This is a genomic window from Clostridium fermenticellae (genome assembly GCF_003600355.1).
Classification (GTDB): domain Bacteria; phylum Bacillota; class Clostridia; order Clostridiales; family Clostridiaceae; genus Clostridium_AV; species Clostridium_AV fermenticellae.
Genome location: NZ_CP032416.1, coordinates 1267975 through 1729347 on the forward strand (window position 1 = coordinate 1267975; position 461373 = coordinate 1729347).

382 protein-coding genes, 3 rRNA genes, 2 pseudogenes, 3 CRISPR repeat arrays, 8 riboswitches and 7 other annotated features (1 of these 405 only partly in view) are annotated in these 461373 nt (G+C 30.4%); of the genes and pseudogenes, 190 read left to right on the forward strand and 197 right to left on the reverse strand.

What is annotated here, in order from left to right; translation table 11 throughout:
- The first annotated feature begins 27 nt into the window (after window positions 1-27).
- Window positions 28-2190 (forward strand): YhgE/Pip domain-containing protein, encoded by a 2163-nt coding sequence (locus tag D4Z93_RS06130; protein WP_119971343.1) that lies wholly within the window; start codon window positions 28-30, stop codon window positions 2188-2190.
- 81 nt (window positions 2191-2271) lie between these two features.
- Here D4Z93_RS06130 and D4Z93_RS06135 read toward each other — a convergent pair whose 3' ends face one another.
- Window positions 2272-3258: a 3D domain-containing protein gene (locus D4Z93_RS06135; RefSeq protein ID WP_119971346.1), complete on the reverse strand. Its 987-nt coding sequence runs from the start codon at window positions 3256-3258 to the stop codon at window positions 2272-2274.
- A 327-nt stretch (window positions 3259-3585) separates the two neighbouring features.
- Between D4Z93_RS06135 and D4Z93_RS06140 the strand changes: the two genes are divergently transcribed.
- A complete protein-coding gene (locus D4Z93_RS06140) occupies window positions 3586-4356 on the forward strand; it encodes a histidinol phosphate phosphatase (RefSeq protein WP_119971348.1) in 771 nt (256 codons plus the stop codon).
- Window positions 4357-4627: 271 nt separating this feature from the next.
- Here D4Z93_RS06140 and D4Z93_RS06145 read toward each other — a convergent pair whose 3' ends face one another.
- Window positions 4628-5941: a replication-associated recombination protein A gene (locus D4Z93_RS06145; protein WP_119971351.1), complete on the reverse strand. Its 1314-nt coding sequence runs from the start codon at window positions 5939-5941 to the stop codon at window positions 4628-4630.
- A 145-nt stretch (window positions 5942-6086) separates the two neighbouring features.
- Here D4Z93_RS06145 and D4Z93_RS06150 point away from each other — a divergent pair, with 145 nt between their 5' ends.
- From D4Z93_RS06150 to D4Z93_RS06260, 23 genes are all read left to right on the forward strand, one after another.
- Window positions 6087-6536, forward strand: a complete 450-nt coding sequence (locus D4Z93_RS06150) for an RrF2 family transcriptional regulator (protein WP_119971354.1) — start codon at window positions 6087-6089, stop codon at window positions 6534-6536.
- On the forward strand, window positions 6537-7748 hold the full coding sequence (nifS, locus tag D4Z93_RS06155) for a cysteine desulfurase NifS (RefSeq protein WP_119971356.1): 1212 nt from the start codon (window positions 6537-6539) through the stop codon (window positions 7746-7748).
- A gap of 5 nt (window positions 7749-7753) precedes the next feature.
- Window positions 7754-8182: a Fe-S cluster assembly scaffold protein NifU gene (nifU, locus tag D4Z93_RS06160; RefSeq protein WP_119974255.1), complete on the forward strand. Its 429-nt coding sequence runs from the start codon at window positions 7754-7756 to the stop codon at window positions 8180-8182.
- Window positions 8183-8279: 97 nt separating this feature from the next.
- Entirely contained in the window at window positions 8280-8789 is a 510-nt protein-coding gene (locus tag D4Z93_RS06165) for a PRC-barrel domain-containing protein (protein ID WP_119971358.1), read from the forward strand.
- On the forward strand, window positions 8773-9801 hold the full coding sequence (locus D4Z93_RS06170) for an AI-2E family transporter (protein WP_119971361.1): 1029 nt from the start codon (window positions 8773-8775) through the stop codon (window positions 9799-9801). The genes D4Z93_RS06165 and D4Z93_RS06170 overlap by 17 nt, the downstream gene beginning before the upstream one ends.
- Before the next feature lie 84 nt (window positions 9802-9885).
- Window positions 9886-10057: a binding site (T-box leader), on the forward strand.
- 46 nt (window positions 10058-10103) lie between these two features.
- On the forward strand, window positions 10104-12749 hold the full coding sequence (alaS, locus tag D4Z93_RS06175) for an alanine--tRNA ligase (RefSeq protein WP_119971363.1): 2646 nt from the start codon (window positions 10104-10106) through the stop codon (window positions 12747-12749).
- A 61-nt stretch (window positions 12750-12810) separates the two neighbouring features.
- Window positions 12811-13062, forward strand: coding sequence for an IreB family regulatory phosphoprotein (locus D4Z93_RS06180; protein WP_119971365.1), 252 nt, complete (start codon window positions 12811-12813; stop codon window positions 13060-13062).
- A gap of 73 nt (window positions 13063-13135) precedes the next feature.
- Window positions 13136-13561, forward strand: coding sequence for a Holliday junction resolvase RuvX (gene ruvX / locus D4Z93_RS06185; RefSeq protein WP_119971368.1), 426 nt, complete (start codon window positions 13136-13138; stop codon window positions 13559-13561).
- A gap of 26 nt (window positions 13562-13587) precedes the next feature.
- A complete protein-coding gene (locus D4Z93_RS06190; RefSeq protein WP_119971370.1) occupies window positions 13588-13842 on the forward strand; it encodes a DUF1292 domain-containing protein in 255 nt (84 codons plus the stop codon).
- Window positions 13843-13963: 121 nt separating this feature from the next.
- A complete protein-coding gene (locus D4Z93_RS06195; protein ID WP_119971373.1) occupies window positions 13964-14425 on the forward strand; it encodes a Fur family transcriptional regulator in 462 nt (153 codons plus the stop codon).
- Window positions 14426-14448: 23 nt separating this feature from the next.
- Window positions 14449-16116 carry a ribonuclease J gene (locus D4Z93_RS06200; protein WP_119971375.1) on the forward strand — a complete coding sequence of 556 codons (1668 nt, stop codon included), beginning with the start codon at window positions 14449-14451 and terminating at the stop codon, window positions 16114-16116.
- A gap of 29 nt (window positions 16117-16145) precedes the next feature.
- Entirely contained in the window at window positions 16146-16493 is a 348-nt protein-coding gene (locus D4Z93_RS06205) for a YlbF family regulator (protein ID WP_119971378.1), read from the forward strand.
- Window positions 16494-16669: 176 nt separating this feature from the next.
- Window positions 16670-18493 (forward strand): translational GTPase TypA, encoded by a 1824-nt coding sequence (typA, locus tag D4Z93_RS06210; protein WP_119971379.1) that lies wholly within the window; start codon window positions 16670-16672, stop codon window positions 18491-18493.
- A gap of 87 nt (window positions 18494-18580) precedes the next feature.
- Complete coding sequence (locus D4Z93_RS06215) at window positions 18581-19228, forward strand: O-methyltransferase (protein WP_119971382.1); 648 nt, start codon at window positions 18581-18583, stop codon at window positions 19226-19228.
- 1 nt (window position 19229) lies between these two features.
- Complete coding sequence (locus tag D4Z93_RS06220; protein WP_119971385.1) at window positions 19230-20447, forward strand: peptidase U32 family protein; 1218 nt, start codon at window positions 19230-19232, stop codon at window positions 20445-20447.
- A gap of 58 nt (window positions 20448-20505) precedes the next feature.
- Window positions 20506-22167, forward strand: coding sequence for a penicillin-binding transpeptidase domain-containing protein (locus tag D4Z93_RS06225; protein ID WP_119971387.1), 1662 nt, complete (start codon window positions 20506-20508; stop codon window positions 22165-22167).
- Window positions 22168-22237: 70 nt separating this feature from the next.
- Complete coding sequence (gene sigK, locus D4Z93_RS06230) at window positions 22238-22939, forward strand: RNA polymerase sporulation sigma factor SigK (RefSeq protein ID WP_119971389.1); 702 nt, start codon at window positions 22238-22240, stop codon at window positions 22937-22939.
- A gap of 261 nt (window positions 22940-23200) precedes the next feature.
- Window positions 23201-24259 (forward strand): type IV pilus twitching motility protein PilT, encoded by a 1059-nt coding sequence (locus tag D4Z93_RS06235; RefSeq protein ID WP_119971392.1) that lies wholly within the window; start codon window positions 23201-23203, stop codon window positions 24257-24259.
- Between the two features lie 190 nt (window positions 24260-24449).
- Window positions 24450-25679: a glycosyltransferase family 2 protein gene (locus D4Z93_RS06240; RefSeq protein WP_423243045.1), complete on the forward strand. Its 1230-nt coding sequence runs from the start codon at window positions 24450-24452 to the stop codon at window positions 25677-25679.
- 193 nt (window positions 25680-25872) lie between these two features.
- The gene (gene ftsA / locus D4Z93_RS06245) at window positions 25873-27144 is read left to right on the forward strand and encodes a cell division protein FtsA (RefSeq protein WP_119971396.1); all 1272 of its coding nucleotides are present in this window, start codon (window positions 25873-25875) and stop codon (window positions 27142-27144) included.
- Window positions 27145-27160: 16 nt separating this feature from the next.
- Window positions 27161-28273, forward strand: a complete 1113-nt coding sequence (ftsZ, locus tag D4Z93_RS06250) for a cell division protein FtsZ (RefSeq protein ID WP_119971397.1) — start codon at window positions 27161-27163, stop codon at window positions 28271-28273.
- A 137-nt stretch (window positions 28274-28410) separates the two neighbouring features.
- Window positions 28411-29697 carry a glycoside hydrolase family 18 protein gene (locus D4Z93_RS06255; RefSeq protein WP_119971400.1) on the forward strand — a complete coding sequence of 429 codons (1287 nt, stop codon included), beginning with the start codon at window positions 28411-28413 and terminating at the stop codon, window positions 29695-29697.
- A gap of 151 nt (window positions 29698-29848) precedes the next feature.
- Window positions 29849-30349 (forward strand): putative ABC transporter permease, encoded by a 501-nt coding sequence (locus tag D4Z93_RS06260; RefSeq protein ID WP_119971402.1) that lies wholly within the window; start codon window positions 29849-29851, stop codon window positions 30347-30349.
- Window positions 30350-30441: 92 nt separating this feature from the next.
- Here D4Z93_RS06260 and D4Z93_RS06265 read toward each other — a convergent pair whose 3' ends face one another.
- Window positions 30442-30888 carry a hypothetical protein gene (locus D4Z93_RS06265; protein ID WP_243105987.1) on the reverse strand — a complete coding sequence of 149 codons (447 nt, stop codon included), beginning with the start codon at window positions 30886-30888 and terminating at the stop codon, window positions 30442-30444.
- Window positions 30889-31073: 185 nt separating this feature from the next.
- Between D4Z93_RS06265 and nifS (D4Z93_RS06270) the strand changes: the two genes are divergently transcribed.
- Together nifS (D4Z93_RS06270) and mnmA are read left to right on the forward strand one after the other, a co-directional pair.
- Window positions 31074-32222, forward strand: a complete 1149-nt coding sequence (nifS, locus tag D4Z93_RS06270) for a cysteine desulfurase NifS (protein WP_119971405.1) — start codon at window positions 31074-31076, stop codon at window positions 32220-32222.
- Window positions 32223-32253: 31 nt separating this feature from the next.
- The gene (gene mnmA, locus D4Z93_RS06275; protein WP_119971408.1) at window positions 32254-33330 is read left to right on the forward strand and encodes a tRNA 2-thiouridine(34) synthase MnmA; all 1077 of its coding nucleotides are present in this window, start codon (window positions 32254-32256) and stop codon (window positions 33328-33330) included.
- Between the two features lie 77 nt (window positions 33331-33407).
- Here the strand turns inward: mnmA and D4Z93_RS06280 are convergent, their stop codons facing one another.
- From D4Z93_RS06280 to D4Z93_RS06290, 3 genes are all read right to left on the reverse strand, one after another.
- Window positions 33408-34556 carry a double-cubane-cluster-containing anaerobic reductase gene (locus tag D4Z93_RS06280; protein ID WP_119971411.1) on the reverse strand — a complete coding sequence of 383 codons (1149 nt, stop codon included), beginning with the start codon at window positions 34554-34556 and terminating at the stop codon, window positions 33408-33410.
- A gap of 280 nt (window positions 34557-34836) precedes the next feature.
- Complete coding sequence (locus D4Z93_RS06285; protein ID WP_119971413.1) at window positions 34837-35712, reverse strand: cation diffusion facilitator family transporter; 876 nt, start codon at window positions 35710-35712, stop codon at window positions 34837-34839.
- Between the two features lie 290 nt (window positions 35713-36002).
- Complete coding sequence (locus tag D4Z93_RS06290; protein ID WP_119971416.1) at window positions 36003-37178, reverse strand: class I SAM-dependent methyltransferase; 1176 nt, start codon at window positions 37176-37178, stop codon at window positions 36003-36005.
- A 298-nt stretch (window positions 37179-37476) separates the two neighbouring features.
- Window positions 37477-37684, forward strand: a binding site (T-box leader).
- A 47-nt stretch (window positions 37685-37731) separates the two neighbouring features.
- Window positions 37732-37939 (forward strand) — a binding site (T-box leader).
- 52 nt (window positions 37940-37991) lie between these two features.
- Between D4Z93_RS06290 and D4Z93_RS13205 the strand changes: the two genes are divergently transcribed.
- The 7 genes and pseudogenes from D4Z93_RS13205 (at window position 37992) to ilvN (ending at window position 44498) form a co-directional block, all read left to right on the forward strand.
- Window positions 37992-38144 carry a hypothetical protein gene (locus tag D4Z93_RS13205; RefSeq protein ID WP_162920262.1) on the forward strand — a complete coding sequence of 51 codons (153 nt, stop codon included), beginning with the start codon at window positions 37992-37994 and terminating at the stop codon, window positions 38142-38144.
- Between the two features lie 47 nt (window positions 38145-38191).
- A pseudogene (locus D4Z93_RS06295) lies at window positions 38192-39328 on the forward strand (2-isopropylmalate synthase); the annotation flags it as partial.
- A gap of 190 nt (window positions 39329-39518) precedes the next feature.
- Window positions 39519-40784, forward strand: coding sequence for a 3-isopropylmalate dehydratase large subunit (gene leuC, locus D4Z93_RS06300; RefSeq protein ID WP_119971422.1), 1266 nt, complete (start codon window positions 39519-39521; stop codon window positions 40782-40784).
- A complete protein-coding gene (gene leuD / locus D4Z93_RS06305) occupies window positions 40784-41275 on the forward strand; it encodes a 3-isopropylmalate dehydratase small subunit (protein WP_119971425.1) in 492 nt (163 codons plus the stop codon). Before leuC ends, leuD begins: the two co-directional genes overlap by 1 nt.
- Window positions 41276-41309: 34 nt before the next feature.
- Window positions 41310-42374, forward strand: coding sequence for a 3-isopropylmalate dehydrogenase (leuB, locus tag D4Z93_RS06310; RefSeq protein ID WP_119971428.1), 1065 nt, complete (start codon window positions 41310-41312; stop codon window positions 42372-42374).
- Between the two features lie 25 nt (window positions 42375-42399).
- Complete coding sequence (gene ilvB / locus D4Z93_RS06315) at window positions 42400-44010, forward strand: biosynthetic-type acetolactate synthase large subunit (protein WP_119971431.1); 1611 nt, start codon at window positions 42400-42402, stop codon at window positions 44008-44010.
- A gap of 14 nt (window positions 44011-44024) precedes the next feature.
- Window positions 44025-44498 carry an acetolactate synthase small subunit gene (gene ilvN / locus D4Z93_RS06320; protein WP_119971434.1) on the forward strand — a complete coding sequence of 158 codons (474 nt, stop codon included), beginning with the start codon at window positions 44025-44027 and terminating at the stop codon, window positions 44496-44498.
- Between the two features lie 26 nt (window positions 44499-44524).
- Here the strand turns inward: ilvN and D4Z93_RS06325 are convergent, their stop codons facing one another.
- Window positions 44525-45826 (reverse strand): aminotransferase class V-fold PLP-dependent enzyme, encoded by a 1302-nt coding sequence (locus D4Z93_RS06325; RefSeq protein WP_119971437.1) that lies wholly within the window; start codon window positions 45824-45826, stop codon window positions 44525-44527.
- Between the two features lie 121 nt (window positions 45827-45947).
- On the opposite strand from D4Z93_RS06325, the gene D4Z93_RS06330 reads away from it, so the two are divergent.
- Window positions 45948-46844, forward strand: a complete 897-nt coding sequence (locus tag D4Z93_RS06330) for a fumarylacetoacetate hydrolase family protein (RefSeq protein ID WP_119971439.1) — start codon at window positions 45948-45950, stop codon at window positions 46842-46844.
- Window positions 46845-47286: 442 nt separating this feature from the next.
- On the opposite strand, the gene D4Z93_RS06335 is transcribed toward D4Z93_RS06330, so the two are convergent.
- A complete protein-coding gene (locus D4Z93_RS06335) occupies window positions 47287-47931 on the reverse strand; it encodes an undecaprenyl diphosphate synthase family protein (protein WP_119971441.1) in 645 nt (214 codons plus the stop codon).
- A gap of 195 nt (window positions 47932-48126) precedes the next feature.
- Window positions 48127-48240, forward strand: a riboswitch (SAM riboswitch).
- 96 nt (window positions 48241-48336) lie between these two features.
- On the opposite strand from D4Z93_RS06335, the gene D4Z93_RS06340 reads away from it, so the two are divergent.
- From D4Z93_RS06340 to D4Z93_RS13210, 10 genes are all read left to right on the forward strand, one after another.
- Window positions 48337-49308, forward strand: coding sequence for a methionine ABC transporter ATP-binding protein (locus tag D4Z93_RS06340; protein ID WP_119971443.1), 972 nt, complete (start codon window positions 48337-48339; stop codon window positions 49306-49308).
- Window positions 49295-49942 carry a methionine ABC transporter permease gene (locus tag D4Z93_RS06345; RefSeq protein WP_119971444.1) on the forward strand — a complete coding sequence of 216 codons (648 nt, stop codon included), beginning with the start codon at window positions 49295-49297 and terminating at the stop codon, window positions 49940-49942. The genes D4Z93_RS06340 and D4Z93_RS06345 overlap by 14 nt, the downstream gene beginning before the upstream one ends.
- A 22-nt stretch (window positions 49943-49964) precedes the next feature.
- Entirely contained in the window at window positions 49965-50786 is an 822-nt protein-coding gene (locus D4Z93_RS06350) for a MetQ/NlpA family ABC transporter substrate-binding protein (protein ID WP_119971447.1), read from the forward strand.
- Between the two features lie 74 nt (window positions 50787-50860).
- The gene (locus D4Z93_RS06355) at window positions 50861-51676 is read left to right on the forward strand and encodes a MetQ/NlpA family ABC transporter substrate-binding protein (protein ID WP_119971450.1); all 816 of its coding nucleotides are present in this window, start codon (window positions 50861-50863) and stop codon (window positions 51674-51676) included.
- A 28-nt stretch (window positions 51677-51704) separates the two neighbouring features.
- Window positions 51705-52520 (forward strand): MetQ/NlpA family ABC transporter substrate-binding protein, encoded by an 816-nt coding sequence (locus tag D4Z93_RS06360; RefSeq protein WP_119971452.1) that lies wholly within the window; start codon window positions 51705-51707, stop codon window positions 52518-52520.
- Between the two features lie 133 nt (window positions 52521-52653).
- A complete protein-coding gene (locus D4Z93_RS06365) occupies window positions 52654-54051 on the forward strand; it encodes an aspartate ammonia-lyase (protein ID WP_119971454.1) in 1398 nt (465 codons plus the stop codon).
- A gap of 11 nt (window positions 54052-54062) precedes the next feature.
- Complete coding sequence (hydF, locus tag D4Z93_RS06370; RefSeq protein WP_119971457.1) at window positions 54063-55292, forward strand: [FeFe] hydrogenase H-cluster maturation GTPase HydF; 1230 nt, start codon at window positions 54063-54065, stop codon at window positions 55290-55292.
- A gap of 33 nt (window positions 55293-55325) precedes the next feature.
- Window positions 55326-57734, forward strand: coding sequence for a VIT and vWA domain-containing protein (locus tag D4Z93_RS06375; RefSeq protein WP_119971460.1), 2409 nt, complete (start codon window positions 55326-55328; stop codon window positions 57732-57734).
- A 201-nt stretch (window positions 57735-57935) separates the two neighbouring features.
- Window positions 57936-58352 (forward strand): bacteriohemerythrin, encoded by a 417-nt coding sequence (locus D4Z93_RS06380; protein ID WP_119971462.1) that lies wholly within the window; start codon window positions 57936-57938, stop codon window positions 58350-58352.
- Window positions 58353-58364: 12 nt separating this feature from the next.
- A complete protein-coding gene (locus D4Z93_RS13210; RefSeq protein ID WP_162920264.1) occupies window positions 58365-58520 on the forward strand; it encodes a hypothetical protein in 156 nt (51 codons plus the stop codon).
- On the opposite strand, the gene D4Z93_RS06385 is transcribed toward D4Z93_RS13210, so the two are convergent.
- From D4Z93_RS06385 to D4Z93_RS06420, 8 genes are all read right to left on the reverse strand, one after another.
- On the reverse strand, window positions 58512-59006 hold the full coding sequence (locus D4Z93_RS06385) for a hypothetical protein (protein WP_119971465.1): 495 nt from the start codon (window positions 59004-59006) through the stop codon (window positions 58512-58514). The genes D4Z93_RS13210 and D4Z93_RS06385 overlap by 9 nt on opposite strands.
- Window positions 59007-59303: 297 nt before the next feature.
- The gene (locus D4Z93_RS06390; protein ID WP_119971467.1) at window positions 59304-61241 is read right to left on the reverse strand and encodes a glycoside hydrolase family 13 protein; all 1938 of its coding nucleotides are present in this window, start codon (window positions 61239-61241) and stop codon (window positions 59304-59306) included.
- Window positions 61242-63692 carry a glycogen/starch/alpha-glucan phosphorylase gene (locus D4Z93_RS06395; protein ID WP_119971470.1) on the reverse strand — a complete coding sequence of 817 codons (2451 nt, stop codon included), beginning with the start codon at window positions 63690-63692 and terminating at the stop codon, window positions 61242-61244.
- 19 nt (window positions 63693-63711) lie between these two features.
- On the reverse strand, window positions 63712-65145 hold the full coding sequence (glgA, locus tag D4Z93_RS06400) for a glycogen synthase GlgA (RefSeq protein ID WP_119971472.1): 1434 nt from the start codon (window positions 65143-65145) through the stop codon (window positions 63712-63714).
- A gap of 40 nt (window positions 65146-65185) precedes the next feature.
- On the reverse strand, window positions 65186-66331 hold the full coding sequence (locus D4Z93_RS06405; RefSeq protein WP_119971475.1) for a glucose-1-phosphate adenylyltransferase: 1146 nt from the start codon (window positions 66329-66331) through the stop codon (window positions 65186-65188).
- A complete protein-coding gene (gene glgB, locus D4Z93_RS06410) occupies window positions 66255-68300 on the reverse strand; it encodes a 1,4-alpha-glucan branching protein GlgB (RefSeq protein WP_119971478.1) in 2046 nt (681 codons plus the stop codon). The genes D4Z93_RS06405 and glgB overlap by 77 nt, the downstream gene beginning before the upstream one ends.
- Window positions 68301-68711: 411 nt before the next feature.
- On the reverse strand, window positions 68712-69107 hold the full coding sequence (locus D4Z93_RS06415; RefSeq protein ID WP_119971480.1) for a pyridoxamine 5'-phosphate oxidase family protein: 396 nt from the start codon (window positions 69105-69107) through the stop codon (window positions 68712-68714).
- Window positions 69108-69343: 236 nt separating this feature from the next.
- A complete protein-coding gene (locus tag D4Z93_RS06420) occupies window positions 69344-70837 on the reverse strand; it encodes an ISLre2 family transposase (RefSeq protein WP_119970197.1) in 1494 nt (497 codons plus the stop codon).
- 382 nt (window positions 70838-71219) lie between these two features.
- Here D4Z93_RS06420 and D4Z93_RS06425 point away from each other — a divergent pair, with 382 nt between their 5' ends.
- Together D4Z93_RS06425 and D4Z93_RS06430 are read left to right on the forward strand one after the other, a co-directional pair.
- Window positions 71220-72419 carry a hypothetical protein gene (locus D4Z93_RS06425; protein WP_119971482.1) on the forward strand — a complete coding sequence of 400 codons (1200 nt, stop codon included), beginning with the start codon at window positions 71220-71222 and terminating at the stop codon, window positions 72417-72419.
- A gap of 40 nt (window positions 72420-72459) precedes the next feature.
- Window positions 72460-73632 carry a M20 metallopeptidase family protein gene (locus D4Z93_RS06430; RefSeq protein ID WP_119971485.1) on the forward strand — a complete coding sequence of 391 codons (1173 nt, stop codon included), beginning with the start codon at window positions 72460-72462 and terminating at the stop codon, window positions 73630-73632.
- A 188-nt stretch (window positions 73633-73820) separates the two neighbouring features.
- Here the strand turns inward: D4Z93_RS06430 and D4Z93_RS06435 are convergent, their stop codons facing one another.
- Complete coding sequence (locus D4Z93_RS06435) at window positions 73821-75245, reverse strand: sigma-54 interaction domain-containing protein (RefSeq protein WP_162920265.1); 1425 nt, start codon at window positions 75243-75245, stop codon at window positions 73821-73823.
- Window positions 75246-75437: 192 nt separating this feature from the next.
- A riboswitch (TPP riboswitch) is annotated at window positions 75438-75549 on the forward strand.
- Window positions 75550-75835: 286 nt separating this feature from the next.
- Here D4Z93_RS06435 and thiW point away from each other — a divergent pair.
- The 32 genes from thiW (at window position 75836) to D4Z93_RS06590 (ending at window position 111965) form a co-directional block, all read left to right on the forward strand.
- Entirely contained in the window at window positions 75836-76405 is a 570-nt protein-coding gene (thiW, locus tag D4Z93_RS06440; protein ID WP_119971491.1) for an energy coupling factor transporter S component ThiW, read from the forward strand.
- Between the two features lie 265 nt (window positions 76406-76670).
- The gene (locus D4Z93_RS06445) at window positions 76671-78590 is read left to right on the forward strand and encodes an OPT family oligopeptide transporter (RefSeq protein ID WP_119971494.1); all 1920 of its coding nucleotides are present in this window, start codon (window positions 76671-76673) and stop codon (window positions 78588-78590) included.
- Window positions 78580-78930 (forward strand): PqqD family protein, encoded by a 351-nt coding sequence (locus D4Z93_RS06450; protein WP_119971497.1) that lies wholly within the window; start codon window positions 78580-78582, stop codon window positions 78928-78930. Before D4Z93_RS06445 ends, D4Z93_RS06450 begins: the two co-directional genes overlap by 11 nt.
- Before the next feature lie 131 nt (window positions 78931-79061).
- Window positions 79062-80198: a metallophosphoesterase family protein gene (locus tag D4Z93_RS06455; protein ID WP_119971500.1), complete on the forward strand. Its 1137-nt coding sequence runs from the start codon at window positions 79062-79064 to the stop codon at window positions 80196-80198.
- Window positions 80188-83121, forward strand: coding sequence for an ATP-binding protein (locus D4Z93_RS06460; RefSeq protein ID WP_119971502.1), 2934 nt, complete (start codon window positions 80188-80190; stop codon window positions 83119-83121). Before D4Z93_RS06455 ends, D4Z93_RS06460 begins: the two co-directional genes overlap by 11 nt.
- 467 nt (window positions 83122-83588) lie before the next feature.
- On the forward strand, window positions 83589-84524 hold the full coding sequence (locus D4Z93_RS06465) for a helix-turn-helix transcriptional regulator (protein WP_119971505.1): 936 nt from the start codon (window positions 83589-83591) through the stop codon (window positions 84522-84524).
- A gap of 120 nt (window positions 84525-84644) precedes the next feature.
- Entirely contained in the window at window positions 84645-85376 is a 732-nt protein-coding gene (gene cas6 / locus D4Z93_RS06470; RefSeq protein ID WP_119971508.1) for a CRISPR-associated endoribonuclease Cas6, read from the forward strand.
- Between the two features lie 15 nt (window positions 85377-85391).
- Window positions 85392-87053 (forward strand): type I-B CRISPR-associated protein Cas8b1/Cst1, encoded by a 1662-nt coding sequence (cas8a1, locus tag D4Z93_RS06475; RefSeq protein ID WP_119971511.1) that lies wholly within the window; start codon window positions 85392-85394, stop codon window positions 87051-87053.
- Between the two features lies 1 nt (window position 87054).
- A complete protein-coding gene (gene cas7i / locus D4Z93_RS06480) occupies window positions 87055-87930 on the forward strand; it encodes a type I-B CRISPR-associated protein Cas7/Cst2/DevR (protein ID WP_119971514.1) in 876 nt (291 codons plus the stop codon).
- A gap of 8 nt (window positions 87931-87938) precedes the next feature.
- On the forward strand, window positions 87939-88682 hold the full coding sequence (gene cas5, locus D4Z93_RS06485) for a CRISPR-associated protein Cas5 (protein ID WP_119971517.1): 744 nt from the start codon (window positions 87939-87941) through the stop codon (window positions 88680-88682).
- Between the two features lie 120 nt (window positions 88683-88802).
- Complete coding sequence (gene cas3, locus D4Z93_RS06490) at window positions 88803-91070, forward strand: CRISPR-associated helicase Cas3' (protein ID WP_119971520.1); 2268 nt, start codon at window positions 88803-88805, stop codon at window positions 91068-91070.
- A gap of 10 nt (window positions 91071-91080) precedes the next feature.
- Entirely contained in the window at window positions 91081-91596 is a 516-nt protein-coding gene (gene cas4 / locus D4Z93_RS06495) for a CRISPR-associated protein Cas4 (protein ID WP_119971522.1), read from the forward strand.
- Window positions 91597-91601: 5 nt separating this feature from the next.
- On the forward strand, window positions 91602-92585 hold the full coding sequence (gene cas1b, locus D4Z93_RS06500; RefSeq protein WP_119974259.1) for a type I-B CRISPR-associated endonuclease Cas1b: 984 nt from the start codon (window positions 91602-91604) through the stop codon (window positions 92583-92585).
- Between the two features lies 1 nt (window position 92586).
- Window positions 92587-92850, forward strand: coding sequence for a CRISPR-associated endonuclease Cas2 (gene cas2 / locus D4Z93_RS06505; RefSeq protein ID WP_119971525.1), 264 nt, complete (start codon window positions 92587-92589; stop codon window positions 92848-92850).
- Between the two features lie 184 nt (window positions 92851-93034).
- Window positions 93035-95084: direct repeats of the CRISPR family, unit length 29 nt; unit sequence GTTTTATAAGAACTATGTGGTATGTAAAT.
- 578 nt (window positions 95085-95662) lie between these two features.
- On the forward strand, window positions 95663-96958 hold the full coding sequence (locus D4Z93_RS06510) for an L-cysteine desulfidase family protein (protein ID WP_119971527.1): 1296 nt from the start codon (window positions 95663-95665) through the stop codon (window positions 96956-96958).
- A 160-nt stretch (window positions 96959-97118) separates the two neighbouring features.
- Entirely contained in the window at window positions 97119-97748 is a 630-nt protein-coding gene (locus D4Z93_RS06515) for a transcriptional regulator Cap37 (RefSeq protein ID WP_119971530.1), read from the forward strand.
- 17 nt (window positions 97749-97765) lie between these two features.
- On the forward strand, window positions 97766-98488 hold the full coding sequence (locus tag D4Z93_RS06520; RefSeq protein WP_119971533.1) for a polymer-forming cytoskeletal protein: 723 nt from the start codon (window positions 97766-97768) through the stop codon (window positions 98486-98488).
- 383 nt (window positions 98489-98871) lie between these two features.
- Window positions 98872-99213 (forward strand): cupin domain-containing protein, encoded by a 342-nt coding sequence (locus D4Z93_RS06525; RefSeq protein ID WP_119971536.1) that lies wholly within the window; start codon window positions 98872-98874, stop codon window positions 99211-99213.
- Between the two features lie 39 nt (window positions 99214-99252).
- Window positions 99253-100041: an SDR family NAD(P)-dependent oxidoreductase gene (locus tag D4Z93_RS06530; protein WP_119971539.1), complete on the forward strand. Its 789-nt coding sequence runs from the start codon at window positions 99253-99255 to the stop codon at window positions 100039-100041.
- A 69-nt stretch (window positions 100042-100110) separates the two neighbouring features.
- Window positions 100111-101049, forward strand: a complete 939-nt coding sequence (locus D4Z93_RS06535) for a cyclase family protein (protein WP_119971542.1) — start codon at window positions 100111-100113, stop codon at window positions 101047-101049.
- A gap of 243 nt (window positions 101050-101292) precedes the next feature.
- Window positions 101293-102492, forward strand: a complete 1200-nt coding sequence (locus D4Z93_RS06540; RefSeq protein WP_119971545.1) for an MFS transporter — start codon at window positions 101293-101295, stop codon at window positions 102490-102492.
- A gap of 321 nt (window positions 102493-102813) precedes the next feature.
- Window positions 102814-103467, forward strand: a complete 654-nt coding sequence (locus D4Z93_RS06545; RefSeq protein WP_119971548.1) for a CoA transferase subunit A — start codon at window positions 102814-102816, stop codon at window positions 103465-103467.
- Entirely contained in the window at window positions 103467-104129 is a 663-nt protein-coding gene (locus tag D4Z93_RS06550) for a 3-oxoacid CoA-transferase subunit B (RefSeq protein ID WP_119971550.1), read from the forward strand. Before D4Z93_RS06545 ends, D4Z93_RS06550 begins: the two co-directional genes overlap by 1 nt.
- A gap of 34 nt (window positions 104130-104163) precedes the next feature.
- Window positions 104164-105339 (forward strand): acetyl-CoA C-acetyltransferase, encoded by a 1176-nt coding sequence (locus D4Z93_RS06555; RefSeq protein WP_119971553.1) that lies wholly within the window; start codon window positions 104164-104166, stop codon window positions 105337-105339.
- 30 nt (window positions 105340-105369) lie between these two features.
- Complete coding sequence (locus tag D4Z93_RS06560) at window positions 105370-106215, forward strand: beta-keto acid cleavage family enzyme (RefSeq protein WP_199798416.1); 846 nt, start codon at window positions 105370-105372, stop codon at window positions 106213-106215.
- Window positions 106216-106443: 228 nt separating this feature from the next.
- A complete protein-coding gene (locus tag D4Z93_RS06565) occupies window positions 106444-107973 on the forward strand; it encodes a sigma-54 interaction domain-containing protein (RefSeq protein ID WP_119971556.1) in 1530 nt (509 codons plus the stop codon).
- 26 nt (window positions 107974-107999) lie between these two features.
- Entirely contained in the window at window positions 108000-108188 is a 189-nt protein-coding gene (locus D4Z93_RS06570) for an excinuclease ATPase subunit (protein WP_119971559.1), read from the forward strand.
- Window positions 108189-108504: 316 nt separating this feature from the next.
- The gene (locus D4Z93_RS06575) at window positions 108505-109440 is read left to right on the forward strand and encodes a 3-hydroxyacyl-CoA dehydrogenase family protein (RefSeq protein ID WP_119971562.1); all 936 of its coding nucleotides are present in this window, start codon (window positions 108505-108507) and stop codon (window positions 109438-109440) included.
- 111 nt (window positions 109441-109551) lie between these two features.
- On the forward strand, window positions 109552-110073 hold the full coding sequence (locus D4Z93_RS13470; protein WP_243105988.1) for a hypothetical protein: 522 nt from the start codon (window positions 109552-109554) through the stop codon (window positions 110071-110073).
- A 6-nt stretch (window positions 110074-110079) separates the two neighbouring features.
- Complete coding sequence (locus D4Z93_RS13475) at window positions 110080-110373, forward strand: methyl-accepting chemotaxis protein (RefSeq protein ID WP_243105989.1); 294 nt, start codon at window positions 110080-110082, stop codon at window positions 110371-110373.
- Between the two features lie 56 nt (window positions 110374-110429).
- Window positions 110430-111194 carry a sulfite exporter TauE/SafE family protein gene (locus D4Z93_RS06585; RefSeq protein WP_119971564.1) on the forward strand — a complete coding sequence of 255 codons (765 nt, stop codon included), beginning with the start codon at window positions 110430-110432 and terminating at the stop codon, window positions 111192-111194.
- Window positions 111195-111308: 114 nt separating this feature from the next.
- Window positions 111309-111965 carry a hypothetical protein gene (locus tag D4Z93_RS06590; protein WP_119971567.1) on the forward strand — a complete coding sequence of 219 codons (657 nt, stop codon included), beginning with the start codon at window positions 111309-111311 and terminating at the stop codon, window positions 111963-111965.
- A gap of 51 nt (window positions 111966-112016) precedes the next feature.
- Here D4Z93_RS06590 and D4Z93_RS06595 read toward each other — a convergent pair whose 3' ends face one another.
- Together D4Z93_RS06595 and D4Z93_RS06600 are read right to left on the reverse strand one after the other, a co-directional pair.
- Window positions 112017-113114, reverse strand: a complete 1098-nt coding sequence (locus D4Z93_RS06595) for a hypothetical protein (RefSeq protein ID WP_119971583.1) — start codon at window positions 113112-113114, stop codon at window positions 112017-112019.
- Between the two features lie 132 nt (window positions 113115-113246).
- Complete coding sequence (locus tag D4Z93_RS06600) at window positions 113247-113879, reverse strand: ankyrin repeat domain-containing protein (protein ID WP_119971585.1); 633 nt, start codon at window positions 113877-113879, stop codon at window positions 113247-113249.
- Window positions 113880-114100: 221 nt separating this feature from the next.
- Between D4Z93_RS06600 and D4Z93_RS06605 the strand changes: the two genes are divergently transcribed.
- The 16 genes and pseudogenes from D4Z93_RS06605 (at window position 114101) to msrA (ending at window position 131061) form a co-directional block, all read left to right on the forward strand.
- Entirely contained in the window at window positions 114101-114796 is a 696-nt protein-coding gene (locus D4Z93_RS06605) for a GntR family transcriptional regulator (RefSeq protein WP_119971587.1), read from the forward strand.
- Window positions 114797-115160: 364 nt separating this feature from the next.
- Window positions 115161-115934 (forward strand): acyl-CoA dehydratase activase, encoded by a 774-nt coding sequence (locus tag D4Z93_RS06610; RefSeq protein WP_119971590.1) that lies wholly within the window; start codon window positions 115161-115163, stop codon window positions 115932-115934.
- A gap of 17 nt (window positions 115935-115951) precedes the next feature.
- Window positions 115952-117187, forward strand: coding sequence for a 2-hydroxyacyl-CoA dehydratase subunit D (locus tag D4Z93_RS06615; protein WP_119971593.1), 1236 nt, complete (start codon window positions 115952-115954; stop codon window positions 117185-117187).
- A gap of 1 nt (window position 117188) precedes the next feature.
- Window positions 117189-118313, forward strand: coding sequence for a 2-hydroxyacyl-CoA dehydratase subunit D (locus D4Z93_RS06620; RefSeq protein WP_119971595.1), 1125 nt, complete (start codon window positions 117189-117191; stop codon window positions 118311-118313).
- A 72-nt stretch (window positions 118314-118385) separates the two neighbouring features.
- Window positions 118386-119954 (forward strand): class I adenylate-forming enzyme family protein, encoded by a 1569-nt coding sequence (locus tag D4Z93_RS06625; protein WP_119971598.1) that lies wholly within the window; start codon window positions 118386-118388, stop codon window positions 119952-119954.
- Between the two features lie 11 nt (window positions 119955-119965).
- The gene (locus tag D4Z93_RS06630) at window positions 119966-121105 is read left to right on the forward strand and encodes an acyl-CoA dehydrogenase family protein (protein ID WP_119971601.1); all 1140 of its coding nucleotides are present in this window, start codon (window positions 119966-119968) and stop codon (window positions 121103-121105) included.
- Between the two features lie 18 nt (window positions 121106-121123).
- Window positions 121124-121909 (forward strand): electron transfer flavoprotein subunit beta, encoded by a 786-nt coding sequence (gene etfB / locus D4Z93_RS06635; RefSeq protein ID WP_119971604.1) that lies wholly within the window; start codon window positions 121124-121126, stop codon window positions 121907-121909.
- 15 nt (window positions 121910-121924) lie between these two features.
- Window positions 121925-123106, forward strand: coding sequence for an electron transfer flavoprotein subunit alpha (locus tag D4Z93_RS06640; protein WP_119971606.1), 1182 nt, complete (start codon window positions 121925-121927; stop codon window positions 123104-123106).
- Window positions 123107-123142: 36 nt separating this feature from the next.
- The gene (locus tag D4Z93_RS06645) at window positions 123143-124375 is read left to right on the forward strand and encodes a CaiB/BaiF CoA transferase family protein (protein WP_119971610.1); all 1233 of its coding nucleotides are present in this window, start codon (window positions 123143-123145) and stop codon (window positions 124373-124375) included.
- A gap of 110 nt (window positions 124376-124485) precedes the next feature.
- The gene (locus tag D4Z93_RS06650) at window positions 124486-125778 is read left to right on the forward strand and encodes a nickel pincer cofactor-dependent isomerase, group 22 (RefSeq protein ID WP_119971612.1); all 1293 of its coding nucleotides are present in this window, start codon (window positions 124486-124488) and stop codon (window positions 125776-125778) included.
- Between the two features lie 19 nt (window positions 125779-125797).
- Window positions 125798-126772, forward strand: coding sequence for a 2-keto-3-deoxygluconate permease (locus tag D4Z93_RS06655; RefSeq protein WP_119971614.1), 975 nt, complete (start codon window positions 125798-125800; stop codon window positions 126770-126772).
- 243 nt (window positions 126773-127015) lie between these two features.
- A pseudogene (larC, locus tag D4Z93_RS06660) lies at window positions 127016-127762 on the forward strand (nickel pincer cofactor biosynthesis protein LarC); the annotation flags it as partial.
- A 47-nt stretch (window positions 127763-127809) separates the two neighbouring features.
- On the forward strand, window positions 127810-128613 hold the full coding sequence (gene larE, locus D4Z93_RS06665; protein WP_119971620.1) for an ATP-dependent sacrificial sulfur transferase LarE: 804 nt from the start codon (window positions 127810-127812) through the stop codon (window positions 128611-128613).
- Between the two features lie 6 nt (window positions 128614-128619).
- On the forward strand, window positions 128620-129366 hold the full coding sequence (gene larB / locus D4Z93_RS06670) for a nickel pincer cofactor biosynthesis protein LarB (RefSeq protein ID WP_119971622.1): 747 nt from the start codon (window positions 128620-128622) through the stop codon (window positions 129364-129366).
- A gap of 184 nt (window positions 129367-129550) precedes the next feature.
- Window positions 129551-130267, forward strand: coding sequence for a GntR family transcriptional regulator (locus D4Z93_RS06675; RefSeq protein WP_119971623.1), 717 nt, complete (start codon window positions 129551-129553; stop codon window positions 130265-130267).
- 305 nt (window positions 130268-130572) lie between these two features.
- On the forward strand, window positions 130573-131061 hold the full coding sequence (gene msrA / locus D4Z93_RS06680) for a peptide-methionine (S)-S-oxide reductase MsrA (RefSeq protein ID WP_119971626.1): 489 nt from the start codon (window positions 130573-130575) through the stop codon (window positions 131059-131061).
- Between the two features lie 71 nt (window positions 131062-131132).
- On the opposite strand, the gene ggt is transcribed toward msrA, so the two are convergent.
- Together ggt and D4Z93_RS06690 are read right to left on the reverse strand one after the other, a co-directional pair.
- Window positions 131133-132740 carry a gamma-glutamyltransferase gene (gene ggt, locus D4Z93_RS06685; RefSeq protein ID WP_119971628.1) on the reverse strand — a complete coding sequence of 536 codons (1608 nt, stop codon included), beginning with the start codon at window positions 132738-132740 and terminating at the stop codon, window positions 131133-131135.
- A 306-nt stretch (window positions 132741-133046) separates the two neighbouring features.
- Window positions 133047-139182: a CRISPR direct-repeat array (repeat unit 30 nt; unit sequence GTTGAACCTTAACATAAGATGTATTTAAAT).
- An 83-nt stretch (window positions 139183-139265) separates the two neighbouring features.
- Window positions 139266-140413 (reverse strand): IS3 family transposase gene (locus D4Z93_RS06690; protein WP_243105948.1). Its coding sequence is split into 2 segments (ribosomal slippage): window positions 139266-140167 and window positions 140167-140413, totalling 1149 coding nucleotides; the frame shifts between segments, so codons are not numbered across the junction.
- Window positions 140414-140634: 221 nt separating this feature from the next.
- Between D4Z93_RS06690 and tnpA the strand changes: the two genes are divergently transcribed.
- The 4 genes from tnpA (at window position 140635) to D4Z93_RS06705 (ending at window position 142161) form a co-directional block, all read left to right on the forward strand.
- Entirely contained in the window at window positions 140635-140799 is a 165-nt protein-coding gene (tnpA, locus tag D4Z93_RS13480; protein WP_162920266.1) for an IS66 family insertion sequence element accessory protein TnpA, read from the forward strand.
- 277 nt (window positions 140800-141076) lie between these two features.
- Complete coding sequence (locus D4Z93_RS06695; protein ID WP_423243046.1) at window positions 141077-141235, forward strand: transposase domain-containing protein; 159 nt, start codon at window positions 141077-141079, stop codon at window positions 141233-141235.
- A 243-nt stretch (window positions 141236-141478) separates the two neighbouring features.
- Window positions 141479-141679, forward strand: a complete 201-nt coding sequence (locus tag D4Z93_RS06700) for a helix-turn-helix transcriptional regulator (RefSeq protein WP_119971630.1) — start codon at window positions 141479-141481, stop codon at window positions 141677-141679.
- Entirely contained in the window at window positions 141676-142161 is a 486-nt protein-coding gene (locus D4Z93_RS06705) for a DUF6773 family protein (protein WP_119971631.1), read from the forward strand. Before D4Z93_RS06700 ends, D4Z93_RS06705 begins: the two co-directional genes overlap by 4 nt.
- Before the next feature lie 224 nt (window positions 142162-142385).
- Here the strand turns inward: D4Z93_RS06705 and dapB are convergent, their stop codons facing one another.
- Window positions 142386-143183: a 4-hydroxy-tetrahydrodipicolinate reductase gene (gene dapB / locus D4Z93_RS06710; protein ID WP_119971634.1), complete on the reverse strand. Its 798-nt coding sequence runs from the start codon at window positions 143181-143183 to the stop codon at window positions 142386-142388.
- A 540-nt stretch (window positions 143184-143723) separates the two neighbouring features.
- On the opposite strand from dapB, the gene D4Z93_RS06715 reads away from it, so the two are divergent.
- From D4Z93_RS06715 to D4Z93_RS06765, 11 genes are all read left to right on the forward strand, one after another.
- On the forward strand, window positions 143724-144539 hold the full coding sequence (locus D4Z93_RS06715) for an MBL fold metallo-hydrolase (protein WP_119971636.1): 816 nt from the start codon (window positions 143724-143726) through the stop codon (window positions 144537-144539).
- Window positions 144540-144708: 169 nt separating this feature from the next.
- Window positions 144709-145203: a hypothetical protein gene (locus D4Z93_RS06720; RefSeq protein ID WP_243105896.1), complete on the forward strand. Its 495-nt coding sequence runs from the start codon at window positions 144709-144711 to the stop codon at window positions 145201-145203.
- A gap of 525 nt (window positions 145204-145728) precedes the next feature.
- A CRISPR array of direct repeats spans window positions 145729-148388; the repeat unit is 30 nt; unit sequence GTTGAACCATAACATGAGATGTATTTAAAT.
- 339 nt (window positions 148389-148727) lie between these two features.
- The gene (locus tag D4Z93_RS06725; protein WP_119971638.1) at window positions 148728-149438 is read left to right on the forward strand and encodes a hypothetical protein; all 711 of its coding nucleotides are present in this window, start codon (window positions 148728-148730) and stop codon (window positions 149436-149438) included.
- 18 nt (window positions 149439-149456) lie between these two features.
- Window positions 149457-151187: a hypothetical protein gene (locus D4Z93_RS06730; RefSeq protein ID WP_119971641.1), complete on the forward strand. Its 1731-nt coding sequence runs from the start codon at window positions 149457-149459 to the stop codon at window positions 151185-151187.
- Window positions 151188-152117: a type I CRISPR-associated protein Cas7 gene (locus D4Z93_RS06735; protein ID WP_119971644.1), complete on the forward strand. Its 930-nt coding sequence runs from the start codon at window positions 151188-151190 to the stop codon at window positions 152115-152117.
- Window positions 152118-152120: 3 nt separating this feature from the next.
- Entirely contained in the window at window positions 152121-152864 is a 744-nt protein-coding gene (gene cas5b / locus D4Z93_RS06740) for a type I-B CRISPR-associated protein Cas5b (protein ID WP_119971647.1), read from the forward strand.
- 9 nt (window positions 152865-152873) lie between these two features.
- The gene (cas3, locus tag D4Z93_RS06745; protein ID WP_119971650.1) at window positions 152874-155402 is read left to right on the forward strand and encodes a CRISPR-associated helicase Cas3'; all 2529 of its coding nucleotides are present in this window, start codon (window positions 152874-152876) and stop codon (window positions 155400-155402) included.
- A 14-nt stretch (window positions 155403-155416) separates the two neighbouring features.
- Window positions 155417-155911, forward strand: coding sequence for a CRISPR-associated protein Cas4 (locus D4Z93_RS06750; protein ID WP_119971652.1), 495 nt, complete (start codon window positions 155417-155419; stop codon window positions 155909-155911).
- Between the two features lie 23 nt (window positions 155912-155934).
- On the forward strand, window positions 155935-156939 hold the full coding sequence (cas1b, locus tag D4Z93_RS06755; protein ID WP_119971655.1) for a type I-B CRISPR-associated endonuclease Cas1b: 1005 nt from the start codon (window positions 155935-155937) through the stop codon (window positions 156937-156939).
- 15 nt (window positions 156940-156954) lie between these two features.
- Window positions 156955-157239: a CRISPR-associated endonuclease Cas2 gene (cas2, locus tag D4Z93_RS06760; RefSeq protein ID WP_119971657.1), complete on the forward strand. Its 285-nt coding sequence runs from the start codon at window positions 156955-156957 to the stop codon at window positions 157237-157239.
- Between the two features lie 107 nt (window positions 157240-157346).
- Window positions 157347-157769 (forward strand): GNAT family N-acetyltransferase, encoded by a 423-nt coding sequence (locus D4Z93_RS06765; protein WP_119971659.1) that lies wholly within the window; start codon window positions 157347-157349, stop codon window positions 157767-157769.
- Between the two features lie 549 nt (window positions 157770-158318).
- Here the strand turns inward: D4Z93_RS06765 and D4Z93_RS06770 are convergent.
- On the reverse strand, window positions 158319-158609 hold the full coding sequence (locus D4Z93_RS06770; protein WP_119971662.1) for a hypothetical protein: 291 nt from the start codon (window positions 158607-158609) through the stop codon (window positions 158319-158321).
- 180 nt (window positions 158610-158789) lie between these two features.
- Here D4Z93_RS06770 and D4Z93_RS06775 point away from each other — a divergent pair, with 180 nt between their 5' ends.
- From D4Z93_RS06775 to D4Z93_RS06785, 3 genes are all read left to right on the forward strand, one after another.
- The gene (locus D4Z93_RS06775; RefSeq protein WP_119971664.1) at window positions 158790-159170 is read left to right on the forward strand and encodes a winged helix-turn-helix transcriptional regulator; all 381 of its coding nucleotides are present in this window, start codon (window positions 158790-158792) and stop codon (window positions 159168-159170) included.
- Window positions 159171-159341: 171 nt separating this feature from the next.
- Window positions 159342-159740, forward strand: a complete 399-nt coding sequence (locus D4Z93_RS06780; RefSeq protein WP_243106001.1) for a flavodoxin family protein — start codon at window positions 159342-159344, stop codon at window positions 159738-159740.
- A 331-nt stretch (window positions 159741-160071) separates the two neighbouring features.
- Window positions 160072-160305 (forward strand): hypothetical protein, encoded by a 234-nt coding sequence (locus D4Z93_RS06785; RefSeq protein ID WP_119971667.1) that lies wholly within the window; start codon window positions 160072-160074, stop codon window positions 160303-160305.
- A 64-nt stretch (window positions 160306-160369) separates the two neighbouring features.
- On the opposite strand, the gene D4Z93_RS06790 is transcribed toward D4Z93_RS06785, so the two are convergent.
- A complete protein-coding gene (locus D4Z93_RS06790) occupies window positions 160370-160903 on the reverse strand; it encodes a nitroreductase family protein (protein ID WP_119971669.1) in 534 nt (177 codons plus the stop codon).
- Window positions 160904-161063: 160 nt separating this feature from the next.
- Between D4Z93_RS06790 and D4Z93_RS06795 the strand changes: the two genes are divergently transcribed.
- The 13 genes from D4Z93_RS06795 (at window position 161064) to D4Z93_RS06855 (ending at window position 173416) form a co-directional block, all read left to right on the forward strand.
- A complete protein-coding gene (locus tag D4Z93_RS06795) occupies window positions 161064-161294 on the forward strand; it encodes a DUF3892 domain-containing protein (protein ID WP_119971672.1) in 231 nt (76 codons plus the stop codon).
- 228 nt (window positions 161295-161522) lie between these two features.
- Window positions 161523-162458 carry a type III-B CRISPR module RAMP protein Cmr1 gene (cmr1, locus tag D4Z93_RS06800; RefSeq protein ID WP_119971675.1) on the forward strand — a complete coding sequence of 312 codons (936 nt, stop codon included), beginning with the start codon at window positions 161523-161525 and terminating at the stop codon, window positions 162456-162458.
- Entirely contained in the window at window positions 162455-164395 is a 1941-nt protein-coding gene (gene cas10, locus D4Z93_RS06805; protein WP_119971677.1) for a type III-B CRISPR-associated protein Cas10/Cmr2, read from the forward strand. The genes cmr1 and cas10 overlap by 4 nt, the downstream gene beginning before the upstream one ends.
- 10 nt (window positions 164396-164405) lie before the next feature.
- Window positions 164406-165551, forward strand: a complete 1146-nt coding sequence (locus tag D4Z93_RS06810; RefSeq protein WP_119971680.1) for a type III-B CRISPR module-associated Cmr3 family protein — start codon at window positions 164406-164408, stop codon at window positions 165549-165551.
- A complete protein-coding gene (locus tag D4Z93_RS06815) occupies window positions 165551-166933 on the forward strand; it encodes a DNA-binding protein (RefSeq protein WP_119971683.1) in 1383 nt (460 codons plus the stop codon). The genes D4Z93_RS06810 and D4Z93_RS06815 overlap by 1 nt, the downstream gene beginning before the upstream one ends.
- 15 nt (window positions 166934-166948) lie before the next feature.
- Entirely contained in the window at window positions 166949-167803 is an 855-nt protein-coding gene (gene cmr4, locus D4Z93_RS06820; RefSeq protein WP_119971686.1) for a type III-B CRISPR module RAMP protein Cmr4, read from the forward strand.
- Between the two features lie 14 nt (window positions 167804-167817).
- Window positions 167818-168231 carry a type III-B CRISPR module-associated protein Cmr5 gene (cmr5, locus tag D4Z93_RS06825; RefSeq protein ID WP_119971689.1) on the forward strand — a complete coding sequence of 138 codons (414 nt, stop codon included), beginning with the start codon at window positions 167818-167820 and terminating at the stop codon, window positions 168229-168231.
- A gap of 17 nt (window positions 168232-168248) precedes the next feature.
- Window positions 168249-169157, forward strand: a complete 909-nt coding sequence (gene cmr6 / locus D4Z93_RS06830) for a type III-B CRISPR module RAMP protein Cmr6 (protein WP_162920267.1) — start codon at window positions 168249-168251, stop codon at window positions 169155-169157.
- Window positions 169158-169228: 71 nt separating this feature from the next.
- Window positions 169229-169936, forward strand: a complete 708-nt coding sequence (locus tag D4Z93_RS06835; protein ID WP_119971695.1) for a DNA alkylation repair protein — start codon at window positions 169229-169231, stop codon at window positions 169934-169936.
- Between the two features lie 35 nt (window positions 169937-169971).
- Window positions 169972-170778, forward strand: a complete 807-nt coding sequence (locus D4Z93_RS06840) for an MBL fold metallo-hydrolase (RefSeq protein ID WP_119971697.1) — start codon at window positions 169972-169974, stop codon at window positions 170776-170778.
- A gap of 93 nt (window positions 170779-170871) precedes the next feature.
- Window positions 170872-171687: a YihY/virulence factor BrkB family protein gene (locus D4Z93_RS06845; protein ID WP_119971700.1), complete on the forward strand. Its 816-nt coding sequence runs from the start codon at window positions 170872-170874 to the stop codon at window positions 171685-171687.
- A 24-nt stretch (window positions 171688-171711) separates the two neighbouring features.
- Complete coding sequence (gene surE, locus D4Z93_RS06850) at window positions 171712-172458, forward strand: 5'/3'-nucleotidase SurE (protein WP_119971701.1); 747 nt, start codon at window positions 171712-171714, stop codon at window positions 172456-172458.
- Between the two features lie 127 nt (window positions 172459-172585).
- The gene (locus D4Z93_RS06855) at window positions 172586-173416 is read left to right on the forward strand and encodes an HAD family hydrolase (RefSeq protein ID WP_199798381.1); all 831 of its coding nucleotides are present in this window, start codon (window positions 172586-172588) and stop codon (window positions 173414-173416) included.
- A gap of 81 nt (window positions 173417-173497) precedes the next feature.
- Here D4Z93_RS06855 and D4Z93_RS06860 read toward each other — a convergent pair whose 3' ends face one another.
- Window positions 173498-174043: a flavodoxin family protein gene (locus D4Z93_RS06860; RefSeq protein ID WP_119971707.1), complete on the reverse strand. Its 546-nt coding sequence runs from the start codon at window positions 174041-174043 to the stop codon at window positions 173498-173500.
- Between the two features lie 159 nt (window positions 174044-174202).
- Here D4Z93_RS06860 and D4Z93_RS06865 point away from each other — a divergent pair, with 159 nt between their 5' ends.
- Together D4Z93_RS06865 and D4Z93_RS06870 are read left to right on the forward strand one after the other, a co-directional pair.
- Window positions 174203-175696 carry a hypothetical protein gene (locus D4Z93_RS06865; protein WP_119971709.1) on the forward strand — a complete coding sequence of 498 codons (1494 nt, stop codon included), beginning with the start codon at window positions 174203-174205 and terminating at the stop codon, window positions 175694-175696.
- Between the two features lie 17 nt (window positions 175697-175713).
- Window positions 175714-176922: a hypothetical protein gene (locus D4Z93_RS06870; protein WP_119971712.1), complete on the forward strand. Its 1209-nt coding sequence runs from the start codon at window positions 175714-175716 to the stop codon at window positions 176920-176922.
- Window positions 176923-176974: 52 nt separating this feature from the next.
- Here the strand turns inward: D4Z93_RS06870 and D4Z93_RS06875 are convergent, their stop codons facing one another.
- Window positions 176975-178420 (reverse strand): DEAD/DEAH box helicase, encoded by a 1446-nt coding sequence (locus D4Z93_RS06875; RefSeq protein WP_119971714.1) that lies wholly within the window; start codon window positions 178418-178420, stop codon window positions 176975-176977.
- 150 nt (window positions 178421-178570) lie between these two features.
- Between D4Z93_RS06875 and D4Z93_RS06880 the strand changes: the two genes are divergently transcribed.
- Entirely contained in the window at window positions 178571-180052 is a 1482-nt protein-coding gene (locus D4Z93_RS06880) for an MFS transporter (RefSeq protein WP_119971717.1), read from the forward strand.
- A 462-nt stretch (window positions 180053-180514) separates the two neighbouring features.
- Here the strand turns inward: D4Z93_RS06880 and mltG are convergent, their stop codons facing one another.
- A complete protein-coding gene (mltG, locus tag D4Z93_RS06885; protein ID WP_119971719.1) occupies window positions 180515-181519 on the reverse strand; it encodes an endolytic transglycosylase MltG in 1005 nt (334 codons plus the stop codon).
- Between the two features lie 187 nt (window positions 181520-181706).
- Between mltG and D4Z93_RS06890 the strand changes: the two genes are divergently transcribed.
- The 7 genes from D4Z93_RS06890 (at window position 181707) to D4Z93_RS06920 (ending at window position 191198) form a co-directional block, all read left to right on the forward strand.
- Window positions 181707-182669 (forward strand): NAD(P)H-dependent glycerol-3-phosphate dehydrogenase, encoded by a 963-nt coding sequence (locus D4Z93_RS06890; RefSeq protein WP_119971721.1) that lies wholly within the window; start codon window positions 181707-181709, stop codon window positions 182667-182669.
- Between the two features lie 309 nt (window positions 182670-182978).
- Window positions 182979-184472 (forward strand): ISLre2 family transposase, encoded by a 1494-nt coding sequence (locus D4Z93_RS06895; protein ID WP_119970197.1) that lies wholly within the window; start codon window positions 182979-182981, stop codon window positions 184470-184472.
- A 231-nt stretch (window positions 184473-184703) separates the two neighbouring features.
- A complete protein-coding gene (locus D4Z93_RS06900) occupies window positions 184704-185006 on the forward strand; it encodes a hypothetical protein (RefSeq protein WP_119971724.1) in 303 nt (100 codons plus the stop codon).
- Between the two features lie 210 nt (window positions 185007-185216).
- Window positions 185217-187238 (forward strand): cell division FtsA domain-containing protein, encoded by a 2022-nt coding sequence (locus tag D4Z93_RS06905; protein ID WP_119971727.1) that lies wholly within the window; start codon window positions 185217-185219, stop codon window positions 187236-187238.
- A 4-nt stretch (window positions 187239-187242) separates the two neighbouring features.
- Entirely contained in the window at window positions 187243-188409 is a 1167-nt protein-coding gene (locus tag D4Z93_RS06910; protein WP_119971729.1) for a M20 metallopeptidase family protein, read from the forward strand.
- 188 nt (window positions 188410-188597) lie between these two features.
- Window positions 188598-189557 carry an RluA family pseudouridine synthase gene (locus tag D4Z93_RS06915; protein ID WP_119971731.1) on the forward strand — a complete coding sequence of 320 codons (960 nt, stop codon included), beginning with the start codon at window positions 188598-188600 and terminating at the stop codon, window positions 189555-189557.
- A gap of 33 nt (window positions 189558-189590) precedes the next feature.
- Window positions 189591-191198: a putative polysaccharide biosynthesis protein gene (locus D4Z93_RS06920; RefSeq protein WP_119971734.1), complete on the forward strand. Its 1608-nt coding sequence runs from the start codon at window positions 189591-189593 to the stop codon at window positions 191196-191198.
- An 11-nt stretch (window positions 191199-191209) separates the two neighbouring features.
- Here D4Z93_RS06920 and spoVB read toward each other — a convergent pair whose 3' ends face one another.
- Window positions 191210-192718: a stage V sporulation protein B gene (gene spoVB / locus D4Z93_RS06925; protein WP_119971737.1), complete on the reverse strand. Its 1509-nt coding sequence runs from the start codon at window positions 192716-192718 to the stop codon at window positions 191210-191212.
- Window positions 192719-192869: 151 nt separating this feature from the next.
- On the opposite strand from spoVB, the gene D4Z93_RS06930 reads away from it, so the two are divergent.
- The 5 genes from D4Z93_RS06930 to galU all read left to right on the forward strand — a co-directional run bounded on the left by D4Z93_RS06930 (window position 192870) and on the right by galU (window position 197291).
- Window positions 192870-193430 carry a ferritin family protein gene (locus D4Z93_RS06930; protein WP_119971740.1) on the forward strand — a complete coding sequence of 187 codons (561 nt, stop codon included), beginning with the start codon at window positions 192870-192872 and terminating at the stop codon, window positions 193428-193430.
- A 73-nt stretch (window positions 193431-193503) separates the two neighbouring features.
- Window positions 193504-194811: a PQQ-dependent sugar dehydrogenase family protein gene (locus D4Z93_RS06935; protein ID WP_119971742.1), complete on the forward strand. Its 1308-nt coding sequence runs from the start codon at window positions 193504-193506 to the stop codon at window positions 194809-194811.
- 32 nt (window positions 194812-194843) lie between these two features.
- Window positions 194844-195545, forward strand: coding sequence for a zinc dependent phospholipase C family protein (locus D4Z93_RS06940; RefSeq protein WP_119971745.1), 702 nt, complete (start codon window positions 194844-194846; stop codon window positions 195543-195545).
- Window positions 195546-195639: 94 nt separating this feature from the next.
- Window positions 195640-196203, forward strand: a complete 564-nt coding sequence (locus tag D4Z93_RS06945; protein ID WP_199798382.1) for a class I SAM-dependent methyltransferase — start codon at window positions 195640-195642, stop codon at window positions 196201-196203.
- A gap of 212 nt (window positions 196204-196415) precedes the next feature.
- Entirely contained in the window at window positions 196416-197291 is an 876-nt protein-coding gene (galU, locus tag D4Z93_RS06950; protein ID WP_119971747.1) for a UTP--glucose-1-phosphate uridylyltransferase GalU, read from the forward strand.
- 32 nt (window positions 197292-197323) lie between these two features.
- On the opposite strand, the gene ytaF is transcribed toward galU, so the two are convergent.
- A complete protein-coding gene (ytaF, locus tag D4Z93_RS06955) occupies window positions 197324-197938 on the reverse strand; it encodes a sporulation membrane protein YtaF (RefSeq protein WP_119971750.1) in 615 nt (204 codons plus the stop codon).
- A 160-nt stretch (window positions 197939-198098) separates the two neighbouring features.
- On the opposite strand from ytaF, the gene D4Z93_RS06960 reads away from it, so the two are divergent.
- The 3 genes from D4Z93_RS06960 to helD all read left to right on the forward strand — a co-directional run bounded on the left by D4Z93_RS06960 (window position 198099) and on the right by helD (window position 202811).
- On the forward strand, window positions 198099-199838 hold the full coding sequence (locus tag D4Z93_RS06960) for a B12-binding domain-containing radical SAM protein (protein ID WP_119971752.1): 1740 nt from the start codon (window positions 198099-198101) through the stop codon (window positions 199836-199838).
- A gap of 56 nt (window positions 199839-199894) precedes the next feature.
- The gene (gene def, locus D4Z93_RS06965) at window positions 199895-200359 is read left to right on the forward strand and encodes a peptide deformylase (protein ID WP_119971755.1); all 465 of its coding nucleotides are present in this window, start codon (window positions 199895-199897) and stop codon (window positions 200357-200359) included.
- A gap of 157 nt (window positions 200360-200516) precedes the next feature.
- The gene (gene helD / locus D4Z93_RS06970; RefSeq protein ID WP_119971757.1) at window positions 200517-202811 is read left to right on the forward strand and encodes an RNA polymerase recycling motor HelD; all 2295 of its coding nucleotides are present in this window, start codon (window positions 200517-200519) and stop codon (window positions 202809-202811) included.
- Between the two features lie 40 nt (window positions 202812-202851).
- Here helD and rocF read toward each other — a convergent pair whose 3' ends face one another.
- Both rocF and D4Z93_RS06980 read right to left on the reverse strand, forming a co-directional pair.
- Window positions 202852-203748: an arginase gene (rocF, locus tag D4Z93_RS06975; RefSeq protein WP_119971760.1), complete on the reverse strand. Its 897-nt coding sequence runs from the start codon at window positions 203746-203748 to the stop codon at window positions 202852-202854.
- 207 nt (window positions 203749-203955) lie between these two features.
- Window positions 203956-204114, reverse strand: coding sequence for an aspartyl-phosphate phosphatase Spo0E family protein (locus tag D4Z93_RS06980; RefSeq protein ID WP_119971763.1), 159 nt, complete (start codon window positions 204112-204114; stop codon window positions 203956-203958).
- A 425-nt stretch (window positions 204115-204539) separates the two neighbouring features.
- Here D4Z93_RS06980 and hprK point away from each other — a divergent pair, with 425 nt between their 5' ends.
- The 4 genes from hprK to D4Z93_RS07000 are packed head-to-tail and all read left to right on the forward strand — an operon-like array spanning window position 204540 to window position 208420.
- Window positions 204540-205469 (forward strand): HPr(Ser) kinase/phosphatase, encoded by a 930-nt coding sequence (hprK, locus tag D4Z93_RS06985; protein ID WP_119971765.1) that lies wholly within the window; start codon window positions 204540-204542, stop codon window positions 205467-205469.
- Window positions 205459-206010, forward strand: coding sequence for a 5-formyltetrahydrofolate cyclo-ligase (locus D4Z93_RS06990; protein WP_243105898.1), 552 nt, complete (start codon window positions 205459-205461; stop codon window positions 206008-206010). The genes hprK and D4Z93_RS06990 overlap by 11 nt, the downstream gene beginning before the upstream one ends.
- 45 nt (window positions 206011-206055) lie before the next feature.
- Window positions 206056-206994, forward strand: coding sequence for a magnesium transporter CorA family protein (locus tag D4Z93_RS06995; RefSeq protein ID WP_119971770.1), 939 nt, complete (start codon window positions 206056-206058; stop codon window positions 206992-206994).
- Window positions 206995-207019: 25 nt separating this feature from the next.
- On the forward strand, window positions 207020-208420 hold the full coding sequence (locus D4Z93_RS07000; RefSeq protein ID WP_119971772.1) for an aminopeptidase: 1401 nt from the start codon (window positions 207020-207022) through the stop codon (window positions 208418-208420).
- A 41-nt stretch (window positions 208421-208461) separates the two neighbouring features.
- Here the strand turns inward: D4Z93_RS07000 and D4Z93_RS07005 are convergent, their stop codons facing one another.
- From D4Z93_RS07005 to D4Z93_RS07020, 4 genes are read right to left on the reverse strand one after another with little or no spacing between them, the layout of a single operon-like run.
- Entirely contained in the window at window positions 208462-209304 is an 843-nt protein-coding gene (locus D4Z93_RS07005; RefSeq protein ID WP_119971775.1) for a PHP domain-containing protein, read from the reverse strand.
- A 38-nt stretch (window positions 209305-209342) separates the two neighbouring features.
- A complete protein-coding gene (locus tag D4Z93_RS07010) occupies window positions 209343-210398 on the reverse strand; it encodes a flavodoxin family protein (protein ID WP_119971777.1) in 1056 nt (351 codons plus the stop codon).
- Window positions 210395-211654 (reverse strand): lactate/malate family dehydrogenase, encoded by a 1260-nt coding sequence (locus D4Z93_RS07015; RefSeq protein ID WP_243105900.1) that lies wholly within the window; start codon window positions 211652-211654, stop codon window positions 210395-210397. The genes D4Z93_RS07010 and D4Z93_RS07015 overlap by 4 nt, the downstream gene beginning before the upstream one ends.
- 23 nt (window positions 211655-211677) lie before the next feature.
- Window positions 211678-216540 (reverse strand): nucleotidyl transferase family protein, encoded by a 4863-nt coding sequence (locus tag D4Z93_RS07020; RefSeq protein WP_119971783.1) that lies wholly within the window; start codon window positions 216538-216540, stop codon window positions 211678-211680.
- A 182-nt stretch (window positions 216541-216722) separates the two neighbouring features.
- Here D4Z93_RS07020 and D4Z93_RS07025 point away from each other — a divergent pair, with 182 nt between their 5' ends.
- A complete protein-coding gene (locus D4Z93_RS07025) occupies window positions 216723-217136 on the forward strand; it encodes an acyl-CoA thioesterase (protein WP_119971786.1) in 414 nt (137 codons plus the stop codon).
- Window positions 217137-217184: 48 nt separating this feature from the next.
- On the opposite strand, the gene D4Z93_RS07030 is transcribed toward D4Z93_RS07025, so the two are convergent.
- The 6 genes from D4Z93_RS07030 to D4Z93_RS07050 form a co-directional block, all read right to left on the reverse strand.
- A complete protein-coding gene (locus tag D4Z93_RS07030) occupies window positions 217185-218015 on the reverse strand; it encodes a methyl-accepting chemotaxis protein (RefSeq protein WP_119971789.1) in 831 nt (276 codons plus the stop codon).
- 246 nt (window positions 218016-218261) lie between these two features.
- The gene (locus D4Z93_RS13485; RefSeq protein WP_243105902.1) at window positions 218262-218690 is read right to left on the reverse strand and encodes a hypothetical protein; all 429 of its coding nucleotides are present in this window, start codon (window positions 218688-218690) and stop codon (window positions 218262-218264) included.
- A 41-nt stretch (window positions 218691-218731) separates the two neighbouring features.
- A complete protein-coding gene (locus tag D4Z93_RS07035; protein ID WP_243105904.1) occupies window positions 218732-219754 on the reverse strand; it encodes a UPF0236 family transposase-like protein in 1023 nt (340 codons plus the stop codon).
- 150 nt (window positions 219755-219904) lie between these two features.
- Entirely contained in the window at window positions 219905-220864 is a 960-nt protein-coding gene (locus D4Z93_RS07040) for an acyl-CoA dehydratase activase (RefSeq protein ID WP_119971792.1), read from the reverse strand.
- Entirely contained in the window at window positions 220845-221945 is a 1101-nt protein-coding gene (locus D4Z93_RS07045) for a 2-hydroxyglutaryl-CoA dehydratase (protein WP_119971794.1), read from the reverse strand. The genes D4Z93_RS07040 and D4Z93_RS07045 overlap by 20 nt, the downstream gene beginning before the upstream one ends.
- Window positions 221942-222838 (reverse strand): acyl-CoA dehydratase activase-related protein, encoded by an 897-nt coding sequence (locus D4Z93_RS07050; RefSeq protein WP_119971797.1) that lies wholly within the window; start codon window positions 222836-222838, stop codon window positions 221942-221944. The genes D4Z93_RS07045 and D4Z93_RS07050 overlap by 4 nt, the downstream gene beginning before the upstream one ends.
- 529 nt (window positions 222839-223367) lie before the next feature.
- Here D4Z93_RS07050 and D4Z93_RS07055 point away from each other — a divergent pair.
- Entirely contained in the window at window positions 223368-224348 is a 981-nt protein-coding gene (locus tag D4Z93_RS07055; RefSeq protein WP_119971800.1) for a tyrosine recombinase XerC, read from the forward strand.
- Between the two features lie 38 nt (window positions 224349-224386).
- On the opposite strand, the gene D4Z93_RS07060 is transcribed toward D4Z93_RS07055, so the two are convergent.
- Complete coding sequence (locus D4Z93_RS07060; RefSeq protein WP_119971802.1) at window positions 224387-224866, reverse strand: hypothetical protein; 480 nt, start codon at window positions 224864-224866, stop codon at window positions 224387-224389.
- 276 nt (window positions 224867-225142) lie between these two features.
- Here D4Z93_RS07060 and lexA point away from each other — a divergent pair, with 276 nt between their 5' ends.
- On the forward strand, window positions 225143-225754 hold the full coding sequence (gene lexA / locus D4Z93_RS07065; RefSeq protein WP_119971803.1) for a transcriptional repressor LexA: 612 nt from the start codon (window positions 225143-225145) through the stop codon (window positions 225752-225754).
- 4 nt (window positions 225755-225758) lie between these two features.
- Here lexA and D4Z93_RS07070 read toward each other — a convergent pair whose 3' ends face one another.
- From D4Z93_RS07070 to miaB, 6 genes are all read right to left on the reverse strand, one after another.
- Window positions 225759-227042 carry a methionine gamma-lyase family protein gene (locus tag D4Z93_RS07070; RefSeq protein WP_119971805.1) on the reverse strand — a complete coding sequence of 428 codons (1284 nt, stop codon included), beginning with the start codon at window positions 227040-227042 and terminating at the stop codon, window positions 225759-225761.
- Between the two features lie 122 nt (window positions 227043-227164).
- Window positions 227165-227401: an RNA chaperone Hfq gene (hfq, locus tag D4Z93_RS07075; protein ID WP_119971807.1), complete on the reverse strand. Its 237-nt coding sequence runs from the start codon at window positions 227399-227401 to the stop codon at window positions 227165-227167.
- Between the two features lie 64 nt (window positions 227402-227465).
- Window positions 227466-228404, reverse strand: a complete 939-nt coding sequence (gene miaA, locus D4Z93_RS07080; RefSeq protein WP_119971810.1) for a tRNA (adenosine(37)-N6)-dimethylallyltransferase MiaA — start codon at window positions 228402-228404, stop codon at window positions 227466-227468.
- Between the two features lie 15 nt (window positions 228405-228419).
- Window positions 228420-230264 carry a DNA mismatch repair endonuclease MutL gene (gene mutL, locus D4Z93_RS07085; protein WP_119971812.1) on the reverse strand — a complete coding sequence of 615 codons (1845 nt, stop codon included), beginning with the start codon at window positions 230262-230264 and terminating at the stop codon, window positions 228420-228422.
- A 27-nt stretch (window positions 230265-230291) separates the two neighbouring features.
- Entirely contained in the window at window positions 230292-232961 is a 2670-nt protein-coding gene (gene mutS, locus D4Z93_RS07090; protein WP_119971814.1) for a DNA mismatch repair protein MutS, read from the reverse strand.
- Window positions 232962-233000: 39 nt separating this feature from the next.
- The gene (gene miaB, locus D4Z93_RS07095; protein WP_119971817.1) at window positions 233001-234335 is read right to left on the reverse strand and encodes a tRNA (N6-isopentenyl adenosine(37)-C2)-methylthiotransferase MiaB; all 1335 of its coding nucleotides are present in this window, start codon (window positions 234333-234335) and stop codon (window positions 233001-233003) included.
- A gap of 234 nt (window positions 234336-234569) precedes the next feature.
- Between miaB and D4Z93_RS07100 the strand changes: the two genes are divergently transcribed.
- On the forward strand, window positions 234570-235754 hold the full coding sequence (locus D4Z93_RS07100; protein WP_119971819.1) for an aminotransferase-like domain-containing protein: 1185 nt from the start codon (window positions 234570-234572) through the stop codon (window positions 235752-235754).
- 68 nt (window positions 235755-235822) lie between these two features.
- Window positions 235823-235978, forward strand: a complete 156-nt coding sequence (locus tag D4Z93_RS13220; protein WP_162920268.1) for a hypothetical protein — start codon at window positions 235823-235825, stop codon at window positions 235976-235978.
- A gap of 47 nt (window positions 235979-236025) precedes the next feature.
- Here D4Z93_RS13220 and D4Z93_RS07105 read toward each other — a convergent pair whose 3' ends face one another.
- From D4Z93_RS07105 to D4Z93_RS07155, 11 genes are all read right to left on the reverse strand, one after another.
- Window positions 236026-236904 (reverse strand): GNAT family N-acetyltransferase, encoded by an 879-nt coding sequence (locus D4Z93_RS07105; protein WP_119971821.1) that lies wholly within the window; start codon window positions 236902-236904, stop codon window positions 236026-236028.
- Window positions 236905-236983: 79 nt separating this feature from the next.
- Complete coding sequence (locus tag D4Z93_RS07110) at window positions 236984-238030, reverse strand: CotS family spore coat protein (protein WP_119971824.1); 1047 nt, start codon at window positions 238028-238030, stop codon at window positions 236984-236986.
- Window positions 238031-238126: 96 nt separating this feature from the next.
- Window positions 238127-238507, reverse strand: a complete 381-nt coding sequence (gene speD, locus D4Z93_RS07115; protein ID WP_119971827.1) for an adenosylmethionine decarboxylase — start codon at window positions 238505-238507, stop codon at window positions 238127-238129.
- A gap of 214 nt (window positions 238508-238721) precedes the next feature.
- Entirely contained in the window at window positions 238722-240638 is a 1917-nt protein-coding gene (locus D4Z93_RS07120) for a bifunctional 4-hydroxy-3-methylbut-2-enyl diphosphate reductase/30S ribosomal protein S1 (protein ID WP_119971830.1), read from the reverse strand.
- A gap of 13 nt (window positions 240639-240651) precedes the next feature.
- Window positions 240652-241314 (reverse strand): (d)CMP kinase, encoded by a 663-nt coding sequence (gene cmk / locus D4Z93_RS07125; RefSeq protein ID WP_119971833.1) that lies wholly within the window; start codon window positions 241312-241314, stop codon window positions 240652-240654.
- A 101-nt stretch (window positions 241315-241415) separates the two neighbouring features.
- Entirely contained in the window at window positions 241416-242639 is a 1224-nt protein-coding gene (locus D4Z93_RS07130; protein WP_119971835.1) for a BaiN/RdsA family NAD(P)/FAD-dependent oxidoreductase, read from the reverse strand.
- A 197-nt stretch (window positions 242640-242836) separates the two neighbouring features.
- Window positions 242837-244195: an NADP-specific glutamate dehydrogenase gene (gene gdhA, locus D4Z93_RS07135; protein WP_119971838.1), complete on the reverse strand. Its 1359-nt coding sequence runs from the start codon at window positions 244193-244195 to the stop codon at window positions 242837-242839.
- Window positions 244196-244372: 177 nt separating this feature from the next.
- Window positions 244373-245248, reverse strand: a complete 876-nt coding sequence (locus tag D4Z93_RS07140) for a MurR/RpiR family transcriptional regulator (RefSeq protein WP_119971841.1) — start codon at window positions 245246-245248, stop codon at window positions 244373-244375.
- Window positions 245249-245347: 99 nt separating this feature from the next.
- Window positions 245348-245512: a YpmA family protein gene (locus D4Z93_RS07145; RefSeq protein WP_119971843.1), complete on the reverse strand. Its 165-nt coding sequence runs from the start codon at window positions 245510-245512 to the stop codon at window positions 245348-245350.
- Between the two features lie 51 nt (window positions 245513-245563).
- The gene (locus tag D4Z93_RS07150; protein WP_119971846.1) at window positions 245564-246277 is read right to left on the reverse strand and encodes a pseudouridine synthase; all 714 of its coding nucleotides are present in this window, start codon (window positions 246275-246277) and stop codon (window positions 245564-245566) included.
- 65 nt (window positions 246278-246342) lie between these two features.
- Complete coding sequence (locus D4Z93_RS07155) at window positions 246343-247743, reverse strand: glycosyltransferase family 2 protein (RefSeq protein ID WP_119971849.1); 1401 nt, start codon at window positions 247741-247743, stop codon at window positions 246343-246345.
- A 274-nt stretch (window positions 247744-248017) separates the two neighbouring features.
- On the opposite strand from D4Z93_RS07155, the gene yedF reads away from it, so the two are divergent.
- Window positions 248018-248596, forward strand: a complete 579-nt coding sequence (yedF, locus tag D4Z93_RS07160) for a sulfurtransferase-like selenium metabolism protein YedF (protein WP_119971852.1) — start codon at window positions 248018-248020, stop codon at window positions 248594-248596.
- Between the two features lie 48 nt (window positions 248597-248644).
- On the opposite strand, the gene D4Z93_RS07165 is transcribed toward yedF, so the two are convergent.
- Entirely contained in the window at window positions 248645-249472 is an 828-nt protein-coding gene (locus D4Z93_RS07165; protein WP_119971854.1) for a carbon-nitrogen hydrolase family protein, read from the reverse strand.
- Between the two features lie 150 nt (window positions 249473-249622).
- Between D4Z93_RS07165 and D4Z93_RS07170 the strand changes: the two genes are divergently transcribed.
- Window positions 249623-250387 carry a tRNA threonylcarbamoyladenosine dehydratase gene (locus tag D4Z93_RS07170; RefSeq protein WP_119971856.1) on the forward strand — a complete coding sequence of 255 codons (765 nt, stop codon included), beginning with the start codon at window positions 249623-249625 and terminating at the stop codon, window positions 250385-250387.
- A gap of 30 nt (window positions 250388-250417) precedes the next feature.
- Here the strand turns inward: D4Z93_RS07170 and D4Z93_RS07175 are convergent, their stop codons facing one another.
- The 8 genes from D4Z93_RS07175 to D4Z93_RS07210 form a co-directional block, all read right to left on the reverse strand.
- Complete coding sequence (locus tag D4Z93_RS07175; RefSeq protein ID WP_119971859.1) at window positions 250418-251599, reverse strand: alanyl-tRNA editing protein; 1182 nt, start codon at window positions 251597-251599, stop codon at window positions 250418-250420.
- 71 nt (window positions 251600-251670) lie between these two features.
- Window positions 251671-252546 (reverse strand): potassium channel family protein, encoded by an 876-nt coding sequence (locus D4Z93_RS07180; protein ID WP_162920269.1) that lies wholly within the window; start codon window positions 252544-252546, stop codon window positions 251671-251673.
- Window positions 252547-252714: 168 nt separating this feature from the next.
- Complete coding sequence (locus tag D4Z93_RS07185; protein ID WP_162920270.1) at window positions 252715-253860, reverse strand: iron-containing alcohol dehydrogenase; 1146 nt, start codon at window positions 253858-253860, stop codon at window positions 252715-252717.
- A gap of 440 nt (window positions 253861-254300) precedes the next feature.
- Window positions 254301-255959, reverse strand: a complete 1659-nt coding sequence (gene ilvD, locus D4Z93_RS07190; RefSeq protein WP_119971867.1) for a dihydroxy-acid dehydratase — start codon at window positions 255957-255959, stop codon at window positions 254301-254303.
- A 357-nt stretch (window positions 255960-256316) separates the two neighbouring features.
- Window positions 256317-257987: a biosynthetic-type acetolactate synthase large subunit gene (ilvB, locus tag D4Z93_RS07195; RefSeq protein WP_119971869.1), complete on the reverse strand. Its 1671-nt coding sequence runs from the start codon at window positions 257985-257987 to the stop codon at window positions 256317-256319.
- A 31-nt stretch (window positions 257988-258018) separates the two neighbouring features.
- The gene (gene ilvC, locus D4Z93_RS07200; RefSeq protein WP_119971872.1) at window positions 258019-259032 is read right to left on the reverse strand and encodes a ketol-acid reductoisomerase; all 1014 of its coding nucleotides are present in this window, start codon (window positions 259030-259032) and stop codon (window positions 258019-258021) included.
- Window positions 259033-259112: 80 nt separating this feature from the next.
- Window positions 259113-260315 (reverse strand): aminotransferase-like domain-containing protein, encoded by a 1203-nt coding sequence (locus D4Z93_RS07205; RefSeq protein WP_119971874.1) that lies wholly within the window; start codon window positions 260313-260315, stop codon window positions 259113-259115.
- Between the two features lie 89 nt (window positions 260316-260404).
- Window positions 260405-260603 (reverse strand) — a binding site (T-box leader).
- 338 nt (window positions 260604-260941) lie between these two features.
- On the reverse strand, window positions 260942-261889 hold the full coding sequence (locus tag D4Z93_RS07210) for an AEC family transporter (RefSeq protein ID WP_119971877.1): 948 nt from the start codon (window positions 261887-261889) through the stop codon (window positions 260942-260944).
- A gap of 317 nt (window positions 261890-262206) precedes the next feature.
- On the opposite strand from D4Z93_RS07210, the gene D4Z93_RS07215 reads away from it, so the two are divergent.
- Window positions 262207-262887, forward strand: coding sequence for a TerC family protein (locus D4Z93_RS07215; protein ID WP_119971878.1), 681 nt, complete (start codon window positions 262207-262209; stop codon window positions 262885-262887).
- Window positions 262888-262959: 72 nt separating this feature from the next.
- Here D4Z93_RS07215 and D4Z93_RS07220 read toward each other — a convergent pair whose 3' ends face one another.
- From D4Z93_RS07220 to D4Z93_RS07230, 3 genes are all read right to left on the reverse strand, one after another.
- Window positions 262960-264234 (reverse strand): L-cysteine desulfidase family protein, encoded by a 1275-nt coding sequence (locus D4Z93_RS07220; protein WP_119971881.1) that lies wholly within the window; start codon window positions 264232-264234, stop codon window positions 262960-262962.
- Window positions 264235-264420: 186 nt separating this feature from the next.
- Entirely contained in the window at window positions 264421-266172 is a 1752-nt protein-coding gene (locus tag D4Z93_RS07225) for a sigma-54 interaction domain-containing protein (RefSeq protein WP_119971882.1), read from the reverse strand.
- 157 nt (window positions 266173-266329) lie between these two features.
- Window positions 266330-267148, reverse strand: a complete 819-nt coding sequence (locus tag D4Z93_RS07230; RefSeq protein WP_119971885.1) for a transporter substrate-binding domain-containing protein — start codon at window positions 267146-267148, stop codon at window positions 266330-266332.
- Window positions 267149-267409: 261 nt separating this feature from the next.
- Here D4Z93_RS07230 and D4Z93_RS07235 point away from each other — a divergent pair, with 261 nt between their 5' ends.
- Window positions 267410-268261 carry a DegV family protein gene (locus tag D4Z93_RS07235; protein ID WP_119971886.1) on the forward strand — a complete coding sequence of 284 codons (852 nt, stop codon included), beginning with the start codon at window positions 267410-267412 and terminating at the stop codon, window positions 268259-268261.
- 16 nt (window positions 268262-268277) lie between these two features.
- Complete coding sequence (locus D4Z93_RS07240; RefSeq protein ID WP_119971889.1) at window positions 268278-269294, forward strand: AI-2E family transporter; 1017 nt, start codon at window positions 268278-268280, stop codon at window positions 269292-269294.
- A 119-nt stretch (window positions 269295-269413) separates the two neighbouring features.
- On the opposite strand, the gene D4Z93_RS07245 is transcribed toward D4Z93_RS07240, so the two are convergent.
- From D4Z93_RS07245 to D4Z93_RS07290, 10 genes are all read right to left on the reverse strand, one after another.
- Complete coding sequence (locus D4Z93_RS07245; RefSeq protein ID WP_119971891.1) at window positions 269414-269704, reverse strand: hypothetical protein; 291 nt, start codon at window positions 269702-269704, stop codon at window positions 269414-269416.
- A gap of 99 nt (window positions 269705-269803) precedes the next feature.
- On the reverse strand, window positions 269804-271564 hold the full coding sequence (locus D4Z93_RS07250; RefSeq protein ID WP_243105905.1) for a penicillin-binding transpeptidase domain-containing protein: 1761 nt from the start codon (window positions 271562-271564) through the stop codon (window positions 269804-269806).
- Between the two features lie 96 nt (window positions 271565-271660).
- Window positions 271661-275005, reverse strand: coding sequence for a cell wall-binding repeat-containing protein (locus tag D4Z93_RS07255; RefSeq protein WP_119971894.1), 3345 nt, complete (start codon window positions 275003-275005; stop codon window positions 271661-271663).
- Window positions 275006-275413: 408 nt separating this feature from the next.
- Entirely contained in the window at window positions 275414-277909 is a 2496-nt protein-coding gene (locus tag D4Z93_RS07260) for an MBL fold metallo-hydrolase (RefSeq protein ID WP_119971897.1), read from the reverse strand.
- 93 nt (window positions 277910-278002) lie between these two features.
- Window positions 278003-278887 (reverse strand): alpha/beta hydrolase, encoded by an 885-nt coding sequence (locus D4Z93_RS07265; protein ID WP_162920271.1) that lies wholly within the window; start codon window positions 278885-278887, stop codon window positions 278003-278005.
- 44 nt (window positions 278888-278931) lie between these two features.
- A complete protein-coding gene (locus tag D4Z93_RS07270) occupies window positions 278932-280386 on the reverse strand; it encodes an MFS transporter (protein WP_119971902.1) in 1455 nt (484 codons plus the stop codon).
- Between the two features lie 25 nt (window positions 280387-280411).
- The gene (locus D4Z93_RS07275) at window positions 280412-281602 is read right to left on the reverse strand and encodes a DUF4317 family protein (protein WP_119971905.1); all 1191 of its coding nucleotides are present in this window, start codon (window positions 281600-281602) and stop codon (window positions 280412-280414) included.
- Window positions 281603-281745: 143 nt separating this feature from the next.
- Window positions 281746-282537 (reverse strand): folate family ECF transporter S component, encoded by a 792-nt coding sequence (locus D4Z93_RS07280; RefSeq protein ID WP_119971908.1) that lies wholly within the window; start codon window positions 282535-282537, stop codon window positions 281746-281748.
- Window positions 282538-282667: 130 nt separating this feature from the next.
- A riboswitch (THF riboswitch) is annotated at window positions 282668-282774 on the reverse strand.
- 104 nt (window positions 282775-282878) lie between these two features.
- Window positions 282879-283676: a YibE/F family protein gene (locus D4Z93_RS07285; RefSeq protein WP_119971911.1), complete on the reverse strand. Its 798-nt coding sequence runs from the start codon at window positions 283674-283676 to the stop codon at window positions 282879-282881.
- A gap of 4 nt (window positions 283677-283680) precedes the next feature.
- Window positions 283681-284814: a YibE/F family protein gene (locus D4Z93_RS07290; RefSeq protein WP_119971914.1), complete on the reverse strand. Its 1134-nt coding sequence runs from the start codon at window positions 284812-284814 to the stop codon at window positions 283681-283683.
- A 199-nt stretch (window positions 284815-285013) separates the two neighbouring features.
- On the opposite strand from D4Z93_RS07290, the gene D4Z93_RS07295 reads away from it, so the two are divergent.
- Window positions 285014-285529: a gamma carbonic anhydrase family protein gene (locus tag D4Z93_RS07295; protein WP_119971916.1), complete on the forward strand. Its 516-nt coding sequence runs from the start codon at window positions 285014-285016 to the stop codon at window positions 285527-285529.
- Window positions 285530-285717: 188 nt separating this feature from the next.
- Entirely contained in the window at window positions 285718-286620 is a 903-nt protein-coding gene (gene pdaA, locus D4Z93_RS07300; RefSeq protein ID WP_162920272.1) for a delta-lactam-biosynthetic de-N-acetylase, read from the forward strand.
- 275 nt (window positions 286621-286895) lie between these two features.
- On the opposite strand, the gene D4Z93_RS07305 is transcribed toward pdaA, so the two are convergent.
- The 3 genes from D4Z93_RS07305 to D4Z93_RS07315 all read right to left on the reverse strand — a co-directional run bounded on the left by D4Z93_RS07305 (window position 286896) and on the right by D4Z93_RS07315 (window position 291011).
- Window positions 286896-288470 (reverse strand): DEAD/DEAH box helicase, encoded by a 1575-nt coding sequence (locus tag D4Z93_RS07305; protein ID WP_119971919.1) that lies wholly within the window; start codon window positions 288468-288470, stop codon window positions 286896-286898.
- 174 nt (window positions 288471-288644) lie between these two features.
- Entirely contained in the window at window positions 288645-289496 is an 852-nt protein-coding gene (locus tag D4Z93_RS07310) for a YitT family protein (protein ID WP_162920273.1), read from the reverse strand.
- Between the two features lie 270 nt (window positions 289497-289766).
- Window positions 289767-291011 (reverse strand): dicarboxylate/amino acid:cation symporter, encoded by a 1245-nt coding sequence (locus D4Z93_RS07315; RefSeq protein WP_119971925.1) that lies wholly within the window; start codon window positions 291009-291011, stop codon window positions 289767-289769.
- 144 nt (window positions 291012-291155) lie between these two features.
- Here D4Z93_RS07315 and D4Z93_RS07320 point away from each other — a divergent pair, with 144 nt between their 5' ends.
- Window positions 291156-292007, forward strand: coding sequence for an AraC family transcriptional regulator (locus tag D4Z93_RS07320; protein WP_119971927.1), 852 nt, complete (start codon window positions 291156-291158; stop codon window positions 292005-292007).
- A gap of 198 nt (window positions 292008-292205) precedes the next feature.
- On the opposite strand, the gene D4Z93_RS07325 is transcribed toward D4Z93_RS07320, so the two are convergent.
- The 9 genes from D4Z93_RS07325 to D4Z93_RS07365 form a co-directional block, all read right to left on the reverse strand.
- Window positions 292206-293378, reverse strand: coding sequence for an amidohydrolase (locus tag D4Z93_RS07325; protein WP_119971930.1), 1173 nt, complete (start codon window positions 293376-293378; stop codon window positions 292206-292208).
- Between the two features lie 186 nt (window positions 293379-293564).
- Window positions 293565-293675, reverse strand: a riboswitch (SAM riboswitch).
- 515 nt (window positions 293676-294190) lie between these two features.
- The gene (locus tag D4Z93_RS07330; RefSeq protein ID WP_119971932.1) at window positions 294191-294514 is read right to left on the reverse strand and encodes a hypothetical protein; all 324 of its coding nucleotides are present in this window, start codon (window positions 294512-294514) and stop codon (window positions 294191-294193) included.
- 420 nt (window positions 294515-294934) lie between these two features.
- A complete protein-coding gene (locus D4Z93_RS07335) occupies window positions 294935-295663 on the reverse strand; it encodes an ABC transporter ATP-binding protein (protein ID WP_243105906.1) in 729 nt (242 codons plus the stop codon).
- Between the two features lie 20 nt (window positions 295664-295683).
- A complete protein-coding gene (locus tag D4Z93_RS07340) occupies window positions 295684-296700 on the reverse strand; it encodes an ABC transporter substrate-binding protein (RefSeq protein ID WP_119971935.1) in 1017 nt (338 codons plus the stop codon).
- A 49-nt stretch (window positions 296701-296749) separates the two neighbouring features.
- On the reverse strand, window positions 296750-297535 hold the full coding sequence (locus D4Z93_RS07345; protein WP_119974270.1) for an ABC transporter permease: 786 nt from the start codon (window positions 297533-297535) through the stop codon (window positions 296750-296752).
- Between the two features lie 88 nt (window positions 297536-297623).
- A riboswitch (TPP riboswitch) is annotated at window positions 297624-297732 on the reverse strand.
- Between the two features lie 79 nt (window positions 297733-297811).
- Window positions 297812-298027: a heavy-metal-associated domain-containing protein gene (locus D4Z93_RS07350; RefSeq protein WP_119971937.1), complete on the reverse strand. Its 216-nt coding sequence runs from the start codon at window positions 298025-298027 to the stop codon at window positions 297812-297814.
- Between the two features lie 26 nt (window positions 298028-298053).
- Entirely contained in the window at window positions 298054-300504 is a 2451-nt protein-coding gene (locus D4Z93_RS07355; RefSeq protein ID WP_119971940.1) for a heavy metal translocating P-type ATPase, read from the reverse strand.
- A 15-nt stretch (window positions 300505-300519) separates the two neighbouring features.
- Window positions 300520-300786, reverse strand: a complete 267-nt coding sequence (locus tag D4Z93_RS07360; RefSeq protein ID WP_119974272.1) for a metal-sensing transcriptional repressor — start codon at window positions 300784-300786, stop codon at window positions 300520-300522.
- A gap of 169 nt (window positions 300787-300955) precedes the next feature.
- Entirely contained in the window at window positions 300956-302413 is a 1458-nt protein-coding gene (locus D4Z93_RS07365) for an amino acid permease (RefSeq protein ID WP_119971942.1), read from the reverse strand.
- A 133-nt stretch (window positions 302414-302546) separates the two neighbouring features.
- Window positions 302547-302720: riboswitch (Lysine riboswitch) on the reverse strand.
- A 222-nt stretch (window positions 302721-302942) separates the two neighbouring features.
- Between D4Z93_RS07365 and D4Z93_RS07370 the strand changes: the two genes are divergently transcribed.
- Window positions 302943-303470, forward strand: a complete 528-nt coding sequence (locus D4Z93_RS07370; protein WP_119971945.1) for a GNAT family N-acetyltransferase — start codon at window positions 302943-302945, stop codon at window positions 303468-303470.
- Window positions 303471-303519: 49 nt separating this feature from the next.
- On the opposite strand, the gene carB is transcribed toward D4Z93_RS07370, so the two are convergent.
- From carB to D4Z93_RS07420, 10 genes are all read right to left on the reverse strand, one after another.
- Window positions 303520-306726 carry a carbamoyl-phosphate synthase large subunit gene (gene carB / locus D4Z93_RS07375; protein ID WP_119971948.1) on the reverse strand — a complete coding sequence of 1069 codons (3207 nt, stop codon included), beginning with the start codon at window positions 306724-306726 and terminating at the stop codon, window positions 303520-303522.
- Between the two features lie 35 nt (window positions 306727-306761).
- Window positions 306762-307817, reverse strand: coding sequence for a carbamoyl phosphate synthase small subunit (locus tag D4Z93_RS07380; RefSeq protein WP_119971951.1), 1056 nt, complete (start codon window positions 307815-307817; stop codon window positions 306762-306764).
- A 217-nt stretch (window positions 307818-308034) separates the two neighbouring features.
- Window positions 308035-308979, reverse strand: coding sequence for a sulfite exporter TauE/SafE family protein (locus D4Z93_RS07385; RefSeq protein ID WP_119971954.1), 945 nt, complete (start codon window positions 308977-308979; stop codon window positions 308035-308037).
- A 39-nt stretch (window positions 308980-309018) separates the two neighbouring features.
- Window positions 309019-310026 (reverse strand): proline racemase, encoded by a 1008-nt coding sequence (locus D4Z93_RS07390; protein ID WP_119969862.1) that lies wholly within the window; start codon window positions 310024-310026, stop codon window positions 309019-309021.
- Window positions 310027-310089: 63 nt separating this feature from the next.
- The gene (locus tag D4Z93_RS07395; protein ID WP_119971957.1) at window positions 310090-311337 is read right to left on the reverse strand and encodes a glycine/sarcosine/betaine reductase component B subunit; all 1248 of its coding nucleotides are present in this window, start codon (window positions 311335-311337) and stop codon (window positions 310090-310092) included.
- A gap of 106 nt (window positions 311338-311443) precedes the next feature.
- On the reverse strand, window positions 311444-312169 hold the full coding sequence (gene prdB / locus D4Z93_RS07400) for a D-proline reductase (dithiol) protein PrdB (RefSeq protein WP_119971961.1): 726 nt from the start codon (window positions 312167-312169) through the stop codon (window positions 311444-311446).
- A gap of 12 nt (window positions 312170-312181) precedes the next feature.
- Entirely contained in the window at window positions 312182-312628 is a 447-nt protein-coding gene (locus D4Z93_RS07405; RefSeq protein WP_119971964.1) for a CBO2463/CBO2479 domain-containing protein, read from the reverse strand.
- Complete coding sequence (gene prdA / locus D4Z93_RS07410) at window positions 312628-314409, reverse strand: D-proline reductase (dithiol) proprotein PrdA (RefSeq protein ID WP_119971966.1); 1782 nt, start codon at window positions 314407-314409, stop codon at window positions 312628-312630. The genes D4Z93_RS07405 and prdA overlap by 1 nt, the downstream gene beginning before the upstream one ends.
- Before the next feature lie 118 nt (window positions 314410-314527).
- Window positions 314528-315823 carry a proline reductase-associated electron transfer protein PrdC gene (gene prdC / locus D4Z93_RS07415; protein ID WP_119971969.1) on the reverse strand — a complete coding sequence of 432 codons (1296 nt, stop codon included), beginning with the start codon at window positions 315821-315823 and terminating at the stop codon, window positions 314528-314530.
- Between the two features lie 478 nt (window positions 315824-316301).
- Window positions 316302-317723: a sigma 54-interacting transcriptional regulator gene (locus tag D4Z93_RS07420; protein ID WP_119971971.1), complete on the reverse strand. Its 1422-nt coding sequence runs from the start codon at window positions 317721-317723 to the stop codon at window positions 316302-316304.
- Window positions 317724-317945: 222 nt separating this feature from the next.
- On the opposite strand from D4Z93_RS07420, the gene D4Z93_RS07425 reads away from it, so the two are divergent.
- The 4 genes from D4Z93_RS07425 (at window position 317946) to D4Z93_RS07440 (ending at window position 325784) form a co-directional block, all read left to right on the forward strand.
- Window positions 317946-320108: a YhgE/Pip domain-containing protein gene (locus tag D4Z93_RS07425; protein ID WP_119971974.1), complete on the forward strand. Its 2163-nt coding sequence runs from the start codon at window positions 317946-317948 to the stop codon at window positions 320106-320108.
- A gap of 28 nt (window positions 320109-320136) precedes the next feature.
- Window positions 320137-322299, forward strand: a complete 2163-nt coding sequence (locus tag D4Z93_RS07430) for a YhgE/Pip domain-containing protein (protein WP_119971976.1) — start codon at window positions 320137-320139, stop codon at window positions 322297-322299.
- Window positions 322300-322935: 636 nt separating this feature from the next.
- On the forward strand, window positions 322936-323211 hold the full coding sequence (locus D4Z93_RS07435; RefSeq protein WP_119971979.1) for an ArsR/SmtB family transcription factor: 276 nt from the start codon (window positions 322936-322938) through the stop codon (window positions 323209-323211).
- Window positions 323212-323303: 92 nt separating this feature from the next.
- Window positions 323304-325784, forward strand: coding sequence for a CoA-disulfide reductase (locus D4Z93_RS07440; RefSeq protein WP_119971982.1), 2481 nt, complete (start codon window positions 323304-323306; stop codon window positions 325782-325784).
- A 152-nt stretch (window positions 325785-325936) separates the two neighbouring features.
- Here D4Z93_RS07440 and D4Z93_RS07445 read toward each other — a convergent pair whose 3' ends face one another.
- The 4 genes from D4Z93_RS07445 to gap all read right to left on the reverse strand — a co-directional run bounded on the left by D4Z93_RS07445 (window position 325937) and on the right by gap (window position 329990).
- On the reverse strand, window positions 325937-326674 hold the full coding sequence (locus tag D4Z93_RS07445; protein ID WP_119971984.1) for an alpha/beta fold hydrolase: 738 nt from the start codon (window positions 326672-326674) through the stop codon (window positions 325937-325939).
- A gap of 23 nt (window positions 326675-326697) precedes the next feature.
- A complete protein-coding gene (locus tag D4Z93_RS07450) occupies window positions 326698-326970 on the reverse strand; it encodes a hypothetical protein (protein WP_119971986.1) in 273 nt (90 codons plus the stop codon).
- A gap of 25 nt (window positions 326971-326995) precedes the next feature.
- Window positions 326996-328669, reverse strand: a complete 1674-nt coding sequence (locus D4Z93_RS07455) for a glutamine--tRNA ligase/YqeY domain fusion protein (protein ID WP_119971989.1) — start codon at window positions 328667-328669, stop codon at window positions 326996-326998.
- 265 nt (window positions 328670-328934) lie between these two features.
- On the reverse strand, window positions 328935-329990 hold the full coding sequence (gap, locus tag D4Z93_RS07460; RefSeq protein ID WP_119971992.1) for a type I glyceraldehyde-3-phosphate dehydrogenase: 1056 nt from the start codon (window positions 329988-329990) through the stop codon (window positions 328935-328937).
- Between the two features lie 378 nt (window positions 329991-330368).
- On the opposite strand from gap, the gene gltX reads away from it, so the two are divergent.
- The gene (gene gltX, locus D4Z93_RS07465; protein WP_119971995.1) at window positions 330369-331829 is read left to right on the forward strand and encodes a glutamate--tRNA ligase; all 1461 of its coding nucleotides are present in this window, start codon (window positions 330369-330371) and stop codon (window positions 331827-331829) included.
- A 32-nt stretch (window positions 331830-331861) separates the two neighbouring features.
- On the opposite strand, the gene D4Z93_RS07470 is transcribed toward gltX, so the two are convergent.
- The 8 genes from D4Z93_RS07470 to D4Z93_RS07505 form a co-directional block, all read right to left on the reverse strand.
- Complete coding sequence (locus D4Z93_RS07470) at window positions 331862-333277, reverse strand: FAD-binding oxidoreductase (protein WP_119971997.1); 1416 nt, start codon at window positions 333275-333277, stop codon at window positions 331862-331864.
- 44 nt (window positions 333278-333321) lie between these two features.
- Complete coding sequence (locus tag D4Z93_RS07475) at window positions 333322-334521, reverse strand: electron transfer flavoprotein subunit alpha (protein WP_119972000.1); 1200 nt, start codon at window positions 334519-334521, stop codon at window positions 333322-333324.
- A 13-nt stretch (window positions 334522-334534) separates the two neighbouring features.
- Entirely contained in the window at window positions 334535-335323 is a 789-nt protein-coding gene (locus D4Z93_RS07480) for an electron transfer flavoprotein subunit beta/FixA family protein (protein WP_119972002.1), read from the reverse strand.
- Window positions 335324-335384: 61 nt separating this feature from the next.
- Complete coding sequence (gene larA, locus D4Z93_RS07485; RefSeq protein WP_119972005.1) at window positions 335385-336659, reverse strand: nickel-dependent lactate racemase; 1275 nt, start codon at window positions 336657-336659, stop codon at window positions 335385-335387.
- A 34-nt stretch (window positions 336660-336693) separates the two neighbouring features.
- Window positions 336694-338220 (reverse strand): L-lactate permease, encoded by a 1527-nt coding sequence (locus tag D4Z93_RS07490; RefSeq protein ID WP_119972008.1) that lies wholly within the window; start codon window positions 338218-338220, stop codon window positions 336694-336696.
- Between the two features lie 385 nt (window positions 338221-338605).
- Complete coding sequence (locus D4Z93_RS07495; protein WP_119972011.1) at window positions 338606-339301, reverse strand: FadR/GntR family transcriptional regulator; 696 nt, start codon at window positions 339299-339301, stop codon at window positions 338606-338608.
- Between the two features lie 53 nt (window positions 339302-339354).
- Entirely contained in the window at window positions 339355-340017 is a 663-nt protein-coding gene (locus tag D4Z93_RS07500; RefSeq protein WP_119972014.1) for a ribonuclease H-like domain-containing protein, read from the reverse strand.
- Between the two features lie 88 nt (window positions 340018-340105).
- On the reverse strand, window positions 340106-340828 hold the full coding sequence (locus D4Z93_RS07505; protein ID WP_119972017.1) for an HAD-IB family hydrolase: 723 nt from the start codon (window positions 340826-340828) through the stop codon (window positions 340106-340108).
- A gap of 215 nt (window positions 340829-341043) precedes the next feature.
- On the opposite strand from D4Z93_RS07505, the gene D4Z93_RS07510 reads away from it, so the two are divergent.
- Genes D4Z93_RS07510 through D4Z93_RS07520 form a run of 3 tightly spaced genes read left to right on the forward strand, consistent with a single transcriptional unit; the run spans window position 341044 to window position 343214 of the window.
- Window positions 341044-341271 (forward strand): FeoA family protein, encoded by a 228-nt coding sequence (locus tag D4Z93_RS07510; RefSeq protein ID WP_119972020.1) that lies wholly within the window; start codon window positions 341044-341046, stop codon window positions 341269-341271.
- 29 nt (window positions 341272-341300) lie between these two features.
- The gene (feoB, locus tag D4Z93_RS07515) at window positions 341301-343058 is read left to right on the forward strand and encodes a ferrous iron transport protein B (RefSeq protein WP_119972023.1); all 1758 of its coding nucleotides are present in this window, start codon (window positions 341301-341303) and stop codon (window positions 343056-343058) included.
- 15 nt (window positions 343059-343073) lie between these two features.
- Window positions 343074-343214: a FeoB-associated Cys-rich membrane protein gene (locus tag D4Z93_RS07520; RefSeq protein WP_119972025.1), complete on the forward strand. Its 141-nt coding sequence runs from the start codon at window positions 343074-343076 to the stop codon at window positions 343212-343214.
- Window positions 343215-343273: 59 nt separating this feature from the next.
- On the opposite strand, the gene D4Z93_RS07525 is transcribed toward D4Z93_RS07520, so the two are convergent.
- The 3 genes from D4Z93_RS07525 to D4Z93_RS07535 all read right to left on the reverse strand — a co-directional run bounded on the left by D4Z93_RS07525 (window position 343274) and on the right by D4Z93_RS07535 (window position 347811).
- Complete coding sequence (locus tag D4Z93_RS07525) at window positions 343274-343651, reverse strand: CBS domain-containing protein (protein WP_119972028.1); 378 nt, start codon at window positions 343649-343651, stop codon at window positions 343274-343276.
- 120 nt (window positions 343652-343771) lie between these two features.
- Window positions 343772-345463, reverse strand: a complete 1692-nt coding sequence (argS, locus tag D4Z93_RS07530) for an arginine--tRNA ligase (protein ID WP_119972031.1) — start codon at window positions 345461-345463, stop codon at window positions 343772-343774.
- Window positions 345464-345536: 73 nt separating this feature from the next.
- Window positions 345537-345750, reverse strand: a binding site (T-box leader).
- A 60-nt stretch (window positions 345751-345810) separates the two neighbouring features.
- Entirely contained in the window at window positions 345811-347811 is a 2001-nt protein-coding gene (locus D4Z93_RS07535; RefSeq protein WP_119972034.1) for a thioredoxin domain-containing protein, read from the reverse strand.
- Between the two features lie 162 nt (window positions 347812-347973).
- Between D4Z93_RS07535 and D4Z93_RS07540 the strand changes: the two genes are divergently transcribed.
- Window positions 347974-348636 (forward strand): DUF4397 domain-containing protein, encoded by a 663-nt coding sequence (locus tag D4Z93_RS07540; protein ID WP_119972035.1) that lies wholly within the window; start codon window positions 347974-347976, stop codon window positions 348634-348636.
- 125 nt (window positions 348637-348761) lie between these two features.
- On the opposite strand, the gene D4Z93_RS07545 is transcribed toward D4Z93_RS07540, so the two are convergent.
- From D4Z93_RS07545 to alr, 10 genes are all read right to left on the reverse strand, one after another.
- The gene (locus D4Z93_RS07545) at window positions 348762-349403 is read right to left on the reverse strand and encodes a GntR family transcriptional regulator (RefSeq protein WP_119972038.1); all 642 of its coding nucleotides are present in this window, start codon (window positions 349401-349403) and stop codon (window positions 348762-348764) included.
- Window positions 349404-349549: 146 nt separating this feature from the next.
- Window positions 349550-351646: an acetate--CoA ligase family protein gene (locus D4Z93_RS07550; protein ID WP_119972040.1), complete on the reverse strand. Its 2097-nt coding sequence runs from the start codon at window positions 351644-351646 to the stop codon at window positions 349550-349552.
- Window positions 351647-351667: 21 nt separating this feature from the next.
- Window positions 351668-352204 carry a 2-oxoacid:acceptor oxidoreductase family protein gene (locus D4Z93_RS07555; protein ID WP_119972042.1) on the reverse strand — a complete coding sequence of 179 codons (537 nt, stop codon included), beginning with the start codon at window positions 352202-352204 and terminating at the stop codon, window positions 351668-351670.
- A gap of 1 nt (window position 352205) precedes the next feature.
- On the reverse strand, window positions 352206-352946 hold the full coding sequence (locus D4Z93_RS07560) for a thiamine pyrophosphate-dependent enzyme (RefSeq protein ID WP_119972044.1): 741 nt from the start codon (window positions 352944-352946) through the stop codon (window positions 352206-352208).
- 2 nt (window positions 352947-352948) lie between these two features.
- Window positions 352949-354004, reverse strand: a complete 1056-nt coding sequence (gene vorB, locus D4Z93_RS07565; RefSeq protein ID WP_119972047.1) for a 3-methyl-2-oxobutanoate dehydrogenase subunit VorB — start codon at window positions 354002-354004, stop codon at window positions 352949-352951.
- Between the two features lie 33 nt (window positions 354005-354037).
- Entirely contained in the window at window positions 354038-354235 is a 198-nt protein-coding gene (locus D4Z93_RS13325) for a 4Fe-4S binding protein (protein ID WP_119972049.1), read from the reverse strand.
- Window positions 354236-354628: 393 nt separating this feature from the next.
- Complete coding sequence (locus D4Z93_RS07575; RefSeq protein WP_162920274.1) at window positions 354629-355978, reverse strand: APC family permease; 1350 nt, start codon at window positions 355976-355978, stop codon at window positions 354629-354631.
- A gap of 151 nt (window positions 355979-356129) precedes the next feature.
- The gene (locus tag D4Z93_RS07580) at window positions 356130-357386 is read right to left on the reverse strand and encodes an MFS transporter (protein ID WP_162920275.1); all 1257 of its coding nucleotides are present in this window, start codon (window positions 357384-357386) and stop codon (window positions 356130-356132) included.
- Between the two features lie 27 nt (window positions 357387-357413).
- A complete protein-coding gene (hisC, locus tag D4Z93_RS07585; RefSeq protein ID WP_119972056.1) occupies window positions 357414-358523 on the reverse strand; it encodes a histidinol-phosphate transaminase in 1110 nt (369 codons plus the stop codon).
- Window positions 358524-358798: 275 nt separating this feature from the next.
- Window positions 358799-359959 carry an alanine racemase gene (gene alr, locus D4Z93_RS07590; protein ID WP_119972059.1) on the reverse strand — a complete coding sequence of 387 codons (1161 nt, stop codon included), beginning with the start codon at window positions 359957-359959 and terminating at the stop codon, window positions 358799-358801.
- Window positions 359960-360196: 237 nt separating this feature from the next.
- Window positions 360197-360396 (forward strand) — a binding site (T-box leader).
- Between the two features lie 50 nt (window positions 360397-360446).
- Window positions 360447-360651, forward strand: a binding site (T-box leader).
- Window positions 360652-360761: 110 nt separating this feature from the next.
- Here alr and D4Z93_RS07595 point away from each other — a divergent pair.
- Window positions 360762-362105, forward strand: a complete 1344-nt coding sequence (locus D4Z93_RS07595) for an MFS transporter (protein WP_119972062.1) — start codon at window positions 360762-360764, stop codon at window positions 362103-362105.
- Between the two features lie 193 nt (window positions 362106-362298).
- On the opposite strand, the gene D4Z93_RS07600 is transcribed toward D4Z93_RS07595, so the two are convergent.
- From D4Z93_RS07600 to ade, 3 genes are all read right to left on the reverse strand, one after another.
- Window positions 362299-364011 carry a methyl-accepting chemotaxis protein gene (locus D4Z93_RS07600; protein WP_119972064.1) on the reverse strand — a complete coding sequence of 571 codons (1713 nt, stop codon included), beginning with the start codon at window positions 364009-364011 and terminating at the stop codon, window positions 362299-362301.
- Window positions 364012-364214: 203 nt separating this feature from the next.
- On the reverse strand, window positions 364215-366056 hold the full coding sequence (locus tag D4Z93_RS07605) for a serine hydrolase (protein WP_119972067.1): 1842 nt from the start codon (window positions 366054-366056) through the stop codon (window positions 364215-364217).
- A 194-nt stretch (window positions 366057-366250) separates the two neighbouring features.
- Complete coding sequence (gene ade / locus D4Z93_RS07610) at window positions 366251-367951, reverse strand: adenine deaminase (protein ID WP_119972070.1); 1701 nt, start codon at window positions 367949-367951, stop codon at window positions 366251-366253.
- 245 nt (window positions 367952-368196) lie between these two features.
- Here ade and D4Z93_RS07615 point away from each other — a divergent pair, with 245 nt between their 5' ends.
- On the forward strand, window positions 368197-368727 hold the full coding sequence (locus tag D4Z93_RS07615) for an aminotransferase class I/II-fold pyridoxal phosphate-dependent enzyme (RefSeq protein WP_162920276.1): 531 nt from the start codon (window positions 368197-368199) through the stop codon (window positions 368725-368727).
- 223 nt (window positions 368728-368950) lie between these two features.
- Here D4Z93_RS07615 and D4Z93_RS07620 read toward each other — a convergent pair whose 3' ends face one another.
- Together D4Z93_RS07620 and D4Z93_RS07625 are read right to left on the reverse strand one after the other, a co-directional pair.
- A complete protein-coding gene (locus D4Z93_RS07620) occupies window positions 368951-369610 on the reverse strand; it encodes a hypothetical protein (RefSeq protein ID WP_119972077.1) in 660 nt (219 codons plus the stop codon).
- Window positions 369611-369706: 96 nt separating this feature from the next.
- A complete protein-coding gene (locus tag D4Z93_RS07625) occupies window positions 369707-370282 on the reverse strand; it encodes a DL-endopeptidase inhibitor IseA family protein (RefSeq protein ID WP_119972079.1) in 576 nt (191 codons plus the stop codon).
- Window positions 370283-370443: 161 nt separating this feature from the next.
- Between D4Z93_RS07625 and D4Z93_RS07630 the strand changes: the two genes are divergently transcribed.
- Complete coding sequence (locus D4Z93_RS07630; protein ID WP_119972082.1) at window positions 370444-371070, forward strand: 3'-5' exonuclease; 627 nt, start codon at window positions 370444-370446, stop codon at window positions 371068-371070.
- 167 nt (window positions 371071-371237) lie between these two features.
- On the opposite strand, the gene D4Z93_RS07635 is transcribed toward D4Z93_RS07630, so the two are convergent.
- A complete protein-coding gene (locus D4Z93_RS07635) occupies window positions 371238-371864 on the reverse strand; it encodes an epoxyqueuosine reductase QueH (protein WP_119972084.1) in 627 nt (208 codons plus the stop codon).
- Window positions 371865-372328: 464 nt separating this feature from the next.
- Here D4Z93_RS07635 and D4Z93_RS07640 point away from each other — a divergent pair, with 464 nt between their 5' ends.
- Both D4Z93_RS07640 and D4Z93_RS07645 read left to right on the forward strand, forming a co-directional pair.
- Window positions 372329-373960 (forward strand): NAD-dependent malic enzyme, encoded by a 1632-nt coding sequence (locus D4Z93_RS07640; protein ID WP_119972087.1) that lies wholly within the window; start codon window positions 372329-372331, stop codon window positions 373958-373960.
- Window positions 373961-374126: 166 nt separating this feature from the next.
- Complete coding sequence (locus D4Z93_RS07645) at window positions 374127-376040, forward strand: ABC-F family ATP-binding cassette domain-containing protein (protein WP_119972090.1); 1914 nt, start codon at window positions 374127-374129, stop codon at window positions 376038-376040.
- Between the two features lie 36 nt (window positions 376041-376076).
- Here D4Z93_RS07645 and D4Z93_RS07650 read toward each other — a convergent pair whose 3' ends face one another.
- The 21 genes from D4Z93_RS07650 to D4Z93_RS07750 form a co-directional block, all read right to left on the reverse strand.
- Entirely contained in the window at window positions 376077-377294 is a 1218-nt protein-coding gene (locus tag D4Z93_RS07650; protein ID WP_119972093.1) for a multidrug efflux MFS transporter, read from the reverse strand.
- 188 nt (window positions 377295-377482) lie between these two features.
- Complete coding sequence (locus tag D4Z93_RS07655; protein WP_119972095.1) at window positions 377483-380725, reverse strand: DEAD/DEAH box helicase; 3243 nt, start codon at window positions 380723-380725, stop codon at window positions 377483-377485.
- A gap of 148 nt (window positions 380726-380873) precedes the next feature.
- The gene (gene eutM, locus D4Z93_RS07660; protein WP_119972097.1) at window positions 380874-381170 is read right to left on the reverse strand and encodes an ethanolamine utilization microcompartment protein EutM; all 297 of its coding nucleotides are present in this window, start codon (window positions 381168-381170) and stop codon (window positions 380874-380876) included.
- Window positions 381171-381228: 58 nt separating this feature from the next.
- Window positions 381229-381891: a phosphate propanoyltransferase gene (locus tag D4Z93_RS07665; protein WP_119972101.1), complete on the reverse strand. Its 663-nt coding sequence runs from the start codon at window positions 381889-381891 to the stop codon at window positions 381229-381231.
- A complete protein-coding gene (locus D4Z93_RS07670) occupies window positions 381891-383510 on the reverse strand; it encodes an acetaldehyde dehydrogenase (acetylating) (protein WP_119972104.1) in 1620 nt (539 codons plus the stop codon). Before D4Z93_RS07670 ends, D4Z93_RS07665 begins: the two co-directional genes overlap by 1 nt.
- Window positions 383511-383544: 34 nt before the next feature.
- On the reverse strand, window positions 383545-384249 hold the full coding sequence (locus tag D4Z93_RS07675) for a BMC domain-containing protein (protein WP_119972107.1): 705 nt from the start codon (window positions 384247-384249) through the stop codon (window positions 383545-383547).
- Window positions 384250-384268: 19 nt separating this feature from the next.
- The gene (locus D4Z93_RS07680) at window positions 384269-384931 is read right to left on the reverse strand and encodes a cupin domain-containing protein (RefSeq protein ID WP_119972110.1); all 663 of its coding nucleotides are present in this window, start codon (window positions 384929-384931) and stop codon (window positions 384269-384271) included.
- Window positions 384932-384973: 42 nt separating this feature from the next.
- On the reverse strand, window positions 384974-385237 hold the full coding sequence (locus D4Z93_RS07685; RefSeq protein WP_119972111.1) for a EutN/CcmL family microcompartment protein: 264 nt from the start codon (window positions 385235-385237) through the stop codon (window positions 384974-384976).
- Between the two features lie 2 nt (window positions 385238-385239).
- Complete coding sequence (locus D4Z93_RS07690; protein WP_119972114.1) at window positions 385240-385536, reverse strand: BMC domain-containing protein; 297 nt, start codon at window positions 385534-385536, stop codon at window positions 385240-385242.
- Window positions 385537-385551: 15 nt separating this feature from the next.
- Window positions 385552-386397 (reverse strand): ethanolamine utilization protein EutJ, encoded by an 846-nt coding sequence (gene eutJ, locus D4Z93_RS07695; protein WP_119972117.1) that lies wholly within the window; start codon window positions 386395-386397, stop codon window positions 385552-385554.
- A complete protein-coding gene (locus tag D4Z93_RS07700; RefSeq protein WP_119972119.1) occupies window positions 386379-387077 on the reverse strand; it encodes a cobalamin adenosyltransferase in 699 nt (232 codons plus the stop codon). Before D4Z93_RS07700 ends, eutJ begins: the two co-directional genes overlap by 19 nt.
- Window positions 387078-387239: 162 nt before the next feature.
- Window positions 387240-388193, reverse strand: coding sequence for a choline TMA-lyase-activating enzyme (cutD, locus tag D4Z93_RS07705; RefSeq protein WP_119972122.1), 954 nt, complete (start codon window positions 388191-388193; stop codon window positions 387240-387242).
- A gap of 51 nt (window positions 388194-388244) precedes the next feature.
- Window positions 388245-390803 carry a choline trimethylamine-lyase gene (gene cutC, locus D4Z93_RS07710; RefSeq protein WP_119972125.1) on the reverse strand — a complete coding sequence of 853 codons (2559 nt, stop codon included), beginning with the start codon at window positions 390801-390803 and terminating at the stop codon, window positions 388245-388247.
- Between the two features lie 48 nt (window positions 390804-390851).
- Window positions 390852-392333, reverse strand: coding sequence for an aldehyde dehydrogenase family protein (locus tag D4Z93_RS07715; protein ID WP_119972128.1), 1482 nt, complete (start codon window positions 392331-392333; stop codon window positions 390852-390854).
- Between the two features lie 33 nt (window positions 392334-392366).
- Window positions 392367-392681, reverse strand: a complete 315-nt coding sequence (locus D4Z93_RS07720; protein ID WP_119972130.1) for a BMC domain-containing protein — start codon at window positions 392679-392681, stop codon at window positions 392367-392369.
- 18 nt (window positions 392682-392699) lie between these two features.
- Window positions 392700-392996 (reverse strand): BMC domain-containing protein, encoded by a 297-nt coding sequence (locus D4Z93_RS07725; protein ID WP_119972132.1) that lies wholly within the window; start codon window positions 392994-392996, stop codon window positions 392700-392702.
- A 66-nt stretch (window positions 392997-393062) separates the two neighbouring features.
- On the reverse strand, window positions 393063-393329 hold the full coding sequence (locus tag D4Z93_RS07730; protein ID WP_119972135.1) for a hypothetical protein: 267 nt from the start codon (window positions 393327-393329) through the stop codon (window positions 393063-393065).
- Window positions 393330-394436: a hypothetical protein gene (locus D4Z93_RS07735; protein WP_119972138.1), complete on the reverse strand. Its 1107-nt coding sequence runs from the start codon at window positions 394434-394436 to the stop codon at window positions 393330-393332.
- Between the two features lie 16 nt (window positions 394437-394452).
- Window positions 394453-395547, reverse strand: coding sequence for a hypothetical protein (locus D4Z93_RS07740; RefSeq protein WP_119972140.1), 1095 nt, complete (start codon window positions 395545-395547; stop codon window positions 394453-394455).
- A gap of 461 nt (window positions 395548-396008) precedes the next feature.
- Window positions 396009-396836 (reverse strand): MerR family transcriptional regulator, encoded by an 828-nt coding sequence (locus tag D4Z93_RS07745; RefSeq protein ID WP_119972142.1) that lies wholly within the window; start codon window positions 396834-396836, stop codon window positions 396009-396011.
- Between the two features lie 121 nt (window positions 396837-396957).
- The gene (locus tag D4Z93_RS07750) at window positions 396958-398100 is read right to left on the reverse strand and encodes a 1-propanol dehydrogenase PduQ (protein ID WP_119972145.1); all 1143 of its coding nucleotides are present in this window, start codon (window positions 398098-398100) and stop codon (window positions 396958-396960) included.
- A gap of 391 nt (window positions 398101-398491) precedes the next feature.
- Here D4Z93_RS07750 and D4Z93_RS07755 point away from each other — a divergent pair, with 391 nt between their 5' ends.
- The gene (locus D4Z93_RS07755; protein WP_119972147.1) at window positions 398492-400015 is read left to right on the forward strand and encodes a collagen-like domain-containing protein; all 1524 of its coding nucleotides are present in this window, start codon (window positions 398492-398494) and stop codon (window positions 400013-400015) included.
- An 85-nt stretch (window positions 400016-400100) separates the two neighbouring features.
- On the opposite strand, the gene pepF is transcribed toward D4Z93_RS07755, so the two are convergent.
- Entirely contained in the window at window positions 400101-401897 is a 1797-nt protein-coding gene (gene pepF / locus D4Z93_RS07760; protein WP_119972150.1) for an oligoendopeptidase F, read from the reverse strand.
- 102 nt (window positions 401898-401999) lie between these two features.
- Window positions 402000-403619, reverse strand: a complete 1620-nt coding sequence (gene abc-f / locus D4Z93_RS07765; RefSeq protein ID WP_119972152.1) for a ribosomal protection-like ABC-F family protein — start codon at window positions 403617-403619, stop codon at window positions 402000-402002.
- A gap of 315 nt (window positions 403620-403934) precedes the next feature.
- Between abc-f and D4Z93_RS07770 the strand changes: the two genes are divergently transcribed.
- The gene (locus tag D4Z93_RS07770) at window positions 403935-404585 is read left to right on the forward strand and encodes an HAD family hydrolase (protein ID WP_119972154.1); all 651 of its coding nucleotides are present in this window, start codon (window positions 403935-403937) and stop codon (window positions 404583-404585) included.
- A 55-nt stretch (window positions 404586-404640) separates the two neighbouring features.
- Here D4Z93_RS07770 and rrf read toward each other — a convergent pair.
- The 12 genes from rrf to D4Z93_RS07830 all read right to left on the reverse strand — a co-directional run bounded on the left by rrf (window position 404641) and on the right by D4Z93_RS07830 (window position 421230).
- Window positions 404641-404757, reverse strand: a 5S ribosomal RNA gene (gene rrf / locus D4Z93_RS07775).
- Between the two features lie 323 nt (window positions 404758-405080).
- Window positions 405081-407981, reverse strand: a 23S ribosomal RNA gene (locus D4Z93_RS07780).
- A 449-nt stretch (window positions 407982-408430) separates the two neighbouring features.
- Window positions 408431-409943, reverse strand: a 16S ribosomal RNA gene (locus tag D4Z93_RS07785).
- The 16S, 23S and 5S rRNA genes sit together here, the layout of an rRNA operon.
- A 457-nt stretch (window positions 409944-410400) precedes the next feature.
- Window positions 410401-411594 carry a nickel pincer cofactor biosynthesis protein LarC gene (gene larC / locus D4Z93_RS07790; protein WP_119972157.1) on the reverse strand — a complete coding sequence of 398 codons (1194 nt, stop codon included), beginning with the start codon at window positions 411592-411594 and terminating at the stop codon, window positions 410401-410403.
- A gap of 197 nt (window positions 411595-411791) precedes the next feature.
- Window positions 411792-412052 carry a DUF1858 domain-containing protein gene (locus tag D4Z93_RS07795; RefSeq protein WP_119972159.1) on the reverse strand — a complete coding sequence of 87 codons (261 nt, stop codon included), beginning with the start codon at window positions 412050-412052 and terminating at the stop codon, window positions 411792-411794.
- Window positions 412053-412396: 344 nt separating this feature from the next.
- Entirely contained in the window at window positions 412397-413377 is a 981-nt protein-coding gene (locus D4Z93_RS07800) for a glycosyltransferase family 2 protein (RefSeq protein WP_119972161.1), read from the reverse strand.
- Window positions 413378-413447: 70 nt separating this feature from the next.
- On the reverse strand, window positions 413448-415538 hold the full coding sequence (locus tag D4Z93_RS07805) for a cellulose biosynthesis cyclic di-GMP-binding regulatory protein BcsB (RefSeq protein ID WP_119972164.1): 2091 nt from the start codon (window positions 415536-415538) through the stop codon (window positions 413448-413450).
- 11 nt (window positions 415539-415549) lie between these two features.
- On the reverse strand, window positions 415550-416800 hold the full coding sequence (locus D4Z93_RS07810) for a glycosyltransferase family 2 protein (protein ID WP_119972166.1): 1251 nt from the start codon (window positions 416798-416800) through the stop codon (window positions 415550-415552).
- Window positions 416801-416814: 14 nt separating this feature from the next.
- Window positions 416815-418137, reverse strand: a complete 1323-nt coding sequence (locus tag D4Z93_RS07815) for a DUF2334 domain-containing protein (protein ID WP_119972169.1) — start codon at window positions 418135-418137, stop codon at window positions 416815-416817.
- Window positions 418127-418978 carry a diguanylate cyclase domain-containing protein gene (locus D4Z93_RS07820; protein ID WP_119972171.1) on the reverse strand — a complete coding sequence of 284 codons (852 nt, stop codon included), beginning with the start codon at window positions 418976-418978 and terminating at the stop codon, window positions 418127-418129. Before D4Z93_RS07820 ends, D4Z93_RS07815 begins: the two co-directional genes overlap by 11 nt.
- Window positions 418968-420449 (reverse strand): glycan biosynthesis hexose transferase WsfD, encoded by a 1482-nt coding sequence (gene wsfD / locus D4Z93_RS07825; RefSeq protein WP_119972173.1) that lies wholly within the window; start codon window positions 420447-420449, stop codon window positions 418968-418970. The genes D4Z93_RS07820 and wsfD overlap by 11 nt, the downstream gene beginning before the upstream one ends.
- A gap of 49 nt (window positions 420450-420498) precedes the next feature.
- Window positions 420499-421230, reverse strand: coding sequence for a class I SAM-dependent methyltransferase (locus D4Z93_RS07830; protein ID WP_119972176.1), 732 nt, complete (start codon window positions 421228-421230; stop codon window positions 420499-420501).
- A gap of 117 nt (window positions 421231-421347) precedes the next feature.
- Here D4Z93_RS07830 and D4Z93_RS07835 point away from each other — a divergent pair, with 117 nt between their 5' ends.
- Window positions 421348-421944: a thioredoxin domain-containing protein gene (locus tag D4Z93_RS07835; protein ID WP_119972178.1), complete on the forward strand. Its 597-nt coding sequence runs from the start codon at window positions 421348-421350 to the stop codon at window positions 421942-421944.
- 33 nt (window positions 421945-421977) lie between these two features.
- Window positions 421978-422061, reverse strand: a riboswitch (cyclic di-GMP riboswitch).
- A gap of 157 nt (window positions 422062-422218) precedes the next feature.
- Here the strand turns inward: D4Z93_RS07835 and D4Z93_RS07840 are convergent.
- The 4 genes from D4Z93_RS07840 to D4Z93_RS07850 all read right to left on the reverse strand — a co-directional run bounded on the left by D4Z93_RS07840 (window position 422219) and on the right by D4Z93_RS07850 (window position 425841).
- On the reverse strand, window positions 422219-424405 hold the full coding sequence (locus D4Z93_RS07840) for an ATP-dependent helicase (RefSeq protein ID WP_119972181.1): 2187 nt from the start codon (window positions 424403-424405) through the stop codon (window positions 422219-422221).
- 154 nt (window positions 424406-424559) lie between these two features.
- A complete protein-coding gene (locus tag D4Z93_RS07845; protein WP_119974274.1) occupies window positions 424560-425129 on the reverse strand; it encodes a flavodoxin family protein in 570 nt (189 codons plus the stop codon).
- Between the two features lie 123 nt (window positions 425130-425252).
- Window positions 425253-425375: a hypothetical protein gene (locus D4Z93_RS13610; RefSeq protein WP_279220917.1), complete on the reverse strand. Its 123-nt coding sequence runs from the start codon at window positions 425373-425375 to the stop codon at window positions 425253-425255.
- Complete coding sequence (locus D4Z93_RS07850; protein WP_119972184.1) at window positions 425356-425841, reverse strand: MarR family transcriptional regulator; 486 nt, start codon at window positions 425839-425841, stop codon at window positions 425356-425358. The genes D4Z93_RS13610 and D4Z93_RS07850 overlap by 20 nt, the downstream gene beginning before the upstream one ends.
- Before the next feature lie 219 nt (window positions 425842-426060).
- On the opposite strand from D4Z93_RS07850, the gene D4Z93_RS07855 reads away from it, so the two are divergent.
- On the forward strand, window positions 426061-427542 hold the full coding sequence (locus tag D4Z93_RS07855) for a nicotinate phosphoribosyltransferase (protein WP_119972186.1): 1482 nt from the start codon (window positions 426061-426063) through the stop codon (window positions 427540-427542).
- Window positions 427543-428172: 630 nt separating this feature from the next.
- Here D4Z93_RS07855 and D4Z93_RS07860 read toward each other — a convergent pair.
- Complete coding sequence (locus tag D4Z93_RS07860; protein WP_119972188.1) at window positions 428173-428781, reverse strand: NUDIX hydrolase; 609 nt, start codon at window positions 428779-428781, stop codon at window positions 428173-428175.
- 218 nt (window positions 428782-428999) lie between these two features.
- Between D4Z93_RS07860 and D4Z93_RS07865 the strand changes: the two genes are divergently transcribed.
- Together D4Z93_RS07865 and D4Z93_RS07870 are read left to right on the forward strand one after the other, a co-directional pair.
- Window positions 429000-430265: a D-alanyl-D-alanine carboxypeptidase family protein gene (locus D4Z93_RS07865; protein ID WP_243105909.1), complete on the forward strand. Its 1266-nt coding sequence runs from the start codon at window positions 429000-429002 to the stop codon at window positions 430263-430265.
- A 119-nt stretch (window positions 430266-430384) separates the two neighbouring features.
- The gene (locus D4Z93_RS07870) at window positions 430385-430843 is read left to right on the forward strand and encodes a YbaK/EbsC family protein (RefSeq protein WP_119972194.1); all 459 of its coding nucleotides are present in this window, start codon (window positions 430385-430387) and stop codon (window positions 430841-430843) included.
- Between the two features lie 54 nt (window positions 430844-430897).
- Here D4Z93_RS07870 and D4Z93_RS13225 read toward each other — a convergent pair whose 3' ends face one another.
- The 11 genes from D4Z93_RS13225 to aroF form a co-directional block, all read right to left on the reverse strand.
- The gene (locus D4Z93_RS13225) at window positions 430898-431056 is read right to left on the reverse strand and encodes a hypothetical protein (protein ID WP_162920221.1); all 159 of its coding nucleotides are present in this window, start codon (window positions 431054-431056) and stop codon (window positions 430898-430900) included.
- 167 nt (window positions 431057-431223) lie between these two features.
- On the reverse strand, window positions 431224-431958 hold the full coding sequence (locus D4Z93_RS07875; RefSeq protein ID WP_119972196.1) for an MBL fold metallo-hydrolase: 735 nt from the start codon (window positions 431956-431958) through the stop codon (window positions 431224-431226).
- A gap of 50 nt (window positions 431959-432008) precedes the next feature.
- On the reverse strand, window positions 432009-432377 hold the full coding sequence (locus D4Z93_RS07880) for a VOC family protein (protein WP_119972199.1): 369 nt from the start codon (window positions 432375-432377) through the stop codon (window positions 432009-432011).
- Between the two features lie 32 nt (window positions 432378-432409).
- Window positions 432410-432916 (reverse strand): shikimate kinase, encoded by a 507-nt coding sequence (locus D4Z93_RS07885; RefSeq protein WP_119972200.1) that lies wholly within the window; start codon window positions 432914-432916, stop codon window positions 432410-432412.
- Window position 432917: 1 nt separating this feature from the next.
- Window positions 432918-433736, reverse strand: a complete 819-nt coding sequence (gene aroE, locus D4Z93_RS07890; RefSeq protein WP_119972203.1) for a shikimate dehydrogenase — start codon at window positions 433734-433736, stop codon at window positions 432918-432920.
- A gap of 30 nt (window positions 433737-433766) precedes the next feature.
- The gene (locus tag D4Z93_RS07895; RefSeq protein ID WP_119972206.1) at window positions 433767-434894 is read right to left on the reverse strand and encodes a bifunctional chorismate mutase/prephenate dehydratase; all 1128 of its coding nucleotides are present in this window, start codon (window positions 434892-434894) and stop codon (window positions 433767-433769) included.
- 53 nt (window positions 434895-434947) lie between these two features.
- Window positions 434948-436027 (reverse strand): chorismate synthase, encoded by a 1080-nt coding sequence (gene aroC / locus D4Z93_RS07900; protein WP_119972207.1) that lies wholly within the window; start codon window positions 436025-436027, stop codon window positions 434948-434950.
- Window positions 436005-437288: a 3-phosphoshikimate 1-carboxyvinyltransferase gene (gene aroA / locus D4Z93_RS07905; protein WP_119972210.1), complete on the reverse strand. Its 1284-nt coding sequence runs from the start codon at window positions 437286-437288 to the stop codon at window positions 436005-436007. The genes aroC and aroA overlap by 23 nt, the downstream gene beginning before the upstream one ends.
- A gap of 24 nt (window positions 437289-437312) precedes the next feature.
- Window positions 437313-438380, reverse strand: a complete 1068-nt coding sequence (gene aroB, locus D4Z93_RS07910) for a 3-dehydroquinate synthase (RefSeq protein ID WP_119972213.1) — start codon at window positions 438378-438380, stop codon at window positions 437313-437315.
- Between the two features lie 26 nt (window positions 438381-438406).
- A complete protein-coding gene (locus tag D4Z93_RS07915) occupies window positions 438407-439264 on the reverse strand; it encodes a prephenate dehydrogenase (protein ID WP_119972216.1) in 858 nt (285 codons plus the stop codon).
- Window positions 439265-439293: 29 nt separating this feature from the next.
- The gene (gene aroF / locus D4Z93_RS07920) at window positions 439294-440325 is read right to left on the reverse strand and encodes a 3-deoxy-7-phosphoheptulonate synthase (protein ID WP_119972218.1); all 1032 of its coding nucleotides are present in this window, start codon (window positions 440323-440325) and stop codon (window positions 439294-439296) included.
- 566 nt (window positions 440326-440891) lie between these two features.
- Between aroF and D4Z93_RS07925 the strand changes: the two genes are divergently transcribed.
- The 3 genes from D4Z93_RS07925 to D4Z93_RS07935 are packed head-to-tail and all read left to right on the forward strand — an operon-like array spanning window position 440892 to window position 444439.
- Window positions 440892-442091, forward strand: coding sequence for a MerR family transcriptional regulator (locus D4Z93_RS07925; RefSeq protein ID WP_119972221.1), 1200 nt, complete (start codon window positions 440892-440894; stop codon window positions 442089-442091).
- A 28-nt stretch (window positions 442092-442119) separates the two neighbouring features.
- A complete protein-coding gene (locus D4Z93_RS07930; protein WP_119972223.1) occupies window positions 442120-443298 on the forward strand; it encodes a DegT/DnrJ/EryC1/StrS family aminotransferase in 1179 nt (392 codons plus the stop codon).
- A 19-nt stretch (window positions 443299-443317) separates the two neighbouring features.
- Complete coding sequence (locus tag D4Z93_RS07935; protein ID WP_119972225.1) at window positions 443318-444439, forward strand: DegT/DnrJ/EryC1/StrS family aminotransferase; 1122 nt, start codon at window positions 443318-443320, stop codon at window positions 444437-444439.
- Between the two features lie 38 nt (window positions 444440-444477).
- Here D4Z93_RS07935 and D4Z93_RS07940 read toward each other — a convergent pair whose 3' ends face one another.
- From D4Z93_RS07940 to D4Z93_RS07970, 7 genes are all read right to left on the reverse strand, one after another.
- Complete coding sequence (locus D4Z93_RS07940; RefSeq protein WP_119972228.1) at window positions 444478-445173, reverse strand: metallophosphoesterase family protein; 696 nt, start codon at window positions 445171-445173, stop codon at window positions 444478-444480.
- 44 nt (window positions 445174-445217) lie between these two features.
- Window positions 445218-446519 (reverse strand): M48 family metallopeptidase, encoded by a 1302-nt coding sequence (locus tag D4Z93_RS07945; RefSeq protein WP_119972231.1) that lies wholly within the window; start codon window positions 446517-446519, stop codon window positions 445218-445220.
- A 77-nt stretch (window positions 446520-446596) separates the two neighbouring features.
- A complete protein-coding gene (locus tag D4Z93_RS07950) occupies window positions 446597-447814 on the reverse strand; it encodes a sensor histidine kinase (RefSeq protein ID WP_119972234.1) in 1218 nt (405 codons plus the stop codon).
- A 4-nt stretch (window positions 447815-447818) separates the two neighbouring features.
- Window positions 447819-448496 carry a response regulator transcription factor gene (locus tag D4Z93_RS07955; protein ID WP_119972237.1) on the reverse strand — a complete coding sequence of 226 codons (678 nt, stop codon included), beginning with the start codon at window positions 448494-448496 and terminating at the stop codon, window positions 447819-447821.
- Window positions 448497-448687: 191 nt separating this feature from the next.
- The gene (locus tag D4Z93_RS07960; protein WP_119972239.1) at window positions 448688-449164 is read right to left on the reverse strand and encodes an Lrp/AsnC family transcriptional regulator; all 477 of its coding nucleotides are present in this window, start codon (window positions 449162-449164) and stop codon (window positions 448688-448690) included.
- 178 nt (window positions 449165-449342) lie between these two features.
- Window positions 449343-450629, reverse strand: coding sequence for a kynureninase (kynU, locus tag D4Z93_RS07965; protein ID WP_119972242.1), 1287 nt, complete (start codon window positions 450627-450629; stop codon window positions 449343-449345).
- 11 nt (window positions 450630-450640) lie between these two features.
- Window positions 450641-451840, reverse strand: a complete 1200-nt coding sequence (locus tag D4Z93_RS07970; protein WP_119972244.1) for an MFS transporter — start codon at window positions 451838-451840, stop codon at window positions 450641-450643.
- A gap of 274 nt (window positions 451841-452114) precedes the next feature.
- On the opposite strand from D4Z93_RS07970, the gene D4Z93_RS07975 reads away from it, so the two are divergent.
- From D4Z93_RS07975 to D4Z93_RS07985, 3 genes are read left to right on the forward strand one after another with little or no spacing between them, the layout of a single operon-like run.
- Window positions 452115-453065 carry a glycosyltransferase family 2 protein gene (locus tag D4Z93_RS07975; RefSeq protein WP_119972247.1) on the forward strand — a complete coding sequence of 317 codons (951 nt, stop codon included), beginning with the start codon at window positions 452115-452117 and terminating at the stop codon, window positions 453063-453065.
- A 2-nt stretch (window positions 453066-453067) separates the two neighbouring features.
- Window positions 453068-453487: a GtrA family protein gene (locus D4Z93_RS07980; protein WP_119972249.1), complete on the forward strand. Its 420-nt coding sequence runs from the start codon at window positions 453068-453070 to the stop codon at window positions 453485-453487.
- Between the two features lie 11 nt (window positions 453488-453498).
- Window positions 453499-455706, forward strand: coding sequence for a glycosyltransferase family 39 protein (locus D4Z93_RS07985; protein WP_119972251.1), 2208 nt, complete (start codon window positions 453499-453501; stop codon window positions 455704-455706).
- Window positions 455707-455722: 16 nt separating this feature from the next.
- Here D4Z93_RS07985 and D4Z93_RS07990 read toward each other — a convergent pair whose 3' ends face one another.
- Window positions 455723-456508 carry an alpha/beta hydrolase gene (locus tag D4Z93_RS07990; protein WP_119972253.1) on the reverse strand — a complete coding sequence of 262 codons (786 nt, stop codon included), beginning with the start codon at window positions 456506-456508 and terminating at the stop codon, window positions 455723-455725.
- Between the two features lie 157 nt (window positions 456509-456665).
- Window positions 456666-456793: riboswitch (cyclic di-AMP (ydaO/yuaA leader) on the forward strand.
- A 4-nt stretch (window positions 456794-456797) separates the two neighbouring features.
- Between D4Z93_RS07990 and D4Z93_RS07995 the strand changes: the two genes are divergently transcribed.
- The gene (locus tag D4Z93_RS07995; RefSeq protein WP_119972256.1) at window positions 456798-457592 is read left to right on the forward strand and encodes a cell wall hydrolase; all 795 of its coding nucleotides are present in this window, start codon (window positions 456798-456800) and stop codon (window positions 457590-457592) included.
- 182 nt (window positions 457593-457774) lie between these two features.
- Here D4Z93_RS07995 and D4Z93_RS08000 read toward each other — a convergent pair whose 3' ends face one another.
- The 3 genes from D4Z93_RS08000 to D4Z93_RS08010 all read right to left on the reverse strand — a co-directional run bounded on the left by D4Z93_RS08000 (window position 457775) and on the right by D4Z93_RS08010 (window position 459496).
- The gene (locus D4Z93_RS08000) at window positions 457775-458479 is read right to left on the reverse strand and encodes an MgtC/SapB family protein (protein WP_119972259.1); all 705 of its coding nucleotides are present in this window, start codon (window positions 458477-458479) and stop codon (window positions 457775-457777) included.
- Window positions 458480-458726: 247 nt separating this feature from the next.
- The gene (locus D4Z93_RS08005) at window positions 458727-458924 is read right to left on the reverse strand and encodes an alpha/beta-type small acid-soluble spore protein (RefSeq protein ID WP_119972261.1); all 198 of its coding nucleotides are present in this window, start codon (window positions 458922-458924) and stop codon (window positions 458727-458729) included.
- Window positions 458925-459028: 104 nt separating this feature from the next.
- The gene (locus D4Z93_RS08010; protein WP_119972264.1) at window positions 459029-459496 is read right to left on the reverse strand and encodes a hypothetical protein; all 468 of its coding nucleotides are present in this window, start codon (window positions 459494-459496) and stop codon (window positions 459029-459031) included.
- 253 nt (window positions 459497-459749) lie between these two features.
- Between D4Z93_RS08010 and lgt the strand changes: the two genes are divergently transcribed.
- Window positions 459750-460532: a prolipoprotein diacylglyceryl transferase gene (gene lgt, locus D4Z93_RS08015; RefSeq protein WP_119972266.1), complete on the forward strand. Its 783-nt coding sequence runs from the start codon at window positions 459750-459752 to the stop codon at window positions 460530-460532.
- A 245-nt stretch (window positions 460533-460777) separates the two neighbouring features.
- Here lgt and D4Z93_RS08020 read toward each other — a convergent pair whose 3' ends face one another.
- Window positions 460778-461373: the 3' portion of a DUF1002 domain-containing protein gene (locus D4Z93_RS08020; protein ID WP_119972268.1), read on the reverse strand. Its footprint extends 271 nt past the window's final position; only the last 596 of its 867 coding nucleotides appear in the window; the start codon falls outside the window, past its right edge; it ends in the stop codon at window positions 460778-460780.

Below are 461373 nucleotides of genomic sequence, written 5' to 3' on the forward strand. Positions count from 1 at the left end.
AAATAAAAACAAGGGGTTAAGTAATCTATGAAAAATATTTTTAGAATTTTTAAACGAGATCTTAAAAATATATTTACAAATTATGTGGCAATAATTATAATCACAGCCTTAATAATATTGCCGTCTCTTTATGCATGGTTTAATATTGCAGCATCATGGGATCCTTATTCAAATACTAAAAATCTTTCAGTTGCAATAGTAAATTTGGATCAGGGTTCTGAGTTTAAAAATATTAAGATAAATGTTGGAAAGGATGTTATTGCAAAATTAAAAAATGATCAAAATATAGGATGGAGGTTTGTAAGTAGTGAAGATGCAAAAAAAGGGGTTAAAACAGGAAAGTATTATGCCAGCATAACAATTACAAAAGATTTTTCTAAAAATCTTTTATCCATAATCAATGGCAATGTTATAAAGAAATCAGAACTAATATACTCAGTGAATGAAAAAATAAATGCTATAGCACCAAAAATAACTAAAAATGGGGCAACGGCACTTGAGGATGAAATTACGCGAAATTTTATTCAAACATGTAGTGATACTGTGTTTTCGTATTTAAATCAATTTGGAGTAGAACTTGAGCATATAAAACCTCAGCTTCAAAATATAGCTGATATAATAATGGATATGGATAAAGGTATGCCTAAGGTTGGTAATTATATAGACACTGCTTATACAAGTTCAATTCTATTTAAACAATTTTTAGGAGATGTTCAGAAAAATGTTTCAGTAGTGTCTGATGGATTAAATAAGACTGTAGATATTGCTGAAAAAAGTAACAATTTTATGAAAAAATCGAAATCTTCATTAGAAATGATACCTTCATGGATAAAGTCAGATTTGAATAGTATGAAAGATTCCATTAATAATGCTTTAGATATTTTAAAGGACATAAAACCTCTCATTGACAATAATCAGAGTGAAATGAGAAAGAAGTTAGTTATAATTGTGGATACTTGCGATTCTATGATTAAAAAGATTGATAATAATATTGAACTTCTTAACTCTATAAATAATTATGCGGATAGTGAAATTATTTCAAATTTTATAGGTAGATTATCTGATTTAAAAAATAAATTTATAGATGAAGAAAGTAAGTTAAATAAAATTATAGGCTATATAGATGATGGAAAAGAAGTATCTGACGAAGAAATAAATTCTATATTAAATGAAGCTAATGAAATTTCAAATTTAGCTACATTTATAAATAACGATTTTAGTGAAGATACATTTTATAGAATAGAAAGTATATTAGAGGATATATCTGGTCTTTCATCAGATGGAATAGAAATACTTCAAAATGCACAGAAAAATATACCTACCATAAATAGTTTAATTATAAATGCTGAAAATGGTACCAATATGGGATCTAATATATTAAAAGATATAAAAGATAGATTTCCTGAAGCTGCAAAACATGTACATTCGGATGCCGAAAAAATAAAGAATCTTACAGAAGATAGAAGATTAAATGAAGTAATAAATATAATGGAGAGAAATGCAAAAATGGAAAGTGATTTCTTAGCAAATCCTGTGGAAATGAAGCAGGAGAGAATTTATCCAATACCTAATTATGGATCTGCTATGGCTCCATTCTATACAGTTCTTGCAATTTGGGTCGGAGCCTTTATACTGTTATCTATACTTTCTGTTGGTGTTAATGATTTTTCTAATGGTATCAAGGTTACTCCCTTAGAAAGTTTTTTTGGACGGTATCTTACATTTGCAAGTATTACTATCATGCAGGCATTAGTAGTTACACTTGGAAATTTGTTTATATTAAAAACATATGTATTGCATCCATTTTGGTATGTGATATATGGAATATTTGTAAGTATAGTTTTTATTATGATTGTATACACCCTGGTTTCAGTATTTGGAAATATAGGAAAGGCGATTACAATGATAGCGCTTGTATTACAGGTTTCAGCTTCTGGAGGAACTTTCCCTGTAGAATTAATGTCTTCATTTTTTAGATATATAAATCCTCTGCTTCCTTTCACTTATGCAATAGGAGGCATGAGAGAACTTATTGGAGGAATATTAGAGAGTACATTAATTCGTGATGTCACCATATTATGTATATATTTTTTATTGGCTCTATTTATGGGAATTTTTTTTAAGGAAAAGATAAATAAATTAAATAAAAAATTCGTAAAAATGTTTAAGCAGAGTGGGCTGGTGGAATGAATAGTCTAATATAAAATACTATTCTAAATTAAAATTTACCAAGTATTTTAAATACTTGGTAAATTTTAATAACCTGTTTAATTATTTAAGTATATAAACTTTAACAGATCTTACGCCCCAATTTTGAGCTTCTCCTTCTGAGTTGAAAAATAAATCTATTCTATTTCCTTTTATAGCTCCGCCTGTATCTTCAGCTATTGCATAGCCATAACCTTCAACATAAACCCTCGATCCAATGGGAATAACTCTAGGATCTACTGCTATGGTACTATAACCACCGGGATCTCTCCTGGTTGATGTTCCAGAGGCAGTTATGCCGTCACCTGAGTATGCAGTTGCACATATATTAACAACCCCCGAATATGAAACTGAACCAGACATACCACGTGATAATGTACCACTGACATTAGATGCAGAAGCTGATTCATTAGATGTAGATGAAGATGAAGATTGACTTGCTAATAATTGTTCTTCTTTTTCTGTTACATTACTTAAAAGTTCCTTTTGCTCTTTTATATCACTATTTAGTTTTGATAATTTAATATCATTTGTTGATTTTAGAGCTTGCAATCTTGAATTTTCAGAGTCTAAGGCATTTTTTTGATTAAGTATGGCTTGTCTCTCTACCTTTAGCTTATTGATAACGTTTTTATCAAATCCTATTACTCTAGAGACAGTATCAAGTCTTGATAGGAAATCACTCAGATTTTGAGATGATAAAATAACATCAAGGTAACTCCCAGAACCATTTATATACATAGCTCTTATCCTCTTGCCAAATAAATTTTCCTGAGATTCAGAATTCTTCTTAGCAGTTTCTAATTTTACCTGTGTATCTTTAATGTTTTTTGCAATTTTATTCATATCCTGTTTATTTTTATCAACATTTTTCATTACATTATCAATTTGATTGTTTAAATCCTGAATTTTCGCTTGTACTTCTTTTTTGCTATTTTGAGTTTGCTTTAACTCATCAGATGTATTCGTATTTGGTGAAGCAAAAACGTTACTATTTATGATCACTGATAAAATCAACGCCATAAAAATAGATAGCATTTTTTTATTCAATAGCGTTCCCCTCCTATAAGATTAATTAAAAATCGGCTACTTCCTTGCCAATGCTTTTTATTATACCATTAAAATATACCAAAACTCAAGTTACAGGAGAAAAATATTATAAATTATTCCAAAAATGTATAATATTTAAATGCAATAAATATGAATAGATTACAGTTAATGCTATAAGGATACTTAAGACATGTATATGAACAATACATTGTATATCAATATTTTTCTTTATTTTTTAAATATAAAAGTGTAAAATCTATTTTATATTAATTAGAGTATTTTTTATTTAAAATTATTTTGTTAACATTTTGTGAAGGAGTGTTTTTTTTGTTCGATACACATATTCATACCAAATTTTCAACTGACTCAGATATGAAAATAGAAAAGGCATTAAATGATGCGAAAAGAAAGGGACTTTCGCTTATAATTACAGATCACATGGATTTAAAATTTCCTAAAAAGGGTTTATTTTGTTTCGATGAAAAAAAGTATTTTGAGGAATATTCAAAATATAAGGGGAATAATTTGTTAATTGGTATAGAAATAGGGATGAAAGAAGATTGTGAGACGGAAAGCAGAAAGTTGATAAATGACAATTGTTTTGATTATGTTATTGGTTCTATACATTTAATTGATGATCAAGATCTTTACTATGGGGAATACTATTCAGGAAAGACTAAAAAACAGGCTTATGATAAGTATTTTAAAACTATGTTTGACTGTGTAAGAATGTATGACTTTATAGATAGTATGGGACATATAGATTATATATCGAGATATGCCAAATTTGACGATAAGGAAATATATTATAATGAACATGCAAATTTAATAGATTCTATATTTAATGTAATTATAGAAAGGGATCAATGTATAGAATTAAATACAAGAAGATTGAGTGATAAAACTGCTGTGAAGGGTATGATCCCGATATATAAAAGGTTCAGGGAACTTGGAGGAAGGTATATAACTATTGGATCAGATGCACACAATGTAGATGCAATAGGAATGAATTTCAAAGTTGGATTAGAGATTGCAGATATGTGTAATCTTAAAATAGTTTACTTTAAGAACAGAAAGAGAGAGTATGAAAAATACTAACTTTAAGGCTATAGGGTTTGTAACTGAAAAGTTAATCCATCCTTCGGGAGATACTGACAAAATCCAGTACTATAAATACTTTTAGTAATTCTAAAGCCCGGTATTTTGAAAATCTAATAAATATTGATAAACTCGCTGTGCTCAAACAGTATCAATATTTATATATTTTCTAAAATGCCGGGCTAAGAATTACAATAAAAGTATTTAATGTATCTATATTTTGTCAGTATCTCCCGAAGGTTAAATTAACTTTCAAATTACAAACCCTATATTATTTTTTACCCCAGAGTTTAATTAGTCTGTTTTTAATTCTGTCCTCGAAGCCATTGAATGTTGGTTTGTAATATACTGTATCCTTATGGGAATCAGGCAAATACTGCTGTTTTACAAATCCACCGTAAGAATGAGGATACATATAACCAATACCATTTCCAAGTTTAGATGCACCTTTATAATTGGCGTCTCTTAGATAGGGGGGTACACCAGAATCTCCACGTTCTTTAACATCAGTTAATGCAGAATCAATTGCAATACAGGAAGCATTTGATTTTGGTGCTGATGCTACATATATGGCTGCCTCAGATAATGCATATCTGCACTCAGGCATACCTATCATGTGTACGGCATTCATGGCATTTGTAGCAACAACCAAAGCCATCGGATCAGCGTTACCGACATCTTCTGAGGCTTGAATGACAATTCTCCTCGCTATGAACATTGGATCTTCACCGGAATCCAGCATTTTAGCTAGATAAAAAATTGCTGCATCTGGAGAACTTCCTCTGAGAGATTTTATAAAGGCACTTATAGTATCGTAATGTGAGGTTCCACTTTTATCATATAGAGATATTTTCTTTTGGATACATTCTTTTGCATCATTAACAGTTATAAATATTTTATCATCTTTTCTTGATGATGTCTTAACAGCCATATCCAAAGCATTTAAAGCTTTTCTTATGTCACCATTACTGTGTACTGCAAAATAATCAAGTACCTCGGGTTCCATTTCTATTTTTAGATAGCTAAATCCTTTCGGGCTTTTAATAGTGTTTTTAAGTGCTTTTTTTACATTATCATAAGAAATTGGTTTAAACCCAAAAATCATTGAACGTGAAAGAAGAGCATTGTTAATTTCAAAATAGGGATTTTCTGTAGTAGCACCTATTAATATGATAATACCTTTTTCAACTGCATTTAGTACACTATCTTGCTGCGCTTTATTAAATCTATGTATCTCATCAATAAACAGTATTGTTCTCTTTGAGTAGAATTTTAAGTTGTCTTCTGCTTCTTTAATAATTTTTTTTACATCGGCTGTACCTGAATTTACAGCGCTTAATTCATAAAAAATTGCCTTAGTTGTATTTGCTATAATTCGCGCAAGAGTAGTTTTCCCAACGCCAGGTGGTCCATAAAAAATTGCTGAAGAAATATTATCTGTAATTATTGCTCTATATAGCATTTTGTCTCTACCCAAGATATGTTCCTGACCGATAAATTCTTCTAAAGTCTCGGGTCTCATCCTTTCAGGTAATGGTTTTAACTCTTTATTATTTTTTTCATTAGCAATATCAAATAAGTCCATAATATCACCGCCCTTAGAACATATTTTATATCATTATACACTATACTGCAAAAATTAGTATTTTATTGTTGACAATTTTACTATGATTTGATATTATAAAAACATAAAGTATAGTAAAGTACTCAACATTAAAGGAAGTGGTTAAGTGAAGCTATCAACTAAAGGTAGATACGGTGTGAAAGCTGTGGTTGATCTGGCAATTCATTATGGTGAACCGCCATTATCCATAAAGAGTATATCCGAAAGTCAAAATATATCTGAATATTATCTCGAACAATTATTTTCTTCCTTGAGAAAGGCTGGACTCATAAAGAGTATTAGAGGAGCTCAGGGAGGATACATATTAAGTAGAGATCCAAAAGATATAACAGTAGCTGAAGTTATGACAATTCTGGAAGGACCAGTTGAAATATCAGATTGTATAGATGCAAGCAAGGAAAATGTATGCAGCAATGTTGATTATTGTGCTACAAGGCTTTTATGGACTAGGATAAAGCAAAGTATTGACAATGTGATGGAATCGACCACACTTCAAGATATGGTAGATGATTATAAACAAATGAATTTAAACAAAGTGAAGGGAGATAATTTATAAATGGATAAAAAAATTTATATGGATTATTCAGCAACTACTTATACTAAGCCGGAGGTATTGGAAGAGATGCTTCCTTACTTTACCGAGTATTTTGGGAACCCATCTTCTTTGTATTCTATATCAGATGAGCCTAAGAAGGCTATAGATAAAGCTAGAGGAAGAGTTGCAAAAGCTTTGAATGCTGAAAAAAGTGAGATATTTTTTACAGCAGGAGGTTCAGAGAGTGATAACTGGATACTAAAGGGAATAGCATTTGCAAATAAAAATAAAGGAAATCATATTATAACAACTAAAATAGAACATCATGCTATATTAAATGCATGTAAATTTCTCGAAAGAAATGGATTTGAAGTAACATATCTTCCAGTAGATGAATATGGTTTTATAAATTTAAATGATCTGAAAAATGCTATTACAGATAAAACTATATTGGTTTCGATAATGTTTGCTAATAATGAGGTAGGAACTATTCAACCTATCGAAGAAATAGGCAAGATATGCAAAGAACATAAGATATATTTTCACACAGATGCAGTTCAGGCTGTTACACATGTAAACATAGATGTCAAAGCGATGAACATAGATGCACTTTCGATGTCAGGACATAAATTTTATGGACCTAAGGGAATAGGAGCTATGTACTTAAGAAAAGGTGTAAAAATAGAGAATCTTATTCATGGTGGAGAGCAGGAAAAAGGTAAGAGAGCTTCGACTGAAAATGTTCCTGGAATAGTTGGAATAGGGAAAGCAATAGAGTTAGCTACGAATGAAATGGAAAAAGAATCAGCAAGGCTTTCGAAACTTAGAAATAATCTGCTCGAAAATATACCGCAAATGATACCTTATACTAGAATAAATGGACCAATAGGAAAGGACTTAGATAAAAGGTTACCTGGAAATGCTAATTTTAGTTTTATAGGTATAGAAGGTGAAACACTTTTACTTGATTTGAATGATTATGGTATAGAGATTTCAACAGGAAGTGCTTGTGCATCAGCTTCACTGGATCCATCACATGTACTTCTATCTTTAGGATTGCCTCATGAGATAGCACATGGATCAATGAGACTAAGTCTTGGAGCAGGAACTACAGAAGAGGACGTAGACTATGCACTTAAAGTAATTCCTAAGGTTGTTAAGAGAAGAAGAGATATGTCACCACTTTGGGAAGAATTTTTGTCAAATGAGAAAAATAAGAAAGAAGGTAAATAATTATGATGTATAGTGAAAAAGTTATGGATCATTTTAGAAATCCTAGAAATGTAGGAGAAATTCCTGACGCGAATGGTATAGGAGAGGTTGGAAACCCACAATGTGGAGATATAATGAAAATGTATATAAAGGTTGAGGATAATGTCATAAAGGATGTTAAATTTAAGACATTTGGCTGCGGTTCTGCAATAGCTTCTTCAAGTATGGCTACTGAACTTATAAAGGGAAAGACATTAGAGGATGCATGGAGTCTTACAAATAAAGCGGTAGCTGAAGCATTAGACGGACTTCCACCAGTAAAAATACATTGTTCAGTTTTGGCGGAAGAGGCAATTCATAAAGCAATAAATAACTACAGAGAGTCAGTAGGACTAGAACCTTGGGATTTAAAAACACATTCAGAGACTATTCATGAACATGTTCACGGAAATTAATAACTTGTTTCTAATATAACCTCTTTTTAAAGAGGTTATATTTTTTTTGTATTTGGGAAAAATACCATAGAGAATTTGTATTTAGGAGATGTGCATTATGTATAGATCTAAGGATTTTATGCTTATGGAGGTAATAGATTTAACTGGTAAAAAGCTTGGACTTATAAATGATATTATTGTAGATTTTGATAGCAGAAAAGTACTTGGGTTTAGTGTATCATCTAATAATTGGTTCGGAAAAAATATTAGTATCTTGTTTGAGGATATTGTAAGTTTTAATTCTGTGATGATAGTTGCAAAAGCTACAAATGGTGATTTCTTAAATTTTAAGGATGTAAAAGGAATAGATGTTCGTGATAGAGAAGAGAATATAATTGGCATAGTAGAAGATATAATGTTTGAAGAAAAGAAATTTAATATACTTACATTGGTGGTATCGACAGGTATTATTAATAATTTTATATACGGGAAAAAAATAGTACTTGTAAAAGATATAATACTTGGGGATAAGAATATTTTTTTGAATAAGAGAAGTGAGAATGTAAGTTTATTGAGTTTGCCACATCGATTATTTAAGGAAGATGATTTAGATGAAGGTAGATTATAAAAGCAAAAAAATAAGATATATTTTATCTGCACTTATAGGTTTGTTAATAATATATCTTCTAATAAAAAGTATTATAATAAGAGAAGTAGTATACCTGGTTTTTATTTCTTTTATCATATCATATGCATTAAAACCTGTACAAAAATATCTAGAGGGATTTGGTCTAAAGAGCAATTATAGTGCACTTATTATCATATGTGTATTGACATTTATATTTATTTTAGGTATAGGTATTTTAATACCATCTATAATTAGAGAAGGTTCAAATATAAGTGATGCTGTGAGCGGGATTCAGAATTTTATTGATAATTTATACTATAAAATAAAAATAATAAGTAATAATCCAACTATATATAGAATAATGAATGATTTGTCACTTAAAGTAAATCATCAGATTACATTAGCAGGATCAAGATTGTTTGATGTAATACTTAATATGGGGGGAAATTTAATGGCATTTGCTATTATTCCGATAATATCATACTATTTTTTATCAGATGCCAATAATATAAATAACACGGCTTTAAATTTTTTCCCGGCAAAAAGCAGAAATATAATAAAAAAAATTAGCTTAGATATAGATAAAGTACTTGGAAAATATATATTAAGTCAATTGTTTTTGTGTGCAATTATCGGAGCATTTACGTTTATTATACTTATGTTTTTTAAGGTGGATTTTCCTGTAATATTGTCTATGTATAATGCATTTATGAATATAATTCCGTATTTTGGACCGATATTTGGAGCATTCCCGGTTATTTTTGTTGCATTAATAAGGTCACCGCAAAGTGCACTGTGGGTTACAGTCTGGCTTTATATACTACAACAGGTAGAAGGAAATATACTATCACCTAAGGTTACAGGAGATAGTGTAAGTATGCATCCTCTGATGGTAATAATTTTATTGATTTTAGGCGGGAAAATAGCAGGATTCATGGGAATGATACTTGCAATTCCAATTGGAGTAATAATTAAAGGAATTTATGATAATATAAATTATTACATATTTTAATGGTTTGATTTTATAGTTAACTCTATATTGACATATTGTAAAGTTTTGCTTATAATCATATAATAATCAAGTAAAAATGTAATATTATTGATGATGATCAGGAGAAGTAAATATATTTCTGCACTTAGAGAAAAAGTGGTTGGTGAAAACTTTTTGAGAATAATATTGAAGCAGCCCGGGAGTTATGTTATAAATGAGTTCACAATTAATATTTGTGTAATTAGGGTGGTACCGCGGAGTAGCTTTCGTCCCTTGGGGATGGGAGTTTTTTTTATGAAATTAATACATTAGGAGTGATGAAAATGGAAAATTTGGGACTAAATGATATAAGAGAGAAGTATTTAAGCTTTTTTGAAGAAAAAGAACATTTAAGAATGCATAGTTTTTCTCTTGTACCTAAGAATGATAAGAGTCTACTTTTAATTAATGCTGGTATGGCTCCACTGAAACCATATTTTACTGGACTTAAAACTCCACCTAAAAAGAGAGTTGCTACATGCCAAAAATGTGTAAGAACTGGGGATATAGAAAATGTAGGAAAAACATCTAGACACGGAACTTTCTTTGAGATGCTCGGAAACTTTTCTTTTGGTGATTATTTTAAAAGAGAAGCAATTTCATGGGCCTGGGAGTTTATAACTAAAATTTTAAAATTGCCAGAAGATAGATTGTATGTGACTATATATCTTGATGATGATGAAGCATTTGAAATTTGGAGCAAAGAGATTGGTGTGGATGAATCAAGAATATTTAGACTTGGAAAAGAGGATAATTTTTGGGAACATGGTGTAGGGCCGTGTGGACCCTGTTCTGAGATACACTATGATAAAAATATTGAAAGAGGAATAATAAAGACGGTAGATGAATTCATAAAAGCTGGGGATGATGATAGAGTAATTGAGTTTTGGAATCTTGTATTTACTCAATTTGATAAAGATGAGGAAGGAAATTATAACAGACTTGCAAATCCAAATATAGATACAGGAATGGGACTTGAAAGGATGGCAACTATAATGCAGAACAAGGAAAGCATATTTGAGGTCGATACAATTAGAAATATTTTAGATGAAGTATGTAAGATTGCTAATGTTAAATATGATGAAAATTCGAAAGAGGACGTATCTATTAGAGTTATAACTGATCATATAAGAAGCTTGACTTTTATGATTTCAGATGGCATATTACCCTCAAATGAGGGGAGAGGGTATGTTCTTAGAAGGCTTTTAAGAAGAGCTGCCAAACATGGAAAATCACTAGGAATAAATAATGCCTTTTTGTATAAACTAGCAGATGTAGTTATAGATAATTCGTGTGGAAATTATCCTGAGTTATCAGAGAAAAGGGATTATATAAAGAGAGTTATAAGCCTTGAAGAACAGAGATTTGATGAAACTATAGACAGTGGAATGCAGATTTTAGATGAATTTATGAATGATATGCTTGAAAAAAGGCAAACAGTTTTATCTGGTAAAAAAGCATTCAAATTATATGACACATATGGATTCCCTATCGAATTAACGGAAGAGATACTCGAAGAAAATGGAATGTCAGTTGACTTGAAAGAATTTGATGAGGAAATGGATATACAGAGAAAAAGAGCTAGAGCAGCAAGAGAAGAGACAAATTATATGGGAACAGAAGATACTATATTAAATAAAATACCACTTGATATAGAAACTGAGTTTGAAGGGTATAATAATATAGAGTATACTTCAAAAGTTATACTTTTAGTTAGGGATGAACAGTTCGTTGATTCACTAAATGAAGCAGATGATGGAATAATTGTAGTTCAACATACCCCTTTTTATGCAGAAATGGGTGGTCAAGTAGGTGATACTGGATATATATATAATGACTCCTTTAAGGGAAGAGTAGTAGACTGCAAAAATAATATTTCAGGTAAAATACTACATTTTATAAAAGTTGAAAAAGGCAGTGTAAAGTTAAATGATAATGTAAATTTGGCTGTTGATGAAGAACGTAGAAATAAAATAAGAAGAAATCACACTGCTACACATATTTTGGATTCGGCTCTGAAAAGAGTTTTAGGTGATCATGTACATCAGTCAGGTTCATATCTTGATGATGAAAGGTTGAGATTTGATTTTAATCATTTTAAGGCTTTGAACAGTGATGAATTAAAGAGTGTTGAGAGACTTGTAAATAAGACTATAATGAGTGGATTAGAAGTAAATACCCGTATTATGAATCTTGAGGAAGCAAAAAAAATTGGTGCAATAGCTTTATTTGATGATAAATACAAAGATGAAGTTAGAGTAGTTTCGGTTGGAGATTTTAGTATGGAGTTATGTGGTGGAACACATGCAGTTAATTCATCTGAAATAGGATTATTTAAAATAGTATCTGAAACTGGAATTGCAGCTGGTATAAGGAGAATAGAAGCTATTACAGGATTTAGAGCATTAGATTTTGTTGAAGGCAAGAGTGATTTATTAAAACAGGCAGCAGAAAGATTAAAGTGTTCTGATAAAGAAATAATTCATAAGATTGACCTTCAAATGCGAGAAATAAAAGAAAAGGATAAACAAATTGAGAAATTAAATGCAAAACTAGCAGGTGGTGCAGAAGACGAGATAATTAAGAATGTCAAGGAAATAAATGGTATAAAATTATTTACCGGAGTAGTGAAGGATGTTGAAGGTGATGCGCTTAGAACTTTAGCAGATAAAGTTAGAAGTAAAGGTGGAGATTGTGTAGTATTGTTATGCAGTATAGCAAACAATAAGCTTCAGTTTGTAGCTATGGCATCTAAAAATACTCTAGCTAAAGGAGTACACTGTGGAAAACTTATAAAAGAGGTTGCAGCTATTGCAGGAGGAAGTGGTGGAGGAAGACCAGATATGGCTCAGGCTGGTGGAAAACTTCCTGAAAAGGCATATGAGGCAGTAGAAAAAAGTGCTATGGTTATGGAAACATTAGTCAAATAGTATACATTTTTAAAAATATGTTCTATAATATACTTATTAGAATATTAGCGAGGTGATATAAATGGGCAATGATAATACTATTCAGTTTGATATATCCAAAAACAAAAGGGATTTAACTAAGGAGATATTGACTGAAGTTTACGATTCGCTAATTAAAAAGGGATATAACCCTGTTAACCAATTAGTAGGATATTTAATCTCTGGTGACCCCACTTATATAACAAATTATAATGGAGCAAGAGCACTAGTAAGAAAGCTTGAAAGAGATGAAATTATGGAGGAAGTTCTAAAAGCTTATTTGGGGATAAAATAAAAGTGCCCTTAAAGGGGCATTTTTGTTTTAGGTTAAATAGTTATTTATTATGTATGCAAATTAGGAGATTTTTATGAGAATACTGGGATTAGATATAGGTGACAGGACTATAGGAGTGGCTGTAAGTGATCCTCTTGGCTTTACTGCACAGGGTATTACTACTATAAGAAGAAAAAGTGAAGAGAAAGATATAGAAAAATTAAAGCAAATTTGTTTAGAATACGAGGTAGATACTATTGTTTCTGGATTACCCAAAAATATGAATGGAACTTTGGGACCTCAGAGTGAGAAAGTATTAAAATTTTGTGATATTATAAAAGATAATATAGATTTACCTATAAAGATGTGGGATGAAAGATTAACCACCGTGGCAGCTCATAGAGCAATGTTAGAGGCTGATTTGTCTAGAAATAAAAGAAAAAAAATAGTAGATAAAATGGCTGCTACTTACATATTGCAAGGTTATTTGGATGGTATGGCTAATAAGAAAGATTCATAGTACAGCTATTATAGAGAGGTGAAAATATGGAAAATGATGCAATGACAATAATGGTAAATGATGAAGATGGAAATGAAGTTGAATTTAGAGTTATAACAAAATTGGATATTGAAGATAATGAATATGTCATTGTTGTACCTGAAGATGAAAAGGATTATGATGAAGCTGTGGTACTTAGGATAGACAAAGATAGTGAAGGAAATGATGTATTAGTGACAGTTGATGATGATGAATTTAATATGGTACAGGAAGCTTATTACACGTTATTTGATGACGAATAATCTTATAAGTTAATAGAAAGGTAATATCTTTAAATCTTATATTTATATAATTTAAGTTGCAATTTATTATTCATATGATACATATGAAGTTAAAATATTATGGAAACGGGGTAGAAGTATAATGTCAAAACTTTCACCTGGAGAAGTAGAGAGACTTAAAAATAGTTTAAAAGAAAAAGGATATAAGCTGACACCGCAAAGAAGAGCTATAGTTGATATAATAATAAGAAATGAAGGAAGTCATCTTACTACGGAGGAGTTATATGATCTAGTAAAAAAGGATTGTCCAGAGATAGGTCTTGCTACGGTTTATAGGACAATTCAATTATTAGAAGATCTTGGAGTAATATGTAAATTAGATTTGGATGATGGATGCGGAAGATATGAATTAGTACATCAGGAAGAAAATCATCAGCATCATCACCTTATTTGTAAAAATTGTGGAAAAGTACTTGAAGTACAAGCGGATTTATTAGAGGGTTTGGAAAATGAAATTGAATCTAAGTATGATTTTAAGATAACTAACCACAGTTTGAAGTTTTATGGAATATGTAGCGAATGTAAAAACATTAAAAATAAATAATTAAAAAAGGAGGAAAGATTTTTTTGCGCAAGGAAAAGGAAAAAATAAAAATTATTCCATTAGGCGGATTGAATGAAATCGGGAAAAATCTTACGGTCATAGAATATAAGAATGATATAATCGTAATAGATTGTGGATTGAAGTTTCCAGATGAAGAAATGTTAGGTATTGATGTAGTAATACCAGATACAGGATATTTACAAAAAAACTTGGATAAAGTGAAAGGGATATTTCTAACGCACGGTCATGAAGATCATATTGGTGCGTTGCCTTATGTATTAAAAGAGGTAAATGTACCTGTATATGGGACTAAATTGACATTGGGGATCGTGGAAACAAAATTAAAAGAACACAATATGTTGGATTCTGTTGACTTAAGATGTGTTAAACCGAAGGATATAATTAAACTTGAAAATTCGTCTGTGGAGTTTATAAGAACAAGTCATAGTATTGCAGATGCGGTTGCAATTGCAATACATACCCCACTTGGAGTGATTTTGCACACCGGTGATTTTAAGATAGACTATGAACCTATCGATGGACACGTTGCTGATCTCGCCCGTTTTGCTGAATTGGGTAAGAAAGGTGTATTAGTCATGCTGGCCGATAGTACTAATGTTGAAAGACCAGGATATACAATGTCGGAAAGTACAGTAGGTAATACTTTTCAGAAAATTTTCTCAGAGGCAAAGGGAAGAATAATAGTTGCAACCTTCGCTTCTCATATACACAGAATACAGCAGGTGATTACGGCTGCAATGAAATATGATAGAAAGGTTGCAATATCTGGAAGAAGTATGGAAAATATTATGGAAGTAGCGATGGAGCTTGGCTATATAAAGGCGGCAAAGGATATATTTATAAATATTGACAGCATAAATAAATATCCGGAAAATAAGGTAACTATTATAACGACGGGCAGCCAGGGTGAGCCTATGTCAGCACTTTCAAGGATGGCGGCTTCTGAGCATAAAAAAGTTAATATAATTCCAGGAGATATGGTGGTAATATCCGCATCACCTATACCAGGAAATGAAAAATTAATTTCAAGGGTTATCAATCAATTGTTTAAAAAAGGTGCTGATGTTATATATGAAGCATTGGCTGATGTACATGTTTCAGGTCACGCCTGTCAAGAGGAATTGAAGCTTATGCATACACTTGTAAAACCTAAGTTTTTTATTCCTGTTCATGGAGAGTATAGACATTTAAAACAACATGGTGAGTTGGCAGTAAAACTTGGTATGAATAAAAATAATATAGTTATAGCAGACAATGGGGATATTATCGAAGTATCGCGTGACAGCATACGAAAAAATGGAGTTGTTATGTCTGGACAGATATTTGTAGATGGTTTAGGCGTAGGCGATGTTGGTAACATTGTACTCAGGGATAGAAAACATCTTTCACAGGATGGTATATTAACGGTAGTTGTAACAATAGAAAAACAGACTGGAAATGTTATAGCTGGTCCTGATATTATATCCAGAGGATTTGTATACGTCAGAGAGTCTGAAGATCTAATGGAAGAGGCTAGAGAAATAGTAAGAGGTGCTCTTAAAAAATGTGAAGAAAAGCATATAACTGAATGGGCAAGTATAAAGTCGAATATAAAAGAAGTTTTAAGAATGTTCTTATATGAAAGGACGAAGAGAAAACCTATGATATTACCTATAATTATGGAAATATAATACTTAATCTTTTTACCAGGAGTGTTTTTATGAATATATATGATAAGGCGAATGAACTCGCAGCAGAACTTAACAAATGCAGTGAAGTTGTAAAATTAAGAAAAGCATCTGAGAAAATTAAAGACAATAAAGAAGATAAAGATGTTTTAATTGAATTTAGAAAATTACAAGTGGAAGCCTATTCTCAGCAGATGAAAAATGGTGATGTATCTGATGCAACAAAAGAGAAAATTAAAGGCATAGGTTCGTTGATATCGTCGAATCCATCTGTTAATGAATATCTTCAAGCAGAGCAAGAGTTTAGTATTATGTGGAATGAACTAATAAAAATTTTGAATGATGTTATAGGTATTGATTTTTCTTTTGGAGAAAAATGATACTAATAAGTTGACTTTTTAAATTTATGATACTAAAATAGATATGGTAATGAGTGAAGATTGGATACCTGAGAGTATCCAATTTTTTTGAGCGTTTGAAATAAGTGTATTTGTAATTGTTATGAATGTAATTCAAATATATATTGGATTTTAATAAAAAAGGTGGAGGAACTATAATGAATTTATTTACAAGAAATGATATAAGGAACGTTGCAATTATTGCACATGTCGATCATGGTAAAACTACTTTGGTTGATGCACTTTTAAAACAGAGTAATGTTTTCAGAGAGAATGAGAAGGTTCAGGAGAGAGTGATGGATTCAAATGATCTCGAAAAAGAAAGAGGAATTACAATATTATCTAAAAATACGGCTATTGTACATGATGGAATTAAAATAAATATAGTAGATACTCCGGGTCATGCTGATTTTGGTGGAGAAGTTGAACGTGTACTTAAAATGGTTGATAGTGTGCTTCTAGTAGTAGATGCATATGAAGGACCAATGCCTCAAACTAAATTCGTTTTAAAAAAGGCTCTGGAGCTTAATTTGAACCCTATAGTTGTTATAAATAAAATAGATAGGCCAGATGCAAGGCCGGCAGAAGTTTTGGATGAAGTATTTGATTTATTTATAGAATTAGGAGCAAATGATGAACAATTGGATTTCCCATTGGTTTATTGTTCTGCAAAAGCTGGATTTGCCAAGAAAGAATTAGAGGATGATTCTAAAACCATGGAACCTTTGTTTGATGCTATAATAAAAAATGTTCCAGCACCAGAAGGTCATCTGAACATGCCGCTTCAATTGTTGATTACGACTGTTGATTATAATGAATATGTTGGAAAAATAGGAATAGGTAAAATTGAAAGAGGATCTATAGATAAAAATGAGCAAGTTGTTTTAATAAGAAAAGATGGAAAAGTAGAAAATGTAAAAGTATCAAATTTATATGTATACAGCGGATTAAAGAAACAAGAAGTTAATGAAGCTAAATTAGGAGATATAGTGGCAGTTTCAGGTATACCTGATATAAACATAGGGGAAACAATAGCTGATCCCAGTGATCCGGAAGCTCTTCCATTTGTAGATATAGATGAACCAACACTCAGCATGAACTTTATGGTTAATAATTCGCCTTTTGCAGGACGTGATGGAGAATATGTAACGTCGAGACATTTAAGAGATAGACTTATGAAAGAATTGGAGACGAATGTATCACTTAGAGTTGAAGAAACAGATTCACCAGATTGTTTGAAAGTAAGTGGAAGAGGAGAACTTCACCTTTCAATATTGATAGAGACTATGAGAAGAGAAGGATTTGAATTTCAGGTTTCCAAGGCTACAGTAATATTTAAAGAGAAGAATGGGAAAAAACTTGAACCAATTGAATACTTGACAATAGATGTACCTGAAGAATTTATGGGAATTGTCATGGAAAAACTTGGGCCTAGAAAGGCTGAAATGGTGAATATGACATCTGCTGTAAATGGTTATACTAGGTTAGAATTTAAAATACCTGCAAGAGGTTTAATTGGTTTCAGAAATGAATTTATGACTGATACAAAAGGTAATGGAATAATGAACCATGTATTATCAGGATATGAGGAATATAAAGGGGAAATTCCAGAAAGAACTAGAGGTTCACTTGTAGCATTTGAAGATGGAGTAACAATCACGTATGGATTATTTAATGCTCAAGAAAGAGGAATTTTGTTTTTGGAACCTGGTGTTGATGTTTATGAAGGAATGGTAGTTGGAGAATGTTCAAGGGCTGATGATATAGAGGTTAACGTATGTAAAAAGAAGCATTTGACAAACACAAGGTCGTCAGGAGCAGATGAAGCTTTAAAATTAATACCAGTTAAACACATGAGTTTAGAGCAATCGCTTGAATTTGTGGCTGCAGATGAACTAGTTGAAATTACACCTAAAAGAATAACAATAAGAAAGAAGATATTAGATACTGATCTTAGAAAAAAGGCATCAAGAAGAAAATAATATTGTTACTTAGTGGCTATAAATACAGATATTTATATCTGTATTTTACCATTTATTTATATAAAGAAAAGATATCTGGAGGTAGGAATGAGTGGTATTACTTATGATTATATGGAGAAATATATACAGTCACTTATAGAAGATAATATTGGTGTATTAAAGGAATTAGAAATGTATGCCAGTGAAAATTCTGTACCTATAATCCATAGAGAAGTAGCTAAATTTTTAGAACTTATGATACATATAAAAAAACCTTCTAGAATACTTGAACTTGGAACTGCTATAGGATATTCCTCCATATTAATGAGTTTAGCTTCTAATAATAAAGCTAAAATTGATACTATTGAAAGAAACTTAGATATGCTCAAAACGGCTAGAGATAATATAAAAAATTATGGTTTTATGAATAGTATAGATATTATTGAAGGGGACTGCATGGAAGTTCTTAAAGATTTAGATAATGAGTATGATTTAATATTTATAGATGCTGGGAAAGGCCATTATAACCACTTTCTTCCTGAATGTTTAAGACTCTTAAAGCAAGATGGTATAATAATAGCTGATAATGCTTTATTTAGAGGGATGGTTGCTAGTGATAAATTAGTTGCTAGAAGAAAAATAACTATTGTCAAGAGGATGAGAGAATATCTAAGGCTTGTATCGGATAATAAAAAATTTATAACATCTGTTATACCTATGGGAGATGGTATTGCAGTAACTACAAGGAGGAATTAATTTGAAAAAACCCGAATTGTTAGCGCCAGCTGGAAATTTAGAAAAACTTAAAACTGCTGTAGACTTTGGTGCAGATGCAGTTTATCTTGGTGGAAGTAAGTTGAATTTAAGAGCATTTGCAGATAATTTTACAGACGATGAGCTTTATGAAGGTGTAAAATATGCGCATGATAGGTCCAGGAAAGTGTTTGTTACCGTAAATGTATTCCCGAGAAATTCAGATTTTAAAGGGCTAGAAGAATATCTTAAAACTCTTTATGAGCTAAGTGTGGATGCAATTCTGGTTTCTGATCCAGGTATACTTGTTACAGCAAAACAAGTGGTTCCTAATTTGACAATACATTTAAGTACTCAGGCAAATAGTGTAAACTGGAAAGCAGCACAATTTTGGCATGAACAAGGTGCTAAGAGGATAGTTTTAGCTCGAGAACTTTCGATGAAAGAAATTGAGGAAACAAGGACTAATGTTTCTAAGGATTGTGAGTTAGAAGTTTTTGTTCATGGGTCAATGTGTATATCTTATTCTGGTAGGTGTCTGCTTTCAAATTACATGACAGGAAGAGATTCAAATAGAGGACAGTGTGCCCAACCTTGTAGATATAAATATTATTTAATGGAAGAGAAAAGAAAAAATGAATATTTTCCGGTGTTTGAGGATGAAAAAGGTACATATATAATGAATTCAAAGGATTTATGTATGATTGAACATATACCAGAATTAGTGAATTCAGGAGTCAATTCGCTGAAAATTGAAGGAAGAATGAAAAGTTCCTACTATGTTGCAGCTGTTGTAAAATCATATAGACAGGCGTTAGATGCATATTTTGAAAATCCTGAAGGTTATAAATTTCAACAAAAATGGCTCGATAATTTAATGAAAGTAAGTCATAGGGCATATCACACAGGTTTTTATTTTGGACAGCCAAATCAAGTTTATGAAACGTCATCATATATAAGAGATTATGATATAGTTGGTAAAGTTAAGAATTATGATGGAAATTCACATATTGCTACTATAGAACAGAGAAATAAAATATTTGAGGGAGATAAAGTTGAAATTTTAAGGCCTGAGGGAGATAATTTTGAGATTTGTGTCAAAGATATAAGGAATGATGTTGGAGAAAGAATCGATTCTACACCGAATGCTCAGATGATTTATACAATAGTATCAGAAGTTAAATTAAAAAAAGATGATTTAATTATAAAAAGTAAAAGATAAATATGAATAAAATACCTTATTTTGGGCAAAATTTTAGTTTGAAGTGAGGTGTTTTTTTTTGATAATTAAATTAAGTAAAATTACCATAAAAAAGAGAACTCTGTTTATATTTGTAGTATTAATTTTGATAATTATTGCATTGTATATCAATATAGTGAGACTGCAATGTTTTAATTCAAATAGATTATCAGTTATGGCTGAATCCCAATATTCATATAAAGAGGATTTAACTGATACAAACTTTTTATTATTCGATTGTAATGGAAAGCAGCTTATAAACTATAATAAGAAGTATTATGCTGTTATTTCACCAGACATATTTGGCAAGGATAATATAGATACAAAACAGAATGAGATATTGACCCTTATGTACATACTTAGAAATTATAATAGTAAATACGATCTATCTAAGGAGGAAATTTTAAATAGTAGCCAAAAAATTTATTATCCAATTGATGAAAATACTTATAACAAACTTAAAAATATAAAGGATATAAAGGGATTTTATACTTATATCTACTCAGAATCGGAGAAAGGTGATACATGGAAGCTCGAAAATCTTTTGATGAATAATAAAAAACCTGACGGGAGTACTATGAAATCGCCTAAATCCCTTGAGGGACAAATTTTTAAAAAAACACAAAATAATAAAAAACCTCAGCTTGTGATAAATAGGGATGTAAATGGTAAAATAATAAGTCAAAAAACAGAACTTCCTGAAAATAATACAAATGTTAGGTTAACAGTTGATAAAGAAATGGAAGATAAAATAAAAGATATATTAAATAACGATAATAATAAAAAGTATAGTCAAATAGGTGTTGTTTTAATGGAGGCTGATACTGGAAAGATAAAGGCAATGGTTCAGAAGGATGATAGTAAGCCTAATATAAATCTTGGGGCATCTACAAATCACGGATTTTTTCCTGGCTCTATTTTCAAAGTAATAGTTGAAGAAGCTGGCCTGGATAGAAAGAGTATACAGGCAGATGAAAAATTTAGTTGCAGAGGTTTTTATGAAATGGAAGATGACAAAATGCATGGAAGTTTGACACCAAAAGAAGCATTAGCTGTATCATGTAATGATGTATTTGCACAAATAGGTGCGAAGGTTGGGTTTAATAATTTTTATGATAATGCAACTTCTCAGGGATTATTTCAAAAGATTTTAGGTCTTGATTGTGAAGAGGCAGGAAATTGTGAGGTTAAGGATCCTAAAGTCAGTGATGGAACTCTCGGACTTATGTCTATAGGACAAAATATAAGAATAACGCCAGTAGAGGCTATAAGTATAGCTAATACAGTTGCAAACAATGGCGTGTATGTTAAACCAACAATAGTCGATAGCTATGTTAATGATGATAATGAGAAAATTCAAGGAATAGATATCAATGAACGTCAAGTTATAGACAGGTCGACGGCACAGATAATGAAAGATCAAATGCTTAATGTAGTTAAAAATGGAACAGCAAAACAAGCTTACATGCCAGAATGTGTGATTGGAGGAAAAACAGGAAGTACACAGAGGATGGAAACTGTAAAGAATAGTAATGTAGTAAAAGAACATTCTGATGGATGGTTTGTAGGTTTTTTTAATATTAAAGGTAAGGTTTATTCTATGGTAGTGTTTGTAAAGGATATTGATAAAGATAATGATAGTGGTGGAACCACTGCTGTGCCAATTTTCAAAAGTATAGTACAAAAACTAAATAATAATTAAAAAAAATGTATGCACTTTTTTTAAAATATAATCATAATATATTAATAAGCACTAGTGGGAGGACTATCTTTTGTTTCTAGCAAATTGCCTATTAGGTATAATTGGTAATATGTTTTTTTTAACTGCATATGTAACGAATAATACTTCGTTTCCACAACCATTAAGTGATAAAGAGGAACAGTACTATTTAAAGAAACTTAAAGATGGAGATATTTTAGCTAAGAGTATATTAGTTGAAAGAAACTTAAGATTAGTAGCACATATTGTAAAAAAGTATTCTTATCCTACCAAGGATCTTGATGATTTGATATCTATAGGAACAGTGGGACTTATCAAGGCTATTGATTCTTTTGATGCTTCAAAAGGAACGCGTCTTGCTACTTATGCGGCTAAATGCATAGAAAATGAAATACTCATGCTTATAAGAAATAATAAAAAAACTAAGAATGAAGTATATTTGCAGGATCCTATAGGGGTAGATAAAGAGGGCAATGAAATATCACTTATGGATATACTAAGTAGTGATGAGAATTCAATAATAGAAATAGTTGAAAGCAAAATACAGGTGAAAAAATTATACTCAAAAATCAATACATGTCTTTCAGAGAGGGAAAAAAATGTTGTTCAAATGAGATATGGTTTATTAGAAGGAAAGCCTAGGACACAGAGAGAGATAGCGAAAATTCTTGGAATATCCAGATCCTATGTATCCAGGATTGAAAAGAGGGCATTGAAGAAGTTATATAAAGAGCTGAATTATGGAAAGGAATAGTTAAAAGCTGAAAACTAATAATTCAAAGTTAAAAATTGGTTATTAATTTTCAGCTTTTATTCTATGTGATAATAAATGTTTTTTAAATGTAATTTATAAAATTTTATGGTAAAAGAGGAATTATATAAAATTTGTAGAATATTATCTGTATATGTAGACTATAGTTAAATTAATGCCAATATATGTTTTTATATAATACATTATGGAATTATTTAAGAAATTTATTTTATTAGAGTGAATATTGCTGAAAGGAGAATTAATTTGATACCATTAAAGGAATTATTGGATACTACAGTTAATAAAAAGGCTTCTGATTTGCATTTGACAGTAGGAGTGTCTCCTGTCATAAGGGTAGATGGCCAATTGCTTAGTATATCTAATGAGAAGCTAAAGCCAACTGATACGGAAAAATATGCAAAAGAAATATTGGAAAAAAATATGTATGATGAGTATCTAAGGGTAGGGGAAATAGATACATCTTTTTCCGTATCAGGTCTCGGGAGATTTAGAGTTAATATATTTAAACAAAGAGGTAGTGCTGCATTAGCTATTCGTGTTGTTGGATTAAGAATACCAACCTTAAATGAATTAAAGTTTTCAAACGCTGTTAAGGACTTGACGCTTAATAAAAGAGGACTGATTCTAGTTACAGGATCTACTGGATCAGGAAAGAGCACTACGATAGCTGCAATGATAAATGAGATTAACATGACAAGAGCGGCTCATATTGTAACTTTAGAAGATCCAATTGAATATTTGTATAAGCATAATAAGTCTATAATAAATCAAAGGGAGATAGGAAGAGATACAAGGAGCTATGCAAATGCGCTTAGAGCTGTTTTAAGAGAGGATCCAGATGTTATATTTATAGGGGAGATGAGGGATCCAGAAACTATATCAATAGCGTTAACTGCCGCTGAAACGGGACATTTAGTTTTTTCAACATTACATACTATGGGTGCAACTAAGACCATTGATAGGATTATTGATATATTTCCGCCGTACCATCAGCAGCAGATCAAGATTCAATTGGCTGGTGTTATAAAGGGGATAGTTTCTCAGCAGCTTATACCAAAGATAGATGGAAATGGAAGAATTGCAGCATTTGAACTTATGATAGCTACTAATGCTATTCAAAATATGATAAGAGAAGGAAAAACTTATCAGATAGAATCATCTATGCAAACAGGCTCTAAATATGGAATGGTAACTATGGATATGGCATTATCAAATCTATATAGAAGTGATATGATATCATATGAATCTGCTTTAAATTATGCTGTTGATAGAGAAATGTTATCAAAAATAATTTCACTATAGTAGATATAAGAGCATATTTTATATTTTGAACTAAAAATATTCATTAACCCTATGGGCTAATGAATATTTTTTGCAATTATGTGAAATCTATAGTAATTACTTTTTTTTTATGCTAAAATAGTTTTGAATTAGGAGGGATTCAGGAGTGAGTATTTTTCAAGAAATAATTCATGATGCGTCTCGCATTCTAATGTATGTAGTTTGCATCATAACTATATATTATTTGTTTATATCATTTTTTGGAATATGGAGGAAAAAGGAAAAAAAGGGAATAAAGCCTGAAAAAAGATTTGCACTTATTGTAGCTGCACATAATGAAGAAGCTGTTATATGTGACATTATAGAGAGCTTAAAAAATCTCGATTATCCTAAGAAATTGTATGATATTTTTGTTATTGCTGATAATTGTAGTGATAAAACATTTATTAGAGCAAAAGAAAAAGGAGCAATTGTATATAAAAGAACGGATAAGAAAAAAGTTGGTAAAGGATATGCCTTAGAGTGGATGTTTGCAAAGATATTTAAATTACATAAAAAATATGATGCTGTTGCGATATTTGATGCGGACAATTTGGCACATAGAAATTTCCTTAGGGAAATGAATAACAAACTTTGTGAAGGCTATAAAGTTGTACAAGGTTATCTTGATAGCAAAAACCCTAATGATACTTGGATTACAGGAAGTTACTCAATAGCTTTCTGGTCTTGTGATAGAATGTTTCAGCTTGCAAGAAGCAATATTGGTTTATCTAGTCAATTAGGTGGAACAGGTTTTTGTATAGATATTAATATATTAAAAGAACTAGGTTGGGGTGCCAATTGTTTAACCGAGGATTTAGAATTTACGTGTAAACTTGTTTTAAATGGTTATAAAGTTGGATGGGCACATGATGCTATAATTTATGATGAAAAACCTCTTACACTTATGCAATCCTGGAGACAGAGAAAGAGATGGATGCAAGGATTTGCTGATGTTGCAAGTAGATACTTTTTTAAGCTTTTGAAGAGGTCTATAGTGAAATTAAATTTTACATCTTTTGATTGTGCATTATATAGTATTCAGCCGATAGTTACTATACTTATAGGCATTTCTGCTATTGTCGGCATAATTAGTTATTGTATTAAGATGTTTCATATAATGACAGGTCTTAATGGTGCTGCTTATTCTATTAATTTTAATTTTATTACTGTACTTGCGATTGCATATTCGGTATTACAGTATGTATACACACCATTTGTATTAGCATTGGAAAAAAAATTTAGTATAAAAGTATTTTTATATTATATAATATATCCAATATACACAATAACTTGGTTTCCAATATCAATTCAAGGAATTTTACAAAAAAATAACAAAGAATGGAATCATACAGTTCATACGAGAAGTGTCGATATAAACGATTTAGAAAAAGCGAATTAGCATTCAAGGAAGGAGTTTTCACCTCTTCCTTGTTTTTACATAGAAATATGTCACAATTGCGTACTTTAATCATATTTGAGATTTTATTAAAATGTGATAAAATATAAAAGGAGAATTAATTTTTTTGTTGAATATAAAATATATAAGTTGAATATATAATTTGATGATTTGCATTTGAGGGGGAAGGTGCTTGATGAGTGAATATATAATCGGAATGGATATTGGATCCTCAAAGATATGCGCTGCTGCCGGTAAAGTAGACAAGCATGGTGTTATGCAGATAATGGGGATAACATCATCAGTATGTAGAGGAGTACAGAGGGGAATTGTTGTTGATATAGATGCTACATCTGAAGCTATAGGAAAATGCATAAATTCATTAGAAGGGATGATAGATGCAAAGATTTCAGGAGTTTATATTTCGCTGCCTGGTATAATAAGTGAATTGAAATTAAATAAAGGGGTAGTGGCTATATCATCTGAGGATAAAGAAATAAAGGAAAACGATGTTAGAAGAGTATTGAAAGCAGCGAAAGTAATTACAATTCCATCCGATAAAGAAATAATAGGAGTAATACCACAGCAATATATTATAGACGGATATGATAAGATAAAAGATCCAGTTGGAATGAGTGGACTGAGACTTGAGGCAGATGTCCAGCTTATACTGGCTCAAAGTGCAGTTGTAAATAATATTTTTAAGAGTATTAATAAATCCGGATTAAAGGTTCTGGGTATAGTATTCGAACCTATAGCTATGTCTGAGGTTATATTGAAAAGAGAGGAAATTGAAAGAGGAGTTGCAGTTGTAGATGTTGGAGCTGATTGTATAAATATATATATTTTTTCTGGAGGAAAATTAGTACATATTGATAGTATACCTTTAGGAGGCAATACCATTACTAATGATATTGCGATATGTCTCAAACTTCCATTTTCTGAAGCTGAGAACATTAAGAAAAAATATGGAAATGTGGGAGAAAAACATAGCAATGGCGATTCAAATGTAGAGATTATATCTGAGTATAATTCAAAGATAAAAGTTGAATTTTCTATATTAAAACAGATAATAGAAGCTAGAATAGAAGAGATACTTTGCATGATAGGTGAAAAAGTAAGTTCGAGTGGACATTATGATAAGTTATCAGGTATAGTTATTGTAGGAGGAGGCTTGGCCTTAATAAAGGATATTGAAGAATTTAGTCAACGAATATTGCAAAAACCTGTTAGGGTAGGAATCCCTAACTATATAGGAGCTTCTAACCCATTGTATGCATCTGTTGTAGGAATAGTTAAAGATGTTGCAGACCTGGTCAAAAATAAAAAAGATGTATTTGGCAATGAAGATAGTACAGAAAAAAAATATGATGAATGGACTAAAGAAAAAAGTAAGAAATCAGATAAATATGAAAATAATACGGGATTTTTATTAAAAATAAAAGAATTTTTCACAGATTTTTTCTAATGAGGAGGTTAGTATTGTGCTAGATTTTGATGTTGATGTTCAACAATTTGCTCAGATAAAGGTAATAGGCTGCGGAGGCGGAGGAAACAACGCTTTAAATAGGATGATTAAAGAAGGACTTAAAAATGTTGAGTTTATAGCTATAAATACGGATAAACAGGCTTTGATGCTTTCGCAGGCATCTCAGAAAATTCAAATAGGTGATAAACTTACTAAAGGATTAGGAGCAGGAGCTAATCCTGAAATTGGACAAAAAGCTGCTGAGGAGAGTAAGGATGAGATATCTCAAGCTATAAAAGGTGCTGATATGGTATTCATAACTGCAGGGATGGGAGGCGGAACAGGAACTGGAGCAGCTCCTGTAATCGCAGAAATAGCGAAATCCGCTGGAATACTTACTGTTGGAGTTGTAACGAAACCCTTTCCTTTTGAAGGGAGAAAAAGAATGCTCCATGCAGAGATGGGAATAAAGAACTTAAAAGAAAGAGTAGATACCTTAGTTACAATACCAAATGAGAGACTGCTGAATATTGTAGACAAGAAGACAACATTAATGGAGTCATTTAAATTTGCAGATGATGTGCTAAGACAGGGTGTTCAAGGAATATCTGATTTGATAACTATACCAGGACTTGTCAATTTGGATTTTGCCGATGTAAGAACTATTATGATAGATAAAGGACTTGCACATATGGGAGTTGGAAAGGGTACAGGAGATAATAGAGCACAGGAAGCTGCTAAGCAGGCTATATCAAGTCCATTACTTGAAACATCAATAGTTGGAGCAACTGGTGTACTATTAAATGTAACAGGAGGACCGGATTTGGGGTTGCTTGAAATAAATGAGGCTGCTGAAATCGTTCAGGATGCAGCAGATCCAGATGCTAATATTATATTTGGAGCTGTAATTGATGAGAATATAAAAGATGAAATAAGAATAACTGTAATTGCTACAGGATTTGAATGTGACAAATCAAGTAAGATGGATTTTGGCAAGTCCGATTTGGATAAAAAACATCAACCGAGTTTTACATCTAATAAGGATGAGTCAGAGGCTTCTATAGATTATAAAGGCATAGATGAAAATAATCTGGAGGTGCCAGCATTTTTAAGAAGGCAAAAAAGGTAATTGTATTGTAATTAAAAAGCATCATATAATTTATATGGTGTTTTTTAATTTGTATTTAGCTGCAATTTAATTTATTCATAAATGTTTCACATATGAATATAATTTTAATAGTAATACTTTAAGGAAGGTAATTTTTATTGAAAATATATGTGGTTAAATCAGGTGATTCCGTATGGTCTATAGCTAGAAGATATGGAGTAACACCACAGAGTATAATAAGTGCAAATGAGCTTTCTAATTCAGATACTTTGGTTGTTGGACAAAGCTTGGTTATACCGACCAAGGAAGGAGTGTATGTTGTCAAACCATCAGATAGCTTGTGGTCAATTTCAAACAAATTTGGAGTTTCTGTTCAGAGTATAATTGAATTGAATGATTTAATGAGTCCATTTAGGATTTTTCCAGGTCAGAATTTAAGAATTCCGGAATATAGTAAAAACTATGGCACAATTGAGGCTAACGCATTTATACAACCTTCAACTCCAGATAGAGAAAGGGAAATATTAAGAGAACCTATAAAGAATTTAACATATCTAACTCCATTTAGTCATCATATTACAGAAAGTGGTGGGCTTACACCATTAAATGATTCAACCATAATTGAAGAAGCCAAAGCTAATGGTGTAGCACCAATGCTTTCCGTTACGAATATTTCTGGTAGTAATTTTGATACCCAGCTTGTAAGCAGAATACTAAATAATGAAAACCTGCAGGAAACTCTAATAAATAATATTATCGATTTAATAAGGAAAAAATCTTATTTTGGAGTAATAGTAGATTTTGAGAGGATACCTCCAGCAGATAGGCAGAAGTATAATGATTTTTTGAGGAGACTTGCCCAAAAACTTCATCCTCTTGGATATATTATAGCTACAGCTTTGGCTCCCAAGACGTATGATGTTTTAGAAGGTGCATGGCATGGTGCACATGACTATAAAGCACATGGGGAAATAGTTGATTTTGTAATAATAATGACATACGAGTGGGGATGGTCAGGCGGACCACCTATGGCTGTAGCCCCAATTGATGAAGTAAGAAAAGTAATAAATTATGCTGTTTCTGTAATACCTCCATATAAAATTATGATTGGTATTCCACTATATGGATATGACTGGACACTTCCATATACGCCAGGAGGAGAGTTTGCAGAGAGTATAGGAAATCAAGAAGCGATAGATAGAGCACGACAATACAAGCAGTCTATAAAATATGATCAAAAATCTCAATCACCATATTATAATTATTTTGATGCTGGTGGAAGGGAACATGTAGTATGGTTTGAAGATGCGCGTAGTGTCAGAGAAAAGTATAGGCTTGTTAGCCAGTATGGATTGCGGGGAATAAGTTATTGGGTATTAGCACAACCATTTCCTCAAAACTGGCAGATATTAAGTAACATGTTCAATATAAGAAAGGTTACTTAAGCAAATATTTAAATTAGAATATACGTGGTATACTTATATTTCAGGCTGTTGATAAACTTATTTTGTCAGCAGTCTTTTGAGTTTTTTGTAAAACAGCATTAGTGATACATTTTTCAAAATAGGGAAATAATATTTTGGAGAGGTGTTTTACTTGAAACATAAAAAGAATAAAATAATTCACTTTTTGATATTTGGAAGTATCTATTTAAATGTAGAGGTTATAGTAAGGGCTATTTGCTGCTCACTAAATGGTATAAATGGCATATCGAGGTGGAGTTTATGTGGATGGACTTCACTGTGGATGTTTCCGATCGGTGGAATGTGTGCACTGGTAATAGGATCATTGAATGATAGGGAGGTATACTATAAACTTAAAATGTGGCAGCAGGTAATTATAGGAGGTTCACTTATCACTGCAGTGGAGCTTTTAAGTGGCACATTTTTAAATATGTATCTAGGATTAAGTATATGGAATTATTCTTATGAAAAATGTAATTTTTTTGGACAAATATGCCTGAAAAATTGTTTCTATTGGTACCTACTGAGCGTAGTAATAATATGGTTTGATGATGAACTTTCGTATTATATATATGGGGAAGAAAAACCTGAAAGTTTGATTAATTATTTCAAAAAGCTATTTACAAATAAATGATTTAGTAAGTTTTAGATACTAAAATTGCTATATCTGTTAGAGGATAAATGTACAGCTTGTTGAGAATATAACTCAACAGGCTGTATTGGTATTTATGAACAGGAAAAGGCTTCTATATTTCTTAAATCAAGTCCAAAGGATGTCCATCTACGTCCTCTTGGTGTCCATCTAAATCCTGATATAGATCTAGGACCAATAGAAGTTATATATGCCCAGTATGAATTCCCGTTTGTTTGCCATATATATGCAAATCTGTTTCTACATGGTCTTATGGCTTTTGAATCAATTGGTTTTGGTCTTGGCCTTGGTCCGGGACCGCCATGGCCGCCAGGACCACTAGGACCGCCGGACCATCCTTTATGTGCGTTTTTCTTGTTTGGTGTGAATGATGGAGGTGGTCCGGGTGGGTTAACCCTTGGCATATTCAAAGTTTGATATACGAAAGGACACATAGAAAAAGGACATTCTGATTCAAAGTTTTCATCTTCAGAGTTTGTATAATCATCTGTTCTCATGTAATCTAAATCACTATAATACATATTTCCTCCTAAACAATCTGCTACAATAATAAGTTATGTTTATAAAATTTTTTTGTTACTTAATTTTTGTAATTTTTATGATATACTAAAGTGTGTAGAATTTTAAAATATAATTTTTAACTATTAATAAAGGTGGTGTTTAAAATCTGCTTTGACAATTGTGTCTTTAGCGGAATATATTTAAAATGAATAGAGAAATTTATATGGATTACGCGGCAACTACTTATATGAAGCCGGAAGTTATTAAAGATATGAAAACTTATATGGATGAATACTTTGGAAATGCATCATCTATTTATCATATATCACGGAAGACAAGAATGGCTATAGATATATCAAGAAAGAGGGTGGCTGATGCCATAAATTCAAATATTGATGAAATATATTTTACATCTGGAGGTTCAGAGTCTGATAATTGGGCACTTAAAGGCATAGCTTTTGCAAATAAAGATAAGGGAAAACATATAATAACTACAGCTATAGAGCATCATGCAGTTATAAATACATGCAAGTATCTGGAAAAACTCGGATTCGAGATCACATATCTTCCTGTAAATAAATATGGAATGGTCGATCTTCATAATTTAAAAAAAGCAGTAAGAAAAGATACTATATTGGTATCGGTTATGTTTGCAAATAATGAAATAGGAACTATAGAGCCTGTTAAGAAAATCGGAGATTTTTGCAGACATAATAAAATAATATTTCATACAGATGCAGTTCAAGCAGTTGGGAATATTCCAATTGACGTTAAAACTATGAATATAGATTTACTTTCAATGTCATCACATAAATTTTATGGACCTAAAGGTGTAGGTGCGCTGTACATAAGAAAAGGAATTCGAATAGATAGTTTAATTCATGGTGGTTCACAAGAAAGAGGCAGAAGAGCCGGAACTTATAATACACCTGGTATTGTGGGTATTGGAAAGGCTATTTCTATTGCAGTTAAAAATTTGGAAGTTCAAAAGGAGAGACTCACAAAGCTCAGGGATATGTTTATTAAAGAACTTCTTGAGATACAGGATACAAGTTTAAATGGTTCACCGGGAAAAGAGAGGCTTCCTGGAAATATAAATGTAACCTTTAAGGGAATAGAAGCTGAAACATTGCTTATAATGCTTGATTCCAGAGGAATCTATGTATCATCTGGAAGTGCATGTTCGGCAGGAGCACTCGAGCCATCACACGTACTTATTGCAATAGGATTAACAGAAAGTATGGCAAAAAGCTCTATAAGATTTACAATAGGATCAGGAACTACTTATGAGGAGATAGCTTATGTTCTAGAGGTAGTTAAAGAATGTGTGAATAAATTGAGAAATAACAAATAATATATTAATTTATGACTATAAGGTGGTAATTATGAATAAAAAGGTTGTTGTCGGAATGAGTGGAGGAGTAGACAGTTCTGTAACTGCCTACTTGCTTAAGGAACAAGGATATGATGTTATAGGAGTAACTATGCAGGTATGGCAGGAGGATGAGGAATATGAAGCAAATGAAGGAGGATGCTGTTCATTAAGTTCAGTAGAAGATGCGAGGAGAGTTGCTTATAAACTTAATATTCCATTTTATGTTATTAACTTTAAAGAAATTTTTAAAAAAGATGTTATAGATTACTTTATAGATGAATATATGAATGGAAGAACTCCTAATCCATGTATAGCTTGTAATAAATATATAAAGTTTGATGCATTATTAAAGAAGGCCATGGATTTGGGAGCTGATTATGTTGCAACAGGTCACTATGCGATAATAGAAAATAAGAATGGAAGGTACGTAATAAGAAGATCAAAAGATGATAAGAAGGATCAGACCTATGTGCTTTATAATTTAACTCAATTTCAATTATCCCATACACTTATGCCATGTGGTATATACAAAAAAGATCATATAAGAGAAATCGCAAAGGAAATAGGACTTTCTGTTCATAACAAGAAGGATAGTGAAGAGATATGTTTTATACCAGATAATAATCATGGCAGATATATAGAAAAGCAGGTTCCAGATAAAATAAAACCGGGAAATTTTGTTGATAAAAAAGGGAATGTGCTTGGAACTCATAAAGGTATAATATATTATACGATAGGACAGAGGAAAGGGCTTGGAATTTCATTTGGGAAACCAATGTATGTTGCGGATATAAATCCACTTACAAATGAAATTGTTCTTGGAGATGAGGAAGATATATTTAAAACAGAGCTAATCGCAAAGAATGTGAATTTCATACCATTCGAAAGTCTTCAGGGAACGATGGAAGTAGAAGCTAAAGTAAGATATTCAGCTAAAGCTTCCAGCGCATGGATAACTCAGCTTTCTGATGGAAGAGTCAAGGTAAAATTTGAACATAAACAGAGGGCTATAACTAAAGGGCAGTCTGTAGTGTTCTATTCTAAAGATCTGCTTGTTGGTGGTGGAATAATAGAGGAAGTTTTGTAAAATGTAAATATAAAGATAGAAATCTGATTTACATTCACTGAATCGGATTTCTATTCTTATATTGATTGAATTGAATGTTAAAGCATCTCTATAAATGCTGAAATTCTGGTTTTTATTTGTCCTACATCAGTTTGGGAATAATCTGTTTCTATGGCCATATAAGGTAAATTCTTCTCGTTATTTACAAATTGTTTTATTCCATAAGATTCGACACTATATGGATGACATGACTGAAGTATTACATCAACAACCCCATCTATTTTATAATCATCTATTAGTTCTGAGAGCAAATTTATCCTATTAGTATTTGGTGTCATACAGGCACATCCGATGTTTAGATATTTATCTGCAATTGCATCTATTGGGTCTTGCTTTTCGTCAACCAGTTTGGAAATTTCTTTAACACCTGTACAATCTTCATAACAAACTACTACACCGTCGTTATCTTCAATTGAATGTACAATTTTTTCTGTGGCTTCGCCCATTGGACATCCGGTTATAAGTATTCTTTTGGCATCTGTTGATACTTCTCTTTTACCATTATTATAATCTTCTTTGATTTTTACAACCATATCATGCAGATCTTTTATTAAAGATTCCTTGTCCCATTTAAAAGATGAACCATTTATAACTCTTAATAGATCTATACCATTTATTGGCGGAGGAGTCATTTTACCTAATTCATAAAACTCTTTTAGAGCAAGCCTTTCTTTATTACGTAGTTTAATGGAATCTTCAAGCATTTCTTGAGTAATAGTAACATTAAATTCCTTTTCAAGTCTTTCTTTTAAATTTATTAATTCATCTCTCCACAATTTGTAACTATCTTTATCATTAGCTTTTTGTGGTAGATGCATGATATGTAGATTTTTAAACTTTCCAAGGTATTCATACATCTTTTTTTTCCCATCACATGTAGTTTCTCCAATAATTAAATCTGAAAAATAAAAGTATGGGCATTTATCGGTAAGAGCAAATCCATAACTTGATTTTATGAGAGGACACAAATTTCTAGGCAGATGTTTTTCAGCATCCGGTATTGTTTCATCACTTTTAGAACAAAGAGATACAGATATGGCACCAGAAGCATTTATAATTTCCCATGGTGTAAAAGTACAAAAAGTACCTACAATTTTTTTGCCACTGTCTTTAAGGTCTTTTATGGTAATAAATCCCTGCTTTCTTGAATCACTAAAATCATTAAATATTTTGGGTAAATCATTCATTTATCTATTGATACCTCCAATTAAATGTTTAAGTTAGAAAATCTATAGGTTTTGTAATTTCAAACTTAACCTATACTTCAGCTGACATTTTCAAAATTCGTCACCTAAAAAATTTCTAGTAAGTCTAAGTTCGTATTTATAAAAATCTAAGCAGATTTTATAAACTCCATATAAGTTTTATATGTTAATTTTAACATATAATGCAGCATTTATAGTTAAATATTTAAATAAAATCTTTTTTGTTTTATTTAATACTAAATTTAAAGCAGCTTCCAGAGACTTATATTTCTGGAAGTTGTTTTTTTTGTGTTTCTGGTTCGGCGTGTATAACGATATATGATTTAGGAAATACATTATTTATTTCTTTTTCAATAATATCACAGATATCGTGTGCTTGTATTAAAGATGAGTTTCTATCTACATTTAAATGAATGTCTATTTGTTTCTCATTTCCGCATTGTCTTGTTCTTAAATTATGATATCCTTTTATTTCTTTGTGTGAATTTATTATGATTAGAAGCTTGTTTATATCTTCATCTGATAATTTGCTATCAACTAAATCCTTCATTGATTTTTTAGTTAAGTCTATTGATGTTTTTATTATTAAAAATCCAACTATAACAGCAGTTATAGGATCTATAATTTTAATTCCGGTTATTTTTACAAGTAAAAGTCCTAAAAATACGCCGAAAGCTGTTATTACATCTGTGAATAAATGTGCACCATCTGCTTCAAGGGCTATGGAATTTGTTTTTTGTGCAATCTTTTTTAGAGTCAATGAAATAAAAAGATTTACCAGAGCTGCAATTCCCATAACTAAAAGTCCAGGGCCGACAGCTTCTATATTTGAGCCACATATGATTTTTTTTACTGATTCGAATATTATAAGAGCCGCAGCTAAAAATATTAACATTGCCTCAACAAATCCGGATAAGTTTTCATACTTGCCGTGACCGAAAGGATGCTCGTAATCTTCAGCCTTAGATGCTTTCTTTATAGAGAAATATGCTATAAAACTGGCTATAAGATCTATAGAAGAATGAATTGCTTCGGATATAACACTTACAGATCCGATCAATAGACCAGCTGAAAATTTAAATATTATGAGCAGCGAATTAGAAAATATAGATAAAACTGCTGCATTGTTCTTTCCCATTTTTACATTAACCTCCATGTTATTTATATATAAAAATTCAATCTAAATATATAATCTATTAAATATTATATGTTCAATTGATAAATATGTTACATTAATTATAAACTTTAATATAATATAAATCAACAGATTATCAATAATATCTCAACAGAATTATATTATCAATTGATAATGAAAAACAATTTCCTATGCAAATGATTCGCAAAAAATAACTTGCTGGACACATATACTATATATGTGTCCAGCAAGTTTATTATATTTTCATATAAAAATTTATAAACAATTAAGTGTTATTTATATAAATAATTTCTTGTCATTGGTAATTCGTTATTTAAATCTTTTGTTATTATAAATTGATGTATATCTACTACTCCATAATGGAAAGATGCCGCACAAGAATTAAGATATAATCTCCACATTCTAATGAATTTATCATCAAAGTTTTGTTTTACCTCGTCAAGATGAGTCTCAAAGTTTGAAGCCCAGTGCTCTAGGGTTTTACAATAATGAAGCCTTAAGCTTTCAGCATCTACGAGATGGAAATCGAGTTCTGGGAATGATGATACTATTTCTCTTACAGAAGGAATGTATCCTCCCGGGAATATATATCTTGTTATCCACTTATTGCATTCACTCTCGAAAAGTCCTGTAATGCAGTGAAGCAGGAATACGCCATGATCTTTTAATATTTTTTCTACAGTATCCATATACATTGGTATATTTGCATGACCAACATGCTCAAGCATTCCTACACTTACAATTCTATCAAATTTTCTGTTTAGCTTAGGAAGTTCTCTATAATCTAGATATTCAACTTCAACTAAATCTTCCAGATGATTTTCTTTGATTTTTTCCTGAACGCTTGAATATTGCTCCTTACTTAAGGTTATTCCAAGTGCATGAACATTGTATAATTTTGCGGCTTTTAATATCAAATTTCCCCAGCCACATCCTATATCAAGTAGGGTTTGCCCCGCCTTTAAGTTCAGTTTCTTTAATATGTATTCTACTTTGTTTTCCTGAGCTTGATCCAGGCTATCATCTTCATTTTTAAAATATCCACAAGAGTAATTTAAATTTTTATCAAGCCACAAACTATAAAAATCATTTCCGATATCATAGTGATGCGATATATCTTTTTTTTGATCTTTTATTGATGTACCAACTGATTTGAATAGTTTATTGAGCAACTTGTGGTTGTGGAGGAAACTTTTTTTGTTTCTGTAGATAGATTCAATAATTTCCTGTACGCTTCCTTCGAAATCAATATCTCCATTCATATAAGCTTCACCAAAGGCTAGACTTGCATCTTCCAAAATTGATTTTTTACTTATTGGTTTATTAAATGTTATTTTAAATTTAGGTTCACCATCTCCGAATTTTTTTGTCGTGCCATCCCAAAAAGTAACAGTAAAAGAGTCTGCTGAAATATTCTTCAGTAACTCTTCGAGAAATAGTTTATCCATTTGCGTCATCTCCTTATACAATTTATGATCCGTATTAAAAATATACTGTTTAAGTAAAAACTTACCTAGCACAATATAATTTTACACTTTTTAGTTTGAATACACAATATATTAAAATGAAAAAATACAAATATAAAACTAAATTAATTGGAAAAGATAGTATTGATAAAAAAATTTTTTAAAATTTAAAAATTATTATTGACATTTATATTGATCGAGTGATAGAATATAAAACAATAAGTTGATAAACTAAAAAATATATATGAAGTTGAGTTTTATATTAGACTCTTCCTAATTATTAAAAGCTGTGATAGGATTAAGTAAATGTGTTAAATACTTTAAAGAGAGTGGGTGTTTAGGTGTAAACCCATAAGTATACATGTTGAAACTCACCCTGAAGCTGCAGGCTGAATTGTTTATAGTAAGCCAAGCCGGTTTTATATAACCGTTATTAAAATTGAGATATAAAATTGGGTGGTACCGCGAGCAGATTTTTCGCCCCAGAGCGAAGAAGATCTGTTTTTTTTATACCATTGATTACAAAATTTAATATATAAAAGCTGTGATAGGACTAAGTAAATGTGTTAAATACTTTAAAGAGAGTGGGTGTTTAGGTGTAAGCCCATAAGTGTACATATTGAAACTCACCCTGAAGTTGCAGGCTGAATTGTTTATAGTAAGCCGGGCCGGTTTTATATAACCGTTATTAAAATTGAGATATAAAATTGGGTGGTACCGCGAGCAGACTTTTCGCCCCAGAGCGAAGAAGGTCTGTTTTTTTATACCATAAAATACTTAATAGGAGGGATAAAAATGGAACAAATAAATTCTAAAAATTCAGAAGAAAATATAAAAAATGAAAATTCAAAAATATCTGGAAATAAAGCTTATTATACTTATATAAATGAAATGAAGCAAAGTAGAGAAAATGATGAGGATTATTGCACTTCGTTTATGACGTTTTAATTGAAGATTTTTGAGTAAATAAAATTGATTTAAGGAGAGGATAATATATGACTAAAAAAATATATATTTTTGATACAACATTAAGAGATGGAGAACAAACACCTAGAGTGAGTCTAAGTATAGATGAAAAACTAAAGATTGCAAAGCAACTTAAAAATCTTGGAGTAGACATAATTGAGGCAGGTTTCCCGGCCGCATCCAATGGCGATTTTGAATGTGTTAAAGCTATTTCAAAAAATATAGAAGGACCCGTAATAGTTGGCCTTGCAAGGGCACTTAAAAAGGATATATATGCGGCATGGGAAGCTTTAAAATATTCTAGAAACCCCAGAATACATACATTTATCGCAACTTCGGATATTCATATGAAATATAAACTCAAAATGAGTAGACATCAGGTATTAAATAGTGTATATGATATGGTGAAATATGCTAAAGAGTTATGCCCGAGTGTTGAATTTTCGCCAGAGGATGCAACGAGAACAGATAGAGAGTTTTTATACCATGTTCTTGAAAAAGCAATAGAAGCAGGTGCAGATGTATTAAATATACCTGATACAGTTGGATATACAATACCAGATGAATATGGAAATCTTATAAAGGGAATAAAGGAAAATGTAAAAAATATAAATAAAGTAATTATAAGTGTTCATTGTCATAATGATCTTGGACTTGCAGTTGCGAATTCACTTGCAGCTATAAAAAACGGTGCAGAACAAATTGAATGTGCAGTTAATGGACTTGGAGAAAGAGCTGGAAATGCTGCAATGGAAGAGATAGTTATGGCAATAAGAACTAGATCAGATAGTTTTAAATGTACGACATCAATAAATACGACTCAAATTGTAAATACAAGCAAGCTTGTAAGTAAACTTACTGGTGTGGCAGTTCAAAATAATAAAGCAATTGTCGGAATTAATGCATTTGCGCATGAGGCTGGAATTCATCAGCATGGAGTTCTTGAATGCAGTAGGACTTATGAAATTATGACTCCAGAATCTGTTGGATTAACTAAAAGCTCAATGGTACTTGGAAAACATTCAGGTAGGCATGCATTTTGTCAGCATTTAAAGGATATGGGATATGATTTAAATACTGAAAAGCTTAATGAGGCATTTGTGAAATTTAAAAATGCAGCAGACAGAAAAAAGAATATATCTGATGAGGATATTGAGAAATTGATTTGTGAGATATAACTCCGGGATGTAGTTGAGACAGGTACCAGTACACTTATAAATAAAATGCATTATTATGAATGTACTGTTTGGAATAATAAAATAATTGGTATTTTACATTTATTAATAGGTTTATTAATACTATTAAAAACAGTATTAATAAAAAGGTAATATATATTTAAATAGGAGGTAATTAAGTATGGGAATGACTATGACACAAAAAATTTTGGCTTTTCACGCATCAACTGATATGGTAAGAGTTGGACAGCTTATTAAATGCAAGGTGGATTTGGTACTTGGAAATGATATAACAACTCCAATGGCAATAAATGAATTTAATAAAATAGGTGTTGATAAAGTATTTGATAAAAGTAAAATCGCAATTGTACCAGATCATTTTACACCTAACAAAGATATAAAATCAGCAGAGCAGTGTAAATGCAGCAGAAATTTTGCGCATGAAATGGAGATAGAAAATTATTTTGAAGTTGGCAGGATGGGAATAGAGCATGCATTAATTCCGGAAAAGGGGCTTGCAGTTTGTGGTGATATTATAATTGGTGCAGATTCACATACATGCACATATGGAGCATTGGGGGCTTTTTCAACTGGAATTGGAAGTACAGATATGGGCGCGGCAATGGCAACAGGAAAGGTTTGGTTTAAGATTCCTTCAGCAATAAAATTTGTACTTAAAGGAAAATTATCGCCTTGGGTAAGTGGAAAAGATATTATCCTGCATATAATTGGCAAAATAGGTGTCGATAGAGCACTTTATAAGTCAATGGAATTTACTGGTGATGGAATAAGAAATTTATCAATGGATGATAGATTTACTATGGCAAATATGGCAATTGAAGCTGGTGCAAAGAACGGTATATTTGAAATTGATGAAAAGACTGTAAGATATGTAAAGGAACATTCAAATAGGAATTATGTAATTATGAAGGCCGATGAAGATGCCGTATATGATGAGATTATAGAGATAGATCTATCTAAAATACGTCCAACAGTTGCATTTCCACATCTTCCTGAGAATACAAAAACTATTGATGAAGTAGGAGATATAAATATAGATCAGGTGGTTATAGGATCATGTACTAATGGAAGAATCGATGATCTTAGAGCAGCTGCAAAGGTGTTAAAGGGTCATAAGATAAATGAAAATATTAGAACCATAATAATTCCTGCAACACAGAAAATATATATGGAAGCTATGAAAGAGGGATTAATAGAAATATTTATAGAGTCTGGAGCTGTGGTAAGTACCCCAACTTGTGGGCCATGCCTAGGAGGACATATGGGTATCCTTGCAAAGGGTGAAAGGGCAGTATCAACTACAAATAGAAATTTTGTAGGTAGGATGGGACATAAGGAAAGCGAGGTATATTTAGCAAGTCCGGCTGTTGCAGCAGCATCTGCAATAACAGGGAAAATATCATCTCCAGAGGAGGTAATGAGATAATGATAAGTGGAAAAGTTATTAAATATGGAGAAAACGTTGATACTGATGTAATAATACCTGCAAGGTATTTAAATACAAGTGATTCTAGAGAACTGGCAAAGCATTGTATGGAAGATATTGATCAAAGTTTTAGTGATAGATCAAAGACACATAAGATAATAGCAGCTGGTAAAAATTTCGGATGTGGTTCGTCAAGAGAGCATGCACCTGTTGCAATAAAAGCATCTGGAATAGAGTGTGTTATAGCAGAGAGTTTTGCAAGAATATTTTATAGAAATTCAATAAATATAGGATTACCCATAATGGAATGTGCCGAAGCGGTTTCTGATATCGAGGACGGGGATGAAATTTCAATTGATTTAATTAGTGGAGAAATTACAAATATAAGTAAAAATAGAAAATATAAGGCTGAACCATTTCCTGAATTTATGCAGGAAATAATAAAAAGCGGCGGCCTTATAAAATATATAGAAAGTCAAATTAGAAAATAAATAGATTTATATTACATTCAGGAGGTAAAGTTTAATGAAAATAGCAGTTTTGCCAGGTGATGGTGTTGGAACGGAAGTGATTTCTCAGGCAATAAAAGTTTTACATGCAGTTTCATCAAAATATGATATAGATTTTGAATTTAATGAAGGAAAGATGGGAGGAAGTGCAATAGACGAATTTGGAGATCCCTTTCCGGAAGAGACAATTAAAATTTGTAAGGAGAGTGATGCAATACTCTTAGGGGCTGTTGGAGGACCTAAATGGGACAATGTTTCGCCAGAAATGAGACCAGAAAAAGGTCTTTTGAAACTTAGGAAAACTATGGGGGCATTTGCAAACTTAAGACCGGCTGTATTATTTAAAGAACTCAGTTCAGCATCCAATTTAAAGAATAAGATTTTAAAGGATGGAATTGACATAATGATAGTAAGAGAACTTACGGGAGGAGCTTATTTTGGGAAAAAAGGTACATTAGAAATTGAGAATGGAGAAAAGGCATATGATGTGACAGAATATTCTACTTTCGAAATAGAGAGGATAGCTAAAGTTGCATTTGAAATAGCAGGTGAAAGATATAGCAGAGTAACTCTTGTTGATAAATCAAATGTACTTCAAACATCAAAACTCTGGAGAAAAACTGTAACTAATATTTCAAAGGAATATAAGAATATAGATTTGAACTATATGTATGTAGATAATGCAGCTATGCAGCTTATAAGAAATCCTGGACAATTTGATGTAATACTTACCGAAAATATGTTTGGAGACATACTTAGTGATGAGGCATCTATGATAACAGGTTCTCTTGGTATGCTGCCTTCAGCTAGCATTGGTTCTGGAAATATTGGTATATATGAACCTGTGCATGGTTCAGCTCCAGATATAGCTGGAAAGGATAGAGTAAATCCAATTGCAGCAATTATGAGTGCAGCTCTTATGCTCAAATATAATTTCAAAATGTCTGAAGCTGCAAAAGATATTGAAAATGCTGTTTTAAAAGTAATTGAAAAGGGATATCGTACTTTAGATATAATGGAGGAAGGCAAAAGTCCTGTTGGGACAGATAAAATGGGAGATTTGATATTAACTGAAATATAGAAAATAAATTTTTAGGAGGTTATTTATGAGAACTGCAGAAGCTATTATAGAATGTTTAAAAAATGAAAATGTGACTACAATATTTGGGTATCCTGGAGCTACTGTAGTTCCTTTGTATGAAGCTTTGAGAAAATCAGATTTAAGGCACATCCTGGTAAGACATGAACAAGCTGCTGGACATATTGCAAGTGGATTTGCAAGAATTTCAAGAGGTATTGGAGTTTGTATTACAACATCAGGACCTGGTGCCACAAATATAATTACATCAATAGCAACTGCGTATATGGATTCAATACCTTTGATAATAATTACAGGACAGGTAAGTTCAAATCTAATAGGCAGAGATGTTTTTCAGGAAGCTGATATTACTGGAGCTACGGAGTCATTTACAAAGCATAATTATCTAGTTAAAGAAGGAAAGGATATACCGCGTATTATAAAAGAAGCTTTTTATATAGCACGAACAGGTAGACCTGGACCTGTATTGATTGATATACCAATTGATGTTCAGCGTGAAGAAATTAAGTTTTCGTATCCGTCTGCCATTGATATAAGGGGATATAAGCCAAACATAAATGGCCATAAATGGCAAATTAAAAAGGCGATTAAGAAGATTGAAGAGAGTAAAAAGCCTTTGATCTGTGTTGGAGGTGGAATTGTTGCAGCTAATGCAAGGCTTGAACTAAAAAGATTTGTAGAAAAGTCAAAAATACCAGTTGTTCATACATTAATGGGAAAAGATGATATGGATGTAGGTGAACCATATTATGTTGGATTAATTGGTTCACATGGTTTTTCATATGCTAATAAGGCAATATCAAATTCTGATTTGATAATACTTGTAGGTACAAGGATTGCAGACAGATCTACAGTGAAAGATACGCATGTTGATAAAAATGCCCGGATTATTCATATAGATATTGATCCTGCAGAGATAGGAAAAAATTTAAAGATAGATATTCCAGTCGTTGGAGATTGTAAAAATATATTATCAAAAATGGCAGATAAAATTCAACCGGGAGATTATATTAAGTGGGTAGAGGAAATTAAAAAATGGAAAGATTCAGAAGAGAAAATATATGAATATAACGATTCAGTAAATCCTAAAAAAATAATTAAATTGACTTCTGATGAAATGAGAGATACTGCGATAATTACAACAGATGTTGGACAAAATCAAATATGGTGTGCCCGCAATTTTAAAATTTTTGGAAAGAGAAGATTTATAACGTCAGGAGGGCTTGGAACTATGGGATATTCGCTTCCATCAGCTATAGGGGCCAAAATGGCGAATCCAGATGAGGATGTAATAGCTGTGATGGGAGATGGAGGATTTCAAATGAGTTTATTTGAACTTGCTACCATAAAAGAAAACAATTTAAATATAAAGATAATTGTATTTAATAATTCTGGACTTGGAATGGTAAGAGAAATTCAAAAATTTGAATATGAAGGTGAGTTTGGAGTTGAATTTAAGTGCAATCCTGATTTTGTTAAAATAGCGGAAGCGTATAATATACGAGGAAAAAAGGTATATTCAAATAAAGAATTTATTGAAACATTTAAGGAGATACAAAAATCAGATAGTGCATTTTTAATAGAGTGCATTGTTGACTCTAATGAGAGTACACTGTAAAGGAGTGCATTTTTATGAATAAATATGTTTTGTCACTACTTGTTGAAAATCATTCAGGAACTTTAAGCAAAATAGCAAGTTTATTTAGTAGAAGAGGTTATAATATTCACAGTTTAAATGTTGGAATCACTGAAGATCCTACTATATCATATATGACTATAGTAACATTTAGTGATGAATATACTATAGAACAGATGAATAAGCAGTTGAATAAACTTATTGATGTAATAAAAATTACAGAATTAAATGCTGATAAATGTGTTTATAGAGAACTCTTACTAATTAAAGTTCATACAAATATTCAAAATCAATCAGCACTTATAGAACTGGTTAATATATTTAAAGGAAAGATTATTGGAATGAATAATAGTAGTATGACAATAGAGGTAACAGGAGATGAAGATAAAATATCAACTTTTATAGGACTTATGAAGCCTTATGGTATTAAAGAAATTGTAAGGACGGGACTTACAGCTATTGAAAGATAGAAAACAGGGCTCGTATGAACCCTGTTTTATCTTGTCCTGATTATATATTCAAGAGTATTTGCAAGTGTATCTATTTCAGAGTAGGTGTTATAAAGTGCAAAACTCAATCTTACAAAACCCGGACGTCTACAGTCTGGATATTTTGTGTAGTAATTTATTTTTGATTTTGGTATTTTTAGAAGTCTTTGAACATATGGCTGTGCACAGAAGCAGCCGCTTCTTACAGCAATCTGTGATATAGATGATAATAGTTTTGCAGTGGTTTCATGAAAAATCCCCTTTATATTAAAAGGGATTATTGCAACTTTGTCACAATCTGGACTGGTATCGCATCCTATTTCAAGATTTGGTATATAGGAAAGTCTATTTAAAGCATATCTATATATATCCATTTCATACTTATCTATATTATCCATTCCAAGACTAGTAAGTGTTTTTATAGCTGCAAGCATTGCAACTACCCCCATCACATTAGGTGTCCCGGCTTCATTTTTATCTGGAGGGTCTGCCCATACTACAGAATCATCAGTTACTAGCTTTATTGTTCCTCCGCCTTTGTATTCTGGTTCTGAATCAATGAATGTTTCTTTTGGCCCTATGAGTACTCCAGTGCCAAATGGAGCATACATTTTATGGGCAGAAAAAGCTAGATAATCGATATGGTCAGAGTTTGAATTAGAATTCATATATACAGGACAATGTGGTATAAGTTGGGCACCATCTACAAATATTTTCGCATTATAGAAATGGCACATTTCTGCTATCTTGTGTATTGGATTTTTGTATCCAGTTACATTTGAAGCACCAGTTACACACACTAATTTATCTGTGTTTATATATTTTTGCAATTTGTATTCTAAATCATCTAATTTTAACTTTCCTAAATTATCAACCTCTATATAATCAGTTTTAAATTTGTTTCTCCATGGTAGATCATTTGAATGATGTTCCATTCTTGTTGATATAACTACTAAATCCTTATTTTTATTGTATAGAAGATAAGATAGCTTATTTATGGCTTCAGTAGTATTTTTAACATATATGACAGTATTTTGATTATAATCACAATGGACAAAATTGCATACGGCTTTTCGCGAATCTTCATAGATTTTCGAGGAAAATTCGGATTTGAATCCGGTTCCCCTATGAATAGAAGAATAGTATTTTGAAAAGTTTATTATTTCTTGCATTACAGAAGAAAAAGGAGGGGTAGTGGCTGCATTATCAAAATTTATGGATTTTACAAACCTGCCATCTTTGGTCATAATACGAGAATTTACACCAGTTACTAAATTTCTATAGTTATTTTCTGATCCATTATAATACATACATATCACTCCTTATGATTATAATATGTTTGCTTGAGAATAAGTGTAATAAATTTTATAATATTAATAATTAACAAGTTAGTGTATATAAAATTTTATGTATAGGAGAGGATTGTAGAATATGAAATTTGTAAATTATCTTTATCAGGGAAAAGAAAAACTTGGTGTAGTTTTAGAAAATAAAATTATATCATTGGATGATGTGTTTGAATTTATAAAGGAAACCTGTCCATTGAATATGCTTGAATTTATAGAAGGTTGTACAGATGAAAGGATTAAGAAGATTGAAGAAATAATTTCTAATAAAAATTTTAAAGGACTTAATTTGACAGAAGTTAAAATTGCTCCTCCAATACCATATCCTAAAAGGAATATCATGTGCCTTGGTAAAAATTATGAGGAACATGCAAAGGAAATAAGAATGACAAAGATAACAGATACTTTTATTCCAGATGCTCCAATTTACTTTACTAAAATTGCATCACCTGCAATAGGATATGATGATGAAATCAAGTTTTCTTATGATGTAACAAATCAAGTTGACTATGAGGCGGAACTAGCAATTATAATTGGAAAAGATGGAAGTAACATAAAAAGAGAAGAAGTAGAAGATTATATTTTTGGATATACAATATTAAATGATGTGTCGGCTAGGGATCTTCAGGGAACCCATAAACAGTGGTTTAAAGGAAAGAGCCTTGATACATTTTGTCCCATGGGACCATATATTGTGTATAAGGATGAAATTAAATTCCCGGTAGAATTAAATATAAAATGTACTATTAATGGACAAGTGAGACAAAATTCAAATACTAAAAATATGATATTTGATATACCATATATAGTAAGTGATTTATCAAAAGGAGTTACTTTAAAAGCAGGAGATATAATATCTACAGGTACACCAAGCGGAGTTGGAATGGGTTTTGAACCAGTAAAATTGCTCAAAGATGGAGATATAATAGATTGCTATATTGAAAAAATAGGTAATCTAGTTAATAAGGTAAAAGTTATATAAAGTTTTTAGTATTAAATGATAAATCTCCTTATGAAGTTTATGTATTAAGATTGTTTGTATTATAGGGTTTGTAATTCCAAGCTTAAATTATACTCCAGCTGACATTCCCAAAATTCGTCACCTAAAAAATTTTTAGTAAGTCTAAGCTTGCGTTCATAAAAGTTTAAGTAGATTTTATAAACTCGCTTTGCTCAAATATATAAAATCCACTAAGACTTTTAAGAACGCCTCGCTAATACTTACTACAAAATTTTTTAATGTGTCTAAATTTTAGAAATCCCGGCCTGCGCATAAGTTAAGATTGGAATTACAAACCCTATAACAAAGTATTTGGTGGAAATCCAATAGCAGTTTGTGTGATGGACAAATGGATTGATGATAAAATTATGTTAAAGGCTACTATGATTTATTCTTTAAATTACTAATTTCTAACTGTAAAAATCTAGCCGCCTAGAGTTATATCTTGATTATCATACCATTTTAATGCTTCGTATATGTGATCTGGTTTGAAGTCTGGCCACATATCATCAATTACATAAAAATCTGAATATACAGATTGTACTGGAAGGAAACCACTAAGCCTTCTTCTGCCTCCCCACCTTATTATTAAATCTACCCTGCTTATGTCATCGGATTTTAAATATTTAGTTAAATTTTTAGTGTTATCTTTTATATGTAATTTAATATTTGATAAGTCCCATTCCCAATCGTAGTTGACTAGAAAGTTTATTTTCATGGAACCTTTCCCAAATTTTTTTCTGTTTATGTATGGCAGAAGTTGTTCTGGAAACATAGGAGATTTGGTGTTACCAATTACAAGTAATGAGGCATCTTCTTTTGAAAGCATATTTACAGCTTCTATACAAGCTTTAGTGAATGATTTGGTTTGAACAGCAGGTCTTTTAGTGTTGTCAACTGTAAATCCGTAATAAGTAAGTTCTTTTACACCTAATTCTTTAAATATTTTAAATAATTGCATACCTGGTTCAAGTCCCCTTGAATAGCCTTCTTCTTTTTTTAATCCATTACTGATTGCCCATCTCCTGTTACCATCAGGTATGATGCCTATATGATTTGGAATTCTCACATATTTCACCTCCTTACACTTTTAATGTAATTATTGTCATAATAACAAATGTTTATACGCAATATATGTAACTCATGGATAATGCATACATCTCAAGTGGTTAATTTGAGCAAATTTTTTGTAAAAAAACTGTTGACAATATTCTAATGTGTAACTATAATAGTATTCATAACAAAACAAGTTAATATTGAAATTCACTTATCAAGAGCGGTGGAGGGACTGGCCCTATGAAACCCGGCAACCAGTATTATATTTTATAGTATAATGGTGCCAACTCCTGCGGCTACATTTGTAGCTGAGAGATGAGAAATATTAGGTTTATTTAAGCTGGAGATATTTCTTCAGCTTTTAATTTTGCATTTTTATATAAGGTATTTTTAAATAATTAATCTAGGGGGCATTTTAATGATAGAAATAAATGGTGTAAATAAAAGTTTCGGGAAAAATCAAGTTCTGAAAGATATAAGTTTGCATGTAAATAAAGGAGAAATATTTGGAATAATAGGACAAAGTGGTGCTGGTAAATCTACACTTTTGAGGTGCTTGAATGGACTTGAAAACTATGATAATGGAAGTGTAATGATAAATGATAAAGAAATAAAAGATATGGGATCAAAAGAAATAAGAGAGTTTAGAAAAAAGCTTGGAATGATATTTCAAAATTTCAACTTGCTAAATAGAAAGACAGTATATGAGAATGTAGCACTTCCAATGGAGGTATGGGGATATAACAAAAAAGAAATAGATAGAAAGGTTTTTAAGTTATTAGAAATTGTTGGACTTGAGGATAAGGCAAAAAGTAAGCCTAGAAATTTAAGTGGAGGACAAAAACAGAGAGTTGCAATAGCAAGGGCATTATCCCTAGATCCTGAAGTTTTATTGTGTGATGAAGCAACATCAGCATTAGATCCCAAAATCACAAAGTCGATACTTCAGCTTTTAAAACAGATAAATGATAAATTAAACATAACAATAGTAATAGTAACTCATCAAATGGAAGTAATTAAAGAAATTTGCCAGAGGGTTGCAATTATGGAAAATGGGCAAATAAAAGATGTGGGAAATGTAGAAGAATTATTCTTAAAGCCAAATAGCAATTTAAAGAACTTATTAGGTGAAGATAAAATTCTCCCTGAAACAGGAGTTAATATAAGAATATTCTTTCCTAAAGAGATCAGTAAGAGAAGTATAATAACATCTATGGCAAGAGAACTTGATATAGATATTTCAATAGTCTGGGGAAAACTTGAAAAATTCAGAAATGATGTACTTGGAAGTCTCGTAATAAATTTTGAAGAAGAATATAAAGATAAGATATGTGAATTCTTATCATCAAAAAATATAAAATGGGAGGTAGAACAAAATGGATTTAATTAATCAAGTATTATTACCGGCCTTTGGCGAAACATTATATATGGTATTTGTATCTACAATAATAGCAGTATTAATTGCATTTATTCCATCTATTGTACTTATAATAACTGATGAAAGAGGATTAAGGCCTAATAAAGCAGTAAATAAGATTTTAGGAGTTATAGTTAATATTTTAAGATCATTTCCATTTATTATATTAATGGTTGCTATATTGCCTTTCACAAAAGTTATTGTAGGTACAACTATTGGAACAACTGCCGCTATAGTACCAATGACAATAGCAGCAGCACCTTTTGCAACTAGAGTAATAGAGTCATCACTTAAGGAAGTAGATCCAGGAGTGATAGAAGCTGCAAAATCATTTGGGGCAAGTGATCTTCAAATTGTATTTAAGGTTATGATCAAGGAGTCTCTTCCATCAATTGTACTTGGCATAACGCTCACTATAATAAGTGTTATAGGTTGTTCAGCTATGGCTGGTGCTATAGGTGGAGGCGGCCTTGGAGATGTGGCCATAAAATATGGATATTATAGATTCCAAACGGATGTAATGATGTATACAGTAGTAATACTTATAGTATTAGTAGAAATTCTTCAGGGAATAGGAAATTTGTTGTATAGATACTTAATAAAATAGACATTTAAGGGGGAAGATAAAAATGAAAAAATTTCAAAAGATTGGTGCACTTGTGTTAACAGCATCATTATTAATTAGTGTTGTTGGCTGCAGCTCAAGCAGCAGTTCAAAGTCAACTGCATCTGATGACAAAAAAACAATAATTGTCGGTGATACACCAGTACCAGCAACAGAGGTTCTAAAAAAGATAGAACCAATATTAGCAAAGAAAGGATATAAACTGCAGATAAAGGAATTCACAGATTATGTAACTCCAAATACTGCACTTGCAAATAAGGAGATCGATGCAAATTTGTATCAGCACATACCTTATCTTGAAAATTTCAACAAACAAAAACATACTGATTTAACTTATACTGCAAAAGTTTTTATAGCACCTATGGCAGTTTACTCAAAAAAAGTAAAAAAGCTTGATGAATTAAGAAATGGTGCGGTAATCGCAGTACCAAATGATCCAACTAATGAAGCAAGGGCTCTTAAATTATTACAAAAAGCCGGGTTAATAAAACTTAAGGGTAATGATACTGTTACTAAAATAGATATAACTGAGAATAAGAAGAATATACAGATAAAGGAATTAGATGCTCCGCAGCTTCCAAGAGCGCTTAATGATGTAGATGCATCTGTTATAAATACAAATTATGCTCTTCAGGCAAATTTAAATCCTACTAAAAATTCTATATATACTGAAGATAAAACTTCATCTTATGTAAATATTCTTGCAGTTAGAAAAGAAGACAAAGATAAGCCTTATATAAAAGCATTGTCAGAGGCTTTAAATTCTCCTGAACTTAAAAAATTCATACAGGAAAAATACAAGGGAACATTGATTCCGACTTTCTAAAGAAGAAAATTCGTATTAAATCAGGGGCAAGTGAATTTAGTATGAATTATAAATAATAAAGGGGGCAAATATAAATGAAAAAAATATCAACAATTATTTTGACGTTTGTATTATTATTCAGTCTGGCTGGATGTGAAAATACAAGTTCAAATAATTCGGGTTCAAAAGATCAAAATAAGAAGACAATTGTAGTTGGTGGAACACCAGTACCTTCCGTAGAAGTTTTAAATCAGTTAAAACCTATTTTAAAGAAAAAAGGATACGATTTACAGGTAAAAGAATTTACGGATTATGTAACTCCAAATACTGCCTTAACAAGTAAGAGTATAGATGCAAACCTATATCAGCATATCCCTTATTTGGAACAGTATAATAAGGAGAAACACACGGATCTTACTTATACTGCTAAAGTATATATATTACCTATGGCTGTTTATTCAAAAAAGGTTAAAAATATGAATGAATTGAAAAATGGTGCAGTAATTGCAATTCCAAATGATCCAACAAATGAAACAAGAGCGCTTAAACTTCTTGAAAAGGGTGGTCTCATAAAGTTAAAGAATGGGGATGCTTTAACTAAACTTGATATAACAGAAAACAAGAAGAATATACAGGTAAAGGAATTAGATGCACCACAACTTCCGAGGGCATTGGATGATGCAGATGCAGCTGTTATAAATACGAATTATGCGCTTCAGGCAAAATTGAATCCAGTTAAAGATTCAATACTTATTGAGGATAAAAATTCACCATATATAAATGTACTGGTAGTTAGAAAAGAAGATAAGGATAAACCATATATAAAGGCTTTAAATGAGGCATTGAATTCACCAGAAATTAAAAAATTTATTGAAGAAAAATATAAGGGTACAGTTATTACTGCTTTTTAAACAAATGTTATTTTAAGGGGGAAATAATATGAAAAAAATATTATCTATTATTCTATCAGTCTTAGTATTGTCAGTAGTTTTTACTGGCTGTGGAAATACTTCTACCAAGGATAACCCGGCAAGTAAGGAAAAGAAAGTTATAAAAATTGGAGCAAGCCCGGTACCTCATGCAGAGATATTAAAAAAGGTTAAGCCTATACTTGCCAAAGAAGGTTATGACCTTCAGATAAAAGAATTTACAGACTATGTAACACCAAATACAGCACTTGATTCAGGAGAAATAGATGCTAATTTCTTTCAGCACATACCATACCTGGAAAAATTTAATCAAGAAAAACACACTGATCTTGTGTATACTGTGAAGGTACATTTGGAGCCAATGGGAATTTATTCTAAAAAGGTTAAGGATATAAAAGATTTAAAGGATGGTGCAGTAATTGCGGTACCGAATGATCCAACTAATGAAGCAAGGGCATTAAAGGTACTTCAGAAATCTGGACTCATAAAAGTAAAGGATGGAGAACTTATTTCCAAAACAGATATAACTGAGAATAAGAAAAATATACAAATAAAAGAATTAGATGCACCACAGCTTCCAAGGGTATTAGGTGATGTAGATGCTGCTGTAATAAATTCAAATTTTGCAATAGAAGCAAATCTTAATCCAACTAAAGACGCAATAGCAATAGAAGCAAAAGATTCACCATATGCTAATGTTATAGTAGTAAGGGCTAAAGATAAGAATAAGGATTTTGTTAAGGCACTGGATAAGGCAATAACATCTCCAGAAATCAAAAAATTCATAGAAGAAAAATACAAAGGAAGTATAATTCCTTCATTTTAGAATATGATTTAAAAATAAGAGGATTATTGGTATTCAAATATACCTGTAGTCCTCTATTTTAATTTGTATTTTTTTATTATAAAATAATAATAAGGCAAGTTTTCACTAAACTGCATGCGGGGGAGGTAAAAATGTGGGATTTAGAGTAGAGGAAGATTTACTTGGTAAAAAGAATATAGAGGATTCAGTTTATTTTGGGATAAATACTCAAAGGGCTCTCGAAAATTTTGATTTAGGAAGCAAAAGTGTAAATCTGGATTTAATTAAAGACATTGCACTTATAAAAAAAGCAGCTGCTATAGTAAATAGTAATTTAAAAGAGCTTGCAGAGGATAAAGCTCATGCAATAATAATTGCCAGTGAGGAAGTAATTGATGGAAAACTTGATGATCAATTTAAAATAAGTGCATTTCAAGGTGGTGCTGGTACATCTACAAATATGAATGTAAATGAAGTTATAACAAATAGGGCTATAGAGATACTAGGAGGGAAAAGAGGAGAATATAATATTATACATCCTTTAAATAATGTAAATATGTCTCAGTCAACCAATGATGTATATCCTACAGCTCTTAGGATTACTGCGATAAGAAAGATAAGAAAATTGAGTTCATGTATTGCTGAACTTCAGGAAGAATTACAGAAAAAAGAAAATGAATTTTCTGATGTGATAAAACTTGGAAGGACTCAGTTGATGGATGCGCTGCCTATAATGGTAGGGCAGGAATTTGGCGCATATGCTAAAGCAATTGCAAGGGATAGGTGGAGGATTTATAAAGTAGAAGAAAGACTTAGAGAAGTAAATATTGGTGGAACTGCAATAGGTACTGGATTAAATGCTACAAACAAATTCATATATATGATAACAGATGTACTTCAAGATTTGACTGGTTTTGGAATAGCGAGATCAGATTATCCTATAGATGTAACCCAGAATTGTGATGTGTTTGTTGAAGTCTCTGGACTTTTAAAGTCTCTTTCTGTAAATTTAATTAAAATATCAAATGATTTAAGGCTTTTAAATTCTGGACCGAGAGGAGGAATTAGTGAAATTGTCTTACCAGAAGTTCAAGCAGGATCCACTATAATGCCTGGTAAGGTTAATCCTGTTATAGCGGAAATGATTGCTCAAGTTGGTATGAGAGTTATAGCAAATGATACTGCAATTACAATGGCAAGCGCATCTGGACAGCTTGAATTGAATGCATTTACTCCATTGATTGCAGAGAGCTTGCTTGATTCACTCGAACTTCTATGCAGGGCAATTAATGTATTTAATGAAAAATGTATTAAAGATATAAAGGTAAATGCTGCAAATTGCCGTAAAAATCTTGAGAGATCTACCTCTCTTATAACAGCGCTTGTAAAATATATAGGATATGATACTGCAAGCAAAATTGTACAAAAATCGATAAAAGAAGATAAAACTATAAAAGAGATTTTAATTGAGGAAAATACATTAAGCAGAGAAAAAATAGAGGAAATAATGAATCCTTTTGTACTAACAAAGCCTGGTATACCAGGAAAATAGGAGGTAATATGATGAGCTTAAATGAATCACCACGTTCTGTAAGAGTACATATAGCACTTTTCGGACGAAGAAATGCGGGAAAATCAAGTATTATTAATGCCATAACAGATCAAGATACGGCTATAGTATCAGATGTTCAAGGTACAACTACAGACCCTGTTTATAAATCAATGGAAATACTTCCGATAGGTCCATGTGTAATAATAGATACTGCAGGTCTTGATGATGAAGGAGAACTTGGAAAACTTAGGCGTGAAAAGACTATTGAAGTTCTAAATAAAACTGATATAGCACTTGTTGTAGTGGATTCAACTATTGGAATTACAGATTATGATAAATATATAATTAAACAGATAAATGATAAAAAGCTTCCATTTATACTGGTATTTAATAAGGCCGATATATCAAAAGTTAGAGCAGGATATGTAGACAGTATAAAAAATGAATTTAATGTACCTGCTGTGGGTGTATCAGCGCTTACTAAAGAAGGAATAAAAGAACTGAAAAATCAAATAATAAATATAATGCCTGAAGATGAAGATAAATTCAGAATAATTGGAGATTTAGTAAAGCCTGGAGATTTTGTTATACTTGTTACACCAATAGACAAAGCGGCACCAAAGGGAAGACTTATACTCCCGCAGCAGCAAACAATAAGAGATGTTTTGGAAAGTGATGCTTCTGCAATTGTTACGAAGGAATATGAACTCAGGGAGACTCTTCAGAATTTATCTAAAAAACCTAGAATGGTTGTTACCGATTCACAGGTTTTTTTGAAAGTTGCGGCAGATACTCCAAAGGATATCTTGATGACATCATTTTCTATATTATTTGCGAGATATAAAGGCGATTTGGTAGAACTTATAAAAGGAGCTAAAGCAATAAAGAAATTAAAAGACAATGATAAGGTACTTGTTGCTGAAGGCTGTACCCATCATAGACAATCAGATGATATAGGAAAGGTTAAGATACCTAGGTGGATAAGGCAGATAACTGGAAAGAAAATTGATTTTGAGTTTTCATCCGGTAATTCATTTACAAATGAAATAAAAAAATATTCATTAATAGTTCATTGTGGAGGATGTATGTTAAATAGAACTTCTATGTTGTATAGAATTAACATGGCTAAAGAATTTGGAGTACCTATAGTAAACTATGGAATATTAATTGCATATGTACAGGGGATACTCGACAGGGCACTTAAACCATTTCCCTTAGCTAAAATGGTATGGGATGAATAAATTTTTATAAATAATAAATGAGGAGGATTAATAATGGCCTTTGGTATGAGTAAAAGTAAAAATTCTCATAATTTAATATTAAAGCGGGTGAGTATAAACGGAAATGTTTGTGGACAATTTGCAGAGATATCTATAAATCAAACTTATGAAAACTATGGTAAGAAGGATACGAAGGGAGTTTATGTATTTCCAATACCAAAAACAGCTATTATCTCTGGATTTGAGGTTGAGATAAGTGGAAGAACACTTAAAGCTGTTGTAGAGGAAAAAGATAAGGCGTGCAAAATATATGAAAGTGCTTTAGAAAGAAGGGAAAAAACCCTAATTTTAGAGGAATTCAAACCACATTTTTTCAAAGTGAATATAGGTAATATAATTGCTGGTGAATCAGTAGTTATAAAACTTTCATATATAGATGAACTTGAATATAAAGATAGCACATTTAAATTATCAATACCTTTGATATTTGAAAGTCAGAGGCTTGAACATGGTTTTAAACTTGAAATGTTGAAAGGAAGCACCATAAATAAAATAATTGGAAGGAAGAAAAAAACTGATTTTGAATTCAAGGCCAATATAATAGTTGAATCTATGTGTATGCTGGAATTTAGATCTCCATCACACAATATAAAAATAGAAAGAGATGGAGAAAATATCTCAAAGGTGAATTTAGGGGGTATATATCAATCAATGGATAAGGATTTTATTCTTTATATGAAAGAAAAAAGTCCTAAGGAAGCGGATGGTATGATATGTGAGTACAAGAAGGATGGAGTAGATAAAGGAATAATTTATCTAAGAATAATACCTAAGCTTGATTCATTTGAAAGTTATAAACCAGAAAATTATGTTTTCTTGATAGACATATCAGATACTATGAAAGGAAACAAATTAGAACAGGCTAAAAATGCACTCCAGCTGTGTATAAGAAATTTAACTAGTCGTGATAAATTTGATATTATAGCCATGGGAAATGAGCTTAGCCATTTTAGTCAAAATGGTATGGTTGAATTTAATGCAAATACTTTAAGAGAAGCTTCTTATTGGATTGATGCTCTCCAAGATGAGGAAGATGCAGATATATTTGGTGGTATAAAATATAGTATCGAAAATGAAGGTGGACGTAACACAATACTTATATTTACTGATGATCAGGTAGAAGAAGAAAATGATATATTAAATTATGTAATGGAAAATATAGGAGACAACAGAATATTTACTTTTGGAATAGACTCGGTTGCAAATAACTATTTCTTAAATAAGCTTGCGCATGAGAGTTTTGGAAAGGCTGAATTTATAAATAATAAAAGAAGAATAGAGAATGTAGTATTAAAGCAGTTCAAGAGGATAAAGAATCCTGAGGTTGATGATATGACTATAGATTGGGGTGATTTAAAGGTAAAATCAACCTATCCTAGGACTATAGATTATATGTATGATAGAGAACCATTTTGTATTTTCGCAAATGTGGATGGAGAGGTTTCTGGCAAGATATCAATAAGGGGAAATGTAGAAGGAAAATCTTATTTAAAGGAAATTGATCTGGATAATTTTAATATGGAGGAAAGTGCTAATTTATTAAAAAAGGTATGGGCTAGAAAAAGAATAAAATCAATAGAATTTAATATGGAAGCTGAACGTGGTCATATAAAAGATGCAATGAGGAGAAAGATAATAGAGTTATCTAAGGAAAATAATATAGTAAGTCATGAAACTACATTTATATTTATGGAGTTAAGAGAAGAACCCGTTCTTGGAATAGAACTTAAAAATATAATTCCAACAAGAATTGATGAGAGTAATCTTGCAAATGAAATAGAAGAAATTTATGAATCAGAAGATATTAAACCAATGCATAGATTTAAAAAAGATGCAAGAAAACATACTTCAGACGACAATTTGTATCTAAAAAATTTATATCCAATTAAAAGATTGCTGAGAATAATTGCAAGAAATCAGTTTGCAGATGGTTCTTTTGTCGATTACGAAGATAATGATTTGGAAAATAAGATGGAAACTACTGCAATAGTTCTGCTTGCATTTTCGATGACTGATGAAAATATAGATATATATTCTAATCAATTAAACAAATCAATAGAGTTTATAAGTGACAATTATGATAAATTAGATGATCAGATTTCCAGCAGATTAATCAAAGTACTGATATTGTCACTGAAAAAAAGTTTGGAAGAAGAAAATATAAAGAATAGAAATATAAGTAATATAGAAAAATTGCTGCTTGAATTGTATAAGTTGAAGGATGAAAGAAAAGATCATAGTTATGAGTTAAAAGATTTTGATAAATTATCGTTTAAGAGAAATATAGTCTCATTGTTTAGAACTGATAATAATATGATTAATGAAAGTATAAATATATCAAATGAGAAAAATTCTATCTTTGATTTAGCCAAACTTGCTATTCTTATGATATTGGAAAATTAATTTATATTATAATTTTATGTTGATTAAAAGATGTCGGCTCAAATATATTGAAAATATGAAAGCATAGATAAAAGCATAGTATGGGAAATAAAAGTAAAGTTTTATACCATATTATGCTTTAAACTTTGGTCATTATGGTATAAAATTAATATAGAATTAGTACAAATTAAATTACAGATGTAAAAGGAGCTGAAGGGTATAATGTTTGAGTGGAAAGAGAACTATAGTTGTGATGTAAAACAGATAGATGATGAACATAAAAGGTTATTTGAAATAGGCAGGAATATTTATGAACTTGCAATGGATGAAAATCATATTGATTACTATGATAAAATACTTGATTTATTGGACGAGCTTAAGGATTATACAGTTTATCATTTTGGTGATGAAGAAAGAATTATGGAGTTGTATGATTATCCTGGATTAGAAGAACAAAAGCATATTCATGCCAAATTTATTGATAAGCTTGAAAATATAGATCTTAAATCAATAGATATCAATCAACAGAAAGCTATTTTAGATTTACTTGATTTTGTTTCAAGTTGGATATCAAGTCATATATTAGGTACGGATTTAAAAATTGGTGAGTATTTCAAAAAACTCAAACTAAATAAATAGCGGCATTAAAAAATGGATAGTGCAGTATTAAAGCTCGAACCGAGACAATATACAACTGCACTATTTTTACAGATAACTAAAATGTTCATTTCGTACTTGAAATCTATAATAAAGGAAAATTTGAGATTTGCAAATGCAGAAAATAAATTTAAAGAAGGTTTATCGTGAATGTGACAACATTTCTTCTACTATATCTAAATATCTTTGCGAAACCTCTGGAAATACTGTAAAAATTGTATCTATTATAAAATCGATATTGTTATCATCTATCTTTTTCCCTGTTGTATCAATATCATCTTTTATATATACTTCATCTTCTTTAAGTGAGTTATATATTTGGTCCACTATAGGTGATTTCATAACTTTTTCATCTTCAATACAATTATTTGAAAAATATAATACATCATCTAGAACGATAAATTGACCATATACGTATTCCTTTTGTGTTTTAGAATTATCTTCTTCAGAACAATCATACTTTGTATGTTCAACATGTTTAAGATCAAGTACATAACTAATCTGTTTTCTTGTTAAGACACTGGGAACCTCCAGCTCCAACAGTCTTTTTTTAGTATGTTCAGAAAAGTTTTCACCAAATTCTGAAATGAACTGTTTCATTGATATTGTTTTCTTCATTCTGTAATTTCTTCTCATAAAAGAGTCCTCCTATAATAAATAATAATGCAAAAATAATTATATAATTCAAAATATTTGAATTATATAATACAAAATAGAAATTATTTTAGATAGAAAACCACCTTATAAAGGTGGTATTGTGTCATTTAAATAAATTAATATATTTTACTGTAAACCAATTAATATAATTATATCATAATATATATAAAATATCAATTTATCATAATTTATGGCTGATGTCAATAATACTCAAGGCAGAAATTATAAACAGGGAATGAATTAAGGCCCCTAATTTAAATTAGAAACCTTAATAGATTAAATTCCTATATATAATTTTATATCAAGTGGTTTTATGCTTATATTTAAGGTATCAGAAATTAAACTTATTTCATCATTTTTATTGAATATATTAGTTAATCTATTTAAACTGGCTTCCTTTATATAATCCGATGTATTTATTGTGAAATTATATGTGTCATAAGGACTTTTGTTTACAAGTATGAGGCAAATAGAACTTTCAGTTGGTATATTAAATTCATCCTTGCCATGTAAAATATATCTGAAATATCCATATATGTTATAACCAAAATTTATTTGTTTAAATGCCCCTGTTTTAAGTGATGCTATATTATTTCTTATATGAATCAATTTTTTATACCAATTTAATATAATCTTATTTTCTCTTTTCCACGGGTATGTTGCTCTATTAGAAGGATCGTTTCCTCCTTCGGAGCCAGCTTCGTCCCCATAGTATAGTAGAGGAATACCCGGGAATGTGAATTGAATTAGAGTTATTATTTTTAAAAGCCTAAAGGGTATATCAATTGATTTATCATTAAATTTATCAGCATAATTTTTAAGTGCGATTGAATTTATAACGGAGTATATTCTTTCAACATCATGGCTGCCTATAATATTTACCATAGAGTAAAAATTATGAATCGGATAATTTTCGTATAGACTCATAAACCTATTTCTTAGAGTCAATGAATCTATATTGTTTCTTAAGAAATCGAGTATATTGTTTCTCATTAAATAATTTGTAACAGAATCAAGTTCGTAACCTGAGAAATATTCTCTTCTTTTATTGTAGCTTACTTTATTTGAAGCATCCTCCCAAACTTCACCTAGTACAATTGAATCTTTATCAAATGAATTTGAGGCAGCTTTAAGTTTTTTTATAAACTCATCAGGGAGTTCATCCGCAACATCAAGTCTCCATCCTTTTATACCTAACTTCATCCAGTGTTTTATAACGCTGTCATCGTCTTCTATTATATAATTTAAATAAGTTTTATTTAATTCATCTACGTTTGGTAAATCTGAAACTCCCCACCAGCAGTCGTATTCATCAGGATAATTTTTAAAGTTGTACCATGGATAGTATTTAGAAGACTTGGATTGGCATGCACCTATAGAATTATAACTGTTGAATTTATTAAAGTATATACTATCTGAACCCGTGTGACTGAATACGCCATCTAGAATTATATTAATATTTTTTAGAGACGCCTTATGTATGAGTTCTTTAAGTATAGCTTCATTGCCAAACATACTGTCTATTTTTTTATAGTTTGCTGTGTCATATTTGTGATTGCTTCTGGATTCAAATATTGGATTCAAGTAAATTGTACTTATGCCGAGGTCTTTTAGATAATCAAGTTTTTTAATTATTCCCTTTAAATTGCCTCCAAAAAAGTCCCATCTTTCTATATTGTTATTTTTAGAATTTCTTATGTACATTGGTTTGTCATACCAACTTCCGTATATGAAGCTGTTTTCCTTTGGATTTGATATGGAATTATTATCATTACCGTTAAAGAATCTATCCACAAATATCTGATAGATTATTGTATTTTTAAACCAATAAGGTGTTGAGTAATTTTCCTTAAATACAGTAATTTGATAGGGGGATGGGAAACGTGAGTAAATTTTCCCAATACCGCCGGTCATTTCTGAATTATTTCCATAGAAAATGATTTTATTATCTATGGATATTTGAAAGTAATAGAAAAGTAAATCAGGATTTGATGAAGTTTTAAGTATATACTTAAATATAGATACACAATCGGTTCTTGATTCAAGTTCCATGGAATAGTAGTTTTTATTATGATCATTAAAGACAACTAATTTTACTGTTTTTATTTTATCATAAGGTAATTTAATCCTAATTAATACATTTTTGTTGCATTCAACTGCGCCAAATGGAAATCTAAAAAATGAGTCCCATGAATTATGAAATATCGAATTCATTCAGTTTTCCTCCAACAATTTATTATTAAAGTCAATTTTATTTATATGCCATATTTCATTGGCATATTTAGTTATGGTATTATCACTTGAAAATACACCAGAATTGGCTATATTTAATATACTCATCTTATTCCATTTATTTTTATCTCTATAAAGATTATTTATTCTATTTTGAGCTTCTACATAAGGTGCAAAATCTTTTAGTACGAAATATTCATCATTATTGAAAAGAAGATTATCATATATTGAGTTAAATTCATAGTTAGATACGCCTAAAAATCCATTTGTAAGCTGTGTTAGAATCTTATTAACTCTTTGATCTGAATTGAATATATCTCTTGAGTGATAGTTTTTATTTTTATAGAGATCAATTACTTCATTTGCTGTAAGACCAAATATGATAATATTGTCGTTTCCAACTGCATCCTTTATTTCAATATTTGCACCATCCAGTGTAGCAATAGTAATTGCTCCATTCATCATAAATTTCATGTTACCAGTTCCAGAGGCTTCCTTTGAAGCTGTTGAAATTTGTTCGCTTATGTCTGCAGCAGGTATAAGCTTTTGAGCTAGGGATACATCATAATTTTCAAGAAATACTACCTTTATTTTGTCTTTTATACTTCTGTCATTATTTATTTTATCTGCAGCGCTGTTTATTAATTTTATAATCTGCTTTGCTAAAAAGTAACCAGGAGAAGCTTTTGCACCAAAGATAAACGTTCTGGGGATAATATCTAAATTTGGATTTTCGATAAGCCTATTATATAGGTCTAGAATATTCAGTATATTTAATACCTGTCTTTTATATGCATGAAGTCTTTTAGCCTGAACATCAAATATTGAATCAGGATCAACATCTATATTGTATTTTTGTTTGATAAAGTTTGATAGATTTATTTTGTTTTGATATTTTACATGTTGAAATTTGTCTTGTATAGATTTATCATTAGAAAAACCTTCAAGATTCTTTAATTCCAGGGGATGCTTAATCCATTTTTCTCCGATCAATTCATTTATTAAATCAGTAAGTTTTGGGTTTGATTGAATGAGCCATCTCCGGTGGGTTATACCATTGGTTTTATTATTAAATTTATCCGGGTAAAATTCAAAGAAATCTTTTAATTCTTGCTTTTTTAGTATCCTTGTGTGGAGTTTTGCAACACCATTTACAGAATGACTGCCCACAATGGATAGGTAAGCCATATTTATATTATTGTTAGATATTATTGACATTTTATTTACCTTATTAAGGTCTCCATTAAATTTATCAAATACTTTGGCGCAAAAACGTCTGTTTATTTCTTCTATTATCATGTATATTCTAGGAAGTAATTTTTTAAACATATCTACAGGCCATTTTTCAAGTGCCTCAGTTAAAATAGTATGGTTTGTATAAGCAGTAATATTTGTAGTTATTCGCCAGGCTTCATCCCATGACATCGATTTTTCATCGATTAATATTCTCATAAGTTCTGCGATTGCAACAGAAGGGTGAGTATCATTTATGTGTATGGCAATATATTTATCAAGACTATCTAGAGAAAGCTTCATTTTTTCATAACGTCTTATAATACTTTGAAGACCTGCACTTACAAAAAAGTATTCTTGTTTTAATCTCAAAAGTTTTCCTTTTTCCGTTGAATCGTCAGGGTATAGAACCTGAGTTATTGATTCGACAGAATATTTATATTCTACAGCTTTCAAATAATCACCATTGCTAAATGAGGAAAAATCAAAGTCTTTATCAATTGTTTCGGCACTCCAAAGTCTTAAATTATTTACAATATTATTTTTATACCCTACTACGGGTATGTCATATGGTACTGCAAGTATTGGTTCGTAATTTTGATGTATTGCTTTAAGCTTCCCATTTTCATTTATAAGCTGTACATCTCCTCCAAATTTTACTATAACTGATTTTTCACTCTTTCTTGTTTCCCATACATATCCATTTTTGAGCCAGTTATCAGGTACTTCTACTTGATATCCATTTTTTATTTTTTGCTCAAAAAGTCCGTATTTATATCGTATTCCACACCCATGTCCGGGAATTCCAATTGATGCCATAGAGTCAAGGAAACAGGCAGCCAATCTTCCAAGTCCGCCGTTACCAAGACCGGCATCTGATTCTGCTTGTAAAACTTCATCAAGATTTATTCCAAGTTCTGATAGGGCATCTTTACATATATCTCTTATACCAAGGTTTATCAGATTGCTTTCAAGTAGTCTTCCTATTAAAAATTCCATAGAGAAGTAATAAACTTGCTTTTGTTTGCTTTTTAGATAATATTTATTAGTATTTTTAACGCATTTTGAAATATAATCTTTAATAACACTACTCAGAGCTTCAAAATATTGATATTTATTTAATTCATTTATATCCTCTGCAAACATACTCGTTAATTTTTGTTTAAAGTTTTTTTTAATATATTCTTTATTTAATGACATGCTTAATCACCTCTAAATATTATGTTAAACTTTCATATAGTTTAATATACGTTTTGGCAGAATTATTCCAGCTATTGTCTGAGAGCATTGCATTTTTTGAAATATTACTCCACATATTTTTATCATGATATATTTTCACAGCATATTTTATTGTATTTAGCATTTCATGAGCATCATAATTAAAAAATGAAAAACCATTACCTTCTCCAGTATATTCATTGAAAGGTATTACGGTATCCTTAAGTCCTCCTGTTTCCCTTACTATAGGTGGGGTACCATATCTTAGTGCAATGAGTTGTCCAATACCACATGGTTCGAATAAAGATGGCATTAGAAACATATCAGAGCCAGAATATATTTTGGATGCTAGTTTTGTATCAAATTTTATATTAACAGAGAGTTTTGACGGATATATATGAGAAAAATATTGCAGCGAATCCTGATAATTTTCATCTCCTGAACCAAGTATTACAAGTTGAATATCCATAGAAAGAAGTTCTTCTATAATAGATATAACTAAGTCAAGTCCTTTTTGTTTAACCAGTCTTGTGACCATAGAAATAACAGGTATATTTTTATTTTCCGGAAGGTTTAGTGATCTTTGAAGTTCAATCTTATTTCTTACTTTTTGAGTTATAGTTGATGAGTTATATTTATAAGATATATTTAAGTCACGTGCTGGATTAAAGATTTCATAGTCAATTCCATTTACGACTCCATAAAGTTTATAATTCTTGCTGTTTAATAGTCCATCTAAAGTTTCACCGTAGAATGGGGTTTTTATTTCCTCAGCATATGATTTACTTACGGTGGTGATTATATCCGAAAAATTAATTCCAGCTTTCATAAATGAGATTGAATCATAATATTTTATCTTATCTTCACTAAAATATTCGTCACCGAGGCTTAAAAGCTCGCCTAGTATTTCTTTGGGAAAAATTCCTTGATATTTTAAGTTATGAATTGAAAAAACAGTTTTTACATTAGTATATTCATTGCTTTTTTTGTAATGTTCATTTAATAGCACAGGTATTATACCGGTATGCCAGTCATTACAATGTATTATGTCTGGGAAAAAATCTCCCATATATCTTATCGATTCTAGGACAGCTCTTGAAAAAAAAGAAAATCTTTCGCCATCATCAAAAAATCCATAAGGTTTGTCTTTCTCAAAATAATATTCGTTATCTACAAAGTAAAAAGGAACATCATCAAAATTGTATTTTTCTAATCCACAATATTTTTGTCTCCAACCAACTGGAACAGTGAAACTTTTTATGTGTTCCATCTTTGATTTGAAGTTTGAGGATATTTGTGAATACTTAGGAAGTATGACTCTGGCGTCAACACCTAATTTTCTTAAATATTTAGGGAGAGAATAGGCAACATCACCTAAACCTCCAGTTTTCGCAAAAGGATGAGCTTCTGACACTGCAAATAAAACTTTTTTCATCTTCCTTCCCCCCAATAATATAGTATTATTTATCACTTTGTTATATAGCTATAGAATTTAAACCTATTTCTCTGTCTTCACCAATTAGAACAATTTGATCTGAATTACTTATTATGTTATTATGCTTAATTACACAGTTGTTGCCTATAATTGCTTTGTCTATTATCACATCATTCTCTATTGTTACATTTGGTAAAATAACTGAATTGGTTACTCTTGAATTTTTATCAACGTGTACTCCTGGAAATAGAATTGAATTTATAACATCACCTAATATTACGCATCCGTCTGATATCATTGAATTTTCTAACTTCACACCATTACCTATGTATTGAGGTGGAAGAGTAGGGGTATTAGAATAAATTTTCCAGTCGTCCTCGTATAAATTAAGCTTATTATCTTGTCTCAATAAATCCATGTTTGCTTCCCAATAACTTTGAATTGTACCAACATCTTTCCAGTATCCTTTAAAGGGGTATGCAAATAGTTTTTTACCATTTCTAATTAAGGATGGTATTATATCTTTCCCAAAATCATTGCCAGAGTATGGATTGCTTTCATCATGTTTCAAAAATTCTTTTATTATTTTCCAGTTAAAGATGTATATTCCCATGGAAGCCATATTGCTTTTTGGATTGTGTGGTTTTTCTTCAAATTGAGTTATACGACCGTTTTTATCTGTATTCATAATTCCGAAACGATATGCTTCTTTAAGAGGAATTTCTATAACTGCTATAGTTGCATCCGCATTTTTCTCTTTATGATATTTAAGCATAGAAGAATAATTCATTTTATATATATGATCTCCGGAAAGTACAATTATATAATCTGGTTCATAGTAATCTACAAAATTTATATTCTGATATATTGCATCAGCTGTGCCACTATACCAGTTCATACCTGTCTCGCTTACATGAGGTGGAAGTATAGTAATTCCTCCGTTCATTTTATCAAGATCCCATGAACTGCCTATGCCTATGTGATTATTTAAAGTCAATGGCTGATATTGTGTCAATATGCCTACAGTATCAATACCTGAATGTGTACAATTGCTTAATGTAAAATCAATAATTCTATACTTTCCACCAAAAGGTACTGCTGGTTTTGCATTAAACTTTGTGAGTTCTTTTAACCTTGTACCTTGACCGCCTGCGAGTACCATTGCAATGATCTCTTTTTTTATCATTAGAGATACCTCCTTTTAATGATTTTTCTGTTTTAGAATGTATTTCATGTAGTTTGAAGTTACTTTCATTTGAGCTAATTATAGGTTTAATAAAAATAGTTGATAGAGCTGGAAGGTTTATTTTTATACAAAAAGGTTTACTGTTCCACTTTTCCATACCTGGAAATAATATTTCACGGTTTAAATTATCAGATCCGCCATAAATAGCAGCGTCACTATTTAGAAGTTCTTTATATTTAACTAACCTTGGTACCCCGATTTTAAAATCATCATATGATTTAAAACCGAAATTGCAAATTATAATAATAAAATTATATTTACTAATTCCTTGCCTTATAAAAGAAATTATACATTGCTTGTTGTTTGAAACGTCTATCCAATTGAAACCATTGAAATTAAAATCCTGTTCCCATAGTGCACTTTCATTTCTATATAAGTAATTTAAAGCCTTAACGTATTTTTTTGCCTTTTCATGCATTGGATATAGTAGTAAATTCCAATCAAGTTCTGAATCAAATTTCCATTCATCAAACTGTGCAAATTCATTCCCCATAAAATTTAGTTTTTTACCCGGATGAGTCATCATATATCCGAGGAATGCTCTAAATCCAGAAAATTTCTCTTCATATTTTCCAGGCATTTTATTTAAAAGTGATCTTTTACCATAAACAACTTCATCATGCGATATTGGAAGTATGAAATTCTCGGAAAAGGCATACATTATTGAAAAAGTTATCAGATTATGATTATATATTTTTTCATTCTCGTTTAGACTCATGTATCGTAAAATATCATTCATCCAACCCATATTCCATTTATAATTAAAGCCAAGACCGCCATCATAATCTGGACGTGTAACCATAGGCCATGCTGTAGATTCCTCAGCTATAACTAGAGAATTTGGAAAATGCGTAAATATGGCTCTATTAAGTTTTCTTAAAAATTCAACTGCATCTAGATTTTCAATCCCACCATGTTTATTTTTTAAGTTTGGATTGTCCTGTTTTCCGTAATTCAGGTAGAGCATATTTGCTACTGCATCGACTCTTATACCATCTATATGATATATTTCAAACCAGAAGAGTGCGTTTGATATTAAAAAATTCTTTACCTCTGTTTTTCCTAAATCAAAATTAGAGGTGCCCCATCCACAATTTTCTCTTAAATCACTGTTTTGATATTCATAAAGATAAGAACCATCAAACTTGTACAGTCCATGTGAATCTTTGCAAAAGTGACCCGGAACCCAGTCCATTATAATACCTATGTTATTTTGGTGAAATTTATCCACAAAATATTTAAAATCAGAAGGTCTCCCAAATCGGCTTGTTAGTGAATAGTAGCCGGTAGTTTGGTATCCCCAGGAGCCATCGAAGGGATGTTCAGTAATTGGCATAAGCTCTATATGTGTGTAGCCCATATCTAATATATATGGAACTAGCAAGTCGGCCATCTCCTTATAGGAATAGAACTTTTTTTGATTATTTAATCTCCACGAACTTAAATTTATTTCATATATATTAATTGGAGAAGAAAATGAGTTTATTTTAGATTTTTTTTCAAACCATACTTGATCATTCCATTTATAATCATTTTTGATACTGTAGACTATAGAAGCTGTATTGGGTCTAACTTCTGAATAAAAGGCATAAGGGTCTGATTTGAAAATAGATTTTCCATCAGATGTTAAAATAGCGTATTTGTATAAATAACCTTCATGAATACCTTCAATAAAGAGATTCCAAAATCCAGTTTTTGGCTGCTTCTTCATTATATGAATTTTATAATTCCAGTTATTAAAGTCACCAACAACGCTTACACTTAATGCATTGGGAGCCCAAACTCTAAATAATGTTCCAGAAGTTTTATTGAATTTTATAAATCTACTTCCTAAAAATTTATATGTTCTAAAGTTGTCATCATTTGTATATGAATATGCTTCATAGTAGTTTATATCAAGATTCAACATAGTTAAGTTTCTCCTTACATAGAATTGAGTAAATTTAATATGATATTATATGATCGTATATTGGAAAAATTACTTTCAATTCAGTTTTAATTATAATTACAAAAAATGTAAAACACATATTTTATATTAACACTCGGATAAATAAAATTAAATCAACTTAAAACATCAATAAGTAAAAAAATGTATAATTTCCCTTGATTTACTTTTAGATATTGTATTTCTCGTAAAATATCTAATTAAATCTCATTTAAAATATAATTAGATAATTCAGAAAATTATGAGTATAATAATTATATCAAAAAAATGTACAATAATAAAGTAATTAGCGAAAATAATATATATAGATGAAAATTGTAGAGTGAAAAAGCTTTCTATGGTCATTATTTGATCAAAGAAAGCTTTTTTAATTATTTAGAATTTAACGCTTCGAGAGTTACCCTGCATATCATAGAATGTTGCACTTACACAATCTATGTAAAATATCTCAAAGATACCATCATCTACTTTATATATATTGTTTAATGTGGGCATAGTATTTAAGGCTGCTTGTTGAGATTCTTTAGAAGTATAAGAAACTGCTTTCCCAGTTAATCTAAGCCATTTTCCTTCTGGTGAAGCTGCGCTTATTTGAATGTTTGGATTGATTTTCATTTGTTTGTATACATCTTTTGTATTAGCAGTACAAAAACATAATTTGTTATTGTAATTCATTGCAAATCCAAATGGACGCACTGCAGGTGTCTCACCATTGATTGTTGCAAGATAAAATACTTTGTTTTCATTTAAAAATTTTAAAACTTCATCCATAAATAGTTCTCCTCCACATATAAAATATTTTAAAATTGTTACCAATTATATTTTAACACAAATAAGTGGATATATGTCTGATACTTATTAAACAGTTTGTGTCAAGTTAAAGTGGGCAATTTTATTTTTTAAAATTTCCATTGTAAATTCAGTTGATATTTTTCTTCCCGTATGGCCCCGTCCACAGCCCGGAAGGGCGCACTTATCCTGTTAACTTTTTATCCCGAGTTTTTAAATTATCTATAAACCAGTTCACTGAGATTTCTTTCCTGAAAAAAGCTCTGTATCGCTTTTCTGCCATTGGTTACGGCGCAGCCTGTAAATGGTATCCCTGCTTTATGTATATGGTAATACCTGCTCTTCTTAGGTTTCTTGTTAACATCAGCTGCCGTTAATGTTATAACCTCTTTTATTTTCTCCAGTTTATCATCTGAAATAGAACCTGAACATATCTCATCGATTGTTTGGTATATTCTTTTACCAGCTTTTTCTGCCAGTATTTTTGCCAGATTATTTGCACCCTTTATAGACCAGCTCATTTTTCTCCCTTTCATCCTCTGGGCCAGTATGTCACAAATATTATGCTCCATTGTGCCTAAATTCCTATATTCCAGTCCTTCAGGTGCCTCCGGCATCTTTATCTCTTCTCTTAAGTGATATGGCACTAATCCTGCCTTATTTTCAAAGAGATATGTATACAGTTTTTCTAATTTCTTAAACTTTTTTTCGTTATTAGTATACTTAACCATAAGACCTGTTAAGTATTCAAAACTCTTATCTATTTTTCCGTCATGCAGCATTTTCATGAGTTTATATGCTTCCTTTTTATCCTCCATATTTCTCAGTACTGCCTGACTTTTATGGAATGGATCTAACTGAAAATATACGCCTTCTCCACCCATGCTCTGTTTTATCCATGGGGCACCATCCCCATTCAAAATTCTTACTTCTATTTCATCTGTGTTATATACTTCTGCAATGGCGGCATCACTAAGTTCCTTGAATTTTTTACTTGTTCCAAAGCTGGCGCATGCTGTTTTATTATGAACTACATAGCCGTCTTTTCTGCCACCTCTCTTTTTCCAGCCCTCATAAGTTACTCCCAGCTTAAGTTCTTTCTTTTTAGACTTCCTTCCTTTAGGTTTATCTTTCCCCTGAATGCTTAACCAGATGCCGTCCATCTCCTGAAATAAGGCCTTAACTTCCCTTGAGCCCTTTAATTTTCCCATTTTATTCAGCAGTATCTTCCTCTCTTCCTTTTCTTCTATTTTAGAACCTAATTTTTGTACTACATTCCATACTGCCGTATGGCTGATTTCCTGGTTTGCCAGTTCTTTAATATTATTTGAAGTGTTCCTATAAGACACATTGGTTACATTGTCTACTATTTTTTCTACTAAAGTGCTTGAAATATGGCCTATTGTATCCATTTTTAAGTATTCATCCAGTAAGAATTTATATGCCTTTTTCCCTTGATCAGTTTTGTATTCATATATACGTCTGTCAAATTCTACATCTCCCATAATAGTTTTTATACACGTATGCCTTAATCCTTTATTTCTATATATTTCGGCATCTCTTTCATCCATTAACCTCCGGTCCAGGTGCGAAAGCACCTCTCTTAGAATTTCACATGCTGTATCACACGCATATTTATATATTTTTTTCTCTAAACTATTGAAAGTTATTTCATTATCATTTAAACTTAAAGTATCGTTTAAATTGTACATAATCTCACCCATTTCTATATAGTCTTATCAACTTATATTATAATGGATTTTTATGTACATGGGAGATACTTTTTGTATCTCCTTTATTATTTTAACCAGTAATTATTACTACCTTTGCCTACTAAAATTATACTCTAAGTATTAAACAAAGATCTATAAATATATTTATAGTAACATATTGTTACAAAGTAAAATTTTAAAACTGTAACAAAATCATACGTTTTTTGTCAGTAAACTTTATAATAAATTTTACATAAACGGGTGTATTTAAAAGTTCACCCGTTTATTTTATTTGCAATATTACGTAATTATAGTATTGGTATAATATTTGCTCTTATTTACTATTTAAAAGTTTCAAGTTTATAAAAGGGGGTATTTATCTATGGCATTTAATGCTATTCAGTGTTTTCTCATAGTAATGGGATTTTTGCTGATAGGGGAGATTGTTTCTATCAAAACAAAAGCTTATGTACCGTCAGTTTTTGTTTCAGCAGTGTTATTCTTATTAGGTTTTTGGACTTTTGTGCCTAAAGATGTTGTTTCCCAAGCATCTTTCGGGACAAATTTTGTTCAGGTTTGTATGAGCTTAATTCTTGTTCATCTTGGAACATTAATGAGTCTCAAAAAACTTATAGAACAATGGAAAGCAGTAGTTGTTGCAGTACTTGGTATATGTGGTACAGTTTTTATGACCATGACCATAGGAAGAATATTTTTTGATTGGCATACGGTGGTAGCAGCAACTCCGCCATTAACCGGAGGAATTGTAGCAGCTTTATTAATGTCAGAAGGTTTAAAAGCTAAAGGAATCACTACATTAGCAATTCTTCCGATTGCAATGTTTATAACTCACAGTTTCTTTGGATACCCACTCACTTCTTGGTGTTTAAAAAGAGAAGGCAGAAGGGTTTTAGATAACTTTAGAAAGAATGGACCAAACCAGAAGGAAATAGAGAATAGTAAGGTTTTAAAAACTGAGAATGTAGAAAATATAAAGAAAAAATTGATTCCACCTTTACCAGAAGAATATCATTCTCCAGTGATAATATTATTTAAAGTTATGATTGTAGCTATTTTAGCAAGTTTTGTATCAAATCTAACAGGAGGTGCTATTAATCAGTACATTATATGCTTGATTTTTGGTGTTATATTTTGTGAAATTGGATTTCTTGAAGAAACTGCTCTTGTTAAAGCCGGAGCATTCAATTGGCTTATTTCCGGTCTTTTGGCATATGTATTTTCAGGACTTTCTGGTGTGGGACCAGGCCAATTAGTACAAATATTAATTCCTATTATTGTTTTAATAATCTTAGGCATTTTTGGCATGTTTGCAGTATCTATGATAATTGGAAGATTCTTAGGTTTTACAAAAGAAATGGGTTTTGCATGTGCACTTACTTCTCTTTTTGGATTTCCTGCGGATTATATTATAACTAATGAGGTTTGTAAGTCTGTAAGTAATACTGAAGAAGAAAGGCTTTATGTAGTTGATATTCTTCTTCCGAGAATGCTGGTAGGAGGTTTTGCAACTGTATCAATAGCATCTGTAATAATATCAAGCATATTCTTGAAATTACTATAGAGTTATAGTTTTTTATATAATTTTGGTTAGGAGTGTTAAAATGAATGTTAATATTTTAGAAAAGGCTAAAGAAATACAGGATTATGTAGTTGGACTTAGAAGAGATTTTCACAGACATCCAGAGCCATCTTTTAAAGAATATAGGACTTCACGAAAAGTGAAAGAAGAACTTTCAAAAATGGGTATTAAAGTAGAGAGTATAGGGGAAACCGGTGTAATAGGAATATTGGAAGGCAGTGCAAAAGGGAAAGTTATAGCACTGAGAGCAGATATGGATGCCCTTTCTATAACAGAAAAAACAGGATTGTCTTTTTCTTCTGAAAATCCAGGATTTATGCATGCCTGCGGACATGATTGTCATACTGCAATGCTTTTAGGAGCGGCAAAGATTTTGTCGGAAATGAAAGATAATTTAGAGGGAATAGTTAAATTTATTTTTCAACCAGCTGAAGAGGTTGCTTCTGGTGCTAAAAAAATTATAGAAGAAGGAGCTTTAAGAAACCCGGATGTGGATTTCATTTTTGGTATGCACATATGGGCGGATACTCCTATAGGCAAGGTAATACTTCAAGAAGGTCCTTTAATGGCCTCAGGTGATATATGGAATCTTGAAATTAAGGGAAAATCAAGTCATGGTTCAGCACCTTGGCAGGGAATAGATTCAATTGTGTGTGCCGCTTCAGTAATTAATGGCATGCAAACTGTAGTCAGCAGGGTAAATGATGTAAGATCTCCAATAGTGATAAATATAGGTACAATAAAAGGAGGAGATAGGTTTAATGTAACTCCGGGTTCTGCAAAAATGGAAGGAATGAATAGAGCCTTCAGCTCTTATTGTAGAAAAAATATGCCAATATGGATTGAAAAAGTAATAAAAAATATATGTGCTGCCTATGGATGTGACTATGAGTTTAATTATAATTTCATTTGTGGTGTAACTATTAATGATGAGAAGGCTGCTAAATTTACCAAAAAATCTGTTGCAAAGATAGTCGGAGAAGATGGTTTTATAGCAACTGAAAAGATAATGGGTTCTGAAGACTTTTCGGAATACCTGGAATCTGTGCCCGGTGCTTTGATGCTTCTAGGAGGAAGAAATGAATCAAAAGATTGTTGTTATTCACATCATTCAAATTATTTTAAAGTAGATGAAGACGCTTTACCAATAGGGGTAGCAGCATATGTTCAGGTTAGTATTGACTATCTTTCCTAATCAATAATAAGAAGATTCAATAAATCAATTATCCTTCAGGATATAGGGTTTACAAGTCGAAGTTAAGCTTTCATTTATAAACCCTATACCAAATTTCAGTATTATAAATATTTTCATTTTGTGAGCATGTCTCTGCATATTAGTTTTAGTCACAATTTAATTAATTATTTATAATTAAATTGTGAAATCTATTTCAAATTTATTTCCTTTAACTTTCTATATAAAGTCATTCTAGGTATGCCTAAGATTTCTGCAGTTTTAGATTTGTTAAAGTTATTTTCTATTAGAGTATTTATTATAAGTTCCTTTTCTGTTTTAAAGACGCTGCTTTTTAATGGGCTGAAGGTTTTGGTTTTAATAAGTTGTTTTATATTAGCATCCATTGATTCCTTGCTGCTATTCAATATGTTTTCAGGTATGCTGTCAACTTTAATTGAATGTTCTTTAGAAATAACCAGCATTCTCTCTACAATATTTCTTAGTTCTCTTACATTTCCAGGCCATTTATATAAACATAATGTTTTTAAAACATCTTCAGTAAATTCACCACATATGCCATATTTTTTATAAAAGTTATTTATAAAGTTATCAATTAAAAGGGATATGTCAGAAGGTCTTTCTCTAAGAGGAGGTATTTCTAAGTTTAAGACATTAAGTCTATAAAATAAATCTTTTCTAAAGGTACCAGAATTAACTTTTTCTTGAAGGTCGCAGTTTGTAGCTGCTATAACTCTTATATCTAAATTTATGATTTTATTACCTCCAACTCGTTCTATTTCTTTTTCCTGCAGAACTCTAAGCAGTTTTACTTGCATCTTGAGTGGTAAATCTCCTATTTCATCTAAAAAAATCGTACCTGTATTGGCTAATTCAAATTTTCCCATTCTACCATTCTTTGTAGCTCCAGTAAAAGAACCTTCCTCATGTCCAAAGAGCTCAGACTCTATTAAACTTTCTGGTATTGCTGCACAATTTATACTTATGAAAGGATTTTTTCTCCTTTTACTGTAATTATGAATAGAATGAGCAAAAAGCTCTTTTCCAACCCCGCTTTCGCCAGTTATTAGAACAGTCAAGTCTGTTTCAGCAAAAGACTTAGCTTGCTCTTTACAATTATTTAGGCAATTGGAATTTGATAGTATATCATCAAAGGTATATTTAGCTTTATATACTTCGGAGATAGCAGATTGATTATTTTTATAAGATTTTAAGTTTTTTATTAGATTGTTTTCTGTTACTAATCTATAAATATAATTTAAATCTCCTATAATAGTTATACTAATTCCGCCAATCAATTTATTGTTAAAATGAAGGGGAAGTCTATGTACTATTATATCTCTGCCTTGAAATTTGTGCTTTCTATTAATTTCGGCTTTTCCGGTTTTTAAAATAACAGGAAATCTAGCATTGGGATCTACTTCTCCTACAAATTTACCTTTTTCATTCTCAAGTTTAAGGTTAAAATAGTCTTTAAAAGAATTATTAAAAGTTACAATTTTACACTCCGAATTAACGAGACATATTGGTATTGGTATCTGGTTGAAAATTATATCATTTATTTTTATAAAAAGTCTGTCTATTTTTTTAGAGGTTATTTTTTTAAATGTTTCCAATAGTATCACCTTATTTCTAAATTTATAAATTCAACTGAAGCTAAAAATCACTCGATAGAATTATATTAAGAAATTGTTAATAATATACTTGAAAAATTAATTATTTCTAAAGTAATTAAAGAAAAAATTGTAATTATTTTAAAATTATAATAGTAATGTAATATTGCATATAAAAATAGTGTATGATATAATTATTAAAAAAAGGGGAGCTTGTATATATATACAGGCTGAGAGGAAGTTATAGCTTCGACCCATAACTTGATTCGGGTAATCCTGACGTAAGGAAATATTTGTTTATGAATTTTTTAATTAATGAATGTAAATAGAGTATATCTTCCTTAATGTTAGGATCGGGTATACTCTTTTTGTGTAATATAAGCAGCGGGGGAGCGCCCGGTACTTTTTAATTAATGTAACAACTAAATAGCTAGGGAACTTGTGTTTCAAGGTGAGAGGAAGCTTTTGAGCTTCGACCGACCAATATAATTATATGGTAAAATGCTATCTAGTTGTCTTAAATTTATACCTAAATAATAGTATTTTCTGTATGATAACATTGGCAAACTATACTATTATGGAGGCCTATTTTTATGAAAAAAAAGTCAAAATTACTAAGAAAACTTATGTTAGCTATGATGATAGCAATGGGAGTTGTTATTTCTCCAATTCTACGTATTGAAGGAATGTGTCCTATGTCATCTGTCATCAATATTACGTGTGCAGTTATTTTGGGACCTTGGTATGCATTACTTTGTGCTGTATTAATTGGAATTATAAGAATGCTTATTATGGGAATACCACCTTTAGCTCTTACAGGTGCTGTATTTGGAGCTTTTTTATCAGGAGTTTTATATAGGATATCTAGAAATAATTTGTTATTTGCGGCACTAGGAGAAACTATAGGCACCGGCATTATAGGAGCAGTTGTTTCATCGCCGATAATGACATATTTTTGGGGAAGGAAAGAACTTTCACTTATGTTTTATGTTCCGCTATTTTTTACTGCAACAATAATTGGGGGAGTAATTGCGCTTGTGTTTTTAGGTGCTTTAAATAAAAATGGTATGCTTATAAAGATTCAACAAAGATTAGGAATGGAAATTTGTGAAAAGGTACCAATTATAAAAAAAGATGTATCTGTAAATAAGACAGAATTTTAAATTAAAAAGACACATGATTTCTTAAGTGAAACCATATGTCTTTTTTGAGCGTTTGTGGATATAATTAACCTCTTTATGTATTTGATATATTATAAATATTGTTTAAATTGAAGTACGTGGAAGAAAATAAAAAACAACATATAATATTTTAAGTATTATGAATCTTATAATTAATAAATCTTATTTATTAGAAGAATTTCGAACTGTATTTTGCTGGAAATTATGTTATAATTATAAAGATAATGTATAAAAGGAGGCAAGAATTATGAATAAAAAATTGTCTAAAGGCGCATATGGCAATGTATCCGGAATAGATTATGTTCCGTATATTTCTGATGGATCTAAATCTGGCGGAAATGCCGCTGTATTAACTATTGGAATTATTTTATCAGTATTATTTGCAGCATCAACGGCATACTCAGGTATGAAATCAGGACTTACAGTTGCAGCTGGCATACCAGGTTCTATAATAGGTTCTGTATTTATAGCTATGTTTGCCAAACAAAAAGGAATTCTTGGTAAAAATTTGGTACAAGGCATGTCAAGTGGTGGAGAATCTATTGCTAGTGGTATGATATTTGTTTTACCAGCAATACTTTTGATAGGAGCGCATTTTTCTTTTTTAGAGGGATTTGTTATTGGAATAGGAGGAGTTTTGTTTGGAGTAGGAGCAGCTTCTCTTGTGTATAATTATTTAATTATTCAAGAACATGGAAATCTTATGTATCCTGAATCGATGGCTATATCTGAAACACTTGTTGCTTCAGAAGGGGTTAAAGAATCTGTGAAGTTTATGGGAATTGGATTTTCTATAGGAGGTGTTATAACTCTTGTAACTAGTTCATTTTTTAATGTAGCTAATAATGTTATAAGTTATGTAAATGAAGCTTTCTATAAGTGGAAATTTGAAGTTGAAGCTAATCCTTTACTCTTAGGCATAGGATTTATAGTGGGTATAGATGTAGCGCTAACTATGTTTGCCGGATCAATATTATCTAATTTTGCTATTACACCTTTGATAGGGTATTTTATTTCTCTTGGAGAAGGTGGCGCGACTGTATGGAATAATCCTCAGGTAAATATAAATGCAATGCAGGTTGCTGATATAGCAGGAAGTTATGTAAAATATGTAGGAGCGGGCATGATGTTATCTGGAGGATTTATAGGTGCTATAAAACTTATACCTACAATAATATCATCTGTAAAAGAAACTCTTAATGCAAATACGTCAGATAGTAAAGGCAGTTCATCTGCTGAAAATATAATATTAATTGGTGGTATAGTAATAGGATTTATAGGTGGTTTTTTAATATCTGGCGGAAATATATTAATGGCAATAATTGTATCCATATTATCATTAATATTATCTTTATTATTTGTTATAGTATCTGGAAGATTAACAGGAACTATAGGGACTTCAAATCTTCCTGTATCCGGCATGACTATTGCTTCTATAGTTATAGTAACATTATTATTTGTTATAATGGGATGGAAGAGTCCGGCAAATAATAGATCATTGCTTTTATTTGGTACATTTATTGTTACTGCTATATCTGCTGCTGGTGGTTATTGTCAGTCACAAAAAGTTACATTTGTAATTGGCGGTGACAAGAATGAAATGCAAAAGTATTTTGCAATAGCCGGAATAATTGGTGCAGCAGTAGTTACTGGTGTTATATTGCTTCTTTCAAGTCAACTTTCAATGACTGGTGATAATGTACCATTTGCATTACCTCAAGCTAACCTGATGTCTACACTTACGGCTGGTATAATGTCAGGTAAGTTACCTTGGGTCATGATAATTGTAGGTATTGTTATTGGAATAGCATTATTTTTACTAAAAATGCCTGTAATGACAGTAGCTATAGGATTTTATTTACCAATAGCTACAACTTCAATAATATTAATAGGTGCACTTATTCGTTTGTTTGTGGATAAGGTATCTAAAGACGATAAGCAAAGAGAAGCAAGGGTTTCTAATGGCATAAGTTTATCGTCCGGGCTTGTTGCCGGAGGTTCTATTATAGGTCTTATTGGTATAATACTTCAGGTAACCGGGGTTATAAAAGTAGGAACACCAACTGGATTTGCTGCTAGTAATGGCATGGGATATATATTATTGATAGTTCTTGTGATAGCATCTATAATACCTATAATGAGAAGTAAGGCAAAAAATGCTGAGTAATAATGAAGATGTTCTAAATGTAATATTTAAAGTAGCAGATAATTTGGAGTATGAAGTAGATGAGAATAATATTGTTACTGTACTTGAAAAACAAGAACATAAGATACAACAGCTGATGAGAAAACTAAATTTTGAAATTCCTAAGTATAAGAAAATTACTTTGGATGAGTATTCAAGTTATGTTTTTTTAAAGATTGACGGTGAGAAAACAGTAAAAGATATTGGAGAGAGTCTTGAAAAAAGATATGGAGATAAGGTAAATCCGCTTTATGAAAGGTTACTGTTATTTTTGAATCATATAGATGTGAATTGCCATTATATAAAGAAAACAAATGTTTAAAAATAAAGATGGTGCTGTAAATAGCATCATCTTTATTTTTTATGGAGATTCATGTGTTTTTAATTAAAGAATTGCTGTAATATATAATTATATATATTGATAAGAATTGGTATTAGTACGAGGTGACAAATATGAAGACAATTAAAATAGTTCATTGTGCAGATATTCACTTAGGATCAGAACTATCAATACTTGGGAACAAGGCTGCTGTAAGAAAAGCTGAAATTAAAGGTACATTTTTTAATATTTTAAAGTTGTGCAGGGATGAAAATGTTGAATTGCTGCTTATAGCAGGGGATTTGTTTGATGATGTTCATGTTAATAAAAATTTACTTTGTGAGATAAGAGACGGATTTGATGCAATAAAAGATACAACAGTTGTAATTGCACCTGGAAATCATGACCCCGCTTCAAGTGATTCACCATATGTAATTAAAAACTTCTGGCCTAAAAATGTTATCATATTTAAAAATTCTCTTGAAAAGGTAGAAATTAAAGATTCTAGTGTGTGCGTGTGGGGAACGGCTTTTTTAAGTACACAGAGTAAGTCGTCCATGATCAAAAACTTTAAAAATGTTGATGATGGCTTGATTAATATATGTGTAGTCCATGGAGAACTTGTAGCTCAAAATCAAAGGAGCAGGTATAATCCAATTACAGAAAAACAGATTTCAGATAGTAAAATGGACTATATTGCCCTGGGACATATTCATAAAAAAACGGATGTACTTAAGGCTGGCAGTACATTTTATGCTTATTCAGGATGCCCTGAGGGAAGGGGTTTTGATGAACTTGATGAAAAAGGTATCTATATAGGTACTATATCAAAAGACATTTGCAAGTTGGATTATAGAAGGGTTTGCGGGCGTATGAATATTGAACTTAGAGTGGACATTTCAAATGCACAAAATGCTAGAACGGCGGCGGATATTATAATAGACAAAATGAAATTAAGGTTTGGGGAAAAATATGCGGAAAATCTTTATAAGATTGATTTATATGGCATGCTCTCAAATAATGTAAATATTGATATAAATGATATAAGATTATTTTTATGTGATGTCTTTTTTATTAAACTTAAGGATAGCACAAGGATGAATATAGATTTTGACAATCTTTCAGATGAAATAACTCTTAAGAATGTGTTTGTAAGAAAGATGTTAGAACGAATAGATAATGCAGAACCTAAAGAAAAAGAAAAACTCTATATGGCACTTAAAATAGGATTAAGAGCATTCTCATGTGAGGTGAAGTATAATGAAGATTAACAAACTTAAGATAGGTAGTTTTGGTAAATTTAAAGATTATAGTTTGGATTTAAAAAGCGGTTTTCAATTAGTCTATGGTGAGAATGAATCCGGAAAATCAACCATTATGGCATTTATTAAAATGATGTTTTACAGTAAACTTGAAAGGGGAAGAGATATAAATAAAAATCTCAGAAAAAAATATAGGCCGTGGGATGGCTCCAATATGAATGGTGTCATCGAATTTTATGATGGTAAAACGCATTATAGCTTTCAGAAGGACATGGGTTTAACTCCTAAATCGGATAAAATTAAATTGATTAATATGGATAATGGTGAAGAGGTGCTCCTAGGGAAAGATGAGGAAGTGGGAAAAAGGTTTTTTGGACTTAATTTATCTGGATTTGAGCGCAGTTCATATATAAGTAATATTGGAAGTTTCTCTGCAGATGGAAATGGTGATGATGTAGCAGAAAAATTGATGTCAAATTTGGTTTCATCAGGAGATGAAGATGTATCGGAAAAACTTGTTTTTAAACGTATAAATGGTGCAGTAGAAGATATGAAATCAAAAAGTGGTAAAAAAGGAATACTTGTTGATACCGAAAATGAATTAAATGTTTTATATAATAAACTGTCTGAAGTTAAAGCACTTGAGGATGAGCAGAGCGATAATTTGAGAGAATATGATGCACTAAAAAAAGAGCTTCATAAGCAGGAAAATATAGATAATATGATTAAAGTCAAGGAAATTAAAGACAGACTTAACAAAATAGATTCTCTTATAGAAAAAATATTAGATTATAGTAATCTGGAAAAAGATATTTGTAAAGGGAAGATTAAGTTTAATGAATTAAAGCAATTCTTAAGGGAATGTAGCATGCTCATGGATGAAAGTGAAAAGCTTAAGGGGAGTTTTGAAAAGCTCAAATCATCAATTGATGGTGGAAAAAGCTTAATGCCATTTAGTAAAAAAGAATATGAATGTATAAATGAACTCGTATTAAAAAAGAATAGATTAGAGAATTTACTGGACAGGATTAACAAATTTTTATTTCCAAATTTTAAATCATATAAGATGTCAGAAGATAATTATAGTAAGCTTAAAAATTCTCTAAATAAACATACAGAACTCATAGAACAATTTAAAAAATATCATATGGATTACAAGAAATATGAAGAGGATAGGGAAAGTAAAATACGTCAAAAGGATACCATTGTACACGAATTTGAAAGAAATAAAATAGAATGGAATTCTAGAAGGCAGGTATTAGATGAGAAAATTAAGTTTTTAAATGAGAAGGAATCAGTGTATGAGGTGCAAAAAGACAGAACTAAAGGAGAAAGTAAAAGCCATAATAAATTCTTTATTTTAAGCATAAGTATTGCTGCTATTTTTGTAATAATGGCTTTAGTTATAAACCATATTTCATTAATAGGAGTGGCTGTTGTTATTTTAATAGCTTCGTATCTGTTTGAAAATCATAATTCAGGCAGTGTTAAATACAAATATGAAGATCAGAACTCAGATATAAAAAATAATGACGAACTTAAAAATATTAAAACTGAATATAAAAGGAATGAAGAGTACATTTCTGATAAAACAAAAGAATATAAAAGTAGAATAGAAATTATATCAGACAGTATTGTAAAAATTGAAGAAAATCTAAAATTAACTAAAGGGAAAAATGATTATTATTTAAACCTGCTGGGAAAATTTTTAGATATAAAAAATAATCATGATATAGCTTTAAATAATTTATATATCAAAAAGGAGGCTTTGATTAAAGAATTAAACTATGTAAATAATGAATACTCTGAAGAATTAGGTTTAAATAAAAAAAATGAAATATCAAATGCAAGTGTTAAAAATTTTGATAAAGAATATGTGATTTCCTATGAAAATATGATAAAGGACTTATTAAGCTCACTAGAGGACGATATTCTTAAAAAAATGCAGGAAAAGTCAGTTTCATCTATAGAGGAATATAATGAAAAGTATCTTTATTATATGTCCAATATAAAAAGCAAAGAAGCAGTAAATAAGATTGAGGATGAATATTTAAAAAAGCATCAGCAATTTTTAGATAAAGTAAATAAATACCAGGATGTAAAGGATTATGAAGCAGCAAAGGTTTTGATAAAAGGACTTATAGAGAAAGTCAGTATCATTGAAAATAGGAAGAAAGAGGTATCTGATATAGCAGAAGGTATGGGATATAGCTTGCCTTCATATGATAGCTTAAATGCGGAAAAGATGAAACTTGAGGATTATATAGTTAGCTATAAGGGTGAATATGAAAAAGAGAGAAGCTATTCTATGGAAGAATTAAAAGAAAAGCAAAAATATTTTTTAGACAGGCATATTGGAGATCGTCTTCTTGAAATCCAGAAGAGAGTAAGGACACCTGATAAAAACTCGATTAATATTGAGAGAGAGATAGAAGAAAAGAAAAATGAGCTAGAAAGAAAAAATGACTACTACAATTCACTCAAGGCTGCATTAGAAGTTGTAAGTGAAGCATCAGACGAAATGAGAAGCAGCTTCAGTCCAGAACTTAATCGTAAAACGTCAGAAATATTTAAAAGTCTCAGTAATGGTAAATACGATAATATCCTTGTTTCAAAAGATTATGATATGTCAATTAAATCAGGTATTCACTATAGAGAGTGGAAATATTTAAGTAATGGAACTGTTGACCAGTCCTATTTTGCACTCAGACTGGCAATTACGGAACTAATATCATCTAAAAATACTTCACTGCCATTATTTTTAGATGATGTTTTGATGCAGTATGATGACCAAAGGCTTAAGGCAGCTTTAAAATTCTTATCTTCTTATTCAGTTAAAAGAGGAAGTGATTTTCAGCTTATTTTGTTTACCTGCCACAAAAATATAATAGAAACTGCAGGGGATTATACTCAGAATATAGTTAAAATCTGATATAGGGTTTATAAATGAAAAATCAATCCCTCCTCCGGGAAATGCTGCTAAAATCCGGTACTATAAATGCTTTTAGTAATTCTAAAGCCCGGTATTTCGAAAATCTAATAAAGATTGATAAACTCGCTGTGCTCAAACATATCAATCTTTATATATTTTCTAAAATACCGGGCCAAGAATTACGATAAAAGCATTTAATGTACCTATATTTTGTCAGCATCTCCCTTAGGTATAAATTAACTTTAAAATTACAAACCCTGTATAACATAAAGTTTTGTGAAAGTGATGATTAAATGAAACCGGCAATCGTGTTATTTGATTTTTTAGATAAAATTCGATACTCAAAAGTTATAAAGACAATATTGACATTTAAGGAGACTATTAAAAAAATTGATAGAAAAGACTATCTTCAACCATTGGCTATCTAGATGGAGAAGATAAAAATATAATCTGGAGAGTTTGATAATATGAGTAAATTTTCTAATTTATTGGACATGATAATACTCTTAAAGAGCAGAGGTAAAATGAAATGCAAGGATATAGCTGAAGAATTGGAGGTCGATGAAAGACAAATCAGAAAATATAAGCAGGATTTAGAGTTGGCCGGAGTAAATATAGCTTCTGTAACAGGTGTTGATGGAGGATACAGCATAGAAGGATATGATTATTTATTGAATTTAAATATCAGTGATGAAGATTTAGCAATACTTAATTTAGTAAATCTTCAATTGAAAAGCATGAATTTTCTGTATTGTAAAGAGTTTAATAATTTAATGGATAAAATGAATGTGATTAGCAAATCTAATAGTAAAAATTGTGCCCGGTATTTTCAAAAATCTGCAAGAGAAAATGTTGATGTTAAAGATAAAAAGAAAGTTTTAGATATAAACTATTCAGTAATAACTAAAAGAAAAGTAGAAATAAAGTATTTTTCACTAAGCTCTGGATTAAGTATCAGAATAGTTCATCCCTATGTTATTATGAGTTATAAAAATTCTCTTTATATGATAGCATTTTGTGAAAAGAGAAAAGAAGTAAGAGATTTTAAAATATCTAGAATTAAAGAATATAGAATATTAGATTCTAAATTTCAGATGGATAAAAACTTTTCATTAAAAAAATATATGAAAGACAGCATTGGAATTTATAGAGATAGTAAATTAAATGTAAAGCTGCATATTTATAAGCCAATGTCATATATAATAAGTGAGAAAACATGGGTTGAAAATCAGAAAATCACCTGGAACGATGATGAATCTATAATATTTAAGGCATCTATGTCTGGAAAAACAGAAATAGTTAGTTGGATATTAAGTATGGGAGGCAATGTGAAAGTTATAGAACCTGAAGAGCTTAAAATAGCAATAAAAGAAGAAATTGATAAAATCCAAAAATATTATTAATAGTGATACTGATTACAATTATTTAGTGTAATCAGTATTTTTGCTATTATGGCATAATTAGTTCCTAAAGGCTTGTTATAATAAATTTATAAGACAATTTGGGGAAAGAAGGTGAAAAATGTGAGATTTAAATGTACTTTTAAAACAGAAAAAATACCACTATGTTATCATATGATGCTTGTAAGTATGATAAAAGAAGCACTTAAGGCAGAAGATGAGGAATATTTAAATAAACTATATTATTTTCAAAATAAGAAGAATAAAAAATCAAAGAACTTTACTTTTTCTGTTTACCTGAAGGATTACAAAATAGATAAAGAAGAAATAAAGATCAATGGTTTTGTGCAAATTAATATATCTTCACCTGACATTGAATTCATGTTGAAGCTTTATAATGGTATTTTAAAGAAGAAATCATTTCAATATAAGAAAATATACCAAATAGATAAACTTAAGATAACTATTCAGCAGGAAAAAAACATTTTAAAAGAAGAATTATGCTTTAAAACATTATCACCTATTTACATGAAAGACATAAATGGAAATTCAATTTCTCCTACGAGTAATGAATATTCTAAAGAATTTAATTATATTCAAAACAAAATTCTCGAAAATTATAGAGGTTATGGTTTAAAAGAAAATGTACAATTTGCACCTGTATTAATGGAAGAAAAAGTTGTTAAGGAAGAAATAAAAGATTTTAAAAAGGTTTCTGGTAAAGACATATATTATGTTGAAGCTTATTCTGGAATATTTAAACTATGTGGTGATGTTCAAGATTTGAAGGATATATATATGTTAGGTGTGGGATATCGCAGGAATCAAGGTTTTGGAATGATAGAGGTGGTGTAATGGAGGTGAAATTTTATGACAACTATAAAACTGAAGATGTCAGATTGGTTATATAATGCTGGATTGGTTGGATTGATAAAAATATTGAACCAAGAAGAAATATCCTACAATCCTAAAGGAAAGTATTTTGAATTTGAAGCTGATGCTTTGGTAAACTTCGAAGAAAAATATTTTAAATACTTTTCTCGAAAATATAAAAGATTTACTTCTTGGTATAAAATAGTTAGCTTTGAAGATTATATAATTAATTTTGATAAAAATAAAGTTAGTGACAAGAATTTAGAAACAATCAATAATTATATTGAAAATATAAAAAAAAAGTTAACAAGTAACAGTTATAAGAGTGCATACCTTTTACTTAAAAACCCGGAAATAGATTTACTTGAAAAGGAAAAGAAACTAAAGAAGATAAAGAAAACTAAAAAGCAGAACATAAAAGATGTAGTAGAAGAAATTTGTAATCAATTAAATAATCTAAAACTTATAATAAATTATTTAAAAAGAGATGATGTAAAAAGAATAATTATAGCTAAAAATATAATTTATAATATTATACAACAGTTTTGGTCAGATGTTAGTTTCTTAAATAGAAATAACAGTAAAAATGATATGTTTCAAGAGTATAAGACATATTTCATTGATGGAGTCTTAAATTATGCTGAAGCAGAGAAGAAAAAGTACAAATATGATTGTTTTACTTGTGACAATAAAATATCTAAATTATCTAAACCGAAAGCATATGATTTAACATGGTTAAGTAAGATTGGTGTAGATATGTCAAGAAAATCATCACATTTTTGGAATTTTAATGGTGACTCATATATATGTCCAGTATGTAATTTAGTTTATTCATGTGTTCCGGCAGGCTTTACTATTTTAAAAGGTAAAGGTTTATTTATAAATCAAAATTCAAGTATAGAAGATTTATTTAGTGCGAATACATTATCATTGGAAGGCATTGATAAATTTCAGAAGTTAGAGGAACAAGGATATTTTAATATAGTAAAAAATATAGAACAAGGTAGTGTTGAAAATTTTAATAAGGAAATTGAAAATATACAAGTTGTTAAATATGATTTTCAAAATGTTAGGAGGCCTTATTCTTTTAATTTGTTATCAAAGTCAAAGCTTGTACTTATATATAAAAATAGAAAAAGATTAAGTAAATTAATAAATGTATATATAAAAATATCAAAGGACTATTATATAAATTTATATTCGGAAGTATTAGAAAGACTTTATAATAATAAAAATCAATTTAGTTTTATAAATTATTTACTTTCCTTAAATTTAGAAGGTAAATTCAATGGAATTGGTTTTATTTATTTGATCTTAAAAATTAATCATGATTTTTTACAAGGAGGTATGAGGAAGAAGATGACAAAGTATAAAAATAAAGGTGAGTATATAGATACTTTTGAAAGATATGGTTTGGAGTTGCGTTCTGGATATTCAGGTAGCAGTAAAAATAAAATTTCTGGAATAACCTATAGGCTTTTAAATTCATTGAAAATTAAAAATACATCTAAATTTATGGAGACTTTAATAAATGCATATCTGTATTTAAATAGTCCAATACCAACAGATTTTATAGGTATGTTGAAGGATGAAAATAAGTTTCAGGAAATTGGGTATGCATTTTTAATAGGACTTCAAGGATATGAGGAGGAAAAATAATATGAATAAAAAAGGATTAACTGCAAGTTTTATATTTGAGGCTGAAAGTGCTAATTACGGTGAAGGTGTTGGAAATGTAGCTGCATTAAAGAAGATATCAAGAGGTACAGGCGAAAGCTATACTTATATATCAAGACAAGCACTTAGATATAATATTGTACAACAAATGGGTGAAGATAATACTCCTTTAGACTTGGATGGATCTGTAATTCAATTTGCGATTGATGCTACAATAAAAGAGTATCCTGAGATTGATTTATTTGGATATATGAAAACTAAAAAGCCAGGTAGGACAAGGGCTGCGGTAGTAAGATTATCAAATGCTATTTCACTTGAAAGTTTTAATTCTGATATGGATTTTTTGACAAATAAATCATTACTTGATAGATATACACAGCAAGGAGAAGAAATAAAGGGAGGAAATATAGCTCAAAGTGAAATCCATAAATCATATTATGCTTATACTATAGCTATTGATTTAGATTTGATTGGGGCAGATGGAGAAATTGAAATAGAAAACAGCGAAAAGGCTAAAAGAATAAATAAATTATTGGAAACTATTAAGTTTTTATACAGAGATATAAAAGGAAGAAGGGAAAATTTATCGCCTGTTTTTGCTATTGGAGGCGTATACGATTTGAAAAATCCTTTCTTTGAAAATAAATTAAGAGTATATAAAAACAATGTAATGATAAATAGTATAGAAAGTGTTTATAATTTGGATAAAAGCATTAAACCAAATACAAAGGTTGGCTTAATAAACGGAATATTTAATAACGAGAAACAAATAAGTGAGAAGCTTTCAACAGTTGATATGGGAGAATTTTTTAGTCAATTAGAAGATGAAGTTAATTCATATTATCTAGAAAGTAAGTAGGTGATTTTATGAATGAAAAAAAAGCTATAAGGTTAGAGCTGTATCAAAACTTAGTTAATTATAAGAAACCTACTAGTTTTCAACTTAAAGAGACATATCCTCTTCCTCCATATTCAACAGTAATAGGTATGATTCATAACTTGTGCAGTTTTGATGAATATGTTCCTATGAAGGTTAGTATACAGGGTAAATATCATTCAAAAATAAATGATTTGTATACAAGATATGAATTTGCTGGAGCTGCATTTGAAGAAGGCAGACATAATATAAAAATTATGAATTCGGAAGATGAAAAGTATTATGGAGCAATAAGGGGAGTTTCCACAGCAGAACTTCTTGTTGGTGTAAAGCTATTAATACACATAGTTCCAGAAAATCAGAAGCTTATTCGGTTTATATATGATTCCTTAAAAAATCCTAAGGAATATATGTCTTTAGGGAGGAGGGAAGATCTAGCTGTAATTGAAAGTATAAATGTAGTTAATATTAAGAAAACGCTAATGGATAACTCTAAAAAGTTGGATTATGATGCATATATACCTGTAAGTTTATTTGATAAGTACAGTTTTAAAGCTAAAGGAACAATTTACAACTTAAATAAAAAATATGATAAAGCAAATATAAAAAAAGATGTTCAAATAAGAAAGTGGGAAAAAATTAAAGTTATTCATGGAGTTGCTAATATGAATGAAGTATATAGTGAAGTAGAAACCATTTTGGATGATTACGGGAACTTTGTATTTCTAGCTTAAGTATTATGCGGGTAAATTGTTTTAACTAAAATTCATACATGTTTCATAATATGTTATTAAATATCAATTTAAAGTATGTATGGATATATTTATTAAACTTTTGTTAGAGGGTGCTCGATTATGATTAATTATTATATAGCAAAAACGAAACCGAAAGAAACTATAATGGAACATACTGATAATTTAATAAAACAGTTTCAAAAATTAAAAAAACTTTATCCAAATATAAATTATGTTGACTGGGATATGCTTAAGATTGCGTGTTTATATCATGATTTAGGAAAGATGAATACCAAATTTCAATTAAAATTAATGAGTAAACTTGAAATGAAAAATGATTTAAAAGATGATTTTCCGGATATAGAAGAAATACCACATGGATATTTGAGTCCAGCGTTTTTACCTTATAAGGAACTTAAGGAAAAATACAATATAGATCAAATTAGAATATTGTATCAAAGTATATATTATCATCATAACAGGAAATCTTTAAATAATTCGGAGGAACTTCAAAAAATAATACAATATGATCTGAGTAAATATGTAAAGGACTTTAAGTATGGTAAGATTAGGAAATTAAGAAAATTATATAAGAACTATGTAAGATTTGTAATTGGAAATGCTAGAATACCAAATGATGATAAGGATGAAATAGTTTATCAATACATAATGACTAAAGGATTGTTAAATAAGATAGATTTTGCTGCAAGTGCCAGTATAAATATAGAAGAGAAAAATACAAATTTGTATGAAAAAACCTTGGCATATTTGAAAAAAGATAATCATGAACCTAATGAACTTCAAGAATACTTAATTGATAATCAAGATAAAAGCAATATAATAGTAGCATCAACAGGAATAGGAAAAACAGAAGCTGCTCTATTTTGGATTGGAAATAATAAGGGATTTTTTACACTTCCATTAAAAGTTTCAATAAATGCTATATATGATAGGGTTGTTGGAAAAATAAGATTTTTAAAGAAAAAAACAGGTCTTCTTCATTCCGATACATCATCAGAATATATTAAGAGAGATAAAGAAAATAAGTTTGATATAGAATACTATGATAAAACTAGACAATTATCGCTTCCACTAACTGTGTGTACATTAGATCAATTGATAGATTTTGTATTTATGTATGAAGGTTATGAATTAAAATTAGCAACCTTGGCATATTCAAAACTCATAATAGATGAAATACAAATGTATAATCCAGAATTAGTTGCTTATCTTATAATTGCATTGCATAAAATAATACAATTAGGTGGAAAATTTACTATAGTTACTGCGACTTTTCCACCTGTATTTGAATATTTTATGGAAAAATTAAAAATAGATTTTAATAAACCGCAACCATTCTACAAAAAAGTTAATGGAAAAGTTCAGTTAAGGCACAAAATTGAAATTTTGGAAGAAGATATAAATACAGAGTTAATTAAAAATAACTGCATGGATAAAAAGGTTTTAATAATAGTAAATACTGTTTATAAGGCTCAAGAAATATATGATAAGCTTAAGATTCAGTTAAAAGGAAAACTACAATATGATAAGATAAATTTGCTTCATAGTAAATTTATAAAAAAAGATAGGACTATAAAAGAAGATCAAATTTTTGAAATGGGAAAGTTAGAAAATAAGGATACTGGAATATGGATAGCAACTCAAGTTGTAGAAGCAAGTTTGGATATAGATTTTGATGTGCTTTATACTGAATTATCGGATATTTGTGGACTTTTGCAGAGAATGGGGAGAGTTTATAGAAATAGAGAACTTAAAGATGGACATATTAATGTTTACATTTATATTGGAAATAAAAAAAGAACATCTGGAATAAATACTAGTAATAAATCAGTTATAGATTCTGATATATTTGATTTATCTAAGAAAGCAATAAAAAATTATAATATGCAGGAATTAGATGAAGAGAAAAAAATGAAACTTGTGGAAGAAGTATACTCTGTTAAAAATTTAAAAGATAAGAAATACTTTGATAAAATCTTAGAAACAATAAAAACAATTCAGTATATAAAACCATATGAAGTTCATAAAAGTGATATTTCTTTAAGAGAAATTGAAACAAGAGTAGTTATTCCAGAAAGTATATTTATAAAAAATAAAAGTTTTATAAATGATAATATAGAAGTAATGAATAATTCCAAAGAATACAGTGAAAAATTAATTGCTAAAAATAATATTAAAAATATAACTTTAAGTATACAAGGGTATGAATATCAGTGGGCTATTAAAAATCTTTTTGTAAATACTGAAAAAGTAAAACTTGATGACTATAATGAAATACCTGTAATTAGATTCAATTATACTTATGAAAAAGGGCTTGAAAAACCTAAGAATGTAAAATCATTTGATGATGAAGATCAAATTATATAGGGTGATGAAAATGAAATTTAACTTAGAAAATTTTAAAGTTCAGGGAATAAAATTTAACTATTATTTTGTTTGCAAAAGAAAGCTGTGGCTTTTTAATAAAGGAATAACTATGGAAGATACCAGCGACAGAGTCATGGAAGGAAAAACAGTTCATGAGGATTCTTATTCAAGGTTAAAGACAAGAGAAGTTTTAATTGATGACATGTTGAGATTGGATATAATGGATAAGGAGTTTGTACGTGAAATAAAGATAACAAGTAAAATGGAAGGTGTTGATAAGATGCAGCTTCTTTACTATTTGTATTATTTAAAACAGCTTGGGGTTGAGAAAAAAGGTGTTTTAAATTATGTAAAAGAAAGAAGAAATGAAATTGTTGAATTAGATAAAAAATCAGAACTGGAGATAGAAAAAACCTTAGTAGATATAGATAAGATTTTAAATAAGGACAAGCCTCCGAGAATCATAAAACTTTCATATTGTAAAAAATGTGCCTATTATCAATTTTGTTTTGTAAAGGAGGCTTAATGGTTATGGGTAAGGATTATTATATATTTACTGATGGACAGATAAAAAGAAGAGAAAATACAATCCATTTTAGTAATGGCGGAGATTTATCTAGAGATATTCCAATAGAAGCAGTTGAAAGATTGCATCTTTTTGGTGAAATAACATTAAACACTAAGTTTTTTAACTTTATAAGCAAGTATGGTGTTATAGTAAATTTTTATAATTATTATGGATTTTATTCTGGAAGTTATTATCCAAGAAAAAAGAATGTATCAGGATATTTATTGGTGAATCAAGCCGATTTTTATAATAAAAAAGAAAAGAGAATGTATATAGCTAAATGTTTCATTGATAGCGCTGCTCATCATATACTTAGAAATCTGAGAAAACATAAGATAGATACAGAAGAGGTTATAAAAAAGATTGAAAAAGAAAGAATAAACATGATATCTTCTAAAAATATAAACGAGTTAATGGGAGCAGAGGGAAGAATGAGAAATGCTTATTATTCTGCTTACAATTATATTTTGAAAAATGGATTTACCTTTGAAAAAAGAGAAAAGAGGCCACCATCAGATCCTGTAAATTCATTAATTTCTTTTGGAAATAGTATGATGTATACAACTGTTTTAGGAGAAATATATAAAACTCAGTTAGATCCTACTATAAGTTTTCTTCATGAACCTTCCACAAAAAGATTTTCTTTATGTCTTGATATATCTGAAATTTTCAAACCATTAGTAGTAGATCCTTTGATATTTTCACTTATTAATAATAGAATGATAACAATGAATGATTTTGATATTCAAGAGGATGTATGTTTTTTAAATGATAAAGGTAGAAAAAGATTTATAAAGGAATATGAAAATAAACTTTCAACTACCATAAGGCATAGAAGTTTAAATAGAAATGTATCTTACAGAAATTTTATAAAACTTGAATGTTATAAACTTATAAAATATTTTATTGGTGATGAAGTTTACAAACCGTTGAAAGCATGGTGGTAGTATGTTTGTTATATTAACTTATGATGTTGGTGAAAAAAGAGTAAACAGGGTAAGAAAAATTGTAAAAAAGTATTTAACATGGACACAAAATTCGGTTTTTGAAGGAGATATAACAGAATCCAAGCTTCATAAATGCTTATCTGAAATAAATAGAAACACAGTAAGGTCAGAAGATTCAGTTTATATTTATAGAGTGCAAAATTCTAACAATATAAAGAAAGATATAATAGGAGTAGAAAAAAATTATGATGAATTGTTTCTTTAAATTTTGCATTAAACCCCATTTTTTATAAAGTACAGTAAAAGCATTGATATTGAAGGAATGAACTGCCTTTGCTATAATGTTAACATGCACTACTGGAGGTTTACTGCAAATGTATTGAATTTGAGAGTTTCATAAAGTCCTGTAAGCAAGAAAAATAAGGCTTTAGGGTTTTTTGAATTTTGGGGTTTTATAAGAACTATGTGGTATGTAAATTTAAATAAACCATCAGCATTTATAACACATGGCATATGTTTTATAAGAACTATGTGGTATGTAAATTTAATGTAGACCAATTTGGTAAGGATTTGACTCAAAGTTTTATAAGAACTATGTGGTATGTAAATCGTAATTCTATAGAAGTTGATTATATAGATTTACCCTGTTTTATAAGAACTATGTGGTATGTAAATAAAGGTGTGCAAGATGCACAAGGAAACTGGAGTACAGTTTTATAAGAACTATGTGGTATGTAAATTCCGGAAGGAGATTCAATTTTAATAATTTGGATAAGGTTTTATAAGAACTATGTGGTATGTAAATCTTCTAAGATAGGGAAGTGTCCTATCTGTGGAGAAGGTTTTATAAGAACTATGTGGTATGTAAATCCAAGAGTTTCAGTAAGAGTAATAAGTCCTTGCCTTGTTTTATAAGAACTATGTGGTATGTAAATGTGTGGTGGCTGATGATTTAACACCTGCACAGATAAGTTTTATAAGAACTATGTGGTATGTAAATATTGAAAACTCTACTTCAAGCATTAGGATCCAAAACGGGTTTTATAAGAACTATGTGGTATGTAAATGCACAAATGTTTTGATACAAAAAGCTTCAGAGGGATGTTTTATAAGAACTATGTGGTATGTAAATGATCTTAAAGGCTCTCTGGAATTCAGACACGCCACAGTTTTATAAGAACTATGTGGTATGTAAATAAGGAAAGTTTTAATGCTATAATAGAAACTGCACTGTTTTATAAGAACTATGTGGTATGTAAATCCATGTACGTATTTAACAAGTGCCGGAACGAGACACTGTTTTATAAGAACTATGTGGTATGTAAATGCTATAAGGAACGATATATCGGCTGAAAACATTCAAGTTTTATAAGAACTATGTGGTATGTAAATTTTACATTCCTTATCTATTACTTTTAAACTTCCCAGTTTTATAAGAACTATGTGGTATGTAAATACAGATACACCTATTTGGTTAGCAAGCTATGGGAGACGTTTTATAAGAACTATGTGGTATGTAAATGTAGTGTACATTCTGTTTCATTAACAACAACTTCATGTTTTATAAGAACTATGTGGTATGTAAATGAAGAATTGTAGTTGGTATAACAGCTGAAGTATCTCGTTTTATAAGAACTATGTGGTATGTAAATCCTTTTAAGCAACTAAATCATATAAATTATGTTGCTTGTTTTATAAGAACTATGTGGTATGTAAATGTGTAAAAAGCTGATAGGCGAAAGACAGCTTGTCTGGTTTTATAAGAACTATGTGGTATGTAAATTTTTACGGATATCTCTCTATTTTTACAGATATCTGGTTTTATAAGAACTATGTGGTATGTAAATTATGATGCTTTTCATCTAATAACATTATTAGAAGTGGTTTTATAAGAACTATGTGGTATGTAAATCTTTCGCCCGCCAATAGTAAATGATGAAAACTAATAGTTTTATAAGAACTATGTGGTATGTAAATTTTTCTTTTTTGCTAAAAAGCAAATAAAAATATTAATGTTTTATAAGAACTATGTGGTATGTAAATACTCTATTTACATGTTCTCTAATTTGGTTAATCATGGTTTTATAAGAACTATGTGGTATGTAAATTTAAAGGAACTTTGGTTCAAAGGACTGACACGCTACGTTTTATAAGAACTATGTGGTATGTAAATTGCATCTGCAGCGTCTTTATAAGGGTCATCTATAATGTTTTATAAGAACTATGTGGTATGTAAATTTGATGGCCTTGCTGATTATTCTAGGGAAGATGGTTGTTTTATAAGAACTATGTGGTATGTAAATTCAGCAACATCTATAGGAAGAATTAAATCAGCATCATGTTTTATAAGAACTATGTGGTATGTAAATTTATATTATTAATTCGCTTAAGTAGCCCATATTTTAGTTTTATAAGAACTATGTGGTATGTAAATCAGTGCTATACAGTTGCAACAAAAGAAGAACAGGCAGTTTTATAAGAACTATGTGGTATGTAAATGTGGTAATATAATATTATAAAAAGTATTTAAAGGACATTTTATAAGAACTATGCGGGATGCAATGGTTATTATTGTGATATAACTGAAGAATATTTTAATCTCTTGTGTGGAATTCTCCCATACTTTATAGGTGGGAGATGTACAGCACTTGCCGATAAGCAACAAATGTTATAATCTATAATCGATTACATATACTGAATTTATTAATGTTTAAAGAGTGCGAGTAGTAGATTAATAAAAAAGAGTTCCCGAAGATAAGAAACCAGTTATAGAAAAGGTAAATAATATATTACCTAAAGTAATAGTCATGTATTCAATAAAACAAGAAATGAATCATTCATAGAATAGAATATTACCGTTGATAAATAAGAGATAAACTTCAAGTAGATGGTATTGACAATCGAAGAGGTATTAAATTCTATAGTATTAACATATGAAAATTATCTTAAAGATATTGCATTTACTAAATACTTATATATATAAACGTTTATAAAATCATATATTAATGAAGAATATGTAAATGCAAAACCGTAAATATCTTATAAATAGTTGAAATTTTTAAAAGGGGGAATTATTTATGCATGAATTAACGCAATTAATTAAAGATGACATGAAGCCTGCATTAGGGGTAACAGAACCAGGAGCAATTGCTTTTGCAGTAGCGAAAGCGAGAAGCTATACAAAAGGAAATTTAGTAAAAATAAATGTAGCAATGAACAGTGGTATGTATAAGAATGCATTTACATGCGGTATACCAAACAGCAGCGAGGTTGGCAATGTCTTTGCTGCGGCACTTGGGTATGTGGCAGGAGATGCTGAGAAAGGCCTTGAAGCATTGGAAAATGTAACAAGGGAAGATAATATAGAAGCTAGCAAACTGGTAAAGGCTGGTGCTGTTTCAGTAGAGCTTAAGGGAATTACAAGTAAAATATTTATAGAGGCTGCAGTTGTTACTGAAAGTGATACAGCAGTTGTCACTATTAACGATTCTCACACTAATATCACAAAGATTACTGTAAATGGAAAAATAGAAATGGAACAAAGATGTGAAAAAGAAGACGACGGTGATGAGCTGTCAAAAGGAACATTTGATATACATAAATACACTCTTCAGCAATTATATGATTATATTGCAACTGTTGATATTAAAGAAATAAGTTTTATAAAAGAAGCTTATAAAGTTAATCTGGAATTATTTGGTGAAGGGTTAAAGAATCCTAGAACAACATTTGCGAGGCATCTTTTAAAAAACAATGAAGGAAAGGAAATCTCCAAAGATGAACAGTCTACTGCATCTTTACTGTGTAATGCGGCAATTGAAGCCCGTGTAATTGGTTTGGATAAGCCAGCAATGAGCATTACAGGTTCAGGTGCCCATGGAATTATAGCTACCATGCCTTTGTATGCAGCTTATAAAGTAAATGATTATACTGAAGAACAGCTGCTTCGCGCTACCGCATTAAGCTATTTAGTCTGCATGTATATTAAAGAGTATTCTGGAAAACTTTCAGCCTTCTGTGGCTGTGCAATAGCAGCCGGTACTGGAATGGCCTGCGCGCTGGTATACTTACGAGGGGGGACGGTAGATATGATGATACATGTGATTAATAATATGGCAAGTAGTATTACTGGTATGATATGTGATGGTGGAAATCAGGGTTGTACCATGAAAGGAATTGTTGCTGTAGATGCTGCCTATAAAGCTGTGGATTTTGCAATGAACGGTATATATATTGATGATGTACATGGCATTAATGGTAAAACCCCTGAAGAAACCATGAAGAATATGGGCTGTATTGCATCTCCAGGAATGATTGGTACCGAAAAAACTATTGTAGAGATTTTTGAAAACAAAAGAAAGATTAATTCATAAGAATTTAATTATAAGCTTCACCCTTGTTATATCAAGGATGGAGCATTTTTTATGAAGTTTTGTTTGATATGCATTTAAACTTTCCATAATCAGCTATTGCAAACGTAACAATGTTATGTTACACTATTTTTATGAAGCAATTAAAGAGAGGATTGAACATATGAAGGAAGAAGATCTAATTTCCAAGAAAGAATTACTTAAAATAATGGATATATCTTATGGTCAATTATATAGATGGAAGCGAAAAAAACTTATACCTGAAGAATGGTTTATAAAAAAATCAAGTTTTACAGGTCAGGAAACATTTTTCCCGAGGGATGAAATATTAGATAGAGTAAAAAAAATTAAAAGCTTCAAGGAAGATGCATCATTGGATGAGCTTGCAGTTATATTTTCTCCAAATTTATCAACAGTATTTTTGGAAGAGAAAGATGTGCTCAAACAAAACATTGTTTCTAAGAATGCCATAAATCTATATAAGGATACTCATAAGGAAAGCAAGGGATTTTACTTTAATGAGTTATTATTCATGAATATTGTGGACAGATTTATTAAGTCTGGTAAGGCAAGCTTAGAAGAGGGAAAGCTTATCATGAATACCTTAGAAAAAAACTACAAAAATTTTGATGGCAGGTATTGTGATGTAGTTCTCATAAGAAAATTTGGAGTAGCATTTTGTCTTTTGATGCTGGTACCGAATGAAATATATATTGAAAGTGAGGCTGTACTTGTACTAAAAGTAGATTCCAGAGAATGTGTAGAGGAATTGAAATCTAAAATGAATTTATAATGGAGGAAATTTTTAAGATGGAAGAAAAATTAGTGGATATGAAAATTTCAGGTTCAGGTAATATTAATGGTGGAAGATATAATGAAGTGAAAATCAGTGGAGCTGCTAAAGTTGAAGGTGATATAGAGTGTCACAGTTATAAGTGCTCGGGTTCTTCTTTTACTAATGGAAGTGTCAAAGCTCATATGGTTGGAATCAGCGGAAGTACTAAGCTATCAGGAAATATTAATGCTGATGAAATAACAGTAAGCGGTTCATTGCATATATTGGGTGATGCTGATACGAAAAAAATGAAAATAAGTGGGGGATCTGATATTGGTGGTAGTTTGCATGCAGAAGAAGTACAAATATCAGGTACAGTTTTCATGAATGGAGACTGTGAGGCAGAAAACTTTAATGTGAGAGGAGAATTTAAAATAGGAGGATTATTAAATGCAGGAAATATTGATGTAGAGATGTGTGGAAGCTGTAGGGTAAAAGATATAGGGGGAGAAAACATAAAAGTAAAATTGGGGAGAAGACGCCTTTTTACTAAAATGCTGAATTTTTTTGCAAATGGTGGAAGACTTGAAGCAGGTACAATAGAAGGTGATGATATATTTTTAGAAAATACTACAGCAAAGATAGTAAGAGGAAATAATGTTGTAATAGGGGATAATTGCGATATTGAAGTTATAGAATATAGAAATAAAGTAAATATTGACAGCACGTCTAAGACAATATGCAAGAAAATAGATTAAGTTAAAAATAATGTGTATTATAAGAATATAATTAGTTTTTTTTATATTAATACAAATACACATTGTGTAATACAATATTGAATTAAGTCAGAAAAAGCATAAGTATAATGCTTTTTCTGACTTTTTTAATAAAGAGTAATTTAAATTTGTATTAAAACTTTTTTATATCATATCAAACGTTTTCATTGATTAGGTTTTAACAATAAATTTTTCATTGATTGTTAAAAAAATTTTTTACGGTAAAATCAATGCTTTGCGGGATATTAAAAAAATGTAAATAAAATTTTATGAGTCTTTTAAAACTTTGGCATGTCATTTGCTTAATATATCTGTGTAAAAAACAAAATTAGATATGAATAGTAAACCTGAGGAGGTAAGTTAAAATGAAAAAAGTCCAATTAAAAGATGTATCACCATATCTTGCTCCATTACACTTTGATATGAGATCAATGAAATTGCATGGAACAGAAGAAACAGGCGCAAAACAATTCTGGATGGGAATGTCATATTTCTTACCAGGTGGTGGAGCTGAGTATGCTTATGAAGATTCACCTACTGAAAAAATATACTTTATATTAGATGGAGAAATCACAGTAAAATCAAAAACTGAAACATTTGTACTTAAAAAGAATGACTCTATTTTTATAGGACCAAATGAAGGAAGAGAAATGATTAATGAAACAAATACTGTAGCTACAGTATTAGTGATTATAAGCTATAAATAATAGTATTTATATAGATTAAATATTTAAGGAGATGACAAAATGGTTGAAAAGCAATTTGTAAATAATTTATTCGACGTTAAAGGAAAAGTTGCTCTTATAACTGGTGCTACAGGTGCTTTTGGAAAAGCAGTTGCTTTTGGATATGGACATGCAGGAATGAAAGTTTTTATCACAGGACGTGGAGATACAAAATGCAAAGCACTTTGTGATGAATTGAAGTTAGCAGGAATAGAGTGTGGATATTCAATAGGAGATCCTGCAGTAGAAGAAGATGTTCAGAAAGTTGTTAAAGATGCAGTTGCTAAATTTGGAGAAATAAATGTATTAGTAACAGCAGCAGGATATAATAATCCTCAACCAATAGTAGAGCAGAAATTAACTGAATGGAAGAAAATTATGGATTCAGATGTTCAGGGAACATGGTTGTTCTGTAAATATGTTGGACAACAAATGATTGATCAGGGAAAAGGCGGAAAGGTTATAATGGTATCTTCTGCTCGTTCTAAGATGGGTATGGCTAACTATACAGGATATTGTACAGCAAAAGCTGGTATTGATCTTATGGCTCAATCACTTGCATGTGAATGGACTGCAAGATATGGTATAAATGTTAATACAGTTAATCCAACAGTATTCCGTTCAGATTTAACTGAGTGGATGTTTGATACTGGAAGTGCTGTTTACAAAAATTTCTTAAAACGTCTTCCAATTGGACGTCTTGGAGAACCTGAAGATTTCATAGGACCATGCATATTTCTTGCATCAAGTGCAAGTGACTTTATGACAGGTGCAAATATTGCTACAGAAGGTGGATATTGGGCTAATTAGTTCAATTTTAGCAAGCAAATTAAAACATAGAACAATAAATAAATGTAATATATTAGGAGGAATATAAAAATGGGAAAGAAAGTTTATATAGATTTAACACATCCGTTCAGTGCAGAGATACCACGTTGGCCTTATTTTGCAAAACCAGTAGTTGATTCTATGCATACAATGGCAAAAGGTGGAGTTCTTACACAAAGAATTGATTGTGTACAACATACTGGTACACATTGTGATGCCCCACGTCATGTTATGGAAATTGAATTTGATGGAAAACGTGCTCGTTATACTCACGAAATGCCAGTTGATGCATACATGGGAGATGCAGTTTGCTTAGAAATTAAAGTTGAGCGTTGGGGATTAATCACAGCAAAACATCTTGAAGACGCTTGTAAACGTGCAAATATCAAACCAGAAGAATTAGAGGGAATGGTTGTTTGCTTAAATACAGGAATGCATCGTAAATTTGATGATTCAAAAGAATACTATCATTATTCATGTGGAACAGGTGTTGAAGCAGGAAAATGGTTTGTAAAGCACAAAGTTAAATGTGTTGCTATGGATTTACAGGCTCTTGACCATCCACTTCATACTGCTATGGGTAATAATGGAGCTACTCGTATGAACCTACTTGGTGCATCAGGAAAACCAATTACAGAAGAATACAAAGAGCAGTTTGGTGAAGAAGCATATGCTGAATTTGATAAAGAAGAATATATAAGAATTCATGGAAAAGAAGCATATGACGCTAAATTTGGTGATCTTGAAGCAATTGGATGCTGGGGAACATGGGAGCCTTGCCATAAGGAATTATTAGGACATGGTATTGTTGGAGTTGAAAATCTTGGTGGAGATTTAGACAAGGTATCCGGAAAACGATTCAGATTCTTATGCTTACCAATAAGATGGTATATGGGTGATGGATCTATGGTTCGCTGCGTTGCAGAAATAGATGAGGATGATGTAAATAAAGGCGTATCAGATAGAACTTACACATATGGAGGCCTTTAATCTTAAACTAATGGTTAAATAAATAATTTGACGTAAAACAAGCTAGACTTGTCTATAATAAATTCAATACAATAGATTTATTGTAGGCAAGTCTAATTATATATTATAGATTATAACCTTATTATATATTAGATTTTCAGTAATTACTAGTTTAAAGAATATTTAGAAAATAAATTCAAAATTTTTATTGACAATTAAACGAAGTATATTGTCAATTGTTAATAAAATGTCAAGGAGGTTACTATGAGTAACATAAAATTATCAAAATTTAATATTTTTACAATTTTATTAATACCATTTGTTTGGATATATGAACTTTCAGTAGTTGCTCCAATTTTGGGTAAGGTAGGGGAAGCATTTCCTACTGCATCTACTTTTGAATTACAGTTAGTTGTTGTTATGCCATTTATTGCATCTATTCCTTTTAGTATAATTTCAGGAAAGTTGGCTAGAAAATATGATAAGAAAAATTTAATTGTACTAGGCTTGCTCATTTATGGAATTGCTGGTGTAACTCCATTTTTCTGTCGTACATTGCATCAAGTATTGATATTCAGGTTGATTACAGGTATTGGAGTCGGAATGGTATTACCTTTACCAAATTCTATAATTGCAGAATTATTTACAGGAACCCAAAGGGAAAGAATGCTTGGAGCAACGACTAGTGTAGCGAATGTAGCTAATGTAATTGATAGTATAGCAGTAGGATTTATTTTAACACTTGGATGGAGATATCCATTTTTATGTTTCCTTGTTTGTATTCTTATAATGTTTGTTGCGATGGCTGGATTACCAAAATGTCCTCCAGTTGTTCAAGATATTAATGCTTCAAGTGAACAGTTTTCTGGCACGGGAGTTCCAAAAATTGTTTACGCTTTACTTGCATTTATGGCTGTTAACTGGATGTTCTTTGCATTTAATATTAATAACACTGCTTTATTTATGACGTCTGAGCATATAGGATTACCTTGGATGATTGGTATAGCAATTTCTCTGCCGGGAGGAATCAGCATTATATCAGGAATAGTTTTTCCAAACTTTTACCATAAAACGAGAAATTTTTTGGTTCCTATAGCTGTAGCAATTTTTGCAGCAGGATATATAGTAATGTTCTTTACTCATAATTTTACAACTCAATGTGTTGCAAATTGCTTAATTGGATTTGGCTCTGGATTGCTTCCACCTTATATTTTAAATTTGACATCTCAAAAAGTTGAATTAGCAAAAAGAGACGCTGCATATGGTATTGTAACTGCTGGTATTCATGTTGGATTTTTATCCTCACCATTTGTTCAGCTTTTAATATCAGCTACAACAGGAATTGAAGCTTTTAGAAGCTTATATGGAATTTGTGCTATTGGGTTAGCTATTTGCACAGTTATAGCCTTCTTTGTAGTAGCAAGAATTAAGAAAGAACTAGTAATAGAAACAGTACAAGAATAATAATATATATTTCATGAAAACATTTTAATAATACCAAAATGCATCAAAACAATACATTCTTGTATTAAATCAAATAATAATAAACAGGCAATTTAAAAATTGTTATTTATATAACTAATACAAATATGAATTGTAGCGTAAATAATGTTCTAATTGATATTATATTGTCAATAAATTTTTTAAAAATTAATATAAATAAAGGCTAGTATTTTCAGTAATTAGGTGAATTTAAAAAAATAATATTACTTTATGTATTACCTTGGCATGTAAATTGCTTTATATAATTTATAAAATATACATTAATAATGAAGGTGATAAATAATGAATAAGATCAAAAGTATTGACGAAGTAATGGAATATATAAAAGATGGAATGACCATTATGATAGGAGGATTTATGGGAGCGGGTACTCCTGAACTTATTATTGATGCAATGGTTGAAAACGGTATAAAGGATTTGACAATAATAGCAAATGATACAGGTTTTCCAAATCAGGGGATTGGAAAACTTATAGCAAATAAGCGCGCTAAAAAAGTAATTGCATCTCACATTGGTTTAAATTCTGAAACTGGCAGACAAATGCAGGCTAATGAGTTAGAAGTAGAACTAATACCTCAGGGAACATTAGCAGAGCAGATAAGATGCGGCGGTTCCGGAATAGGTGGATTTTTAATAGAAACTGGAGTAGGTACTATTGTGGAAAAAGGAAAGAGAAAGATAAAAATTGAAGATAAGGAATATCTTTTAGAATTACCGTTAAGGGGAGATGTAGCTATATTAGGTGGATCTATAGTAGATAAAAAAGGTAATATTTTTTATAATGGGTCAACAAGAAATTTTAACCCGTTAATAGCAACTGCTGCGGATACAGTTATAGTAGGAGCAGAAAAACTTGTAGAAGTTGGAGAAATTGATCAAAATAACGTGATGACGCCGGGTATATTTGTAGATTATATAGTTGGAGGTGAAAATTAATGGATAGTAAAATGGCTAAACAATTTATTGCAAAGAGGATTGCAAAGGAATTAAAAGATGGCGATGTAGTAAACCTTGGAATAGGACTTCCTACGATGGTTGCTAATTATATACCGGAAGATACGGATATAACATTGCAGTCAGAGAATGGTTTTGTAGGATTAGGATCAACGCCTCAAAAAGGACAGGAAAATAAAGATATAGTAAATGCTGGAGGACAGCCTGTTACTATTAAAGAAGGAGGAGCTTTCTTTGATAGTGCAGTATCCTTTGGAATCATTAGAGGTGGACATGTCGATGCTACTGTTTTAGGGGCATTAGAAGTTGATCAAAAAGGAAACTTAGCGAATTTTATGGTTCCTGGTAAAATGGTTCCAGGTATGGGAGGAGCCATGGATTTAGTTAGTGGAGCAAAGAAAGTAATTATTGCAATGACACATACAACGGCTAAAGGAGAACCAAAAATATTAAAGCAGTGTAGATTGCCTCTTACGGCAGTAGGAAAGGTAAGTCTTATTGTTACAGAAATAGGAGTTATGGAAGTTACAAAAGATGGACTTATATTAAAAGAGATTGCTGATGGAGTAGGTATAGAAGATATATTGGCTGCTACCGAAGCTGATTTAATAATTGATGAAAATTTGAAAACAATGGAAGCATAAAAATTATTTAACATAAATTATAGGAGGTTTATTGATGAAGGAAGTAGTTATAGCAAGTGCTGTTAGAACAGCAATAGGAAAATTTGGAGGAACATTAAAAGATGTTTCAGCAGTTGATATGGGAGCAGCAGTTATAAAAGAAGCATTAAAGAGGGCAAATGTAAATTCTGAGAATGTAGATGAAGTTATAATGGGAAATGTACTGCAGGCAGGACTTGGACAAAATCCAGCAAGACAGGCACTTATAAAAGCAGGAATTCCAGAAGAAGTACCGGGATTCACAATAAATAAGGTTTGTGGATCAGGACTCAGGGCAGTCAGCCTGGCAGCACAGTTAATAAAAACCGGAGACGAAGATATTATAGTTGCTGGTGGAATGGAAAATATGTCGAGAGCCCCTTATATATTGAATAAGATAAGATGGGGCGAGAGAATGGGAGAAGGAAAATTAGTTGATGAAATGATACAGGACGGATTATGGGATGCATTCAACCAGTATCATATGGGAATAACAGCAGAAAATATAGCAGAGCAGTGGGGAATTACAAGAGAAATGCAGGATGAGTTTTCATTATCTTCACAACAAAAGGCAGAAGCTGCAATAAAGGGTGGAAAGTTTAAGGATGAAATAGTTCCAATTACAATAAAGAATAGAAAAGGTGAAAAGGTATTCGATACAGATGAATTTCCTAGATTTGGTTCCACAATTGAGGGATTGGCAAAATTGAAACCATCATTTAAGAAAGATGGGACAGTTACCGCAGGAAATGCATCAGGTATAAATGATGCAGCGTCAGCTTTAGTAATAATGAGTGAAGAGAAGGCAAAGGAACTTGGTATAAAACCTATGGCAACCATACTTTCATATGGAACAAGAGGACTGGATCCAAAAATAATGGGATATGGACCATTTTATGCAACAAAAAAAGCTCTGGAAAAAGCTAATTTAACTATTGATGATATGGATTTGATAGAAGCAAACGAGGCATTTGCAGCTCAAAGTTTGGCAGTTGCCAGGGATTTGAAATTTGATATGAGCAAGGTTAATGTAAATGGAGGGGCGGTAGCACTTGGACATCCTATTGGAGCATCAGGAGCTAGAATACTCACTACATTACTTTATGAAATGAAGAAAAGAAACTCTAAGAAAGGTTTAGCAACACTTTGCATAGGTGGTGGTATGGGTACCGCTATTATTATAGAGATGTAATTATTAAAAAACAAGAAAAGGGGTATAAAAATGTCAGTGAAAAAAACAATTATTACAGTTGCACCAACTGGTGCATGGCCGAAAAAAAAGGATAATCCTAATGTTCCTATGACTCCACAGGAGATTGCAGATGACGTTTATGAATGTTATAAACTTGGAGCAGCAATTTGTCATCTTCATATGAGAGATGACGAAGGTAATGGAACAATGGATAAAACTAAATTTGAGGAAACTGTTGATTTGATAAAGAAAAAATGCAATATAGTTATTAATTGTACAACTTCTGGTGATTTAAATGCAACAGATGAAACAAGGCAGGCTCATTTAAGAAGTATTAGACCTGAAATTGCTTCTTATGATTGCGGTTCAATGAACTGGATGCATAATAGTCTATTTATAAATCATCCAAAATTCTTAGAAGAATTAGGAATGACAATGCAGGAGCTTGATGTAAAACCAGAAATTGAAATATTTGATGCAGGTATGATTTATAATTCTTTATATTATGTAAAAAAGAATGTATTAAAAACACCTTGCCATTATCAATTGGTTTTAGGAGCAGCTGGCGGATCTACTGCTACAGTTGAGAATTTGGTATATTTAAAAGGATTGTTACCAGAAGGCAGTACATGGGGAGCACTTGGAATTGGTAAACAGCATGTTCCAATAATGTTAGCTACAGTTGCACTAGGCGGTCACTTAAGAGTTGGTATGGAAGACAATGTAATGTGGAGCGCTGGAGTACTTGCAAAATCAAATGCGCAATTAGTAAAGCGTGCTGCAGATATTATTAAAATATCGGGAAATGAGATAGCAACTCCAGCTGATACAAGAGAAATACTAGGACTTAAAAGAGTATGTGATTTTTCAAAGTAAAATTTATTTTATAGTATATTTTCAATAATATATAGATTTAGAAAGCATTTCTTTGATTGTTTTAAAAAACGTGAACCCAAAGAAATGCTTTTTATATAAAATTTCTTAAGGTATCAAATTTTGCATAAAATTTAAACAGATAATTCGACAATAAACTTTTGATTTAACTAAAGTAAAACTATAATAATATTAGTGAAATATTATAAATTAAGGGTTAGGAGTAATACAATGAATAAATATTTGTTTAAAATTGACAAAATCTTAAAATCTAATTTAAGTGATTTGAAAGATTTAGAAAATATAGAGGTAGATGCAACAACTTTTGAAATTTTGAATTTTTATAAGAGTAAGATAGGAGAAAATTGTAATAAAATGAACTTGCGTGTATTTGATGCATTTGATGTAGGGAATGCTATTTCTGATGGAATGTGTCTGGTAGATGATAAAGGTATTGTAATAGCAATAAACAAAGGATACACTGAAATAACCGAAATAAAAGAGGAAGAAATAGTTGGAAGAAATATACGTGAACTGCTGGATAAAGAATATTTTAGTGAGGCTGTATCTTTTAAAGTTTTAAAGCAGAAGAAAAAAATTAGTGCATTGTCAACAATAAATAAAAATAATAAAAAAGTGTTAATAACAGGGAATCCCTTTTTAAGTGAAAATGGAGAAATAATTCAAATATTAACTGTTATGCGGGATTTGACGGAGATAATAAAGCTTAAGAATGATCTTGAAAAAGTTGAAAAAACCAGTAAAAAGTATCTGAATGAATTAGAATATTTTAGAAATAAGTATTGGGAAAAGGAAAATTTGGTTGGAGAAGACGATAAAATGAAAGATATAAAGGAGCTTATAGGCCATGTTGCAAAAACTGACGCTACAGTTCTAATAACGGGCGAGACTGGAAGTGGAAAGGAAGTTGTTGCGAAGGAAATCCACGATAAAAGTGATAGGAAAGGTATGCCATATATAAAGGTAAATTGTGCGGCTATACCAGATACTTTAATAGAATCAGAATTATTTGGATATGAAAAGGGTGCATTTACAGGGGCTCAAAATAAAGAAAAATTAGGAATGTTTGAAATTGCCAATGGTGGAACCATACTACTAGATGAAATTGGAGAAATGCCTTTAAATCTGCAATCGAAATTTTTAAGAGTTCTTCAAGAAAAAGAAATAATGAGACTCGGAGGAACTAAAAGCATTAAGATAGATGTAAGGGTAATTGCTTCTACAAATCAGAATTTAAAGGCATCAATAGAAAAAGGTAAATTTAGAGAAGACCTATTTTATAGATTGAATGTTGTACCTATAAAAATACCTCCACTTAGAGAAAGGCAAAAAGACATATCTATTCTATCACATTTGTTTTTAGGAAAATTTAATATAAAATATGGTAAAAGTAAAAGCTTTGAAGATACTGCTGTTAGGACTTTGCAAAACTATAACTGGCCGGGCAATGTTAGAGAACTTCAAAATGTTATAGAAAGATTATTAGTCATGGATGATCAAAGTTATATAACTTGTAGTAGTGTGCAGAATGTACTGGGAATTAATAATGATAGTGAGGTAAAAATTGGGGCAGATAATTTAAATTTGAAATCAGCAATAAATTTGTTAGAAAAAGAGATGATAGGAAAAGCTTTAAAAAAGTATGGAAGTACATATAAAGCTGCAAAAGTTTTGGGTGTTACGCAGCCTACAGTTTTTAGAAAAGCAAAAGCACTTGGTATAAAACTTAATAATAAATAATGTGCTAAATAGGAGGAATGTATATAATGAGTTATGGTGCATATTTTATGTATTATAAATGTCCTAAATGCGGCAAAAAATTCAAATATTCTTTAGATGCGGATAAACAAGATGTATTTGGACAGTGTGATATTTGCCATGTTTCTGGAGTTTTAATTGGTGAAGGTTGTAATGAACCAGAAAATAAAATTGAGTATGAAGATATCTCTGATTAATTATACTTTTATAACTATATAAAAGGAGAAGTAATGCAAAAACTTATTAAGATGATATATTTTTGTATTAGTAAAAATGCTATAAATTCAACAGTTTTAAATTATCAGAAATAAATAATTCGGATTTGTATTAGTATATACCATTTTATCAATTAATTTTTATTAATATAATTTAAGGAATATTGAAAAAATTAAGTAAAAAGTGTATATATCACGTATAAAGGGATTTTATAATCATATCTGAAAGAAATTATTGAAAATATGGCATATAAATTGCTGCATAATAAGTTTATAAGATGTTAGGAGGTATTATTTTATGAAAAATTCGATTAAAAATGTTACGGTATTTGGCCCTGGAATGATGGGAAGTGGAATTTCTCAAGTATTTGCAAGTTGCAAAGATTTAAATGTAACTATTTTCATAAGAGAAAAATTTGAATATGAATGTATGGACAAAATAAAAGGCAATCTTAAAGTAATGAAGGACAAGGGTATTGTGACAGAAGAAGAAATTGAAGAGCTTTTGGGAAGAATTACTTTAACTGAAGATATGAAAGAAGCTACCAAGAATGCGGATTTTGTTATTGAATGTATTCCAGAGGATATGGAGTTAAAACAAAATTTGTTTAAAAATCTTGAAGATTTTTGTAGAAAAGATACTATATTTGCAACCAATACATCTGTAATGAGTATTACAGAGATCGCTGAAAAAGCTAAATTGAAATCCAGAATAGTTGGAACTCATTTTTGGAATCCACCATATTTGATTCCTCTAGTTGAGGTTGTTAAGTCAAATTATACTTCTGATGAAGTTATGGATAAAACTATAGAATTGCTTACAAAAGCAAATAAGCACCCAATAAGAGTTAATAAAGACGTGCCTGGTTTTGTTGCTAACAGATTACAACATGCTCTATGGAGGGAAGCAATATCAATAGTTGAAAATGGAATTGCTGATGCTAAAACGGTTGATGAGGCAGTTAAATATAGTTTTGGATTAAGATTACCTCATTTAGGACCTATAGAAAATGCAGATATGGTTGGAACAGATTTAACTTTATCGATACACAATTATATATTAAAGTATCTTGACAGATCCACTGATTCATCACCTCTTTTGAAGAAAATGGTTGAAGCAGGAGAATTGGGATTTAAGAGCGGCAAGGGATTTCAGGAATGGACTCCGGAACAAGTTAAAGAATCAAATGAAAGTTTAAGAGAGTATTTACTGAAAGTATTATATAATAAATAAAAAGATTTCCTAAATATTTGAAGTTGTTTATTTTAGAACCTACTATATTTAATTTATTAAGCATAGTAGGTTCTAAAATAAACATAAAAAATACATAAGGAGGGAAAAAATTTGGAGGAGAATATTCTTGAGGCATCTCTAAAGATTATGCCTGTTCTTAAAGATATACTTGATGAAGATATAGGGGTAGCAGTAGCAAACAATACTAATATCTTATATTATCGTCCGGGAGATACAATAGATTTGAAACATAAAGTAGGTGATAAATTATTAGTAGAAGAACCATTATATAAAACAATCAAGAATGGCAAGGGATATTCTACGATAGTATCTAAAGAGATACATGGTATTCCTTTTAAGTCTATAACTTATCCTATAAAAAATTCTCGGGGAGTTATTATAGGGGTTATTGGCATATCTAAAAGTTTAAAAAGCTATTTTGAGATTGAAGAAGCATCTCAGAGTTTGTCAGTTTCATTACAGCAAACAAGTGCAAGTGTAGATGAAATTTGTAATGGTTCTCAAAAATTATTTGTTATGGTAGAAAACATAGTAAAATTTGCCCAAAAGGCAGAAGAAAATATTAAGGAAAGCTATGAAATTCTTAATTTGATACGAAATGTAGCACATTAATCTAATTTGCTGGGACTTAATGCATCTATTGAATCATCAAGAGCTGGTGAATTTGGTAAGGGATTTTCGGTAGTTGCGAGTGAAATGAGAAAGTTAGCCAAATTAACTGGTGGGTCATCTGAAAGGGTGTCAAAAACCCTAATGGTTATGAATGATTCTGTTGAAAATATTAGAAAAATTACAGAACAACTGTATTCAATTTCTCAGGAACAATTAGCTGAAACTGAAGAAATTACTGCGGTATTAGAAAAAATAACTTCAGATTCAGGAAAATTATTAGATTTATCAAAAATAGTATAGATACAGTTGTTAATAAGATATAAATGAAAACTTCGGAATGAAGAGAGGGAAGCTAAATGCAAATAGTTCATTTATTCAATGTATTTAATTTATCTTTGTACCAGTGGTTATGGATTGTGTTAGCAGCATTTTTTATTGGATTTTCAAAAACTGGTATAAGTTCGTTTATGATGCCGTCTATACCTATTATAGCAAGTATATTCGGGGGAAAAGAATCTACAGGAATTATGCTCCCTATGCTTATATTAGGTGATATTTTTGCATTATATTATTATAATAGACATGCAGAGTGGAATAATATAAGGAAACCTTTACCTTGGACAATAGTTGGTTTAATATTAGGCGTTGTAGTCGGCAATTATGTTAATGATAGTCAGTTTAAGATATTTATAGCGATTTCTGTTTTAATATGTTTATTTATTTTAATTTATACCGAAAGAAAAGGGGAAGATTTTAAAATACCTCAAAGTTATATTCTTTATGCATTAACAGGTATGCTTTGTGGTTTTACATCTATGATTGGTAATGCATCGGGCCCAATTTTTAGTGTCTATTTATTAGCTAAGGGTTTTAAGAAAAATGGTTTTATGGGTACAACTGCATGGTTTTTCTTTATTATGAATGCATCTAAGGTTCCACTGCAAATCATATTCTGGCATAATATCCACCTAAAAACAATTTTTTTTGCAGTAAGTATGATACCTGCTATAGCAGTAGGAGCGCTGCTTGGGGTTTTATTCATCAAAAAAATTAATGAAAAGTTATTCCATAAGATTATTTTAGTTGTAACGGCGATAGGAGCAATAAAGCTATTAATATAAAATAAACTTTTGGTTATTGAACTATTTTATCATATCAATTACAATAATAAAGTATATAATAAATGTATCTTTATACAATCTCAGATAAATGCTTTTAATAAACGAGGTGATTATATGATTAAAAGGTCAATATCTAATTTAAATTTATTTAAATTGTCGGATGAAGGGTCTAATAAGATATATTTTGGTGGGAATCAAGAATGGTATCATACGGAATGGCAAAGACGTTCAGGATGTGGACCTACTGCGGCATCTAATATTATATTCTATTTAAATTGTATCTCACATCGTATAGACTTAGGGAAAAATTTAAATGTTAAGAAAAACTGGATTATGTTTATGGAAAGTGTGTGGAAATATGTTACACCGACTGATAGAGGAATACCATCTGCTGAGATGTTTTGTGATAAGGTATTAAAATATGCCAAATCTAATAATGTGGATGTAAAATGTTATGTTTGTGATGTACCACAGGATAAGGATAAGCGCCCCCAAATATTAGAGATAATAAAATTTTTAGAAAATGCATTATCAAATGATTCACCTGTTGCATTTTTAAATCTCTGTAATGGAAAAGAAAACTGCCTTGATAGCTGGCATTGGGTTACCATAATTTCGTTAGAGTGTTCAGATATTAAGGATCGTATATTTGTAGATATACTAGATGGCGGGAGCATAAAGAAAATAGATCTTCTGCTTTGGTATAATACTACAAAGCAGGGTGGAGGATTTGTTTATTTTATGAATAATAATGTCTTAGATAGACACTAATTTTTATAGTATGGTATAAAAAAGATATACTCCAGTATTTGGAGTATATTTTTAATTACCAGTATTTTGTGATGAACTATCTGAAGATGATGAATTCTGTCCGGAATTTCCACCATTTGTTCCATTTGAAGATGAGTTTGAATTTCCAGTTGATTCATCTGATGATTTATTGGAATTCGAATTTTGATTTGTACTGCCAGAAGACGAATTTGAATTCTGATCAGAACTTGTGGAAGATGTTTTCGAATTCGAATTATCAGTTGATTTATTATTGTTTGAATCAGTTGATTTAGAATCTGAATTATTACTATTTGAAGTAGAAGATGTATTCGAACTTGTACCATTTGTAGTCCTATTTTGTGTTGCATTTGTAGTCCGAGCGTTTTTATTTTCTGATTTAGTTGATTTATTGTTACTATTATTGGATGTCTTGTCTGAATTACTATTTTTAGAAACATGAGTATTTTGGTCATTTGAGTTTCCGCTGAAATAGGATTTGACAAAAATACCGGCACCTATAAGAACAATAACTGATATCATAGCTATGACTGCTTTTTTTGGATTAAATGTATTTTTAGAATGTGCCTTATTTTTAATATTTCTTGCAATTCCAGTTTTAGGGTCACTATTTGGAACTGACTTAGATTGCTTCATTGAAGCAGGAGCTGTATTATTTGTATTTTTACCAAATAGTGATGATACTTCAGTTGAATTCCCAGAATTTACTTCTCTAAATTTTTCAGGTGATCTTAATGTAACAATTGGTTTATCACAAAGTTCATATTCATTTTCTACATATATTCTAGCTGAGAATTCGTCATCTTTACTAAAAAAAGGTATATCAATATTTATATTATTGTCTTGTATTGATGGGGTAAATTTTAAACCGCCCGTCATTCTTGTTTTTGTAATCTTTAATCTGCTTTCAGCACTTTGTATGTTTAAGGTTAACTTATGAACTGTTTTACTAGACAAATTTCTAACAGTAACAATATAGTAAAAAAACTTTTTGCCATTCTTTTTTACTGGAACGCCATTTCCGATTGAGCATAATATTCTAGGCGCTAAATTTTTACAATATTCTAGTAACAGTCCAGATATAACTGATATTATTATAGTTATAAATGCTGTTTTAATAATATTCATCATATTAATTTTCGCTTCCTTATCTTTTAAGATTACTTAATAGATTATAAATTAGATGAATACTTATGTCAAACCATTATTATATTTTATATAAAAGTTAACAAATTAAAAATATTTTTCTATACTTTTTTCAATTTACGAATACACTGCTCCATATTTAACTAAAATGTTTTCAATTTTTTTGTTCCTGCAGAGGTCTAAAGGAGTAAAATTCGCATTATTTATTGAATTTATATCAAAATTGAATTTCAAAAGAAGTTTCAGAAATTCTTCAAAAGTCTCATCTAAACAATCAATATAGTCATCATGTAGAAGAGTATTTCCATATTTATCTTTTGCATTTACATCTGCTCCAAACTTTACAAGAAGGTTTAACAATTCACAAGAATAATTAAAACTGCAATAAAATATAGGAGTTTTACCAGATATATTAACTGCATTAACATCGGCACCTTTTTTTAGAAGCAGTTCTACTAAATTAATATAAGGATTTGCCCTTGCGCAAAGCCTGTGAAGTGGCGTTTCTGAAAATTTACTCTTGTGACTATTTATATTTACGTTATCACTTTCTATTAAAAGCTTAATTGTATCTACATAATTGTTTTCACAGTTATTAATAGCATAATGAAGTATGCTTTGAATTTCGAAGTCTGAGTCAATGTCTTTATCAGAATTTAAATATTCTCGAATATTAGGTAAATTGCCCTGCTCAATGGATCTATAAATTGATTTATAATCTGAACTAAATATTTTATTGAATATATCCAAATTATTAACCTCCCTTAATTAATGTAATTAATAATATTTTAGCATATTAAAAATAAAAAGATATATGTATATGTTTAGTATATGTATCTTTTATTTTTGATATGTTGTATTTGAATTACCTAAAAATGAGCTAATAGATTTATTTGACATGTATACAGCCATGCGATATAATACATCAACTATATTATATTTATTAAAAATGCTGTAAAAAGGAGAAGACTATGGATTATATTTTAAGCAATGATAAGCCAATTAGTGACAATGAAGTGTATATGGATATAAGAAATAGAATATTAAGACTGGAATTGGAACCCGGACAGAAAATAAGTGAAAATCAAATGAGTAGTGAGTATTCTATTTCTAGATTTGTAATTAGGAATGCTTTTAAAAAGTTAAACCAGTTAGGGTTAATAACTGTTTATCCTCAAAGAGGAACCTATGTAAGTTTAATAGACCTAGCTTATATAGAGGATTTACTGGTACTCCGAACTGCAGTGGAAAAAGAAGTATTATGTGAAATGTTTACAAGAATTGAAAAAAATTTACGTATGGAATTGGTAAATAAACTTGAGGAAAATTTACAAGAACAGCAGGCTTTCAAAGACATGAAATCGTATGAAAAGAGATTAAGGGAGTTGGACTATGAATTTCATAAAATTATGGTCGACAGTGTGAAAAGGTATGGATTGGTGAAAATTTTAAATGATCCAATGATCCATATTGCTAGATGGCGTAATTTTGATGTCGCATTTGTACGTAAGATGCCAAAATTAATAGGCGAGCATAGAAAAATTATAGATGCAATTAGAGAAGATAATTTGAATGACGCGCAACAAGCTATAGGGAAGCATCTGGAAACTAACAAAAAAATGATTGATATGGCTAAGAGAAAATATCCTCAGTATTTTCCAAAGTAGCTAATGTTAAAAATAAGACTATTTGATTGGTGTAAATTATACATTTCTTAATATATTATTCTTGTTTTCTAAATTCAGAAAATCAGTTTTCATACACAGACACTAGTGAAATACGTATTTTTAGCTGTATTTTATTAGTGTGTATTTCTCCCCTTCAGGTATTAGTTTAAAGCCAAATATTTGTAACTCTTAAAAGATCTTATAAAAAATTGTGAAAAAAAAGTCAAAAATACGTTTACAAAGGTATTTTATTGTGCTATTATATATTTGTCAACTTGTTAACAAGAGAACTAGATAGCAATTAGATAAAATAGTCAAATCTGATTTATAGCAGTTATATTTAAAAGGAAGGAGATTCTTGTTTATGTATACATTAGGTATTGATATAGGTTCAACAACATCAAAGTGCATAATCCTAAAAGATGGAAAAAATATAATTGCTTCTTCAATTGTTGTTGCTGGTACAGGAACAAGTGGGCCTAAAAAAGTAAAAGAAGAGGTATTAAAAAATGCAGATTTAACTGAAGAGGATATAAAATACACAGTGGTAACAGGCTATGGAAGATCTACATATGGTGACGCTGATATTGAACTTAGTGAATTAAGTTGTCATGCATTGGGAGTTCAGCATGTTTTTCCTGATGTCAGGACTATCATTGACATTGGTGGACAAGATGCAAAAGTATTGAGCCTTAATGAAAAAGGTAGAATGGTTAATTTTTTGATGAATGATAAATGTGCTGCAGGAACAGGTAGATTTTTAGATGTTATGGCTGGAATACTGCAGTTGGATATAAATGATTTGGAGGTTAAAGCGGCTGAGGCAAAAAATACGATAAAGATTTCTAGCACATGTACTGTATTTGCAGAATCAGAAGTAATATCTCAGCTTGCATCTGGAGTTGAAATACCCGATTTAGTTGCTGGAATTTGCAGTTCTGTTGCCAGCAGAGTTGCTTCTCTAGCTAAACGTATTGGAATAAAGGAAAAGGTTTGTATGAGTGGTGGTGTAGCTCGTAATGGTGGAGTTAGAAATGCATTGTCAAAGGAATTAGGAGTAGAAATTTTTTATTCCCCTTCTGCTCAATTAATGGGTGCACTTGGTGCAGCAATAGCTGCTTACAATAAAGTGAATTAGAAAAGGAGGATTTTAAAATGGGTGAAGAAGTTAAAAAGAAAAAAAGAGTAATAGATCCTAATTCAGCTGCTTATAAGCTGAATCAGATCGTTGTAAAACATTACAAAGAAGTTCAAGAGGCAAAGGACAGAGGAGAAAAGATTGGATGGTGTGCTAGTAATTTTCCTCAGGAAATTTTCCAAACATTAGGTGTAAAAGTATGTTACCCAGAGAATCAGGCAGCAGCAATTGCAGCCAGAGGTGCTGGTGAAAGATTATGTTCCGAAGCGGAATCTGAGGGATATTCTAATGATATATGTGCTTACGCAAGAATAAGTTTGGCATATATGAAATTAAAGGATGCACCAGAACAGAATATGCCACAGCCAGATTTTTTATTATGCTGTAATAATATCTGCAATTGTATGATTAAATGGTATGAAAATATTTCCAGGGAATTAAATATACCTTTAATTTTAATAGATATTCCATTTAACCCGGATTATAAGGTATCAGATGCTCAAGTTGCTTATGTAAAAGGTCAATTTTTGGATGCTATTAAGCAGTTAGAAAAAATTACAGGTAAGAAATGGAACAATGAAAAATTCAAAGAAGTTATGAAAATTTCAAACCGTACCTCTAGAGCATGGCTTGAAGCTACTAGCTATACAAAATATAAACCTTCACCATTAAATGGATTTGACTTACTAAATCATATGGCAGTAGCTGTATGTGCCAGAGGAACTATAGAGGCAGCAGAGGCATTTGAAACTTTATTAGAAGAATACAAAAAGGCAGTAAAAGACGGTACCAGTACATTCCGCGCAGAGGAAAAACACAGAATTATGTTTGAGGGAATTGCTTGTTGGCCTCACCTGCGTGTTACATCTAAGGGATTAAAGTCAAGAGGAATGAACATGGTAGCAACAATATATGCCGATGCATTTGGACTTATATATGATGATCTAGATGGTCTTGTAAGAGCATATTGTGGAGTTCCTAATGCTATGTGCCTTGAACTTGCTCGTGATAAAAGAATTGCTATAGCTAAAAAAACTGATGCTAAAGGATTATTAGTTCATACTAATAGATCTTGTAAGCTTTGGAGTGGATTTATGTATGAAATGAGCCGTCAAATAGGAGAGGAATGTGATATTCCTGTTACAACTTTTGATGGAGATCAAGCAGATCCTCGTAATTTTTCAGAAGCTCAGTACGAAACACGTGTACAAGGACTAGCTGAAATTATGGAAGCAAATAAGGGAGGTAAATAAAATGGCTGCATTAGATGAATTATTAAAAAAATTTCACGAGATTGCTTCAAATCCAAAGAAGCAGTTTAAATCATATCTTAAAGATGGTAAAAAGGTAGTTATTTGTGCTCCTGTTTATACACCTGAGGAAATTGTTCATTCTATGGGATTTGTACCTATGGGGGCATGGGGAGCAGATATTGAAATTAAAGAAGCAAAAAAATATTTTCCGGCATTTATATGCAGTATATTGCAATCTGTTCTAGAGCTCGGAATTAAAGGTGAGTATGATGGAGTGTCTGCTATTATAGTTCCTTCACTTTGTGACTCACTAAAATGCCTTGGGCAAAATTGGAAATATGCTGTAAAGGATATTCCATTTATACCTATGACATATCCACAAAATAGAGCAAATGAAGTTGGCAAACAATTTACGAAAGCTGGTTATGAGAGAGTTGTTAAGGATCTGGAAGCGGCAACTGGAGAGACTTTTTCCGAGGAAAAGCTTAAAAAATCAATTGAAATATACAATGCGCATAATGCCGCAATGAGGTGCATAAGTGATCTGCTAATAGATTACCCACAAATAACAGCTTCTGTGAGAAGTGACATATTTAAAAGTTCATATTTTATGACAAAAGAAGAACATACTGAATTGTTAAATGAATTAATAGAAGTGTTAAAGAAAAGTGATAATGTGGAAAACAAAAAGATAAAGATTGTTACTTCAGGAATACTCGCTGATAGTAAAAATTTATTAAAGATTTTGGATGATAATAATATGCAAATAGTTGCAGATGATGTAGCAGCAGAATCACGTCAGTATAGAGTTGATACTAAATCAATGCCGTCATCACTGGATGCATTAAGTGAAAAATTTTCTGAAATGGGCAACTGTTCTGTATTATACGATGTAGATAAAAAACGTGCTGATTACATTGTGCAACTAGTGAAACGTACAGGAGCTAAAGGGGTTCTCATATTTATGACTAAATTCTGTGATCCAGAAGAATTTGATTATGTGTTTGTAAAGAGGGCACTTGATGCAGCAGAAATTCCAAGTGCTTTGATAGAAGTTGATAGGCAGATGGTTAACTATGAACAAGCTAAGACAATAATTGAAACTTTTAAAGATATGCTTTCTTAATATTTAGATTATGATTAAAGCCATAGATAGATATTATGTATCTGTCCAAATTAGAGAAGGAAGAGTTGATGTATGGAATTAAAAAATGTGACAATAGGAAAAATTTTATCGGATAAAATTGAGAAAATGCCTGATAAGAATGCAATCGAATATGAAAATGTATTTTATACATGGAGGGAACTTTATGATATTTCTGATAGACTTGCAATTGAGTTCCTAAAATATGGAATTGGATATAAGAGTCATGTTGCTATATGGAGCACTAATTCTCCTGATTGGATAGTTACTTATCTATCATTGGCAAGGATAGGAGCTATTTCTGTATTAATTAATCCGAATTATAAGGAAAATGAGTTAATTCAAATTTTGGAATATTCAGATGTAGAATATGTATGTTATGGCAAACTTGCAGTTTGTAACGATATTGTCAGCTGCCTTAAAAATAAAAAGATAGGAAAGATAAAAAGGTACATACCTATAAATATGGCAACTGATTTAAAAGATGATGGCACATTTTCTATATCTCTAGAAGATATGGAAAAACTAAAAAAGGCTGAATTGAAAGTTACACCTCAAAGTATAGCAAGTATGATATTTACATCAGGAACAACATCTTTGCCAAAGGGAGTAATGCTCACCCACTATCAGCTTGTAAATATATCTATTGAAGCAACTGAAGAGATGAGGTGGACAGAGGAAGACAGAATGTGCATAGCACTTCCATTGTTCCATTGTTTTGGATTGAGTGTTGGCCTTCTTGCAAGTCTTTATAAGGGTTTTTGCATCTATTTATTATCTAAATTTAGAACTACATGTGTTTTGAAATGTATAGATGAATATAAAATAACTTTACTAAATGGTGTACCCACGATGTTTTTAGCTCTACTAAATAATTCCGGGAGAAAAAATTATGACTTGATTTCTTTGAAGTCAGGTATAATTGCTGGCTGTACAGTTTTTAAAGAAGATTACTTAAAAATACAGAAAGAATTAAAACTTGAAAAACTTCAGCAATCTTACGGTCAGACCGAGGCGTCTCCAAGTATAACTTTTAACAATTATGATGATCCAATTGCTATAAAGTCTGTTTCAGTTGGAAAAGTAATTTCTAATGTAGATCTCAAAATTGTAAGCACAGAGGATGGGCATGAGTTGAAAGCCTATGAAGATGGAGAAATTATTGTAAAGGGATTTAATGTTATGAAAGGCTATTATAGGCTTCCAGAGCAAAATAGCAAAAAGATTACTAAGGATGGCTGGCTTTATACAGATGATATTGGACATGTTGATGATGATGGAAATCTGTATATAACTGGCAGAAAACAGGAGATTATAATCCGCTCTGGTGAAAATATATCACCAAAGGAAATTGAAGATGTTATTATCAGATATTTTGACGTTGACCAGGTAAAAGTGTTTGGAATACAGGCACCTTTTGTGCAGGAAGAAATAGTTGCGTGCATTATTGCTAACTGTGGTAAGACAATACATATTGATAATTTGAAGGAATACTTAAAAAAATATTTGGCTGATTATAAGGTCCCAAAGTATATTTATATCTTCAATAAGTTTCCACTAAATGCTAATGGAAAAATAGATGTGAAAAAGCTAAAAAAAGAAGTTCAATTAAGAATAGGTTAGGAGGAAGATTTATGATTTTAACAGAACAACATGAGTTAATTAGAAAATTGGCTAGAGATTTTGCAGAAAAAGAATTAACGTCAGAAATTTTGGATGAAGTTGAAGCAACGGGAGAATTTCCAGAAGAAATACTGCAAAAAATGGCAAAAGCTGGTTTCTTCGGAATTAAGGTCCCAAAGGAATTAGGAGGTGCAGGAGCAGATACCCGTGCATATGTAGTTGTTATGGAAGAGATAGCAAGAGTTAGTGGAGTTGCCAGTATATATGTTTCTACTCCGAATTCACTTTCGGGGGGACCGCTCTTGTTATCCGGGAATGACGAGCAAAAAGAAAAGTATTTAAGACCAGTTGTGACAGGAAAAAAGAAACTTTCATTTGCACTTACAGAACCAGGAGCAGGTTCTGATGCAGGTGGACTTACTACAACCGCAGTAAAAGATGGTGATTACTATATATTAAATGGACGTAAGACATTTATTACAATGGCACCGCTTGCGGATTATGCAGTAATCTATGCAAAGACAGATATGGCGAAGGGAACAAGAGGAATATCTGCATTTATAGTTGATATGAAACAGAAAGGTGTATCTTGTGGTAAATCAGAGGCAAAGATGGGCATTATAGGATGCGCTACAAGTGATATCATTTTGGAAAATGTTAGGATACACAAGGGCAACCTTTTAGGAGAAGAAAATGAAGGCTTTATAAATGCTATGAAGACTCTTGATGTAGGACGTATCGGTGTAGCATCACAGGCTATAGGAATAGCTCAGGCAGCTCTGGATGAATCAATAAAATATGCTAAGGAAAGAAAACAGTTTGGAAGAAGAATAGGGGATTTTCAGGCAATAGGTTTTATGATTGCTGATATGGCAACAAAGTTAAAAGCTGCTAAAGAATTGGTTTATGATGCTGCTTATTTAAAAGATACAAGAAAGGATGCATCAATGGCAGCATCGATGGCAAAATATTATGCAGCAGAGGTCTGTAATGAGATTTGTGCAAAAGCTGTTCAAATTCATGGAGGATATGGATTTATAAAAGATTACAAAGTAGAACGTTTATATAGAGATTGCAGAGTATTCACTATTTATGAGGGAACTTCACAGGTACAACAGCTTGTAATTGCTAGAAAGTTGTTAAAAAAATAGGAAGGAGAGTTTCAAGTTATGAAAATTTTAGTATGTGTAAAACAAGTACCAGATACAAATGAAGTAAAAATCGATCCAGTAAAAGGTACATTAATAAGGGACGGAGTTCCTAGTATTTTAAATCCCGATGATGCAAATGCATTAGAAGCTGCACTTGCTATAAAGGATGAAAACCCTGGCACAACAGTGGCTGTTTTAACTATGGGGCCACCACAGGCAACAGTTGTTTTGCGTGAATGCATGGCTATGGGGGCTGATGAAGGTTATCTTTTAAGTGACCGTGCATTTGGTGGAGCTGATACTTGTGCAACATCTACAACTATAGCAGCCGGTATAAAGAAAGTTGGAAAAGTCGATATTATATTTGCTGGAAGACAGGCTATTGATGGAGATACTGCCCAAGTTGGACCTCAGGTAGCACAGAGACTTGGACTTCCGGTAGTTACTTATGTACAGGATGTAAAATTTGATAAAGACAAAATAGTAGTTCAAAGGCAGATGGAAGATGGATATGAAGTTATAGAAGTTGAAACTCCTTGTCTTTTAACTGCTGTAAAAGAATTAAATGAACCAAGGTATATGAGTATTTATGGCATAGTTGATGCCTATAAAAAAGATATAACTGTATGGAATCATGAAGATGTAGATTTAGATCCTAAAGATTGTGGATTAAATGCATCACCAACACAGGTATTCCGTTCATTTACACCACCACCAAAAGGAAAAGGTGAAATACTTAAAGGATCTGTTAATGAAATGGCAGCTACTCTTATTTCTAGATTTGAAGAGAAACATTTATTATAGAAAGGGCGGGTTAAAATGGCTGTAAGAGTTATAAAGGAAAAATGCAAAGGTTGTACTAAATGTGTGAAGAACTGTCCTTTTAGTGCAATTACTATTGAAAATAAAATTGCTGAAATTGGCAGTTCATGTACCGGATGTGGAGTTTGTGTAAAGAATTGTCCATTTGGAGCAATTGAAAAAGTAGAAGAAAAGAAGGCAGCAGTTGATTTAAGTTCATATAAAGGTGTATGGGTATTTGCTGAGCAGAGAGGCGGGAAAATAATGCCCGTAGTAATTGAATTGCTTGGAGAAGGTAAAAAGTTGGCAAAGGAAGTTGGAAGCGAGCTTTGTGCAGTTCTATGCGGAAAAAATGTAAGTGGACTAGCTGATGAGTTATTTGCATATGGTGCAGATAAAGTTTACATAGCAGATAATGAGGAGCTAGAAAACTATCGTACAGATGCATATTCAAAAGTAATATTTGAAGCAATTACAAAATATAGACCTGAAATTGTATTATTAGGAGCAACCCACATAGGGCGTGATTTAGGCCCGTGTCTGGCTGTAAAATGCAGTACTGGACTAACAGCTGACTGCACAAAACTTGAGATAGATCCAGATGACAAAAAGATAAAACAGACAAGACCGGCGTTTGGCGGAAATCTCATGGCTACCATAGTTTGTCCAAATAATCGTCCTCAAATGTCAACAGTAAGGCCTGGTGTTATGGATAAAGCAAGCTATGAAAAAGGACGCAGAGGCAAACTTGTAAAATTAGATGTAGAGTTCAGGAAAGGTGATATTAGAACAAAAGTTATTGATATAGTAAAAAAATCAGGAGATATAGTCTCACTTACGGATGCAGATATAATAGTTGCAGGAGGTATGGGACTAGGAAACCAGGAAGGATTTAAACTTCTAAATAGACTTGCAGATAAATTAGGAGGAACAATAGCAGCATCAAGGGCATGTGTGGATGCAGGCTGGATAGATCACTCATATCAGGTAGGACAGACAGGAACAACGGTAAAACCTAAAATATATTTTGCATGTGGTATTTCTGGGGCAATACAGCATTTAGCAGGAATGCAGAATTCAGATTATATAGTTGCAATAAATAAAAATGAAAATGCTCCTATTTTTGAAGTAGCTGATTATGGTATTGTGGGAGATTTGTATCAGGTAATTCCTGCAATATTAGAAGAGTTAGAGGTGTAATCTTTAAATTTTAGTAAAATCGAGGAGGAATAAGTTATGAGTAATAAACCATTAGAAGGTATAAAGGTTATTGAATTAGCAAACTTTATAGCTGCTGCAACTGCGGGACGTTTTCTTGCAGATTTGGGTGCAGATGTTATAAAGATAGAAAGTCCAAAAGGAGATCCACTTCGTTATACAGCACCAAGTGAAGGAAGACCTCTAGATATGCATGAAAATACTACATGGGATCTTGAGAATGCCAATAAGCGTTGTATTTCTTTAAATATGAAGACTCCAGAAGGGAAGAAAGCTTTCTTTAAGCTTTTGGATACTGCAGATATACTCATTACAAACTGGAGAGTTCAAGCTTTAGAGCGTGCTGGTTTAACTTATGAATGTTTAAAAGAAAAATATCCAAAGTTAGTTTATGCAATGTGTACAGGTTATGGAGAATATGGTCCTGACAAAGATTTACCAGGATTTGATTTTACCGCATTCTTTGCAAGAGGAGGTTACCTTGAGACATTGCGTCAAAAAGGTTCTGTCCCTATGAATGTTGTACCTGGACTAGGAGATCATAATGTAGGTATGAATCTTGTGGCTGGTATATTGGCAGCATTGTATCAGGCAAAGACAAAGGGAATTGGAGAAAAAGTTACTACAAGTTTATTCCAGACAGCTGTTTTTAATATGGGAATGATGGTTCAAGCTGCACAATACAAAGACATAGGTACACCATACCCAATAAATGTTCGCAATGGTAATAATCCACTTTTAGCTGCATGGGAAACAAGGGACGGAAGATTTATACAGACATGTACACCTGATTATAACACTTATTATAAGAAACTCATGTCTGCAATTGGAAGAGAAGATTTGGTTGATTCTGATAAATATTTTCCAATTCAGAACGTACAGAAAACTGGTGTAGGGTATGAGGTATATGACATAGTAATGTCAGCTATAAAGACTATGACTGTTGATGAATGTAGTGAAAGATTGACAAAGGCAGATATTCCTTTTGCTCTTGCACAATCTTTAGAAGAAATGTTAGTGGATAAACAAGCATGGGCTAATGAATGTTTCTATAGTATGAAATATGACAATGGAAATACAAGGACACTTGTTAGACCACCTGTAAATTTTGCTGAAATGGGAGAACCAGAGTATGTACGTGGACCGATGATAGGTGAACAAGGCAGAGAGGTTTTAAAAGAAATTGGCTACACAGATGAACAAATAGAGAAATTAATTACAGAAAAAGGGCTTTATATAGAAGAAGACTAGATTCTGATTCTTAAATATTGAAATTCATGTCGGTATGTATTAGTAGATCTTTTTCAAGGTGTGTACCGGCATGAAATATATTATTGTGGGATTGTCGGAGGTGAACATTTATGAAATTTATTGATTTCCCGGAAATGAGTGTCAAAGTAGAAGGAATGGATAATATAAAAATACCTAAGATGATAAAAATAAGACAGATTTATGATCCATTCAAGATTAAAGACTTAAAATCATGGATAGAAAGAGAAATGGAAACTAATCTTTCAGATAAAGACAGCTTTAAGGGAAAAAGAATTTGTATTACAGCTGGAAGTAGAGGCATACCTGACTTAGATATAATTATAGGGACTATAATAAGTAAATTAAAAGAATGGGGTTCAAAACCATTTATAATTCCTGCAATGGGAAGCCATGCTGGTGGAACTGCAGAAGGTCAAAAAGATTTCATAGCATCTTACAATATTACAGAAGAGTCAATGGGCGTTCCTATATTATCCTCAATGGAGGTTGTAAAAATTGGCGAATTAGAAGATAAAACTCCTGTATATTGTGATAAGAATGCATATGAGTCAGATGGAATCGTTGTTTTAAATAAAGTGAAACCACACACTGATTTTAGAGGTAAGCATGAGAGCGGAATGGCAAAAATGATGGCTATTGGTCTAGCAAAACATAAAGGGGCATCAATGTTTCATATGAAGGGATTTTCATCTTTCCCAGAAAGGATTCCTCAGGTATGTGATGTATTTTTAAAAAATGCACCTGTTGCATTTGGAGTAGGAATTGTTCAGAATGCTTATGATGAAATAAGTAACCTAGAAGTTATGGAAAAGGAAAAAATTCTTGAAAGAGATGCCGCTTTACTTGAAATAGCAAAGGAAAAAATTGCAAAATTTAAAATACCATCTATTGACGTTCTTATTATAGATGAAATTGGTAAAAATATTAGTGGCAATGGATTTGATCCAAATGTCGTAGGAAGAAGTAATTCTCCTGGATTTGAAGATGTCTTAGATTTAAAGAAACTCTTTATAAGAGGACTTACAGATGCAACTCATCATAACGCATGTGGATTGAATCATGCAGATGTTACAACAAGAAGATGTGTTTGTGATGTGGATTATGAATCAACCTGGGTCAACGTGTCAACTGCGACGATGTTAAATGGTGGCCGTATTCCAGTGTATACAAATAATGATAGAGATGCTCTATTACTAGCAATTAGAACTTGTACTGGCATAGATTTTGATAAAGTTAAAGTAGTGCGCATTAAAAACTCATCAACAATGGATATAATAGAAGTTTCTGAAAGTTATTATGATGAACTAAAAAATAGGGATGATGTTGAAATTTTAAGTGAAGCAAAGGATATAGAATTCGATAAAGAAGGTTTTATTATTTAAAATATAAGGGGGAATAGAGATGAAAATTTTAAAAACTGTTCAAAAGGTTCCAGGCGGATTGATGATTGTTCCACTCTTTCTTGCAGCAATAATAAATACATGTTTTCCTCAAGCATTAAAAATTGGTGGAATAGCTACAGCAACATTTAATACAGGAGCTTTGGCATTTATAGGTTGTAACTTATTATGTGTAGGTGCCCAGATCAATCCTAAAGGTGTTGCGGAATCATTAAAGCGTGGGGCAGCGCTCACAATTGCAAAATTCCTTGCAGGTTTCATTCCTGCTATAATTGTAGCAAAAATATTTGGAAACGCTGGTATATTAGGAATTACACCCCTTTTACTTTTGGCAGCTGTTACAAGTGATAACTGTGGTATATATCTTGGACTTATGCCTGAAATAGGAGATGAATATGACTTAGGAGCTCAATCATTGTTGGGTCTTACAGCTGGTCCTCTTTTTACACTTCTTGGGCTAGGAGCCGCAGGAGGTGGATTTAATCCAATTGCTATAATTGCATCAGTAGCAACAATGGTTGTAGGTTTTATACTTGGAAATCTTGATGAAGAAATAAGAGACTTTTTAAAACCAGGAATCACGTTTACACTTCCATTCATTGGTTTTGCTGTTGGAAGTGCATTAAATATTGTAAATATAATTAAAGGTGGTCCTACAGGTCTTTTATTAGGAGTATTAGTTCTTGTATTGTCATTTATATTCTTGGTACCTGTTGACAAATTTATACTTCATCGTCCAGGGTATGCAGCCGTTGCAAACTGCTCATCAGCTAGTAGTTCTGTAGCAGTTCCCGCGATTGTAGCTCAGGCAATACCGAGTTTATCAAGTCAAGTTGGTGCTGCAACTACAGCCTTAGCAGCTTCAGCAGTAATAACTGCAATTGTGTGTCCTATAATGACATCTATGGCAGTTAAGAAGTGGGGAACTGGAAAAGTGACCGGTGCAGATGATTCCAGCAAAGCACAGAATGCATAGCCTATAACTTAACTGTGTTAAGATCCTTTGTGATATACAAATTTTTAAATTGAATTTACTTAAATACAGATAATATAATGAGGAAATTGCGTAATACTAATTTGTTTTTACGCAATTTCCACATTTTATTTTAGGGCATTTTACTTCATTGTAAATGATATGTTTTGTGGTAATATTATAATATATTAGTACTTTTTTAATTGTTTACAATGTTTGGTTATATAAATATGGAGGTGTAAAATAGTGAGGATATTATATTATGATTGTTTTTGTGGAATAAGTGGAGATATGAATTTGGCGGCACTTGTAGATTTAGGTGTTCCAAAGGAATATTTGATTAAGGAGCTTTCAAAGTTAAATTTAAATTCTGAGTATGATATATCAATTACTTCCTCTTCTAAACTCGGAATAACAGGTACACGGGTTGATGTCGTATTAAAAAATAATGATGACAGCAATGCACATACACATGAGCATAGCCATCACCACAGAAATTTAGAGGACATAGAAAATATTATAAATTCGAGTGATTTAGATGATGATATAAAGCAAAATAGTGTTAAAATCTTTAAAAAGGTGGCAGAGGCAGAAGCTAAGGTTCACGGAAAAGGTTTAAATGAAGTTCATTTTCATGAAGTTGGAGCAATCGATTCAATTATAGATATCGTTGGAGCAGCAATATGCTTAAATTATCTAGATGCTGATAAAATAATGGCATCTAAAGTGCAGGTCGGTGGAGGATTTGTAGAATGTGCTCATGGAGTAATGCCAGTACCAGCACCTGCTACAGCAGAGATATTAAAAGATATTCCTATAAAAACGGGTATAGTTCAATTTGAAACAACAACTCCTACTGGAGCAGCAATACTTTCGGCAAATGTCGATAACTTTGGAAGCAATATTGATTTTACAATTAAAAATACGGGATATGGTATAGGACATAGGAATTTAGAAATTCCTAATGTATTAAGGGTGTACATTGGTGAAGATTAAAATGTTGTAATATTATTAAATTATATTTAAGGATGGTTTATAAAATGGTAAATGATGAAAAATATAATGAACTTATAAAATATCTTAAAAGTTTAGGAAGAGTTGTATTAGCCTTTTCGGGTGGAGTTGATAGTACATTTTTACTTAAGGCATCAAAAGAAGCACTTGGAAATAACATAAAAGCAGTTACAATACTATCACCTTATATCCCAAAATGGGAGATAAAAGAGGCGCAGGAATTAGTTAAGAAACTTGAGGTTGAACATCAAATAATAGAAGCACCGATTATTGATTCTATTAGATTTAATCCTGAAAATAGGTGCTATCTCTGTAAAAATGCTGTATTTAATATGATATTATCTGCAGCTAAAAAGCAGGGGTATGATTATGTAATTGATGGGACCAATTATGATGATATAAAAGATTATAGGCCCGGACTTAAAGCTCTAAAAGAACTTGATATAAAGAGTCCCCTTCTTAAGTGTAAATTGACCAAAGAGGAGATAAGAAGTTATTCTAAAGAATTAGGATTGAGTACATGGAACAAGCCTCCATATGCATGCCTTTTGACTAGAATACCATATGGAAGTGAATTAAAAGAAGAGTACTTTGAAAAAATTGAAAATGCAGAAAAATATATGATGAGTATAGGATTTAGAGCAATCAGAGTCAGATGTCATGGAGATTTGGCTCGAATTGAAGTAAATAAAAGTGACAGGAATAAGTTATTTGATGAAGAACTTTTAGATATAATATCACAAAAAATAAAAGGTTTTGGCTTTAAATATGTTACATTGGATTTAGAAGGATATCGAATGGGGAGTTTTAATGAGGCTATTGGGAGGTAGATTCTTATGAATAAGAGTGATATCAAAACTTTATTAGAAGGAGTTAAAGATAATAAGATTGATATAGAAGAAGCGGTTAAAAAATTAGAGGACTTGCCTTTCAAAGATTTAGGTTTTGCACTCATAGATAATCATAGGGAAATTAGAGTAGGATACCCGGAAGTTATATACTGTGCAGGAAAAACTGTGGAGCAGGTTAGAGATATTGTCAAATTTATGCTTACAAAGGATAATAATATATTAGGAACTAGGGCCGATAATGAAATGTATAATGCAGTAAAGGAAATTTGTCCTTATGCAGAATATAATAAGCTTGGAAAGACTATAACAATTAGAAAGAACAGTCAAATTACTACTAAAAGTTATATAGCCATAGTTTCAGCGGGCACTTCAGATTTACCTGTTGTAGAAGAAGCTTATGAAACTGCAAAAATACTAGGGAATAGAGTTGAAAAAGTAATTGATGTCGGGGTTGCTGGAATACATAGATTATTTGCAAAACTTGATATTATTAGGGGAGCAAAAGTTGTTATTGTTATTGCCGGAATGGAAGGTGCTCTGGCAAGTGTTATAGGAGGTCTCGTTGATAAACCGGTTATAGCAGTTCCGACAAGTATTGGCTATGGAGCAAGTTTTGGAGGACTCTCAGCTTTGTTATCTATGCTAAATAGTTGTGCCAGTGGTGTTAGCATCGTAAATATAGATAATGGTTTTGGTGCAGCATACAGTGCTAGCATGATAAATAAATTATAGTGGTAATCTTTAAATTTAAGAGGCAAAAAGAATTTAATAAATTATTTTTTTGAATTTTGTATAAATTATGGTATACTCTAATATATAATTGGTATCTGATTGTAGAAATAATGGACTGTTTTAAAGAGTATTATTTTTACAGTGAATTATAAAATTATATATTGTAATAAGTAAGGTGAGCTATATGGATTATATATCAAATAATTCTCAGCCGGCTACTGTGGAGCAAGTATACCATGATATACGACATAGAATATTAAAATTGGAACTGGAGCCAGGACAAAAGATTAGTGAAAACCAGATGTGTAAGGAATATAATACTTCACGTTTTGTTATTAGAAATGTGTATAATCGCCTGAGCCAATTGGGATTAATTACTATATATCCACAGAGAGGGACTTATGTTAGTTTAATTGATATAAATTATATCGATGATCTTATGTTTTTAAGGTCGGCTGTTGAAAAAGAAGTATTAAATGAAATATTTACGAATATAAAGGAAAGTAATCGTCTGGCATTAGTTGAAAAATTAGAAAAGAATCTTGAGTTGCAAGAGTACTGGAAGGGTCAGAAATCATACAATAAGGATTTTATGAGATTGGATTCTGAATTTCATAAACTTATAATTGATAGTGTAAATCGTTATAGATTGGTAAGAATTTTATCAGATCCAATGCTTCACATTGCCAGATGGCGTAATTTTGATGTTTCTATTATAACTCATAGGTTGCCTGAGTTAATAGAAGAACATAGAGAAATTGTAAATGCTATTAAAGATAGTGATTTAGACAGAGCCAAGCAGGGCATATCAAATCATTTAAGTAGTATATCTACCCTTGCAGATTTAGCAAAGGAAGAATATCCTCAATATTTTACTGATAATGAGCCTGGATTTATTTAAAATGGATCTAGGTGCTTTTGCTTTTTATAGGGTTTATAACTTAAGCTTGGAATTACAAACCATATATATGGTTTGTAAATGAGAAGTTAATCCATCCCCCAGGAGATGTTACCAAAATCCGGTACAATAAAAGCATTTAATGTACCTATATTTTTTCAGTATATCCCAAAGGTTAAATTAACTTTAAAATTATAAATCATATATAAATATGTTGTAGGAATCAGATAAATGGTGTGGTATATTATAGGATTAATATGGGAAATTTTTTTAAAGCAGATATTTCAAAGATGTGGAGGAATGTTAAAATGAAGAAAATAATATTTGCAGGCGGATGTTTTTGGGGAGTTGAAGCATATTTTAGTGAGATGGATGGAGTTGTAAAGACAAAGGTTGGATATGCAAATGGAAATACAGATAACCCTACGTATGAAGAGGTATGTAAGAATACAACAGGGTATGCCGAGTCTTGTTATATTGAATACAATGAAGATATAATTAAACTTGAGGGACTTTTAAAAGCATATTGGAGGGTAGTGGATCCAACGATAAAGAATAGACAGGGGCATGATATAGGAACTCAGTATCGCACTGGAGTGTACTATATAGATAAATGTGATTTGGATATTATATTGAAATCTAAGGAAGAGGAACAAAAGAAATATAAAGAAACTATTGTTACAGAGATTTTGCCATTAAAAAATTTCTATAGTGCAGAACAGTATCATCAAAAGTATTTAGAGAAAAATCCCAATGGATATTGTCATATCCCAAAGGAACTGTTAAAGAAACGTTAGTGTAATTAGATAAAAATTGCCGTAAGGTAGTACATTCCATACGGCAATTTCAGTTAATAATAAGCAAATATTTACCAGGCATATATAGTGCCGTCAGTTCTCCAGTCGGTACCACCCGATAAGACTCCGTTTTCATCTTTCCAAATTATCTGTCCTCTTCCAAAATCGCCTTCGTCGATGGAGTAATTTAAATTATGTCCTTTATAATGTAAACATTCTGCTATATGCTTTGGAAATGCATGTTCTATATTAACACTTTTTCCTTTGGTCCACATCCATCTTGGAGCATCCAATGCTGCTTGTGGATTTAAATTGAAATCCAAGCAGTTCATTAATACCTGCACGTGTGCTTGAGGCTGCATAAATGCCCCCATTATTCCAAAAGGACCTATTGCTTTTTTATTTTTCATTAAAAATCCTGGAATTATTGTATGATATGGTTTTTTTTCAGGTTCAAGTGCATTTATATGCTCTGGATCAAAAGAAAAATTTTTTCCCCTATTATGCAGAGCTATACCTGTACCTGGAACAACTAGTCCAGAACCAAATCCCTGATAAAGACTCTGAATGTATGATACCATATTGCCATAATTGTCAGCTGTTGCCAGGTAAACAGTTCCTCCCTTTTGAGTTTCATTTATTTTTGGCATAAAGGCAGTCCTATCTATTCTTTTTCTTTTTTCCTCTGCGTATGCATCAGATAGGAGATCTTCTATTTTAACCGTCATTTTATTTATATCGGTTACATATCTTAAAGTGTCTTCAAAGGCAAGTTTTACGGCTTCTATTTGTTTGTGGTAAGTATCTGCGGAATCCCTTTCATTAAAGTTAAAACCCTTTAATATGTTTAAAGCTATAAGTGCTGTGATTCCCTGTCCGTTGGGTGGAATTTCAAATACATCGTAACCTCTATAATTAATACTTATAGGTTCTACCCATTCGGCATGGTATTTTTCCATATCTTCTTTTCTTATATAACCACCAGTTTTTCTTGAAAAATAATCTATTTTTTCTGCAAGTATTCCTCTATAGAATGCTTCGCTTTTTGTTTCAGCTATAATTTTTAAGGTCTTTGCATGATCTTTTAGATAAAACATCTCTCCTGCATGTGGAGATCTGCCATTGGGGGAGAATGTTTCAAACCAATATTTAAATTTATCATCTTTAAAATTTTTCTTATATAGATCAAATGATATTTTCCAAAACTTTGCTACGGTTGGTGTTATAGGGAAACCTTCTTCTGCATATTTTATTGCTGGTTCTAATAATGTCTCAAACGGGAGTGTGCCAAATTTTTTTGAAAGTTCGGCCCAGGCTGCAGGTATACCGGGGATGTTTACTGGCTCCCATCCAAAACCTGGGATTTCACTATATCCTAAATTTCTTAAAATGGGTATTGATATTCCCTTAGGAGATTGTCCACTTGCATTTAATCCATGTAATTTGTTATTAAACCATACTATTGCAAAAGCATCTCCACCAATTCCATTTGATGTCGGTTCACATACGGTTAGACAAGCAGCAGTAGCTATGGCTGCATCCACTGCATTACCTCCTTTTTTTAGAATTTCAAAGCCAGCTTCAGCTGCAAATGGCTGTGATGTGGCCACCATTCCTCTTTTTCCATAGGAAGGAGTTCTAATAGACTTAAAAGGGTTGTATAATGCATTAAATTTCATAATATACCTCCTCTAATCGAGATAAATATTTGGAATGAGTTAAGATTTAATTACTATTTTTAATTAGTATAACATAATATATTATAATTAGTTAACTATATACATATTTGGGTATTCCTTAACATTTAATTTTCCAACCGACTTTAAATGTTAAGGGATCATAAGCTGTTTGAATTCAATGTCTAACGTCACTTTTCTTATCATGGCAGTCTAAAATAAAAAATGGTTGGAAAAGTTTCAGATAAAGTCTTTATTATCAATACCTTTAGAGTTATAATAAAAATAATGAATGGCTATTTTGCACAGGTTGAACCTTAACATAAGATGTATTTAAATTTATACAACTAATTACATCTGAAATCCTTATTCCTCGTTGAACCTTAACATAAGATGTATTTAAATAAACAATTTGCATATTCTGGTATTATATCATCAAGTGTTGAACCTTAACATAAGATGTATTTAAATGGAACATGTCTATCTCTTAATTGGTTCTGTTGTAGGTTGAACCTTAACATAAGATGTATTTAAATCATATATAAATATGACAAACCAAATATCCTTCAGGTTGAACCTTAACATAAGATGTATTTAAATGTAACTTTATTCATTTTTAATTCTAATCCATTGTAGTTGAACCTTAACATAAGATGTATTTAAATTAGGTTGTTACCCTTGCATTAAATTGAACAATATCAGTTGAACCTTAACATAAGATGTATTTAAATTATATAAAGTTCTGTCCATATGTATTTCAAAAAGGTTGAACCTTAACATAAGATGTATTTAAATTTATCCAACTCTTGTAATTCTAAATCTATATTCTTGTTGAACCTTAACATAAGATGTATTTAAATTTATTTTGATATAATATAATTTCATAATTATTACTTGTTGAACCTTAACATAAGATGTATTTAAATATATCTATATTTATCATCTCATTTATTTATTTTTATGTTGAACCTTAACATAAGATGTATTTAAATGAATATTTCCCATCTATTCTGAAGGTTGTGATTTGTTGAACCTTAACATAAGATGTATTTAAATATATACTTGAATTAGATTTACGTAATGAAAATAAGTAGTTGAACCTTAACATAAGATGTATTTAAATTTCTAAACGTGATATAGATAAATTTTGGGAGTTATTGTTGAACCTTAACATAAGATGTATTTAAATAAATATGCGAATCCACCTTTATCAACTATTTTTTTAGTTGAACCTTAACATAAGATGTATTTAAATTTTATACTTCCACATTCAGGACATATCCATTCCCTAGTTGAACCTTAACATAAGATGTATTTAAATCGAGATTAAACTAAATACTTACTGGCTCTCAGAGAAGTTGAACCTTAACATAAGATGTATTTAAATGAAACAGGACAGGTACCGGGGGTATCAACAAATTGGTTGAACCTTAACATAAGATGTATTTAAATAGCTAGAGAAGGGCAAAAGGAAGTTATTCAGACAGCGTTGAACCTTAACATAAGATGTATTTAAATCATGATTTATATTCATATTCCTTGGCATATTTATCAGTTGAACCTTAACATAAGATGTATTTAAATCTAAATGTACAATTATTATTATTCTATAAAAAAATAAGTTGAACCTTAACATAAGATGTATTTAAATTGGTAATTATAAAGGTGGATTAGCAGAGCATAGCTGTTGAACCTTAACATAAGATGTATTTAAATGTATTTTAACCACACTTATTTTAAAATAGAAATTAGTTGAACCTTAACATAAGATGTATTTAAATTCATATAAATAAATGTTGTCTTTATCCTTTATGCATGTTGAACCTTAACATAAGATGTATTTAAATTGGAAGAGCAATTGGAACTGCTAAAAGAAATTTTTCGTTGAACCTTAACATAAGATGTATTTAAATTAAATTCATTTTTCGTAACTTATTTTCTCGTTTTATGTTGAACCTTAACATAAGATGTATTTAAATATAGATTGCTTAATATTATAACTACTAGTGATAAACGTTGAACCTTAACATAAGATGTATTTAAATACCATAGGAAAGGAAATGTTCATAAAATTAAAATTTAGTTGAACCTTAACATAAGATGTATTTAAATGTAGACAGTAAGGAATTTAAGACAGGTCTAAAGGAAGTTGAACCTTAACATAAGATGTATTTAAATATTCCGCAACATATGTTAATTGCAGTGTTTAAAGGTGTTGAACCTTAACATAAGATGTATTTAAATATAATTTTTATTTCTCCATTATATCCACACTTTTGAGTTGAACCTTAACATAAGATGTATTTAAATTATTAGCACCTTTTAAAATTAATAGTATAAAACTTGGGTTGAACCTTAACATAAGATGTATTTAAATTAAATATACTTAATCGTTTCCTGCTAACTTCATTCGTTGAACCTTAACATAAGATGTATTTAAATTGTATCTCTCTCTTTTTTTATTAAATATAAATACATGTTGAACCTTAACATAAGATGTATTTAAATGAAGTCTCCGATTCAAAAGTCGGAGAGGGTACGACGTTGAACCTTAACATAAGATGTATTTAAATGTAACATATCTCTTAGTTCCGTCTTTGGCATCATAAGTTGAACCTTAACATAAGATGTATTTAAATACATTACTTATAATTAAACTAATAATTCCTAAAGCGTTGAACCTTAACATAAGATGTATTTAAATGCAATAAAATTAATTATATATGTAATCACTTATTTGTTGAACCTTAACATAAGATGTATTTAAATCATTGTTTAACGTCGCCCCAACATACATTAGTTAAAGTTGAACCTTAACATAAGATGTATTTAAATAATTATTACAGCAGTTGCAAGTTCGCAATATGGAGGTTGAACCTTAACATAAGATGTATTTAAATTCATTAATTATTTTCTTTCTGACTAATTCTCGTTTCGTTGAACCTTAACATAAGATGTATTTAAATTTGTTATCTATTAAAGCATATCCCTTAATTTTTCCTGTTGAACCTTAACATAAGATGTATTTAAATGGAACAAATCTTTTAGCTGTACATTTAGCTGCTAAGTTGAACCTTAACATAAGATGTATTTAAATTCATTAATGTTATATGTAATGTGTACAAGATTTTTTCGTTGAACCTTAACATAAGATGTATTTAAATATCATAACACCATTTATAACTGTTCCATTCTGTAGCGTTGAACCTTAACATAAGATGTATTTAAATTCTTTATGATTTATTTGATAATTATTTTTAATTTTAGTTGAACCTTAACATAAGATGTATTTAAATGTTTTTTGACAATCTGAATAACTAGAAGTGTAATAAGTTGAACCTTAACATAAGATGTATTTAAATATGTCTATATCTACCCATGTATTAGTATTTGGTAAGTTGAACCTTAACATAAGATGTATTTAAATGGAGCAAATTGTTTATGTTTATTTTGTTTAGGGGTTGTTGAACCTTAACATAAGATGTATTTAAATGACTTTCCTTACTATGGTGATGATAACTTAGATAAAGTTGAACCTTAACATAAGATGTATTTAAATCATTTCATTTTAGATCTCTTATATAGTGCATCTGGTTGAACCTTAACATAAGATGTATTTAAATAGGTAGTAGAAGCAATATTTAAAGGAATTTTAGCGGGTTGAACCTTAACATAAGATGTATTTAAATAATAATTTGCATAAAACAAAAGGTACTCCGGCAGGTTGAACCTTAACATAAGATGTATTTAAATTGCAAGGTTTTAACAGATATGCCGCTTAATTGGGCGTTGAACCTTAACATAAGATGTATTTAAATATACATAAGTAAAGATAAAATGAACTTTGGAGTACAGTTGAACCTTAACATAAGATGTATTTAAATGAAATAATACACAAAAGATTACAAATAAGTCCAATAACGTTGAACCTTAACATAAGATGTATTTAAATCTAAAAAAGATTCAAAAACATTAACAGAAAGAATTTGTTGAACCTTAACATAAGATGTATTTAAATTTAAAGGCTTTAACCTTGTTTGTTAAATTCTTTATCGTTGAACCTTAACATAAGATGTATTTAAATAGATGCAAAAGCTGATAATATTGAAGATATAATAGCGTTGAACCTTAACATAAGATGTATTTAAATTAATGGAGCAGCTATGGTAATTGCAAGAAGAAGTTGTTGAACCTTAACATAAGATGTATTTAAATCCTGTCAAGCCTACTGTTACTTTGTCTGTCCTATACGTTGAACCTTAACATAAGATGTATTTAAATATCGTTAGTCCTAAATACTCCCGGGCTTGGTTATATGTTGAACCTTAACATAAGATGTATTTAAATCATACTTAGAAACGCCATCATCTTTGTAATTGAAGTGTTGAACCTTAACATAAGATGTATTTAAATAACTCTTTATCTGTTAAGTTAATGTTTGCATTTTTGTTGAACCTTAACATAAGATGTATTTAAATTCCTTAATACTATTATCTAAAATACTTTCTTCATATGTTGAACCTTAACATAAGATGTATTTAAATGATGTGGATGAATTTGAACCAAATACAATATATAGGTTGAACCTTAACATAAGATGTATTTAAATGGAATGAAGAAGTGCTTAAGAACAACTTAAGCACGTTGAACCTTAACATAAGATGTATTTAAATGGTTCTTTAGCCCTATATTCAGCCTCCCTTTTAGCGTTGAACCTTAACATAAGATGTATTTAAATGTAGTATACATAGAAAGTGAGCGATACCAATGGATGTTGAACCTTAACATAAGATGTATTTAAATAAGTGTAGAGATAGAATTAAGATTGGATATTCTGCGTTGAACCTTAACATAAGATGTATTTAAATAGCGAAAATAATATTTATCGATTATGAGGCAGAACGTTGAACCTTAACATAAGATGTATTTAAATGGATTTGAATCATTGTACTTTTCTTTTAAATATCTTGTTGAACCTTAACATAAGATGTATTTAAATGTAATCCACAATACAAAATTATCTTTATTACTATTTTGTTGAACCTTAACATAAGATGTATTTAAATCTCCTTAATTACATGTCTGGATACTACAAGTATAAGTTGAACCTTAACATAAGATGTATTTAAATTGAATAGACCATTTGAAGAATATGAAAAGAAAGATAGTTGAACCTTAACATAAGATGTATTTAAATGTTGTTGTTGAATTTGTACTTTCTGACATTCTATCTGTTGAACCTTAACATAAGATGTATTTAAATAATTTGCCACAAGAACTCCTACAGCCTGCAGACCAGTTGAACCTTAACATAAGATGTATTTAAATTGCATGTATTGCAACTGTCTGTATTTTTGATATGTAGTTGAACCTTAACATAAGATGTATTTAAATTCCTCTTATTTATTTTATATTTCTTTTTATAACTTCGGTTGAACCTTAACATAAGATGTATTTAAATTAAAAAGAGTAATTAATTTCGTTAAATTTTAGCGAAGTTGAACCTTAACATAAGATGTATTTAAATCCGTCTTGGATCTGGCTGGTTATTTTCAGTATGTTGTTGAACCTTAACATAAGATGTATTTAAATAATTTGAGGATGGTAAGTTTTATGTACCTGAGTTTGTTGAACCTTAACATAAGATGTATTTAAATTCGGATACCTCTGTGACACTCTCTAAATTGTCCATTGTTGAACCTTAACATAAGATGTATTTAAATCTAACAAGAATACTAATATATCCATTAACGTTAGTTGTTGAACCTTAACATAAGATGTATTTAAATATATATTTACTAAGTCCAACATTATTTCTATACTTAGTTGAACCTTAACATAAGATGTATTTAAATGCATTGTTATATAGAAAAGTTTTAGATACACCACTTAGTTGAACCTTAACATAAGATGTATTTAAATGAAAATTCCATAAAACATTATGGAAGATATGAAGAGTTGAACCTTAACATAAGATGTATTTAAATACATATCAAAATTGTAAGTAAACTTTTGCCTTTGAAGTTGAACCTTAACATAAGATGTATTTAAATGTATTTGCTTGTTGATTCTGTTCAGTTTCTTCAACGTTGAACCTTAACATAAGATGTATTTAAATTGAAAGAATGACTAATTATTATATTCTAAGTTTAAAAGTTGAACCTTAACATAAGATGTATTTAAATAGTCGACTTGATGGGAGATTTGGTTAAATCTTTAAGTTGAACCTTAACATAAGATGTATTTAAATCAAATATATGACTATATGTACAAGAAAGGCATGGGAGTTGAACCTTAACATAAGATGTATTTAAATCCGTTTATACCCTTTATAACATAATCTCCAATACGTTGAACCTTAACATAAGATGTATTTAAATTATGAATTTTCCTTGATGTTTGGATAGTCATTTATGTTGAACCTTAACATAAGATGTATTTAAATTATTGACACATTAATATTTTCTTACCATGTATATTTGTTGAACTGGATCTAAGTCAATAAAGTAGACACAAAATATCGAATATTTAAGCAGATTTTTTGCAATTATCCTCACATTGTTGAGGGGTAATATATCCTATAGAGCCATGGATTCTAATCCTGTTATACCATGATTCTATGTATTGAAATACAGCTAATTTTGCAGAATTATAATCGCAGTATTTAACAAGATTTACCTCTTCTTTCTTTAATGAAGCATGGAATGACTCAATGCAGGCATTGTCATAAGGGCAACCCTTGGCACTGAAAGAGTGAGTTATTAAATGAGTATCTAGAAGATAATTTTCAAATTCACAGCTTGTATATTGAGTTCCAAGATCACTGTGGAGAACCAGTGGTTCAACCGGTTTCTGTAGATTAAGAGCATTGTCAACTGCATTTACAGCAAGTTTAGAATCCATAGATTTTGAGAAACTATAACCGATTATTTTTCTGCTGTAGAGATCCATGACGGATGCAAGATAACACCAGCCGTCTTTTATAGTGTGTATATATGTTATATCGGTACACCATTTTTGATTTATTCTACTGGTATTAAAATCTCTTTTAAGGATATTTTCCTTTTCTTCAACCTTATATTTTGAAGGAAAAGGTCTAAATCTTTTACAGACAATAGACTTTATACCTAACTTTTTCATAAGCCTCTGGGTTCTTTTAAGACTTATATTTATATTGATCCGTTTTAATTTATAGTTTATTTTTATTGCCCCATAGCGTTTTTTACTATCGTTATAAATCTTCATAATACAAGCTTGAATCTGTTTATTCTCAATGCTTCGCATACTCTGCTTTCTTATTAAACTTTTATAGAAAGAACTTCTTGGAATATTGAAGATATTGCACATTAATTTAATACTATAGTTATCTTTATTGTATTTAATAAAATTGTATACTGTATCTAATTTTTCTTTGCAAATATGGCCATAGCTTTTTTTAATATCTCATTCTCCTCTTCTAACTTTGCCATTTTCTTGATTAAGTTTTGATACTCAGCTGTTGTAATAGTTTTATTTTTATCTATCTGTATTGGTGCTGCCTTTTTAATCCATAATTTTATTGTTGATTTAGATGCGCCATATTCGCTGTTTAATTCACTCAGGGTTTTACCCGAATTATAAAGTTCAACTATTGTATTTTTGAAATCCTCTGTATATCTCTTAGATCTATTTGACACTGTGTAGACACTCCTTTTCTTTTATTTTATATTGTTCGAATTTTTGTGTCTACATTTTTATACTAGCACCAAACCTTAACATAAGATGTATTTAAATATATTTGGGCTTTCTAAGTTAATGGATAGAAATCACTTAAGAAACATGAGATAATCTTCTAAACTAAGTTTATTTTCAAATTTTTCAAATTAAGTTGAAAAACTTTAATAATAGGAGATTTCAAATGAATATACAAAAAATAACTCAAGATTACAGAATGAATAAATGGATTAAAATTATACGTGAATGCAAAAGCAGTGGAGAAACAGTATCCTCATGGTGCAGAAATAATGAAATTAATATAAACACTTATTATTGGTCAAGAAAAATCCGAGCTGCTGCATGTTAGGCCATTCTTATGGAAAATTCAAATGGATAAATTGTACCTTTAGATTTGACAGTTATATCATCTACAGCTTCTTCAAATACAGCTTATGTTTCTTTAGAAACATCTCAAGCTGATATTAGGATCTACAGTATTAGAGATTCATAATGGTGCTTTGGAAAGCTTAATTGAAAATGAAAGGTACTTAAAAAATGATAGGTGATATTTCTAAAGCAGAAAAAATTGGCTATTTAACGGAAGCCCAAGAGGAGCAGAAGTTAGCACAGTAGTTTATAGTATAATTGAAACTGCCAGAGCTAATAATCTTGAACCATATACTTACCCTGAGTTTTTATTTAAAAACCTTCTAAGAGTTCAATTTGAAGCACATCCTGAATTTTTGGAAGAATATCTGCCATGGGATTCATGGGTTCAAACTTCGTATAAAAATAACAGATAAGAAATACGGTCATTTTCATAAATGACCGTTTATTTTTGTTTATATACACCAGTTGATTTATCGCTTACGTTGTAAATTACAAAGTTTGCTTTTCAATTTACAAAATGGCGTCTTATATTACTATTGAGTAAGAAATCAGAATACTTGTATAAAGTTTGTAATTATATATTGCTAAATGTAATATATAATTGACATTAAGAAATATATAACATACAATAGTGGTGTTAAGGAAGGAGAATTTTTGTGAAAAATAAGAAACTAAAAATTGCTAGGATTGAGTGTGACATGAACCAAGAGGATTTGGCTAATATTGTTGGTGTTACACGGCAAACAATAGGCTTGATAGAATCAGGCAACTATAATCCGACATTGAAACTTTGCATTGCAATATGCAAAGCTTTAAACAAAAATCTAAATGATTTATTTTGGGAGGAAACAGAATGAAAAGCAAAAAAATCAAAGATGAACGTGTCTTACAATTAAACAACAAAATTCAAAGTGAAGCATACTCTATAGTGATATTCATTGCATTTGTTTCTATGTTTACTAAATCGTTTGTATTGGATATGTCTTTTGCAAAGTATGCAATTGAATTTAGTATTGTAGTTATATCTCTAGCCTATGTTGTAATTAGAAGTATGTTTCTAGGACATAACTTAGTGAACACGTCAAAAGTTAGTAAAAGATTAACGATATTTACTATTTTTATTTCAAGCCTTATCATAACCACAATTAATGGAATTAGAAACTATGTACTATATGGAAATAAGTATATAGGAATATTTGACAGGTATTTTATTGCAGTAATAGTTATTACCTTTATTTCAGCTTTCATCTTTAGCTTCATATTATTTTCACTTCTATACTGGTTTAATGAGAGAGGTCAGCGAATAATTGAAAAGAAACTTAAAGAAGATGATGATTGATTTATTAATTAATCATATTTTTGTATTATAGAATGTGCTGGAGGAACTATGCAAAAAATGACAAATAAATATTTCTATTATCAAAGATCCAGATGCTAAAGATATAGAACCGATAGCACATAGGCAATAAATGTAATTATCGGCTCTATTTTTATATAAGCCTTATTGCTTGGATAAAAATAACATGCAAGGAGTTCAATAAATTAAAGATAGGCAAAAAATCACTATAAACCTAGTACCTCTTTAATTGTATAAAGCCCTGGTGCTTTCCCTTCCAAAAACAATGCAGCTTTACACGCTCCATTTGCAAAGCACTCCCAGTTATGTGCATGATGAGTAATCTCAAGTCTTTCTCCCATGAGACCAAACATAACTGTATGGCTGCTAGATATGTCTCCGGCCCTTAAAGAATGATAGCCTATAGTTCCTTCTTTTCTCGCACCTTCTCCATTTCTTCCAAATACGGCTATATCATCTAGATTTTTTCCTAAGGATTTTGCTATAATTTCTCCCATTTCTTTAGAAGTTCCACTAGGTGCATCTTTTTTATATCTATCGTGCATTTCTATTATCTCTATATCAGACATATTTCCTATAGTCTCTGCTGAAATTTTTAAAAGTTTATATATAAGATTTACTACCATAGATGTATTGGCCGCACAAATCACAGGAATATTTTTTGAAATTTCTATAATTCTATTATGCTGTTTTTCAGAAAATCCAGTAGTACCACAAACCACTGCTTTTTTGTACTTCAATGCTTTTTCCATTATATCCATAGAAGATTCTGGTGTAGTATAATCGATAATTACATCAGTTTTATTTATAATACTTTGTAAATCGTCCACTACAATTGCTCCTGTCTCAACTCCTATGCCTGAAGCCAATCCTACATCTTTTCCTATATAATCTCTTCCATTTGGTGCCAAAGCTCCCACGATATTTAATTCATTCATTTCATTTGCTATTTTTACAATAAGCTTACCCATCTTACCTTTTGGCCCTGATATGATTACATTCATAAACTTACCTGATTAAGACATATAAAAACAATTCATTAGTGTATTATAACTGTTTTTATCATATGTCTAAAATCAGTTTTCACCCACCTTTCCCTAAATAATTAATAATTTTTCAAAAAGTCTAGTTATATTTTAAAATTGCATACCTATAGAATTAAGTCTTTATTCAATTAAATCTGATTTTGTAAATAAGATTATACAATTTTATAGAGTAATTAGCATTGTAAAACTAATTTAACATATAATTTAATATAATTCTACATCATATTTTACTAGGGCTATAAATAATCAAATTCCATTTTCCATATCTAAAAAATTGAAAGTTCAGATATGTCAATAAGAGATACTATTCGTTTACTATGAAGTGAAAAATTATTCATGAGTACAGGATATTGTGTAAAATGATATAATTTATTTATTAGTAATTTTTATAGAAGGTGAAGTCATGAAGATATTTTTACGTATGCATTCAAGAAATCGCTTATCCTCTGTGCAACTATAAACTATAAAATTATTACCGTACAGAGGAGTGTATATTAAATGAATAGATTAAATAGACCGGTTATTACAAAAGGAACAATCAGAGAAATGGAGGATATGTCATTTTTCATACATGCTAAGATTTTTGACGATTTACTAATTATTGCACAAAAACAGACAAACTGTTTTGTATTAAAAACAAGTTATGGGTTGATAGTAATAGATGCTATTTGGCCGGCAAAAGAAGCTTTTGAAGCAATAATAGATTCTATTAAAGATGTTGGTTGGAATCCTGATACAATAAAGAAACTAGTTTTGACACATGGACATGTTGATCATACTGGATGTGGAAAATGGTTTGTTGAAAGATATCATGTTGATACATATCTTTCTAAGGTGGATGACATTTTTTGGAGAGAACATCCAACAAAACCCGATAGACCGGAAACATGGAAGGATTATGAAATTAATGTTTATATTCAGGATGGCGATACAATAAAATTAGGTGATAAAACAATATATGTTTATGGTACTCCTGGTCATACTCCAGGAGGGTTAAGTTACATGTTTCCTGTAAAAGAAAAGGGGAAAATGCATATGGCAGCATTATGGGGAGGAACGACACCACCATGGACAAAGAACGAAGTTAAACAATATCTCAATTCGCTGGATTATTTTATAAGTGAAGCAATATCTAAAAAAGTAGATGTCGCTTTAAGCAATCATACAGCTATAGATAATGGTATAGAACGTATTATGTATTCAAAAAAAAGATTAGATTATTTGCCGAATATTTATATTATAGGACAGGATGGATTTCAAAATTATTGTCAGGTATTTCGTACATTGAGTTACGAGATGCTGGAAAAATTATAAACATAATATGAAGTCGGCTTTGAATATCTGATTTCGGTTGATTTAAATATGCAGCAGAATAATAAAATTAATTTTCTCTAAAAATTAATATTATTTTTAAAAATGTAGAGACTAAGAATACAGAAGATAAAAATATATTTAAATTTATTTAGAGGAGATGTATATTATTATGAAGAAGATGTCAGCAATCATACTAACTATGTTTATGATGTTGAGTTTGAGCGCCTGCGGTGGCCAAAAACAGGCAAATGATGTGAAAAATAAAGTAGAAAATGCTCCAAATCAAACTAAGAATGATGTAATCAAACTCCCGAAAGATCTTAAAGAAGCAGATATGGGAACAGGTACTTTTTATATAAAAACTTCTTCCGGGACATCTGAAAAAGGAGAAGTTCCAGAAATATATACTAAAAAAGATACGCAAGTTATGCATATCAATGTAAATACTAAAAATTTTAATGGAGAACATATGAGTTATATATTTGTAGATGGAATTTTTAATACGAAGAAACAGCTTTCAGATAGTAGTTTGACTATTGATTTAAAGGGCAATAATATTAAGGCCGGAAAACATAGAGTGGATATTGTGCAGTTTAATAACAATAAAACAAGTGATAAGGTAATTACGCATAAATTAGCATATTATCAGGTTAAATCTGAATAATTTTAGATGAAAAAGCTATTGCCCCAGAAATGGGGCTTTCTTTATTTACAAAATTGTAATTTGTGAATAAAGAATAGAATTATATAAATTTGAGTAATTTTACCTAAGAAATCTATAACATTATAAATTAAAAATAAATATCTAAAAAGATTAATAATATAGGAGTATTGTATGCTAGGCTAGTAAAAACATGTTTAAATAATATACTTAGAATTTTTAGAGCAGGATAAGATTTAAATAGTATAGGTTAGATACTATATTGACGGATCAGGATTGTGTTTTTGCTGAGATATAGATTTTATTATTTTATTAAGATATTTTAAATTATATGAATTAAAGAGTTTAAAATTTTCCAACCATTATTGTGATCAAAAACGCCTTGATCTATGTAGATTCAGTGATTTAAATCACTTTTATTATGAATAAGTTTGAAAATCAAAATTGGTTGGAAAAATTTCAGATAAAGTCTTTATTATCAATAGATTTAGAGATATAATAAAAATAAAGAACGGCTATTTTACTCAGGTTGAACCATAACATGAGATGTATTTAAAATTTTATACCTCCTAAAGTACTCTCATTGCAGCATTGGTTGAACCATAACATGAGATGTATTTAAAATTTTTTAAATTTTCTATGTCAATTTCAATGTTTTTTGTTGAACCATAACATGAGATGTATTTAAAATGGAATCGTATTTTAGGTAGCTTTTTTTCTTTTATGTTGAACCATAACATGAGATGTATTTAAAATCTAGAACCTCATCTATCATATCCCTTAATTTTAGTGTTGAACCATAACATGAGATGTATTTAAAATCTAATTTATATTTGTTTTGTTCTTCTAATTGTAGAGTTGAACCATAACATGAGATGTATTTAAAAGATACAAAAAAATGTTTTGCTATTGCAGGACTAGCAGTTGAACCATAACATGAGATGTATTTAAAAGCTTTAATCTGTTAAGGAGTTTCGTTGCGTCTGAGGTTGAACCATAACATGAGATGTATTTAAAATTAATAAATTGTCCATCTACTAATACATCTATATAAGTTGAACCATAACATGAGATGTATTTAAAACACCCTGTGTATAAATTAACCGCAAGAGGAGAATATGTTGAACCATAACATGAGATGTATTTAAAATTCATAAATTTTTAATTGATTCCAGGTATTCGCTTTGTTGAACCATAACATGAGATGTATTTAAAATTCCTAAGTTACTAAAAGTTTTAAGCGCAAGCTTGTTGAACCATAACATGAGATGTATTTAAAAGTTTAAAAATTCTTCTGCTGTAGGATTGTCTGGGGGGTTGAACCATAACATGAGATGTATTTAAAATGAGTGGATAAATTTTTATGAGGATGACAACGGGCGGTTGAACCATAACATGAGATGTATTTAAAATTTAGTGTTTGGAGTAAGATGATAGAAATGTGTGTAGTTGAACCATAACATGAGATGTATTTAAAAAATTATACATCATCTTTTTATAATGATGAAGATACGTTGAACCATAACATGAGATGTATTTAAAAGAATTAAGAAATACTTCTATATGTATATGTGGACCTAAGTTGAACCATAACATGAGATGTATTTAAAAGAAGACGTTGACCAATATTATACCCTAGCCAATGAAGTTGAACCATAACATGAGATGTATTTAAAAACATAAAGATAATTTTGGAGGTGAAGTTGTTGGATTGTTGAACCATAACATGAGATGTATTTAAAAGATGGTGAATATGTCGACTGTACTGAAGGTGTTGTACGTTGAACCATAACATGAGATGTATTTAAAAGGACTGATACGCTACTTGCAATTAAAGAAATCTGTTGAACCATAACATGAGATGTATTTAAATATATAAGCTTTTATTCTGGTAAACAACGGATTACCAGTTGAACCATAACATGAGATGTATTTAAATTGGCGTCCCAAACTGTCTTAAGTGTATCCTTCAATAGTTGAACCATAACATGAGATGTATTTAAATCCAATCCATTTTTTTAATTGAGTTGGGCTATTAGGAGTTGAACCATAACATGAGATGTATTTAAATATAATAGCAATGGCGAAGACGTACAAAATAAGACCAGTTGAACCATAACATGAGATGTATTTAAATGAAGTACATAAGGCTGAACTTGATAATTTAACACATGTTGAACCATAACATGAGATGTATTTAAATCAAGAATGTTGTTTAGACAGGGAGAGCAAGGAAGGTTGAACCATAACATGAGATGTATTTAAATATGATTACTAAATCTGCATTGTCTAGGCAGTTGAGTGTTGAACCATAACATGAGATGTATTTAAATCTATTTTTTTAATGGCTCATTTATATGTGTTAATTTGTTGAACCATAACATGAGATGTATTTAAATAGTATTTCCGTGATAGAAAATAGATTAGATACAGACGTTGAACCATAACATGAGATGTATTTAAATAATGCCTTTTTAGTACGATTACTTATTGCCTGCCCGGGTTGAACCATAACATGAGATGTATTTAAATTTATTAATACAACCTTCTATTTCTGAACCACTTCCAGGTTGAACCATAACATGAGATGTATTTAAATTTGCATTTCTTAAGCGTTTAGGTTGCTTTGTCTGTTGTTGAACCATAACATGAGATGTATTTAAATAATTCAATACCAACGGCTGTTAAGTCTGTAGTTACGTTGAACCATAACATGAGATGTATTTAAATAATAATAGGAGACTTATTATTAATTGTATTTTTAAGTTGAACCATAACATGAGATGTATTTAAATCCTTCATTTTGTGAAGAAAGAGACTTAACAGAAATGTTGAACCATAACATGAGATGTATTTAAATAATATAAGGGGAGGAATTATTTATGACTAAAAATTGTTGAACCATAACATGAGATGTATTTAAATACTATTTTGCCAGTATCAAAAGCCTGTAAAAAACCGTTGAACCATAACATGAGATGTATTTAAATCATGAATAATGGTAAGATAAATATATAAATAAGTAAGGTTGAACCATAACATGAGATGTATTTAAATAAATGTACTGATGAATAAAGTCCGCACAGAAATAAGGTTGAACCATAACATGAGATGTATTTAAATCCGCAACAACTCTATAAAAGAGTTCTTACATTGTCGTTGAACTATAACATGAGATGTATTTAAATGGAATTGGTTTATGAGTTATTGGCATAACTGCAGCTGTTGAACCATAACAAGTGTTGTATAAAATAAATGTATTTTTACATTATGATTATTATCAACATAATTTGTATTAAGTTTAATTTAGTATTTTTAAGTCACATTTTTATACAGGTTTAAATTATAAATATTAAAATAACAATGGATAATTTTATATAATAATTTTATTTACACACAAATTTAAATTTTTAGTTATAAAAAACTTCTGTTATTATGCAGGAGTTTTTTTAAATAGGCAGAATAATAATATATATGGAAAATCATTTCTTTATATATATAATAATACAAATGAATGGAGAATATTGATGGATATTGTTGAAATAAATGTAAAAGTATTTACACTTCAAAATATTACTACTAGAGAAGCACTTGAAGACTTAAGCAGGCTTATAGATAAGTCTTTTTACAAGAATGAAGCTCTGGAGAATTTTCATGAAAAAAATACTATGAAAAATTATTGCTTTAATAGTTTATACCCTTTGGATGTAAAAACTAAGATATATAAAAAAGGTGAAATTTATAATTTTCAACTAAGGTGCATAGGGGATGAATTAAGGGAACATTTTTTAAAGTTTTTGTGTAATGAATATACTTTAAAGCTCAAGGTACTTGTCTGCAAGAGTAAAATTGTGCCTAAAAGACCAATAGAGAGGGTATACAGTATAACACCTGTAATAGTAAAAATGCCGGGAAGTGACAAAATTGTATATTGGAGAAATGGATATACCGAAGAACAATTCTTTGAGTATATAAGAACAACCAGCATAAAAAAATATGAAGTTCTTACAGGAAAAATTGTAGATAAGAATTTAAAACTATTTAACTACTCTAAAATAGACAACAAAAAGCCAATAGCTGCTGATTTCAAAGACAAGAAACTCCTTGGTGACAAAGTGACATTAACTATAGAAACAAATGATGATGCTCAAAATATTGCATATATGCTGCTTGGAACAGGTACGGCTGATATGTGTCCAAGGGGTTATGGTTTCATGAATTATCAGTATATAAAATAAGAGTGGAGGTGAATATGTTTGATAAATGAAATTTGCATGGCATTTAATAATGAATATGAAGAAAAGGGTGATGCTTTAATTATAGATAACTATACTCTGTCACCTGGAAGTTATGTAGAGTTTACCCTAGATGATAATGGCGAAGTTATTGATATATTTGATGTAGATAAAAATTCTGACAAGTCACAGGATACTTATAAAAAATTTGCAGAAAAAGACTGCTTGAGTGGACTTATTTCCATGAATAAACCAATAGATCCAGCTAAAGTAATACATAGTAATAATATGTTTTCTTTTTATGTTAAAAAAGAAAACTTGGATTTATTAAGTGGAAAATTGAATGAAAAAATAATAGAAGGATATTATGATGTTTTAAAAAATCCTGAAAAAAAGTATAAAGGCAAAAAAAATTTAAAGTTGTACACTAAATTTGTAGAAGAAAGCAGCGAGCCAGATGGAGAATTTATAGATAAAGTACAAAGTTGGATAAAGGAAAATATATGGAAAATAGCAGGACGTTTAAAGAAATTAGACAAAACATATCTTAAATTATTTTACCAAACAAATATTCACAATTATGAAACAGAGAGTCAAAGATATATGATCCCTAATATATACAATAGCCCGGATTATAATGTTAAAATTGGGAAGAATGTATTTGGACTCTCGGACTTTAATATGGGACTCAATTCAAAAAAGCCATATCTTGAAAACAAGACTAGAAAGAGTAAACTGCCACTACTTGTGGATTCTAAAACTATTTCAAATGAAAAAAGGGTATTTGACTATCTTATGAACTGTTCAGCAGAAACTAAAAATTGTATATATGTAGATAAAAATATGTATCCTTTAAAAGCGAAAGAGAGTATGGAGGCCGATTTTAGTGGACATATTTTAAGAGTAAAAAAGGGAAAAGAAGTTGAAATTTTAGATTATGACTCTGTGAATATATATAAATACAAGCTGAAAAAAAATATAGAGATAAAACCAATACTAAATGAGGGTATAGGTGAAAAATTTGAATTACTTGTAGGAAATATGCTTTACCTTAAAGAAGTAAAAAGGAATGTAAATGAGGTGTTTTTTAATAAATTTCTTGAAACTAATTTTTTTACAGAACCTGGAGATATAAGCTTGAATGATTCTAAAGTGAAAGAATGTCTTTTGAAATACAGACATGGCTTTTATACTTGGTTTTTTAAGGGAGAGGATTCTCTTGTGAAAACCTTTTGGGATAGTATGACGCTGTATCTTTTGCGTAATTCTATAGCTCAGGGAAATGTGAATAAAGCAGTGAATCAGTTTAATTTAAGGTACGCACTTATTGGTTATTTTAATGAAGGAGGAAAAAAGAATATGAATTCGATTGTTCACGATGCCAGAAGAAATGTAGACGAAAAGATAAATATAAAAGAAGATAATGGGGATAAGGTCAAAATAGGAAATGATGCAGAATACTATTTTTGTATAGGACAGCTTCTTAAATATTTTTATAGCCTGAATAAATCAGCAAATAAAAGCTGTTCTTTCATAAATGCTTTTCTAAATTCAGAAAATGATAGATTTATTAAAGAAAGACTCAGAAGATTATTTGTAAAATACAACTACACGATAAAGCCGCATCTTAAATTTAACAATTTATATTGTATGATTTTAGCTTATGTGCCAGAAAATGAAGTAGATCAAGACAGTATAATTGCGGGATTTTTAAGTCCCAGTCTAATATATAAAAAAGGAGAGGAAAACTAAATGAATAGAGTATATGGTGTTATCGGAATAAAATCAATTATGGCAAATTGGAATGCTGATTTTGGAGGATATCCAAAGACAATAAGTAATGGAAATATATTCGGTAGTGATAAGGCACTTAAATACAGTATAAAAAAATATTGGGATGATAATGGGGAAAAAATACTTTATATAAAGTCTTTTAAAACTGAAAAAGGAAAAATAAGACCAAGATCTCTTGAGGAAAGATACAATCAAGTTTTTGATACCACACTTACTAAGAAAGATGAAAGTACAGCTGTCCTTAAAAATTTATTTTCTGCAATTGACGTAAAGTCATTTGGAGCTACCTTTGCAGAAGAGGGAAATAATATATCAATTACAGGAGCAGTACAGATAGGTCAGGGATTCAATGTTTATGAAAAGTCAAGTATAGAGGAACAGCAAATCCTTTCACCATTTAGAAGCGATAAGAAAGCTAAAGAGGGAAAGGAAGCAGAGGAGGCAAATCAGAGCACACTTGGAACAAAAATCGTAAGCGATGAAGCACATTATCTCTATCCTTTTTATGTAAATCCAACCTCTTATAGAGATTACGTGGATATGCAAGTTACAGAAGGTTATACAGATGAAGATTTTAATAGATTTAAAGATGGAGCACTTATAGGTGCAACAGCATTAAATACAAATGCAAAGTCAGGGTGTGAAAATGAATTTGCACTTTTTATAGAGACAGATGAAAATACTTATTTTCCAAATTTAACTCAGTTCATGGAATTTGAAAAAGGCAAAAACAAGGATATTTTGAAATTGAATTTAAATAAAATACTGGAGCAAATAAAGGATGATGTTAAAAGCATAGAAATTTATTATAATGACTATAAATTGGAATTGCAAAATAAACCTGAAGGAGCTAAGTTTTTCGATATATTCACAAGAAAAGAGGTTTAGAGGATGGAAGTTTTAAGGTTTAAGCTTTCTGGCAGAACTGCGTTTTTTAAAAAGCCTGATGTAAATACGTATTATTACTTTACATATGGGAATATACACAAGATTGCCATACTTGGGATAATGGGAAGTGTTCTTGGACTCAAAGGGTATAATTTTCAGAGTAGTGACTTTGAAAAAAATATATATCCAGAATTTTATGACAGACTGAAATCTTCTAAGGTTTCGGTAATAACTCTTAACAAGCATGGATATATAACAAAGAAAATTCAAGCCTTTAATAATTCTGTAGGATATGCAAGCAGAGAGACTGGAGGAAATCTTATAGTAAAACAACAGTGGCTTGAGGAACCGGAATGGATTGTCTATGTAAAAATAGACAGTGGTACAGCTGAGTTTTCAGATATGCTTATGAAAAATAAAGCTAAGTTTATACCATACCTTGGTACAAATGATCATTTTGCAGATATAGCAGATGTATGCAAGCTTGAGGTATCAAAAATAGATGATTTTGAGAAAATCGACAGTATGTTTAAAACTCAATATTTTAAGGTAGATAAATATTTAGATGAAAATGCAGAAGATACTGCATGGAAATATACAGAATACCTTCCAGTAGAACTGGATGAAAAACTTAATCAATACAAATTTGCTGATTTTACGGAGACAAATATGTATGTGGATCCTTTAGATGAAGATGAATTTATATATAGAGATGAGAAACTTGGAAAGAATATCTACTTTTTTTAGGAGGCTGCCATGTATTTTGATAGTGTTAACTTGTTTAAAACAGAAGATTTCATAAATAATCTTAATAATATGTATGCCCACAGAGACAGAAATGATGAAAGCAGAAGAGAAAAGCTTAACTGTCATATAGAGTTGACATATAGGTATTTTGAATTCATATGCAGACAAAAAAACCTAAGTGATGTGTTTTTTAGGCTTGAAAAAAATATATTGAAACATAAAAGTGAAGAAGTCATAAATCTATGGAAAGAAATGCTTGCCAATACTGTGTATATGCATGATATGGGAAAAATTAATCCTGGTTTTCAATGGATTAATATGCTAAATGAATTGTATAAAGATACAGAGGCAGAGAAAGAACATTCACTTCTCGGGGCATATATATATGTAAGTTATTTTTCAAAAAAGATAGATAAGATTCATAAAAGACATGACAGGTTTTATCTGAAATATTTTATGTATTTAAACTCCTATATAATATCAAGACACCATGGAATTCTTATTGATATTAAAAATTACGAAGAATTGTTAAGCGATTTTCCTGAGAAGTACAGCAAAGAAAAGTATTATCCTGATCTCAATATGGATACTTCGGGAAAGGTATATATTTTTAATTCATTTAGCAATTCCCGTAAAAATGTAAAAGACTGTTTGAATGAAGATGATAGATTAGGTTTTTACATATATATTTACAGTAAACTTATATTTTCAATTTTAACAGCATCAGATTATTATGCCACATCAGAGTTTATGAATGGCGAAAAAGTAGATGATTTAGGACTTGTAAACGAGAATTTAAAGAGGAAGTTCAGTGAAGATATAGATAAATATTCTATTATGCAAAGTGTACGGGAATATGAAAAAAATCCTGTACACGATGAGATGTATACAAATATAAATCAATTGAGATCTGAAATAACACTTGAGGCTGAAAAAAATTATCTAAAAGATAAAAGCAAGAATATATATTATCTTGAAGCACCGACTGGAGCAGGAAAAACTGTAACTTCAATTAATCTTGCAAGGCTTATGCTTAATTCAGATGAGAAAATAAATAAGCTATTTTACGTATTCCCTTTTAACACCTTAGTTGAACAGACAGAAGCTGAATTTATGAAGATATTTAAAGATGACGAGAATATAATTAAAAATATATCTGTTATAAATTCATTAACGCCTATAAAGACTATTGACGAAGAAGATTATGAAAAGTCTCTTTTAAACAGAATATTTGTAAACTATCCTTTTGTTATAACTACACATGTTGGCTTATTTAACTTTTTATTTGGAACCAGCAGGGAAGAATGTTTTCCTCTTGTAAATATGTGTAATTCAGTAATAATACTTGATGAAATACAAAGCTATAAAAATGATATATGGAAAGAGATAATAAATTTTTTAGATGTATATTCTGAAATTTTGAATATAAGGGTTATAATAATGTCAGCTACACTTCCAAGGTTCAACAAACTGATAGATTATGAAAGTGAAAATTTTGCCTATCTTATACAGAATAGAAAACATTATTTTGAGAATCCTTACTTTATGAATAGAGTAAAATTTGAAATGCTTAATTTGAAGGGCGAAATTAAAGAGCAATTTAAAAGTTTGATGGAGGATATTGAGCTGGAAGGTAAAGACAATAACAAAATACTTATTGAGTTCATATTTAGAAAGAGAGCGGATGAATTTTATGATTATATGAATGAGAATTTTCACAATGAATATGGACATAAAATTGTCATTATGACCTCTGATGATAACAAAGTTGACAGAAAGAAAATTGTGGGTATGGCAAAGGATGAGAATACAAAACTTATACTTATAGCGACTCAAATAATAGAGGCCGGAATTGACATTGATATGGATATTGGCTATAAAAATATATCCATAATGGATGCAGAAGAACAGTTTATGGGCAGGATAAACAGGTCATACTTAAGAAATGGAAAGGTGAAATTTTTCAAGATTGATGACTGCGCCGATATATACAAAGGTGATGTAAGAAAAGAAAAGGAATTTACGCTTCTTGAGGATGATATTAAAGATATTCTTATGAGAAAAGATTTTGAGGAATACTATAAAAGAGTGATAGATAAAATAAATGTAAAGAAAAGGGAGTTTAATGATAGAGGATATGCTCATTTTATTTCACAATTAAATTCTTTGGATTTTAAGGAACTGGAAAAACGTATGAAACTTATAGATGACGATCAAAAAGAATATACGGTTTTTATTTCTCGGGACATAGAAATTAGAAAAGATGAATTTATATCTGGATGTGATGTATGGACAAGTTATAAAAAGGTTTTAATGGACAATTCTATTGGCTATGCTGAGAAGAGGGTGAAATTGTCTGAAATTAATCTTCTCTTAAATTATTTTATATACAGGGTAAAGAAGATACCGGATCAGTACAATGAACTGCTTGGAGATATATATTATATTTCAGACGGAGAAAAGTATATAAAAAATGGCAGGTTTAATCAGGACATATTTACGGGAAAAAAGGTTGATGCGGCAAATATAATTTTGTAATTATGGAGGAAAGTATGAAAATAAATGGTACACTTATAAATTACTATTTTCACTGCAAAAGACAGTTTTGGCTGCATGGCAATAGAATTAATATGGAGTATACAAATGAAGATGTAAAAATAGGAAAGGCAATCCATGAATTAAAGGCAGAAGGCAAGGATAATGCAGAAATAGCTATAGATAATGTGAAGATAGACAAGCTTACTAAGGATTATTTAGTTGAGATAAAAAAGTCAGATGCAGATGTGGAGGCTTCAAAGTGGCAGGTTTTATTTTATTTAAGTGTATTAAAAAGTAAAGGCATAATTAGAGAAGGCAAGCTTGAATTTCAGGAAAAAAATAAACAGGATAAAAAGATAATATATGTAAGTCTCACAGAAGAAAGTGAAAATAGATTAAAAGATTTAGAAGTTGAAATGGAAAAGCTGCTTGAAGAGGAGATACCTCCTAAAATCGGAAAAGTCAAGGGCTGCAGGAAATGTGCTTATTATGAGTATTGTTATATATAAAATATATTTTAGGTGGTGAAAAAATGGCAGGCGGTACTAAGTATCTTATGAGTATGGGAGAACTTAAGAGAAAAGATAATTCAATAGTGTTTAAGAATGATAAGGGGAATTCCTATTTACCTGTAGAGTCGATACAGGAACTGTACTGTATGAATGAAATCTCTATAAATACAAAATTTCTTGATTTTGCAGCTAAAGCAGGCATAGTTATCCACTTTTTTAATTACTATGGATATTACAGCGGAACTTTTTATCCCAAAGAGAATCTTGTAAGCGGCAGGGTAACTATAAAGCAGGTTGGGGCTTTTTTAAATAATAGAAATTATATAGCAAAGGCATTTGTAAGCGGAATAGGAGAAAATATATATCAGCTTTTATATCATTATTACAGACATGATAAAAAAGAAGTAGAACCTGCTCTTGAGTGGATAAGAGAAAAGCTACCTGAATATATGGAAGACGGCAATATGGAAATAAAGCAGATACTCAGAGTAGAAGGCGAAATATGGCAGAGATTTTATGAGTGTTTCAAGTACATATTGCCAGAAGATTTTGTACTCAACAAAAGAGTTAAAAGGCCTCCAGATAATCCAATAAATGCTCTTATATCCTTTGGAAATTCAATACTATATTCGAAGACGGTAGCACAAATTTACAATACCCATTTAAATCAAACTATAAGTTATCTCCACGAACCGTCTGAGGGTAGGTTTTCTTTAAGTCTTGATCTGTCTGAGGTATTTAAACCAGCAATAGTTTATAGGACGATATTTGATCTGGTCAATACAAAGCAGATTCAAGTAAGCAAGCATTTTGATAAGAAATATAATTATTGTCTTTTAAATGATGAAGGCAGGAAAATATTTGTACAGGCAATTGAGCAGAGATTTGAAAGTGTTTTCGACCATAAAAAGCTTAAGAGGAAGGTGAGTTATAAGACAGCAATAAGACTTGACGGATACAAACTTATAAAATATTTAGTAGAAGGAGAAGAATTTAAACCTTTTAGTTTAAAGGATATGATGTAAGGTGGGATCATTTCTATGAAGAGAAACTTTAATTTCAATTACGCATTTTTATTTTATGATGTAAATGAAAAAAGGGTGAATAAAGTATTTAAAGTTTGCAAAAAGTATTTTCATCATCACCAAAATTCTGTTTTTAGAGGATCAATAACTCCTTCAAAGATGATAAAATTGAAAAGCGAACTGAATAAGATTGTAGAGAGTGGTGATTTTGTAACAATAATAAAACTTATGAATGATAGCTGTTTTGAAGAAGAAACGCTTGGAACAAATGATAAAAATACTGAGAATTTGATACTTTGATTTTTTAATTTTGCGTGGTAAATGCAAAAATTTAACTTGCACATTACGCAGCGTAATCATTTATATTTATAATTGAAATTATTATTGTTTCAAGGAGGAGAGAAAACATGAACCTTAACATTCAATATAATTGTTTAAATGTAGATTGGAATGATGTCTCTGAAATATTAAAAAAGGTTGGAATGGCATATTTTGAGGCGAAAATGCATGAAAAAGCTTTTAAAAATAGTCATACTGTCATATTTGTCTTTGATGATAACAAATTAATTGGATTCGGACGTGCAATTTCAGATGGAAGCTATCAGGCTGCAATTTATGATGTTGCAGTATTACCTGAATATCAGGGAAAGGGTGTTGGCAGAACAATTGTTGATGCCATTTTAAAGTGTATTCCTCAGTGCAGTTTTATATTGTATGCTTCACCTGGTAAGGAAGCTTTTTATGAAAAACGTGGGTTTAGTAAAATGAAAACTGGAATGGCATGTTTTCATAATTCAGAGGCAATGCGAACGAAAGGGTTTATTAAATAAATTGTGCATGAAGTCAAAGTTGATTTTCCAATCACCGTTAAAAGTTAAAGTGCCTAAGCTGTTTAAATTCAATAGCTTATAGCACCTTTTTACTGTGATTGTCTAAAATAAAAAATGGTTGGAAAAATTTCAGATAAAGCCTTTATTATCAATAGGGTTAGAGATATAATGGAAATAAAGAATGGCTATTTTACTCTGGTTGAAGTTGAACCTTAACATGAGATGTACAAATTATTTAATTTCGTTGAAGGACATGAAAATGCGTTGAAGTTGAACCTTAACATGAGATGTACTACTGGATAACCGCCAACCATATTTTTATTTATTTTGTTGAAGTTGAACCTTAACATGAGATGTATTTAAATCAAAAATGATGAAAATAAAAGATACTTTTTTAATTGGTTGAACCTTAACATGAGATGTATTTAATGTGGACAGATGCTTTTAACAGATGGTTTGCTACCGGTTGAACTTTAAAAACAGGCACTATTTATAATGCCTGTTAAATCGTACAACTGGTTAAGTTTATTTTTTTTGCATAATTGAAGATTACACTACACTGTATATTTTCACATCAGGAGCATCATCCCATAATGCTTTGAGTCCTACAAAAACATCATTTTTGAATAGTTCGCTATTTAGATATAATTTTGCGTGTTCTACACTATCGAAGCCATGGAGTACCTGAACATCTTCATCGCGGATTAAAAGGTTTTTAGTAAGTGCACCAGATATGCTATTCAAAAATGGAGTGCGGTAATCTGAATAAACCTTTGCTGCAGAGGCTCTTTTTGTACTGCCGATTTTCATTGTGATTTCAAGATAAGCTTTTACTTTCATATTAAAGTTCCTCCTTAAATATTGTTATATTTGTTTATTACACAATTAAAGTATATTAAAAAAACTATGTGGGTGAAAGATATAAGCAAATTTATGAGTAACTAATAAATTTTATAGTAACTTGTAAATTTATATCAATAGATTATAATTTATGTATCAAAAATATTGGAGGAATGGCAAGTGTATAAACAAAAATTAGAAAGAGAAATCAGATGTCCTCTAGAGTATGGATTGGATATATTTGGACGCAAGTGGAATTCACGTATCATATGTGTACTAGCTGAAAAGCATATATTGCGGTATAGTGAAATTCGTAAGGAAATGATAAATATAACAGATGCAGTATTAGCAACAACTTTGAAAAACTTAATTTCAGATAACATAATAAAACGGGAGCAATATAATGAAATTCCACCTAAAGTAGAGTATTCACTAACAGACAAAGGTAAATCTGTTGTACCTGTTTTGCAAAGTATTTGTAAGTGGTCTGGAGCTTATCATAAAAATGAAAATGAACATACAATGGCTCAATGCCAGAAATGTGATTATAATAATGAATAAGGCAAATTTCAAAGATAAATTAACAGGTATCTAAGCCATCATTTTAAGCAGTGTGATTGTTATTAGCAAAAGTGTATAATTAGAAGAAAATGATATAAACTTGCCGATACATATTAACGGCAGGTTTGTGTTAGATGGGTTCTTCTTTATATTTATGGACTTAATAACTCCATTCACCAAGGGAATGTAAAATTATTAGAAAAAGTAGCAAAAGGAGCTAAATCTAAAGGTGCTGAAGTTATTGAATTTAATTTAAATAATTCTGGAGTTCGTGGCTGCCAAGCTACTTCTATTGCCGTACCCATGACGGTTTGTACTATTAATGATTATCTTCAGCCAATGTATAAGGCTATTAATGAAGCCGATGCTATTGTATTTGGTTCTCCAATTTACTATTATCAAATTACAGGTAAAGCAAGAGTTTGGTTGGATCGTACATTTTCAATGCTTGGAGATAACTTTACACCAAGACATCCAGGTAAAAAGTTAATAACCATATTTGTTCAAGGAAGCCCAGATCCTAAAATAGGTGCAGAGAGCGTTAAATTTGCTAATGATATTTTAGAATAATATGGTTGGAAGTTGGAGGATAGTATTCATTACTGCGGAACTAGTAATAATACTGATTTAGAAATGTTTGATGAGTTATCTTTAAGAGCATTTAAGGATGGGGAAAATTTAGCCAGATAAATTTCTAACATATATTTGAACGCCGCATTTATTTAAATCTGAATAATGTGGCATTTTTGAAGTATATTTTCGGAGAAAGTCGAGCAATAATGTTATACATTTATTCTTTATATTTGTTCTTTTTTACTTGAATTATATATTTTAGTAAGATTATAATTATGATGACTAAAGAAATAAATTTGTAAAATTCTAAGCTTTTAAGGAGAGAAATATGAAGGTAATATTTGAATTTAAGAATATAAATGGTGAGTTAAATACAGAAAATAATATAGAAAAAGAGTTAACTTATGAGGAAATTGTTGTAATACTAAATTCAAAAGAAATAAACTATCCAGTAAATAACTCGTTTTTATTTACACCAAAACATTGTACTGTTGAAAATTCTACATATGATATGTTTACTGAGCCCTATAAATTAAAAATAACACTTAGGGAAAAGCTGTAGCGCCATCGAAAATAATCCAAGGAAAGAACCTAAAAAGGTTCTACTTTGGTAATAATTTATATTGCTACTTTAAGTATTTATTTGAGTAACTGTTTAAATATACTTTACTATAATTTAAGCTTTCTTCTGTTAAAGGATCTTTTTCTTCATCTGGGCAGCCTATAGAGATTACTGCCAGAATGTTTATGTTTTCAGGAACATTAAATATTTCTCTAATGTATTCTTCTGAGGATGTACTTTCATTATAATTTCTATTCCTTACTTGAAGCCAACAAGACCCTAGGCCTATTTCTTGAGATAACAGGTGGATATTACTTGCTGCAATTGAGGCATTTTCTATCCATACGTCGCTTAAAGAAGGATTACCCATAACGATAATTCCAAGATCAGCATTTTTTAAAAATGAAGCACCTGGTTTGAAATTAGAAAGTTTACTTAATAAGTCTTTATCTTTAACGATAATAAACTCGCAGGATTTAGAGTTTTTTGATGTTGGTGAGAGCAATGCAGCTTGTATTAAGCTCAATATTTTTTCATCAGAAACTTTTTCATTTGTGTATTTTCTTATACTTCTTCTCTTTTTTAACAGTTCAAGCATCTTTATATCCTCCTTTAATAAATCATTTCTTATTATAGTAACATAAAATCAATTGAAAAATGTATTTATTATAGAAATTTTTACATGGGAATAATTCACGAATATTATATAACACTGTTACAAATAATATTGAAAAGAAAATATATGTGAGGTGTTAGTTATGAGTGATAAATCAAAAGTTCTGAAAGTAAAGAAAAATTCTCAGGGTGATATAACTAATGTAATGCTTGAAAATGGTAATATATATTCAATGGATGAAGCAATAACGATGGCAAAAGACGGTTTAATAGAAGGTGTAAATGTCGAAAAAGCTAAAAGTGGCAGAGAGTATTTAAGAAGCAATCCTAATGGTAGTGAAGATGATAATTTAGATAATAAATCAGTTTTTTAAATAATATTTGAGAAAGCATAATGAAATAAATTTAGGTAGACTAATGAAAAAATAAAAATATCCTTAAGGTTATGAAATATAAACTTTAAGGGTATTTTTATTGAAATTTAAAAATTAAAAAATTTAAAATAGAATTTTATAAAAATTTCGGAAGGAATTTGGATATATTTGTAGAATTATATATTTAATGTGAAATGGTAAAATATTTAGAAATTAAGAGGTGACTTCATGTGTCTTAATAGAAAGTGTCTTAATAGAAAGTATTTTCTAAAAAGTATTACTGATCTTTGTTCAAGTGGAAGCGATAAAAAAAATATAGAATTTAGACTGACAGAAGTTAAAGCATCTATGAGATTTTGGTGGAGAGCACTTAATTATTATGATGATGCTCAAAAGTTATGGAAGGATGAAAGAAAAATTTTTGGTGATGGAGATAGTATTAAATCCCCAATTGTCTTTAGATTATTAAATGAAGATAAAGAATCTAATGGATGCTATGGTAAACATATTGTTGGATGGGATTATAAAAATAATATAGGTAGGTCGATTAAATGTATTTCACCAGGTAAAGAAATAAGTTTTGAAATGTCACTTTATAAACGCAAAATTCCAGAAAAAGATTTTACTGACAAAAGTATATCCTTCTATGATAGTCTTTTAAAACTGTCCTTTATACTCGGCGGAATTGGGAAAAGGAGTAGGAGAGGCTGTGGAGCTTTTTATATAAGCGATAAATATGATTGTGATCATAAGATAACATCAATAAATATTTATAATAATATAATAAGATTTATGAAAAATATAGGGATTGATAATTATTACAATTTTTCAAATAATGGATCGTTAATTATTTCAAGAAAAAAAGTTGATTGTAATTTAGAATATCCTTATATAGAGCAAGTAATGATATCTAGTAGAGTTATATCAGAAAATGATTTTTATGTAAATAAAATAAAAAGGGCTATAGACGAATGTAAAAAAGATAAAATTAATTATAAAGTATCAGATGGTAGACTTGCCTGCCCAGTTTATGTAACGTGTTACGGTGATGATAGAGATAGGATTATTCCTATAATTGTTAAGTTACATAATACCTCTAAAATATCAGGTCAAAATTATGATGATAGTAAGTACTATAATAAGTTTAAGGAGATGATACTTTGAGCAAAAGAATAATATTGTTTTCTATTGGCTCAGTTCAAGATTTTATAATTAATTCAAAAAAATTAAAGGATTTATTTAATAGCAGTAAAATATTTTCAAGTTTAATAGAGGAAGGAATTGAGTTTTTGCTTGATAAAAAGGGAAAAATTTTATTGCCTAAAATAAAGGAATATGATAATAAAACCCAAGAATCAATAAATTCAAATAATTTACCAAATTATTTTATTGCAAAATATGAATCTGAAGGATCTTTAGCTAAAGATATTGAAAAGCATATAAGAGATTTTTATATAGACAAGCTTATGAGAGAGAAGAGTATAAGAGGAATTAATGAATTTAGAGAACAAATATGTATTCAATTAAATTCTTCTCTTAATATATATTGGGTGGAGAAAGAATTAAATGAAGACTTTAGTTTGAATAACTCAAAACAATATAAAGCTGTATATGAGGGATTATATAAATATTTAGAAGCAGTAAAAAATGTAAGAAAATTTAATAATATATCTGAAGAAGGGATGAAGTGCTCTATTTGTGGTGTGAGGAATGCGATAGCAACAAATAAAGATGAGATAATCAAAAAACCTAATATACAGCGTATATATAGATATGAACTAAATGAAAAAAGTTTTAGTGAAAAAAGTCTATGCAAATTAGTAAATGAATTACGAAATAAAAGAATAAAAGTTTGCTGTGAAGATATTAGAAGAATAAAACAAAAGGTGGAATTGGATTGTTTAAACTATGAGGGATTAAAAGAAAATGAAATGTTGTGTGGAGTTTGTTTATTAAAGAGAGTAAGTAAATTTAGTGATAAAAAAGGTATTAAATCAATTGCATATATTTGTCTTAGCAGTTATATAAAAAAGAATTTAGAAAAGGATATAGGATATTATAATTATTATAATTTTATAGATAAAATAATCCAAGAGAATAAAAATCATTTTGATATTTATGAAAGTATGTATAAAGAAAATTGGGATGATCTTCTTAAAATTTTTGAAGAAGAAAAGAAAGAAAAATTAAAAATACAGCTTGAAGAAAAATTTAATAATTTATATGATAAAAATCTACCTAAATATTATTGTTTATATAGAATGGATATTGATAATTTAGGTAAGTGGATGAGTGGTAAATATTATAAATTTGAAGAAGAATTATATGACTATCAAAAAAGCTTATCAGAAAAAATAGATAACTTTTTTAATAAAATCAGTGAATATTTCAATGAATATTCAAAAGGTAATTTGATATACTCTGGAGGAGATGATCTTTTAGCATTAATACCGGTTGATACAATATATAACTTTCAGAATTATGTATATAAATGTTTTAAAGAAAAAATAAATGATAAATATAAGGATATTACATATTCACAAGGAATATTCATAGTACATTACAAGGCTCCTCTGGGAGAAGTTATTAGAATTTCCAAAGAAGAAATAGAAAATACTAAAAATAGATTTAAGGAAAAGATAAATGATCTTGATATAGAAAAAGCTAGTACTGTTATATCTATAATGACAGAGGGATATGATAATCAGAATGTATATTTTAAAAATACTATTGGAAGAGAAAAAACTTTTGAAGTATTATACGTGGATTTGTTTAAATATTTTGACAAGGATAACTCTAGTTACTTTTATGAAGAGTTAGAAAAAGAATTTTTAAATCTTGATTATAACATTGATAAATCGTATAAGAGAGATTTACTTCTAAATATATTTGAGATAGAACAAAAAAGATTAATGAAAAGAAGTATTATGGTTAAAAATTTTACTGATGATCAAAGCAAAGAGATAGATAAAAAGGTGGAAAGTATAAATAGTAAATTAATTAACTTTCTAAAAATTAATGGAAGAAAGAAAAATGCTGTTGATCTTGAAAATTATTTTAATTTGTTTCATATAATTAGAAAATTAAAATTAGATATGTAGGTGAATTAATATGAGCTCAAAGAAAATTATGAAAATAAAACCTTGTGATAATTTGTTTTTAGGAACTGGTAAGCAATTTATTAAAGAGGAAAGTACATGGTTAAGCACAAGACTTATTCCATATCCCTCTGTTTTTCAAGGAGCAATTGCCTCACTTATGCTAGCAAAAAATCGAAATAAAAGGAAAAAGTATATTGATGAAGATGATTATTTATCAGATCCACGAAATTATTTAAAAATAGGTAGAATATATTTATATAATGATAAGGATAGAGAAGTTTATATGTCAGCTCCACTAGATTTATTTTTAGATGAATATGGGAAATGTCATTTTTTAAATATAAAAAGAATTGATACTAATATAATATGTTCGGTTGAAGGCGTATCACATTTATTTTTTAATGAAATAAGTGGGGATAGTGAAAGAGTAGATGGAATGTTTATAAAATATAGAAATTTTTATAATTCATATTGTTATACTCAAGAGAGCATAGTCGTTATTAAACCATCAGATATTGTATCTGATTCTTATAAGGTTGGTATTCAACTGAATGAAAATCACACAACTAAGGAAGGTCATTTGTATAGAATTGATCTTACGGAATTTAAGGAAGATGATGAAGAAAGCTGGAGCTATTTAGTTGAATATGCTATGGATGATAGCTGGTGGGATGGAGAAACAAATCAACTTGAAAAGGGATATTTGAAATTAGGTGGAGAAAATAAAGCTTGTAAATTTTGGTGCTATGATATAGAAAAACTACTAAGAGATTATAGCAATATTTATAATAAAATTAATGAAAATGAATATGTGAAAATACTTCTTACAACTCCATGTGAATTTAAAAGTGGCAATTGGAAACCAGAATTTAAAAATATAGAAGTAGTAGCAGCAGCTATTGGGAAAGGTTATGATATTGGTGGATTCGATATGAAGTTAAAAATCCCAAAACCAATGAATAAAGCTGTACCAGAAGGATCGATATATATATTAAGAGGATCAGATTTAAAAGGTAAGTGTTTAGGTGAAATAAGGAAAATTATTGAAGAGGAAAATATATTGAAAGAAGAAACAAAAATCAGGTTAAATGGATTTAGTTGGTTTGAAGTAATTTCAATATCTGAATTACAGATGCAGGAGGTTGGTGAAGGTTAATGAAAAAAAAATTTGATTCAATAGTCATTTGCTCAACATTAAATCAGATGGTAAATTATATTGTTATACAAGAACATGGAATTAAGAATATTTATAATATAACAATAAAAGAAGAAAATGACAAGTTTGATTATAAGAGATGGGATGAGAATTTAGAAAATATTTTAAAATTGTCAGGGGTTGGAAGTATTTTAGATAACTCTATTTCTTATGGAAGAAATGAAATATCCGATCATAAAAGCATTATACAAAAATTAGAAGAAAAATTTGATAGCATTGATGATAAATATTCTAAAGAGTCAATTTTATGGAACATAACAGGTGGACAAAGATATTTTGTAATGGCAATAACTGAATATGTGTACAATAATAGACCGCAAGATGTAATAGTATATTATGAAGGCGATTGTGAAAAAATGTACTATTATTCAAAAAAACAAAAATTTCAAGAGAAAAACATATTTATAAATAACAGACCTTATCCTATGACAATTTCTATAGCTTTGAAAATTATGGGATTTGAAATTTCAGGAAGATCATTAATGGAACCTTCAAAGTATTATAAATTTTTGATAGAAGAAGATGTTGATAAAAATATAAATGGTGAATATAACTGGTATGCAAAATTTTACAAAGATTATATTGATAATAATAATGAAAAATTGAGACAGCTTCTTATAAATTCAAATAGATTTCAAAACGATGAAATTGATGTTCAAGTTAAAGATAATAAAAAAACTATTCAGACTAAGAAAATTAATAGAACTGTTTTAGATAAAATTATAGAAGATATAGAGAAACATTTAAAATCAGATGAAATAATAGACAGTGAAGATTGTTTTAATGATTTTAATGTATTGAAAAATAGCATAGAGAACCACGATAAAGGAAAAGTATTTGGATATATTCTTGAGAGAATGACTCTTTATAAAGTAATACAAATACTAAAAGAAGATAAAAACCTGATGTCTAAAATAGCTGATATTGACATAAGTGTGAAAATAAAAGGTGATAGAACAGACTTAGATAAAAAAATTATTGATGAATTTGATATATTGATTTTAACTAAAAAAGGGAAAATTATAATGATGGAATGTAAATCTGGAGGAATGACTGGAGATAATGCTAAGAGTCATAATTATTCTACTTATGCAGTAGCTGGAATTTATGGTACACCTATATTAATATGTCCTATAAATAATAGAGGAGACGTTAAAAAGTTCCAATCAGAAGTGGAACATTTATCTGATAAAGAGAAAAAAAATAACGAAGATGTGTATCAATATATAAGAAGTTCGGGATATGCAGCAGAGAAAGCAAATTTAGATATATGGACAGTATATGAAATTGAAGAAAAACTAAAAAATTTACTTAATGGTTAAGAAAGGATGAATAAAATGTTTAATAATGTAACTCCAATAGCAATAAGAGCAATAACACCTATACATGCGGGAATAGGAAGAAATTTAGGGCTTATAGATATGCCTATTCAAAAGGAAAAGCATACAGGGATACCTAAAATAGAAGGCTCAACAATAAAAGGATGTATGAAGGAGCAGCACAGAATCAAGAATGGAAAAAATACGTACAAGCTTTTTGGTGGAGAAGATGATGATAAAAATGCTGGAATAATTGGTTTTACAGATGCTAGATTGTTGTTTTATCCAATACCAACTTTAAAGGGGATATTTGCCTATGTTACTTGCCCTTATTTATTAAATAGATATTTTGAAGATATAAGTTTAATTCCCGAAGAATGTGATAAAAATGTCGAAGATGAAAATAGTAAATATGAAAAGATAACAGATGGTAAATGTGTGATACTAAAAGAAATAAACGATCAAGAAGACAAAAAAGAAAATAAGAAAATAATATTAGATGAATATTCTTTTGAAATTGAAAAAAATAAAGAAATTAGTAATAAATTTGATTTAAAAAAATTTGATTTAAAAAATGACAAATATATAGTTGTCATATCAGATAATGATTTTGTTGAGATAATTACTTTGTGTAAGGAAATTATTACAAGAAATAGAATAGATGAAAGTACTGGAACAGTGACGGAGAGAGCTTTGTTTGTAGAAGAATATTTACCTTCAGAAGCAATTTTGTATACATTAATGTTACAAAATAGCATAGTAGATAAGGAAAATTTGTATGATAATTATAAAAATAATCTACCCAAAATAACTCAGATAGGTGGAAATACTACGATAGGCAAAGGAATAGTAAAAATGAAAATTATAGAATAAAGGTGGTGAAGGAATTGACTTGTGAATTTAAAGATTTAGGAAGGAAAAAAGCAGAATTTGCATTTATTAAAATAGAAGAAATTTATAAAGAAAATAATAAAAAATTTAAAAGTTATATTAAGCAAATACCAATGTATATATATAATAATGGACTTATTGCTACATTATCTTTTATATTAAAAAAATCTAATAAAAATAAAGAAAGTGAAGAAGGAAAAAGTTATTGTAAAATATGTGAAATTTTGAATGGATATTTGAATGATGAGAAATTTAATGAATATTGTATAAAACCAAGATCAAATGATTTAAAAGAAATAATTAAATATCTTGCTAGTAATGAATGTGGAAGTGGAGAATATAGAAGAATTACATTAAATGTATTATCAATTCTGGAATGGCTCATTAGATTTTCAGAAGGAATACTTTAAGGATAAGGATGAAAAGAATGAATAAAAAGTTTAAAAGAGATAATAAAAAAATAGACAAAAATAATAATAACAAATTATTAAGCAAATTAAGTTTTGATGATTTTAAGAATTTAAATTTAGGGAAGGATAACTTAACATATTTTTTGAAAAAATTCGTTATAGAAGATGAAAAATCTAGAATATTTATAGGAAAATTAAAAAATGATACAAAAATAAGATCAAATAAAGTAGAAGAATTATTTATGATAAAACAAAAAACAGAATATATTGAGAATTATAAAGAATCTATTAAAAATTATTGTGAAGAGTTAAGTTTAGAATTTTTTGATAAAATAGAGAAAAAAACTTCTTATAAACTTGTTGTTGGATTAGGTAACCCAAGTGTAACAGAAACAGCAATTACTTTACATCATACATATGGAATACCATATATACCAGGGCAAGCTTTAAAAGGGTCAGCAAGAAGTTATTTTTTAGAATTATATTATAATATTAAAACAAAAAAATTTATTGATGAAGAAAATTATAATTTAGATAAATTAGAAATTACTTATAGAAATATGTATAAATACATATTTGGGGATGATATTCATGGAGAAGATAATGAAAAAGGATCAGTAATTTTTTTTGATGATTTTCCATTAAATGAAGTGATTATAGAGAAGGATGTTACGACACCACATTATGGGAAATACTATAAGAATGTTGGAAGTCCTGTAGATGAGTTTTATCCTAATCCAATATCATTTTATACAATAAAAAATACCTATTTTAATTTTATGATTGCAATAAATAAAAATAAAATGAATTTAGATTATAATAAATATGATTATTTAAAAAACTTTGTTTTGAATTTGATTGAATCAATGCTTGAGGAACATGGATTGGGATCAAAAACTTCAGTTGGATATGGAAGATTTGTTTAATAATTATAAATAGATAGTATATTATTTAAGGCTCTAAAACATTCTAAAATCACAAAACAAGGAGGATCAAATTGAAAGATAACACAACAAACAAAGTAAAAAAAAGAATTTTTGAATTAGCGGATGAAAAATATAAAGAATTTCACACCAAACTTTCGCCGACTAATTCTAGTATAATTGGAGTTAGGATTCCAGACTTAAGAAAGCTTGCAAAAGAAATAGCAAAGGGAAATTGGAAGGAATATTTAGAGGCGACAGGAGATGAATATTACGAAGAAGTAATGCTTCAGGGGATGGTTATAGGATATATAAAAATTGATGTTAAAGAGAGGCTTAAACTTATTGAAAAGTTCATTCCAAAGATTGATGGTTGGGGGATTTGTGACAGTTTCTGCACCGGACTCAAATTTATAAAGTCAAATAGAGAATTGGTATGGGATTTTGTGCAGCCATATTTAAAATCAAGTCATGAATTCTATATTCGATTTGGTGTTGTGGTATTACTTGATTTTTATGTAGATGAAGATTATATAGATCGTGTACTTGAAGTATTGGACAAAGTAAAGCATGACGGCTATTATGTAAAAATGGCAGTTGCTTGGGCAATTTCAATTTGTTATATAAGATTTCCAGACAAAACTATGGTGTATTTAAGAAATAACTCTTTAGATGATTTTACATATAACAAGTCACTGCAAAAAATAACAGAATCCTTTAGAGTTGACAAAAGTGCAAAATTGATTATTAGAAGTATGAAGCGAAAAAATCCAGTATCTTGATCAAAAATTATTGAAAAAGTGGGGCAACAGTAAAAATGAAACTTAAGGTTTTGGTGGATAACAATACGTATATAGATCAGTACTATTATGGAGAACCTGGTGTATCATATTATATTGAAGATGAAGGAACTAGAATTTTATTTGATGTGGGTTACTCTGATATTTTCTTGAAAAACTCATCTGCTTTGGGAGTAGATCTAAGTAACATAAATAAAATAATTATTTCACATGGACATAATGATCATACGGGAGGACTCAAATATTACTTTAGTCATGACTATAAAAATAATGTTTCTATAATTGCTCATTTAGATGCATTCAAAGAAAAAATAGAAGGAGATTTGAAGATTTCTTCTCCTATATTAGAACAGGAATTAAAGAAAAGATGCAATTTGATTCTTTCAAAAACTCCTAAAGAAGTGAGTGAAAATATAATATTCTTAGGAGAAATACCAAGGACAAATGATTTTGAAAATAAAATTCCTATTGGAAGGCATGCTGTCTGTGGAACTTTTGTTGATGACTATGTAATGGATGATACAGCTCTTGCATACAAAACCCAAAGAGGAATTTATATTATTACGGGATGTTCTCACAGCGGTATATGTAATATAGTTGAGTATGCAAAAAAAGTTTGTTCCGATAATAGAGTGCTTGGAATAATAGGAGGTTTTCATCTATTCGAAATAAATGAGAGCGTTAAAAGAACTATTGATTACTTGAGACAGAATAATATAAAGGAATTGTATCCATGTCACTGCACTTCATTTGAAGTTAAAGCCGAAATACATAAAGTTTTGCCAGTAAAGGAAGTTGGAGTTGGCTTGGAAATAAATTGGTAGTCCAAAAGTTATATATGTTTTTTATTTTTTACAATTCTAGTACACTAATTAGAATAATATAAATAGTATAGTGAATATGAAGGTGAAAATATTATGCGAAAGAATTCATTATACTATTTAAAATGTATAGTTATAAGATTTATAAAAGATGATGTACTCGCATTGTCCTCACAGCTTGCATTTAGTCTTGTTTTTGCATTTTTCCCATTTTTGATATTTATACTAGGGCTTATGGGATATATGCCAATTCAAAGTGATAGTATACTTAAGGCATTGAACTTTGTATTCCCTTCAGATATACTAAAACTTATAAATAATACAGTGATATATATAGTTGATAATAAAAATAGGAGAGTATTATTTCCAAGCCTGATATTTACAATATGGACTACTTGTAGTGGATTTCAAGCTGTTATAAGAGGACTGAATATGGCATATGGACTTAGAGAAAAAAGAAGTAAATTTAAGCTTTATATTATATCAATTTTATGTACATTAGGATTTATAATGATTATACTCATAACCAGTATGCTGCTTATCTGCGGGCAGATAATTGGCAGGTATTTAACGTATACATTTCAGCTTCCAGGTGAGTTTAATATAATATGGAATATAATAAGATATGTAGTTATGATTATATCTATAAGTTTTATATTTGCAATATTATATAAATATATGCCCAGTATTAAACTTAATTGGAATGAGGTTATAGCTGGAGCTTTTACAGCAACGGTTAGTCTCATAATTGTATCTATTTGTTTTGCATTTTATGTAAATAACTTTTCTAATTATTCATTTATATATGGAAGTATAGGTGCGGTTATAGCACTTCTTACCTGGCTATTTATTCTTTCAAATATTATAATAATAGGAGGAGAGGTAAATGCTATAGTATATAGGAAAAGATAAATTATTGCTGAAGGAGAATAAATTATGAAAATATTGTTGACCAATGACGATGGAATTAATGCTAGTGGTATATACGCTTTAGCTAAAGAACTTGAGAAAAGCTATGAATTAGTTATTGTTGCACCTGATAATGAGAAAAGTGCGAGCAGTCATTCTATAACTATAAAAAAAGCTTTATTTGTAAAAGAAGTACACCTTGATGGATTAAAATCTAAAGCGTATAGTCTTAGTGGAACACCGGCGGATTGTGTTAAATTTGCAATAGATAGATTTTCGAATGAGAAAATAGATATTGTTTTATCTGGAATAAATAATGGAACTAATATTGGATCAGATATACTTTATTCAGGAACAGTTTCTGCTGCTATAGAAGCAGCTAGTAATAATGTGCCATCAATGGCAGTATCTTTGGAATTCAGGCATGGTGTAGAAAGTGATTATGCTGCTGCAGCAAAATATGCTGTGAGTATTTTAGATAAAGTTAAAGACAAGTTTTTAAAAGGTAACATAGTATTAAATTTAAATATACCTATTAAAATAAATGGTCTAAAAGTGTGCAGAATTGGTGGCAGAAGCTTTTCAGGACATTTCATTGAGAAAAATTATAAGGATGGGGAAAATGGATTTATATTAAAGGGAGAGGCTGTCGAACTTAATGATAATGATACAGATGTATATTTCATAAAAAATGGGTATGCTACATTAACTCCATTACACTATGACTTCACAAATTTTAAATTATTTGAAAAACTTAATAATGTTATCTATTAATAATTAAATTATTGCCTTTCAAATCGTATTTCAGATTTATTGAACATCATTTTGTTGTTATTATACGTAAATTAAGAGTATAATAAAATTTGTTGCTTAAAATATGAAAAATTTTGGAGGGGTTATTTTGAATTTGTATATTTCGGATCTGGATGGGACTTTATTAAATTCTGATCAGGTAATAAGTAAAAATTCAATAAATATAATAAATAGACTTATAAAGTTGGGGCTTAAATTTACTATTGCGACGGCTAGATCGTATGAAGCGTGTCAAAGCATACTTGAACCTTTAAATTTAAATATACCCATTATTTTAAATAATGGAGCCTTTATATATGATACTATTTATAACAAAAACGTTGTTGAGAATTATATAGATGATAATATGGTTAAGTTTATTTTGAACTATTATAGTTCAAAAAATATTTTTCCTATAGTGTCTGCTGCAAATTCTATTGGACAAAAAAAGGTATTTTATAGGGGAATATTTAATTATGGACAAAATGTATATATAAATTCGAGGAAAGAGCGTGGAGATAAAAGATTGGAAAAGATAGATGATTTCTCGATTTTAAAAGGATATAATATTATAAATATATTTGCTATAGAGGCAAAGGGAATTTTAGATGATACTTATAAACTATTTACAAAGAAGATAAGAGGTAGTTTTCACTATACCGAGGAGATATATGCGAGAGGCTTTTTTTGGTTGGAGTCTATGAACATTAATTCAAGCAAGAATTCTGCAGCTAAATTTTTGAAGGATAGTTTGAAAGCGGACAAACTTATTTGCTTTGGAGATAATCTAAATGACCTGCCACTTTTTAAATTGGCAGATGAAAAATATGCAGTAGAAAATGCATATCAGCCATTAAAAGATCTTTCAACTGGAGTAATAGAATCTAATAACAAAGATGGAGTTGCTAAATTTATTGAGAACAATTTTAAATCTGCTTAATTTTAATAGGCAGCTGCCTAATTTTAGGTAGCTGCTAATATATCTGTATAGTTAGTTTAGATGTTGCCTTATAGAGCTCTGTTAATCCAATTTGTTTACAAGGTAGGCCACATTTTCAGAAAATCTTTTTACTGTTCTCATTCCTTCTTCATCATTTAAAGCTTCACCAGGTTTCTCACCAAAGACTACATTCCAGTATGTAGAGCCCGGTATAATCATATCATTGTAAAGATAAAACATTAGCATTTCCTGTATTGATGATGTTTGACCGGCACGTCTTGCAACAGCAATTGGGCCTCCCACTTTTCTTGATAAGAAGTTTCCATCCTTCATAGCTGCCATTGCTATTCTTTGAAGTGCTGTCATAGTTTCAGCCCTTGCAGTACCCCAATAAACAGGGGTTCCGACAATAAGACCTTTAGCATCTTTTATCTTATTAATTATTTTATCAAAATCATCGTTATATCCACCATTAACATTCATAGAATCTTTCAAATTCATTCCAGCCAGTGATATAGTTTCAGCTTCGACACCATTAGTTTCTATGACTTTTGCACATTCTTTCAGGACTTTAATTGTATTACCGTTTAAATTTGGACTTCCGCTTAATAATATTACCTTTTTCATATAATATATCTCCTTTCAAAATTTAATATATCAGCATTATAATGATAATACTAAAAGCTGATAATATCAATATTTAATAAGGAATTATGTTGTTGAGTAATTTGTAGAATTATGGTATAATTATACAGATAATGATGTAATATTCAGGAGGAAATCTAAATGGATTTTGATGAATTAAATATTGAATATCAAAAACTTAAGGCTGGATTTAAGCTGTTTGAAAATATTATAGAATATGAAGATGATATAGATTTAAATGTAGATTTAATTAAAATTGAAAATATAATAAATGAAGTGCTGCCTGATATATTATTTGAAAATACACCTTCGAATTTTTATGATTCATATTTTGAATTTAAATATGAGTTTAACAAATTTAAGGATTTTATAATGTATAATAAAATTAGGGACAAAAAGGTTGTCGCAGTTGGAGGAAATCAGAGTAGTAAAAAATCAAGTTTTTTAAACCCTATTTTGGATAACCATAAATTTTTGTTAAAATCAAATCCTGAAAACTTAACATCTACATATATTATAAATGATGAAGATACTAAAATATGCGGATTAAATGCACATCATTCCAGAATAAGTATAAACTTAGAAAATCTAAAAAATTTCAGCAAGTTATGTAAGGAAGATGAGCAAACTATATTAAATTATCTGGGATCGCAATATATTTTTAGAAGTGTATTTTTTTCTACTCCAATGCAAATTTATAAAAATATAGCTTTTTTAGATGCACAATATAATAGTTCGGATTTTAATGATAGTTGTAGTAAATTTGTAGTTGCCCAGTTAAATTCAAGTAATTATATAATATGGTTTATGCAATCGAGTTTAGTTGAAACTATGAACAAAGATATAAATATAATTAAAAATCTCAGAAGGGAAATACCGAAGCTTATTATATTAAATAATGATGATAATTGTACAAGAGAAGAAATAGGCAAAGTCATAGATAAAATTAAATATAAACTTAACGAGAGTTCAATTGAATATTTGAATGTCCTTTCTTATTCTAATAAAATGCCAGATGAATTTGATAATGTTAAAATAAGGGAATATATTCAAAAATGGAATGATGGATTATATAATTCTAAATTTAATTATAATTTTAAGTTTCTGTTTTCAAAATGTTTTAATTATTACAAGTCTTTAATTAAAAATGAAAGTAGGAGACTCAGTGATTTAAATAAAATATTTAGCCTAGAAAAAAATACGAATTTAAAAGAGAGCATATTTTTATTGTCTAAAGAGGCTGAAAATAATATAAATCATTTTAAAGAAATCGCTGGAGAATTAAAAAATATTGAAAATGAGTTTTTAAATAGAATAAAGAATGCAGCTGATAATTTTGATATAATCATGCCTGATGTTAATGAAACTAAAGATGTTAATATAGATCCTTTGAGTATAGTAAAAGAGTATATGAAAAATCATATTCCTAAGAGTGATCCTAATATTAATATTGCTATTTCAGATACTTTAAAAGGATTGAATCCTATTATGAATGAAGTACCCGGAGGATTTATGTATAAAACTTACATATCTAATATGATAAGGAATATTTTAACGCTTAAAAAGGATGAAGTAAAATTTAATGAAACGAATAATAATATCACTAGTTTTGTTAAATACATAAATAAACTTTGATATGAGGAGAAAAAGTTATGACTGGTATAGATAATAATTCATTTAATAAAATAAGACAATATTTTAAAAATCACAAAGCAGCTGCATATCCTATAAAAGGACATCCTCTTGAAGAAAGTGAAAACTATATAAAAAGTGTATATATGGAAATGTTGTGTGTGATTTTACAATATGGTGGATTACCTAAAGGAGAACAAATACTTTTTGTAAGAAGGCTTTTAGAAGGCATTGGTTTTGGGGATAGATTTGACGAATGTATGAGGAAAGCATTGTGTGCAGATGAAGCCTTTGCTTGTGAATTTGTAAAGCAATTTAAGCATAATGATTTAAAGTATAATTTTATAGTTGATTCTTTAATTACAATTGCATCAGTAGGAACTCCTGAAAAATATTCAGTGGAATTTGTTTCAGAGATATGTGAAGCACTTTTACTTAATAAAAAAGAAGTACAATTTCTGGTTAATGTTGCACTTAGCATACTTGAACAAAATAGTGAAATATATAGCTGTATTTTAGATAAAAATCTTGCTCAGGATATGATTGGATATTTTATGTGTTATTTTAAGCAATTTTTTGTTGGAAAGCTTGTTGATACAAATGCAGAGTTGTATTATTTTGCAAAAGAAATGGCTGAACTGAAACTTCCAGATGAAAATATTGAAAACTGTGCTGAATTTAAACAGGACAATATTGTTTTTGAAAACTATATAATTGATTTAAGCAAAATAAGTTTCAAGTTTGTACGATGTGACTATGTTGAATTTATAAATTGTAGTTTTAGTGGAATTGGACCAATTGTATTTGAGAACTGTAAACATGTCAATATTATAAGATGCAGCTTTAATGATTTTACAAAAGGAGTATTTGATATCAAATCATGTTATAGTGTCAATATTTTAAAATCAAACTTCAAGAATTGCGGTAAGGTAGGTTCTTCTGATATATATGGTGGCATAATCTACTCTGACAATTTAAATGAAATTACTATAAAAATGTCTAAGTTTAATGGATGTTTTGTTAAATCAGGTAATGGATATGATAGAATATATGGAATAATATTTTGTGGATCGGATTCGACAAAACATATTGTAATAGAAAATAATGATTTTGGATATTTTGATGTTAAAAATATTACAGATTCAGATAGGCTATTTTATGGAGTGAATAAAGAACATTTCGAAATTAAAGATAATACTATGTTTGATAATAATATGAGGTTAGTGTAGATTTTTATATATTAAGACAGTGAGGATAAATTGCACTGTCTTAATGATTGTTTTATTTTTGAGCTATTTCGGCTCTTATTTTTTTACCTTTTATAGTCTTTAATTTGAGCTTTTCAATTACGAGATTTCCTTTATTAGAGAGTATATCAACATAAGAGAAATTATCCTTTATATCTATTATACCAATATCATCTGGATCAACTCCGTCTATACTTGAAATAGTTCCTGCAATATCCCCAGGTCTAATTTTCTTCTTTTTACCAGCGCTTATGTATATTTTTGTGATGTCTTTATCTACTTTTTTTGATTTACTTGTTTTAAGTTTTATAGGATTTTCAAGTTCATTATCAAATATTTGTTTCCCATTTTGTACTTCATCATTAGATGGAATTTCTGATTTTTGTATATTTAAATTAAAGTTTTCTACTATTTCATCTAAAAATCTATACTGATTATGTGTTACAAAAGTTATGGCAATTCCACTTTTACCTATACGGGCAGTTCTGCCAATTCTGTGAATATAATTTTCCTTTTCCATTGGTATATCATAGTTTATTACATGTGTTATGTTTTCAATGTCAATTCCTCTTGCAGCTATATCAGTGCATATGAGGAAAGTAAATTCTCCTCTTTTAAATCTGTTTAAAATGTCAATTCTTTCAGGTTGGAGCATTCCGCCGTGAAAAGAAGCACATAAAAATCCTGAATCTTTCATTTTTAAAAGTAAATCATCTACATTTTTTTTAGTTGAACAAAATATCATTGAGCTTATTGGCCTTTGAGTATATATTAATTTTTTTAGTAAATTGAATTTCTTATCATTTTCTACTTCATAATAAATTTGTTTTATCCTTTCTAATGTGGGATTTTTAGATTCAATTTCTATGTTTATTGGATTTAACATGTATTCATTACATAAACCAAGTATTTCATCCGGCATAGTTGCAGAAAAAAGAAGAGTTATTTTATTTTTAGGAAGTTTATTAAGTATAGATTTTACCTGGTCTATAAAGCCCATATTTAGCATTTCATCAGCTTCATCTATTATAAGGTACATAATATTATTTAGATTTAGAGTCCCTCTTTTTATATGGTCTAGGGTTCTGCCAGGTGTTCCAGCAACAATATGAACTCTTTGTTTAAGTTTGTTTTTCTGAATATTCACTGGCTCTTTTCCAAATATCGATACACACCTTAGTCTTTTAAATCTTCCTATATTTGAAAAATCATCCTTTACTTGAATCGACAATTCTCTTGTTGGAACAAGTACAAGGACTTGAACACTGTTTTCTTCGAGTTCTATCTTTTCACAGATAGGAATTGCGTATGCTGCAGTTTTACCACTTCCCGTCTGTGATTTTACAATTATATCTTTATTTTTTAAAATGAGTGGAATGACTTTTGATTGAACTTCAGATGGTGTTTTATAATTCAATCTTTTAATTGATTTTAATATATTATCGCCTAATCCAAAGTCTTTAAAATTTAACTTATCCATAATATTACCTCGATACTCTTTAGTTTAACAATATTTATCATACTATTATATTTTGATAAAGTACAGTAAACAATATTCAAATGTAATGCAGTATAGTTGACTAATCAACTATACTATGCTATTTTCTATTAGTGAAAGGATGGGAAAAGATTGAATAAAACTGAAAGTAAGATTCAAATTGAAATATACAAGAACAGATGGTTAATTTTATTTACGGTACTTTCTGCAACTTTTATGTCAACATTGGATAGCAGCATAGTAAATGTTGCATTACCTGATATGTCGGTTAAATTAAATGTAGATATGGCAGGTATAGAATGGGTTGTTACAAGTTTTTTAATAACTGTTGCGGCAAGTATTTTGATTTTTGGAAGACTAGGTGACATGATAGGAAAGACAAGAGTATTCAAATATGGATTAGTAGTTTTTACAATGGGATCACTATTTTGTGGACTTACAAATTCATTACCCTTACTTATAACGGCAAGAATAATTCAAGCAATAGGTGCTTCAGCTACAATGGCCACTAATCAAGGTATAATAACTCAGGTTTTTCCTGTAAATGAAAGAGGAAGAGCTCTTGGAGTTTTAGGTACATTTGTTGCACTTGGATCAATGGCTGGTCCTCCAATCGGTGGAATTATAGTTTCTGCTGTAAGCTGGAGATATATTTTTTTAATAAATGTACCTATAGGAATAATTGTATTTATACTAACAATAAAGATATTTCCAAAACCGCATATGGTTTATGGAGAAAAGCTTGATACAAAGGGAGCCTCACTATTTGTAATATCTACTGTACTTTTATTTGGAGCATTAGGGCAAGGTCAAACTATAGGATATAATAATCCTATAATACTTTCTGCTTTTGCTATTTCATTTGTAACTTTTGTATTATTTATTATGATCGAATACAAAATTGACATTCCACTGCTTCAATTAAGTATATTTAAAAATAGTTTATTTTCAGTTAGTATATTATGTGCGTTCATTTCATTCATTACAATTAGTGCATCTAATATAATACTTCCGTTTTATTTTCAAGATACTTTAAAATTTTCACCTGCAGCAACCGGTTTTTTCATGATGGTATCTCCAATTGTTTTATCTGTTGTAGCACCTTTTAGCGGTTATATGTCGGATAAAATTGGTTCAGAAATACTTACACTTATTGGACTTACATTTACAAGTTTAGGGCTATTTTTAATATCCAGTTTGACAGAAAAATCCTCTGTAATAATGTTGATAATATATATAGTAATAATGACTTTGGGAAATGGAATGTTTCAGTCACCAAATAATTCACTGGTTATGTCTACTGTAGCAAAGGATAAGCTTGGTATAGCCGGGAGTGTAAATGCACTTATTAGAAATTTAGGATTTGTTTTAGGAACTTCACTTTCAACTGTATTATTGTATAACAGGATGAGTTATAAAATTGGGTATAGAGTAACTGATTATATAAAAGGTAATGATGCAATATTCATGTATGGTATGCGATGGGTATATATAAGTGCAGCAACTCTCTGCTTAATTGGGGTGGTAATAACAGCACTCAGATTTTACAATAGTAAAAAAAACAAAAAATATAATAAAGCTCAAGCAAATAATAAAAAGGATAATGTAATTTAAATATCAAATTTGTTTAAAGTATACAGTTATTATTAAAGTTAATTTATGATTGAAATATAATTTCAAAATGGAAACATAAATTAACTTTAAAATAATAAATAAAATTGATATTAAAAATTTAAATACGGAATATTAAAGGTTGGATAAACAATATGATTTAAAAATGAGTTATGCGCATAATGAAATGCACTGCAGCAGATTGCTGCAAAATCAGAAAATTAAACCTATTTAGAGTTCCTTTTTATTTTTTTATGTGCTTGGGTATTTTTTTCAAGAATATCAAGGGATTCAGATAAACATTCTTCTATAACATCCGGAGTTATTAACACAGTTTTCTTATTCAAATTTTCACCTTCTTTCATTTATCTTAATATTATAAGCCTAGTAACTTAATATGTCAAGATGCAATTAGCTGCGAATATGAAGTGATTACATATTCGCAGCTAATTGCAATACAAATATTTATTTTACATACTTTTTTACATTTTTCATGTGATCTCTGTAAGTACTAGAAAATACATGTTCATTAGTACTTGTATTTAAAACATAATAAAGATAATTTGTCTTATCAGGATGTACTGCAGCTATTATTGATTTTTTACCAGGATTGCATATTGGTGATGGCGGCAATCCTTTATTTATATAAGTATTATATGGTGATTTAATTGTTAAATCTTTATTATAAAGTTTATCCTTATGCCCTATTACATAGAGAATTGAAGCATCTATTTGAAGAGGCATATTTTTATTTAATCTATTATATATTACGCTGGCTATTTTAGGCCTGTCTACATCTTTACGTGCTTCTTTTTCAACCAAAGATGCAATAGTTGTCAAATTTCTTATATTATAATTATTATTTAAAATATAAGTTTTGTATGGAGAAATCTCGTCATCGAATTGCTCAAGCATTGTATTAATTATTTCATCTGAATTTACGGTTTCTCTATCAAAGTAATAGGTATCCGGAAATAAAAAGCCCTCTATTTTGTGATCTCCATCAGGAATATTATTTAAAAACCAATATTTATTGGATTTGAAGTTTTTTACCTTACTTAAAAAATCTGATTTACTAACTAATTTGTTTCTTTCTAGAGTTTCACCAATTTGTTCACTGGTATAACCTTCCGGTATAGTTATTTTAATCATGTTTCCATTTTTATAGTTTCTAGACAATATATCTGTAAGCGTTGAAAATGATACTTGTCTAGGTATTGAAAAATTTCCTGATTGGATTATTTTGTTTCTATAAAATATTTTTTTTGTAAGCATAAAGTAATCCTTATTTTTTATTACAGTGCTATTATATAGAATAGTAGCTACTTGTTCAGTAGATGAATTTTTAGGTATTTGTATAGTCACTATAGAGGTATTTTGGGTAGTACACAAGGATTTATTTATACAAAATAATCCGAATATGAATAATATTGAAATTAGTGTTTTTGTTAGTGTATGTTTTCTTTTCATTATTGATCTCCTCATAATTATATCATCACAATTTATTTTAACACTTATTTGTAGAATATAAAAAAATAATATGTTATAAATTTAAAAACTTTGAAAGATATCTATAACGTGATAGAATATTTAAGTAATTATACATATAAATAATATATCATGGAAAAAATAATAAAAATTGAATTAGGAGGAAAATATGAATATATCGGTATTAGGCTGTGGACGATGGGGAAGTTTTTTGGCATATTATTGTAATAGTGTAGGTCATAACGTAACACTATGGGGGAGAAAAAATTCACGTAATTTTAATGCTTTGAAGTTACATAGGAAAAATGAATATCTAATACTACCTGATGAGATTTTATTAAGTAATTCTCTTGAAGACTCATTTGGAACTGCTGATGTTATAATAATATCTATAAGTTCTCAAGAACTTCGCGGATTTGCTAAAAAGTTAAATTTAATTGATAATAAGGAAGATAAGATATTTGTACTATGTATGAAAGGATTAGAGGCCTCTAGTGGAAGTAGACTTACTCGAGTTTTTAAAGAAGAAATGGGAAATAACATTAATGTTGCTGTTTGGGTAGGACCAGGACATGTTCAGGATTTTGTGTCAGGAATACCAAATTGCATGGTAATTGATTCTGAAAATATAGATATAACGAAGAGACTTGTTAATATTTTAAGCAGTGATCTTATAAGGTTTTATTATGGTCAGGATTTAATAGGCAATGAGATTGGAGCTGCATCTAAAAATGTAATAGGCATAGCAGCAGGAATGCTTGATGGATTAGGATATACAAGTTTAAAAGGTGCACTTATGGCAAGGGGTACTAGAGAAATATCAAGATTAGTAGGAGCGATGGGAGGAAATAGTATTACCATATATGGTTTAAGCCATTTGGGAGATTATGAAGCAACACTTTTTTCAGAGCATAGTCATAACAGAAAGTTTGGAGAAGAATTTGTAAAAAATAAAAAGTTTAATAAATTGGCAGAAGGTGTATCCACAATAAAAGCATTGATTGAGTTATCAAAACAATATGATATAGAATTACCAATATGCAATGCATTATATAGAGTTATATTTGAAAATGCAGATGTTTCAGGGACTCTCATTAATTTATTTTTAAGACCTCTAAAATTCGAATTTTAAATAATTTTATTTTAAAAATACTCAAAGTTTTAAATTGTATTATGATTTTGAGTATTTTTATTTTATCGTTTATAATTTATACATAAAAAATATTATGTAAATTAAAAAAATGTAAACTAAAAAAATATATTAATAAAATAAATTAGACTATACAAATAAATAATAAAGCCCTTAGAGTATAATTTTAGTAGGCAAAGGTAGTAATAATTACTGGTTAAAATAATAAAGGAGATACAAAAAGTATCTCCCATGTACATAAAAATCCATTATAATATAAGTTGATAAGACTATATAGAAATGGGTGAGATTATGTACAATTTAAACGATACTTTAAGTTTAAATGATAATGAAATAACTTTCAATAGTTTAGAGAAAAAAATATATAAATATGCGTGTGATACAGCATGTGAAATTCTAAGAGAGGTGCTTTCGCACCTGGACCGGAGGTTAATGGATGAAAGAGATGCCGAAATATATAGAAATAAAGGATTAAGGCATACGTGTATAAAAACTATTATGGGAGATGTAGAATTTGACAGACGTATATATGAATACAAAACTGATCAAGGGAAAAAGGCATATAAATTCTTACTGGATGAATACTTAAAAATGGATACAATAGGCCATATTTCAAGCACTTTAGTAGAAAAAATAGTAGACAATGTAACCAATGTGTCTTATAGGAACACTTCAAATAATATTAAAGAACTGGCAAACCAGGAAATCAGCCATACGGCAGTATGGAATGTAGTACAAAAATTAGGTTCTAAAATAGAAGAAAAGGAAGAGAGGAAGATACTGCTGAATAAAATGGGAAAATTAAAGGGCTCAAGGGAAGTTAAGGCCTTATTTCAGGAGATGGACGGCATCTGGTTAAGCATTCAGGGGAAAGATAAACCTAAAGGAAGGAAGTCTAAAAAGAAAGAACTTAAGCTGGGAGTAACTTATGAGGGCTGGAAAAAGAGAGGTGGCAGAAAAGACGGCTATGTAGTTCATAATAAAACAGCATGCGCCAGCTTTGGAACAAGTAAAAAATTCAAGGAACTTAGTGATGCCGCCATTGCAGAAGTATATAACACAGATGAAATAGAAGTAAGAATTTTGAATGGGGATGGTGCCCCATGGATAAAACAGAGCATGGGTGGAGAAGGCGTATATTTTCAGTTAGATCCATTCCATAAAAGTCAGGCAGTACTGAGAAATATGGAGGATAAAAAGGAAGCATATAAACTCATGAAAATGCTGCATGACGGAAAAATAGATAAGAGTTTTGAATACTTAACAGGTCTTATGGTTAAGTATACTAATAACGAAAAAAAGTTTAAGAAATTAGAAAAACTGTATACATATCTCTTTGAAAATAAGGCAGGATTAGTGCCATATCACTTAAGAGAAGAGATAAAGATGCCGGAGGCACCTGAAGGACTGGAATATAGGAATTTAGGCACAATGGAGCATAATATTTGTGACATACTGGCCCAGAGGATGAAAGGGAGAAAAATGAGCTGGTCTATAAAGGGTGCAAATAATCTGGCAAAAATACTGGCAGAAAAAGCTGGTAAAAGAATATACCAAACAATCGATGAGATATGTTCAGGTTCTATTTCAGATGATAAACTGGAGAAAATAAAAGAGGTTATAACATTAACGGCAGCTGATGTTAACAAGAAACCTAAGAAGAGCAGGTATTACCATATACATAAAGCAGGGATACCATTTACAGGCTGCGCCGTAACCAATGGCAGAAAAGCGATACAGAGCTTTTTTCAGGAAAGAAATCTCAGTGAACTGGTTTATAGATAATTTAAAAACTCGGGATAAAAGTTAACAGGATAAGTGCGCCCTTCCGGGCTGTGGACGGGGCCATACGGGAAGAAAAATATCAACTGAATTTACAATGGAAATTTTAAAAAATAAAATTGCCCACTTTAACTTGACACAAACAATAAAGCCATTGAAATTGACTTATATATAATAAATATGATATGTTATATATAGTTTTAATAGCCAGTATATAATATGGAGGTTATAGTAATGATAGCTTTTAAGAAAATATGGGATGATATATGTGAAATAACTTCAAATAATTCTATTAATGAAAATGAAAATGTAAAGATTATCGAAAATTTTAATAGTGGATTTGTAATACAAGATAATGCTGATGTACATTTTCTAACTAAGGATGATTTTGTTGATTTCTGGTGTAATATTTCATGTGTTGATAGTGCATCAAAGGATGATCTTTTAAGCAATAGTAAATCAAAATATATATATGAAATAATGAAGAACTTACCATATATCTGTGAACATGATGGAATAATAAAAATAGCGGAATAGCTTTCATATAATTAATATAATATATCCTGCCGTACTAGGAATTTTAATTTTAAAATCTCCAGTATGGTTTTTTATTTTTAAAATATATATTATTGTTATATTATATAATTAATGTATAAGTAAAATGTGCATTAGTTTACAAATATTCTACAATTATTTATAATGTCTATTAGAAGAATAATTATATTACTAGAAGAAGAGGTAAATATTATGGATAATACTAAAATTAATCCGCAAGATACGATATTTGCATTAGATATAGGGACACGATCAGTTATAGGAACTGTCGGCATTGTAAAGGATAAAAAGTTTTTTGTTATAGAAGAACATTGTGTAGAACATGAAGAAAGAGCCATGATTGATGGACAAATACATGACATTACATTAGTTGCTAATACGGTTAATATTATAAAAAGCAATCTTGAGAAAAAGTTAAATATAAAATTGAAAAATGTTGCTATTGCGGCAGCAGGCAGATTTTTGAAAACTATGTTATCAAAGGCCAGGATGGAAATTGACGACGATAAAGAGATTGATAAAGATACTATAAGAACTCTTGAATTAACTGCAGTCAAAACTGCTGAACAGAAGATTAATGAAGAAACAAGTGGAAAACTTTATTGTGTTGGATATAGTGTTAAGAACTATTATTTAAATGGATATTTGATAAGCAATTTGTTGTCACATAAAGCTACTAATATTGAGATTGAGGTTATAGCCACATTTTTACCAAAATCAGTGGTTGACAGTTTGTATTCAGTTATGGCAAAGGTTGGGCTTCAAGTTGTAAGTCTTACTTTAGAACCTATAGCAGCTATAGAGGTAGCTATTCCAAAGAAATTAAGATTATTGAATTTAGCATTGATAGACGTTGGAGCAGGTACTTCTGATATAGCAATAAGCAGCAATGATACGATATCTTCATATGGAATGGTTCCTTTAGCAGGTGATGAAGTTACAGAAGTAATAGCTCAAAATTATCTTGTGGATTTTAATACTGCTGAAAATATAAAGCGTGCATCTACTACGGGTGGAAAATATAAATACAAGGATGTCCTTGATATTGAAAATGAAATTTCTTCAGAAGAGGTTATTAAAGTCATATCTCCTGTCGTAAAAAAAATAGCAGATGAGGTTGGAAATAAAATTATAGAATTAAATGGTGGAAAATCGCCTAATGCTGTATTTATGGTGGGTGGAGGAGCATATACTCCAAAACTTAAGGATTTTTTAGCTGAAAAACTTAATTTGCAGGATCAAAGGATAGGTATAAAATCGAGAGAAGATATAAAAGATTGTGTATGCACAGATAATTCACTTGGAAGTATAGGAGTTACAGTTTTAGGTATAGCTTTAACATCTATACGAAAGTTTGGAAATGACTTTATAGATGTATTTTTAAATGATTCAGTAATAAGTCTTTTCAATTCTCATAAACATACTGTTATAGATGTTATTATACAGGCTGGTATAAATCCAAAAGTTTTTATGGGCAAAAATGGTAAAAATCTAAAATTTATATTAAACGGTATAAATAGAGTCGCATTTGGTTCGCTTTCAACTCCTTCGGAAATAAAAATAAATGATGCCAAAGCTAATATAGATGACATGGTAAAGGAAGGAGACAGGATAATTATAAATTATGCGGTGAATGGAAATGATGCGAGACCCAATGTTAAGGATTATATACAAAAAGTATATTCGGTGAGCTTTTTTATAAATGATATCATGGATAATTTAGAGCCAGTGGCTATAATTAATGGTAAGAGAGTGGATATAAATACTTTTATAAAAGAGAACGATATTGTAGAGATATTGTTTCCGGAAACACTTCGTGATTACAAGAAATATTTTCTTAAAGATGACAGTGATGATACTGATTATGAATACTATCTAGAAGGCCAAAAAGTATCTTTTGACCATGTGATTAACGAAGGTGAAAAAATATATAGAATAAAAAAAGAAGATGGTATTAATAGCAAAGATAATAGTAAGGATGAAAAAAAATCTTCTGATGGTGTTGAGTTAAATATAGTTGCAAATGGAAAAAATATCACACTAAAAGGTAAGGAACAATATGTATTTGTGGATATATTCAATTATATTGAGTTTAATCTGGCAGTTCCAAAAGGAAAGTTATTTTTAAGATTAAACGGAGAAAATGCAGGTTATTATGATAAACTTTCAGAGGGTGATGTAATAGAGATTGGATGGGATAAAAGGAGTGACTAAGAGAATGAATTTTTTAGAGATGGCGCAAGATATCAAGCAAGAGCTTATAAGTATAAGAAGGGATATTCATATGTATCCTGAACTTGGATATGAGGAATTCAGAACTTCTAAAAAGATAAAAGAATTTTTAGACAGGGAAGGCATAAAATACATTGAAACTGCAAAAACTGGTATATGTGGAATAATAAATGGAAATGGAAATAAGACAATAGGAATACGTGCCGATATGGATGCACTCCCACTTAAGGATAATAAGACATGTGAGTATAGTTCTAAAATTAATGGAAAAATGCATGCATGTGGACATGATGCGCATACTACTATACTTTTAGGTGTGGCTAAAATATTAAATAGCATAAAGAGTGAATTAAACGGAAATATAAAACTGTTTTTTGAACCTGCTGAGGAAACTACCGGTGGGGCAAAAGTGATGATAGAAGAGGGTGTACTACAAAATCCAAATGTCGATAAAGTAATTGGACTCCATGTGGAACCAGATATAGAAGTTGGAAAAATAGGAATTAAAATGGGAGTAGTAAATGCGTCATCTAATCCATTTACAATAAAGATAAAAGGTAAGGGAGCCCATGGTGCACATCCTGACACAGGAATAGATCCTGTTTTAATAGCAAGTTCAGTTGTAGTTGTACTACAGAATATTGTAAGTCGAGAAATTCCACCTACAGATCCCGCAGTAATAACAATTGGAACAATACATGGAGGTACAGCACAGAATATAATTCCGGAAGAGGTCACAATAAGTGGTATAATTAGAACACTTAGAAGGGAACATAGATCTTATGTAAAGAGGCGATTGGTGGAAGTTACAGAAGGTATAGTTAACTCTATGAGAGGTAAGTGTGAGATAGATATAGAAGAAAGTTATCCTTGCCTTTACAATGATGATGAAACAACTAAGATGGTGGTAAAATGTGCATCTTCATTAATTAAGGAGGAAAATATTAAGATGCTTTCAAATCCGAGTATGGGTGTTGAAAGCTTTGCGTATTTTTCTATGGAAAGGCCATCTGCATTTTATTATCTCGGGTGTGGAAATAAAGCAAAAGGGATATTAAATCCGGCACATGGTAGTCTTTTTGATATTGATGAAGAGTGTCTTCCTATAGGAGTTGCAATACAATGTAAAACTGCATTTGAACTTTTAAAATGATCTTTAGCTTAATATAAATACATTAAAAAGGCGGACAATTATTGTCGGCTTTTTTGTAATTAAGCCAAGGTTTAAAATATTATATGTTGATTTTATAAATACTGTTATTATATAATTAGATGTTGTCTAAATAAAATTGAGGATATAAAAGGACATATGAGATTAATTGTAGAATTAGGAGTGATGATGTGAAAGTTGAAATAGGAATTAATGAAGCAGAACAAAGAATAGATAAATTTTTAAGAAAATGGCTTAAAGATATGCCCTTGAGTGGTATATACAGAAGTATAAGAAAAGGCGACATAAGAGTAAACGGAAAAAAAGTAAAAGAGAAATATTTTCTCTGTGAGGGAGATATAGTAGAAACAAAGCATATATTGACAGAAAATAGAAAACGAATATTCACTAGAATAGATAATGATTTTTTGAAAATAACATATGAAGATAAAAATATGATTATAGTTGAGAAGTGGCCTGGAGTTTTGGTTCATTCAGACAAAAAAAAAGGAGAAAATACGTTAACTGATTATGTATTATCATACTTATACGATAAAGGGGACTATAATCCGGAACAGGAGATAACGTTCACCCCTGCACCTTGTAATAGGCTCGATAGAAATACATCTGGTGTAGTTATATATGGTAAGAATTTTGAATCTATTAAATTGCTTAATGAGATGATAAGAGAAAGAAGAATAAAGAAATACTATGAGGCACTTGTAAAGGGAAGGTTAAGAGATGGAATATACAGAGCATATATAATGAAAAATGAGGATCAGAATATATCGAAAATATTTGATACTCCACGAAAAGGTGCTAAAGAAATAGCAATGCAGGTGAAAACTCTTAGTACATGTGGAACATATTCTCTTTTAGAATTGGAGCTTATTACTGGAAGGAGCCATCAATTGAGAGCACATTTGAGTTATCTTAAGAATCCTATAGTTGGAGATATCAAATATGGAATAAGTAAATTGAATAGTTTTTTTTATAATAAATACGGACTGGATTATCAATTTTTATATGCATATAAATTGACATTTAAAGATTGTCCCGAGAAATTATCGTATTTAGAAAATAAAACTTTAGCTGAAAGTTTGCCACCTATGCTTAAGAAGATTAAAAATGATATATTCGAGAAATTCTAAAACATATACTATGAGAATGAGGAGTTTTTAAAGATGAAGGAACAATCAACTACTAAAGGCTTTGCTATACTTTCTGCTGCAGGCATGTTAGTAAAGATTCTGTCATTACTCTATATACCACTATTTAGACATATAATTGGTGATGAAGGATATGGTATATCTGGTGTTTCGCTTCAAGTATATGTTTTTGTATTTGTACTTACAAATGCTGGAATACCTGTAGCTATATCTAAATTGGTATCTGAACTTATTGCCGTTAAAAATTATAAAGATGCAGTTAAAGGATTTAAAATAGCAAGATTTGCTCTTTTAATATTAGGGTTAGTTATGTTTATATTGTTAATTGCATTTTCACACCCGATAGCTCGTTTAATACATTATGATAAAGCATATTTATCAATATTAACTTTAGCACCGGCAATTTTATTTACTTCGATAGCATCAGCTTACAGAGGATATTTTCAAGGAAGAGGGAATATGACACCTACGGCTATATCGCAGGTCATAGAACAGACTGCAAACATAGTCTTTTCAATTATATTTGCAGTTTACTTAATAAAATTTGGAGTTGAAGCAGGTGTCGCTGGTGGTTCTATAGGTACGTCGTGTGGAGCGCTTGCATCAGCAACATTTTTAATATTTTATTATCAAAAGCACAGAAAATTTCGTATTCCTAGAGAAGAAATTGAAATGTGTAAAAGAAGACTCACCACAAAACAGTTATTGAAGCGAATAGTGAAATATGGAGTTCCGATAACAATGTGCGTTGGAATGACTAATGCAGGAAACTTGGTTGATGTGTACAATACTAAAGTAAGATTAATGGCTGGTGGTATTTCTGATACGAAAGCTACAATATGGTATGGTTATTTAACCAAATATCAGCAGTTAATGAATGTTCCGATAACAATAATTTCATCACTTTCTATGGCTATTTTGCCGGCAATTTCAGCTGCAGTAGCTTTAAAGGATAAATATAATGTAAAGCAAAAGATAAATTATTCGTTTAGATTATGCTTTTCAATTGCTATACCATGTGCTGTTGGACTTGCTGTTTTAAGTGATCCGATTTTTAAAATGTTAAAGTTTGCCGGTGGATCATATATTATGAAATATGGTTCAGTAGTTCTTGTTTTAATGTCCATTATGCAGATACAGACAACAATACTTCAGAGTATAGGCAAGTTATTTATTGCAACTGCATATTCGGTCCTTGGTATATGTTTTAAGATAGCTGTAAATTATTTTTTAATAGCTATTCCACGTATAAACATACTTGGTGCTATAGTTGGAAGTACAGTTGGTTTTTTAGTTCCTATAATATTAAATCATAGGGTTATAAGAAAAACATTAAATATAAAATTAAGTCTTTTTGTACATGCAATAAAACCTGTCATAGCTTCAGCAGCTATGGGGGTAGTAGTTTTCATAGTTCACTACGGATTCAATTTTGTATTTAATGTTCTACATAAGGGATATTTTGCAGATACACTTGCAACTGTTATATCTATCGGTATTGGTGGTATTACATATTTGTTTTTATTAATAGTAATTGGTGGTATAAAAAGAGAAGACTTAGATTCTATGCCACGCAAACTTATGACACTCATTCCAAATTTTATATTAAGAATGGTGAAGTAATTAAATTTAAGTCAGGAAAATCTTCTTTTCCTGACCACTGAAATTAAGAAAATTAGTGTACATAAGAATCCTGTAAATAAAATTGTTATACCTTCTAGTGTTGCTGATCTGTAAGACACAAAATTTTTTATTGTATATAAAATCAAGTATAATAAGATTGAAGCCAGTATATATATCGAAAATTCATATTTTGAGAAATCTATAAAGTAAATTTTCCTGATTTCATATAGATTCATAATTAGACCTGTACCTGAGGTTAATATTAATGATATCCCGTATGAATAAACATTTATTTGTTTTATTGGTGTAAGCAAATATAATATAATTAATTCTTCAAATGAGACTATGAGAGAATTTTTTAGTATGATATTTTGTTTTCCAAGTCCGTTTAATATTGCATAACTTGCAGAACTAACGTATGCTAGTGGTGCTGCTAATGTACAAAAATGTATATAACTCCCTAAGTCATTTCTACTATAAAGCATACTGCCTAGTATATTTGGTATAATTGAGCATATTACCAGTGTTGTCATTCCTAAAATGAATGCAATTTTTATAACTTGAGCAATTCTGTTTTCAACCTGCCAATAATCCTTTTTACTTAATTTCTCAGATAGATCTGGTATTAATATTGTAGATATTGAATTAACTATTATCATAGGAAAAAATATTATATTCATTGCCATTCCGTTGAACTTTCCGATCATAGATAATGCTGTATTATATTCAATTCCAGAACTTATAAGTCTTCTTGGTACGATTAAAGTTGAAGTTGTAGAGAGTACCATTGTTATAAAATCGGTTATACATAAAGGAAATGAAATAATTAGTACATCGAATAATAACTGTAGCTTGTCTTCAGATGCTGTATAACTAAAACCAAGTTTAGCTTTTTTCCTTTTGTAGAATATATAAAGTAATATAAAACTTATAAGTTCACCTAGTGTTAAAGTCATATATGCACCAGTTACAGTACTTTTAACTGTCTTTAAATTAAATACGGTTATTATGCTTACAAATATAATTATTCTGATAAATTTCTCACTCACATCTATAAGCGCAGGTACCTTAATATCTGATACTCCATAAAAATATCCTTTAAATATTGATGAAAGTGATATAAATATCATAGCAGGGCATATTATTTGTAATGCCTGTATTGTCCTTGTATCTTTAATTATATATGTACTTATAAAATTCGCATATGAAAATACAAATACTGCCACTACAATTGCTAATATACAGTCGAATATCAGAGAAACATCAATAGTTCTATTTAAATTCCTAAAATCATTTTTGCTGTAGTAGATAGCAGATCTTCTTGATATTGCCGGAATTATTCCACCACATATTAAGCATATGAATAAATCGTAAATTGGCATTATAAGACCATAAAGGCCTATACCCTCTGCTCCCATATTTCTGGAAAGAATTATTGAAAAAACGAAACCAAAAATTCCTGTAATTAAATTTGAAAAAATCATAATTAGAGAATTTTTTAAAAATCTATCTCTTTTCATATAATAAAAAACTCCTCTTGATATTTTATGGACTATATATAAAATTATGAGAAGTAATTACATTATATTCTAATAATGATAATTTTAAAATTAAGGGCTTTTTATGATATAATATTCCTGATTAAATTTAACAGTAGGGGGAAAAGTCTGTATGACTGAATTATTTTGTACAATTTGTGGAATGAAAATAAATTCTACAAATTTTGATTTCAATAAAGAAGCATTTGAAGATAAAAATTCTATTAATAATATAAAGTTTTGTCCTTTCTGTGGTTCACCGCTTGAGTATATAAAAAATGAAGATGAGAGTTATAAATACAGAAATATTAAACTTAAAGATGATGCTCTTAAAATTATCGATCATGCGATGAAGCTAGAGGTTTTTAATGGCGATTTCTATAAAAAGGCAGCATTTTTAGCGAAAAATGAGAACATAAAGGATATGTTTAAATCACTTTCCAATATAGAATATATGCATGCAAGAATACACAACAGAATTGGTGGGTTTAAGAAATTACCGGTGCTTAGAGATATGGATTATTCAAAATATAATACTGATAATATACTTCTTGATATGGCTTGTAAAAGGGAAAAACATGCAGTTGAATATTATGAAAAATATATTGATTATATTGATTCCTATGATATCAAGACGATATTTAAGGTATTATCTGAAGTAGAAAAAGGACATATAGAACTTACAAGTAGATAATAGTTATTAATCATATAAAGCAAGATTTCAAAATATATATATTTTAAGGATATTATATAGGAGAGATTATAATATGAAAAAAATTTTTGAAATCTTGCTAGTGATAATATGTATTACTTGTTCTGCAATTTTGATAACTAAATATATTAGGGATTCAACTTATAATAAGGTAATTATTAAGGATAAGAACATTTCTTGTGATGTTAAATATAGGGGTCTTAAGGAAGCAACAGATTTTGTAGCTGATAGTTCTGGTAATTATTACATAGCTTATAAGGATAAAATACAGGTTATAAATAAAAATGGAGAGAGTTACTATCTTATTAAAAATGATAAACTTAACATATCCAGTCTGGATTTTAGCGATAATATATTGTATTTTTCATCGAATACTAAGATATATTCTTATAATTTAAGTAATAAAAAAATGTTTGAGATAGTTAAAGATTTACCTAATTATGGTGATTACAAGAATAGCATTGTAAAGGTTGGAGGAGATTATTTATATATAACAATAGGTGCTGTTACAAACTCAGGTGTTGTGGGAAATGATAATAAATATATAAAAAATAATCCTTTTATGCATGATATATCACCTGAGGATATAACCTTAAAAGGTATTAATTTCGGAAAAGATAAAACAGGAGCTTTCCAAAGTTATAAAACAAGGAGTACAAATGGTCAGCTTGTAGCAGGGCATTCCCCGGGAAATTCTTCCATATTGATTTACAACATAAAAACAGGTAATAGTGAGACATTTGCATGGGGAATAAGGAATATAACAGGAATGGATTTTAATAGTCAAGGAAAACTTTTAGCAATAGTTGGTGGAATAGAAGATAGGGGAATAAGACCTGTTAAAGGTGATAGTGATTACATATACGAAATTAAAAAGGGAAATTGGTATGGATGGCCTGATTATAGCGGTGGTGATCCAATTACTTCACCAAGGTTTAGGTTAAATAATAATTTTAATTTACAATTTGTACTTGATAATCATCCTACTACTAACCCACCGGCACCGTTGTATCAATACAATAGAGTAAGTTCAATAAAATCATTGGCTATAGATAAAAAAGGTATTATAGGAAATAAGGATTGTATATATTTTTATGATAAGTCGAACAATAATATATATGCATTTAATGGAATTGGAACAGGAAAAGAAGAAGCTAATCTTCCTAAGAATTCATTTATAACTGATATGAAGATCTATAATAATTCGCTTTTAGTGCTTGATTCAAATCATGGATATTTATATAGTATAAGTAAAAGCAGGGGTGCAAATGCTAATTTTAATATAGATAAGAAAATGTACTTATATCTGGTTATGGTTTGTATTTCTGGGATAATTATAGTGTTAACTATACAAAAGAAATGATTATATTTTTGTTTCGAAAGGGATAGGTATATATGAAAAACAAATTGGAACATACATACGGAACAGCTTTGAGGGGATTGATGTTCGCAGTTAATCCACTTAAGAAAAAGTTTTTAAAAACTTACTGTACAGTTCATAAATTTATAATAATTCAAGCTATAGATATATTAAAAAATGATGGATATAATGAAGAACATGAATTTTACTTTGAGCATGTAAAAAGTTTAAATGATGGGGTAACCTGGGCAGATCAGGACTTTAAAAGTTCTAATCATTTTTACAGTGCTAGTAAGGGTAGAGGTCTTTATGGATTTTCAGATGCTCTGACTGAATGCAAAAAGTATTATAATAAATCTTTAGAGTATGTGAAATTAGATAATATTATTAAAGCATTATTTTATTTCGGAGCCGCGTGTCATCTTATACAGGATTCAACTGTTCCACAGCATGTTAATAATAGGTTGTTAGATAGTCATAGACCTTTTGAACTCTGGATAATAAGTAGGTTATTAACTGATTATTCTTTTGTTGCAAAAGAGGGAGCAGTTATATATGATACTGTGGATGATTATATAAAGAATAATGCAATTATGGCAAACAGCACATATGTAAAATATATAAATATAGAAGATAAAAATGAACGATATGGTAAGATATCATCTACTATATTGAAAGAAGCTGAAAGGACAACAGCTGGTTTTATGATTAAATATTACAATGAAATTAAAAAGTGAAAGTATATAAAATCTTCCATAAAATGGAGGATTTTTTTTATATGTGAAGAAATAATATAGTATATAAGTATTTTATGCGATGGGGGGATAAAGCTTGAATAAACAAATAATTGTTAATATGAAAGATATAGTTTTCCAGGGAAATGTACTCGACATTGGTTTTAAAAATAATGGTGTGATATATAACATATATAAAGAAAGCAATAATAATATAAATATTGAATATCTTAGAGGAAAAGAAGATAAAAATAAGATTGTGGAAAATTTTTATGACACATGCATATTATTTTTTTCATTTAATAACTTTTGGACTAGTATAAGAAAGAGGAAGTTTTTATTAGATATAAGCAAATATTTAAAAAATGATGGAATAATATATATATGGGATATTGATAAGGGATTTACAAAGGTAATTGATTGCACTTTAAAAATAATAATGCCTAAAATGGAAACACGTAGAATAAAAATAAAAGACCTAAATCCCTTTAAAAACAATTCAAAAAAAAGTAATATTAAAATTATAGAAAAATATTTTGATATTATAGACATAAAAGAATATAACAAAGTATATTGTTTAAAGGCAAAAAAATATATACAGCAACATGTTAATAACAGTGCTAAAAACAATTCAAAACAAGGTAACACTAATACGGCTTAAGATTATTTTAATAGTATAACTTATTAGAAGACAAGTATTTAAATACTTGTCTTTTTTTGTATTTGTAATATTTTATTCATAAATTTGCCATATAAATGTCATTATAATTATGTAATATTCCTATATAAATAACTTTTAAATTTTAGAAAATTATATTAACAAAATAAATATTATGTTAATTAAAAAAATGTAAACAAAAAGGAGTTAAAAATATGAAAATTAAAAAAGCAATAATTCCAGCTGCTGGACTGGGAACAAGGTTTTTACCAGTAACAAAAGCTCAACCAAAAGAAATGTTACCAATAGTAGATACTCCTATAATTCAATATATAGTTGAAGAAGCAATAGCATCCGGAATAGAAGAAATATTAATTATAACAGGTAAAAATAAAAAAGCAATTGAGGATCATTTTGATAGATGTGTTGAACTTGAACAAGAGTTGAAAATTCATAATAAAAACAATCAACTCAAGTTGGTTAATGATATTTCTAATATGGCTAATATATACTACATAAGACAAAAGCAGCCTCTCGGTTTAGGACATGCAATAACCTGTGCAAAAACATTTGTAGGCAATGAGCCTTTTGCTGTTATGCTTGGTGACGATATAGTTGATAGTAAAGTCCCCTGTTTAAAACAACTCATGGATTGTTACGATGAATATAAAACCTCAATAATAGGTGTTCAGAAAGTTCCACAAAATGATATTTCTAAATATGGCATAATAAACGGAAAATATATCGAAGACAGGGTATATAAGATAAATGATATGATAGAAAAACCTTCTATAAAAGAAGCACCTTCAAATATAGCCATACTTGGTAGATATATAATTACTCCACAAATCTTTTCTATACTTGATAATACTCCTCCTGGAAAAGGCGGAGAAATACAGCTCACAGATGCACTAAAAACATTGATGTCTAAGCAGGCCATGTATGCTTATAATTTTGAAGGGAAAAGATATGATGTTGGAAGTAAATTTGGCTTTTTACAAGCAAATATAGAATACGCCTTAAAAAAAGAAGATTTAAAAGATGAACTAATGTCATACATGACAAGCATTGTAACCTGCGAAGTTATATAAAAATGGTTGACACTTTTTATGTCAACCATTTTTCATATAACTTGTTTGACTCCTATTATAATCAATAATAAACCTGCAAGAACAGTAGCCTTTTTATTTAAATTCCACCTATTTAAAAAACTGGTTAGATAATTGCCCGCCCAAAGTGATAGAAAACTTATAATTGCTGAGAAAAAACCCACAAGTGGTGAACTTAGGCCAATCATACCAGCACTCATTCCTCCACCTATATTATTAACTGACAGTGCAATTCCTAAAAAAGTTGCTTCCTTAAAATCAATATCTTTTGAATTGTCTTTGTCAGCTTTTTCCGGATTTCTCAGTATGTTACGTATTATATTATCATTTTTTATATTGATTGAATTGATTTCAACTTTTTTAGTGTTAAAATAAGGTTCGACTATAATCCACAAGCCTATAAATACTAGCATCAGCATACTTATTATTTGAGATACAGTTGTACTAAAAAAATCTGTAATTATACTTCCCGAGAATGCTGCTAAGGAAGAAATAAAAAAAGTAATTATGGAAATCCATATATTCTTGAAAATGGATATTTTTATTCCTCTTATACTATAAGCTATTCTAACACTTATATTATCAATATTATTGGCCAAAGCAATAAAAAATGTATAAATAAAATGCATTGGATAACTTAACTCCTTATATATTTTTATGCACTATTAATATATTAAATGAACTTCGAAAATGCTATTATATTGATTGTCTTATATACTTTTATTAATATATACTATTAAAGAAAAGGAAAGTGAAATAAAAATAATATAATTGAAAGGAAATGATGTTATGAAAGTAATTTTAACGGCTGTAAATTCCAAATTTATTCATAGTAATTTAGCTGTTAGATATTTAAAAGCTTATACAAAAAATTTAAACTATGATTGTAGAATAATGGAGTTTACAATAAATGATAGAATAGAGAGAATAGTTGAAGAAATTATAAATAAAAATCCAGATATGGTAGCATTCTCGTGTTATATATGGAATATAGATTATATTAAACACATAGCCAGTTTAATTAAATTGATAAACAATGATATAACGGTAATCTATGGAGGACCTGAAGTATCTTATGATAGTAAAACCTTCCTTTATGAGAATCCAGGTGAATTTGTACTATTTGGTGAGGGGGAGGAAACTTATAGTGAACTTATAAATTGGATATTAATTTATGGAAGGTTAAATAATTCAACTCACGAGGCAATATATGAACTTAAGAATATTAAAGGGCTATGCTTTAAAGTCAACGGTAAAGTAATATGTAATGCCAAGAGACCTTTAATGGATATGAATGATATAGTATTTCCTTATGATAGAGATGATGATTTGAGTAATAAAATAGTTTATTATGAAGCATCGAGAGGATGCCCATTTAATTGTAAATATTGTCTTTCGTCAACTATACATGGAGTCAGATTTTTAAATATAAATAGAGTTAAAAAAGAACTTAAGTTTTTAATTGATAAGGATGTAAAACTTATAAAATTTGTAGACAGGACATTTAATTGCAATCCGAAATTTACAATGGAAATATGGAATTATCTAATTAATATTAAAACAGATGCAACTTTTCATTTTGAGATATCTGCTGATATATTAACTGAAGAAGAGATAGAAATTGTATCAAAGGCTCCTCGTGGAAGATTTCAATTTGAGGTCGGAGTCCAAACTACAAATGATATTATATTGCATAATATCAATAGACATGTTAATTTTTATGATATAAAGCAAAAAGTAGATGAACTCGAACGTATAGGTAATGTAAAGCAGCATTTAGATCTTATAGCAGGGCTTCCTGGTGAAGATATTGCTTCATTTAAAAAATCATTTAATGATATATACTTAATTAGACCTGAGGAAATACAACTTGGTTTCTTAAAATTATTAAAAGGTTCCTCTATGAGAGATGAGACTCTAAAATGGGGAATGGTATATTCTCCGTATCCACCATATGAGATATTAAAAACTAAAAATATGAGTTACAGTGATATAACAATTTTAAAAAGAGTGGAGAAGGTATTAGATAAATATTATAACTCTAGAAAGTTCGATAATATATTAAATTATTTTTTGCCAAAATTTAATTCTCCTTTTGATTTTTACTACTTTCTTGGAAAATTTTTTTACGAAAAAGGATACCTGAGTAGGAGTATATCTTCGGTTCAATATTATAAGGTCTTTCTGGAATTATTAAATGAACTCACTTGTAATAAAGACGATAAACTTAATTTAAAAGAAATAATAAAATTTGATTATCTTAAGTATAATAAGAAAAAATGGCTTCCTGAATTCTTAATAAGAGATAGAAATAAAAAAGAAGAAGTTCAAGTAAAAAATTGTGTAGTTGAAAGTAATATTAAGCTTCAAGAAAACTACCACATTGAAAAGTTTTTTATAGATATAAAAGATTTAATATTAAAGAATGAAATAAATAAAAAAGTATGTTATATAATATTTGATGAAAAAAGTAATATAGAATTATACATAAGTGAATTATTTGATTCAGTTGATGTTATAAATAGTTAAATGTATAATTATACTATGCAGTTATATTTTGAGAAAGGAGAAATTTATAAAATAAAATGTCAGTAAAGAAGATATTACAATTTGGAGATAAAAGGTTAAAAAGGGTAAGTAGAAATGTAGAAACTGTTGATAAAGATACTTTACAATTAATCGATGATTTGAAAGATACACTTCATGATTCGACAGGGATAGGGTTAGCAGCTCCTCAAATCGGCATTTTAAAGAAAATTGTGTTTATAGATATAAATGATAATTATAAACCACTTTTGCTTATAAACCCAAAAATAATAAAAAAAATAGGTAAAGAAGATAGCATCGAGGGTTGTTTAAGCTATCCAGGTTATGAGGGAGTAGTTGTAAGACCTAAGAGAGTTATAGTAAATTATAAAAATCAACAGATGAAAGATTTACAGATAGAAACAGATGGATTGCTTGCCAAAGCATTATGTCATGAAATAGATCATTTGAATGGCATTCTTTATACCGATAGGGCTAAGAAAGTATATAGAATTGAAGAGTAAATTTAAGTTAAATATCTTATAATAGCTGCCATAAATGAAAAAGGGCGGCTATTTTTATATAGATATAATGTAATGTAAATATTTCATAAAAATAACTTGACATCATTTAAGCTTAATTATAGAATTTAAACTTGTATAGATTGGAGGGATGATCTTTATGGCGATAGATTCGAGTGAAATAAGATTAGAAATAAATAATTTAGAAGAAACTGAAATATGGATAGATAATGCATTATTAAAAATAACAGAGGATGATACAAAATTAAAAAATAAAATTGAAGATTTAAGAAAGCAAGCTAAGGGAAAGTACAATGAAGAACTCGAGACAAAAGAGAAATTGTACAATATAACTCATAAAAATTTAAAGAAATATACTGAATCGAAGCCTCAACCTTATTTTGGAAGAATAGATTTTAGAGAATATAAGAGAAATGTAGAAACATTTTATATAGGAAAATTTGGACTTGGAGATATCACAACTGGAGAAGAGAAGGTAATCGATTGGAGATCTCCAATCGCAGATCTGTATTATAGTGGTGCAATAGGAGAGTCATACTATAAAGCACCTGTTGGTGTCATAAATGGAGAACTGAATTTAAAGAGAAAATTTTTAATACAAAATGGACGATTAAAAAATGCTTTTGATGATACTGTAAATGAAGTTATCTTAAAATCTTCTGATGATAAAGAAAATATATTAACAGATAAATTTTTGCAGATAAATTTAGAAAAGAATGTAAGTAGTAAATTAAAAGATGTGGTAGCAACTATTCAGAGAGAACAAAATGACATAATAAGATCTGAGAAAAATATTGCCCTTATAGTACAAGGATCAGCAGGATCGGGTAAAACAACAGTAGCACTTCATAGGCTGGCGTACCTATTATATAAATATAAAGATAAACTTTCGAGTAAAGAAATATTAGTTGTAGGACCAAATAAATTATTTTTAGATTATATATCTGAAGTATTGCCCGATCTCGGAATAAATAATATAAAACAAACAACATTTGATGATATATCTCATAAAATGTTGGAACTAAAAGGAAAAATAATCACAAAAGATAAAAAATTATCTCATATTTTAGAGGATGCACCTGATAAAGATTTAAAATTTATATTAGATAGCAGCAAATTAAAAGGAAGTATTTTTTATAAAGATATTATAGATGAATATGTAAAATTTATCGAAATTAAAGATTCAGAAATTGAAGATATAAAAGTTGAAGAATATGTATTATTTGATAAAGATGAAATAAAAAGACTTTACAATAGGGATTTATCTAATTTATCTATAAATAACAGGAAAGATGAAATAAAAAGATATCTAAGACTTAAAATAAATAATAAAATAAAATCTATACTAGATAAGATAGATTTTTATTATGAATATATGATTGCAAGAGTAAAAAAGTCGATGAATGATTCTATTGAGAGAAGAGAAAAACTTATTAAATTATATGATGAAAGAGATACTAAAAAATCACAGATTAATAATGATTCAAAACTAAACTTTGAAAATTATTTTAACGAATGGAAACAAATTAAAACAGATAAAATGTATTTGGATTTATTTAATGAAAATAATACTTTTAATAATATTATAACTAAGCATATTGACTATAATTTAGCTTGTTATATTAAAAAAATCTTAAATTATAATTATGAAAATGGATTAATAGACAGTGATGATTTAGCAGCTATGTTATACTTGAAATTCAAAATAGAGGGAATTCCTAAAAATTATAAATATAAACATATAGTGATTGATGAGGCGCAGGATTATAGTTTATTTCAAATATATGTATTAAATTATATGGTATCAAATAGCTCGATTACTATGGTTGGAGATATAGGACAGGGCATTTATTATTATAAAGGAATAAATAATTGGAGAAATTTAATAGAGCAAGTTTTTAAGATTCGAAGCAGTTATATTGAACTTACTCAAAGCTATCGTTCAACAGTTGAAATAATGAAATTTTCAAATAAAGTACTTAAAAAACAAGATGTTAATTTGACACCTGCTAAATCTGTATTGAGACACGGAGATAATGTAACAATTAAAAGCTATAAAACTAATAGAGAATTCTGTGAGAATGTTAATTTAATACTTGAGAAGGTACATAAAATTAATAGAAGAAGTGTAGCTATTATAGGCAAAACTTATTCTGAATGTAGAAAAATAAGAGAATATCTAAAAAAGTATACTTCTACTGAATGGAAACTTATAAAGGAAACAGATAAAAATTTTAAATTTGACAGAGTAATCATTCCATCTTATATGACAAAAGGATTGGAATTTGATTGCACAATAATATACAATTGTAATGAAAAGAATTATGATAATTCTGAACTGGACAAAAAAATACTTTATGTTGTGCTTACAAGGGCACTGCATTTAGAATATATATTTTTTCAAGGTAATATGTCTAAAATTCTTATGGATTAATAAAGAAACAAACCATACAATATTTGTACGGTTTGTTTCTTTAATCAAGATATCTAAATGTCCAATCAAGTAAGTTCATACAAACATCCAGTGTCTTGTTGTTCTTATCTAATTTTGGGTTAAATTCAACAAAATCCATTGAATGTACTAGATTAGTCTGCATTAAATTTTTCAAAATGTATTTTGCATCATCTAAGAATAATCCATTCTCTACAGGAGTACCGGTTCCCGGGACTAATGATGGATCTAAACAATCTATATCGAAACTTAAGTGTATAGAATCTGAATTATTCGATTGAATTTTTTTTATAACTTCATTTATTATTTTACCTATTCCAATATTATTGACATCCTCTGTAGAGTATACATTTATATGATGTTCTTTTATAATTATTTTTTCACCTTCATCTAAATCTCTTGCACCTATTATAAATACATTTCTAGGGTCTACTTTTTTACCTTTATAATATAAATTTGTAAGTGCATCAAATCCTAAACCCATTGCAGAGGCAAGTGGCATACCATGTATATTTCCTGTTGGACTGGTCTTATCAGTATTTATATCACCATGAGCGTCTACCCAAACAACTGCAAGATTATTAAAGTATTTACTTGCGCCTGATATACTTCCAAGTCCTAGAGAATGATCTCCACCTATTACTAAAGGAAAACTTTTCGCAGTAAGTGAACTGTATACCATATGAGCTAAGTTTCTATTTATATCTGTTATAGGTTTTAAATATTTTAGATTGTAATTACTTTTATATTTTTCACTTTCAGGTATACTATCTACATAAACATCGCCAATGTCATATACATTATGATTTTTGGCTAGTATATTTAATATATTATTTTCGCGAATTTTTTTGGGACCAAATTGTACACCTTGTGTATCACATCCGAAAAATATTGGTACCCCTATTAGACTAATATCCATTTTAATTACCTCCATATTGCATAAACATTTATCTGTACGATATTTGATTATATACTAATTATGAAAAATAAAAAGTAGTTTTTAAAAAGACGTTTTATTTGAAAAATTCGCAAATATTATAAATATTCATTTTAATGATTAATAAACAATTTGTTTTGTATATTAGTATTGGTTAAAAAACGTTTGATTATAAATTTTATTTAAAAATTAGTTAATTAATTTTTGATATTCTAAAATAAGATTGTCTAATTTTTGACTATAGTTAACAACTATTTCATTTGTAAGTTCGTTATCATCTAGCAAATTATAAAGAACCTCCCTCATATTATTGATTTTTTTGTCTATTATATTCAACTCCAATTTCATACTTATTACCCCATTTGTAGTTATTTTTTAACAGCACTATTATAGTTTAGCAGAATATTTTATTGCTTGCATATTTTTTTTCCCCCATATAAATACATCTTATTACAGAAACAAGCATAACTTCTGTAGATAAATTGTTACTAATTATGTGGAAAAAATGTGACAAATTGCAAATATATATTTTAATGTATTGTTATAAAATGGCTTGTAAAAAAATTGAAATGATAAATTATGTCTAAAAGTTTTTTGTAATTTATTAAAATATATAATTAGATTTATGTTTTATATTAAACAAAAACTTATTCTTGCTATATAAAAAGAATCATTCACAATTAATATAAATTTTAGTATAATGATAGACAGAAATAAAATTGAATTAAGCACATTGAATCCAAACTAGTCAATTAAATTTAGGAGGCAGAAAAATGGCCGTAAAAGTTAAAGAATTAATACATGACTTGGATTTAGAAGTTTTAAATGAGGGTAAAAAGAATAATGAATTGACTGTAAGTGATATAAATAGACCAGGGCTCCAATTTGCTGGATTCTATAATTATTATGCTAATGAGAGAATACAGGTTGTTGGAAAAGCTGAATGGAGTTTCCTAAATGCAATGCAACCAAATCTAAGACGCAAAAGGCTAAGAAAGTATTTCGAATTTTATAATCCAGCAACAATTGTAACACGTGGATTAGAACCACATGAAGATTTTATGGAGAGTGCAAAAGGAAATGATAGATGGATACTTAGGACTAATAGTATTTCTACAAGATTTATTAGTAAAGTTATGAGATATCTTGATTCAAAACTGGCACCAGAGACAAGAGTTCATGGTGTTCTTGTTGATGTATATGGTATTGGAATACTTATAATGGGTGAAAGTGGTATAGGCAAAAGTGAAACAGCTCTTGAACTTATAAAAAGAGGACATAGACTTGTAGCTGATGATGCAGTTGATATAAAAGAAATAGATGGTAAGCTATATGGAACTTCGCCATATATTACATCTGGAATGATTGAAGTTAGAGGAATGGGCATAATTGACATTCCTGCACTTTATGGTTTGAGTTCAATACTAAAGAGCAAGGTAATAGATCTTGTTATATATATAGAGCAGTGGAAAAAGGATGAAAATTATGACAGGCTTGGTATAGATAAAGAATATGTTGACATATTAAGTGTACCTGTTAGAAAAATTGTTCTTCCAATAAGACCCGGTAGAAATCTAGCAGTTATAATTGAAGCCGCTGCTGCAAATTATAGATATAGTTTTATATCAAATACAAATCCAGTTGAAATAATAAGTAAAAGAATAAATGAAGAAGCAAGGAAGAAGGAACATCTTGAAAAGTAAAAAAGAATATAGAAAAATGGTAAATTCCCTAAAAAAATCTCTGACTTATGAGCATAAAAGGAAGTTGGATAATATCATTTTTGATAATGTCATAGATAGTAAAGAATATAAAAATTCGAATATTATTTTTATATTTGTAAGCTATGATAAAGAAGTTGATACTCACAGAATAATGAAACGAGCATTTGATGATGGAAAGGTAGTCTGTGTACCCAAAGTGATCTCGATGAAAGATGGAATGGTGGCAATAAAGGTAAATAAGTTTGAAGATCTAACTCCTGGTGCGTATGGTATATTAGAGCCAGAATATATACCTGAAAATATAGTTGATGCATCAATGATTGATGTCGTTTTTTTACCAGGTGTTGCTTTTGGAAAAAATTTTGGAAGGCTAGGCTATGGCGGGGGATTTTATGATAGATTTTTAAAGTATATAAATAATAATTGCCCCAAAGTTGGATTAGCATATGACTTTCAAATATTTGATAAGATTCCGATGAAAGAGTATGATAAATATGTTGATAGAATAATTACAAATTAATTGCAGATACTAATGGTGGATTCATTTTCACTGGTGGTGTATTCTATGAAAATATTTGATATGGTAGATGGTTTTAAGGAAGTTAAGCATGAATTTGAACTAGGAAAGAGTCATTATTGGATACATATAAATGTTAAAGAAATAGATCAATTTAAAAAACTTATTTTGGTAGATGAAGAAAGTGTGCTTGAGTGTAAGAATTTTAATCAATCTTCTAAAATAAGTTTTTTTGATAATTATACATTTATGGTTTTAAATATACTTGATTATGATAAGGAGATTATAAATTCAAAAGAACTTAATATATTTTTAGCAAAAGATTATATAGTTACGGTATACAAAGATAATATAGAAATTTTAAATACATTAATTAGTGACATAATGAATTCGAAAAATTGCTTTGCATTAAAGAAAACTCCTAAAGTATGTATATTACTTTATTATATATTAGATAGAATAATAGTTAATAATTATGATATAATAGCGTCTTTAGAAACTAAAGCAGATGAAATTGAGATAAGCATATTAAAAAATTTAAAACGTGAACAGATAGAGGGTGTAATAAATTTAAGAAGACAGGTTTATAAAATAAGGAAATATTTAAGCCCTTTAAGATATATAGGCGATAGCTTAGTTGGAAATGAAAATTTGATTATAGATAGTGAAAATAGAATTTTATTTATAAATTTGAATAAAAAGGTAGAAAAACTTATGTTGACCTTGGAAAGTCTTGTACAAGATTTAGCAATAGTAAGAGAGGCATTTGAATCTGAAATTGCAAATAGAACTAATGAATTAATGAAAGCATTTACGATAATTGCCACCATATTTTTACCTCTTAATTTAATTACCAGTATGCATGGGATGAATTTAAAAGGGATGCCATTTGAAAAATTAGATAATGGGTATTATTATATAATTATGGCTATGATTGCTATATCCTTGACTCTTATCTATATATTTAAAAAAAAGAAATGGATATAAAATAACTTAAAAGGAGTGATTAATTTTGGATAAGAACTTAACTAAAAATCATGAGTATGCCTGGGATAAGTATTCAGAAGATGATATAAAAAAAGTTTTTGAACTTTCAGAAAGATACAAAAACTTCATATCAAAATGCAAAACCGAAAGGGAATGTGTATCTGGATTCATATCAAAGGCAGAAGCAAATGGCTATAAGAATTTAGAAAATATAATAAAGAAGAATGGTAGTTTAAAAGCTGGAGACAAAGTATATTTAAACAACAAGGATAAGACATTAGCTATGTTTGTAATAGGTAAAGAGTCTATTGAGAATGGTATGTCAATATTGGGAGCTCATATAGATTCACCAAGACTTGATTTAAAACAAAATCCTTTATATGAGGATACAGATCTAGCAATGTTTGAAACTCACTATTATGGTGGAATAAAAAAGTATCAATGGGTTACTTTACCTCTTGCAATTCACGGGGTTGTAGTAAAGAAGGATGGTACTAAACTTAATATTTCTATTGGAGAAGATGAAAGTGATCCTGTTTTCGGAGTTTCTGATCTTTTAATACATCTTGCGCAAACACAGATGGAGAAAAAGGCTACTAAGGTTATTGAGGGAGAAGACTTAAATATTTTGATTGGAAGTATACCAGTTAAAGATAAGGAAGTAAAGCAAAAAGTAAAGCAGAATATATTGGAACTTATGAATAAAAAGTATGATATTGTAGAGGAAGATTTTGTATCATCTGAATTTGAGGTAGTACCTGCTGGAAAGGCAAGAGACTATGGATTAGATAAAAGTATGGTAATGGCATATGGACATGATGATAAAATTTGTGCATATACTTCATTTGAGGCTATAATGAAGATTAACAATCCAGAAAAAACCTGTGTAGCTCTATTTGTTGATAAAGAGGAAATAGGAAGCGTAGGAGCTACTGGTATGCAGTCAAAGTTCTTTGAATATTCTGTTGCTGAGGTTATAAATTTATTGGAAGATTACAATGAGCTAAAATTGAAAAGAGCTCTTGCAAATTCAAAAATGCTTTCATCTGATGTAAGTGCTGCATTTGACCCAAATTATCCTTCAGTTATGGATAAAAATAATTGTGCATATTTTGGAAAAGGGATAGTTTTCAATAAATATACTGGTTCTAAGGGAAAATCTGGATCTAATGATGCAAACCCAGAATATATTGCAGAGATAAGAAAAATAATGGAAAAACATAATGTTTCATGGCAGGCTTCAGAACTTGGCAAGGTTGATCAAGGCGGCGGAGGAACTATTGCTTATATATTAGCCGAGTACAATATGCAGGTTATAGATTGTGGAGTTGCTCTTTTAAATATGCATGCTCCATGGGAAATTGCAAGCAAAGCTGATATATATGAGGCATTTAGAGGATACTATGCATTTTTGTCAGAGGCTTAATTTTATAAGTAAGTCGGACTAAATTATAAAACTAGACAGTATTATATTTTGCTGTCTAGTTTTTCTAAAAATATATCAATATCATCTTGCGACAAGAAAACTTTTCCTATTTTTTGTGCATGTTTTGAGTCTTGTTTTACTATACCATGAAAATCTGAACCGGCAGTAATTATTTTTTTATATTTTAAAGCCGCTTGTTTAAATCTCTTGGTATCTTTGATACTGTTAACCGGGTAAATTGCTTCTATACCATCAAAGGGCATTTGATATAATTCTTCTAAATTTAGATTTTCTATAAGTATAGGATGTGCTAAAACTATAACTGCATGATTTAATTTTAAGTAATTTATGCCATCAATTAATTCTAACTTTTCATTTGGAACATATGCAGGGCTGTTTTCACCTATCAAATACTTGAAAATGTAATTCCAATTATAATTATAACCTTGCTTTATGATGGCGGAAGCAATATGAGGTCTTGCAACAACGCCTTTTGTTTCTTCTAAAATCTTGTCAAAATCAAGATTTATTTTAAAAATATTTCTAAGGTTCTCGACGATCTTTTTTGCCCTATATATTCTAAAATCACTCATTTCTTTTAAGTATTTTCTAAATTCTACGCCTATTTGGTCAATATTTTTGAAGTATCCGAGTATATGGACTTTTTGATTTTTATACAAGGTTGATAGTTCTATTCCTGGAACAACTTTAATCTTATAAGAATCTCCAAATTTCAATGCCTCATTTAAACCATCTATTGTGTCATGATCAGTTACAGAAAGTATATCAATATTCTCTAATTTTGCCATTTTTATTATTTCTCTTGGTGTAAATTTACCATCCGAGGAATTAGTGTGTATATGGAAATCTCCTTTTTTGTACAAATAAAATCACCCGCTTATACTAATTTATTTAATATATATTATAAACTCTTTATTATATTTTTAGCAAAACTTTCTGATTTTATTTCGATACCAGGAATTTTAAATATTGTTTTAGGATCATTTGCTGTTTCAGTCATAATAGCATATGGAGGTAGTTTAAAGCCTTTGTTTATATTTAATGAACCTATAAGCTGTTTAGCTACAGAGTCACTGCCTGAATTTCCAGAAACAACTATTCCAAATATAGATTTATTATAAAAACTTATTTTATGATATAAAACAGTAAGTCTGTTTATTACAGCAGATAGATTTGCGCCTATTGAATCATTATAATTTGGACACAACCATACTATAATATCTGAACATTGTATCGAAGGAAGTACATTTTCAGTTATAAATCCTCCATAAAAACAACTATTTTGTTTTCCATAATGTAAGCAAAGTTTATAGTGGCATCCCTTACAGTCAAGTATATTTTCATTTTCAATTTGTATTTCATGTATGTCTATATTTTTCATGTGCTTTGAGGTTAAATGCCATAGATCTAATGTATTTGATATCTTATGAGGTGATGAATACAAAACTGTTAATTTCTTATTGCCGCCTGATGATATAGTATTTTCATATTTTAATAAGCGTTCTCCTAATTTTTGACTTAACTTAATTGATATGTCTTTAAGAGAAAGATCAGAGTATGTTTTTTGCCAGGTTAAAAAATTTTTAAAATTTACAGTAATCTCTACTAATGGCTGACCTATAAACGTACATCCTAAATTATTTGCTATGAAGATAATATCTTGAGCAGATCGTTTGCTTCCAAGTTCCGAGTTAGTGTGCAGAAGTAGGGCACCGACAGAATTTTCAAAAGCATTTTTGGATTTATTTCTAAGCTCCTCTAAGAAGTTAAACATAGGTACGTCAATACATATACTGTTTAATTCAACACAAAATAATATTTTCTTGCGTTGAAAGCTTACATAACTTTGAGTACCATTTATATATTTTACAGAAGAAAATGCTTTTACAAATGCATTTATCATATTTTTTAATTGGATTGATGATTTACTGGGACATATGACATATAATTCCCTCACGTTTTTCCCTCCTTGAAATCAATTTTTAAATCTATAAGGTCATCATATGTTTGCTTAATTCTATTTAATAACTTTTCGGGCATATTGTCGTAATATTCAATTTCAGTTCCATATCTTCTAAGTTTGTTGCGACAACCCATAAATGCATCTCCTATAAATATTGAACTATAATGCCAATCGCCTTTTATAGTATCTATAATTGAAAATGTTCCGGATGATAGTGCAGGTGCTATATATGGTTTAAAACCTATAGATCTTATTTCTAAATTGGCATTTTCTGCTTTTAATGTTAGATATTTTGATGCATTATGATTGTAATTTTCAATATCATTTGCAATTACAAGTCCTTTGCCGTGAGGTCCAAAAGCCCTTCCATAAAAGGCATAATTATTTGAAATCTTTTCTTTATTAGAATAGTAGTTTGCACGTGCATTCATAACACCAAGCCCATATCCTCTTATCTGATCTGGCTTTAATCCTGCATCTAGGGCTACCTTGCACAATAGATCAACAGGATCAGACATTACTGCAAATATACCTGAAAAATCGGCCAACTTTGCCTTTCGGGCATAATCATATATTATTTTTGAATTGCCATTAAACTGCATTGTTCTTACATCTGATATTTTGTTTTTAACGCTAGGTACACCTAGTGAAACACAAAATATAAACATATCACAATCAAATATCTGATTTTCATCGTCAAGTGGCTCAACAGGAACCAAATTATTGTTATTTATATCAAATATCTGGTTACATTCATACTCCCATCTCTTTATTTTGTTTTTATCTTTATCATATATCATTATTCTATCAATATATGAATTTCCAAGTAGTCTTAATCCAGTAACTAGTGTTCCACCAACATCTCCAAGTCCAACAACTGTTATATTCCACTTTCTAAATGATTTATGTCCGTACACACCTATCGGATTTTTTAATAACTTATCCCAATTTTTATAAGCCGTGTTTAAAGATATTACTTTTCTTTGTTTTATACTCTCTAAAAGCTTAATAGGAATGTGAATTGGGTTTGAAGACAAATTTGTTATTAAACTTAAACCTTCTTCATTCAGAAATAAGTTATTTGGGGAAGTCACATAAAAACTTCCTTTTGACCTTAAAGGATTTATATTATTTAATGAAAATATATTTTCACTGCATAAATTAAAAGTATCATAAGAAATTCTTTTAAAAGGGTAGGGGATATGTGATACAAAAACTTTACCATCCGACATATAATAGTTTAAATTCATATATATCAACCTTTCTCTTGTATTTATTCAAATGCGTGTTTCATTCTAATAAGAAGCTCAAGATCATTTTCCAAATAGGTAGATGCAGCTAAATTTAAGTTATACTTCATATTTTGTCCGTGATCCGGACATCTTGGTACAGTAAAAACTTGACCTAGACACGAAAGTGTTAAGTTCTTCTCGTGTATTAAGTGATATTCATTTTCTATTACCTTTAAAATTTGAATACTATTTTCCAGGCATACTTTAGAAAAATTATAAAGCAGGTATTTGGGAATATTTTTTATAAAAGCAGGATACGTATATGGAAGAATCATGTTTATTGATGGAAGTAAATTCCTATCAGGATAACTTCCTCTCCATATTGAATCTCCACCTATAAATGGGTAGAATGCATTCTCATTAAACCATAATTTTAACCTTGGTATAAAATATACACCATCCACTTCTCTTTTTTGCATATCCATCAGATCTTTTCCTCTTCCTGATAGAACACCCACTATGATTTTTTCAATATTTATATTTTCATTTTTGAAGATTGGGTCTAATGCTTTCATTCTATATCCTTTATGAAGTAGATCATCGACCAATATTACTGGTCTATTAAACGATTTTATCATTCTGACTTGAGCTTTTAGATCTAAATAATGTGGGAATTCTCCTATAATAAATTTATCTATACCTGGAAAAAACAACTTTTCTGTATGTAGTGCCTTTGTAACTGTGTTTGGTATTATATATCGTCTTAACATATCACCATATGGTACACACATAGACTTCCCTAACTGAGTTGGTATCAATCTTTCGGTTGGAACATTATTTCCCTTACAGATTTTATCTATCATAGCTTGATATACAAAATCGACATTAAATGAAATTAGTAATTCACCAGGATATAGTTTATTTATAGCTTCCATCAGCTTTCTTCTTGATTGATGTATTACTTGTTTGATTTTTGCATTATGTCTAAAAGGCTCTTTTATTACATCTTGTATATCCAAATTTATTATACAGGGGTTACTTATATTTACAGCGTATACTGGATCATTATCTTCTGCATATTTTATTTTCGTGAAACCATAAAGTTCAAGTAATTCATAAATACTATCAGAATGCAATTTGGGGGAGATAGAATCCTTGTATATTGCGTATTCATAATCATTAGAGACACATATTGATATTGTTTCTGTCAAAAGTATTTGTTCAAGTTCCTTATTATTTTTATGATTATACTTCATATAAATACCATCTAATAATATTATCCTTCCAGTACTATTTTTACGTATATATTTTGAAACCATATAATTATTAAATTCATCATATAGTGTTGTTGAATTTATTACGTGAAAAACTGAAAAGCCCAATGTCTTATCTGTAATTATATCTTTAAGCAGTAAAATTCTTGAAGGTGATTTTTTAAATATATTTATGATTTTGTTAATTGAATCATTATTATTGTTCTGTAAGAAATCTTGTATAAAATCTAAAACAGTTTTATCTAAATCTTTAATAAGCTGTGTTTTTAACGATATTGGTTTTATTAAAGCTTTATCTTGAGATTCTCTTTGATAAAATCCACTATTATAGATATATTCCTCAGCCATAGGATCTACTAAAGTGGATATATCTCTATTGGAATCAATCAATTTTCTAATTTGTGTAGAACTTATTTCTGAATATTTTGATGAAAGTGTTAAAATTATTACGTTTCCATCAATTTTGTTTATTTCTGAGTTTAATTTCTTATTTTTGCCTCTCTCAAATATTATATGAGAAAATGTATATATAGAATTTTCAACTTTAGTTTTTTTATAACCCGATGCATTTAATAAAACATCACTTCCTACACATATATAAATAACTGAGTTAGGAAAGTTTTCTTTTAAGATTTTTAAATCGTCTGGATTAGCAATATTAGTAGGATAAATATCAGGGTATAAATATATACTAAGTTCGTCTGAAATAGACATGTTTATGATATTTTTTCTCAAAAGACTTGGCAATGTCTTTTTTGACCATGAAAATTCATCGATTGCTAAATAAACCTCAAAACCAAGGTCACGTATATGCTTTGCAATTTCTTTATGACTTAATGAGAATGGATCAAATGTTCCAGGAAAAAATGCCACTTTATTTGGTATTTCAATATTTATATCACCATATGCAAAAGAAAAATCTGATATAAACCTATAAATATGATTTAAACTTGCAGATTTTATTAAAAGCAACGGTTCCTTATTTTCATTTTCAGTAATTAATGTTATTATTTTTTTTGCTATTATATTGAATATTAAAATTTTCTCCTTTAAATTCATGGAATTTGTGTCAAAAATATCTTTTCCTATAACACTAAATGATGATTGTTTGACTTGAGAATTATAACTTCCAAGCCCATTTAGAAGAATACCTAGCATACTAATAAGCCTTTTTTTGTAGGAATTTTCATTTTCCCTAAATCTTTTTCTATATATATTGTAATTCGATATGGTAATTCCTATAGTTTTTATTATTAATGATTTTAAATTTGGATTTGAGGTTTTTACCTTTAATACACAGTCATCTATGATTTCATTTAACTCTTTAGGTTGAAGCCATAAAAGTGATGCGCCGGCATATTCTGGTATATATTCAGTAAACCTATTTCCTTCTAGTTCCAAAGCTCTTATAAGTTCTACCGCAACTTCATTTCTTTCTGCTAATGAAATATATGGCATTATTTCTAATATAGCATTTCCTGCCCTATTTCTTACACTCTCTATTGCGCTGACCTTTAGCAAATTGCAAAAATGTATGGCGGTGTGAAGCCCCATAGATTGAATATTATTGAGTGCATGATACAGAAGTAAATCTATCTGATTTCTTTTTTTAACCCAATCTGTAGCAGTTTTTAAATTATTTAAAAATATATCCGTAATTATATTTCTATTTAATTCACAGTAATTTGCGAATGTATTCATTTCATTCATTAATTTCAAACTATTATCTATTTTATATAATAATAAATTTTCTGCGGGTATTTTACTTTTTGTATTTACGCTCGAAAAGTATTCTTTAATTTTGAAAATAAATGCATGGTTAGGTGAAAGTTTATCTATAAAAATAAGTATTGTTTCTAAAGTTGCAAGTCTTACAATAGAATTTCTTTTCTGGAGCTTCGAAAAAATATAAGAAAAAATAGTATCATCATCTTCTTTAATATAGTCTAAAGGTATATATTTTGCAGTTTCAATTAAAAATATATCATATTCGATGCCTCTGTAATTTTGCTCTCTATAAAATTCTGTTAATATATTTATATAATTGCTTATAGAACTTTTTTTACTTAAACTAAATAAAGATTTTACCATTATGCTTATACTGTATCCAATATTAAATTTATGCACAGGTATAAATTTATATCCTGGATTAAGCATAAGTTCTAAGTATTCTTTTAACAAATCGGTACTTGCTACAGCAGATTTGCTTAATTTAACGTTTAAAGGTATTTCTTTTCTATAATCTTCATCAAAGGTTGCAATGATTTTTCCCATTAATTCAGCACAATGCCTTCTTATATCATCTTCTGGATGAATTAAATTTTCGTATAAGAATTTTAATGTTTGGAGTTTTTGTTTTTGAGTTAAATAGGTGGAGTATTCTTGAAATATTCTTATGTATTCCCTAAATACTTTCCAATCTGTCTCACTTCTTGCAAGCTCTAATATAGAACCTAATGAATATTCATCACGAAGTTGATACATTAGATTTATATTATGATTTATAGCCAGGTATTTTAAATTCTGTACTATTTGATTGCCTTGAAGTAATGTATAATCATGACATCTTTTTTTAATAATAATAGTATCACCTGGATTTTTAACATCTACACCTAAATCTAATAGAAAATCTTCAAAATCCTTTAATTTTGCATAAACCTTTTTATACCTGTTTTTCTTAGCTATATCTACATTTTCCAATTTACCTAATATAATATAGAAAGAGTCTTCTAATGAATATAGTTTCATATGAGATTTGCCATTCATAAATTCATTTTTGACTCTAAAATCAGAATATATAAGTATTAGTGATTCAAGCGATAAGTTTTCAAGCTCTAAATCCCAGGTAGAGTGATTTATAGCTATATTTCTTATATAATTTATATTGGCTCTTTTAAACCATTGATCAGTATAATAATAGTGCAAATGAGGAACTCTCTTTAACTCTGAGTTTCTGCATCCATATTTTCCTAAATCATGTCCGGCAGCAGCTCCGGATACTCTCCCAAGATCTACAGGAATTTCTATTGATTTAAGCTGTCTTGCTATATAAAGTGATAAACTATGTACTCCACACACATGATCAAGGGTTGTAAATCCTGTAAGTTCTTCATTTAACTTCATCATTTCGTACACGTAATTATCAGAAAATATCTTTATAAATTTTTTATATTCCTCAGGATGTTCAAGCGAATTTTGTTCTTCTTGTGTTAGGAAAACAATAGGGTAGGTACTTTTCCAACTATTATCATTTGAATATTTTTGTGCATCACATATCAACCTAAAAATTCTTAGATATAATTCACATATGTTATTCAATTTGGATGATAATTCTATAGTTACTGCATCCGGAAAGTTTTTATTTAGTGTATACTCATATATATATTTAAGCCAATTCTGTGATAGACAGTCTCCAGTCATTGCTTTGATTATGTTATTACATAGATTTATTGTAGAAACAGCTGAAAAGTCAAGTGATTCACACATTTTTCTTAAATCATCTGTAAATTTTTCACTTCTTATAGTTTTATCTATAACATGTTTATCTATATTATGTTTTTGCAGCCATTTGATGCTCGTAATCTTTCTTATTAGTTTGTTATATACTTCATCATAATATGTTCTATGCATATAAATCCTCCATAATCGAATTAATCTACAAATAAAATAGCAATAATTTAGAATATTATAACATATTATTCTAAATAAATTTCATACGATTTTAAATTATGTGCTGTAAGTAGTAAAATATACTTACAGATTTTTAAAAATAAATTAATTTACAGAAATAGAGTAGGGGAGTGATTTTAAAATTGTATATTGATAAAACAAATTTAGTAGTACGATACGCTGAAACTGATAAAATGGGAATAGTTCATCATTCAAATTATTATATCTGGTTTGAAATGGCGCGAAGTGAATTTATTAAAAAAATAGGTATTAGTTACTCAAAATTTGAAGAAAATAATATAATGATGCCACTTGTAGAAACACATTGTAAATATTATGAGGGTGCAAAATATGATGATAATATAAGAATTGAAACAAATATAGATCAATTAACACCGGTAAAAGTTATATTTACATATAATGTATTCAGAGAAAAGAATAATAAGCTTCTTGCTAAAGGTAAGACTGTTCAGACTTTTATAAATGAAGATTTTAAGATAATAAATTTGAAAAAAACTCATAATGACTTATGGAACAAGTTACAGGTGCTTATATAGAATCTAAGATAAAAGCGAGTTTAGATTTTATAACTAAACTCGCTTTTGTTATTCCGATAATTTTTCTAGTTTAACGACCATAGAATTTAAATTCTGTATTGATGAATCCATATCTTTTAGTTGTTTAAGCTGATTTTCAAATGTATTAGTTGAACTAGATATGCTGGTAGCTATAGTATTTATAGAATTATTTATTTTAACCAGAATATTATTAATTTCATTAATTGATTTACTACTTGAACTTGATAATTTTCTAATTTCGTTAGCTACCACTGAAAACCCTTTTCCGTGTTCACCAGCTCTGGATGCTTCTATTGCTGCATTGAGCCCTAAAAGATTTGTCTGGGAAGCTACTCCTTTAACAAAATTAATTACTTCATCTGAGTTCTTTGCATTTTCTTGTGCTCCATTGACTTCTGTCATTATTTTGCTATTTCCATTCACTGTTTGTTGTATTGCAGTGGTTAGTGTGTTTGAAACCTTGGAGATACCGTTAACTGAATCAAGTAATGTTTGAGTCAGTGTTTCTATTTCATCTATTCTCTCTAAAGATTTTACTAAAACTATACTTCCAATTATTTTTTCATGCTCATCCTTGACAGGAATTCCAATTGCCTTAATTCTAACTCCAAATATTTCTTCTGGAACTACTAAAGAAACAACTTTTCTTGCTTTAATACATTCATATGCAGCTCCGCCTGGCCTTAATTCATCACCGGCTGCAGCATTCATATTTATATTTTTGCTGTTTACAACCTTTATAAAGTGATCTGTAGTTGACATCGTAAAAGCAATTTCATCTTCAAAAAAGTTTTGCATATAAGGCATAAGTTCGTTAAAAGCATTTTGAAGGCTGTTTTCTATTATTTCATCATTCATGTTAATATCCCCCTACATTTATAGTGTTGAAAAATGTAATAATATACTATATATATATTATAATAGCACAAAAAGAGAAATATTTAAAACTTATAGTTAATTTAGTTTGTGTCAAGTTAAAGTGGGCAATTTTATTTTTTAAAATTTCCATTGTAAATTCAGTTGATATTTTTCTTCCCGTATGGCCCCGTCCACAGCCCGGAAGGGCGCACTTATCCTGTTAACTTTTTATCCCGAGTTTTTAAATTATCTATAAACCAGTTCACTGAGATTTCTTTCCTGAAAAAAGCTCTGTATCGCTTTTCTGCCATTGGTTACGGCGCAGCCTGTAAATGGTATCCCTGCTTTATGTATATGGTAATACCTGCTCTTCTTAGGTTTCTTGTTAACATCAGCTGCCGTTAATGTTATAACCTCTTTTATTTTCTCCAGTTTATCATCTGAAATAGAACCTGAACATATCTCATCGATTGTTTGGTATATTCTTTTACCAGCTTTTTCTGCCAGTATTTTTGCCAGATTATTTGCACCCTTTATAGACCAGCTCATTTTTCTCCCTTTCATCCTCTGGGCCAGTATGTCACAAATATTATGCTCCATTGTGCCTAAATTCCTATATTCCAGTCCTTCAGGTGCCTCCGGCATCTTTATCTCTTCTCTTAAGTGATATGGCACTAATCCTGCCTTATTTTCAAAGAGATATGTATACAGTTTTTCTAATTTCTTAAACTTTTTTCGTTATTAGTATACTTAACCATAAGACCTGTTAAGTATTCAAAACTCTTATCTATTTTTCCGTCATGCAGCATTTTCATGAGTTTATATGCTTCCTTTTTATCCTCCATATTTCTCAGTACTGCCTGACTTTTATGGAATGGATCTAACTGAAAATATACGCCTTCTCCACCCATGCTCTGTTTTATCCATGGGGCACCATCCCCATTCAAAATTCTTACTTCTATTTCATCTGTGTTATATACTTCTGCAATGGCGGCATCACTAAGTTCCTTGAATTTTTTACTTGTTCCAAAGCTGGCGCATGCTGTTTTATTATGAACTACATAGCCGTCTTTTCTGCCACCTCTCTTTTTCCAGCCCTCATAAGTTACTCCCAGCTTAAGTTCTTTCTTTTTAGACTTCCTTCCTTTAGGTTTATCTTTCCCCTGAATGCTTAACCAGATGCCGTCCATCTCCTGAAATAAGGCCTTAACTTCCCTTGAGCCCTTTAATTTTCCCATTTTATTCAGCAGTATCTTCCTCTCTTCCTTTTCTTCTATTTTAGAACCTAATTTTTGTACTACATTCCATACTGCCGTATGGCTGATTTCCTGGTTTGCCAGTTCTTTAATATTATTTGAAGTGTTCCTATAAGACACATTGGTTACATTGTCTACTATTTTTTCTACTAAAGTGCTTGAAATATGGCCTATTGTATCCATTTTTAAGTATTCATCCAGTAAGAATTTATATGCCTTTTTCCCTTGATCAGTTTTGTATTCATATATACGTCTGTCAAATTCTACATCTCCCATAATAGTTTTTATACACGTATGCCTTAATCCTTTATTTCTATATATTTCGGCATCTCTTTCATCCATTAACCTCCGGTCCAGGTGCGAAAGCACCTCTCTTAGAATTTCACATGCTGTATCACACGCATATTTATATATTTTTTTCTCTAAACTATTGAAAGTTATTTCATTATCATTTAAACTTAAAGTATCGTTTAAATTGTACATAATCTCACCCATTTCTATATAGTCTTATCAACTTATATTATAATGGATTTTTATGTACATGGGAGATACTTTTTGTATCTCCTTTATTATTTTAACCAGTAATTATTACTACCTTTGCCTACTAAAATTATACTCTAAGGTTAATTTATCCTATATAACTTTTTTATTAGCCCATTTACCACATCTGTCTCCTAAAAAACCGATAATATTTTCTCTTGATAAAATTTTTACCACTTCACACCTATTAGAGCATCCACCACATTCAAAGTTTTTAGAATTTATATTCGTATCTGCAATATCAAATCCTTTGAAATTAGTCTTTTTCTGTGTTCTATCTATATATTCTTTGGATAATATTGCTGCACCTAAGGCACCCATAACTTTGAAATGTTTCGGAACTATAATTTCCTGCTTAAGTGCTTCCTCAAAAGATGCTTTCATACCCACATTAGCTGCAACTCCGCCTTGAAAAAATATTTTTGATTTCATGACTTTTCCCCGAGCAAGATTATTTAAATAATTCCTAACAAGTGCATCACAGAGACCTTTTATTATATCATTTTCACTATATCCAAGTTGCTGTTTATGTATCATATCAGATTCTGCAAAAACAGCACATCTTCCGGCTATTCTGACTGTTTCTTTTGATTTTAATGCGTATTCCCCAAATTCATCTATAGGTATGCATAATCTCTCTGCCTGCCTATCTAAAAAAGATCCTGTTCCAGCAGCGCATACAGTATTCATTGCAAAATCAACAACTACTCCGTTATTAAGCAAAATTATTTTAGAATCCTGTCCTCCAATTTCAATTATTGTCCTAACATCTTTATCAATATCTAAGGCAGCTATAGCATGTGAAGTTATTTCATTCTTTGTTATATCTGCTCCTATTACAAATGAAGCTATTTGTCTTCCACTACCTGTCGTACCAACAGACTTTATTTGACTGTTTTTATATTTATTCTTTAATATTTTAAAACCTTGCTGTATTGCATTTATAGGTCTTCCTTTTGTTTTTAAATATAGTGAATCAATTATATTCATATTTTCATCTGTGATTACTATATCAGTACTAACAGAACCAACATCAACTCCCATGTGATACATTTTTTTCTCTTCTCCTTTCAAGTAAATCTAAAAAAGCTTCTATTCTAGTCATATAACCAGCTTCTCCAGTCATTTCATCAACTATTAATGTCATCACTGGAAAATCATTATCTTTAGATACCGATGGTAATATAGATTTCGACACAATTTCTGGCATACAACCCATTGGAAATATTTGAATGGCACCATCAAATCCATTTTTTTTAGCAATAACGGCTTCTCCTATACATTCTTTTGCATAACCACCTATTGGTAGTGGAATATATTTTTTAGATGATTTTTTTATATCAATAGAATTAAGATTAAAAATACTAAGCAGTGTATTTTTAATCCACCAACTCGGACTGAGTCTTCTATAAGAACAAACTTCATATTCCATAAGTTTATCCTCTATATAGAGGTTAGCAAATGGTTCTATTATGGTGTATATTTCTCCTATAATTGCTATTTTAAGAGGGGTCTTAGTATTATCTATAGGGGCTTTTCGTATTATACCGTCATAGTGCTCAAGCAATGCGAGCATACTATTTGGTGTATTACATTTATAAGCCTTGTTTATGCAGTCATGAAATATTTTTGAATACCAGCCTTTTTTTATTTCATATCCTGCACGCATATGAACATTTTTTTCTATTCTATCTAAGAGATTTATTATTTTGTTAGCCGTATACAGAGTCTTTAATTTTTCTTTAGTTGAAACTTTACTCATATCTGATATTTTGTATATTCTGTTTAATAATTCTTTTATTCCTATAGCAGATGGAGTGTCAAGTACAACTATATCTAAATCATACCCAAGTTTTTTTAATATATTCTTTTGTAACTCACAGTATTCACCAAATCTGCACGGCCCACAGCTACCTATAATAAGAATTGTGTCCGCACCTTGTTCTATACTTTGAATATAATTTCCAATCATAATTTTAAATGGAAGACATATTTCTTCTGGAGAATACTTAGTTCCTATTTCAATAGCAGTTTTATTATTAATAGGGGGAATTATATAATCAATACCTAGGCCATCAAAGATGGCTTTTACAGCTAGATATGTATATCCAAAGTGTGGAAAAGTAATTTTCATACATATTTTCTCCTTTCTATCATATCTGCAAAAGCTTCCAATCTAGTATTAAATCCAGCTTCACCTGTATGCTCATCTATTTTTAATACCATAATAGGGAAATTATCTAATTTGTTTTTAATCAATTCTACTACAATTGAGTCAATACCACATGCAAAAGAAGATACATATATTATTCCATCAACTTTATTATTTTGTGCCTCAAATGTGGAAAAACCATATGAGTTTTTGGCAAAAGTCCAAAATGGTTTTTTCAAAAGATCTTTAATTTGAGCATTTATTATATTTCTATCTAAAATTTCTTCAGTTATTACTCCTATACCAAGGTGCTTTAATTTATCAACTATTCTCATATTAGCAAAATTATCATATAGATTATACGGATGGCCGACCAAAGCAATTTTTAATTTGCAGTTACTATTGTTTATGCCAAAGACACGCTTTTTTTGTTCTAATAAAGCATTTTTATAAGCTATTTTTATTTTTAGATAATTCTTAGTAAATAATAATCCAGTATGTAAAATCCATTTTTCCATTTCTTTTTTTGAACTTGCATAAATAGGATATGTTATAGCTTTTGGCATATTAGGTATATCATTTAAAACCATTTCTGGAAGTCCACAAAATTCAGGACATATTGATTCTCCTTTTTTTAGTGACATAATACGAGGTATTATTATAATGTCACATTTGTCTCTTAAAAAGGCTGCATGCCCGTGAAAAATTTTAATAGGTAAGCAAGCTTCCCCAACGCAAAAATTTGATCCTAAGTCTAATATTTGCTTATTGGTATCAGGTGACGTTACAATTTCTACATTTAATTTTTTAAAAAAAGTATTTAAAAACGGTGAATACCTACAATATAATAATCCTTTTGGAATTCCAACTATCATTTTCAAAATCTCCTAATCATTATTCTTTTGTATATTTTTAACCAATCGGTGGATTTTATTCATATATATAGTAAATAAATGTATACTATATATTTAATGGACATATTTAAATGAGTGGGGTATAATTTTGATAGATAATTACATTTATTATTTGCAAGTTTAATGCAAGAGGCAGAATATGTAAATTTTTATTTTTACAATGATAAATCTAATTATTCCAAAAAAATATTTTTAAAAAAATGTATATGTAGATTTCTATTACGTTTATCACTATACTTTTTTAAAATAACAGCACAATCCATTTTTTAAAATGATATTTATTCTTTAATTTTATAACTATTTTAGATAGGGCTTACAAATTTAAGCTTAACTTAGCTTTACAAGAAATTTTTTATGTGACGGATTTTAGAAATCCCGGTTGGAGGATAAGTTAAGTTTTAATTCATAAACTGTATTAAGATCTTAATAATCCAACTTCGCTAAATGTATATTTAGCGAAGTTGGATTTCAGACAATGGAGGATGATACTATGAAATATATGCTGAATAGCATCTATGATCCCAATTTACCAGAGTGCCTAAATGACTTTTTAAATTACCTGGGCACTATTAAAGGTAAATCACAAAATACTACTATTGCATATAAATTTGACTTAATTATGTTTTTTAGATTTATTAAATTGTATAAAGGTATGGTTCCAAATAATTGTGAATTTGAAGATATAATAATAAATGATATAGATAATAACTTTTTAAAAAAGATTAAGCTAAATGATCTATTTGCATTCATTTCATTTGCTGAAAATTATAGAAAAAACGGAAGTTATGCAAGAGCAAGAAAAGTTGCCTCTATCAAATCATTTTTTAAATACTTACACGGTAAAGCTAAAATTATAGATGAGAATCCTGCTTTAGAACTCGAATCACCCAAAATCGAAAAGAGAAATCCTATTTACCTTACATTAGATGAAAGTAAAAAACTTTTAAACTCAATTGATGGGAAATTCAAAGAAAGAGATTACTGTATAATTACTATATTTTTAAACTGCGGATTAAGATTATCTGAATTATGTGGAATAAATATATCAAAAATTAAAGGAGACATATTAACGGTAATCGGCAAAGGAAATAAGGAAAGAACAGTCTATCTGAATAATGCCTGTTTAAAAGCTATCTCTTCATATTTGAATGTCAGAAATAAATTTTCGGACAAAATAGTTGATTACGATGCCCTATTTATAAGCAAAAATTACAAGCGAATAAATAAACGCTCTATAGAATTGATGCTCAAAAAATATCTAAAAAAATCAAATTTAGATGTAAATAAATATACTCCGCATAAGCTTCGACATACAGCTGCAACTCTTATGTATAAATATGGAAATGTAGACATACGTAGTTTACAAGAGATACTTGGGCATGAAAATGTTTCAACAACTCAAATATATACACATGTTGATGATGAGGAATTAAGAGAAGCTGTAAAATCCAATCCTTTAAGTAAAGAATAGCAGCTGTGTTAAAACAACAAGCTGCTATTCTTTTTATATTAATTTTTATATCTATTGTTTTTAAGTCGTATAAGTCCAGGAAATTCTTCCACTGCAACTTCATCTAATTTTTTTACATCATTAAGTAAATCATTTAATCCTTCTATGTCATCTATATATTCTATATCTGGTTTCCAATTGTCTATGTTACTATCTTTTTGATTTTCATCTTTTTTAATGTTTTCTGTCCCCGAATCTGCCTCATCATTTTGACATTTACATTGATCATTACATTTTTCTGACATTAAGTCCTCTTTTTCATTTACTTCAGAATCTTTTAAAATCAACTCCTCTTCAGTTTTGTCCTTGTTTAAGACAACTTTGTCAATTTTAATACTTTTCATATCATATCCCTCCTCTTCCAGACACCGCCCACAATTGTCACATTTTTTATTATGATCTATATCACATATATCACATTCTCCACAATTATTACATAGCTTATTATAATCAAAAATACAATTTTTACTTTTATCCATTGTTACACGATCTCCTTTACTTTTAATTAATTTTTATGATTTAACCTACTCTTATTATATATAATAATTAGCAAATTTAACAGTAGTTTTGCAAAATTTATTTAATATTTACATTTAATATTCATTTTTCATATTTTTCAATATAATGTAATAAAAATAATGCTTATATTTTATCATATTATAAAATTTAGCATAATTATAACAGAACATAAGTTTGATCTTTACCATATTATATGCTATAATTCAACATATAGTTAATAAGAAAGGGTGTTCTTTATGTCAAGGGCTAAAAGTAATAAACAAATTGAAATATACGAGTTTATTAAAAATCATATACAAGAAAAGGGTTATCCACCATCTGTAAGAGAAATTGGTGCTGCGGTTGGATTGAGTTCTACATCTACGGTACATGGTCACTTAGAGCGTTTGGAGAAAAGAGGTCTTATAAAGAGAGATGCAACAAAACCTAGAACTATAGAAGTTATCGAGAATTCTATGAGCAGAAAGGAAATGATAAATATTCCCATAATAGGAACTATTACCGCAGGTGCACCTATTCTAGCCGTTGAAAATATCGAGGATACTTTTCCAATTCCGGCGGAATACGTCAAAAACAACAATCAATTATTCATATTAAAGGTATCTGGTGAAAGTATGATAGATGCTGGAATATTTGATGGTGATTTTTGTATAATGGAAAAAAATAATTCTGCTGAAGATGGTGATATTGTTGCTGCTTTAATGGAAAATGAAGCAACTTTAAAAAGATTCTTTAAAGAAAAAGATCATATAAGATTACAACCAGAAAATAAAACGATGAAGCCAATAATTGTACATAACTGTAAAATTATCGGCAAATTAGTTGGACTTTATAGGCAATACCTATAAACAATCATTTTAGAATATTGGAAAGTGCAATTAGTATTCCTATTTTTGCATGTTCAAAGGTAAGACCTCCCTGTAGATAACCTATATATGGTTCTCTGATTGGTGCATCAGCTGATAACTCTATTGAGGATCCTTGAATAAATGATCCCGCAGCCATAATAACTTGGTCATCATAACCTGGCATATCCCACGGTTCACATTGGACAAATGAGTCTATAGGCGATCCGGATTGTATACCCTTACAAAAATTTATTAGTTTTTCCTTATCATTAAATTTTATTGCCTGTATTATATCACTTCTCCTGTCGGCGTATTTAGGAAGTACTTCAAAACCTGCAAGTTCCATTATTCGTGAACAGAATACAGCACCTTTTAATGCCTCTATAGATATGTGCGGTGCTAAAAACAGTCCCTCGTACAAAGACCTCATAACACCAAAGGTAGATCCACATTCTCCCCCAATACCAGGAGCAGTAAGTCGATATGAAGCTTGAGTAACATATTCTTCTTTTCCTGCTATATAGCCACCAGTTGGTGCTATACCTCCACCTATATTTTTAATAAGTGATCCTGCCACTAAATCAGCTCCAACATCAGTTGGTTCTACTGTATCTATAAATTCTCCATAGCAGTTGTCCACAAAACATATTAATTCAGGGTTGATTTTTTTTACAAAATCTATAATTTTCTTTATTTCTGATATTAAAAATGATCTTCTCCAACCATATCCTGTAGATCTTTGAATATGTATTAATTTTATACTTCTGTCATTTTCAATTTTATGTTTTATTTTATCAAAATCAAACTTCCCATCAGGCATCAAATCAACTTGCTCATACTTAACACCATAGTCTTTCAAAGAGCCCATGTTCTTTTTATCACTTATACCTATAATATTATGAAGTGTATCATAAGGTGTACCACATACTGACATCATAGTATCATTCGGTCTTAAATTACCAAAAAGCGCAGTTGCCAGTGCATGAGTCCCATTTACAAAATGAGGTCTTACCAATGCACTTTCAGTGTTGAATATTTTTGCATATACTTTATCTAGAGAATCCCTTCCTATATCTCCATATCCATAGCCTGATGAATTTGTAAAATGTGATTCACTAATCCTCTCACTTTGAAATGCATCAAGTACTTTTAACTGATTGTAGGACTTTATATCATCATATATTGAAAATTGATCATCTATGTCTCTCATAGTCATATCATATAGTTCAAATACTTTATCACTTATATGATACATATCTTTTAACTTTTGTTTCTCTAAATTAAACATTTTATATAAAAAAACCTCCCTATTCTATTCAAGCGTTTATTATATCACAAGTCAAAAGAATAGGCAAAATATCATTTACCTATTCTCTTTAATTTTGATATATGTTTACACTTAAAAGACTGTTAATCAGAAGTACTATTATTAAACAGTATTGGTCTTGATGGATTAATAGTTGATATAGCATGCTTATATACCATCATTTGTTTACCATCACAATCCAAAATCACTGTAAAACTGTCAAATCCTTTTACAGTACCTTTTATTTGAAAACCATTTGTCAAGTAAATAGTAACTTGAGTCCTGTTTTTTCTGGCTCCATTTAAAAATATATCTTGTAGATTGTTGGCCGTCTTACTCATATATCTCCCCTCCATAGTCTTTAATTTATATATTCTATAAATTTTGATAAATTCCTCTTGGTTTTTATAAATTATTGGATTGATTGAATTTTTCACATATGTGATCTGCGATTTCATCATCTGTGCTAAATTTATCTTTGTCTATCCAATTTACTCTCTTATCTTTTCTAAACCAGGTGAGTTGTCTTTTGGCATAATTTCTACTTCCCTTTTTTATCATATAAATAGCTTGATTCAGGCTTATTTCTCCATTAAGATAATATAATATTTCTTTGTATCCTATCCCCTTCATTGACTGCATTTCTGAAGTAAATCCCATTTTTTTAAGCTCTTTAACTTCATCTATGAGTCCTTTTTCAATCATAATATCTACTCTTTTGTTTATTCTATCGTACAATTTTTCTCTATTCATCGTCAATACAAAATAATAGATTTTATATGGTATATCATATATATTATTTTTTTTGTTAAAATCACTTATAGTCTTGCCGGTTAATTTGTAAACCTCAAGAGCCCTTATTACTCTTTTCAAGTCATTAGGATAGAGCTTATTATAAGATTCTATATCAATATCTTTGAGTAAATTATGAACATATTCTTTTCCTTTATCAGAAGCTAAATTTTGAAGATAATTTCTATATCTTAAATCTGTAGATGCATCTGTAAAGTTATAATTATATATGAGAGAATTTATGTAAAGCCCCGTTCCTCCAACAAGCATAGGTAATTTTCCTTCTGATGTTATATTATTTATTAAATTTTCTGCAAGTATTTTATATTGAGAAACATCGAAACTTAGATTAGGTTCTAAAATATCTATAAGATGATGTGGTATGTTCTGCATTTCTGATTTTGTAACTTTGGCCGAACCTATATCCATATGTTTATATATCTGCATTGAATCTGCTGATATAATTTCTCCATTTAGCTTTTGGGCCAAATTTATTGATATATCGGTTTTACCAACAGCAGTAGGGCCAGCCAGTATTAATAATTTTTTCATCTTAAATCACTCCTATTACTGTATCCTTTTAAATTTTTTTTCAAATTGATTTAATGTAATTTTTATTATAGTAGGCCTTCCATGAGGACACGTAAATGGGTCATCTAAAAATCTTAATTTATCAATAATATGTTCCATTTCAAAAGAGCTTAAATTGTCATTTGCTTTAATTGCAGCTTTACAAGCAATTTTAGCAATCGCATCATATTTTACTTCCCAAGTTTCACCTGAACCCATATTCTTTAGATTGTCAAGTATATCCACAAACAAACGTTTAAAGTCTGGCTTTCCAAGTAACATAGGTACTTCTCTTATACTCAATGTATTTTCTCCAAACATTTCTATAGAAAAACCTGTACTTTTAAATATATCTTTATTTTCAATATAATATGAAAAATCATCTGTTGATAATTCTAAAATTTCAGGTGAAATTAATAATTGAGATACAATTTTGTGATTTTTTATGTCATTTTTATATTTTTCAAATAGTATCTTCTCATGTGCTGCATGTTGGTCTATTATATAAAAAGTATCATTGTTTTCGCATAAAATATAGGTGTTATGAAATTGTCCTATTATATTTAGTTTAGGAAACTTTGGCGGCATATTTTCGTTCATATTTTCATGTATCACACTCTTATTTATAGTATTGGGCTTTAGATTGTTGTACGTTGCATCAACATTCTGCTTATATATATCTTCATTACTTCCATCTTTTTTATTTATATAATAATTTTTAGTATCATCTTTTAAGTCTATTGGTATTTGAACTGATTCATTTTTTAAATAACCTTTATTTATTTCAGCATTACCTTTATTGTTTAAAATATTGCCTTTAATATTTTGAGAATCAATATTAAATGATTCTTTTATACTTTCGCGTAAAGCTTCATGTACAGTGTCAAATACGACTTTAAATATATACCTATCATCACTGAACTTAACCTCAGATTTAGTTGGATGTACATTCACGTCTATATATTCTGGAAATATATCTATAAATACAATAAAAAATGGATGCTTATTTATCATAATAAATGATTTAAAAGCATTTTCTACGGCGGCAGTTATAAGTTTACTTTTTATATATCTCTTATTTACAAATATACTCTGATTGTTTCTACTTCCTCGACTTATTTCAGAGTTACCTATATAACCATATATAGATATAGTATCAAAATGCTTTTCGAAACTTGTTATATTATTACATATGGTTTTACCATATATAGATCTTATAGCATCCACTATATTTGATGTGCCATAGGTATTTACTGTTTTTTTACCATTATTTATAAGTTTGAAACTTATGTTAGGATTACAAAGTGCAAGTCTGTTTATTATATCAGATATATAGGAAGTTTCCCTACTTGAGGATTTCAAAAATTTTTGTCTTGCAGGAACATTAAAAAATATATCTTTAACCTCAACTGAAGTACCAATGTTAGCGGCTGCTTCAGTTATTTTATTTATAAATCCGCCATCTATTATAATCTCCTTTCCAAAATCAAAATTCGACGTCCTAGTTTTTAATATAGTATGTGACACAGCTGCTATACTAGCAAGGGCTTCTCCTCTGAATCCCATTGTACTTATTTTATATATATCTTCCAAATTATCTATTTTACTTGTAGCATGAGGCATAAAAGCTTTTTCTATATCATCAGGGTGTATTCCGATTCCATCATCAGTAGCTCTTATAAGTTTTTTTCCACCATCCTCTATTTCAACGCATATATTTTTTGCCCCAGCATCTATACTGTTTTCAACTAATTCCTTGACTATTGAAAAAGGTTTTTCAATAACTTCACCAGCTGCTATTTTATTAAAAGTATCTTCATTTAATATGTTTATCCTTTTCAAATTATCACCTTCAGAAAACTTGACATTTTAAAGTTCCTTAGTCTTTTTTATTATATCATATAATTTATTAAAACCCTCCATAGGAGTCATATTTAATATATCTATACTTAATATATCTTCTATTAAATTATCCTTTTGTATATCAAAAAAATTGACCTGTTTTTCATGTATGTTCTCAGCTTCATGTTCATGTGTATTCTTTTTTTCTTCAACTTTAAAATCTTCATTATAAACAGATTCCTCTATGGAGCAATCAGTGATCTCTTTCACATTTATATTATCTTTATTGGAATTTTCTATATTACTTAGTATTTCCTTGGCTCTGTTTATAACCTCGTAGGGCAGGCCTGCAAGTTTTGCAACTTCTATTCCGTAGGATTGATCTGCACCTCCTCTTATGATTTTACGTAAAAAGGTGATATCATTTCCATTTTCCTTTACTGATACAGAATAGTTTTTAACACCATCTATAATACCTTCTAATTTTGTCAGTTCATGATAATGAGTAGCAAATAAAGTTTTACAACCAAGGTTTGAACTGCCACATATATATTCTATTATGGCCCATGCAATACTAAGTCCATCATAAGTACTAGTTCCTCTTCCAACTTCATCTAAAAGTACCAAACTTCTTCGAGTTGCATTTTTAAGTATATTAGATACTTCCCACATTTCAACCATAAAAGTACTTTTACCAGCAGCTAAATCATCTGATGCACCTATTCTCGTAAATATTTTATCGCATATACAAATATTTGCTTTTTTAGCTGGTACAAAACTTCCTATTTGAGCCATAATTACAATTAGTGCTACCTGTCGCATATATGTAGATTTACCTGCCATATTAGGTCCTGTTATAAGTAGAAGCTTATCATCATCTACATTTAAATTTGTATCATTTGCAACAAATGTTCCTGTATCCAATGATTTTTCAACTACAGGGTGCCTTCCATCCACAATATGGATTTCACATTTATTGTTTATTTTGGGTTTGCAATAATCATTTTCGAGAGCAACATAAGCTAAAGAATTTAAACAATCTAATTCTGATATTATTTTAGCAGTCTCCTGCATTCTGCCAACCTGCTCTTCTACAGTATCACGTATATTTACGAATATATCATATTCTAAATTTATTAACTTCTCTTCGGCACCTAATATCTTATCTTCCATATCCTTTAGTTCAGGAGTTATATATCTTTCCGCATTTGTAAGTGTCTGTTTCCTTATATACCTGCCTTCAGGCACTAAATTCAAATTGGACTTCGTAACTTCTATATAATACCCAAAAACTTTATTATAACTTATCTTTAATGATTTTATACCAGTTTCATTTTTTTCACTGCTCTCTAAATTTGCAATCCACTCTTTTCCATGGGCTTTTGCCTTTCTAAGATCATCTATTTTAGAATTAAAACCCTCCTTTATAAGATTACCTTCCTTTAAGGAAATAGATGGGTTATCTAGTATTGAATTGTCTAATAACTCATATATATCTTTTAGTTCATCAAGATTTTTGTACATATTATTAAGTAAATTAGATTTAAAATTGGACAGTATTTTCTTTATGCAAGGTACCTTCTCTAAGGATGTTTTAAGCCATATAAGTTCTTTGGCAGTTACACTTTTGGAAGATACTTTTCCTGTAAGTCTCTCTATGTCATATATTTCTTTAAGGGCTTCTTTTAAATCTTCATGATAGGATATATTATTTATAATTTCCTCGACTGCATCTAATCTATTATTTATACTTTTTTCATTTATGAGTGGTTGCTCTATCCATTTTTTTAACTGTCTGCCACCCATTGCCGTACTTGTTTTGTCAAGTACCCATAAAAAAGAATCTTTTTTGGTTTTATCTCTAAGAGTTTCAGTTAATTCCAAATTACGCCTGGAACTCATATCTATAGTCATATAATCAACTATAGTATAATATTGAAGTTTATTTATGTTAGATAGTGAAGTTTTTTGAGTATGTTTTATGTATTTTAAAAGACCATTACAAGATTTTAGCAAAATATCATTGAAATTTGAATGATCAAAGCCTTTAAATTGTATTTCTAAGTTTTTACATGCATCGTCCGTAAATAAATGATCTTCAAGTTTTGTAAATGAAACATTAAATCTTTCTTTTATGGCCTTATATATATTTAGATCTAAATGCTCTTGTATAAGTATTTCAGTTGGTGAATATTTAGCTATTTCATCTAAAATAATTGATAAATCCAATATAGAATCGGTACAGTTAAATTCACCGGTTGATATATCCGAGCAACATAGTGAAAAAGAATTTTTAATATTATCTATATATATTGACATTATATAATTATTTTTATTTTCTTCTAAAAATGAAGAATCGGTATATGTTCCAGGTGTAATTATCTTTATAATACCTCTTTTTACAAGTCCCTTAGCACTATCTGGATCTTCAAGTTGTTCGCATATTGCAACCTTATAACCTTTTCCAACTAATCGACCTATATAAGAATTTGCGGCATGAAATGGAACTCCACACATAGGAGCCCTTTTTTCAAGACCACAATCCTTCCCTGTAAGAACTAATTCTAATTCACGTGATGCAAGCTCAGCATCGTCAAAAAACATCTCATAAAAATCTCCAACCCTAAAAAAAAGAATGCAGTCCTTACAACTTTTCTTAACATCTAAATATTGTTGTAACATAGGAGTTAATCCCAATAGTAAAACCTCCGTTCTTTAAATAAAACTAAATATTATCTATAATTCTTTTCCTTCTAAAGAAAATGATCTTGCTTTAATTATTTTTACATCAACTAATTTGCCAATATGTTCTGAATTTCCAACGAAGTTAACAAGCTTACCTGTTCTAGTTCTTCCAGTTAATTTCGTAATATCATTTTTACTAAAACCCTCGACTAGAACTTCCTCTGTTTTATTTTCATATTCAGCGTTTTTCTTACTGCAGGATTCATTTATTACTTTAACTAATTTTTCAAATCTCTGATGCTTTACATCCTCGGGGATATGATCTTTCATTTCCTTAGCAGGTGTACCTTCTCTTTTTGAATACAAAAATGTAAATGCAGAATCATATTCGATTTCTTTCGCAAGGCTTAAAGTATCTTCAAAATCTTCATCTGTCTCGCCAGGAAAGCCTACTATTATATCTGTAGTTATTGATACCTTTGGTATAGTTTGCTTTATGTCATGAACCAATTTTAAATATTGTTCCCGTGTATATCTTCTATTCATTTTTTTTAATATTTTAGTAGAACCCGATTGAACAGGCAGATGAATATGTTCACAAACCTTATCACATTCATTAACAGCATCTATAACATCTTTTGTTAAATCCTTAGGATGTGATGTCATAAATCTGATTCTTTCAAGTCCTTCAATTTTATTTATTCTCCTCAAAAGATCGGCAAAGGTTATTTTGGGTTCTAATCCTTTGCCATACGAATTTACATTTTGTCCAAGGAGAGTTATTTCCTTATAACCTTTAGATATAAGATTTTTAATTTCTTTTTCTATATTTTGAGGTTCTCTGCTTCTCTCCCTGCCCCTCACATAAGGGACTACACAATAAGTACAGAAATTATTGCATCCATACATTATTGTAACAAAAGCCTTAACATCACTTTTTCTATCTATAGGGATACCTTCAATTATCCCATCTTCTGTATCTTGTATTTCAATTAATGATGTTCTATTCTGTTTTACTGTACTTAAGTATTCAGGAAATTTATATGAATTATGGGTACCAAAAATTATATCTACAAAAGGAAATTTTTTTATAAGTTTTTCAGCCATACCTTTTTGCTGCATCATGCATCCACATACAGCTATTATAAGTTCATGTTTTTTCTTTTTAAGAGACTTTAATGCTCCAATATTGCCATATACTTTAAGTTCAGCGTTTTCTCTAACACAGCATGTATTAAAAATTATAAGATCAGCATCTTCTTTTATATCTGTTCTATCATATCCGATCTTTTTAAGTATACCAGATAACTTTTCAGAATCTTCTTCATTCATTTGACATCCGTAGGTAGCAATAAAGAATAGTTTTTTTTCTGAATTATTTGTCATATTGTTTATAACCTCCAATAGTCTTATGTTCACACTGTATTATAACATAATATTTAATTTAAAATAATGTTTTGTATTTTTTTGTTTACATTTTTTTAATTAACATAATAATTAATACGTCAATATTAAAAAATTATAATATTTTTTTAAATTTTGTAAGGATATTAAAATATTTTGTAGAATATATATATTATAGACTTATATCTAAATTTAAATATTAGGAGGTATTTTTATATGAATGTACATTTTTCAAAAAGAGCAGAAGGATTAAAAGCTTCAGAGATTAGAGAACTTTTAAAACTTACTGAAATGCCTGAAATAATCTCATTTGCAGGAGGCTTGCCCGCTCCTGAATTATTCCCTGTCTCAGAAATGATAGATGTTTGCAAAAATGTTTTTTTGAATGATGGGGAATCTGCTTTACAGTACAGTTCTACAGAAGGGTGTAAAGAACTAAGGGAAATAATTGCAAAAGAAAGAATGGCTGCTGCCAAAGTTAACACAACATATAATAATATCGCAATTACAACTGGATCCCAACAAGCAATAGAATTTTCCGCTAAAATATTTGTAAATGAAGGAGATACCATAATATGTGAAAGTCCAAGCTATCTTGGAGCACTAAATGCATTTAAAGCATATAATCCAAACTTTGTTGAAGTTCCTATGGATGAAAACGGTTTAATAGTTAGTGAATTAGAAAAGATTTTAAAATCAACCTCTAATGTAAAGCTAATATATACCATTCCAGATTTTCAAAATCCTACTGGTAAAACTTTACCTGACGATAGAAGAGAGGCTATTGCAAAACTTGCTGCCGAATATAAAGTTCCAGTAGTAGAAGATAGTCCATATGGAGATCTTATATTTGAAGGAACTAGGCATCCATCAATCAAGAGCTTTGATAAAGATGGATGGGTAATTTACTTAGGTACATTTTCAAAAACTTTCTGTCCAGGATTAAGAATTGGATGGATATGTGCTTCACCTGAAATACTAGAAAAATATATAATAGTTAAACAAGGTGCTGACCTTCAAGGTAGTACATTGGATCAGAAAATTACTGCTCAATTTATGAAAGAATACAACTTAGATTTGCACATCAAAGATATAATAAAAGTATATGATAGACGCAGAAAGTTAATGCTTAGTAGTATAGATAAATATTTCCCAAAAAATACATCGCATACTAATCCATGTGGTGGCTTATTCACATGGGTTAAATTAAAAGATGGATTAGATGCTGCCGAAATATTAAAAGATGCATTAAAAGAAAATGTTGCATATGTTCCTGGAGGTGCCTTTTTCGCTAATGGAGGTCATCCTAATTACTTCAGATTGAATTATTCCTGTATGAGTGATGATAAAATAGTGGAAGGAATCAAGCGACTTGGTAAAGTTCTTTCTAAATATTGTTAATATATGAATAATAAAACATACTAAAAAACTCCTTTCAGGTTAAACTATTCCTAAAAGGAGGCGTTAATATGTATGATGTAAAAGATCCAGAACAAAATAAAGAAGATAAAAAGTATTTAAGATCTAATTGTATATGTGACAGAAGCTATTTTAGTGGTCTTCCTTGTGAAGGTATGTTTGAACTCAAGTCCGTACATGTACCCATTGAAACTTCTTTGAAATAAACTGTAACAATTTATAAAATAAAAACATAGCCTTAAGTTTATAAAGGCTATGTTTTTATTTTCCACTTATATCTCTCATTTTCAATCTCAAAACCCATTTGTTTATATAAATTTAGTGCTATATAATTAGAATTATTTACTTTTATCTTCACATTATTAAATCCATTACATATTACAATCTTCAATAAATATGTCAATAAACATTTGCTGTATCCTTTACCTCTATATTCTTTTAATATACCAAAGTTAACTATAATCGGCACATTTTCCTCTAGTATTATTTGACCATATCCGATATAAGTATTTCGTTTTTTTATGAATATAGCCCCTTTTTTTAAATAATAGCTCTGCATTTCATCAAAATAGATATCATCTAAACTAAGAGGAACTCTAGTATTATTTTTAAATATTTCATTTTGTATTAAGCATCTTTTCTTCTCATCTTTACCAATTTTTAAAATATCAAAATTTATATCTTCCTTAATTGCTATGGGTATATTATGATCTAAATTTAAATTTAATATCAAAGTACCATCTACTGTTTCAAAACCTATATTTTTTAAAATATTAAAATTAAAACCATTATTTTGGCAAGTATAATAAAATGTAGAGTTCTTTTTAAGTCTATTTACAATATATTTATAAGGATCAATTAATTCTATATTAATTGAATTACTAATATTCATAGCATTTATTGTATAAACATTTCTATAACTATAATTAGCATCACACCATATATACCCTATATACTTAAAATTATATGAAAGCAATTTAACTCTTCTTCTCAAAAAAACCTTATTAGTAAAACTACCATTATCATACATTTTAAAAAAGTCCATATTCAAAAGATTAAAATGATCGTTATTTTCATTCAGTTTTCTGAATTCATTTAAGTTTTTTTTATTTAAAGTCATAATTTTATACATTATAAATATCCTCTTAATAATCCCAAATATAGTTATATTAATAAATCAAGTATAATTCTTAATTTTTTACAAGTCAAATTCATTTATAATTATCAATATATTTCAAATAGTTCTCTAAAAATTCATTTTGTAATTCATCGTATTTTATTAGTCTTATGAGTTTATGAGTGTATTTTTGTTCACTTAAGTTCTTGTTTTTTATATATCTCTTTCGTCCAAGCTTCCAAAATTTATGGGGAAATATAATTAAGGATAGCATGACTTCAAGTTCTTCTTTATTTAATTTATTAATTGAACTGTATGCTTCTATCAATTTTAATGCCTTATAAAAATCCCATTCATAATTCTTTTTAAACATTAACCGTCTAATTAATTTTCCAAGATCGTTCACATGTAAATCTATAACTATACTATCTAAATCTATTATATAATAATTATGATTTTTTTTGATTATATTTTGGTAGTAAAAACTATCATGGCATATAGCTCTACTTAAACTTGATTTTCTCGATAATCTATAATATTCTGAGGTATTTAAAAAATGTAACGATATGATACCCTTATTATACATACTATGTATATATTTTTTGTACATAATATCAAAGTGCGTCTTTAATTTCTTATTTTCTATTATATTTTCAAACTTTTCGAGATCATGTAAACACTTGATAAATATGTTATTCCAGTTCTTAAGATTGTTCCTTATCTTAAATGAGCTCATATCTATTTTGCTCGTAGCTATATGATATCTTGCAAGTAGTTTGACGCATTCAATTGCTTCATGAATATCATTTAAATTACATTCTTGTCCATCTATCCAATCTGTAACATAAAACAATAAATTCTTAAATTTCACATAACTATGACCATCATTAGTTTTATAATACCTCGCAGTATTATAAAAGCCATTATTTAAAAGTTCTTCAACTAATAAGCTCCCATTATAGGGCTTATTTTTACCATGCTTAAGTTTTTTTAGACAAACATTCCCATCTGAGGTTTTAATCTTATAAACGCTTCTAACTTTTTTTATATCTAAAATACAAAAATTATATCTCTTAAGTATTCTATTTACCATTTTCTTTTCTTTCTCAGATATATAAATGCTATCCTTACTTTCATCCATAAATATTTACCCATCCACAATTATTTCTCTAGTAAAGTATATTATTCAGAATAAAAATTATTACATATAATAAAAGACCATCCTTATGATGATCCTTTATATATCTAACGCTTTAACTGATACTGGTTGTTCAAATATTCCCCTTTTAACCTCTGTAGCTGTCATATTTTTGGCATTTAGTTTCTCCGTCATATAGTTACATGCATTCCATGGATTTATTCTATTACCACACGTAAATACATCAACAGCTGCATATCCAAGCTCTGGCCATGTATGAATTGTTAAATGGGACTCAGATATTATTACAACTCCACTAACACCTTGAGGACTAAATTTGTGAAAAGCAACCTCTCTTACTTCAGCACCAGCTTTTAAAGCCGAATCAACCATCAATTTTTCTATAAACTCTTTATTATTTAAAATTTCTGAACTACATCCATAAATTTCTGCTAAAATATGTCGTCCTAATTCATTCATCGCCTATGTCTACCTCCTTATATAGAAATGTAACAATTAAATTTTATCAAAAATTATAAAAAAGTCAATATATATAGTCATTATTTTGAAAATATATGTATAAAACTCTATTTACTTAGATATATCTCTCAATTTCTATAAAAATATATAAAAAATGCGTGATATTTTATAATACACGCATTTTAGTAAAAATATTATATTTAGGAGTACAGATTTATATTTCATCAACCTCTTTTATGCTAAGACCTATTTTTTTATCTACTTTATTTACATCAAGTATTTTAGCTTTTATTTTTTGTCCTATTTCTAAAGCATCATCAGGCTTATTTATTCTCTTATGGCTTATTTGTGATATATGAACTAAAGCATCTACTCCAGGTTCTAGTTCTATAAATGCGCCAAAGCTGGCAAATCTTACAACCTTACCTAAAACAATACTTCCTACTGGATATTTTATATCAACATTATTCCACGGATCATCTATGAGTTTTTTAATTGAAAGCGATAATTTCTTTTTATCTTTATCTATATCGAGTATATATACTCTTACCTTCTGACCTATTTTTAAAACATCTTCAGGCTTTTCAACCCTGCCCCAACATATTTCAGAAACATGTAAAAGACCATCTATACCTTGAACATCTACAAAGGCTCCGAAGTTTGTAATTCTTTTGACTTCTCCTTCTACAATCGTGTCTTTTTGTAAAGACTCCCATGTGGCCTCTTCCTTTTTGACTCTTTCCTCTTTTAATATTTTTCTTCTAGATGCTACTATTCGTGTACTTTTTCTTTTTTCTTCAAATTCAATTATTTTTACATCCAATTCTTTATCAATGTACTTTGAAAGATCTTCCACATGAAACAGTTCCACATGTGATGCTGGAATAAATACTCTTATTCCGTTATAATTTGCAACTAATCCACCATTTACGGATTCTTTAACTAAAATATTCAAAGTAGATCCATTTTCGAAAGCTTCTTTAACTTCTTTATAAGCTTTTTCTCTTTCAATTTCTATCTTAGACAGGACAACATTTCCATTTTCATCCTTTCTTCTTATAACTTTTACCTTCATTTTTTGATCAACTGATATTAAATTTCTTAAATCTTCATTCTCTGATTTTGTAACCTCTGATTTTGGTAGTACACCATCTACTTTATATCCTATATTAAGAAAAGCCTCTTTCTCACTTACAGAGATAACAGTTCCTTCTATTATCTTGCCAACTATTATTTGATTATCATTTTTTTCCATATAGGCTAGCTGCTCGTTAACCTCTACATTATTATCTTGACTCATTTTTACAATTGCCTCCTTTATTATCCAATCTGGTGTTGAAGCTCCTGCTGTAACACCTACAACTTTTGTTTTTATATTAATTATATCATCAGGCATTTCTCCTGAATTTTCGACATGAATAGTATTAATACAGTTACTTTTACATATTTCGTACAACTTAGTAGTATTCGAACTATTTCTTCCACCAAGTACAACCATTAGGTCAACCTTTTTAGATAATTCTCCTGCAGACTTTTGTCTGAGTTCTGTAGAACTACATATAGTATTAAAAGCTATAAATTCTTTGCATTTTTTAGAAACTATAGCCAAGACATTATCCCAATTACTTTGTTTTTCAGTAGTTTGAGAAACAATACATAATTTATTAGGAAGTTTTTCAAGATTACTTCCATTCCTTGATATTATAGCCCTATTATCACACCATCCATTGATACCAATAACTTCTGGGTGAGTTTCATCTCCTACTATTAATATTGAATATCCTTTATTATAATATTTAAAAACTTTTTTATGTATGCTTGAAACATATGGACAAGTCGCATCTATTATAGTATTAAACCTAGATTTTAATAAGTTCATTACATCTTTCGATACACCATGTGAACGTATTATAATAATATCATCAGATTTAAGAGTATTTATATCACTTAAATTTATAGAATATATACCCTCACTTTCTAAGTATTTTACAACATCCGTATTATGTATCAAAGGACCAAGTGTATATATTTTCCTATCAAATTTCTTTTGAGTATTTAATGCTTCATCCACCGCCCGCTTAACTCCAAAGCAAAAACCTGCTTTACTTGCAAGTATAACCTCTACATTCATATAAAACTCACCTTCAATTGGATTTTATATAATCCATTATATATTTTGACATCATATCAACTACTTCATTTATATCTAATCTTGAAGAATCTATTTCTATTGCATCTTGAGCTTTCTTAAGTGGACTTAATTTTCTATGTGAATCTATGTAATCTCTCTTTATTATATCATTTAAAATTTTATTATACTCAACATTAATTCCTTTTTCCTTAAATTCCTGAAACCTCCTCCTAGCTCTTTCTCTAATATCTGCAGTTAGAAAAAATTTAATATCTGCATCTTTTAAAACTACAGTACCAATATCTCTGCCATCCATTACAACATCATATTCATTAGAGATATCACGCTGCAATCTTACAAGTATCTCCCTAAGTTCGGGTATAGAGGCATAGTTTGAAACAGCATTGGTTACATTAATACTTCTAGTATCTATACTTACATCCTCATCATTAACTATTATATTCTCACCTTTAAACCTTATTTTAAGTGATTTTGCAAGTTCACATACAGATTTTACATCTGTGTGTGATATTTTATTCCTCATTGCAATTAAAGTAATTGCCCTATACATTGAACCCGTGTTAATATAAACCAAATCAAACTTACTAGCTACAATACTTGCAATAGTGCTTTTCCCCGCTCCAGCAGGGCCATCAATTGCTATAGATATATGCAAAACATTATTCCGCCTTTCTAAATTTAATACTAATTCTAAATGTACAATTATTATTATTCTATAAAAAAATATGAAATCCTTTATTTATAATTACAAATATACTATAATTCGATCAAACTAATTCCAGCTAAATATCCTGTCGATAATGCTATTTGTATATTGAATCCGCCAGTAAATGCATCAACATCTATAATTTCTCCTGCAAAATATAAATTATCTATTATTTTTGATCGCATTGTTGATGGATCTATTTCCTTAGTATTTATCCCTCCACTAGTAACTATAGCTTCATCTATTGGTCTACATCCTTTTATAGTTAAAGGTAATCCCTTAAGTAAATCAACTAAATCTATTCTTTCCTCTTTTTTTATGAGGTTTACTTTCTTATTGGGATCTATCTTTGAAAGCATTATTACAGTATCTATAAGTTTTCTTGGAAGGAGATCATCTAATGAATTTTTAAAATCTTTATTTATATACTTCTTGAAATCTTTTTGTATTCTTTTATCAAGTTCATTTCTCGATATTGCAGGTTTTAAATCTATAACTGCTCTCAATTTTTTCTGTTTACCAACCTCTCTACTCATACTTAAAACTATGGGTCCTGATATTCCAAAGTGAGTAAACAACATCTCTCCAAAATCTTCACAAATAACTCTATTATTTTTCAAAATCTTAAGCTCAATATTCTTAAGAGAAAGACCTTGAAGATTTTTCACCCATTCTTCATTTATTTCAATAGGTACTAAAGCCGGTGTTATATCTGTTATTGTATGTCCTAAATCTTTAGCAAATTTGTATCCATCTCCACTTGATCCTGTTTGTGGATATGACATTCCACCCGTGCACAAAATAAAAAAATCTGCTTTTAGTATTTCACCATTTTTAAGCTCTACTCCTATTATTCTATTCTTATTACAAATAAATTTACTCACACTCGTATTTAACATTATATCAACATTGTTTTGTTTAAGACTTTTTTGGAGTGCAGAAATTATATCTGAAGATTTATCAGATAGAGGAAATACTCTGTCGCCTCTTTCAATTTTAAACTTAACACCTAATTTTTCGAAAAAATCTATAGTATTTTCATTAGTAAAAGTGTATAATGCACTATATAAAAAATTTGGATTGCCCGGTATATAATTAAAAAACTCACTTATATCCTTACTATTTGTTATGTTACATCTTCCTTTACCTGTTATATATAGTTTCTTGCCTAATTTTTCATTCTTTTCTATCAATATTGTCTTGTATTTTTGGGAGGCATTTATTGCAGCCATCATTCCTGCTGGACCTCCTCCAATTACTACAGTTGTTAACATCTATTCACCACCAAAATGAATTTAATAATATAAAGTTAGTATCTTTAATATATTAATATAATAGGATAATAAAACAATAAATTCAATATTGTATCCTCAAATTGCGAAATTTCTATTAATATAACTCAAACTTAAAGAAGGTGGATTTGGGATTACATCCCCAAATCCACCTTCTTTAAGTTTAAAATTAAATAGTTTTAAATCAATCCTTGTGAATGCATAGCATCTGCAACCTTTACAAATCCTGCTATATTAGCTCCAGCTACTAAATTATATCCAAAACCATATTCTTCTGCTGCATTCTTACAATTGTTGTATATGTTAATCATTATCTGATGAAGCTTAGCATCAACTTCCTCAGCTGTCCATGATAATCTCTCACTATTCTGTGCCATTTCAAGAGCTGAAGTTGCAACTCCTCCTGCATTTACAGCCTTTGAAGGTCCTACAATTAATTCATTATCTTGGAAGTACTTAACAGCCTCATTTGTACAAGGCATATTAGCAACTTCACAAACAACTTTTATTCCAGCTTCAACTATTTTTTTAGCATCTTCTATCTTTATATCATTTTGAGTAGCAGCTGGCATTACAATATCAACTTTAACTCCCCAAGGTTTTTCTCCCTTAAAGAATTTAACACCAAATTTATCAGCATAATCCTGTACTTTATCTCTTCCTGATGCACGCATTTCAAGCATGTAATCAATCTTTTCACCAATTACTCCTTCTGGATCATAGATATATCCATCAGGACCTGAAAGTGTTACAACTTTTCCACCAAGTTCGGAAACTTTTTGACATATTCCCCATGCAACATTTCCAAATCCTGATGCAGCAACAGTCTTTCCTTTAAGACTTGTTCCCTCATGCTTAAGCATCTCTTCACAATAATAAGTTGCACCAAATCCTGTAGCTTCTGGTCTTACTAAACTTCCACCATATGAAAGACCTTTACCTGTAAGAACTCCATTTTCAAATGCCCCTCTTATTTTTCTATATTGTCCATACAAGTATCCTATTTCTCTTCCACCAACACCAATATCACCTGCTGGGACATCGACATCTGGACCTATATGTCTATACAATTCAGTCATAAAACTCTGACAAAATCTCATTACTTCTGCATCTGATTTTCCTCTTGGATCGAAATCTGAACCACCTTTTCCTCCTCCAATTGGAAGACCTGTTAATGAATTCTTAAGTATTTGTTCAAAACCTAAGAATTTAATTATTCCAATATAAACTGATGGGTGAAATCTTAATCCTCCCTTGTAAGGTCCTATAGCACCATTAAACTGTACTCTAAAGCCTCTATTAACCTGTACTTTTCCATTATCATCAACCCAAGGAACTCTGAACATTATTTGTCTCTCAGGTTCACAAAATCTCTCTAAAAGGTTTTCTTCAATGTACTCAGGATGTTTTTCAAGTACTGGTCCAAGTGAACTTAATACTTCTTCAACTGTTTGCAAAAACTCTGGCTCATTAGAATTCTTTTTCTTTACTTTCTCAATTACACCATCAATATAAGTTTTAACACTTTCATTTGTCATTTTATAATACCCTCCCTTGGCATTTTATGCATTATTTTATAATGCATATGTATATAAATTAGTTCTATATTCAATATATTCTATATAAACATCAGTTATCCTTTTTTATTTTTAAAAAAATCTTAAATTTTTAAAAAATTCTTTCATAGAAAAACAAAAATAAATAAATGTTTTTTGTTAGTCTTTTTCTTTAAATGAATAGACCTGATAATTCCCCCACATTTTTTCTAAATCAGCAAATGTAGTGGAAATTTTCTCTTTTTCTCTTAATCCAACTGCAATTATTAATGCATTTATCACACTTAAAGGTGCAACTAATGAATCAACGAAGGAAGCCATATTACTCTGAGCTATTAATGTATAATCAGCTCTTGCAGCAAGTGGTGAAAGTAAACTGTCTGTTATAGCTACAACCTTAGCACCTCTACTTTGTGCAAAATTCAATGATTCTACTGTTCTTGCTGCATAACGTGGGAAACCTATTCCTATCACCAAATCATCTTCACTTAAATTTATAAGCTGCTCAAAGATATCACTTATACCATAAGCAACAACCTTTACATTATCTAAAATCAGATTTAAATAAAATCCCAAAAATTCTGAAAGGGCAGTTGAACTTCTAAGACCTATTATATATATTCTCTTGGCGGCAAATATACTATTTACAACATCTTCGAAAGTCTTATGATTTATTTTTTCAAGAGTTGCTCTTATATTTTCCATATCAGACTTAAGAACTCCCTTTAATGCACTTTCTTTTGTAACAAAATCATTGGATAATTCTATCCTCTGTACAGTAGTAAGTTTATTTTTTATAAGTTCTTGAAGTGCTTTCTGTAATTTAGGATAACCAGTAAAACCTAATTCATTTGCAAATCTAACAACTGTCGATTCGCTAACCCCAACACTTATTCCTAACTTTGCAGCTGTCATAAATGCTGCTTTATCATAATGTTTTAAGATATATTCTGCTATTAATTTCTGTCCTTTACTTAATTTAGGGAATTTAACCTGTATGGTTCTCATTAGATCCTTCCTGTTATTCTCTTCCATAATTATTCAGTCCCTTCTTTATATTCAACTTTTTTGCAATATTTATTTCATTTTAACATTTATTGAAACAGTTTTCAATAGATTATTCATTATCGTATACTACTTTTCTTTATAAATATTTATAATATATTTACCGCCATTTTCAGAAATTCCAAAAATAAAACCATATTCCCCTAAATTTTTATTTAAGAAATCTGTGATTTTATACATATCTTCATAATGACTAAATTCTTTTGATGCTATTAATTCTAATTCGTCTTGCATTTTTTCACCTCCGAACAATTTTTTCAGCTGATACTAAGAAAGGAGTATTAATTACTTTCTGCTTCTTAAACTATTAACTTCCTGTTCACATAAATAACGCCATTCACCTTCCTTAAGATCACCAAGTTTTATATTTCCTATCTGTACTCTTTTTAAACTTATAACCGGATGACCTATTTTAATGCACATCTTTCGTATTTGCCTTTTTTTCCCTTCATGAATAGTTATTTTAACATTAGAAGACTTCCTATTATTCTTTATAATCTTAAATTTAGCATTCGATGTTATAAATCCATCTATATTTATACCACTTTCAAATTTTTTTATATCTGATTCGTCTGGATTTCCTTCAATCATAGCCAGATATACTTTATTCTTTTCTTCTCTTGGGTGAATCACTCTGTTATATATATCCCCATCATTTGTAAGAAGTATCAATCCAGAAGTATTATAATCCAGTCTACCTATAGGATATATTCTCTCTTTTATATCTATTAAATCTATTATTGTACTTCTTCCTCTTTCATCACTCACGCTGGATAAGTAACCTTCAGGCTTATTTAATGCAATATAAACCTTAGATACCTCATTTTTAATAATTTTCCCATCCAGTCTAATTTCATCTTTCTGTGGATCAATTTTTACTCCAAGTTCTTTAATTATGCCACCATTTACTGTGACCCTACCATTAAGTATAATTCCTTCACACTTTCTTCTAGAAGCTATTCCACAGGCTGCCATATATTTTTGAAGTCTTTCCCTCATAAAATTCTCTCCCCATCGTGAATTTTAAAAAAGAGATTATTTTTAAATAATCTCTTTTTAATATACTATTCAACTTCTTGTATACTTATCTGTCTTACATGTTTAGTATGGTTCCAATCCTTATTATTCTTGCCTATTATGCCCTGGATAGTTATCGGAACCCATGTTAAAGTGTAAATTCCATATAATAGATACCATACAAATAATTTTAAGAAGTATTTATTTTTCATAGTTCCAAGTCCAATTATAAAAATACCCAAATAAACTAAATTGCCTATCATTATCTGATTAAAAGTTGGTGTTGAACCAAATACATAGGAAAATACAACCATATTCAAGGAGTAAACAGCAAAAACAACAAACATAACCTTAGATAATTTCTTTTCAAGCAGCATTACAAAAGGAGTAAACAAAAAACCAAGTATGCTAAATATTTTCCATATTATAGGTGAAAACAAATAATTTATAACAAAAATATTCAATCCATGTTCTGCATTATTTTGAAGTAAGGTTAATATAGCTGACAAACACGTGAGTAAAGTTATAAATGGCTGAAATGTATAAAATGCACAATCTAATGCTGTGAAACTTCTATCCTTTATAGATTTTTTTATAAGCTTAAAGAAAAATCTAGAGGATACATCAGCAAAACCTTTCATCCATCTCTTTCTTTGATTCCATGATTGTTTTAATGTTATAGGTTTTTCATCGTAAACTATAGCATTATGTGCCCATCCAACTTTGTGCCCATGAAGAACTAATTTACATGTAAATTCTAAGTCTTCTGTAAGGCAAGTAGCTCCCCAGCCTAATTTTTTCAATATTTCCACATCCATACAAAAGCCTGTACCACCTATTTGATTAGATAATCCTAGGTTTGACCTTGCAAGCTGAAATAGTCTATTAGCAGTCCAAAATGATATTGAATATGATTCTGTTATCCATGAATCATCAGGATTTTTACTATCTATGTACCCTTGAACAACTTTATAGCCTTGAACAAGCTTGTAATTCATCTCTTTTAAGAAATTCTTAGATACAAGATTGTCAGCATCAAAAATTGCTATTGCATCATACTTTCTGTCCATCTTAAAAATTCTATCGAACATCCACTCCAGAGCACAACCTTTTCCTCTTTTATCAGGTACATGCCTCTCATGCACATCTACGCCACATTCTCTTGCAATTTTTGCTGTGTTATCAGTGCAATTATCTGCAACTACAAATATATCATACAACTCATCAGGATAGTCTATATCCTTTAAACTTTCTATTATATTTGATATGACCATTTCTTCATTATGAGCTGCTATTATCATAGCAAATGTATTTTTAGGTGCACATTTTTCAACACCTTTGTCTTCTTTTTTATACAGTCCGCATAAAGAAAGTATTAAATAATACATTGTTATTAAAAAGACTATTATTTGAAAAATAGCTGTAGAATTAAAAATAAATTCTTTCATTATAAAAATCCTTCCTTCAAGATTCTTTCATACATATACATAAAACATCGTATATCATAATATCACAATTTTTTTATCGATGTGTGTTTATCGCAATTTTCTGATTATTGCTATCTCATATTTTATTATTCACTCTATAAGATAAATATATTTTTCAATGCAATTTAAATCCACATTATGTTATAATCTAATTGAAACAAATGTATTCTATATTAATTTATCCAAAATGCATTAAATATATTAATTATATTTCAATATGAAAGGTTGTGCTAATATGGAAAAAATTATCGACTGTAGCGGATTAAAATGTCCGGAACCAGTTATCAGAACAAAACACTTTTTTGACTCAATAGAACAGGGAGAAGCTACCATAATAGTAGACAACGACGTAGCCAAAAACAATATATCCAAATTTTCTAAAAATAATGGTTTCAAATACAGTATATCAAGCAAAAACAATATGTTCTATATAAAAATAATTAAGGATAACTGTCAATGTGACTCTATAAAAACTAACGAAAAACCATTAATAGTAATCAGCAGCGATAAACTTGGCAATGGTAATGATGAACTTGGTATAACTTTAATGAAAAGTTATCTATATGCATTATCAGAAAATGACACCTTACCATCCGATTTAATTTTCTTAAACGGCGGAGTAAAACTTACATCACATGGTTCTGAATGTCTAAAAAGTATTTTATCATTAAAAGACAAAGGCGTTAATATACTAAGTTGTGGGACATGTCTTGACTTTTATAATTTAAAAGACAAATTAGCCGTAGGTGAAATCACAAATATGTATACTATAGCTGAAAAAATGAATTCAGCATCTAATACAATAAAACTTTAATTACATACAAGTCTGCTTACAAGTATATTTACAAAGCAGACTTTATGCTTATTCCACATTATTGTATACTTCAGGTCTTAGATGTTTCAAAAGTGGAAGGGATTTTCTTACTTCATCTATATAATCCAAATCTATTTCTCCTACTAATACATTTTCTTTTTCATCTAATCTATGAGTAATCTCACCCCATGGATTTACTATAAGTGAATTTCCATATGAAACATAAGAATAAGATGTATTTCTAGCCGGAGAAACCCCCACAATATATATTTGATTGTCTAAAGCTCTTGATTTAAATAATATTTCCCAGTGTGCAGGACCTGTTGTCATATTAAATGATGCTGGTACAAATACTATTTTTGCACCATTCATTGCCATTGTCCTCATTAATTCTGGAAACCTTATATCATAACATATCTCAACTCCTATTTTCCCCCACTTTGTATCTATAATTGTAGCTTTATCTCCATGTGATAATACCTGTGATTCCTTAAATTTAACCTTACCTTTTATATCTACGTCAAACAAATGTGCCTTTCTATGTTTACCAATCATATTACCTTTGTCATCAAAAACAAAACATGTATTATATACTCTGTCCTTATCTAGCTCTGGAATAGATCCTCCTACAACATATACACTATTATCCCTAGCTACATTTGAAAGCATTCTTATAGTATCACCATTTGGAAACTGTTCAGAATACTCTCTGAAATGTTTAATATTATATGGACAATTAAACATTTCTGGAAGTACTACTATTTCAGCACCTTGTAAAATAGCTTTTTCCATTATCTCTTTTGCCTTCTTTATATTGTCCATTTTAGATGTCTTAACAGTCATCATTTGACACATGCCTATTTTAAGTTTCACCATCAATCATCCCCTTATTAGAGTTATATTACTTTACATTATAGTTTACTACCAATATTTATTCAATTGAAATTTATAACATTGACATTTATCAGTAGTATTATATACTACAATATATGATACATACCATTTTTTTATAAAGGAGACCTTAGAATGCAAACTAAACAAAACCAATTTTCCAGGACAGAACTACTTCTTGGAAAACCAGCTCTAGAAAAATTAAATAATAGTACAGTTGCGATATTTGGACTTGGCGGAGTTGGAAGTTTCTCTTTTGAAGCTTTAATAAGAGGTGGAATAAGCCATTTAATCCTTGTAGATGATGATACAGTCTGCCTTACAAATATAAATAGACAAATACACGCAAACCATGACACCATTGGCAGCCCTAAAGTTGATGTTATAAAAGAAAGAGCCTTAAAGATAAACCCTGATTGCATTATAGAAACATATAAGACTTTTGTAAAAGAAGATAATATAAATGAAATAATTCCTGATAATGTTGATTATGTTATAGATGCAATTGATACAGTATCCTCCAAGATAGCTCTGGTAGTTTGGTGCAAAAAACATGACATTAATATAATAAGCTGCATGGGAACCGGGAATAAACTTGACCCGACTAAATTTAAAATAGCAGATATCTATAGTACAAAGATATGTCCATTAGCAAAAGTTATGAGGCATGAACTCAGAAAAAGGGGTGTACAAAATTTGAAGGTACTATATTCAGAAGAAATTCCATTAACCCCTAAATGTGATGTTATAACATGCAAAGAAGGTTGTGTATGCTCTGGAGGAAGTAAAAAATGTCTTGCAAAAAGGCAGATACCTGGAAGCATATCATTTGTCCCTCCAGTTGCAGGTATGATAATTGGCGGGGAAGTAATAAAAGACATATTAAAAATCCATAAATAATATGGGTTTTTAATATGTTAAATTAGCTTATTAATTTATAGCTTCATTTACTTTAGAGTATAAGAACTCACAGAACTTAATTAAATCTTCTTCTGAATCAAAAGTTCCTTGTGCACTTTTATCCTTTCCTCCACCTTTTCCATTAAATTCTTTAATATACTCCTTAAACAATTTTCCACATTTTATATCATAACTAGTATTGTTTTCAAAGATAATTTTTTTGTCAACTATCGAACTCAATATGAAAATACCGTTTATCCTGCCGAGTGCACTCCCAATGAGTTTGACCTGTTCAAATGTCATAAATTCAAAATTTTTAAGTATAATATCAGAACACATACTATTTATTATTTTTTCAGCTTCCTTATCTGCAAATATCTTATTTAATTTATTGACTTGTTTTTTCAAATCTTCTATCTCTTTAGACTGTTTTTGAACCTTATCCAGTATTTCAGATTCATCTACTGAAAAATATTTTCCCAAATTATTTACTATATTATGTTTTATCTGTATATCTTTTAGTGCTCTATTTCCACATTTAACATATATTCTGGTCATTCCTTTATATCTTTCGGTTTTAATTATCTTTACAATACCAATTTCTCCTGTTCTAGCTACATGAGTTCCACAGCAGGGACAACAATCCATATCCTTAACTTCTACTATTCTTATCTCATTTTCGCCTTCTTTAACTTTCTTCCTTATTGGAAAATTTTCAGCCTCTTCTCTCGAAACTATACAAGTGTGGAATTCTCTATCTTTATATATGTACGAATTAACTTCATCCTCAGCCCTTTTCACCATATCATCTGTCATATGTTCTATGTCTGTATCTAAAGTTAAATATTCATCACCCATATGAAATCCCTTATTATTTCCACCAAATAATTTAAGTATTGCTCCAGATAAAATATGTTCTCCTGCATGCTGCTGCATATGATCAAATCTTACATTAAAATCTATTCTACATAAAACATTTTTATTTTTAGGTGCTTCTTTCATATGATGATATATAATATCATCCTTTTCTGAAACATGGTGTACAGGAATTCCATCTATTTCACCTATATCTGATGGTTGTCCTCCACCTTCTGGATAAAATATAGTTTTATCCAGTACTACAAGCACTTCTTTATCATTATTTATGATATCAACTACTTGAGCTCTGCACTCTTTCAAATACTGATCTTCATAATACAATTTTTCAGTCATCAAAAATCGCTCCCTTCAAAATTAACAGTTATTTATATTTTAACTTCTTAATATATAATTTTCAAGAAAAGCTATTCTTTATAAATTATTCTAGAAAGAAATGACACAATAATTCCAATAATAACAACTCCAGTAACAGTTTCAATCATCACCAGTCCACGTACCAGCATGGAATTTGGCAGTATATCTCCATATCCCAGTGTGGTTATTGTAACTATGCTAAAATAAATAAAATTCCAAAGAGGATATTTAAAAGTTCCATTAGCCACATCTTTAAGTATATATGGACTGTCATCCAAAAATGATACTGAATTTTCCATAATACTACAAAAATAAAAATCTAATGGATAAAAAGTGAACTCCGGGCTAAATATTCTATCTACTATTAAGTAATCCTTAATAAATATATTTATAACCTTGACTTTTTCAAATTTATCTAAATAACTATATTTATAAAGTTTATACTTATCTATATCTTCTTTTTTTTTCGGCGAATAAAGAGAAATTTTTACCTTATACATTTTAGAATTGTTTAAAACAGTTTCTGAAAATCCATCTAGTTTCACATGAGTTATTCCTTTTTGTATAAATACACTATAATAGTAGTTTGACCATAATTGCCCAATAGATCTATCCATTGCAAATACATTTGACCTTTTATTGACAATATCATTTAACTTTACAATTGGTCTTTTATATTCTTCACTTACAATAAGTTCCTTTATAATTTCTCTTAGTTGCTTATTATAAACATTTAATTTTAATTTTTTTTCAAACACATTTATTTTAGTATTTAGACTTATATCACTTTGAAATACAAAAAATTGGCCAGACGACTTATTGGCTATCTTCCAATACACTATTCCAAAAATAATAATTATAACTAGATAAATTAATATCCAGAATTTAAGAAAACTTCTATTACTTTTTTTTATAATAAAACTCATATATAATTCTCCTAAGATAACAGAATCCATATATGAATTTTATTAAAATCACATTAAATTTATAACTATATTTACAATTCTTCTATTTTCTTTCTTGCTATATAATCTGAATCTACATCACTATTTGTATTTTTTAATCTATTTTATACTTCATTGTATTTCCTCCTGTTAGAAATCTATATCATGTCCATAATAGACATATTTTAATATTCTAACTATATCTTCTTCCGCAATTTTAGAAGATTTTACTCTGGTAAAATATTTAGCAGAATCTTGTACGAGCATAAATAAATTATTTTTAAATACGGATTCATCTACTCCTATTTCCTTAAGGCTCCTCTTTATATTAAATTCAGTACTAAACTTTCTTATAAAATTTATAAAATCCTCAATCTTCAAATATTTAGATAATACCTTCAATTTTGATACTATCTTTATATTCCTACTACTATATTCCAAAAAATATGGAAAGATTATAGCATTTACCTCGCTATAACTCAACTTGAATTTAGAACTAATTGATGATGTTACTGCATCGATTAATTCATTATGAACATCATTAAATGCCAATCCTGAAATACACTCATAATTTTGTAATTTTTCTCTAAATTTCATATCATTACTCTTAAAAGATAACGGCAAATATCTAAATATACCCTTAATCGAACTTAAAGCTAAACATCTGGAAATATCATTCAAATTATCATCCATATAACATTGTAGTGCATGAACCATAGCGAGAATTCCTGATTGTGCTACAATATTTGGTGGTACATTAATTGATGTTAAAGGGTCTAAAATAACAATATCTGGTGCAAAGAATGAATTTTTAAACTTCACTCTTGCTTCATTATATTTTAAAGACATTAAAACATTTCCATTGACTCCACTTCCAGTTCCCAAAATTGATGGTATAGTAATAAATTTTAAGTATTTTCGATTTGAAGGTACACATATAGAAGACAGTTTATCAAAATCTATATCCGGTCCTTCATATGCAAGAATTAGTATTTTAGCAGCATCCATAACTGATCCACCACCCAGTGCTACAATTGTATCAGGCTTGAATCTTTTCATTATATCCAGTATTTCATTCATAGTATTTATTTCAAATTCTCGAGTAATTCCCGAAAATGTGCAGACAGGAAATTTTTTAATTTTTAATATATTTTTTACTTTTTTCAATATACAATTTTTAATTAAAGATTCAGCACCAATTAATATGAATGTTTTACCAGTATCTATATTATTTAAATATTGAAGAGCATTTTCACCCATTACTATATAATTTTGCCCAAATGCAAACTTATCCATGTAGACTTTACTCCTTTCCATAAAAATATCTTTTCATACTATAATTATATTCCAAAATTATAGGGTTTATAATTCCAGGCTTAACTTATGCGTAGACCGGGATTTTTAAAATTTAGGCACATTAAAAAATTTTGTAGTAAGTCTTCGCGAAGCGTTCTTAAAAATCTTAGTAGATTATATATGTTTGAGCGCAGTGAGTTTATATAATCTGCTTAGATTGATTTTTTTAAGCGCAAGCTTAGACTTACTAGAAATTTTTTAGATGACGAATTTTGGAAGTGGCAGCTTACGTATAACTTAAGCTTGGAATTACAAATCTCATAATAGCTAAAAAATGATTTGTATTTTTACCTATAACTTATTCATAATAAATAAAAAAAGACTATAAGATCAAATATTTGCCTTATAGCCTTTTTTATCATATTTTAAAAATTTAAATATTATTTAAGTACTGCTCCAGTATTTGCTGAAGTTACCAATTTAGCATACCTCGATAAATAACCTGTTTTTATTTTAAGCTCCGGTTTAAGATAACTTTTTTTTCTTTTCTCAAGTTCATGCTTGTCAACTAATAACTCAAGTTTCTTATTTTTTATGTCTACAAGTATTTTATCTCCTTCTTGTACAAGACCAATCAATCCGCCTTCCATAGCTTCAGGTGAAACATGCCCTATAGATGCACCTCTTGTAGCACCTGAAAATCTTCCATCTGTAATAAGTGCTACATCCTTATCAAGCCCAATACCGGCAATAGCAGATGTAGGAGATAACATTTCTCTCATTCCAGGTCCACCTTTTGGGCCCTCATATCTTATTACAATTACATCGCCTTTATTTATTTGGTTTGAAAATATAGCTTCAACTGCATCCTCCTCTGAATCATATACTCTTGCAGGACCCTCATGTGTCATCATTTCAGGCGCTACAGCGGATTCTTTAACTACTGCACCATCTACGGCAAGGTTTCCCCTAAGTATTGCTATTCCACCTTCATTACTATAAGGTTTTTCAACACTTCTTATAACATCATAATCTAAAACATCATATTCTCTTATATTTTCACCTACAGTCCTGCCTGTAACAGTAAGTTGCTTCTCGTTAATCAACCCTTTTTTTGAAAGTTCATTCATTAAAGCCGGTATCCCGCCTGCAAGATGAAGATCTTCCATATGGTGTTTTCCACTAGGACTCAATTTTATAAGACAAGGTGTCTTTTTGCTTATTTCATGAAATAACTCCAAATTTAATTCAATACCCGCTTCATGTGCTATAGCTGGAAGATGTAAAACTGTATTAGTTGAACCTGCCATTGCCATATCAACTGTTATCGCATTTTTAAATGCATCTAAAGTAAGTATATCCCTAGGACATATATTCTTTTTAATACATTCCATAACTGCCATTCCTGCATACTTTGCAATTTGCTTTCTTTCTCCAGTTTGAGCAAGTGCACTCCCATTAAGTGGCAAACCCATTCCTAGCACCTCAGTCAAGCAATTCATACTATTTGCTGTAAACAATCCAGAACACGATCCACATCCCGGACATGACCTTTTGGCTTCCTCTTCAAGTTCTTCTTCTGTAACATTTCCGCCATTACAAGCTCCAACTTTCTCTATACATGTACTAAAATCTAAAGTTTTATCATTTAATTTTCCAGCTCTCATAGGTCCACCACTTACAACAACAGCTGGTATATTAAGTCTTGCCGCTGCCATAAGCATTCCAGGAACTATTTTATCACAGTTTGGTATAAGTACTAAACCATCAAATCCATGGGCCATTGCCATCGCCTCTATAGAATCTGCTATAAGTTCTCTACTGGCAAGGGAATATTTCATTCCAACATGTCCCATTGCTATACCATCACAGACAGCAATTGCCGGGAACTCTATAGGTGTTCCACCTGACATAGCAACTCCAAGTTTTACTGCTTTTGCTATTTCATCCAGATGCATATGCCCCGCTACTATTTCATTTTGAGAATTTACTATTCCGATTAAAGGTTTTTCAATCTCTTCTTTTGTATATCCCATTCCGTACATTAATGCTCTAGCGGGAGCAGCCTTAATCCCTTTCTTTACCAAATCACTTCTCATGTTAATTTATCCTCCCTGTAAATTATATAAATTCCAAAATACTTTTATCCATACAATAAATTTATATATAGGATTTGTAATTCTAAGCTTAACTTATGCGTAGGCCAAGATTTCTAAAGTTTAGGCACATTAAAAATTTTGTAGTAAGTCTTAGCAAGGCATTTTTAAAAATCTAAGTGGATTTTATATGTTTGAGCAAAGCGAGTTTATAAAATCTGCTTAGATTTTTATGAATGCAAGCTTACACTTACTAGAAACTTTTTACATGACGTATTTTGGAAATCCTGGCCGGAGCATAAGTTAAGCTTTCATTTACAAATTCTATATTTGAATGCCCCTTTTTATTTATTAACCTTATTATCCTATAATTTTATCGATGGCCTCACCAGGTGGAACTATAGGAAATACTTTTACATCTGTACCTACTTCACACTCTATAATCATAGGTCTGTTATACTCAAATGCCTCCTCTAGTGCCCCATCTATTTCAGCGTCTTGAGTTATTTTTACAGATTTTATACCATATGCAGCTCCAAGTTTGACAAAATCAACATCAGGTTCAACCTTAGTACTGCAGAACCTACCATCATAAAATAATTCCTGCCACTGATGAACCATTCCCAGTGCATGATTATTCAAAATAATTTGCACTATAGGAAGATTATATTTTGATATTGTAGCTAATTCCGTAGAATTCATTTTAAAACTGCCATCTCCAGCTATGTTTATAACTCTTTTATCTGAGTTTCCAACAGCCGCCCCAATAGCAGCTCCTAACCCAAAACCCATAGCTCCAAGTCCACCAGAAGTTATAAAAGTCCTAGGTCTTAAAAATTTAAAATACTGAGCTGTCCATATTTGATTTTGTCCTACTTCAGTCGTTACAATACAATCGCCATTTGTCACAGAGAATAATTTTTCAAGTAGTAATCTCGGACTTATTCCTCTCATTATAGATTGCTTCTTGGTTCTTATTTTCTTCCAATTTAAAATCTGCTTCATCCATTCCTCATGATACTGTTTTTGCAATTTAGAGTTTAGAGAAGTTAATACATCTTTAACATCACCTTGTATATTCAAATTTACAGCTACATTCTTACCAAATTCCTTTTCATCAATATCTATGTGTATTATTTTTGCGTTTGGTGCAAAACATTCTGCCTTGCTTACAACACGGTCACTGAATCTAGCACCAATAGCAATAAGAAGATCACAATTTGTAACAGCATAATTTGACGAATGACTTCCATGCATACCAATCATACCTGTATAATTCGTTCTGTCACCAGGGAATGCCCCAATTCCCATAAGTGAACAAGTAACTGGAGTATCTAATTTATCTACAAATTCATACAGCTCTTTTTCGGCATCAGATGAAATAACTCCTCCTCCAGCATAAACCAGAGGCTTTTTACTTCTATTTATGATTTCAAGAGCCTTATCTATACCTTTTACATTTACAGATTCTGCTTCTACATTGCATAAATTATTTGGTCCATCCTTTGTTTTAATAAAACCTTCTGTATACTCTGAATTTTGTATATTCTTTGGCATTTCTATAACAACCGGTCCCCGTCTTCCGCTCATAGCAACCTTAAAAGCTTCATCTACTATAATTTTTATATTTTTGACATCATCTATTATAAAAGTTTTCTTTGTTATTGCCTTAGTTATACTTCTTATATTGACTTCTTGAAAAGAATCTTTACCAATAAGACTTACAGGAACTTGCCCTGCAATCACTATAATTGGAACAGAATCCATATATGCTGTAGCAATTCCGGTAACTGTATTTGTTGCTCCAGGCCCTGAGGTTGTTAAAACAACCCCAACCTTACCTGTGGATCTGGCATAACCATCAGCAGCATGAGCAGCCCCTTGTTCATGTGCCGTGATTACATGATTTAATTCTCCTTTCATATCATATAATGCATCATATATTGGTAATACCGCACCCCCCGGATATCCAAATACAGTATTAACATCATGTTCTACAAGACACTTTAAAAGCATCTTAGCCCCCTTCATAGTATCACTTCCTTTTTAAATAAATACTCAATTATTCATTAGAAGGATTCTCTTCAATCCAAGGCATCATTCCTCTTAATTCTTTACCAACGCCTTCGATTAATGAGTCTTTTTCCAATTTTCTTCTTGCATTAAAGCAAGGTCTTCCAGTTTTATTTTCAAGAAGCCAATCTCTTGCAAATGTTCCATCCTGTATTTCTTTAAGAACCTTTTTCATCTCTAATCTTGTATCTTCATTTATTATTCTCTTTCCAATTTTATAATCTCCATATTCGGCAGTATCACTGATTGAATATCTCATTTTAGCAATTCCACCTTCATATATTAAATCAATTATCATTTTCATCTCATGCAGACATTCAAAATAAGCATTTTCTGGAGCATATCCAGCTTCAACTAATGTATCAAAACCGGCCTTTATTAATTCAACAACTCCACCGCAAAGTACTGCTTGCTCACCAAATAAATCTGTTTCAGTTTCTACCCTAAATGTGGTAGTCATAACACCTGCTCTAGTTCCTCCAATTCCTTTGCCATAAGCTAATGCCATATCTTTTCCATTTCCAGTATAATCTTGATATACAGCATATAGACATGGAACACCTTGACCTAATGTATATTCTCTTCTAACAATATGTCCAGGTCCTTTAGGCGCAATCATTAATACATCTACATATTCAGGTGGAACTATTTGGTTAAAATGAATATTGAATCCATGTGCAAATAATAATGCATTTCCTTCTGACAAATTATCTTTTATACTTTCTTCATAAACCTGCTTTTGTTTTTCATCTGGCAGAAGTACAGCTACTATATCGGCCTGCTTTACAGCTTCAGCTGTTTCATATACTTTAAATCCACATTTTTCTGCCTTTTCCCAAGATTTACTCCCTTTATACAATCCTACAATTACATCAAGTCCGCTCTCTTTAAGATTAAGTGCATGTGCATGTCCCTGACTTCCAAATCCAAGTACTGCTATTTTCTTTCCCTCTAATAATTCCAAATTTGCATCCTTATCATAATAAACTTTTAATTTTTCCATTGTTAATAGCCCCCGTTAATTTATTTTTTATTTATATTTTTGTAAATTTTTCAATTATATTACTTTAAAAATTAAAAAATTTAATTGATCTCATAATCTTTTAAAACTTTTCCTAATATTTCAATGCCTGTTAAAATTTCATCATCCCCAGTATTTGAAAAATTAAGCCTGAAATTATTTCTTACTCCACCATTTGCATAGAAAGCAATCCCCGGTACAAATCCTACCTTTTTTTCCATAGCCTTTTCAAGCACTTTTGATGCATCCATATACTCAGGTAATGTTACCCATATAAAAAGTCCACCATTTGGTTTTGTAAAATTACAATCTTTCGGAAAATTTTCTTCTATTGCTTTTAGCATTAAATTTCTCTTTCTCCTATATACATCAATGATCTTCTCTATATTTGCTTTTAAATCAAACATTTTCATATACATGGCAACTTCTTTTTGAGCCATAGTATTTGTCTGAAGATCAACAGATTGTTTAACTAAACTATATTGACTTAATGCTTGCTTGTCGGCATAAACCCAACCAATCCTGAGTCCGGGACAAAATATTTTTGAAAATGTTCCAAGAAAAATAACCCTGTCATTTTTGTCAAAACTCTTTATAGCCGGTAATCCTTCACCTTCAAATCTTAAATTCCCATATGGATTATCCTCTAAAATTAGTACATCATATTTATCTGCTAATTCAATCATTTTCTTTCTTCTATCAAGAGGTAAAGTTTTACCTGTAGGATTTTGAAAATCAGGTACTGTGTATATAAACTTTGTATTTGGATTTTCTTTAAGCACTCTTTCAAGGTCATCCATCATCATACCATCATCATCCATTTTAACTTCAGCAAAACTTGGTTTATAGGATTTGAATGCTGTTATTGCCCCAACATAACTAGGATTTTCACATATAACTACATCTCCAGGATTAAGGAAAACCCTTCCTGAAAATTCAAGTGCCTGCTGTGATCCACAAGTAACCATTACACAATCAGGATCTGCCTCAATACCTGAAGCCTTCATTATTTGATTTGCAATTGCCTCTTTAAGTTCTTTTTCACCTTCTGTTGCACTGTATTGCAATGCAAGTCCACCATATACTTCGAGAACCTTTTTGCTTACTTGTTTCATTTCTTCAATCGGAAATACTTCTTTATTCGGAAGTCCTCCTGCAAAAGATATTACATCTTTCATAGTCGTAAGCTTCATTATGTGGGCCATACACTCATCTATTTCTTTAGAATCGCCCATTTCCATCCTCTCAGCAAACTTCTCCTTCATAAATAATCAACTCCTTTGGCTGTTATTTTATATGTATCATATATATCTACATATACTGTAAAATTGTATAAAAAAAGACCAGACCTCTAGCTTGGGGCGAGAAGTCTGGTCGCGTTACCACCCATATTTGTAACTCAATTAAATTAACGGCACTGCCGGTAAAGCTTACTCTTAATTCAGCTAACTGTTCAAGGGTGATTTTCAATAGTTTCTGATTTATGGGCTTTCACCTAATCCCACTCTCTTTTAAATCTTTTACTAAATACTCTTCCCTATCATAACATTTAAAAATCGAAATTATATTTTTTGTTTTTGTTGTTCTTAAATTTACTACAATTTTTTTACGTTGTCAACACTTTTTTATTTATTTTTTGCGTTTTATTAAGTGTTATGTGACATATGATAAATTCTTTTATTGCATATGTCAATACATTTTTAATAATTTATTTTTTTATTCTATTTTAATGTCCTTTGATTAAACTTTTTCACTTATACATTATTGAATTTTATTACTCATAAATAATAAAATAATATTTCTTTTATTCATTTTTCATTAAATCTATTTTGATTTTTGTACTTATAATTCCGCCCTTTATAGTATATTAATTTTCAAACATCATAATAAATTATCCAAGTATCACCATATAAATAGGTATTACTACAGCACTTAAAATTGTTGTAATTACAGTCATTACTGTTGCATATTTATAATCCGCATTATAGTTCCTGGCAACTATAGCTGTATTTGTCATTACCGGCATAGCAGCTTGTATAACAAAAACCTTTTTCATCAAAACAGGTACTGGCCAATAATATGCTGATATAAATATTAGGATTGGTGATACTATAAACCTTCCAATAAGTACAAACACCATATCTTTATCAATTTTTAAGCTATCTAATTTAAAGGAGTACAGTGTTATACCTATAAACAACATTGAAAGCGGTGTTGTTAAATTTCCAAAATATTTACATGTATCAAGTGCAAATTTGGGTATATGTATATTGAATATCACAAGTATTATTGCAATAATAAAACCAATCAATGGTGCTGAAAATATTCTCTTTAAAGTTTCTTTTGAAAAAATATTTGCATGTTTTCCTTCATTGCTTTCTCCATCCGCACATATGCCATAGCTTCCTATTGTCCAAAAAAATGTTGTATTAGCTATGTAATAAATAAGTACATATGGTATACTCTTGTTTCCAAATAAAGCCATATTTACTGGAAGTCCTATAAATATAGAATTTGATACAAAAAACATAGATCTAAACGTTCCTATTCTGCCTTTCCTAACCTTAATAAGTTTAGATACAACGATGGCTATTAGATATGTAACAGCCATCGATGAAAATGGAATTATAACTCCTTTTCCAAGATGCGTTAATTTTTCTTTATCAAGGTTCCCTATTATATCGGATATCATAAGACAAGGAAGTGATAATCCACATACTACTTTTGTAAAAATAGCTGCTGTCTTTTGGTCAAACCATTTCTTATATGTAAGAATACATCCTACAGTAATCATTATTATTATACTAAGTATACTTTCTAAAGCATTAAATATAATCATTCTGATATCGCCCCCGTCAAAACGCTGTAAAAATTATTTTAAATTTTAAATTCTATTTTCCATACTAATTAAAATTTTATACATTTGTAATTATGCCATATATTTTTTAATAGTCAAATAAAAAATAAATTTAATTTTATTTTTTATATAACATAACAGACAAATAAATTTTCATATATTTATATTAACTTATATAAAAAAATAGAAAATGTAGTTGGATATTTTAATTATTATGTGGTAAAATATATTGTATTAAATAAGTTCACATACTTCTTTAACTAATATTTTACATTTTTTAAAATTGGAGTGATGACAATATGGATGTTTTATTAGCCTCAATAATGGGAGCGCTTCAAATTACATTATTAGATATAGTTTTAAGTGGTGATAACATAGGAGTAATAGCATTAGCCACTAAAAACCTACCACCAAAACATGCAAAACTAGTCTCTATTATAGGAGTATTTGCTGCTGTAATTTTGAGAATTATATTTACATGTTTTGTATCATATATTCTAATGATTCAGTGGCTTCCAATAAAATTAATTGGCGGATTACTTCTATTAAAAATAACATGGAATTTTATAAAATCAGGTAATGAAGAGTCTACGGCACATGTAAATTCATCTAATAAATTTATGAGCGCAATAATAAATATAATAGTAGCAGATGCAACAATGAGCCTTGATAATGTACTTGCTATAGCTGGTGCCGCACATGGTAATGTAGTACTTATAATATTTGGCCTTCTACTAAATATACCAATAATATTCTTTGGAAGCCAATATGTAGCAAAACTTATGCAAAAATACCCAATAGTAACTTATATTGGTGGAGCGATTCTTGCACATACTTCATTTAAGATGTTATTAGAAGACAATTTTATAGCATCATTTACACCTGATATAATGGAATTCATAATACCATTTGCAGCCGCTATTTTAACATTAATATATGGTATGTATATATTAAATAATCTAAAAGAGCATAAGGTTTGACTTCTTTCTACTAAAATTAGAAAATGTCCTTGTGATTACCACAAGGACATTTTTCTAACTAATAATATTTTACTAATTACATGAATTCATCATTACATCTAATATAACATCATCGGTTGCAGACATTCCTTCATTAGATACTCTTGCCAAATTTTGTATTGTATTTTCTACACTTTCAGACAATATTCCATCTCTATCTGGTATAAATATATTCTTCATAGCCATTTTAGCAGCATCGATAGCTGCGCCTACTGATATAGCTAACTTATATGAACACCCAACTTTAGCACCATCACATATCATTCCACTTATACCAGCAACCATATTTTTAATGTCTCCTTCTATTTGCTCAATTGTTCCTCCAAGTAAATATGTGATTCCTGCTGATGCACCGACTCCTGCTGCGACTCCACATCCACATACAGGCGACAGAGAACCTGTATAACTTTTTACATATATAGTGACAAGATGACTTAATGTAACACTTCTTATTATTTTTTCATGGTCTATATTCATATTTTCACCTATTATTGCAATTGGAAGTATTGCGACAAGTCCATGATTTCCACTTCCTGCACTACTCATAACAGGAAGTGCATGTCCTGACATTCTAGCCTCAGATGCTGCCGAAGTTATAGCTTTTGCATAATGTTCTATATCTTCCTTTTCACTTTTAAACATATTTCCGATTCCTATACCAAGGTTATACTTGAAGCAGTCCATAGCCATTCTTTTATTCATTATTATTCCTTCATCAATAAATTCTATTTTATCAAGACTTACGGTATCAACAAATTCTTTTAAATCTGCAATTTTAAACTCTCTAATCCTATCTCTTATAGAAGCTTTATTTTCAATTTTTGTATCACAATCATCTTTTGAAATTTCTTTACCATTTTTCTCAAGAAGTACTATATTTAAATGAGTTTTCTTTATTATAACTCTTGACGTATTATTTTTTCCACTTGCAATAACTTCAATATACAATCCATCTGCATCTTTTTTTAATTTAAGGTTTATAATATTTTTATCAATTAATTTAAGTGCTTCATTTAGACTTTCATTTGTAACTTCTTTTAATACTTCAAGCTTATATTCAGATTTTCCAATAACTAATGCTAGTGCAGCTGCAACTTTAATACCTTTTTCGTTTGTACCTGGTATTCCGACTTCTTTTCCATTTTTCATTATATTTCTATCAACATATATATCGAGCTTTTGAATATCTTCTCCAAGCAGTTCTTTTGCTTTAGCAACTGCATAGGCAACTGCTGTTGGTTCTGTGCATCCTAATGCAGGGACAACTTGATCATGCAATATATCTAATAATAATTTTTCATTTTTCATATAATAATACCTCCTAATCATATAAATACTTTACAATAAATTTATAAGCAAATTTTGTGCCAATGCATTATATAAATTTAACTTAGATATATAAGTTGATTTAGTCCGATTAAGAAGCAGTTATATCCGGTTAAAAAACAAATAATTATCATTTTTGATAATTTGATTATCAAAAATGATAATTATTCAGTCCTCAAGTTTTCTATAAAGAGTTGCTGTACTTATATTAAGTTTTTTAGCTATTAATTTTTTCGAATCAGTATTATTTCCATATAATTTCATATATTTCAATATCACTTGCTTTTCAAATTCATCTACCATATTTTTTAGTGTTTTATTGTCATCTGCATTATTTCTATCATTCAATATTCTATTTGATATTGTACCAAGGGTTATTACATCATGCGTTTCAAAATTTATAGCATATTCTATTAAATTCTGAAGTTCCCTGACATTTCCGGGCCAGGAATACTCAAGCATCGCCTTCTCTGCCAGCCTATCAAATCCCATTATATTTTTTCCATAGATTTTATTATATCTATTTAAAAAATAGTTTGCAAGCTGCAAAATGTCATTTTTTCTCTCTCTAAGTGATGGTATATTAATTGGAATAACATTTAATCTATAAAATAGGTCCCTCCTAAACTCATTCTTTTCTACCATTTTATATAAATTCCTATTTGTTGCAGCTATTATTCTCGGATTTACCTTTATTGTATTCACTCCTCCAACTCTCATGATTTCCTTTTCTTCAAGTACTCTTAAGAGTTTTACTTGCATATGCAGTGGTAAATCTCCTATTTCATCCAAGAAAATAGTTCCGTCTTTAGCTATTTCAAATTTACCAATCTTACCATTGCTGCTGGCTCCGGTGAATGCTCCTTTTTCATATCCGAATAATTCACTTTCAACTAAACTTTCTGGAATTGCACCGCAATTTATAGTCATAAAAACTTCACTCTTCCTGTAGCTCTCAAAATGAATTGCCCTTGCAAAAAGTTCTTTTCCGGTTCCACTTTCACCTAATAATAATACAGGTACATTCTGTTTTGATATTTGTTTTGCCTGTTCAATAACCTTTGAGAAAATCAAACTGTCCCCTATTATATTATTAAAGGTAAATATCGAATGCTTCTCATTTATTTTTAAAACTGATCTCTGAAGTTTATTAAAATCTTTGAATGTTATAACACTTCCTGAAAAGATACCGTTTACTCTTATAGGCTTTACCGAAAGTAAAAAATCGTACCTTTTTCTTTCTTTTTCTATAGTTATCTGTTCTTCTTCAATTACATAATTACTCTTTTTAAATTTATCTACAATTCTATAAGGAATTATGGATTTTAAATCACTTCCTATTGCACTCTGTTTTTTTAGGTTAAACTTTTCTTTTATATACTTATTTAAATTCAATATTTTGTTTTGCCCATCTATTATTATAATTCCTTCATTAACAGAGTCTATAACCGTTAATAATTCTTTAGATTTATATTCAAGTTTACTGCTAAAATTTTTCTCACTTATGCGAGATGATATAAGACTACTCAATCTTTTTTCAAAATCTCTATAGCTGTCTATTTTTTTCAAGAACCCTTCCTTCTGTGATTCATCAAAAATTATCATAGCCATAGCGCCTTCTACTTTTCCATCTATTATTATAGGTAAGCAGAATTCGGCTTTTTCATCACATTCATTTTTTATTTCACATGTAATACATTCACTGCACTCTCCTGGGTTCTTAACAAAATAAGGTTCCCCAGTTAAAACACATTTTTGAAATACTGAATTTTTAGGGCCAATATATCCTACTTTTTCTTTTAACTCACCCGTTCCAGCTATTCTTAATAAATTTTTATCCATAATAGTAATATCTATTCCCATAATAGCTTTTATAGTTTCAGCTATTTCTTGAAGTTCATCCCGTATCTGATCTACCATAAAAACTCCCCTCTTATAAAAAGCCTTGTGAAACCTAGTACTTATAATATAATTATATAACTATTAAATTATATTTAACAAGAACCAATAATGAAATTATTAGACATATATATAGCTCACAGTTAGATTAACCAAACTGTGAGCTATATATAATTTATTATTTCATTTTGTATATATCGTACCCGAACCATTTAATTGAAAGTTTTGATAATGTTCCATCAGATTTAAGTTCATCTAATGCTTTTTGAAGGGATTTCTTGAGTTCCTTATCTTCTTTCTTTATACCTATTCCTATAGGTTCTTTAGTAAGTCTTTCATTTAATATTTTGTATTTATCACTATCTTTTTTAACATAATATCCACCAACTTGACCATCTACTATTAACGCATCAGTTCTTCCAATCGCTAGATCATGAAATGCTTCTGTTACCTTATCATATTCTTTAACAGTTTTAGCTCCCTCAACTTTCTTTGCTGCCTGATCACCTGTGGATCCTAATTGTGCTGATAATATTTTCCCCTTTAAATCAGATTTAGTTTTTATTGAATCATCATTTTTTCTTGTTACAATTATCTGTCCACCATCAACGTATGGTCCTACAAAATCTATCTCTTTTTTTCTCTCTTGAGTCATACTCAATGATGAAATAATAGCATCGAATTTCCCGGATTTAAGTGCTAATACAATTCCATTAAAATCCGTAGTAGTAACTTCAAGTTTAACTCCTATTTTTTTAGCAAGGGCATTGCCCAAATCTATATCAAAGCCAACTAAATTACTCTTGTCATCTCTAAATTCCATTGGCGGATAAGAATCATCCAACCCTATTGTAAATTTTCCTGCATCTTTAACCTTTTGAAGTGAATTATCAGTTGATTTAGAATTGCTAGTATTATTGCTGCTTGTGCAACCTGCAAATAATGAAATAGTCATTAAACAAGTTATTAATAAAGCAGATATTTTGAATTTTTTCATTTTGCCTTCCCCCTATTATTCTTTTTTATAATTATACAATCAAATCTATAAATATGCAACAAACTTTTTTATGTATAAGAAATAATTAACACTATATAAATATCAATCTCTAAAATGTATCTTTATGCATATGCATATCTATAATAATTAAGACTTTAATCAATAATATTATTTATTATTAATATTATAAATGTATTAGTATTGATAACTTCACAATACTTGATATATAATTGTATTTGAAATTACAAGGAGGTTATTTAAATGTCAAAAATTGCTTTGGTAACAGACAGTACATCTGATTTAAATGAAGAAATAATAAAAAAATTTAATATAAAAGTATTGCCTCTAAGAATAATATATAAAAATCATGAATATATAGACAGAGTTAATATAACTCCCGATTATGTGTATGATAATTTAGATAAAGAAATTCCGCACACCTCTCTCCCATCTATAAACGATATAGAAAAACTCTTCAATGACTTAGAGGCTCAAGGGTATACACATGTTATTGCTGTATGTATTTCATCAGGTTTATCAGGCACATACAATGCATTAAAGTTAGTAAGCCAAAATTATGCCAATATGAAAATAACCGTATTTGATTCAAAAGCTTTAACTTTAGGTGCCGGAGCAATAATAATAAAATGTGGTGAATTAATAGAACAGGGAAAAAATTATGATGAAATCTTAGAATATCTCCCTAAAATAAGAAATAGTATATCAATATACTACATAGTAGATACTCTTACCTACCTAATAAAGGGTGGAAGAATAGGAAAAGTTTCTGGTACAGTTGGTGAACTTTTAAATATAAAACCTATAATATCTATAAATAAAGATGGTATATATTATACATATACAAAAGTACGTGGTAAAAAGAAAGCACTAAATAAACTTACTGAAATAATTGAAAGCATACTAAAAGAATATAAGTCTAGAGTTTGGGTGCTTCACGGTGGTGCTGAAGCACAGGCCAAAACACTATATGAACATTTTGAAAAAGCTAAAAATATAACCTTTTTAGGTTTTGGAAATATAGGCCCAGTTGCCGGTGTACATACGGGACCTGGATTGATTGGAATAACTATAATGAGAGAACTAAATTTATAATAAGGAGAATTTTATAGTGGATTTTTTAAAAGAACTTTGGTCAAAGGAATCCTTTAAAAGATTTTTATTTTTTATTGGTTTGATATTTATATTTTACCTTTGCAGATCATTAATAAATTTATTTTTACTGACATTTTTGTTTACTTATCTTATGAACAGTCTTCATGAATTTGTTATAAGACATTTAAAAAAAGTTACACCTATAAGAGAAAAGATAGTAACTATTTGTCTTTATCTTATTTTATTTACATCTATTGTACTTATAATTGTAAACTATATACCACTGCTCATAACTCAAAGCAAATATCTCATAAATCAAGCTTCAGATATAAACACAACACAAATACATAGTTCAAATGTGATACAACAATATATTAATAGTGCCCTTGACCAAATTAATTTAAACAACTATCTTAAATCTGGAGTAAATGTAACAATACAATTGGCTACTAATATAGGCAAATGGGGTGCATATGCTTTTATTGCAATTATGCTCAGTCTATTTTTCATGCTTGAAAAGAAAAAAATCATAACCTTTTTAAGTAAATTTGAAGACAGTAAGATATCCGGAATTTACAAATATTTTTGTTTTTTCGGCAATAATTTCTTAAACTCATTCGGTAAGGTCATACAGGCTCAAATAATAATTGCATTTGTAAATACAATATTATCAGTTATAGTACTTTTTATTTTAAATTTTCCGCAGCTTATAACTATTGGTTTTATGATATACATTTTAAGTTTAATACCAGTAGCTGGCGTCATAATTTCCTTAGTTCCACTTTCAATTATAGCTTTTAAAATAGGTGGCCTTACTAAAGTTATATATGTACTTATAATGGTTGCTGTACTTCATTTAATAGAAAGTTATATTTTAAATCCAAAACTAATGTCATCAAAAGTACATTTACCTATTTTCTTTACATTTGTAATATTAATAGCCTCAGAACACTTTATAGGATTTTGGGGATTATTAATAGGTATACCTCTTGTAATGTTCATACTAGACCTTCTTGATGTAAAACTTAAATAATCAAAAGGAGTATACTACCTATTGGAGTATACTCTTTTTTATAGTACTGAATCTTGGCAACATATACTGGAGGGTAAAATGACTTTTTATGCAGCAACAAACTATAAACAACATGTATTCTAGTTTATGGTATTCTTTTCATCTGAGCAAATATCTTCATATTCAACATCCACAACTTTTTTCCCATTTAAATCAAAGTCATCATCTTTAGTAGTATTACTTACTTTTTGTTTAGTATTATTTATAAAATTCTTATTTGAATTCTTTATATACTTTATAAGCTTTACTATTCCCCATCCTGCAATTCCTACTACTACAAGCACAGGAAACACTTTTATAAAAATATTTATTAAAATCAAGGCAATAATTACCTTTAAAACAGTTAAAAATTTTTTATAAACTATATCCATTTTTATTCTCCCCTATCAGAATAATATATTCAATATAATTATAACATATTTTTATAAAAAACAGTATTTAATATCACTTAATAAAGTATTAATAAATTGTTAATTTTGAAGTACCTGCTGCTCTCCTTTTATTGAAATATAATTAAAAATTTCGCTAAATAATTCTTTAGCAAATGGTGCTGCTGTATCACTTGCATAATAACTTCCATTGCTTGGACTATCTATGCTTATTAAAACTGTTACTTTAGGGTTTGATGCCGGTGCCATACCTACAAAAGAAGATATATATTTCCCTTCGGTATATCCACCATTCTCAGGATTTGCAACCTGCGCTGTTCCAGTTTTACCTGCTATGTCAAGTCCATCTACATAAGCATTTTTTCCAACTCCTTCGGTAACAACCTTTTCTAAATACTGACGAAGATTTGCAGCAAGGTTTGAATTATATACATTTCTTTTACCATAATTATTAAATTTACTATCCTGAATCAATTTATTATTATAATCAGAATGATCTATACTTTTCATAATGTGAGGTCTCACCCAGGTTCCACCATTTGCAATTGAATTAAATGCAGCCATATATTGAACCTGAGTTACTGCTACGCCTTGTCCAAATGCCATGGTTGCTAAATCTACAGTATTCATTTTAGAGACATCTCTCAAAATTCCAGCAGATTCTCCAGGAAGATCAATTCCGGTTTTTTGTCCTATTCCCATCTTTTTTGAAAAATCCACAAGTTTGTCTTTTCCTATCTTCTGACCTAATTCCATAAAACCAACATTACATGAATTTTTAATTATATCCCCAAAACTTTCATATCCATGTCCATTCCAATTCCAGCAGTGAATTACAGAATTTCCTATCTTAAGACTTCCATTGCAAACATAACCATCATTTATGCCTACATTATTTTCTAATGCACAAGCTGATGTAATTACCTTAAAAATAGAACCTGGTTCAAAACTGTCCTCTACATTCCTTACTTTATATAATGTATTATCTTTAGAATTAATATCAGGTTTACTTGTCATTCCGAGTATTTCACCATTACCGGGATTCATCACTATTACATTTACAGCTTCCGCATTATTACTTGTTAAAGCTTTTTGTGCAATATCTTCTACATACGTTTGTATAACTTCATCTATTGTCAAGACTACATCTTTCCCATTTATAGGCTTTACATAATCTGCATTCTCATATGGAAGTTGATTTCCCTTAGTATCTTTTTCATAAGTACTTTCTCCTGGTGTTCCAGCTAATTCTTTATTATATGCCAGTTCCACACCGGATATGCCATCTCCGTTTAAATTAACCCTTCCAAGTACACTTGATAAAAAGTCATCATTTGTGTAATATCTCTTAGTATCTGCAGATAATATAATTCCTCTTACATTCAAAGCCTTAACTTTATCAGCTTGAGATTTATCAACCTGCCTTTTTAAAACCGCAGAACTTGCTGGCAGTCCATTTGTAAGTGTTGTATTCATTATCTTGAGAACATCCTTAGGCTGCATACCAAGTATAGGTGCAAGTTTATTCGATAGATCATTAAAGGTCATTTTTTCATCTTTTAACGTTTCTCTAAGTGTTTTAAGATCTAAATCAATTTGATAAGCATCCGAATTGACGGCCAATTCATCTCCATTTCTATCAAGAATTTTTCCCCGTTTAGCATTTATTTTTACCTCACTTCTCTGTTGCTGCTCTGCAATAGCTTTATATTTTGGTCCCATTCTTATCATTATATATCCTAGTCTCGCTATGATAAGCAAGAACACAATAGAAATTATTATAAAAATATGTAGAAATCTCTTTTTGGGTTTTTTTATTTTAGACATACTATGATTTGCCAAATTTTCACTTCCTTTTCTTCTGTGATTACATAATATATATTATAGAATAAAGTTATAAAAATTGGTACAATAAAAAATAAGGGGAAATCCCCCTATTTATTTTGCTGTTATAGTTATACCATCTAAATCTTTACTTGATGGACTATATACAGCATAACTGCTATTATGCTCTTCACCTCTTATATTAATGCTTGATGACGAACTATTGGCCTTAATCACAATTTTATCACCAACACTTATTGTACCATTGTTAAATTTATATACAACATTATCTCCATCGACATCAACTGAAACTGGTGTAATTTGTTGTTTAGTTGTTTCATCTTCAAAACTAAAATCATCAATATAGGATGATCTTATATCATCATCTATATTCTGATTGAATTCTACCCTGACGGTAGAGTTATTTCCTGTTGATTTATTACTATTTGCAGTGCAATACTGAGGTTCGGTAAATGGAGGCACTAAAACTGTATCTGAACTTGATCTTAGTGTTCTTCCTGCCACATCAGCTGATTTTCCACTATGAGCATAAACTGTAGTAGTTGCTCCCGATTCTTTTATATTATAAACTTTATTATCGTCGTCATCATCATAGCTCCCATAAAATGTTAAAATAACATCATCACCATCAACTGATGCCCTATCAGGCTTCTCACCATCAACCGTAAAATCATCAGGACTTACAACATCCAGTGGTGCAGTAAGAGATACTTTTACTTTTATATCATTCCCGTCAAAAGTCATTTTTGAACTGTTGGATATTATTTTAGGACCATTTGACGTACTTTGACTTATGACATCAGCAAAAGGTGATGTCATGACATTTCCATCTGCATCTTTAATATCCGTTACACTTAATTTTGTAACATAATTTCCAGTGTTTCCGCCTCCAATTATATATCCGGAAGGGAAGTCTATAGTTACACTCTTATTATCAACTCCAGCTGTCAAAGTTGTACTTGTTGGAAGTTTTTGTGTTTCATTATTCCCATTCAAATACCTATAATTATCACTATTTGTTATAGATGATTCATCCATCGTTCTATCAAAAAATACTACTAATTCATTATCCGTATCAACTGTTTTTACAACTGAAGAAACAGTTGGACCATCTTCTCCTTTCCCGGAGATCTTAGTCTTGTATGTGTCCATTACATTCGGTGTAGAATTTTTATCCATAATATTTTTTATAATGAGCGTATATGTTGAACTTTTTAGAGAATCGCTGCTGTCAATTTTAATATCATACGTCTTGTTGCTGTCATTTCCGGAACCATATACTTCATTTATTGTACTTATCTTATAACTGACATCATTATTAGTAGAATCATCTATCAGTGTATAATTTGACCTATTTGTTGCAGAACTGTTTGCAACCTCCTTATTGAATTTAATACGTATTGTGTTATCATTCAATTTACTCACACTTGATATTCTAGGTTTTACCGAACTATCTCCACGTGTAAATTCAAGTTCAGTCTCCTTTATCCTATTTCCATAGGTATCTTTTATATCATTATCTATAACAATCTTATTTTTTTCATTATCATCATCTTTTAACAGATATTCAACACCATCAAGCTTTACAATAGTATCATTTGAGCCGCTTTCAAAACTTATGTCATCTGAACTCAAACTTAAAGTAGTACCATTTATCTTGTAGTTACTATCCTCTAAAGCAGTTTCCTGATCCATAGTTCTATCATAAGTAATATATACATCACCTGAACTATCAGCTGTTACATTTGTAACCTTAGGTGTACCATATTCATAGTTCACTGTGAAATTCATAGAAGAGGATATAGTTGTAAACCCAGCCGCACTATAATAACTCTTATTAAGCGTTCCATTTGGAATTGTGAATGTACTTGTACCAGACGGAAGGGGTGAATCAAAATACAGTTCAACTTTATCAGTCCAATGTGAACTACCACATGTATTATGAAATTCTGTATCTGATGTATCCAGCCCATAATTTATAACACTTTGTCTGTTAATCTTCATAGAACGAAGATTATCTTCTGTAAGATATATAGGCTCGGAAAATTCAACTACCAACTTGTTTCCTCCTTTTGGTGTTACAGATTTAAGAGTAGGTGCACTAGTTGATAAAAATGTTACTTTTCCTTCAAATTTAGGTATTGTATTATTTAAATTTTTATCTAATATAACAGAATTTTTGACTGTAAAATTTAAATCTTTACCCTGTGAATACGGATTTGCAAAAGTTATTACAACAGTTTTACCATCATCTTGAAGTTCAGCTTCTGCAGTTCCAGATGATATTGTACTTCCATCAATTTGATAGTTATCTATACTCTCTGCTGTATTTTCATCTACCTTTGTATTAAATAGGATTCTAATTTGATTTAATCCATTAGTAGTCACTGAGTTTACAGTTGGTGTCTCCGGTTCTTCATGATTTGCAACTGCACTATTTATTCTTGAGACCATATTATCTGTAACAACCTGTGCACCACCTATTACATTTAAATCAGTCTTACTAGTGAATTCATTTTGAATATATTTAATAGCTTTACTAGTAGCATCAGAAGTATCATTATCAACCAATACAAGAGGTGAATTAAACTTACCAGCAAGTGATGATGCAACTAATGCATCTGCATAACCATCATTACTTGCATTAGCTACATATAACTTATCAAAGTTTAAATCATTGTCGAATTCATTCAATACATTAAGATTTGTTTCAAATCTATCTGAACCACCATCAACTCTACTTACTGCTCCTAGTTTATCATATATACTGTTATTTATTGCATAGTCTGTTCCAACAACAGTCACCTTTGAATTATTCGTTTTCACAAAATCAAACACCGGTTTCATTGATGCTTCATCATTACTTCCAAGCAAAAGAATTTCTCCTTTAGCAGCCGCAACAGGTGCTACTGAAAGAGCATCAGAAAATCCCTCACCACTTACTAAAATCACATTATCCGATTTTACACCCAGCTTAACAAGTTCATTTGCGACCGCTACGTTAGTTGCATATCTATCTTTACCATATAGTTCAATTAAATTATAAGAATAACCTTTAAGTTCACTTCTAACCTGTTTAGATACAGATGCATTTCCTCCTACAATATATATATTTTTAGGTTTTAAGGAAGTGATTGCATCATTTGTACTATCATTTAATTTTTCACTTTCAGTTAAAAGTATTGGAGCTCCTAATTGTTTTGCAAGCACAGATGCACTGACTGCATCTGCATAACCATTACCACAAACTAATACCACATTTTCTGAACTTGTCCAATTAGTAGTAGCAACTTTAGCTGCAGTTTCATACCTATCAGCTTCACCAACTCTAGTAACCTGACCAGCCTGTGCTTTAACCGGCATTCCTGGTAATGCTGCTGATAAAAGCAAGGACATAAATACTGCTGTTCCCATATTCTTCATATTATCTTTTTCCATTTATTACCCTCCTATTTCCTTTATAATGTAGCATACCATTATTATACTATAAATTTAAAATTATAAATATGTATAAAATAAAAAACAAAAGCCCCATATAATTCACTATTATCCACAAATAAAAGATTAGAGTCAAACCTATAACTTATATGAAATAGGTCTGACTCTAATTAAAAGGTAGAATACACGCATTATATAGGTGGTATTTATACTATAGGCATAAATATCAAACAATATTTTCCAAATACATTTATTGAAATAACTTCTAAATCTAAAATGTTAGTTGAATTTTTTAACTCCTGCACTAGTATTTATTATATAGAACCCATATAATCGATTATCCTACAATATTATAATAACCATTATGTAAAGATTATATTCTAACAATTATTTTAAAAATATTAAAACCTATATATCTTTTACTAATTTACAACCTGTCATGCATTCAAATTCTGAACTAAAATTTTCTATCCTATCTTCTCCATTCAGCGGCTTAATTTCTATTGTCATTTCCGATGGATTATAAGAAGGATTTTTCTTTAATTTTATCTTCTCGGTATCACAAAATCTAAGTGCCAATTTAATTATTTCATTTTGGTTTACAGATTTTGATAAGCTTATATTCCAGCCAGTCTTTTGCGATATACATTTAAGTTTTTCAATATATCTTTTCCCGACTTCAGGTGATATAAAACTGAGTTCTATATAATTATTACCTTGTAAATTCTTTATACTTTTCTTATATGGTTTAAATTCCTCTTTTTTAAAAGTTTCATCTATATAATTTAATGCCTGATTTTGTTCCATCACATTAATATTTTGTGAGGTTTCTAAAAATTCCACCTGTACTTTAGAATTTTGTCCCGGATTCTGAATTACAATATCCATTCCAGTCATATTTTTAAATTTACAAAGTATATTATGATCTGTATTAAATACTGAATTCATAATAACCAAAGCTTTTTTGTCATTTAATTTATATGATATTTTTTTAATATCGCCTTCTAGCAAAAGTTTTTTTATAAGTATATCCAATGCATTTATATTTACCTTATCACTTACTTCAACACTCCAATGAGTCTTCTCTGTAAATTTATTAATATCATCATATATCTTTTCATCTACTACATATGGAAAATCAAAGCTCAATATAATCTTTTTTGAATCATATATAAGTCCTGCTTTTTTAAATTTGTAAACGCCAAAATACTCATTTATAAAATCATTTAATTCATTAGGTTTCAGTTCCTTTTTTTTATTGAGTTCTGATACCTCATCCTCACTTCTTGCCTTAAACAAAAACAGCCTTTTATTATCACTTTCAAAATAAATTGAATTAACTATAGTATATTGTAAACTAACTATATCATCATCTTTAAATTTATCTTTTCCGGTCCATATATGCAAAAGTTCCTCAACAGTAAACAGTTTTTGCCCATAATTGCTCAATACAAAATTCCAAAGCCGATTAATATTTAATTCATCTATTCTTTCATCAAAATGTAATACTGAATTAAAGTATTTTTTCCACTGCTTTCGTGGATTTCTTATATTTACCTCATATGTTTCTCCTGATTTAGGAACATAAATTCTTGACCTGACTTCTCCCACTATATCATTTGCGAAACTGTCTATTGCTCTAGGATCGCCATGTACTAAAAATATATTATTAGGTGTAATCAAATCTATGATAGACCTGATTTCATTTTTATCTCCATGTGCTGACAATCCTATATTTTTCACCTTACATTTAACAGGAATACTTCTACCATTTATTTCAATATTTTTTTCCTCTATATCGGGATTCAGAAGATTTAAGAGTTTTCTTCCAGGAGATTCTTCATCCTGATATCCAGTTATAACTATGTACGCATTTTCTATAGGAGCTATTTTTTCCGCATAATATTGACTTGGTCCACCTGTTAACATTCCTGAACTTGAAACTATTATACACCCTCCACTACTGTCCAGTACCTTTTCTCTCATTTGATTATTTTCAATTGCAATTATATTGTCATCATAAAATGGTTCTATTCCTTTAAGTATTTTTTTCCCAAGGGAATTTTTTAAATACAGGGGATTAAATTTATAGACTCTATTTATATCTTTTATCATTCCATCCACATATATTTTTATATTTTTTACATATTTCTTATTGATGGCTTTTTTAATTATAAGGAGTACTTCCTGTGCTCTTCCAAGTGCAAAAGCAGGTATAAGCATTTTTGAGTTATTTATCTCGCACTCCTTCACAAGTTCTATTAGTTTATCTTCTTCAACTTGCCTGTTTGAATGTAATTTATCACCATATGTAGTTTCAAATATTGCAGCATCTGGCCTAAGCTTTGGAAGTTTAAGTCCTTCAACCGTCTTCTGTGAAAATATAGAAAAATCACCAGAATAAAATAAGGATCCATCTGGAGTGGTAATATAAACACATGAGGCACCAGCTATATGTCCTGCCATATAAAATGTTAATTTTATATTTTCAAATATTGAAAATTCAGTAGAATAATTAATTGTAAAAATTCTATCAAGCATATTTACTACATCCTTCTCAGCATAAAGAGGTATTTCTTCTTCTCTATTATTCATTATCTTTAAACTATCATATAGTAAAACCTTCATAAGATCCTTAGTCATATTATTAGTATATATTCTAGCATCAGGATATTCTTTACTCATAATTGGCAGTGATCCAATATGATCCATATGCGCATGACTTATAATCACAGCATCTATTCCGCCTTTATCCTGAATTGTTCTAAAATCAGGGAGTGGATCTTTAGAGCCTCCCTGCCTTATGCCACAATCAAGTAGTATGTTTTTATTATAAATATTTAATAATATACAGCTAGCACCAACTTCATATGCTCCTCCCAAAAAAGATATATTCACAAACATCACCAACCTAATATAAACTTATTAAAAAATACTAGTTCAGCCACATACTCATTATAGCTGAATCACATACTGATTTATATAAAAGACTTTAAGTTAATCATAAAATGAAAGTTTTAATGCTTTGAAAATCATCTCTTGTGCTCCTTTAAAGTCTTCTCTACAATCTATAGTAAAACCATGTGAGGAACCTAAAAAACATTTCATCATAACTTCATTCCCATTTTTTACAAGCATAGATGCATACTTTTTAGTTTCAGCACCAAAATTGTCAAACTCAGCTGTCAATATAACCGAAAGAGGCATCCCCTTTAATTTATACTCAGGATAAAAAACGGGTGACGCAAACGGATTCTTTTTATCGCAAGATTTTATATACATATCAGTGTAAAATTTTTCTTTTTCAGCTGAAAGTGCTTTCGCTTCACCTTTTTTAGCTAAAGGATCTGTATACAAATCCAGAACCGGATAATCAAGTACCTGACAGCAAAGTGTAAATTCCTTTAATTCATTAGCTAAAAGAGTAATTCCCGCTGATATATTTGCGCCTGCACTATGACCTCCTACTGCTATTTTATCACTATATATATTAAATTTTGAGGAATTCTGATGTATCCATTTTATATCATCATAGCATTCATACAATGCATATGGAAATACATATTCAGGAGCGGTTTTATAATCAATATCAGCAACAACACATCCAACATTATTTACAATCTTTCTACAAAAAAGTTCATCCATATCAGAATGATTTTTCACAAATCCGCCACCATGTAGATTCACAAAAACAGGATAAATACCTTTACTATTAAGTGGATAATAAAAATATACATGGCTTTTACCATATCTAGTATATATGTATTCTTCTCTTTTACCTCCTAAAGGATATTTATTCAAAACCTGTTTACTAACAGATTTCTTCAACTTATCTTTTTCCCTTATATCATTTATTATTTCAATTTTATCATCTATTAACACATATATTTCCCTCTTTCTATAAAACTATAGCTTGACGTAAGAAATCAATTTTTATCTTTTAAATTATTAGGAATCATAAATGAAAGAAAAAAGCACAAAAGACTTAACATAACTAATACTATAAATATCGAGTGCACTCCTGAATTTACAGATGATTTTATATTATTTACATATGCTGCACTTTTTAAACTCATTGAGTCATATAAATTATCTATATTTACATTAAAAATTTTAAAGTTGTAAAGGTGTTTCATTACACTTATATTGAATATACTTCCAAGAACACTTACCCCTATAGTCTGCCCTAAAGTTCTAAGTAATGAATTACATGCGACCGCAGAACCTCTATTATTGTAATCAACTGACTCCTGTATTATCATAGTCAAAATTGAAAAAACTCCTCCAAACGCAAATCCCATAATCGAAACATAAATTATAACTTTCATAATTGAAGAATTGATCTCAAGTGTCGGCAAAAAAGCAGCACTTATTAATAATATAAAAGAAGATATCCTAATAACATTTCCCTCACCATATTTCGTTATTGCATTTGCCAAAACAAATGCACCAATGAGCCAAGCAACCGACATAGGTGCCATTGAAAGTCCTGATATAGTCGCATTAAATCCAAGGACATTTTGGAGGTATATTGGCATGTAAACATCTATACCTATTAGACAACCAGATGCCATAAAGCTCATAATATTATCAACTGTATTTGTCTTCGTAAATATCTTGAAAGGCATAATCGGCTGCTTTGCATATTTTTCCACAAAGTAGAATATAAATAGCAGTATAATTGTGCATAAGAACGTTATAAAAACTGGTACAGATTTAAAACTATATTTTTGTCCATACAATACGCCATATAAAAGACTTATAATTGCAAAAGACATAACTACAATTCCACAAAAATCCATATTTATATTTGAAACTTTGTTTATATGCTCCTCCTTAAAATTTTTTCTCAGCAGCACTATGGACAGTATTCCAAACGGAACATTTATAAAGAATATCCAGTGCCATGAAAGAGTATCTATCAAGAAACCTCCTAAAAATGGTCCAATTAAACTTGAAACTCCCCAAACGCTGCTAAGCCATCCCTGTACTTTGGCCCTCTCGGAAATTTCAAATATATCTCCAACAATAGTATATGTAACTGTAAATATCGCACCTGATCCTATACCCTGAATTGCACGAAAAACTATAAGTTCATACATATTTACGGATATACCACAAAGTGAACTTCCAATTAAAAAAATTACAATACCAATACACAGCATGTCTTTTCTTCCATATAAATCTGATAATTTCCCATATATAGGTGTTGATATAGCAGATGTAAATAAATAAGCTGAAAACACCCAGCTTATAAGACTAAACCCATCTAAATCTTTAACTATAGTTGGTACTGCCGTTGTTACAATTGTGCCTTCAACAGCTCCTAAAAACATCGCAACCATTATCGCTATAACTATCTTTTTTCTTTTCAAATCCAATTCAATGTCACTCCTATTTAAGTATTTATTCTTTCTCTGTCTGTAATTTTATCCCATTTATTAAAATATCGTCACTTAATTCTATTAAAAGACACTTTTTTCCTTCTTTGTTTCTTATTTGTTTAATATTACTCAACATGTCAGGAGGTATTGCTATACTTATGGCATCATTTTCTATTTTAATTGATTTTTTTTCGAAGTCTGGAATAACATTTTTTACTTTAAAGTTGTAATTTCCTCCACATACTTCTTCAAATGCATTTTTTACAACTTCAGTATTTTCAACTCCATTTTCTCCAAGTACCTGAGATACATCCTTCATATCAAAAGTTAATTCATCAACATCTTCATCATCTTCTAAATCAAGTTTTTCATATATACTTTCATACATATTTTGTATAACATTTGGTTTAGCAGTTCCAAGTGCAGTTTCTATTATAGCATTAAAACTTTCCTTTTCCTCAGATGCCGAGGGTTTAGTATCACATTCAAGAATATTTTCAACAAAATTTGCATTCACTTGAGAAGATTTTGATGAATAATACAATAGTTTATTCACATCTACATATTCAGAACAAAAACTTGGAAACATAAATCCATCCAATGGTGAATTTAAATTTATAGTTAAATCAAGAATAGAATTTGATTTGAACTTCATCTCTGAATAATCAAACTTTAATACTTTTTTAGGTACATCTACTTTATTTATACTACATAAGATAAAATCTATAGCTTGTACATACTCTTCTGGATCCTCCGGTAAATCACTATCATTATTCTCCTTTTTATCTGCCTTGTAATATTCGGCTCTTACAAAGTTTATTACTATATCATTATCATAGTTAAAGTTTTTACCTATTTTATCTACAAACTGATCTACAAGTTCACTTATATCCCCATCTGATTTTAATGTATTATATAGTATTTGTTGACTGTCAATCAAATTATCATTTTTCTCAAGATTTTCTACTGTATTTTTGCTCTTAAAAGGTAATTCAAATATCCTGGAGTCTATTGATCCCGTTAAAACCTTTTTAAAGTTATTTAAATAGAGTTCCTTTACTTCATCGCTCTCTACATTAAAATCCAGTTTTTCTTTTATTATTATCTGTGCATTATCCTTTTTTAAATACACACTATATATTTGCTTTATTTTTAGCATATAACTATTAATTTTAAACTCTTTCCTTATATCTGCTAAATCTTTTTTGTTCATGATTCATCCTCTTTCTTTAATTTAAAATACATAGATTATAATACCATCTGATAGAAACTCTATCAACAATTCTTAACAAAATTATAAAATTAAATTTTATAGTTTTAAGGGAAGCCAAATAAACGACTTCCCTTCATAAAGTATTAAATATCTTCAATTAATCTTTTCTCGAATGTTTCATAATAATACACAAGTATACTTATTATATAGGAATTTATAAAAGTAAGAAAAATCGTTTGAACTATTCTAGGAATCCAAAGGACTAAAAATCCATTTGCCATTAACGATGGCGTAAATATTAATAATATAAATGTATTTAATGTGGATACTATTAATCCAGAAACTCCAATTGAAATTGCAAATTTAAAATATCTTCTATTTATAAAATTACATGTTTTCCCTAATCTTCTTCCTATTATTACAGTCATCATCAAAATAAAAAGGCCTATAAAAGATATCATTATAAAACCTATTCCAAAATATTGTGCCTTATTTCCAAATTTAAAAAGCTGTTTGGATAATATACTAAAAGGCATCAATTTTATAGAAAGAAAATTTATCATTCCCACTAACAATATCAATACAAAAAATACTGTATAATATTTTTTTATACTTTTTAAGTTTATATCTTTTATATTTTTAAAAATAAGTGCTGGAACAGCTCCTGCAATTATATTTGTAATTGTCATAAGCGGTATATATGGACCCATCGGTGTAATTATATACCCAAGTACATCCACAATGCCACCTGCAATCGCTCCATATATTGGTCCAAATAAAAAGCCAGGAAGAACATAAAATATTGCTGCAAAGCTTATTCTCATCGTGAGAGTTCCCGCAGCAATTATATTGATCGAGATAGTTCTTACGCAAAGTGAAATTGCTATAAACAATGCTGTCATAACAAGAGATTTCGTATTTAGTTTATTTTTCATATTTACCTCCATAATATTTAATATAATTTACCACATATTTAGGTATAACAAAAAACACCTCTTTTCTCTTTAATGTAGTTAGTCACACTAAAGAGAAAAAAGCATAAATACATAAAAATCCCTTTAATGTAACAGCGGAAGCAGTATTACATCGTAAGCTTCAATTAAAAAAACGAGCTTTTCGTTTAGAGACAACTTCCCATCCTCTAACACTTTACGCATAATACTTACTCTGCTACCTTTTATATTTAATTTTCATAAAACCTTCATTAATTATCATAGTATATTGAGTTAAATAAAACAAGCCTACTTTTTATTTATACTTACAGATCATATTTATATTACTGAGATATATCATTATTTACTGCAGTTGATTTAAAATGTATTCTTTTTTCAAAATATAATATCATAAATGTAACGACCGTAGTTACAGGTATTATTAAAATTATTCCAATTCCACCACTGAATATCTGAAATACTTCAGAACAAAACACTTTAGCATTCAATATATCTCCAATAGAATAATGCAGCTCTTTAAAATATATTATAAGTGTCATAAATCCACCTATATACGCAAAAAGTAATGTATTTGTCATTGTACCTAATATATCTTTACCTATATTCATCCCGGACTTTAATAATTCATATTTAGTTTTTAATACATTCGATTTATATATTTCATACATAGAGGATGATATTGATATTGATACATCTATAATAGCTCCCAAAAGACCAATTAAAATCTCACATATTGATATTTGTGCAAAATTCAATTGAACATAAAGCGATAAAGTGGAAATTGACTCCATCTGTTCATTACCAAACCCTTGTATTTTTGCATTATAAGCCATCTTATATACTAATATCATAGTTATTATTACAACTAGAGTAACTGATAAGAGAGATGCAATTGTTTTCTGATTTAATCCATTTGCAGAAATTAGTGTTATATATGTTATTATTATAGCTCCGACTATTGTAACCTTTATTGGGTCCACTTTATTACATATGATTATAAGCATAAAAAACAGTGTAAAAAAATTTGTAAATAGTGTAAAAAAAGATTTAATTCCCCTTCCTCCTCCAATTATCATCATAAGAATAAATAATATAATAAATAAAATTAGGGTAACACTCATATTTCTAAAATCTCCAATCTTTTAAAAATGCAGTTGAAGTATAGATTGAAATTGGTATACTAAGCACAATTCCTATACTTCCAACAAGTGCTCTTATTATTTCCAGCGAAAGATTTATATTTATAATATAAGAAATTGAATACCCATTACTCATTAAAAGCAATATAATTGGAATACTTCCACTTACATAAGCAAACACAAGTGTATTAGTCATAGTACCCATTATATCTTTGCCAACTTCTTTTCCAGACGCAATGAGTTCTTTCTTATCTATATCTAAATTTTTATTATATATCTCATTTAAAGAAGCTGATATAGATATTGCTATATCCATTATTCCACCTAATGTTCCTATAAGCAGTTCAATTATAAATATACTTTCTGGTGGATGAGTTAAAAATTCCATTTCCTCAAAATGTACTCCACTCCAATTTCTCATTTTTATAATTAATATAGCTATAAGCATAGTTACAAAAGTACATATGAATGTCGAAACTATAGATGAGAGAGTCTTTCTACTAACTCCACAGACAATCAATATTGAAAGTAAAATAAAAAGTACACTCGCAATTATAGAGAGTAATGTTAAATTTGCTCCATGCGAAAATAATTCAACTAGTATAACCAATATAAATACATTTATTGTTACACTTACAAGTGACCTAAGTCCTTTATAACCTCCTACAATAAGCATAAATACAACAAATACCATTGCAATACGTAAAATATATTTATCCCTTTTAAAATCAAGCAGTTTTGCCGATATTTGTCCTTCTTTATTTTTATAAACAGATACAAAAATTTCATCATTTACCTTCAAGTTCAAATCATTTACCTCTGAGTATGAAGTCACATTTTCTAATTTAATTTTTTGATTTTTATATTTTCCATTCATAATAACGGCTTCAATTTTTTGCTTTTTTATGCTTTCGGACTTTCCATTCATATCACTAATCTTTGAATTTATAATATTTATCTGTATTACTTTTGCTATATCTTTATTATAAAATTCCTCATTTCGAGATGTGCAATAGAAACTTACAGCAAAAATAACTGTACAGATTATTAATCCAATCAAAAAAAATTTATTTTTTAAAGAATTTAGAATTTTACTACATATAGTTTGCTTTATTAACATTTAATTTAACCTTCCTTACGGTAATATTATATAGTTATTAATTTATATGTTATGATCACTATAGGCTGTTTTCTTAAGTATAAATTATTTTATACTATTTTTGTTACATTTTTATGTCAATATTATCATTTAAGATAACTATTTTACAAATATTTTGATACAATATATATAGATTTTATGTATGGAGGTAATTAATATTATGATTTATTTCTTTAGAAACAAGAAACCACAGATCGATAAGAGCTGTTTTATAGCCCCATCAGCAGACATAATAGGTAGTGTCTATGCAGAGGAATTTTCAAGTTTCTGGTATGGTTCCGTCGTTAGAGGTGATGATAATTCAATTTACATAGGCAGATGCTCTAATATACAAGATAACTGTGTAGTTCATGCAGGCAAAGATGAAAATAATGATGTAATAATTGGTTCAAATGTAACTATAGGTCATGGTTCTATAATACATGGGTGTAAAATATTGTCCAATACATTGATTGGTATGGGCTCGATAATTTTAGATGGAGCCAAAATTGGCGAAAATACAATAATAGGTGCCAATAGTATGATAACAAAGAATAAAGAAATTCCATCCGGAGTAATGTGTTTTGGTTCTCCTGCCAAAATTATAAGGAAGATTACTAAAGAGGAATATGAATATGTAAAGAATAGTGCCCACGAATATGAAGAGATGGTTAAAGAATTTATAAATGCAAAATAAGTAGAAAACCTTGCCATATTTTTTGGCGGGTTTTTTGGTTTACTTTTTTTGAATTTACATAATAATTATTACTTCTACTAAGTTATCACTGAATATAAATTTAATTACTTCCTTTATTTACATTCATCTAATGTAAATACTTTGAACATACTAATATCGTGATAGTTTTTGGAAAGGAGTGATCTTACTTGAATTTTAGTACTACACTTGCTTCAATATTAATTTTTAACAATTTATGTGGAACCAGTTTTGCTAATAACACTTTAAATAGTATATCTTCTAAAAATGTAAAAAATAGCACTATAGTTGAAAGCAAAATACATTTTCCATTCTTAAAAAAACTAGATATTTTTAGTAATTCGCATTATGATTTAGACACACGGGAGCATGAATGGTATTCATATCGGGAAAAGGGAGATATTTTTCCAAAATCTCCAAAAGAAACTACTAAATTTTTAAATAAATATCCCTGCTATTATCTTGGTGATACATCATCAAAAAACTTATATTTAACATTTGATGAAGGATATGAAAATGGATATACAGGCAACATACTGGATATATTAAAAAAGCATAATATAAAAGCAGCATTTTTCGTTGTAAAACCATATATAACTTCGAATCCAGATTTGATAAAAAGAATGGCAAATGAAGGCCACCTTGTATGCAATCATAGTTCCCATCATCATTCAATGGCATCATTTAAAAATCAAGAGGATTTTAATAAAGAACTTTCGGAAGTTGAAAAAAGTTTTGAGGAAGTAACTGGAAAGAAGATGCCTAAATATTTTAGACCTCCTATGGGAAAATATAGTGAACTATCACTTGCATACACTAAAGATTACAATTACAAAACTATATTTTGGAGTTTAGCATATGATGATTGGAGAACAAATCATCAACCATCTGCAGGAGATGCAAAGGAAAAAATATTTTCTAGAGTTCATAATGGTTCAATTATACTTCTTCATGCTGTTTCAAAAACAAACATTCAGATATTAGACAGTGTATTAAGTGCTTTAGAAAAAGAAGGTTATACTTTTAAATCATTAGATGATCTTCCTAAGGAGCCTACATTTTTAGGAAATTAATTTATAAAGTTTACAAATCTAAGCTTAACTTATGTGTAGGCCAGGATTTCTAAAACTTAGGCACATTAAAAAATTTTATAGTAAGTCTTAGCGAAGCGTTCTTAAAAATCTTAGTAGATTATATATGTTTGAGCGAAGCGAGTTTATATAATCTGCTAAGATTTTTTTAAGCGCAAGCTTAGACTTACTAGAGGTTTTTTACGTGACGTATTTTGGAAATCCCGGCTGGAGCATAAGTTAAGCTTTCAGTTACAAACCTCATATCATAAAAATTATTAATGTTTTCTTTTTTTATTTTTTGCTACTTCTATATTTACTTTTCTACCACGAAGTTTTCTGCCCGCGCTCTTATTTAATATAGGATTCACTAATTCCTCAGGTATATTTATAAAGGTGAATTTATCAAGTATATCTATATCACCAATTTCAGAAACATTTATATGTGCAGTGTCCTTTAAAAATTGTAATAATGACTTAGGATTTACTTTATCCATCCTACCTATAGTAAAAAATAATCTTACACCATTATCTGATGCAATAGAATTCTCAGTATAATCAAAACTAAGTTCACTATCAAAGTTCATTTTAATAAGAGCCGCTGCTACATCAACCAGGTTATATTCATCATCTAATTCAGTGGCCATTGGAGTAAATTTCTTATAATCATCATTATCTAATGTTTGTTTTACATCTTCTAATATATGTTTATATTTAGTTTCAAATATTTCATCTACTGTTGGTATCTCATTCCGCTTTATCTTGCTCCTTGTAAATTTTTCTATCTGCTTAAGTAATATATATTCTCTTGGAGTTACAAGTGAGTATGCTATACCATCTTTATTTGCCCTTCCAGTTCTTCCAATTCTATGTACATAGGATTCCATATCCTGAGGTAACTCATAATTTATTACATGAGAAACATCATCAACATCAATACCCCTTGCCGCAACATCCGTAGCCACTAAAAACTCAAGATTATTTTCTTTAAATTTTTTCAAAGTATTTAATCTCTGGTTCTGATTCATATCACCGTGCATACCTTCAACATTGTATCCTCTTGCTTGCATGGCATCAACCAGTTCATCAACTCCCCTTTTAGTTTTACAAAAAATTATAGCACTTGATGGTTCGTCGACATCTAATATTCTGCACAAAATTTCAAATCTATCTTTGGCTTTTACTTCATAATAATATTGTTTTATTTTTTCCACTGTAAGTGTATTTTTAACTATCTTTATATGTTTTGTTTCTTTATTCATGTACTTTGACGCAAGTCTCTTTATTTGTTCAGGCATTGTTGCTGAAAATAACATCGTCTGTCTATCATTATTCACATTTTTAATTATGTTCTCAATATCATCTATAAAGCCCATATTCAGCATCTCATCAGCTTCATCTAGTATTAGAAATTTTATATCACTTAAATCTATTGTATGCCTTTTTATATGATCAAGGATTCTTCCTGGAGTCCCAACCACTATCTCAATTCCTCTCTTAAGCGCCTTTATCTGTCTTTCAATAGGCTGACCACCATAAATTGGCATTATTCTAACCTTTTTAAACTTTGCTATAGTACTTAACTCATCATTAACCTGTATTGCAAGTTCTCTAGTTGGAGTAAGCACTAATACAGAAACTTTACTACTCTTATCTATCATACTTATCACAGGGGCTCCATATGCTAAAGTTTTACCAGTACCTGTCTGAGCCTGACCTATCATATCAGTTCCCTCTAATACTACTGGTATTGCTTCAGCCTGTATTTGTGAAGGTTCCTCAAATCCCATAGCATCTATAGCCTGCAATACTTTATCATCAAGATTCAAATCACTAAACTTTATATCTTTCATGTAAATTCCTCTTTCTCTTATTATAATAAAAACAAGTCTTATCATAACATAGTACGCTTATATTAGCAAATACTAATGCTATTTCAAATCAAAATCTCTTCAATTTCTCAATTCAATGAGCAAACTAAAGAGATTATGAATTCATTTAAATATTCGGTTTTTTATCAATCATGCTTAGTTTATACTAAATCCCTTTCCATATACTTCATATGAATCCTGAACAAGAACTAGTGCATTGGTATCAATATTCTTAACTATCTTTTTTAGCTTTATTAACTCTCTGCTAGTTATTACACACATCAAAATTATTTGTTCATGATTAGTGTATCCACCTCTGCCTTCAAGTTTAGTTGTCCTTCCATCTATTTTAGTTAAAATTAAATCGTTTATTTCATCAATTCTATCCGATATTATCAAAACTGATTTAGAATCCTTAAAACCTTTGATATATACATCAACCACCCTGCCAATTATGCAAACAGATACCACGCCATATAAAGCTTTTTCTATACCAAAAACACATACCGATAATAATACTATTGAAAGATCTATGCACATCATAATTTTTCCAACAGGTTTATTGATAAATTTTGATATCATCTTTGCAACAGTATCAGTTCCTCCTACCGATGCTTCTTTTGTAAGAAGCATGCCAACTGCAATACCCGTTACTACTCCACCTAGTAGTACCGCTAACAAAGGATCCTTAGTGAAAGGCTCTACATTACTTGTAAGCTCAACAAATACTGGTACTAAAAAAGCACCTAAAACTGTATTTATAACAAATTTTTTTCCAAGTGTTATAAGTCCTAATAAAAAAATAGGAATATTCAAAAAACCTATTATAATGGATTTTTTAATATGAAGCACACTTTCAAGCACAATTGCCAGGCCAGAGACCCCTCCCGCCACAATATGATGAGGAGAAAAAAATACATTTAATGCCAGTGAAAATATAAAAATAGCAAAAATAATAACAGCAGTATCAAATATTGTAGACTTTAAATCAATCATGTTTGCTTTCATTTTAATACATTCCCCCAAAATCAAAGTATACTTAAAATAAAAAAACCCCATCCAATATACAACGGACGAAAAGTCAATTTTTATCATTCCAACATATTATACAATTATCCTTTGGATTGTCAATATGCTATAAACATAATTATTATTTATTGCGTAAATGCACATATTTTCAATCTAATATGAAATAATACACCGATATTTTGAGAATTTATCAAAATATCGGTGTATTAAGTTATATACAATGAAATATAAACAATTTATTCACAAAGTTTAATTGGAAAGCTTATTATTTTTCCCCTCAACAAGCTTGGATATCATCATGCTGCAAACAGTATTTCCAGTAGAATTTAATACAGTAGCAGGTGCATCTATTATTACACTTATTACAGCAATTATCGGAAGAAGCTCAGATGGAAAACCATATACACTTAAAATAAGCATTTCACCAATCATTCCACCACTTGGAATGGCAGCCATAACAGCACCCACTAAAAATGAAACAAAGATTATTGAAACTATAGAAGATAAACTTGTCATATTCATTCCAAATAATCCAAATAAGAATGTCACCTTCATCACTCCGCCAATTACAGAACCATCTTTATGGATATTGGCTCCAAGGGGGATAACAGTTTCAGCAATATCTTCTGGCACTCCCATTTTCTTACTATATTCTAAATTTACCGGTATACTTGCTGCACTTGAACATGTAGCAAGTGCCGTTACTGTCGGTGCCACTGCATTTTTCCAGAATATGCGTACATGTGATTTTCCCCCAGATAAAAAGGCATAGAGTGTAAAGAATCCCACATAATACACAACTGCTATAATTATATACAAAACAAATACTCTAATATAGCCCTCAAGTATTTGTGGTCCAAGTGTTCCTATAACCGTTGCAAAATAACACGCAAGACCTATTGGTGCATAATACATTATTATTTTGACCATCCTCATCATAACACCAGAAGCTGCTTCTAGAAATTTGCTTACAGGTTTGGCTTTTTCACCAAGCATCGCAGTTGAGATTCCAAATAAAATTGAAAATACAATCAACTGAAGCATATTGCTCTTAGAAAACAACGACATAAAATCTGAGACAGTAACAGTATTTACAAGCTGCTGCAGCATTCCAACATGCTTGACCTGCTTAACTGCATCACTACTTGATACAATTTTCTTAAGTGATGAATAATCTATTCCTTTTGCTGGATTGATTATAGCGGCTCCTATAAATGCTATTACCGCTGCAATAAGAGCTGTACATACAAAAACTAAAAAAGTACTTGCCATAATTTTTCCAAGTCTCTTCATTCCATTCATATTTGATATTGCAGATGTAACACTAAAAAACACAAGTGGTGTTATAACCATAAACATCAAATTCAAGAATAGATCCCCAAAAGGTTTTAATACAAGAGCTTTGGCTCCAAAAATAATACCTATAATTGCACCCAATATTATTGAACCTAAAAGTATAATAGAAAAGCCATAGTTTTTCAAAAATTTTTTCATTACTACCTCCATATCATGTAAAGTTTATATACCTATTATATTCCTATTTTTTGCGTTTTCTATTGCCAATGTTGCTTGAAAGCTTGTAAAAAATGCTTTATCATATATATTACATAAAAATATTCAAGGATAAGGAGATTATATATGCCACATGATACACTTTTAAAAATAAAGAGAGGATACCTAAAAAATGATTTTGAAATATTTCATCTAAAAGATAAAAAAGATATAAATTTTGAATTTCACTATCATAATTTTAATAAAATAGTTATCTTTATATCAGGAAATGTGACTTATCTAATAGAGGGAAAATCATATAAATTAAAGCCATGGGATATTCTATTTGTAAATAACAATGATATACATAAAGCAGTAATAGACTCAAATAAAATATACGAACGTATAATAATATGGGTAAACTCCGACTTTCTTATAAAGTATAATGACAAATGTAATCTACTTAGTTGTTTTGAACTCGCGTCTAAACAAAGGTTTAATTTATTAAGACTTGAGCAAAAAAATCTTAAAGATATAAGAAATATTCTTTTTAATATAGAAGATACTTTTAAAAACAATGAACTCGGATACAAAATACTTAGAATATCCTTTTTCCTACAATTTATGGTATATATAAACAGACTTTTTCTTGATCAAAAAGACATTTCCAATTTGACTGACATTGAGTATAATGAAAGTATCGGTCAAATATTGAATTATATAAATAATAACCTTAATAAAGATTTATCAATAGATTTTCTTGCTTCAAAGTTTTTTGTAAACAAATACTATATGATGCATAAATTTAAAAGCCAGACTGGATATACAATCCACAACTATATACTGCAAAAAAGGCTTATAATGTCTAACAATCTTATAAAAAGTGGAATGAATATCACAGATGCTTGTATAGAATGTGGTTTTAAAGACTATTCAAATTTTATACGTGCTTTTAAAAAAACATTTGGTGTATCACCTAAGAAATATAATAAATTATAAACTAAAAGAGCTACAGAACTAAAATTTAATGAATATAGGATTTGTAATTCCAAGCTTAAGTTATACGTAAGCTGACATTTCCAAAATGTAGGCACATTAAAAAATTTTTTAGTAAGTCTTAGTGACGAATTTTGGAAGTATCAGCTGGAGTATAACTTAAGCTTTCATTTACAAACCCTATAGCTCTTTAATTTAAAATTATTTTTCATTACAATTATTTAAAAAATCCAGAGCAAATTGTGCATATAGTGCACTTCCCATCTTAAGAGAACTTTCCTCAACATCAAATTTATCATTATGATTTGAATACATTCCTACTTTCTCACTTCCTCCACCTATAAATACAAACACACCTGGCACCTCTTCTAAATAATTTGCAAAGTCCTCTCCTACTGTCATTTTTTCTACCGGAACAAGTACATCTTTTCCAAATAATTTCACTGCTGACTTTCTTGCAATTTCAGTCAATTTATTGTCATTTATTAATGGAGGCGGACATAGATTATATTCTAATTCAGCATGAGCTCCATAAGTATCTGCTGTAGTCTTAACTATATTCCTAACCTTTTCCTCTAAAAGTTTTCTTGTCTCTTTTGAAAATGCCCTGGTTGTACCTGTCATAACTACCTTATTGGCTATTATATTATAATTATCACCGCCATTTATAGTTCCAATTGTAACAACCGCTGAATCCATAGGACTTATATTTCTGCTTACTATACTTTGTAGATTCATAACAATTGCAGATGAAGCTAAAATAGCATCAATTCCAAGATTAGGAATAGAACCATGACTTGCAATTCCTTCAACCGTTATTTTGAAAGTATCTGCAGATGCCATTCTAACTCCTGATTCTATATTAAGTTTTCCAGACCTGACCATAGCAAAGACATGCATACCAAATATAGCTTCAACATCGGATAATACATTATCTTGCTTAATTATAGTTTCTGCACCCGTTCCATTTTCTTCTGATGGCTGAAATATCAATTTTACACTGCCATTCAATTTGTCTTTTATTTTTGTCAGTATTCTTGCCGCTCCTAAAAGCATTGCCATATGAGTATCATGTCCACACGCATGCATACAACCATTTGTAGCTTTGAAAGGAAGATTTGTATTTTCTTTTATTGGCAGCGCATCCATCTCCGCTCTAAGTGCCAGCATATTTTCTCTGTTTCTTCCATCAATTATTCCTATTGCACCGGTTTTCTTTAATCTTTTAACCTTTATATTCAGTTTGCGAAGTTCATTTTCTATAAACTCAGTTGTATTGTACTCATTCCATGATGTTTCTGGATTTTGATGAAAGTATCTCCTGAGTCTTATAATATAATCTTCATATTCATTCGCTATGTTTCTTATATCCATAAAAACATTCTCCTATTCTAAATTAATATTACAACTCTAGCGTTCCTTCTTAATACAATTAATATATCTTTGTACTTTTATCTTAATATCTTCTTTTACACATTAAAAAAGATCATTATTCTTAAAATAAGAAAAATGATCCTGATTACTTAATAACTTCGTTTAAATTTAAACAAAATACTATCTTTCTCATCTTTCAGAATAAAAACTCTGCAGGAATTGACACCTATACATTCAAATGAAAATGTAGGTTGTCGGGTTTCATTGGGCCAGTCCCTCCACCTCTCTAGATAAGAACACAACATATTAAATTTTTAAAATACTAAATGATCAATTAGTATGCAAGTTAAATACTACTCTTTTCACATTATTTTGTCAATGGCTCCAAAGAATAGACCTTATTTAAAATATCTATATAAAAACAGTTTTTACTGTAATAATATTTATAATTTAAGTAAAGAATATATTATTATAAAAGATGTTGCTAACTTATTTTAAAATAAGTTAGCAACACCCCTCTAATTATGGAAGTTTATATAATTTATATATTTAATATAAATCCAGCATTTTATAAAAGACAAACTTTTATTAGATTAACTGCAAAATATACGGTAGTTATAATTATGACATCGAGTGATAGCTTCCTAAATTTTTTAATATCTATTTCATTTAGCATATATACCCCACCTTATTTTAACTATTTATATAAAATTAAATGATTATATTTACGTTCCACTAATATATGAATAAATATTACAATTTTTAAATGACATTCTAATGACAAATTTATTAACAAATTATGAATGTTAGATTTAAAAACTTGCACCTTTTATGGCAAAGCTAGGATTTCTAAATGGCAATTTTACTTTTTCATATATAATAGCATCATCCTCAAGTTTTATACTTTTAGGAACAAATATTTTGACATTCTTATATTCACAAATATTATAGTTATCTTCATAATCCTCATAATAATTTTTTATTTCACTTTCATACATTACTTTTACATCGATTTTCTTAAAGTTAGCTTCTGTTCTACAACAATCACATTTTATATCATCGATCTGACATTTTACGAAAAAACATAAATTCTGACCTTTTACATAATCCAGAGCCTTATTATCTATTTTTAACATTTTACACCGCCTATACTTTCATAACTATATATATTTATAGTATTTATAAATAAAAGCTTAAGTTATACGTAAGCTGACATTTCCAAAATGTAGGCACATTAAAAAATTTTTTAGCAAGTCTTAGTGAAGTATTTTTGAAAATCTTAGTAGATTTTATATGTTTGAGCCTGCGAGTTTATAAAATCTGCTTAGATTTTTATAAATACGAACTTAGACTTACTAGAAATTTTTTAGGTGACGAATTTTGGAAGTAGCAGCTGGAGTATAACTTAAGCCTGGAATTACAAACCCTATATTTTAGCTCTTTTCAATTTTTGCTCTGCTGCCATCTCCACTAAATGAAGGTACAACCATAAGTTTAGCCGGAATTCTATCTCTAATATCATTCACTAATAAATTGTAATGATATCCTTTTTTAGGCTACAATAAATTATATATCCTTCTTTTTATACTCAGAAATTCATCTGAGGTTATAATATCCTTCGTCTTATCCTCAGGTAAATCGACATATATTGAACTCTTTATACTGGCCGGCTTATCTGAAAGTATATAAATCCTATTTGAAAGATATATAGCTTCTTCTATATCATGCGTTATAAACAATATTGTTATATTTAAATCCTTTATAATCTTTAAAAGCCAGTTCTGCATTTTTGTCCTTGTTATAGCATCCAAAGCTCCAAACGGTTCATCTAACAACATAATATTATCCGAAGCCATATAGGTTCTAAGAAAAGCTGCCCTCTGTCTCATTCCTCCAGACAATTTTGATGGATACTTATATTCATATCCCTTTAACCCATACATATCAAAATATTTTAACACTTTATTTCTGGCACAAACTTTACTCTCCCCTTTTATATAAAGCGGCATTGCAACATTGTCTATTACCTTCTTCCACGGAAGAAGCAAATCCTTTTGATGCATATAACTTATATCTCCATCAACATAAACATCACCACTGTCCGGATTTAGTATACCTGAAATTATATTTAATATGGTACTTTTTCCACTCCCACTAGGTCCAATAAGACTTACGAATTCTCCTTCAGTAACCTCAAAACTTATGTTGTCTATTATTTTATATCCATCGAAGGATTTTGACACATCTTTAAGCACAACTTTTTTTAAAATACTGGATTTATTCAAGAATTATATCTCCTTTACTACTATTTGGATGGAAGAAAATCATTTGTAAATGCATCTTCCGCTTTCAAATTCTTTTTTATAAGATTTTTACTCATAAGAAATTTAGTATAGTTATTCCAAACAGAAGACTTCATTTCTCCCCATCTTGGGGCATCATCAATATACTTTGTGTTCATATACTTTTGGCTCTCTACTGCAAGCTTTTTATCTATCTCAGGTGCATTTTTTACTAATATGTCAGCTGCATCCTCAGGATTATCAATGGAATATTTATATCCTCTCTGTGTTGCTTTTAAAAACTTTTTAACTAATTCCGGTTTATTCTTAAGAGTATTATTATTTGTAATAAGTATAGGTGTATAATAATCCAGATCAGGATTTAATTTTCTAAGTTCTATAAAATTGAGCGGTATATTTTTAACTTTAGCTTCTATACCTGTCCATCCTTCATATATCCATGCAAAATCTATATTTTTTTTCGTAGCTGCAAAAAAATCTTGAGTACCAATATCTACAATTTTAAGTTTATTAAAATCGGCCCCTCCATTCTGCATAACAGACTGAACTACAGCTTTTTCCGAAGGTGAACCCCATCCACCGTATGTTTTTCCTTCAAAATCCTTTACAGTACTTATATTTTTATCCTTAGGTGACGCAAATCCAGATGTATTATGCTGAACTAAAGCTGCTACAGCTTTTATTGGAAGAGGATTATCTGAAGTTTTTGCATAAGTTACATCTTCTTGATAGCTTACTCCAAAATCTCCTTTACCGGCAGCTATTAAATTACCAACAGCTCCATCGGAAGGTTGAATTATCTGAACATCCAATCCTTCATCTTTATAATATCCCTTATCCTTAGCTACATAAAGTCCAGTATGATTTGTATTTGGTGTCCAGTCAAGTATTACCTTTACCTTTGTCAGAGGTTTACTATCTTTTTCCTTTGATGTTTCATTTCCAGAAGAACACCCAATAAGCAGTATACCTATAAGTGCAGTTGATGTTAAAATTTTAAATATTTTTCTCTTATACATGTTTAAATCGTGCTGGGTTAATTTCCCAACGTCCCCCTTTCATATTACACTATTTGTTAATATTCTCTCTGTCTTTCCTTTGCCACGGCATAAATATGTATTGAAGTACATACATAAATAAGAACAATAGCATACTTAAAATCACTACAACTAATATAGCTGAAAATATTTGATCAAGTGCATATGCATTTTTTGCTCTTACCATAAATATTCCAAGACCTTTCTCTCCTCCAAGCCATTCTCCAACTATAGCTCCCATTATGCTGTATGTTGCTGCTATTCTAAGTCCTGAAAAAAATGAACCCAGGCACCCAGGAAATTTTACATACCTAAATTTCTGAAATTTAGATGCATTCATCGTGTCCATAAGATTCAGCATATCTACATCAGCACTTTCAAGTCCATCTACAAGACTTATCACAATTGGGAAAAAACATACTAAAACAACTACAATGACTTTAGGGAGTATGCCAAACCCAAACCATATTATAAATATCGGGGCAAGTGCTATAGTAGGTATTGTTTGCGATATAACAAGTATTGGATAAATACAGGCCTTTACAATTTTTATATTATCCATAAGCAGTGCAATTATTACTGAAAATACTATAGAAATTAAAAAACCAATAATTGCTTCTTCCAGGGTAACATAAATATGAGGAATAAGTATAGGAAAGATTTCAAATAAAGTTATTGCCACATCCTTAGGCGATGGAAGAATATATTTAGGTATTCCTCCTTTATCTACAAGTATTTGCCATAAGAATATAAGCATAACCTGAAAAACAATAGCTGAAATCCTGTAAATCGATTTACCATAATTATTACATTTCATACAATTACACATCCTACATGAGTTATTAAGCATACAAAAACCTCTCTTCAAAAATAGAAGAGAGGTCTTTATACTAAACAAATTTATTTGATTACTTACTGTAATTCCCTCCGTTGGCATTATCCAATTCAGGTTTTACGGGTCGAAACCTACCAGTTTCCTCTCAAACAGTGTTTCTGCCTCCCCAACAATATATGATTTTAAAAATATCAACATAAATTAGTATATCATTTATAAAATAAATGTGTCAAATTATTAAAATATTCTTACTAAGGCCTATATGTTTTCTATCTTAACTACATCATATCCTGCATCCTCAACAGCAGCTTTTATAGCACTATCTTCAATTTCATCTTTAAAATCTACAACTGCATTTTTATCATCCAAACTTACTTTTACTTTTTTAACTCCATCTAATTCTTTAAGAGCCTCCTCAACATGAGCAACACAGTGTTTGCAGCTCATTCCTTCAATAAATACTTTCTTTTTCATAATATATTCTCCTCTCAATATTTATATTAAATTAAAGGTTTGAAACCTTTCAATCTTAAAGCATTTGTCAAAACTGATACCGAACTTAAACTCATTGCTAAAGCTGAAATCATTGGATTTAAGAGTGGACCACCAAATATATAAAGCACTCCCATCGCAACTGGTATGCCAAGAGTATTATATCCAAACGCCCACGCAAGATTTTCCTTTATATTCTTTATTGTTTTTCTGCTCAATTCTATAGCTGTAACTACATCCATTAAATCACCACGCATAAGAACTATATCTGCTGATTCAATAGCAATGTCTGTTCCAGAGCCTATTGCAATTCCTATATCTGCCTGAGCCAGTGCTGGAGCATCATTTATTCCATCACCAACCATAGCCACTTTCCTGTCTTCACTTTGAAGCATCTTTACTTCCTCTGCTTTATCTCCCGGCAATACCTCTGCAATTATCCTGTCAATTCCAACCTGTTTCCCTATTGCACCAGCTGTTCTTTCATTATCACCAGTTATCATTACTACTTCAATTCCCATCGAATGTAATTTTTCTACACATCTCTTACTATTTTGTTTAACTGTATCAGCTACAGCTATTACTCCAAGAATTTTTCCATTTTCAGATACATACATAGGTGTTTTTCCTTCTCCAGATAATTTTTCTGAAACTATATTGAGCTTCTCTAAATTAATACCATTCTTATCCATCAATTTTTTATTGCCAAGAAGTATTTTTTTACTATCGATAAAAACTTCTATACCATACCCTGTAATAGCTTTAAAAGACTCTATCTTTTCTAATTCTATTCGAAGAAAATTTGCATTCTCAACAATAGCTTCTCCTAACGGATGTTCTGAACCAGCTTCAGCTGATGCGGCCAACTTTAAAATATAGTCTTTATCAACACCAGTTACTGTTACAATATCTGTAACTTTAGGTTTTCCCTCAGTAATTGTTCCTGTTTTATCAAATACAATTGTTTTTACTTTATGGGTAGCTTCAAGTGCAGTACCGCTCTTTATAAGAACTCCATATTCTGCTCCTTTTCCTGTTCCAACCATTATAGCTGTCGGCGTTGCAAGTCCTAGTGCACATGGACATGCTATAACAAGTACTGAAATAAATATTGTAAGACAAAATACCAGATCTTGTCCGTTTATATACCATAAAATTGCACCAATAAGTGCCAGTGACATGACAACTGGAACAAAGTATCCAGACACAATATCTGCAAGTTTAGCTATAGGTGCCTTCGATCCCTGAGCTTCTTCTACCAGCTTTACAATTTGAGATAAAACAGTATCTCCTCCAATTTTGGTAGCTTTAAATTTAATCATCCCATTTTTATTTATACTTGCACCAATTACATTATCTGATACCTGCTTTTCAACTGGTATACTCTCACCTGTTATCATTGATTCATCTATAGATGTTGATCCTTCTATTATTTTGCCATCTACAGGTATCTTTTCACCTGGTTTTACTATGATTATGTCGTTGACCTCAACCTCATCAACCAGGATATTTATTTCTTTTCCATCTCTTTCAACAAGCGCCTTTTTAGGAACTAAATTCATGAGTTTCTTTATAGCTTCTGAGGTTTTCCCTTTTGCAACAGATTCAAGATATTTTCCAAGAGTAATAAGCGTCAATATAACTCCTGCAGATTCAAAATACATATCATAGGCATGACTGCCTGACATAATCTTATATACTGCAAACAAACTATATAAAAAAGCTGCTGATGCACCTATCGATATAAGTGAATCCATATTGGGACTTCCTCTAAATAATGATTTAAATCCAACAATAAAATAATGTCTTCCCTCTATTAAAATTGGAAGTACAAGTACTAATTGAATAATTGCAAATGCCTTATAATGATGCATTGGATCTATTGCAACTGGAAGCATATATCCTAATTTTTCAGCTATCATAGGTCCCATAGCTATTATTAGAAGTGGAACTGCAAATACAGCCGATATTATAAATCTATTCCACAATTTCTTCATATCCTTAAGTTTCTTTTCACTATCACTATCTATCGACGTTTCTTCATCTATAGCTTTATAACCCGCCTTATCCACAACTTTTTTAATTTTTGAAACATTTAACTTTTCTTTATCAAAGCTTATATTTAATTTCTCAGTTGCAAGATTAACATTTGCCTCTGTTACTCCCTCAAGTTTCTTAACAGCTCTTTCAACCGCTCTTGCACATGCTGCACATTCCATTCCTTCTATTTTTAATGTCCTATTTATTGTTCCAGAAACAGCTTTATATCCTGCTTTATCTACAGCCTTCTGTACGTCCTTCACATTTATCTTTGATTCATCAAAAGTTATTTTGAGTTTCTCTGTTGCCAGATTCACATTTGCAACTTCTATTCCATCAAGCTTTTTAACAGCTCTCTCAACTGCTCTCGCACAGGCCGCACATTCCATTCCCTCTATTTTCAAAGTTTTACTTGACACTTTACCACCTCCTTATTAATCTTTAAGCAGTTTAGACAATAAATTTATTATCTCATCCACTTTTTCATCTCCACTATCATGTAAGAAAGCCTGTTTAACACAATGATTTAAATGCTGCCTAAGTATTAATAAATTTGCTTTTTTAAGAAGGGATTGAGCTGCATATATTTGATTTGATACATCTATACAATATCTCCCATCTTCAAGCATTTTAATTATTCCTTCTATTTGACCTTTAGAGGTTCTTAATGCTTGAATAGCTTTTTTCTTTTCTTCATTCATACAACTCATATTGCTACCTCCTACCCCCGGTGGGGGTGTTAATCTATATAAATATAATACAACAAAAATATGAATAAAATATGAATAAAAATAAAAAAAGTATCTATTTTTTAATAAATACTTTTTTTGTCTTTATTATCTTTTACTTTTAATCATAAAAATATTAAAATTATTTCAAATCAAGTTCACTCAGGTCAACATCTTTTACATCAATAACCTTTGTTTTATGTTTAAATTTGTATCCTGCCCATAATATTAAAAACAATGGCAGACCAATATATGTTGAAATAATACCTTTCCAATCGATTTGAGATGTTCCAAAATAAGTAATTCCTTGTCCTAATATAACTACTATACATAATATTAATGCTATAATTGGACCTATAGGAAAAAATTTTGCTTTATATTTAAGTTTATTTAAATCAAGACCTTGAGCTATATAAGCTTTACGAAAACGATAATGACACATTGCTATGCCAAGCCATGCTATAAAACCTGCCAATCCTGATGCTGCAACAAGCCAGACATAAACTGTACTTTCTGCATATAATCCTGTTAAAAAACACGCACATGCAATTATAGTTGTAACTATTAATGAATTTATAGGAACACCCCTCTTATTTACTTTTGCAAGAAATTTAGGAGCCTTTCCTGACTCAGCTAATGCATATAACATTCTAGTTGATGCATACATTCCTGAATTACCCGCAGATAATATCGAAGTTAATATTACTATATTCATGATCGATGCAGCACCAGCAATACCAACCTTAGTAAATACCATAGTAAATGGACTTGTTTCAACTCCAGCTTCTGTATAAGGTACAAGTGCTCCAACTATAAAAATCGTTCCTATATAAAATATTAATATTCTCCAAAATATTGCCTTAGTTGCTTTAGGTATATTTTCACCTGGATCCTCACTTTCTCCAGCTGCAATTCCTACAAGTTCTGTTCCCTGAAAAGAAAATCCTGCTATTAAGAATATCATAAATATAGATTTTACTCCTCCAACAAAAGGTGCATCCTTAATTGTAAAATTTTTTAATCCGATTGGATTTCCGTTAAATATCCCAAAGATAGTTGCTGCACCTATCAAAATAAATATTATTACCGTAATAACTTTAATACTTGCAAACCAAAACTCCGATTCTCCATATCCTTTTACTGATAAAAAATTAAATATAACAATTATTCCTAAAAATAATGCACTCCATCTTACAGAAGGAATACTTGGAAACCAAAATCTCATAATAAGTGCAGCTGCAACCATTTCAGCCGCAACAGTAATAGCCCAATTGTACCAATAGTTCCATCCAAGTGCAAAGCCAAGTGCCGGGTCTATAAACTTTGATGCATACACTTCAAATGAACCGGCAACTGGCATATGAGTTGCCATCTCTCCAAGTCCTGTCATTAAAAAGTATACCATAATACCTATACATGCATATGCAACTAATGCACCACCTGGCCCTGCTTGTCTTATAGTATCACCTAGTGCTAAAAATATTCCTGTGCCAATTGCTCCTCCTATTGCAATCATATTAAGATGTCTAGATTTTAAATTTCTCTTTAAATTTTGTTCTCCTACTTGTTCTTGTCCTAAATTTTGTTCTATCTGCTGCATTTTTCTCCCCCTTATCGGTATTTTATTCCGATAAGTAAATAACCAAGATATTTGATAATAAAAAATACCTTGAGCACACACTCAAGGTATTAAAGCAAGGTATATATAATACACTCTTAAACCATAATTTTCATTGAATGATAGCGCTCCACAAATACATTGTGACAGTCTTATCGATATTTTCAATAAGCCCAGCTATACGACATTAAAGCATTTGCCATAAGCTTCGGCAAAATCCCCTTTCATACTGCTTCATAGTGCTTACCTCAGCAATATTACTATTAGATTATGCACCTCTACCCTAGTTATTCACTTATTATAAAAGTATTATATAATAATATTCATAATTAGTAAAGCTATAATTTATAAATCATATATTATAAATTCATTTTTGAAGTAATCTATAGGGTTTGTAATTCCAAGCCTATATATCTCTTTCAAAAATTTAATAAAAAATATTATTGCATTTTTATTAAATAAAATGTATAATTATTCATAAATAAAAAATCGGAAGTTCGGGGGTAGATCAATGGAGAAAAAAATCTTTGTAGTTAGGAAAGCTGATATAAAAGACAGTAAAGCAATTTATGAAATAACAAAACAAGTTTTTAAAATATATTTTAAAAATGCACAGATTCCACGAACAATAGATGCACTTAAAGAAACTTACAAAGATATAGAAAACGACATAAAAACAAAGGAAGTTTTTGTAGCACTTGACGGTAATACTATAATAGGAAGTGTGCGAATAAAAGTCAATCCAGATAAAACTGCCTATTTAAGTCGTTTTGGAGTGAAATCCAATTATCAAAACAGTGGAATTGGTAAAATTTTAATGAGTGCAGTTGATGATGATATGATATCCCTAGGTGTTACAAACATTTATCTTCACACTTCATCAAGAATGTTTTCACTCATAAGATTTTATTATGGAAGAGGTTTTTTCATTGATTCAACTAGTAAAGATAGAGGATATATAAGGGCACTTTTATGCAAAGAATACAAATCTAAAAGTCTTGACAATTCATGTACAAATACCGTAAATAACAGTATATAAATACAAAAGTGTATCCTAAAGTTTACCACTTTAAGAATACACTTTGATTTTAATTTGCTAGATTAAAGATCTCTAATCTCTTTTCATCAATATTTTTTATTCTTACATTAACCATAGCACTAAATGTATCTAATGCCGTTATTACTCCTATATTTCTTTCAATAGCAGCTCTTCTTATAATAAACCCATCCCTTTTTGAGTCGTTCCCTTTAGTAGGTGTATTAACCACCAAATCAACTTTTCCACTTCTGATTACATCTAATATATTTGGATGTGATTCTTTAAGTTTTCTTACTTCCTTAACTTCTATTCCATTCCTTCTTAAAAGCTCAGCCGTTTTTGATGTTGCCATAAAATTAAATCCTATAGTATTCAATCTTTTAGCTATAGATAAAAATTCCTCCTTATCATGGTCATTTATGGTTGCAAGTACCGTACTATTTTTCTTTTTTATAAACATATTGGCCGATATAAACCCTTTGTATAATGCCTCGTATATATTCTTTCCAACACCAAGTACTTCACCAGTGGACTTCATTTCAGGTCCTAGTGATATTTCAACCTTAGGAAGTTTTTGAGTAGAAAACACAGGCACCTTGACCGATACTAAATCTGGAGTTTTGTATACTCCCAACCCGTACTTAAGATTCTTTAATTTTTCTCCAAGCATTACTTTTGTAGCTATATCAACTATTGGTACCTTGCTCACTTTACTTATATATGGTACCGTTCTCGATGCCCTTGGATTTACCTCTATTACATAAAGTTTCCCTTTAAACTCTATAAACTGAATATTTATCATACCATGTATCCCTATCGCTAATGCTAATCTTTTTGTGTACTCAAAAACTTTTTCTTTAATATTAGGACTTATGTTTTGACTTGGATACATAGTTATACTATCTCCGGAATGTACTCCTGCTCTCTCTAAATGTTCCATTATACCTGGTACAAGAACATCTTCTCCATCTGATATAGCATCTACCTCTATTTCCCTTCCCATAAGATACTTATCTATCAATATAGGATTCTTTTTATCATTTTTGAAAGCATTTTTGAGATAGTACATTAATTCTTCCTCATTATATGTTATTTCCATGCCTCTTCCTCCCAAAACATATGAGGGTCTTACAAGCACAGGAAATCCTAATTTTTGTGCCTCACTTAATCCTTCTTCTAATGACCACACTCCATGTCCCTTTGGCCTTGATATATGCAGCTTTTCGAGTAATTCATCAAATTTTTCTCTATTCTCTGCCATATCTATTTGATCAGCTGTAGTTCCAAGTATTGCTATATTTTTCTCTTTTAAAAACTTTGCGAGTTTAATCGCAGTCTGACCACCAAACTCAAGAATAACACCATAAGGTTTTTCTTTATTGATTACATTAAGTACCTCTTCTTCAGTTAATGGTTCAAAATATAATTTATCAGATATATCAAAATCAGTACTTACGGTTTCCGGATTATTATTTATTATTATAGTCTCTATTCCAAGCTTTCTAAGTGCCTTAATACAATGCACAGAAGCATAATCAAACTCTACTCCCTGACCTATTCTTATTGGTCCGGAGCCTATTACCACAATTTTCTTCTTATCTGAAACCTTTACCTCATCATAATCATCATAAGTAGAATAATAATATGGTGTTAATGCTTCAAATTCACCTCCGCAGGTATCTACCATCTTATATACAGGCTGTATGTTCCATATGTTTCTAAGCCTATATATATCATCGGGAGATACTTTAAGTATATCGGCTATACCTTTATCAGAAAATCCCTTTTTCTTAAGCCTATAAAGCCAATCTTTATCCAGTTTATCAATCTTACTCAATTTTAATTTTTCTTCTTCTTCAACTATCCACTTGAATTTTTCAACAAAGAACTTGTCTATACCTGTTATTTCAGAAATTTTATCTACTAAATAGTCTCTTCTAAGAATCTCCGCAAGTGCAAACATCCTTTCATCATCTGGAGACATTACTATTTCTTTGAGGTTAGCTGTGCTTAATTCTCTAAACTTACTATCCTGAAGAGAATACTTACCAATTTCTAACGATCTTATACCTTTTAAAAATGCCTCTTCAAAATTACTTCCTATAGACATAATTTCTCCTGTGGCCATCATCTTCGTTCCAAGTGATCTATCTGCTCCCTGAAACTTATCAAAAGGCCATTTGGGAATTTTTACAACTACATAATCGAGTGACGGTTCAAAACACGCATAAGTCTTCTGAGTTACAGCATTTTTTATTTCATGTAATCCGTAACCAAGTGCAATTTTAGCAGCTACCCTGGCTATCGGATATCCAGTTGCTTTTGATGCAAGAGCAGACGATCTGCTAACTCTTGGATTAATTTCTATAACTGCATATTCAAATGAATCTGGATTTAATGCAAACTGTACATTACATCCTCCTTCAATTCCTACAGCATTTATTATATCTATCGATGCAGATCTAAGCATCTGATATTCTTTATCTGATAATGTCTGGCTTGGCGCAACTACAATACTATCCCCGGTATGTATCCCAACAGGATCTATATTCTCCATATTACATACAGATATACAATTGCCGTATTTATCCCTCATTACCTCATATTCTATTTCCTTCCATCCCTTTACACTCCTTTCAACCAGCACCTGTCCGATTGTACTAAGCTTAATTCCAAGTGCAAGTATTTCTTCAAGTTCTTCTTCCGTTTCTGCTATTCCGCCACCGGTTCCACCTAAAGTATATGCTGGCCTTACAATAACAGGATAACCAATCTTCTTTGCAAATTTCTTTCCGCTATCTATATCTTTTATTATTTCACTTTGTATTACAGGCTGTTTTATCTCATTCATCATATTCCTAAAAAGTTCTCTATCTTCACCCTTTTTTATCGACTCTATTGAGGTTCCTATCACCTGAACATTATATCTATTCAAAATTCCACTGTCATATAATTCAACAGCTAAATTAAGTCCTGTTTGTCCTCCCATTCCGGCAAGAAGACTATCAGGTCTTTCCTTTTCTATGACTTTTTCTAAAAATTCACCTGTTAACGGTTCTAAATATATTTTATCTGCTACCTCTTTATCTGTCATAATAGTTGCAGGGTTACTATTTACAAGTATAACTTCTACTCCTTCTTTTCTAAGACTTTCACAAGCCTGAGTTCCAGAATAATCAAACTCTGCAGCCTGTCCTATTACTATTGGTCCCGAACCTATTACTAAAACTTTTTTAATATCTTTATTTAATGGCATAATTATTCCCTCCCAAATTTAACAAAATTCTAATTTTAAAGTGAGTATTCCATAAATTCATCAAAAATATAGTCATTGTCTTTAGGTCCTGGACATGCTTCTGGGTGAAATTGGACAGAAAATATAGGTAATTTTTTATGTTTCATTCCTTCTATTGTTCCATCATTTAAATTAATATGAGTCTCCACCATATCCTGTGGTAAAGTTTTTACGTAGTATCCATGATTTTGTGAAGTTATATGAACTTTATCTTCATAAATATCCTTAACAGGATGATTGCATCCCCTGTGTCCAAATTTAAGTTTTGCAGTTTTCCCTCCAAGTGCCAATGCTATAAGTTGATGTCCCAGGCATATTCCGGTTACTGGAAGCCTTCCAATAAGCTTTCTAATATTTTCTATAATTTCTGGCAAATCCTCAGGATTTCCAGGACCATTCGACAAAAATACCAAATCAGGCTTTACATTTAAAATCTCCTCTGCACTTGTGTATGCAGGAAATATAGTGACTTTACAATTTCTATTTAAAAATGAGTCTATTATATTTTTCTTTGCCCCAAAATCCATTACTGCAACATGCTTTTGAGTTCCATCAATTACAATTTTTTCTTTTGTTGTAACCATTTTGACGGCATATTTATTTGAGTATCCATGTAATTGTCCGGTTACATCCTCAAAAGATAATTCCTCCAGGGTAGTTATTATTCCCTTCATAGTACCGTTCTTTCTTAAAATTTTTGTAAGCTCCCTTGTATCAATTCCTTCAAGTCCCATGACTTTATTTCGCTTTAGATAATCATCAAGTTCAAGTTCTGCTCTAAAATTACTTGATATATTGCACTTTTCTCTAACAATAAATCCTTTAACTTTTACTGAACTCGACTGCATATCTTCTAAATTTATTCCATAATTCCCTATTAAAGGATATGTCATTGCTACAATTTGTCCATAATACGATGAATCCGTAAGGATCTCTTGATACCCTGTCATTCCAGTATTGAATACAACTTCGCCTATACTGCTCTCTTTAAGATATCCAAAAGCTTTTCCACTAAATATCATTCCATTTTCTAGTATAAGTTTTGCTTTCATAAAAAGACCTCCTTTAAATTTCTGAGTAAAAATACACTTTTATTGAAAGCTTAAATATAAAAAAGACAATAGATAAACTATTTTAAAAAATAGCCTATTTATTGTCTTTTTTATATAAATCTAAATATAATTCGATAATATAACTTTTCATAAATATAATACCTCTTTCTGGCCTCTCTGGACCAAATTAAAGTGTACTTTTTACACCAGTTTTACTTCATAATTGATTGTAATTTATTTTTTGTAATATGTCAATACCATTTTTATGATTCAGCCTTTTCACCCTGACTTCCTGCATTTCTTTTTTATTTGCAGACATAAACATCGTAACTGCAGTATAGAAAATAACTACTATTACCAGCCATGTCAAAATATTTAATGGAAGTGACTTTACTATATATGCTGCAATTAGCACTCCAACAACACCAAATATTGTTATAGCTAACGAAGCCTTCCTGTCATATGATCCTGTTCTTACAAATTTGACAGATGCAACCGGCATTAAAAATGCACAGGAACCCATCATTATAGGAAATGCTACTCTAGGACTCATTCCAAGGGCAAAAACTAATGCCATACATGGTGCATATAACCCTATTCCAAGTGTCATAAGTGCACCTAATATAAAGTTACCTGCTATAGCTACAATAAGCTTCCAGCCAGTAAGACCTACTTGTGTCCCTCCTGATGGCATAAGTTTAAGTTGTGAAGCCAGCATTACAAGTGCTACTATAACCAGTGCTGCTCCCATCGCAACTTCTATTTTCTTTTCATCTAATTTTGAAACTATATCCGCCCCGATTACCGAGCCTACAGCACCTGCTGCAAGCATTAAAAATAAAGTTAGGGGATCTACTTTGATGACTGTTATGAATATAAGTGCCTCTATTACTACCGGTATAGTGCATGATACATTTAAAGTTCCGGGTAAAGTTCTATCTTTTGATAACTTGAAAAATTTTAGTAAAGCGGTAGTAGGCGCAAAACTTCCTATTCCCAGAGTATCGAAGAAATTTGTTAAAAACCCAACTGCACCTAAGGCAAAAAAATTTGATTTTTCCAGTTTGTTTTCTTTACCGGTCTTTATATAATCCCTGAAGAATATAAATGCAAAACATACTACCATTACTAGTAATATTGTAAATAATACTATTTTTACCATCGGGAACCCTCCTTTTATTTATATAGTCTTGTTACTCTTTTACTTCAATATAAATCCATGTTTAAGCGGGTCATCTGGATCTATAAATAATTGATTGTGCCCTGTTACATAAGCGGCTCCCGTTATCTCTGGAATTATAGCATCATAATCTCCAACCTTTGTTTCTTTTAATACTCTGCCTACAAATTTTGTTTTTAAAACACTTTCATACACAAACTTTTCATTAATCTTTAATTTCCCTTTTGCGTAGAGTGTTGCAAGTTTAGCACTTGTTCCGGTTCCACAAGGTGATCTATCCAGTTGTCCTTGTCCAAACACTACGGCATTTTGAAGAGTTGCATCCGGACTTTTTGCAGGTCCATAAATTTCACAAAGATCTACTGTCTTTATATGTGATAGAGTCGGATGTTGTATTTCAACCCGGTCATTAACTGCTTTTATAACATTCATGCCTACTTCAATTAATTTTTGTGAATTTGCGGGACATATTTCTACTCCCAGATCTTCTGCTTTAACTATTGCAAAGAAACTTCCGCCAAAAGATATATCCATTCTTACTTTCCCGATACCGGGTACCTCAACTTCAATATCTCTCTTATATAAAAATGCAGGTACATTTTCCAGTGAAACCTGTTTTGCTTTTCCATCCTCAACTTTTACTTTAGCTTTTACAAGTCCGGCCGGTGCTTCAAGCATTACAGTTGTAACAGGTTCCTCTACAGGTACTATTCCTTCTTCAACTGCTACTGTCGCTGTTCCTATTGATCCATGTCCACACATATTTAAATATCCGCCGCCGTCCATGAATATAACTCCAAGATCAGCTTCATCCATAGTTGGCTGTGTTATAATTGATCCGAACATTTCATTATGTCCTCTCGGTTCAAGCATTATTGAAGTTCTCAAATAATCCATATGTTCTTCCAGATATTCCTTTTTCTCCGGCATAGTTTTTCCTGGAATGCTAGGCACTCCTCCAACTACTACCCTTGTTGCTTCTCCCATTGTATGTGAGTCAACTGCAAATATGCTTTTTTCAATTTTCATTTTTTCTCTCCCCCTCATATGATTTTTACTTACTGATACCTGAACTTGTCAAGATTTAAAAAATTACAACAGCGAATGAATAACTCCATCTCTGCATTGATTTGGTGTAATCAGATACGGTATATTTTTAGAGTCTCTCATATTATGGGAACCAAGAAACCCTCCTGGTTCATATGGAAACATTGCGGTATCATACATATTTCCAAGTCCGGATACAATCTTTACAAGGATAACTTTACGTCTTCCGGGACGCATAACATCATTAAACTCTTCTCTTGTATACGGCATATTATCCAAATTCACAAGCACCTTACGGATTTCCTGAACAATTGAGTCCGTCACCCGATGTCCGGCCATAATACCTTCTGCTGTTCTTCCTTCACCCTCTTCAAACAGCACATCAACATGTAAAATATAATCAGTTGACTTTGGCGTGCCAGCACGATCAAATACAACCTGATTTTTCAAAATTCCTTCTGATGAGCCAATATTGGATGGCTGAAATTTGCTGTTATCCTCAACACCAGTTGTCATGACAGTTATTCCTGAAAGCAAATGTGTAATCCCCTCTCCCAGTTCTCCCCGGACTTTACAGGCAATCGGAGAGTAATCCATATTGGAATTGACAAACATATTATAATTTCCCGGTTCAATTATGCTAACATTAACATCCTTGATTCTAGGTTCAGATTTGATAAGACTCTTTTCAATTCCTTTGCGTATAATAAGCACACCATGGTCAATATCTGTTTTATCGCCAAAACGAACTTCATGAATACAAAATGACTTACGAGTTAACCTGCGTAGGTTCTGTTCTGGTTCATCGACTCCTGTATCCAGCAATTTTCCAGCTTTCCTAAGCTTATTTTTCACAAGTGCTACAGCTTTCATTGCATCATAATCCGTCAGATTATTCTCTCCTACAACACAGGATTCATATCCAGCATCACTTTTATTGAAATCTATCACACAGTCAACATAGTTATTAGTACAGACAAGCCGCCCCTGCTGCGCAATATAACTGAGTCCAACACTCGGGATTCCCCGGATACCAAGCTGCTCAATTACATTAACAAAATCCACATGATGATTTCCCCATCCATCAATTGCAACAATTGCCGCATCTGCATGCATAATCTGTGCGATATCACCAACACGTTTTGCTGTATAAACTTTATCATCACATAATTCAGATACACCATCTACAATAATACCAGTAAATTCAACATCCTTTTCCTTTGAAAGTGCTTCTGTTAACGGGCATTGAAAATGATGCAGTGTTGTCATTTTAATACTTGGTCCTAGTCCCATAATATACCTCCATTCCGCATGATCACTTATTTTTGTTTATAACAAAAATTATGCAAGAGGACTGCCATAATATGACAGCCCTTTTGTAGTATTTTACTGAAACAATTTATACGTTATGACGATATTCATAAGGTAATATTTTTGTTGAATTAAAGCTTGGACAATCACGAACCCATTCTAAGGATTCCTTTACAATTGCTGTCTGCATTTCAACATTATTTGGTTCTCCGGCATTTGATCCTATTGGTACATGTGGAGCTGTAATTCTAGGTGCTCCCTGCTGTCTTGCAATTGGAGGCAATGCAGCAATTACACAACAACTCATACCTGCTTCTTCACAACATCTAGTAACAATTGTTGCTGAACGATGGCAAGTTCCGCATCCACCTGTGCAAAGAACAACATCTACACCCTGTTCCTTTAATTTGCGGGCAATTTCCGGACCTGTCTCATTCTTGAATTTTTCAACATTTCCGCCGCCGCCCATAAATGTATAAGTCTCTTTAGGCAAAGAGCCAATGAATCCTGCATCTAATAATTCATGAAGACGATCTATAGGAAACATAGCATTAACATCCTTATTGATATCAGAGTTATCAAATCCACCATGTGTTACCATCAGTTTATCAGATGGTGTATCAAATGGAATTACACGATAAGAGAAATCACCAGATGTATTAAATGGTGTCTGGTCTTTTTTATGAATTCCACCTGCTGTAATAAAAGCGACCTTGCATTCATTTAATGGTTTTTTTAATTCTGTAAATACTGGTTTTGGTGTAACCGGTACAAAGATTTCGGATTGCATCCCTTTTTTTGTTGTTAATTTCATTGTTCTTCCTCCTTAAATTGATTTTGCTGGAATATCCCGTTTGCCAATTACTTTCAAACAACTAAAATAAAATTCTACATTTTGTCCTTCTTTCATTGTAACTGGCGTAAATACCCAGCGCCGTGGTACTCCTATGGTTCCCAAATTATTCATTATTGCCACCTCTATGGCAGTATCATTTACTTGTGTTATTTTTCCTCCCAATAAACATGGAGTTATCTCATGATCTGTTTTCATGTCAGAACAGTCATAGTCATACGGGTCTTCTACCACCTGAATATAACTGAAATAAAATTCCATCTCATGACCAATTGCCAGAGTTTCATCACTTATAATCAGGTGTTTTGGAACCGTAATAACTCCCAAACGCCCATGAAGATGAACCTTCACCTTATCCTCATACACTTCTTTCACGAGCCCTCCCATTTTTACGGGATTAATTATATAATCACAATCCATTAATGCAATGTTCCACTTTCAACAAGCTTTGTTTCTGGGAGCCCTAAGATACTGTTGTTTGCATTAATAACATCATTATTCCATTTCTTTTTAGCTGGCTTGATTTCTATGCCTTCCATCTTATTCTTAAGCATCTGTATTGCACGTGCAGCTACTTCTGGAGTTACGCATGAGCAGCCTGCAATATCATTTTCAAATCCGCCCTTATCCATATTTTCTTCAACCATTGCTGTAGCATATTCATTACCAACTACCAATTGTCCCTGATATGCACAGAAGGATACACCAACTACCGGAATACCTCTCTTTCCAGCCTGTCCAATATGCTGAATAAAATCGATATGGTTATTTCCAAAACCTTCTGTTGTAATTATGACACCGTCAAGATCCAGTGATTCAAGCATAGAACCAAGTCTCTCAGATACCCATAACTTTTCATCATTAACCTGTGGTGAACCAATAAAGACAACACCTACGAGATCCAACTCATCATCTTTTGCCAGTTTTTCTACAAGAGGTTCTCTAATGTAATGACGTGTCATTTCTTTTGTTGCAGGTCCAATACAAGTTAATGCATGTATAGATCCGTCTCTTACCTGATTTGGTGTTAATATAATTGGAACATTGCCACAGTCTACATTCTTCTGTCCACCGAGAACTCCAGAAGGCTCATTTGGGCATATAACATTATCATGCATAGCTCCCTGTCCCATAATTTCTTTTATTAATACTACACGGGGATTTCCTTCTCTGCGCACATCTTCACAGATTTCTTCATTAACAACTTCACCTTCATACTTTTTCAGTTGATCACGAACTTCCTGAATAATGTAATCCTGGCATTTATGTGCTGCAAATGGTCCTGGTCTTGTCATACCTGACAATCTCTGAACAACTGCGTGGCAGCGGATAATAATATCATTTTCATCTGCGCATCCCGGATGTCCAAAATACATCTTCTCATCCAAATATCCTTCGGAAGAACCAAACTCATGAATCTGTACGCCATCTTCGTCTACACCGGTAAGCATGAATACAACACCATCAGCAACCTTTGTAATACCTTCACCAAGCTCGCCCTCAACTTTTGTAGCAATTGGGCAAACATCCATGATTGTATCTGTATATATATGTCTTTCATTTGGATGAATAACATCTAACTTAAGACTCTTGCAAAGAACATCTTTTTTTACTGCACTCTTAACAATACCTTCATCTATTGTAATAACACCATCTTTAATAGAAGTTTTCTTGCCAAGTTTTACATCTGAAATTTTAATATGCTTTTTTACAAGTTTATGAATAACCTTTTTCTCTCCACTTTTTTCTGCTGCTTCAGGGGATACTGCAGGTGCTGTTCCGGCAAACACTGGTACATCCAGTTTTAAGCCTTCAAATTTTTCTGCTTTTCCAATTTCAATGTGAATCATTCCATTACCTCCTACTGACTGGATTTCCGAAGCTTCTTTGCTTTCCTGTGCTACTTCAGACTCATTTACTTCTTCTATTTCTTCTGCTTCTTCTACTTCGTTGACCTTATCAAGTACATCTTTTGTAATCGGTGTAAGAGCCTCAACATCCTTCGTCAGTGTGCTCCCGACTACCTGCTCAATACGCAGACCATCTGAACTCAATTTTAAGAGACCAGCTTCCTGCATATCTTCAAATAATTCCGGATCTTCTAGATCTGCTGCACCAATAACCAAACCTTTTTCTCTTCTGCAGCAAAATATTGCAGGATCTTTCAAGTGTTTCTGCAATGTTTCTTTTGTAATAGACATTTTGATTCCTCCCTGCTATTCTTTTCTAAATCTTCTTATCATTTTATAATTAACGGGCAATACCCGTCAGTAAAATAATAAGCCTGCAATTTTAAATAAGAACATTTTTAATTCCTCCTTATATTTCTTTTCTAAATTTTCTTATCATCTTATGATTAACAGCACGCATTGCACCGTCAGTACAATGGTAAACCGGTAATTTCAACTGTGGGGCACATGACATTACAGTATTGGTACAGTCTGTACAGTTGCTGATCAGCACAGCCTGTGCTCCTGCTTTCTTTAATGCCATTACCTTTTGCACCTGTCCGGGACATTTCCCTGGATTCTCACATTTCCGGGTATTTTTAACTTGTTTTGCCTGTTTACAATATTCAACTCCTACTACATCGGAACCCATGCTTGATGCCTGTTCTTCAAGGCGTTCTTTATTTGCACCACAGGCACAAACCAAAAGTCCAATCTTTGATGGTCCCGGCATAAAATTCTCAGCTGCAATAATTCCTCCAGTTGTTTTAATAACTGGTGCTTTCAAAGAAGTTCTCTTACCAGTAAATGGGCCTCCCATGATCAATTCACCATATTCTTCACCAAGTCCCCCCGCCATTTCAAACGTTTTCATTACACTCGTTCCAAGCGGAACATCCAGTAATACATGAATAGATGCATTTTCCTTCAGCTTTCCAGCTACCGTCATATCCTTATCAATGAGGGGCTTTTTATCCTCTACCGCCTCCCTTATGCGAAACACAGTTTCTGTATTAATAACTACTGCATTTGCTGCCATCGGAAGTTTCTCTGGTTCCAGAAGAATTCCAAGCGTCTCTCTTACAATTGCACGCTCCTCACCCATGGGATAAATATTATCCAATGCATGAACAGAAACCCGACTGTCTGTATTTGCCTTCTCAAGTTTTTTAATCACTTCTTTATGTATTCCTTTTATAGCTACAATCCCTTTTTCAGCATTGACAAGTTTCATTATTATATTCAGTCCATCCAGAAGCTTTTCCGGATCCCTGTCAATACGTGTTATATTGTGTGACAAAATCGGCTCACATTCTGCTGCATTAACAATTACCGTTCCCTTTTCTTTAAAACTGGTATTCAGTTTCGCATAGGTTGGAAATCCAGCACCTCCCAATCCTACAATTCCAGATTCTTCAATGAGCTCTCTTGGTGTTTTTCCTTGTAAACATATATATTTTTTAAAATCCGTATTTGATTCTTCAATTACAATTTGTTCAGAATCTACTGCTTTAACTTCACCATCTACACTGGAAAAAATATTACTTCCTAGTGCACCTTCTGGCCTTTTTGCTATCATTTGACCTCTTTTTACAAAATCATTTTCCTTAACCAGCACCCCGGATGTCACTCCAACATGCTGCCTGAGTGGAAAAACAAAATCCATTACTATACACCTACTTTCTGAAAAAAGCAAATAATTGCATAAATTATCATACACTATTTGATAAAAAAATAACTTTAATTTAAAATATTTTAATCATTTACACTTTATATTATAAGCAATTCATGTGCCAGTTAATATAAAAATCAATCTAAAGAAATATTTTACGCATAAAGTATTGCAAAATAAGCATTCTTTGACTTTATTAATATATAAAATATAATCGATAAATTTCTTGTTTGTTAAAAAATTGTCCAATTTTATACAATATCTTTTTAAAATATACAATTATTATCTCAAGTATACTGTTACTGCTGCTTTCAATAGAATAAAAATAAAGTGTCCATATTAATACAAATGTATTTATATGGACACTTTCAAGATAAACAGAATTTAAAAATACTGATATACCTAAAAAAATTTTAATATATTTTACACATGACACCTCATGTGCTCGGATAAATAATTTTACCCAATTCCTTCAAAAGCGCTGATTTTCTGAACAATCTGAAGATTTTATTTTATACTTTTGCAATTTATGATACAATGTAGCTCTTGGTATATTCAGCAAACTTGCTGCCTTAGATTTATTATTTTTTGTTAAATTTAAAGCTTTTATTATATTATCCATTTCGAGTTTCTTTATGGCTTCAATTAGGTCTAAGGGGTATTCCTTATAAGAATCATTTTTCTTTAATTCAGAAATAATATAATCTGGAATAGAATTTTTTTGTATAATCCCATTTGTTGTTGTAATAACAATACGTTCAATAACATTCATAAGCTCCCTTATATTACCTGGCCATCTGTATTCACTAAGAATACTCAGAGCCTCCTTTTGAATTTTTAATATATGTTTTGAATTTTCAGATGAAAATTTTTTAATAAAATGATCTATAAAAATTGGAATGTCTTCTTTTCTATCCCTAAGAGGAGGAAGACTGATTTCTGCAACATTTAACCTATAGAATAGATCTTCTCTAAATTTGTTTTGCTCTACCATCTTCCTTAAATCTTTATTAGTTGCTGATATTACCCGTAAATCGAGTTTGATACTCTTTTCTCCACCAAGTCTTACAATTTCTCTTTCCTGCAGTACTCTAAGCAATTTTGCCTGCATATGCAATGGCATATCTCCCATCTCATCGAGAAAAATAGTACCTTCATTTGCCATCTCAAATATACCAATTTTCCCTTTTTTACTAGCACCAGTAAAAGCTCCTGAACAATATCCAAAAAATTCGCTTTCAAAAAGTTCTGAAGGGATCGCACTGCAATTTACCGGAACAAAAAGACCTTTCCTTCCACTTAACTCATGAATTCCCCTAGCAAAAACTTCTTTACCTGTTCCACTTTCTCCTGTGATCATAACACTTGCATGAGTTGGTGCAATTTGCCTGGCCATTTCAATTTTTTTTACTATATTAGGACTTTTCCCAATAATATCACCAAAAATTCCTGAAAACTTTTTCACTTCGTTTTTAAGAAAAATAAGCTTTGAATTTGCATCTTCAAGCTCCGCATACAATTTTTTTACCTCTGCGTAATCTCTGTCTGTTGATACTGCCCCTTTAAACACACCTTTTATATATAATGGCATAGAATTTGCAAGTATATAAGAACCTTTTCTAGGTGAATGATACTTGTTTTCGATTGAAACTCGAGTTTTTCTGACATTATTCACAATTGCATTAGGAAAGAATTTCTCAATACCTTTTCCTATAATTTGATCATAGCTAATATCATACAATTTTTCTGCAGCTTTGTTCCAAATAACTACAATTCCATCTTCATTTATTACACAAACAGCTTCATAAATGCAATCCCCAATAGATTTTAGAATTGTGTAATCTATACTGCTAAATTCTTTTTTTAAATATGTTTTTTTCAATCCACCTTCCATATCATCTCTCCATTCTACACAATATTCTCAGCTACCTTTAATCTTACATTAAATAAAAAACAAATTCAATTATGATATCTGCTTCAAGGATTTGACGCCTAAATTCCAATAAAACTTGGAATATACTAATTTACAAAAACTTTATAAAATACTGACATAGATGAAGTCGTTATAAAATAAATTAATATAAATAACTTGCATCATAAATAGGAGGATCCACTTATGTTAAAACACATAATTAAAATTTTTAAAAAAGATATGAAAAATGTATTTAAGAACCCAATAACAACTTTAATTGTTACAGGTGTATGTATTCTTCCTTCTCTATATGCATGGGTTAACATAAAGGCCTGCTGGGATCCATACGGAAACGCAAAAAATATTCCTGTTGCCATAGTTAACGAAGATAATGGCATAAACATTATGGGAAAATATATAAATGCCGGCAATAAAATAGTTGAAAAATTAAAAAATAATCATAAAATAGGATGGAAATTTGTTAATTCAAAAAATGCAGATATGGGAATCGTTGATGGTACATATTATGCAATTATAAAAATTCCTGCAAATTTTTCAAAGGACTTAACTAGCTTAACATCACCCTCACCTACAAAACCTGAAATCGAATATAAAGTAAATACCAAAAACAGCCCTGTAGCTATCAAAATAACTGATTCAGCAAGAAATTCTTTAACAGACCAAATAAAATCAAACTTTGTATATACAGTAAATGAAAGTATATTTTCTTCACTAAATCCAATTGCAAAGGACATATACTCTAATAAACAAAGTATTATAAATTTAAAAGATTCAATAATAAAACTAAGTGATAATATAGATATTATATCTAATATTTTATCAAGCATAAATAGTAACTCAAATGGATTAAATTCTATACTCAAGAACATAGAATCAACTATCCCATTATCAAATTCAAATATATCCTCAATTGAAGATAATAATTATAGTACTAATTCATCAATATTATCAATTCAATCCGAAATGAATGATTCTTTTTCTAATATTGAATTAAATTTAGAAACAGCAAAATCAGATATATGCAGAATTCAAGAATTAATACAAACATTAAATTTATCATCCTCGAATTCAAAACATATAAATGTAGACATTACAATTGATAAAATAGAAAATGAAATTGATATATCGTATAATAGAATTTCCCGCATAATTAACTTTCTAACAAAAGTTAATTATGTTATTAAGAATGTGCATATATCTAATTTTATAAATTCAATGAAAAATATAAAAAACACACTTAGTTCAGAAAAAAATAAAATAAACAATATAAAGCAGCAATTTGATAACACAGCTAATATAAATAAATCACTTCTAGATTCCACAGCAAATGATATTGCAAATCTTTATAATAAATTAACAGATGAAATTTACGACTATAACAATAACGTTAAAAATAATTTAAATTTATTGTCAAATGAAATGATTGAGTCAACAAAACAAGCCTCATCACTTTTAGAATTATCAAAAAAATTTAATACTTATGGAGAAAACTCTATAAACACACTATTAAATGGAACTCAATTGACTGCTCAATCATCAAACAAATTAAATAACAGATTATATGATTTTAAAAATCAAATTAATAATCTGGCAAATAAACTTAAACTCACCAATAATAATGACATAATACAAATACTTACTATACTTCAAGATGATCCTTCCCTCATTGGAAATTTTATATCAAACCCTTTCAATATTAAAGAGCAAAATATATACACTATTTCAAACTTTGGATCAGCAATGGCTCCAGCATATACAACACTTGCAATATGGGTTGGTTCCATAGTACTTGTGGCAATTTTCAAAACAGATGCAGACAGATTTAAGGGAGACGAAAATTTCACCCCAAAAGAAAGATATCTTGGTAAAATGAGTACATTTATAGCTTTTGCATTAACTCAAGGTTTTGTCGTAGCATTTGGTGACAGATTTTTAATTAATGTTCAAATGGCTAATACATTCTTAGCAATAATAGTAGCTCTAATTTCAGCTTTTACATTTACTGTAATTACCTACACACTAGTTTCTATCTTTGGAAATGGTGGAAAAGCTATGTCTATAATTCTCATTATAACCCAGATTTTTGGGAGCGGTGCAACATACCCGATACAACTCGATCCGCATATATTTCAAATAATACAACCTTTATTGCCATTTACCTACTCTGTTAGTGGATTTAGAGAAGCTATTGCCGGACCTCTTGTAAGCTCTGTATTTATAGATTTCACATTTATGATATTGACATCGATATTCTTTATAATATTAGGTTTATTTTTAAAGAAACCGCTTCAGAATAAAATCTATAAGATAAAAACAAACTTAAAGAAATCTGGTATAGGTGATTGAATCAACATCACTTTTAGGAGGTAACATATTGAAAATAATACTTAAATTACTACAAAGAGATATTAAAAGCATAATAAAATATCCATCAGTATTTGCATTAATTTTATTACTGTGTTTCCTGCCATCTTCCTATGCCTGGATTAGCATTAAAACCTCATGGGATCCCTATTCAAACACAAGTAAAATGCCAATAGGAATTGTAAATAATGATACTGGTGCAAACTTTAAAGGTAAAAATATAAATGTTGGAAATGAAATTGTTAAAGATCTGAAAAAGAACAAATCTATAAATTGGATTTTTATAGATGATTGGCAGGGAAATTATAAACTTAATTCTGGAAAATATTATTCACTTATAGAAATACCTTCGGATTTTTCAAGTAAACTTTTAACACTAATCTCAACTTCTCCTGAAAAACCAAATATAATATATAAATCAAATGAAAAAATGAATGGAATAGCAACTAAAATTACGGACTCAGCAAAGGCTCAACTTGCGGATAATATAAAATCAACATTTATAGAAACAATTAATAAAGAAATTTTAAAAGAGTTAAACCCTAAAGGTAAGAAACTAGAAATAGACAAGCCTAAAATCCTACAACTTAAGGATGATTTACCTGGCTCTATAAACACAGTAAATCAAATAAAAAATCAAATATATAATGAAAATTCCGATTCTGAAAATTTAAATAACTATCTTGGTGAAATGCAGAGTAATAATTTACCAAAACTATCTAAAGAAATAAATAACCTTCACAATATTATATATCAAAGCAAAGATATTACTCTATTAACCAGGGATTCTCTAACCTCTATTCAGGAAAACTTAAAAAATGACATCAATGAAATGGAATCAAAAGAATATGAAATACAATCATTACTAAACAACATAAAAAATATAATTGATGAGAGTGGGGGATCTTCTATAAATCAAAATATCATAGATAATATGATATACTTAAATAATATTCTATTAACCAAAACAAATACAAATATTAAAATTTTAACTTCGATTAATGGAGTAATCCATTTAGATACCGTGAATGAACTAATAAATTCATTAGTAAAGTTAAGAAATAATTTAAATTCTGAAAACTATTATTTAGCGAACTTAAAAAAGTTAATAAATGATAATTCAACAAAAGATTCTATAAATGCAGTAATAGATAATCTTCTAGAACTCAACATACAAATATCTGACATCATAGTGAATTTTTCTAACGGATTTTATTCTGGAACATATAACACTTTAAATTTATTATCAAATACATTAACATCAAACTTAGATAGAATAGATTCTTCCCTAGATATAATTCAAGGACTCAAACCTGAGTTAAATACAATGGCAAGCTTAGGTATAACAAACAACAATAATTTAGTTGATCAAAGAAATAATATTGACAAAAAACTAACTGATATTAAAGATAAGTTAAATAATCTTTATAGCAAAATGAATTATATAAATGACAGTAATTTAAATTCAATAATCAATATAATGGAGAAGAATCCTGACACTATATCAAATTTTATATCATCACCTATTAAGGTTAAAAATGTTGAACTATATAATTCGGGATTATTTGGATATGGAGTAACTCCATTTTACACAACTCTTGCAATATGGGTTGGTGCACTTCTTCTATGTACCATACTAACAACAAAATGCAAAGATCTTGCAGGCAAACAAAAAACAACACTCACTCATAAATATTTTGCAAAATGCCTTTTATTTTTAATAATTTCAATTATACAAACTATAATTATAATACTTGGAAATATATTTATAGTCGGAGTAAATCCTGAAAATCCATGGCTTATGATAGGATTTGCACTTATCTGCAGCTTTACATTCACTATAATCATAACCACACTAGTTTTTTTACTTGGGAATATAGGGAAAGCCATTTCTGTTATAATAATGGTTTTTCAAATAGCGGGTGCAGGAGGTATATATCCTATAAAAACTTTACCTCAAATATTCGGAGTACTTGCTCCTTTATGGCCATTTACATATGCTATAAATGGTTTTAGAGAGGCAATAGCTGGTCCTATATGGGCCAATGTATTTAAAGATTCCTTCTATCTCATATCCTTTGCGGCTGCATTTTTACTTATATCTACATTAAAAAAGCCTTTACACAAATTAACGGAAAAATTCGAATGTGAATTTGAAAAATCTGATCTATAACAAAACATAATATGCATATATTGCGTATTAAGCATTACTCATAGATATATGGCTATAAGGACAAACTCAACTCACACAGCAGAGGTATACTTAGAAACTTTGGCACCCTAAAAAAGTTCTAACATCTCTAGGCTCGCCTTTTAAAAATTTAAGCAGATTATATAAACTCGTTTCACTCAAACGTATATAATCTACTAAAATTTTTCTAAAAGACTTCGCTAAGAGATGTAAAAAGCTTTTTAGATGTGCCTTCAGTTTCTAAGTATACCTCTGCAGCGTGAGTTAAATTTGTCCTTATAAGTTATATATTTAAACCAGGTTATATGCTTAATAAGTGAAATATCACCTTCAAGGGTTCTAGGGCAATCAACTCTGGTGATTTATACTATATTTTCAAGTCTTTCTAATAAATAAACTTTATTTTTGCTTTTCCAATTGTACACATCTTCCATATAGAAATTCTTTTTTAGTTCTTCATTAAACTTTTTATTTATCATTTTAACCCTAGTATCAATTTTATTTACAGTATTAACAAAAAAATCTGCAATTTATCTGTATTTTTAATTGATTTATGTATCGTTATATCGTAATATATAAATATAATGATTTAAAAAATATTTTACGAGGTATAAAACTATGGATAAGGATTTTACAAAATATGATGAAAAGGTAGAAATTCTTAAGGTATTAGCACACCCTATTAGACTATGTATTGTTAAGGGATTACTCGAAAAGGGAGAGTGCAATGTCAGCTATATGCAAGATTGCCTTGGAATACCTCAATCTACCTTATCTCAACATATACAGAAGTTAAGAACAGCAAAGATCATTGAAGGTAAACGAAATGGACTTGAAATTCACTATAAAATTTGTAATCCATTAGTTGTTAAATTACTTAAAGTTTTGTTCTAAATTTTATGTAAGCTTACGTTTAAAGCTATCTGAAAATGATTTTTAAGAACTTAATTAATAATAGAAATATACGCTTAAAGGGAGGAATTTTCATGAGTAAAAAAATATTAGTTGTTGGTGGGGTTGCAGGAGGAGCATCTACAGTTGCAAGACTTAGAAGATTAGATGAAAGTGCAGAAATAATAATGTTTGAAAGAGATGAGTATATATCTTTTGCAAATTGTGGTTTACCTTATTATATAGGTGAAACAATTAAAGAAAGAGAAAAGCTCCTAGTTCAAACACCTGAAAGTATGCATGATAGATTCAATATAGATGTAAGAATTAATAGTGAGGTTATTGGCATTGATGTTAACAAAAAGACAGTAAAAGTAAATAGTAAGAATAAAGGAATCTATGAGGAAAGTTATGATTATTTAGTTTTGTCTCCTGGTGCAAGGGCTATCAGACCAAACATAGAAGGTATAAACAGCAACAGAATTTTTACCTTAAGAAACATACCTGATACAGATAATATAAAATCATTAGTCGATAAAAAAGGTATAAAAAGTGCTGTTGTCATCGGTGGTGGTTATGTCGGTGTTGAAATAACAGAAAACTTAAATGAAAAAGATCTAAAGGTTACTTTAGTTGAGGCCGCACCTCATATTCTTGCACCATTTGATTCAGATATAGTGGTTACAGCTGAGAAAGAACTTGTAGAAAATGACATAAATTTAATATTAAATGATGGAGTGAAGTCCTTTAAAGATAATGGGAATAATATTGAAGTTACCCTAAATAGTAATACTAAAATTACTGCCGACTTAGTAATATTAGCTATTGGTGTAACTCCTGATACTAATTTTATAAAAGATAGTGGAATAAATCTTGGAGTTAAAAGCCATATATTAGTAAACAATAAGATGGAAACAAATATTAAAAATATTTATGCTGTTGGAGATGCAATTGAAGTAGTTGATTTTGTTAGCAAGCAAAATACTGCAATACCTTTAGCTGGACCAGCAAATAAACAGGGAAGAATAGCTGCAGATAATATAGCAGGACTAAATTCAACTTATAAAGGCACTCAAGGTACTGCAATAATTAAAATTTTTGACTTAACGGCTGCAAGTACAGGAAATAATGAAAGAACTCTAAAGAGACTAAATATACCTTACAAAGTTATTTATGTACATCCAGTATCTCATGCATCTTACTACCCTGATGCTCTTCCTCTAACATTGAAACTTATATTTAATGATGAAGGTAAAATTTTAGGTGCTCAAGCAATAGGTTATGATGGAGTTGATAAAAGAATTGATGTTATTGCTGCAACAATGAGACTTGGCGGCTCGGTATCAGATTTGACAGAACTTGAATTGTGTTATGCACCACCATTTTCTTCAGCAAAGGATCCTGTAAATATGGCTGGCTTTGTAGCTGAAAATGTCCTTTCTGGAAAAATGGAAGTTATTACTCCAGAAGAATATTCTAATTACAATAAAGAAAATACTATTCTTTTAGATGTACGTACAGACATAGAATTCAATAACGGTCATATTGAAGGTGCTTTAAACATTCCAGTAGATAACTTAAGAGAAAGACTTAAAGAACTGGATAAAAACAAGGAAATAATTGAGTATTGTCAGGTTGGTCTTAGAGGGTATGTTGCATCAAGAATATTATCTCAAAATGGATTTAAAGTTAAAAATATAACTGGCGGATACAAGAGTATGTCAATTTTAAATTTTACTCCTAAAAAATCCAAAGAAAGTAATACTGATTCTGAAAAACTAGTTTTAGACCAAGATACACAAGTTGTAAAGTCAAAATTAGCTCTAGATGATTTGAACTATGATAAAAGTCTTAATGCTTGTGGGCTTTGCTGTCCTGGTCCACTTATGCAAGTTAAAGCGTCTATAGATGATTTAACTGACGGTCAGATTATTAAGGTAACCGCTTCTGACCCTGGTTTTTACGAAGATATAAAAGCATGGTGCCAAAGAACTAACAATGAACTTGTTAACTTAAGTAAGAATAAAGGTAATATTACTGCCTTTATAAAAAAAAACAGTAATAAGACTAAAGTAAAAAATCATATTGAATCTACTGCAATTGTAAAAGATAATAAGACATTAGTTGTATTTAGTGGAGACCTGGATAAAGCAATAGCTTCCTTTATCATAGCAAATGGAGCTGCCTCAATGGGTAAAAAAGTTACTATGTTCTTTACATTCTGGGGATTAAATATTCTAAGAAAACATGAAAAGGTACCTGTAAAGAAAAGTCTTATGGATTCTATGTTTGGCTTTATGATGCCAAGAGGCAGTAAAAGGTTAAAGCTATCCAAAATGAACATGATGGGTATGGGTGGAAAAATGATAAGAATTATTATGAAAAATAAAAATGTAACCTCTCTTGAAGATCTAATTAAATCGGCCATAGATAGTGGTGTAGAGATAGTAGCTTGTCAAATGTCTATGGATGTTATGGGACTTAGCAAAGAAGAGCTTATCGATGGTGTTAAAATAGGCGGAGTTGGATATTATCTAGGCGAAGCTGAGGATTCAAATGTTAACTTATTTATCTAATTGGATTCAAATATGTTTTACTTAATTTAAACTATAAAACTTAAAACTCAAGTAGTCTCATTAACGAAACCACTTGAATTTTAAGTTTATTTTATATTTATCAGCCTTCAACAATGCTTAATACGTAATATACACATTTAGTTAACTATTTATTAGGCATACAAATCCAGCCATTCAATCGCCGATTTAAGCATTCCAACTGTGACATAATGATTCAATCTCGCTATCTTGTCAAATTTCAAAATTTCTGGTGTTTTTTTATACAATGGTATAATTTTATTATAAAAATAGTTCTGTATTGAAATTGGGACTATTTCATCAGCTTCTCCATGTAAAATAAATATAGGTCTTAAATTATCTTCTCTCATTAATTTAGTTAGAGGATCATATTTTTTTATCATATAGTCATCTTCTTCAGATATTCTAAAATTCTTATCTGCTTTAGTTAATTCACCTACTGCCATATTATAAGAAGTTCCACCATTAAAGCAAACCATTGTTTTAATACTCTTATAATTTGCAAATATTCCAGATGCGATAAACCCACCCATCGAATGTCCCATTACAGCTACACTATTCCCATCTATATTAAATTTTTGCTGTACTTCCTCAAAGATATCTTTAAATTCATCTATTGATTTAAATATTGTCTTAAAAAAATATTCTTTTCCAATTTCAAAATCATTATAATCTAAGCTTCCTCGTTCTCCATGATGAATGGAATCTGGCATGATAACTCTATACCCAAATTTTGAAAGTATTTCTCCAGTAAATATATGATTCTCTTTACAAGAACTCCATCCATGATAAAAAAATACGGTTGATGTATTTTTATCTTCATTACATGGTGAAAATACAAGACAAGGAATATTGTTAAGTAATGTCTTCATCTTACGCCCCCTTTAATCTATTATTAAGCTTTTTCGTCATTAATTTCCTCTATTACAAACTTATCAAATTTTGTTTTATCTATGAAATTATTCAGATTAAATACAGTTTTATGTCTTTTATTATACTCATCCACATTGCATGGAAGCCAATAAGGTTTTTCTATATCAAATTTATCGCATAACTCTACAATACAGGCTTTAAGATTTTCCTGATAGGTGTCATCTATATTAGAAATAGCTACATAATCATCGAGTATTTTATTATCTTTAACGATTTTACCCCATATTCTAATCATATCTTCTCCTCAAAATTATAAATAATTACTTTTTATCTATTTTAAAAGAACTCTTTAAAGATACTATTCTATTAAACACCAGTTTATTATTTTCAGTATATTTAGGATCTACATTGAAAAATCCTATTCTTACAAACTGAAATTTATCTTGTGGCTTTGCATTCTTTACATAAGGTTCAACAAATCCATGAAGCACCTCAAGTGAATTTGGATTTACAAAATCTAAAAATGACTTATTTTCATCCTCAGATTCTTTAAGTGCTTCATCAAGTATTAAAGGTTCATATAGTCTAAATTCTGCCGGTACTGCATTTGATGCCTCAACCCACTGAATTGTACCTTTAACTTTCCTTCCTTTAAATCCGGAACCACTTTTTGTCTCCGGATCATAAGTACAATGAAGTTCCACTACATTGCCGTCATCATCTTTTATAACTTCATTACATTTCACAAAGTATGCATTTTTTAATCTGACTTCATTTCCTTTATATAATCTATAATACTTTTTAGGTGGATTTTCCATAAAATCAGCACTGTCTATATATATTTCCCTTGAAAATGGTATCTCTCGCACACCCGCATTAGGATCATCAAGGTTATTTTCTGCTGTAAGCATTTCTATTTTTCCTTCAGGATAATTCGTTATGATAACCTTTATAGGTTTCATAACTGCCATAGTTCTTGGAACCTTCGGAAGTAAATCCTCTCTTACAAAATGCTCTAACATTCTTTCATCAACTATGCTGCTCGCTTTTGCTACGCCAATTTCCCTGCAAAAGTTTCTTACTGCTTCTGGAGTATATCCTTTTCTCCTTAAACCGGCAATGGTTGGCATACGAGGGTCATCCCATCCATCTACATAATTTCCATCAACCAGCGACTTCAGTTTCCTCTTACTCATAACAGTATTAGTTAAGTTTAACCTTGCGAATTCATATTGATGTGGCCTGTTCTCCATCTCGCACTCATTTATAATCCAATCATATAATGGCCTATGGTCTTCAAATTCCAATGTACAAATTGAATGGGTAACACCTTCTATAGCATCTTCTAATGGATGTGCAAAATCATACATAGGATATATACACCATTTATCCCTGGTATTATGGTGTTCTGTATGAGATATACGATATAAAATAGGATCCCTCATATTTATGTTTGGAGATGACATATCAATTTTAGCCCTAAGTACCTTCTCTCCATCTTTAAATTCGCCTTTCTGCATACGACTGAATAAACTTAAGTTTTCATCAATCGATCTATTTCTATAAGGACTTTCTGTGCCAGGTTCAGTTAGAGTTCCTCTATATTCTCTAATTTGATCAGATGTCAAATCGCATACATAGGCCTTCTCCTTCTTTATCAAAAGAATTGCCCTTTTATACATCTCATCAAAATAATCTGAAGCAAAACACATATTGTCCCAATCATAACCGAGCCATTTAACATCTTCCTTAATTGATTTAACATATTCTGTACTTTCTTTTAAAGGATTTGTATCATCAAAACGTAAATTCGTTTTTCCGTCAAATTCATCTGCCAGTTCGAAATTAAGTATTATGGATTTTGCATGACCTATATGTAAATAACCATTTGGCTCTGGTGGAAAACGGGTTATCACCTGCTTGCATCTTCCTTCTTTCAAATCCTCTGCAACAATATTTCTTATAAAATTCGTTTTACCTTGAGTGTTTTCCATTATTGTCCTCTCCCTTTATATAAAGTTATTTATATTTCTGACTTCATTGAAATAAATATACCATAAAACAACAGCTTTTTCTATAAGCTGCATTTTAATGATACTCTTATCCATTATATTTATTTCCAGCATAATAAAATTAATTCATAAAACGCTTTAATTTATATCTATTATTATAGCATATAAAAATACGATATAACTCGATTTAAGTTATATCGTATAAATCTTAATGTTTATAAAATTAAAAAAGAATTGTATAAATACTTTAAGCAATATTTACCTTTTCCTTACTTAGCTTTTCCTTACTGCATTTCATAAGATTAGCTATATAATTTACTAAATCAACAACCCTGCATGAATAACCCCACTCATTATCATACCATGAAACTACTTTCACCATATTATCGCATATAACCATGGTAGATAATCCATCAATTATAGATGATCTCTCATCTCCTCTATAATCTATAGATACCAATGGTTCTTCTGAATACCCTAATATTCCTTTCATACTTCCTTCTGATGCTTCCTTAAGCACATCATTAACTTCATCTCTAGTTACAGGTCTTGATAATTCACAAACCAAATCTGTTAATGAAACAGTTGGTGTAGGTATTCTTACTGAGAATCCATTTAATTTTCCCTTAAGCTCTGGTATAACCTTTTCGGTTGCTTTAGCAGCTCCCGTAGTAGTTGGTATTATTGATTCTCCTGCAGCTCTTGCCCTTCTTAAATCTTTATGCGTCTTATCCAAAATTCTCTGGTCATTAGTATAGGAGTGTATTGTTGTCATAAGCCCTTTTACTATACCAAATTTATCATTTAACACTTTAGTAAAAGGTGCAAGACAATTTGTAGTACATGATGCATTAGAAATTATATTATGCTTATCCATATTGAGCTTTCCTTCATTAACACCCATTACTACTGTTATATCTTCTCCCTTTGCCGGTGCTGTTAAGACAACCTTCTTGGCTCCAGCTTTTAAATGCTTGCTTAAGTCCTGCTTAGTTTTAAATTTTCCAGTAGATTCTATGACCATATCTATTCCAAGTTTACCCCAAGGTAAATTTTCAGGGTCATCTTCCCTAAATACCCTTATTTTATTTCCATTAACTATAAGGAAATTATCATCAATTTCTATACTTCCATTAAACTTACCATAGCAAGAATCATACTTAAATAAATGTGCTAATGTTTCATTATCCGCTCTCGCATTTATAGCAACAATTTCTACTTTCGAATCCAAGTTATTTTGTGCAATCCTTAGAACTGCTCTTCCTATTCTCCCAAAACCATTGATAGCAATTTTTATAGACATATTTATTCCCTCCGTCTTGAATAGTGTATACTTTTTTTATTTAGCGCTCATATATATGTCTTTTTTAAATATATGTGATACACTATATATATCAATAATATATATATATGTCAATTTCCCTTAAAATGATTTTAAGGAAACTATATTTATTTTTCATCATATATCTTTAAATTTCAATAGCATACATAAACATATTAATTATGATATATTTTTCAGCCAATTGTCCTAATTTCAAATTAAAATAATGGATTAAAACAAATAGATTTACCTTGACACAGATTAGCCATTATTATATTATTTAATAGAAATATAATTTTGTACTTATGCCTTTCATCAGCTGATGGGAGGTTTTTATTTTAAATAACAGGGGTGAACAATATGAATAAAGTTAGAACTAGATTTGCACCAAGTCCAACTGGATACATGCATGTTGGAAACTTGAGGACAGCTTTGTACACTTATTTAATAGCAAAACATAACAATGGAGACTTCATACTAAGAATTGAAGATACAGATCAGGATAGATTTGTAGAAGGTGCTTTAGATATCATTTATAATACTTTAGAAATTACCGGGCTTAAACACGATGAAGGTCCTGATATCGGAGGTCCTGTTGGTCCATATGTTCAAAGCGAAAGAAACTCAAATGGAGTATACCTTGAATATGCAAAAAAATTAGTAGAAAAAGGAGAAGCCTACTACTGTTTTTGTTCCAAAGAAAGATTGGATGAACTAAAGAATAAATGTGAAGCATCGGGTAAAGTATATAAATATGATAAACATTGTTTAAGTCTGTCAAAATCAGAAATTGAAGAAAAATTAGCTGCTGAAATTCCGTATGTAATAAGACAAAATAATCCTGAAACTGGGACCACAACTTTTGAAGACGAAATTTATGGAGATATAACGGTTGATAATTCTGAACTGGATGATATGATACTTATAAAATCAGATGGATTTCCTACATATAATTTCGCAAATGTTGTAGATGATCATCTAATGGGTATAACACATGTTGTTCGTGGAAGCGAATATCTTTCATCCGCGCCGAAATATAACAGACTTTATAATGCTTTCGGATGGGATATTCCAGTGTACGTTCACTGTCCTCCAATAATGAAGGATATACATAATAAATTAAGTAAGCGAAATGGAGATGCTTCTTTTGAAGATCTTATGAAAAAAGGATACCTTAAGGATGCTATATTAAATTACATAGCTTTACTTGGCTGGAATCCCGGGACTGAAAAAGAAATCTTTAGCTTAAATGAATTGGTTGAAATTTTTGATTACAAAAGTATAAATAAATCACCTGCTATATTTGATAATGTGAAATTAAAATGGATGAACGGTGAATACATAAAGAAACTTACAATTGAGGAATTCAATAAACTTGCACTTCCATATTATAAACAAGTTATAAAAAAAGATCTTGACTTTTTAAAGATAAGTGATTTACTTCATAAAAGAATTGAGATTTTTAGTGAAATACCTGAAATCGTAACTTTCTTTGAAAGCTTACCTGAATACTCAGCTGATTTATATGTTCACAAAAAAATGAAAACAACATTTGAAAATTCACTTGAAAGTCTCGAAAAAATACTTCCAAAACTCGAGTCTATAGATGACTGGTCATTTGAAAATATAGAAAAGGCATGTATGGATTTAGTTTCCGAACTCGGAGTTAAAAATGGAATAGTTCTATGGCCTGTAAGAACTGCTGTTTCCGGTGAAAAGGTATCTCCTGGTGGAGCCTATGAAATAGCTGAAATACTTGGAAAATCCGAGACCATAAACAGAATAAAGATTGGAATAGATAAACTAAAAGCAGTTCAATAAAAAATAGACGGCAAATAATGCCGTCCATTTTTTTATTCACAAACTTTTCCAGGATTTAATATGTTTTTAGGATCGAAGGCTAATTTTATTCTATTCATAAGCTGTCTTTGTTCCTCGCCTATTGATTTGAACAAATATGGTCTTTTAGCATACCCTATTCCATGTTCACCAGATACCTTTCCACCTAACTCTGTTGATTTTTCATACATACAATCAAATACTTCTGATAATTTCTTATCCCATTCTTCCTTTGAGAGATCATCCCTAAGTACATATATGTGTAAATTTCCATCACCGGCGTGACCAAAATTTTTAATCCTTACATTAAATTTTTCTTGAAGTTCATATGTGTAATTTATAAATTTAGCTACATCATTTCTAGGTACACATACATCACATTCATCTATCTCAGTTGTAGATGCCTTTACTGCTTCAAGAAATGCACCTCTAGCTGACCAGATTCCTTCCTTCCTTTCATCTGTATCCGCTATTAAGATATCTATTGCCCCTTCATCCAGGCAAATTTTAGCAACATTTTCGTAATCTTTTTCTATATCTTCTTTACTGTTTCCGTCAAAAGTCAAAAGTAAATAAGCGTCGGCTGAATTGTCAGGGAATTTCTTACCCAAAAACTCTTCGGCGGCAAGTATAACATCCCTTTCCATAAACTCTATTGATGTAGGTATGGATTTAGATTTTATAATTTTAGGAACAGTTTCAATAGCTTTATCTAATGTTTTAAATGGTATCAAAAGGCTTATTGATTTTTTAGGGAGTGGCATTAATTTTAAAATTACTTTTGTAATTATCGCAAGAGTTCCCTCTGAACCACAAATTAAATCTTTTAGACTATATCCAGAACTGCTCTTAACTGTCTTGCCGCCAAATTCCATTATACTTCCATCAGGTAATACTACCTCAAGACCTCTAACATAATCTCTTGTTACTCCATATTTTACGGCTCTCATACCACCGGCATTTGTACTTATATTTCCACCAATCGTTGCTGATTTTTCACCTGGATCTGGTGGATAAAATAAATCATGATCTTCTACATACTGTCCTATTTCCATCAAAAGTACTCCCGGTTCTAATGTAAGTGTTAAATTTTCTTCATCAAGTTCAAGTATTTTATTCATTTTGGACAAATCCATCATTATTCCACCGTGTATTGGAACAGATGCTCCAACTAATCCTGTACCTGATCCTCTTGCAACTACTGGTATGTTATTTTCATAAGCATACTTCATTATTTTTGAGACTTCCTCTGCTAATAATACATCCAAAAGAATATCTGGCTTTTTACTTACTCCACCTAATTCATCATGGCTAAAATCTTCACTTATATCTTCTCCTGAAAAAGCCCTTTCTTTACCTACTATTGAAGTCAAATAATCTATATCATTTTTATCCAATTTTTTATACTTTGTATCACAAATACAAGCCATTTTTTCTACCTCCTAATACGATAATTTAGTAATTTCTGCTCTAACTAAATGATATCTTTACCAGCTTTTATATTTTCTATCATCTTTGGAACTACTTCATATATATCTCCCACTACAGCATAGTGTGAAACATTAAATATAGAAGCATTTTCATCCTGATTTATTGAAATTATACAATCTGAACCATTCATGCCCGCTACATATTGAACAGCTCCTGAAATACCAAGATTTATTATTATCTTTGGTTTAACAGTTCTTCCTGATAAACCTATCTGTCTCTTAGCATCTATTAAGCCGGCTTCAATCATAGGTCTTGTACCTGCAATCTGTGCACCAAGTAAATCTGCAAGTTCATGAACCATACCCATATCCTTTTCAGATTTAATTCCTCTTCCTATTGCTACTATTGCCTCTGCATCTGAAATACTTACTTCCTTCTTTTTGTTTGTAACCTCATGTACTTCTATATTTGAAGCTAATTTAGATTTATCTATGCTGCATAAAGTAATCTTTCCCTTTGTTTCGTTACTTCTTTCAGGTGCAGAGAATATTTTATACCTTACAGTACAAAATTGAGGTCTGTTATTTGGTGTAACTATTCTCGCCATAATATTTCCACCAAATGCCGGTCTTATCTGGACTAAATCAGTATTTTCCTTCATATCAAGTATTGTACAATCAGCTGTTAATCCTGTTTTAAATCTTGCAGCTACTCTAGGTGCAAGTGATCTTCCAACTGTAGTTGCACCAACCAAAATTGAAGATGGTTTAACTTTGTTTATAAAATCTTCAAAAGCTGCAGCATACGGTTCTATTCTAAATTCCTCAAGTTCCGGATCATCATATACAAATACTTGATCTACACCATAATGAAGAAGTTCTTCGGCTTTATCCTTTATATTATGTCCTATAAACAAGGCATATACCGGATGATTTGTTTTCTGTGCTAACTCCTTTGCCTTGCCAATGAGTTCAAGAGTTACAGGATGTATTTTTCCTTCTACATGATCGACATAAACTGTAACTCCAACCCATTTGCTTTTATCTATTTCTTTTTTCTTATCTTCTACAAATTCTACAACACCGGAAGGACCTTTTCTAACACACATTTTACACATCTTACATCCGGCATTTATTTCAAGCTTGCCATTTTTCTCTTCCATAGCCCCGAATGGACAAATATCTACCAATTGTTTTATATTGTCTTTTGTTAATTTTTCTTCATGTATTACTAGCTTACCCATCTTTAATTACCTCCTACACAAATTTCAATTCTTTAAGTTTATTTACAACTTTATCTGCTAGTTCTTCAGATGTTCCCTTCCATACCTCTTTATCTGTATTCACTTCAGGAGGAAATATTTTTTCTACCTGGGTTGCTGAACCATTTAATCCATAATTATTTTCATCCTTGTCTTTGAAATCTTTAAGTGAAAACATTTTTATCTCTTTATCCTTACTTGCTATTTTCTTTTTATAAGAAGGAAGTCTTGGTGTAAATATATCTTTATCAACAGTTATAAGACATGGATATTTTATTTCCTGAACCTCAACCGTTTCTGCCATATCCATTTCAACTACTATTGAATCATTCTTTAATTCTTTTATTTCCATAACATTTGCAACATGTGGTATTCCAAGATACTCAGCCATTTCCGGGCCAACCTGTGCAGTATCACCATCAGTAGTCTGTTTACCACATATTATAAGATCCGGTTTTCCCATCATCCTGACACCCTGGGAAATTGTATATGAAGTTGCAAGTACATCGGCTCCAGCAAACTTTCTATCTGAAAGAACTCCTCCATCATCTGCTCCCATCATATAAGCCTCTTTTATTATTTCAGTTGCCTGAGGTGGTCCCATCGTTAAAACCTTAACTGTACCGCCTTTTTTCTCTTTTATTTTGAAAGCTGTTTCAAGTGCGAATAAATCATATGGATTCATCTTAGAGTCTATTCCATCTCTTTTTAAAACTCCTGTAACAGGATCTACTTCTACTTTAGAAGTTCCTGGTACTTGTTTTATACATACTAATATATCCATTTATGCTACCTCCAATATTTTATATAATTTATACAAATCTAAATATATTTAGTAAACTAAATTAACCAACGATAACAGATACTCCATCTGGAATAACCACTACTTTTGCATCTCTTCCAGTTATTTTATAAGCCATGTCTAACGCTTCAGAAATTGTAAAGGCATGTTTCATGTGAATGGCCTCTATAATTTTAGGATCACACATGTCAGTGACCATTATTACAGTGTGTTTACTCAATATCCTGGCAAGTATCTGGGATTCCCACTGATCAGGAAGTGTTTCATTTCTAGGAACTTTGGTAACCTTATCTAAATATTCTTGTGGAGATTTAACTTTGGCCAAGTTATTGTAAAATCCCTCTCCACCGTGCCCATCATTGCAGGCAGATACCATTATTATTACTCCGCCTTCTCTGCAAGTAGCCTCAGCTGCAGTCATTCCTTTTACTGACTGATATATATTCTGATCCAGAGGATATCCTCCATTTGTTGAGATAGCAATATCCGCATCAATCTTGTTAACTTTGGATAAATCCATGACAAATTTGCATCCTTCTTCATGCGCAAGTTTACTATCTCCAGCAAATGCATTTATTATTTTTTTATCTCCATCTATTACTACATTTAATATAAATGCAAGTTTTGCCTTCTCTGCTGCGTATAACATATCTCTATGAATAGGATTATCATTTAATTTACCTGTTCTTGCATAAGGACTTGCTATAAACTCTGAACAGTGATTTGCCATTATGGTTTTTGCTGAAGCTATTCCAGGTAAAACACTTTTTCTGCCTCCAGAAAATCCTGCAAAAAAGTGGGATTCTATAAAACCGTCTGCTATTAAAAGTTCAGTTTCTACCGCAATTTTATTTATTATAAGCTCTCCTCCAGATGGTAATGTGCCAATTTTTACGAGATTACTATCATCTCTTGAGTCATGAACTATTATTTCTTCATTTTCAACAACTTCCCTGCCAAACTTATCTATGAGCTCTTCTTTAGTTGTAAGCCTATGGAATCCAGTTGCAATAAGTATTTTTATCTTTATATCCGGATTAGCCTTTCTTATCCTTCTTAAAAGTATAGGTGTCATTATTTTACTTGGTACGGGTCTAGTATGATCACTACTTATTATTACCATGTTATTTTTGCCTTTTACAAGTTCCTCTAAACTTGGTGAACCTATCGGATTGTCAAGAGCTTTTTCTACTATATCTTTTTCCCCAAATTGAGATTTATATTCCTCTGCCTTAGATGATAAAACTCCTGCCAAATTCTTATCATCAATTTCAGCTTCAACCATCCTTTTGTTATAAGGTAGCCTAATCTTAGCCATAAATCATTCTTCCTTTCTAAATCAATTTTATAGTCTAATTAAATCCAAATATAGGGCCTGCAAAATATGCAATTAATCCCAAAACGATTACATATACAACACAGAACTTCAAAGTCGAATTTAGTATTTTTCCTTCTTGCCCGGCCAATCCTGTAGCTGCTGTTGCAACCGCTATACTTTGCGGTGAAATCATTTTTCCTGCTGTAGCTCCACCAGTATTAGCTGCCGCAAGCCAATAAGGATTTAAACCAAGAGATTTTGCAACTTCAACCTGAAGTCCTCCGAAAAGTACATTAGCAGAAGTATCACTCCCTGTTACAAATGTTCCAAGTGCACCAATTATAGGGGCAATAAGAGGATAGAATTTTCCAGTGACTGCTACTAAAACTATCGATATAGATTTGATCATTCCACTGTAACCCATTATTTTTGCAAGAGCAACTATAGCAATTATAGTAATAGACGATTTACTCATCTGCTTTATTGTACTTACAAGTACGCCAAATATTTCTCCAAACTTAGCACCCTGTATACGTCCACCAATAAATGTAGCTATTATAATTAAGGTTCCCGGATTTGACACCCAATTAAACGTATATGGTGTTCCACCTTGTCCAGTATAAATAAGTACCGAAGTTTTTATTGAAGCAAGAGCTTTGTTTATTGGTGGAAATAATGCACTGCTTAATATTACAAATGCAAATACAAGTATAAATGGTATCCACGCACGTACTCCCTCTTTTAGAGTAAACTTTTCGGCTTTCTTATCAGCAGTATCCTTATAAAATATCTTAGCTACAGCAATTGTAACTATCATACAACATACAGATCCAATTATAGCTGGAAGTTCAGCTCCAAGATACTTGGCAACCAGAAGCTGTGGAATTGCAAAAGAAAAACCTGATGCAAGAGATATTCCCCAAAATCCCTTAATAGCTTTTACACTTTTACCTGTAATCATAACAAGTATTACCGGAACAACTATGATAAGTACCACCAACTGTAAACCCACTGCATAACTTAATGTAGTTACATTTATATTGGCAACCTTTGCAAGAGTTGTTACTGGAATTCCTATTGCTCCAAAAGCAGTCGGTGTTGTATTTGCCATAAGACATATAATAGCAGCAAATACAGGATTAAATCCAAGTCCAGCCATTATACTTGCAGGTATGGCAACTGCTGTTCCAAATCCGGCAATAGCTTCCATAAATCCCCCAAATGCCCAGGCCAATATTAAAACCAGTATTCTTTTATCCGTAGTAACACTTGTCATCATTCTCTTTATTACATCCATACTTTTAGTATAGACAGTAACATTATAAGTAAATACAGCCGCTATAATAATTACTAATATCGGCCAAACTGCCAAAGCTACTCCTTCAAGTGCTGCCGTTATTGTGTGACCTATAGGCATTCTCCATACTACAATAGCTAAGATCATTGTAAGCAGCAATGTAGCCGGACACGTTTTATGTCCTGCAATTTTTAATACACCCAGGGAAACCATTAACCATATAATCGGTATAAGAGCAATAATAAAAAGTACAATATCATTCATAAACATCCCTCCATATGTCGTCATACATATATGATAGTATGACCTATTTGTGAATTTATATCATCACAATTTTTTAATATTTCCACAATAATTATTAATTTAATAACTATTTAAGATATATAAAATTGCGTTATACACAATTTTATAAGATGTTCAGGAAAACCTTTTCACAAAAAGTATAAATATTATTTCTTTTATAATCCACAAAAACGCTGTTTTAATTAATACAATAACAAAAAATTACTATTGGTATGCTGGTATGTGGTATGACCAGTAATCAGTTTAATAATAACACATAATTTCATAAAATTCCAGTATTATTACTAATTAATCAAAAAATAAAAGATCATTAAAATTAATACTTTAATAATCTTTTATTGACTCATCAATCTTTCATCATATATTCATTTGCAAAATCTAGATGTTTCCTCATAGCCTCTGATGCCTTTTTAGAATCACCATCCTTTAAAGATAAATAAATATCCTTATGTTGTTTTGCAAGCACATCTACATTTTCTTTATCAACAAGTATTTTTCTTCTTGCATCCTTTATAAAAGAATCTATTAAGGATGAAACAGCATTTAGTATACTTACTATCAAAAAATTTTTAGAAGCACGTGCTATGGTATAATGAAAATCTTTATCAGCTTTAACTCTTTCTTCCTCACTTTTAGAGTTTTTCAAAATATTTATCAATGGAATCATACTATCCAATTCCCCGGATGTTACTCGTTTTGCTGCTATTGCTGCAGTTTCAATTTCAATAATTTTTCTGAGTTCCATTATTTCATTCGGATCACTTTTTTGAAGCATAAACATTATAGAAAGAGGTTCAAACAAATTATTTTCAAAACTCTGCTTTATGAAATTTCCCTCTCCCTGCCTGCACTCAACCAAACCTATTATTTGAAGTGCTCTTAATGCTTCTCTTATGGATGTTCTACTAACCTCAAGATGTTCCACAAGTTCTCTTTCAGATGGCAATTTATCTCCCTTCTTTAAAGTCCCATCTATAATCATGTTCTTTACTTGCTCTATAACCTGTTCATAGACTTTCGTACTTCTTATTGGACTAAACATTTAATCAAACTCCTTTATTTATGCACTTTCCATATATTCCTAAAAATGGTCTGCTATATAATAGTATCCTTCTTCATAATGGAATTCCAATGTATAAATATATCAAATAAACTTACCACATCCTGTTGGTTGTACAATAATATTTTATCTTTTTTCTCATATGGCATCCTATCTATATATGTATCATCTTTTATTATCTTACTAAAAGTTTTGGCCAAATTAGAGCCACTTATAACCTCGGTATCACGAATTATATTGAATTCTTTTTCTAGTGCCTTAAGTCCTATACATATTTTCCTTTCCTTTTCATATTCTTTTTGTATATCTATATTTCTAAAATACTGATTAAAATCAAACTCTATATTGTTCTGTTTAAATAGATAACCAATCACAGTAAAATCATTATTACCGGAAAAAGTTACTATATATCGCTTGTTATGCTCTTCAAAAGCTCTTTTAAAATATTTTTTGGCCATAAACACTATATCATGTGCATCTTTTTTATTTTCTATCATATATTGGGTAACTTCAAGTTTATCATTTTTATTATTCAAATAACAGCAACCGAAAACACCTATGCATATTGGCTTTTTATAAATATAATGCTCTAAATCAAAAAATACGGCATTTTTAAACAAATCACTTTTTCCATCAACAACTAGAGAATCTTCTTGAGATACACTGCATATACTCAAATTCGTATGCCTTTCTATCACTTTTCACCACTCTTTTCCATAAAACACATATATAATGCCCTATTTATTATATCACTTTTAAATCAATATAAGAATATACCATAAAAGTTTATACACATTTTATAGATTCAGGTGTCAAATTATAAACCATATCTTTTCTTTCTACTATTATTTTTATTTTATTCCTAATCTTAGCATCCTTCATAACTTCTTTAAGCAGTTCTCTCGTTGGATTTACACAAATCGGATTCTCTACAATTTCAAACATTGAAAAATCACCTGCTGTATCTCCATAAGCATAACTGTGTTTAAGGTCTATATGATATTTATCAACTAATTCATATATCGCATTCTTCTTACTTTCGCTGTCCCACATCGGTATAACCTCTCCTGTATATATATCATCCACCAAAGTATATACAGCACCTCTATAATCATCAAAACCATATTTAAGTGACATTTCCCTTACAAGTTCAACCGGACTTCCCGATACAGTTATTACTTTATGTCCATTGTCTTTATGCCACTTTATCCTATCCCTAGTATAAGTATAAACCCTATCTCCTTTTTGCCTGATAACATTTCTAGCTATAAATTCTACTTGATATCTATGCAACCCCTTTATTGCTTCAATATATATATCTGCCATTTTTAATAAATAATTATCATAATTTCCCTGACGTTTATCCCATTTTTCATACTCAGGTTTTACTTCCTTATACCACCTATCTGCCGGAATTATTTCATATTTAACAAGCTTTTTAAAAACTTCAGTTATCAGCCCTTCTCTATATAATGTACCGTCTATGTCAAAAAATGCAGCCTTAATCAACTTTTACCATCCTCCTTTAATAATTATAATGTATATAATTTAAAATTATTTTCTATAAATTCTTTATCTTTTAGTATTACCCAAAAGACTATTATATCACCAGACTATGTTATCATAATACTTAAATATTTTCATTTTTTATTGACATTTTGTATATAAGATAGTATTATAAATATATAGTAATTGATAATGATTTTCATTGTGAGGTGATATTGATGAGCATTTGCGATTTAAAAATTGGTGAAAAAGCTTTTATAGATAACTTAGCCGGAGATGAAAGATTAACTAAAAGACTACTAGCTTTAGGATGTACAGAAGGCACTGAAATATCAGTAAAAAATTTTGCTCCTTTAGGCGATCCAATAATTATAAATTTAAGAGGGTTCAACTTAGCACTTAGAAAAAAAGATGCAGGAAACATTTTTATAAAAAACACACTATAAATTCTTATATTAACAAAGGAGATAATTTTATGATCACGGCCGCTTTACTTGGAAACCCTAATGTAGGAAAGACTTCTCTTTTCAATCTTCTTACTGGTTCCAATCAATACGTTGGAAATTGGGCTGGAGTAACTGTAAGCAGGAAAGAAGGTTTCCTAAACAAAACAATAAAAATTGTAGATTTACCCGGCATATATGCTATGGATACCTACTCAAATGAAGAAAAGGTATCAAAAGAGTTTCTGATTACGGGTAACCCAGATATAATAATAAATATAGTGGATGCCTCAAATTTGAACAGAAACTTATACCTTACTTTACAGCTCAAGCAATTTAACAAACCGATAATTTTAGTATTAAACATGATGGATGTAGCAGAATCAAAGGGTATAAATATAGATTTATCAGCTTTATCAAAAGAACTCAATGTTAAAGTTATACCAATAGTAGCTTCTAAAAATAAAGGAATTGATGCCCTAAAAAATGTACTTATAGAAGGCAATTTTCCACTTGATTCTTCCTTTGAGTATAATTTTCAAAATGAAAAAGAAACTTATTCTTATATCACTGAAGTTTTATCAAAATCAATTCGCATGAATTCAACTAATACAGCCTCTATAAGTGAAAAAATTGATAAAATATTTTTAAACAAATTTTTGGCATATCCGATGTTTTTCGCAATATTGTTTCTAATATTTAAATTTACATTTTCCTGGGTGGGACAGCCTTTATCAGATTTCCTTCAAAATTTAATAGATTCAGGCTTAGTTCCGTTAATGCAAAAGCTTTTAGCAACCTCGAATCCCTGGTTTAAATCTTTAATAATTGATGGAGTAATCGGTGGTGTAGGTTCAGTTATAGTATTTCTACCAGTTATTATGTCATTATTCTTTGGTATATCATTTCTTGAAGATAGTGGCTATATGGCAAGAGCAGCTTTTATTATGGATAAGCTCATGAGAAAGCTTGGTTTATCCGGTAAGGCATTCATACCACTTATAATAGGATTCGGGTGTTCAGTCCCGGCAATAATGTCCGCCAAAACCCTGGAAAGTGAAAAAGACAGAAAACTCACAGCTTTGCTTATTCCTCTTATGTCATGTAATGCAAAGCTTCCTGTATATGCTATGATTACATCGGTATTCTTTCATAATAATGCAACTACAATTATATTTTCATTATATTTATTAGGAATTATTATGTCGTTTATAGTAGGAATATTATTTAAGAATACTATATTTAAAAAGGATGAAGAACCATTTATAATAGAACTTCCGGAATATAAAATGCCAGAACTCAGGAATTTACTTTTGCACACTTGGGACAAGGGTAAAGGATTCGTAAAAAAAGCCGGTACAATAATATTCTCAGTATCGATAATAGTATGGTTCCTGTCAAACTTCAACTTTAGTGGAATGACAGATATAAATAACAGCATTTTATCATATATAGGCAGAGCTATAAATATTATATTCGTACCTTTAGGATTTGGTTCATGGCAAAATTCAGTTTCGCTGCTTGCAGGTCTTATGGCAAAAGAAGTTGTACTCGGCACTATGGGAGTATTATACTCGGGAGGTTTAAAGACTATGATTTTAAGTCATTTTACTCCGGCATCAGCATACGCCTTCCTTGTATTCATTCTTCTCTATCCACCATGTATTTCTGCAATGGCTACAATGAAGAAAGAGTATGGAAAAGCTATGATGTTAACATCTATTGTATATCAGTCATGCTTAGCGTGGATTGCATCATTTTTAGTTTTTAATCTAATTAAATTATTTTAAAAAGGTGTGATGTATATGTTGGAAATACTAATTACTATTATTCTAGCTGTGTCTGCTATTTATATACTGTATAAAAATTTAAAGAAACAAGCATCCGGAAAATGTGACTGTAACTGTGGATGTTGTTCTAGTAAGTGTAAAAATTATAAAAAATAGGCTTGATTATCTGCAAGCCTATTTTTTATATAAATACATAATTTACAAAGCAACTATTATCAAACGTTTTCATTTAGATAATATTTTAAAACATCTTCAATAGAAACCACACCTACTACCGAATCACCATCAAGGACTGGAATTGCAACTATTTCGTTGTCCAGTATTTTGTGTGCAGCTGCATTTATAGACTCATATTTAGAAACAGTTATAACATTTTTAGTCATAACCCAATCTACAGGGCAGGTATCATAATGTCCATCATCCATTAAAAATCTATATATATCAGCTTTAACAATCATACCAACGAGTTTTCCATCTTCATCAACTACAGGAGCCCCATTTATATTATTATTATCCATTATTGACAAAACCCTTTTTAAATCTTCGTCGGGTTTAAGTTTTATTATATCACAAGATATTATATCTGAAATCATTAGCAACACCTCTATACTATTATACAATATATTTAGAAAAATCTGAATGCCATATTAAAATTTTGAAGCTGTCTTAAATTATATATCATAATCGGGGCAGCTTCATTAATCAAATTCAGTTTACATTTTTTCAACAACTTCTATTCCAAGCAAACCAAGTGCATTTTTTAAGACTTGACATGTAGCTTCAACTAATTTGATTCTTGCAGCCTTTAAGTTCTCGTCTTCTTGATTCAGTATATTATGTGAATTATAAAATTTATTAAAATCCTTAGCCACTCCTATTGCATATCTGGTGACTATATACGGTTCCAATTTAGCTATAGAGTTCATTATAGCTTTATTAAACCCTTCAAGGGTTTTTACAAGTTCAAATTCCTCTTTTGAATTCAATTTACCATAATCAGGTTTAGAATCCATATTATTCACTTTCCTCAAAATACTCTTTCCTCTAGCATAACTATACTGTACATAAGGGCCTGTTTCTCCATCAAAGCTCAGCATATCGTTCCAATTAAATACTATATCTTTTTCTCTATTATTCTTTAGATATGTAAATATAACAGCTCCTATGCCTATTTTCTTAGCAACCTCATTTTTATTTTCAAGATTAGGATTCTTTTCATTTATTATTTCCAGAGTCTTTTCTATAGATTCATTTAAAAGTTCATCTAAGAATATAACATCACCTTTTCTTGTTGATAATTTTTTATCCTCAAATCTAACCAATCCAAATCCTATATGTTTGCAGTCATCAGCCCATTTATTACCCATCAATTTTAATGTTGTAAACACCTGCCTAAAATGAAGTGACTGATCCATGCCAACTACATATAAACTCTTATAAAAATCATAAGTCTTCTTTCTATATGTGGCTGCTGCTAGATCTCTTGTCGCATATATTGTAGCTCCATCTGATTTCTTTATTATACACGGTGGTATATTATAGTCATCAAGCATCACAACTTTCGCTCCATTGCTTTCAACTAATAATCCTTTTTTATCTATATCATCTATTATAGCATCCATCTTATCACTATAAAAACTTTCACCTGCATATGAATCAAACTCCACATTTAACAAATCATAAAGTTTTTTAAATTCCTTGAGACTAAGATCTTTAAATTCCTGCCATAATTTTGTTTCCTCTTCTGCCCCATCTTCTAATTTTTTAAAGTACATTCTTCCTTCATCTTCTAGTGATGGATCTTTTTCTGCTTCTTCATGAAACTTTACATAAATTCTAAGCAGTTCCTTTATTGGTTCCTTCTTTAATGCTTCTTTATCACACCACCTTTTATAAGCCGATATTAATTTTCCAAACTGTGTTCCCCAATCACCAAGATGATTTATTCTAACACAATTGTATCCTTCAAAAGACAATATTTTATATAGTGAGTTACCTATTGAAGTACTAAATAGGTGCCCAACATGGAATGGCTTTGCTATATTAGGTGATGAAAATTCAACACATATATTTTTTCCTTCACCTACCTTTGAAGATCCATATTTATCTTTTTCACTTAGTATATCTTCTATAGTATTTTTATTAAACAAAGCTTTATCCATAAAAAAATTCAAATAAGGTCCGGCTGTTGTAACTTTTTCAAAGTCAGCTTTATTTATCTTCTGCTCAAGCTCTGAAGCTATAACATTCGGTGCTTTTTTTAAAACCTTTGCCAGTTGAAAGCATGGAAATGCATAATCCCCCATATCTGATTTTGGTGGTATTTCAATTAACTTCTCAATATTGCCTAAGTCTAAATCAATGTATTCTTTTATCTTTTCTGCTACTAATTTTTTATAGTTCATAAAAAACCTCCAATATTATTTGTAATATACTTAAATCTGTGTAAGATTATATAAAAAAATCGCCTCCTTATAACAAAGAGACGAATATTCGCGGTACCACTCTAATTGACTAAAATTAAGTCCACTCACAATATTAACGCAATCAACGTACTATTTCTAATTCATATCGAATTTTTTATAGTAATCTCATAGTCTCTTTTCTTCAACATATTCCTACAGACTTTCACCAAATAAACTGCTCGCTTTTAGGACAACATGAAGAATACTCTTCTAATCACTGAAATTAATGTATTAAGCTATATAAGAATTATATTATTATCACAGTTTTTTTGTCAATAGATAATCTCTTATTTACCAATTAAATTCTCAAAATCATCTATATTTGTGACAGGTAATTTACACGCAAAATTTTGACATACATATGCTGTCGACCTTCCTTGCACCGAAGAGTAATTTTCTGAAAAAGGAATTATACAATCAAGTGTATTATATTTATCCTTTAACATCGAAACCATAAATGGTCTAAACTCACTATTTATGCTGTCAACCATCTTTTTAGACATATAGTCATTCAAAGATACTATAATTACTTCCATGCTGGACACACTTTCAGACATAAGTGCCATCATGGAAAAAGAATATCCTTGAGGAAAGCTTTTTAATTCACCTGAAAAAACTGACAAAAGCTCAACTGCTTTTTCCTCAAATTTAATATTAGACGTTATGCGTGATAATCTTATCAGATTAAAAGCTTCTACTGAATTGCCGGATGGTATTGCCCCATCATATATTTCCTTAGGCCTTGTTATCAGATTCTCACCATCTTTTCCATATATAAAAAAACCTCCTTCTTCATAATCCCAAAAATATTTAAACATATCACGATTTATATCAAGTGCTTTCTTTAAATAAAATTCATCATATGTTGTTTCATATAATTCTATTAGGCCCCATATTAGAAATGCATAATCATCGGCATATCCTAAAAATGACGCTTCACCAGATCTATATCTTGAAAGCAGGCGGCCATCCTCTCTAGTTAAATTATCAAATATAAATTTAGCAGACTTTATGGCAGCATCAGTATAATTACTATTTTTAAGAACCCTTCCACCAATTGCCATAGCTGCAATCATAAGCCCATTCCATGATGTCAAAATTTTATCATCTTTATGCGGATGAACTCTCTTTTCTCTGTATTCAAATAATTTATTTAGACACTCTTTAGTAAAAACATCACCATTACAAAGCACAGTATCATCTTTTAAGTTAAGTATATTTTTACCATTAAAGTTACCTTGTTCAGTGACGCCAAAAATTCTACAAAATCTTTTACTGCTTTCTGTCCCAAGTATACTATCTATTTCATCTTTACTCCATAAATAGAATTTACCTTCGTATCCTTCAGAATCAGCATCTTCAGAAGAATAAAATCCTCCATATTCAGACGTCATATCTCTTAAAATGTATGTAAAAATATCATTACATATTTTAGCATATTTCTTATCTTTTTTTATCTGGTACATCTCAAGATACACTATTGATAATAAGGCATTATCATATAACATCTTTTCAAAATGAGGAATAAGCCATTTTCTATCTGTAGAATATCTGCTAAATCCATAGCCAACATGATCATATATTCCTCCATTGTACATAAGATCCAAAGTTTTCTGCACCATTTGCAAGGCAAATTCATCTTTGTTTATATACCAATACCTCAATAAAAACATTAAATTATGTGGCATTGGAAATTTGGGCATCCTTCCAAAACCTCCATATAACTCATCAAAATTTTGTTTAAAGTGTGTAAATGCACTTTTTATAAAATCATAAGATAATTTTTGCTTTTCCTTCTCACCTTTATCATTCAGTATATTGACTATACTTGAACCCATTTTTTCTAAATCCTTTTTATTATCATCCCATGCTGTACCTGCACTCTCAAGTACACTCATTAACCCCTGCATTCCTCTTTTATTGTTTTTAGGCAGATAAGTCGCAGCAAAAAAAGGTTTCTGATCTGGTGTCATAATAATTGTAAGCGGCCATCCTCCGCCTCCAGTAAGACCTTCACATACCTTCATATATATACTATCTATATCAGGTCTTTCTTCTCTATCAACCTTGACTGCAACAAAATTCTTATTTAAAATTCCGGCTACATCATCACTTTCAAACGATTCTTTCTCCATTACATGACACCAATGGCAGCTGCTATAACCTATAGACAAAAAAATAGGTTTATTTTCAAGCCGTGCTTTCTCAAATGCCTCTTCTCCCCATGGATACCAGTTTACTGGATTATACGCATGTTGTAGTAAATATGGAGATTTTTCATAAATCAATTTATTCGGAACGCTGTTACTTTTCGTAAAATCACCCTCTTAAAAATCTATTACTATATTTAATATACCCTATGTGACCTTTTTAAATTTAAAAAATCAAAATAACAATATATTAAAATACTTCATATTATACTAATGTGAAAATATATAAGGAGAGTTTTTATGTTTTATTGTCCATATGCTTGCACGATAAATAATTATTACAGGGAAGTACAGACGAATTCTTCAATCAGAATATTCAATGCGGCACAGGGTATATCTAATGTTGATATATATGCTAATGGAAATCTTATTGTAGAAAATCTCGCTCATAAAAAGGTTTCTGACTACATTCCCATATCACATGGAAATCATAACATTACAGTATATCCATCCGGTCAGAAAACAAATCCTATTTTAAATACTAATGTAAATATACCAGAAAATATTATACTCAATGTTGCCATAACCGGAACTGCACCTAATATTAGTTTATTCTTGATTCAAGAACCAAGTGCAGCCAAAAATCTTGGCAGACCATGTATACGTCTTGTGAATCTTTCTCCAGATCCATCTCCTATAGATATAAAATTATCAGATGGTACAAGTATATTTACAAATGTCATGTACAGAGATTTTACAAACTATGCTTGTATCCCAACAGGAAATTACACCTTCACAGTTACTTCATCTAAAGATAACAATATAGAATTGACTATTCCGAATATTAACCTAGGGAATAATTACTATACTTTATACACAATCGGTAAAAATAAAAAAACTAATTCTTTGGAAGCCGTAATTTTAAAAGAAAGCGGAACACACAGAAATGACCTGTCACGTTAGTATAAAAAATTAGATTTTACTTTTTCTTAGCATAAAATCACCCTTAAGTAGAATTTTCATATTTCATTATCCTACTTGAGGGACATTTTATCAAAGTTAGGTTTTAGTTCATTGCTTAAACTATTTTAAACCATATCAAGATATTTAGCTGCCCAATGTACTTCCCTTAAAAAATATTCTAATTTTTCACTTTCCTTTTTCTTAAAAAGTTCAATAATAAAAGTGTGTTCTTTATTTACATCCTTAAGGATTTTAAAAAGGACTTCAGTATTTTTATTAGAATAAGTTACAGGAATAAAACTGTGTTCTAGACCACTCAAAGTTTCTTTTAATTTTTCATTATCACATTTCGAAACATATATATTATGAAATTCAAACTGCAATTTATTATATAACTTATAATCCTTATCTTTAATTGTTTTATCAATTTCTTTTACTATATGTTCCATTTCTTTGTAGTCATCATCATTTAATTTATCCATGGCTAATGTAGCTGCATATCCATCCAAACAAGCAAGAACAGCATAAAGATCAAGCTTTTCCTTAAGTGATACTTCTTTAACAAAGAAGCCCCTTCGCGGAGCATATTCAATTAAATTGTCAGCAGCTAGCTGTATTAGTGCTTCCCTAGCTGGTGTCCTGCTGATGGATAAGTCTTTGCATATAGAAGATTCACTTATTTTTTCATTAGCTTGCAATTCACCATTTTGAATTTTATCTGAAATGTATTTATAAACAATATCTCTTAAAGACTCATAATTAGCCAAAACTATCCCTCCAGCGTTTTTTCTTAAATTTTAATATATTGTATACAGATTGTCAAGGATACTTAAACTCACAAAATTTCTGAGCGTACAATTAAAAATCAGTATAGCAGTTTTACCCACTCCTATACTGATTCACATCTATAGCTCTAATCCTTCATTATAACAACCGCATCTGCAACTTTTACTCCAGAGCCTTCAGGATATACAAATAGAGGATTAATGTCTACTTCCGATAAAACATTCTTATTTTTATCTGCAAAGTTAGAAATCTTAACTATCATGTCTTTCAAAGCTTCCAAATCATAGTGCAGTCCTCCTCTATAACCTGTTAACATTTTATATGATTTTAATTTTTTTAACATTTTTTCAGCTTCAGCCTTATTAATCGGAGCAGGATACAATGAAACATCTTTAAAAATTTCCACAAATACTCCACCAAGTCCAACTAAAACCATAGGACCAAATTGAGCATCATTATTGACTCCTATAATTACTTCCATACCTTTAGGCATCATTTTTTCCATTAATATTCCATTAATTTTAGCTTCCGGCTTATGGTTACTTACATTAACTAAAATTTCATGGTAAGTACTTAAAACTTCTTTCTCCGAATTTATGTTTAATTTAACTCCTCCAACATCAGATTTGTGCAATATATCTGCAGATTCAATTTTCATTACAAGTGGATAACCCAATTTTTGTGCGGCATCCAATGCTTCACTTTCATCTTTAACAATATATGCATCGCCTACTGGCATTCCATATTTTCTTAATAAGTTCTTGCTTTCTATTTCAGACAATGCTTTTGTTTTTTGCAAATTATTATACTCAGGCAATGCAGTTTTTAAAGTTCTATCATTATATTCATACTCGATAAAATCTGCTAGATGCTTAACTATTTTAAAAGCATACATTGATGGCGGCAATATTGGTACTCCAATTTTTCTAAGTTTTTCTGTATACTCATAGTTACGGGTATTTTCAAGAAACGGAAGCATTATTATTGGTTTGCTATTTCCCTCTTCAACAACTTTCTTTATTCCTTCTGCCATATAATAAATTGCAGGATCCGCTATTTCCAGCAATAACGTATAACCTATGAGCACCGTTCCAATATTTTCATCATTCATTATGGTTCTAAGTGCATTTGCATACAATTCCGCATCATAAGACAATGATGCTGTCATATCCAAAGGATTATTTGGTGATGCATAGGATGGCAGCTGTTCCTTTAATTTTATTAATGTTTCCTCTGTAAAATCCGGAAATTGTACTCCGTAAGTATATCCTGTATCTGCGCAAACTCCTGTTTCTCCTCCTGATAAATTCATTGATGCAAATGTTGGTTTTTCAGGGAGTTTATTAATTATTGAAAACATGTTTGATGTTGCCATTAATTCTTCTATATCGTCAACCCTTATAACTCCATATTTTTTAAATATAGCATCAAATGTTTTATCAGACCCTGCCAGGCTTCCAGTATGAGAAGCTGCATTTTTTCTCCCCTTCTCAGATCTGCCAGCTTTTAAAACTACTATTGGTTTTCTCCTGACTGCAGCCTTTTTCAGAGAATTGATAAATTTTTTGGGTTCTTTTACTCCCTCTAAATATATACTTACAACCTTTGTGTTTTTATCTTCAACCAAAAAGTCTATATAGTCTTCCATTGTTATAACATTACCGTTTCCTGCTGATATTATATACGAGAATCTCATATCCTGAGTTTCCATCAATGACAAACAGATCTGTCCACTTTGTGATATTAATCCCACATTACCTTTTCTATCTCTTTTCTTAGAAATAAAAGCAAATGGATACACATTATTTATATAATTTACAAAACCTGCACAATTAGGTCCCATTAAAGCTATATTTAATTTTTTACATAGTTTCTTCAACGATTCTTCTGCTTTTTTGCCATCCTCATTTCCTGTTTCCGAGTAACCACTAGCAAATACTACTGCTCCCATGCATCCCTTTTTAGAAGCTTCAATCAGCAACGGTTCTACCGTTTTTTTAGGTGTACATATCACTATCATATCTATATCCACAGATACATCAGATAATGACTTATAGCAAGGTCTATTAAACACATAATCTCTTTTAGGGTTTATAAAAAAAGTATTTTTCAGATCCTTAACATATTCAATTATATTTCTACAGGTGTCTCCGCCAAATCCTTCCTTCTCACTGGCTCCTATTACCGCAATGGTATTTGGCTGCAATAATTTTTTCAAATCCATAATTATACCTCCATACTTATGTTAAACTGCATTATATCCAGCTTCAAATGCTTCAACATTTTTGGGATTATATTTACTTTTACCTTTGTCCTCAAAATATTTACACATAGCTTCAATAAATTGCTCTTTCTTAAATATGCTTGTAGCTTTTATTAATGCTCCCAGCATTACTATATTTGAGCCTTTTGAATTGCCTACCTTAGCTGCCAGCTCCGTTGTCGGAATTTTAACCACCTTGATATTATCTCTATATTTCCTGTCTGGATCTACAATAGAGCTATTTACAAAAAGATATCCGCCTTGTTTTAAAATATTCTCAAATTTATCAATTGCAGGACTGTTCATCGTAAATAGTATATCTGGTTCTTTGCAGTATGGACTTGCAATTTTACCCTTGCTGATTTTGACATTGCAATTTGCTGTTCCTCCCCTCATTTCTGAGCCATATGACGGATACCAGCACACATTCTGTCCAATGTTCGCACCTGCATTAATAAGCATCATTCCTGTAGTCAAGATGCCCTGACCTCCAAATCCCGCACATATAATTTCAACCATCTTATTTTCCACCCCCATCAACATACTCACCAGTCTTATAATATTTAGACATCACAGTATCTATCCTTTCAGCACATTTTTGAGGAAGCATACCTAAATCTACATTTGTTGGACATGGTGATAATATTTCTACCAGACAGTATCCTTCATTATTCATATGCTTTTTAAATGCCTTTTTTATATATTTTTTAGTTGTTCTTATATCCATGGCATTGGCAACTGAACCTCGTGCCAAATATGCTATGTCAAATTTACCAATTGCGTTTACTATGTCAAAAGGTTTACCTGTTTTAACAACATTTCTTCCATTTATAGACGATGTAGTTTTCTGCCCTTCCAAAGTAGTTGGCGACATTTGTCCGCCAGTCATTCCATAGACTCCGTTGTTTATCACAATTACCATTACATTGTCATTTCTTATTGCTCCATAAATTGTTTCACTAAGCCCTATAGAATAAGCAGCTCCATCACCAATATAGGCTAAAACCGGATTTTTTTTTCTTACTGCTTTAACTCCTGTGGCTGTTGGTATAGGTCTTCCATGTGCAGCCATTATTGTATCAAATCTCCATGTATCTATATTTAGAGAAGAACAAGCTACATCTATTACAGTAAGCAACTTTTCTGTAAGTCCCATTTCTTCGGCAACTTCTCCAATTAATCTCGCCACTATACCATGACCACAGCCAGGGCAAAACGAGGTTTCTGAAAAGGAAATAGATTCTGGTGCTTTAATTTTCATAATTATACCTCCTTATTCGCTAATATGTCTTTTACTTTTCCAATTATAATATCTGTTTCAGGCACTTCTTTTACTGTAGCATAGGAGTAAACATGATATTTGTTACCTGTAGCCAATATCACATCATCAACCATCTGGCCCAAGATGTTCATTTCAACACTCATTAATGCCTTGCAGCAACCTGACAGTTCTTTAAATGCTTCAACCGGAAACGGCCATAATGTAATTACTCTGATCAGACCCAGTTTTATACCTTGCTTTCTTGCAGTTTCAACAGCTTCAATACAAACCCTGGAACTTATTCCGTAAGCAATCAATACAACCTCCGCATCTTCTATCTGTATTGACTCCCATCTTTGTTCATTTAGTTCAATTTCCTTGTATTTATTGATCAAATATGAGTCATAATTATCGATATAATATAGTTTGTTCGTTATTTTTCTTTGAATATCTCCTTTTTTGCACCCTTTTATAGACCATTCATATTTATCAATATTATGTTCTTTCATTTCTGGCAGTTCCACTTTTTCTACCATTTGGCCGATTGCTGCATCTGACCCAATAAGAACAGGGTGTCTGTATTTTTCTGCCAGATCAAATGCTAGGCATACAAGATCTGCGTTCTCCTGGACAGAATTTGGAGCTAATACTATAGTTCTATAATCTCCATGTCCACCACCTCTTGTAAGCTGCCAGTAATCTCCCTGACTTTGTCCAACATCTCCCAATCCGTTTCCATATCTCATTACATCAACAATTACTGCCGGAAGATCAGCAGCTACCAGGTAAGATATTCCCTCCTGAAATAATGTAAAACCTGGTCCCGATGATGTAGCCATAACTCTGGCTCCTGCTGCAGATGCACCAAGCAGCATATTTATCCCTGATAATTCTGATTCAGTTTGTATAAAATCTCCACCTGCTTCTTCCATTCGCCAGGACATATATTCCAATATTTCAGTCTGTGGTGTAATAGGATATCCACTATAAAATCTACAACCAGCTCTAATAGCAGCTTCAGCCATTGCTTCATTACCTTTCATCAACACTTGTCTCATAATTTTACCTCCTTTATTTATGTTAATTCTTGTTTATGCCAACTCAAAAACATAGTCAGGACATACAGTGTAACATACACCACATCCTACACATTTCTCTTCATCCACTTTTATCACGGCATAGCCTTTTGAATTGAATTCTTTTGAAATTGAAATTGCTTCTTTAGGACATGCTTTTACACAATAATAACAGCCCTTACATCTTTGGGTATTAGGTTTAGCTTTTTCCATTATTCCACCTTCTATCAAATTTGATTATATTATATATTGTATACTATATATAATATATAACTTTATTCTTATAAAGTAAATAGTTTCTACATATTTTTTTAAAGTTTTCATACAACTTCAATAATTTATAGGGTTTGTAAATGAGAAGTTAATACATCCTCCAGGCGATGCTGACAAAATCCGGTACTATAAATGCTTTTAGTAATTTTAGAGCCCGGTATTTTGAAAATCTAATAAAGATTGATAAACTCGTTATATTCAAACATATCAATCTTTATATATTTTCTAAAATACCGGGCTAAGAATTACAATAAAAGCATTTAATGTACTTATATTTTGGCAGTATCTTCCTTAAGTATAGATTAACTTTAAAATTACAAACCCTATAACATTTCATTTTTCATTTTTTAATTTAACATATATATAAACTGGTATTCCTATCAGCATAAATATAAACCCATATGTTACAACATCTTGACCAGATCCATATATTGCATATACAGCATAAGCAAAAGCTGTAATCCCAAGCATAGAATCTTTCATAAAAGAAGCTAAATTAAATGGCTTTTCCCTGGTTGCAAAAAGCATTATTTCCGAAGCTGCACCAAAAGCATAGAACACAAGCAGTGACATTGTTGCAAACAATACTAAAAAATTATAAATACTTCCCTGATTCGTTATACAACCTATAAACATAACTATTGACATGAGGACTGCATTAATAATCAATCCAAAATAAGGCGTTTTATATTTAGAGTGCAATTTACTGAATATTTTCGGAAATAGTTCTTGCTCTCCAAGGGAGTAAGCTATCCTTGCAGAAGATAATATCCATGCACCAACACAACCAAAAGCAGAAATGCAAACTCCCAAAGATATGAATCCTCCTACCCAATAACCACCGGTAACATTATATATAATATCTGAAAAAGGAGACCTGGATGCAGCTAACTTAACCTGTGATAAGTTTCCATCAGCAACTACTATTAACAATAAATATAAAATAAATACCAAACCTGTACCGATAATTGTTGCCAGTCTTACATTCCTTACATTTTTCACTTCTCCCGCAACCATACTTGCTCCCTCAAATCCAGTAAAAGACCAGAGAGTGTACGCAATTGCAACAGGTAGTACTGTATATCCAGAAGTTTTAGGTGAAGATACTGTATTTAAGTTGCCAATATTAAAATGAGGTATGGATATAGCCAAAAATACTAGTAAAGGTAACAATTTTACTATTGTTAGAATTAAATTTACATATCCCGCTTCTTTAATGCCTCTAATGTTTATAAGTGTATATAGCCATATGATAAATATGCAAACTATCGCTTTATAAAATCCATTTTTAGCAAGGGATGGGAAAAAATAAGTTGCATAACTTATTCCTCCTAATATAATTGCTCCATTTGCTATCCAGCATCCGGACCAGTAGGACCATCCCACAAAAAATGCAGGGAGATCTCCAAAAGCTTCTCTTGTATATACAACGGCAGAACCGGATAACGGCATTTTTTCACCCATTTTTGCAAAACATAGTGCTAACAGCATAGTACCGCTTCCTGTAATAATAATTGCCAAAATTGATGCCCTGGGATTTGCTAACTCTGCAAGTCCTTGTGGAGTCATAAAAATTCCAGAACCAATCATCTGTCCTACTACAACAGCAGTTGCAGTAAATAATCCCAAATCCCTTTTTAATTCTATAGAATTTTGTTTATCAATACCTTCTTTAATATTCATCTTACCCTCCATTCCAAAATACAGGAATCATATTCAATATTAAAAGCTGGAGAAATATTAAAAATTATTTCTCCATGCTATATCTATTGATTATTAATATTGAATATCCTGTCTATTCTTTTAAAGCTCAGGATATTAACGATCGATGGAACTAAACACCTTCAGTATCTTTCACCAATTCACTGATTTTTATGGCATGGCGTCTAATTAAGAATGCACATACTATAGCAACTACACAAGTCCCAGCTAGGTACAGAAATATAAGAGTATATCCTTTATTTTTAAGTCTATCAAGCCAATTTCCAAACATTACAGACATAAACAAATCTGGAGAATAACCGATTACAGAAGCTAATCCAATTACAGTTCCTGTAACTTTTGCTGGAATTTTAGTTTCATTAATAAGTGAAAATACTATACTGTATGAAGCCAAACCAAATGCACCTGGCAAAAGTGTATATATGCTCACCATTGTAGCATTTGCACTTGTTGGAATCAGTAATACACCCAAGAATAGCACTACAAGTACACTGAGTGTAATTGTTAGCCATTTACTTGTTGATTTAAATACTTTATCCGCAATATAACCTGAAATCGGAGATAATAGCATAAACAGATAGTTTCTTATAATCGAATATACCCCTGAATTTGTAGGTGATACGCCAACAACATCTGTAAGATATGGCGTAAAATACGAAGTACTTGAGAATAAACTGTATCCACAAAAAACAACTACCGCAAACAACCAAACATATGGATTTTTTATCAAATGGCCAACATCTTTAAAGTGAAATTTCTCGTCTTCCGATATTTCGACCTTAACATTTTCGTCTTTTTTAAGAAACAGAAATACCAGCAGAGCTGCAACTGCAGTTGCCAATGCATAAACCATTACTACGTTAAACATGACGCCTTTTGTTGTTTTTGACCACCCCGAAACCCATAAAGCTAATGTATTAAAGCCGACTCCTGTCAATCCATTTACTGCGTAATATATACCAAACATAGTTCCCTGTTCTTTTTCAGAACCAATCATTCTTACAGCCTTAAGCAGTGATGCCCAAAAAACCAAAACTGTAGTAAATGAAAATAGGAACCAGATAACTAATGCTATCTTATAGTTCATAGTAAAGCCATATACAATTGTTAATGCAGTAGTACTCAAAAGAGAAAAAAGTAAGCATTTTCTAGGTGATAACTTATCAGCTAGAATTCCTCCAGGAATATACAAGATCATATTACCTATACCATACATGCTAAGCAAAAATCCTGATTGTGCGTTTGTCATACTCATTGCTGCAATTTGCTGGTCATAGAATACATACTTGATAAATGGAATTAAATAAATTGAACCTCCACTTACACCTAATGTTATTATGGATAAATACTTTTGGGTTTTATCACTCAATTTAATATTTCCTCCTTAACTTATATTTTAATTTGCAGCAACACTTAAGCCATCTTTAATCACCTTTAGGAACTCATCCATCTCCTCTTTTGTACCAATAGTTACCCTTATATGATTTTTATATCCCCATCCGCTGCATGGTCTGACAATTACTCCTTTTTTCAACATATATAAACCTAAGTTATCTCCATCACATGGAACTTCAAAAAAGATAAAATTTCCATAAGGCTTTGTAACTTTTAAATTTAGTTTTTCAAGTTCTCTTGAAACTCTTTCTCTTTCATTAATTAACAAATTTGCTGCACGTTCAACATGAGGTGTATCAGATGTCAAGCACTCTATCCCTCCAGCGAGAGCAATTCGATTTGCATTAAAAGGTTCACTTACTGTATCAAAGCCATTAATAACTTGTGGATTCGATATTATATACCCTAATCTTGCACCAGCCAATCCATAGTATTTCGAAAACGTTTTAACAGAAATGACATGCTTGTCCTTTTTTATATAATCAACTATATTCGGTAATTCATCTTTATTTGAAAATTCTGCATAAGCTTCATCAAGTATAATCCATCCTGTTTCAGGTAATGCATCTAGTATTCTATCGATACCTTCCTTCTTAATAATTGTACCAGTAGGATTATTAGGATTGCATAACCAGACTAATTTCGTTTTAGGATTAATATTTTTTATAATATCATCAATGCTTATCGTATAATTTTTATCTAAAGATACCTCTCGAACAATCCCACCCATTAATTTAGTAATTTCACGATATAATCTATAAGTTTGTGTTGGCACAATAGCTTCATCTCCTGACTCAATAAAAAGTCTTGCTATTGTTTCCAAAACTCCACCGGCTCCATGTCCAAGACCAATGTATTCAGAACTCAAGCCAAATTTTTTACCTAGTATTCCTCTAAGCTTAATAAAATTTGCTTCTGGATATATGCCAATCATACTTAACTGATCTTCCATTGCTTTTAATGCATTAGGAAATGGCGCATAAGGATTCTCATTGGAACCTAATTTTATAACCTTAGTTAAGTTAAATTCTTTCTTCACATCATCCATACTTTTCCCGGAAACATAAGCCTCTGCTTCATATACTTCTTTTCGAGCTCCTAAAATAAACATTATAAATCACCCTTTCATTATAGTATTTTATTTAAAACAGTGTACAATATATAATATACTATATATTGTACACTGTTTTTCTTATAAGTCAAACTAAATATTATCGAATAAATTTTGCACACTACTCTGAATTTTATTTTGGAAAATAAAGAGGCTGCTACACTAAAATTCTTAGCGTGACAGCCCCTTCACTGTTTTTAATTTAGATTTTTTTGAAAATTCGATTTTATCACAATATCAATAAATAAAATATTTCGACAATTATAAAGGATAATTTATATATAATTCTTCACCTTGACTACTTTCCCATCCTTGATATATACTCTCGGAATCCTCCTGCTAAACATGCAAAGTACCTCATTTCTTATATTACCTAAAATACTTTCTATATCTGTGGCATCAAACTTTAAGTTTCCCTGACTTCCCATGAGAATAACATCATCTCCAACTTTTACATCTTCAATATCTGTTACATCAATCATACACTGATCCATACATATATTGCCGACAACCGGAGCAAATTTTCCATTTATTATTACCTTTGCTTTTCCGGAAAGCAATCTCGTATATCCATCAGCATACCCTATAGGAAGTGTTGCTATTTTGCTTACTCTCTCAGTTTTAAATTTTCTTCCATATCCAACATATTTACCTGCATCAAGAGTTTTCAGATGTACAATGTTAGCCTTTACTGTCATAACAGGTTTAATTGAAAGTTTACTCTTGTCCACATGATCTGATGGATAATAACCATACAATATTATTCCCGGTCTAACCCCGTCACAATACGTTTCTGGCAAATCTATTATCGCTGCACTATTACTAATATTTTTTATTTTAATATTCAATCCTCTTTCTGAGAGCTCATTTAAGAACCACTTATATTGATCAAATTGAAGCTTCGAATAGGCTTTGTCCTCTTCATCAGCTGTTGAAAAATGTGAAAAGATACCTTCTATTTGAATATTAGAAAGTTTACTTATATTTACTGCTTCCTCTACACTTTCTTTTGTTGGAAGGAAACCTATTCTGCCCATCCCAGTATCAACGGCAAAATGTATCTTTACAGTTTTATTTTTATTTTTCGCAAATTCATCTAAGTTCTTTGCATAATCATAAGAAAAGACCACTGGTTCCAAATCATAATCAATTATATCGGGGAAAAGTGTATCCGGCGTAACACCTAAAATATTAATAGGACATTTAAATCCTTCTTTTCTCAATTCTACACCTTCGCTTACAATCGCTACAGAGAGTCTTGTCGCCCCATTTTCTAATAATACCTTTGAAACTTCTGCTACCCCATGACCATATGCATCAGCCTTAACTATACCAAAAATCTCACTAGTACCTGCCCTTTCCTTTATATTCCTCATATTATAAGCAAGATTATCAAGATCTACTTCTGCCCAGACAGGCCTGTATTTTTTAAACATGTCACATTGCCCCTTCCTAATTTATATTTAAAATGTTAATATTATAAATCATTGAATATGTAAATACGAATTGTACTAATTATAGCATAAAAATATGACTAAACTCAAAAATCATTTAATCTTTTTTGAGAAATTAAAAAAGATTAATACTATTCTTATTTCAAAAAACTAGAATAGTATCCTTAAAATATATTTGACAACATTTAAAATTCATAATATAATACTAAGAAATAGTTTTAAGAAGCTTTGATAGGAATCAAGTAAGTATACAGTATTTAAAGAGAGTGATATCTGGTGGGAATTCACAATATCTGTATATTGAAAACTCATCCTTGAGCTGTTTGACTGAACTTGTAGTAGGTTAAGCCGGTTTAAACACCGTTATTTTATTAAGAATAAATTTGGATGGTACCGCGGTATTGTTTCTCGCTCCAAGAGAATCAAGCCGCGTTTTTATTTTTATAGATAATTTAATAAAAAATTGCAGTCAAAAATTATGATAGAGAATAAGTAAATATAATTATATCTTAAAGAGAGTGGGAATGGTGAGAGTCCACATTTATATTATATTGAAACTCACTCTTAAATTGCGATCTGAAAACCAGTTTATAGTAAGATTAGCCGGATTAAACCGTTAAACATTCATGAGTAATAAATTTGGGTGGTACCGCGATAGACCTTTCGCCCCATAGGAGAGGTCTATTTTTTTACTCATTTTTAGATCATAACTATTAAAATTATATCTGAAAATAGCTTAAATAATTTGAATATTAATTTTTACTCATTGAATGGAGGTAATTTTATGTCAGAAGTTAATTGTATTTGTGAAAAGATGGATTATGTTCCAATATCCAAATTGCACTATAAAATTTTATGGCTTATAGGACTTGGAATATTTTTAGATGGTTTTGATGTATATTTAGCAGGTGGTGTTTTAGGTGTTCTACTAAAAAGCAACTGGTCTACAATAAGCCTAAACGCGACTTTCATATCAGTAACATTTATAGGACTATTAATAGGTTCTCTTCTTACGGGATTTTTAGGTGACCATTTTGGACGTAAATTTTCATACCAGCTTAATCTGCTGATATTTGGAGGAGCTTCCTTAATTGCGGCCTTCTCTCCCAATATGATCTTTTTAATTGTTCTAAGAGGAATAATGGGAATTGGACTTGGTGCCGAAATCGTAACTGGTTACGCTTTACTTGGAGAATTTGTACCGTCAAAGACGAGAGGAAAGTGGGTATCTATGCTTTCTCTTATAACCAATGTGTCTACCCCGGCAGCTGCATTTTTAGGATACATTATTATCCCAAGATTCGGTTGGAGATGGATGTTTGTATTCGTAGGTGTATTTTCCCTTATAGTCTGGATTTTGAGAAGGGACATGCCAGAATCACCAAGATGGTATGAATCAAAAGGTATGCATGAAGATGCAGAAAGAATAATAGACGCATTTTACAAACAGGCAGAAATAGAATCATCTACTTCTATAGATAAACCAAATGTGGTCAAAACCAAAAAATCTTCAAATGAAGACACAGGAAGATTTTTGGATTTATTCAAAAAAGATATGATTTCAAGGACTATAGTTGGATGTGTTGTATTAATTGCAGTAAATACATTAATATACACATTTGTAAGTTGGGCTCCAACCTTTTTCTTGAGAAAGGGAATAAATGTATCAAAATCTTTAGGCTATACAACTATAATGATGGTAGGTGCACCCCTTGGAGCTTTGATTGGCGGTTTTATTGTAGACAAATTTGGACGTAAATGGTGCATTACCTTATTTATGCTCGCAGCTGGAGCACTTGGCTACGCATATGCATCTCAGACTACAATGTGGACAATACTTACACTTGGATTCTTTCTTACTGTAATAATATATATACTTCTTACACTTGGACTTGCAATTTATGTACCTGAATTATTTCCTACTAATATAAGATTTAGAGGATCAGGTTTTTGTAATGCAGTAGGAAGACTTGCCACTATCTTTAGTCCTTATGTGGTAGCCTCAATACTTAAAAACTATGATACTAAAGCAGTTTTTACAGTACTTGGAATCTTACTTATAATAATTGCATTTATTATTGCAATCTTTGGTATTGAAACAAAACAAAAATCCTTAGATGAAATTTAATACGAATTTATATTAGAGTATATCTATTAAGCTTATAAAAATAGAGAGGACTTTAGTTAAGCACATCCTCTCTATTCTTTAAGCATAAATTGAATTTTGATATATAGGTTTGTAATTCCAAGTTTAAGTTATACGTAAGCTGACATTTTGGAAATGTCAGCCGAAGTATAACTTAAGCTTTCATTTACAAATCCTATACAGTAAATTTATTAACTATATCAGTAAATTTCTGTGATAATTCTGCTTGACTCTGCGCAGAATTTGCTATATCCTCAATTGCTTTTGTAACCTCACTTACACTTCCAAGTATCTCTTCAGAACCAGCTGCAGATTGTTCAGCCGTTGATGCTGCATTTTCAATTGCCGAATTGATCTGTGATACCATTTGCCCTATTTCTTTCATAGATGAATCTACATGTTCGGCAATCACATTTAAGGAATCAGCATCTTTCTCATATTGAACTCCTGTGTCCATAAAAAGCTGGGAATTTGCCTGAACTTCATTTGAAATATAATCTAATACTTCATTACCGCTTTTTGACAGGTTATTAAAAGCATTTTCAACAGCCGATACCATTTTATTTATTTTTCCAACAGCATCAGACGATTGCTCGGACAATTTTCTTACCTCATCAGCTACAACTGCAAATCCTTTCCCATGCTCGCCGGCTCTTGCAGCCTCAATAGCCGCATTAAGTGCAAGTAAATTGGTCTGTTCTGATATCTGCGCAATTGAATCCGCCATAAGTTTGACATCTGAAACAACCTTTCCTTCTTCAATCGCCTTTAAAATGTTTTCCCTCTTCTCAACATATATATTTTTGCCTTCTTCTAAGCTCTTTGAAGCTTTTTGTTTTACATCGATCGCACGGCTCTTTATCTGTGTTGAAAATTCTGCTGCCTGCTTTGCCTCGCCAGAAAGTTTAATTACATTTTGGCTCATATTTTGCGAGGAAGCACTTATCTCCTCTGTTGTACTGCTCAAATTCTGAGAACCCTTTGCTATTTGATCAGTGGATTCATTTACAGATGACATCATTGAAGATATTTCTTCTGTAGTTGCTGATAGTTCTTCACTTGAAGCTCCCATTTCCTCGCTTTCATTAATTATCTCCACTATAAGTTTCTTTATGTTATCATTTGCACCGTTCAATTTTTCAGCTATCAAAGATATTTCATCTTTATTTTGAACTTCTATCGTATTATTTAATTTTCCTTTGCTGAGTTCATCACTAAACTTAAAAATTTTATTAATTTCCTTCAATAAGGAATTTGTAATTCTTTCTCCAATTAATACCGCCATAACAAATCCTATTATAGCAATTATTATTATAATTAAAAGTGAAATTCTGTACATATTACGATTTAAATTGTTATCACTTTCGGCTTTTTTAGTATTAATTTCTACTAAATTTTCACAAGTCGTAGTTATTTTATTCCTATATGAAGCCGCTTTTTGGTTTAAAACCATAGCTTCATCATATTTTCCCGATTCCATTAAATTTAATATCTGATTACAAATATTCCTCCAATCAGTTAATTCACCATCAAATCTTTGGAGCAAGACCTTTTCATCCGCAGTTAAATTTGTTTCCTTATATTCCTTTAAAATTTTATCATTTTCAGCTCTAAGATTATCAGTTACTTCTTTAGTTGCTTGAGTCTTGCTTTTATCCCTGCTTTCTACCAGGTTTATAATCTCAAGTCTAAGATGCATTGAATTCGCATCAAATTTATCCAAATTTTTTATTGTTTTTAAATCGTCCTGATATAAATCATTAGACTTATGATTTATACTTCTCATACCCAATGCACCAACTATACTTGTTAATACTATAAGTAAAATCATTACCGAAAAACCCAATGTTAATTTTTGCCTAATTTTTAGATTATTGAATACATTCATATCATTTCCCCCCATGCTTGTTAAATTGTAATGTAATTTAATCAATAATATAATCATATTAAATAATTATATTAATCAATAATTATTTTCCATTAGTAATATAATACTACCAAATAAGTTATAAATCAACAAATTTTTCAGTTTATAAAGAATACCTCCAACAAAAAATTGTCAGAGGCAATATATTTTAAAATATCTAAATTTTAATTAATCTTTTCAACATGATTTTGCATACCGTATCCCGGAGCATAAATATCCATACCTGTAACTTCATTTTGTGAATTTTTATCAAATGTAATATCACCGTCTAAAATCCTTAAAAAGAACTTATCAGATCCTTCTGCATAAAGTTCATATTTAATACTATCAGCATCTGAAGAATAATATAAATGTCCACCTTCATTTGTAATTAATATATTCCCCGAATTTTCAATTCCATATTTTCCGGCATATTTACTCAAGGCACTGCTGTCAATATTTATAACCTTTCTAGCCTTAGGCATATCATATCTATTTCCAAGTACTATATTAGAGAGATTATATGTAAGAGGATTTATACTATAATATCCATTGTTGGTAAGTATAATTATAGTTATTCCCTTATCCGTATAAAAAGCTATATCACTCGTATACCCTAATACATTACCGCCATGAAAAATTTGATGCCCATTGTTTCCATCAGCTACCATCCAGCCATATCCATAATATATACCACTATCTTTCGCCATCTCAACATATTTTGAAAATATCTTATTCATTGTTTCTTTACTTGCAAGTTTATCCGTACTAAGTGCAGCACTCCATCTATACAAGTCTTCCGTTGTGGAATATAAATTTCCTGCTCCATGAACTCCATCCACTACAATTTCATCACTTACCGGTATTACATCCAAATATCCCTGGTAGCCATTTGAATTATACATTTTTTGTTTTCCCATATACGCTATACCGGTATTATTCATGTTAAAAGGTTTAAATATATTTTTCTCGAGATAGTTTTCATAGCTCATTCCACTTACTCTTTCAACTATATACCCAAGCAATAAATATCCCGAATTTGAGTATTCAAATTGAGTTCCAGGTTTAAAATCAAGCGGCTGATTTTTAAAGAAATTTATTGCAATATTTATATTCTGTAAATCTTCAGGCTTCATTTCTAAAAAACCGGGTATTTCATTTAAACTTTTAATACCAGACGTATGTGTAAGTAAATTATATATTGTTATTTCATCGCCATGTGGAAAATCCGGCAAATATTTTGAAAGCTTATCCTGTTCACTTAAAAGTCCCTTTTCTTCAAGCTGCATTATTGCCATTGCAGTAAACTGTTTTGTCATTGATCCTATTAAAAATCTAGTCTGAGGTGTATTTTTAATATTTTGTCCAAAGTCGGCCATGTTATAGCCTTTATTTAAAAGTATGTCACCATCCTTAGCAATCAAAACACTACCGTGAAAATTATCTGATTTCTGAAGTGCCGTTAAATAGTCATCTAATTTTGTAGCAATTATTTTATCTTTTGTATAAAACAATTGCTTATTTAAACCTTCTTCAGTATTCCTTTCCATATCATATATGCTGACAGTATTATTGTCACTATCAAAATCAACTAATTCATTAAGAATTAAACTTATAAATTCAAGTGGTGCAAATACTTGTCCATTGTCTAATATTGGTGCAGTAGAAAGTTTCACAAGCTTGCCATTTACAATTATGTTTTTATCCATATTATTAAAATTAATACTTAGACTGGAAGTCTTTATAATAATATTCTTTCCTTTAATCCGAATTGCAGCATCATTATCTATTTGTTTTAAAATTGGAGCAAGTGGTATAAAAACTTTTGAATCAGAATCAAGATATGGTTTATGATCTAATTTAAGAATGTTTCCATTTACCTTTACCACAATTTCACTTGTATCTTGCTTAACCGTGCTTATAGCTGTTCCTGTCGTTGAAGCACTGACACTAGCAGGTAATGTAAATGTAGATGATGTTACAAGTACAAGTATTACAAGAAGATCTGCTATACGTTTTCTAATCATTACACATAACCCCTCTCAAATTTTAAAATCAAGGGATATAATATTATACATACTTATTAAATTCATAACATCCCCTATCACTAGATAATACTGATATTACCATCTAATAGCATATATGTCAATGCATGTAGAATTTATAACTTAAGCTTGGAATTACAAACCCTATATGAAGCATAAATGTATTAAAATAAGAATCATCCTATAATCTTGCCACTATTTACATCTATTAGTCCTTTATCAGTAAGACGTATCTCTGGAATAACTGGAAGTGCCAGAAAAGAAAGTGTTAAAAATGGATCTATCCCTTCCTTTATCCCCATACTCCTTGCAAGCTTAACCATATCTTTTACCTTGTTTTTAACCGTATCACTATCAAGCTCACTAATAAGCCCGGCAACTCTAAGCTGAAGTGCATCAATCACTTTACCACCTGATACTATGACATAACCGCCCTGAATCTGTTTTAAATGATTTACTGCCTTAATTATATCTCTATCATTATCACCTGCAGCTATTATATTATGTGAATCATGTGCCACTGTGGTTGCAATTGCAGCGCTTTTTATTCCAAATCCCTTTAAGGGTGCTGCCGATACATTATGAGTTTTTCCATGTCTTTCAACTACACACAGTTTAGAGTATTCATCATTTGGTATAAATACATTATTTTTACCCGGGATATTTTCAACAATATGTTTTGTCGTCAATTGGTTCTTCATAAGTCCTATAATATCGTTTTTTTCTCTTAGTTCAACCTTTAATTTGTCCTCGGTTATATCTTCAAAATAAACTGTATTCAAAAGTTCCTTATTAGGCGTCACATGCTTAAGTGAATCCAGGTATTCACCATTTACAATATGTCCGTCCTTCAAAACACAATCTATATCCATATCTTTTAAATCTTTGGAAACAATAATATCTGCAGCATAACCAGCAGCAATAGCACCATAATCTTTAAGTCCATACGCCAAAGATGGATAATATGTAGCCATCTTTATTGCCTTTATTGGTGATACCCCAATTTCAATAGCCTTTTTTACATTATAGTTTATATGTCCTTCTCTCTCTATATCATCCAAATGCTTATCATCCGTACAAAACATACATCTTTCAAATGGAAGTCCGTTACTTAAAATTCCACCTATTATTTCATTTAAATTTCTTGCCCCGCTGCCCTCTCTTATGAGAATATAGAATCCTGCCCTCATTTTTTCTATAACTTCATCAGTTGTTGTAATTTCATGATCATTATCTATACCTGAAAGTCGATAACACTGAAGTTCCTTGCCCGATAACCCAGGTGCATGTCCATCAACTATTTTACCTTCAAATAAATTAAGTTTGTCTAGTATATGCTTTTTTGATTTTACAACATCTCTAAAACACATAACTTCTCCAAGTCCTAAAATTCGTGGATTTTCTTTATATCTAACCATATTCTGAGCTAAAAAATCACCTGCTCCATTAGTTTCAAATTCTGTAGCTGGAACAGATGAAGGAATCATTATATATATATTAACAGGTGATTGTTCTACAGCATCTATTAAGAAATCAAGCGCCGCCTCTCCTTTTACATTAACCATTTCATGTGGATCTGCTATTAAAGTGGTAGTACCAAACTTCAAAATCACCTTTGATAATTCATTAGGCATTACCATTGTTGATTCTAAATGCATATGAGCATCAATAAAACCAGGCATTATATATTTTCCCGTACAATCTATTTCTAGATTACCACTATAATTTCCAATACCAACAATAGTTTTACCAACTATTGCTACATCAGCTTTAACTATCTCTTCAGTAAATACATTTATTATATTTCCTCCCTTTAAAACTATATCTGCATCTTCAATTCCATTGGCCGCTTTCTGCTTCTTTAAAATATCTATCATTTGATTTATCCTTTCAAAATAATTTTATATTTAATTATATATATGAATTTATTTTTGTCAATTTAGAGTTATCAAAACTAATTATATTTATCAAATTAAATGATATAATAATATTTAATAAATTTATAATTACACTGCGAAAGGATCTTTCAGATTATGAAAAATAATTTAAAAATATTACCAAATACATTTAAAGCTGATAAACCTAATGATTTATGCTGCCTTTTTTACAGTTGGCGGATTTTTTGGATGTAAATGTAAGTACGGTATCAAAAGCATTTAGACTGTGTGAAATGAAAGGACTACTATCAACTACGGTCGGAAGAGGTACTTTCGTTTCCTATGATGCGCCATACAGCGGCAATCTAATGATACACCATGATAAAGATGATGTGATTAATATGGGACCTACTGCGCCGGAACCATCGGGTAACGCGATTTTGCTGAATATGGCCCAAGAAATGTTGAGTGAAACAGGAGCTGAACGACTATTCAGCTACTTTGCACCCGGTGCCGACGAATGGCAAAAAGAAGCCGCCGTTCAATTGATGTCCTATTGTGGGCACCATACGCAGCACGACCAAATTCTTTTTGCCGGAGGGGGGCAAAATGCACTTACTGCTATTTTAGCCGCAATGTTTCATAAAGGAGATAAAATTGCCGTAGATGCCCATACATATCCGGGGATAAAAACGGCCGCTATAATGTTGGGAATACATCACCGGCTCGGGCGGTGCGTTTATCCATTTGCGCGCCCGATAGTTTGGAACAATTAGAACAAGAACTTCAAATTAAGGTACATTTAAAACTTTTTCTATAAATCTTGACGGAGTGCTGTTAAAAATCTTAAAGTTCTGGATACTGTCTGAGGTACGAGTTTATCCAGGCTTTTTAGATTTTTAACAGCACAAGTCTTAGATTTATAAAAAGTTTTAACGTGCCAAAGCCTTACAGTATTTCACGGGAGTAAGAATTCTACTTATGTGTTTAGAGCAATGCTTAATTTGCTTCAGTAAAAGAAACTTGGGCGTAATAGGTATTGCCATTTAATATAGCTGTCATATCTACATTTACAGTTTCTCCAGGAGCTGCATTACCCATTGCAAATGAAATTTTAGTGGTACCATCACTTCCTATAACACCAGAACTTGAAACTGAAGCATTTTTATATTTTGCTGTAGCATATATGCTTGCTCCTACAGGTCCTGTCACTGTTATATATACAGTCTGTCCCATAGTAGGTTTAGTATTATCTACTGACGCAGTAATCTTCGCATTGCTGATATCTGTATTAGATTCAGTTTCTATATCAGACTCAATAGCGGCTGCCAGGGGCTGTATATCTGTATTCTTGACTTCAGTCACAGGTATAGTTAAAAATTTTGACGGTTTCTTACTCGAAGAAACTATTGGAGTTGAATTACTTGCATAAGTATTTGAAACATTTTGAGCATTTGAACTCTGAGAACTTACATTATCTATTTTTGATTGAGAATTATATAATAAAAATGTTAATCCAAAATATAATATAGAAGAAACTGCAAGAATTATACCTGGAACTCTAAATTTTTTATTTATAAATATTAAGTATAATCCTGAAATAAACAACAGAACAGCTGCAATTAAAAATATTAATTGAATCAAACTAGTATGATACATAACATCCTCCAAAATAATAAAAGTATATAATACAGTTATTTACCTATCTACTTTTTTTTCGTAGTTTATCAATTAATCTTTATTTTACAGCAATATTTATCTAATGCCCCAATTATCAGATTTATCTATAATCCACATATCTCCATTAAAAATCAATTGAATGTTTGCATACATATAAACTTTATCATTAGAAGTATAATCCTTAATTATTAAATATATTCTGTTATTGTAAATTTTTTGGGATACTATATTGGAATTTTTTACTATTACTCTAGGTTCTGGATTGCCATACAGCATATAGTATTTGCCATCAATTCTTTTAAAAATATATTTAGATATCTTATCTATAAATTCATCTGTATAATAGTTTTTTAAATTATTATTTTGGACCAAATAATTATAAACAGAACCGTATTTTTCTATATTTTCTTCAACTCGTGCATAACTTTTACCTGAAATATTTACACATTCCTTATAATCAACCTTTATTTTTAAAAGTTTTCTAAATGCATTATCACTCTTTATAAGAATTTCCTTTATTTTATCATTAGAAACAATATTATTATTTTGGAAATCATAATTCCTATCAAAGATATCAGCATGAACTATATCAATATTTTTGCCACCTAAAACAATTATAAGTACAATTCCAATAACCACAATTTTCTTCATTAATATTCCTCCAACATAAAAATAAAAAATTATTTAAAAGGCTTACGAAAACCCTATAAATATATAGTTAGAGATTTATTTTAAAATAATTCAATGAATATATTTCCAGATAAATTTAATGTTATAATATATAAGAACTTAAACTTAGGAGGACACTTTTAATGAAAATGATATTTTTTGATACAGAAACTACTGGAATACGTCCCGGTAATATATGTCAACTGAGTTATATACTTGTTGATACTTATACAAAACCTAATAAAACTACAGGTAACAATATTTTTTTCAAAGTAAACTATGTTGAACCAGGTGCAGAAAAAATTCATGGCTTTAGTGTTGAAACCTTAAACAAACTAAGTCATGGTAAAAATTTTAAAGATCAGTTAGACAAATTTTTATATGATTTTAAAAATGCAGATATTTTGATAGGACATAATGTAAATTTCGATATAAAATTTTTATCTACTGAACTCAAGGAATGCAGCGAACAGTTAATTCCAAAACATACCTTCTGCACGATGAATTATTACAAAAATATATGCAATTTAAAAAACAAATATAATGAATGTAAAATGCCAAAGCTTGAAGAAGTTATAAAATTTCTACATATAACAAATTCTGATATAAATGCATTAAGTAAAAAATACTTTAAAGGCAGTGGAAACTTTCATGATGCCAGATTTGATACAACAGCAACATATCTCACCGTCACTGAAGGAATTAGAAATGGTTATATACCAAAAAGATATTTCTCAAATATGCTTAAAAATGAAATAAGTACTGATTAAAGCACAGTACTTATTTCATAAAATGAATTACATAATAAGGGGAACTTATTATATTCAAATCATCTAAAATTATTATTATGTTATATATTTTACATGGATATTGTTACAGTAATGTGTCATATATGTTAAATAATTATTTATTTTATAAACAATTTATAAACAAAAAATTATTTTTGACTAAGCTGTCTTTCACGCTTTGAAAATACACATCCACAATAATTTTGCCTATATAAACCATATTTATTTGAAAGTTCTATTGAACGTTTATAACCATCCTTCTTCTTAAAATCGGAGTACAAATATTTTATATTATATTCTTTAGATAAACTCTCGCCTATTTCATTTAATTTTTGTGCATTTTTATATGGGCTTATTGATAAAGTTGTTGTAAAATAATCAGATTTTAATTTTTTTGCCATCTCTGCAGTAGCAGATAGCCTAAGTTCATAACACCTAAAACATCTTAAGCCACCCTCATGCTCATTCTCAAGCCCTTTAGAAATATCAAAAAACTTTTTATTGTCATAGTCCCCTTCTATAAAGTTAACTTTATATTTAGTTTTTATTGAATTAATAAAATGCTCCTGTTCTACTTTACGTTTCAAATATTCATCACGAGGATAAATATTGGGATTATAATAAAAAACTGTTATCTTAAAATATTCAGATAAATATTCAATAACATAACTACTACATGGAGCACAACAGCTATGCAGCATTAATGAAGGGATTTCACCATTTATGTCCACCTTTTTTATGATTTCATCAAGTTTCTTCTGATAATTTATATTCATACAATTCCCCTTCCAATAACTCAAATTGTTTTACAATACTATATTATATTTATATATGACACAAATATCAAATATTTTATGTTATAATTAATTTTTACAATACTATAGGGTTTATAATTCCAAGCTTAAGTTATACGTAAGCTGACATTTCCAAAATGTAGGCACATTAAAAAATTTTTTAGCAAGTCTTAGTGAAGTATTTTTGAAAATCTTAGTAGATTTTATATGTTTGAGCCTGCGAGTTTATAAAATCTGCTTAGATTTTTATAAATACAAACTTAGACTTACTAGAAATTTTTTACGTGACGAATTTTGGAAGTGACAGCTGGAGCATAAGTTAAACTTGGAATTTACAAACCCTATATAATGACCAGTATTTCTTATTAATTTAATTGGAAAATATATAAATATAGATATATAAAGAGAGTTAAAATAGAACTAACTTAGCAAGGAGCGATTGTACAATGAATAACTTAAAAGGACAAGATTTATTGAGAAACCCTTTTTTAAATAAAGGTACTGCTTTTACAGAAGATGAAAGGATAAAATACAATCTTATCGGACTTTTACCAAAAAAAATAGATAGTATAGAAGACCAGGCAAAAATAGTATATGAAAGATTCAAATCATTTGAAAATTCGCTTGAAAAACATCTGTTTCTAATGAATTTGTATGATATTAACCGTACATTATTTTATTATACAGCCGGAAAACATGTTGTAGAATTCTTACCCATTATATACACCCCTACTATAGGCGATGCAGTAATGAATTATTCTGATAAATTTGACACACCAAAAGACGCTGTATTTCTATCAGTGGACCAACCTAAAAATATAAAGGAATCAATACTTCAGGCTGCCAGCGAATTAGATGATATAAAACTTATAGTTGTTACAGATGGTGAAGGAGTTCTTGGAATAGGTGATTGGGGAGTACAAGGCGTAGATATTGCAATAGGCAAGCTTGCAGTATATACAATCGCTGCCGGGGTAAACCCGAAAAATGTATTACCTGTTGTAATAGATGCTGGAACGAACAATAAAACCTTGCTAAACAATCCAATGTATTTGGGTAATAAGTTTGAAAGGGTTACCGGACAAAAATATGACGATTTCATAGATAAATTTGTGAATGTATGTCTTAAATTATTTCCTGAAACTTTGATACATTGGGAAGACTTTGGTCGTGGAAATGCAAGAAGAATTCTTGAAAAATATAAAGATACCATTTGCACTTTTAATGATGATATTCAGGGAACAGGCGTAATGATGGTATCTGCTTTAAATGCAGTGGCAAGAGTTACAAAAATTCCTGTAAAAAATCATAGAATATTGGTATTTGGTGCAGGTACCGCCGGAGTTGGAGTATGTGATCAAATACTTTTGGAAAAAATAAGAACTGGACTTTCGTGTTATGAAGCTAAAAAACAATTTTATCTTGTTGATAGAAATGGTCTAATTACAGATGATATGAATGATTTAACAGAAGGGCAAAAAAAATACGCCCATAAAAAAGAAGAATTTAAAACCTCGTTAAAGGATCTAATTAAAATAATAGAAGAGGTAAAACCTACTGTTTTGATCGGAACCTCTGGAGTACATGGTGCATTTACAGAAGATGTAATAAAAGTAATGGCAAAAGTAAATGATAAGCCGGCAATTTTGCCTATATCAAATCCTACCAAACTTGCGGAAGCAAAAGCTTCAGATATAATAGAATGGACTTGTGGAAAAGCTTTGGTTGTAACCGGAGGTCCATCTGACCCTGTTTATTATAACGGAATAAAATATGAAATAGGTCAGGCTAATAATGCCCTTTTATATCCCGGACTCGGGCTTGGCATAATAACTGCAAAATCAAAAGTAGTTACAGATGGTATGCTTTCTGCTGCTGCACATGGTATAGCCTCACTTCAGGATTTATCAAAACCTGGAGCTCCCCTTCTGCCGCCAGTATCAAATTTAAGAATTGCATCAAAGCTTGTTGCAACAGCTGTTGTAGAAGCTGCAGTTAAAGAGAATATTAATAGGGCCCCTATATCTGATGCAGAAAAAGCAGTTGAAGCTGAAATATGGGAAGCAAAATACAATTAAATTTCAATGCATGCCTTATATGCAGAACATTTATAGGTTTTGTAACTGAAAGCTTAACTTATGCTCCGGCCGGGATTTCCAAAATACGTCACGTAAAAAATTTCTAGTAAGTCTAAGCTTGGAATTACAAATCCTATATATTGAATATAACAAAGGATGTGTAAAAATGAATTTGTTAACCGCTGAAAATATAAGTAAAAGTTATGGTAATAAAACCTTATTTGACAAAATATCTATAGGAATAAATGATGGGGATAAAGTAGGCATTGTAGGTCTTAATGGAAGTGGTAAATCAACTCTCTTAAAGGTACTCGCAGGTTTTGATATACCAGATGACGGCAAAATAACAAAATCAAATGAAGCTTCAATAGGCTATCTACCACAAAACTCCGACTTTACTACCAGCAATTTAACAGTACTTGAACAGGTTTTTAATGGTCATTCTCCTGTTATGAACCTTTTAAGAGAATATGAATATACACTTAAAAGGATTAGAGAAAATCCATCTGATATGGAACTTCAAAATAAATTTTTTGACTTAAACTCAAAGATGGATGCTAGTAATGCCTGGGAGATTGAAAGTCAGGCAAAGACTATACTTACAAAACTTAAAATAAATGATTTTGATGCCAAAATTTCGACATTATCCGGCGGACAAAAAAAGCGAACGGCTTTAGCTTCTGCCCTCATAACGCCTTCAAACATATTGATGTTGGATGAACCCACAAATCATCTTGATGATGAAACCATAGAATGGCTTGAGGAATTTCTAAACAATAGAACGGATTCACTTATTATGGTAACACATGACAGATTCTTTCTAGACAAGATAACCAACAAGATATTAGAACTTGATAAAGGTAATATATATAATTATATCGGAAATTACAGCACTTATCTTGAAAAAAAGTCAGAAAGACTTGAAAAACAGAATGCCAGTGAAAAAAAGAGACAAAATCTTATAAGAAAAGAACTTGCATGGATAAGAAGAGGTGCTAAAGCAAGGAGCACAAAACAAAAAGCCAGAATAGAACGATTCGAGACCTTGCAGGATAAAAAAATACTCAATGATAATTCAGATCTCGAAATTACCATTCAAAGTACACGGCTCGGGAAAAAAGTTATAAATATTGATAATATAAGCAAAGGCTTCGGGGATAAAATATTAATAAAGAATTTTTCTTATAATATATTAAATGATGATAGAATTGGTATCATTGGTCCTAATGGAACCGGTAAATCAACCTTCATGAATATTTTAAATGGTGACATAGCTCCCGACCATGGAATTTTAGATATAGGTGAAACTGTAAAAATAGGTTATTACTCTCAGCAAATTCCAGACATGGATGTAAACCAAAGAGTAATACAATACATACAGGATTCAGGACGATATGCTGTATCAAAAGACGGTCAGAAAATAAATGTATCATTAATGCTTGAAAAATTTTTATTTGATCCATCTGTTCAGTGGACACAACTTTCTAAACTTTCCGGAGGAGAAAGGAGAAGGCTTTATCTCCTAAAGGTTCTTATGAAGTATCCAAATGTACTTTTATTAGATGAGCCGACAAATGATCTTGATATAGAAACTCTGACAGTTCTTGAAGACTATATAGAAGGCTTCAATGGTGCTGTAATAACAGTATCACATGACAGATATTTTCTAGATAAAACAGTTGATAAGATATTCTCATTTGAGGGAAATGGCAAAATAACCGAATACACTGGAAACTACTCTTATTTCCATCAGATAGAAGCTGAAAAAAAACAAGATACTGCTCCCACTAAAAAGGTTACTAAAAAAATTTACAATAGAGTAAATACAGAAAAGCCATTAAAATTCACATACAATGAACAACTTGAATTTAACGAGATAGAAAGTATCATCGAGGATTTAGAATACAAACTTGATGAAAAGAAAAAAGAGATGCAGGAAGCTTCATCTAACTATGAACTTTTATCTAAACTTCTGGAGGAGAAAAATAATCTGGAAACTGAACTTGATAAAAAGATAGATAGATGGACCTATCTAACCGAGTTAAATGAAAAAATTAAAGCAGCCAAAAAAAATAGGTAGAAAACATCCTTTTAACTTTGGATGTTTTCATCCTTATTAATGTGCAGCAGAAAAACTATGATGCACCTTCGAATGCATTTTTTTACAAAGCATTTCATATACCCAGAGGGCATTTATGATAAGCAGTATACTAGTAATAATAAAAACATATTTTATACCAAAATGTGAAGCTATTTGCGCTCCAAAAATCGAACCTGAAAATGTTCCCAGGTACAATGCCGACATATTAAATCCAAATACTCTTCCTGTTAATGAATCTGGTGTTATCTTTTTTACCATTGTATTTACGGACGGAACAAGTCCCGCTGTTGCAAGTCCGAGTACAAAACGAAGTATCATAAGCTGCTCAGGATTTTTTACAAATGCCTGTGGTATAAAAATAATTCCCGCCGCCAAAAGTGCTATTGGCATTACTTTTTCAGGACCTACCTCATCTGATATTTTACCAATCTTAGGTGCTGCCAGTATACTTGCAAGTCCAGAAGCTGAAAATGTTATTCCTGCAATAAGTGCTATATGAACCGAACTCTTGGATAGTTCAGATATATACACAGTTATAATAGGTTCTGCAGAATAACATGCAAGCTGAAGCATAAAAGATGTAACAAACATAACAACCATCAAATCCGTACGCGGCAATTTTTCCCATATATCCTTTATACCAAGATCCTTTTCGTTTGAAGGTACAAAATCTTCTTTTACAAATAAAAATGCTGTAATAAATGCGATCAGAAGCAGAATACTCATTATAAAAAATACATTTCTCATACCAAATACCTCTTCAATATATCCGCCGAACATTGGCCCTAAAAGCGAACCTGAAATTGTAGCTGTTGAAAGTACTCCAAGTGCCCATCCTGCATGTTTCTTTTCAGTTTGCGTTGCTATAAGTGTAGTACATGCAGTGCAGTATCCAGATATTGTTCCTTGAAGCATTCTAAGACCTACAAGTTCATATACATTTTTTGCAAATCCCATACCAAATACAACTATAGCCATACCCAAACTTGCTCTCAAAATCATTGGCTTTCTTCCTACTCTATCCGCAACATGTCCCCATATTGGAGAAAATATTGCTGAGATAACATAAGTTACACCAAAAGCTATTCCAGATATCTGTTCTATAAAAGATGTGTCATTAATTCCAAAATGCTTTATATAAATAGGTAGTATAGGTGCAATCTGACTTAACGCTATCATAGTAACAAAACTTCCAAACCAGCATACTATTAAATTTTTCTTCCATAACTTCAATTATAAAATCCTTCTTTCTAAATTCTACGCCTCGTATAAACTATTTATTAAATTCCTTATATATTGTATATCAATTATATCTTTAAAAAAAGCCTCATTTTCACTTAAACTTAAATTCAAAGCTTACTTTTTTACAAATTTCTATCTAATTCGCTATTATGCTTTTCATAGATTGATTTTTATCCGGATTACATGTTGAAGAGCTCTAATATTTCATTTTCTGATAAATTTGCAAAACTCTTTTCACCTGATAATTCATCTCCCATTAGTTCTGATATGAGCTTTTTCTTTTCCTCTTGAAGTTGTATGATCTTTTCCTCAATAGTACCTTTTGCTATAATTTTTATAACTTCAACCACCTTTTTTTGCCCTATTCTATGTGCCCTGTCTGTAGCCTGTTCTTCAACAGCCGGATTCCACCACGGATCAAAATGTATAACCACATCTGCGGAAGTCAAATTAAGCCCCGTTCCGCCAGCCTTAAGACTTATTAAAAAAACCGAACTGTATCCTTCATTAAATTTTTTTACAATATTTATTCTTTTTTCGGATGACATTGTTCCATCTAGGTAACTAAATGGAATTCCGCAGGCATCAATTGCTTTTCCTATCTTCTTAAGTACAGATGTGAATTGGGAAAAAACAAGTATTCTATGTCCCTGCTCTGTACTCTTCTCCAGTAATTCAACTAATGCCTTCATTTTACCGCTTCCACCATTATAATCTTTTATTATTACTGATGGATCCAAACATAGCTGTCTTAATTTAGTTATATATGAAAGTATCTCTATTTTTGAACTCTTAAATTCATCATCCTGCACTTTTTTCTTAATGAGATTCATTGCATAATCAGCATATATTTTATATACCTTCTTTTGTTCATCATCTAAGGTTACCATAAATTTCTTTTCTATTTTTCGCGGTAATTCCTTCATAACATCTTCTTTTCGCCTTCTTAAGATGAATGGACTTATGAGTTTATTAAGTTCATCTAAAACACAAGGTTCTTCCTTAAATCTTTTATAATATTTAACACTGAAGGTTTTTTCATCATAAAGATATCCCGGCATTATAAAATCAAATATAGACCAGAGTTCCATAACTGAATTTTCTATTGGTGTTCCAGAAAGCGCAAATTTTAACCTTGCCTTTATTTTTTTCGCGGCCAATGCATTCTGAGAAGATGGATTTTTTATAAATTGTGCTTCATCCAGTATTAGGCAATCAAACTCAAATTTATTATATATATCGATATCATTTTTAAGCAAATTATAAGTTGTTATAATCACATCATAATCTGATACATTTTTAAATTCCTCTTCTCTCTCTTCTTTCTGACCATTTAATGCTTTCACTTTTAATGAAGGTGCAAATTTTTCAAATTCATTAATCCAGTTATATATTAATGATGTAGGTACAATTATAAGTGATTTATACTGCTTATTGGACAACAAGAAAGCAATAGTTTGAACTGTTTTTCCAAGACCCATTTCATCACCTAGAATCCCACCAAATCCAAAGTATTCAATAGTTTTAAACCAATTGTAGCCAACCTTTTGATATTCTCTTAAATTAGCTTTCAGTTCTTTGGGTTCCTTAAATTCAAGTTTACTTATTTTCTTAAATTTATCTTTTATCTTCTTTAGTTCATTCTTTCCCTTTATATACCTGATACCATTTTCCTCGATAAAATTCTCTAAAAAAATGCCCTTACTTTTTGGTATATGAATATTATTTTCTATATTTCTTTCAGAAGATGCTGCATTTAAAAATCTTAAAAAATTCTTGAGCTCCAGCTCCTCCAAGTCAATATACTCTCCATTTTTCAATTTATAGTATTTAACATTATCTCTAAATGCCTTTAAAATATCAGAGATTTCCTTAGAATCAATATCTTTTATTTCAAATTTCATTTCAAAATAATCATACTTTCCCTGCCTTATGTCAGCTCTTATACTATTTTTAGTTATAGATTTTATACCCTTAAAATTTTCCGAATAATATACATCACCTATTTTTTGAAGTTTATTTATATCATTTTTAAAAAATAAAAATGCACTGTCCTCATCTCTTGTAAAATAAAATTTTTTATTATTACTTATAAAACCCAAACTTCTTATGAGATTAAGAACTCCATTTTCGTTTTTTATATCCCTATATATAATTTTTTCTTTATAATCATCAAATGTATTGAACTCAATTTTTCCATAAATAACTTTTACAATTAAAGTTATATCTTTATGTTCCCTGTCAAAATAAAAATTAAACCCGCACTCATCTACAACTATTTTATCCTTTATGTTTCGTGAAAGTGCTAAATATGGGGACAAAAAATTTAAATCGGGAATTAATTTTCTAAGAATCATATCCTCATCTGACATTTCCATGTCTATACTATTATCTTTATTAAATACCTCTATATACGGCCTTATTTTGTAACAAAAATCATATTCAGAAAGGTATATCGTACTTCCGTATAAAAAAACATCATTTTTAGAAGTTAAACTTGTAGGCATTCCTCCCTTTATTTTTAATATATATTTATCTTTTTTTAGCTCAAGGCTAAAATTTATAGGTGGATTCTCAAATAATATTTCCGTTTGGATTTCTCTATAAAAAAAGCCATCATTTAAATAAACTCTATGACTGCTTATAACTTCAAAAAAATTTCTTACCAGATAGTCTGGAATAATTATATATTTACCATCTATGCACTTATTTGAATTTCTATTAATATATTTACGTGTATTTTCAATATCCCTTAAAGTTTTTATGAAATCAATTAATCTCTTATCTTTTATATTAAATTTCTGATTTCTTACATTAAATGTAAAATTTTTACTATAGGTTATTGGTATCTTATTATCATATGATAAGAGAAACCTATCAATATCTTTTAATATATACAAACTTCGTGAGGACATAGAGCTTACTCCTATTTTAAAATCAACTTTAAGCCTTCTATCCCATTCTGTCTTGTTTAAGTATACCTCAATTTTTATTTCTTCTTTATCGTCCTCATCTCCCAAAAGCATATGAAGCTCACTATCATCCCTTTTAAAGATATTATTACTCTTAATACTTTTCCCACTCAAAAGAGGATTCTTTATAAGATCATCTAGCGCTTTATAAAAAGTTGCAACTAAATGCTTGCAGCAGTAATTTGTTTTTTTAAACTCATTTTTTTCATAATCCTTACAGCTGCAGTAAGTTGAAAAAATACTTTTATTTTTTAAGTCTATTTCTATTTTTGTACTGTACTCATTAAAAAGGCCTTCAGAAATTACAGATGCATCTATATAAATTAAATTTTCATCATTTTTGATAGTTAAAGACGATACAAGATCATTCTCAAAAATCCTTCTCCCTTTATCATAATTCTTACCGCTAGTTTGTTTATTAAATATATTAAATAGTATCTCTTTATCCAAAACAATTTCTCCTTAAAAGTTTAATATCCAAATTCTTTAATTATATCATAAATCAAATATACTTTCATCATACCCATAATTTCAAATCATTCACAATAAAAGAAACTGCCCAGATTCTCTGAGCAGCTTCTTTTTATAATTAGTTATATTATTTTGCAGTATTTTCTTTAATTGATGGAAGAATTGTTTCAACTTCTGAATGTGGACGAGGTATAACGTGAACTGATATTAATTCTCCAACACGTTGTGCAGCTGCAGCACCAGCATCTGTAGCAGCTTTAACAGCTCCAACATCACCTCTAACCATAACAGTTACTAGTCCGCCTCCAACATATTCTTTACCTATTAAATATACGTTTGCTGCCTTAACCATAGCATCAGCTGCTTCTATTGATCCTACTAATCCTCTAGTTTCTATCATTCCTAATGCATCATATTTAACCATTTTAAAATCCTCCTAAAATATCTTTAATTTTATTTTTATTTTAATTTTTAATTATAAGCTATTTTACTATTGTTATTTTTGACTTTGGGTTGATACCCATAGCGTTTGCTTCTTCAACATCAAGATGACATTCAAGACCTGAAGTATCATTAGCCCTTATAGCCACATTATTGAATACTCCACCTCTTAAACCGTCAATTTTTATAGATACTATATCTCCATCACAGACTCCTAATACTTTAGCTTCTTCTGGTGTCATGTGAATATGTCTTTGAGCTACCATTACACCCTCTGAAATTTGCACTGTACCCTTGGGTCCAACTATTGTGATTCCAGGTGTACCGGCCAAATCACCAGACAATTTTACATGTGATGATATACCAAGTTTCCTACAATCTCCTGCTAATACTTCAACCTGAGATTTACTTCTAACAGGTCCAAGAATTCTAACCTTTTCAATTGGTCCTCTTGGTCCACAAAGTGTTACAACTTCCTTACAAGCATATTGTCCTGGTTGGGATAAATCTTTAATCCTCGTAAGTTCATATCCTTTACCAAATAAACATTCTAAGTCTTTTTCTGAAAGATGTACATGTCTATTGGAAATACCCACCGGGATTTCAGATATATTAGCTTTAACTTCATTTTTTGCTGCATTACTTTTTACTGTTTCCAGTAAAAGCTTTAAAACTTCTTCTACATTAGCTACACCAGTACTCATTAATTTGCCCCCTTGATAGCAGCAATTATTTGATTAACTAAATCTGCAACTCCTTCATTGTTATTACTTGAAGCAGTAGTGCAATTGCAATTATCATTATTTGAATTGCAATTTTGAACTTTATTTAAAGCTTCTGCAGCTGCTGAAATTTGAGCTGGACTCATATTCATAAATGTCTTTTCAGCTCCACTTAAGCTTTCAGTTGTATGACAAGTTTCAGTGTTAACTGAGCAATTAAATGTTGGGTCATCAGCAACTAATGTTGCACAATTTTTTATTCCATAAGCAACTCTCTTAATGTTTATAAGATGTTTTGGAGTAACATTCTCAGATACTGAGCTTCCACCCCATGTTCCGCATCCTAATGTAAATGCAGGGCTAAGTCCTGTGCTTGCTCCTGTTCCACCCTGGCTTCCACCAGTATTAACAAGGATACGTGAAGCTGGTTTTTTAGCAAACTTTAGAACCATATCTCTATCATTAGTATGAATGTTCATAGTATGTCCAATTCCGTTTTGTAATAATTGAATACTTAAATCACATGCTTCATGCCAATCTCTTACTGTATAAAATCCTAAAACTGTTGTAAGTTTTTCATATGAAAGTGGGTATCCATCACCTACACCATTTTGTTTTCCTATAAGGACTCTTGTTCCTTCCGGAATTTGAATTCCTGCAGCACTAGCAATAACTTGAGGGCTTCTTCCAACAAACTTAGCACTCATAGAATGACCACCATTCTTGAATAAAAGTTTGCAAACTTTATCAGTTTCCTCTTCTGTCATGAAATATCCACCTTGTCTCTTAAATTCCGCAACAACTGCGTCATGATTACATTCTTCACAAACTACAGATTGTTCTGAAGCACATATTGTACCATAGTCGAAAGTTTTACTTGCCATAATATCTGTAACAGCAGCTTTAACATCTGCAGTTCTTTCAATATATGCTGGAGAATTTCCTGCTCCAACACCAATAGCTGGAGTTCCTGAACTGTAGGCAGCTTTAACCATTCCTGGTCCACCTGTTGCTATTATTAAAGAAACCTCTTTAGATTTCATAAGTTCATTTGTAGCTCCAATAGATGGTATACTTACTGCAGTTATAACATTCTCTGGAGCACCAGCAGCAACAGCAGCCTCGTTCATTAATTCAACTGCTCTAAGTGAGCATTTTGAAGCAGCTGGATGTGGTGAAAATACTATAGCATTACGTGACTTAATTGCAATCATAGCTTTAAAAATAATTGTAGAAGTTGGGTTTGTCGAAGGTACTATACCCATAACCAATCCAACTGGTTCAGCTATCTCTATAATCTTATTTACAGGATCTTCTTTAATTACACCTATAGTCTTCATATATTTTATCGAATCATAAAGTATTGTAGCTGCCATATGATTTTTATAAGCTTTATCTTCTACTTTTCCAAATCCTGTTTCTTCAACAGCCATCTTTGCAAGACAAACTCCATATTCTTCTGCAACTTTAACCATATTGCGTAAAATTTTGTCAATCTGCTCTTCAGTGTAATCAGCAATTTTATTAGCTGCTACCTTTCCAAGCTTAGCAAGATTTCTCGCTTCTTGTATGGAGCGTAAATCTTTATCAAACTTTTCCATTGTTTCATACTTCCCTTCGTAGAATTAACCATAGCTATTTTTTCTCATAATATATTTTAAATTTAGCAATTAGCAAATTCTTGTCTGCCTTTGAAATCGCCCTTCCTGTAATTACAAAATCCTTGTATTCACGAGCCAGATTTCTAAGCTTGACAACTTTCAATTTAAGTAACATTGAAAGAGTTTTTTCTAAGCCATTTTCATTTACTAATTTATTTACATCTTCTCTATGAAGATTTTCTAACTTAAATTTGTGGAATTTCCCTGAATCTGAAATATCTGTATCGTTTTTATCTTCAACTTCATCTTTTATATTTTCTTCATCATCTGTTGCAGTTTCTGGTTGTTCATAAATTAATTCTTCATCTTCAACTTTAGTCAATATTTCTTCTTTATTAGTGTCTATAACTGCATTATTCTCTTCTTTATCTATAACTTCATCATGAAAATCTCCATCTTCAGGATCATCAGGTCCAATTATAGTTTTCAATTCATCATGTGGACGTGGAATTACATGTTCCGAAATTAAAAATTCTTCACCAATTCCCTTAACAGCTGCTGCTCCAGCTTCCACAGAAGCTTTTACCGCACCTACATCACCATTAATTGAAACAGTAACAAGACCTCCGCCTACATAAGTTTTCTCTAAGATACTTACATTTGCCGATTTAACCATTGCATCGGCTGCTTCAATAGCTGCAAGTAATCCTTTTGTTTCTATTAAACCAAGCGCTTGCATAGGTTATCCTCCTAATTTTCTATAAAAGATCCGCCCAATTTGCTGGATATGTTGCATAGAATAACTTAGCCTTATCTGGTGAACCCCAAACTACTTTAGAGCCTGATGGTACAAATAATACATCACCGGCATGAGCTGTATATGTCTTTCCATTGATTTCAACTGTCAAAGTTCCTTCAATAACATAGTCAATCTCTTCATAAGTCAATTCCCAGTCAAATTTAGAGTTTTCAATTATTAGAAAACCTGCACTCATTTTGGACTCTTCTTTACTTACTAATTCTTGATAAAATACCTTATTTTCAGGATTTCCAGTATCAAATACATCCATTTTTACTGAATTTCCTCTAACAACCTTGAGTCCACCAGGATCAACATCTGCCTTGAATAAAGAATTCTCTGATTTCAAACATTCAAGCATTTTTTGAAGTAATCCTTTGTCCATCATTGCTTTAAAGAAACTAATAAGTTGATCAGAATTCATATCATCTACATTTAATGGAGCTTTGACCTCACACTCCCCCGCATTATCTTTAGAAGCCTCTGTAGAAAATACTATTCCATTGTTTTTTGCAAGATCTTTGGCTGATGGTGTAATTATTTCACTACCATCTATAACAAATACCTTTTTCTTATTCAGTATTGATGCCTCAATATCTTTTGCACTCACTAATTTTTTCACTATATCACTTCCTTTCAAAATGTTAATGCTATTGAAACTATGTTACTCAAACTTGCAGTCCTCATCAATTATTCCAATAACAACTGCATCAACAGGTACTTCATCATCACCTAACATTCTACGGGCAGAAGATCCGGTACTAATTATTACCCTGTCTCCAATACCTGCACTGATATTATCTACAACTATAAGTCTTCTTCCAGCATTTGATCCGCCTATCTCTTCTGCAAGCATAAATTTAAGTCCATTAAGTGATTCTTCTTTTCTGGTTGCCCAAACATTATCAACAAGTCTTGCTGCTATCATTCCTATTTTACCTCTTTCATTTTTAATTTAATTTGGCTCAATGCAGACTCAACTGATGATGTATCACCAAAAATTCCAATCAGCATCATGTGCTGAGGACAAGTTCCTCTAATATCTTCAACAGTAACTCCTACAGTTTTCTCAGCAATATCAGCTGCATAAATCATATCAATAAGTTTACCTTGAACGAGCCCTATAGCATCAATACTGTCAACATCTGTATTACAATTTGCACCCATTCTTCTCTTTAAAATGTCCTTGGTACTTTGGGAAGGTGATTTTATAATCCTAAAATCCACTTTAACCACTCTCCATTACTCTATAATATCTTGTGTACAACTTAACGCTATACCAAGTGGTGTAACAAACATAGGATTTTTAGGTTTGTGTGTGTAAATTCCTGTTTGCTTTGCAATGATTTCCTCAATTCCGGTAAGGCAGCAGGTACCACCTACCAGAGAAATCTCTTCTACATTGTAATTTTTAATATTATAGCTAATAATTGCTGCAACTTTTTCAACTACTGGCTTAAGTACCGGCAAAATCTCTTTATGATTTTTATAATCTCTTTTAAACTCATCAGCTTCTTTAAAAGACATTCCATACGCACCTGAGATAACCAATGAAAAATGAGTTCCACCTGTAGGTTCATCGACAACATGAATAACTTTTCCATCTTTTAGTATTGATATTCCTGTAGTACCTCCACCAACATCTACAACTGCACCATTTTGAATCTTAAGCACAGCATTGGCAGCAGTCGGTTCATCTAAAAGACGGGTAAGTTCAAATCCAGCAGCCTGAACTACATTCTTTATTGCTCCAGAATCCAAGCTATCTGTTCCAGGTGGTATTGCAGCTGCTGCATAAATTAGTTCGGTGTTTAACTTTTCTTCAATTTCTTCTTTAAGTTCTCTTACTATTCTTACTGCTCCAATATAATCTACAACCATTCCATCACGAACCACATCCGCATATCTGTATGCACCTGCAACAGGCTCATAATTTTTATCAAGAACTGCTAGTACTATACATGCAGTACCCAAATCTACACCTGTATAATAAATAGAAGAATTATTTACAATTGGTTTTTCTACAACTTCCTCAAACTTTTGAACCATATCATCACAATATTCAAAAGTTAATTTTTTCTCTGACATTGTTTTCCTCCTATTATTGAACAAATCAATTGAGACAGTGAATTAATAATTAAATTAAGATTTTTTATTATGCCATCCTTTAAATCATCTTCATCTTTATATGCATCAATCACTTCAAAATATAACTCTCTTACATTGCATCGAAGCAAATGAATTCTTAATATTGAACTGCTCTTATCTAGCTGCATATGAAATTCTGTTATTTCAAAACAATCCTCAAGTTCAGTTGTGCAATTTGATGAATTTATTCCTGTACATTCTTTAAGATAAATGACTTCAAGTGAAGCTTTTCCTTCTACAACATTTCTTATGTTAGAGATTTTTCTTCCTAAATTTATAACACTTTGTGCTAAAGTAACATCTTCTCTTAATATTTCACTGCTAGTAACAAGAAATGCTGCCTCTATAGATTTTAACTTACAACAAAGCTTATTTTTTGAACCAAAATTATCTTGTTTCTCTTTTTCTACAGTTTTTACACTAACCTGAAACGGTTCTGCAGCTGCTGGTTTTTCTACCTTCTTTTCAGCAAAATCTTCAGTAACCAATTTTATTTTCTTATCTGAAAGATACTCAACTGCTCCAGGTGTGAGACGTTGTCCCTGTTCTAGTTTATAACTATCAAAGGGTTCTTTTCTGTATATATCTCTTAAATATTCTTCGGTAATAAATTTAATCATCGACCTTTACTCCTTACCTTTTCAAATAAATACTGTTTTAAGGCATCAATTCCTGCATCTTCAACTGTCCCAAATATTATTTTATTCACAGGAGTTAAATCACACTTTATCCTAATACCAATTACTGAACATCATATCCTAATTATCTATTTAAAATAGTGGTTAGTGCCTAATTACTTTTGCACTCAAATCATACTTCTGAATCCATCCTTCTATTTTAGCTAAGTCTTCATCAGTTAGACTTGGATCACCCTCTATTTGATAGTCCATTCCAAGCTGCTTATATTTATTTACACCCATTTTATGATATGGAAGTAAATCAACACCTTTAAAATTTTTATAGTCTTTATACGGTTTTAAAAATTCCATTACTTTTTCAATATCCTCTTGCCTATCATTTACACCTTTAAGTAATGGCATACGAATTTTAACATTATACTTACGGCGCAAAAGTTCCCTAAGATTTTCTAAAATACGCTCGTTTCTGACCCCAGTCCATTTAAAATGTTTATCAGAATTAATATGTTTGATATCGAATAAGAATAAATCTACAAATTCTGCAACCTTAAGTACTGATTCTAATTTTGCATAGCCGCAGGTTTCAATTGCAGTATTTATACCAACTTGCTTACATGCCATTAAGAGATTTTCTGCAGCTTCTGGCTGCATCAATACCTCACCGCCACCTAGTGTAACTCCTCCACCAGACATATCATAAAAGGTTCTATCTTCTTCTACAACTTTTAAAAGTTCAGATATAGTCTTAAATTCTCCAACTATTGATAGAGCAGAATTAACACAGGCACTCACGCATTTGCCGCATCCAATACAATCAATATCACGATTGACCTCATGTTCCATAGTTTCATTATTTATAGTGTGTATTCCTACAGGGCAGGCAGTAACACATGCCCCGCAGTTAATACATAAATCACTTTTAAACATTACTCTATTTTTTCTAAGCATTCCTTCAGGATTTGCACACCACTTACATCTAAGAGGACAACCCTGAAAAAATACTATAGTTCTTATTCCATTTCCATCATACATATTGTATTTTTGTATATTAAAAATCCTAGCTTTCCGTTCAATTTTATTTAAAATTTCATTATCCATATTTTAATCTCCAATTTGCCCACACTGATTTTTAATATATAAACATTTGATTTAGAAATGTGTAAGCATTGTTCTACTTATGATTTCATCCTGAACATCTTTGCATAATTCAACAAAGAATGCACTGTATCCAGCAACACGAACTATTAAGTCTCTGTATTGATCTGGATGTTTTTGAGCTTCAAGCAAAGTCTTATTATCTAGATAGTTGAACTGCATTTCTCCAAGTTGAAGAGCACAAGCACTACGAAGTAATGTTATAATTCCCTGTTCACCTTCTGGTGTATCAAGAAGTCCTGCCATCAATTTGAAGTTATGAACCATACCTATATTCATATTGTCACAGCTCATCTTAGAAACAGACTTAATTATAGCAGTAGGTCCCTTATGGTCTGATCCCTGTGATGGACTTATACCATCTGATAATGGTGTCCAAGCCTTACGTCCGTTAGCCGAAGCTCCAGTCATTTGTCCAAATGGTGTGTTATTCGATATTGATAAAGTACCATGGCTAAGTACTGAATATAATGTCTTATATTTACGGTGTTCCATTTCAGTAAAGTTAATCAAGTCAGCAGCAATATAATCTGCATAATCTTCATCATTACCATACTTAGGAGCTTCCATACAATCTTTTCTTAACATTTCATATCCAACAAAATCAGCTTTTAATGCATCATTCAATTGTTGTAATGTATATTTTTTGTCATCAAATACTAGCTTCTTTATAGCTGCCATTGAGTCTGTGTAAGTAGCAAGTCCACTCCATACAACTCCAGGTCCGAAGTTATACATAGCTCCTCCTGCTTCTACTCCTTTACCTTTCTCCATGCAGCCTTCATACATGATTGACATAAGTGGCTTTGGTGCAAGTTCTCTGTGAACACGTTGAGAAATTACTGTTGCAACATCTGTCCATTTAGTTATATATTTTATCTGTTCTTTTACAGCTGCATCAAATTGTTCATAAGTTTTATATTGGCTTAAATCTCCCAGATCCGGGCAAACTTGTTTTCCATACCATAGTGGTACACCATGATTAAGTACAAGTTCTATACATATAGGCCATTGAGTATATGCTGTAGAAGTCCATTGATATAATCTTCCTGCCTTCTGTGGCTCAACACAGCCCATTAAGCAGTAATCTCTTGCATCTTCTATTGAAACACCTTTTGCAAGCATTATTTTTATATGAACATCGTCAAAGTGGCATGCCGGAAAACCCATACCTGCACGAACTACCTGAACAATCTTCTTAAGAAATGCCTGTGGTGAACTCTTGTGTATACGACAAGCTAATGATGGCTGATATATTTTAACATGACGAACAGCATCCATTAAAAGATACGTAAGATCATTAGTAGCATCCCTTCCTTCTCTTGTTACACCACCAACGCACATATTTACAAATGGTTGATATCCAGCAAAGAACTTAGAACCACCTTCACTTGTTATCCACATCATTTCAGACATCTTTATAAGCATACAACCAGCTAATTCAAATGCCTGAAAATCATTCATACGTCCTGATTCAATATCTGCTTTATAGAATGGATACATATATTGATCCACACGTCCTATTGACATACCTGTTTGGTTTTCTTCAACTACAAGTAATGATTCTATAGTCCAAACAGCTTGTATTGCTTCCCAAAATGTTTCTGGCTTATGTGCTGGAACTTTAGCATTTACTTCTGATATCTTTAGAAGTTCTGCCTTACGCTTAGGATTAGTTTCTTTAGCGGCAAGCTTGGCAGCATAATCCGACATACGTTTAGCATATGTCATAACACCTTCAGTAGTATCAATTACTGATTTATAGAAATATATTTTATCTATATCTTCTGGATTTTCATAATCAAGAGTAGCTAATTTCTCTTTTGCTTCTCTTTGGATATCAAGCATACCTTTTTTCATAAGTATTACATCGTATCCAGGATTTGAATCTCCACCACCATTTACTGCATGATATGAACAATCTGATACAAAGGATTCACCAGAAAGTTCCCACACACCAGCTTCACGATATTGATCTTCACAATATTCATCAACTGATTTTCCTTTCCAAAATGGAAATAATTCTTCACGCATAACTTTTTTATCCTCTTCTGATATATAGAAAGGATCTTGAGGACGTGTTGCTATTGTATCAATTTCATCTTCCATCCATCTCCAAGCTATATCAGGTGAAAAAGCTCCTGCACGTGGTTTACCGTTTGGTGCTCCAACTATAAGTTCATTATCCTGAATTACAAGTGGTGCAGTTTCGCAGCAATATCTGAAGCACTTACCACGTAAAACAGACTTAGGCGTTCCAGGATTTTCTTTAGCTATTTTAGTAATAGCTCTTGCTCTATAAGTTGTTATACTTGGAACTTGTTTTAAATAATTTTGTTTTAACTTATACAAACGTTCTGTCATTCCATCTGGAATTTTGCCGCCATTGTCACCAATAATATATTTACAAGATGACTCTTCTTTAGAAGATGGTTCTGACTTTGTTACTTCTTTGGAAACACTAGAGAACATTTTTATTAAATTTGAGCGTTCCTCTTCGGACATATCTTTAGTAGCTTCCATAAATTTTGTTGAAAATTCACTAATATCCAATTCATTACCCCACATTCTTCAGTATATTTCATATTTTATATATGATATCTATTTAAAGTTATTTATAACTCTCGTTAAAATATCTTCAAGCAATTTAATATTGTCATCTGTTTCTTCTGAATCCAATTTACATTCTTTACATCCCTCATTAATCAATGTATCAATAAGTTCATCTACTTTTCGAACGCCATACCCAACTTTACGTACATATATTAAATTCATAGGCGACACATTATCTGAAGTCATTCCTTTCCCTGCGGAACCACTTCCTAAAGTCATTGATGGGAATAAATTTGTAGTTGCTCCCATGCTTCCAAAAGTTCCCGGAGTATTCACAAGTACTCTTCCAACTGGCTTTTTAAGTGCAAACTGACGAATAACTTCTTCATCTTTTGAATGTATAACAAGTGTATGTCCCTGTCTTTCAGTAAGTAATAATTCTATGCATTTTTCACATGCATGCATCCAATCTTCTTCTATATAAAAAGCTAAAACAGGGCAAAGTTTTTCTTTTGAATAAGGATTATCTAATGAAACATATTTCTGTTTTGATACAAGAATCTTTACATCATCTGAAACAGTGAAGCCGGCATTTCTAGCTAAAAATTGCGGTGATTTACCTACAGCCTCTAAATTTTCTCTTCCATCCTTCTCCAAACAAACTGAAGCAAGTTTTCTGGACTCTTCATCTGTCATAAAATATGCACCATTTTTTTGAAGTGTTTCTTCCACTTGAGATGCAATACAACTATCAACAACAATTGATTGTTCAGCACTTGAAACAATTCCGTAATCAAAGCTTTTGCTGTCAATAATATCCTTAACGGCCTGATCTATATCTGCCGTTCTTTCTATAAATACAGGACCATTTCCATTTCCTCCATAGATTACTGGTTTACCGGATTTATAAGCTGCATCAAGCATATCGGGTACTCCAGTATTCATTATAAGTGAGGTATATTTATGATTCATAAGTTCCAATGAACCACTTTCGCTGACTGTATGCAAGCATGCAAGTGCACCGTCTGGAAGTCCCACACCTTCTGCAGCTCTAGTTAAGATATCAACTGTTTTGCAAATTGTATTTTGGGCCCTTTTATGCGGTGAAAATATAATCGCATTTCCTGATTTAATAGCAATTAGCGCTTTATATATAGTTGTAGAAACTGGACTTGTAGCCGGGCAAAATCCTATAATTACACCCATAGGTACTCCAACATCTAATGTTTTTCCAACTACATCCCTATTTATTATCCCTACACATCTCATGCCTTTAAGTCTATTTCTTAAATACTTGCAAATAAAGTGGTTTTTTACATATTTATCTTTCCACTTTCCATAGTCAGTTTCATCATTAGACATTATGGCAAGTTCTTTCAGATGTTTTTCAATTTCTTCAACCATACGTTCAACTATTTCATCAAGTTTTTCCTGTGAAAAGGTAGCTAATTTCTTCTGTGCCTCTCTGGCATTTTCAACAAGAATCCTAGCTTCTTGCATGGAGAGCAAATCATTATCAATAATATTCATTCTTCTCTCCCCCTCTTTTGAAAATATCATATATTACTTCTGTTCCGGTAAAAGTCCTTCAATAGCATAACGCTTAATTATCTTTTGAAGATCCTGATGAGGTCTAGGTATAACTACATAACTATATAAATTTGCATCCTCCATAGCGTTAACTGCAGCTACGCCAGCATCAACTGCTGCCTTACAAGCGCCAACATCACCTTGAACTAATACAGATATATATCCAGAAGCTACATTTTCATATCCTACAAGTTCAACTTCAGCTGCTTTGCACATCGCATCTGCTGCTTCTAAAGCAAAAACCAAACCAAAAGTTTCAATTAATCCTAAAGCTTCATATCTTGCCATAAGTATATCCTTTCCTTTCTAAGCATCAATATCGTGCACTGAAACAATATCGCCGACTTCATTTATAGGACGCGGCATCACATTGTGTGCTGTTAGTTTTCCAATAGCTCGAGCTGCTGCTGCACCTGCTTCAACTGCGGATCTTACAGCTCCAACATCCCCTTTTACTATTACAGTTACGAGAGTTGAACCAATATTTTCATATGAAATAAGCTCAACATCAGCTGCTTTGAGCATTTTATCAGCAGCATCAAGTGCAGGAACTAACCCTATAGTTTCTATTAAGCCCAAAGCTTCATTCCCATAATACCTCATTTATATCCCACCTTCCTGTTTGTTGAGTAGCTATATTAATTTAACAAATATCTCTAAGAATTCATTCTAATCCTTAATATAATTGTTAATAGTAGCTGCGCCTTCCTCATTGGCATGATAATAAACTATTAATTCCCCATTATTATCAAGTTCAAATCTTGTTTCTTCAAGTAGACCATTTGCTTCTGCTGTCATTAGTGCATTTATAACTGCTTTCTTCTTTAAAGCCTTAAAATTACCATAGTCACCCTTTAAAGCTTCTATTACATCATCAGCAGAAGCTTCTTCAACTTTAGTGAAATGCTTTAAAATCGCATAATTAAGTGGTTTCATCTAGTTTACACCTCCAAGATCGTCCTCTTTTTTTCTAAACAAATCAAGTGGATTCATTGCTATTACAAGAATACCAAAAATCATTATTACAGCTCCAATCCAAGCAATTGGTGGCAATGACCATCCAGGCATTCCGCCGTAAATTCCTAAAAGTAACAAGCAGAAAAATGGTCCAAAGAATGAATACGTACCATTACAAGCTGTACCAAGACCTGCTCCACACATACTATTTCCTGCATACCATGTCATAAATGTAACAACAGACATAAGTCCACTTAGCGCAAACCATATCATTGCAGGACCACTTGTAAATGCCTGTGATGCAAGATTAAATGATTTACCTATAGACCCAGCTGCAAGTGCGAAAATTGGAACCATTATAAATAAATTTGATAAACCAGAAGTAACCTGACGGATACATATACCAATCTCATAGTCAATCATTGAAGTACCATATCCAGCCACACAACCTTCAAATCCCCATCCAAGTGCTGCTATGATGGCTATAAGGAATCCTATAAAAGTCTTTGTTGATGCAGTACCTTTAAACCCGGTACTCCCAATTAAAAAACTTGCGAATACACATATTAAGATACCAACAGCCATTCTCTTATCAAGTTTCTGATTAAATAAAATTTTACCAAGTATTGCTGCTATAGCAGGACAGAGAGCTGATATAGGAACAACTATTGATCCAGCCATCTGAATTGCTATAACATAAGCTGTTCCAGCTATTGGTCCGCCTATAAAGGCAGCTAACATCATGATGGCACCAGGTTTGCTTTTAATGCATCTTAAGAAATCTCCAAACTTGCCCTTAAAAATAGAATATAAAATTGCCCAACCTGCACTACAGACATCATTTATTGCATTTCCTAATGCCGCAACTACATATGCTATTACAAATGCTGATAAGCCAGCTTTATTAGCACCATACCAATCAGCCCATATACCTTTTGTCATACCCATGGTCAAAAATGCTGTATACATACCATATGTAAGTCCTGAAAATAAAGCGATTGATATACCCTTTTTAAAAAAATTGCTTTTTAATTTTTTCTTTGCCATCAGTGCTTTAGGGTTTATCGCCGTTGAAACTTCCATCATAAAATAAAAACTCCTTTCAATTTACCTGTTCTTTTTTATTAAATAAATCCATAGGATTTACTGCTATTATAAGAATGCCGAACATCATTATTATGGCCCCAAGCCAAACGATTGGAGGTAATGCCCATCCTTTCATTCCACCCATAACACCGAGAACTATCCAACAGCAAAACGGTCCCCAGAAAGAATATGTACCATTACATGCCATGCCAAGCGCTGCACCACACATGCTATTACCGTTGTACCAACTCATATATGAAACAAAGGCACAAAGTCCGCTTAATGCAAACCATATCATTGCAGATCCGCTTGTAAATGCTTGAATTGTCAAGCTAGTTGTAAATTTAATATTGCTGCCAAATATGATACTGAAAAAAGGTACTAATATAAATAAATTTGAAAGTCCTGATGTTGCTTGGCGAATTGTAATACCTATTTCCGAGTCGATCATCGAAGTACCATAACCGGCCACGCAGCCTTCAAATCCCCATCCAAGTGCTGCTATAAAAGCTATGCAGATTCCAAATAAAGCTCCTTTTTGAGCACCACTGCCTATACTGGCACTGCCAATCATGAAACTTGATATGACACAAATAGTAATTCCAAGTATCATATGTTTATTTAATTTTTGTTTAAATAATATTCTTCCTAAAATAGCACCAATAGCCGGACAAAGAGCAGTAATTGGAATGACAATTGATCCAGCTTTCTGAAGTGCCACTACATAAGCAGTACTTGAAATCGGTCCGCCTATAAGAGCTGCTAACATCATGATAAAACCGGGTTTAGTTTTGATGCATCTAAAAAAATCTCCAAGCTTTCCTCTTATCGCTGCATAAATCACTGCCCAAACTGCACTACAAGTATCGTTTACGGCACTGCCGAGTGCTCCTAATACATAAGTCACAACCACTGCTGATAATCCAGCTTTACCGCTATACCATGTATTCCAAATTCCCTCTTTCATACCAAGGGTTAAAAAGGCTGAATAAAATCCATACATAACTCCAGAAAAAAGACCAATGGAAATACCTTTTTTGAGAAAATTAGATTTTAATCTGTTCTTTGCAGTAACAGTCTCGACATATACAGCATTTGAAATTCCTTCCATAAAATAGAACCCCTTTCACTAATATAATATTTAGTGGATTTTTAACATGATTTTAATGGAACTATCTTATGATTGCTATAATTTTGGATATTTTACTTGTAAATTGTTAAACAACCTTTCATATATATCTTTTAATTAGATTATATTCTTTCCCCTATAGGGGAAAGTCAATATTTTTTTAACAAAAATACGTCACAAAACTTCAATTTTATACATATATGACTTAATTAAAGCTATTAAGTAGCATTACAATATATTTATAAATACTATTTTGATATATTCCATTAACACTTTCACATTAATTATTGCATTTATTTTAACAATCAATTCTATATTTCTAGATTAAACATTCCCCTTAGGGTAATGTTTTAAATTAAATTAATATGTCTGTTAAAATTGAATTTTTAAATAAAAAGGTGATAAATAATTATACTTTAAAATAATTATTTATCACCTTTTTACTATCTTCTAATTTTTATAATAACTTCTGTTATAAATCTATTAGTATTTTGAGTTGTCCAATAATCTGTTACATACCTTTCATAACATTCTTCAAAACATTTATATCCATGATTTTCGACCCAATTTTCTATTTTTTTATAAGTCTCGCCAATATTTTCGTGTTTGCCTATATGATAACAACATGCTGCGAGCCAACCACCGTACTCTATACTTTGTTCATCCTTGCATTTTAATATCGTCTGCTGCATTATTTTCATACTATTACATTTTCCATTCATCTTGTCTTTATACGATGGAAAATTTATTATTACAGGACCTGTTATTGCATTGTTTACACTATCTATATAATTACAAAATTCTATATTTATTATAGAATCCATATAATCATATTTAAATTCCTGATTTAAAAATATAAGTTTTCTACTATCTATATATTTTACAGATACGTCAATTACATTATTTGCAAGTACCATTTCTGCTTCATCTATAAGTTGCCTCCAATCCTTAATTGATCTAATTTTTAAATTTATTTCTTTATCTATATCTTCTAATTCATCAATTTTTTTTCTAAAACGCCTGTCAACATATTCATAACTGGCCCTTCCTCCTAGAAACTCACGCATTTCATCTAATTTAAAACCACTCTGTTTATAATACCTTATTACTGGCACTGTTAATAAATTTTTTTTACTGTAATATCTATATCCATTTTCATCGCATACTTTATCAGGTGATAATATTTTCATTCTATCATAGTATCTCAATGCTTTTTTAGTTATTTTACATATTTCTTCAACTTTCCCTATAGAATAAAACTCATCAGCCATATTTTTCCTCCTAATTACATATTTAATTTAATATAATTAAAATTATAGTATATTTCAGAAATATTCTCAATATTTTTTGCATCACAAAAAACCACTCATTATTGAGTGGTTAATATACGTCTTATTCTAAAACTCTATTTAGAATATTTGTCAAATCTACTGCCGATGCTTCTCTAGGGTTAGCCGTTGTACATACGTCCTTAGAAGCTGCTTTTATAATTTCATCCTTATACTTTATGGCAAGTTCCATATCTGCACCTTGCTCTTTAAATGTCTTGGGGATCTTAAGTTCCTCTTTAAGTGCTACTATGCTTCTGATTAAATTATTAACACCTATAATTACATTCGGAGCGTGTAATTTTAATAATTTGGCAAGTCTTTGGTATTTTTTAGCTGCTATACTATACTCAGAACTAAAATTAGTACCACTTAAATTGGCATTATATTCAACTACATATGGAAGTATTATAGCATTACTTCTGCCATGCGAAATATGTAATTTTCCGCCTATAGCATGTGCCAAACTATGACAAATTCCAAGTCCAGCTGCATTAAATGCCATACCAGCAAGACATGATGCATTATGAAGTTTTTCTCTTGCTAATATATTATTACCATCTTCGTAAGCTTGCGGTAAAAATCTAAATGCTAAAGTAAAAGCTTTCTCTGCAAGAGCATCTGAAAAATCAGTTGCATTTTTTGACACATAAGCCTCCATTGCGTGTGTGATAACATCCATTCCTGTATCAGCAGTAATAGCCTTAGGAACAGACTTTACCAATTCGGGATCAAGAATAGCTACTGTTGGAAGAAGTGATTTATTTGTAAGTGCATATTTTAAAGATTCCTGTTTATTCGTAATTACTGCATATTCTGTTACTTCTGAACCTGTTCCGCTTGTGGTAGGTATAGCATAAAAATCCTTTATTACAGTTGATGTTCCTTTAACCTTTTTTGCATATTCTCTTATTGCTTTGGCTCCATCAATTGAAGAACCCCCGCCAAGAGCTATTATGACTTCAGCGTTACAAACCTGAAGTTTTTGAATACCATTTGCAATAATTTCCACAGATGGATCAGGTACAATATCACTATAAATAGCTGTATCACAACCATCAAGTTTTTCCTGCACTTTTGCAGCCATACCTGAAGTTTCCATGAACTTGTCACATACAATTAATACTCTTTTATTCTTTATTTCGCTTAATTTGTTTAAAGCGCCTTCTCCAAAACAAATTTTTGTATTAATACTAAATTCCTTCATATACCTAATCTCCTCACAAAAAGTTTAAGATATGAATGAATTAGTCGTTCTCAAATTTAAAAATAAAGTCAATCCAAAATTCAACAATCAAAGTAAGTTATTAGAAATCATATTGTATATATTATATCAATATTCGATCATTAATACAATCCTTTTCAATATTAAATTTAAATATTATTAATAGATAAATCATTATCTTTCCAAATTGATATCACACATATTTCATCTGAATAAGAATATTTCAAATTCTACAATAATTGATTGTTAGATTTTTAATATAAAATTCTATACTTCTTTATTAATATAGTGTCATTATAAAATAATCATCATAAAATAAATCAAGGAAAGCACTAAAATTTTGCTAGCTACACTCAAGGAGGTAAAATGATTCATGAGAAATTATAAAAAGTTACCTAATGAAAATTCTAATGATAAAATATATGATAAATATGAAAATAAGACAGCTTATGGTATGAATTCAAGTGATGACAACTATGATGATGTAAATAGTAATGATTGGAATTTCAATGACAACTATGATGATGTAAACTATAATGATTACACAGATCGTTCAGATTGCCCTAACGATTATGATGAAACTTGTAAATACGATACTAAAGTTGAGTCTGATGAAAACTCAGATGATATATCTTCCGATGATGATTTAATTGAAGATATAGATTATACAGAAGATACTTCAAACGTTGATGACTCTATAAGTCATGACTACGATGAAGATGACTATACTGATCCCAAAAGATGTGATGATATTACAGATTGTAACAATGAAGATTATGACTGTAAATCAGACGGGGATTGGTTTAACGAACAAGATTATGATGATGACTGTCATAAAAACGATTTTTGCAATCACCACAAGAAGCACCGTAAATGCAAAGTAAAAATAGTTTGCTGTGAAGGTCCTAAAGGGCCTAAAGGATGTCAAGGTGACCCTGGTGCAACTGGTCCTAGAGGGCCAATGGGTCCAATGGGTCCTAGAGGCCCTAGAGGAAGCAAAGGTGATCCTGGCTCAACTGGTGCTAGAGGACCAATAGGTCCAATGGGTCCTAGGGGCCCTAGAGGATCTAAAGGTGATTGCGGTTGTCAAGGTTCTTGCGGTTGTCCTGGTCCCAGAGGTCCTAGGGGACCTAGAGGATGTCAAGGTGACCCTGGTGCAGCTGGTCCTAGAGGTCCAATAGGTCCTAGAGGACCTAGAGGAGCTAAAGGTGATCCTGGCTCAACTGGTGCTAGGGGTCCTAGAGGTCTTAAAGGTGATTGCGGTTGTCAAGGTTCTTGCGGTTGTCCTGGTCCTAGAGGCCCTAGGGGCCACAGAGGATGTCAAGGTGACCCTGGTGCAACTGGTCCTAGAGGGCCAATGGGTCCTAGAGGCCCTAGAGGAGCTAAAGGTGATCCTGGTTCAGCCGGTCCATCAAGCGAATGTAAATGTGTAAGTCAAATGAGAAATATTTTAGAGCAAATTATGTGCCTATTCCCTAATGCGATAATCGATGTAGCTTATGAAAATGGTGGTCATGTATCCGGAGTACCATGTGGTTTAACACCTAATGGAAGAAACAGTGGCGTATTATTACTTTCAAATTGTGGAAAAATCACTAACAGAATAAATATCTGCAGAATAGCATATATAACTGTTAGAAACAAATGCCTTATAGATTGTGATGGAAGATTAAAAATTTGCTTCTTGCCAGTCCCTGATGAAATTCCTCAAGGAGGAGAAGCAGATTGTGAAAGAGCTGTAAGAAAAACTTTAAAATCACTTATCGGATGCAAAGTCAATGTAGTAGTTGGTGGAACAAACACCGGTTACCAGAGAGTTAGAGCTACCGCTTACGGGGTTGCATTACTTTCCAATAATATAATAGTTTCAACTTGTCATATAGAAGATATAAAATAGAAAAATTTTGATTATGGGGCTTTCTTTTTAAGAAAGCCCTATAAAAATCACTTTATTATTATATAATTTAAAATAGTTTCTTTAATTAATCATTCATATATGTTTCAAGCATATCAAGCAATTCATCAAATCTCTTTATTGTATCCTCCAAAGGCTTAGGTGTAGTCATATCAACTCCTGCTTTTCTAAGAACATTTATAGGATAATCACTAGAGCCACTTTTTAGAAATCCCTTATAGGCCTCTACTGCCTTTTCTCCATCTTTAAGTATTGCATTTGCAAAGGAATGTGCTGCTGCATACCCTGTAGCATACTGATATACATAGAAATCCCAATAGAAATGTGGGATTCTTGACCATTCCATATCTATCTCTTTATCCACAATCATATCCTCTCCAAAATATTTCTCATTTAATTTTCTCCAAATACTACATAAATCATCTCCTGTGAGTGGTATACCGCTTTCTACCTTTTCATGAGTTATTTTTTCGAATTCAGCAAACATTACCTGCCTGAACACAGTAGTTCTGATCTGTTCAAGTTCTTGATTTATAAGATAAAGTTTTTTATTCTTATCATTTTCATTATTAATTAAATATCTCATTAAAAGACTTTCATTAGTAGTTGAAGCAACTTCAGCACAAAAAAGAGAGTAGTTCGAATATATATAAGGCTGATTCTTTCTTGAATAATAAGAGTGTATAGAGTGTCCCATTTCATGTGCCAATGTTGATACATCTGTAAGACTGTAATTATAATTTAAAAGCACATAAGGCATGGTATCATAATCACCTGTGGAATAGGCTCCTCCTATTTTATTCTTATTCGGATATATATCAATCCATCCTTCATTTATTCCTTCACTGAATATATCTATATATTCTTTTCCAAGAGGAGTAAGAGCCCTTTTCACTATTTTCACCGCATCATTAAATTCTATATGATCTTTTGCGATATCTATTATAGATACATATAAATCATACATATGCATTTCTCTAAGCCCCAGAAGTTTCTTTTTAATCCGTATATATCTATGCAGTGATTTTAAATTATTATTTACAGCATCAACCGTATTATTATAAACATCAATAGGTATATCATTTGGTTTTAAAGAACATTCCATAGAATTTTCATACTTTCTCGTCTTTGACATAAAAACAAAGTTCTTTATATTTGAAGTAAGTGATGCCGACAAAGTATTTTTATACTTCTTATAGGTATTAAATAAAGCCTTGAATGCTTCTTCTCGTACTCTTCTATCTTTTGATTTTATAAACTCCAAATAATTTACATCTGTAAGTTCAACGTCTTTACCATTTTCATCTTTTATGTTTGGGAAAGTCATATCAGCATTTAATAACATGTTATAAATTTTTTCAGGAGCATTCAAGCAGTCCGACACAGAAGCTATAAGTTTTTCCTGCTCTGCACTTAAAGTGTGAGGCTTCCTTTTTAATATTTTGTAGAGTAAAAATTTATACACATTTAATTCTTTAACATCCTCTATAAATTTTTTTATACTTCCATCTTTTAAACTTAATATTTCAGGGATAAAAAATGCTTCTATGCTTTCTACCTCAGCACTATATTCATATATCCTATCTTTTAAAACCTGGAAATCAGGATTGGCAGTATCTTCATCATTTTTCATATGTGCAAAAATCATTAACTTACCTAACAATCTTGAAACTTCTTCTTGTTTTTGCAAACACTCTAAAAGTACTTTTCCATCCGACAATTTACCAGTATACTCACTTAATTTTGGTGCCTCAATCTTCAGTTTTTCAAAATCCTCTTTCCACGCCTCAACATCTTTATAAATCTTTTCAATATTCCATTTATATTCTTTAGGTATCTCTTCTCTTCTTTTTATCTGTCCCATAAAAAATTTTACCTCTTTTCTACGTTTTTAAGAATCTAAGATTAATTTTCCCATAATCGACCTTAATTATAAAGTCTTTTATTATATACTTCTATCTAAAATTTATAGTTTTCTTAACCTTCTTACAATATCCTCGTATTCTTTCTCGAGTTCATCTTTATTACAATTTTTAAGTGACATTTGAGTAACTATATAGGTAAGCTTCATCTGTAAAATTGATTTTTCTATACCAGTATCCTTTTGCTTTTGTGGCACTTTTTTTATTTCTTCAAATTCCTTTAAATTTCCCTCAAATTCTGTTATTTTTTTATTCTGAATTATCAGCAGTCTATCAGCTGTAGCATTTATAAATGCTTTATCATGTGAAACATAAATTACTGTTCCTTTGTAATCTTTCAAAAAATTTTCGAATACTTCAATGGATTTTACATCGAGATAATTTGTAGGTTCATCAAATAAAAGTACATTTGCATCTGATACAAAAAGCTTGGCAAAAGAAACCCTTACTCTCTCTCCACCACTCAATGTGCTTACCTTATTATAAATTTTATCACCACAAATTAATAGTTTAGCTAAAGTTCTTCTAACTTCACTTTCATCTTGAACACTATTTTTCATAACATTTTGAAATACCGTTTTATCAAAATTTAGGATACTTAAATCCTGATGAAAATATCCAATAGTAGCCTTTGGTACAATATGAATATGTTTATCTTTTTTGTCTATTAAATTTAGAAGTGTAGTTTTTCCAGATCCGTTACACCCTACAATTGCTGTTTTTAGTCCATTACATATTTTGAATTTAGCATTACAAAATATCTGTTTATTACCATATTCAAAAGATAGATCAGAGCCGGACATTATAATTTTATTTTCAGGAGGATTAGTAAGTGAAAAATCAATTCCTATATTAAAAATCCTATCAGGCCTTTCCTTAATTTCAAGTTTTTTAATACGCGACTTTATCCTTTTTAATGAACTATCCACCTTTTTCTTTTTCTCACTAACTTTGCCCTTGTGAAGTCTTGCCTCTGAATTTCCCATTCTATTTGGCGCCTTCTTTATAGATTTTGATTTACTGTGAACACCCATCATTGCTTTATGAAGTCTTGTTTTCTCTTCAATATATTTTTCATATTCTTCTCTCTGTTTCTTTAATTCTAAGACTTTTTGTTTTTTATAAGAAGAATAATTTCCATAATAAAGAGAAAGCTTTCCATTATTTATTTCTACGATTTTATTACAGATGCTATCCATAAAGTCCCTGTCGTGGCTTATCAAAACAAGTGTTCCTATTTTCATAAACTTTTCTTTTAGAATACAAATACTTTTATAATCCAAATTTGAAGTTGGTTCATCAGTCAAGAGAAGTTCACTATCTTTACTTAATTCATCTGCGATATTAAGCTTTGCACATTCACCACCGCTTATATTTTGTGAATTAAATTTATTATGAACTTCAAATTCTTTAAATAGCTTTCCAGAACCATTTATATTTTTGTCTAGAAACTGCTTAATATATGCTATAGAAGAATATCTTTTTACAATCCCCATATCTATATCTATATCTCCTGACAATATATTTAAAAATGTAGTTTTTCCGGCACCATTATCCCCTATAACTCCTACTTTATCTCCAGTTTGTATTTTAAAATCATTAACTGATATAATTAATCTATCACCATAATATTTCTTTAAATTTACAGCTTCTAAAATTAACATAAAAAAATCTCTCCTTTGCAAATGCTGGAAAGATAAATGAATATACAATATAAACTTATGCAAAAAGACATAGGTATCCTGTAGTAATTAATATTTCATTTAAACTAATCCAGCAAAAAATAATGGTATAAAACCATAAAATTAATTTCTAAAATACTGAATTAGTTAATCTTCATTAATTACATACCTCATTCTTTCTTAATATATTTACATTTTACTATATGTAAATATATTTTGCAATTACTTAATTATTTTATATAATATAGTAGGCATTAATGCAATTATAATTTTGCAACATTACTAGGAGGTATTACTATGAAAAAATATGATACTGTTATATTTGATTTAGATGGGACGCTGCTTGATACACTTGAAGATCTCACAGACAGCGTAAATTTTGCATTAAACTTATATGGATTTCCACTTAGAAATATAGACGAGATAAGACAATTCGTAGGAAATGGTGTTGCTCGTTTAATTGAACTTTCTATTCCCTGCGGAATTGATAATTCAAATTACAAGAAATGTCTTGAAGACTTTCGAGAACATTATTCAAAAAATATGCAAAATAAGACTGCTCCCTATGAAGGAATCATGGAACTTCTGAAACAATTATCAAATAAAAACTATAAAAATGCAATAGTATCAAATAAATTTGACACAGCTGTAAAAGGACTCAATGAGCTCTACTTTAAGAGATATATAAAAGTTGCAATTGGAGAATCTGAAAATATTAGTAAAAAACCAGCTCCTGATGCTGTATTCAGGGCTCTTAAAGAATTAGATTCCAATATCGAATATGCCATTTATGTTGGTGACTCAGAAGTAGATATCATGACAGCTAAAAATTCAGGATTAAAATGTATAGGAGCAGCTTGGGGATTTAGAGGCAGAGAATTTTTAAATAAGAAAGGTGCAGATTTTATTATTGACAAGCCAGAAGAATTGTTAAAAATAATTGAATAAAAGTCATAAAAGACACTAACAATGATTTATGTTAGTGTCTTTTTCATGTATAAATACCTGGCGATGACCTACTCTCCCGCAGGGCTGCCCCTGAAGTACCATCGGCACAATAAAGCTTAACCTACCTGTTCGGTATGGGAAGGAGTGTTGCCTTTATGTAATAACCACCAGATTGCTGATTGCTTCTAAACCTTTGATTTAGATAAAGAATCAGTACTCCCCAGCTTTGCTGGGTGAGTTTCCTGTTTAAAAATTACTATAAACTCCGCATATCTTCGTCAAATATCTCACTGCGGTACTCATTTACATTAAGTAAACTCCGTTCCCCGCTTCAATATTTTCCCCGATCTGCCCGTTTCTACTAATTTTTATGCATTGACTAAAACTCTAATAAAATTTATACTAACCGGAGGTTTACAAATAAATCCCGGCTACTTGAGATTGTTCTCTCAAAACTGCACAGTAAAGATAGAAGAAATTGATTAAGAAAAGTAACTGGTCAAGCCCTCGACCTATTAGTATCAGTCAGCTGAACATATCGCTATGCTTACACCTCTGACCTATCAACCTTGTGTTCTTCAAGGGGTCTTACTAGCTTACGCTATGGGAAATCTAATCTTGAGGTGGGCTTCACGCTTAGATGCTTTCAGCGTTTATCCCGTCCCGACATAGCTACCCAGCCGTGCTCCTGGCGGAACAACTGGTACACCAGAGGTCAGTCCATCCCGGTCCTCTCGTACTAAGGACAGCTCCTCTCAAATTTCCTGCGCCCGCAGCGGATAGGGACCGAACTGTCTCACGACGTTCTGAACCCAGCTCGCGTGCCGCTTTAATGGGCGAACGGCCCAACCCTTGGGACCTACTTCAGCCCCAGGATGCGACGAGCCGACATCGAGGTGCCAAACCTCCCCGTCGATGTGGACTCTTGGGGGAGATCAGCCTGTTATCCCCGAGGTAGCTTTTATCCGTTGAGCGATGGCCCTCCCACGAGGTACCACCGGATCACTAAGCCCGACTTTCGTCCCTGCTCCACCTGTATGTGTCGCAGTCAGGCTCCCTTCTGCCTTTGCACTCTGCGAACGATTTCTAACCGTTCTGAGGGAACCTTTGGGCGCCTCCGTTACATTTTAGGAGGCGACCGCCCCAGTCAAACTGCCCGCCTAACAATGTCCCGTGACCAGATAAATGGCCTCCGGTTAGAATTCCAGTACTGTCAGGGTGGTATCCCAAGGGTGACTCCACCAGGGCTAACGCCCGGGTATCTAAGTCTCCCACCTATCCTGTACAGACAATACCGAAACTCAATGTTAAGCTGCAGTAAAGCTCTACGGGGTCTTTCCGTCCAACTGCGGGTAGCAAGCATCTTCACTTGCACTACAATTTCGCCGGATTTGCTGTTGAGACAGTGCTCAAATCATTACGCCATTCGTGCGGGTCGGAACTTACCCGACAAGGAATTTCGCTACCTTAGGACCGTTATAGTTACGGCCGCCGTTTACTGGGGCTTAAGTTCATACCTTCGCCATACGGCTTAGTATTCCCCTTAACCTTCCAGCACCGGGCAGGCGTCAGCCCCTATACATCAGCTTACGCTTTAGCAGAGACCTGTGTTTTTGCTAAACAGTTGCTTGAGCCTATTCTCTGCGGCCATCAATAAAGATGGCACCCCTTATCCCTAAGTTACGGGGTCAATTTGCCTAGTTCCTTAACAGCAATTCTTCCGATGGTCTTAGGATTTTCTCCTCACCTACCTGTGTCGGTTTGCGGTACGGGCACCGGTTTACTCCATAGAGACTTTTCTTGGCAGCGTGGAACCGGATACTTCTCTCTTAAAAAGAGATCCCTGTAACACCTTAACTAATCCCGGTGGATTTACCTTCCGGGCACGTCTGAGTGCTTAGACACACATCCAATAGTGTGCACATCCTATCCTCCTGCGTCATCCCATCTGTCAAACGCAAACTGGCGGTATTGGAATATCAACCAATTGTCCATCACCTACGCCTTTCGGCCTCGGCTTAGGTCCCGACTAACCCTGGGAGGACGAGCCTTCCCCAGGAAACCTCAGGTTTTCGACCAATAAGATTCTCACTTATTTCTCGCTACTTATGCCAGCATACTCACTCCTGTACGGTCCACCGCTCCTTACGGTACGGCTTCAATCCATACAGGAAGCTCCTCTACCACTCTTACGAGTCCATAGCTTCGGTGGTAAGTTTTAGCCCCGGACATTTTCGGCGCAGGATCTCTCGACTAGTGAGCTATTACGCACTCTTTAAATGAGTGGCTGCTTCTAAGCCAACATCCTAGTTGTCTTAGAAATCCCACATCCTTTACCACTTAACTTACACTTTGGGACCTTAGCTGATGATCTGGGCTGTTTCCCTTTTGACCACGGATCTTATCATTCGCAGTCTGACTGCCGGGATACAAGTAAATGGCATTCGGAGTTTGATAAGGTTCAGTAACTTTTTAAAGCCCCTAGCCTATTCAGTGCTCTACCTCCATTACTCAGTCCCGACGCTAGCCCTAAAGCTATTTCGAGGAGAACCAGCTATCTCCGGGTTCGATTGGAATTTCTCCGCTATCCACAGCTCATCCCATGGTTTTTCAACACCAACGCGGTTCGGACCTCCACGGAATTTTACTTCCGCTTCATCCTGTCCATGGATAGGTCACCCGGTTTCGGGTCTACAGCATGCAACTGGTCGCCCTATTCAGACTCGGTTTCCCTCCGGCTCCGTACCATAAGTACTTAACCTTGCTACATACCGTAACTCGCTGGCTCGTTCTACAAAAAGCACGTCGTCGCACTTAAATGTGCTTCGACCGGTTGTGGACACACGGTTTCAGGTTCTATTTCACTCCCCTTCCGGGGTTCTTTTCACCTTTCCCTCACGGTACTGCTTCACTATCGGTCACCAGGTAGTATTTAGCCTTGGGAGGTGGTCCTCCCAGCTTCCCACAAGGTTTCACGTGTCTCGTGGTACTCTGGAATAAATCTAACTAAAATTCTTTTTTACTTACAGGGCTTTTACCTTCTGTGGCGGAGCCTTCCAGCTCTCTTCAATTAAGGAATAAAAGTAATTGTGATCTACCCGCAACCCCAGGAACAAGTTCCTGGTTTGGGCTCATTCTCTTTCGCTCGCCGCTACTAAAGAAATCGATATTTCTTTCTCTTCCTCCGGGTACTTAGATGTTTCAGTTCCCCGGGTGTGTCTCTATAAACCTATGAATTCAGTTTACAGTACATGACGTTAGTCATGCGGGTTGCCCCATTCGGAAATCTACGGATCACAGGCTATTTGCGCCTACCCGGAGCTTATCGCAGCTTATCGCGTCCTTCTTCGACTCCTGGTGCCATGGCATTCACCATGCGCCCTTTGTAGCTTGACCTTTTAAGTAAAAATTGCTATAAACTCCGTATCTTTCTGTCAAATGTTTCGCCCGGATACTCACTTACCTAAGTAAGATTCGCTCTTCGCCCGACATTTTCCTCAAGCTACCCGTTTCTATCAATTTTTACCGGTTAATTAATAATAATATACATTAATATATATCAAATAATTAAGAATCTTTAATCAATTTTACAAAGTAATAACTTTACTTTAACTTTCTTCTCTGTGCAGTTTTCAAAGAACAATATGAGAATGATGACAGATAACATCTGCTATCTGTTAAAAACCCTATAGATTTAAGCCTGCGGCCCGGTGTAATTTTAACGTCAAACTACATTTAGTTAAATTACCCGTTAAAAACCGTTCGGGTTTTTAACCCCTCAAAATCAAACAGAGTAAGTATAAACCGGTCTTTAAGATAGAGTTACCTATCTTACGACTCCTTAGAAAGGAGGTGATCCAGCCGCAGGTTCTCCTACGGCTACCTTGTTACGACTTCACCCCAATTATTAACCCCACCTTCGGCCGCTGGTTCCTTACGGTTACCCCACGGACTTCGGGTGTTGCCAACTCTCATGGTGTGACGGGCGGTGTGTACAAGGCCCGGGAACGCATTCACCGCGACATTCTGATTCGCGATTACTAGCAACTCCAGCTTCATGCAGGCGGGTTTCAGCCTGCAATCCGAACTGAGGTGAATTTTAAAGTTTGGCTCACCCTTGCGGGTTTGCATCTCTCTGTATTCACCATTGTAGCACGTGTGTAGCCCTAGACATAAGGGGCATGATGATTTGACGTCATCCCCACCTTCCTCCCGGTTGACCCGGGCAGTCTCACTAGAGTGCTCAACTTAATGGTAGCAACTAATGATAGGGGTTGCGCTCGTTGCAGGACTTAACCTAACATCTCACGACACGAGCTGACGACAACCATGCACCACCTGTCTCCCTGCCCCGGAGGGCTTCCCTAATTACAGGTAATTCAGGGGATGTCAAGTCTAGGTAAGGTTCTTCGCGTTGCTTCGAATTAAACCACATGCTCCGCTGCTTGTGCGGGCCCCCGTCAATTCCTTTGAGTTTTAATCTTGCGATCGTACTTCCCAGGCGGAGTACTTATTGCGTTTACTGCGGCACAGAAGGGGTCGATACCTCCTACACCTAGTACTCATCGTTTACGGCGTGGACTACCAGGGTATCTAATCCTGTTTGCTACCCACGCTTTCGTGCCTCAGCGTCAGTTACAGTCCAGAAAGCCGCCTTCGCCACTGGTGTTCTTCCTAATCTCTACGCATTTCACCGCTACACTAGGAATTCCGCTTTCCTCTCCTGCACTCCAGATATCCAGTTTGAAATGCAGTCCCCGGGTTAAGCCCGGGGTTTTCACATCCCACTTAAATATCCGCCTACGCACCCTTTACGCCCAGTAAATCCGGACAACGCTCGCCACCTACGTATTACCGCGGCTGCTGGCACGTAGTTAGCCGTGGCTTCCTCCTCTGGTACCGTCATTATCGTCCCAAAAGACAGGGCTTTACAATCCGAAAACCTTCATCACCCACGCGGCGTTGCTGCATCAGGCTTCCGCCCATTGTGCAATATTCCCCACTGCTGCCTCCCGTAGGAGTCTGGACCGTCTCTCAGTTCCAATGTGGCCGATCACCCTCTCAGGTCGGCTACGCATCGTCGCCTTGGTGAGCCGTTACCTCACCAACTAACTAATGCGACGCGGGCCCATCTCAAAGTGGATTACTCCTTTGGTTGCTTTACTATGCAGTAAAACAACATTATGCGGTATTAATCTCCCTTTCGGGAGGCTATCCCCCTCTTTGAGGCAGGTTGCCCACGTGTTACTCACCCGTCCGCCGCTAGATCCATCCCCGAAGGGATTTCTCTCGCTCGACTTGCATGTGTTAAGCACGCCGCCAGCGTTCGTCCTGAGCCAGGATCAAACTCTCAATTTAATTTCTTATATAAAACTCTTATTCAGAGTTTTGAGTTCAACTTAAGCTCATTTACTTTACTTTCAAGCTAAGCTGCCAAAGCAGCTTTCAAAAGAATTGCTGGTTTATTTTTACTCTTCTCTGTTTGATTTTCAAGGTTCATCGCCGCTTCATCCAAGCGACTTATACATCTTACCATGCACTCTCTAAACTGTCAAGAACTTTTTTTAAATTTTTTTAATTACCATTAAATATAATTAAAAATTCCTCTAAAAACTTTTCCTGGCTACCACTTGAGTTTCCCTCAAGCGACATGAAATATGATATCATCTTTCATTGAAATATAAATTTATAAACATTATCATCACATAAAATTAAATCAATTGCTCTTTCATTCACCAGCATTCTTTAACTATTGCTTATAGTGACACGCCAGATATAGTTTACCTTTAAATTCATTAATAGTATACAAATAACATCAATCTATATTTTGTTTATATATTGATTTATAAATCCTATCTATGGGTATATCTTTTTCTTTTGATATAATTTTACATTCCTCGTATTCAGGTTTATACTTAATAAGTTTTCCTTTATAATAAGATTTTTTTATTGTTATATCACCATATTCAGTTTTAACTTTTGAAAAACTTCTATCAAGCATTATCTTCCTAACTTTATACCTTCTTACCCCTATAGATGTTGTATTATTAAAAATAATATCTAAAATATCCTTTTCACTTTTATCATTTGTGAGAACACTTAATTTTATACCTGGTCTCCCCTTTTTCATAAATATTGATGTTTTATAAACATCAAGCGCGCCTACTTCAAAAAGCTTCTCTTCAACATAACCATATAGTTCAGGATTCATATCATCTATATTGGTTTCAATGATATACTGTTCATCTATACTTTCTTGTATATCTTTTTCTCCTAAATATAGCCTTAACACATTTGGAATCTTCAAATCATTATGTCCTATGCCATAACCAGTATTTTTAATAAGGAAATCAATTTCTTCAGTAAATTCATCCACATTTGCTTTAAGTATTGCTGCTCCAATAGGTGTTGTTGTTTCAAATTGAACTATTCCAATTTTTATTGGAACATCTTTTAGTATCTCTGCTGTTACAGGTACTGGTACTGGCATTACTCCATCAGCACATTTGGTAAATCCTCCACCTACTTGAACTTTAGATGATATTATCCTATCTATTTTTAAATAATCTATACATATTGCCGCTCCAACAATATTTAAAATTAAATTTACCTCTCCCACTTCATGAAAATACACCTCATCCATTGTTTTTCCATGAAGTCTTGCTTCTGCTTCCGCGATTTTTGTAAAAGTTTTAAGGCTATTATGCTTAACATTATCATTTAAATCACTTAAATTTATTATATGCTTTATATACTTTAAATTCTTATGATCAATATGTGTATGATTACGCTCATTACCTTCAATACTGTCATTTAATTTAATATCCACTCTTGTTCCATTGATACCCATTTTGCACACTTTATTAATCACAATTTTATACTCAAAATCAATATTCAACTTCAATAATTCACAAATTAAATATTCTTTTGGGACACCTAAGTCTACAAGTGCAGCTAAATTCATATCACCACTTATTCCACAAAAACAATCATAATATAATATTCTCACTTCATATTCTCCTCTTATTTCTTTTAATAGAGTTTATAATTTCAAGCTTAACTTATGCGTAGACCGGGATTTTCAAAATACCGGGCTTTAGAATTACTAAAAGCATTTATAGTACCGAATTTTGGCAGCATCTTCCGGGGTATGGATTAACTTTTCATTTATAAACCCTATACATGTTTGAGCCTGCAAGTTTATAATTACTTACTATATCTAGCCTTCATTTTTTTCTCAATTTTTTCCTTTAGCTTCCATTTTAATTGATAAACAAGAGATATCCCATTTAAACTTTCTATTAGTTTGTCTACATCTATTCCATGAACTGCAGCAGCCTCTTCTATACTCTCATTTTGAGATGAAGGACATCCAATACAACCCATACCAAGCTTTCTTAATATATCAACAGCCTTAGGTCCCATTTTAATCACGTCTTTTATCAAAGTATTTTTGCTAACTTTCATGATAAACATCTCCTTATTAAAGTCAATATGCTTCAGTTACTCTTCATTTTAATTATAATAAATTAAAAAATTATTACAATATAAGGTTTGTAATTCCAAGCTTAACTTAACCTCTAACCGGCGTTTCCAAAATTTAGGCACATTAAAAAATTTTGTAGTAAATCTTAGCGAAGCGTTCTTAAAAATCTTAGTAGATTATATATGTCTGAGTGCAACGAGTTTATATAATCTGCTTAGATTTTTTTAAGCGCAAGCTTAGACTTACTAGAAATTTTTTACGTGACGTATTTTTGAAATCCCGGCCGGAGCATAAGTTAAGCTTTCAGTTACAAACCCTATATCTATTAATCTTTTTTAATACTCTCAGCTTCCTTCTCTTTTATACTAAAGTTATTATCATTTATTCCTATAGTCTTATTTACAATAAACAGAGGCCTATTTTTAACCTCCTCATATGTTCTTGCTATATACTCACCAATAATGCTTATCTGCATCATAATAATACCTGAACAAAATAATATTACTATAATCATTGAAGTCCAGCCTTCGACCGGTCTTTTAGTCGTTATTTTAAATACAATCCAGTAAACTATATTAAAGAAACTAAATAGAGCTATAGATAATCCAATTATATTAAATATCTTTAATGGTTTATAAGAAAAAGAAATCACCGCATCTACAGCAAGCCTTACTAACTTTGCAAAATCATAATTTGTTTTTCCAGTGTTTCTAGGCAACCTATCAAATTCAACACAAGTAGACTTAAATCCAATCCAATGAGTTAACCCCCTGAAAAACCTATTGTGTTCTTTAAGTCTATTAAATTCATTTACAACATTTCTACTCATAAGCCTATAATCTCCAGTATCAAAAGGAATTTCAATATTGCTAAAATATCTCAAAAACCTGTAAAACAGTTTCGAAGTAGCTCTTTTTATAAAAGTTTCTTTTTCCCTTTTACTTCTTTTTGCATATACTAAATCATACCCGTCTAAATATTTACAATACATATCTTTAATAACTTCAGGAGGGTCCTGCAAATCTGCATCCATAATTATTACAGCATCTCCACTCGCATAATTTATTCCAGCTGTATTTGCCATTTCATGTCCAAAATTTCTTGAAAAATCAACAAGCTTCACTTTAGCATCTACATTGCACAACATTTCTATTTTATTTACAGTTTTATCTTTACTTCCATCATTGACAAATATAATTTCATATTTATCAGTAATAGACTGTAAAACATTATTTAACCTATTGTATAGAGGTTCAATATTATCTTCTTCATTATAAGAAGGTATTACAATACTAAGGTCAATCATAAAAATTCTCCTTCTTTAAATATTTATTGCTTTTCTATTTATATAACTTAAAAAATACAAACACACTTTTCTATTTGAATTTTTTATTTTTATATAGATATAATGCTACTGCAACTATGCTGAATGCTAAAAACATTCCCATAAATCCAACAAACATTTTTCCATTAGTATTTATATTTTTAAATTCATTGTAAACAAAATTAGTTTTATCTTTTTTAAACTGGAAAGTCTTTATGTTTCCAAAGTTATCTATTAATGCACAATCTCCCGAAAGTTTTGATATCTGATTTGTCGAAGATAAAAATACTAGTGATTTTAAAAGCAAATCTTTATTTGGAGAAGTTAACACTAAAGCAGCTTTGTCTTTATCGTAGGGAGATTCATCAAACTGAAAAATTGATATATTTGAATTATAAGGTTCTGTTAAATATAATTTTTCAGTTCCTATAAAAGACTTATAATTATCATTATATCTAAACCATAACCTGGAATTTAAGGTTTTAATAAGCTTGTTATTCTCTGGAGTACCATATACTATTAAATTCATATTATTATATTTATCTGAAAAATTTTTTTCATTTATAACCTTTAAAATTCCATTATTATAACATATATCTCTTCCCATATATGAAAAAATCTTACTTATTCCTTCAATCTCATTTTCAGATAAATTTTCTGGTACTACAAAAGCAATATCATTAAATTGTCTTTCTGAAACAAAGGGTTCAGGATAGGTATCAAATTTATAAAAATCAATTTTATTGCTTGGTATATATATATAAGAATCCCCCGTTACAAGAGCCCACGGTGTTTCTTCCTGTCTAAATTCACAGGTTGAATTTTTCTGTTCTAGATCAAATGCAATTTTTATGTCTATATTACTTGACATATTTACATCCTTAGGTATATTAAGTTCCAATTGGTCACCGTAAGCCAGATCCTTATCAAGCTTCTTACTCCCTATAGGGATACCGTTTATGTAAATGGTCAGCAAGGATCTATCAAAATCCAAATTTTGCGAATACCTCATAAATAGCCTTATCTTAGCACCACTTGCCAAAGTTCTGTTAGCCGGGAGACTATAGCTTATTGAACCACTTTGTCTAAAGGGTCCTTTTAACTGCATTTCATCTAATCCTAAATCTTTAAAGGTAAGCTTTGACGACTCTTCTTTGATCTCATTATCTACTTTTACACCATTATCTAGTTTAAAGGTATCCGTATTTATTTGTGTAGCTAAATCCTTATTCATCAATAATTTTACAGCATTTATCAACATATTTCCATTTTCACTTACTATTGAAATCAATTTATTGTTGTCATTAAAGGGTGAATCTGATTTTCTTATAAACGCATATTCTTTATAATCCTGCTTGCCAAGTCCACTGTATTGAGATTTAATTTTATCCGGCAAATCATTGAATCCACCTATATATATAATATTTTTATCACCTGGTATTGAAGAATATTTAACAATTAATCCATTGTAATCTTCACCTTTATTCACCTCTCCTAAATAAGACTGAAGCATTAAAGCAGCCGTTAACTGTTCTTCTTTGTAATTATCCGGGATAGCTATTACTGTATTATATTTATTATTTTCATTCACCTTATTAAAAGGATACGGAAATTCTGATATGTTGTTTGTACTTTCCTTATACATGAATCCCATAAGTATATTTGAAGAACTTTTTAACGTTATCCAATTGCCATTATTAACATCATCGGTACAAGGTTTATCTGATATTCTAGAATAAGTTTCTATTTTGAATTCATTAAGTCCCGTTTTAATTAATGCAATTGGTATTGTAACTTTAATATTTTGTTCCTCCTCCGTATCCTTATAAAACACCCTTGCAGAATAAAAAGGAGTCCCATTTACAGAAAGTGTAATTGTCGCATTTTGTTTTTCAGTGATAAGTTGACTTATATAAAAGGCTACATTTGCTTCCAATGATTTTACAACTGAATAATCATCTACATTAAAATATAAAGAATGAGATGAAAATACGCCTTTAAAATTAATATCACTCCCCAAATTAAAAGTTTTATATTTCATATTATCAGATGCTGCATATACTATTAAGTGGCTGCATCCAATATTTATAGTAAATACTACTAAAATAATCAATGCATATATTGAACATTTATGTTTGTTCATCAATTTCCTCCTTAAAATCTTTCTGTTTTATACCACTTTATTTCTCTTTTGAAAATCATATCTTTAACAAAATTGTATAAACTCAAAGTAACTACTATACTCCAAAGCTTACAATATGAGAAATACATTAATAATACTGTTAAAAAGTTTTTAAGATTTAATTCTCCATTTTCTGTAGATATTGTAACAAAAATAGATAGACAAAATACAACATAAGCAGTAATCCACAGTATAAGACTATATCCTCCAATATCTAATTTTATAACCTCTGCCAAGCCTAATATAAAGAGTATATCTGAAAACACTGAAGCTGATAAAAAAAAACCATATGTCAGAATATAGTAAAGTATGTCAAATCTACTTGCTCCACCTTGTTTTGAAAAAAGGTATTTAAAATTTTTAAACATTACATATATATTTCCCTTGGCCCATCTTTCTCTCTGCCTAAACCATACTTTCAAAGTCTGAGGTTCCTGTTCCCATGTTACTGCCAAAGGCATAAATTTTATTTTGTAGCCCATTCTATACAATCTAAAGCTTATTTCTGTATCTTCTGTTAAAGCCTTAGAATCCCATCCCCCCATTTTCTTAATTAAATTTCTGCGTATAACAAAGTTGGTACCAGGTATGGTACAAACTTTTAAAAGCTGCCATCTGCCAGCTTGAGCCATCCATTGAAATGTCAGGGTTTCAATATTAATAAATTTAGTAAGAAGATTGTTTTCCTTGTTTCTACATCTAAATTTGCCTATTACAGCCCCTAATTTTTTATCCTTTAAAATAGTTTGAATTAGATATACCAGAGATTCTTTTTCCGGAGTGTTATCAGCATCATAAATCACCAAAAATTCACCTTTACTTTTTTTAAAACCTATATTTAAAGCATTGGATTTTCCTTTCCCACCGATAATATTATCTGTATTTATTATTATGAGGTTCCTATCTTTATTTTCAATTTGGAGTTTACTTAGTATTTCTAATGAATTATCCGTAGAATTATCATTTATAATTATAATTTCATACTTGTCATTAGGATAATCCAGATTCAATAGTGATTTTACACATTTTTTTATTACAGTAGCCTCATTATGCGCAGGCACCATAATTGAAATAAAAGGATATTCTTCTAAGTTATTTTTCATTTTGATCCTTAATGTTTTAATATAATAAATATATCCCCCTATTACAAGTACAACATTCAACAGTATAGTTATCCATATAACAGCTAATGAGTACAAAAGCAAAAAGTCAAATATATTCATAATCAAAGTCACCCTTATCTGAAAAATTTTCTTCTTTCTATTCTCCTATTTATTAAAACAATTATAACAAATAAAATACACACTCCAATTGTTATTTTAATTATACGATTATTGGCATTTGTTATATCAACAGTCTTATTATTTTTTTCTGAAACTTTTGAATTACTATCTTTATTGTCTACTAATTTATTATTCAACAATTTATCAAAATTCTTATTGCTTAACTTAATTCCGCCAAGAGTTATTACATTGTTTAAATATTCTGAGTTGTTAAAATACATTCCATTTCCTACAGCACATCTTATTTGTGATTTAAAACTATCTAAATTCAAATCAGAATCAAAACAAAAAGCAGTATCACAAGTAATTTGTAATGGCTCATAATTATAATTGTCACTTATATATACCTTATTAATTACTTTGTCAAAACCCGATATAGAATATTTTTTAAAACTTATAACTCCTATATTCTTATCATTTTCAACAAAAATGTCATTACTGCTATGAATTAAATTCTTATAGTCATTTTTATAAAAGAAACTGTCAGGTATATCAAGTGCTAGTGGATATACACCATATTTTATATAAATTTGCTGAGCCAGACTCATTTTATCCTGTACATCTTTTCCCGGTATGTTGTTACCCTTTAAGATAGAAGAATGTAATATTATTTTTCCTCCCTTACTTTGAGCATATCTTAAAACCTTGCAAAAACGCTCCATAGCATCAAAGTCCTGATTTTCATAAACCGGCATTACACTGCATACAAAAGGAATTCCCTGATCGTATAAAAAGTCTATTTTTTTTACAAAGGCTTCAATATCTATAAATGGATACACTTTATCGAGAAGTAAGTAGACTTTTGGCCCATTTACCTTTTTATTATTAAAAATATCGTAATAGTATTTGCTTAAAGTATTATATGTTGAATCTTTTTCAGAGAAATAAGGAATATATTTAACATTCCGATAACTTTCCAAATTCAAGTTAAAATTCCTGCCTACCCAAATAATCTTTCCTCTAAATTCCAATAAGCTTTTAATTAAACTGCCCGGAACTTTAGAAGAATTATTGTATAATATAAATACAGTTTCATATTTATCAATTGATTTCTTATCAAATGAATTTATATTTACAATGTCCACTCCATTTCCGGTACTCAAAATTATGTGAACTAAAGAGTTTAATTTATTCTCTTCCGATCCAAATTCCTTATAAGAATCATATACCAGTAAAACTTTATTTTCTGATGCTTCTGTCTTCATTTGGCAAAATATGCACATTGATGTAAAAATCAATATTATTAATATCGGAAACTTTATTTTATTAAACATCATAGTATATTTCCTTCTCTGCTTTAGCTACAAAATCCATAGCATCCTTGATATTTTCATTATAATTATAATAGCCAACTTCTGCTTCTAATTTTAGATCTTTAAATACATTACTCTCATCTAGATTTACTTTTTCCAAATTATTCTTAAGCCTTTTTTTTACTATTTCGCATCCTTTTTCATCTGCAATGAGTATGAAAACAAAAGTATCTGCATCATTAAGAATGTATTTTCTATCCTCAAGCCGCAAAGAACCCTCAATAATTTCAGAATACTTTACAATTATATTTTTAAAAAAATCCCTGCCAACAATGCTCTTGAGTTTTTTACTGTATTTAAATCTTACCAACATAATTGCAACTGGTAATTCATACCTTTTACTCATACTCATGTATATAGGAATTTCATTAAATAGTGCAGAAGAGTTCCTTATACCAGTTGCTTCATCTATCATTACTAAATTTTCATTATCTGCATTAACTTTCTTTAATTTAATTTGCAATTTTAGTATATATTGTGATAAAATACCAACTATTACCGCAGTTATCGGTATAACAATAATCCAGTAATATACTTTTATATCAATAGAAATTCCTTTAATAATATTTCTATAAAAGATATAGCTTGAATAAACAAAATCCACAGCCAAAACTGATATTAAAGAAAAGGTTACATTAGTGTAGTAACTTATAAGAGCTATTATCATAACTAATGTCAGCATTATATAATTTTCATAGCTGCTTTGAACTGAAGTGTATTCAAATGACATACATATTATAAAAAAATAGGTTATAAATACTGTCATAAATATATCCACTTTTTTTCTATAATCTTCAATCTTCATTTTTATATTCCTTTCCCCAAACATAATGTTTTTTTTCGTATATATTTCTTATAATTAAACTTGCAGAGTATAGTAATATAAGATCAAAACTCACATTAAACATAAATACATGCTTTGCAAGATCCCCATCACCAGCACCTGTTACGCAAATTAGTATCTGTGATGCACCCACCAAAAACACATATAAAAAAGTTTCTTCAAATAATTGTGAATCTATATCCTCTTTTTTCCTTGCAGATATATATCTTTTTACTGCAAAATAAAAATATGCTCCAAATATAACTAAGGTCAGGAGTGCATTATGAGGTATATACTTCTCTTTTATCGTGCTCCAAAGAGAGAAAAAATGAGATTGTGCACCATAAGCCTTTCCTTCCTTTTTTTCATAGTTTCCCAGAACCCTGGGTCTAATAGAATAGCCATTCATAATACCAAAGTTTATCATTTTGCTTAATACTCGAGGGTTCTTTAAGTAAAAAACTATTATACTAAAAATAGAATATTTACTGTAAAATTCTGTTTTTAACTTATCGCTATTGGTGTCAATAACAGGAATTTTATTAAATCCTACAGTATCTTCAAGCATAGAATATTGAGGATTTATATTAAATTGTTTTAACATGCCTTCTGGTTCCCACTCATAGAGAAGTACTCCTCTATTCATTGCATAATATCTATTTATATAATCAAAATCACCAGATATTGATTTGTAAAAATACAATGAAGAAGACACAATTATTACTATAAATGTAAGAGCCATGTATCTAAAAATTTTTTTCTTATTTACCATAAAAAGTCTGAATAATACTATGGCAGTTAAAACACCCACAGGAGCAAGCTGCTGTTTTGATCCTACAAAAATCAGAGAAGCTGCAAAAAACATAATCAGGTTAAATATACTATATTCTTTAAATTTACACATATACAGGAGTATTCCTATGCTAAGAAAAAAAAATGTTAAATTCATAGCTTCACCAAAGAATGAGTTGAAATAAGCTATATATCCAGTATCACAAAATACAAATACAAATAATACAGTAAATAACAACTTGAGCTTGTCAGATTTTATATCATGAGTTAACACTTTTACTATAAGATAGAAACTAAATGCATATATCAGAATATACAAAAAAGCTAGAAATCTTATATCAAAAGTATATCCTCTTGTTATAATTCTATCTATTAAAACTGCTGCTTTAACTATCATAGGCTGAGTAGATACTATCATTTTGGGATTTTCATTATTATATTTATAAATTCCATAATCCTTATCAAAATATCCGACAAAACTATGTGCATTTTTACCCTGTAAATAATAAATATTGCTTTGACTAATTATACGAAAAAAGTCTCCGTTATCGGCCATACCGACGACGGGTCTCACAAATAAAGTACAGAAGCATATGACTATAAGTAAAATAGCTGCCACAATTCCATAATTTATATTCTTTTTTATAAATTTAAATTTCATAGTTAAATAACCTTCCTTAATTATCTATGATTTTAAAACAATCACTTCATCAGGCCTTTTTGACTATTGCAATCAAAGAAACACCAAAAGGAATACTATAATTTTTTAATATATGTCTCTCAAAAGAAAATACGTTTTTTAGTATAAAATTAATAAATGTATTGGGCATTTTAGCATCTGAACCACTTTTAATATTTAAAAGTCTATGGATCTGTCTAATAATAAATATAGGTAAAAATAAAATACTATTATAATATGAAATCTTTTCTACTTTAAGACCTGCATTAAGAAGTTTCTTTTTGAGTTCTCTTAATGTATATCTTCTTTTATGCTGATGTACTATATCATGATTACTCCATAGACTCATACAGGCAGGTACTGTAATTACACAAACTCCATCATAAGTTAAGTGATCTTTCAAATCTAAAAGAGCAAGTTCATCATCTTCTATATGTTCAATAACATCTAAAGCTATAATCAAATTAAAATAGTTTTTAATGTAAGGGATATGTTCTGGCATAAATCCCAGTTTAACTTCACCATCAAATATAAGTTTGCTGAATTTTATTGCATCTTTAGAGCAATCCATGCCAAACACCTTTCCAAATTCTTTTAAATTATTAAGCATAAGACCGCTGCCACATCCAGCATCTAATATTTTATTACTTTCATTGTACTTTACATATGTTCTTATTAATGACAATACAATTTTCTTTTTACCCAAAAACCACCAATGTTTATTTTCTAAATCATAAAGTTCTTTATATAAGTACTCTTTCATATAAATACCTCAATTATATTTTTTATAAAAATTATTTACTCTCATATAAATAAAATACATAAATCAAACTAAACTGTAGACTGCAAATAATTTATAATTATACTAGAGGTGATTATTATGAAAAAAATACGTTTATCTTTTTGCATTTTTATATGTATTATCCTTACAGCATGTTCAATTAATACACATACTAAAAAAAACAGTATAAAAGGTTTAGAGAAAAAATTAGCTTTTATAAATTATAGTGCAGGATATAGTTTTGGTAATTCTAAGACTGCCAAAATAATCATGGTTGAATATTCAAGCTATGAATGTATAGATTGTAGAAATTTACATAAAAATATTGACAGCCTTTTAAAAAAGTATATTAATAACGGCACCTTATTATACATATATAAACCTGTTAATCATCCAAAATTTCCAAATGACAAAAAAATAAATAGATATTTTGCGCCAAAAAGCTTAGACGATATCCAAAATATCTTTGATAAATTCGATTATTATTCAAAGAAACCATATCCAACTTTAAAATCCGTCCTCAATTTAAGTGATAAAACAGTTTTAAATTATGATTTTGTGGATAAAACCATATCAAAAGAACTCCTTGTTGGAAATATAACTGGTACTCCTACTATGTATATAAATGGAACAAAATATGATAAAGTATTCACTAAGCAAGAATTTCAAAGAATTTTAGATTCACTTATAAATTAATTTCAAAAAAGTAAAAGCCGGCCATATATAGTAAATATATTTGGCCGGTTGCACTACTGACTCAAAATTTCTAAAGTGCCCAATTAAAAGAAATTTTTCAAAGTCTTCCAATATACAGTTTTAATACTTCACAATATTCTTCTTAAATTTTATCATATTTAATCTTTAAAGTAAATAATTGCTCAAAAAACTGCAATATTATCTGAATCCTTTACTTATTTTATTATTACTCAAGTACATTTAACACCTTTTAGAATTGTTAACACCTTTTTCTTCAGCTAACGATATCAAGAAGTTCACTATTTTTAAGCACATCTGAATTAAATTTTCTCTCAAGGCCGTCACCAAACAATATAGTCACATACTTGTCTTCAACATTAGTTATTATTCCGCTTCCGAATGTCTTATGAGTTACCTTACTTCCTTTATCGCACTTAAGTTTCGTGTCTGGCTTTAGATTACATTCATCTATGAATCTCGATATCTCCTGGATTTTTCCTCTTACAATCTGCGTTGAATACAAACTTAAGTTATCTATTGCTCTTGTCATTCCAACATAAAATAGTCTTCTCTCTTCCTCTAAATTTGTATTATTAGCATGAGGAATAAAACCTTCATTACAATTTATTATAAATACATTCTTAAACTCCATACCTTTGACTCCATGTATAGTGCTCAGTATAATTCCATCTTTATCATTAGCTTTATTTTTAAGAATATCTCTTACCTCTTCAACATGTACAAGAAAGGTTGTTATAGCATTGAAATCTGATACAGCATCCTTAAACATATCAATTATCGAATTCAAATCATCCATATCTATTTTGAGTCTTTCGCAATACTTAATAATATAATCATTGTATCCAAGATCTTTTAATATAAACTCTACAGCATCACTTAAAAACATCTTATTGAGTTTCTTGATTTTCTTTTCAAGCTTCCCAAGATTCTTTATTTGAAACACAGGCATATCTTCCTGTTCCTTTAAAATATCAAAACAATTTTCTTTAAATCTATATCTTCTAAGTCTATCTATATTTACCTTGCTTACATACCTAAATGGCCTATTTATTATACTTGTAAAACTTTGTCTATCAGTGTTATCAAGCGACAATTTTAAATAAGCTATTAAATCCCTGCATATAAAATGATCGAAGAAATTATATCCTTTATCCAATATTCTAAAAGGAATACCTCTTTTCATAAAGGTGTCTATTAGAGATCTGCTTTCTATATTCGTTCTATAAAGAACTGCACAATCATTATATGCGTATGAGTCATCCTTAACTAATTTTTCTATATTAGTACATATACTCTCACTTTGAATCTTTTCTTTATATAGATAATAAAAATTTATATTACCCAAAGTATTTTTACTTGCCTTTATAGGTTTTTTATTTCTTTTAATATTATTCTTAATTAAACACTTAGATATATCAACTATATTTTTATTACTTCTATAATTTTTTTGAAGAAATACCTTTTTACCATCAATAAAATATTTCTCAAAATCAACCATGCAATCAGGCCTTGCCCCTCTAAAACCATATATACATTGATCTTCATCTCCAACTGCAAATATAGAACTTTTAATTCCAATCATTGAAAGAAGATCTATTTGTATGGAATCACAATCTTGAAATTCATCAACAAGCATGTATTTAAACAGTTTTCTATATCCATTTAAAATCCTTACATTATTTGAAAATAATTTTTTTACCTTTATCTGCAGATCATCAAAATCCATAAGTTTATTATGAGTTTTATAATTTTCATAGGAAATGAAACATTCCTTAAATATATCCTTATCAATTTTAGAATCAAAATTATCTATATTAACCTCAGAATTTTTTAACACAGATATATCATTTATAACTTCTTTTATCTTTTCCTCACTTATGGAATCCATATATGACAGGAGAATCTCATTTATTAACTTATATGTTTTAGATGAGCTTATTATATTAACTTTTTCTACATGTCTATTCACTATTTTATAAAAAAGTCCATGAAATGTGCCAAAAAAAGGAGCCTTTTTAGTATGACTTATTTTCAAATATCTTTCTTTCATATGTAAAGCAGCCGCTCTTGTAAACGTTATTACTATTATGTTATCAGGATTAACACTAAAATTCGTAATCAAATCACAGAATCTTTTATTGTTTATCACTTTATTTTTAATGTCATTTAAATTCAAGAACCTTTTCATAAGTTTGATATCATCTTCTTCTAAAATACGAGGAACGTAATTCGTATTATACACAGGTCCAAAAGTACATAAATAATCTATTCTATTTATAATAACAGTCGTTTTACCAGCTCCAGGACATGCAACTATTAAACAGCTTTTATCTCCATTCAAAACAGCTTTCATCTGCATGCTGTCAAGATGTATATACCATTTTTCAATTATTTTATCTCTTATAGAGCAGAAGCTTTTCTGTAGTTCTTCATAACTCACCTAACTCACCTAAATTCCATTTCTTTATATAATAACCAATTATACAGTAACTAATCTCATTTATAAAGTACATTTATAAAAGCTGGCATAATGAAACTGCCAGCCTAATAAAATATTTATCTACTTTTAATTTTTATCCTTATTATTTTAGAAATCATTCCGAAACCAACGATGAACCGGTATTCTTTAAGACAGTATTAAGATCCTTTCTTTCCTGTGCAGGCCCATTTCGCATACCAGTAATAACAGGTACTTCTTTAACATCAAATTCCAGAAGTTCAAACATATGTTTCGTATAATCAATATATGTCTGAAATAAACTAGAATCAGGATTACCCTGATTAAACGTAAGAATCAGTTTTTTCCCTGCGGCACTTTCTTCTTTAAAATACGGAGAATACCGCGGAGAAAATCGTGAAAACATCCTATCAACAAATATCTTCGCCTGGGCACTCATTTGAGTCATGTAAATCGGCGATCCAAAAACAATAGCATTAGCACTATCAATTGTATAATTAAGTTTTTGCATATCATCTTTAATAACACAACCTTGATCGCTATTATGGCAACTAAAACAACCCTGGCACGGTTTTATATTAAGATCACTTAGATAAAATAATTGAGTTTCAGCACCCTGTTCTTTTGCACCTTCGAGTATCTTATTCACTATCCAGGCGGTATTTCCTTCCTTCCGTGGGCTTGCAATAATTCCAATGATTTTCATTTTTTTCTTCATTTAAAATTTTCACCTCTTGAAAAAGCATAATTATGTTTCTTTGGAAACATAATTATGCTATCATTTTATTGTTTCTTTGTCAACAATACTATAGGGTTTGTAATTCCAGGCTTAAGTTACACGTAAGCCTGGAATTACAAACCCTATAATAATAATATCAATAAAAATGCAGCCTATTCTCAATAGAATTGGGCTGCCTATGATTTTATCTTCATTATTCAAAATCATTTCCATTTGTTATATCCACCCCTAACTTCTTTATCTCCGCATCCAAATGTCTGCTATACTCTTCCACGAAGTTAAGTACACTGTCAAATTGTTCATCGGTTATTTTATCAAATACAACCTTATCCCGCTCTTGAAACTCTTTGTGCAGTTTTTCATGAATTTCATAAATTTCTTTTCCCTGCCCGGTGAGCCTAAAATAAATTTCTTTCTTATTATCCGTCTTCTGATAACTTTCGATAGCACCTTTTTTTATAAGCTTCTTGGTTATTTTGCTTATAGCACCTCTTGTCATATAAAAGGACTCCGCAAGTTTTGTAACATTAGAATCTACATTTCTTCCAATGTATTCTATACAATGTACTTCAGAAGACTTATAACCTTTAAATTTGTCTTTCATCTTAAACTTGTCAAGCGAAGCTCTCTTGTTTAATAAGTTCCTAAAACTCGTTATGACTTGTTCTTCTTTATTCATGCATTGTCCTCCCACTCATTGATTCATTTAATCTACATTTCCCAGACAATTATAATTCACGAATTATAATATTAATTATTCTTAAAAAATACTATTGGATCTCCTAGATTTGCATGGTTTATTATGTCTAATTGTACACTATTGTATTAATTTTAGTAAAGTATTACAATGTGTGTATGCAATCAAAATATATTTAAATAAATGAGGAGATTTAAAATTATGGAGTACACAAAAAATTTTGACATAAGAAATGGTAGAAACCTTACCATGCTGGTTGATTTTTACGAATTCACTATGGGCAACGGCTACCTTAAAAGCAATGCTCAAAATACCATAGCTTATTTCGATATGTTTTTTAGGAGAATCCCGGACAATGGTGGCTACTGCATTATGGCTGGTGTACAACAGGTAATCGAATACTTGTCAAACTTAAAGTTTTCTGAAGATGATATTGAATATTTAAGATGTAAGCATATGTTTTCAAAGAAATTTTTGGACTACTTGCGAAATTTTGAATTTTGTTGTGATGTTTGGGCAATACCAGAAGGAAATCCTGTATTTCCAAATGAACCTTTGATTACTGTAAGAGGTCCAGCTATTCAAGCTCAGCTTGTAGAAACTATGATTTTACTAACAATAAATCATCAAACTCTAATTGCTACAAAAGCAAATAGAATTTGCAGTGCTGCTAAAGGACGCCCAGTTATGGAATTTGGATCAAGAAGAGCTCAAGGATATGATGGAGCTATATACGGTGCAAGAGCCGCTGTAATAGGAGGATGTTCTTCAACTGCATGTACCATTTCCGAAGAAATGTTTGGTATTCCAGCTACAGGTACCATGGCTCACAGTTGGATACAATTATTTAACAATGAATATGAAGCTTTTAAAGAATGGGCAAATGTATATCCTGATAATTGTATACTTCTAGTTGATACTTATAACGTTTTAAAATCCGGACTGCCAAATGCAATAAAGATATTTAAAGATGTACTCATACCAAATGGACATAAACCTAAAGGAATTAGAATAGATAGTGGTGATATAACTTATCTTACTAAAAAATGCAGAGAAATATTAGATGAAGCTGGTCTTCCAGAAGTACAAATAGTAATATCAAATTCGCTTGATGAATTCATCATTAGCGACGTATTAAGTCAAGGAGCTCAAATAAACTCTTTTGGCGTTGGTGAAAGACTTATAACTGCAAAATCAGAACCCGTATTTGGCGGTGTCTATAAACTTACTGCCATTGAAGACAAAAACGGTAAAATAATACCTAAAATTAAGATAAGTGAAAATGAAGAAAAAATAACAAATCCAGGTTTTAAAAAAATATATAGAATATTTGATAAAAAAGACGGCAAAGCCATTGCTGACCTAATTACACTTAATGACGAAATAATAGATGAAAATCAGACACTTGAACTATTTGATCCAGTATTCACATGGAAGAAGAAAAGAATTAAAAATTTCTACGCTAAGGAATTGATGGTTCAAATATTCGATAAAGGTAAACTCGTATATGAAAGTCCAGACGTTATGGATATAAAAAACTTCGCCAAAAAAGAAACTGAAAGGATGTGGCCAGAGGTTTTAAGGTTTGAAAATCCCCATCATTACTATGTAGATTTATCTCAAGGCCTTTGGGAATTAAAACAAACCCTTCTTAGAAGATATTCATCAAATTATGAAGAATAATTTATAGGGTTTGTAAATGAAAGCTTAACCTATGCGCAGGTCGGGATTTCCAAAATACGTCACGTAAAAAATTTCTAGTAAATCTAAGCTTGCATTCATAAAAATCTAAGCGGATTATATAAACTCGCTTTGCTCAGACATATATAATCCACTAAGATTTTCAAGAACGCTTCGCTAAGACTTACTACAAAATTTTTTAATGTGTCTAAATTTTAGAAATCCCGACCTGCGCATAGGTTAAGCTTTCATTTACAAACCCCATACGCGTAGAGCTAATACAATTAATTCCAATCTGCAGGAGGAAGGTAATAATCCATCTAATTTACTAAACCTTTTAGTGAACTTAGTATCTACTGCTATTTTATTTATATTTTTCCCTTAAATATCACTAGTAATTCTTTCTAATTTGTGCATACTACCTACTGTATTGTTTTTCATAAAGATCACTCCTTGTTTTTTTATTTACCTTTAGGAGTGACCTTTTTTATTTATTTTATAACTGTAAATTTAATTACCCGGTACTAAATTTTGGCTTAACTTTACGCTCATGGGGTTTGTAATTCCAGCTCTTACGGGGTTGCCGTCAGGCTTCAGTGGAGATCGGCAGGGTTTTGTCGGAATTACCATGGGTTAGTTGTCGGATACAATTGTATCTACAAAATTCTTTAAAATAAGTGCGGTAAATCCCCAGATAACGTAGTCTCCATAAATATAAAAATATTCTGGTGCCTTTCCATGCCTGAATTTATAACTTTTTCCACCATTTATGAGTTCATATGGAAAGTTTTCCTCTAAATGCGGAAGCAATGTCAATTCATAAAGTTTGGGTTTATTTTTAATAAGAAAATCAACTGGAACAGTAAATACATGATCTACCTCATCTTCACTATAACTATAATTTTCCGTTTTTAATTTTGCTACAAACGGGTACATTATAAAACCATACGGACTTACTAAATAATTCATTTCTCCTATGAATTCAATATCATTATAATCCACTTTAAGCTCCTCTACAGCTTCTCTAATTGCAGCTTCTTTTGGATTTTCCCCATTTTCAACTGTTCCACCTGGAAGACATATGTCTCCAGGTTGAGTTCTCAACCTAAACGACCTAACTTCAAGCAATATATTCATTTTCCCCTCTTTTTCAGTAAGCAATATTATAACAGCATATTTTCTATATTGACCTGATATATGACCTTTTTTGCCTTTAAATATACTATAAATTCTATCTATCATATAATACCTCCAAACATATATATTATTCTCTACAATATACACATATTATCACATATTTTTTGTTGTTATTCAAAATAGATTTATTTTAAAGTCTATACAATGAATTCTCTAATTGTAAATTGAAATAATAAGTGCTATACTAGTCCATGTTATAAAATGAATTCGGAATTTAATATTATTATAAAAACAGATAAATTGTACATATGGAGAGATGTAAATTGAAGAAAAGTAAAATATCTTTAATACTTATATTAACTATTGTAATATCTTTAATTTTTAATATATTGGATAAATCAGAAATAGCTTACGCCGCATCAAACTCTCAAGATACACAGATTTCTATATATGGTAAAACAGCTCTTACAATAGATATGGAAACAGGCGAAATCATATATGCAAAAAATATAGACAGCCGAGTTTATCCAGCAAGCACTACAAAACTTATGACAGCTATATTACTCTCAGAAAGCAAAAAAACAGGTGATATACTTAAATACACAGAAGGATCTAAAAGACAGCCTCAATCATCAATAAATTTAGATGTCCATCCTATAGATATAGGAGAAACCATGTCAGCAAAATCTGCAATGGATGGCATGCTGCTTTTTTCTGGAAATGATATGGCATATATGATTGCAGACAACATTGGGAAAGGAGAAGCTGACTTTATAAATAAAATGAACGACAAAGCTAAGAGCTTTAATCTAAAAAATACTCACTTTGTGACCCCAAATGGACTGCATAGATCAAATCACTATACAACAACTTATGAACTAAGTGTTATTGCCAGCAAAGCTTTTCAAATTCCATGGGTAAGAGAAACTATAGCAAAAAAAGAAAGTACTTTTAAATCATCAAAAGGTACAAGCTTTACAGTAAAAAATACAAACAAACTTCTTGGCAAAAATGGGTGTATTGGTGGAAAAACTGGTTATACATCAGAAGCCGGCAGATGTCTTGTAGCCTTTTATGACAGAGATGGCAGAAAGATGATGGGAATTGTTATGGACTCTTTATATGATCCAAATGATACCTTTGTATTTAACGACATGGAAAAAATCATAGATTGGAGTTATAGTGCAAAACCTACCATGCTTTTTAACAAAAATTCAAATATAGATAATAAGAATTTGGAATATAAACCTATAGAAATGCTTCCTTTTAATATAAAATTATCCGTACCATTATATGTAAAGGACAATATTACATACTATGACAATGAAGTAAATAAAGATGAGTTAAATATTAAATTTAATATATCAAATATGAATTTTTCAAGTCTTACGGGTAAATCTCCTATTGGAGAAATTACAGTAAGTCAAAGAAATTCAATAAAAAACTATAAATTATACTCTTCAATACAAAAAAGCTACTTATTAAAAAAATGTTTTCCTATATATACTGGTGCTTTAGTAATTTTAGTTTTGATAATATATACTCTGTACAAAATATTTATGATATCAAAACGCAAAACAAATTTATAAAAGACTATATATTTATCCAATAACCACCTTGTAAAAAGGTGGTTATTTATTTATACTTAATTTTAATGATTATTTTAGAGTACATATGTTTTATGAATATACACGATTGGAGTGATTTTATGAGTTTAGAAAGTGTAAAACAATATTTCAAAGATAAAAATTTGCCGTATCAGATTATAGAAATGGAGCAAAGCACCGCTACTGTTGAATTAGCTGCTAAGGCTATTGGAGTTGAACCTGCTTTAATAGCAAAAACGATGGCTTTTAAATTAAAAGATAGGAATATACTGATATTATCAGAAGGCGACTCCAAAGTTGATAACAAAAAATTCAAAGACTACTTTCACACAAAAGCTAAAATGTTAAATGCCGATGAAGTTTTAGACTTCACCGGTCACCCGGTTGGAGGAGTTTGTCCATTTGGATTGAGAACTCAAATGGACATCTATCTTGACGAATCTCTTAAAAAGTTTGAATATGTATATCCTGCTGCTGGTTCATGTAATTCTGCTGTAAAACTGACGCCAAAAGAAATATCAGCAATAACTTTAGGAACCTGGATAAATGTATGTAAATAACATTAAATACGGGGAAACATTTTTAGTTTCCCCTTTAAAATTATAGATTGTAATTTATCTGCAGAATCTTCCGCCGCCGCCGCAGAAACAACATAATAACAAAATCCATATCCATATGCTACTACCGCATCCACCGCCGAATCCATCGTAATAATCAAAGTTTCCACAATAATCGCGACTAGGTCTGCAGCAACATCTTCTATGATGGCTCATCTTTAATTCCTCCTTATTTAACAAGACTTTTATTCATTTTACATATTTTATGTGATCCAGTTTACATTCATTAGTTTATTAAATTTATTGTTTATCCATTGCTTTGTTAATATTGTATTCATAACGCAAATAAAGTGTGCTAAAAAAATAAAAGCACACTTAAAGCCTTAAAATTCAATTTTTATATTACATCCTCTTTTATCAATTTCAATTATTTTAGTGCCGCAATTTTGCATATGAATTGAAAATTTATGTGTTATACCAGATGTATTTCCAAAGTGCATTGGAATAAAGAATTTTGGTTTTATATTGTTTATAAAATACTCTCCGCCAATATAATAGTACTCTTCCTGTCTTGGATCTACAGGGAAAAAAGCAATATCAATTCTCTCCGATTTCAAATTTAAAATTTCTCTTTTAAACCATTCTTCAGCTCTTAAGTTATCATCATCACTATCTTCCTTCCAGTGCCACCAATTTAAATCCCCGGCATGAAAGATTGTAATACCATTTACATTTATAAGAAAAGATATACCCTCATCGGTCGATCCATATGCCTTTACATATAAATCATCAAATCTCCTGGTTTCATTTATATTTAAAGTATAGTACTTATTAAAAATTCCATTAACCTTTACATCGCTGCTTAAAATATATCTTATCTTTGGGTTCATATTTGCCCAATCGAATATTAAAGGGTTAAAGTGGTCACTATGGTTATGTGATACAAAAACATAGATTTTCTTATTACTTTTAATAACTTCTTCTGGAATTACACCAGTATTTAATGCTCTGGCATGACCATAAGGCTTATCATAAAAGTAATCAAAAATAAATATATTACCTTCTGTCTCCAGATAAAATCCACTGTTATATAAATAATAAATATTTACGCTCTTCAATCCTAATTACCCTCCTTAAAATTGAAATATAGGGTTTGGAATTACAAACCCTATTTCATGGGTAAAATCTCCGTCCAATAACCATCTGGATCTTTTATAAAATATACTCCCATTTTATGATTTTCATAGCAAATACATCCCATCTTTTTATGTAATTCATATGCTGCATCAAAATCATCTGTTCTAACAGCCAAATGTATCTCATTATCTCCGAGATTATAAGGTTCTTTTCTATCTCTGAGCCATGTTAATTCAAGTGCATGAGAACTACTCTCATCCTTTAAAAATGCAAGTATAAAACTGTCATCATCTGCATGTTTTCTTCTTTCCTCTTTAAATCCAAGGGCATCGGAATAAAATTTAATACTCTTTTCAAGATCAAGGACATTTATATTATTGTGATCAAATTTAAATTTCATATTAAAACACCTCACTTCAAACTAATTTTAGATTAATTTGAAAATAATTGCAATATTTTTTGTACAGTTCCTTCAGGTGTAGTATCATTATCTATTTTAAAATCACAATATTTTTTGTATAATTCATACCTTTTTTCAAATAATTCATATAATTTTTCAGCACCGTCTTTTAACAATGGCCTTTTCTGTATATCAACATCTGCTGCTATGTTATCTACAGGTCTATCTATAAAAATTATAATTCCATTTTGAGACAGATTTTTAATATTGTCTAAGTTTTTTATAACGCCGCCACCCGTAGAAATAACTAACTTCTCTCTTCTACTTATTTCGGATACAACCTTAGTTTCAATATCTCTGAAACACTGTTCTCCATTTTTAAATATTTGACTTATCGTCTTGTTTACAGTCTTTTCTATATATTCATCAATATCCACAAACTTCCTACTTAAAATTTTCGAAAGCATTTCTCCTATTACTGTTTTACCGCATCCTGGCATTCCTATAAGAACTAAATTTTTACCTGATAAATTTTTCATATTATATACCCCTTGATATCCGAAATTTTTCGTATATATCATCTATTACTTCTGCGTCAATCGTTATATCATTCCATATTTCTTCCGAAACTACAGCTTGTGCAACAAGCATATATAATCCATTTATCCCTTTAATTCCAAGCTCCCCTGCACATTTTAAAAACCTTGTTTCAATTGGATTATAAATCAAATCCACAGCTGTACCAAACCTGGCAATTATATTCTTATCCACAGGAGATTCATCTATCTTCGGATACATTCCGCAAGGTGTACAATTCACAATTACATCTGCACAATTTATATTTCTAAGTTCTTTATATTCAATTATGTTTATATCTTTATCTTTCTTAATATTATTTAGATCTCTGCTTACAAAAACAATATCGGCAATACCATTGTCCACAAAATAATGATATACGGCTTTTGAAACTCCACCTGTTCCAAGCACAATTGCCCTTTTATTATATAGCTCCACCTTATTTTTCTTTAACATAAGACCAAATCCATAATAATCTGTATTATATCCGGTTAATTTTCCATCTTTAAAATCTATAGTATTTACAGCCCCTATTGATTTTGCTTCACCCGATATATTATCGAGATATTTAATTATATCGATTTTATAAGGTATGGTTACATTTGCCCCCCTGCACCCTAAAAACTTAAGCCCTATAACTGCACTTTCTAAATTCTCCTTTTCTATTTCAAACAAATTATAATTTCCATTTAAATTTAACTTCTCTAATATAAGACTGTGTATATAAGGAGAAAAACTGTGCCCTAGTTTTTCTCCAACAAGTCCATAAAAACAAGATTTCATTACTATTTCCTCCATATCCAAATACTACGTTTAATCTTCAGCCCTGTAATTTCCAAGCATTTTAAAATATAAGCTCTGTTCTTTAATACAATTAAGTGCATCAGATGTATTAGAATCTGATAGGTTTCCATAAAAGTCTATATAGAAAAAATATTCCCAGCATTTATTTTTCGTAGGCCTGGATTCAATTTTCATCATGTTCAGATTATTTTTCTTAAAGCATTTTAAAATTTCATAGAGTGTTCCTACCTTATGTGGGATAGAAACTATTATACTTATCTTATTATTACTACTGTCATTTTCAATATAATTTCCTATTATTGCAAATCTAGTATAATTGTTGTTATTATAATTTATATTTTCTTTTAATATATCCAGATTATAGAGTTCCGCAGAATTTTTACTTGCTATACATGCCTTACTCTTGTTATTTTGTTCGCTTATATATTCTGCACTCTTAGCCGTATTATAATATGGTATTAATTTCCATCCACTATATTTATTCAGAAATTCACTTGACTGCATAAACGCCTGATTATGAGAAAATACTTCCCTTATATCATCTAATTTAGCTCCCTTTACACCTAATAGATTATGTTCAACTTTTATTGATTTTTCACCAACAATAAAAAATCCATATTTTCTGAATAAATCATAAACCTCTGCTATTCCACCAGTTGATGAATTTTCTATAGGCAAAACACCATAATCTATCTTTTTAAGCTTAAGTGCATTAAAGACATCTTCAAATGTCTGAAAATTCAGTGCCCTGGCACTTCCTTTAAAGTACTCCATTAATGCCTGATAACTAAAAGATGATGGCACTCCTTGAAATCCAACCTTATATACGTTTTTTTCACTGTTCTCACAACCTTTTTTTGTATTTAAATCTCCTATAACCTTACCCTGCAGTACCCTGCTGATATACATAACCTGATTTAAAAAATACTCAGTTTCAATTTTTATACTCTTATCTTTTAACTTAGAGAGATTTTTTGATATAACCTCTTCTTCTCTTTTTTTATCTAATATCTGCATAGAATGTTTTAGCTTATAATCCGCCACACTTCTTGATACATGCATTCTTTCTTCAAATAGTTTTATCATCTCATCATCTATTTTATTTATTCTTTGCCTTAAATCCTTTAAATTTTCCATAGAATACCTCCAATAATTAGATAAAGAAATTATAAGTTTTAATTTTAATTAACTTAAAGTAAGTCCATAATCGCTATTGCTGCTGCTGATTCTATAACAGGTAATGCACGTACTACAATGCATGGATCATGCCTTCCCTTAATCTCTATACTTTCATTTTCTTTCTTATCTATATCAACTGTTCTCTGTACTTTAGCAATCGACGGAGTTGGTTTAATTGCAACTTTAAATATCAACGGCATTCCATTGCTTATGCCACCAAGTATTCCACCATTATTATTTGTATATGTACTTACACTTTTATCCTTTGTCATGTAGTATTCATCATTTGCCTCAGAGCCTAACATTCTTGTTATATCAAAACCAGCTCCAAACTCAACACCCTTTACTGCAGGAATAGAAAATAAAATATGTGAAAGTTTACTCTCTATCGAATCAAAGAATGGATCCCCAATTCCTGCCGGCAAATTTACAACAGCTGCTTCTACAATTCCTCCGACTGAATCACCATCTTTTTTAGCATTTAATATTGTGTTTTGCATTTTCTCTCTTACACTAGAATCAAGAACAGGAAATTCCTGTTTTGAAAGACCTTCTACTTTCTTCACATTTAAAGAATCATCGGAGATATCAAACGATCTGTCATTAACGTCCTTGATACTCTTTATATGACTCCCGATTACTATGTTTTTATCATATAGGATTTTTCTGCACAAGGCGCCTACAAATACAATAGGCGCCGTAAGTCTTCCAGAAAAATGTCCTCCTCCTCTATAATCATTAAACCCTTCATACTTAATATATCCGGTATAATCTGCATGTCCCGGCCGCATTAAATTCTTAGTTTTTTCATAGTCTTTACTTTTGGTATTTTCATTACGTATTACAGCACATATAGGTGTGCCGGTTGTTCTTCCATTAAAAATACCACTCATTATTTCAAATTCATCATTTTCCTTCCTGGTAGTTGAAAATTTGCCATCTCCAGGTGCCCTTCTCTTCATCTGATACATTATATAATCTTTATCAATTTTAAATCCGGGCTTAATGCCATCTATAACTATTCCAATACCTGCTCCATGTGATTCACCAAATATTGAGAGTTTTATTTTACTCCCCCACGTTCCACTCATCCAAATTTCCTCCTAACATCTTAAAATCATTCCAAAAATCAGGATATGATTTTTTTACACACTCAGAATCTTTTATTATAAGAGGTTCTTTACATTTAGAAGATATACATGCTAATGCCATGACTATCCTGTGATCATTCCAACTAAATACTGTTCCACCTTTTAAAACTTCCTTTCCATGTATTAAAAGTCCATCTTTCTTTTCACTTATATCAGCACCTATCTTATCAAGTTCAGACGTTATGGCATGCAGCCTGTCACATTCCTTAAATCTAAGCCTTCCAGCATTTATTATATTTGTGGTTCCGCTGCTTACTGCTGCAAGTGCTGCAAGTGCCGGTATCAAATCAGGACATTGAGATGCATCTATTGTCGTTCCGTGAATGTTAGATGGTTTAAAGATTATGTAATCTTCAAAAACTTCCATTTCAGCTCCCATTTCTTTTAGTATATCAATTACTATCTTATCTCCCTGAATAGAATCTTTGTGCACATTTTTACATACTATTTTTTCACCGAGTATAGAGGCTATTGCCCAAAATACTACCTGTGAAAAATCACCCTCTACATTATAAGAATTACAACTCCTGTACTCCTGATTTCCTTTTACTATAAACCTCCTATAATTGTTATTTTGTATATTGATTGAAAACTTTCTGAGAACATCGAGTGTTAAATCAACATATGGTCTCGATTCAAGTTCTGTAGTTACAATAATACTTGAGTCTCCATTTAAAAGTGGAAGTGAAAACAAAAGTCCCGTTATAAACTGAGAACTTATATTCCCTTTAAGTTTATACTCTCCTGGTTTAAGCTTTCCTTTTACTGTCATTGGAAGCTTCCCATCATCATTTTTGTAAAAAATATTATGGTCCCTAAATATATCGTAATAAGGTGTAAGTGGTCTATAAGCAAGCTTTCCTTTTCCATGAAATGTAACACTTTCACCAGTCACCGCTGCTATTGGTATCAAAAATCTAAGTGTTGAACCCGACTCAAAACAATTTATATTAGAATCTCTAATATTAGACTTTGATATACCTTTTATTTTTACCTCATCTTTTTTTATTTCTACACAAGCACCAAAATTTGAGATTGCATTACATGTCGCATTTATATCCTCAGAAAATATAATATTCTTTATATTTGTGATCCCTTTAGAAAGGCCCGCACATATTAAAGCTCTATGTGATATACTTTTAGATGGTGGTATTTTAACTTCTCCCTTAAGCTTTACAGGGTTTATTTTAGTATATTTCATAAAATGCACTCCTCTTTAACACAGTTAAATATCTATATAGTTTTTTAATTCCTGAAGTTTTAATTTTACAATATTAGCTTTTCCTATCTCCTTTAGAAGAATTAAATTTATAATATCAAATTGTGTTTTTTTATCCAAAGTTATCGCTTCAAACAATAGTCGTTTATCAACCTCAGGCATCTCGCATGGTAAATTATACTTATTTAAAATTCGCCTTATAGTCTCATATGTTCCTTTTTTCGTATAGCCACGCTTTTCACTTCTCTCAGTTATATAAGCCATGCCTAGAGCTACACATTCTCCATGTGTATATTTTTCGTAATTGAAAATTTTTTCAACAGCATGACCAAAAGTGTGTCCAAAATTCAGCTTCATCCTTTCTCCTGTATCAAATTCGTCCATCTGAACTATTTCTTTTTTCACACTGCAGCATGTATATATAATTTCCTCTATATTGCACAAAAGCTCATCTTTATCCTTATAATTCATAAGTTTTTGTACAAAATTCTTATCATTTATAAGACCATATTTTATAACCTCTCCCATTCCATCATTAAAAAATTTAGAATTCAGTGAATTTAAAATCTCTGGATCTATAAAGACAGCCTCTGGATGATAGAAATTACCAACTAGATTTTTACCAAAGGTTAAATCAACTGCAACTTTTCCGCCTATACTGCTGTCTATCTGGGCTAAAAGCGTAGTTGGAACCTGTATATACTTTACCCCTCTTAAATATGTCGATGCGGCAAAACCTGTTATATCTCCTACTACTCCTCCACCCAGTGCAATTATAATATCCGACCTTCTGATCCTTGATTCACAAAAATACTTATAAATATCTTTTAAAGTATCTAAATTTTTACTTCTTTCTCCTGCCTTTATAACTAGCTTACTTGTTTCAAAGCCTTCTTTTGAAAGTGAATCAATTAAAATATTTGAATATAACTTATCCACATTTGAATCTGTAACAACAGCTATTTTTTTACCACTATAAATTTTTCTAATATATTTCCCTATTGAAGTTACAATATTTCTATCTATATAGATATCATAAGATTTATTTTTTAAACTTATTTTAAGAATTTTCACTACTTAACCCACCGCCTATAACTTAATTAAAAAATCTGTTTCCTCTTGTACGTAACATCTTTAAATATGGCACAAAGTGTCTGTCTATCTTTAAGTTTTACAGCTGTCCTTATTCTATCAAGACTTTCTTCAAATTTTTCAATCTTACCAATCAGTGCATCTGAATTTACCGTAAATAATTCAGCCCACAATTCTGGGTTTATCAAAGCTACTCTTGTTACATCTTTAAAACTTCCACCAATAAATAAATTTACATCTGACTCATCAGTTATTGAATCTATTAGTGCAGCTGCCAGAACATGCGGCATCTGACTTGTAAATGCTATCATATCATCATGCTCTTTAGGAGATGTATATACAACATTTTTAAATCCAATTTTCTTTGCAATACTTTCTATTAAATCAAGATTCTTTTCTTTATTTCTACAACTTGGTGTTATAACATAATTAGTTCCATTAAAAATATCATCTCTAGCATATTTTACACCTCTATTTTCTCTTCCAGCCATAGGGTGAGTCCCTATAAATTCTAAATCTTCTGGCAAAAATGAATTTATATCTTCTACTACTTTAGATTTTATTCCTGACACATCAATTATTATAGAATTCTTCTTAAAATTTTTTATATTTTCTTTTACAAACTCAACTGTATTTTCAGGATATAAAGCTATTACTGTTATATCCGCTGTTTTTAATATATATCTCTCAGATGTGAATCCTTTATCTATGATATTTTTACTGAGAGCTATATCTACAGTATCTTTATCTTTATCTATACCCCAGATATTTTTAGGTTTTAATTTTTTAAGTGCCATTGCAAATGAACTACCTATTAGTCCAAGTCCAACTACAACAATATTTAACCTAAAGTCATGATCCTCCATAAATCTTCCTCCCAAATCTAAAATTTGTATTATACTCTTAAAGGATCATAGACATATCTTTTTTCAATGTACGCTAACTTATTCAAGTCTTTCATAAGTTTATCAAATCTTTCCGGTTTTATTGACTGCTGGCCATCACATTTTGCATTTTCAGGATCATTGTGTACTTCAATTATAAGTCCATCCGCCCCAACTGCTACAGCAGCTTTTGCTAAAGGTTCCACCATCCACCAAAGTCCGGCTGCATGACTTGGGTCAACAATTATAGGTAGGTGGCTGAGTTTTTTTATAGCTGGAATGGCACTTAAATCTAAAGTGTTTCTTGTATAATTTTCAAAGGTTCTTATTCCTCTTTCACAGAGTATTACATTTTCATTTCCACCTGCCATTATATATTCAGCTGACATCAAAAGCTCCTCAATCGTTGCAGATAATCCTCTTTTCAAAAGTATAGGTTTTTTCGTCTTTCCAAGTTCTTTAAGAAGCTCAAAATTTTGCATATTTCTCGCTCCGACCTGTATAATGTCAACATCTTGAACAAATCTGTCAATCATGTCTGTAGACATAATTTCTGTGACTATAGGAAGACCAGTTTCCTCCTTTGCAATTTTTAAAAGATCAAGGCCACTTTCCCTTAAACCCTGAAAACTATAAGGTGATGTTCTTGGCTTAAAAGCTCCTCCCCTTAAAAATGATGCTCCGCTCTCTTTAACACTTTTTGCAATTTCAACTATCTGATCCTCACTTTCAACAGAGCATGGTCCTGCCATAACAGCAATTTTATCTCCCCCAATTGTGTTGCCTGAGACATCTATTATCGTATTTTTTTGATGAAACAGCCTATTTGCAAGCTTATAAGGTTCCTGTACTTTCATAACCCTAGATACATGTTCATTTGCCTCTATCTTACTCTTATCAATTGCTGTAGTATCTCCAACAAGTCCTAAAACATAGTATTTATCACCTTTTGTAACGCTAACTCGTACATCCTTATCTTCAATTCTTCTTTTAAGTGACATAACCTCTTGCTCTGGTGTTCCCGGCATCATTATAACTATCATTTGAAATCCTCCTATTAAATTTAATTTTTATAAAGTGGAGCTCCTTACTTATAAAATTTCTAGAAATTATATTAATTTATAAAAAAAATAGGGCCCTGATGAGCCCTATTTTAAAAAACAATTTATCAAAATCCAAATAATTATTGTTTCTATATTCCACACGATAAAAATTTACCATGTGAAATCAATTTGTATCTATTAAACTCATCAAAAAGGAATAATATTATTTTTTTGCAGAAAAAGTAACCAGTGCTAAAGTAAAAATAGCCCCAGCTAAAATAAAAATAATATTTTACGCTTATTTCCTTTCCAATGATATTTTTCATAATGGGTAACCTCCAAAGATTTTTTAAATTGAATTTCTAGTCCAATATTTGTTATGTTTCATTATAGCAGATAAAATTTGTATGTCAACACAAACTGTGAATTAATTAATTCACAAAATCTCTTACTTACTAGTGTAAAACTAAAACTGCCACTTTAAAAAATTTTTTATATTACAAAAAGATATTGACCCTTACCTTACGTCATATGTTACAATAATTGTTGTAGAGGTGATAATAGGTATGTCGCTAAAATCCAAAACTTTATTTACCATAGGTGAATTTGCTAAAATGGCAGGTGTTACCCTGAGAACATTAAGATACTATGATAAAATAGGTTTACTCAAACCATCTTTATATAATAATATCGGTCATAGACTATACAGCAAAGAAGATTTTGGCAAACTGCAAAAAATCTTAACGCTTAAATTCATAGGACTTTCATTAAACGATATTTCTAATATAATGAAATATGATATGAATCAAAAAGATTTAAAGAATTCACTAGAAATTCAAAAAGATATAATGGAAAATAAAATAGACCATATTCAAACTATAATACATGCAATAACAGAAGCTATAAATATGCTAAACAATTCAAATACCCTGGATTGGAACAAATTCATCAAAATAATGAATCTAATAAATACAGATAAGAAATGGATGCAGCAGTATAAAAATGCTTCAAATCTCAGAGCAAGAATAAGAATTCATGAATTATACAGCACAAATAAAGAAGGATGGATGAACTGGTTTTTTGATCAATTAAATTTATCAGATAATATTTCCATATTGGAATTAGGTTGTGGAGATGCAAGTCTCTGGTGTAAAAATTATAGTAAAATTTCAGAAAACTGGAGCATAACCTTAACTGATTTTTCATCTGGTATGCTTGAAGATGCAAAAAAGAATTTAGGTAAAAGAAAAAATCGGTTTAAATTTAAAATTGTGGATGCACAAAATATAACATTTGATAATGCTTCCTTTGATGTTGTTATTGCAAATAATATGCTATATCACGTAAATCATATAGAAAAAGCCTTTTCTGAAATAAAAAGAGTTTTAAAAGACGGCGGATATTTTTTTGCATCAACAGCAGGTGAAAATCATATGAAAGAAATGAGAGAAATTGTTTCAAAATTCAATTGGGACAATTTAACCACACAAAGTTGGAATTTGACCAAAAACTTTCAGCTAGAAAATGGTTTAGATATGGTTTCAAAATGGTTTAAAAAGGTAAAACTAAAAAGATATAAGGATAATTTGTTTGTAACAGATGCTATGCCGCTTATAGATTATATATTCTCTATGCCGGGAAACACAAAAAAGTTTTTCACAGAAAAGGACATAATTGAATTGAAAAAATCTCTACAAAAAAAGATAAAAACCTCTGGAGGTATATATATAACCAAAGATACCGGTTTTTTTCAGGGAAGAAAATAGCTTATACATATGAAAGGATTGATTATAAATGAATAAAAAAATACCATTTTCACCACCAGATATAGGAGAAGCTGAAATAAATGCAGTTGTAGAAGTATTAAAGTCTGGCTGGATCACTACAGGTCCAAAATGTGCCGAATTTGAAAAAAAGATAGCTGAATACTGCAAAAGTAATTCATCACTTGCTGTAAACAGTAATTCTGCAGGACTTGAACTTGTATTAAAGGAATTCAATATAAAATCCGGAGATGACGTCATAACAACCCCTTATACCTATACTGCAACTGCAAGTGCTGCTGTAAGACGCGGAATAAGGCCAATACTTGTTGACATAGAAAAAGACTCATTTTTAATTGATTTAAATAAATTAGCAGATGCCATAACACCAAATACAAAGGCCATATATACAGTGGATGTTGCAGGAGTTCCTATAGACTATGACGCTGTAAGGAAAATACTAAAGGATAAGAATCGTGAGGATATACTTTTTGTATCAGATTCTGCACACTCTTTTGGTGCAAAATATAAAGGAAAAAGAGTAGGTTCCCAGGCTGATTTTCATGTTTTCTCTTTCCATGCAGTAAAGAACTTTACAACTGCTGAAGGAGGAGCTATAACATTTAACAATAATTCTAAATTCGGAAACAAGAATCTATATAAAGACTTTAAATTAGAAACTCTCCATGGTCAATCAAAAGATGCTCTTTCAAAGATGCAGGCAGGTGCATGGAAATATGACATAGTTACAGATGGAGGAAAATGCAATTTAACTGATATATGTGCAGCTATTGGTCTGGCACAATTCCCAAGATATGAGGGAATGCTTAAAAAACGTAAGGCAATATTTGATTTATATACTAGATATCTATCGGAAAAAGATTGGGCTATAGTACCATTTACAAAAGATGATATAAGAGAAACCTCATATCATTTATACCTTCTTCGCATAAAAGACTTCACTGAAGATCAGAGAAATGAAGTTATAAAAATGCTTGCAGAAAAAGATATCGCAACTAATGTTCACTATACTCCTCTACCAATGTTTACACTTTATAAGAAATTAGGATATGATATAAAGAACTACCCAAATGCATATGACCACTATGCAAATGAAATTTCTTTACCAGTTTATTCTCTTCTTGAATTGGATGATGCAGAATATGTAGTTAAAGAATTGATTTCTGCTGTAGAAAAGGTCATGAAATAATTGAAAGTGAGGATTAAAAATGAAAGTTAATTTTTTTACACCTACAAGAGAATATTTAGAAAAAAAGGATGAATTTAATAAGGCAATATCAGATGTTCTTGAGAGCGGAAATTTCATATTTGGATCTCAGGTATCAGAGCTTGAAGAAGAAATAAAAAAATATACCGGCGCCAAACATGCAGTAGCTGTAGCCTCCGGGACTGATGCTCTTTTAATTTCTTCTCATGCACTTGGATTTAAAGATGGAGATGAAATAATAACTTCTCCCTTTACATTTTTGGCTTCAACTTCCTGTATAGCCAAATTAAATGCTAAACCAGTGTTCGTTGATATAGATGAAAATACTTTTAATTTAGATGCAGACAAAATAGAAGAAAGAATAACTTCAAAAACCAAAAGTATACTTCCAATACATCTTTTTTCACAGATGGCTGATATGGATAAAATCATGGATATAGCATCAAAACACAATTTAACTGTATTAGAAGATGCTGCAGAAGCCTTTGGAATGCAGTGGGGCGGATCAATAAATAAATTCAGACACTCTGGTACTATAGGCGATATTGGTATATATTCATTCTTCCCTACAAAAACTCTTGGAGGATACGGCGATGGTGGAATGATAGTAACCAATAATGATACTTTAGCTGAAACTGCTAGAATGCTTAGAGTTCATGGTGCTTCTAAAAAATATCATTATGACTATATAGGCTATAATTCAAGACTTGATTCAATACAAGCTGCTGTGCTTTTAGTCAAACTTAAATATATAGATAATGCTATAGAACATAGACAGAAGGTTGCAAACTGGTACAAAGACAGACTTTCTGATTTAGAATATATAAAACTTCCTACAATTAAAGGAAATCAGAAACCAGTATTCTATGCATTTAATACATTGGTTGAAAAAAGAGATGAACTTAATAACTACTTAAAAGAAAATGAAATTGGAACTAGTATATACTATCCAATACCGCTTCATCTTCAAAAATGTTTTAATTACCTGGGATATAAGAAAGGTGATTTCCCTGTAGCAGAAAAACTTTCAAACAAAGCTTTAGCTCTTCCTATATATCCTGAGATAACTGAAAATGAAGTTGATTTTGTATGTGAAACTATAAGAAAATTTTATTCCAAATAAAATGAAAGGAAGTCCATTAAGACTTCCTTTTACCATATTTATTCAATACCTGTCATTATACCTTCTATACAAGAAAGCGGTAATCCTTCTTTTCTCATCGCATCTGCTGTTTTATTAGTATCATATTTAAATTCTATAAACTCAACTTTTATATTTTCGTTATTTATATCAAGTATCAGGTATGTTCCATTTGGCCTTCCTATCTTAGGCTTTCCAATACTTCCATCATTCAGTAATAGTTTTTCTCCAAATATTTTCTTATATGGTATATGTGTGTGTCCACAAACTAACACATCTCCAAAAAAGTCTTTCATAACCTCATCTAGTTTTTCATAATCCTCATTTAAATACTCATTTATATCCCTGTAACTCCCATGTGCAAAACATATTTCTTTCCTTCCATACTTTAGTGTCATTCTTTCAGGAAGTGATTTTAAATATTCTATATTCCTCTTTGTGAGTCTATCCGCTGTCCATGGCATGCAAAATTTATTTATTTCATTATCTCTTATATAATTAAATTTTCTTTCATAAACAGATGCATCATAATTTCCAAGTGTTACTAATATTCTTTTTTCCCGTATAAAATCTACAACTTCATTTGGATAAGGACCATATCCTGTTAAATCCCCAAGGCATATTATATTATCCGCATTTCTCTCCAAAATATCTAAATACGCGGTTTTAATCGCCTCTAAATTTCCATGAATATCTGATATAACTGCTATTCTCATCTTTTTCCTCCACTTTTGTTTATTATTTTATTCATATAAATGCATCACATATCACTTTTTATATATTTCTTATAATTAAGTTCTTGCCCATTTTCCCATGGTTTATACATATTTTCAAATTCAACTCTTTCTTTAAAGGTTGGGTGATCATAATTCCATAGTTTATATATAATTCCCGGGGAAGGTAAAATCAAACTATTTTGATGCAGCTTTACAGTAGATGATACCGCCGCATCATTATCTTTTGTAAGTTCTAATTCAAATACATCTGCTTCGTGCTCTACGTGTCTTGAATAACTGTTTATTGCGGGAGATATTATAAACATACATAAATTCAATAATATTATAATAAGAGGTAACGATGCCATATCATATATCTTATTGAATCCAAAATTAGAATTTCCTATTACAAAGAGAGCCGCCTTATTTACAAGATAAAATATAAAAATTGACAGTACTCCTCCTAAAATTATTCCTTTCCATATATGGTTCATAACATAATGTCCCATCTCATGTGCCAAAATACAAAGGACTTCTCTATCTGTAAGCTTTTTAAGTGTAGTATCCCAAATAACTATCCTTTTGCTATTTAAAATTCCCGTCATATAAGCATTCATCTCATTTGTATCAATACTTTTATTAACTTCATATACATTACATTTTTCTATTCCAACTCTTTTTAGCTCAAAATTTATTTTATTTTCTAAAGTAACATCTTGTATTTTGCAGTATTTATTAAATATTGGATCAATATACATTGGACTCACAAGTGTCACAAAAGCTATTATGGGTATCATAAGTATTCCAAGAACAAGCCACCATAGATTGGGAACTCTTCTCATAAGTGTATATACAAAATATATAAAAACTGATCCTACAATTACGGTTATTGCCAAATTTTCAATCAAATCTAAAATCCACTTTAATAAAGTTTGATTTGATAAACCATATAAATGCTTTAACACAAATGATCCATAATAATCAAATGGCAGTTCAACAATTGTAGTTATACATTCATATATTAAAAAATATATAAAGAACGCCAAGAACACTACTCCTGTTCTTTTAAATGACAAGTCCCTTATGTAAGACGAAAATCCTGAGATCAAAAGCGCAAATGGTACTATAAAACTAAGTACAAGACCCAAAAGCCACTTATTTACTTGTGTTCTATGATATTCAAGAGCCTTTACTGTAGGTTTTTTAATTCCATTATCTATACTCTGATATGTATAATCATTCATAAGTTTAGCATCATTCATATTTTCTGTTATCTTTACGCTAAATGCAAAGATAACAAATACAACTATAATAGAGCTTATTACAAATAAAAGTTTCTTTGACATAAATGTACCCCCCCCTATCTAATATTATATATTTTAAATGATATAAATATTAATTTTATGTAAGGGTATTTTAAAATTCAGGCCAATTTAAACACAACTTTAAAGGTAGCTCCTTCATTTGGCTTACTTGATACACTTATATCCCCATTAAGTTCATCAACTATTGTTTTTGCAATAGAAAGTCCAAGTCCAAAATGACCTTCTCCTTCTCTTTTAGCTCTTGATTTATCAACCTTATAGAATCTTTCAAATATTTTATCAAGATATTCCTCTTCTATACCTTCTCCTGTATCTGAAACTATTATGTTAATTTTGTTCTTAACTATATTCATATTTACTTTAATAGTCCCACCTTCTGGTGTATGTTTTATTGCATTATCAATCAAAATCACCATAAGTTGATTTATTCTGCCTTCATTTCCATTGAATCTTATACCATTTAATACATTGTATTTAAGCTTTATACTATTCTGAATTGCAATCGGTTCAAATGCTGTCACTGACCTTATGATTACAGAACTCAAATCAAATTTTAAGCGCATAAGAGATTTTTTACCGGAGTCAGATCTTGCAAGAAAAAGTAAATCTTCTATCAATTTTGTCATTCTTTGAGTTTCTGTTTTTATATTATTAAGCCATTTTTCCTGACTGCCTACAGTTTCTTCATGATTATCTAAAACCAAATCCAGATTTGTTCTAATAACTGAAAGTGGTGTTCTCAGTTCATGTGACGCATCCGCAACAAAAGCTTTCTGCTTTTCCCATACATTTATTATTGGTTTAAGTGCTATATTTGACAATAACAAGCTTATTATAAATACAACTATAAGGCTTACTATGCACACAATTATTGATATTTTTATAAGGCTATTAAGAGCCCCATTATCAAATGATTTATCCTGAAATACTATTGCAAATCCATAGTCTTTATGAATTCTAACATATCTAAGATTAAGATTGTTATATGTAATGCTGCCTCTCTTAAGATCGCTCTTTAATGCCCTGTCTTTAAGTGTTTTAAATTCATTATCTGTAAGTTTAAAATTACTTTCAATATATATTATGTTTTTTTTATTATCTGTCTTTATAATAAAAACCATGGGATTAGGTCCCTTTTGTCCCCTCTCTCCTTCCTTTATATGTTCCATTTGCAGCGTTTTATCCATCATCATATACGCAGAATGGTCAAAACTGCTTTTCATAAGTACGTATATACCAGAAAATATAGTTAAAAGTAGAATACTAGTTAAAATCAAATTTATTAGTATGAGTTCTATTTTTAGTTTACGGAACATTATATCAAACCTCTTTTAGACAATAGCCTACCCCTCTCACTGTCTCAATCTCAACATTACTACCTATTTTCCTGAGTTTCTTTCTTAAATAAGAAAAGTATACTTCGATATTATTGTTCATTTCTATATCGGAGTCAATCCCCCAAACTCTATCTAAAATTTGATCTTTCGTTATAACTTGATTCTTATTACGCGCTAAAAGTTCTAATAACTGTGATTCCTTTGCTGTTAATTTAATCTTATTTCCTTTGTACTCCATCTCCGTTTTAAGTGGATCAAACATCAATGATGATAATTCTATATTTCCATCTTGTATAAAGTCAGTATGCCTTCTTGAAAGTGCCCTTATTCTTGCTAAAAGTTCTTTAGTGTCAAACGGTTTCACAAGATAATCATCTGCTCCATTATCAAGTCCCTCAACTCTATTTTCAATAGTATCCATTGCTGTTAACATGATTACCGGTGTTTCAATTTTCCTCTTTCTTAAATTTTTTAAAATATCTATTCCATTTTTTTGAGGTAACATTCTGTCAAGAATTATGATGTCATATATTTTGCTTTGAGCCATTTCGTCACCTTCAATTCCATCATAAGCTGCGTCTACTGCATAATTATTCTTTTTAAGTATATATACAAGTGCATCGGAGAGCATAATTTCATCCTCTACTAAAAGTAATCTCATGTATTTTCCCTCCTTCTATAGGGTTTAATTCGTACACCCAATGAATCTAATGCTTAATACATTATACAATACTATAAATGTAAAATAAAGAATTTATAACATTGATAAACGTTTCAAACGTAAACCCTGCCACTTTAATTTAGCTATAAAAATAGACATTCATCTCTGAACGCCTAAATATAAAAAAGAAATCACATTTTAGATTCATCCTTGACAATTGCTATTTTTTTCTGACATCCAGGATATAATATGTTTCTTCTTAATGGTGAATTTAATATTATAGAAGTAACTACCTTGCCATAACCCATTAACTCTTCCAATAACTCATTCATTTCATCTATATTGGCAGTTGATGCTTTCATAATATAATTCGCTTGTCCTGTTACCGCATGAATTTCTGTTATAGCTTCCTTTTCTGATACAATTTTTACAAATTTAGTATGAGGTATATTCAAATTACTTATTTCAATAAAAAAAACAATTTTTCTCCCTATTTTTTTGGGATTTACTATAACAGTAAATCCTTCTATAATCCCTTTATCAACCATCTTTGTAATTCTTTCCTGTACACTAGGTCTGCTCAAATTAACTTTTTTTGATAAATCAGTTATACTTATTCTAGAATTTTCTTGTAAAAGTATGATTAATTTTAAATCAATAGAATCCATGCTTACTATCCTTTCATAATTTCATCTAAAAAAGTTTACTAAATTATATCACAAACTTTATTCCATACACAACATCTACTTCAATTTTTTGTTAATTCATTAATCTCTATGTTCTTATATTTATAATAAGCTTTGTAAAAAAGCAGAGGTGCAGATATAATCCACACCCCACTTTTTATTATACTACTACACTTCTTTCATTTGTAAAGTTTTCATATTCTTTATTTTCCATTATTTTTTCTGTTATTTCAATTAATTTATATACGTCTTCATAGGATGTATACAGAGCAATTGGTGCCAGTCGAATTACATTAGGTTCTCTAAAGTCAGGAATTACTCCATTGTTTTTAAGAGCACTATTTATTCTATAAGCATCGTCATGAATTAAGCAAACATGCCCTCCTCTTTTCTCATCCTCTCTTGGATTGCCCACTCTAAAACCGTATTTTGATAATTTTTCATCTATTAGATACATTAGGTAAGCTGTAATTTGTAATGATTTCTTTCTTATCTTATCCATTCCTGCTTCTTTATACATATTTAATGTTCCTTCTATAGGTGCCATAGATAATAGATTAGGAGTACCTGTTTGCCAGCCTTTGGCAGTTTTATCCTGATCGAACTCGTGATTTAATTGAAATTGAGTTTTATCGTTATTTCCAAACCATCCTGCTAAACCTGCATGCTTATTAAAATGTTTTTTGTTTATAAACAGACCAGCAGTTGCTCCAGGACCTCCCGATAAATATTTATAGTTGCACCATATTGCAAAATCCGGATCAATATCCTTAAAGTCATGGGATATCGCCCCTATTGAATGACATAAATCCCAGCCTATATATATTCCTCTTTCTTTAGCAGCATTAGTTATTTTCTTCATATCTAACAATTGAGAACTTCTATATAATACGGATGGCAATAATACTAAAGCAACATCATCAGTCATAGCGTCAATAACTGTATCTTCATCTATCATTACTCCATCTTTGCTTTTAACTACCTTCAGTGCATCTTCAACCTTTAGTCCTTTTAGTCGTATTTGACTGTCTACAGCATATCTGTCAGTAGGAAAATTCAAGTCGTCAACCAATATTTTATATCTGTCTTTTGTTGGTTTATAAAATGTCGAAATTGCCTGATGTACATTCATAGTAGTACTACCTACAACAGCTATTTCATTAGCATCTGCATTCAATAAAGGCGCTATTTTTCCAGCCAAATACTCTGAATAATTCAGATATTTTCCATCCTCGGTACCCCATATATTGATTGCTTCCTTTTTCCATACATTCAACATATTTAATAGTGAATTTTCAGCATCTTTAGAGCATAATCCTAAAGAGTTGCCGTCCATAAAAATTTGGCCTTCCTTGACATAGAACCTATCTCTGAAACTTTTTAATTCATCTTCCTGATCCATTTTCTTAGCATAATCCAGAGTTAATTCAAATTTTCTTTTTGACATATTATCTCCTCCTATTTTGTTTTTATTTTTTTTATTTCATACTTTAATACATAGTATAGTAAAGCTACTGTACCAGCTAAAGATGCAATAGCTAGTGTTGACATACTCAAATTCCAGCCCTTAACTTCCATTATTTGAGTTGTTATAGGCGGTCCTATAAAAGTACCTATATAATAAAATAAATATAAAATTGACAAACTGTATCCTAATAACGCAGGTCTTTTTACCGTTCTTTGAAGGGTTATGTTTATAGATGTTGAATTCATGCTTAAAGCTGCTGATAATAAAAATACCTGAGCCAGCAATAAATTTTTTGTTATCCTTGTTACGAAAAAAGTAGCCAATACTGTTACTATATTTGACATAAACGCCAATGTTCCGGGTTTGCCCGTTTTATCAATTATAATTCCTGCTAATAATCCAAAAGGAATTCCAAACAGACCAAACAAACTGCTATAATAATTAGCCTTATCTGTATTCAAGAAATATATATCTTTAAATATATTTGGGTAAATGGCAAGAAAAGTGAATAATACCAAAGACATACAACCAATTGCAAAAGATAATATCCAAATATTTTTATCAGATGAAGCTTCCTTCAAAGTAGCATCACCTTCCTTGTCTGAATCATCCTTGACATCTTGAAAAAATAGCTTGTACAAAAATGTTATAATACCTGCGAGTATTGCTGTAATTACCCATACAGATTTTAATCCTAGACTTTCATAAATGGGTCTGTATATATTCATAGCTACCATAGATGCAAAAGCTGAAAAAGTTCCAAATATCCCTATGGCCGTCCCCTGTCCTCCATCTTTAAACCAGTCATTTATGAAAATAATACCCACAATGTTTATCATAGAAAAAGATACTCCTTCTATAATTCTGCTTATGAGCAAAACTGCATATGAATTAGCAAATATTCCTATGAAATTGCCTAAGAATAAACAAAACATAACAAATACACTGACTCTCTTTGCACCAAATTTGCTTATTAATCCTCCAGCCGGTATGGCTAAAAATAATGCAGAAAACGTAAACACAGACATCAATAATGATGTTTGAGTAGCGCTTATCCCAAGATCCATAGATATTTCACTGGATATAGGAACTATTTTTAATTGGCTCATTGAAAGTACAACAGCTCCTAAATATAATACTATAAACTTAAACCACTTATTATATTCCTTTGATTTGTCTCTTCTCAACATATATCACCATACACCTCCTCAAAATTTCTAATTATTTAATTATGCATTTATTATATTATTTACAAAGAGTTAATTATATAGAAAATAGTATTAAATAGCTAAAATTATATACTTTCTGAATTTTAAATCATATATTTTACTTCATTTTGAAAATACGTCTTTATTTCATATATTGTTCAATTTTAATTTACAATTACCATTATTTTTTTAAGAAACTTTTAAGGTTAAACCTTCAAAATAATAACAAGTAAAACAAATAAATGAGGTGAAAGTAATGCATGATAATATAATTTACTCTATAGTTGTTCCTCTATATAATGAAGAACTTGTAATTAATGAAAGCTATAAAAGATTAAAAGAAGTAATGAATACTACCCACGAAAATTACGAAATCATATTTATAAATGATGGAAGTATAGATAAAACTCGCCAATTAACAGAAGAATTATGCTTAAATGATAAGAACTTGAAACTTATTAATTTTTCCAGAAATTTTGGTCATCAATGTGCAATAACTGCTGGAATGGAAAATGCATCTGGAGAAGCTATAATAGTTATCGACGCTGACCTTCAAGATCCACCTGAGGTAATGCTCGAGATGATAAAAAAATGGAAACAGGGTTACGATGTTGTATATGGGAAAAGGGCTAAAAGAGAAGGTGAATCTTTTTTTAAAAAATTTACAGCCAGGTCCTTTTACAGATTACTAAAAAATGTGACTAGTATAGATATTCCAGTTGACACCGGTGATTTTAGACTTATAGACAGGAAGGTGTGTAATACACTAAACTCTCTTCCAGAAAGAAACAGATATGTCCGTGGGCTTGTAAGCTGGGTTGGATACAAACAAACCTTTGTTGAATTTGTAAGGCATGAAAGATTTGCAGGTGACAGTAAATATCCTCTTAAAAAAATGTTAAAGCTTGCTTTTGATGGTATAACGTCTTTTTCATATAAACCCCTTATTATATCTAGTTACTTAGGAGGTATTTCACTTACAATAGGATTTATATCAATTATAGTAAATATAATAAATAATGTTTTGTCTAAAACAAATATACTTAATATAGGATTTGCTATATCAATAGACTTTATAATGTTTGGCTTTCTATTAAGCTGTATGGGTATAATCGGGCAATATCTTGGAAGAATTTTCGATGAAAGCAAAGCAAGACCTAATTATATAATTGAAAATATAGTAACCAGCAGAAAGGATGATGATTAAACATGGAACAGCTAATTAAAAGTATAGATTATATCTTTAATGGTAAACTCAAATTATTAACTAGATTTTCAACTACTGGTGTTATAAATACATTAATAGATTTCTTAGTTTTTACTATATGTAACAGCGTCTTTAATATATATTATACAATAAGCCAGGTTATAGGTTACAGCTTTGGAGTTATAAACAGTTTTATATTTAATAAAAAATGGACATTTGAAAAAAACAGTTCAAATAAAAGAATATCACATGAATTAACTCAGTTTATTGCTGTCAATCTAATTTCACTTATTATAACACTATTTTTAATAAAGTATTTAGTTAGTTATTTTAACTTAAATGTGTATGTAGCTAAAATAATCGTAACATTAATAGCGCAAGTTATAAATTTTATATTATATAAATTTTGGGTATTCAATTAGGGAGGAAAACTATGAAAAAAATAAGCTTTACGAAAGAACGGCTCTCAATAGGAATTGTAATTTTAATATCAGCGGTATTAAATTTTGGTAACTTAGCAATAGAAGGCTATGGAAATGAATATTATGCTGCTGGTGTAAAAAGTATGCTCATGAATTTTAGTAATTTTTTCTTTGTATCATTTGATCCAGCTGGATTTGTATCCATTGACAAGCCACCTTTAGGTTTTTGGATACAGACAATATCCGCAAAAATATTTGGATTTAGCGGGTGGAGTATACTACTTCCTCAAGCTCTTGCGGGTGTTATATCCGTTGCCCTCGTATATTATATAGTTAAAAGATCCTTTGGACACATGGCCGGCTTAATTTCAGCTATATGCCTTACTATAACACCAGTTTTTGTGGCAACAAGCAGAAATAACACTATAGACAATCTATTAATAGTTACACTACTTGTTTCCTGCTTATTTTTATCTAAGGCAGCAGAAAAAGGTAAATTTAAATATCTCCTTATAAGTCTTGCACTTGTAGGCATAGGTTTTAACATAAAAATGCTTCAAGCTTATATGATAGTTCCTGCACTTTATATAACATACTTAATTTCCACAGCTGCCTCATTGAAGAAAAGAATAAAACACCTTGTTATAAGCACAGTAGTTCTTGTTGTAATATCTTTTTCCTGGGCAATTGCAGTTGATTTAGTTCCGACATCCAACAGACCATTTGTCGGGAGCAGCACAAATAATACTGTTATGGAACTTATATCCGGTCATAATGGCCTTGAAAGATTAGCTAGTTCAGGTGGCGGCATGAATGGTGGAGGTTTTCAAGGTAAAAGTTCTCGTGATAATCCTAATAATTCAAGGAACAGTTCTAAAAACGGTAATTTTCAAGGTATGGGTATGACTCCTCCATCAGGTTCAGGTGGTAATAAAAATAATGCTAAACAAAACGGAAATGTTTCTAATAATAGTACTAATAAAACAAACCGGTCACAACACAGCAAAAATGGTAGTTTCCCAAATGGAGGTGGCTTTGGTAAAACAGATTGGTCACAACGCAGCATGGATGGTAAATCTCCAAATGGCGGCGGCCCTGGTTCATCAAACGGACTTTCGGGAAATTTTGGAGGTCAAACACAAGCTGGAATTACAAGATTATTCTCCAAGAATATTTTGTCTGATCAAATAGTGTGGTTCCTGCCTCTATCACTTTTAGGATTTATAGCAGCTGCAATAGTTCAAAAGCTGAAAGCTCCTTTTGATAACAGGCAAAAGCTGGATTTAATATTATGGTTTACATGGCTCGTGCCGGAATTTATATATTTCAGCTTCACAAAAGGTTTATTCCACCAATACTATTTATCAATGCTAGCTGCACCAATTGCTGCATTGTCCGGAATAGGAATTACTGCAATGTGGAAGCTCTACAAACAAGGCGGAATTAAGGCTTATATACTGCCTATAGCATTTATTGTAGAAGGCTTAATGCATCTATTAATGTTATCCTACTTTGCTTCAAGCATATCTTCTACTATAAAATATATAATAATAGCAGCTTTAGTTCTATGCTTTGCATCCGCAGTACTGCTTATATTGTATCGCACAATAAAAAAGGAGAATTCAGGCAATGGGAAAAATTCTTCAAGTTTTGCCAAGATATTTACAGCAACTGCGCTTATAGGGATTTTGACCACACCTGCAATTGGTTCTGCTGCTACTTTAACTCATGGTGTAAGTGGAAATATGCCTGCCGCAGGATTAGAACTTTTAACAAAAAGCAGATCAAGCAACTTTATGGCAATGGGAAGTCAAAGCAATAATAGAGATCAAAAGCTTATAAAATTCCTAGACAATCATGTTACAAATGAAAAATATGCACTTGTTGTATCAAGTTCCGCCTCTGCAGAAGGTATAATAATTGAAAGTGGCAAGAGTGTTATGGCTCTCGGGGGATTCTCCGGATCTGATAAGATACTAACCTTAGCTCAATTTAAAGAGATGGTTAAAAAGGGAGAAGTAAGATATGTATTGACAGGCAGCATGGGAGGAAGAGACTCAAATGAGATAATGAACTGGATTAAGAAAAACGGAAAAACAGTTTCTGAAAGTGAGTGGAAGGAAAATACTACAAAAAATCAATCAAATGATAAGCATTCCGGATTTGGTAAAATGAACACAAATGAAACACTTTATGATCTTAAAGGTACTGCAAAATAAACTATAAATAGGGTGTCTAATTCAAAGGACGCCCTGTTATTATATTATTTACACAGAAGTTTAATATAACGTCAAAAAGCTTAGATTGCTCATCTCTTTTATAATAACAATGAGATGCTCCATTTATATAAACCAAACTGGCATTATTACCTATTAAATTCTCCAGTTTTATTGAATAAACTGGTGATACAGATTCATCACAAGTTCCATGAATTATAAGAACATTTTGATTTATTTTTTCAGCATAATCAAATATGTTATAGTTAAAAATATCATCAATTGTATCCTTCCCCAAAAAATATCCGTCAAAATTTACAGTCCCGTACTTATTAATTTCATCTAATTTTTCTCCTATTATTTGTGACACTATAAGATCATACATATTTACCGCAGGACTTATTAAAATAGTATTTTTAATAAGCGTATTTGAGGATGACACTATTAATGCTATAGCTCCCCCCATACTAAATCCAATTACATTTATATTATTAGCATCTACAAAACTCAAATTAGTACTAAACTTTAATATATCATTAAAGTCCTGAATCTCGGTAGACATTGTCATATCTTTAAACTCGCCATCACTTTCACCATTTCCCGTAAAATCAAATCTTATAGAAACTATATCCTTTCTTTCAAGCATTTTAGCTATTTTTGCAAACATTCCATGTGTTTCAAGTTTATGCCCTGTGAAACCATGACAGTAAATAAGACATGGGAATTTTCCGGATTTGTCCGGCCTATTTATAACTCCTCTTATTATAAATCCACGTTCATTTTCTACTTCAAAACTTTTAAACATACTTGTAACCTCCAATTCCTATCTACAAACAATAATACAACTATAAGTTAAAATTTGCACATATTATATATACTTACACATTTATACTCAGTTACCTCTAGTTTAATATGGTTGTCCATAACCACATTTGTTATAATAACACCCATGAGCACTTAAACAATAAAACATGCCGAATCTCCTTTATGGAGTACGGGGAATTTATTTTGGGGTGAATCTTAATTTTTAAGTAGGGTACCTCTAACCCAAACCCGTCAACTAACCTCGAAGGCAAGATGGAGGGATATAATTAATGCTAAAATTTAAAAGCATAGGAACTTTACTTGTTGGTGTATCTTTATCATTATTTGCTTTTACACCTGTACAAGCTGCCAGCTATAAAGTTACACAAGGTGATTCTTTATTTACTATAGGTAAACTTTTTTATACAAACTCTAATGATTTGATGAAAAATAATAATCTTAAAAATTCGAACGTATATCCGGGTCAGACGCTAAATGTGCCTGCAGATATTTACACAGTAAAAAATGGAGATTCTCTATACTTTATAGCAAAAAAATATGGAATTACAACAGATCAGCTAAAAAAAGCAAATGATAAATGGGACAACACGATTTATTCAGGCCAAAAATTAAATGTGCCTGCAGCAAATACAAGTTATGATAATAATGTACAAGCTGTCAGCACAACAAAAAATTCTAATACTAATTCTGTAATTTCATACAATAATAATGATTTGGACCTTTTAGCCAGACTTGTTATGTCTGAATCTCAGGGACAACCCTATAAAGCTGAAGTTGGTGTCGCCGCTGTCGTTGTAAACAGAGTCAAGAGCAGTGAATTTCCAAATTCCATAAGCTCAGTTATATATCAGAAATCTGACAACTACTATCAATTTACTCCAGTTCAAAATGGATGGATTAATAAAGCAGCCTCAGATGAAGCAAAAAAAGCAGCCTTAGATGCCCTTCAAGGATATGATCCTACAAATGGAGCAATATATTATTTTGATGACAGTGCAACTAATTCATGGCTTTGGTCAAGACCTATAACTTTAAGAAGTGGTAAAATGGTATTTACACATTAATTAAAGCAGAGGAGCTCATATTCTCCTCTGCCCTATTTATTTAAATAAAAAATTAGTAGTGTCTTTTTTAATTTTAACTTTAGTTGCGCCATCTATAGTTTATCAATCTATAATCTTAAATTCATCACTTTTTAATCTTTAGCTCACTTTTATTATATGAAAATATACAATATTGGTGATAATTATTTAATTGTAATTCTTACCACTTCCTCTATGGACATAAGTTCATTTATAACTTTTTTATCTTTTTCATGTCTTGACAAAAATATGCTAAATGTCCCCTTCTTATACTCAGACTCAACATCATAATCGGCCTTAGACAAAAAATTGATATCCCTAATTTCAAAATTTTGATTTTTTAAGCAAGAATTTATCTTATTAATAATCTCTCCTTTATCTTTATATTTCACATCTATATTAAGTAAATCTCTTTTTTCTGAAAAAATTAATTCGACTCTTTTCAGTACAACAAGTGATATTACAGCTGCTACTGCCGATAATATACTCAAATTATAATATCCAAGACCTACCGCAAGTCCAATACATGCAACCACCCAGAGACTAGCTGCAGTTGTAAGTCCTGTTACAGATCCTTTTTCTCTTATTATAGTACCTGCACCGAGAAATCCAATTCCACTTATAACTTGTGCTCCAAGTCTTCCTATATCAACCTTCAAAGCACTTGATAATTGAGGATGTTCAAGTATTATACTTACAGTTTTATCCACATCACATACTTGTATCATAGATATAACACATGCTCCAAGACAAACTAAAATATGCGTTATAAAACCTGCTGGTCTATTTTTGTGTTCTCTTTCATATCCTATGATACCACCAATAAGAATAGCCAAAATTAATCTAATTATAGTTTCTTTAACACTCATATTAATTGCTCCTTATAAAATATGTCAGTTTCATTTCATTATAACAAAAATAATACTACTTTATAAATATTTTATCCACACCAAAATTCAAAAAATATATACTACAACTATTATATTCTGAACTATAAAATTAGGGTATCCATATACCTATTTTTAGCTAAAAAAGGGGTATGGAATACAAATAAATCAGAAGATTCATTTATACTCTATACCCTTTAATTATATAATTATGATAAACATTAACTCACTATTTCATATTTTGTTCATAAGCTTCTATCATCTTTTTTGTCATCTGGCCTCCTACGGAACCATTTTGTCTAGAAGTAAGATCTCCATTATATCCTTCTTTTAAATTAACTCCAACTTCTCTTGCTGCCTCCATCTTAAATTTACTTAAACCTTCCTTAGCCTGTGGAACTAATACTTTATTTCCTCTACTTGCCATAATTATTTCCTCCTTTTAAATTATCAAGTTATTTTGTTTACACTAGAAGTTTGTGTATTTTTTATATTATTACTCTATTTAATTAAAGGAAACGTATACAGCTTTTACTTTAAAACGTTCTTTTTTACATTGTTTGATTTAAAATCAACTTTAATATTTTCTAAATCATTATTTAATAATTCTTCATCATACTTTTCTTCAATTTCAAACTGCAATTTTAAAAATTCACTAAAATTATCCTGATTTACCCTTTTGCTAAATTCTTTTTTTGCATCCCTCTTTGCTAGCCTGTTTACCAATTCTCTATAGAAAACATTTTCATCATAGGACCTAATTTTAGATTCAACTTCTCTATCGAATTTATTGGTTGGGCAAAATACCTTGTACTCATTACTGTAATCTACATATTCCCTGTAGCCAAAATCGCTACAAAAAGAATATATGTAATTTTCCATATTTTCATACTCTGTCTCTCTTTCAGAAGGAATATTAAAATCATTAATAATGGTGTTTCCAAGGTACACCAACTCCATAAGTATTTTAAATTGTTCCTTAGTAAAATCAATTTTCATTTTTATCACCTTCTAAAAAATATAATATAATTCACCATATTTTTATTATAACAAATTTTCTTCAATTTTTGTATTATAATAAATTTATTTTAAATTTATATAAACTATTTTTATCATAAATACACATCAATTTTTATTTTAATTATATAAAATAAAAAAATGTATAGTTGATATTCAAAATAGCTTAGGTGTAAAATATCTCTATAAGTATTTACACTCAAACAAAAACATATGAAATAGGGAGGATTAACTTTTGAATCCAATAGCATTTTCAATTTTAGGGTTAGATATAAGATGGTACGGAATTTTTATTGCAGCAGGAATATTAATAGGAATTTTTATTGCAGAATACACATGTAAAGTAAGAAATTTAAGCTACGATATTCTTTTGGATATAGTTCTAATTTCTTTACCCATTAGCATAATAGGCGCGAGAGCATATTATGTTCTATTTAATCTTAAAGATTACGATAGTTTAATTTCAGCAATAAATATAAGACGGGGCGGTCTCGCTATTCATGGAGGCCTCTTATTTGGACTTACAACAGCCTTACTTTATTGTAAATATAGAAAAATCAATTTTTTAGAGTATGCAGATACAGCCGCCCCATCAATAATACTTGCTCAAGCTCTTGGAAGATGGGGAAACTTCTTCAACGGTGAAGCACACGGCAAAATTGTATCCTATAATTTTATAAGTCATTTTCCAGCTTTCATACAACACGGTATGTTCATTGATGGGAACTATTATAATCCAACATTTTTATATGAATCAATATGGAATATACTAGTATTTATTATTCTTATACAATTAATAAAAAAATTCAAAAATCGTGGTCTGATATTATTTAGTTATATAGGATTATATTCAATAGGAAGATTCTTTGTAGAAGGTATGAGAACAGATAGCCTTCTTTTAGGTTCAATTAGAATGGCACAACTTGTAAGTTTTATTGGAATTATCATCTGGGTAATCTTTCTAATATATACATATAAGAAAAATGGATTTCAAAAAAACTATAGGGTTTACAAGTAAAAGCTTAACTTATGCGCAGACCGGGATTTCTAAAATTAAGGCACATTAAAAAATTTTGTAGTAAGTCTTAGCGAAGCATTCTTAAAAATCTTAGTGAATTTTATATGTTTGAACAAAGTGAGTTTATAAAATCCGCTTAGATTTTTTTAAGCGCAAGCTTAGACTTACTAGAAATTTTTTACGTGACGTATTTTGGAAATCCCAGCTGGAGCATAAGTTAAGTTTTTAATTACAAATCCTACAAGTTAAAACAAGCTTGAAAAAAAGCTTTTTATAGAATTCATGAGTTTAGTAAAAAATCCTTGAGCCTCATCACTTGTCATAACATTTTTAAGCTTATCTGTAACACTATTTAATTGTCCTTTTAAATCTGAAAAACTCAAGTTAAGTCCATTTATTTTATTCATGAGGTCCGTTATTTTATTAATATCATCTGAACCAAGATTTACATTATAATTATTAGTTACATTTTCAACTATTTTCTTTACTTCATCAGAATCCTTAGGTTTGTCCTTAATAACCTCAGTTTTTATATCATTCATAAGTCCTGCTGCTTTATCTTTTCCTATTTTATCACCAATCTCACCTGTAGTTACAAGTTCATCATTTGCAACCTTCTTTTTATCTTCATCTATCTTAGTGCCATTACTGCTGTTTTCAAATCCTTTAAGTATCCCTGTAAGTGCTGCTGTTCCCGATACATTAAAAGGAGCTGCGGCTTTTACATTTGCATTCTTTATCCCTGCCGTAATCAATGCATTTTTTATCATATTACTGTTGACCCAGTATATATTATGTGTTGATACGTTGAGTCCACCACTTGAAGTTGGTTCTACATATG

Bases quoted from the DNA above. Each gene is read 5' to 3' on its own strand.
- D4Z93_RS06130 (WP_119971343.1), top strand. From the start codon at position 28: ATGAAAAATATTTTTAGAATTTTTAAACGAGATCTTAAAAATATATTT.
- D4Z93_RS06145 (WP_119971351.1), bottom strand. From the start codon at position 5,941: ATGGACTTATTTGATATTGCTAATGAAAAAAATAATAAAGAGTTAAAA.
- nifS (WP_119971356.1), top strand. From the start codon at position 6,537: ATGGATAAAAAAATTTATATGGATTATTCAGCAACTACTTATACTAAG.
- nifU (WP_119974255.1), top strand. From the start codon at position 7,754: ATGTATAGTGAAAAAGTTATGGATCATTTTAGAAATCCTAGAAATGTA.
- D4Z93_RS06165 (WP_119971358.1), top strand. From the start codon at position 8,280: ATGTATAGATCTAAGGATTTTATGCTTATGGAGGTAATAGATTTAACT.
- D4Z93_RS06170 (WP_119971361.1), top strand. From the start codon at position 8,773: ATGAAGGTAGATTATAAAAGCAAAAAAATAAGATATATTTTATCTGCA.
- alaS (WP_119971363.1), top strand. From the start codon at position 10,104: ATGGAAAATTTGGGACTAAATGATATAAGAGAGAAGTATTTAAGCTTT.
- D4Z93_RS06180 (WP_119971365.1), top strand. From the start codon at position 12,811: ATGGGCAATGATAATACTATTCAGTTTGATATATCCAAAAACAAAAGG.
- ruvX (WP_119971368.1), top strand. From the start codon at position 13,136: ATGAGAATACTGGGATTAGATATAGGTGACAGGACTATAGGAGTGGCT.
- D4Z93_RS06190 (WP_119971370.1), top strand. From the start codon at position 13,588: ATGGAAAATGATGCAATGACAATAATGGTAAATGATGAAGATGGAAAT.
- D4Z93_RS06195 (WP_119971373.1), top strand. From the start codon at position 13,964: ATGTCAAAACTTTCACCTGGAGAAGTAGAGAGACTTAAAAATAGTTTA.
- D4Z93_RS06205 (WP_119971378.1), top strand. From the start codon at position 16,146: ATGAATATATATGATAAGGCGAATGAACTCGCAGCAGAACTTAACAAA.
- typA (WP_119971379.1), top strand. From the start codon at position 16,670: ATGAATTTATTTACAAGAAATGATATAAGGAACGTTGCAATTATTGCA.
- D4Z93_RS06215 (WP_119971382.1), top strand. From the start codon at position 18,581: ATGAGTGGTATTACTTATGATTATATGGAGAAATATATACAGTCACTT.
- D4Z93_RS06240 (WP_423243045.1), top strand. From the start codon at position 24,450: ATGTATGTAGTTTGCATCATAACTATATATTATTTGTTTATATCATTT.
- ftsA (WP_119971396.1), top strand. From the start codon at position 25,873: ATGAGTGAATATATAATCGGAATGGATATTGGATCCTCAAAGATATGC.
- D4Z93_RS06265 (WP_243105987.1), bottom strand. From the start codon at position 30,888: ATGTATTATAGTGATTTAGATTACATGAGAACAGATGATTATACAAAC.
- nifS (WP_119971405.1), top strand. From the start codon at position 31,074: ATGAATAGAGAAATTTATATGGATTACGCGGCAACTACTTATATGAAG.
- mnmA (WP_119971408.1), top strand. From the start codon at position 32,254: ATGAATAAAAAGGTTGTTGTCGGAATGAGTGGAGGAGTAGACAGTTCT.
- D4Z93_RS06280 (WP_119971411.1), bottom strand. From the start codon at position 34,556: ATGAATGATTTACCCAAAATATTTAATGATTTTAGTGATTCAAGAAAG.
- D4Z93_RS06285 (WP_119971413.1), bottom strand. From the start codon at position 35,712: ATGGGAAAGAACAATGCAGCAGTTTTATCTATATTTTCTAATTCGCTG.
- D4Z93_RS06290 (WP_119971416.1), bottom strand. From the start codon at position 37,178: ATGGATAAACTATTTCTCGAAGAGTTACTGAAGAATATTTCAGCAGAC.
- D4Z93_RS13205 (WP_162920262.1), top strand. From the start codon at position 37,992: ATGGAACAAATAAATTCTAAAAATTCAGAAGAAAATATAAAAAATGAA.
- leuC (WP_119971422.1), top strand. From the start codon at position 39,519: ATGGGAATGACTATGACACAAAAAATTTTGGCTTTTCACGCATCAACT.
- leuD (WP_119971425.1), top strand. From the start codon at position 40,784: ATGATAAGTGGAAAAGTTATTAAATATGGAGAAAACGTTGATACTGAT.
- leuB (WP_119971428.1), top strand. From the start codon at position 41,310: ATGAAAATAGCAGTTTTGCCAGGTGATGGTGTTGGAACGGAAGTGATT.
- ilvB (WP_119971431.1), top strand. From the start codon at position 42,400: ATGAGAACTGCAGAAGCTATTATAGAATGTTTAAAAAATGAAAATGTG.
- ilvN (WP_119971434.1), top strand. From the start codon at position 44,025: ATGAATAAATATGTTTTGTCACTACTTGTTGAAAATCATTCAGGAACT.
- D4Z93_RS06325 (WP_119971437.1), bottom strand. From the start codon at position 45,826: ATGTATTATAATGGATCAGAAAATAACTATAGAAATTTAGTAACTGGT.
- D4Z93_RS06330 (WP_119971439.1), top strand. From the start codon at position 45,948: ATGAAATTTGTAAATTATCTTTATCAGGGAAAAGAAAAACTTGGTGTA.
- D4Z93_RS06340 (WP_119971443.1), top strand. From the start codon at position 48,337: ATGATAGAAATAAATGGTGTAAATAAAAGTTTCGGGAAAAATCAAGTT.
- D4Z93_RS06345 (WP_119971444.1), top strand. From the start codon at position 49,295: ATGGATTTAATTAATCAAGTATTATTACCGGCCTTTGGCGAAACATTA.
- D4Z93_RS06350 (WP_119971447.1), top strand. From the start codon at position 49,965: ATGAAAAAATTTCAAAAGATTGGTGCACTTGTGTTAACAGCATCATTA.
- D4Z93_RS06355 (WP_119971450.1), top strand. From the start codon at position 50,861: ATGAAAAAAATATCAACAATTATTTTGACGTTTGTATTATTATTCAGT.
- D4Z93_RS06360 (WP_119971452.1), top strand. From the start codon at position 51,705: ATGAAAAAAATATTATCTATTATTCTATCAGTCTTAGTATTGTCAGTA.
- hydF (WP_119971457.1), top strand. From the start codon at position 54,063: ATGAGCTTAAATGAATCACCACGTTCTGTAAGAGTACATATAGCACTT.
- D4Z93_RS06375 (WP_119971460.1), top strand. From the start codon at position 55,326: ATGGCCTTTGGTATGAGTAAAAGTAAAAATTCTCATAATTTAATATTA.
- D4Z93_RS06380 (WP_119971462.1), top strand. From the start codon at position 57,936: ATGTTTGAGTGGAAAGAGAACTATAGTTGTGATGTAAAACAGATAGAT.
- D4Z93_RS13210 (WP_162920264.1), top strand. From the start codon at position 58,365: ATGGATAGTGCAGTATTAAAGCTCGAACCGAGACAATATACAACTGCA.
- D4Z93_RS06385 (WP_119971465.1), bottom strand. From the start codon at position 59,006: ATGAGAAGAAATTACAGAATGAAGAAAACAATATCAATGAAACAGTTC.
- D4Z93_RS06390 (WP_119971467.1), bottom strand. From the start codon at position 61,241: ATGAATTCGATATTTCATAATTCATGGGACTCATTTTTTAGATTTCCA.
- D4Z93_RS06395 (WP_119971470.1), bottom strand. From the start codon at position 63,692: ATGTCATTAAATAAAGAATATATTAAAAAAAACTTTAAACAAAAATTA.
- glgA (WP_119971472.1), bottom strand. From the start codon at position 65,145: ATGAAAAAAGTTTTATTTGCAGTGTCAGAAGCTCATCCTTTTGCGAAA.
- D4Z93_RS06405 (WP_119971475.1), bottom strand. From the start codon at position 66,331: ATGATAAAAAAAGAGATCATTGCAATGGTACTCGCAGGCGGTCAAGGT.
- glgB (WP_119971478.1), bottom strand. From the start codon at position 68,300: ATGTTGAATCTTGATATAAACTACTATGAAGCATATTCATATACAAAT.
- D4Z93_RS06415 (WP_119971480.1), bottom strand. From the start codon at position 69,107: ATGGATGAAGTTTTAAAATTTTTAAATGAAAACAAAGTATTTTATCTT.
- D4Z93_RS06420 (WP_119970197.1), bottom strand. From the start codon at position 70,837: ATGTACAATTTAAACGATACTTTAAGTTTAAATGATAATGAAATAACT.
- D4Z93_RS06425 (WP_119971482.1), top strand. From the start codon at position 71,220: ATGGCATTTAATGCTATTCAGTGTTTTCTCATAGTAATGGGATTTTTG.
- D4Z93_RS06430 (WP_119971485.1), top strand. From the start codon at position 72,460: ATGAATGTTAATATTTTAGAAAAGGCTAAAGAAATACAGGATTATGTA.
- thiW (WP_119971491.1), top strand. From the start codon at position 75,836: ATGAAAAAAAAGTCAAAATTACTAAGAAAACTTATGTTAGCTATGATG.
- D4Z93_RS06445 (WP_119971494.1), top strand. From the start codon at position 76,671: ATGAATAAAAAATTGTCTAAAGGCGCATATGGCAATGTATCCGGAATA.
- D4Z93_RS06450 (WP_119971497.1), top strand. From the start codon at position 78,580: ATGCTGAGTAATAATGAAGATGTTCTAAATGTAATATTTAAAGTAGCA.
- D4Z93_RS06455 (WP_119971500.1), top strand. From the start codon at position 79,062: ATGAAGACAATTAAAATAGTTCATTGTGCAGATATTCACTTAGGATCA.
- D4Z93_RS06460 (WP_119971502.1), top strand. From the start codon at position 80,188: ATGAAGATTAACAAACTTAAGATAGGTAGTTTTGGTAAATTTAAAGAT.
- D4Z93_RS06465 (WP_119971505.1), top strand. From the start codon at position 83,589: ATGAGTAAATTTTCTAATTTATTGGACATGATAATACTCTTAAAGAGC.
- cas8a1 (WP_119971511.1), top strand. From the start codon at position 85,392: ATGACAACTATAAAACTGAAGATGTCAGATTGGTTATATAATGCTGGA.
- cas7i (WP_119971514.1), top strand. From the start codon at position 87,055: ATGAATAAAAAAGGATTAACTGCAAGTTTTATATTTGAGGCTGAAAGT.
- cas5 (WP_119971517.1), top strand. From the start codon at position 87,939: ATGAATGAAAAAAAAGCTATAAGGTTAGAGCTGTATCAAAACTTAGTT.
- cas3 (WP_119971520.1), top strand. From the start codon at position 88,803: ATGATTAATTATTATATAGCAAAAACGAAACCGAAAGAAACTATAATG.
- cas4 (WP_119971522.1), top strand. From the start codon at position 91,081: ATGAAATTTAACTTAGAAAATTTTAAAGTTCAGGGAATAAAATTTAAC.
- cas1b (WP_119974259.1), top strand. From the start codon at position 91,602: ATGGGTAAGGATTATTATATATTTACTGATGGACAGATAAAAAGAAGA.
- cas2 (WP_119971525.1), top strand. From the start codon at position 92,587: ATGTTTGTTATATTAACTTATGATGTTGGTGAAAAAAGAGTAAACAGG.
- D4Z93_RS06510 (WP_119971527.1), top strand. From the start codon at position 95,663: ATGCATGAATTAACGCAATTAATTAAAGATGACATGAAGCCTGCATTA.
- D4Z93_RS06515 (WP_119971530.1), top strand. From the start codon at position 97,119: ATGAAGGAAGAAGATCTAATTTCCAAGAAAGAATTACTTAAAATAATG.
- D4Z93_RS06520 (WP_119971533.1), top strand. From the start codon at position 97,766: ATGGAAGAAAAATTAGTGGATATGAAAATTTCAGGTTCAGGTAATATT.
- D4Z93_RS06525 (WP_119971536.1), top strand. From the start codon at position 98,872: ATGAAAAAAGTCCAATTAAAAGATGTATCACCATATCTTGCTCCATTA.
- D4Z93_RS06530 (WP_119971539.1), top strand. From the start codon at position 99,253: ATGGTTGAAAAGCAATTTGTAAATAATTTATTCGACGTTAAAGGAAAA.
- D4Z93_RS06535 (WP_119971542.1), top strand. From the start codon at position 100,111: ATGGGAAAGAAAGTTTATATAGATTTAACACATCCGTTCAGTGCAGAG.
- D4Z93_RS06540 (WP_119971545.1), top strand. From the start codon at position 101,293: ATGAGTAACATAAAATTATCAAAATTTAATATTTTTACAATTTTATTA.
- D4Z93_RS06545 (WP_119971548.1), top strand. From the start codon at position 102,814: ATGAATAAGATCAAAAGTATTGACGAAGTAATGGAATATATAAAAGAT.
- D4Z93_RS06550 (WP_119971550.1), top strand. From the start codon at position 103,467: ATGGATAGTAAAATGGCTAAACAATTTATTGCAAAGAGGATTGCAAAG.
- D4Z93_RS06555 (WP_119971553.1), top strand. From the start codon at position 104,164: ATGAAGGAAGTAGTTATAGCAAGTGCTGTTAGAACAGCAATAGGAAAA.
- D4Z93_RS06560 (WP_199798416.1), top strand. From the start codon at position 105,370: ATGTCAGTGAAAAAAACAATTATTACAGTTGCACCAACTGGTGCATGG.
- D4Z93_RS06565 (WP_119971556.1), top strand. From the start codon at position 106,444: ATGAATAAATATTTGTTTAAAATTGACAAAATCTTAAAATCTAATTTA.
- D4Z93_RS06570 (WP_119971559.1), top strand. From the start codon at position 108,000: ATGAGTTATGGTGCATATTTTATGTATTATAAATGTCCTAAATGCGGC.
- D4Z93_RS06575 (WP_119971562.1), top strand. From the start codon at position 108,505: ATGAAAAATTCGATTAAAAATGTTACGGTATTTGGCCCTGGAATGATG.
- D4Z93_RS06585 (WP_119971564.1), top strand. From the start codon at position 110,430: ATGCAAATAGTTCATTTATTCAATGTATTTAATTTATCTTTGTACCAG.
- D4Z93_RS06590 (WP_119971567.1), top strand. From the start codon at position 111,309: ATGATTAAAAGGTCAATATCTAATTTAAATTTATTTAAATTGTCGGAT.
- D4Z93_RS06595 (WP_119971583.1), bottom strand. From the start codon at position 113,114: ATGATGAATATTATTAAAACAGCATTTATAACTATAATAATATCAGTT.
- D4Z93_RS06605 (WP_119971587.1), top strand. From the start codon at position 114,101: ATGGATTATATTTTAAGCAATGATAAGCCAATTAGTGACAATGAAGTG.
- D4Z93_RS06610 (WP_119971590.1), top strand. From the start codon at position 115,161: ATGTATACATTAGGTATTGATATAGGTTCAACAACATCAAAGTGCATA.
- D4Z93_RS06615 (WP_119971593.1), top strand. From the start codon at position 115,952: ATGGGTGAAGAAGTTAAAAAGAAAAAAAGAGTAATAGATCCTAATTCA.
- D4Z93_RS06620 (WP_119971595.1), top strand. From the start codon at position 117,189: ATGGCTGCATTAGATGAATTATTAAAAAAATTTCACGAGATTGCTTCA.
- D4Z93_RS06625 (WP_119971598.1), top strand. From the start codon at position 118,386: ATGGAATTAAAAAATGTGACAATAGGAAAAATTTTATCGGATAAAATT.
- D4Z93_RS06630 (WP_119971601.1), top strand. From the start codon at position 119,966: ATGATTTTAACAGAACAACATGAGTTAATTAGAAAATTGGCTAGAGAT.
- etfB (WP_119971604.1), top strand. From the start codon at position 121,124: ATGAAAATTTTAGTATGTGTAAAACAAGTACCAGATACAAATGAAGTA.
- D4Z93_RS06640 (WP_119971606.1), top strand. From the start codon at position 121,925: ATGGCTGTAAGAGTTATAAAGGAAAAATGCAAAGGTTGTACTAAATGT.
- D4Z93_RS06645 (WP_119971610.1), top strand. From the start codon at position 123,143: ATGAGTAATAAACCATTAGAAGGTATAAAGGTTATTGAATTAGCAAAC.
- D4Z93_RS06650 (WP_119971612.1), top strand. From the start codon at position 124,486: ATGAAATTTATTGATTTCCCGGAAATGAGTGTCAAAGTAGAAGGAATG.
- D4Z93_RS06655 (WP_119971614.1), top strand. From the start codon at position 125,798: ATGAAAATTTTAAAAACTGTTCAAAAGGTTCCAGGCGGATTGATGATT.
- larE (WP_119971620.1), top strand. From the start codon at position 127,810: ATGGTAAATGATGAAAAATATAATGAACTTATAAAATATCTTAAAAGT.
- larB (WP_119971622.1), top strand. From the start codon at position 128,620: ATGAATAAGAGTGATATCAAAACTTTATTAGAAGGAGTTAAAGATAAT.
- D4Z93_RS06675 (WP_119971623.1), top strand. From the start codon at position 129,551: ATGGATTATATATCAAATAATTCTCAGCCGGCTACTGTGGAGCAAGTA.
- msrA (WP_119971626.1), top strand. From the start codon at position 130,573: ATGAAGAAAATAATATTTGCAGGCGGATGTTTTTGGGGAGTTGAAGCA.
- ggt (WP_119971628.1), bottom strand. From the start codon at position 132,740: ATGAAATTTAATGCATTATACAACCCTTTTAAGTCTATTAGAACTCCT.
- tnpA (WP_162920266.1), top strand. From the start codon at position 140,635: ATGAATATACAAAAAATAACTCAAGATTACAGAATGAATAAATGGATT.
- D4Z93_RS06705 (WP_119971631.1), top strand. From the start codon at position 141,676: ATGAAAAGCAAAAAAATCAAAGATGAACGTGTCTTACAATTAAACAAC.
- dapB (WP_119971634.1), bottom strand. From the start codon at position 143,183: ATGAATGTAATCATATCAGGGCCAAAAGGTAAGATGGGTAAGCTTATT.
- D4Z93_RS06715 (WP_119971636.1), top strand. From the start codon at position 143,724: ATGAATAGATTAAATAGACCGGTTATTACAAAAGGAACAATCAGAGAA.
- D4Z93_RS06720 (WP_243105896.1), top strand. From the start codon at position 144,709: ATGAAGAAGATGTCAGCAATCATACTAACTATGTTTATGATGTTGAGT.
- D4Z93_RS06725 (WP_119971638.1), top strand. From the start codon at position 148,728: ATGGATATTGTTGAAATAAATGTAAAAGTATTTACACTTCAAAATATT.
- D4Z93_RS06735 (WP_119971644.1), top strand. From the start codon at position 151,188: ATGAATAGAGTATATGGTGTTATCGGAATAAAATCAATTATGGCAAAT.
- cas5b (WP_119971647.1), top strand. From the start codon at position 152,121: ATGGAAGTTTTAAGGTTTAAGCTTTCTGGCAGAACTGCGTTTTTTAAA.
- cas3 (WP_119971650.1), top strand. From the start codon at position 152,874: ATGTATTTTGATAGTGTTAACTTGTTTAAAACAGAAGATTTCATAAAT.
- D4Z93_RS06750 (WP_119971652.1), top strand. From the start codon at position 155,417: ATGAAAATAAATGGTACACTTATAAATTACTATTTTCACTGCAAAAGA.
- cas1b (WP_119971655.1), top strand. From the start codon at position 155,935: ATGGCAGGCGGTACTAAGTATCTTATGAGTATGGGAGAACTTAAGAGA.
- cas2 (WP_119971657.1), top strand. From the start codon at position 156,955: ATGAAGAGAAACTTTAATTTCAATTACGCATTTTTATTTTATGATGTA.
- D4Z93_RS06765 (WP_119971659.1), top strand. From the start codon at position 157,347: ATGAACCTTAACATTCAATATAATTGTTTAAATGTAGATTGGAATGAT.
- D4Z93_RS06770 (WP_119971662.1), bottom strand. From the start codon at position 158,609: ATGAAAGTAAAAGCTTATCTTGAAATCACAATGAAAATCGGCAGTACA.
- D4Z93_RS06785 (WP_119971667.1), top strand. From the start codon at position 160,072: ATGAAGGTAATATTTGAATTTAAGAATATAAATGGTGAGTTAAATACA.
- D4Z93_RS06790 (WP_119971669.1), bottom strand. From the start codon at position 160,903: ATGCTTGAACTGTTAAAAAAGAGAAGAAGTATAAGAAAATACACAAAT.
- D4Z93_RS06795 (WP_119971672.1), top strand. From the start codon at position 161,064: ATGAGTGATAAATCAAAAGTTCTGAAAGTAAAGAAAAATTCTCAGGGT.
- cmr1 (WP_119971675.1), top strand. From the start codon at position 161,523: ATGTGTCTTAATAGAAAGTGTCTTAATAGAAAGTATTTTCTAAAAAGT.
- D4Z93_RS06810 (WP_119971680.1), top strand. From the start codon at position 164,406: ATGAGCTCAAAGAAAATTATGAAAATAAAACCTTGTGATAATTTGTTT.
- D4Z93_RS06815 (WP_119971683.1), top strand. From the start codon at position 165,551: ATGAAAAAAAAATTTGATTCAATAGTCATTTGCTCAACATTAAATCAG.
- cmr4 (WP_119971686.1), top strand. From the start codon at position 166,949: ATGTTTAATAATGTAACTCCAATAGCAATAAGAGCAATAACACCTATA.
- cmr6 (WP_162920267.1), top strand. From the start codon at position 168,249: ATGAATAAAAAGTTTAAAAGAGATAATAAAAAAATAGACAAAAATAAT.
- D4Z93_RS06840 (WP_119971697.1), top strand. From the start codon at position 169,972: ATGAAACTTAAGGTTTTGGTGGATAACAATACGTATATAGATCAGTAC.
- D4Z93_RS06845 (WP_119971700.1), top strand. From the start codon at position 170,872: ATGCGAAAGAATTCATTATACTATTTAAAATGTATAGTTATAAGATTT.
- surE (WP_119971701.1), top strand. From the start codon at position 171,712: ATGAAAATATTGTTGACCAATGACGATGGAATTAATGCTAGTGGTATA.
- D4Z93_RS06860 (WP_119971707.1), bottom strand. From the start codon at position 174,043: ATGAAAAAGGTAATATTATTAAGCGGAAGTCCAAATTTAAACGGTAAT.
- D4Z93_RS06865 (WP_119971709.1), top strand. From the start codon at position 174,203: ATGGATTTTGATGAATTAAATATTGAATATCAAAAACTTAAGGCTGGA.
- D4Z93_RS06870 (WP_119971712.1), top strand. From the start codon at position 175,714: ATGACTGGTATAGATAATAATTCATTTAATAAAATAAGACAATATTTT.
- D4Z93_RS06875 (WP_119971714.1), bottom strand. From the start codon at position 178,420: ATGGATAAGTTAAATTTTAAAGACTTTGGATTAGGCGATAATATATTA.
- mltG (WP_119971719.1), bottom strand. From the start codon at position 181,519: ATGAAAAGAAAACATACACTAACAAAAACACTAATTTCAATATTATTC.
- D4Z93_RS06890 (WP_119971721.1), top strand. From the start codon at position 181,707: ATGAATATATCGGTATTAGGCTGTGGACGATGGGGAAGTTTTTTGGCA.
- D4Z93_RS06895 (WP_119970197.1), top strand. From the start codon at position 182,979: ATGTACAATTTAAACGATACTTTAAGTTTAAATGATAATGAAATAACT.
- D4Z93_RS06900 (WP_119971724.1), top strand. From the start codon at position 184,704: ATGATAGCTTTTAAGAAAATATGGGATGATATATGTGAAATAACTTCA.
- D4Z93_RS06905 (WP_119971727.1), top strand. From the start codon at position 185,217: ATGGATAATACTAAAATTAATCCGCAAGATACGATATTTGCATTAGAT.
- D4Z93_RS06910 (WP_119971729.1), top strand. From the start codon at position 187,243: ATGAATTTTTTAGAGATGGCGCAAGATATCAAGCAAGAGCTTATAAGT.
- D4Z93_RS06920 (WP_119971734.1), top strand. From the start codon at position 189,591: ATGAAGGAACAATCAACTACTAAAGGCTTTGCTATACTTTCTGCTGCA.
- spoVB (WP_119971737.1), bottom strand. From the start codon at position 192,718: ATGAAAAGAGATAGATTTTTAAAAAATTCTCTAATTATGATTTTTTCA.
- D4Z93_RS06930 (WP_119971740.1), top strand. From the start codon at position 192,870: ATGACTGAATTATTTTGTACAATTTGTGGAATGAAAATAAATTCTACA.
- D4Z93_RS06935 (WP_119971742.1), top strand. From the start codon at position 193,504: ATGAAAAAAATTTTTGAAATCTTGCTAGTGATAATATGTATTACTTGT.
- D4Z93_RS06940 (WP_119971745.1), top strand. From the start codon at position 194,844: ATGAAAAACAAATTGGAACATACATACGGAACAGCTTTGAGGGGATTG.
- galU (WP_119971747.1), top strand. From the start codon at position 196,416: ATGAAAATTAAAAAAGCAATAATTCCAGCTGCTGGACTGGGAACAAGG.
- ytaF (WP_119971750.1), bottom strand. From the start codon at position 197,938: ATGCATTTTATTTATACATTTTTTATTGCTTTGGCCAATAATATTGAT.
- D4Z93_RS06960 (WP_119971752.1), top strand. From the start codon at position 198,099: ATGAAAGTAATTTTAACGGCTGTAAATTCCAAATTTATTCATAGTAAT.
- def (WP_119971755.1), top strand. From the start codon at position 199,895: ATGTCAGTAAAGAAGATATTACAATTTGGAGATAAAAGGTTAAAAAGG.
- helD (WP_119971757.1), top strand. From the start codon at position 200,517: ATGGCGATAGATTCGAGTGAAATAAGATTAGAAATAAATAATTTAGAA.
- rocF (WP_119971760.1), bottom strand. From the start codon at position 203,748: ATGGATATTAGTCTAATAGGGGTACCAATATTTTTCGGATGTGATACA.
- D4Z93_RS06980 (WP_119971763.1), bottom strand. From the start codon at position 204,114: ATGAAATTGGAGTTGAATATAATAGACAAAAAAATCAATAATATGAGG.
- hprK (WP_119971765.1), top strand. From the start codon at position 204,540: ATGGCCGTAAAAGTTAAAGAATTAATACATGACTTGGATTTAGAAGTT.
- D4Z93_RS06995 (WP_119971770.1), top strand. From the start codon at position 206,056: ATGAAAATATTTGATATGGTAGATGGTTTTAAGGAAGTTAAGCATGAA.
- D4Z93_RS07015 (WP_243105900.1), bottom strand. From the start codon at position 211,654: ATGAATTTAAACTATTATATGTCGGATGGTAAAGTTTTTGTATCACAT.
- D4Z93_RS07020 (WP_119971783.1), bottom strand. From the start codon at position 216,540: ATGCATAGAACATATTATGATGAAGTATATAACAAACTAATAAGAAAG.
- D4Z93_RS07030 (WP_119971789.1), bottom strand. From the start codon at position 218,015: ATGAATGATGAAATAATAGAAAACAGCCTTCAAAATGCTTTTAACGAA.
- D4Z93_RS07035 (WP_243105904.1), bottom strand. From the start codon at position 219,754: ATGTACAATTTAAACGATACTTTAAGTTTAAATGATAATGAAATAACT.
- D4Z93_RS07040 (WP_119971792.1), bottom strand. From the start codon at position 220,864: ATGTATCACATGGGAGTTGATGTTGGTTCTGTTAGTACTGATATAGTA.
- D4Z93_RS07045 (WP_119971794.1), bottom strand. From the start codon at position 221,945: ATGAAAATTACTTTTCCACACTTTGGATATACATATCTAGCTGTAAAA.
- D4Z93_RS07050 (WP_119971797.1), bottom strand. From the start codon at position 222,838: ATGATAGTTGGAATTCCAAAAGGATTATTATATTGTAGGTATTCACCG.
- D4Z93_RS07055 (WP_119971800.1), top strand. From the start codon at position 223,368: ATGAAATATATGCTGAATAGCATCTATGATCCCAATTTACCAGAGTGC.
- D4Z93_RS07060 (WP_119971802.1), bottom strand. From the start codon at position 224,866: ATGGATAAAAGTAAAAATTGTATTTTTGATTATAATAAGCTATGTAAT.
- lexA (WP_119971803.1), top strand. From the start codon at position 225,143: ATGTCAAGGGCTAAAAGTAATAAACAAATTGAAATATACGAGTTTATT.
- D4Z93_RS07070 (WP_119971805.1), bottom strand. From the start codon at position 227,042: ATGTTTAATTTAGAGAAACAAAAGTTAAAAGATATGTATCATATAAGT.
- hfq (WP_119971807.1), bottom strand. From the start codon at position 227,401: ATGAGTAAGACGGCCAACAATCTACAAGATATATTTTTAAATGGAGCC.
- miaA (WP_119971810.1), bottom strand. From the start codon at position 228,404: ATGAAAAAATTATTAATACTGGCTGGCCCTACTGCTGTTGGTAAAACC.
- miaB (WP_119971817.1), bottom strand. From the start codon at position 234,335: ATGACAAATAATTCAGAAAAAAAACTATTCTTTATTGCTACCTACGGA.
- D4Z93_RS07100 (WP_119971819.1), top strand. From the start codon at position 234,570: ATGAATGTACATTTTTCAAAAAGAGCAGAAGGATTAAAAGCTTCAGAG.
- D4Z93_RS13220 (WP_162920268.1), top strand. From the start codon at position 235,823: ATGTATGATGTAAAAGATCCAGAACAAAATAAAGAAGATAAAAAGTAT.
- D4Z93_RS07105 (WP_119971821.1), bottom strand. From the start codon at position 236,904: ATGTATAAAATTATGACTTTAAATAAAAAAAACTTAAATGAATTCAGA.
- D4Z93_RS07110 (WP_119971824.1), bottom strand. From the start codon at position 238,030: ATGGATGAAAGTAAGGATAGCATTTATATATCTGAGAAAGAAAAGAAA.
- speD (WP_119971827.1), bottom strand. From the start codon at position 238,507: ATGAATGAATTAGGACGACATATTTTAGCAGAAATTTATGGATGTAGT.
- D4Z93_RS07120 (WP_119971830.1), bottom strand. From the start codon at position 240,638: ATGAATGTAGAGGTTATACTTGCAAGTAAAGCAGGTTTTTGCTTTGGA.
- D4Z93_RS07130 (WP_119971835.1), bottom strand. From the start codon at position 242,639: ATGTTAACAACTGTAGTAATTGGAGGAGGTCCAGCAGGAATGATGGCT.
- gdhA (WP_119971838.1), bottom strand. From the start codon at position 244,195: ATGACAAATGAAAGTGTTAAAACTTATATTGATGGTGTAATTGAGAAA.
- D4Z93_RS07140 (WP_119971841.1), bottom strand. From the start codon at position 245,248: ATGGAAGAGAATAACAGGAAGGATCTAATGAGAACCATACAGGTTAAA.
- D4Z93_RS07145 (WP_119971843.1), bottom strand. From the start codon at position 245,512: ATGCAAGACGAATTAGAATTAATAGCATCAAAAGAATTTAGTCATTAT.
- D4Z93_RS07150 (WP_119971846.1), bottom strand. From the start codon at position 246,277: ATGAGGGAAAGACTTCAAAAATATATGGCAGCCTGTGGAATAGCTTCT.
- D4Z93_RS07155 (WP_119971849.1), bottom strand. From the start codon at position 247,743: ATGAAAGAATTTATTTTTAATTCTACAGCTATTTTTCAAATAATAGTC.
- yedF (WP_119971852.1), top strand. From the start codon at position 248,018: ATGGAAAAAATTATCGACTGTAGCGGATTAAAATGTCCGGAACCAGTT.
- D4Z93_RS07165 (WP_119971854.1), bottom strand. From the start codon at position 249,472: ATGGTGAAACTTAAAATAGGCATGTGTCAAATGATGACTGTTAAGACA.
- D4Z93_RS07170 (WP_119971856.1), top strand. From the start codon at position 249,623: ATGCAAACTAAACAAAACCAATTTTCCAGGACAGAACTACTTCTTGGA.
- D4Z93_RS07175 (WP_119971859.1), bottom strand. From the start codon at position 251,599: ATGACTGAAAAATTGTATTATGAAGATCAGTATTTGAAAGAGTGCAGA.
- D4Z93_RS07180 (WP_162920269.1), bottom strand. From the start codon at position 252,546: ATGAGTTTTATTATAAAAAAAAGTAATAGAAGTTTTCTTAAATTCTGG.
- D4Z93_RS07185 (WP_162920270.1), bottom strand. From the start codon at position 253,860: ATGGATAAGTTTGCATTTGGGCAAAATTATATAGTAATGGGTGAAAAT.
- ilvD (WP_119971867.1), bottom strand. From the start codon at position 255,959: ATGAGAAGTGATTTGGTAAAGAAAGGGATTAAGGCTGCTCCCGCTAGA.
- ilvB (WP_119971869.1), bottom strand. From the start codon at position 257,987: ATGAAGGGGGCTAAGATGCTTTTAAAGTGTCTTGTAGAACATGATGTT.
- ilvC (WP_119971872.1), bottom strand. From the start codon at position 259,032: ATGGAAAAATTAAAAGTTTATTATGATAAGGATGCAAATTTGGAATTA.
- D4Z93_RS07205 (WP_119971874.1), bottom strand. From the start codon at position 260,315: ATGAAGGAGAAGTTTGCTGAGAGGATGGAAATGGGCGATTCTAAAGAA.
- D4Z93_RS07210 (WP_119971877.1), bottom strand. From the start codon at position 261,889: ATGATTATATTTAATGCTTTAGAAAGTATACTTAGTATAATAATAATG.
- D4Z93_RS07215 (WP_119971878.1), top strand. From the start codon at position 262,207: ATGGATGTTTTATTAGCCTCAATAATGGGAGCGCTTCAAATTACATTA.
- D4Z93_RS07220 (WP_119971881.1), bottom strand. From the start codon at position 264,234: ATGAAAAATGAAAAATTATTATTAGATATATTGCATGATCAAGTTGTC.
- D4Z93_RS07225 (WP_119971882.1), bottom strand. From the start codon at position 266,172: ATGGTAGATCAGATACGGGATGAACTTCAAGAAATAGCTGAAACTATA.
- D4Z93_RS07230 (WP_119971885.1), bottom strand. From the start codon at position 267,148: ATGAAAAAATTCAAAATATCTGCTTTATTAATAACTTGTTTAATGACT.
- D4Z93_RS07235 (WP_119971886.1), top strand. From the start codon at position 267,410: ATGTCAAAAATTGCTTTGGTAACAGACAGTACATCTGATTTAAATGAA.
- D4Z93_RS07245 (WP_119971891.1), bottom strand. From the start codon at position 269,704: ATGGATATAGTTTATAAAAAATTTTTAACTGTTTTAAAGGTAATTATT.
- D4Z93_RS07255 (WP_119971894.1), bottom strand. From the start codon at position 275,005: ATGGAAAAAGATAATATGAAGAATATGGGAACAGCAGTATTTATGTCC.
- D4Z93_RS07260 (WP_119971897.1), bottom strand. From the start codon at position 277,909: ATGTTTGTGAATATATCTTTTTTGGGAGGAGCATATGAAGTTGGTGCT.
- D4Z93_RS07275 (WP_119971905.1), bottom strand. From the start codon at position 281,602: ATGAACAAAAAAGATTTAGCAGATATAAGGAAAGAGTTTAAAATTAAT.
- D4Z93_RS07280 (WP_119971908.1), bottom strand. From the start codon at position 282,537: ATGAAAAATAAACTAAATACGAAATCTCTTGTTATGACAGCATTGTTT.
- D4Z93_RS07285 (WP_119971911.1), bottom strand. From the start codon at position 283,676: ATGAGTGTTACCCTAATTTTATTTATTATATTATTTATTCTTATGATG.
- D4Z93_RS07290 (WP_119971914.1), bottom strand. From the start codon at position 284,814: ATGTTAATAAAGCAAACTATATGTAGTAAAATTCTAAATTCTTTAAAA.
- D4Z93_RS07295 (WP_119971916.1), top strand. From the start codon at position 285,014: ATGATTTATTTCTTTAGAAACAAGAAACCACAGATCGATAAGAGCTGT.
- D4Z93_RS07305 (WP_119971919.1), bottom strand. From the start codon at position 288,470: ATGAAAGATATAAAGTTTAGTGATTTGAATCTTGATGATAAAGTATTG.
- D4Z93_RS07310 (WP_162920273.1), bottom strand. From the start codon at position 289,496: ATGAAAGCAAACATGATTGATTTAAAGTCTACAATATTTGATACTGCT.
- D4Z93_RS07315 (WP_119971925.1), bottom strand. From the start codon at position 291,011: ATGAAAAAATTTTTGAAAAACTATGGCTTTTCTATTATACTTTTAGGT.
- D4Z93_RS07320 (WP_119971927.1), top strand. From the start codon at position 291,156: ATGCCACATGATACACTTTTAAAAATAAAGAGAGGATACCTAAAAAAT.
- D4Z93_RS07325 (WP_119971930.1), bottom strand. From the start codon at position 293,378: ATGGATATAAGAAACATAGCGAATGAATATGAAGATTATATTATAAGA.
- D4Z93_RS07330 (WP_119971932.1), bottom strand. From the start codon at position 294,514: ATGTTAAAAATAGATAATAAGGCTCTGGATTATGTAAAAGGTCAGAAT.
- D4Z93_RS07340 (WP_119971935.1), bottom strand. From the start codon at position 296,700: ATGTATAAGAGAAAAATATTTAAAATTTTAACATCAACTGCACTTATA.
- D4Z93_RS07345 (WP_119974270.1), bottom strand. From the start codon at position 297,535: ATGAAATGTAATAATTATGGTAAATCGATTTACAGGATTTCAGCTATT.
- D4Z93_RS07350 (WP_119971937.1), bottom strand. From the start codon at position 298,027: ATGAAAAAGAAAGTATTTATTGAAGGAATGAGCTGCAAACACTGTGTT.
- D4Z93_RS07360 (WP_119974272.1), bottom strand. From the start codon at position 300,786: ATGAATGAAGAAAAGAAAAAAGCTATTCAAGCATTAAGAACCTCTAAA.
- D4Z93_RS07365 (WP_119971942.1), bottom strand. From the start codon at position 302,413: ATGCAGCAGATAGAACAAAATTTAGGACAAGAACAAGTAGGAGAACAA.
- D4Z93_RS07370 (WP_119971945.1), top strand. From the start codon at position 302,943: ATGGAGAAAAAAATCTTTGTAGTTAGGAAAGCTGATATAAAAGACAGT.
- carB (WP_119971948.1), bottom strand. From the start codon at position 306,726: ATGCCATTAAATAAAGATATTAAAAAAGTTTTAGTAATAGGTTCGGGA.
- D4Z93_RS07380 (WP_119971951.1), bottom strand. From the start codon at position 307,817: ATGAAAGCAAAACTTATACTAGAAAATGGAATGATATTTAGTGGAAAA.
- D4Z93_RS07385 (WP_119971954.1), bottom strand. From the start codon at position 308,979: ATGGTAAAAATAGTATTATTTACAATATTACTAGTAATGGTAGTATGT.
- D4Z93_RS07390 (WP_119969862.1), bottom strand. From the start codon at position 310,026: ATGAAAATTGAAAAAAGCATATTTGCAGTTGACTCACATACAATGGGA.
- D4Z93_RS07395 (WP_119971957.1), bottom strand. From the start codon at position 311,337: ATGGGACTAGGACCAAGTATTAAAATGACAACACTGCATCATTTTCAA.
- prdB (WP_119971961.1), bottom strand. From the start codon at position 312,169: ATGAAATTAACAACAAAAAAAGGGATGCAATCCGAAATCTTTGTACCG.
- D4Z93_RS07405 (WP_119971964.1), bottom strand. From the start codon at position 312,628: ATGGATTGTGATTATATAATTAATCCCGTAAAAATGGGAGGGCTCGTG.
- prdA (WP_119971966.1), bottom strand. From the start codon at position 314,409: ATGTCTATTACAAAAGAAACATTGCAGAAACACTTGAAAGATCCTGCA.
- prdC (WP_119971969.1), bottom strand. From the start codon at position 315,823: ATGGATTTTGTTTTTCCACTCAGGCAGCATGTTGGAGTGACATCCGGG.
- D4Z93_RS07420 (WP_119971971.1), bottom strand. From the start codon at position 317,723: ATGGAAGGTGGATTGAAAAAAACATATTTAAAAAAAGAATTTAGCAGT.
- D4Z93_RS07425 (WP_119971974.1), top strand. From the start codon at position 317,946: ATGTTAAAACACATAATTAAAATTTTTAAAAAAGATATGAAAAATGTA.
- D4Z93_RS07435 (WP_119971979.1), top strand. From the start codon at position 322,936: ATGGATAAGGATTTTACAAAATATGATGAAAAGGTAGAAATTCTTAAG.
- D4Z93_RS07440 (WP_119971982.1), top strand. From the start codon at position 323,304: ATGAGTAAAAAAATATTAGTTGTTGGTGGGGTTGCAGGAGGAGCATCT.
- D4Z93_RS07445 (WP_119971984.1), bottom strand. From the start codon at position 326,674: ATGAAGACATTACTTAACAATATTCCTTGTCTTGTATTTTCACCATGT.
- D4Z93_RS07450 (WP_119971986.1), bottom strand. From the start codon at position 326,970: ATGATTAGAATATGGGGTAAAATCGTTAAAGATAATAAAATACTCGAT.
- D4Z93_RS07455 (WP_119971989.1), bottom strand. From the start codon at position 328,669: ATGGAAAACACTCAAGGTAAAACGAATTTTATAAGAAATATTGTTGCA.
- gap (WP_119971992.1), bottom strand. From the start codon at position 329,990: ATGTCTATAAAAATTGCTATCAATGGTTTTGGGAGAATAGGAAGAGCA.
- gltX (WP_119971995.1), top strand. From the start codon at position 330,369: ATGAATAAAGTTAGAACTAGATTTGCACCAAGTCCAACTGGATACATG.
- D4Z93_RS07470 (WP_119971997.1), bottom strand. From the start codon at position 333,277: ATGGCTTGTATTTGTGATACAAAGTATAAAAAATTGGATAAAAATGAT.
- D4Z93_RS07475 (WP_119972000.1), bottom strand. From the start codon at position 334,521: ATGGGTAAGCTAGTAATACATGAAGAAAAATTAACAAAAGACAATATA.
- D4Z93_RS07480 (WP_119972002.1), bottom strand. From the start codon at position 335,323: ATGGATATATTAGTATGTATAAAACAAGTACCAGGAACTTCTAAAGTA.
- larA (WP_119972005.1), bottom strand. From the start codon at position 336,659: ATGGCTAAGATTAGGCTACCTTATAACAAAAGGATGGTTGAAGCTGAA.
- D4Z93_RS07490 (WP_119972008.1), bottom strand. From the start codon at position 338,220: ATGAATGATATTGTACTTTTTATTATTGCTCTTATACCGATTATATGG.
- D4Z93_RS07495 (WP_119972011.1), bottom strand. From the start codon at position 339,301: ATGTTTAGTCCAATAAGAAGTACGAAAGTCTATGAACAGGTTATAGAG.
- D4Z93_RS07510 (WP_119972020.1), top strand. From the start codon at position 341,044: ATGAGCATTTGCGATTTAAAAATTGGTGAAAAAGCTTTTATAGATAAC.
- feoB (WP_119972023.1), top strand. From the start codon at position 341,301: ATGATCACGGCCGCTTTACTTGGAAACCCTAATGTAGGAAAGACTTCT.
- D4Z93_RS07520 (WP_119972025.1), top strand. From the start codon at position 343,074: ATGTTGGAAATACTAATTACTATTATTCTAGCTGTGTCTGCTATTTAT.
- D4Z93_RS07525 (WP_119972028.1), bottom strand. From the start codon at position 343,651: ATGATTTCAGATATAATATCTTGTGATATAATAAAACTTAAACCCGAC.
- argS (WP_119972031.1), bottom strand. From the start codon at position 345,463: ATGAACTATAAAAAATTAGTAGCAGAAAAGATAAAAGAATACATTGAT.
- D4Z93_RS07540 (WP_119972035.1), top strand. From the start codon at position 347,974: ATGTTTTATTGTCCATATGCTTGCACGATAAATAATTATTACAGGGAA.
- D4Z93_RS07550 (WP_119972040.1), bottom strand. From the start codon at position 351,646: ATGGATTTGAAAAAATTATTGCAGCCAAATACCATTGCGGTAATAGGA.
- D4Z93_RS07555 (WP_119972042.1), bottom strand. From the start codon at position 352,204: ATGGTTGAAATTATATGTGCGGGATTTGGAGGTCAGGGCATCTTGACT.
- D4Z93_RS07560 (WP_119972044.1), bottom strand. From the start codon at position 352,946: ATGAAAATTAAAGCACCAGAATCTATTTCCTTTTCAGAAACCTCGTTT.
- vorB (WP_119972047.1), bottom strand. From the start codon at position 354,004: ATGAGACAAGTGTTGATGAAAGGTAATGAAGCAATGGCTGAAGCTGCT.
- D4Z93_RS13325 (WP_119972049.1), bottom strand. From the start codon at position 354,235: ATGGAAAAAGCTAAACCTAATACCCAAAGATGTAAGGGCTGTTATTAT.
- D4Z93_RS07575 (WP_162920274.1), bottom strand. From the start codon at position 355,978: ATGAATATTAAAGAAGGTATTGATAAACAAAATTCTATAGAATTAAAA.
- hisC (WP_119972056.1), bottom strand. From the start codon at position 358,523: ATGTTTATTTTAGGAGCTCGAAAAGAAGTATATGAAGCAGAGGCTTAT.
- alr (WP_119972059.1), bottom strand. From the start codon at position 359,959: ATGTTTAAAAAATACAGGCCTGTCTGGGCAGAAGTAGATCTTGATAAT.
- D4Z93_RS07595 (WP_119972062.1), top strand. From the start codon at position 360,762: ATGTCAGAAGTTAATTGTATTTGTGAAAAGATGGATTATGTTCCAATA.
- D4Z93_RS07600 (WP_119972064.1), bottom strand. From the start codon at position 364,011: ATGAATGTATTCAATAATCTAAAAATTAGGCAAAAATTAACATTGGGT.
- D4Z93_RS07605 (WP_119972067.1), bottom strand. From the start codon at position 366,056: ATGATTAGAAAACGTATAGCAGATCTTCTTGTAATACTTGTACTTGTA.
- ade (WP_119972070.1), bottom strand. From the start codon at position 367,951: ATGATAGATATTTTAAAGAAGCAGAAAGCGGCCAATGGAATTGAAGAT.
- D4Z93_RS07620 (WP_119972077.1), bottom strand. From the start codon at position 369,610: ATGTATCATACTAGTTTGATTCAATTAATATTTTTAATTGCAGCTGTT.
- D4Z93_RS07625 (WP_119972079.1), bottom strand. From the start codon at position 370,282: ATGAAGAAAATTGTGGTTATTGGAATTGTACTTATAATTGTTTTAGGT.
- D4Z93_RS07630 (WP_119972082.1), top strand. From the start codon at position 370,444: ATGAAAATGATATTTTTTGATACAGAAACTACTGGAATACGTCCCGGT.
- D4Z93_RS07635 (WP_119972084.1), bottom strand. From the start codon at position 371,864: ATGAATATAAATTATCAGAAGAAACTTGATGAAATCATAAAAAAGGTG.
- D4Z93_RS07640 (WP_119972087.1), top strand. From the start codon at position 372,329: ATGAATAACTTAAAAGGACAAGATTTATTGAGAAACCCTTTTTTAAAT.
- D4Z93_RS07645 (WP_119972090.1), top strand. From the start codon at position 374,127: ATGAATTTGTTAACCGCTGAAAATATAAGTAAAAGTTATGGTAATAAA.
- eutM (WP_119972097.1), bottom strand. From the start codon at position 381,170: ATGGTTAAATATGATGCATTAGGAATGATAGAAACTAGAGGATTAGTA.
- D4Z93_RS07665 (WP_119972101.1), bottom strand. From the start codon at position 381,891: ATGAGTACTGGTGTAGCTAATGTAGAAGAAGTTTTAAAGCTTTTACTG.
- D4Z93_RS07670 (WP_119972104.1), bottom strand. From the start codon at position 383,510: ATGGAAAAGTTTGATAAAGATTTACGCTCCATACAAGAAGCGAGAAAT.
- D4Z93_RS07675 (WP_119972107.1), bottom strand. From the start codon at position 384,249: ATGCAAGCGCTTGGTTTAATAGAAACAAAAGGATTACTTGCAGCTATT.
- D4Z93_RS07685 (WP_119972111.1), bottom strand. From the start codon at position 385,237: ATGATAGCAGCAAGACTTGTTGATAATGTTTGGGCAACCAGAAAAGAA.
- eutJ (WP_119972117.1), bottom strand. From the start codon at position 386,397: ATGTCAGAGAAAAAATTAACTTTTGAATATTGTGATGATATGGTTCAA.
- D4Z93_RS07700 (WP_119972119.1), bottom strand. From the start codon at position 387,077: ATGATTAAATTTATTACCGAAGAATATTTAAGAGATATATACAGAAAA.
- cutD (WP_119972122.1), bottom strand. From the start codon at position 388,193: ATGGATAATGAAATTTTAAATAAAATTGAACGGAAAGCTAGGATTTTT.
- D4Z93_RS07715 (WP_119972128.1), bottom strand. From the start codon at position 392,333: ATGAATATTATTGATAATGATTTGCTCTCCATGCAAGAAGCTAGGATT.
- D4Z93_RS07720 (WP_119972130.1), bottom strand. From the start codon at position 392,681: ATGGCAAGATATGAAGCTTTAGGATTAATTGAAACTTTTGGTTTGGTT.
- D4Z93_RS07725 (WP_119972132.1), bottom strand. From the start codon at position 392,996: ATGAGGTATTATGGGAATGAAGCTTTGGGCTTAATAGAAACTATAGGG.
- D4Z93_RS07730 (WP_119972135.1), bottom strand. From the start codon at position 393,329: ATGAAACCACTTAATTATGCGATTTTAAAGCATTTCACTAAAGTTGAA.
- D4Z93_RS07735 (WP_119972138.1), bottom strand. From the start codon at position 394,436: ATGATGGAAGTTTCAACGGCGATAAACCCTAAAGCACTGATGGCAAAG.
- D4Z93_RS07740 (WP_119972140.1), bottom strand. From the start codon at position 395,547: ATGGAAGGAATTTCAAATGCTGTATATGTCGAGACTGTTACTGCAAAG.
- D4Z93_RS07745 (WP_119972142.1), bottom strand. From the start codon at position 396,836: ATGGCTGATGAGTTTTATTCTATAGGGAAAGTTGAAGAAATATGTAAA.
- D4Z93_RS07750 (WP_119972145.1), bottom strand. From the start codon at position 398,100: ATGAAGGAATTTAGTATTAATACAAAAATTTGTTTTGGAGAAGGCGCT.
- D4Z93_RS07755 (WP_119972147.1), top strand. From the start codon at position 398,492: ATGAGAAATTATAAAAAGTTACCTAATGAAAATTCTAATGATAAAATA.
- pepF (WP_119972150.1), bottom strand. From the start codon at position 401,897: ATGGGACAGATAAAAAGAAGAGAAGAGATACCTAAAGAATATAAATGG.
- abc-f (WP_119972152.1), bottom strand. From the start codon at position 403,619: ATGTTAATTTTAGAAGCTGTAAATTTAAAGAAATATTATGGTGATAGA.
- D4Z93_RS07770 (WP_119972154.1), top strand. From the start codon at position 403,935: ATGAAAAAATATGATACTGTTATATTTGATTTAGATGGGACGCTGCTT.
- D4Z93_RS07795 (WP_119972159.1), bottom strand. From the start codon at position 412,052: ATGAAAGTTAGCAAAAATACTTTGATAAAAGACGTGATTAAAATGGGA.
- D4Z93_RS07800 (WP_119972161.1), bottom strand. From the start codon at position 413,377: ATGATTGACCTTAGTATTGTAATACCTTCTTATAATGAAGAAGATAAT.
- D4Z93_RS07805 (WP_119972164.1), bottom strand. From the start codon at position 415,538: ATGAACAAACATAAATGTTCAATATATGCATTGATTATTTTAGTAGTA.
- D4Z93_RS07810 (WP_119972166.1), bottom strand. From the start codon at position 416,800: ATGAATATATTTGACTTTTTGCTTTTGTACTCATTAGCTGTTATATGG.
- D4Z93_RS07815 (WP_119972169.1), bottom strand. From the start codon at position 418,137: ATGATGTTTAATAAAATAAAGTTTCCGATATTAATAATATTGATTTTT.
- D4Z93_RS07820 (WP_119972171.1), bottom strand. From the start codon at position 418,978: ATGAAGATTGAAGATTATAGAAAAAAAGTGGATATATTTATGACAGTA.
- wsfD (WP_119972173.1), bottom strand. From the start codon at position 420,449: ATGAAATTTAAATTTATAAAAAAGAATATAAATTATGGAATTGTGGCA.
- D4Z93_RS07830 (WP_119972176.1), bottom strand. From the start codon at position 421,230: ATGAAAGAGTACTTATATAAAGAACTTTATGATTTAGAAAATAAACAT.
- D4Z93_RS07835 (WP_119972178.1), top strand. From the start codon at position 421,348: ATGAAAAAAATACGTTTATCTTTTTGCATTTTTATATGTATTATCCTT.
- D4Z93_RS07845 (WP_119974274.1), bottom strand. From the start codon at position 425,129: ATGAAAATCATTGGAATTATTGCAAGCCCACGGAAGGAAGGAAATACC.
- D4Z93_RS13610 (WP_279220917.1), bottom strand. From the start codon at position 425,375: ATGGAAATGATTTTGAATAATGAAGATAAAATCATAGGCAGCCCAATT.
- D4Z93_RS07850 (WP_119972184.1), bottom strand. From the start codon at position 425,841: ATGAATAAAGAAGAACAAGTCATAACGAGTTTTAGGAACTTATTAAAC.
- D4Z93_RS07855 (WP_119972186.1), top strand. From the start codon at position 426,061: ATGGAGTACACAAAAAATTTTGACATAAGAAATGGTAGAAACCTTACC.
- D4Z93_RS07860 (WP_119972188.1), bottom strand. From the start codon at position 428,781: ATGATAGATAGAATTTATAGTATATTTAAAGGCAAAAAAGGTCATATA.
- D4Z93_RS07870 (WP_119972194.1), top strand. From the start codon at position 430,385: ATGAGTTTAGAAAGTGTAAAACAATATTTCAAAGATAAAAATTTGCCG.
- D4Z93_RS13225 (WP_162920221.1), bottom strand. From the start codon at position 431,056: ATGAGCCATCATAGAAGATGTTGCTGCAGACCTAGTCGCGATTATTGT.
- D4Z93_RS07880 (WP_119972199.1), bottom strand. From the start codon at position 432,377: ATGAAATTTAAATTTGATCACAATAATATAAATGTCCTTGATCTTGAA.
- D4Z93_RS07885 (WP_119972200.1), bottom strand. From the start codon at position 432,916: ATGAAAAATTTATCAGGTAAAAATTTAGTTCTTATAGGAATGCCAGGA.
- aroE (WP_119972203.1), bottom strand. From the start codon at position 433,736: ATGAAATCTTGTTTTTATGGACTTGTTGGAGAAAAACTAGGGCACAGT.
- D4Z93_RS07895 (WP_119972206.1), bottom strand. From the start codon at position 434,894: ATGGAAAATTTAAAGGATTTAAGGCAAAGAATAAATAAAATAGATGAT.
- aroC (WP_119972207.1), bottom strand. From the start codon at position 436,027: ATGAGTGGAACGTGGGGGAGTAAAATAAAACTCTCAATATTTGGTGAA.
- aroA (WP_119972210.1), bottom strand. From the start codon at position 437,288: ATGAAATATACTAAAATAAACCCTGTAAAGCTTAAGGGAGAAGTTAAA.
- D4Z93_RS07915 (WP_119972216.1), bottom strand. From the start codon at position 439,264: ATGGAGGATCATGACTTTAGGTTAAATATTGTTGTAGTTGGACTTGGA.
- aroF (WP_119972218.1), bottom strand. From the start codon at position 440,325: ATGATAGTTATAATGATGCCGGGAACACCAGAGCAAGAGGTTATGTCA.
- D4Z93_RS07925 (WP_119972221.1), top strand. From the start codon at position 440,892: ATGTCGCTAAAATCCAAAACTTTATTTACCATAGGTGAATTTGCTAAA.
- D4Z93_RS07930 (WP_119972223.1), top strand. From the start codon at position 442,120: ATGAATAAAAAAATACCATTTTCACCACCAGATATAGGAGAAGCTGAA.
- D4Z93_RS07935 (WP_119972225.1), top strand. From the start codon at position 443,318: ATGAAAGTTAATTTTTTTACACCTACAAGAGAATATTTAGAAAAAAAG.
- D4Z93_RS07940 (WP_119972228.1), bottom strand. From the start codon at position 445,173: ATGAGAATAGCAGTTATATCAGATATTCATGGAAATTTAGAGGCGATT.
- D4Z93_RS07945 (WP_119972231.1), bottom strand. From the start codon at position 446,519: ATGTCAAAGAAACTTTTATTTGTAATAAGCTCTATTATAGTTGTATTT.
- D4Z93_RS07950 (WP_119972234.1), bottom strand. From the start codon at position 447,814: ATGTTCCGTAAACTAAAAATAGAACTCATACTAATAAATTTGATTTTA.
- D4Z93_RS07955 (WP_119972237.1), bottom strand. From the start codon at position 448,496: ATGAGATTACTTTTAGTAGAGGATGAAATTATGCTCTCCGATGCACTT.
- D4Z93_RS07960 (WP_119972239.1), bottom strand. From the start codon at position 449,164: ATGGATTCTATTGATTTAAAATTAATCATACTTTTACAAGAAAATTCT.
- kynU (WP_119972242.1), bottom strand. From the start codon at position 450,629: ATGTCAAAAAGAAAATTTGAATTAACTCTGGATTATGCTAAGAAAATG.
- D4Z93_RS07970 (WP_119972244.1), bottom strand. From the start codon at position 451,840: ATGTTGAGAAGAGACAAATCAAAGGAATATAATAAGTGGTTTAAGTTT.
- D4Z93_RS07975 (WP_119972247.1), top strand. From the start codon at position 452,115: ATGCATGATAATATAATTTACTCTATAGTTGTTCCTCTATATAATGAA.
- D4Z93_RS07980 (WP_119972249.1), top strand. From the start codon at position 453,068: ATGGAACAGCTAATTAAAAGTATAGATTATATCTTTAATGGTAAACTC.
- D4Z93_RS07985 (WP_119972251.1), top strand. From the start codon at position 453,499: ATGAAAAAAATAAGCTTTACGAAAGAACGGCTCTCAATAGGAATTGTA.
- D4Z93_RS07990 (WP_119972253.1), bottom strand. From the start codon at position 456,508: ATGTTTAAAAGTTTTGAAGTAGAAAATGAACGTGGATTTATAATAAGA.
- D4Z93_RS07995 (WP_119972256.1), top strand. From the start codon at position 456,798: ATGCTAAAATTTAAAAGCATAGGAACTTTACTTGTTGGTGTATCTTTA.
- D4Z93_RS08000 (WP_119972259.1), bottom strand. From the start codon at position 458,479: ATGAGTGTTAAAGAAACTATAATTAGATTAATTTTGGCTATTCTTATT.
- D4Z93_RS08005 (WP_119972261.1), bottom strand. From the start codon at position 458,924: ATGGCAAGTAGAGGAAATAAAGTATTAGTTCCACAGGCTAAGGAAGGT.
- D4Z93_RS08010 (WP_119972264.1), bottom strand. From the start codon at position 459,496: ATGAAAATTGATTTTACTAAGGAACAATTTAAAATACTTATGGAGTTG.